A 461,373-nucleotide genomic window follows, 5' to 3' on the forward strand; every position below is an offset into this window, starting at 1 on the left:
TACCCGCATCGATATCGGCCTGAGTAATGGTGTACGTTCCTTTGATGGTGGCATTAGAAGCGCCTACTGCAAGAGTTGCAATTGGGTTTCCAGTAATGGTTAAACCTACCATTGGATCGGTTACTACTACATTCGTAAGTGAAGTATTTCCAGTATTGGTTACTGCAAAAGTATACGTAATTACATCACCCACTTTACCCGTTCCACTCACTGTTGCTGTTTTCACAAGAGCAATACTTGGATTTTGCGTTAGCGGAGTGTCAGTAGGGGTGTTGTTATCAACTGAAGTACCAGAGATATCTGTTACGTCATTTTCTTTTGGATCTTGAGCCGTAGCTAAAGCCGTGTTGACTACTTTACCCGCATCGATATCGGCCTGAGTAATGGTGTACGTTCCTTTGATAGTGGCATTAGAAGCGCCTACTGCAAGAGTTGCAATTGGGTTTCCAGTAATGGTTAAACCTACCATTGGATCGGTTACTACTACATTCGTAAGTGAAGTATTTCCAGTATTGGTTACTGCAAAAGTATACGTAATTACATCACCCACTTTACCCGTTCCACTCACTGTTGCTGTTTTCACAAGAGCAATACTTGGATTTTGCGTTAGCGGAGTGTCAGTAGGGGTGTTGTTATCAACTGAAGTACCAGAGATATCTGTTACGTCATTTTCTTTTGGATCTTGAGCCGTAGCTAAAGCCGTGTTGACTACTTTACCCGCATCGATATCTGCCTGAGTAATGGTGTACGTTCCTTTGATAGTGGCATTAGAAGCGCCTACTGCAAGAGTTGCAATTGGGTTTCCAGTAATGGTTAAACCTACCATTGGATCGGTTACTACTACATTCGTAAGTGAAGTATTTCCAGTATTGGTTACTGCAAAAGTATACGTAATTACATCACCCACTTTACCCGTTCCACTCACTGTTGCTGTTTTCACAAGAGCAATACTTGGATTTTGCGTTAGCGGAGTGTCAGTAGGGGTGTTGTTATCAACTGAAGTACCAGAGATATCTGTTACGTCATTTTCTTTTGGATCTTGAGCCGTAGCTAAAGCCGTGTTGACTACTTTACCCGCATCGATATCGGCCTGAGTAATGGTGTACGTTCCTTTGATAGTGGCATTAGAAGCGCCTACTGCAAGAGTTGCAATTGGGTTTCCAGTAATGGTTAAACCTACCATTGGATCGGTTACTACTACATTCGTAAGTGAAGTATTTCCAGTATTGGTTACTGCAAAAGTATACGTAATTACATCACCCACTTTACCCGTTCCACTCACTGTTGCTGTTTTCACAAGAGCAATACTTGGATTTTGCGTTAGCGGAGTGTCAGTAGATGTGTTGTTATCAACTGAAGTACCAGAGATATCTGTTACGTCATTTTCTTTTGGATCTTGAGCCGTAGCTAAAGCCGTGTTGACTACTTTACCCGCATCGATATCTGCCTGAGTAATGGTGTACGTTCCTTTGATAGTGGCATTAGAAGCGCCTACTGCAAGAGTTGCAATTGGGTTTCCAGTAATGGTTAAACCTACCATTGGATCGGTTACTACTACATTCGTAAGTGAAGTATTTCCAGTATTGGTTACTGCAAAAGTATACGTAATCACATCACCCACTTTACCCGTTCCACTCACTGTTGCTGTTTTCACAAGAGCAATACTTGGATTTTGCGTTAGCGGAGTGTCAGTAGATGTGTTGTTATCAACTGAAGTACCAGAGATATCTGTTACGTCATTTTCTTTTGGATCTTGAGCCGTAGCTAAAGCCGTGTTGACTACTTTACCCGCATCGATATCGGCCTGAGTAATGGTGTACGTTCCTTTGATAGTGGCATTAGAAGCGCCTACTGCAAGAGTTGCAATTGGGTTTCCAGTAATGGTTAAACCTACCATTGGATCGGTTACTACTACATTCGTAAGTGAAGTATTTCCAGTATTGGTTACTGCAAAAGTATACGTAATTACATCACCCACTTTACCCGTTCCACTCACTGTTGCTGTTTTCACAAGAGCAATACTTGGATTTTGCGTTAGCGGAGTGTCAGTAGATGTGTTGTTATCAACTGAAGTACCAGAGATATCTGTTACGTCATTTTCTTTTGGATCTTGAGCCGTAGCTAAAGCCGTGTTGACTACTTTACCCGCATCGATATCGGCCTGAGTAATGGTGTACGTTCCTTTGATAGTGGCATTAGAAGCGCCTACTGCAAGAGTTGCAATTGGGTTTCCAGTAATGGTTAAACCTACCATTGGATCGGTTACTACTACATTCGTAAGCGAAGTATTTCCAGTATTGGTTACTGCAAAAGTATACGTAATTACATCACCCACTTTACCCGTTCCACTCACTGTTGCTGTTTTCACAAGAGCAATACTTGGATTTTGCGTTAGTGGAGTGTCAGTAGATGTGTTGTTATCAACTGAAGTACCAGAGATATCTGTTACGTCATTTTCTTTTGGATCTTGAGCCGTAGCTAAAGCCGTGTTGACTACTTTACCCACATCGATATCGGCCTGAGTAATGGTGTACGTTCCTTTGATAGTGGCATTAGAAGCGCCTACTGCAAGAGTTGCAATTGGGTTTCCAGTAATGGTTAAACCTACCATTGGATCGGTTACTACTACATTCGTAAGTGAAGTATTTCCAGTATTGGTTACTGCAAAAATATACGTAATCACATCACCCACTTTACCCGTTCCACTCACTGTTGCTGTTTTCACAAGAGCAATACTTGGATTTTGCGTTAGCGGAGTGTCAGTAGATGTGTTGTTATCAACTGAAGTACCAGAGATATCTGTTACGTCATTTTCTTTTGGATCTTGAGCCGTAGCTAAAGCCGTGTTGACTACTTTACCCGCATCGATATCTGCCTGAGTAATGGTGTACGTTCCTTTGATAGTGGCATTAGAAGCGCCTACTGCAAGAGTTGCAATTGGGTTTCCAGTAATGGTTAAACCTACCATTGGATCGGTTACTACTACATTCGTAAGCGAAGTATTTCCAGTATTGGTTACTGCAAAAGTATACGTGATTACATCACCCACTTTACCCGTTCCACTCACTGTTGCTGTTTTCACAAGAGCAATACTTGGATTTTGCGTTAGCGGAGTGTCAGTAGATGTGTTGTTATCAACTGAAGTACCAGAGATATCTGTTACGTCATTTTCTTTTGGATCTTGAGCCGTAGCTAAAGCCGTGTTGACTACTTTACCCGCATCGATATCTGCCTGAGTAATGGTGTACGTTCCTTTGATAGTGGCATTAGAAGCGCCTACTGCAAGAGTTGCAATTGGGTTTCCAGTAATGGTTAAACCTACCATTGGATCGGTTACTACTACATTCGTAAGTGAAGTATTTCCAGTATTGGTTACTGCAAAAGTATACGTAATCACATCACCCACTTTACCCGTTCCACTCACTGTTGCTGTTTTCACAAGAGCAATACTTGGATTTTGCGTTAGCGGAGTGTCAGTAGGGGTGTTGTTATCAACTGAAGTACCAGAGATATCTGTTACGTCATTTCCTTTTGGATCTTGAGCCGTAGCTAAAGCCGTGTTGACTACTTTACCCGCATCGATATCTGCCTGAGTAATGGTGTACGTTCCTTTGATAGTGGCATTAGAAGCGCCTACTGCAAGAGTTGCAATTGGGTTTCCAGTAATGGTTAAACCTACCATTGGATCGGTTACTACTACATTCGTAAGTGAAGTATTTCCAGTATTGGTTACTGCAAAAGTATACGTGATTACATCACCCACTTTACCCGTTCCACTCACTGTTGCTGTTTTCACAAGAGCAATACTTGGATTTTGCGTTAGCGGAGTGTCAGTAGGGGTGTTGTTATCAACTGAAGTACCAGAGATATCTGTTACGTCATTTCCTTTTGGATCTTGAGCCGTAGCTAAAGCCGTGTTGACTACTTTACCCGCATCGATATCTGCCTGAGTAATGGTGTACGTTCCTTTGATAGTGGCATTAGAAGCGCCTACTGCAAGAGTTGCAATTGGGTTTCCAGTAATGGTTAAACCTACCATTGGATCGGTTACTACTACATTCGTAAGTGAAGTATTTCCAGTATTGGTTACTGCAAAAGTATACGTAATCACATCACCCACTTTACCCGTTCCACTCACTGTTGCTGTTTTCACAAGAGCAATACTTGGATTTTGCGTTAGCGGAGTGTCAGTAGGGGTGTTGTTATCAACTGAAGTACCAGAGATATCTGTTACGTCATTTTCTTTTGGATCTTGAGCCGTAGCTAAAGCCGTGTTGACTACTTTACCCGCATCGATATCTGCCTGAGTAATGGTGTACGTTCCTTTGATAGTGGCATTAGAAGCGCCTACTGCAAGAGTTGCAATTGGGTTTCCAGTAATGGTTAAACCTACCATTGGATCGGTTACTACTACATTCGTAAGTGAAGTATTTCCAGTATTGGTTACTGCAAAAGTATACGTGATTACATCACCCACTTTACCCGTTCCACTCACTGTTGCTGTTTTCACAAGAGCAATACTTGGATTTTGCGTTAGCGGAGTGTCAGTAGGGGTGTTGTTATCAACTGAAGTACCAGAGATATCTGTTACGTCATTTTCTTTTGGATCTTGAGCCGTAGCTAAAGCCGTGTTGACTACTTTACCCGCATCGATATCGGCCTGAGTAATGGTGTACGTTCCTTTGATAGTGGCATTAGAAGCGCCTACTGCAAGAGTTGCAATTGGGTTTCCAGTAATGGTTAAACCTACCATTGGATCGGTTACTACTACATTCGTAAGCGAAGTATTTCCAGTATTGGTTACTGCAAAAGTATACGTGATTACATCACCCACTTTACCCGTTCCACTCACTGTTGCTGTTTTCACAAGAGCAATACTTGGATTTTGCGTTAGCGGAGTGTCAGTAGATGTGTTGTTATCAACTGAAGTACCAGAGATATCTGTTACGTCATTTCCTTTTGGATCTTGAGCCGTAGCTAAAGCCGTGTTGACTACTTTACCCGCATCGATATCGGCCTGAGTAATGGTGTACGTTCCTTTGATAGTAGCATTAGAAGCGCCTACTGCAAGAGTTGCAATTGGGTTTCCAGTAATGGTTAAACCTACCATTGGATCGGTTACTACTACATTCGTAAGTGAAGTATTTCCAGTATTGGTTACTGCAAAAGTATACGTAATTACATCACCCACTTTACCCGTTCCACTCACTGTTGCTGTTTTCACAAGAGCAATACTTGGATTTTGCGTTAGCGGAGTGTCAGTAGGGGTGTTGTTATCAACTGAAGTACCAGAGATATCTGTTACGTCATTTCCTTTTGGATCTTGAGCCGTAGCTAAAGCCGTGTTGACTACTTTACCCGCATCGATATCGGCCTGAGTAATGGTGTACGTTCCTTTGATAGTGGCATTAGAAGCGCCTACTGCAAGAGTTGCAATTGGGTTTCCAGTAATGGTTAAACCTACCATTGGATCGGTTACTACTACATTCGTAAGTGAAGTATTTCCAGTATTGGTTACTGCAAAAGTATACGTAATTACATCACCCACTTTACCCGTTCCACTCACTGTTGCTGTTTTCACAAGAGCAATACTTGGATTTTGCGTTAGCGGAGTGTCAGTAGGGGTGTTGTTATCAACTGAAGTACCAGAGATATCTGTTACGTCATTTCCTTTTGGATCTTGAGCCGTAGCTAAAGCCGTGTTGACTACTTTACCCGCATCGATATCGGCCTGAGTAATGGTGTACGTTCCTTTGATAGTGGCATTAGAAGCGCCTACTGCAAGAGTTGCAATTGGGTTTCCAGTAATGGTTAAACCTACCATTGGATCGGTTACTACTACATTCGTAAGTGAAGTATTTCCAGTATTGGTTACTGCAAAAATATACGTAATCACATCACCCACTTTACCCGTTCCACTCACTGTTGCTGTTTTCACAAGAGCAATACTTGGATTTTGCGTTAGCGGAGTGTCAGTAGATGTGTTGTTATCAACTGAAGTACCAGAGATATCTGTTACGTCATTTCCTTTTGGATCTTGAGCCGTAGCTAAAGCCGTGTTGACTACTTTACCCGCATCGATATCGGCCTGAGTAATGGTGTACGTTCCTTTGATAGTGGCATTAGAAGCGCCTACTGCAAGAGTTGCAATTGGGTTTCCAGTAATGGTTAAACCTACCATTGGATCGGTTACTACTACATTCGTAAGTGAAGTATTTCCAGTATTGGTTACTGCAAAAGTATACGTAATCACATCACCCACTTTACCCGTTCCACTCACTGTTGCTGTTTTCACAAGAGCAATACTTGGATTTTGCGTTAGCGGAGTGTCAGTAGATGTGTTGTTATCAACTGAAGTACCAGAGATATCTGTTACGTCATTTCCTTTTGGATCTTGAGCCGTAGCTAAAGCCGTGTTGACTACTTTACCCGCATCGATATCGGCCTGAGTAATGGTGTACGTTCCTTTGATAGTGGCATTAGAAGCGCCTACTGCAAGAGTTGCAATTGGGTTTCCAGTAATGGTTAAACCTACCATTGGATCGGTTACTACTACATTCGTAAGTGAAGTATTTCCAGTATTGGTTACTGCAAAAATATACGTAATCACATCACCCACTTTACCCGTTCCACTCACTGTTGCTGTTTTCACAAGAGCAATACTTGGATTTTGCGTTAGCGGAGTGTCAGTAGATGTGTTGTTATCAACTGAAGTACCAGAGATATCTGTTACGTCATTTTCTTTTGGATCTTGAGCCGTAGCTAAAGCCGTGTTGACTACTTTACCCGCATCGATATCGGCCTGAGTAATGGTGTACGTTCCTTTGATAGTGGCATTAGAAGCGCCTACTGCAAGAGTTGCAATTGGGTTTCCAGTAATGGTTAAACCTACCATTGGATCGGTTACTACTACATTCGTAAGTGAAGTATTTCCAGTATTGGTTACTGCAAAAATATACGTAATCACATCACCCACTTTACCCGTTCCACTCACTGTTGCTGTTTTCACAAGAGCAATACTTGGATTTTGCGTTAGCGGAGTGTCAGTAGATGTGTTGTTATCAACTGAAGTACCAGAGATATCTGTTACGTCATTTTCTTTTGGATCTTGAGCCGTAGCTAAAGCCGTGTTGACTACTTTACCCGCATCGATATCTGCCTGAGTAATGGTGTACGTTCCTTTGATAGTGGCATTAGAAGCGCCTACTGCAAGAGTTGCAATTGGGTTTCCAGTAATGGTTAAACCTACCATTGGATCGGTTACTACTACATTCGTAAGCGAAGTATTTCCAGTATTGGTTACTGCAAAAGTATACGTGATTACATCACCCACTTTACCCGTTCCACTCACTGTTGCTGTTTTCACAAGAGCAATACTTGGATTTTGCGTTAGCGGAGTGTCAGTAGATGTGTTGTTATCAACTGAAGTACCAGAGATATCTGTTACGTCATTTTCTTTTGGATCTTGAGCCGTAGCTAAAGCCGTGTTGACTACTTTACCCGCATCGATATCTGCCTGAGTAATGGTGTACGTTCCTTTGATAGTGGCATTAGAAGCGCCTACTGCAAGAGTTGCAATTGGGTTTCCAGTAATGGTTAAACCTACCATTGGATCGGTTACTACTACATTCGTAAGTGAAGTATTTCCAGTATTGGTTACTGCAAAAGTATACGTAATCACATCACCCACTTTACCCGTTCCACTCACTGTTGCTGTTTTCACAAGAGCAATACTTGGATTTTGCGTTAGCGGAGTGTCAGTAGGGGTGTTGTTATCAACTGAAGTACCAGAGATATCTGTTACGTCATTTCCTTTTGGATCTTGAGCCGTAGCTAAAGCCGTGTTGACTACTTTACCCGCATCGATATCTGCCTGAGTAATGGTGTACGTTCCTTTGATAGTGGCATTAGAAGCGCCTACTGCAAGAGTTGCAATTGGGTTTCCAGTAATGGTTAAACCTACCATTGGATCGGTTACTACTACATTCGTAAGTGAAGTATTTCCAGTATTGGTTACTGCAAAAGTATACGTGATTACATCACCCACTTTACCCGTTCCACTCACTGTTGCTGTTTTCACAAGAGCAATACTTGGATTTTGCGTTAGCGGAGTGTCAGTAGGGGTGTTGTTATCAACTGAAGTACCAGAGATATCTGTTACGTCATTTCCTTTTGGATCTTGAGCCGTAGCTAAAGCCGTGTTGACTACTTTACCCGCATCGATATCTGCCTGAGTAATGGTGTACGTTCCTTTGATAGTGGCATTAGAAGCGCCTACTGCAAGAGTTGCAATTGGGTTTCCAGTAATGGTTAAACCTACCATTGGATCGGTTACTACTACATTCGTAAGTGAAGTATTTCCAGTATTGGTTACTGCAAAAGTATACGTAATCACATCACCCACTTTACCCGTTCCACTCACTGTTGCTGTTTTCACAAGAGCAATACTTGGATTTTGCGTTAGCGGAGTGTCAGTAGATGTGTTGTTATCAACTGAAGTACCAGAGATATCTGTTACGTCATTTTCTTTTGGATCTTGAGCCGTAGCTAAAGCCGTGTTGACTACTTTACCCGCATCGATATCTGCCTGAGTAATGGTGTACGTTCCTTTGATAGTGGCATTAGAAGCGCCTACTGCAAGAGTTGCAATTGGGTTTCCAGTAATGGTTAAACCTACCATTGGATCGGTTACTACTACATTCGTAAGTGAAGTATTTCCAGTATTGGTTACTGCAAAAGTATACGTAATTACATCACCCACTTTACCCGTTCCACTCACTGTTGCTGTTTTCACAAGAGCAATACTTGGATTTTGCGTTAGCGGAGTGTCAGTAGGGGTGTTGTTATCAACTGAAGTACCAGAGATATCTGTTACGTCATTTTCTTTTGGATCTTGAGCCGTAGCTAAAGCCGTGTTGACTACTTTACCCGCATCGATATCTGCCTGAGTAATGGTGTACGTTCCTTTGATAGTGGCATTAGAAGCGCCTACTGCAAGAGTTGCAATTGGGTTTCCAGTAATGGTTAAACCTACCATTGGATCGGTTACTACTACATTCGTAAGCGAAGTATTTCCAGTATTGGTTACTGCAAAAGTATACGTGATTACATCACCCACTTTACCCGTTCCACTCACTGTTGCTGTTTTCACAAGAGCAATACTTGGATTTTGCGTTAGCGGAGTGTCAGTAGATGTGTTGTTATCAACTGAAGTACCAGAGATATCTGTTACGTCATTTTCTTTTGGATCTTGAGCCGTAGCTAAAGCCGTGTTGACTACTTTACCCGCATCGATATCGGCCTGAGTAATGGTGTACGTTCCTTTGATAGTGGCATTAGAAGCGCCTACTGCAAGAGTTGCAATTGGGTTTCCAGTAATGGTTAAACCTACCATTGGATCGGTTACTACTACATTCGTAAGTGAAGTATTTCCAGTATTGGTTACTGCAAAAGTATACGTAATTACATCACCCACTTTACCCGTTCCACTCACTGTTGCTGTTTTCACAAGAGCAATACTTGGATTTTGCGTTAGCGGAGTGTCAGTAGGGGTGTTGTTATCAACTGAAGTACCAGAGATATCTGTTACGTCATTTTCTTTTGGATCTTGAGCCGTAGCTAAAGCCGTGTTGACTACTTTACCCGCATCGATATCGGCCTGAGTAATGGTGTACGTTCCTTTGATAGTGGCATTAGAAGCGCCTACTGCAAGAGTTGCAATTGGGTTTCCAGTAATGGTTAAACCTACCATTGGGTCGGTTACTACTACATTCGTAAGTGAAGTATTTCCAGTATTGGTTACTGCAAAAGTATACGTGATTACATCACCCACTTTACCCGTTCCACTCACTGTTGCTGTTTTCACAAGAGCAATACTTGGATTTTGCGTTAGCGGAGTGTCAGTAGGGGTGTTGTTATCAACTGAAGTACCAGAGATATCTGTTACGTCATTTTCTTTTGGATCTTGAGCCGTAGCTAAAGCCGTGTTGACTACTTTACCCGCATCGATATCTGCCTGAGTAATGGTGTACGTTCCTTTGATAGTGGCATTAGAAGCGCCTACTGCAAGAGTTGCAATTGGGTTTCCAGTAATGGTTAAACCTACCATTGGATCGGTTACTACTACATTCGTAAGTGAAGTATTTCCAGTATTGGTTACTGCAAAAGTATACGTGATTACATCACCCACTTTACCCGTTCCACTCACTGTTGCTGTTTTCACAAGAGCAATACTTGGATTTTGCGTTAGCGGAGTGTCAGTAGGGGTGTTGTTATCAACTGAAGTACCAGAGATATCTGTTACGTCATTTTCTTTTGGATCTTGAGCCGTAGCTAAAGCCGTGTTGACTACTTTACCCGCATCGATATCGGCCTGAGTAATGGTGTACGTTCCTTTGATAGTGGCATTAGAAGCGCCTACTGCAAGAGTTGCAATTGGGTTTCCAGTAATGGTTAAACCTACCATTGGATCGGTTACTACTACATTCGTAAGCGAAGTATTTCCAGTATTGGTTACTGCAAAAGTATACGTGATTACATCACCCACTTTACCCGTTCCACTCACTGTTGCTGTTTTCACAAGAGCAATACTTGGATTTTGCGTTAGCGGAGTGTCAGTAGGGGTGTTGTTATCAACTGAAGTACCAGAGATATCTGTTACGTCATTTCCTTTTGGATCTTGAGCCGTAGCTAAAGCCGTGTTGACTACTTTACCCGCATCGATATCGGCCTGAGTAATGGTGTACGTTCCTTTGATAGTGGCATTAGAAGCGCCTACTGCAAGAGTTGCAATTGGGTTTCCAGTAATGGTTAAACCTACCATTGGATCGGTTACTACTACATTCGTAAGTGAAGTATTTCCAGTATTGGTTACTGCAAAAGTATACGTAATTACATCACCCACTTTACCCGTTCCACTCACTGTTGCTGTTTTCACAAGAGCAATACTTGGATTTTGCGTTAGCGGAGTGTCAGTAGGGGTGTTGTTATCAACTGAAGTACCAGAGATATCTGTTACGTCATTTTCTTTTGGATCTTGAGCCGTAGCTAAAGCCGTGTTGACTACTTTACCCGCATCGATATCGGCCTGAGTAATGGTGTACGTTCCTTTGATAGTGGCATTAGAAGCGCCTACTGCAAGAGTTGCAATTGGGTTTCCAGTAATGGTTAAACCTACCATTGGATCGGTTACTACTACATTCGTAAGCGAAGTATTTCCAGTATTGGTTACTGCAAAAGTATACGTAATTACATCACCCACTTTACCCGTTCCACTCACTGTTGCTGTTTTCACAAGAGCAATACTTGGATTTTGCGTTAGCGGAGTGTCAGTAGATGTGTTGTTATCAACTGAAGTACCAGAGATATCTGTTACGTCATTTTCTTTTGGATCTTGAGCCGTAGCTAAAGCCGTGTTGACTACTTTACCCGCATCGATATCGGCCTGAGTAATGGTGTACGTTCCTTTGATAGTGGCATTAGAAGCGCCTACTGCAAGAGTTGCAATTGGGTTTCCAGTAATGGTTAAACCTACCATTGGATCGGTTACTACTACATTCGTAAGCGAAGTATTTCCAGTATTGGTTACTGCAAAAGTATACGTAATTACATCACCCACTTTACCCGTTCCACTCACTGTTGCTGTTTTCACAAGAGCAATACTTGGATTTTGCGTTAGTGGAGTGTCAGTAGATGTGTTGTTATCAACTGAAGTACCAGAGATATCTGTTACGTCATTTTCTTTTGGATCTTGAGCCGTAGCTAAAGCCGTGTTGACTACTTTACCCACATCGATATCGGCCTGAGTAATGGTGTACGTTCCTTTGATAGTGGCATTAGAAGCGCCTACTGCAAGAGTTGCAATTGGGTTTCCAGTAATGGTTAAACCTACCATTGGATCGGTTACTACTACATTCGTAAGTGAAGTATTTCCAGTATTGGTTACTGCAAAAATATACGTAATCACATCACCCACTTTACCCGTTCCACTCACTGTTGCTGTTTTCACAAGAGCAATACTTGGATTTTGCGTTAGCGGAGTGTCAGTAGGGGTGTTGTTATCAACTGAAGTACCAGAGATATCTGTTACGTCATTTTCTTTTGGATCTTGAGCCGTAGCTAAAGCCGTGTTGACTACTTTACCCGCATCGATATCTGCCTGAGTAATGGTGTACGTTCCTTTGATAGTGGCATTAGAAGCGCCTACTGCAAGAGTTGCAATTGGGTTTCCAGTAATGGTTAAACCTACCATTGGATCGGTTACTACTACATTCGTAAGTGAAGTATTTCCAGTATTGGTTACTGCAAAAGTATACGTAATTACATCACCCACTTTACCCGTTCCACTCACTGTTGCTGTTTTCACAAGAGCAATACCTGATTCTGTAACTGCATAAGTATAATTTGTGGTACAACCATTTTGGTCTTTAATTTCAACGCTATACGTGCCTTTTGCCAAATTAGTAAGATCTTTTGTTGTAGCACCATTTGACCATAAGTAGGTATATGGAGAAGTTCCTCCAGAAACAGTTTGCGTTATGGTGCCATTACTACATCCCACACAATTGCTATTATTTGTTACAATAGCTACTGAAGTAATTGCTGCTGCAGGTTGGGTAATAGTTACCGAAGCCGTAGCTTCACAACCATTGGCATCTTTCACTTTATAGGTATAGGTTCCAGCAGTTAAAGCAGTGATTGCAGGATTAGCAGCATCGTAGGTATAAGTACCCGTACCACCAGTTGTATTTAAAGTCACCGCTGTAGTACCACCAAAACATAAAATTGGAGCAGCCGTAGCTGTTAACACTACTTGAGTAGGAGCAGCACTAATAGTTACCGAAGCCGTAGCTTCACAACCATTGGCATCTTTCACTTTATAGTTATAGGTTCCAGCAGTTAAAGCAGTGATTGCAGGATTAGCAGCATCGTAAGTATAAGTTCCAGTACCACCAGTTGTATTTAAAATAACGCTAGTTGTACCACCAAAACATAAAATTGGAGTAGCTGTAGCTGTTAACACTACTTGAGTAGGAGCAGCACTAATAGTTACCGAAGCCGTAGCTTCACAACCATTGGCATCTTTCACTTTATAGGTGTAGGTTCCAGCAGTTAAAGCAGTGATTGCAGGATTAGCAGCATCGTAAGTATAAGTTCCAGTACCACCAGTTGTATTTAAAATAACGCTAGTTGTACCACCAAAACATAAAATTGGAGCAGCCGTAGCTGTTAACACTACTTGAGTAGGAGCAGCACTAATAGTTACCGAAGCCGTAGCTTCACAACCATTGGCATCTTTCACTTTATAGTTATAGGTTCCAGCAGTTAAAGCAGTGATTGCAGGATTAGCAGCATCGTAAGTATAAGTTCCAGTACCACCAGTTGTATTTAAAATAACGCTAGTTGTACCACCAAAACATAAAATTGGAGTAGCTGTAGCTGTTAACACTACTTGAGTAGGAGCAGCACTAATAGTTACCGAAGCCGTAGCTTCACAACCATTGGCATCTTTCACTTTATAGGTATAGGTTCCAGCAGTTAAAGCAGTGATTGCAGGATTAGCAGCATCGTAAGTATAAGTACCCGTACCACCAGTTGTATTTAAAATAACGCTAGTTGTACCACCAAAACATAAAATTGGAGTAGCTGTAGCTGTTAACACTACTTGAGTAGGAGCAGCACTAATAGTTACCGAAGCCGTAGCTTCACAACCATTGGCATCTTTCACTTTATAGTTATAGGTTCCAGCAGTTAAAGCAGAGATTGCAGGATTAGCAGCATCGTAAGTATAAGTTCCAGTACCACCAGTTGTATTTAAAGTCACCGCTGTAGTACCACCAAAACATAAAATTGGAGCAGCCGTAGCCGTTAACACTACTTGAGTAGGAGCAGCACTAATAGTTACCGAAGCCGTAGCTTCACAACCATTGGCATCTTTCACTTTATAGTTATAGGTTCCAGCAGTTAAAGCAGTGATTGCAGGATTAGCAGCATCGTAAGTATAAGTACCCGTACCACCAGTTGTATTTAAAATAACGCTAGTTGTACCACCAAAACATAAAATTGGAGCAGCTGTAGCCGTTAACACTACTTGAGCAGGAGCAGCACTAATAGTTACCGAAGCCGTAGCTTCACAACCATTGGCATCTTTCACTTTATAGGTATAGGTTCCAGCAGTTAAAGCAGTGATTGCAGGATTAGCAGCATCGTAAGTATAAGTACCCGTACCACCAGTTGTATTTAAAGTCACCGCTGTAGTACCACCAAAACATGAAATTGGAGTAGCTGTAGCTGTTAACACTACTTGAGTAGGAGCAGCACTAATAGTTACCGAAGCCGTAGCTTCACAACCATTGGCATCTTTCACTTTATAGGTATAGGTTCCAGCAGTTAAAGCAGTGATTGCAGGATTAGCAGCATCGTAAGTATAAGTACCCGTACCACCAGTTGTATTTAAAATAACGCTAGTTGTACCACCAAAACATAAAATTGGAGTAGCTGTAGCTGTTAACACTACTTGAGTAGGAGCAGCACTAATAGTTACCGAAGCCGTAGCTTCACAACCATTGGCATCTTTCACTTTATAGGTATAAGTTCCAGCAGTTAAAGCAGTGATTGCAGGATTAGCAGCATCGTAAGTATAAGCACCCGTACCACCAGTTGTATTTAAAGTCACCGTTGTAGTACCACCAAAACATAAAATTGGAGCAGCCGTAGCTGTTAACACTACTTGAGTAGGAGCAGCACTAATAGTTACCGAAGCCGTAGCTTCACAACCATTGGCATCTTTCACTTTATAGGTATAGGTTCCAGCAGTTAAAGCAGTGATTGCAGGATTAGCAGCATCGTAAGTATAAGTTCCAGTACCACCAGTTGTATTTAAAATAACGCTAGTTGTACCACCAAAACATAAAATTGGAGTAGCTGTAGCCGTTAACACTACTTGAGTAGGAGCAGCACTAATAGTTACCGAAGCCGTAGCTTCACAACCATTGGCATCTTTCACTTTATAGGTATAGGTTCCAGCAGTTAAAGCAGTGATTGCAGGATTAGCATCATCGTAAGTATAAGTTCCAGTACCACCAGTTGTATTTAAAATAACGCTAGTTGTACCACCAAAACATAAAATTGGAGTAGCTGTAGCTGTTAACACTACTTGAGTAGGAGCAGCACTAATAGTTACCGAAGCCGTAGCTTCACAACCATTGGCATCTTTCACTTTATAGGTATAGGTTCCAGCAGTTAAAGCAGTGATTGCAGGATTAGCAGCATCGTAAGTATAAGTACCCGTACCACCAGTTGTATTTAAAATAACGCTAGTTGTACCACCAAAACATAAAATTGGAGTAGCTGTAGCTGTTAACACTACTTGAGTAGGAGCAGCACTAATAGTTACCGAAGCCGTAGCTTCACAACCATTGGCATCTTTCACTTTATAGGTATAGGTTCCAGCAGTTAAAGCAGTGATTGCAGGATTAGCAGCATCGTAAGTATAAGTTCCAGTACCACCAGTTGTATTTAAAATAACGCTAGTTGTACCACCAAAACATAAAATTGGAGCAGCTGTAGCCGTTAACACTACTTGAGTAGGAGCAGCACTAATAGTTACCGAAGCCGTAGCTTCACAACCATTGGCATCTTTCACTTTATAGGTATAGGTTCCAGCAGTTAAAGCAGTGATTGCAGGATTAGCAGCATCGTAAGTATAAGTTCCAGTACCACCAGTTGTATTTAAAATAACGCTAGTTGTACCACCAAAACATAAAATTGGAGTAGCTGTAGCTGTTAACACTACTTGAGCAGGAGCAGCACTAATAGTTACCGAAGCCGTAGCTTCACAACCATTGGCATCTTTCACTTTATAGGTATACGTTCCAGCAGTTAAAGCAGTGATTGCAGGATTAGCAGCATCGTAGGTATAAGCACCCGTACCACCAGTTGTATTTAAAATAACGCTAGTTGTACCACCAAAACATAAAATTGGAGCAGCCGTAGCTGTTAACACTACTTGAGTAGGAGCAGCACTAATAGTTACCGAAGCCGTAGCTTCACAACCATTGGCATCTTTCACTTTATAGTTATAGGTTCCAGCAGTTAAAGCAGTGATTGCAGGATTAGCAGCATCGTAGGTATAAGTACCCGTACCACCAGTTGTATTTAAAGTCACCGCTGTAGTACCACCAAAACATGAAATTGGAGTAGCTGTAGCTGTTAACACTAATTGAGCAGGAGCAGCATTGATTGTAACTGACAATTGTGCAGACGAACAATTATTTTTATCTGAAACAGTCACTACATATACACCAGCTGATAAGTTATTGATATCTTCAGTTGTTGCACTGAATGGATTACCATCTTTTGTCCAAGTATACTTATATGGTGCAGTTCCACCAGTTGTATTAATATTAATACTTCCTGTTGCAGTTCCAAAACATTTTATTTCTGTTTTACTTGTAAGACTTAATGATGGTTTTCCATTAATAATTACTTTAAAAGCTTTTTTTGGACCGATACAAGAATTAGTTTGTCCTTCAGCAACATAATAAGTTACTTCTCCTACTGTATCTGTTAGCGGTATTATTGATGACTGCGCTGACGAAGTTAGACTTGTGTAATAATAAAGTGAAAAAGCAGGATTGGTAGGAACAGCTGTTAAAGCAATAGCCGTATCACCTACACAATATTGCACATCTGTAATTGTAGGGGTTGATGTAATACTTGTTACAGTAATTGTGAATTGAAAATAACAAGTATTACTTGCTCCGGCAGGAATCGCATAATAGGTTTTAGTGCCCACCGTGGCTGGGAATGGATTAGTAGATGTGTACTGATTCGTTTTTTCAAGTGAATCATAGAATGCTGATCCAGCGGGAAAAGCACCCGCTATGTCTGTAATAGGAATTGTATTTCCTTCTTTGCAAAATGTGAATGCAGTAACAGTAGGCGTAGCCTGACAATTGGCGACAATATAAGCATCAGCATCTATAGCGATTGACAAAGGAGTAGGTATTGCAGTTCCTTCGCAATTTCCACTAGTTGTATAACCTTGAATTAGCGCCTTATCTGCAATATTCACTAATGAATTATTTCCAGTACCACTCATTAGCCCAGTTACTAAAATATTGTTATCGCAGCTTGTATTTTTTAGTAATGCACAGTTTTCAGTTATCTTGAATTTAAATGTAAGTTCTGCTAAAACTGTATTTGGATTTGTAGGTAGTGGTAATGTGCCAATGTCCCAAACAATAGATCCATTTGCTCCAAGAGTAGGATCAAATGTCAAACTATTTGGCGTTGGTAACGGAATAAAATTAACAGTTTTTGTAGCGCTGTTAGCAACATAGGTTGCATTATATGGAACAGGAATTACAATTTTTGAATTCTTTATAATTTCGGTTCCTTTATTTTTAAATTGAACTTTATATCCTAATTCTTGCCCTGGTTGTGCAGTAAATGGACCAGCTCCTACGGCAGGAACACCATTGATTGTTGTAGTAGAAAGAACACCTTCCATTTCCGGAACATAGGCATCAACAGCCATTGCGAGAGCGAAAATTACATAGGTATCTTGAGCTGAACCATATTTGAAATTTGTTGAAGTCTGATTATTTCCTATAATACTATTATCAGTATTTGGAATTTTAAACATACTAATGTCCAGACCTGTATTGTTAATCAAGTTTGGATTTCTTACATTTCCACCCGTTTGAATGGAAGAGTTAAAGAAATTGTTGACAGTATTTCCGGTATGGTTAAGGTCTATAAAGGTAGTGGTATTTTTTTGTTGAATTTTAAAATAATCTCCAACGATACTACGATCCCCTTCACCTGCAATTACTCCTACTTTAATACCTACGTCACCTGTTTGCACAGCATTAAAACCAGAAACAGGAATGTTATAAGAATCAACACCTTGCTGAACATATGCGTGTCCATCAAAGACTGTGATGTCGCGGTTTTTCATGGCAGAATTTTCATAAATCACAATCATTGACCAACCACCGTAGTAGCCAGTACTTCCACCATTTCCTTCTACTAAAGCAATGTCAGCGGCAGTATATTGTCCAATACCACGATTTTTTACAAAATTGGTAACATCAGCATATGCTGAATACATCAATCCATCTGCTGTTGTTGGGTAATAAATTTCGTCATTACTCCCATTTTTGTTTGCTGAAATTGTGGTGTAACTACCGTCATTAGGACCTTTTAAATAAATTTTACTTTGATCAAAAGCCTTAGTAACGTTACCTTTAGTTACAGAAAAAGTTTTACTGCTTGTATTACTATTCGAAGATCTACCTGTCCAATACAAACCAGCAAATACAATATTGGAGCAATCAGAAGCTTTACCATCGTCCGTAGGTAAAACTAAGGTCGCAGAGGATGAATTCAAAGTGTTAACATCAGTGTCCACGTCAACATATACCATCGGAGCTGAGTTGTTACCATTTTCCGTGTAATTCTGTAAAGTTAAATTAGTGTTTCCCATCAGGGTAAAATCCCCTTTAACTTTATAGTTTTTTGTAAACGGAGCAGTAGTAGAAGCTCTTTGTGTAAAAGGGATTCTAACCTGAGCGTTTGCAGAAAATAAATTCCCAACTAAAACAGTAATAATTACTATTAAGTGAAGAAATTTGGAATTTAACGTTTTAAGGTATAGATTCTTCATATTATAATTTTTTATCAAAGGTATAATTATTCTGCTTCGTCTATTTTATAAAATATGCTATATTGGTTATTATAGTTTACTATCATATTTGCAATTTCCTTTTCGGTTATAGTAAAATCACTATTGAAATAGAAATATTTCAAGCTACTAAATTCTGAAAATTGCATCAGGTCAACTTTATAATTTAAGTCCGATCTATTTTTTATTTTTATATTAATTATTTCTATATTATTTTTAAAAATAGTTGGATCTCCAATTCCTGACAAAGACTGAGCATCAGTGTAAATACAAGAGGGATAATCTCCAAAGGTTTTTATAATACCATTAGTTAAATAAACCGCAGACTGCGATTTAAAAACTAGATCTTCTATGCTTTGACTACTTGAAGCTGCCATTCTCTGTTTGTTTGCCTCTGGTTTATTAAGAAGATAAGAACTCAATTCAGTTATTTTAATAGGTGAAGATTGAGCAAGTAGCTGACCTGAAAAAGTAAGTAATACTAAAAAAGTGAGAATGCTCTTTTTGATGCTGTTTAATGATGTATTCATGATTTCTTATAGTTTATATTGTTTTTTTGGATTTTAACTAGGAAATTTTAGTTTTTATAGTTATTGTTTATTTTTAAAATCTTAAATATTCGGATTTTAAAAATAAAGAACTTACTACTTTGTTAAGCTAATGTATTGGCTGAAAATGTGTACTTATTTAATTTTAGAAAATTTGTTATACGAGCTTTAGAAAACAAGAAAGAATTTCTGGTTTTCAAAATGATCGATAAAAACTTTAAATTTTTGAAGGATAGTATCAGATTGCTTGATTGATACGTTTGTGCGACATAAACATTTGCTATTCTCTTATAAATTTTGAATAATTTGTTTTGCGATAAGTAAGAGTTTTGTTGTAGGTCAACAATTTGATTTGGGATACTTATTATCATAAGTTATATTTTAAAAATTGGGCTATTTATTCTGAGCTAGAATGAATAACAGTATAAAAGTATGCAAATTCAATTACCCCCCAATTTTTTTTTCTACCAATTACTTAAATACTCGTTTAAGTACTCTATTCGCTGTTTTAAAACGTTATAAAAATCTTGAAAATCAGTATTTTAGTGAGTCAAACTTAAACAAACGTTAAATTCAGCTATATTGTCTTACAAGTGTTAGTGTATAAGTTCACCATAGCTTGCTTTTTTAGAACTGTTAAATAATCGATCAAAAAAGAAGCACATTTAGTCTTTCTTTCGTAAATTGTGATTTAATTTGTACTACTTCAACCTAAATTTTTTAATGTTTAATTAGAATTTCGATTATGAAAAATTTAATATTAGTTCGACATGCAAAATCAAGTTGGGAAGTCCTAATGCATGATAAAGATCGTGGTTTGACTTGTCAAGGAATGAAAGATGCGCATCTTGTTTCTACTCATGCAAAAGATTTTATACCCAAAACGTATATTATTTGGGCCAGTTCTGCAAAAAGAGCAACAAACACGGCGTTAATTTTTGCTCAAAATTTAGCCTATCCTATAGAAAGTATCGTTTACAAAGACGACCTTTATACCTTTGACGAAAAGAAATTGGAGGAAGTTATTAAATCATGCAGTAATCTTTTCGAAAGTGTTATTGTTTTTGCACATAATGGTGCAATTACAAATTTTGTTAATAAATTTGGGGATAATTATATTGATAATATTCCTACAAGCGGTTTTGTATCCTTAGAATTTGATACAGATGATTGGAAAAAAATTAAAAAAGGTAAAATAAAAAAAATAATATTTCCCAAAGATTTAAGATGAATAAAGTATTAGAATACAAATACATTGATAGAGAAAAAAGTTGGTTAGCTTTCAACGCCAGAGTGCTTCAAGAGGCTGGTGATAGTTCAGTTCCACTATTAGACAGATTACGATTTTTAGGTATATTTTCGAATAATTTAGATGAGTTTTTCAGAGTTCGTTTTGCAGCCATCAGACGATTAAGTCTTACAGGAATCACTGGAGAAAAGTATCTTGGAGGGATTTCTGCACAGCAATTAGTAAAAGATATTACCGAAATTGTAATCCAACAACAATCTGAAAGTTTACGAATATTAAATATTATTGAAGCTGAACTTGAGACAGAAAATATATTTATTATCACTGAAAATGATATTACAATTGAGCAGGAAATCTTTTTGAAAGACTTTTTTATTCAAAAATTAAGCCCTGAATTAGTAACAATAATTTTGAATGATTTAGCAGAATTCCCTGTTTTAAAAGACACTTCGGGATATTTAGCCATCAAGCTAGTTATGAATAAAAATTCAGAAGTTCGTTATGCCGTAATCGAAATTCCAAAAACAATTAACCGTTTTGTTGTTTTACCATCAAATAATGAGAAACAGTATGTCATACTTCTGGATGATGTTATTAGACATAATTTGAGCAGTATTTTCAATATTTTTGACTATGAAAGTGTTTCTGCACATATGATAAAAATTACCAGAGATGCTCAATTAGACATCGATAGTGATTTAAGCAAAAGTATGATTGAAAAAATATCATTGAGTGTTAAAGATCGTAGAATTGGTGAACCGGTTCGCTTTATTTATGACCAATTAATTGAAGAGGATACCCTGCAATTTTTTCTTGATAAAATGAAAATCGTTTCTACTGACAGTATTATTCCTGGTGGAAGATACCATAACAGACGCGATTATATGAATTTTCCAAATCTAGGTCGATTTGATTTATTGTACAAAACCAATGATCCGTTACCAATTCCAGGATTAAGTCTTGAAGGAAGTATGTTAGAAAAAATAAGTGAAAGAGATTATTTGCTCAATGCTCCATATCAATCCTTTTCCTATTTGACTAAGTTTTTGCGTGAAGCGGCATTAGATCCAAAAGTAACTTCGATAAAAATTACTTTATACCGATTAGCAAAAAATTCTCAAATCATTAGTTCACTGATAAATGCTGCCAAAAACGGAAAAAAAGTAACTGTTCAAATCGAATTGCAAGCTCGTTTTGATGAAGCCTCCAATATTTCGTATGCAGAGCAAATGCAAACAGAAGGCATTGAGTTAATCTTTGGAATAAAAGGACTAAAAGTACACAGTAAAATATGTGTTATTGAAAGAAATGAACATAATAAAATAAAACGTTACGGCTTTATTTCAACAGGGAATTTCAATGAATCAACCGCAAAAGTGTACACTGATGTAACTCTTTTTACGAGTCATCAGCAAATCCTGAAAGATATTATGCGAATATTTGAGTTTTTTGATATCAATTACAGAGTGCATCGCTATAAGCATCTTATAGTTTCACCGCATTACACCAGAAGCCGATTTATAAAATTAATTGATAGAGAGATTACACATGCATTAGCGGGAAGAAAAACACATATAAAGCTAAAAATGAATAGCTTATCTGATTTTGAAATGATAGATAAATTATATGAGGCCAGTAGAGCAGGAGTGAAAATTCAACTCGAAGTTAGAGGAATTTGTTCCTTGATTCCAGGAATTCCAGGTATGAGTGATAATATTGAAGCTATAAGTATTGTAGATAATTATTTAGAACATTCCAGAATTTATATTTTTGGTAATGCTGGACAAACTGAAGTTTATATTTCATCAGCTGATTTTATGACAAGAAATCTTGATGGTCGCGTAGAAGTTACCTGTCCAATATATGATCAGGAAATAAAAAATGAATTAATAGATAACTTTGATATAGGTTGGAAAGGGAATGTAAAAGCCCGTTATCATTCTTATAAATTAGATAATAAGTATAGAGTTCGAAATCATAATCCAGTTTTTAGGGCACAATTAGAAACCTATAAATACTATCAAAGTAAAGTTGAGTTAGAGTCAAAAACGGAAAAAATAGTATAATAATTTGTTCCAGTTTAGTTTAATGTTTTCAATAATTTTTTCATTTTAGAATTAATAAATAGGCCAATTAATAACTAAAAGAATAAACGAATCAAATCCAAAATGATTAAGATAAAAAAATATGCCGCAATCGATATTGGTTCTAATGCCATGCGTTTATTGATTGTAAATATTGTAGAACAAGAGGGAAAAGAGCCGCAGTTTAATAAGAGTTCATTAGTGCGTGTTCCAATTCGTCTTGGACAAGATGCCTTTACCGTAGGTGAAATTTCAGAAGAGAATTTGGAAAGAATGTGCGATGCTATGAAAGCTTTTAATCTTTTGATGAAGGTGCATAAAGTTGAACGCTATATGGCTTTTGCAACTTCAGCGATGCGCGAAGCCTACAATGGCAAAGAAGTTGTTGCTCTAATAAAGAAAAAAGCCGACATAAAAATAGAAATTATTGATGGTAAAAAAGAAGCGGCAATAATCGCTTCAACAGATTTACATCACTTATTAAAAACGGATCAGACGTATCTTTTTGTGGATGTTGGCGGTGGAAGTACCGAATTCACTTTATTTTCGAATGGTAAATTGATCAATTCAAGATCATTCAAAGCAGGAACGGTACGTTTATTAAATGATATGGTTTGTGATGTGGTTTGGGATGAAATTGAAAAATGGATCAAAACAAATACGGAAGAATATGAAGAAGTCATTCTGATAGGTTCAGGGGGGAATATTAATAAGCTTTTCAAGATGTCCGGAAAAATACAAGAAAAACCATTGTCTTATATTTATATGAATTCACAATATGCTTTCTTGAATTCACTTTCTTATGAACAAAGAATTTCAGAATTAGGATTGAATCCGGATCGCGCCGATGTAATTATTCCTGCTACAAGAATTTATCTGAACGCCATGAAATGGAGTGGAGCAAGAAATATTTATGTTCCTAAAATTGGGCTTTCTGATGGAATTGTAAAAGCGATGTATTACGGAAAGATTTAATTTCTTTTTGATTTTACATTTTAAGCATCTAAATCTAATCCAAATGTTGTTCGTAAAAGTTCAATATTTGGATTTATTTCATGAAGTCTGTTGTATCGATCCTGATCATTAAAGCTTCTTTTGCTCTCAATACTTTCATTCACAATAACCTCAATTGTGATATCATGATTGTGTAAATGTCCTTTTAAATGTCCTAAAAGTCCATTCAATTCTTTTTCGAAGTCTAATTTAGATCCTTCATTTGGCAATTCAATTGTGATGGAAGTTCCGTTTAATTTAGGATCGTTAATAAGTAATAACGACTCCATAATTTTATAGCCTTTATCTCCTAAACGTTGTGCATATTTGTTCCAATGCAATAACATTTCTGTTTCAGTAAAAGATTCTGTAGGTAAGTGTGCCACTTCTTTTACAATCCCTCTGGTGCTTTCTTCCAATGCTTTTTTGGCACGAATACTAGCTAATGAAAACGCAGAAACCTTTGGTTCATTAGATTGTGGAATATCAATTTTTACTGTTGGAGTGGGAACTGAAGGAGCACTAACAATAGTTTCCGATTCTTTTTCTTGTGTTGCTGCTACAATTGGATTAATTGTAGTGGTTTCTACTTTGACTTTTGGACTTTCTACTATAGAGTAATCGCTCTTTCTAAAGTAAGTAGGAGGAATTATAAATTGGTTAACTTTTTTTTTTCTCCATCAAAAGTGATAGAGGCAAGTTGCATCAGGCAAAGTTCAACAAGAAGTCGTTGGTTTTGGCTCAGTTTGTATTTCAAATCACAATCATTAGCAATTTCAATTCCTTTTAAAAGAAAGTCTTGACTGCATTTTTGTGCTTGGACACCATACATTTGCTGCGCTTGTTCTCCAACTTCTAATAAAGATAAAGTTGCGGGTGTTTTAGAAACCAATAAATCCCTAAAATGGGAAGCTAATCCGGATACAAAATGGTGTGCATCAAAACCTTTAGCAAGAATTTCGTTGAAAGCCATCAATAAATCTGGGATTTTGTTTTCCAAAATCAAATCGGTTACATTGATGTACGTTTCGTAATCCAACACATTCAAGTTTTCCGTAACGGCTTGACGTGTTAAATCTTTTCCACAAAAAGAAACTACTCGGTCAAAAATAGACAAAGCATCACGCATTGCGCCATCAGCTTTTTGAGCAATAATATGCAAAGCATCATCTTCAAATACTACGCCTTGACTTGTGGCCACTTCGGCAAGATGTTCTTTGGCATCTTTTACGGTAATTCTTTTGAAATCAAATATCTGACAACGAGAAAGTATCGTTGGAATAATTTTATGTTTTTCGGTCGTAGCTAAAATAAAAATGGCATGTTTTGGCGGTTCTTCCAATGTTTTCAAGAAAGCATTAAAAGCTGCCGAGGACAACATGTGAACCTCATCAATAATGTATACTTTGTATTGTCCCGTTTGTGGCGGGATTCGAACTTGGTCAATTAGATTTCGGATATCGTCAACTGAGTTGTTTGATGCAGCATCTAATTCGAAAACATTAAAAGCGAAATCTTCATTGGGATCATCATATCCAGGCTGGTTAATTTTACGAGCCAAAATACGGGCACAAGTTGTTTTTCCAACGCCACGTGGTCCTGTAAATAACAAGGCTGAAGCTAAGTGATTGCTTTCTATGGCATTCAATAAAGTATTAGTAATGGCTTTTTGTCCTACAACATCTTTAAATGTTTGAGGACGATATTTACGAGCCGATACAACAAATTGTTCCATAGAAATTTTATTCGAAAGCAAATATAGGTTTTAATTTAATGATGCAAAAATTTAAGTATTGAAAGATTTTATAATTTTCAGAATGGTTTTTGTTTCCCAAATTTCCTAGCTCAGATTACTTTACAGTACTATAATTTTAATGGAGTTCAGTGAACTGCGTTTGAAGATATAATCCTTATACGCTGGTCCCGAAACCTCGGGATGGCGGATAAGATTGTAACGGATAGCTGGATATAGCTCCTAAAAAACAATTGATTTAAGTTCTTGATTTAGTTTTAAATTATTTTAGAAAACGAGCTTACTTGTCTCTTCCTTTGATACTAAGATCAATTAAAACTCTTGCTGCACCATTATCTGAATTTGCTGCATATCCCGCTACAAACACACCTTTTTTACCAGAAGTTGATTTTATACCATAAACTGTTGCTTCGTCATCTGGATTTGAATCTCCTTCGTAACGATAAATATGTTGAATTTCATAGTGGCTGGGATTTTTTACAATATCTTCCTCATGAAGATTAAAATCAAAGGTAAATCCCATCTCATTCAAATCGTCTAAGGCTTTAGAAACGGTGGCATAGTGATACATATTTGACATAATAGAGATTTTTAGTTATTTACTAAAGGTAACTAATTTATTATGAATTGATTGTAAAAGGCTTGTTAAAGTAGATAACAGTAAATGAAAAAAAAGAATTAAATAGTGTAAATTTGCACCGCAGACCGCCTTATCGCCGTTTTGAGTAATCAAGAGGGAGGAAAGTCCGGACACCAAAGGGAAGCATAGCGGGTAACACCCGTCGGTTCCGATTTATCGGGATTAGGACAAGTGCAACAGAAAGTATGTACAGGTAATGCTGTAGTGAAACCAGGTAAACTCTATGCGGTGAAATATCAAGTATATCAGCATTTAAGGGCGTCTCGTTCGTTGCTGAAGGGTAGATAGCTTGAGTCACGCAGTAATGTGTGATCTAGATAAATGATAAGGCTCTAATTTATTGGAGACAGAATCCGGCTTATAGGTCTGCATTTTTTATTAAAAGATTTAATAAAACTAAAGATTGTGAAATCTAAAAAAGAACCATTAAGAAATTAAGTTTCATTAAGTCGCAACGCTTAATTTTCTAAATTTCTTAATGGTTTAATTTTTAAATAGTAGTTATGAAATAGCCAATAACAACAAGTTTGCGTAAGTAAACACCAATAAATAAAAAGGCGATACTATATATGACTGCTAAAAAATAATTTTTACCTATATGAAAACAAGAATTGGGATTTTAGGATTGGGTGGAGTAGGTGGTTACTTCGGAGGATTATTAGCCAAAGCTTATTTTGAATCAGATGCAATTGAAATCGTATTTATTGCAAGAGGCGAAACCCAAAAAGCAATAGCCAAAAATGGATTAAAAATTATTGCTGATACTACTGAAATAAGTACTTTTCCGAGTTTAGTTTCTAACAACCCAGAAGAAATTGGGAAACTTGATTACCTTATTTGCGCTACTAAAACCTACGATATTGAAACCAGTTTTGAAACCATAAAAAATTGTATTACCCCAAACACGATAATCCTACCTTTATATAATGGTGTCGATGCCACGGAACGCATCCAAAAGTTGTTTTCTGAAAATACTGTTTTGCAAGGTTGTGTTTATATTGTTTCAATGATTGAATCACCTGGAATTATCAAAAAAATGGGTTCTTATGAAAAACTATTTTTTGGTTCTAAAAATGCTCCGGTTTCCAAATTAAATGTATTGCAATCCATTTTCGAAAAGGCTTCTATCGAAAGTTATCTTGTGGAAAATATCGAAGAAACGGTTTGGGAAAAGTTCATTTTTATTTCAGCGTTAGCTTCAGCTACTTCCTATTTGAACGTAAACATAGGAGGGATTTTAAAAAATCCTGAAAATAAAGCAATTTATAGTTCACTGTTAAACGAGATTACTGCTGTCGCTGTTGCAAAAGGGCTAGCGTTGCCATATGATATTGTGAATCAGACGATTATAAAACTCGAAAAAACTCCAAAAGATGCTACCTCATCTATGCACAGAGATTTATTGGCAGGAAGAAATACTGAAGTAGTTTCCTTGACAAAATATGTGGTAGATCAAGCAATAAAATTTGGAGTTGCAACGCCTATTTACCAAATGGTATTAGAGAAGTTAACGATAAATTGAGTTTATTATTAAAATAAAATTCTGACAAATTAGAATTTAGTATTATGTTTGCGTCCGATATAAAACAAATGATATATCGAGAACTTAATAATAACTATACATGCAATTATCGGTATCTAACAATGGTAAAGCAGCTCTTGCAGCTCTTTTATTTTAATGACAATTTCACATTCTAACGCACAAGAAAAACCAGTCGTAGAAAAAAGTCAATTTAAAATTAATGTATTACTTCCCGGATTTGTTTACGAACATGGTCTAAGTGATAAAAACACACTTTACTCAGAATTGAGTTCAGGTTACGGATACACATCTAATAGTTTTGGGAAAACCTGGACCTTCTATCCTTACATTAATGAGCAGTTTCGTCATTATTACAATTTAGAGAAAAGGGTAGGAAAAGGAAAACTTACGTCCCATAATTCAGGAGGATTTGTTGCTATGGCCGCTTTATATAATTTCAGATCGATTTCTACTAATGATAACTTTTTACCTGAAAATGCATCGATCACTATAGCGCCGGTTTAGGGTTTTCAACGAACGTACAAAGGGAATTTTAATCTTGATTTGAATATGGGTGTTGGTTATAATTTTGACAAAAATGACAGTGATTTAGTACCGGTTTTAAACTTTACTTTGGGTTGGGTAATTGGCAAATAGTTGCTTTAAATGGTTACTAAAAACAGAAAAGCTCTTGTAATTACAAGAGCTTTTCTGTTTTATATTCTATCAAGATTATTCTTCTTCACCATCATTTTGGTCTGATTCATTTTCAGAATCTTCTTTATCACCAGAACCAATTTCGAAAAAACTAAAAATAGAACCACCATAACTTTTCTGGAACGAAAAGTGAATCATGTGATCTAGTTTGGTATATTTAGAATGCTCAATTACCATCATTCCATCTTCATTAAGTAATTCTTTTTCGAAAACTAATAAGATAATTTTTTCGAAAGTTTTTTGGTCCAAAGCATAAGGAGGATCTGCAAAAATGATATCGTACGAGGTTTTACATCTTTCTAAATAAGCAAAAACATCACTTTTTGTGGCGGCAATATTAAAATCATATTCGGCAGCAACTTGCTTGATGAATTTTACACAACCAAAATCACCATCAACAGAAGTTATTGGAGTACTTCCCCGTGAGGCAAATTCGTAACTGATGTTTCCGGTTCCGGCAAATAAATCTAATATTTTAAGTCCTTCAAAACTGAAATGGTTGTTCAAAACATTAAATAATGCTTCTTTAGACATATCGGTTGTGGGACGAACGGGTAATCCTTTTGGTGGAAAAATGCGTCTTCCTTTGTATTTTCCTGAAATGATTCTCATGAGTTGAAAAGTATAAAATGATTTCTGTTTTCGGCCTCAGAAAAATAATTGTTCCATCGCAAATCTTCCACATCAATAAGGGAAACGTTGCGAATGTATTTGTAAGCGATTTTGAAATAATCACTTTCGGTATCTATATTTCCGATTAGTTCCAATGCGAAGTTTTCGGGATTTAAGTTCAATTGCTCAGCGGTGAATAAAATGTAATACAAGAAATCTTCCGGCGTTTTATAATCAAAAGAATTAAAAAGTAATAATTTTTGGTTCTGAACCACAATGATTTCAAAATGACCTGTATTAACATGTACAAACATTTTTTTATCATCCTTGTTTTTGGATGCAACCAAAAGTTTCGAAACCAAAATACTATTGGCATGTTTGTAATCGAAAGCGCCAAATTGATCAATGAAAAAATTATTGATATTCACATACGGAATGTAAACTGCATTCATTTGATAGTTTGGAATTTCATCAAAAGCGAAAAAATCAGTTTCAAAAACTTTTGTGTTGTATTGCAGATAACTGCCTAAAAAATTTTCGTCAAATAATGGTTCAGGTACAAATGTTGAAAGATTATTATTGTGAATCACCAGAATTTCATCATAAGAATCATTCAATTCCGGATGTTCTCTAAAAGCATCACCAAACAAATCTTCAATTTTTGTGGCTTTACAAAAGGTATCAAAATGAACTTCGTTAAATGAAGTTACCGTATTATTTAGCGTATCAAAACAACAAAAAGAAAGTCCTGTCAAGGAAACTTGAATGGAAAGTTTTTTATATTTTTTTTCGGCTATGTTTATCATACTATTGATTTTTTCAACAACGCAAACTTACAAATTTTAAAATCAATAACAATATCAATTGCAATGGCAATGGCAAAAATCAATTACAAAACTCAATTGCAATGACAATAACAGTAGCAATGACAATAGCAATGACAATGGCAAAATTCAATGACAAAATTCAATGGCAGTAATTGAAAATTGAAATTGCTATTGACCTTGAAATTGAAAAAACATTCTTTACTTTGCAGTCAAATAACACGAAATGAATTCCTCCCTGTTTTATAGTCTTTTACAAAAAAAATTCCCTTTTCAACCCACCTATAAGCAGGACATTTTTTTTCAAAAAATTGCTATTTTTTTAACCGAAACCGATAACCGAACTATTTTTGTTTTAAAAGGATACGCAGGAACTGGAAAAACAACCGTGATTTCTACGATTGTAAATAGTTTATTAGACATCAATAAAAAATATGTTTTGCTGGCGCCAACGGGTCGTGCGGCTAAAGTAATTGCCAATTATTCGAACAAACCGGCTTTTACGATTCATAAAAAAATCTACTTTCCAAAGAAATCTTCCGGTGGCGGCGTTTCGTTTACGTTGCAACAAAATAAACACAAGAACACGATTTTCATAGTCGATGAAGCATCGATGATTTCCGATACAAATTCTGATTCTAAGTTGTATGAAAACGGTTCTTTATTAGATGATTTGATTTCCTATGTCTATTCAGGAACCAATTGCAAAATGATTTTATTGGGAGATACCGCTCAGTTGCCTCCGGTGAATTTAGATATCAGTCCCGCTTTGGACATTCGTACTTTAGGAATGAATTATGATAAGGAAGTAGAACATATTGAGTTGGATGAAGTCATGCGTCAGGAAGAAAATTCCGGGATTTTGCATAACGCTACGGAACTTCGGGAATTATTGAAAGATTCCTTTATCGATGAATTCAAATTTGATGTCAAGAAATTCAAAGATATAGTTCGGTTGACCGATGGCTATGATATTCAAGATGCCATCAATTCTGCCTACAGTAATTATAGTATTGAAGATACCGCGTTTATTGTTCGTTCCAATAAAAGGGCGAATCAATATAATGAGCAAATCAGAACCAAAATCCTGGATAAAGAAAGCGAACTATCAACTGGAGATTTCCTGATGGTGGTAAAGAACAATTATTTTTGGTTGAAAGATTCTGATGAAGCCGGTTTTATTGCCAATGGTGATATTATCGAAATATTAGAAATTTTCAATATCAAAGAATTGTACGGTTTTAAGTTTGCCAAAGTAAAAATACGAATGATTGATTACCCCAATCAGATTCCATTTGAAACGGTATTGTTAATGGACACCATAAAAAGTGAATCGCCATCTTTAACCTATGAAGAATCCAATAGATTGTATCAGGAAGTATTGAAAGATTATGAAGGTGAAACCAAATTCCAAAAGTTTCAAAAAGTGAAAGCAAACGAATATTTCAACAGCCTTCAAGTGAAATTCTCGTACGCAATTACATGCCATAAATCACAAGGTGGACAATGGAATACTGTTTTTATAGAACAACCGTATTTGCCGGACGGCATCAATAGAGATTATATTAGGTGGTTGTACACGGCAATGACCCGAGCCAAAAATAAATTATATTTGATAGGTTTTAAGGATGAGAATTTTGTAGAGTAAATTTATAAATAATGAAACAAAGAATAGCTCACATTGCCTTGGTTGTTGCTGATTATGATGAGGCGATAGCTTTTTATACTCAAAAATTACATTTTGATTTAATTGAGGATACCATTTTAACTGATACAAAGCGATGGGTTTTGGTTGCGCCAAAAGGTGCCATTGGATTTAGTTTACTTCTGGCTAAAGCGGCAAATAAAGAACAGTCAGAAAAAGTAGGAAATCAAACTGGTGGACGCGTATTTCTATTTTTAAACACTGATAATTTTGAAAGAGATTACCAAAATTTATTGGATAATAAAGTTGAAATTATTAGAGAACCTATCCTACAAGCGTATGGCAAAGTAGCTGTTTTTGCTGATATTTACGGCAATCTTTGGGATTTAATAGAACGAGCTGATAACTAGAATAAATAAATTTCATTCACATGAACACATTAAACGACTTACATAAAATATCTGGCTCTTTTTCGAATACCGAAAAAATGCCGGTTTTGTTTTTGGGACACGGAAGCCCGATGAATGCAATTGAAGAAAATCAGTTTGTGACGGGTTTTAGAAATTTGGCAAAAACGTTACCGCAACCAAATGCCATTTTGTGTATTTCGGCGCATTGGTATACCAAAGGGACAAAGGTTACCGCAATGGAAATGCCACGAACGATTCACGATTTTGGAGGTTTTCCGCAAGCGTTGTTTGACGTGCAATATCCTGCAAAAGGAAGTCCGGAATTAGCGATAGAAACCAAACAATTGTTGACTCCGGTAGAAGTAGAGCTGGACGAACATTGGGGTTTGGATCACGGAGCGTGGAGTGTAATTAAACATTTATATCCAGAAGCTAATGTTCCCGTGATCCAGTTGAGTATTGATTATACAAAATCCGGGCAATACCATTTTGAGTTGGCTCAAAAACTAAGTGCGTTGCGAACCAAAGGAATCCTGATTGTAGGCAGCGGTAATATTGTGCATAATTTAAGGTTGGTCGATTTTCAGAATTTCGATAAAGATAATTACGGTTATGATTGGGCAATTGAAGCAAGGGAATCAGTAAACAATTATTTATTGGACGGAAATTTTCAACCATTGATTGATTTTGAAAAACAAAGCAAGGCGTTTCAATTAGCGATTCCTACGCCAGAGCATTATTTACCTTTGATTTACACTTTAGGATTAAAAGGAAAATCCGGAGAACTCAGTTTATTTAATGATAAGTTATTGGGGGGTTCTTTGAGTATGACTTCGGTGAAGATTATGTAGGAATGTTTTGTGAAATAAATCTTATATTTGGACTATCCACAAATTATTTAAAAACTAATAAAATATTTAACATTGAGAATTGATCAATTAACATTTACTAGATTTATAGCCGCTCTTTCCATTATTATTTTTCATTATGGAAAAAATTGTTTTTTGTTCAATAATGAATATGTATCATTTATTTTTAAACAAGCAAATATTGGTGTTAGTTACTTTTTTATTTTGTCAGGCTTTGTAATGATTATAGCTTATAACGATAAAAAAAATATAAACTTTTTTCAATATGTTAAAAATAGATTAGCTCGTATTTATCCTGTATATTTATTAGCCATTTTTCTAATATTATTCAAAGAAAGATTAAGTATTGATTTAATTTTAAATATCTTAATGTTACAAGCGTGGATACCAGAAAAAGCGCTAACGATTAATTTTCCTGGATGGTCATTATCAGTAGAATTATTTTTTTACTTTTCTTTTCCATTATTGTTTAATCTTATTTTTAAAAAATTTACTTTAAAAAATATTGCAATTTGGATTATATCATTTTGGTTAATCAGTCAAGTTATATTTTACTTAATTGTAGAAACTGATCTGATAACAATTCCAATATATAGTTCTAAAGATTTACATTACAATCCTTTGATGCATTTTAACGAATTTTTAATTGGAAATTTAGCTGGATTGTATTTCATCTATGAATTAAAAGAAAAAAGAAAAAATTATTCTGTACATATTTTATTTACGCTTTTAATTTTACTTTTATTATTGAAATTTCCATTCGGGCTTAATTATCATAATGGATTGCTCTCTATAATATTTGTTCCTTTTATTCTTTTCCTTTCATTAAGTACAGATAAATTGACTAAATTATTTAGTAAAAATATTTTTGTCTTTTTAGGAGAAATTAGTTTTGGGATGTATATACTGCAAAAACCTATTTGGGATATATTATCAGATTACAGAATGAACAAATATTTTAGAATTGATAAAGAATCGGATTTTAGTATATCATTTTTTATTAGGTTATTAGTTCTAATTGCAATATCATCGATAAGTTATTTATACTTTGAAAAACCTCTTAGAAATAAAATAAAAAATTTTCAAACAAAACAGGTTTCACTAAATCCAGTTTCTTACTAATTTTATAAACTAAAATCCCCAGCTAGCGCGAGCATCTTCCTAGTGAATACAAAATAAAATATCATCACCAACCCCTCAAAAACTACTTATTGTGAAAACACAAGATGATAAAAAATTAGATAATCCAGTTTGGTTTTCGTTATCAGAAACGCATCAAAGTTTTGCGCTAGATTATGGCAGTGTAAAATTCTATCATCCGGATTATTGTCCGTTTGGCGGTTTTGAAAAGGGAAATGCGATTGCAAAGTCTATCGATGAATATTCTGAGATGGTTGATAGTTTTTTTATTGTTGGAGAAAAACCGGAACTTTCAAATCTATTGAAGTTAAATAAAGAATTGGTTTGTCTTCAAATGATTGTTTGCTATCCAATCGACATTGCTATTAATGACCCAATCATAAAACTGACTGACGAACATATTGATGCTTTATATGAGTTGGTGAACTTGGTGCAACCGGGATATTTTAAAAAGAAAACCGCTTTATTAGGTAATTATTATGGTATTTTCAAAAATGGTGAACTTGTTGCCGTAACTGGTGAGCGCATGCAAATGAATGGCTTTATTGAAGTAAGCGCAGTAGTCACACATCCCAATCATACCGGAAAGGGATACGCCAAACAATTAGTGGTCCATACCGTAAATGAAATTTATAAGCAAAATAAAACTCCTTATTTACATGTGATTGAAGACAATAAAGGTGCAATACAATTGTACGAGAAGTTGGGTTTTACAATCAGGCGTAAAATTAGTTTCTGGAATATCACCAAGCAAATTTAAGGATTGAGAACAATTTTGTAAATCCTAAAAACATACTAACTTAGCACTTTAGCAATTCCATATAAAATGAAAATAATAGCAGTCATCCCCGCACGTTATGCTTCGACACGATTTTCCGCAAAACTGATGCAGGATTTGGGAGGTAAAACGGTCATTTTAAGAACCTATGAAGCAGCCATAAATACGCAATTGTTTGATGATGTTTTTGTGGTAACAGATTCTAATTTAATTTATGACGAAATCCTTTCTCACGGTGGAAAAGCCATCAAGAGCATCAAAGAACACGAATCAGGAAGTGATCGAATTGCAGAAGCAGTCGAAAATCTGGACGTTGATATTGTGATTAATGTGCAAGGAGACGAACCATTTATCGATGCGGAACCGTTGGCAAAAGTCATTGAAGTTTTTAGAAATGATTTGGATAAAAAAGTAGATTTGGCTTCTTTAATGCGCGAAATCACTAATGAAGAAGATATCAATAATCCCAACAATGTAAAAGTGGTCGTGGATCAAAATGGATTTGCATTATACTTTTCACGTTCGGTAATTCCATATCCAAGAGAGAAAAATGTGGGTGTTCGCTACATGCAACACATCGGGATTTATGCTTTTAGAAAACAAGCATTATTGGATTTTTACAGTTTACCAATGCAATCTTTGGAAGCATCCGAAAAATTGGAACAATTGCGTTATCTGGAATTTGGAAAACGAATTAAAATGGTGGAAACGACTCATGTCGGAATCGGAATTGATACTCCGGAGGATTTAGAAAGAGCGAGAGAGATGCTTTAAAATCAACCGCGAATTCACTATTTATTTAAATTTTATTGAATAATATTTGCGAATTCGCGGTAAAACTAGTGTTTTTTTTTAGGAAAGCTTTTCAATTAAAATGAGCTCGTTATGAACTTCAAGTCTGGGAATAGTCTTAATCTGAAATTGATCTTTGTAAAACTCGGAAACGTATTTTTTATTTCTTAAATTTTGACTTTCATTCAATAACATGGTATTGAAAAGTATAAAACCATGACTTTTTAAAAGAGAGCAAACTCTATTAATAAAAAAAGTTTCAAATAAGAAATTTGGCATTGTGGTATCTTGAAAAATATCAATAATAATTAAATCGTATTTGGTTTTGGTTTTTAGAACAAATTCGAAAGCATCATCAATTACAATTTCAAGATTTTTTACTTCGTCTAACTTGAAATAGGTGTTGGCTATTTTAATTATTTCTTGATCAATTTCAACTCCGGTAATTTTTCCTTTGTATTTTATTTCGTCCACCAACGTTTTGATAACGCTTCCGCCGGCAACTCCCAAAACAAGAATATGTTTCATGGGAACTATTTTTTCATAGCCAATATTTTTTAACCCCAATCTTAAAATGCGTTGTAAACTGCCATACGAATAATTAGCATTTTCTGAGTCTAAAACTAATTCACCATTAGTCCAAGTTACTTCAATCGATTTGCTCAATGAAGATTTTGTTTCATAAATTTTTATTGGAATGAGATAACTGAATATTTTTTTAATCATTAGTGACAGTTTTACTCAAAAATAAGATTTAAATTATTTATTTTGTGCGAAATAAGAAAGAATGAAGAAACAATTTTACAAATGGATATTTTTCAGATTCATGGGATGGAAAATAGTTGGAGGAATTGATGCAAATATTAAAAAATGCGTCATGATGGTGATGCCGCATACAAGTGCGCATGATTTTTATTTGGGAATTTTCACCAGAGGAATAACCGGATTAGAAATGAACTGGGTGGGTAAGAAGGAATTGTTTCGTTTTCCTTTCGGATTTTATTTTAGATATATGGGCGGCGAACCACTGGACCGTTCCGGCGGTCTGAATAAAGTGGATTCTATTGCTGCTATTTTTCAAAGAAAAGAAATTTTTCGTTTGGCTGTTGCTCCAGAAGGAACCCGTGAAAAAGTTACCGAATTAAAAACAGGATTTTATTATATCGCTTTAAAAGCAAATGTTCCTATAATTCCTGTAACATTTGATTTTGGAAGAAAAGAAGTGAATTTAGGAAATCCAGTTTCACCAACTGGAGATATCGAAAGTGATATGGCAATTTTGAAGAAACACTATAAAGGTGTAAAAGGTAAAATCCCAGAAAAAGGATATTCATTTGAATAAATAATAGTGTAAAAAATAAATTCAATTTATTGTAAAAATAATTGATTCATGAAAATAATATAAGAGAACCCCATTTCGAAATTCCGACATGGGGTTATTTTTTTAATCGGGAACATAACTTTTAAAAGTTCCATTCTTATAAAAAATAACAATTTTATCTATTTCAGTAGAATTGGATTCTTTAGGGCTATTTTGATTTTCTATTTTTTTTGTTTCCAAAGTTGGGATCACAGATGGAATTTTAATTTCGGAAAATAAATTCTCAGATATTATTTCAGCAGAAGAAGGAGCAGGAATATTTTGTTTTATAACTTGCTCAACATTATTTTCTTTTTTGTCTGACTGTTGTGAATTTTTAGGAAAATTTCCTTTTCCATTTAAAATCCAATACAAATCTACATCAGGAAAAACCTCTAATATTTTAAGAATAAAATCCAAGCTCGGTTTGTTTCTTCCTGAAAGTAGGTGAGACAAACTAGAGCGCTGTACACCAATTTTATCAGCAAAAGAAGATGCATTCAAACTGTAGTAATCCAGTATAATTTCTAATCTTTTTATAAAATCCTCTATGTTTACCATTGTAAATTAATATTAAAAATTAACTATTTACAAATGTAATCAAAATAGATTAAAACACCAAAATTACAACTGTAAATAGCATATATTATATTAAATAACATAAAGTATAAAACGATATAAATATACATAACTAATTGATATTTAAATATTAAACTAATATTATAAACATAGATAACAATTGTCAATTATAAGAAGTGAGTTAACAGAGTCTAACCGCTAAATATTGTTTACATCATTGAAATATTTTGAATTTAAATAGTTTACAAATGTAAATATAAAGATGTTTACTTTTGTAAATCAAATAAAACATCATGGATTTAGAACAATTATTCAGTCAATATAAAGAAGAAACTATTCACGGTCGTTACATTACTTTAGATTCTATTGAACCATTATTGCAAAAATTAAACACCAATAATCAACTTCAAATTATTGGAAAATCAGTTTTAGGAAAGTCGATTTATTCGTATGAAATAGGAGAAGGTAAAACTAGAATTTTCCTTTGGTCGCAAATGCATGGAAATGAAAGTACAACTACAAAAGCACTATTTGACTTTTTGAATCTATTACATAGTGGTTCGGAATTAGCACAGAAATTACTCAACGCATTTACTTTTTGTAGTATTCCTATGTTGAATCCTGATGGTGCAACATTATATACCAGAGAAAATGCTAACAAAGTAGACTTAAATCGCGATTCGCAAGCGCTTACGCAGCCAGAAAGTAAGCTTTTAAGAGAGACTTTTGAGTTTTTTAAACCCGATTATTGCTTTAATCTTCATGATCAGCGTACTATTTTTGGCGTAAGCGATACTGGTAAACCTGCTACATTATCATTTTTAGCGCCGTCCTATAATGAAGAACGAGAAATAAATGAATCGAGATTAAAGGCTATTAATTTGATTGCGAGCATAAATGAAGAGCTTCAGAAGTATTTACCGAACCAAATAGGTCGTTTTGATGATTCTTTCAATATAAACTGCATTGGTGATACGTTTCAATATTTGGGTGTACCTACATTATTGTTTGAAGCGGGGCATTTTGCTAATGATTATGAAAGAGAAAAAACTCGTAAATACGTTTTTATGGCGCTAATTTCAAGTTTCACGTCACTTTGCGAAAACGTTATAGTTAGCAACGGAATTAATAAATATTTGAATATTCCTCAAAATAAAGTCGTTTTTTATGATTTTATGTATAAAAACATCAAAATAAATTATGATGGTATCGAAATAATCACCAATTTTGCATCACAATACAAAGAGGAGTTAATTGAAAATCGGGTTTGTTTTAATGCCTATGTTTCACAAATAGGGGATTTAGAAAATTATTTTGGTCATTTTGAATACGATGCTAAAGGAGCTTTATATAAAGATGATTTTGGTAATATTCCTAAATTAAACCAAAAAGCTGATTTTTATTTAGATAATAACATAAAAATTGTTAACGGAATGATAAAAATATAATATTTATGTCTTTTTATTGTTTTTATGTATATTTTTATGCTTTGTTAAAGCAATTAATAATATTAATTAAAGAGTTATGAGTAAATTTCGTTTAGATGAAGTAGATCACCAGATTTTAGATATGTTGATAGACAATACAAGAGTTCCATTTACGGATATTGCAAAAAAATTATTGATTTCTGCAGGAACTGTCCATGTCAGAGTTAAAAAAATGGAGGACGCCGGTATTATAATGGGATCTTCATTAGTGCTTGATTATGACAAATTGGGATATTCTTTTATCGCTTATGTAGGTGTTTTTCTAAACAATACGTCACAAACAAAATTTGTTTTGGAACGAATCAATGAAATTCCTTTTGTAACGGTAGCCTCTGTCACTACTGGAAAATTTAATATCTTTTGTAAAATTAGAGCAAAAGATACTAAGCATGCTAAAGATGTTATCTTTATGATTGACGATATTGATGGAGTTTACAGAACTGAAACGATGATCTCACTGGAGGAAAGCATAAATGATAAGAAGCGGTTGATGCATACTATTTTCAAAAATATGTAATTAATCTTGAATGCGCTATATATAAATATAACCTCAAGTTAATTCTTGGGGTTTTTTTATGAAAAATTAACTAAACCAACTACAACTAGACTATGTACACATTACCTAAAATTGAACGTTTCAACCAGGATGTTCTTTCTAAATACAATATTTACAATAGTGTGTTTATTACATTGCCCTTTCAATCTATAGACAACACAGGAGCTTTACTGCCTTTATTTACAGATGTTTGTGATACAGGATTTAAAAAACAAGAAACACCTAAAGAGATAGTTGATTTTTTTGCTGAAAGGTATTTACACAATGCTTCAGAATCAGAGAAAATTGATATCATGTTTCGTTTTATTCAATATATAGAACGTCAGATTGTTCTGTTTGATGCTATTGAAGATGCTGCTTTCCCAGTTGTTAATAATATGGAGGGAAGAGGATCGTTGAGGGATATTAAGGAGAAGTCAGATGCAAAAGATAAAGAAGACGAATTGGTCGATTTTCTGGAAGATTTCAATGTTAGAACGGTTTTGACTGCGCATCCTACACAGTTTTATCCTGGAGCTGTGCTTGGAATTATCAATGATTTAACAGAAGCGATTCGAAAAAACAACCTGCTTGATATTAAGCAATTACTGGCTCAATTAGGTAAAACTCCCTTTATTCAAAACGAAAAACCTAATCCTTTTGATGAAGCAGTAAGTTTGATATGGTATCTTGAAAATGTATTTTATCATACTTCCGGTGAGATGGTGCACTATCTTCAAAAAAATATTTTTAACGGAAACTCGATAAAAAATCCTTTGATTAAACTTGGTTTTTGGCCTGGTGGTGATCGTGATGGAAATCCATTTGTAACTACCGAAATAACTTTGAAAGTAGCGGAACGCTTGAGAACTTCGATTTTGAAATGTTATTACATCGAAATGAGGGATTTGAAAAGAAAACTAACTTTCTCTGGAGTAGACACTTTGGTTACTGAACTGGAACAAAAACTTTATAGGTCTGTATTTTATTCCAAAGGAGAAATCTTTATTACACTTGACGAATTTAAATTGCAATTGAGTAAAATAAAACAAATTGTTATTGATCAACATCAATCGTTATATTTAGATGAATTGGACGCGCTTCTTATAAAAGTAAACTTATTTGGTTTTCATTTTGCATCTTTAGATATTCGTCAGAATAGTAAAATTCATGATGCTGTGTTTAATGACGTTGTTGAATTTTATCTGAAAGCTAATCCTGATGTTTTTCCAAAAAATTATTTTGAATTAAAAGAAGAAGATAAGCTAAAGGTCTTATCAAATGTAAGCGGAAATCTTGATGCGGCTGTTTTTCCGAATGAGATGACTCGTTTGACAATCGAATCTATTCAAGCGATTAAAACAATTCAGGAAAATAATGGTGAATTTGGCGCCAACCGCTATATAATTAGCAATAATGAAAGCGCGCTGAATGTTATGGAAACCTTTGCGTTATTCCGTTTGAGTAATTGGGAGAATCCTCCAGTTGATATTATTCCGCTTTTTGAATCGGTTGATGATTTGCAAAATGCGCATGAAATCATGGAGAAATTGTACACCAATCCAACTTATGCGGCACATTTAGCCAGTAGAAACAACAAACAAACCATCATGCTTGGTTTCTCTGACGGAACAAAAGACGGAGGCTATTTAATGGCGAATTGGAGTATTTATAAGGCAAAAGAAGAACTTACTGCGATTTCCAGAAAATATGGTGTAAAAGCAATTTTCTTTGACGGTCGTGGAGGACCCCCGGCCCGTGGTGGTGGAAAAACACATAAATTCTATGCTTCATTAGGTCCAAATATTGAAAACAATGAGATTCAAGTTACAGTTCAAGGACAAACGATTAGTTCTAATTTTGGAACTTTAGATTCCTGTCGTTATAACTTGGAGAATTTATTAAGTGCCGGTGTAACCAATCAGGTTTTTAGCAAAGGACAAAATGAATTGACCTTGGACGAAAAAAATATATTAGATCAATTGGCAGGATTTGGTTATGAAAAATATTTGAGTTTCAAAAACCACCCTAAATTTATTCCGTATTTGGAACAAATGAGTACGTTGAAATATTATGCTAAAACGAATATTGGAAGCCGACCATCCAAAAGAAGTAAATCAGAACATTTAGATTTTGCTGATTTACGTGCGATTCCTTTTGTGGGTTCTTGGAGCCAGTTAAAGCAAAATGTACCCGGATTTTTTGGTGTAGGGACGGCGCTGAAACATTTTGAAGATACAAATCAGTGGAGTAAAGTGCAGGATTTATATGACAATTCTTTATTCTTTAAAACCTTGTTAGAAAACAGTATGATGTCATTGGCTAAGTCATTTTTCCCACTGACAGCTTACATGAAAAAAGACCCGCAATTTGGTGCTTTTTGGCAAATTATTTATGACGAATTTTTAGAAACAAAACGATTGCTTTTGAAAATTGCGGGCCATAAAGAATTGATGGAAAATTATCCTGATGGTAAAGCATCGATACAAATAAGAGAGCGTATTGTATTGCCATTGTTGACAATACAACAATATGCTTTATTGCGAATTAATGAGTTAAACAAAGAAGCTCAACCAGATGAAGCGTTAATAAAAGTGTACGAAAAAATAGTGACTCGTTCTCTTTTTGGAAATACAAATGCTAGTAGAAACTCTGCTTAAACGATAAAAAAATGATGTCAACACAATTGCCAACAAATGAATATGCTCCTTTTTATGCTCCTTATGTAAACGCTTTGAGAGACGTGAATTTGATAGAAGAATTAGAAATTTCATTGCATGATTTTATCCGTTTTGTTCAAAATATCCCAATGGATAAATTTGATTATAGATATGTAGAAGGGAAGTGGGATATCAAAGAAATTATTCAGCATGTCATAGATACCGAGCGTATTTTTGCGTATCGTGCCTTGCGTATTTCCCGAAATGACCAAACGCCTTTACCAGGTTTTGATGAAAATAATTATGTAAACAATACTCATGCTACCAATAGAAGTATTCAAGATTTGCTAACTGAATTTTCAGCTGTGCGACATTCGAATTTGTTTCTTTTTAAAAGTTTATCTGAAGAACAATTAAAGAGAATTGGAACTGCTTCGAATGCAGCCGTATCGGTTCGTGCGATCGGTTTCATTATGATTGGGCATCAGAAACACCATCAAAAGGTTTTTCAGGAAAGATATTTATAATTTATTGAAAACCGGCTAACCAAATTTTCAGCTTGTTGTCAAATAACATAGTATTTGCAGGACTAGTAGAAGGCATCACATAATACGTGATGCCTTTTATTTGCCCAAATTTTTTCAGAAAGTATTTATGACTTTCCTTTCCATTAAAAACAATTTTCGAAATTCCGGGGAATTCTTTGAATAATGTTTCAAAATCATTTTCTTTTTGATTTTTGATATGGATGTCCAAGCTTCCTTTTCTTTCGCAATTTTCTAAAACATCCCAAAGCCCAATGTTGTTTGCCTGGAGTAATTGTATCTTTTCTTCGAAGATTTCAGATATTGGTAAATTATCCAGCAACGTGTACATTATTTTCCAGAAATGATTTCTTTTGTGTGCATAATATTCCTGTTTTTCCAGTGATGCAATGCCAGGCATAGTTCCTAAAATCAAAATTTTGGTTTGAGAATTTACAAAAGGAGGAAAGGATTGTATCATATAAATGTATTAAAGCACAGCATTCTCTTTTTCTATTACTGCTAATGCTAATCGGATTTTACCATAATCTATTTTTTCTTCAAAATAATCAAAATAGGGTTTCAAGGCATTAGGTGATTCCAGTTTTATTTGCGCTTCGGCAATTTGCGATACTTCTTCTTTTGAGATAAACGAATCTAAATCTATGTCAGCGCCATCAACATAAAGTTTCGCTAAATGGGACATAATAGTACTTAATCCTAATTTTCTTTTTTGAGCAATTTCCTCAACAGAAAATCCGTTTTTATAAAGTTCCAGTGTTTCTTTGTAGGTTGTGGCTTCTTTTTTCTTTTTAGTTCCTTTTGCTTTTTGGAAATCTTGAATAACTTTTATAAAAGCATCGCCATATTTTTCCAGTTTTGCTTTACCAACACCATCAATTGCTAGTAATTCGGTATCACTCATCGGTCTTTCGGTTTCCATTTGGCGTAAAGCTGCATCACTGAAAATTACATAAGCAGGAACAGACTCTTCTTTAGAAATTTCATAACGTAATTTTCGTAAGGTTTCAAAAAGCGAATTAGCTACTGTTTTGTTTTTCGTTTCTTTGATTTCTTGCTTCTCGATATTGATTTTCTGAACCGTCGTCAGTTGTACTTTTTCGCCTTCAAACAATACTTTTTTAGCCAGAGAAGTAAGTCGAATTTTGTTTTGCTTATGAAAAGCAATCTCACAGTACCCAAGATTTATCAATTGTATCAAATATTGATTCCAGTCATACCATGAAAGATCAACACCAACGCCATACGTTTTTAGGTTTTGGTATTCTTTTTCATAAATATAAGCATTTTTTGAACCGCGTAAAAAGTCAATAATTACAGGCAGTGGTTCGGTTTCCTGTAACCAAATAATTGCCGATAATGCTTTTTGAGCAATTATTGATCCGTCGAAAAAAAGCGGCGGATTTTTACAGATATCACAATTTTCACAATTTTCTGTAACGAGTTCGCCAAAATAGGATAGCAATATTTTTCTGCGACAACTCAACGCATCGGCATATTGTTTCATTCGCTCCAATTTAGCCAGTTGTACTTCGGCGTTTAAACCTTGAGAAGCAAATTTTTGCAATTGTATCACATCGCCATAACTTTCGAACAATACGGTTTCTGATGGCAAACCATCGCGACCTGCACGACCAATTTCCTGATAATAACCTTCAATATTTTTCGGTAGGTTGTAGTGAATTACCCACCGAACATTTGATTTATCAATTCCCATCCCAAAAGCAATGGTTGCACATACCACTTTGCAATCATCATTGATAAATTCATCTTGTGTTTTCGAGCGAATTTTATTGTCTAAACCGGCGTGATAGGCCTTAGCACTAATGCCTATTTTTTGTAACTTTTCGGCCAGTTCTTCGGTTGTTTTTCTGCTCAAGCAATATACAATCCCGGATTCGTTTGGTTTTTCTTGGATGAAATCTATTATTTGTTTGACTCTGTCCAAAGCAGGACGCACTTCTAAACTTAAATTTTTCCGATCAAAAGATGCTACAAATAGTTTTGGATTTTTAAGATTTAATTGTTCGCTAATGTCTTTACGTGTAGCTTTATCGGCAGTGGCAGTTAAAGCTAAGATTGGAGTAGAAGGGAAGCGATTTTTTAGATATCCAAGATTTGTGTATGCTGGTCTGAAATCATGTCCCCATGATGAAATGCAATGCGCTTCATCAATAGCGATAAGACTTATGGTCAAACTATTGAAAATATTGTCCAGAAAAGATAAGCTTTCCGGAGCAATATAAACTAACTTAATTGTATTAGATTTTAAGCGTTCTATATAAAATTGTCGTTCCTCTTCGGTTTGACTGCTGTTGATAAAACACGCTTCAATTCCATTGGCTTTCAAGCCATCGACTTGATCTTTCATCAAAGCGATAAGCGGGGAAATTACGATTGTAATTCCGGGAAAGAGTAATGCTGGTAATTGAAAACAAATTGATTTTCCACCACCTGTTGGCATAATTGCCAGAGTATCTTGCCCAGAGAGAATACAATTTATTATTTCCTCTTGGTTGGGTCTGAATTTTTCAAAACCAAAGTTTTCTTTGAGTTTGGCATATAAAATTTGATTAGTCATTTTGGCTTATATTTAGAATTATAAAGTTATAAAAAAAGGAACTCGTGAATGAGTTCCTTTTTATAAATATATTTAAATGGGATTAATTAATCCTCATCTTCGTCATCGTCTTCATCTGAAAAATCTTTTTCGTCAGAATCGTCATCGTCCTCATCATCTCCTGAATCAGAATCTGGTTTGTCGATAGCGTCTTCATCATCGTCATCATCAATATCGTCATCTAAATCAAGACCTTTGATTGGTTCAACAACATCGTCTAAGATTATTTCATCATCCTCATCATAATTTTCAATTCTATCAGCAAGTTTAGTGCTCACTTTTACTAAATAAATAGTGTCTTCAGTTCGTACTTCAACTGCTTCAACTAATTCATTTTTAGCGTTTCTAAAACTTATAATGTTTGAATCATCATAACCATCTGGAAATTTATCCACCAATAGGTTTAAAATTTCATTGGTAAGTTTTGCGTAATCAACAATTACTCTCTTCATAAAAATATTCTATAAATCTAATAAATAAGCGAAAATTAATGGTGCTACAATGGTAGCATCCGACTCAATAATAAACTTAGGGGTTTTAATGTCTAATTTACCCCAAGTTATTTTTTCATTTGGTACAGCTCCAGAATACGAACCATAACTGGTTGTTGAATCTGAAATCTGACAGAAATAGCTCCAAAATGGAATGTCATGCATTTCCATATCTTGGTACAGCATTGGTACCACACATATTGGAAAATCTCCAGCAATACCACCACCAATTTGAAAGAAACCTACACCATTGGTACTATTTTTTGGATACCAGTCAGATAAGAAAACCATATATTCAATACCGGATTTCATTGTAGAAGCTTTCAAATCTCCTTTAATTACATACGATGCAAATATATTTCCCATGGTACTGTCTTCCCATCCCGGTACAATAATAGGTAAATTTTTCTCAGCAGCTGCATACATCCAACTGTCTTTTAAGTCAATTTCATAATATTCTTCAAGAACACCTGAAAGTAACATTTTGTACATAAATTCATGCGGAAAATATCTTTCGCCTTTGTCATCTGCATCTTTCCAGATTTTGTAAATATGCTTTTGCAAACGACGGAAAGCTTCATGTTCCGGAATACAAGTATCTGTAACACGATTTAAACCTCTTTCTAATAAATCCCATTCGTCCTGAGGGGTCAAATCACGATAATTTGGTACTCTTTCGTAATGAGAATGAGCTACTAAATTCATGATGTCTTCTTCAAGATTTGCACCAGTACAAGAAATAATATGAACTTTGTCCTGACGGATTATCTCGGAAAAAATCTTTCCAATCTCTGCTGTACTCATAGCTCCAGCCATGCTTACCATCATTTTTGCACCATTGGCTAATTGTTGTTCGTAAGCCTTAGCTGCGTCAACTAAAGATGCAGAATTAAAATGCAAATAATGCTTTTCAATAAACTGACTGATTGGTCCTTTGCTCATTTTTTAAAATTTAAATACTTAAAAACCATTATATCAGAAATAACATTTCAAATTTAACGAATTTTTAAATTGACTAATTGAATTATTGTGAATTTATTTTTTCTTGTCGTAACCTAATATTTTCAAGACATCTTCAGAGGTTTGTTGTTCCGAGAAGACCTCAGTTGCTAAAAATCCGTTCTCATCTCTGTCTATCAATATGTGTTTCGGCTGTGGAATAAGGCAGTGATGTAAACCTCCGTATCCACCAATTGTTTCTTGATAGGCACCCGTATTAAAGAATCCAATATATAAAGGTTTTTCTTTATTATACTTTGGCAAATAAATAGCATTCATGTTTTGTTCTGAGTTGTAATAATCATCGCTATCACAAGTCATTCCGCCCAATAAAACCCTCTCGTAAGCATCATTCCAACGATTTACTGCCAGCATGATAAAACGTTTGTTAATTGCCCAAGTATCTGGTAAAGTAGTGATGAATGAAGAGTCAATCATGTTCCACTTTTCTCTATCATTTTGTTGTTTTTGATACAATATCTGGTAAATAGCTCCGCCGCTTTCACCTACAGTATATGAACCAAATTCAGTAAAAATATTTGGAACATCAACTTCGGCTTCATCGCAAGCTATTTTTATCTGATTGATGATTTCATCAATCATATATTGATAATCATATTCAAATGCCAAGGAATTTTTTATTGGAAAACCTCCACCAATATTTAATCCGTCAAGAGTAGGGCATTCTTTTTTCAATGCCACATAAACCTTGATACATTTTACTAATTCATTCCAGTAGTAGGCATTGTCATTAATACCTGTATTGATAAAAAAGTGCAACATTTTCAGTTCCAATTTCTTATTTTCTTTGATTTCCTTTTTGTAAAACGGAACAATATTTTTGTATCCAATTCCCAATCTAGAAGTATAAAACTCAAATTTAGGCTCTTCTTCTGCGGCAATTCTAATTCCTATTTTGAATTTATTTTTTATCTGACCTTGAAGCAAATCAAGTTCTTCATAATTATCAATAATTGGAATCGTATTTTTATGACCAGTATTAATAAGTCGCGCTATGTTCTCAATATATTGATCTCTTTTGAAACCATTACAAATTACATACGTGCTTTTATTTATTTTACCGTTTGCCAATAAATTTTCAACTATATTAATGTCAAAAGCAGATGACGTTTCAATATGGATGTTATTCTTAAAAGCTTCATTCATTATATATTCAAAATGAGAACTTTTTGTACAATAGCAATAGTAATATTTTGCCTCATACTTGTTTTTTTCCATTGATTTACGAAACCAGCTTTTGGCTTTGTTAATGTTGTTGGAAATTTGAGGTAAATAAGTAAATTTTAATGGAGTACCATATTTCTCTACTAGTTTCATCAAATCAATATTGTGAAACTGAAGATTATCTTTGTTTAAAGTAAATTCTTCTTGTGGAAAGTAATAGGTTTGATTTATTAAATCAGAATATTTTGTATTCATTGTTTTTTAGAATTATAGATTAAAATAGTGTATGCAATTTAATCTAAAATTCAAACTCTGATATTTGCATAAACGATTTGAAGCTTCTCGTTTTCTGCTTTCATATATTGGAAAATGTCAAAACTGAAGTTTCCTTTAATAGAATAAAACCGCTTCAATATTCTCAGAAAAGACATATTGTTTCGGGTTTTATTAGAACTATAATTTCGCTTGTTTTGACTTTTTTTCATTGATGCAAATGTAAAAAATATTATATACGCAATGCAATCCTTTTTATAAAAAATAATTAAGATTTATAATCTTGAAACGCTTCAAGAATTAATTCATTTTCAACCGATTGATTGATTTTTATTTTTCCGATACCTTCTATTAAAGCAAACTGAATGTTACCATACTCATTTTTTTTGTCGTGAATCAGTAAATCTAAAATAGGTTCGATGTCGTTTTCCTCAAAAATGATATCGTCATATATAGACTTTATGCATGATTTTATTTGAGAATACTCTTCTGGACTAATTAGGTTCTTATGTAATGAAATGTAACTTTCTAATATCATCCCAATGGCAATCGCTTCTCCGTGTAATAAAGTAGTTTTATTTTCATTTTCCAGAAAATAACTTTCAATGGCATGACCCAATGTGTGGCCAAAATTCAATGATTTTCGGATATTTTTCTCAGTAGGATCTTGTATTACAATTTCATTTTTTATTTCAACAGAACGATAGATTAGCGTGTCAAAATCAGCAAAATCTATTGATTTTAAATCCAAGAATTGTTCCCAATATTCCTTATCAAATATTAAACCGTGTTTTAACATTTCCGCAAGACCGGAACGCATTTCATTTTGTGGTACCGTTTCAAGATATTGCGTATCGATAAGTACCATTATTGGAACATTTATAACACCAATTTGGTTTTTTAAATTTCCTAAATCAACCCCATTTTTCCCACCTACAGATGCATCAACCATCGATAGTAGCGTAGTAGGAATGTGAATAAAATCAACTCCGCGCTTGAATGTTGAAGCAACAAAACCACCTAAATCTGTAACAACGCCACCACCCAGATTAATTACAAGACTTTTTCTGTCAGCACCAAGTTCTGTTAACACATTCCAAATTTGGACGCAAGTCTCAATGTTTTTATTTTCTTCACCGGCATCAAATTCAATAATTTCAATAGTAAGATCGGTTTCTAAAAAAGGAAGAAATTTTGGTATACAAAACTCATTTGTATTACTGTCTACAATAATAAAAAGTTTGGAATACTTATTTTCTGTCAAATGAAGGTTTAAGGCTTCATATCCTTTTTCGTTGAAATGAATCGGATAACTGTTGGCTTGAATTGATTGCATCTGTATTGATTAATTGGAACCGCAAAATAAGGCAATTTTTGCTAAATAATATTCAAAACTCTGTCTATATTTGTACAAAAATTTAACAAATAATGGAAAAAATATTCAATAATACTCAAGTTGCATTTTCATTAAAAAGTGATACGGAACTTGATAGAGCTTATTTTCTTTTCAAAATGATTGATAATCAGCCTCTAGTTCGAATAGGAACTGCGGTTACTAATTTTGCCCTAAAAGCGAATCTTCCGGTGGAAGGTTTAATACGAGCTACGGTTTTTGACCATTTCTGTGGTGGAGTAAATGAAGTGGACTGTCTTTCTGTAGTTGATAAAATGTACACTAAAGGAGTTTCATCTGTTTTAGATTATTCTGTAGAAGGAAAAGAGGAAGAAGAGCAGTTTGATGCTGCGCTTGAAATGACTTTAAAAACCATTGAATTTGCCAAAGAACGCCAAGCGATTCCTTTTGCAGTTTTTAAACCAACCGGTTTTGGTCGTTTTGAATTGTATGAGAAATTGGGAGAAAAACAAACGTTAACTCCAGAAGAACAAGCAGAATGGAATAGAGTAGTGGCCCGTTTTGATTTAGTCTGTAAAGATGCTCATGCAAAAAATGTTGCCTTGTTGATTGATGGAGAAGAAAGTTGGATGCAAGACGCAGCGGATGATTTAGTTACCGAAATGATGCGTAAATACAATAAAGAAAAAGCAATTGTTTTCAATACATTGCAAATGTACCGTTGGGATCGTTTGGATTACTTGAAAAAATTACACGAACTAGCTAAAAAAGACGGATTCTTCATTGGAATGAAATTAGTTCGTGGCGCTTACATGGAAAAAGAAATTGCACGTGCGGAAGAAAAAGGATATCCATCGCCAATATGCGCTTCAAAAGAAGCAACAGATGAAAATTATGATGCTGCAGTTCGCTATATGATTGATCATTTAGATACCATGTCTATTTTTGCAGGAACCCATAATGAGTTAAGTACCTATACGTTGATGGAATTAATGCAGGAAAAAGGAATTAAAACTAACGATGACAGAATCTGGTTTGGTCAATTGTACGGAATGAGTGACAATATCAGTTACAATCTAGCTGCTCATGGATACAATGTCGCTAAATACTTGCCTTTTGGACCTGTAAAAGATGTGATGCCGTACTTAATTCGTCGTGCTGAAGAAAATACTTCGGTAGCCGGACAAACGAGTCGTGAATTGACATTGATCAAAACAGAACGCAACAGAAGAAAAGGGAAATAGTCAATCTAAAATATAACACGGATTTACTTAGTAAAGACACGGATGAAAACTGATTTTAGTTGTATTAACAACATGAGAAAATCAATTTTTGTCCGTGTTTTCGCTTTTGCGAATCCGTATTATCAGTGTCCAAAAATAATGGTAATGTAGTTTAAATTTAAGAATTGCTAAACTGCAGATTACTTAAATTTTTATAGATACCATTTTCTAAAGCTATTAATTCCTGATGTGTTCCTTGTTCTGTAATTTTTCCTTTATCCAAAACCAAAATTTGATCTGCACTTCGAATGGTTGAAAGACGGTGCGCAATAATGATGCTGGTTCTTCCTTCCATTAAAATCTCTAAGGCTTCTTGAACTAGTTTTTCACTTTCGCTGTCTAATGATGATGTGGCTTCATCCAGAATCAAAATACTTGGGTTTTTCAATAAAGCTCTGGCAATTGCAATACGTTGTCTTTGTCCTCCAGAAAGTTTAATGCCTCTTTCTCCCACAATAGTTTCAAATTTTTCAGGGAAACTTTCGATAAAATTATAAGCATTAGCTTGTTTTGAAGCGGTAACAATTTCTTCTTCGGTGGCATTTGGTTTTCCATAAGCTATATTCTCTCTGATGGTTCCTCCAAATAATATCACATCTTGCGGTACAATACTCATGTTTCCACGAAGACTTTCTAAATCAAAATCATAAATATTTTTTCCGTCAACCAATATTTCTCCTTCATCAATATTATAAAAACGTAATAGAAGCGAAGCAATCGTCGATTTTCCAGTTCCACTCGGGCCCACAATAGCTATTTTTTGACCAAAATTAGCCGTAAAACTGACGTCTTTCAATACTTTGATTTCTTTTCTCGAATGATAACTGAACGCAACATTTTTGAAGGTAACATTACCTTTTATCTTCTGGGCTTCAGCAGTATTTTGAATGGAATTAATTTTTTCAGGAGTTTCATCTAATAATTCAAAAACACGTTCCGTTGCTCCAATTGCTTTTTGGATTTGGGCATAAAGCTCTGCAATTCCACCAAAAGAAGCACCTACAAATGTGGAATACAATACGAAAGAAATCAATTGTCCCACGCTCATTTCTCCGCTGATGCTCAATCTAACGCCATACCAAACTACGGCTACTATAGCTCCAAAAAGACAGAAGATAATGAATGAAGCAAAGTAGCCTCGGTATTTTCCACCTTTAATAGCTATTTTAACGACTTCTTTTATTTTTCCGTTGTAACGGGCAATTTCGTACCACTCATTGGCGAAAGCCTTGACAATACTGATGCCTTGCATGGTTTCTTCAACAATTACTTGACTTTCGGCAACTTTATCTTGAACATTTTTTGAATATTTCCTGATGAACCGTCCAAAAATAACGGCGGCTACAGCGACTAGCGGAACTACGGATAACATTAATAATGTCAATTTGATACTTTCGTTTGCCAATAAAAGAACACCACCAATTATTAGAATAAATTGTCTTAAAAATTCGGCAATTGTAGACGTTAAAGTGTCTTGTATTTGTGTTATATCAGAACTTATTCGACTGTTTAATTCCCCTACACGCTTTTGCGAAAAAAATGACATCGGTAGTTTTACCAAATTACTGTAAAGTGCTACTCTAAGATTAGCCAATGTATTTTCAGTGAAATTGACAAATAAATACAGTCTGAAAAACGAAAATATAGATTGTAGAAATAAGATTATAATTAGTCCACCTGCGATCATATTTGCCTGAGAGTTATCTTTGTTTTTTACACAATCGATAAGCATTCCCATTAATTTAGGAAAAGCAAGAGCAGTCGCTCCTGTAAATAATAAAAAAATTAAACCTATATAAAATTTCCAACGGTGATTTCCTGCATATTGAAATATTACAGTTGCTTTTTGGAGTGAACTTGCAGTAATTTTTGATTTTGGTAAATCGTTTTCTTTGAACCTGGCCATTATCTATTGTTTATGTCACAAATGTAAGACTATAACGAATCAATACAAAAAAATACTAGAGTTTCATGCTTAGCATAAAGTGCTATAATAGAGCGTTAAAGCAAATGATGTTAATATTTTATTGATTTTTTTTACAATTCTGCTTGCAGATATGAATTCTAGCTGTATATTTGCACTCGCAATAAGGAAATGAAAATAACCAAATTGTACTAGGGCGATTAGCTCAGCTGGTTCAGAGCACCTCGTTTACACCGAGGGGGTCGGGGGTTCGAACCCCTCATCGCCCACAAAAAACTCCATTAGAAATAATGGAGTTTTTTTTATGTCTTGACTTTTTTAAAACCTCTGAGCTATAAATGGCAGATAACAGGATTATGTTATGCGTCTTTTTTCTTTAGAATTCGTCCCCTTGGCTCATCACCCTCATAAAGCACAATTTCAGAATGTAAAAACTGTGCTGCTGCCGCTGAATCATTCACTTTTGTAGCACTGCGTTCTAACATTTCTGATTCAAACTCCGTTAATACGCTTTCCCTTATTCCAACTTTTCTCCATTGAGATAAAGGCCTGCATCCTCTTGAGATCACGCGAGCCAATGATAGTGCATCTAGCAGCGCTTGATTTGCACCTTGTCCTTTGAATGGACTCATAGGGTGAGCTGCATCTCCAATCAGAGTTACTTTCTGTGTTTTTGACAATAATCCTGGTTCGAGTAATTCCCGGTCATACACAGGATAGCCAGAAATCTGTGCTTCTAGTGTCGCTTCTAAAATTTGAGGAATAGGATTGTGCCACTGAGTTCTACGACACGCTTCTTCCTTTAGTGCTTGAGGTCCTTGAGCACTTAACGCCTTAGCATCTTCTTCTGGCATTGGGAAACTCAATTGCCACATTACGGAGTCTGAAGCATAAGGCATCATATAGATTCGCTCATTACCATTGGCAGTTTGAAATACTGTGGCCGAATCCAGTAATGGACTATTAAGACCTTTGAGTGCTTTCAAAGGACAGATGCCTAATATCACAATACAACCGAGATAGCGTAAAGGACTACTATCATCACCAATCAGTAATCTTCGTACAGAACTTCGAATTCCATCGGCTCCAACTACGAGATCCGCCTTGGCAGTCTTGATTTTCCCATCCACTTGAAAGCTTAGATCAACACCTTTGCCCTCACATTCCTTAAAATCTATTAACTGATGTCCCCACTGTACCGAATCCTGTCCGCCAAGTTGTTGCAGTAACGCTAATCGCAAAGATTGTCTTGAGATATGCACATTGGTACGTTTTTGAAAAGTTTTAGCATCCGATTGGATCCACTTTCTTATTCCCCATTCACCAATAACTTTTCCTTCTGTAGTATGAACCACATGTCTTGTGGAAATCACACCTTCCTCTAATGAAAAAACACCCAGTCCTTCAATTGCTTTACTTGCTTGCTGCAAAGTAAGTCCATATCCCTGAGACCTGGCTTCAAAATTATCATCGCGCTCATAAAGTGTAAAAGGAATTCCGCGGTGCAAACAAGCGACAGCAAGAGCTACGCCTCCAATACCTCCTCCAATAATGGCAAGGTGTGGATAGTTTTCTTGATCTGCCATAGGAGAATTGGCTGCTGGAATTAAACCTGATCCGGAACATTTTGGGCAGGAGTGAAGGTGCCCTTTAGGAAGGACAGGAAAACTCCCCTCGCCATTCGTCTTTTTAAACTGATCTAATGCTATCTGATAGTGGAGTCGCGCTTTCTTAGTTAGTCCTCGACTTTTCTTGCCTCTTCCTTGACATTCTAGGCACATAGTCCAGCTTATTTCTTCATTTCCCACTTTTTTCACTTCATTATTCATTTAACTAATGCTGGTCCTAATTATTAACTTCTATACAATTTAACGGCAGAAATATATATTTTTCAGCGTTTTGCCACTTGTGGCAATTGCGTAACTTTAAAGCAAAAGATTTACAACACAAAACTACTTTTTCAAATTGAAATAGAAGGATTTTATAAAGCTATTTTATTAAGACATACGAAAGAATAATTATCATACATATTTATAAGAATATAGTTATAATAATGTAATTTTCTTATTTCGGAGTTTAGCAATTGTAAAGTAAAAAAATACTAATAAAATAAAGGGTTTTTAAATAGATTTGAATATAGTATAAAGCTTCACAGTCATTTGATTTTGGAGGTATTTATTTATAAAAGCGTATATTAATAGTAGTTAGTCTTTTAATATGTTTTATTTACTTACAAAAATTGGCTTAAATTTCATAAAACAATGTGTATTATTGAAGGATTATATTTATTTTTGAAATTAACATTGTTTTATGTTAAATTGTTAAACCTATATTATTTCGATGCTTCCAGAAATTCAAAATTTGTATAATGTTTGGCACCCAAACAGAATAGCTAAGGACAATACTAAACCTCAAATTTCTTTTGATGAACTTACTAATTCAATAATTAGTACAGGACCATTTTATTTTTACATTATAGATTTTTTTGACATGACGCTTTCTCATATTAGCCCAAGGATAGCAGAAATTCATGGATTTGATCCCAAAAAAATTTCTTTTAATGATATATTAGGAGCTATTCATCCTGAGGATATTGATTTTGTTACCAAAGCTGAAAAATATTCAACCGAATTTTTTTACGAAAAAGTGGGTTTTGAAAAAATGTTAAACTATAAAGTAAGTTATAGTTTTAGATTTCGGTTAAAAAATGGAGAATATGCGATTTTTAACCATCAATCGCTTATGCTTTCATTAGATGATAGTGGCGGTCTAGGAAAATCATTAAATATTCATACTCGAATAGATCATTTAAGTAATTTTAATACCTACAAGGTTTCTTTTATTGGACTTAATGGTGAACCATCTTTTATGAATCTAATTCCGGATAAAAAAAATCAGGATTTAAAAGAATTTTCTAAAAGAGAAATTGATATTATAAAGTTGATTGCAAGCGGTTTAAATAATATCGAAATAGCAGATAAATTATGTATCAGTAACCAAACCGTAAAAAAACACCGCGCCAACATTCTGAAGAAATCTGACTCCAAAAACACTGCCCAATTGATTAAAAATTGCACCCTTCAAGGAATTATTTAGAATTCAATTTCAAAAAAAAATACTCCTTTTGGGGTATTTTTTTTGATTTAAAGTTTCTTTAAATTTGATTCTTAAAAAAAAAATCTCAAAATATAAAGAGGATGGTCAAAATACTAATAAAAACCATTATACTTTTTATTTTTTTAACAAGTGCAAATGATATTTCGTAATTAAAAATAGTGAATCTTACTTTTTATTTAAAAAACATTTAGACATTCTTATGGTGTCAAATAGTAATATATTTTGGAATACAATCAAAACTAATTTTATTAGTAATACCATTACTCTTACTCTATTTGAGAAACAGCTCTTATTCCCCTTCAAAAAGAGAACAAATCTTTCGCTTAATAAAAAAAACACAAGATACCGTTAATAAAAAAATATTGAAAAAGAAAATGGATACTGAAAAATGGAGATGCATTCAACCCAACCCAAAAATAATAGCAGCCAAAAAAGCGGAGGAAGAGGAATTTAAAAAAAAGTAAAAATTAAAATTATGAAAATTATGAAAAACAAAATTGCACTACCCGTTATATTTTTAATAGTTCTATTTTCAATAATATCTTGCTCAAAAGATGAAAGCCAAGAAGTTGCAGATACACAATCTTCAAGTGTTTTGCAATACACACTTGTAGAAACAGAAGCAACACCTGGTGATATAGTGGAGATTAAATCTGAGCAAAAAATCATAGAAGAGGCAATAAATATTACTTTAAATAATAATACTGTTAACGCCTACGCTACAAGTGAATATTCCTATAAATTTATTGTACCTGTTTTAAATTCTGGAAACTATGACATTAAGCTTTCAAATTTAGATAAAAATTCAATCCTGACCCTAAAAATTAATACCTACACATCTATTACCAAACCTGAAGAAATAATTGATGATTTTATTCTAAAAAGAGATAAATGTTTTGAGGAGATAAAAAAAATAGGTTCATCACTAGAAACAATAACATTAATTGATCAAATTAAACAGGAATGGGATTTACAATATGGTAAATGTAATAACGAAGAAAAAAAGTTATTGGCTTATTTGTTACAAAAAAACAGTATTAACCCTGAATGGTTTAATAATACAAAACCATTTCCTGATAGTTATTACAGTAGACTGAGTAATACAAATAGCGATATAGGAGACGCATTAGTTGAAGAAGCCCTAAATTTTGTTACTGCACAATCTATTTGCGTTGCTTCGATTGGTTTTACTACAGTATCAGCAGGTCTTTTTTACAAATGGCCAAATGGTTATACAGCTGCTGCTACTGCTGCTAGTTTATCAGTATTCATTATTTCCAGAGAAATAGCAATTAAGAAGGGCGTAGAAGTAGCCACACTAAAAGGTTTCGCAAATGCGATTTCTGATGTATTTACTCAAAAAATGGCTAGTTCAGAATTAGTTAATAATATAGAAAATGACATCAGTCTGTCAGTGGATTTTAGAAATTTAAGTGGTGCTGACCGCGCTATTCAAGCGGATATTACAAATGCTTTTAATGGGGAAAGTAAATTAACTGAAGAAGACTCCAAAATAAAACTGATCTATGATAATGCTGTCAAATTTACTGAAAAATTAAAAGGATTATATCCAAGTTATACTCCCGTTATTGGTAACAAACCTCAACGTAAAATGAATCTAACCGTTTTGGACAAAGATATAATTATTAAAGGATCTAGTGATCCCAAGATTAGTATTAGCACAAGTTTAGTGGATGGAGTCAGAAAGATTAAAGCAACTTCAGATAGTAAAGATGATCTTAATTTTTATTTAAAAATTGGCTATAGGCGCTCTATAGATGGCAAAGAATTAACCAAAGATATTCCCTATATATTTAAAGCTATAAAACCTATTGATTCAACAACATATTACACTAAATTAATGATAGGAAATTGCGTTTTAAATTTTGGCACATCAAAAGAAAAACAATTTTATATTTTAAAAGACGATGGCTCTTTCTTGCAAACTGGTGGAGTTGATGGAAATGGGAATAGTTATACAACTCATGAATGTGTTTCAAAATTTAATACTTGGAATGTGTATAAAGGAATAAAAGGTTATTCAATAGCTTTGAAAAAACCTTATGAATCTAGAAATTATGATTCTCTAATTATTAATAAAGGGAATATAGAATTTACCAATGCTTTTAATACATGTTCTAGCGGATGTAGTCCTCCAAAACCTTGTTGGTAATAAAATGTCTTGTCCTGAATAACCGATACAGATTATTAGATAAAAAAATATTTAATTAAACACTTGCAAAAACGTTTTTGCAAGTGTTTTTTGTTTTATATGTCCTCATTTTAATTTGACTTTGTAAATGTATTTTGTTTGGAGTGAGCAAGAAATTAGAGGTTTTAAAACAATTGTCGTTTTTAATATTATAATTTACAGCTTGATATTAATTGTGAAATAATTAAAATTATAATATTATACTTGTTAAAATTTATTATTTTAATAATTTAAAAAACTAGAACTATATTGTAAATGTCCAATTACTTAAAATAGTTTAATAACGGAAGCGTTTTCACTTTAGAAAAGCATTCTTAACCTGAAGAGTTTAATTTTTTTTAAGTAGAATCATTCCAATGTCAATGCACCGAGAATTTCTTCTGACATAAAAGGTCCACCCGGATATTTGGCCGTATAATCCAGATTCATCCAGATTTGACCGCGCTCATCAACGTGATAATGAAGTTTATTTTTATTGCTTTCATTTACAAATAGTACATTTTTAATTAGAAAATTGACTTTTTCTAAATCCGTCAGAGAGCCTATCAGTATTTCTGGGTAAATATGTCCAGTAGTATGGATTAAACGGGGAGTTCCACCGATAGATTTGATACTGGCAGCCATTAGTATCGAATGATCATCACAATCTCCGGAAAAATAAAGCAGTGATTCCGTAGCCGTTGCGATATAATCTCGTGCTTTTGGGTCGCTTACGTAATTCCATCGGCTATTTATTTCTTTGAAAACGGCGAAGCATTGTATGATGGTTCTGTAATCAGAATACCCTTTTACATCTTTAAAATGCTTAGATGTAGCCATAACTGCAAAATTCCTGATTTTAGGATTTTGATATTCTATGGCATTGATAATTTTTGATTTATTGGGAAACGGAAGTAACTTGGCGATAATAATATCTTGTGGATATGGATTATCAGACATCGTGTACATTATCGAATTATAATCTTCAAAAACACTGTTAAATCCATAGTTTCCAATTGTAGAGCCGTACACTAAAACCAATAAATATAGAATAATACAAAAGAGGATAATCGTTCTTAAGAATCGAAGGATGATTTGAATTATTACAATCATCACCAAAAACAGCACTACTCTGTCAATATTCAAAAACCAGTTGGGGTTAATTAAATTTTGATGAACAATGATAAATAATGGAATAGCAATTAATATGTTCAGGATAAAAATAATAACGTCATCCCAAGGTTTTTTGACCTGGAATCGCTGTTTAATACCCTGAAAATTAATTTCTTTTATTTTTATCATAGTAAAATAAAAACAGAAATCTAGACTGTTTTTACAATATCCTCAAAAGTACCTTTTTTATCGATAATTTTAAGTTGAAAAAGTTGATTTTGAACTTTGTTTAACATTTCAGTTGATAATGGCTTTTGTGACCATTGTGTTAACGATAGCCATTCTTGAATATCTTCTGTTTTTTGATGGTAATTTGAAGCTAAGGTTTTATCAATACTTGGAATATCTTTAAAATCTTCTGTAGTTTGATTAATGATTGCAAGAATTTTTGAAATAAGCACTGCATTATTTTCTAAAACTTCTTCACGAACCGCAATTACAAAACAGGGCCAAGGAGTAGGGCAATCAGCAATTCGTCGGAAAATACCTTTATCGACTAATGGTTTGGTCATGAAGCGTTCCCACATAAAATAATCGGCAGTTCCGTTTGTCAAAGCTTCAACAGCGCCGTCGATAGTATTTATAATTTCAAATTCCAAATTATCAGTATTCCATCCTTGATTGTCAGCATTGACATACGCCATTAATTGAGAACCTGAACCCAATCTGGAAATGGCAACTTTTTTGTTTTCTAAATCAGCCAATGTCTTATAATTGGAGTTTGCCGCTACATGAATTCCCCAAATCAATGGGCTTTCCACATACACTTGAAGTATTTTGCTCGGGTTTCCGGCAACGATATCTTTTACAATTCCTTCGGTGAGAATTACGGCAATATCCGTTTCGCCCTCTCGAAGCATTTGGCACATTTTTCCGGTTCCTTCAGGAACATCAGTCCATTGTAAATCGATATTTTCTTTTTCGAAATCTCCGTTTTCTATGGCTAAATGCCAAGGAAGATTAAAATGTTCCGGAACTCCAGCTATTTTTATTGTTTTCATTATAAGTTAGGATTTTTTAATTCGTACCAATTCCAAGAAACGTCGTCTTCCAGATATTTTTCGGTCATTTTCAGTCCAATTTTTTGCAATATTCTGTTTGAAGCGATATTATCCGTATGAGCTGCGGCTTCCATGATTTTGATTTCCATTACATTAAAACCATAATCCAGCCATGCAAAACTAGCTTCACTAGCATATCCTTTTCCCCAGAATTTTTCGTTTAATCGATAGCCAATATCGTAGAAATTAATTTTGTTATTGACCATTTCGGTGTTGTATTTTAATCCGGCCCAACCAATTAATTCTTCGGTTTCTTTCAAAATAACAACAAATCGTCCAATATTATTTTGAACATACTGTGTTCTGACAGATTCGATATATGAATGTACTTCGCTGATATCCGTCAATGGTTTGTTCCAAAGATATTGATGTACCTTAGGATTGCTGTCCATTTCAAATAAAGCTTCTGCATCTGAAACGAGCATTTCTCGTAAAATTAAGCGGTCGGTTTCTAAAATAAGATTCATGTTTTTATTGAAAATTTGATGTTGAATGATTTAGCCCTGATAGCAGTGAAAATCCTTTTTCTTTTTTCTTTAAAAAGGAAAAGATTAAAACGTATAGCAGGAAATAGCTCCTAAAATTACACATTAATATCTTTAAAATTATTTAATATCGCATACCGAATCATATTGGTGAATGCCTTCTGATCCAGTTTTGGTATTTCAAGAATGGAATTCAACAAAGTGGTATCGTATTCATTCGCAGCTGTTGTAAAATAAGGGCTTAAGTGTTTTCCAATACTTTCATAATACAATTTTTCGATTGTGTTTTTATATTTAAAGTCTAACGAATTTTGTATTAAAGTAAAATTGGTATAGCCAACTTCCTTCATAATCAATCCCAATCCATTTACCATATTGAAACTTTTATTATGAACAATATTAAGCTGTTCTATATCGTCTCTTTCAAAAGTATTTACAATCACTTTTGCGACATAATCGACAGGAATAATATTCAAAACGGTGTCTTCATTGACGATAAAACGCACATTTTCTTGATCTCCTTTTCGTTGGGAAGTGAAGTGAAAGAATTTAGCCAAAAGATAAAAAACCATATATTTCGATATAAAATACTGATTCTCTGTTCCTAACATTTTGCCTCCAATCACACTTGGACGCAGAATTTGAAATGGCAAGCCTATTTTTTTAGATTCTTGTGCTATAAAATTTTCCGAGTGGAATTTTGCATTTTCATACGCATTGCGATGCTCTGGTTTGAATCCTAAACTATGAAAATTATTGTCAATCAATCCATTTCGGTTTCCAGACGAAAAAGCAGTTCCTATGTAAATGAACTTTTTTATGAAAGGATGAAATAGATTGAAAAGGGATTTTGTAATTTTGGTATTTTCGTCAAAAATCTTTTCTCGTTGCTCTTCATCGGTAGATAAATTTACGAATCCAGCCGAATGAATGAAATAAGCATCTTTTATTTGGCTTGAAAAAGTGTCCTGAATAACAGCCAAATCAGTATCAATGATTTCAATGTATTCGTGCAGTTTTGCGATGCCTTTGTCTTTTATGATTTTTGGTGTATAACTGCTGGATAAGAGCTCGTTTATGCGATCTAAAGCAGATTTTTTGCCTTTATTTCGTGCAATTATAAAAAGTTTTCCATCAATTTTAGTAGTGATGAAAAGCTCCAGAATTTCGTACATGATGTGAGATCCCAGAACTCCTGTTGCACCTGTAAGTATTATTTTCATTATCGTTTTGTTCTAAAAACAAATGTAGTTTTAAAAAAATTAAAAGCACTTTTTTAAAACTACAAATGGGTACGCTTTTGAAAATTAATTTCTCTATCCTAAAGCAATTTTTTCTAATGTATACACAATCAATTCATCAACTGCTTTGTATGGATCTTCACTAAACGTTCCCGAAGCACGATTGGCAATTATCGCGTTTAATGACAATGCGTTGTGTCCTAAAAGCGCCGAAAGTCCATAAATTGCTGCTGTTTCCATCTCTAAGTTTGTGATTTGGTTGTCACCAAATTTAAAATTATCCATTTTAGAATTCAATTCTTCATCTTGAATATTCAAACGCAACACTCGACCTTGTGGACCGTAAAAACCACCTGCAGTTGCGGTAATTCCTTTGTGCATTTTGTCGCTTTCAATTATTTTTTCCAGTTTTTCGGAACAAGCAATCACGTATGGTTTTCCTTTTCGTAAATCCCAATTGGTGTGTTTCACAAAAGCATCTTCCATCTCAAGATTTGAAACTTCGTCAATTAGATAGGAGCGGAGCATGTTATCCAGTCCTAATCCAAATTTTGACATCACAAAACTATCCACAGGAATATCGGCTTGTAAGGAACCCGATGTTCCAATTCGGATGATGTTTAAAGAAGTCAGTTTTTCTTTTGGTTTACGGGTTTCTAAATCAATGTTTACTAAAGCATCCAGTTCATTGATAACGATATCAATATTGTCAGGACCAATTCCCGTAGACATTACAGTAATTCGTTTGCCTTTGAAAATTCCGGTTTGGGTTTTGAATTCTCTTTTTTGAGTCGAAAATTCAATGCTGTCAAAAAATTGAGTGATTTTCTCCACGCGATTTTGATCACCTACAAAGATGATATCGTGTGCAATATGTTCTGGTTTTAAGTTCAAATGGTATACGCTACCGTCTGGATTTAATATTAATTCTGATGATTGTATCATTACTTTTATATTTTTTTCCTCTCCCAAGCCCTCTCCAAAGGAAAGGGAGCCAGTTCCTGATTTAGATTATATTTTTTATTTTGGTTTGGTTCCTCCCCTTCGGGGAGGTCAGGAGGGGATTAACCACCAACTCGTTTTACTTTAAATCCTTTTTCTTTTAAAATAATCATTATTTTATCACGGTAATCACCTTGAATAATAATAGAATCGTCTTTAAAAGTGCCGCCAACACTTAATTTGGTTTTGATTTCCTTGGCAAGAATTTTAAAATCCTCGTCGCTTCCTTCGTAACCCTCAATTATAGTTGTTGCTTTTCCTTTACGCTTTTCGAATTTACAAATCATTGGCTCTTTTTGAACATATAATTCGTGTGCCACTTCATCAACCGGCTCTTCAGGTGATGGTTCGTGATCAGGAAAAAGATTTTTTAATTGGTCTTGTAAGTCCATTTTTTAAAAATTAATTGATTATTAAACCATTAAGAAATTAAGAAAATTAAGTTTTTATTGCTCATAAAGGACTTTAATTTCTTAATGGTAAAAAAACAAAAAGACATCAAGCGAACTCGATGTCTTCCTTGAACTATAAATTAAGTATTATTTTTTAATAAGCCCTAAATCTACTAAGCGCTCGTATAAATAAGCTCCTGCAGTAATATCGTCAAATTGTTTTGGATGGTCTGCATCAATACAGTTTTCTAGACAATCCAATTTCATATCACTCACCGGATGCATAAAAAATGGAATAGAATAACGCGAAGTTCCCCATAATTCTCTTGGTGGGTTAACAACTTGATGAATCGTAGATTTCAATTTGTTATTCGTATGACGCGATAACATATCACCCACATTAATGACTAATTCATCCGGTTCAGCAATGGCATCAATCCATTCTCCGTTGTGATTTTGCACTTGTAACCCTTTTCCTTGCGCACCCATCAACAAAGTAATCAAATTGATATCACCGTGAGCAGCAGCACGAATTGCATTTGCTGGTTCAGATGTGATTGGTGGATAATGAATAGGTCTTAAGATTGAATTTCCGTCTTTAGCATATTGGTCAAAATAAAACTCATCTAAACCAAGGTGTAAAGCCAAAGCTCTTAAAACATAAACACCGGTTTTTTCGAGCATTTGGTAGGCTTCTTTACCTACAACATTAAAACGTGGAAGTTCTTTAACTTCAACATTTTCTGGGTATTCCGAAGCGTATTTTGAATCTTTAGACACATATTGTCCAAAGTGCCAAAATTCCTTTAAATCGCCTTCTTTTCTGCCTTTGGCATGCTCTGTCCCAAAAGAAACATACCCTCTTTGTCCGCCAATTCCAGGGATTTCATAACTGTGTTTTGTTTCTAAAGGTAAAGCGAAAAAATTTCTGATTTCACCATACAATTCATCAACAAGTTGGTCGTTTAAAAAATGCCCTTTGAGTGCTACGAAGCCAATATCTTCAAATGCACTTCCGATTTCATTTACAAATTTTTGTTTACGTTTCGGGTCGTCCGAAAGGAAATCACGCAAGTCAACACTAGGAATGTTTTGCATACTTTTAAATATTTTTTAATAACATGAAGGCTAAAAACCTTGCAGATACAAATGTAAAGAATAATTTTATATCTGAATTTTAAAACTTATAAACAATATAAAAAAATATAACAAAATAACACTAAACTGTTATATTTTTTTATCTTTGAACCATACAATAAAACCAAAAAAATGATCTTCGACAGAAAAAATCTTACTGACAATCAATTATTAGATTTATATAAACGAATACTAAAACCGCGACTTATAGAGGAAAAAATGTTAATCCTTATTCGTCAAGGTAAAGTCTCTAAATGGTTCTCTGGAATTGGTCAAGAGGCAATTTCTGTTGGTGTCACAGCAGTTTTAGATTCGGATGAGTACATTTTGCCAATGCACAGAAATCTTGGTGTTTTCACCGGACGAGACATTCCGTTGTATCGCCTTTTCTCGCAATGGCAAGGTAAAGCTAATGGTTTTACCAAAGGTCGTGATCGAAGTTTTCACTTTGGAACCCAACAATACAAGATTATTGGTATGATTTCGCATTTAGGTCCGCAATTAGGCGTTGCTGACGGAATTGCTTTGGCCAATAAACTCAAGAAAAACGGAAAAGTAACCGCAGTATTTACAGGAGAAGGAGCAACAAGCGAAGGCGATTTTCATGAAGCATTGAATATTGCTTCGGTTTGGGAATTGCCGGTGATGTTTGTCATAGAGAATAACGGTTATGGACTTTCGACACCAACCAATGAGCAATATCGTTGTGAAAACCTGGCCGATAAAGGGAAAGGCTACGGAATGGAAAGTCATATTGTTGATGGAAATAATATACTGGAAGTGTTTAATTTGTTATCTGAATTGAAGGCTTCGATGAAAGAAAATCCACGTCCGGTTTTATTGGAATTCAAAACTTTCAGAATGCGTGGGCATGAAGAGGCGAGTGGGACCAAATATGTTCCGCAAGAGTTAATGGATATGTGGGCGATTAAAGATCCAGTAGAAAACTATAAAAAATACTTGGCAGAAAACGGAGTTCTTACCGCTGATTTTGATGCGGCTTTACATGCTGAAATAAAGAAGGATATTGATGAAAGTTTGACTATTGCCAATGCCGAACCTGAGATCGAATCTTCATTAAGTGAAGAGCTAAATGACGTTTACAAACCTTATGTATTCGAGCAAGTTAATCCTTCAAAAGAAAAAGAAAATATTCGTTTTATAGATGCGATTTCTACTAGTTTGAGACAATCAATGGAACGCCATGAAAACTCCGTAATCATGGGCCAGGATATTGCTGAATATGGTGGTGCTTTCAAAATCACGGATGGTTTTGTAGCACAGTTTGGTAAAGAACGTGTTATCAATACACCAATTTGTGAAAGTGCAGTCGTTTCGGCAGGAATGGGATTATCTATTAATGGATACAAAGCGATTGTGGAAATGCAGTTTGCCGATTTTGTTTCCACAGGATTCAATCCAATAGTCAATTTATTAGCCAAATCTCATTACCGTTGGTTAGAAAAAGCAGATGTTGTAGTTCGAATGCCTTGTGGTGGAGGAACTCAAGCTGGGCCTTTTCATTCGCAAACAAATGAAGCTTGGTTTACTAAAACCCCAGGTTTAAAAGTAGTTTATCCGGCATTTCCGTATGATGCCAAAGGACTTTTGAATACTTCTATAAACGACCCGAATCCGGTATTATTCTTTGAGCACAAACAATTGTATCGAAGCGTTTACCAAGATGTACCAAAAGAATATTATACCATTCCATTAGGAAAAGCGGCTTTGTTGAAAGAAGGAAATGATGTTACAATTATTTCGTTTGGAGCAGCGGTACATTGGGCTTTGGAAACTTTAGCAAAAAATCCAGAAATTTCGGCTGATTTATTGGATTTAAGAACTTTACAACCTTTGGATACTGAAGCTATTTTTGCATCGGTAAAGAAAACGGGAAGAGTAATTATTTATCAGGAAGACAGTATGTTTGGTGGAATTGCCAGCGATATTTCGGCAATGATAATGGAAAACTGTTTCAAATATCTTGATGCTCCTGTAAAACGAGTAGCAAGTTTAGATAGTCCAATTCCTTTTACAAAAGCATTGGAAGATCAATATTTGCCAAAAGGTAGATTTGAAAATGAGCTGAAAGAACTTTTGACATACTAATAGTTAAAATTATAATTGGGTTATTTTTAGAGTTTTAATTCTAAAAATAACCTAATATCCAATAGATAATAATAAAAATTAGAATTGTGCCAAAACAGCCACCACCTAATTTTTTGGCTCCGTAACCTGCTAGTATTGTTTTGAAAAATCCGTTCATGATTTTAATTTTTAAGTATTCCTTAAAAGTAATGAATATTTTTTAAACGTAGTGTTTTAATTTAATTTCAAAAATATTTTCTTAATCAGAGCTATTTCTTCGAGATACATTGTTTTATTATCAAATTTAGTTTAGAGCAATTGTATTTTTTAAAAAATTAAAGTCTTATCGATTAATCAATTTCGCTTTTTCCTTAATAATAGTACTGATTTTTCGGTTTTCAATTTTGCTTTCGAGCCAAGAAATAATATCGAGATAAAGGAAAGCTCTTTTTTCATAGGTGTTTTTTTCCAATTCTATAAAGCGCGCTCTCATTTTTACAAATTCCTTTTTGATATCTGTTGGATAAATGGAGTTTAAATTCTTCAAAAACTTAATGATTTCTTTTTGCACTTCATGTAAATCATTCATTTTGATTAGGAATTTATAGGTGTTCTTCAACTGATTTTCCAGATAATAATCTTTCCCTAATTCATAATGCGCAATCAAACAGAGTATTCGGGCAAAACACATCAAATCTTCTCGCATGGAAAGATTTTTGTTGTTTATGATTTTCTCTAAATAAAAGATACACTCCGCATATTTTTCGTTCCCAAAATAAATTGACGCAAATTTATAATAGAACAACATTTCGTGATGTTCATCAAGATGGTCCGTGTGAATTTTTAATTTATTCAATACTTCAGGAATTAAGTATTCGCTTTCGGCAAAAGTACCTTCCAGAATATGGTAATTCAATTTATTATTATAGACATATAAAAATGATAAAGACGCAATGTTGTCATTCACTGGGAAATGGGAATCTTTGATGGTATCTTCAAGCAGCGCTAAATATTTTTTAAATTTAGATTTGTACTTCAACATGTATAAAGATTCTAATAAATAATGGTTTCCTTTTAGGAAAAAAACAGGATTTAAATGAATCATACTTGGATTATCATAAAACAGGGCCACCCATTTTAAAGAATATTTATAGCAGGAAAGAAAATCCTGCACCAGAAAACTTCTCCAAAGATTAGCGTTATAAAACCAGTATTTCTCCCTAAATCCGAATTTTTTCTCATCAAATTTAGAAATATGCTTATGGAAATAATCGTCTATATATTTGTATTCTTCGTCACTTTTTACATAACCGGTTTTAAGCATTATACCATACAATTGCAGGGATAAGTTAGATAATTTACTGGAAATGGTATTGCGATAATTTAATTCTTTAGCTTGAACGACTAATTCATCTGCTCGTCCTTGAATACTTCGTGTTATGTATTGTGATTCAATAAGTTTTTCAAATTCTACAATTTCATAAGCCATCAGTTTTTCGTCATTCTCTAAAGCTAAAATTTTTGTTTTATCCAAAATTTTTAAACTCTGCTTGTATAACCCTTTATTGTACAATATAGCAGCAAAATCAATTTGTTCTCTTAGTTGATACCGAATGTTCTGGCTGGGAATATTCAATCGGATGCTCACTAAAATTTGTTTGTACAGGTATGATTTTAGATTCGATAATTGTACTTTTTTAATGATACCGCTTTTCAGAATGAGTTTCTCATCATAGACTTCTGATTTGTCTAAAATATTGAATAATTCGATGAATTTTGTATTAGAACTTGTTTCTAATCGGCTTGCAAAAATCTTGAATTGTCTTTTTTCAGATTTTGAAAGTGATTTTATTAATACAAATAAGAAATCTTTTTGATGGTTAGCCATTGTAAAATATAGTAATGTAATTTACTGTTAATCAATAAGTTATAAACTTATTATTTGCTTTATAAGCAGTATATTTCATTAAATTGAGTTTTATAATAAAGTAATGAAAGATATTTTTGTTATCAAGATGTGAAATTACATTAAATAAATGAAAATGAATAGAGAGAAAGTTCAAATTTTTGATACCACTTTAAGAGATGGCGAACAGGTCCCAGGATGTAAATTAGATACCAATCAAAAACTAGTTATTGCAAATCGACTGGACGAAATGGGTGTTGACATTATAGAAGCTGGTTTTCCTGTTTCTAGTCCAGGTGATTTTTTATCTGTTTCAGAAATAAGTAAAGTTGTTAAAAATGCAGTTGTCTGCGGATTAACTAGAGCAGTGAAAAATGATATTGATGTTGCTGCAGAAGCTTTAAAATATGCAAAAAGACCTCGAATACATACTGGAATTGGAACTTCTGATTCGCACATAATACACAAACTAAACACAACCAGAGAAGATATTATTGCCAGAGCAAAATTTGCCGTTTCACATGCTAAAACTTATGTTGAAGATGTAGAGTTTTATGCTGAAGATGCTGGTAGAACAGACAATGAATTTTTGGCTCGAGTTTGTGAAGAAGTAATAAAATCAGGTGCTACCGTACTTAATATTCCGGATACTACAGGTTATTGCTTACCGGAAGAATATGGTGCAAAAATTAAGTATTTAAAAGAAAACGTCAAAGGGATTGAAAACGTAATCCTATCGTGTCACTGTCATAATGATTTAGGAATGGCTACAGCTAATTCAATTGCAGGAGCTGTAAATGGAGCGAGACAAATAGAATGTACAATAAATGGAATAGGCGAAAGAGCTGGAAATACTGCTCTTGAAGAAGTAGTGATGATTTTCAAACAACATCCTTATTTGAATTTAGATACTAATATCAATACACGTCAGCTGAATGAAATGAGCCGATTGGTTTCTGAAAGTATGGGAATGATGGTACAACCCAATAAAGCGATTGTTGGTGCTAATGCTTTTGCACACAGCTCCGGAATTCACCAGGATGGTGTGATAAAAAACAGAGCAACTTATGAAATCATGGACCCTTTAGAAGTAGGTGTAAATGAATCTTCAATAGTGTTAACGGCCAGAAGTGGTAGAGCAGCATTGGCATACAGAGCCAAAAAAGTAGGATATGAACTTACAAAGATACAATTAGATGTGGTTTATGTTGAATTTTTAAAGTTTGCCGACATTAAAAAAGAGGTTCTTGATGATGACATTCATCAAATAATTGAAGCATGTAAAATGAATAAGGAGTTAATCCTTAATTAATATATTTTGATTTCTAATAAAATCTAAATCCTACTATTATGAACTTAAAAATAGCAGTACTTTCAGGAGACGGAATAGGTCCAGAGGTAATCTTACAAGCAAAAAAAGCGCTGTATGCAATTGGTTTGGTTTTCGATCATGAGTTTGTTTTTGAGGATGCGCTTATTGGTGCTGTTGCTGTTGAAAAAACAGGAACACCGTTGCCAGAGCAAACATTAAATCTTTGTTTGAATACAGATGCCATATTATTTGGAGCTGTTGATGACTCAAAATATGATGCTGTTTCAGATTCGAAACTGCGTCCCATACAAGGATTATTAAAATTGAGACAAGCTTTAGGATTATATGCCAATATAAGACCTATTAAACCATACAACGACTTATTAGATTTGTCGCCTTTGAAAAGAAAAATAATCGAAGGTGCTGATTTTATAATTTTCAGAGAAATTTCTGGAGGATCTTATTTCAGTGAAAAAAAGATCAACGAACAAGGTACATTAGCCTCTGATTTATGCGAGTATTCTGAAGAAGAAATTATTCGTATCAGTCATTTGGCTTTCAGAACGGCTCAGAAAAGAAAAAAGAAATTGACTTTGGTTGACAAAGCCAGTATTCTGGAAACGTCAAGATTGTGGAGAAAAGTAGTTACAGAAATTGCTGAGGGATATCCTGATGTAACTCTAGAATTTCTTTTGGTGGATAATGCTGCAATGCAAATCATCATTAATCCAAAGCAATTTGATGTCATTTTGACCGAAAACTTATTTGGTGATATTTTATCAGATGAAGCAAGTGTAATTACAGGTTCAATTGGATTATTGCCATCCGCATCTTTAGGAAATTCAAATGCACTTTTTGAACCTATTCATGGATCTTATCCAGAAGCTAAAAGAAAAAATATTGCTAATCCTATTGCTTCAATAGTATCAGCAGCAATGCTTTTGGAACATTTTGGTCTTCATATCGAATCGCAAAAAGTTTACGAAGCGGTTCATAAAGCAATCGAATTAAATGTCGTCACTGCCGACTTGAATCCATATTCAAAATTTGGCACTAATGAAGTGGGAGATTTTGTTTCGAATTATATTCTAAGTAAAGACGACTTATATTTTAAAAGTGACAATGTCTACATAGGCCAATCGACCATAGTTTAAAAAATAAATAATTGATGGTACCTATAATTTTTCAGAAAAACATATTACCTACAAACTAACATAATAATGGAATTAAATAAATACAGCAAAATAATCACGCAAGATGAAACACAACCAGCTTCTCAGGCCATGTTGTACGGAATTGGATTAACTGAAGAAGATCTTAAAAAAGCGCAAATAGGAATTGTGAGTATGGGTTATGATGGAAACCCTTGCAATATGCACTTAAATGATTTGGCTAAAGATATTAAGACAGGCGTCTGGGCAGTAGATTTAGTTGGTTTGATTTTTAATACTATTGGTGTCAGTGACGGTATTTCAAATGGTAATGATGGAATGCGTTTTTCTTTGGTTTCTCGTGATGTAATTGCAGATTCTATTGAAACAGTTATGGGAGCACAATGGTATGACGGAATGATTGCTGTTCCGGGTTGTGATAAAAATATGCCAGGAGCGCTAATGGCTATGGGTAGAGTCAATCGCCCATCTATTATGGTTTATGGAGGTTCTATACATCCAGGAAAATGGAAAGGCGAGGATTTGAATATTGTTTCTGCTTTTGAAGCATTAGGAAAAAAATTCAATAACACTATTACACCTGAAGATTTTAAAGGTGTGATTCAAAATGCTTGTCCAGGTGCAGGTGCTTGTGGTGGAATGTATACTGCTAATACCATGTCATCTGCGATTGAAGCTTTAGGAATGAGTTTGCCTTATAGTTCTTCTAATCCTGCTTTGAGTCCAGAAAAGAAACAAGAATGTGCTGATGCTGGTAAAGCCATCAGAATATTATTAGAAAAAGACATCAAGCCTAGAGACATTATGACTCGTAAAGCATTCGAAAATGCGATTACAATTGTGGCTGTCTTAGGAGGTTCTACTAATGCGGTTATGCACTTAATTGCAATGGCACATTCAGTAGGTGTTGATCTTACCTTAAAAGATTTCCAAGATATTAGTGATAAAACCCCATTACTTGCTGACTTGAAGCCAAGCGGTAAATACTTAATGGAAGACTTACATAATGTAGGTGGAGTTCCAGGAGTAATGAAATATTTATTGAAAGAAGGTTTCTTACATGGAGATTGTTTAACGGTAACCGGAAAAACAATTGCTGAAAACTTAGCTTCTGTTCCTGATTTGAATGATGGACAACAAGTGATTCATGAAATCCAAAAAGCGTTAAAAGCTACTGGAAATATTCAAATTTTATACGGAAACATAGCTTCAGAAGGGTGTGTGGCTAAAATTAGTGGTAAAGAAGGTGAGTTTTTTGAAGGTACAGCAGTAGTTTTTGAAAACGAGCATGATGTGATTAAAGGAATTAGAGGAGGTGAAGTAAAACCAGGAAATGTGGTTATTATTCGCTACTGTGGTCCAAAAGGAGGTCCGGGAATGCCTGAAATGCTTAAACCAACATCCGCAATTATGGGAGCTGGCTTAGGAAGTACTGTTGCTTTAATTACTGACGGACGTTTTTCTGGAGGCTCTCACGGTTTCGTAGTAGGACACGTTACACCAGAAGCCTATGAAGGTGGAGGAATTGCTTTAATAGAAAACGGAGATGTTATTTCAATTGATGCTGTGAAAAATACTATCAATATGAAAATATCTGACGAAGAATTCGTAAAACGTAAAGCCAATTGGAAAAAACCAGAATCACCAATTAAACAAGGAGTATTACTTAAATATATGCGTTCGGTCTCAAGTGCCTCTGAAGGATGTGTAACCGATAAATAATCCCCACCCCATCCCTCCCCAAAGGGGTGGGAGTTGAGCAACAAATAATAACTATAAATTCCCCTATGCCAGTTTCGGCTCTCCCTCCTTCGGAGGGGGTAAGGGGGGAGGAAAATAATAAACGTACCCATGGGAACAAACAAAATATCCGGCGCAGAAGCCGTTATTAGATGCTTATTAGAAGAAGGAGTAGATTTGGTTTATGGCTATCCAGGTGGAGCTATAATGCCAGTTTACGACGAATTATATAAATTTCAAGATCAATTACAGCATGTTTTAGTACGTCATGAACAAGGCGCTACACATGCTGCGCAAGGTTTTGCAAGAGCAACAGGAAAAGTGGGAGTGGCTATTGCAACTTCGGGTCCGGGAGCAACAAATTTAGTTACTGGAATTGCTGATGCTCAAATCGATTCGACTCCTATGGTTTGTATTACAGGACAAGTAGGAAAGCATTTACTAGGGTCTGATGCATTCCAAGAAACAGATATCATTGGAATTTCGACTCCAGTGACCAAATGGAATTATCAAATTACCGAAGCTTCAGAAATTCCGGAGATTATTGCAAAAGCATTTTATATTGCAAGATCAGGTCGCCCAGGTCCAGTTTTAATTGATATTACAAAAAATGCTCAGTTTGACGAAATTGAATTCAGCTATAAAAAATGTACCAGTATTAGAAGTTACAATCCGAAACCAGTTTTAAATCATGAAAAGCTTAAGGAAGCGGCATCAATAATTAATACTGCTAAAAAACCATTTATCATATTTGGTCAAGGAGTAATTCTTAGTGAAGCGGAAGCTGAGTTAAAAGCTTTGGTTGAAAAATCAGGAATTCCGGCTGCTTGGACTATTTTAGGACTTTCGGCAATGCCAACAGATCATCCATTGAATGTAGGAATGGTAGGAATGCACGGTAATTACGGACCTAATGTTTTGACGAATGAATGTGATGTTTTAATAGCACTAGGAATGCGTTTTGACGATCGTGTTACGGGAAATTTAGCTACCTACGCCAAACAAGCCAAAGTAATTCATTTTGAAATTGATCCTGCAGAAGTAGATAAGAATGTAAAAACTACTGTAGCAGTTTTGGCTGACTTAAAAGAGTCTTTAACAGCTTTACTTCCTTTAATTGAAAGTAACTCTCATGAAGCTTGGCACAATGAATTTAAAGAGAAATATGAAATAGAATTAGAAGCGGTAATCAATGACGAGTTAAAACCAAAGAGAGAAGGAATTTCTATGGGAGAAACGATTGAAATGATTAACAAACATTCTAAAGGAGATGCCATTATGGTTTCGGATGTGGGACAACATCAAATGTTTGCTTGTCGTTATGCCAAATTCAATTCGACAAAAAGTAATGTAACATCAGGTGGTTTAGGAACTATGGGATTTGCTTTACCGGCTGCAATTGGAGCCAAAATGGGAATGCCAAATCGTGAAGTTGTAGCCATAATTGGTGATGGAGGTTTTCAAATGACTATTCAGGAATTAGGAACTATTTTTCAAACTAAAGTTCCTGTGAAAATTGTGGTATTAAACAATGAATTTTTAGGAATGGTTCGTCAGTGGCAACAATTGTTTTTTGACAAAAGATACGCTTCTACGGAAATGATCAATCCTAATTTTATAGCCATTGCTGAAGGCTATTATATCAAAGCTAAAAAAGTAACCAAAAGAGAAGATCTTGATGCTGCAGTTGCCGAAATGATGGCTTCAAAAGAATCCTATTTCCTAGAAGTTATGGTAGAAAAAGAAAATAACGTATTCCCAATGATTCCTACAGGAGCATCGGTTTCGGACATTCGTTTGTCCTAAAATAGTTTAAAGTTTAAGGTTTAAAATTGTTGGAACCTGAAAATAATGTTGCACAACTTTAAACTTTAAACATAAAAACTTTAAACATAAAAAAATGGAAAATAAAACATTCACCATTTCTGTTTATTCAGAAAACAACGTTGGCTTATTAAACAGAATATCTGGTATATTCTTGAAACGCCATATCAATATTTTGAGTTTAAATGTATCCGAATCTGAAATTGAAAATGTTTCCAGATTTATCATTGTAGTCAATACAACCGAAAAATGGGTACAAAATATAGTAGGACAAATCGAAAAACAAATCGAAGTAATTAAAGCATTTTATCATATTGATGAGGAAACTATTTTCTTAGAAAATGCATTATTCAAAATTGAGTCGAGCTTGCTTTTTGATGAAAAACAAATTCAGAATATAATCAAAGAAAGCCACTCTGAAATAGTTACAGTTTCAAGAGACTTTTTTGTGATTTCAAAATCAGGACAACGTGCTGAAATAGAATCGTTATATGAAAAATTAAAACCTTTTGGTATCATGCAATTTGTACGTTCCGGAAGAATATCAGTTTCCAAAGAAAAAATGGAAATTTCAACTTTGTTGGAAGAACTTAAACAAGAACCAGTTTAGTTTTCAATTAGTAAACCTATCAATTATAAAATTTACAATCATTAAATAATAAAAAATGGCAAATTATTTCAATTCATTACCACTTAGATTACAATTAGAACAATTAGGCGTTTGCGAATTCATGGACCAATCTGAATTTGTAAATGGGATAAAAGCTTTAGAAGGAAAAAAAGTAGTCATTGTAGGATGTGGAGCACAAGGTTTGAACCAAGGTTTAAACATGAGAGATTCTGGATTGGATATTTCTTATGCTTTGCGTGCTGAAGCAATTGCACAGAAAAGAGCTTCTTTCATGAACGCCGCTGATAATGGATTCAAAGTGGGAACGTATGAAGAATTAATCCCAACAGCTGATTTGGTTTGTAACCTTACACCAGACAAGCAGCATACTGCTGTAGTTACCGCAATCATGCCTTTGATGAAAAACGGATCAACTTTGGCTTATTCTCACGGTTTTAATATTGTCGAGGAAGGAATGCAAATTCGTAAAGACATCACAGTAATTATGTGTGCGCCAAAATGTCCAGGATCTGAAGTACGTGAAGAATATAAAAGAGGTTTTGGTGTACCAACTTTAATTGCGGTTCACCCAGAAAATAATCCAAACGGAGAAGGTTTTGAACAAGCAAAAGCGTATGCAGTTGCTACTGGTGGTCATAAAGCAGGAGTATTGAACTCTTCATTTGTTGCCGAAGTAAAATCGGATTTAATGGGAGAACAAACCATTCTTTGTGGAATGTTACAAACAGGTTCTATTTTATGTTTTGATAAAATGGTTGAAAAAGGAATTGAGCCTGCTTATGCTTCAAAATTAATTCAGTACGGTTGGGAAACAGTAACTGAAGCCTTGAAACATGGTGGAATTACAAACATGATGGACCGTTTATCAAATCCTGCAAAAATTGAAGCGTATGAATTAGCAGATGAATTAAAAGACATCATGCGTCCGTTGTTTCAAAAACACATGGATGATATTATTTCTGGTGAATTTTCAAGAAATATGATGATTGACTGGGCTAATGATGATATTAATTTATTGACTTGGAGAGCTGCAACTGCAGAAACTAATTTCGAAAAAACAGCTCCAACAGCAGCACATATTTCAGAGCAAGAATATTTTGATAATGGTGTTTTGATGATTGCAATGGTAAAAGCTGGTGTAGAATTAGCTTTTGAAACAATGACTCAAACAGGAATTATTGAAGAATCAGCTTATTATGAGTCTTTACACGAATTGCCTTTGATTGCAAATACTGTTGCAAGAAAAAAATTATATGAAATGAACAGAATCATTTCGGATACAGCAGAATATGGTTGTTATTTATTTGACCATGCTTGTAAACCGTTATTAACTGATTTTATGAAAACGGTAGATACTAATGTTATAGGTAAACCTTTTTCAACTTCAAATGGAGTCGATAATGCGGTTCTTATTGCGGTAAACAAAAGTATTCGTCAGCATCCAATTGAAGAAGTAGGAGAGTGGTTGAGAGAATCGATGACAGCCATGAAAAAAATAGGATAATATAATAGGAATTACCACACATGAGGGTGTGCAGGGATTAGCACTATATCATTTGATTTCATAATATCTTGGATTAGTTAAAAAATATTAAAAAAGATAAATGGATATGGATGCTTGTACATTCACTTAACTTTAAACACCAATAAAGTTAAGTGAAGTAGTCCCTATAAAAAAGATTGGGAAGTAGTAGAAATATCCATGTTTATTTTCTAAATAAATATGCTAAAAAATTAGTAGTAGTATTCCTTGATTGGAACCAAATAGTTTTGGTTGATTATTGTTCAAAAAATCATCGTTTTTAGTACTAAAATAATTGTTGTTAAATTTTGTTGATACATAAGGTGAGATGGATTTAAATCCATCTCGCCTTTTTGTGTTTTACTTATTTTAGCAAAAACAGCAAAAATTAAACAAATTAGGATTAAAAGTGCTTTTTTATTTGAGAATCTATTTTTTTTAGCAAGTATTTATGATTTAAATAATTTTAAGAATAGCGAGAGATTTAATACTTTTATAAAAAATTATAACATGAGCTACTACAAAATTGAAAATCTAGAACAATATTTTAAACATTACAATAAATCAGTTCGTGAACCTAGAAAATTTTGGGGTAAAATTGCAGAAGAAAATTTCACTTGGTACCAACAATGGGATAAAGTTGTTGAGTTCAATATGGCAGACGCCGATATCAGATGGTTTACTGAAGCAAAAGTTAATATTGTAAAAAATTGCATTGACAGGCATCTTGCTAAAAGAGGAGAAAAAACAGCAATTATTTTTGAACCAAATGATCCTTCGGAAGCAGCATTACACATAACATATAATGAATTGCACCAACGCGTTTGTAAAATGGCAAACGTATTGCGGGAGCAAGGAATAAAAAAAGGCGATAGAGTTTGTATTTATTTGCCAATGATTCCTGAATTAGCAGTTTCAGTATTGGCTTGTGCCAGAATTGGCGCTATACATTCCGTTATTTTTGCAGGATTTTCATCTACAGCAGTAGCGACTCGTATCAACGACAGTGAGTGTAAAATGGTAATCACATCTGATGGAGGTTTTCGTGGTAACAAAACCATTGATTTAAAAGAAATCGTTGATGAAGCATTAGAAAAATGTACTTCTGTCGAAAAAGTTTTGGTTGCCAAAAGAATTCACTCTGATATTTCTATGAAAGAAGGACGTGACCAATGGTTACAACCGCTATTAGATCAAGCATCAGATAATAATGTAGCTGAAATTATGGATGCTGAAGATCCTTTATTTATACTATACACTTCAGGATCAACTGGAAAACCAAAAGGAATGGTGCATACTACAGCGGGTTATATGGTTTATACCGCGTATACGTTTAAGAACGTTTTCAATTATGAAGAGAATGATGTTTTTTGGTGTACTGCTGATATTGGTTGGATTACAGGACATTCGTATATTCTTTACGGACCATTATTGAACGGAGCGACAACAGTAATTTTTGAAGGAGTTCCTTCATATCCTGATTTTAGTCGCTTTTGGGAAGTTATTGAAAAACACAAAGTAACACAGTTTTATACAGCTCCAACTGCGATTCGCGCCTTAGCTAAAGAAAATATAGAATTTGTACAAAAATATCCATTGAAGTCACTCAAAGTAATTGGATCTGTAGGTGAACCAATCAATGAAGAAGCTTGGCACTGGTACAATGACCACGTAGGTGATAAAAGATGCCCTGTTGTAGATACTTGGTGGCAAACAGAAACTGGAGGTATCATGATTTCGCCTTTGGCATTTGTTACACCAACAAAACCTACGTATGCAACTTTACCATTACCAGGAATCCAACCGGTATTAATGGATGAAAAGCGCAATGAAATAGAGGGAAATCAAGTAGTTGGAAGTTTATGTATTAAATTTCCATGGCCAGGAATTGCCAGAACTATTTGGGGCGATCACCAGCGCTATAAAGACACGTATTTCTCTGCTTTTCCTGGTAAATATTTCACTGGAGACGGAGCTTTGCGTGATGAAGTAGGATATTATAGAATCACTGGTCGTGTGGATGATGTGGTAATTGTTTCAGGACATAATCTAGGAACTGCACCAATAGAAGATGCCATCAATGAGCATCCAGCCGTTGCTGAATCAGCTATTGTAGGTTTCCCGCATGACATCAAAGGAAATGCTTTGTATGGATTTGTTATACTTAAAGAAACTGGAGAAACGAGAAATAAAGAAAACCTAGCGAATGAAATTAATCAACATATTTCAGATCATATTGGACCAATTGCTAAGTTAGATAAAATTCAGTTTGTTTCTGGTTTACCAAAAACCCGTTCTGGAAAAATTATGAGACGAATTCTTCGAAAGATTGCGGAAGGGGATTATTCTAACTTTGGAGATATATCAACTCTTTTAAATCCTGAGATTGTAGAGGAAATAAAAGAAGGAAAACTATAAATTAATTAAAAGCCGTTTGTAACAAAACGGTTTTTTTTTTGAATGGAAAATATTAAATCAGAGTTTATAATAAATCAAATAATTATGTAAGTTTTATTTGTAATAGTATAGTTTCTTTATCAAACAAATCCATAAATTTACTACCTATGAAAGATAAAGAAGTTATAATTATCGGTGGTGGTTTAGCGGGATTGACTTCGGCTATACATTTATCTAAAATTGGACTTCAGGTTACGGTTATCGAAAAAAATAGTTATCCTAAACATAAAGTTTGCGGCGAATATATATCTAATGAAGTTTTACCATACCTCAATTGGTTAGATTTAAACATAGCCGATTTACAACCTACAAATATCACAAATCTTGAGTTTTCGACAGCAAACGGAAAAACAATTAAAAGTGTTCTGCCTCTTGGTGGTTTTGGTATTAGTCGTTTTACTTTAGACGAATATTTATATAAAAAAGCACTTGAAAACGGCTGCAAAATTTTGCAAGACAATGTTGAAAACATAGCCTTTGACAACAATCAATTTACAGTTACGACCGCTAATAAAAACATTTTAAAGTCTGAAATAGTTATTGGCGCTTTTGGCAAACGTTCTAATGTAGACCAAAAATTGAATAGGGATTTTATAACTAAAAAATCATATTGGTTAGCTGTAAAAGCACATTATTCTGGCGATTTCCCAAATGATATAGTTGGACTGCATAATTTCAAAGGTGGATATTGTGGTGTTTCTAAAGTAGAAAACAATATGATTAACGTCTGTTATTTAGCGGATTACAAAACTTTTAAACAGTATAAAAATATAGAGGAATATCAAAAAAGTATAGTTTCTGAAAACCCTCATTTAAGAGTAATTTTCGAAGAAAGTAAATTGCTTTTTGAAAAACCCTTAACTATAAGCCAAATATCTTTCGAAAAAAAACAAGCAGTTGAAAATCATATTCTAATGATTGGCGATACCGCAGGATTAATTCATCCTTTGTGCGGTAACGGAATGGCAATGGCAATTCATAGTGCCAAAATTGTTTCAGAATTAGTGCAAAAATATTATACCAAAGAAATCAAATCCAGAAGTGAATTAGAAGAAAAATACATTTACGAATGGAATGTAAACTTTAGAAAAAGACTTAAAATGGGTCGATTATTATCGAATCTTTTACAAAAGCAAAAACTTTCAGCAGTATTGATGCGTTTATTAATTATATTTCCGTTTTTACTGCCTAAAATCATTAAAAAAACGCACGGAAAACCAATCATTCTCGACTCATAAATGGCGATAAATACAAAATATAGAACTGATAAACCGGAAATTATGGATGATTTTGCCATGGAAGGCGAAATTTTGCGTGATGCTTTGGACAAAATTGCTAAAATTAATCAACTTTTAGGAGGAAATCAGTTAACTTTAAAAGGAGTACAAGAACTGATTCAGGATTCTAAAAAAAGGGAAATTGTAATTGTGGACGTTGGCTGTGGCAATGGCAATATGTTGAGGACTTTAGCTGATTTTGGACTTAAAAACGATCTAAAATTTCAGTTGATAGGTATCGATGCCAACAATTTTACAATTTCGCATGCACGGAAATTATCAGATAAATACGCTAATATTAGTTATCGTTGTGAAGATATTTTTAATGAATCTTTTAAGGAATTAAAGTATGACATTGTTTTATGTACTTTGACATTACATCATTTCAAAAACGATGAGATTGTACAATTATTGAAAGTTTTTTATAATAATGCATCCATCGGAATTGTAATCAATGATTTACACCGAAGTGCGGTTGCCTATCGTTTATTTCAAGCTTTATGTTTCGTATTTCAATTGAATGATATGTCTCGAGAAGATGGATTGACTTCAATTTTAAGAGGTTTTAAAAAAGAAGAGTTAATCGAATTTTCTAAAAAATTAAATTTTAAAAACTATAAAATTCATTGGAAATGGGCTTTTCGTTACCAATGGATAATTTCAAAAATATGAGTGTAAAAATCAAAACCGTAACCAAACAGTTACCTAAATATTCCAGAAATACAGATGAAATTATTCCTTTTTTGGATGCTTGGCTCGTTGGACAAGACGAGCGTTTCATTAGAAAAGTAAAGAAAATTTTTGAAGGTGCAGCAGTTGACAAACGGTATTCCATTATGGATCCAATTGAAGTGTTTACCAAAACTTCATTTGAGGAAAGAAACGATATTTATGTTCGTGAAGTGATTGATTTAGGCGAAAAAGTATTGGAAAAAGCGTTAGAAAAAGCCACTTGGAACCCTGAAGATTTAGATTATATCATCACAGTAAGTTGCACTGGAATTATGATTCCGTCATTGGATGCTTATCTTATTAACAAGTTAAAATTGCGTCAGGATATCGTTCGGCTTCCCGTTACTGAAATGGGTTGTGCTGCCGGTATTTCAGGAATTATTTACGCTAAAAACTTTTTGCAGGCTAATCCCGGAAAACGTGCTGCTGTAATTGCAGTAGAAAGCCCAACGGCAACCTTTCAATTAGATGATTTCTCGATGGCAAATATCGTAAGCGCGGCAATTTTTGGCGATGGAGCAGCTTGCGTTTTACTTTCATCACATGAAGATGATGAGGGACCGGAAATTGTATCAGAGGAGATGTATCATTTTTATGATAATATCCACATGATGGGGTTTAAACTTACCAATTCTGGTTTGCAAATGGTATTGGACATTGAAGTTCCAGAAACGATTGCTTCTCATTTTCCCGATATTATTCATCCATTTTTAGAAAAAAACAATTTAAAAATAGAAGATATTGATCATTTGATTTTTCATCCAGGAGGAAAGAAAATTGTCCAAACTGTAGAAGGTTTGTTTTCTAGTTTAGGTAAAAATATAGACGATACTAAAGAAGTTTTGCGTTTGTATGGAAATATGTCAAGCGCAACGGTTTTATATGTTTTAGAGCGAATAATGGACAATCAGCCTAAAAAAGGAGAAAAGGGTTTAATGTTGAGTTTTGGTCCGGGTTTTTCGGCGCAAAGAGTTTTGTTGCAGTTTTAACTACCTAACTCCAAATGGGAATTGAAAAAATATGACTAACCAAGAAATTATATCAAAATTACCGTATTCTAAACCCTTTCTATTTGTAGACGAAATAATTGCAATTAATGAAAATGGAGTAGAAGGAACCTATACTTTTAATGAAAATCTTGATTTTTACAAAGGACATTTTAAAGATTATCCTGTAACTCCAGGAGTGATTTTAACAGAAACTATGGCGCAAATTGGATTGGTTTGTTTAGGGATTTTTTTATTAAATTATTCATTTAATAAAAACACTTCAATTGCTTTAACATCAACAGAAATAGAGTTTTTAAAACCTGTTTTTCCTAATGAAAAAGTAACCGTAATTTCAAAAAAAGTATACTTTAGATTCGGGAAATTAAAATGTAAAGTAATCATGAAAAACGATAAAGGAGAAGAGGTTTGTACAGGAACAATTGCAGGAATGATAGTTTCAAAGAGTTAAATAACTTAATATTCTTAATGCCTTAATGGTTTAAAATTAATCTTTTGTATGGAAAAAAGAGTAGTTATAACGGGTCTTGGTGTTGTTGCTCCAAATGGAGTAGGACTTGATGCGTTTACACATGCCATCAAAAACGGAATTTCAGGAATTAAGCACGACGCTGAGTTGGAACGATTGCAGTTTTCATGTCAAATAGCTGGAAAACCAGCCATTTCTACTGAACTGGCATTGCACTATTTCTCGGAACTAGAGTTGCGTAACTTCAATTCTACGGGGATTTTATATGGAGTAATTGCCGGAATAGATGCTTGGAAAGATGCAGGATTATCTTTGGAAATAAAAGAAGAACCGGATTGGGACAGCGGAACTATTTTTGGCACAGGAACATCAGGAATTGATAAATTTCGCGAAAGTATTTATAAAATAGATGATTTTCAAACGAGAAGATTGGGTAGTACCGCAGTAGCGCAAACCATGAATAGTGGCGTGAGTGCTTATCTGGGAGGAAAATTAGGATTAGGAAATCAAGTCTCCACTAATTCGTCGGCTTGTACAACTGGAACCGAAAGTATTTTGATGGCGTATGAGCGTATAAAATCAGGTCAGGCTAAACGCATTTTAGCAGGAAGCACCAGCGATTCAGGCCCTTATATTTGGGGTGGCTTTGATGCTATGAAAGTCTGTACTTTTAAACATAATGAAAATCCAGAGCAAGGCTCAAGGCCTATGTCAGCAAGTGCTTCAGGATTTGTTCCCGGAAGTGGAGCAGGAGCTTTAGTTTTAGAAGATTTAGAAAGTGCATTGAATAGAGGTGCTACAATTTATGCTGAAGTTTTGGGAGGAAATGTAAATTCTGGCGGGCAACGCGGTTTAGGAACTATGACTGCTCCTAATCCTATTGCTGTGCAGAAATGTATTCAAAATGCTTTGGCAAATGCTGGAATTTCAGCCAATGAGATTGACGCAATCAACGGACATTTGACAGCCACTTCCAAAGACAGTTTGGAAATTCAGAATTGGAGTGAAGCTTTGGGCAGGAAAGGAAAAGATTTTCCATACATAAACTCTTTGAAATCAATGGTAGGTCATTGTTTGTCTGGAGCGGGAAGTATAGAAAGTGTGGCTTCGGTAGTGCAATTGCATCAAGGATTTGTTTTTCCGAACATCAATTGTACCGATTTACATTCTGAAATTACAGCAATAATTGATGAATCAAGAATACCACAACAACTGATTGAAAAGGAATTAAATATAATTGCAAAGGCCAGTTTTGGTTTTGGAGATGTGAATGGATGCGTAATTTTTAAGAAATACATTTAATCACAAATTTACAGCTAATCTCGAACTGAAAACAGTAACAAAAAGTAAAAAATTATGAATAAAGAACAAACAATTGAAGAATTAAAGAACATAGTAAAGCCGTATATTCAAAATCAAGAAGCTTTTGATGGGCTTACAGAAAACACTGATTTTATAAATGATTTGAAAATCAATTCTGCTAATTTAGTAGATGTGATTTTAGATATCGAAGAGAAATATGACATTGTAATTGATAATGAAGCTATGGAACGCATGGTTAATGTAAAAGCAGCAATGGAAATTATTGAGAATAAATTATCAGAAAAAAATTCGTGAATTAGCAGTAAAAAAATGATTGGAAACGACATAGTAGATTTGGCTTTAGCCAAAAAAGAAAGCAACTGGCAACGAAACCGATTTTTAGATAAAATATTTACTAAAAACGAGCAACAAATTATTTTGAATGATGCGAACCCAGAAATAATAGTTTGGAATTTATGGTCCAGAAAAGAGGCGGCTTATAAAATCTACAATCGGGAAACAGGAATTCGCGGTTTTTTCCCTTTACAATTAGAATGTTTTTATGAAAATGAAAATTCAGGCTCAGTTTCGATAAAAAGAAAAATCTATTTCACCCAAAGCAAAATCGAAAACGATTCAATTTACACGATTGCTGTTGTCGAAAAAGAATATTTTAAAAAGATTAAAAGCATTAATCCTGCTATTGAAATTTTAAAAAAAAATGGAATTCCTTTTATAATTAATGAGCAAACCAAGTTGATTCAACCAGTTTCTATAAGTCATCACGGACGATTTTGGGAAGGAATTAGTCTCTGATTGACTAAACAAATATTACTTTATTCCCAGTCTAGATTTTAATTTCAAAAACAACAAAGCTGTTTTGTAAGCATCTTCTGCAGATGAATTTCGGTCACTTTTAGGAATATTATATACGGTACAAAGCTCATCAAGAGAGAATTGTTTATCATTTATATCATGCAGTTTTCTGTGCATAATATCAACATCCAAAGCTTCGTTTTTCAATCTTCCACAGTCTAGTCTTTCTAATGCTGCATTAATCATTTCTACATCAAAATCAATATGATGGCCTACTAAAACCGAATTTTGGATAAATTCAATTAACAATTTTATAGCTTCTGATTCTCCTAGTTTTTTCATTTTACTCTCTACCAAAAATTCATTTGAAAGACCATTGTCATGAAAAAATTTGTATTGTAACAAAACTGCTTCAAAACTATCACCAATAACAATGCTATTGTCTATTACTGAAAAAGAACCAATTGATAAAATAACATCTTTGTCTGGATTCAAACCCGAAGTTTCTGTTGATAAAACAACAAAACGTGTTGATTTCTTATCAAATTTAGAAAGATAAGTTTTCCAAAATTCTGGATATTCTTTATTAATATTTTTTAACCAGTCTAACATAATTATGAAAATTGAGTAAGTTGAAATTTATTTTTTATTAATTCTTCCAATTCTCTCATAGGAGCTAAAGCATTTTTTAATTTTTCTTTATCAATTTTTGATAATTCATTCAAATTTATAAATTGGCCTGAACTATCATTTTTCAAACCTTCCAATGTTCTTAATTTTGATAAAACCAAAAAGGCTTCAGCGCAATTAAGATAAATTTCAGCATGTTTAGGATCAGCAATTGCTAACTGCTTGAATCGCTGAAAGGTGTTATTGATTCCTCGTATGTCAAAATTTAAGGTAAATAAACGGGCACCATCAATCAATGGCATTAGTGCACGTGTTTTTATGTCAAATTTATCTTTGTTAGGACCTTCTTCTTCAACATTAAAATTTTTGAAAAAAGTCAAAGGTGAATTTTTTCTTAAAGCATCATTTCCTAAGAAGTCAAAGAACAGAGTGTTGTTTTTTGCATTTTTGAAAACAACATTTCCAATGGCATCTTCAATTCTTTGTTCTCCAAAAGTGATTTCGTAATCAAAGAAAATACTGCTTAAATCATTACTATTTTCACCTGGAGTATTCATCCAGCTATCATATTGTTTAGTCCAATCAGTCAGTGATTTACACCAAAGCATATTGCTTCCCATATGCCCGTTTGGACACAATTCATAACCTATTTTTTCTAGTGTTGCAGTTGTCTTTTTTCCAAGTTTAAGGAAATAATCTTTTACTTCACGATATTTTTCAGCAGCAACATCTTCAAAAATTAAAATGCTGTCCTGATCCGTCAACAGTAACTGTTCTTTTCTTCCTTGACTTCCAATACTTAACCATGCAAAACGGGCAGGAGGTGAGCCTAAATCTAAAATAGATAATTCTACAGAACGTTTAATTATTGCTAAATTAATTTCGCTGGTAATATTAAAAACGTGAGAAAGCGGTATATTTTTAGAAATAGAAGTTTGAACCAAATCTGTTAAACGCTCTCGTATTTGTTTTAATTCTTTAGGGTTTTGCGACCGCTTAATCTCTTTAATTAAAACACCAGGATTATTCGCTTGGGCAGCTATTAAATCATGTTCGGAAATGATTCCTTTCACATCAGATTTATCAGTCCCGTCTAGCGTTACACATAAATGAGTTACATTGTGTTTCAACATCAGTAATTGAGCTTCGGCCAAGGAAACATTCTCCACAACAGTAATTACTGGGGATGACATGATTTTATCTACAGAAACGGTTACAGGAAATCGGCCAGTTGCAATTTTGGAACGCATATCACAGTCAGTCACAATTCCGATAGGGAAATTATTGTCACAAATGATAATGTTGTTTTTTAATGTTTCTGTCATTAACTGAGCAACTTCTTGTACAATTGCAGTAATTGATGCTTTTAATGGAGAAATATTATAGGATAAAGATTGAAAATATTGCATTTCTGATTGTTGGTCAGAATAGAAAACATTGTCAGATATGAGTTTGCCTTTTAGATTTTCTTTGTCATTTGGATTTCGTGTATTTGTTGCAAAACTCTCCAGCAAAAAGTTTAGAACTTCTGAATTATTGACTACAAAAGGACGGAAAGTAGCGATTGGTATAGCATAAACAATGCTTTCTTCTCTGGCTTTGGCGGTCATCATGTAATTATTCTTGGCAAAAAAGGGACGTAGCCCAAAAATATCACCTTCATGACACTTATTTAATAAAGTTTCTTCGGCATCTGAAATCACAGATAAATTAATAGTACCTGAAGCAACAACATAAAAACTGTCGTGCAATACATCATTAATTTGGAATAATGTTTTGTGTTTTTCCAAATTTACAACGCGAATGCTGATTGCAATTTCAGATAACTCTTCAAATGTCAAGTGATTAAATGGTGGATATTCCTTTAAAAAATCAGCAATGTGCTCAGCAATTGTATTCATAGTTTGACAAATAAATAATCTATATTTCTGTAAAAATAACAAATTTTAAAATTATAACACTACCAATAATGAGGCAAAACAGTTAAATTATACATTACTTAATTTTTTCATAAATTAAACGGGCAATATGATGAATTATAGCTACTTTATTTAATTTTATAGCTTAACTAATATATTTAAATTATGAAATTATTTAGAAAAATACATTTTTCTCTTATTGCATTATTGATTGTGAATTTTATTAATGCGCAGGAAAAACCCACATCAACAAAGGAAGTTGTAACAGGTAAAATTGATGGAGCCACAATCACCATTAATTATGGAAGTCCTTCGGTAAAAGGCAGAGAGATTTGGGGGAAATTAGTGCCATTTAACCAAGTTTGGCGTGCCGGAGCGAATGACGCAACAACTTTTGAAACTGATAAAGAAGTAACAATTGAAGGATCAAAATTACCAGCTGGAAAATATTCTTTTTTTGTTATTCCAAATGAAAAAGAATGTGTAATCATTTTCAATAAAGAAGCCAAACAATGGGGCGCTTATAAATACAAAGAAAAAGAAGATCAATTAAGAGTTACGGTTAAGCAAAAAGTTGCTAAAGCAAAAGCTGAAAAATTAGCTTACGTTATCGAAAAAAATGCGGTTTCGTTAAATTGGGATAATTGGACGATACCATTTTCAGTAAAGTAGGTAAATTAAATTTCTTTTATTTCATAAACAGCATCGACAATAATTGATGCTGTTTTTTTATTGTAAATGTATTGGTTTTTACAAAGTCTATTTTACATAATATAAATTATAGAGCATTTAAATACATGAATATAATATTACTTTAGACTATACTTTCAATCATCAAACTCTTATTTATGAAGTATCTGTTTAAAACAAAAAGACACGAACAATGAGAATACATTATTCGTGTCTTTTTTAAACTTAAAATGTAACTACAATTTTCCTGGATGTTTTAAACGTACTAAAACCATAATATGCAACTACAGCCAAACATATCAATGGCAAAATAAAAGAAAAATTAACTTCAGGAATAAAACCAAATAATTTGATATCAGCAAAACCCGATCCGCCTAAATCCAGAATACTTCCTTGTAAAACTGGCATCAGTGCACCACCAACAATAGCCATAACTAAACCTGCAGAACCAATTTTTGCTTCGTCTTCCATATCTTTTAGTGCTATTCCATAAATTGTTGGAAACATAATCGACATAAAAATAGAAATACAAACTAGCGAAATTAGTCCTGGCATTCCTTGTAATACAATGGCTCCAGCTGCGCAAATAACTCCTCCAACACCAAATAACATTAATATTTTTGAAGGATTTATGGTTTTCATTAAACCAGTTCCAATCCATCGGCCCATTAAAAATAAAATCATGGCCGCAATGTTATAATATGTAGCTGTCAATTCTAATCCAAATGTTTTATTGATGTTGTCTACATATTGAAAAATAAAGGTCCAACACATAATTTGCGCACCAACATAAAAAGCTTGCGCAATTACGCCGTGTTTGTAATTTTTATTGGCAAATAACTTTTTAAATGATTCCGATACTGACATTTTATCTTCTTGTGCCGTTTTAGGCATTTTTGTTAAAATAATAATTATTAAAATCACTAAGACAAAAATTCCTAATCCAATGTATGGAATGCTAATAATATCTAAATCATTTTCACGAATACTGGCCAATTCACTTGAAGTTAAAGCTTTATACGCTTCTTGTGTATAGTCATCTGATTTTATTTCTTTAATCACTAAAAACTGTGCCATCACCAGTCCAGTTATTGCTCCAATTGGGTTAAATGCCTGCGCTAAATTCAAACGTTGCGTTGCGGTTTCTTTATTTCCAAGGAATAAAATCAAAGGATTTGAAGTGGTTTCCAGAAACGCTAATCCACAAGTAATCACCCATAATGAAACAAGGAAAAATGTATAACTTTGGTAATGTGCGGCTGGATAGAATAAAAATGCTCCTGTTGCATATAAAATAAGCCCTAAAATTATTCCAGATTTATAGCTGTATTTTCTAATGAATAATGCAGCCGGCAATGCCATGAAGAAATAACCAAAATAAAAAGCAAATTGTACTAATGATGCTTGTGTATTTGAAAGTTCCGGCATCACTTTTTTGAAAGTAGAAACCATCGGAGTTGTTAAATCATTGGCAATTCCCCACAGCGCAAATAATATGGTTATTATGATAAATTGAAAAACGTATTCCTTACTGACTACAGGGATTTTTTTGAATTGATTCATTGTTATATTGGTTTAATTGGTTAGATATGAATAGTTGCTGATTCCTTGATTTTCGTTTCTATTTTATCAAATCCAGATAAAAAATCTTCTATTTCAGATGGAGAAATCACAGGGTTTGCGCCTTCGTTTTGGGCAACAATTGCACCAACGGCACTGGCAAAATTAATGGCGTATTGTGGGTCTTCTTCATTGAGCAACATTATAATTAATGAAGCTATAAATGAATCCCCGGAACCTACAGTATCAACAACATTTACTTTGAAACCACAATTATGATAAAAAGTATCATTACAATATAAAACTGCGCCATGAGATCCAAGAGTAACACAAACCGTATCGGTGTTGGTTTCCTTTGCAATGAATTTGATATTTTGCTCCAATGACCTTTTATTTGAATTTAAATCTTCGCAAATTTCATTTAACTCATCATCGTTAAACTTAATGAAATCAGCTGCATGCAATAAATCCAAAACATTTTTTTTGGTATAATGTGGCACTCTTAAATTGACATCAAATATTTTATATTTGGCTACCGCTAAAAGTTGTTCCAATGTTTTTCTGGAAACTAAATCTCTTGAAGATAAACTTCCGTAAACAAAAAAATCTGCTTTTTCAACAATAGAAATATTCTCATTTGAAATTTCAATTTTATCCCACGCCGATGGATAATTGATATCATACGAAGCATTTCCTTTTTCATTCAAAATAACATTGACTAAACCCGTTGGATAATTATCCTTTACTTGAACAGCATCAATGTTAATTCCTGAAACATTCAAATATTCTATTAATTCTTTTCCGTTTAAATCGTTCCCTACTCCACTAATAACGGAAACCTCCCCTCCTAGCGAATTTAATCTTGAAGCCACATTTAGCGGAGCTCCACCAATTTTTTTGTGCTCGAGAAATACATCAAAAAGGATTTCTCCAAAACAAACACCGTTTAATTTCTTTTTCATTTTTTTGATTTTTATTTTAAAAAAGCATTGATTAATTACTTTTTTCAGGTTTAATTATAGTTGATTGGTATACCATTTGTCTACCATTTTCTTAATAAAAGCAAGACTGCCTTTGGCGAGATTTTCCGAGTTGTATTTAGAAGGTCTCCACAAGGATGTTGGGCCAACCAATGCTGTAATTTCTGAAGAAAAATTCTCCAAAACCAGCGGACCTTGATAGTTATTGGCTGCCAAGGCTTTAAAAAAATCATCCCAATGCACGTTGCCTTCGCCAGTCATACCGCGATCACTTTCTGTTATATGCACGTGTTTCAATCTGTTTCCTGCACGACTAATGGGATCATAAAAATTTCGTTCTTCAATATTCATATGAAAAGTATCTAGATGCAATCCTATATTAGGTTTTCCAATAGATTCAATCATATCCAATACTTCATCTGCAGCAGTAAAAACGTAACTTTCATACCGATTAATGGGTTCGGGAGCAATAGTGATATTTCTTTTTCTGGCATAATCAGCAACTTCCGTAAACACTTGTTGAATGATGATTTTCTCCTCTGTGGTACAAGGATTTCCGGTAAAAGTTCCAATGGCGGAATGCAAAACTCCTCCTAAAAAATCACCGTCCATTTCGGCTACTTTGTCAAGAGCTGATTTAATAAGCAATGTCGCTTGTTCCGGATATAAAGGAATGTGACAGTTTGCGGGTAAATTCAACGTACAACGACCTGAAATGCGGTTTTCGTCAAGTAATTTTTTTGTTTTTTTAGCATCGAAATCCAATGAAGCCGGTAAAATAATTTCAAGCATATCAAAACCATATTCAGCGGTCTTTTCTATTGCAAAACGGCCTCCTTCAGCAGTCCATCCGGGGATAAATGATAAAATTGTTGTTCCAAAAATTGGCATATCTATATAATTTTGAATTTATTTCTTAAAATAACCACCATTCCGTTTTTACTCCAATAAAAGAGCCCCAACGTTTTTGGTTCACTTGTAAAAAAGGCGAATAGTTATTATTGCTGGCGTAATCGTTGTAGTGTGCTAACGTGGCTATAAGTCTGATGTGTGGACGGCTCCAAGGGTCTTTTTTTCCTAAGGGCACAATGGTAGGAACAAAAGAGAATTTCCACATATTGGCTTCTGGATTATCACCATCTTTTCGTACTGCATAATGCACTTCTTCGATTAAGTGCAACCACTTCGTTACATAATAAAAACTTCTGAAACCAACTACGAAATCCGTTTTTTGATTATATAATTGATTACCATTGAAATACTCGTCCGTATTCGTATTGGCAGAACCGCCTTTACTTTTTGTGAAAACGCCATATCCATTGATACTGAATTTCTGCGAGAGGTTTAGCAGAAAATGCTCTACCATGGTAAAGGAATACGCATTTGTATATTTTCCTTCAGAATCTGGAGCTCCGTAAGTTGCCCAAGTAAAAGTGTTTCCGTTATCGCCTCCATTTGCAATTCCGGACCCATATCGCACCGAAAACTGATTGAACGAACCCGGTAAAGCAGTTTTGAATGATTTATTGTATTTGATTCCAGCGACCCAGCCGTTATCCGATGGATAATTTTTAGAAGCATTTTTCGAATTGGCAGAAACATAATGAAACTCCCCTAAAAGTTTAATTACATTATCATTTCTTAAATGAAAACTGTGTTCGCCAATCCAAACCATGCGTTGGCGAATAGCAGGATTTGTTGCGCCGGCAACAGTAACTTCATAATTATAAGGATACACATTTGTTGAATCAGCAGAAGCAGGCATCAACATGGTTAGTTCTGTATTTTTATGGCTTACGCCAAAACCTTGCGCGGAATGATCATCAAAATAAAAGTAATCACTGATATGAATGTCATCATAGCGACGAAAACGAGAACCAGCCCAAGCAGACCATTTACTTCCCATGATATTTCTGGCTTCAATATAGGCTTCGGGAAGAATAAAAGTCAACCCATTATTAGAACGGGAACTTACATTTCCCACAAACTGACCATTGGCAGAATACATCCCCAAACGCATTTGGAACGTTATGTTTGTGCTGTCTTTACCGTCAATTTTTGGAGAAAAGTGTATTGCAGGTAAAATATCGATATAGTCCGTTTGTTCTAAACGTCCGCCTAATGATCCTTGACCGGAAAGATTCAAAGGTTTCCACATGTTTCCTTCACCATTTGGCGAAAGCCCAACCCCGATTCGACCCGTTGTTCCTAATGAAAAATTCGAATTAGTTATAACCACCTGTGAATAAATTGGCATGAACAGTATTGAAAATAAGAATATAAAAAGTGGTTTTTGCATAGAAGTTTTATTTTAAAAAATGTCTCAAATAAGTTTTTGGTGGTTTTAAATTTTATGAACGTTAACTATTATATACTTAAATTTTATTTTTTTTATGTTCTTAATATATCAAATGCTTGAATCTATTTCAGGCCAAAAATTTGATTTTACAATATTATAAAAGCTTTTTAATATTAAGCGTCATTTTGATTATTATTTTTCAAATGTATTATTTTTTTTTAATTAGCAATAAAAAAAACTTAAAAATTATCTATATATGGCAAATATTAGCATAATAATGTAATTTTTTAATAAATATGAATTAATTTGTTATAAAATATATATAACGTAATAGTGACGTTTAATTATAAAAGTAATTCGTATTTTAGAAAATATTTAATTATAAATAAATCATTAGTTTTGTAGTAGGAAAAGATGTTGCGTAACATTGCCTTTCTCAAAAATTATTTATATTCTCACTCTTTATTATGTCTAAAATAATTCCAAATATATCTGTAGACTGCGTCGTTTTTGGTTTTGACGGCACTACTAAATCTCTTAACGTATTATTGATAAAACGCTATTTAGAATCTAAAGAAAATTTAGAACCTCTTGTTGACGATTATGTTCTTACGGGCTACCATACATTTGAGCAGGAAACCATAGATGAAACTGCAACCCGAGTTTTGAAGGAGTTAACAGGACTTGATAATGTTTATAAAAAACAATTTAAAGTTTTTGGAGATCCAAATCGGTTGATGAATGAAAAAGATATTATTTGGGCCCAAAATGAAAATTTCAACCAACGTACCATAACAATCGCGTATTATTTTTTATTGAAAACTCAAGAAGTGAATTTAGAAAATAACAGATATGAAGCACAGTGGTTTCCTGTGAATGATTTACCGGAATTGGGATTTGATCACAAAGATATTATCAATGAAGCCTATGCTGATTTAAAAGAAAAAGCACTATACAAACCTATTATTTTTGAACTTTTACCAGACAAATTCACCTTCAATGAATTGCAGGACACTTATCAATCTATACTAGAAAATGAAATTGACAATCGCAATTTCAGGAGAAAACTGCTAACGAAAAAGTATATTATTGCCTTGGATGAAAAACAAGTAGGTGTTTCAAAAAGACCATCCCAACTCTTTATGTTTAGCAAAGATGTTTATCAAAAAATGTATAAGGAATCTTATTTAATCAATATTTAAATTGCTGTTTTCTTTTTAATGATTGATTGATTTCAATTTGTTATATAAAGTAGGAAAGTGTCTCGATTCGGGTCTTAATTATTTACCTTTGCAAAAAATTAAAAAAACCCAATTTTCATGAGCAATTCCGAAATGACAAAAACAAGATATATCAAATTGATCCTGATTTTAGGCTCACTAACAGCTTTAGGTCCTTTTTCAATTGATATGTATCTACCGGGATTTGCTGGGATTGCTAAAGACTTGAATACTTCGGTTGCCAATGTTTCGATGACTTTGTCCAGTTATTTTATAGGAATTTCCGCAGGACAATTGCTTTACGGACCATTATTAGACCGTTTTGGCAGAAAAAAACCTTTATTTATAGGGCTATTAGTTTACATATTAGCGTCATTAGGTTGTGTTTTTGTAACTGATATTGATACTTTTATTGGATTACGATTTATTCAGGCTATTGGTAGTTGTGCAGCGACAGTAGCTTCTGTATCTATGGTTCGGGATTTGTTTCCAGTAAAAGATATTCCAAAAGTATTTTCTTTACTAATGTTAGTTGTAGGGCTTTCACCAATGTTAGCGCCTACAGTTGGAGGTTATATTACCGAAGATTATGGCTGGCATACAGTCTTTTTTATATTGATGTGTATGGGGATTTTAATTCTTTTAGCAGCTCAAATTGGTTTGCCAAACACATTTAAACCAGACACTTCAATTTCATTAAAACCAAAACCAATTATTACAAATTTCATCAGTATTGTAAAAGAGCCTCAGTTTTATACCTATGCTTTTACTGGCGCCATAGCTTTCTCCGGCTTGTTTACTTATGTTGCGGCCTCTCCTATTTTATTTATGGATATTTTTAAAGTTGACGGAAAAACATACGGTTGGATATTTGCTTTTATGTCATTAAGTTTCATTGGTGCAAGCCAGCTTAATTCATTCTTGCTAAGAAAATTCACGAGTGAACAAATGATTTATGGTGCTTTAATTTCACAATCTTTCATTAGTATTTCATTTCTTATTTTGGCCATGAATGATCTTTTAGGCTTATACGAAACTATTGCTATGTTGTTTTTATTTTTAGCGTGCTTAGGAATTTCAAATCCCAATACAGCGGGACTTACCCTTGCTCCTTTTTCAAGAAATGCGGGAAGTGCTTCTGCATTAATGGGTGCGATTCAGTTAGGATTAGGTGCTTTAGCATCTTTTGCCGTTGGTATTTTTGTAAAAAATTCGATGTTGCCAATGGTTATCATTATGGCAGTTACAACAATTCTAGCATTGATAATTTTAATTTTCGGAAAACGAAACATAAAAAAAACTATCACAACTTCTCACGATGAGGGAATTGCGATAGTTCATTAATTATAGATTTGATTTATTGTTGTTTTGGCTCCGTTTTGATTTTTTTATCAGGTCTGATAATCATACGTAAAGATTGATCTTTTGCGAAATAAGCAATCATCCAATTAAAGAACGTTTTCACTCTGTTGCGATACGTTATTAATGAAATCAGGTGAATAAACAACCATATTATCCAGGCAAAAAAACCTTTGAAATGCATTTTTGGTTTTGGTAAATCAACTACAGCCTTATTTTTCCCAATTATAGCCATAGATCCTTTATCATTATATTTAAAGGGTTTTAATGGCTTTTTTTGACTCATTCGTTTAAAGTTATTAGCCAAATTTATCCCTTGTTGAATCGCAACTTGTGCTACTTGCGGATGTCCATTTGGGAAATCAGCATCTGTAAGTTGAATACAAGTATCCCCTATCGCATAGATATTTTCAGTAGCATTCACTTTGTTGAAGGCATCAGTAGCCATTCGTTTTCCGCGGCCATAACTTTCTGCTGGAATTCCTTCGAAAACTTTTGCAGAAACTCCCGCGGCCCAAATTAAGTTCTTGGTTTGAATGGTTTCACCATTTCCAAAATACACGGTGTCATCAATATAATCCACCACAGTAGTGTTTAATTTTACCACAACACCTAATTTTGTCAGCGCTTCCAGCGTATCTTCCTGCGACGCTTTACTCATTGGAGATAACACAGCATTGGCGCCATCAACCAGATAAATATTACTTGCTGTAGTACTTAATTCAGGATATTCTTTTAGCATAATATTTTTACGCATTTCAGCAAACATTCCTGACACTTCAACTCCTGTCGGGCCGCCACCGGCAACTACAATCGTTAACAATTTTCTGCGTTCGCGAATGTCTTTGCAAATGGCTGCTTTTTCCAAATTTTTTAGTAATGTATTACGCATCACGATTGCATCATTCAGCGTTTTCATTGGAATAGCATTTTTCTTTACGTTTTCCATTCCAAAATAACTTGTTTCGGCACCAGTGGCAAAAACTAGGTAATCGTATGCTAATTCTCCATTGTTGAGAATGATTTTATTTTCAGAAGGATTTACTTTTAATAAATTTCCCAGACGGAATTGTAGATTCTTTTTTCCAGAGAAAAATTTTCGAAAGGGATAACTGATACTTGACGGTTCCAAAAAAGCGGTAGCAACCTGATATATTAGTGGTGCAAAAAAATTATAATTGTTTTTATCTACTAAAGTTACATTAATTCCTTTTTCATTTACCAGTTCTTTAGCAAGATTAATTCCTGCAAATCCTCCACCTATTATTACAATTTCCATAAAGTATTATTTAATATTCAATCAAAAAAAACATCCATAAATATAAGCTATTTATGGATGTAATTAAATTAACAAGTATTAAATAACTTATAAATTTTACTTCATTTTTTGTCTTTTAACCGGTTTTTCAGTTGGCTCATTTTTGTTTTGCAACAAATAGTTAGCTAATAATTTTTCGATTAATTCATCTTTAGTCAAATGATGAAAAACTGTTTTTATTTTTTCTTTTAATTCTGCAGCAACATCATGGTTGGGTTTTGTCTTGAAAATTTGCTTCGCCCATAACAAAGTATTGTTTTCTTCGATGCTGGCAACAGTTGGTTTTTTGAACTGGGTAAATTTAATTCCTAATTCTTTTTCGAAATCAGCAATTTCAACTACCTCTTCTGGCTGTAAAACCGTTAAAGAAAGCCCCTTTGCTCCTGCTCTTGCCGTTCTACCACTACGATGTACGTATGCTTCGTAAACATCTGGCAAATGATAATTTACCACATAAGAGATTTCCTTTACGTCAATTCCTCTTGCAGCTAAATCTGTCGCAACTAATATATTGATATGTCCATCACGGAATTGCTCCATGATTCTATCTCTAATTCCTTGCGATAAACTGCCGTGCAATGCACCTGACGAAAACCTATTGATAGCTAAGTTTTTAGCTAATTTATTGACCGCTGCTTTTGTTTTACAAAAGATAATTCCGCGCTCTCCTTCTTTAGAATTCAGGAAATGCATCAAAACATCTAGTTTTTCAATAGGATCCACCACAATATATTCATGGTCAATCCCTTGGTTCCCTATCGTTTCCATGTTGGCGCTAACTTGTACAACATTTTTATTCAAATAGTTTTGAATTAACTGTTTTATGGTTCCAGGCATGGTTGCCGAGAATAAAAAAGTATTATGAGTTGCAGGTAACTCCGCAACAATTTCATCTAAACTTTCTTTTAAAATAGTCACCATTTCATCCGCTTCATCGAGCACAAGAAATTTGGTTTCTTTTAAGTTTATTGCTTTGCGCTGAATTAAATCAATTAATCTTCCTGGAGTTGCCACAACAATGTGCGTTGGCAATGAAAGCCTTTCGATTTGCGGTTTTATTGGGATTCCTCCACAAGTTGCTGCAATAGAAACTTGAGGTAAATATTTAGCAAAATCTTCTAAGTTTCTAAAAATTTGGTGCCCTAATTCACGAGTTGGAACCAAGATAACAGCTTGTATCACTGGTAAGTCAGTGTCAATTAATTGTAAAATAGGCAATCCAAAAGCCGCCGTTTTTCCTGTACCGGTTTTTGCTAGTCCAACCAAATCCGTAGTGTTTGATAAAAGTAACGGAATTGTTTTTTGTTGAATCTCTGTTGGTACAACAATTTTCAATTCGGTAATCGCTTTTAATATTGGTGCTGAAATTCCTAAATCAGAGAATTGTTTTGGCATTTTTTTGGATTTTATATTTTATAAAAAATAGTTGTTTTGTAAACGTAATTTTAGCCCCGATGGAAACGGCATCCTGTTGTGGTCTCGTTTTTCTACGAGACCACAACAGATATAGTGTACAGCGGGATTAGCTCCTTGAAAAGAAATTAATCTTCATCTGGTTCGTTCATGATTTTCTCACGATATTTTTTCCCTGTTAACAATACCAGTTTTAATTTGTAATCGTCAACAAGCCATTCGCGGTAATTTTTACTGCACTGACTCAAACATTTTGAATAACGCTTGATGCGGCAATCGATATCATCATCCAGCAATTTTCCTAATGCTTTTGCTTCTTGTAATGTATCCGAATTGTCTACGCACATGGCCGCGTGCTGCTCTAATGATTTTTCCAAAACTTCTTTAGAACGCAAATTTTGTTTGATAATGAGTTTATGTTCTTCATCAACATCAAAAGTTACTACTTCGGTTTTACTAAATTTTGCACGGATTTCAGGAGGCATACTGTATTTGAAGTACAATTCAATCTCCGTATCATCACGTAAATTTTCTAAATAAAACTCCGGTGATTTAAAGATGTGTTGCCAGTTTACCGGCTCACTCCATAGTCCAAATCGTGCTGCATTATTTCCTAAATCGATAACGCTAAAAGTATCTTTATTAGGTAATTTTCTGGAACCACGACCAATCATTTGGTAATATAATGTCAATGATTTTGTCGCTCTGTTTAAAATTATAGTTTCTACAGTAGGCTCATCAAAACCTGTGGTAAGAATTCCAACTGAAGTCAAAATGGCATCCGGCGTGTGCTTAAACCAATGTAAAATATCTTTTCTTTCCTCGTTATTACTGGTGTTATCTAAGTGACGGATGGCATAACCTGCTTCTCTAAACGTTTCATATACATATAAAGAGGTATTAATACCATTATTGAAAATTAAGGTTTTCTTGCCCAAAGATTTCTCAGTATACGCATGCAATAATTTTTCCTGCATAGCCATATTCGTGTATAAATCATCCGATGATTTAACCGTGTAATCCCCGTTGATACCTACTTTTAGAGAGGTTAAACCCACATCATAGCTATAGGTAACCGCTTTCGCTAAAAATCCATTTGCAATCAACGAGCTAATGGTGTCGCCTACGATTAACTCATCGTAGCTTTCATGCATTGGCAATTTAATATTTGAACTTAAAGGTGTCGCGGTAACTCCTAATATAAACGCATTTTTGAAAGAGCTTAATAATTTTCGGAATGAATTGTAATGTGCCTCATCGATGATTACTAATCCTACATTATCCAAATGTAATTTTTCATCGTTGATACGGTTTTTCAAAGTTTCGACCATGGCCACAAAACAAGAATAATCGTTTTGGTCCGGAAGTTCTTTTACTTTACTGTTGATGATTTTGTTTTTTACATCAAAACCTTTCAACATTTTTGATGTTTGCTTACACAACTCTATTCGGTGTGTTAAAACAACTACTTTTTTATCGTGTTGTGATAAATAACGGCGTACTATTTCTGAGAATACTACTGTTTTTCCACCACCAGTAGGCAATTGGTATAACAAATGGTGTTGTGGCGGAGCATTATCTATACGTTCAAATATGGCATCAATATCGCCTTGTTGGTACGCATAAAGTTCTTTTTTGTCTTCGATTTCTATTTCTAAAGTGTTTTGGGACATTGCTTATTATTGGATTTTTGCAAAAATACACCTAAAAAACAGTTTAATTGTCAATTTTAATTAAAAAAAATAGGATTGATTAAATAAAATTGAATTATGCAACTGTTCAATATTCAAATCGTTCTATTATAGCATTGAACTCGGGTTCGTTGTACCATTTTTGTTCAATAGTTTCGGTATGTATTCTTATTATTCTTGTTTTGAAATCATTGAGGATTCCATTTGCAATCAAGAAAATAACGGCTTGCTCAAAAGAATTGAACATACTCTTAAAAAACAAGTCTTGTTTTACAATATGTTCTGAGGAGAATGTTTGTGCAATTTCAATATTATACAGCATTACATCAGCAATTATGAATGGATCTACACCTAAAAGTATGAAATGCTTAATGTACTTTTGAGCAACAGAACGCCTCATTTTGGGTTTACTGCGTCTTCCTGCTTTTTTCAAAGGATAATATTCATTGGAAATTTTGAGTTTGCATTCCTGCAAAAGCGTTTCTTCCTTTGGATTAAAAACAAAATTATAATAGACTTTTACGGGACTGAATTTCTCGTACAATTCAATAATTTGCTCTTCGAGTTGCTCTTTATTAAGTTCAGCCAAGTATTTTTTTAAATCGCGTTTGCTCATTATCAAAGTTTAAGAATACAAAAGTAATTTACTTTGGGAATCCATGCCTCGAAAATCAATGATAATACTTAATTTTGTCAATTATTACTTAAAAAAAAATAAATGCTTAAGATTTTTAAGATTACAGCAATAGTAGAAGGTATATCTGCCTTACTGTTATTTTTCTTTGCTATGCCAATGAAATACATTTTTAATGATCCTATTTATGTCAAACACATTGGAATGGCTCACGGCGTATTATTTACTGCCTACATTATTTTGGCAACAATTTTAAAGTTTAGTGAAAAGTGGGATTTCAAAAAGTATTTTATCATTTGTATTGCGTCAATTCCTCCTTTTGGGACTTTTTACATAGAAAGAAAATACTTGAAAAATGTATAAATTAATAGAAAAAATATTCAATTTTCTATATCCTATATTCAGAAAATGGGGATTGGGGAGCAGTTTTGCTTCTTATCTGAGTCTGCTTATAAATATTGTTATGCTTTGCGTATTGGCATATGCAATTTATGTTGTTTTCCGTCTTATTTTGGTAACGATTATGGCGGTAATCGCCCAGAAAACTAAAACAAAATTTGATGATTTATTAGTATCCAATAAAACGGCTAAATACATTGCACATTTAATTCCGCTATTGTTTATTTATAAATCGGTTCCAATTATTCTGGAACGATATGAATATTGGGAAGGTGTTTTTGGAAAACTTGTAGGCATTTATATAGTATTACTTGTTTTATGGATTGTCCGAACCATTTTCAATGCTTTACGTGATTATTTAAAGCTAAAACCAAGATACAGCGACAAACCTATTGATAGTTTTATTCAGGTAATCATGATTGTCTTATGGGCTGTTGGGATTACGGTTATTATTTCTAAATTATTTGATATTGACCAAAAAGAGCTTTTAACCATTTTGGGAGCTGTTTCTGCTGTAATAATCTTGATTTTTAGAGATACGATTTTAGGTTTTGTTTCCAGCGTTCAAGTATCCATAAATGATATGGTTAGAATTGGTGACTGGATTACGATGGATAGATTTGGTGCCGATGGAGATGTAATTGAAATCAATTTGGCAACAGTAAAAGTTCGAAATTTTGACAATACCACTACCACAATTCCAACATACAGTTTAAGTTCCGATTCGTTTCAAAACTGGCGCGGAATGCTAAATTCAGATGGAAGACGTATCAAAAGACATATTCTTATTAAAACTAGTAGTATTCGATTTTTGGAAGAAGCAGAATTAAGTGACTTGAAGAAAATACATCTTATATCGGATTATATAGACTCTAGGAAATTAGAAATTGACGAGTATAATGCTCTCAATAAAATCGACAAATCAATCGCTATCAATGGTCGAAATTTGACCAATTTAGGCTTGTTTCGAAAGTATATTACGGAATATTTATTCAATTATCCGGGATTAAATAAAGACATGCTGATGCTTTGTCGTCAATTGCAATCAACTTCACATGGAGTTCCACTTGAGGTTTACGCATTTTCACATGACAAACGATTTGAGAATTATGAGTACATCATGTCGGATATATTCGATCATATTATTGCTTCTGTTGGATATTTTGACTTGGAAATTTTTGAAACGGTATCCGAAAATGATTTCAAAGTATAAAAAAAATTAAATACATTCTACATTAAAATGAGCGGAGAAAAAGACTTAGAGAAGTTGCTTAAAACAATGAAACCGGAACATATTTTAGGAGAATATGTTTTTTGTGTGGTTCATGATTTGGCAAATCTAAATCTTAACGATATCATGATGACATTCAAAGAGCAGGAAGGTACTACCATAGTGATCAAGAAGGAACTTGCCGATAGTCTAAAATTAGAATATTCTTTTATTGCTTCTTGGGTTACTTTAACAGTTCATTCTTCACTGGAAGCTGTTGGATTAACCGCTGCTTTTTCTAATGCTCTTTCGCAGGAAGGAATAAGTTGTAATGTGGTAGCCGCTTTTTATCACGACCATATTTTTGTAGATAAAAAAGACACTGATAAAACAATGGAAATCCTTAATCGATTTTCAAAGTAAAAGCGATAATATCAAATCTAATTACAAACGATTCTTAACAAATTCAATTTCGGTTTTACCGTGTGCCTTTGGTTTTCCGTTATCATCTAAATTTACCATTGTAGTGTGATCAATCGTGATAATTGTTTCGCGTGTCATCATGTTTCTAGCTTCACATTTTAGTGTTAGCGAAGTATTTCCAAATTTTAAAACATCAATCCCAATTTCTATAATATCACCTTGTTTTGCTGAGCTTCTGAAGTTGATTTCCGACATGTGTTTGGTTACAATTCTGGTGTTTTCTAATTGGATGATGGTGTATAAAGCCAATTCTTCATCTATCCAAGCTAATAATTTACCACCAAATAAAGTTCCGTTAGGATTTAAATCTTCTGGTTTTACCCATTTCCTAGTATGAAATCGCATATTTTTTCTTTATATCTACAAAAATAAACTTTTCTTATGGCTATTTTCTCTATTTTTAAAGAAAAAAACATGAGCGAACGCGATACTTTTTTAAAAGAATTTAGAGGACAAACTATAGGCTCTGTAACCAATCAATCCTCAACAGAAGAATCATTTCAAAATGAAGTACTTAGACCTGTTTTAAAGTTGCAAAACGATTTGTTTATAGCTTCATTCATTAATTATGTAGCAAAAAACAAAGCTGACTTTTATAGCTATACCGTTGAAAAAAAATTATCGGTGATAGAAAATGCAGTCCAAAAAGACATCAAGTTTAGAAATGCTTTGAAAGGAATGATAATCGCATTATTTACTTTAGATGAGTATGCCATTTACATAAAAAACTCATCTAATATCAATAAAAGAATGATGAGTATGCTAATTGAAAGACTAAAAAGTCAAGTCCAATTGTTTGAATCAAAACAATAATTAAAAAAAAGTAATCCTATTTTTTTGCATTATTTGGTTAAAGGGATGTAAAGTCCTAATTTTAGTACAATCCCATCGGTTTTTTTTGAAATTGTTAGATTTTTTTGTTTTTAGAAATATGTTAAAAGGAATCGATTTGTTGTTTATAATTTAAAAAACAGCAGGAAATTGATTCAAATTTTACAATTTAATTAAGATTTGATAATCGTAATGTTTTATATAATAAATCTTAATTAAGCATAAATATTTATGTTGTTTGCACGATTTTTTTCATTATAATTGTTAAAAATAAAGTTATGAAGGAAGAATATTTCAAATGGCATTCACACAATCTTAACAGGGATATTGAAATGTTAGTTTTTGGACACGCAGGATATCCTATTATTTTATTTCCTACTTCGATGGGTAGTTACCATGAAAATAAAGATATGGGATTGATTGATTCCGCAAGGTGGTATATCGATCAGGGTTTAATCCAAATATTTTGTCCAGACAGTATAGACAAAGACAGTTTTTACAATAAAAATATTCATCCCATACATCGTATAGAAAATCATGTCAGGTATGATAAAATGATTTGTCATGAAATTGTTGAAAAGGTAAAAAATAATACTTCCTCAGGAAAAGTTGCTGTAGCAGGTTGCAGTTTTGGAGGTTATCATGCGGCAAATTTTGCTTTTCGTCACCCTGGTTATGTGAGCCATATGTTCTCGATGAGTGGTGCTTTCAATATTAAAAGTTTTATGGATGGTTTTCACAATGATGATGTTTTTTATAACAGTCCTGAAGACTATCTGTACGGACTTGATGATTATGAATTGTGGAATATGGATATCGTTTTAGGAACTTCTAATTGGGATATTTGTTTTGATGCTAATCTAAAATTAAGCAAAGTTTTAAGTGACCGAAACATACATCACTGGCTGGATATTCGCCAGGAACGAAAGCACGACTGGCCTGTTTGGAAAGAAATGTTTCCACATTATTTGTCAAGAATTAAATTTTTTTAAAATCATAAACACATCAAGATGAAAAAAATAGGAATTTTATTTGGAATGGAAGACACCTTTCCGCAAGCATTTATTGATCGTGTCAATTCAAAAAACGAAAAAGGAATCATTGCTGAAGCGGTTGCTATTGATAAAGTGGTTCAAAATAAAGACGGAGAATATGCTGTAATTATTGACCGAATTTCGCAAGACGTTCCTTTTTATCGCGCTTATCTAAAAAATGCTGCTTTAACAGGAACTAACGTAATTAACAATCCTTTTTGGTGGAGTGCTGATGATAAATTTTTCAACAATGCTTTGGCTGATACCCTTGGAGTTCCGTTGCCTAATACGGTAATTCTTCCTTCAGCGGAACATCCTACTGATACCACCGGAAAATCATTCCGAAATTTAAAATACCCAATGGACTGGGAAGGAATCTTTGATTACATAGGATTTCCAGCTTATATGAAACCCTATGCTGGTGGCGGTTGGAAAAATGTTTACAGATTAGAAAACAAAGAAGAGTTTTGGGAAAAACATCAGGAAACTGGGCAACTAGTGATGATGTTACAAGAAGAAATTGTTTTTACGGAGTATTTCAGGGTGTATTGTTTGGGGTGTAAAGCTGTTCGAATTATGCAATACGAACCAAGAAATCCACATCATTTGCGTTATGTAATTGATGGTCCGCCGGTAGATAAAAAATTATTAGCAACTATAAAAGACTACACTTTACGCCTTTGCAAAGGTTTAGGATATGACTTTAATACGGTAGAATTCGCAGTTCGTGGCGGAATACCATATGCTATTGATTTTGGAAATCCCGCGCCTGATGCTGAATTGACTTCGGTGGGTGCTGAGAATTTTGAATGGGTGGTTGAAGAAGCTGCAAAAATGGCTATCGCTGCCGCAAAAAAACAAAAGCCAGGAAAGATAAATTTGACTTGGGGAACTTTTATAAAAGATGCTGCTGGAGGGAAATAAGAATCTATCGATTGTCGAATGCCCTAGCCCTGATTGCAGTGAAAATCCTTTTTTGTCCTGAACTTTTTCAGGACAAAAAAGATTGAAATAGAAAGCAGGAATTAGCTCCTAAAAAAATAAATTAATGAAAAAATTACCCATTTTCACACTTGGTGTGGAAGAAGAATACCAAATTATTGACCCTGAAACAAGAGATTTGCGGTCGCATTTATCAAAAATTGTTGATGGTGCCAAAATAATTTTGAATGAGCAAGTTAAGGCTGAAATGCATCAATCTGTGGTGGAAGTAGGAACTAATATTTGTCATAGTGTTAATGATGCCAAAAATGAGATTCGGTTTTTACGTTCTAAAATTGTTGAATTAGCGGATAAACAAGATCTTATTGTTGGTGGTGCCGGAACGCATCCTTTTTCAAAATGGCAGGATCAACCCATAACTGATGACCCCAGATACCACGATATTGTTAATGAATTGCAGGATGCGGCACGATCTAATTTGATTTTTGGAATGCATTGTCATGTAGGAATTGAAAATCGTGAAATTGGTTTGCAGTTGATGAATCAAGCGACCTATTTCTTGCCTCACATATTTGCACTTTCGACAAATTCCCCTTTTTGGGAAGGTAGAAAAACAGGCTATAAGTCGTTTAGAACTAAAGTTTTTGACAAATTTCCAAGAACTGGATTGCCGGAATATTTTGACTCGGTAAGTTCCTATGAGAACTACTTAGATACTTTGGTAAAAACAAATTGTATTGATAATCCAAAGAAAATTTGGTGGGATTTACGATTGCATCCGTTTTATAATACGATAGAATTCAGGATTTGTGATATGTGTTTAACGGTTGATGAAACTATTTGTATTGTAGCAATTATTCAAGCAATTGTGGCTAAACTCTACAAATTAAATATGAATAATACGAGTTTCAATATTTATCGATTGGCTTTGATAAAGGAAAATAAATTTCGTGCAGCTCGTTATGGAATTGATAATAATATGATTGATTTTGGATTGCAAAAAGAAGTGGAAACCAAAATGCTTATCTTAGAATTGTTAGATTTTATTGATGATGTTGTTGATGAATTAGGAAGCCGTGAAGATATTAATTATGTTCATGAAATTTTGAAAAATGGAACCGGAGCAGACAAACAATTAACCGTTTTTGAAGAAACAGGTGATCTTTCCAAAGTGGTAGACTTTATAACTGGCGAATTTACAAGGGGATTATAAAATATAAATTATCTTTGCGCATTGTTTTTTAAAAATAGTTATGTCGAATAAAATTATAAAAATAGCGCTTTTAGATATGTACAAAGGGGAACCTAACCAGGGGATGCGTTGTATAATTGATGTTGTAAACAGGTTTAGTCCAGTAGTTAGTTTTGAAATATTCGATGTTAGGGTAAAATGTGAATTGCCGGATATTAAAGAATTTGATATTTATATTTCAACCGGAGGTCCGGGAAATCCTTTGATTGGTGATGGAAATTGGGATGTGAAATATTATGCTTTTATTGATTCGTTGAATAAATGGAATAGTGAAAATGTAATTAAAAAACACGTACTGTTTATTTGCCACTCTTTTCAAATGGCTTGCTTGCATTTTGGGTTGGCAACAGTAACTAGAAGAAATGATACTTCTTTTGGTGTAATGACCATTCATAAAACCAAAGAAGGAGTTACAGACCCTTTATTTGAAGGGCTAGCGGATCCTTTTTACGCAATAGATTCCAGAGATTATCAAGTTGTACAGCCAAAACTTAGTGTTTTTGCCAAAAAAGGAGCTAAAATTATTTCACTGGAAAAAATTAGAGACCATGTTCAATACGAGCGTGCTATTATGGCGGTTCGTTTTACGGACTATTTTGTAGGTACACAATTTCATCCCGAAGCAGATCCTATAAGCTTTGTCTCTCATTTGAGAAACAAACAGGCAAAAGAAAAAATTAGGGCTATGAAAGGGAAAAGAAAGTTTAGAAACATGCTGGAAGATCTATTAGATGATGATAAAATATACAGAACTAATGAAACCTTGATTCCAAATTTTCTAAGAACTGCTATCAATGACTTGATGAAAACTAAGAAAATACTTTCTAATTAATAAATTCATTTAAAGATGATTTCAAAATATCGGGAGTTATTTAATGCTCAATTTACAGAAAAAAAATATCAGAAATTTAAAGATGATATTGCTTCCGATTTTAATTATATGCCTACTTTTAGATTAGGTGAAACTCCTTTTTTTATTTCGAATGAGCTAAAAGCACAATTGATTGAAGGCTGTAATGAAGTTGTAGCTTTCATTCAGAAAGAATACTTTAAATCGCTTACAGATAAATCATTAGAACTTAATCATAAAGTTCCAAATGAGGATAAACATAGTACTTTTTTAGCAATTGATTTTGGAATTTGTGAAGAAGACGGAGTAATTATTCCCAAATTAATTGAAGTGCAAGGATTTCCTTCATTGTATAACTATCAGATTAATTTGTATGAAAAATTCAAGAATCACTACCCTTTCCTTGGTGAGTTAACACCATTTATCAATAACATTGAACCGCAGGAATATCTTGATATTTTAGAGGATGCAATTTGCAATAACCATCCAAAAGAGAATGTTATTCTACTTGAAATAGAACCTGAAAAACAAAATACCAAGATTGATTTTTATTATTGCAGAAGAGATATTGGTATACCCATAGTTTGCGTTACTGAACTCATAAAGAAAGGCAAACAACTGTTCTATAAAAACGAAAAAGGTGATGAAATCCGAGTAAAAAGAATCTATAACAGGGTTATTTTTGATGAATTGGATTTGCGAACCGATTTAAAATTAAACTTTCATTTCTCTGATGAACTTGATGTAGAATGGGCAGGACATCCCAATTGGTTTTTTCGAATCAGTAAATTTATCTTACCTTTCCTAAAAGGTAATTATTTTATTGAAACAACTCTATTAAGTGACCTCAAAGAAATACCGCAGGATTTAGAAAATTATGTTCTAAAGCCACTCTTTTCCTTCTCAGGAACTGGAGTTATTTTTCATGTAACAAAAGAGGATATTGAAGCAGTTGTCGAAAAAGAACTTTATATTCTTCAAAAAAAGGTAAACTATCTTCCTATTGTGCAATCTCCTGATGGAAAAGTAAAAGCCGAAGTGCGTGTGCTTTGTGTTTGGAAAAAAGACGACGTTGCACCTACTCTACTTTGCAATTTAGTTCGATTGAGTCGTGGAGAAATGATAGGCGTAAAATTCAATAAAGACAAAGATTGGGTTGGCGGGACGCTTGGATTATTTGAAAGATAGATCTTTTTATTAAATCAAGTTTTAAACGTAGTTACCTCTCAACACTATTTTCATTCCATTTTTTACTTTTATTCCGTTTCAAATAAGTAATTCAATTCTTAATTGTAGTGTATAATTATGCACACTATTTAAAATTTACTTTTAAGTTTATTTTTTGGTGATAATGTCATTTTAACGCATTGAAGTTCTTTAAAATGGAAATTTATTTAAATTTAATAAGTTATAACTTACTAAATTAAACTAAAAACCCCAGTAAAACAGATTTTTAAGTACACTGAATTTTTTAAAACATATTTTTTTTCTTGTTTTAATAGATTTGAGATAGTGTTTAATGAATTTTTTTATGTGATTCCCTTAATAATTTGAAAAAAATGGAATTATTCAATAAATTAACATAAAAAAAATTAAGCTGTTTTTTTTTTCTTTATTATTGTAAGGTTATAATAATTTAAGAATAGTAAACAATTTTAATAATTAACAAATGAATAGAAGAGAAGCACTTAAAAGCGTTGCGTTTTTGATGGGAAGCGCAATCTCAGCAACTACTATGGGCGTTTTATTTGAAAGTTTTACTTTGCCTGAAAAAGAGAAGAATCGAGTATTTTTTTCTGCTTCGGATGAGGAAGTTTTAGCTGAATTTGCCGATATCATTATACCGACGACAGCATCTTCACCAGGAGCTAAAGCCGCAGGACTTGGCGCTTTTATTCCTATGATGATTAAAGATTGTTATCCAGCACAAATGCAAGAGATTTTTGCTTCTGGAATGAAAGATATGCAGGCAAAATGTTTGAAAGATTTCAATAAAGATTTCTTGGCAATGTCAATAGAAGAACGTCAGAAATTGATGGGAGCTTTAAGAGACGAAACAATTGCAAATCAAAAAGCACCTTCTTTCTTTTTGATCGCAAGAGATTTGACCCTTCTGGGTTATTACTCTTCAGAAATAGGATGTACACAAGCACGTGAATATCTTCCTGTTCCTGGTAGATACGATGGAAGTGCTGAATACAAACCTGGACAAAAAGCTTGGGCTACCAACTAATTGTTATTGGATCTTTTGTTTTAAACTATTTAATTAAATAAAAAAACTAGACGTGAATATAAATACCAATTTAAAAGCGGAAAATACATACGATGCTATTGTAGTAGGATCAGGAATTAGTGGTGGTTGGGCTGCAAAAGAACTTACCGAAAAAGGTTTAAAAGTTTTGATGTTAGAACGCGGAATGAATATTGAACACATTACAGATTATGAATCTGCAATGAAAGCTCCTTGGGAATTTGAGCATGCCGGAAAAATGACCGAAGAACAAAAAAGAACACATCCAGTACAAACTCGGGATTATCCATATAATGAAGCTACCGAAAAATGGTGGGTTAATGACTTGGAATGCCCGTATACAGAAGACAAACGTTTTGATTGGTACAGAGGATTTCATGTTGGAGGAAAATCTTTAATGTGGGGTCGACAAAGTTACCGTTTCAGCGATCATAATTTTGAAGATAATGCCAAAGATGGGCATGGAAATGACTGGCCTATTCGCTATAAAGATCTAACCAAATGGTATGATTATGTCGAAAAATTTGCTGGAATCAGTGGGCAAGCTGAAAACTGGCCTCTTTTGCCGGATGGTAAATTTTTACCTCCAATGGATTTAAATTGTGTAGAAAAATCAGTTAAAGAAAGACTTGAAAAACATTATAACAAAACACGTATCCTGACTATTGGCCGTACGGCTAACTTAACTGTACCTCACAAAGGACGTGGTAGTTGTCAATATAGAAATTTATGTAGTCGTGGTTGTCCGTTTGGAGCTTATTTCTCAACACAATCATCTACATTACCTGCTGCTATGGCTACTAATAGATTAACGGTTAGACCCTACTCTATTGTAAATCATATTATTTATGATAAAGACACCAAAAAAGCAAAAGGGGTGATGGTAATTGATGCAGAAACAAATGAAACAATGGAGTTTTATGCAAAAATTGTTTTTGTAAATGGTTCAACTTTAGGATCAACATTCATTTTATTGAATTCTACTTCTGAGGCTCATCCAAATGGAATGGGTAATGCTAGTGGACAATTAGGACATAATTTAATGGATCATCATTTCCGTTGTGGTGCCGAAGGAAGTGCTGAAGGTTTTGAGGATAAATATACGTACGGTAGAAGAGCCAATGGAATTTATATTCCGAGGTACCAAAATGTTGGAAATGATAAAAGAGACTATTTAAGAGGTTTTGGATATCAAGGTGGCGCCAGCAGAGGATTATGGCATAAGGAAGTTGCTGAATTGGCTTTTGGTGGTGATTTCAAAGATACTATGTCTTTACCTGCTGATTCCTGGAGTATGGGATTAGGTGGTTTTGGTGAAATGTTACCTTATTACGAAAACAAAGTCTACATTGATCACAACAAAAAAGACAAATGGGGACAACCTGTTTTGGCTATTGATTGTGAATACAAAGAAAATGAAGCAAAAATGCGTGAGGACATGATGAATGATGCTGCCGAAATGCTTGAAGCGTCAGGAATCAAAAATGTAAAAACATACGATAACGATTGTTACCCTGGAATGGCTATACACGAAATGGGTACTGCGAGAATGGGTAATGACCCTAAAGATTCAGTTTTAAATAAATGGAATCAAATGCATGAAGTTAGTAATGTATTTGTTACCGATGGTTCTTGTATGCCTTCTATCGCTTGTCAAAATCCATCATTAACATTTATGGCTTTAACGGCTCGTGCTTGCGATTATGCAGTAAAAGAATTAAAAAAAGGAAATATTTAGGTTCATCATTATGAGAAAATTAAGAATGGGTATGGTCGGTGGTGGCCAAGATGCATTTATAGGCGCAATTCACCGATTAGCCGCCAATATGGATGGACTAATTGAATTAAGTTGTGGTGCATTAAGTATAAGGCCAGAAACCGCAATTGCATCTGGTAAAGCCTTGTTTCTTCCAGAATCAAGGACGTACTTAACGTATGACGAAATGATTAAAGCTGAAGCAGCTTTACCTGCTGACGAAAGAATAGATTTTGTTACTATTGTTACTCCAAATTTTGCACATTTTGCACCTGCAATGATGGCTTTGGAGCATGGTTTTAATGTAGTAATTGAAAAACCAATGACTTTTTCATTGGAAGAAGCAAAACTATTGAAACAAAAAGTAGAAGAGACTGGATTAATACTTTGTTTAACACATACCTATTCAGGCTATCCAATGGTCAAACAAGCGAAAGCAATGATCAGAGAAGGAAAACTAGGTAAGATTAGAAAAGTTTTAGTAGAATATCCTCAAGGATGGTTAAGTAAACTGTCTGAAAGAGAGGGGAATGCACAAGCTGCTTGGAGAACAGATCCAACAAAATCAGGAAAAAGTTCTGTAATGGGTGACATTGGAACACATGCATCACATCTAGCTGAATATATTACGGGTGCTAAAATTACAGATGTCTGTGCTGAATTGAACACATTAGTCGAAGGTCGTGTAATGGATGATGATGGTGCAGTATTATTGAAGTTTGATAATGGTGCAAAAGGAGTTTTAATTGCATCGCAAGTAGCTGCTGGAGAAGAAAATGCTTTAAAAATTAGAGTTTATGGTGAAAAAGGTGGAATCGAATGGTTCCAACACGACCCAAATACTTTAATGGTTAGGTGGTTAGATGAACCTGCACAAATTTTAAGAGCGGGATCTAATTATGGATCTCATTTATCTTCATTTGCAACCCATAATTGTCGTACTCCCGGCGGACATCCAGAAGGTTATTTAGAAGCATTTGCTAATATTTATCGCAACTTTGCATTAACACTGGGCTGTAAATTAGATGGTACAGAACCTACCCCTGAAATGTTAGATTTCCCTTCTGTTGAAGATGGATTAAGAGGAATGGCATTTATAGACAACGTAGTAGCATCATCACAATCTGATAAAAAATGGACTCCTTACGTTTTGTAATAAAAAGGAATTCATAAAAGTTTTAGACAAAATATAATATGACAACAATACAAGGTCCTGCAGTATTTTTAGCCCAATTTATCAGTAACGAAGCTCCTTTTAATTCCTTAGATGGAATATGTAAATGGGCCGCTGATTTAGGTTTTAAAGGTATTCAAATGCCAACATTAGATACTCGATTCATTGATTTGCAAAAGGCTGCAGAAAGTAAAACGTATGCCGATGAACTTAAAGGTACAATTACTTCTTACGGATTAGAAATCACGGAATTATCAACGCATTTACAAGGTCAGTTAGTTGCAGTTCATCCGGCTTATGATGACTTTTTTGACGCTTTTGCTCCGGTAAATGTACATGGTAATTCTAAAGCCAGACAAGAATGGGCTGTTCAACAATTGAAATATGCTGCAAAAGCATCACAAAATTTAGGTTTAAATGCTCATGCAACTTTTAGCGGATCTTTGCTTTGGCAATATTTTCACCCTTGGCCACAAAGACCTCCCGGCTTAGTTGAAGACGGTTTTGCTGAATTAGCAAAACGTTGGTTGCCAATTTTAAATGAGTTTGATCAAAATGGGATTGATCTTTGCTATGAAATTCATCCAGGAGAAGATTTGTTTGATGGAGAAACCTATGAAATGTTTTTGAAGGCTGTAAATAACCATTCCAGAGCTTGTTTGCTGTATGATCCGTCACATTTTGTATTGCAACAGTTAGATTACATTCAATACATTGATTTTTATCATGAAAGGATTAAAGCTTTTCACGTAAAGGATGCCGAGTTTAACCCTACAGGAAAGCAAGGAACTTTTGGAGGATATCAAAGTTGGGTAAACCGTGCGGGACGTTATCGTTCACCTGGAGATGGCCAAATTGATTTTAAAACTATTTTTAGCAAGCTGGCACAATATGATTTCAAAGGTTGGGCAGTTATGGAATGGGAATGTTGCATAAAAAATCAAGAAGATGGAGCACGCGAAGGTGCTGAATTTATAAAAAATCATATTATAAAAGTTACAGACAAAGCATTTGATGATTTTGCTGCTGTGGAAACAAATAAAGCTTTTAATAGAAAAAACTTAGGATTATAAAACTTAAATTGAAATGAAAATGAAATTAAAATATTTGCTTTTTGGGGTTGCTTTAATTAGCTTAACCTCATTTTCTAATGATAATTTAGACACAAAATATAGTAAGGCGGCTACTAAAAAAACGAATGCCATTTTTCAAACATCTGATGGTGAAAAATTAATTGCTAAATCTGATTGTGTTGGATGTCATAAATTAGACAAGAAACTTATCGGTCCCTCCTATTTAGATATTGCAAAAAAATATCCTTTTAATGAAAAAAATGTTGCTTATTTATCCGGTAAAATAATAAAAGGAGGATCTGGAGTTTGGGGAACAATACCAATGGCAGCCCATGCATCTCTAAAAAAGGACGATGCAAAGTCAATGGCTAAATATATTTTATCCTTAAAAAAATAATTCTATAGTGCTTTTCAATATTCTATAATAATTTTAGAATATTGAAAAGCACTTCATTTATAAGACTATTTTATTACTATTAACATAACCGTATTAAAAATAAATGAAACAAAAAGAAGAAGAGAATAAAATCATAAATAACCGTCGTGATTTTATAAAAACTACGGCTATAGCTGCTGCAGCTTTTATGATTGTTCCACGTCATGTTTTAGGAAGAGGATTTGTTGCACCAAGTGATCGTTTATCAATAGCAAGTATCGGTGTTGGTGGAAAAGGAAAATCTGATATTGCTATGTTTGCCAGTAGCGGAAGAGCTGATATTTCATTTTTATGTGATGTTGATACTAGAAGAGCCGCTGCAAGTGTAAATGCATTTCCTAAAGCTAAATTCTATAAGGACTGGCGTGAAATGTTAGACAAAGAACATAAAAATTTCGATGCAGTTTCTGTTTCTACTCCAGATCATAATCATGCTATACAAGCACTAGCTGCAATGCAATTAGGCAAACATGTTTATGTTCAAAAACCTATGGCACATGATATGTACGAAGCACGTATTTTGACTCAAGCTGCTAAAAAATATAAAGTGGTAACCCAAATGGGAAATCAAGGTGCCTCAAATGATGGTACGAGAATAATGAAAGAATGGTATGAAGCTGGTTTAATTGGAGATGTTCACACGATTCATGCTTGGACAGACAGACCAGTTTGGCCTCAAGGTATTCCTTGGTCTGCCAATAAAGCTGACATTCCAAAAGAATTAGATTGGGATCTTTGGTTAGGAACTGCTCCTTACAAAGAATACGTAAACAAATTAGTACCATTCAACTGGCGCGGTTGGTGGGATTATGGTACTGGTGCATTAGGAGATATGGGTTGCCATTTATTGGAAGCTCCTTTTAGTGTATTAAACTTAAAATATGCAAAAGATGTTCAATGTAGTGTTGGTTCTGTTTATGTAGATGAATTTCAAAGAGGTTATTTCCCTGAAAGTTGTCCTCCTTCAAGTCACGTAACCTTAACTTTTCCAAAAACGGAAAAAACGAATGGTGACATTGCAGTACACTGGATGGATGGAGGAATTCAACCTGAAAGACCTTCTGAATTAGGACCTAATGAAATTTTTGGCGATGGTGGAAATGGAACTTTATTCACTGGAACTAAAGGAAAAATGATGTGTGATACGTATGGTTTAAATCCTCGTTTACTTCCTCTTAGTAAAAATGAAAATCTCAATGTTGCTCAAAAATATAGCAGAGTAAAGGATGGCTCCGAAGGTCATTACAGACAATGGGTTGAAGCCGCAATTGCAGGTTACGGAAAAAAAGAATTAAGTTCTCCTTTTGAAATTGCCGGACCATTAACTGAAGCTTTATTGATGGCAAATCTTGCAATCAGAGGTTACGATGTGATGAGAGAAGAGCTTGGAGAAGAAGTGTATCCAGGACGTTCTGCAAAATTATTATGGGATAATGATGCTATGAAAATTACCAATTTTGATGAAGTTAATCAATTTGTAAAACGTGATTATCGTCAAGGTTGGAAAGCTTTAACTTTATAAACAAGATTAATTATTAATTCAAAAAATTAAAAATGATTAAAAATATTTGTACTTCATTAATTGTTATGATAATGATTCAAACCGCAAATGCACAACAAGCTCCAATAGCAAAAGGATTTAAATCAATATTTGATGGACAATCTACAACAGGATGGCATACTTACGGAAAAAAAACTGCTGGTTCAGGTTGGAAAGTTGAAGATGGTGTATTGCATTTTGATCCTACTGCTGCACAAAATGGACAAGGAGGCGATTTAGTAACTGATGTAGAATACGAGAATTTTCATTTAAAATTAGAATGGAAAGTCGCATTAAATGCCAATAGCGGTATTATTTTTTATGTGAATGAGGATTTGACAAAGTTCAAAAACACCTATGAAACAGGATTAGAAATGCAAGTATTGGATAATAATGGTCATCCCGATGCTAAAATTGAAAAACACAGAGCTGGTGATTTATATGATTTAATCAAAAGTACTTCGGAGCCTGTTAAACCCGTTGGAGAATGGAATTCTGTTGATATTGTATGTAAATTCGGAAAACTGACAATGTTATTGAATGGAGTTAAAGTAGTTGAAACTACACTTTGGGATGCTAATTTTAAAACTTTGGTAGCAGGAAGTAAATTTGCTACTTGGCCAGGTTTTGCAGCATTCAAAAAAGGGAAAATAGCACTACAAGATCACGGAGATAATGTATGGTTCAGAAACATTCAGATAAAAGAATGGAATTCTATGAAAATTACAACTGGATGTGAAGCGGGTATGTAACAGACTGTTTAACATTAAAAATTAACCAAAACCAAAAAAATAAAAACCAAAAAACCAATGAATAGCACCATCCGAATTAAATTATCCATAATGATGTTCCTAGAATTTTTTATCTGGGGAGCATGGTTTGTAACCCTTGGTACTTTTCTGGGGAATAATCTAAAAGCATCTGGATCAGAAACTGCCGCAATTTTTTCTACACAATCATGGGGAGCAATTATTGCACCTTTTATTATAGGATTGATCGCTGACCGTTATTTTAATGCAGAGAAAATTTTAGGAATACTTCATCTTATCGGGGCATTTTTAATGTATCAAATGTATCAGTCAGAAGAGGTTGGGATGTTTTATACCTACGTTCTAAGTTACATGATTTTATATATGCCAACATTAGCATTAGTAAATTCAGTTTCTTTTAATCAAATGAAAGATCCGGAGAAAGAGTTTGCAAATATTAGAGTTTGGGGAACAATTGGCTGGATTTTAGCAGGATTGTCTATTAGTTTTATTTTTCATTGGGATACTGCAGAAGCAATTTCTCAAGGATTTCTTAAAAATACGTTTCTTTTAGCAGGAATAGCCGCTTTAGTTTTAGGTATATTCAGTTTTTCTTTACCAAAAACACCACCAAAAGTAAGTGACGAAAAAATTAAAATAGGAGATATTATTGGTCTTGATGCTTTAAAGTTATTGAAAGATAAAAACTTCGCCATCTTTTTTATATCGTCTATTCTTATTTGTATTCCTCTAGCCTTTTATTATCAAAATGCACATCCATTTTTAACAGAAGCAGGCGTCGAAAATCCTACAGGAAAAATGGCAATCGGTCAAATATCTGAAGCCTTATTTTTATTATTGATTCCTGTGTTTTTTACCCGTTTTGGTTTCAAGAAAACCATCTTGGTAGGAATGTTAGCATGGGCAATACGTTATGTTTTATTTGCGTATGGTAATGGTGATGATTTAAGTTTTATGCTTATTGTAGGTATTGCTTTACATGGTATTTGTTACGATTTCTTTTTTGTTTCGGGTCAAATTTATACCAATTCAAAAGCAGGAGAAAAATATAAAAGTGCTGCTCAAGGTCTAATCACACTGGCTACTTACGGAGTTGGTATGTTGATTGGTTTTGCAGTTGCAGGTTGGATAACAGACAATTATAAAATGTTAGACGGCGCTATAAATTGGGAAATGGTTTGGATAATTCCTGCCGGTATTGCTTTAGCAGTATTCCTTCTTTTTGCACTTTTATTCAATGAAAAAAACAAAGTTGAAGATACTTCTTCTGCTGTATAAAAAATAAAAAATGAGCACTAATTTAAATAGAAGATCTGCCATAAAAGGAATATTAGCCGGAACAGCCGCTATGGGAATTCCTTCTGGATTTTCTCTTTTGGCTATGCCAATGAATACTACAGAAACACAATTAGGTACGTTGAAAGGAAATATAAATCACTCCGTTTCTCGCTGGTGTTTTGATAGTCTTGATTTGGACACGCTTTGTATAGAGGCTAAAAAAATAGGGATTACAGGTATTGATTTAGTTGGCCCAAAAGATTGGCCTACACTGAAAAAATATGACTTAGTTTCTACTATGTGTAATGGTGCAGAGATTAATTTAGTGGATGGTTTCAATGATATTAAGTTTCATGAAACGCTATTAAAAAACTATACTGAAATGATTCCGTTAGTGGCTAAAGCCGGTTATAAAAATCTAATTTGCTTTAGCGGTAGCCGAAGAGGAAAAACAGATGAGCAAGGTTGGGATAATTGCGTTGTTGGTTTACAGAAACTACTTCCACTGGCTGAAAAGCATAATGTGATTTTAGTGATGGAATTGTTAAACAGTAAAATTGACCATAAAGATTACCAATGTGACCGAACATCATGGGGAGTAGAATTAGCAAAACGTTTAAACTCCGAGAACTTTAAACTTCTTTATGATATTTATCACATGCAAATTGATGAAGGTGATGTGATTAGAAACATAAGAGACAATCATCAATATATTGCACATTTTCATACTGCCGGTGTTCCGGGACGAAATGAAATTGATAATACACAAGAATTAAATTACGAAGCAATAATGAAAGCAATTGCAAAAACTGGTTTTAAAGGTTTTGTAGGACAAGAATTTATTCCTAAAAACCCAGACAAACTAGCTTCATTGAAACAGGCCATTGCAATTTGTGATATTTAACTAATCTAAAAAATAACCCATGATTAAAAGAAGAGAATTTTTAATAAATACTGGTTTAGCATTAGGCGCATTAGCCATTGCCCCTACATTTGCTTTTGAATCAAAAAAGAAAGCTATCGGAATTCAGTTATGGACGCTACGCGATACATTACCAAAAGATGTCAAAGGAGTTTTGTCCCAAGTTGGTAAAGCTGGATTTTGTGAAGTTGAAACTTTTGGTTACTCAGCCGACAAAGGTTTTTTTGGAACCTCAGTTCGTGATTTTAAAATGATATTGGATGATAATGATTTAAAAGCCACAAGTAATCATTTTGATTTTAATTCGATGATCAAAGATGGTTCGACGGATTTAGTTCAAAATTACATAGAAACTGCTAATATATTAGGTAGCGAGTACGTAACAGTACCTTATATAGTTTCAGAATTGAGAGGAACTACCGGTGATGCCTACAAAAAATTAGCAGTACAAATTAATAAAGTGGGTGAACTTTGTAAAGCTGGCGGCTTAAAATTAGCATATCACAATCATGATTTTGAATTCACAAAATTTGGTTCAACCAATGGATATGAGATTTTATTAAATGAAACTGATAAAAATTTAGTTGATTTTGAATTGGATTTATATTGGGTAGTTCGTTCAGGAAATGATCCATTACAATTATTCAAAAAATATCCAGGACGTTTCACAATGTGGCACGTAAAAGATATGGATAAAGGAAATCCAGATTGGAATGCTGAAATAGGAACGGGAACTATTGATTTCAAATCGATTTTTGCAGAAGCTAAACTATCTGGAATGAAACGTTTCTTTTTGGAACACGAATCCAACTATAAACCAAATCCAATAGAATCTGCTGCAACAAGTTTTAATTACATTAAGAAAAATTTAATTTAAATATTTTTAGAAAAATAGAATAAAAAAAGGGATACAGTAAGTATCCCTTTTTTTATAATTTATTCTTTAATTTACTCCGTAACATTAAAACTAGCTACATAAAAGTTTTTATCTATTTCCAGTTTTGAATTTTCATTATTTGATGGAAGATTTTTCCATTCTGTCTCAGGTTGCAGCAATTCTTCTTTTCCATTCAGCATTACTTTCACTGGCATATTAAATCCAGCAACGCAATTTGTCCATCGATAGCCCAACTGATTGTCCTTTAAAAAATATTCTAAGGTAGGAATTCGTGTATCTCTTAAATACTGATTAAAAACGGTAGACAAATCAATTCCAACTTGTTGGCTTAAATAATCTTCAATTTGTTTTGTAGTAACTGTTTGGTGATAAAAAGTACTGTTTAAGCCTCTTAATATGCCTCTCCATTTTTCATCATTATTTACAATTTGGCGTAAATTATGTAACATGTTCCCTCCTTTTGGATACATATCACCAGAACCTTCGTTGTTAACATCATAATTTCCTATAATTGGTTTGTCATTTTTTATTCCTTTTCTGGTTCCCAGAACATATTCATATCCAGCTTCTTTTCCATAGTAATATTCTACAAAAAGACTTTCAGAATAGTTGGTAAAACTCTCATGAATCCACATATCAGCAATATCTTTATACGTGATATTATTGGCGAACCACTCATGTCCAGATTCATGAATAATAATAAAATCAAATTTTAATCCCCAGCCCGTACCACTCAAATCGCGTCCTAAATATCCGTTTTGAAATTTATTTCCATAGGTCACTGAACTTTGATGTTCCATTCCCAAATATGGAGCTTCAACTAATTTATAACTGTCTTCATAAAATGGATATGGACCGAACCAGTGTTCAAAAGCTTTTAGCATCCTTGGAACATCTTGAAATTGTTTTTTAGCTTTCGCCAAATTGTCTCGCAAAACGTAATAGGTACAATCTAAATCTCCTTTTTCTCCTTTATACTTTTCTGAAAACGAAACATAATCCCCTATGTTTATGTTTACTCCATAATTATTGATTGGATTAGAAACATACCAATTGTAGGTTTTAGTACCATCCTTTAATTGCTTTTCACTTAGTAAACGTCCATTGGAAACATTTGTTAAATTTTTAGGAACATTGACACTAATCAACATATTTTCCACTTCGTCATACATGTGATCTTTGTTTGGCCACCAAACACTGGCTCCCAATCCTTGACATGAAGATGCAATAAAAGGGTTACCGTTTTTGTCTTTCTTCCAAGTAATTCCTCCGTCCCAAGGCGGATTTACAGCAACTTTTGGCTTGCCTCCGTAAAATACTGTCAGTTCTTTTACCGCACCTTTGGTTTGTGGAGCAATTAATTCGACAAAAAAAGCATTTCCTTCTCTGCTGTATTTTAAAACCTTACCATCTTGAATGACTTTATAAATTTGCATTGGATTTTGCAAATCAATTTGCATCCTATAGTATTCCTGAACAACTTGATATTTTATTGTATTTGAGCCTGAAATTGTGCTATCAGCAGGACTTACTTTTATATCAAGATGGTAGTTTTTTACATCCCACCACATTCTTTCTTTAGTGATGCTGCCACGCAAAGTATCTTGTCTGGTGAATATTTCCTCTTTTTTTTCTAAAAGTCCTTGCGCTTTTGCTCCATTAAAAATAACAAAAGAGATAAAAATAAGACAGAATTGTTTTTTCATAGTGAATGTGCTTTTGACAAAAATAAACTTTAAAATTTAGAAATAAACTTCCTGAAATTTATTTTCTAGGATAGATTTGAACATATTCTTGCAACAGCTTATTATTTTTCCCTCTAATTTGCATGATTACCTTATTGTTTTCAAAATCAAATTTTAATAAACCAAAATTAATATCTTTAATTACTTGTCCTTTCACATAAGGATTTTCTTCACCTGAAAAGGAAGCGTAAGTATGCGTTAATCCGCTTGAAGTAAAATCTACTAAAGGATAGGATAATCCAGTAACATTTTTTGAAGAAAAAGTAGCAATATGGCGGTCTCCAGAGATTATAAAAGTACCTTTTGCTTTTGAAGAAACAATTAATTTTTCTAGTTTTTCTATTTCATGAGGGAAATTTCCCCAAGCTTCAAAACCATGTTTATCTGATAGAAATTGAATACTGCTGACGATTACATTAAATTGTGCATCAGAATTTTGAAGTTCTTTTTCCAACCATTTCCATTGTGCATTTCCTAACACCGTTCCTTCACCGTATTTATTGGGTTGAAAACGTTTTTTAGAATCGTTGGCTTTCGCTAGCTTAGTTCTAAAAAAACGGGAATCCAATACAATTATTTTGACTTTATTTCCATTTACGGCAATAGTTTTGGCTGTATAAACACCATCTCTTTTTCGCTCAGGAGTATTCTTTGAAGTATCTAAAAAATCCAGTAATAACTGCTGGCTTTTTCTTTTAAAAGGATATTCTTCCCCGCCGTCATTCGCTCCATAATCATGATCATCCCATGTTCCTAATATAATTTTGTCTTTAATGAACTTGAGATAATCTGAATCTTGTTTCTGAATTTCATAATTTTTTTTAAGAAACTGCATATCCTCAGTATCCGAATACACATTATCACCTCCCCAAATCCATACAGACGGATGATTTTCATCTATCACTGGCCAAAGCTCATTCTTAATTTTCTGGTCGTCGCAAGAACCAAAAGCAACCGTGAAGAACTTATTTTGAATACATTTTTCAGTTATAATAGTTGGTTTTGTATACTGCGTTTTACAACCAATAAAGGCCAAAAAACTAAAAATAAAAAGTGCTTTTTTCATGTGGAATTGGCAGTATAAAAATCTGTTTAATTTTTAAATTTTCTACGAAGATATAAAAATCAGTTCAGTTCAACTTTAAGTAAAGTATAATAAAAAAGCGACTATTCTTCATGAGATAGTCGCTTTTTTTATAGATTTTAAGCCAATGATTAATGCAGGTTAGTCACTCTACTTTGTTCTACTACAGCAGTAAAATCAATAGCTAAGCGATTGCCATAATCCTCCAATAATTCTAAAACTCTTTCTTGTTTATCTGATTTTACAATAAGACCCGCATGATATTCTAGTGGAACTTTAAAGCAAACTTCAGGATCTGAAAACGAAGATAAATTAGGATGCTGGAATTTTGACAATGTTAGAACAATCCCTGCATATTCTTTTTTGACTTTTGGTAAAACATATTTGGTTCCTTTAGCCAATGCATCTTCAATAGCAGCCCATTCTTTCCATAAATTGATATTAGAAGCTTCAGCTACCATTTCTGCCAAATGTGCTCCTCCTACTCTTGAAGAAGTTTCTAGAAAATAAATTTGACCATCTTCATTACTTTTTATAAATTCTGTATGAGCAGCCCCATGTTTCAGTCCGAAGCCTTTCATCACTTGCTCATTTAATTTTTTTATGGCTTTATCATCTTCTGAATTGTATTTAATATTTGCAGAACGGAAAACACCACCACCTTGTGAAATTTCCATTGGTGTGGCTAAATATTTCGAAGTTAAACTAAAGATTACTTTGCTATCAGAAATCAAACTATCGCAATGATACACATCGCCAGGTTTGAATTGTTCTAATAAATATTTGAATCTGTTATTACCCATTTCATTAATCTGAATCCACAAACTCTCTTTCTCATATACTTTTATAATTCCTGCAGCCGAAGCTTCTGAACGTGGTTTCAAAACCCACGGAGCTGGAATTGTATCTGCAAAAGTATTGATGTCATGATCGTTAAATAACGAACAAAAAGCAGGAATAGGAATTCCACAACTTTTGGCTCTCATTCGCATGGCTAGTTTATCTCTAAAATAACGTCCCGTAGTTTGTCCCATTCCGTCAATACGGAGATTTTCCCTTAGATAAGTAGCTTTTTCAACATCATAATCATCTAGTGCTACAATGGAATCAATTTTAGTCGACTTCATAAAATTACCCACACCTAACAGCAAATGTTCTAAATTCCAATCGACATCTTGGCCTTCCATAAAAAAAATCTCATCAATATGTTGATGTGGCCATGGTTTGTCTCTCAGTTTTTCGCTTGTCACTAAATAGACTTTGTTGCCTAACTTTTTTAAATTAATTAAAAAATCGGCACCCTTGAAATAATTTGAAATACAAAGGAAGGTTTTAGAGTTTTCCATACGTTATAAATTTTCAATGAATTTAGTTAATAAATGAACTCCATATCCTGTAGCATGCTTACTTTTAGCAAATTCATCATCGCCAAATGCTACACCTGCGACATCAAGATGAGCCCAAGCTTTATGCTCTTGGGTGAAATATTCTAAAAATTTAGCGGCACTTATTGCTCCTGCAACTGGTTTTCCACTATAATTTTTTACATCAGCAATATCACTTTCAATATCTGATTTATAAGCGTCCCAAAGCGGTAAAGGCCACAAACGCTCTCCTATTGCATCGCCATTTTCTTGTAGTTTTTTAGCCATTTCTGTATTCTTGGTAAACAAAGCACCACATTCATAACCAAAAGTACCAACGCTGCTTCCGGTTAGTGTGGCGATATCCACAATATATTCCGGTTGGAAATTTTTAATTAAATACGATAATCCATCTGCTAAAATGAGTCTTCCTTCAGCATCTGTATCGATGATTTCAATCGAATGTCCGCTATAACTATGAATCACATCACTTGGTAAAAATGATTTAGCATCAACAGAATTTTCAGCACAAGGGACAATTGCAGTTACTTTTACGGGCAATTGCAGATCAGCAATCAATTGCATAGCCCCAAAAACAGCACCACCACCAGCCATATCACACTTCATATGAAGCATTCCGGATGTTTTTATATTTAATCCTCCAGTATCAAAGGTGATTCCTTTCCCAACTAAACCAACATGTTTTAGGTGTTCCACTTCGGTTGTAGGAGTGTAATTCATAATGATAAATTGAGGCTCATTTTCACTTCCTTTTCCAACTGCTAAAAATGCGCCAAGACCTGCAATTTTTGAAGCTTCATAACCAAGAACTTCTACATCAAAGCCATATTTTTCTCCAGTTTCTTTTGCCCAATTTGCGAGATATTTTGGATTAACAGTATTGGGCGGTAAATCGACCAAATTATAAGTTGCTAATTGCGCTTTGGCAATTTTAATTCCTTTTTTTGCTGTAGCCAAATAATCTTTTTCTGAAACTAAATTCAAGCTAAAATCTGGTTCTAAAAAAGGATGCACATTTTTATCCGATTTAAAATGACCTAAATCATACGTTCCTAAAAGCAAACCCGAAATCATAGCTTCAACATGATCCTGAGTGAATTGTTCTGGAATAACTAAAGCAACATTTAAACTGAAATTTTCTTTTTGTTTCGATGAAATACGGCGAAAAGTAGTTTTCAATGATTTATAATCTATCTCTTTTCCCAAGCCTATAAAAACATATGTATTGTTATCTTTTTCGGCTAAATAATGCGTGTCTTTTTTACCGAAAAAAACTTTTGATGTTACTTCTAATCCATTAAAAGTTATAGGAACAATACTTTTTGAGTATGTTTCAAAAACCGGAATCAAAATTGTTCCTGAAAAATCAGTTACGTTTTGTAATGTATATGTTTTCATTTGTTTTTTAATTTTTTGTCCCTTTTAATTCAAGACCTTATAAATGGAGTTTTATGACTCTTTTGTATTAAAAAATAACCATTCTATTGCTTTAGGAAATTCATCACTCCAGTAGGTTTCACTATGTTTTCCTTGCCTGTTAATACTTAGGTTTATTTTTGATTTGTCTTTTACAAATTCACTTGAAATCAAATTATCTTTAAAACTTTTTATATCTTCAATCATTGTTTTGCTTTCATCGCCACCGGCATACAAATAGATTTTAGTATCGGCAGTATTGGCTTTCTTTGGGTCAATTTTCAGTTCTGGAACTACCCAAAGCGATGGTGAAAAAATCATTAATTTCCCATACACTTCCGGGTTTCGCAATCCACTAAAAATACTAACCAATCCACCCATCGAGCTCCCTCCTATTCCGGTAAACTCTCGTTCTTTTTTAGTTCTAAAATTGCTGTCAACAAATGGTTTTAATGTATCGGTCACAAATCGGATGTATTTTTTTCCTTGTCCCTTTCCCAATACTGTTTTCCCAACATTATATTCTTTTATTCGATCTTCTTCAGCGTGCTCAATTGCTATAATTATAATTTTCCCAATTTTATACTCAGACATAACCGCCAGTTTTTTGTCAATTTCCCAATTGCCAAATTCAGCCTTTTCATTAAATAAATTTTGGGCATCCTGCAAATACATGACTGGATAACTTTCACTTGAATTATCATAATCATGTGGTAATAAAGCCCAAATCTTTCTTGTTTTATTGAGTTGCGGGATTTCAAATTCATCCGATATCAACTGAACTTGTGGCAAAAAAGATTGTTTAAATGGCAACCAATTTTTTCTCCATCTCGCAACATGTTCTTTTTGAATACCAGTATGCGCTAAAGTTGAACGATTTTCGGTTCGATTACCATGACTGTCGATTTCTACTTCACTCCAATCGCCTTTAGTAAATTTATACAAAAGCTCGGCAGGATAATCAAAATCATGCAAAAATTTATAATGGTATAGGTTATTCCCAATTTTCTCCATCATAAACTCCTTGTCCTGAGTACGCCAATTATTGAAATTTCCTGAAATATAAACAGGTCTTGCATCGTCTTCGTCAGTCGTAAGTATTATATAAAGTCCCGTATTTAATATTGGATCGTTTAGTTCTTGTATCAATGTGGTATTATCTAAATTCATCACTTGCATTGTGGTACTCTTATTTTAAAATAATAGTAAATATAGTGGATTACCATTTGAAATAAAAGAAAACCCAATAGTATATTCATTTACTATTGGGTTTTATTAATGGAAAATCTTTAAAAAAATTTCTATTTCTGACGACTTTTTAAGACTTCAACAACATCATTTAGCTTAAATCCTTTGGCTTGCAGTAAAATAAGATAGTGAAAAAGCAAATCGGCACTTTCACTCAAAAACAAATCATCGTTGTCATCTTTTGCTTCAATAACCACTTCTATCGCTTCTTCGCCTACTTTCTGCGCGATTTTGTTCATCCCTAATTTAAATAAAGAAGCAACATAACTTTTCTCAGAATCAGCATTTTCTCTTCGAAGTTGGATTGTATCTTCTAAATCCGAAATAAAGCCATAATCAGCTTTATTTTCATCCGCCCAACACGTATCAGTTCCTTTGTGACATGTTGGTCCTTCTGGTTTTACCTGAATCAACAAGGTATCGTTATCACAGTCATTTTTGATGTCAATCATATTTAAAAAATTACCACTTTCCTCGCCTTTTGTCCAAAGTCTTTGTTTTGTGCGACTATAAAAGGTTACTTTTTTAGTATCAACCGTTTTTTGATATGCTTCGGCATTCATGAAACCCAACATCAAAACCGTTTTAGTTTCGCTGTCTTGAATTATGGCTGGAATTAATCCGTCTGTATTTTTTGAGAAATCTATGTTCATGTTTTTTAAGTATTAAGTTGTAAGTCTTAAGTATTAAGCTATATGGGTAAATAAGTAACTCAATACTTAAAAACTCATACTTAATACTTATTCCTTAATTTAAATTCGCACTTCAATATTGTTTTTTTTAAGGGCTGTTTTTAATGTCTTGATTTCAATTTCTTTAAAATGAAATACGCTTGCCGCCAATGCTGCGTCAGCTTTTCCATATAAAAAAGTATCTACAAAATGTTTTATGTTTCCCGCACCGCCAGAAGCAATAATAGGAATATTAACTAATTCCGAAAGTGTTGCCAAAGCTTCATTGGCAAAACCGTTTTTAGTCCCGTCATTATCCATTGATGTAAACAGAATTTCACCCGCTCCACGTTCTTCGACTTCTTTTGCCCAATCAAATAAATTTAATTCGGTAGGTACTTTTCCACCCACCAAATGAACAATCCATTGGCCATCAATTTGTTTGGCATCAATCGCAACAACAACACATTGACTTCCAAATTTCTGTGCCAAATCATTAATCAGCTGCGGATTTTTCACTGCTGATGAATTAATAGAAACTTTGTCAGCTCCGTTTTGCAATAAAACTTCTACATCTTCAACGGAGGAAATTCCTCCACCAACAGTAAACGGAATATTAATTGTAGAAGCCACCTTGCGAACCAAATCAACTAAGGTTTTTCTTCTTTCTTCCGTTGCCGAAATATCCAAAAAAACCAATTCATCAGCACCTTCATCCGAATATATTTTGGCTAATTCCACCGGATCTCCTGCATCACGCAAGTCTACAAAATTAACACCTTTTACGGTTCTTCCGTTTTTTATATCGAGACAGGGAATAATTCTTTTTGTTAACATCTAAATTAAGTATTAAATTGTAAGGATGAATTATTAAGTTTTTTTGATATTGTTTTTAGAAGTAATAATTATACTTTTTATTAATTTTAAAACTTCTACACCATCATTATTTAAACTTAAAAATTCTTCATTTGAAATATAATTTGTTGCTTGTAAAAGCTCAAGCCAATATAATGTTTCGTCAGCTTCTTTTTGAGAAATACCCATTTTATGAATGAAATCAGCTTTACTTTCTGCATTTTTAGCTTCTCTAATATTTGCACCTACAGAAGTTCCTGAACGTAAAATTTGTTTGCTCATTACATATTCACTTCTACTATTTAAAGTTTTATATAAATTAACAATTCTAATAGCAAAAGAAAAACTTTTTATTTTTATTACGTCTTCACTCATATTTAATGCTTAATAATTCATACTTAATATGTAGTTTTCCAATTGTTTCAATGAAATTCGTCCTTCGTAAATTGCTTTTCCGATTATTGTTCCTTCACAACCTAATTCGGCTAGTCTTGGCAACTCGTCAAAAGTAGAAATTCCTCCAGAAGCAATTAATTTTATGCCGTTGGCTTCCGCCAAAATTTTCGCATATAAATCAAACGATGGCCCTTCAAGCATACCGTCTTTGGCAATATCCGTACAAATTACATACTGAATTCCTTTATTTTGGTAGTCTTGTATAAACGGAATTAAATCTTCGTTAGAATCTTCCAACCAACCTGAAACAGCTACTTTTTCATTATTAGCATCTGCTCCCAAAATAATTTTATCCGAACCATATTCAGCAATCCATTTTTCGAATAGTTCTCTGTTTTTAACGGCAATACTTCCACCGGTAATTTGATTGGCGCCACTTTCGAACGCAATTTTTAAATCGGAATCCGATTTTAATCCACCGCCAAAATCAATTTTCAATTTGGTTTGTGTTGCAATTTGCTCCAATATTTTATAATTAACAATTTGGCTCGATTTGGCTCCGTCTAAATCAACCAAATGTAAATATTCAATTCCGTGTGCTTCAAATGATTTTGCCACTTCAAGCGGATTTTCATTGTATATAATTTTGGTATTGTAATCGCCTTTTGATAAGCGAACACATTTTCCTTCTATGATATCTATTGCAGGTATTATTCTCATTTATTTTTAATTTAAAGATTTAAAAATTGAATTATTTAAAGATTGACATTGCTGATTAAAGAATTTTATGATTCCCTAGTTTTTCAATCTTTGAATTTTTCAATCCTTTAATTTTAAGAAATTTGCCAAAATTTGTTCTCCAATATCGCCACTTTTTTCCGGGTGAAATTGTGTTCCGTAGAAATTATTGTTTTCCAATGCAGAGGAATATTCAAGCTCGTAATTAGTTGTGGCAATGGTTTCGACACAAAGAGGAGCATAAAAACTATGTACCAAATACATGTATTCGTTTTCTGAAATTCCTTTGAATAAATCCGATTTTAGATTATAAATAGTATTCCAGCCCATTTGTGGCACTTTGACTTTTGAAGTAAATTTCACAACATCTGCATCAAAAATTCCTAAACCTTTAGTATTACCTTCCTCCGATTTGTTGCACATCAATTGCATACCCAGACAAATTCCTAAAACGGGTTGTTTCAAAGTTGGAATCAAAGTTTCCAAACCGCTTTCTAAAAGCATTTTCATTGCTGAACTTGCTTCACCAACGCCTGGAAAAATAACTTTATCGGCAGCTTTAATTTCGTCAGGATTGTTACTCAAAACTGCTTTGAATCCCAATCTTTCGATAGCAAACATGATGCTTTGAATATTTCCTGCGCCGTAATTTATAATTACTATTTTCATTTTATCTTTGTTTCAAGTTTAATGTTTAAAGTTTAAAGTTGCTCGAGTCAACCTGAAACTTTACACTTTAAACAATTTTACAATATCCCTTTCGTACTAGGCAAAATCATTTTTTCCGTATCCCGTTTTACGGCTACTTTTATTGCTTTTGCAAAAGCTTTAAAAATGGCTTCAATCTTATGATGCTCATTAGTTCCTTCTGCTTTGATATTAATGTTTGCTTTAGCACCATCTGAGAATGATTTAAAGAAATGATAAAACATCTCTGTTGGCATTTTCCCAACCATTTCGCGTTTGAATTCGGTTTCCCAAACCAGCCAGTTTCTACCTCCAAAATCAATCGCAACTTGTGCTAAACAATCGTCCATTGGTAAACAAAAGCCATAACGTTCTATTCCTAATTTATTCCCTAATGCTTTCGCAAAAACTTCTCCTAAGGCAATCGCAGTATCTTCAATCGTATGGTGTTCATCTACTTCTAAATCTCCTTTTACAAGAATTTCCAAGTCCATTTGTCCGTGACGCGCAATTTGGTCGAGCATGTGGTCAAAAAAAGCAATACCTGTTTCGATTTTACTTTTCCCGATGCCATCAAGGTTTAAGTTGATATAAATATCCGTTTCATTCGTTTTTCTTTCAATTGAAGCCGAACGTTCTTCTAATTTCAAAAACTCATAAATAGCTTTCCAATCAGTAGTTTGTAAAGAAATAACCGAATCCAATTCGTGTCTTTTAGAAGATATTTCATCTCCTCCCAAAGCTTCATCTCTGTTAATAAAAATAGCTTTTGAACCTAAGTTTTTTGCTAATTCCACATCAGTTATTCTATCACCTATTACGAATGAATTTATTAAATCATATTCTGGATTGTCAATATACTGTGTCAACATTCCAGTCGCAGGTTTGCGAGTTGGTGCATTTTGGTAAGGAAAAGTCTTATCGATAAACACTTCTTTGAAAACCACTCCTTCATTTTCAAAAGCTTTCATGATTAAATTATGAACCGGCCAGAAATTGGCTTCTGGATGAGAATCTGTTCCCAAACCGTCTTGATTGGTCACCATTACTAGTTCAAAATCCAATTCTTTTGCTATTTTACCAAGATATTGAAAAGCATTTGGATAAAATTCTAATTTTTCGAAACTGTCTAATTGATAATCATTTGGTTCCAAAACCATTGTTCCGTCACGATCTATAAAAAGTATTTTTTTCATTAAAAAAAAGTTTAAAGTTTAAGGTTTAAAGTTGTTTTAACACCTCAATTAATTTCATGTTTTCTTTTTCTGTTCCAACGGTTAAGCGCAGACAATTATCGCATAAAGGTTGGGTTGTTCTGTTTCGAATTACGATTCCTTTTGCAATCAATTCAGCATATCTCTTATTGGCGTCATCTACCTTTACCAAAATAAAATTTGCTTCTGTTGGATAGATTTTTTCGACAAAATTTACATTAAGTAATACTTTAAGTAATTCGTCTCTTTGATTTATAATAGAATCAATTTCAGATTTTATTTTAGCTGTATCATCCAGTCGTTTTAAGGCTCTTTTTTGAGTCAATTCATTCACATTATACGGTGGTTTAATTTTATTTAAAACCGAAATTACTTCCGCAGATGCATAACAAATTCCCAATCTAATTCCTGCCAAACCATAAGCCTTTGATAATGTTTGGGTAATAACTAAATTTGGATACTCATCTAATTCATTAATCCAACTTTCTTTTTTAGAAAAATCGATATAGGCTTCATCAATTACTACTAATCCTTTAAAATTTTGTAAAAGATACGCAACACTTTCATCCGAAAAGGAATTCCCGGTTGGGTTATTTGGAGAACACAAAAAGATGATTTTAGTGTTTTCATCAACAGCTTCCATGATTTTCTCAATTCGCGGTTGAAAGTCTTCTGAAAGCAATACTTCTTTATTTTCTACTGCGTTAATATTAGCCAAAACGCCATACATTCCGTAGGTTGGTGGCAAAGTAATTACATTGTCCGTTTTTGGTTCACAAAAAGCTCTGAATAACAAATCCAATACTTCATCACTTCCGTTTCCAAGCAAAATTTGATTCGTTTTGACATTTTTTTGTTTTGCCAAAATTTCCTTTACATTCATTTGTTGTGGGTCCGGATACCTGTTTACGCCATTTTCAAACGGATTTTCATTGGCATCCAAGAAAATCATATCTGCAGTATCAAAATCCTCAAATTCATCACGTGCGGAAGAATACGGTTTCAATTGCTTTACGTTTTCTCTGACTATAGTATTTATATCAAAATTATTTTCCATCTTCAATCGCTTTTAATCGTAATGTAACTGCATTTTTGTGTGCTTGTAAACCTTCGGCTTCTGCCATGATTTCGATTGCTTTACCAATGTTTTGTATGCCTTTTGGAGATATTTTTTGAAAAGTCATTGCTTTAGTAAAACTATCTAAATTTACACCGCTATAATTCTTGGCATAACCATTAGTTGGTAACGTATGATTGGTTCCTGACGCATAATCTCCAGCACTTTCAGGTGTATAATTCCCGATGAATACAGAACCTGCGTTTTGAACACCATTGCTGTAAAAATCATCAAATTCAGAACAAATAATAAAGTGTTCCGGTCCGTATTCATTGATTAATTCCAAGGCAATTTTATCATTTTCAACAAAAATTAACTTTGAATTCGCAATTGCTTTTTCAGCGATGGCTTTTCTTGGTAAAGCTTCTATCTGCATTTGGATTTCAGACTCTACAGCATCAATTAATTTTTTGGAGGTTGAAACTAAAATTACCTGACTGTCCGCTCCGTGTTCTGCTTGAGACAATAAATCCGAAGCTACAAAAGCTGGGACTGCAGTATCATCAGCAACAATTAATAATTCTGATGGACCGGCTGGCATATCGATTGCTACTCCAAACTGAGTTGCGAGTTGTTTAGCCACAGTCACAAATTGATTTCCAGGACCAAAAATTTTATACACTTTAGGAATTGTTTCCGTTCCAAAAGTCATTCCTGCAATAGCCTGAATTCCGCCTACTTTTAATATTTTAGTCACACCACATAAATTTGCGGCATACAAAATAGCGGGATTTATAGCTCCGTTTTTATCTGGAGGGGAACATAAAACAATTTCATTGCAACCTGCAATTTCTGCAGGAACAGCAAGCATTAAAACAGTAGAAAATAATGGAGCAGTTCCTCCAGGAATATACAATCCTATCTTTTGAATAGGTCTTTTTTCCTGCCAGCAGTTAACCCCTTCGATTGTTTCTACAGCAACTCTTTCTGTTTTTTGAGCAATATGAAATTTTGAAATATTAGATTTGGCTAATTCAATAGCTTCTTTTAACTCTGGAGAAACGGAAGCAATTGCTAAATCAATTTCAGCTTTTGAAACTTCAATGGTATCGATTTTTGCACCATCAAAAAGCGACGTGTATTTTGCAACAGCAGTATCACCTTTCTTTTGAACTTCATTGAAAATTTCTTTTACAGTGGCTTCAATGTCGTCAATAGTTTTGGTAGGACGCTCTAAAATTGAGGGCCAAGATTCTGCTTTTGGATTGTATATTTTATTCATTTTTAATTTTATTCAAAGATTAAATAATAGAATTATTCCGTTTTTAAACTCATAATTCTTAAAGTACCATTTTTTCAATTGGACAAACCAAAATCCCTTCAGCTCCAACTTCTTTCAACTGATCAATCACATCCCAGAAAGTATCTTTATCGATTACAGAGTGTACGCTGCTCCACCCTTCTTGTGCCAGTGGCAAAACGGTTAAACTTCTAAGTACAGGAAGAATTTTTCCAACAGCATCAATTTTGTCATTTGGAATATTCATCAAAATATACTTCGATTTTCTAGCTCTCAAAACGGATTCGATTCTGAATTTTAAAGTGTCGATTATTTTTTGAGATTCAGGACTTACTTTTGGAGAAACAGCTAAAACTGCTTCACTTTTAAAAATAACTTCAACCTCTTTCAGATTATTCTTGAATAAAGTGCTTCCGCTGGAAACAATATCTACAATAGCATCGGCTAGACCAATGTTTGGAGCTATTTCAACCGAACCTGATATCTGGTGAATATCGACTGTTACGCCTTTAGAATTAAAAAAATCAAGTACTGTTTTAGGGTATGAAGTCGCAATACGCATACCTTCTAAATCCTGAACAGATTTGTAATCAAATGCTTTTGGCACAGCAACAGATACTTTACATTTTGAAAAACCTAATTTTTGAATTACTTCGATATCCCCGCCTTTTTCAACTAATAAATTATCGCCAACTATAGCAATATCTACAACTCCATCAATCAAATATTGAGGAATATCTGAATTTCTTAAATATAAGACTTCTAATGGGAAATTTGATGCTTCGGCTTTTAATTGGTCGATACCGTTATCAATTGAAATGCCTGCATCTTTTAGAATTTGAATGCTGTCTTCGTTTAAACGTCCTGATTTTTGAATTGCAATTTTTAATGTACTCATTTTGTCTTTTTTTTTGTTTAAAATATTTTGATTGAGTACAAATATTGGGTAATAAAAAACCCGTTTGATGTACTCAAACGGGTTTTTAGAATATGATGATTTACACACATACCATTAACACATCGCTTGAGAGCAATAATGAAAATGATGATGATGTAATTGATTTGTAAACATTTTAGTGTGCTTGTTTTAATTCTTCTACAAAGATAATAGATTATTTTTTTAAAAAGCAATTTTAATTTTAACTTAACTAGTGATTTTTGTTATATTAAAATTATTTGTCATCCTCTTTGTATTCTTTTGTAGCAGATGGATTCTCATTCAACGGTGCAGAAACGGCGCTGTCTTCCCTAATCTCAGTGTGACGAATTTCTCCTCCGGATGTGCCAACATTTATTGACAAAAGACCACTTATTAAAGCTAAAATAAGCGTAATAAATGAAAATATTTTAGCTAATCGAAACTTTTTTATAGCTGCGCCCAATGAAATCAATGCAAAAATTCCGGTTACATAAAGTACTAAAGCAAATTTCTCTGCGAGTTCTTCGTGTTCATGGATAATTGCTTTACCAATATTTGGAAAATCTTCAACCATCTCCTCTGCTCCTTCGCCAGTTCCCATACTAAATGCACCAAAAATGGCTGCAACAATAAATAAAACGTAAGCCGTATTTTTTACCGAATCATTCTTTAAAAGCATTCCAGCGATTAAAATTCCTATTCCAAAAAAAGCCCCAATAATTGGGAAATGGTTAACAACCATATGTAAATGAGCATCGTTCATAATTTTTTAATTTAAAGTTTATATTCTATTGATTTATAAAAAGCTAATTTTTTATCCTGCTAATGAAACTCCAATCAAGGAACCAATTCCATAAGTTACCGCTGCTGCTACCAGTCCAAAAGAAACTTGCCTAAATCCAGAAAATAAAATGCTTTTTCCTGTCAATAGAGTAATTGCGGCACCTATTCCAAAAAGGCCAATAACGCTGCTTCCGACACTCAATAAAATGGCGTTTTTTCCGTCTAAAAACATAAAAGGATATAATGGAATAATAGCTCCAATGGCAAAAAGCACAAATGAAGCTGTTGCTGCTTCCCAGGCTGATCCTCCTAATTCTTCTTTGTCAATTCCTAATTCCTCCGTGATAATGGCATCAATCGCCGTTTGAGGATTTTCAAAAGCTTTGTCAGCCAGTTTTTGTGCTTCGACAGCATTCATTCCTTTGGCCTGATACAATAAAACTAATTCTTTTTTCTCTTCTTCAGGAGAAGCTTCCAATTCTTCGGTTTCCAAATCAATTTGGCGCTGGTTTAATTCTCTGGAACTTTGTACCGAAAGCCATTCGCCTAATGCCATTGAAATTGCTCCTGCCAAAAGTCCCGCAATACCAGTTAATAATATCGTATCATTAGAAACAGCCGCACCAGCAACTCCCATGACCAAACTCATATTTGAAACCAATCCATCATTGGAACCTAAAACAGCGGCACGCAAGGCATTTCCACCTACTGATTTATGCCTGCTTTCAAATTTAGACAATAAGCCTCCGGAAACATTCAAAGCAGCATTATTATTTACTGCTTCAATAATATTAAGATGATTGTGCTCAAAACCTGTTGGTTTCTCTCCGCTTTTAAGTTTATTTTTAATTGAATTTACTGCAAATTGTTTTTCAATATTGGAAAGGCTGCTAATTATAGAACTGTAACCAAAGATTTTACCCAACTTCAATTGAAATTTAGCTCTTCCTGATGGTAAAGGCATTTTGTAATTTGGTTCCAAAGTCAACACTTTATCAAACATATGTTTCGCATGTCCTTTTTCAATTTCACCCAAACTCAATAATACTCTTGAAAGATTATCATCCGATTGAATAGCGGCAATACTGTCATATAAAAAAGCAGTATCGACTTCTGTTTGTAATTGATCTTTTAGTTTATTCAAGTCCATTTTATTTGCTTTTTATTAATTAACCAAATCGAAAACACCCTTTGTCAAAATTTTCGAAGAAGAATTGATTAAAGTATTTGGAAATATTTCGACAAAATTTTCAGACTTCTCGCCTATTGTAACACTTACTTTCTTGAATGAATACCCGTTTTTTTCATTGCCCAATAAAAGTACGAAATTTTTGTTATTTTCAGTAACTAATGCTTCCGAAGGAATGGCTAAACCTTTTTTTGAATCGATAATTATTCCAGCTTCTACAAACATTCCCGTCAACAGTTTTTGTTTTATCGCATCGTCTAAATGTCCGTGAATATTAATCGTTCTGTCATTTCCTTCAATTGATTTTCCAACCAAATGTACTTCGGCATTAAAAACATCTTTTGAAGCTTCAGGAACTTTAAAATGAATTTTTTGCCCAATTTTTACATTCAAAATATCTTTTTCAAAAACGGCTAATTCTAAATGTAAGTGATCTGTATCGACAATTTCTAAAATCACATCCGAAGGTGCTACATACATTCCCACATTGGCGTTCATAATCACAATATCACCTGTTATTGGGGAAAAAATAGTGATTGTTGAAGTCAAAATTCCTCTTTCTACATTTCTAGGATTAATGTTCAAAAGCATCAATTTGGTACGTAAACTTTGATGCATGGCTTTTGCTCTTTTATAGTCGCTTTCGGCTTTTAAGTAGTTTTTTTGCGAAGTAATTTTCTCATCGTACAAAGTTTTTTGGCGGTCGTATTCTGATTTCAAGAAATTAAGTTGCTCCGCTACTTCCATATACTCTTTTTGAATATCCAGAAATTCAGTGTTTTGTAAAGTCAATAAAGCTTGTCCTTTAGTGACTCTATTTCCAACCAAAAGCGTTGTGGATTTCACATAACCACCCATAAAAGTGTTCACTTTGGCTCGATTTTGCGGCGGTACATCAATTTTTCCGGATGCTTTTACCGTAACATCAAAATCCTGTTCTGTTGGACTCGCAATCTCCATTCCCGAAGACTTGAATTGGGCGGAAGTTACAGTTGTCAAACCGTTGTCTTTTTGTTCCACTTCTTCTGTTTTTGATTCTTTACAAGAAAATAAAACAAGTGATAAAGCAATTATATAGAGAGATTTTTTCATTAGTTGTATTTTAAAAATTTAAGTATTGTAAATCTAATTGGGTTTGGTTGAATTGTAAAATAGTATCTAAATAGTCCACCTGAATGGTTGTCGCATTTTCTAAACTTTGTATGTATTGAAAAAAATCAATCTCACCATGTTTGTAGCTATTGTTTCCTACTTTTATAATCTCATCCGATAATTTTTTTCCGTACAGATTGTAGTAGTTTATCGCTTCCTGATACTTTGCTAATTCATTCTTTTTTTGATTGATGAACTTTTCTATTTTTACTTCCTCGTTTTGTTTTTGTTGTTCCCAACTTTGTAATTCAAGTTGTGCGACTTTACTTTTAGCAACTTGTCCCGAGAATAAAATCGGTACTGCTAAACCAACTTGAAAACCATACAACGATTGTGATAAACCGTTATTTCTTCCTTGAAAATAATCCAGGTTAATATCCGGTAGCCAATGCTGTTTTTGTAGCTTTATTTGATTTTTATAATTATCAGTAACACTTTCTAAATAAGTAGAATAAGTCAATTTACTTGTTTCAGCAGTAAAAGTATTTAATGGTGTAATTGAATTGCTATTTATTACTATTATTTCATCGGTTTGAAGTAAAGATTGCAACAGCTCGTATTGTGCTTTTTTATCATTCTCAATTTGAGAAAGTTTGGTTCTTATTTGTCTGAATTTAGCTTGAGCCGTAATTTTTTCTAGATAATTGGTTTCTCCTAATTCAAAACGCCTGTCGCTTGCTTTAGAGAAATTTTGGTACAAACTATCCAAATATTGATATAGTTTTTCTTGATGTTGCAAATAAACGATATGCTGATACGATTTAGAAACAGCTAAAGAAAGTTTGTTTTTTTGAATATCAAAATTGGCTTTTTCCCTTTCATATTCAGAAGAAAATACTTTTTTCTGCGCTCCGTAGACCGTTGGAAAAGAAAAACGTTGCTGTACACCAAATACTCGTAAAGGCTCGTTATTCAGTGCCAAATTATTTTGATCGTAACTGTAATAAATATTGGTTTTATCAAAAGTATTTGCCGTTTTGATGTTGGCTTTTGTTTTATCCACTTGCAATTGAGCCGCTTTAATTCCTTTATTATTTTGAATTGCTTTTGACAATAAACTATCTAATTCCGGATTAGAATTTTGTGAAAAAGCCAAGGAAGAACTCAACAATAACAAAATGATATAAGTGGAACTTTGATGTTTCTTAAACTTTGCTTTTTTGAAGTATTGACTATCAAAAACCTTATATAAAATAGGCAGCACAATCATCGTCAAAATAGTTGCCGTAAACAATCCGCCAATGACTACCGTTGCTAATGGTCGTTGCACTTCGGCTCCAGCCGAAGATGAAATTGCCATGGGTAAAAATCCTAATGCAGCCGCAGAAGCGGTTAATAAAACTGGACGTAATCTATCTGTTGTTCCTTTTAAAATTAATGCATCGATATCTTTCATGCCTTGGTGTTTGAGTTCTTTAAAATGTTCGATTAGGACAATTCCGTTTAATACTGCAATTCCGAAAAGCGCAATGAAACCAACGCCTGCCGAAATACTAAACGGCAAATCTCTCATCCACAAAAATAGAACCCCACCAACTGCTGATAAAGGAATCGCTGAATAGACCATTAAGGCTTCTTTTACAGAACCAAATGCAAAATACAAGAGGATAAAAATCAAAAATAATGCGATAGGAACTGCAATCATCAATCTGGCTTTGGCACTTTGTAAATTTTCAAATTGTCCACCATATTTCACGTAATATCCTGCTGGTAATTTGATTTTGTTTTCAACAATTTGCTGAATATCAGTAACTACACTCTGTAAATCTCGGTTTCGAACATTGATTCCCACTACAATTCTTCTATTAGTATTGTCTCGAGAAATTTTTGCGGGACCCTCAGTATATTCGATGGAAGCCAATTCGCTCAACGGAATTTGTTCTCCGTTAGGTGTTGGCACATATAAATTACGTAAATCTTCAATGTCGTGACGATTTGCTTGATCCAAACGGATTACCATATCAAAACGTTTCTCCCCTTCAAAAACATTTCCAACGGTTTTTCCGGCAAAGCCCAGCGCAATCATTTCATTCAAATCGGCAATATTCAACCCATAACGGGCAATTTTAGAACGATCATAAACTACGGACATTTGCGGTAAGCCTTCTGTTTTTTCGATGATAATATCCGAAGCGCCTTCTACCTTTGCAATCGCATTTTTTATTTCCTCAGCTTTTTCAGCTAAAATAGTTAGGTCTTCGCCAAAAACTTTAACCGCCACATCAGATCTTGTTCCAGAAATTAATTCGTTAAAACGCATTTCGATAGGTTGCGTAAATTCGATTTCCATATTCGGGATTTGTTTTTCCAATGCTGCTTTTATTTTATCTGCCAATTCATCTTTGGTGGAAGCCGAAGTCCATTCTGATTTGGGTTTCAATTTTACAATAACATCACTTTCTTCCATAGACATTGGGTCTGTAGGCACTTCGGCAGCTCCAATTCTGCTGACAACTTGTGTGACTTCCGGGAAATTCTTAAGGATTATTTTCTCTATTTTGGTCGTTATCGCTATTGTTTTTGTCAAAGAAGTTCCTGTTTTTAAAACCGGCTGAATTACAAAATCTCCTTCATCAAGCGTCGGAATAAATTCTCCTCCCATCGTTGCAAATAATCCTACGGCCAGCAATAACAATCCTAATGCACCATACAATACTTTTTTGGTATTGCTTATTGCCCAAGTAATTATGGGTAAATACCAGGAGTTGAGTTTGCGAATTAATTTACTGGATAATGAATTTGGATTTTCTTCTTTTGGCTTCAAAAATAAAGAAGAAACGACTGGAACATAGGTAAAACAGAAAATCATCGCGCCTAATAATGCAAAACTAAATGTCATAGCCATCGGTTTGAACATTTTACCTTCAATTCCAGATAAGGATAGGATTGGAATGAAAACAATCAGAATAATCAACTGGCCAAATATAGCCGAATTCATCATTTTGGAAGCACTTTTATAGGTGATTTGATCAATTTCTAACTGACGTTCTTCCTTGCTGAGATTTACTAAATGAGCGGATTTACTTGCGATTTGGAAAGCTATGAACTCGACAATAATTACGGCACCATCGATGATAATTCCAAAATCTATCGCTCCCAGACTCATTAAATTGGCATCGATACCAAAAATATTCATAAACGAAATGGCGAATAATAAACACAACGGAATCACAGACGCCACGACTAATCCGGAACGCCAGTTTCCTAATAACAAAATGACAACAAAAATTACAATTAAGCATCCTAAAATCAAGTTTTCGGCAACTGTAAAAGTTGTTTTTCCTACTAACTCGCTTCGTTCCAAAAATCCATTAATGTACACGCCATCAGGTAGTGATTTTTGGATTTCGGCAACTCTGTCTTTTACATCATCAATTACCTGTTTAGAATTTCCGCCTTTTAGCATCATCACTTGTCCCAAGACTTTTTCACCTTCGCCATTACCCGTGATTGCACCAAAACGGTTGGCATGACCAAAACGAACTTGTGCTACATTCTTGATATAAATGGGTAATCCATTAGCATTTGCAACAACAATATTCCCAATTTCCTCCAGTGAATTTACTTTTCCTTCACCCCTGATAAAATAACTTTGGTTCACTTTTTCGATGTAGGCGCCTCCTGCAATACTGTTGTTTTTTTCGAGAGCGGTGAAAACATCAGCTGTTGTAATGTGCATCGCTTTTAAACTCGATGGACTAATCGCGATTTCGTATTGTTTTAAAAAACCACCCCAAGTATTAATTTCTACAACACCTTTGATTCCTGATAACTGACGTTTTACCACCCAATCCTGAATGGTTCGTAAATCAGTAACGGAATAATTATTCTTAAATTCTGGTTTTACTTCTAATGTATATTGATAGATTTCTCCAAGTCCTGTGGTAATTGGACCCATTTCAGGTGTTCCAAAACCTTGAGGAATTTTTTCCGAAGCAGTTTTTATTTTTTCGGCTATAAGTTGTCTTGGAAGATAGGTTCCTAAATTTTCATCAAAAACAATCGTGACAACAGATAAACCAAATTTTGAAATAGATCGAATTTCTTTGACACCTGGCAAATTTGCCATTTCAATCTCAACCGGATAGGTTATAAACTGTTCGATGTCCTGTGTAGAAAGATTACGAGAAGTGGTAATTACCTGAACTTGGTTATTCGTGACATCTGGAACTGCTCCAATAGATATTTGGAAAACAGAAAACAAACCAAATCCAAAAACTCCTAAAGTAAAGAGTAAAACTATCAGTTTATTTTTTAAGCTAAAAGCAATAATTTTTTCGAGCATTTTTATCTTATTTATACTTCAAAAGTAAAGTTTAAAGATAAGGATTTCCTTAAGAATTACTTAAGGTCTGCTTCAAATAAACTTAAAATTACTGTAGTTCCAATATTTTCCTTGCTGGTAATTGCAATTTCAATATTGAGCAAGGAACACAATCTTTTTACGATAGATAACCCTAATCCTGTTCCTTTAATTTCTGGATGATTACTGGATTTTGAACGGTAAAACTGATTGAATATTTTTTCTAAATCATCTGCGGGTATTCCAATTCCGGAATCACTGATCTGGCATTCAATTTTAGAACCAATCGCTTTTATAGTAACTTGAAGATTCCCATTTTGATTTGAATATTTTAATGCATTCGATATCAAATTATTAATCACTATCGAAAATAAATAACTATCCGTTTCTAAGTAATAATCCTGCGCAAATTCAGTCGAAACTGTAATATTTTTAGATTGAACAACAGTGGAGTTTCGGGCAATAGTATCTAAAAATAAAGCATTTAGATAAACTTTCTCTGTTTTTAAGGTTTGCTTTTGGTTTTCAAATCGAGCCAATAAAAGCAACTGATCTACTAAATGATTCAACCGATTCACTTCTGTGACACAAAAATTAATTTTTTCTTCATATTCAGCGTGATCTCTAGGTTTGCGAATCAAAACTTCCAAGGTTCCTTTGATTACAGTTAATGGCGTTCTTAATTCATGCGATGCATCAGAAGTAAATTGCTTTTCGCGTTCAATGGCAGTTTCTATTCGGTCTAATAAATTGTTTATCGTTTGAGATAAAACAAACAATTCATCACGGTTTTGCGGTAACGGAATTCGGGAAGTAAGATTGTCTTTGGTAATAATATTAGAAGTTGTAATGATGGAACTAATCGGTTTTATACTCTTTCCGGCAAAAAATCGAGCAATAAAAAACAATACTATCAGAATTACAGGATAGGCAATTATCAATACTTCCGATAAATTGTTGAGTACCATTGTTGCATCTTCCAGTGACATGGCAATCATGACATATCCAATTCTTTTGTTTTTTTGATAAATAGGAACCTGAATTTGACGGATTGCGTTATTCGCTAATTTGGTGTCAAAAAGTTTGTTCTCCGCGTTCTTTTTATCAAAAATTAAAGTAGATTTTTTAAGATTAGGTGATTTTTCAATCACATTTCTATTTTGATCTACAAACTGAATAAAAACTGGATTTACGTCGAGCGTGTTGTGTTCCCTTTCCTTCCATTCTTCCTCATGAATCAGACGAAAACTATCGCCAACAATTACAATTTCACTGAGATGTTTTTCAACTTCACTGGTAACATCGTTGTTAACATGGCTATAAACACTGAATTTAACGATAGAATAAATGATACAGAAAACCACAAAAATCAATAAAGCTGTGGTAACAATATAGTTAGAAGCAATTCTATTTTTAAAGGAAAGTTGTTGCATTTTTATTTAATCGTTAGCAATATAACCTACACCACGAACGGTTTTTATGTAGTCTTGTTCAATTTTCAAATTCAATTTTTTGCGAATCGCATTCATAAAAACATCAATAACGCCGGTATCGTATTCAAAATGAATGTCCCAAACATCCTCTATAATCTGGGTTCTGGTACACACTTTTCCTTTATTTTTTACCAAATACGTCAATAGTTCAAATTCACGCTGCGTCAACGCCACTTCAATTTCATTTACTAAAACACGATGTTGTGGAATATCAATTTGAATTGTTCCAAGAGTCAGAATTTCATCTTCATTTTGGTTTCTGAAATGAATTTTGATGCGTTCTACTAATTCATCAAAACTAAAAGGTTTCTTGATGTAGTCATTGGCACCCGCTTTCAATCCTTCAATTGTTTCCTGAACGGTATCTTTTGCTGTGAGAAAAATGATTGGAGTTGTACTGTTTTTCAATCTAATGGATTTACAAAGTTCTAATCCAGTCATTTTTGGCAACATCCAATCTAATAAAATCAAATCGAAATTATTTTTTTGAGTCAGCTCAAATCCTTTTAAACCATCCGAAGCACTAGTGATTGTATATCCTTCTTCTTCTAATCCTTGCTGAAGAAATTGAACAATACCAGCTTCATCTTCCACGATTAATATGTGCATAATTGAATTATTTAGGCTTTATTGCATTACAAATTTAAATGCAATTGTACCAATGTTAGCATTTAGATTATCACTTCTTTCATAATGATTGAATCTAAAATCAATGTTTTTTAAACCAAATTTCCAAATTTTTGCACCAGTAAAAATATCGGTATAATTGATACCAAAACCATATTGATTCGCATCAAATGTAGCTAAATCTGCATCAGAGGTATAATATCTTTCTGTTGATAAATGGGTTTCGTAAGGTGCATAGTATTTTGAAGCCGTTTGTGTGTAATAGCGATACATTGGAAAAACAGTAAACTTATCGGATAATTTTATAGGAAGTTCAATAGTTGCGGTGTGCGATTGAATATCCCAATTATCAGAGTAAAAACGATAATAAGTTCTTAATATAAATCGCTCATTTATATAATAATTCAAACGCGCTCCAACGGGAAGTTTAAATCTGGAATCCGGTAATCTTTCGATATCATCCGCCAATTTGTAAACTCCAGCGTTAGTTGGACTTTCGTATGTATTAATATATTGTGCCTGACCGATGTAATAATTAGCTTTATCAGCAAAATAAATTCGGTGATAAGGAGATGACAATAAACCTTGTTGTTGCAAAACATCAAAGAAGATTGAAAATTGCAGTTTTTTAGTTAAAACCTGAGAGAAACCTACAGAAGCTGAATAAGAGTTTCTATTAACGCCACTAACCGTTTTAAATGCTGAAGGCAAATAATTTGTTGTAGTTTGTCCATTTTGATCCAAAACTGAAACACCATTAAAATACCCTTGGGTTAAGAAATTAGTACCATATTTTGAATATTCGTGAAGCTCTGTTGGATAAATAGGTCTCCATTGATCAAGATATACATTAGCTTTCAAACTTAATTCGGTGTTTTTTTCATTAAAAAGAGTAGCAATTCCTCCTCCAAAACCTACCGAAGTATAGTCATACTCATTTGAAAAAGAAACATCAGTATTCCAAATAAAATTTCTGGAATCACTACTATGGCTGTAATTAGCAACAATTGACACTAATTGATCACTTTTAGAAGCACCTGATGAAGCTTGCCAAGGAGTTCCACTAGGCGTTGCAGCAGCTAATCTGTCATCATCACCGCCAGAAGCTCCTGTAGCGTTGAACGGATTTATATTACTCGACGAAGCTGAGGAATAGGCTGATATTCCCAAATCAATGGTTAAAACATCGTCTTCATTTAAAGGCATCGCTACCACAATATTTGAAGCAACATCAGTTAATTTTTCAGAACCAATACCTCCTGAAACAGCTGATCTTGAGCCGTCCTGATTGTAATAACTGGCTAAAAAATCGACCTCAGTACTTTCTAATACTCGTTTTTTAAATGCTGGCGCGGTAGTTTTATCCTGCGAAAAGGCAATGCTACTGATTAATCCTAAAAGAAATAAAAATTTTATTTTCATTGTATAGAAATTATTATTTACTATCTAAATCGTTGTTTTGTAAATTAGTTGCAACCGCAACCACCGCCTGATTTACCACCATTTGCTCCAGCGGCAGCTTCACGATAAACTTGAAAAGAAGTTTCGTAACGTTCTGCAGTTCTTGCAGATAGTTTCATATCAGGATCATTTATTTTTTCTTTTTCATATTCTTTTACTGAACTACAGGATTGTAAAATCAGCAGTACAAAAAACAAAACTGTTATATTCTTTATCATTTTAAATGTCTTTATATTAATTATATTTTTTGATGTCAATTCCTTTTGATGAATGAATCTTGCCTTTATCATCAACAATAATGCATTCAATTCCTTTAAGTTGATTTACTAAATCCAATCCCACTTCTACTCCAAGAACAAAAATTCCTGTAGCCAAAGCGTCAGCAATTTCAGTTTGCTTTGCAAATACAGATACACTCACCACACCAGTTGCCGGATAACCAGTTCTGGGATCAATTATATGGGAATACCGTATTCCATTAAAAATGACATACTTCTCATAACTTCCTGAAGTTTCTACAGCACTATCTTTTAATGGAAATGTGGCAAAAACTTTATTTTTATTCAAAGGATTTACAATTCCCACATTCCACGGTTTACCATCGGGTTGTTTTCCCCAAGCATTAATATCTCCGGAAACATTTACTATTCCTGATGTGCAACCTTTTGAAACCAATAAATCTTTCGCTTTATCAGCAATATAGCCTTGACCAATACCGCCCAAACCTAATTTCATTCCTTCTAATTTTAGAAAAATGGTTTGTTCCTTCTTGTTTATAATAATATTTTTATAGCCAATTTTTGCAACTGATTTTTTTATAGCTTCTTCCGTCGGCATCACTTTCATTGAGCCATCAAATTTCCATATCTTGTCCATAGAAGCATAGGAAATATCAAAGGCACCATCTGTAATTTGGGAAATTTTAATTGCTCTTTCGACCAATTCCAAAACTTCAGAATCCACTTTTATAGGTTTAATACCTGCATTTCGGTTGATTTCTGAAATTTGTGTGGTGGGAATCCAATCTGAAATTAAATTTTCAATTCGTTTTACTTCGGCTACAGCCAAATCAATATATTCATTGCCTTTCAGAGTGTCATTTGCAACAGCAGTAACCTCAAACGGACTTCCTAACATCGACAACTTTCTCTTATGGGCGATTTGACCAACAGAAATGAAGGTTGTAAATAATAAAAATATTAAAAGTATACTCCTCATTATTTTTCAAATGAATGAATTAGTTTGATATAATCAGCTGGAGAAAGGTTTTTGAAACCTGTGATTCCTAATACATTCCCCGTTTTGTCCAAAAGTAACACTAATGGAAAATTTCCTGATTTATTGTATTTTTCAGCCAACTTTTTATTGCTCTCCATTAACTCTGGCGTTAGTTGATTTGCTTTTTTCTTTGGAAAATCAGCTTTATAAATGACCCATTTTTGATCAGCATCCTTTTTAAATTCTTCGGATTTCCAAATGGTATTTTCTAATTTAATGCATGGAGCACACCAGTCTGACCCTGAAAAGACAAGAAGGATATTTTTGTTATCAGAAATTGACTGCGCTTTTGCTTCTTCAAAATTGGTTTTCCAGTTTTGAGAATACCCTATCGTTCCTATAAAAAGAAACAAGAATAAGACCTGTTTTTTCATCTTTTAAATCTGTTTTAATACTGTAAAAGTATTTATTTCTAGTGAAGTATAGTTTTCTTAAAGTGAAAATTAAGACAGAATTAATTTAACGACTTTTTTATAGGTATCCACAATTCTTTTATTTCTTGAACTAGACAATAACAGTTAAAGTTGTTCCAGACAATGTAGTCTGATATTGTTTCAAATTGGATGGTGCTGGTCCAGAAATTACAGTACCAGTACTTGTAAACTGAGAATTATGTCTTGGACAAACAAATTGATTCCCTGATTTATCATAACCAAGCGTTACACCTTCGTGAGTACATGAAGAGGATACTGCCAGAAAAGTTCCTGTCGTGGTTCGTGCAATAATAATTCCTTTGGTTACTATGAAACCACCATTTGTCGCCAAAGGTCCTGTGCTGATATCAACTGTAAAATTACTTGTAGCTGTTGGTGTTGAAGAATCACCAGTACTGGAATCGTCTGAGCTACAACTCGTAGCCAAACCGGCTAAGCAAGCAGGTACTAAAACAGTTGCTGCTCCAAATCCTACTCTCGCAAAAAATTCTTTTCTAGTCATGATTATTTTATATTTAGATTAGTTAATATAATTACATACGCAAAAAAAATAGTTATAGTTTTTATCAAAAAGAAAATGAACCTTTATAAATGTGCGAAATATTTCTATGATTGTTTTAAAATTTAATAGTATTCATTCAAAATTGATAAAATTATTTAAATCGATACTGCATATTGAAAAAATATTAAGCAATTCTTAAAAATTAAGGTTAAAATTATATCTACTTTTGCCTGTAAAAATAGCATCATGAATTTTCTTAAAAAATCATCCCCTTTTTATTATTTATTGCTTTTCTACATTGTAGTGAGTTTCGTTTTAAGGTTAATTCTTTTTTTTCATCCTATAACGCAAACATCATTTACTTGGACTGATACGCTGTCTTTGTTTGTTTTTGGATTCATATCGGACTTTTTTATTTTTGTTTTACTTAGTGGCTTTTTATGGCTTTATCTTATTTTTATATCTAATTCTAAATATTTAAAACCCTACGGTTATATCATTTTTGGAATGCTGGTAATCATGTTGCTTTATGTTTCATCGGGAAAAACTATTCTAAATGAATATGGTGGTGCTTTGCCAACAATTGGTATAGCTTTCATTTCCATAAAAACAATATTATTTGGAACATTGCTTTTCTTTCCTACGTACCGAAGCCAAATCAGGTTTTGGTTGTTCTATTTTGTGATTTTTCTTTACGTAGTTTTAATTTTACAAAATGGAATCAGTGAATACTTTTTCTGGAATGAATTTGGCGTGAAATACAATTTTATAGCGGTAAATTATTTGATTTATACCAATGAAGTGATTGGAAATATCATGGAATCGTATCCTGTCATTCCTCTATTTTCCGGACTGTTTATCATTGCTGGAATTGTAACCTACCTAATTGTAAAAAAATCAAAAAACTATATTGAAAGCATTCCTGCTTTTGTAGAAAAAATAAAATTATCCGGGATTTATTTAGTGTTGTTTGGTCTTTCTTTATTGGCAATACCATTTTTGTCTACCAAAGAGAATGCTCATAATGTTTTTGCAAATGAACTTCAGGCAAACGGTATTTACAAATTCTATCTGGCATTTATGCATAGTGAGTTGGATTATTTCAAATTTTACAAAACAGCTCCCAGTAGTGAAGCATTTGCACAATTAAAGCAACAAATTCCTTCCATTTCAGGTGAAACAACTTTGAGACAAATAAAAAATGAAGCTGCAGAAAATCATAAAAACGTCGTTTTGATAACTATTGAAAGTTACAGTGCTGAGTTTATGAAGATGTATGGTAACGAAAAGAATATTACTCCGTTTTTAGATAGTTTGGCAACCAAAAGTTTAGTTTTTACAAACTTATATGCTGTAGGAAACAGAACGGTTCGCGGACTTGAAGCCGTTACGTTGTGTTTTCCTCCTACACCCGGCGAAAGTGTGGTAAAACGAGAAGACAATAAAAATAAATTTTCTACGGGTAACATCTTTAAACAAAAAGGATATACTGTAAAATTCATGTACGGAGGCGATGCTTTTTTTGATAATATGGAAGATTTCTTCACAGGAAATGGGTATGAAATTGTGGATAAAAAAACATTTAAACCAAATGAAATCACTTTTGCGAACATTTGGGGGGTTTGTGATGAAGATATGTATACCAAAGCCATCAAAGAAATGAACAAAGAAGCAGCGGCAAATAAGCCGTTCTTCAATCATATTATGACCGTTAGCAATCACAGACCATTTACCTATCCAAATGGTAAAATTAATATTCCAGGAGATGCAAAATCTCGTGATGGCGGTGTAATGTACACGGATTATGCGATGAAAAAATTCTTTGAAATGGCAAAGAAACAGCCTTGGTTTGCCAATACCGTTTTTGTGATTTTAGCCGATCATTGTGCTTCGAGTGCAGGAAAAACAGAACTTCCGGCAGATAAATACAGAATTCCGGCAATGATTTACAGTCCTAGTTTTATTGAACCAAAGAATTATACTAATCTGATGTCACAAATAGATATTATGCCAACGGTATTTGGACTATTGAATTTTGATTACCAAAGTAAATTCTTTGGTCAGGATGTTTTAAAACCAGATTACAAACCCAGAGCTTTAATTGCTACATATCAGGATTTAGGATTGATTAAAGACAATGTTCTAACGATTATTTCTCCTAAACAAAAAGTAAAACAATTTCAATTAACTTTGAAACCCAACCAAAAAGTAGTTTCTGATTTTCAAATATTTTATGATCAAATACCGTTGAAAAAAGAAAGAATAGATTTAGTAAACGAAACAATTTCATACTATCAAACTGCATCGAATATGTTAAAGAAAAAGAAATACCAAAAAATTAATTGACATAAAAAAACGGGTGAAACTAATGTCTCACCCGTTTTTTAATTAAAAATATATCAGTTATTCTTTTTCATTTATTAAACCAAAAAGAGTTCCTTTTTCAAAAGTTTTTAAGTCCTTTTTCAAATTTTTGCTGTTACGTTTTGTAAGTTCGTTAGCATCAAGAGTACTTAAATCCGGTTTTCCTGCATTAACCCATGCAGTGTACCAAAAACTTGCAGTTGCTGTAATGGCTTTTTTCATTTGTTGTTCAACCATTCCGTTTAAATCAGTGTGTAATTTCCCTGCATATTCATCAGAATACAACGTTCCACCGTATTTGTTTTTGACAACATTTCCATCGGCATCAGTTACATACATCTTGCTTTCAGCAGTTGCAATTCTTAGTTTTTTATCTATCGCTAATAGAGGTTCTACTAAACTATGCGTGTCAAAAATCATGTCCCATGTTGCTTTTTCTACATTTTCAAGATAAACGCCTTGCGGTACGTTGAACTTATAATCTTTTGCAAACAATTCAGGCAAACGACTTTCCCACAACGAATGAATTCCTTTTTGGTTGGTATTTTGCCCGTCGTGATTATCAGATGTGTGCAATGGCATGTGCGCATCAGCAATATAATGCCCTAAATCAGCTGCAATGAATAATATTTCGTTCTTTCTTTTATCCTTGAAAGCTTTTGTTAATTTCACCATCATATCCTGAATATACCAAGGTAAAATTCCGTTTTTGGTCAAGAATTTTTCGTCGTATTTTAGCTTCGCTTCGTCCATAGTTTTGGGAAAAGTTTCCACAGCACCAAAATTCTCCATATCAAAATAATGACGCGGTGGTTCCATTTTATCATTCAAAACGTTGCGTCTTAAATCTGGAACAGTAGATTCTTGAGTAATAAAATCAATATGATTGTAAAAAAAAGTTTGCAATGGTTTTGGCAATGCCATCACCGCTGCTCTATTAATTCGTTCATGTCCAATAACTCCCCATGACAAAAGAAAAAGTGCAACTCCAAGAACAGATAAAGTGATTAGTGTAGGTCTAATTTTAAAATTTTTCATTAAATTTATTTTTTGAAGTACAAATGTATTTCTTTAAATCGTTATTAGAAAAAATTGGGTTTAAGATTCTGTTAATTAAAAAGAAAACTTACAAATATGTTTCGACATCATGGAAAAAACAGAACTTTTATTCACAATCTTCGTTTAGCCACTTTATTATCTTTTGTTGCCGGAATTGTAAATGTTACGGGAGTTTTATCGATACAAACATTGACTACAAATGTTACAGGGCATTTCGCATACTTTGCCGAAGAAATAATGAAACGAGATTATGCAGCCGCGATCACCTTTTTTGTATTCACTATTTTCTTTTTATTGGGCGCTTTTACCTCTAATTTTTTAGCAGAATTGATTTCGAAAAAACATCCAAATTTATCTCATGTTATCCCGATTTCATTAGAAATGATTGTTTTAATTAGCGTTGGGATTTTCGGAGCACAATCATCATTGTCAAGCACAGAAGGAAAATGGATTGCTTTTTCGATGCTTTTTGCCATGGGAATACAAAACTCTTTGGTAACAAAAATTTCTCAATCTACTGTTAGAACAACCCATTTAACTGGACTTTTTACTGATTTAGGAATAGAACTGTCGCAATTATTCTTTTATAAAAAACCCGATGAAAAGAAAAAATTAAAAACCAGTATTTATCTGAGATTATCGATTATCACATTCTTTTTTATTGGCTGTTTTTCAGGTGGTTTTCTTTATAATTCACTAAAAATTAAAACCCTTTTTGTTGCTGCAACCTTTTTATTGCTAGCGCTTTTGTATGATTATATTAGATTACAATTTCATGTCATCAAACGAAAAACCTTTCATCATAAAACTATTTTAGATAAATAATCGATACCAAAGTAGCAATTGCAATGAATGTCCAAAGCAAAACGCCCTGCGCAAGTGGTTTTAATCCTACTGACTTCAAGACATTTCTATTTAGTCCGGCTCCAATAAGAAACAAAGTTACTGTCAAACCTATTTTAGAAACTGAAACCAAGTGTGGCGCTACACTTGCCATTTGTGGCAGATAGGTATTGGCAATCATCGCCAAAATAAACAATCCAATAAAATAAGGAATTTTTATTTTACCTGATTTATTCTTGAAAATAAATGCCGTAATCAATGCTACCGGAATAATCCATAACGCACGGGCTAATTTTACTGTTGTGGCTATTTGCAAGGCTTCAGGGCCAAATTTACTCGCTGCTCCTACTACAGAACTCGTGTCATGAATAGCAATAGCACACCATAATCCAAACTCTTTTTGTGTTAAATCAAACCAATGACCCACAGCAGGAAATAAAAACAGCGCCACCGAATTAAGAATGAATATCACTCCTAAAGCAACTGAGGTTTGTTTTTCATTGGATTTGATTACAGGAGCAATCGCCGCAATGGCACTTCCTCCGCAAATTGCAGTTCCACAAGAAATTAAATGCGAGGTTTTTGTATCCGTTTTAAACCATTTCCCCAAAAAAGTTCCTAATACTAGAGTACTCACAATAGAAATAATAGTAAACAAAAAACCTTCTTTTCCTGCAGATACAGCACTGTGAACATTCATTCCAAATCCTAAACCAACGACTGAAAACTGCAACAGATAATTAGTGGCTTTATGATTCAACTCTAAAAAAGGATGTCCAAAAAGGTTGGCGACAATCAATCCTAATACTAAAGCAATTGGCGGCGAAACAAAAATTGTGGTGCAAAACAATAGCAATGCAACAAAAATGAGTTGCTGCAACGTGGCATTTACTTTAAAAAAAATAAAAGATTCCTTTTGAATTGATTTTTGATGCGTTTCCAATGTAAAGTTGTTGAATTATTACAGTACAAAGGTGGAACGATAAATCTATTTATGCTAATCGCAAATTATAATCCGCTATAACTTTAAATTATAATGATTATAAATGTTTTGGATAAACAAATCGGATAGCGAATCCGTTTTTCCTTGTAATGTAATAATATAAAAGAAACGTTCTATAACTAGGTCTTTAATATCTAATATCGCCAGTTCATTGTTTTGAAGTTCTTTTTTTACCGCATGAATAGATATAAAAGCCACACAATCAGAGTTCATTAAGTAGGATTTTATACTTTCAGTACTTCCTAATTGCATTTCAATTTGTAGTTCTGATAGTTTAATTTCAAATGGTTTTAACGCATGTTCAATAACTTCAAGTGTTCCTGAACCTTGTTCCCTCATTAAAAAATGCATCTTTTTAAGATCTTCCTGAGTCACTTCATCAAGACTTACTAACGGATTGGAACTCTTACAAACTAAAACCAATTCATCTTTTAAAAACTCGGTATATTTAATGGATTTATTTTTGGATTGTCCTTCTACAATACCTATTTCAATTTCCTGGTTTAGTAACACATTTTCTATTTGTTCCGTATTACCATTTAGCAAACTCACTTTTACATCTTGTAATTTTTGGTGAAAACGAGCTAAAAGTGGCGGAATTATATACTGAGAAATCGTTGTACTGGCGCCTAATCGCAACAATCCGGAACGTTGATTAATAAGCGTGCTCATATCAAAATCAATTTCTCTATATAGTTCGAAAATGTTTTTGGTATGTTTTAATAATACTTCACCTGCAGGTGTCAATGCGATTTTAGAACCATTCCTGTCAAACAGTTTGATTTTATATTGCTCTTCTAACTCTTGAATATGTTTGGAAATCGCAGGTTGCGTAATGAATAATTCGGTTGCTGCTTTTGTAAAACTCAAACGATTTGCAACGGTATAAAATACTTTCAGTCTAAAATCCATGTTGTTTAATTGTATTACAGTAATCCGTTGTATTTTCGAACAAACCATTCCGTTGCTAGCAAAATTGAAATTAAAACCAACAACCAAATCCAATCAATTAAAGGAGTTTTAGTAACAATGTTCTTCTCTATTGCTTTGTATTCCTCATTTTCTAAAAGCGTTTTAATCAACACATCAACTTGGTCTGTGAAAAAAGCTTTTCCTTGCGTTTGCGTGGCTAATTGCGTCAATTTCTCCACATCTGGATTTACAAATTGCTTTTCGATATCAAAATCAAGAATTTCAAAACTACTGGAATAAGTCGTTTTAGAATTTAATTCTTTTACTGTAAACACATAAGAACCCGCTTTCAATCCATCAAGATTGACTTTGTAGGAATTGTTTCCTTTTAATAAATCGTAATTTTTCGTTTGCCTGTTTTTTGTATTTGTTATCGCAATTGTCAAACGGGCTTTTTCATCAAACTCGTAATTTTTATTGAAAAATTGAGCGGTTATTTCAATGGCTTCACCTGAATTATAAAAACTTTCATGTTCAACCACAAGTGATTTTTTAGAATTATTAGAAGCCAGAAATTGAATAATCTTATCGATGAAAACATCATATTTTTCAAATGACTGATTGTTGACATGGGTTTGCAAACGCCATTTCCAACTATTTTCTCCTAAAAGATAAGCGGCTCGTTTCCCCTGATTTTCGGCAAAAGCCAACAAAGGTGAATTGGTATCTATAGCTCTGATTTTGGACGAAAGCAAAACAGACACCGCTCCTTTTGTAGTTATGGTTCCAAAAGCATTTTGCAAAGGCGGAAAATTTTCAAACCCGATATTGTCAGTTGCAAACAAATTAAACTGCCCATTAAAAACCGACAAATAATCTTCTTTTTGTCCGCTCATTTTAAAGTTCAAATTATCCTGCTGCTGATTCAGAAAATTAAAATCAGTGTTGTTTCCGGTAATAATAAACGTATTGATTCCGGTACCTTTATTATTATCAAAAATAGTTTTAAACTCTGTTGTCGGTTGATATAAAATCAAAACATTATAATCCTGTAATGATTTGATTTCATTTGGTTTAATAATCGTTACTTTACGCTGTACATTCGATTCAATTGCTCTTTTCATCGCACCTAAATCAGGATGATTTATAGCTGAAATAATAGCAATATTTGTTTTTTGGTCAATGACTTCAACCGCAAAATTCTTAGTGTTATTATATGTGTTTTTTTCTTTTTCTTTAGATGATATTGTAGCTTTAAAAACCTGTAATCCTATTTTATCAGCCGGTAAAAGTATGTTTATAGTTGCTGTTTTCTTAGATGGAGAAAAAGTTATTGATTGTTTACTAAATACCGATTTGCCTTGCGAAATAACAAAATCAGCTGTTACACTTTTAGTTCCTGAATACTGTAAAAAAGCTTCTACAGGAAATTTATTCTTATGAAAAGCGTACTTATTAACGTTTAGTTGATTGATTTTGAAATCTAAAAAAGTCGTTGTATCACCTACAATCACAGGATATACTTTATTTACAGCATCAAAACTATAGACATAATCATTCCCGGAAGTTTGATTTCCATCTGTAATTAAAACCGTAGGATAGATTGTGTTTTTATAAATGCTTTTTAAATTTTTGGCTACAACATCAATATTAGTTTGCGTTCCGTTAAAATCAAATGTTTCAGTAGGTTCAAAATCATCCGAAAACTGATACGATTGCACATCAAATTTTTCTTGTAAATCTGAATTTGATTGTATTCTTTTATACAGTTCTAATGCTTTTTCATTGGCATTCAAGAAAGAGATAGAACTCGAATTATCAACAACAATGGGCAAAGGCGTTTTTATCGTTTCAAGCGTATTTTTTGTTACTATTGGATTAATCAATAGCAATAAAATTCCAAAAATGGATAAAAAACGCATAAAAGCCAAAAACCAACCGACTTTCGATTTGTTTTTGGCTTTGTATATATATTGAAAAAACGACAATCCGCCAGCTATTAGTAATGAAAGAAGTAATAATAGTATCGTGTTTGTTGTCATTTATTCTTTATTAAAAGATTGAAAGATTTAATGATTAAAAAATTAATTATGTAGATCAAAAATCTTTAAATCTTTGAATTTTACAATCTTTTAATTAAATTTTAAGTAAGCATTCCCCCACAAACATTCATAACCTGTCCAGTTACATAAGCGCTCATATCGGAAGCGAAGAAAAGACACGCATTAGCAACATCTTCAGTCGTTCCGCCACGTTTCAACGGAATTCCGTCTCTCCATCCTTTTACAACATCCTCGTTTAATTTAGCCGTCATTTCTGTTTCTATAAATCCTGGAGCAATTACATTACAACGAATATTACGTGATCCTAATTCCAATGCTACAGATTTAGAAAAACCAATAACTCCCGCTTTAGAAGCTGCATAATTCGTTTGTCCAGCATTTCCTTTTACTCCTACAACTGAACTCATATTGATAATTGAACCTGAACGTTGTTTTAAGAAAGTACGTTGAATGGCTTTGGTCATATTAAAAACCGATTTCAAGTTAACATCAATTACTTGATCAAAATCGCCTTCAGACATACGCATCAAAAGGTTGTCTTTAGTAATTCCGGCATTGTTTATTAGAATATCAACCGTTCCAAATTCAGCTATAACCGCGTCTACAAGAGTTTGCGCTTCATTAAAATCGGCTGCATTCGATTGGTATCCTTTGGCTTTAATTCCAAGAGCGTTCAATTCGTTTTCCAATGCCAAAGCAGATTCTACAGATGAACTATATGTAAAGGCAACATTTGCACCGTGTTTTGCAAAAACTTCCGCAATTCCTTTTCCAATTCCACGACTCGCACCAGTAATTATGGCAACTTTTCCTTCTAGTAATTTCATATTCAAAAATTAGTTTAAATTTTATTTGGAGCTATTCCTGCTATCCGTTTCAATCTTTTATGACCGCTATCGCTTACATAAAAGGATTTTCACTACTATCAGGGCTATCTTACACTCGTCAAATATATAATAATTCCCTTTTTAAAAAAAATTCAAAAGCAATAACAGTCAAAATTCAGTTCTTAAATATTAAAGAATCGCTTTGTCCATTTATCCCAAAACGAACTGTAAATAGCCACTAATGTAAAAACTAGTAGAAATAGATGATACCAAGCATTACTAATTAAGTCAAAGAAATCTAATTTCCCGTTAGCGTAGCTCAATATAAGCAATACTTGAGCGCCATAAGGTAAAATCCCTTGAATTATACACGAAAAAATATCCAGAATTGCAGCCGTTTTTTTAGGATTTAATTCGTACTCATCATTAATTTCTTTAGCAATCGGTCCGGTAATTACAATAGAAACCGTATTATTCGCTATAGCTAAATTAGCAAAACCTACTATAGCGCCAATTCCCGCTTGAGCCGATTTTTTACTTTTAATTCTTTTTCTAATTTGAACTAATAAATACGTTATTCCACCCGCTTTATCTACCATAGCTGCTAAACCTCCAGTTAGCATTGACAATAAGAAAATATCAGTCATACTAGTAAAGCCTTCATATATCTTTTGTGTGAATTCCATCAACGTAAACGAACCACTAAAGTATCCAATAATACCAGCTAATAATGTACCAATAAGCAATGTTGAAAATACATTAACACCCACGACTGCCAATACGATTACTAAAATGTAAGGTACAATTGCAATCCAGGAAAAATCGCTTTTTGCAATGGCAACGGTCACGATATCCGAGTTTAAACCAAGATAAAAGAAAACCAGAATTGTAAAAACTGCAGCAGGAAAGGCAATGAACAAGTTAATTTTGAATTTGTCTTTTAGATCACATCCTAATGATTGCGTTGCTGCAATAGTAGTATCAGAAATCATGGAAAGATTGTCACCAAGCATAGAACCACCTAATAAAGCGCCAGATATAAGCGGTAATGAAGCACCACTTTTATCAGCTAATGCGACAGCTATTGGACCAATCGCTACAATTGCACCTACTGAAGTTCCTGTAGCAGTTGATAAAAAAGAAGCAATCAAGAAAATCCCTAACGGAAAATAGGCAACGTCGATAGTATTTATCCCAAGATTCACAACTGCGTCAACTCCGCCCATCGCTTTACTTACCACTGCGAACGCTCCAGCTAGCAAGTAAATTAAACACATGGTCATGATTTTACTTTCGCCACAACCTGCGATTAACGTTTCAACTTTATCCTCAGTTGAGGATTTGAATAATAAAAAAGCGGCGATTATACCAACTAAAACAGCTACTGGAGATGGGAAAGCATAAAAATCATTCAAAATAATTCCCGCTCCCAAAAAAGTAAAAATAAAAACAAATAAAGGAATTAAAGCAAAGGCATTCCCTTTTTCTTTAGAAAATAAAGTCATAAAAATAATTTTAAATTAAAAATTATGACGAAAAACAAAGCTAAATATGGGAATGTAAACAACATTTTTTCCAAAGGATTTGGCTTATCGTTTTAGCACCTTGCTTGTTGTTGCAGGTTGCTATCCTATTGCAGGATTCGTGATAACGGGTGCAAAAGTAATTAATATTTTACGATATATTCAAACAAACACTCAAAAAATTAAAATAACTTACAATAATTAGCAACAGGAACTTTGTAGTAAAATCAACAATTTGCTTAAAAAAAAAGAGTCGTTAAATTAAATATTATTACAAATTAAACTATTTTTGATTAACATAGTCTAATAAATATCCAAATAAAAAGTATAATTCCTAAGGTATTAACATTTATAAAATAACTATGAGCAACAAAATTTTATTATTTTTCTGTTTAATTTTAGCTTCAAGCTGTAGTAAAAATGACGACTCTAGTGATTATTTAGCTATTGATCCGTATCCAAATGTTACAGCTACATTTACTGGTAAAATAAACATAAACAAACTTGATAATTATGCTAGTCAAGCCATTCCTGCCTATATTACTAAAGATAATACTGCGGGGAATACCATTACAGATAAAGGCGCCACTTTAGGCCGCGTTTTGTTTTATGATAAAAATTTATCATCAAAAAATACCATCTCCTGCTCCTCTTGCCACATACAAGCAAATGCTTTTGGAGATGTTGCCGTGGCCAGCACAGGCATAAATGGAACCACTAGCAGGCACTCCATGCGATTAATAAATACTAGATTTTCAAATGAAAATAAATTCTTTTGGGATGAAAGAACAACAACTTTAGAAAATCAAACCACCCAACCCATTCAAGATCATATTGAAATGGGATTTAGTGGTACACTAGGTGATGGTAACTTTACCTCATTAATTACGAAACTACAAAATATTGGGTATTACAAAGAATTATTCAAGTTTACTTATGGCTCAGACGATATAACTGAAAACAAAATTCAACTGGCATTATCACAATTTGTAAGAAGTATTCAATCATTCGATGCTAAATATGATGTTGGCAGAGCACTCGTTGCGAATGATAACCAGCAGTTTCCAAATTTTACTATACAAGAAAACCAGGGTAAAAACTTATTTTTAACACCACCAGTATTTGACGCAACAGGAAATAGAACGGCTGGCGGGGTTGGTTGTGCAGGTTGTCATCAACCACCAGAATTTAGTATTGATCCTAACAGTAGAAATAATGGCGTAATAGGAATACTAAACGGAAATGGAATTGACATTACAAATACTAAATCACCCTCACTTAGAGACTTAGTAAAAGCAGATGGCAGTACCAATGGTGCTTTTATGCATACCGCTAATTTGAATACGCTTCAAAATGTTCTTGGCCATTATGGTTCAATTAACCTAGCTCCAGGAAATACAAATCTCGATCCTAGGTTGAGGCCAAATGGTTTTGGTCAACAATTAAATTTAACTGATACAGAAGTAGATGCTTTAATCGCCTTTCTAAAAACGTTAACTGGAACAAATGTCTATGTAGATTCAAAATGGTCAACTCCTTTTAAATAACAAAAAAGTCCCCAAATGTAAATTTGGGGACTTTTAATTTTTAAGTAAAATGAACTTAGAAAGCTACATTCCATTTTGGCAACCTTCCATTTTCGTCAAGGAAGTTTTGTAAAACTTGCCCTTCTACGAATGTTGGAATCACTTTAGTTTTATCATTAAATGTTTCATACCAAACCACTTCAAGTGTGCTGATATCTTCAATTTTCATTTGTGCTGGCCAAGAATATTTTCTTCCTGTTTTTGCAAATTGGTGTCCTTCAACAATTTTATCTTTCAAACCACCATTTTTAATTTTCAAAGTTCCATTATTTTGAACAGTTCCAGTAGAACCAACCATAATTAGCTCTTTTTCATCACCTATTGAATACACTAAAAACACTCCAGAACCTTCTGATGCGTTGCAAACTTCTGCTAAACTATCTTCTGTAGTAAATGAAAACTGATTGGTAACTTTGAAATTTTTTAACTCTTTGTACATATTATTTTATTTTAATTTGAATTGGCTTCGACAAAAAAATACCCCACAAAATCGTGAGGTCCATTAGAAACCATTCGTTTATGTTTATTCTTATTACAATTGAATCTGCAAAAACAGAAATATTTAATAAAGTGCAAAGATATTTCTTTAATTCAATTAATAATAAAAAAGCCCCACAAATTGTGAGGCTTCTAGAAATATTTAATAAGAGTTTAGATTAACCTAAAACTTCTTTTACTTTTTTACCAATTTCAGCTGGAGAATCTACAACGTGAATTCCACATTCTCTCATGATTTGTTTTTTAGCTTCAGCTGTATCGTCAGAACCTCCAACGATTGCACCAGCATGTCCCATTGTACGTCCTGGAGGAGCAGTAACTCCTGCGATGAAACCTACAACTGGTTTACGGTTACCATCAGCTTTAATCCAATGAGCAGCATCAGCTTCTAATTGTCCACCAATTTCACCTATCATTACGATACATTCTGTTTCTGGGTCATTCATCAATAATTCAACCGCTTCTTTTGTAGTTGTTCCAATGATTGGGTCTCCACCAATACCAATTGCAGTAGTGATTCCTAATCCTTGTTTTACAACTTGGTCAGCAGCTTCATACGTTAATGTTCCAGATTTAGAAACAATACCAACAGTTCCTTTCTTGAAAACAAAACCTGGCATAATACCAACTTTAGCTTCACCTGGAGTAATAATTCCAGGACAGTTTGGACCTATTAATCTTGCGTTTCTTTCTTTAACATAACTATTTGCTTTTATCATGTCAGCAACAGGAATTCCTTCAGTAATAGCAATAATTACTTTAATACCTGCATCTGCAGCTTCCATAATTGCATCAGCAGCAAAAGCTGGCGGAACAAAAATGATAGTTGTATCTGCACCCGCTTGTTCTACAGCATCTTTTACAGTATTGAAAACTGGTCTGTCTAAGTGAGTAGTTCCCCCTTTTCCTGGAGTTACACCACCAACAACGTTAGTACCGTACTCAATCATTTGAGAAGCATGGAAAGTTCCTTCACTTCCTGTAAAACCTTGAACAATTATTTTGGAATCTTTATTAACTAAAACACTCATGATATATTTTTTATGTAGTTTTTAAAATTGTTATGCAAAAGTATAAAATAGTAATCAGTAATCAGTATTCAGTATTCAGTTTTTTGATACTAAATTATGATAATTGACTCATTTGATACCCTCGAAATAGTTTATTGTCTTTAATTTGCCAAATAACCATAAAATGCGCCAATAACATTTCTTCTCTTGGATTCTCAATCGTTTTCACAAAATGAGAATATCGCACCGAAATGGTATCATTTTCACTTACAATATGACTAATTCTAACCTTTGAACGCACATAGGCTTTACTTAGATCATTGGACAGGCTAATTAAAGAATCATAATTCAATTGAATTAATCCTTTACTGCTATTCCATTCAACGATAACTTCAGGATGCAAAAAATCTTTTATGACTTCGCTATCAATTAGGGCATCTGATTTGTAAAACTTCTGAACGATTTCTTTAGCAGACATATTACTTTAGTTTATTAAGAATTTCTGGTATCTTCTTGATATTAGCCAGTTGTTTCAATTTTTCTCTTGATTCTTCTATTGGTGTTCCAAAATATGATTTACCACCTTCTACTGATTTTGTAACTCCGGTTTGACCAAGAATGACAGCCTTTGCTCCTATTGTGATCCCGCTGGTAGTTCCTACTTGTCCCCAAATAGTAACTTCATCTTCAATAATTACACAACCCGCAATTCCGGTTTGTGAAGCAATTAAACATTTTTTACCAATAACGGTATCATGACCTACATGAACTTGGTTGTCAATTTTTGTCCCTTCGCCAATAGTAGTATCGCCAGTAACACCTTTGTCAATCGTACAAAGCGCTCCTATTCCCACATTATCTTTGATGACAACTCTTCCACCGGAAAGTAATTGATCATATCCTTCAGAACGTTTTTTATAATAGAACGCATCTGCACCAAGAACAGTTCCTGCATGAATCATTACATTATCACCAATAACGGTAAAATCATAAATCGAAACATTTGAATGAATTAAACAATTCTTTCCAATAACTACATGATTTCCAATAAATGTATTAGGCTGTATTACAGTTCCTTCACCTATTGAAGCTGAAGTAGCTATTGAAACGTTTGAGAATTGAAATGGCTTGAAATAATTTGTCAATTTATTAAAATCTCTAAAAGGATCTTCAGAAATCAATAACGCTTTTCCATCTGGACAAGCTACATTTTTATTGATTAAAACTATTGTAGCCGCTGAATTTAAAGCTTTGTCATAATATTTAGGATGATCTACAAAGACAATATCTCCAGATTCAACAACGTGAATTTCATTCATTCCAGTCACTGGAAAATCTTTATCACCAACATATTCGCAGTCGATGATAGTAGCAATTTCTTCTAAAGTATAAACTTTTTGGAATTTCATAAATTTAATGTTCGGTTTCAATATTCAGTATCCAGCTCATTTTTAAGCTGAATACTGAACACTGTAATCTACTCTTTTACACGTTCCATGTAAGAACCTGATGCAGTATCAATTTTAATTTTATCTCCTTCATTAATAAATAAAGGGACATTTACAGTTGCACCAGTTTCAACAGTTGCTGATTTTGTTGCATTTGTAGCCGTATTTCCTTTAATTCCTGGCTCAGCATAAGTCACTTCAAGAATAACAGATGCTGGCATATCTACAGAAAGCGGTAAATCAGTCTCTGTATTGATACTTACCATTACATTTTCTCCTTCTTTCAATAAATCCGGTGAATCTAAAATATTTTTATTCAAAGTAATTTGTTCGAAAGTCTCTGTATTCATAAAATGAAATTCATCACCTTCTGGATATAAAAACTGGAATTTATGGTTTTCTACTCTAACTTCTTCGATCTTATGACCTGCAGAAAAAGTGTTGTCCAATACTTTTCCGTTAGTCAAACTTCTAAGTTTTGTTCTAACAAAAGCAGGACCCTTTCCTGGTTTTACGTGAAGAAATTCAATGATTTTGTAAATATCGTTGTTGTATTTAATACACAATCCGTTTTTAATATCTGATGTAGATGCCATTATATTGTTTGTTTTTTATTACTATTATTATTTTTTGGTAACTGAAATTACTTTATTTTTAGTAGTTCCCAGAATATCCTTTCATTACTCCTCTTGATGAATTTCTAATAAAATCAATGATTTCATCTCTTTCTGGCGTAGCTTCCATTTCTGCCTCAATAATACCCAAAGCTTGTGTGGTATTATAATTTTTTTGATACAGAATTCTGTAAATATCCTGTATTTCTCTAATTTTTTCAGTTGTAAAACCGCGTCTTCTTAATCCTACAGAATTAATTCCAACATACGACAAAGGCTCTTTTGCTGCTTTTGTAAAAGGTGGAACATCCTTTCTTACCAAAGATCCACCTGATATCATCGCGTGATCTCCAATATGAATAAATTGATGAATTGCTGCCAAACCACCGATAACCGCAAATTTTCCTACAGTTACATGACCTGCCAAAGCGACTCCGTTTACAATAATAGCATTATCACCAATGTGACAATCGTGGGCAATATGCGCTGTTGCCATTACTAAACAATTATTTCCTAAAGTAGTTTGTCCGGATGCTATTGTACCTCTATTGATAGTTACACATTCTCTAATTGTACAATTGTCTCCAATTATTGCTAAAGAATCTTCTCCACCAAATTTTAAATCCTGCGGAACCGCCGAAATAACTGCGCCTGGGAATATATTACAATTTTTTCCAATTCTTGCGCCTTCCATAATGGTAACATTCGAACCAATCCAAGTCCCGTCCCCAATAACTACATTATTGTGAATGGTTGTAAATGGTTCAATGACAACATTTTTAGCGATTTTGGCGCCTGGATGAACATAGGCTAGTGGTTGATTCATCAGCTGTTTTTTATTTTTATATTTATCAGACTAATAAAGAATGAACGGCATTTTCTCAAATACAGTATTCAATTTTAATCTAAATCTATTGTTTCTTAGCAATTTGTGCCATTAATTCTGCTTCAGCAACCAGTTTTCCATTTGCGTAAGCGTTTGCTTGCATGTGACAAATTCCTCTTCTGATAGGCGTAATTAAATCACATTTAAAAATCAAGGTATCACCAGGTAATACTTTATGTTTGAATTTAACATTATCTATTTTCATAAAATAAGTCAAATAATTTTCAGGATCCGGAACCGTACTCAATACTAGTATTCCACCTGTTTGCGCCATTGCTTCAACAATTAAAACACCAGGCATAACCGGAGCTTCAGGAAAATGTCCTACAAAGAAATTCTCATTCATTGTAACATTTTTCATACCTACTACATGAGTTTCAGACATTTCAATGATTCTGTCAATCAATAAAAACGGTGGTCTATGAGGAAGAACAGCCATAATTTTATGAATGTCCATTAAAGGTTCTTGATGTAAATCATAAACAGGAACATAATTTCTTTGTTCTATTTTTATGATTTTTGCCATTTTTTTAGCAAACTGTGTATTTACAAAATGACCTGGTTTATTAGCAATTACTTTTCCTTGAATTCTTGTTCCAATTAAAGCTAAATCACCTACTACATCAAGTAATTTGTGTCTTGCAGCTTCATTTGGATAATGCAATGTAAGGTTGTCTAAAATACCGTTTGGTTTAACCGTAATTTCGTCTTTTCCAAAAGCAACTTTTAAATTCTCCATCGTTGCCGCAGAAATTTCTTTATCGACATAAACAATAGCATTATTTAAATCACCGCCTTTTATCAAACCATTTTCTAACAATGATTCTAATTCATGTAAAAAGCTGAAAGTTCTTGACTCAGATATCTCTGTTTTAAAATCTGAAATGCTTTTCATTGTAGCGTTTTGAGTACCAAGTATTTTAGTGCCAAAATCTACCATTGCAGTAACAGAATAATGATCGTTTGGCATTACCAATATCTCACTACCAGAAGCTTCGTCTGTAAAAGAAATAACTTCTTTTACTACGTATACATTTCTTTTAGCGTTCTGTTCCTCTATTTCTGCTTTTTCAAGTGCCTCAACAAAATATTTTGAAGAACCATCCATAATAGGAAGTTCAGAAGCATTTAGTTCTATAATTACATTATCTAAATCACAACCAATCAGTGCTGCTAAAACATGCTCAGGTGTTTGAATTTTTACACCTAATTTTTCTAAATTGGTTCCTCTTTGGGTATTTACAACATAATTTGCATCTGCTTCAATAATAGGTTGTCCTTCCAGATCTACTCGAACAAAAGTAAAACCATTATTCACTGGAGCAGGTTTAAAAGTCATTTTTACTTCTTTTCCTGTGTGTAATCCAACTCCAGTTAGCGAAATTTCTGTTTTGATGGTCTTCTGTTTAACCATTGTTTCCATTTTTTTGGTTTAATATTTGTTTTTTTAATTCTTCTATTTCTGCAACAATCTTTGGCAAATTCTTGAAATGAACATATGATTTACTAAAATCATTGTATCCAAATGTAGGGCTTCCTTGCAAGATTTCATCATCTTTTATATTTCGACCTACACCAGACTGCGCTTGAATTCGAACATTATTACCAATGGTTAAATGTCCCGAGATTCCAACTTGTCCACCAATCATACCGCTTTTTCCAATTTTTGTAGAACCTGCAACTCCAGTTTGAGCTGCAATTACGGTATTCTCACCAATTTCAACATTATGGGCAATCTGAATTTGATTGTCAAGCTTCACTCCTTTTCTAATAATTGTAGATCCCATTGTAGCTCTGTCTATTGTGGTACAAGAACCTATATCAACATTATCTTCAATAATTACATTTCCTATTTGTGGAATTTTAGTGTACGTTCCATCTGGATTTGGTGCAAAACCAAAACCATCAGCACCAATAATAGCTCCAGAATGTATCGTGCAATTATTTCCAATTACGGTCTCCGAATATATTTTTGCGCCAGCGAACAATATTACATTATCGCCTAGTACCACATTATCGCCAACAAAGCAATTCGGATATATTTTTACATTTTCACCTAAAACTACATTCTGTCCCACATAACTAAAACTACCAAGATATAAATTATCTCCGTATTTTACACTTTCTGAAAGGAAAGAAGGTTGCTCTATTCCACTTTTATTCAACTTTACCTGATTATAAAACTCTAATAATTTAGAAAATGCGGCATACGCATCTTGTACTTTTATTAATGTAGTAGTCAAAGGGAATTCTGAAACAAAAGTCTCGTTAACAATTGTTACTGAGGCTTTTGTAGAATATATATAATTAAGATATTTAGGATTTGATAAAAAAGTAAGTGAACCCTCCGTACCTTCTTCGATTTTTGACAATCTAAAAACTTCCGCCATGGGATTACCAACAACTTCTCCTTCTAAAATCCCTGCTATTTGTTCTGCTGTAAATTTCATCGCGACAAAAATATAAAAAAATAGATTTTAAATAACCTTTTTATAACAGTTGTTTTGGGAAACATATATAATACTTAGTCACTAATTTAGATAACGATTTTAAATTCAGCTGGTCAGAAGATTCTATGACGTCCTCAACTGTGCTGTCTTTTTTCAAAATACGTATCGGTTCCGCTTCTTTACTATACGCTTGATTTTTTATTTTCCCTTTAAAAATAAAATAATTAGTTTCTAATAATGAAATATTGTTTTCCAATGCAAAACGCTCTTTTAGCGGCTGTAATTCTTCAATTGCTACTTTTTCACTCGTTAATTTTATTTTCAATAAATCTCGATTTACTATCATTTTACTTAAAGACGACAGAATAAAATCATCCTGTTTTTGCCAAGCTTTTAAAGCTCCAATAATATCAAAATCATCTAATTGAGCAAATAAATCTAAGGTTTCAGCATCAAAAGTGTCAATCGTAACTTTGTTTTGCATGAAAAACAATAACGGCTCACTACAAGGCAATTGCACACCTTTTAACGTTAATTCTTTGGCGCGTTTTAAGATTTTCATCAAAATTAACTCTGCCACTAAACTTGTTTTGTGCAAATACGCCTGCCAATACATCAAGCGTCTGGACATCAAAAACTTTTCGACAGAATAAATTCCTTTTTCTTCAATTACCAAATAATCGTCCACCACATTCATCATTTGAATCAGTCGTTCTGAGTTGACATTTCCTTCTGCCACGCCAGAATAAAAGCTATCGCGTTTCAAATAATCCATTCGATCCATATCCAACTGACTAGAAATCAACTGCAACATGAATTTTCTGTTGTATTCTCCTTTAAAAACCTGAATAGCCAAGCTTAACTGACCGTTGAATTCTACATTCAATTGGTTCATGAATAGTAGCGATATTTCTTCGTGATGCACATCTTCTACAATGCTTTTTTCCATAGCGTGCGAAAACGGTCCATGACCTATATCGTGCAATAAAATAGCAATATACAATGCATTTTCTTCTTCGGGAGAAATTGAAACTCCTTTGAAACGCAATACATCGACTGCTTTTTGCATTAAATGCATACAACCTAAAGCATGATGAAAACGGGTGTGATTGGCGCCAGGATATACTAAATACGACAATCCCATTTGGGAAATTCGACGCAATCTTTGAAAATAGGGATGCTGAACTAAATCGTAGATTAAGGCATTTGGAATGGTAATAAACCCATAAATGGGATCATTGAATATTTTCAGCTTATTGATTTGACTCACTATAAGTTTGTTTTTAAGGTCAACAAATATAAGTAAATTAGATTTTAAAACAGAGACGTTCCTTATTCTGATTTAGAGCCAAAAAAAACGGAGCGTTAATTGCGCTCCGTTGGTAAACTTTTTAAAGTTTTCTAATCCAAATATTTCTGAATTGATTTTTAGAATCATGATCTTGAAGCGAAATAGCATCTTCACCATGAGAGGACGGATAATTATGTAAACCAATATAAAGTGTCAACCCGTTTATGGTAGTATTATTTTGTACCAAAACCCCATTCAAAAATACGGTTATTCTAGCCGGAGCATCAATTCTACCATCAGCTTTGAATTGAGGCGCTGTATAAATTACATCATAAGCATTCCACTCTAATGGAGTTTTTACAACGTTTACTAATGGCGGATGGTCTTTATAAATACTTCCCGCCTGTCCATTGCTGTATGTTCTGTTATTGTAGGAATCCAATATTTGCAATTCATACCTATTTTGGAAAAATACACCACTGTTTCCTCTTGCCTGTCCGCCATCTAAAACGACATCTGGTGCGCTCCATTCTAGGTGTAATTGGCAATCACCAAAAGCCATTTTGGTTTGAATGGCTCCAGAACCTGGAACAACTTCCATATAATCTTTGTCGACAATTTTCCATCCTGCAGGTTTGCTTGCATCTTTTTGACTTACCCACTGATCTAAGTTTTTACCATCAAATAAAATAATGGCATCCGAAGGTGCATTTCCAAGAGTTTTTGCAGGTGTAATAACTTTCACTTCCGGTTCCCAAATTTCAGTCATTTCGGGTTTCATAGGCATTGGGGAAACCTCCGGTGGAGTATTCACATATTTGTGTTGCGCCATAGCTGCTGTTGCAGAAAACAAAGCAATCAATAAAAAAGAGTTCTTGAAGTTTTTAGATTTCATAGTTACATTCATTTGGTTTAATAAAATATAGGGTAATTGTTCTCTTTTCAATATTAAGCATTTTTTTTTCACAAACTAACTTTTAATTTAAATATAACTAATTGATCGTTAAACTTTAGATTCCACACGAAATCATCCCAAATAAATTGCTTAATCAATTTTAAAAATGGAGTGTATTTTTCTATTGATATGTATCAGTTGCTAAAATAGCGTAGCCGTAATTATCAGACCAACCAGATGACAACGGCAATAGTTTTCGGGTGTGGGCTTCTCTTGTCATTCCGGTTTTTTCCAAAACGTTGATGGAACCTATATTTCCCACTGCACAACCCGCTTCAATCCGATGTAGATTCAGTTCATTGAAACCAAAACGGAGAATTTCTTTTATAGATTCTGTAGCGTAACCTTTGTTCCAATGGTCTATGTGAAATTTGAACCAAACTTCGGCATTTTTATATTTCGCTTTCCCCAAATTGATTCCAATTAATCCTATAATTTGGTTTCCCGTAATTAATTCGACCGCAAAAGTAAAATGAGTCGTAAGTGCTTTATTGTTTTCAAAAATCCACTTTTCTAACACCCGTTTTGTTTCTTCGATATTTGCCGGAATTCCTAACGTATTGAATTCATCTGTTTCTTTCAACAAATGCAATTCATGAATATAATCCAAATCCAATATGGTAACTGGCCTTAAAATCAATCGTTCTGTTTTGAGAATTAGAGTGTTCATTCTTTGTTCTTTATAATACTAAAATAACTTATATATTCTGTGAATAGGAATCATCACACCTTGCTTTAAAATAACATTTTTGTCTGTAACAGCCCAAACCGTAGTATCTACAACTTTTTTGGATTCGCTGTCTTCAAAGAATATTTTAATTTTTGAATGCTCTAAATTACCCAATGATAAGGCCCTGTTGATTTCACCTATTCTAGTTTTTATTTCGTCAACGTCGTTTAAAACATCTGTTTTGGGAAATTTAAGAAGCGCAATATCTTCTTTATCAATAAGTTTAAAATCTTCTGTCATAATAATAAAAATTTAATTAATAATAAATTGCAGTACTGTGGTTATACAAAAAATTGACCAATTTTATTCGCCATAATACTACAATACAAAAATAAAAGCTCTGCGATTTGTTACTGCCAATTTTATATTAATTTTTCTCTGTGTAATGTCTTATTTTCTTAATGTTGTCAAGGTTATTATTCAAAAAAATAAGAACTTAATATCCCTAATTTATAATTTTCCGAGACTTAATAGAATTACTCTTTTCTTAAATAATTCTTATAAGATTAATTGACAGCTATTAAAAAATGAAAAATTACAAAAATGAAATTTACTGCTTTAAAAATACTAAACAACCGCTTTTTAGAAATGCTGAAACTTTTAATTAAACTATCGCTTTTTTATGATTTTGTCTTTTTCAAAAGTCTCTTCATTTTCAATTAGGTCGTTTCTGCAATACCTAATAAAAGAACCATTTTTTTTTCTGTTTTTGAAATTTCCAATTTGCCAACGCTGTACTATTTCCCGATAGAAGGTCCACTCGCTTTCCATCAGCCCATTGACAAAAGCGCCTTTTGCTTTCACTTTTCCATGCGCATCGGATTTAAAATTCTCAAGGCGTTAAAAATAGCTTGATGCGTAATCGTGGCGTGGTCTTCCTTTGGCAAATAGTCAAAATTGACTTGTATTGTTTTAGACTTTGTACTTTTTAATTTTTCTGTTAATAGATTTGCATCTACTTCCATAACATGCGGAATCTCACTTGGTGCAAGTCCTTCTTTTCCAACTCCTATGTAAATATCAATTTTTTTATTAAAGTTTTCTTGATAAATAACTGAATTTTGACGAAATAAAGAGCCATTATCCCACCACAAACTGGGACTTATGATGATGTACTTATTAAATAAATTGGGTTTTTGAAGCAAAATTTCGGTGGCCAAAAGTCCACCTAATGATTGTCCAATAATGGTTTTTGAATCATTTGTTTTGTATTTCTTTTCAATATAAGGCTGTAATTCCTTTTCTAAAAATGAAATGAAATTTGCCGATTTCCCCGCAGTTGTATATTTTTTTTGGTCCGCTTCGATCGTAGTTTGATATGTAAAATCTCTTTTACGATCCACATTTGCGATTCCCACAACAATTGATTTTGGAACTCTATTGATCCATGAAAAACTGTTGAATTGAAAAAGCCCAACAACGTGAATAAAATCTTCGTCTGCGGAACCATCCAGCAAATAGATTACCGGATAAGTAATGGTATCATTTTTTTGATATCCTTCCGGTAAATAAATGTTTAGTATTCTTTTTTCGGATAATACTTTTGAATGTATTTCTTCGATGCTTCCCAGAACAAAAGGTTTACTATTCTCTTTTGGATTGTTATTTTGCGAATTAGAAGCTACTGTAATAAAGAGCAGTATTAAAATCAGTATTGGTTTCATCATTTTATTTTTCATCGAATATTTTTAAAAGCGAATGTGTGTGGCATTCTTTTATATTGTTCGTTTTTTGTAATTGTATTTAATTTTGTTAGCTGTCAAGAGCGTTATGCCTAATCAGTATTAGGTATAAAAAAATGTCCGGAATTGATTTCTAAACAGCATCTTTTTTGCTAAATTATTTAAAAATACTTGAATGTAATAATTTGTTGAGATTAATATTGTGTTCGATTTACGTTGATTTTGATTTCCAGATGTAATATCAATTTTAATGTTTGTCTTATCTTCATACACTTTTTCAATATTTAAATTGATATAATCCTCCAATAAATATAATTTACAAACTGGAAGTTCTCCGAACTCGCACTTTGATAAATACAGATTATTTGAAACTTCTCCTGATTCTTTATTTTTTGGACTCCCTGACAGATTTTTAACAATAACTATATTGACAACATTATCGGTTAAGGTGTAAGTTTTGAAAGTGCTCATATTTCCGAATAAATGATTTAATTCAAAATCGTTTATTTCTTTAGTTTCAATTTTTTGCGATTTACAACTTAGAGTTGTCATAATAAATAATACTAAAATTAGTTTTTTCATGATTATTTTATTTTGACTATTAATTTTGTAGAAATACAATAATACCAAATATATAATAAATTCATTACAAATAATACAATACAGTTTTGTTTTCTGAGAACTTTTCTCATCAAAATATAGTACTAACCCCCAATCATTCTCGCAACTGCGTGAGGGATGGAAGCGGCATCCTTTCCTTTTTTCTTTAAAAAGGAAAGATACAGCGTACAGCCCGACCCGGACGGAGTTTACGGAGGATGGGGCACACCCAAAAGCAAACATAAAACAAAACGGACGCGAATTGTATTTTTGTAAAATGTAGCGAAAGTGTGTTAAAAAATTATCATAATATTAGCAGGTAGCCGTTACAAAAAAATGTAATTTGGCACTTTAATTTAGTACGTTAGTACACTTGTTGATACAATTATGGATAAAATAAAAATACTTTGGGTTGATGATGAAATCGACCTTTTGAAACCACATATATTATTTCTAGAAAAGAAAAATTACGAGGTAACAACCTGTAACAACGGGCTTGACGCTATTGGGATTTTTGAGGAAAATAATTTTGATATTGTTTTTTTGGATGAAAATATGCCCGGAATGAGCGGCTTGGAAACGCTATCAGAAATGAAGGAGAAAAAATCTTCCGTTCCCATGATTATGATTACAAAAAGCGAGGAAGAATACATTATGGAGGAAGCCATAGGTTCTAAAATTGCCGATTATTTAATCAAACCCGTGAATCCGAACCAGATTTTGTTGAGTTTAAAGAAAAATCTGGATCATTCCCGATTGATTTCGCAAAAAACAACGCTGGATTACCAGAAGGAATTTAGAAAAATCACTATGGAAATGGCGATGGTGAATTCCTATGAAGACTGGATTGAGTTGTACAAGAAATTGATTTTTTGGGAACTGGAATTGGAAAACATCGATGATCAAAGCATGATTGAAATTTTGGAATCCCAGAAAACAGAAGCCAATTCGCAATTTGGAAAATTCATTGAGCGCAATTATGAAGATTGGTTCGCTCCAAAAGCTGATAAACCGGTTCAATCGCATACTTTATTCAAAGAATTAGTGCTTCCTGAACTCAAGAAAAAAGACAAACCCATTTTGTTTGTCGTGATTGACAACCTGCGTTACGACCAGTGGAAAACCTTTGAAAGTGTAGTGGGAAATTACTATAAATTAGAAAAAGAAGTACCCTACTACTCTATTCTTCCTACGGCGACGCAATATGCGAGAAACGCGATTTTCTCTGGTTTAACGCCATTAGAAATGGAAAAACAGTTTCCGCAATACTGGAAAAATGACCCGGAAGAAGGTGGAAAAAACCTTTTTGAAGCAGAATTTTTGACAGCGCAATTGAAACGATTGGGCTTGAATATCAAGGAAGATTATTTTAAAATCACCAGTCTTGCCGGCGGAAAAAAATTATCAGAAAGTTTTAAAGCCTTAAAAGATAATGACCTTGTGACAATAGTTTACAATTTCGTTGATATGCTTTCGCATGCAAAAACAGAAATGGATGTAGTGAAAGAACTGGCCTCTGATGATAAAGCGTACCGCTCACTGACGTTGAGTTGGTTTAAGAATTCCCCGCTTTTGGAAATCATTCAACAGGCTCAAAAAATGGGTTTCAAATTGATTTTAACTACCGATCACGGTACGATAAACGTAAAAAATCCATCGAAAGTGGTGGGTGACAAAAACACGAGTTTGAATTTACGTTACAAAACAGGACGCAGTTTGACGTATGAACAAAAAGATGTTTATGCCGTGAAAGAGCCAAAAAATATTGGTTTGCCTGCAATAAATATGAGTAGTTCTTATATTTTTGCAAAAAATGATTTGTTTTTGGCGTATGTCAACAACTACAATCATTATGTGAGTTATTACAAAAATACGTATCAACACGGTGGAATTTCATTGGAAGAAATGATTATTCCGTTTTTAGTTTTTAATCCAAAATAAAAAAAGAAGTCAGGCTTAGTTTTCAGTGTACGGCAAGAACCTTAAACTTTAAACATTAAACAATTTTATAAGAATGAATATCATTTTTTCTATAGACCAGCTCGAAGAAGTAGCGCAAAAAATTATAGCCAATAATCCTAAAAAAGTGATTCTTTTTCATGGAGAAATGGGCGTTGGAAAAACCACTTTGATTAAACAATTGTGTAAAACGCTTGGTGTAACTGGTGCTACAAGCAGCCCAACCTTTTCTTTAGTTAATGAATACGAAGCCAATGATAATCAGCTAGTTTATCATTTTGATTTTTATCGATTAAACAAAGAAGAAGAAGCTCTAGATATGGGAATTGATGATTATTTGTACTCCGGAAATTGGTGCTTTATAGAATGGGCGGAGAAGATTCCAAATTTGATTCCTGAAACACATTCCGTTATAACTATTTCACTGCTTCCTGACGGAAAACGTTCTTTAACCTTAAGCTAAAAGTAATTATGAGTTTAGATAATACTGTAGAAATCATCCCTTTTTCAGCAACATTAGCAGCGCCTATAAAAACCTTAAACTTGGAATGGCTGAAAAAATATTTCAAGGTGGAACCCAAAGATGAACTTGTGCTTTCGGATCCGCAAGGTCAGATAATAGACAAAGGTGGAATGATTTTTTATGCGAAATATAACGATGAAATCGTTGGAACGGTATCCTTAATAAAAATTGACGATACGACTTTTGAACTGAGTAAAATGGCAGTTACAGATGGTGTACAAGGATTAGGAATTGGTAAAAAACTGATGCTACATTGTCTTGCTGTTGCCGAAGCAAAAGGAATGGAAAAACTGATTTTATATTCGAACCGGAAATTACTGTCGGCTATACATTTGTATGAAATTTTTGGTTTCGTAGAAATACCGTTGGAAGATGGCGTTTATGAACGAGCCGATATAAAAATGGAAAGAATCATTCGCTAATTGTAAATGAAAGTTAACTTATATTTATCCCCACAAATCGTGTGCTTTTTTTAAAAGTTTTTACGTAAATTGTACACCTTAATTTAACATCATCAATGTCAATTACTATAACGCCATTCACAAAACAACAGCTATTACCTCAAGAAGAAAAACTAGAGGTTGCAAGACAAAAAAGCGAACTTTTTATAGGTATTCCAAAGGAAACCAGTTATCAGGAACGCCGAATTTGTCTTACCCCAGACGCTGTGAACTCGCTTACTTATCATGGCCATCGCGTAATGATTGAAGCGGGAGCGGGATTGAGTTCGAGTTATACCGACAAAGAATATTCTGATGCAGGTGCCGAAATCACTAATGACACCAAAAAAGTATTCAGTTGCCCCATGATTTTGAAAGTGGAACCAGCCACACTCGCTGAAATTGAAATGATGAACCCGCAGACAATTCTGCTGTCCGCCATTCAATTGAAAACACGCAAGAAAACATATTTTGAGGCGTTAACGAAAAAGAAAATTACTGCTTTAGCTTTTGAATACATCAAGGACGAAGACGGAACGTATCCTGCGGTGAAATCCTTGAGCGAAATTGCAGGAACAGCATCCATTCTTATTGCTGCTGAGTTGATGATTACCAATGAATTTGGAAAAGGATTATTATTCGGGAACATTACCGGCGTCCCTCCTACTGATGTGGTTATTTTGGGCGCAGGAACCGTTGGGGAATTTGCTGCTAAAACCGCAATTGGTTTAGGCGCCAGTGTGAAAGTTTTTGATAATTCTATTACCAAATTGCGACGTTTACAAAACAATTTGAATCAGCGTATTTTTACTTCTACCATACAACCAAAATCCTTACTAAAAGCATTAAGACGATGTGATGTAGCCATTGGCGCCATGCGAGGCAAAGAACGTTGTCCTGTTATAGTTACAGAAACCATGGTGGAGCACATGAAAAATGGAGCCGTAATTGTGGATGTAAGTATTGATACAGGCGGTTGTTTTGAAACTTCAGAAGTGACGTCACACGAAAAACCTACTTTTATCAAAAACAATGTATTGCATTATTGTGTACCCAATATTCCTTCCCGATATTCTAAAACGGCATCACTTTCCATAAGCAATATAATTTCCCCGTACCTGATGAAAATAGCAGAAGATGGCGGCATCGAAAGTGCAATTCGTTGTGATAAAGGATTGAAAAATGGCGTTTACATGTACCACGGAATCCTCACTAATAGTTCCATAGGCGAATGGTTTGATTTGCCTTATAGCGACATCAATTTAATTGTTTTTTAAGAAAACTTTCTTCTACCTTTGCCAAAAAATATAATTCATGAAGTTTATACATCGTTTTGCCTATTATCTAGTAGGTTTAGTAATAGGACTGTTTTTTGTAGCATTAGTTTTCAGTGGTAAAGACACCCGCTGTAATTATTTTCCAAATGCAAGAGTTTTAAATGATTTGAGAAACAAACCTTTCCATTATTCGGATAAAGCATCGCAGATTTTGGCTGAAAAATGGATTGACACTGCCGATATAAAAAACACATTACAATATGGTGATGTAGATTTTGACAACAGTAATATTGAACTTAAAAAAGGAAAGCTATATATCATCGATGGAAAAACAATCAAAAACCAAGAGGTAACTTTGAAAGTCATTAATTACACTGATAAAGCCGTTTTAGAGGATATTATTAAAAAATAGGCATTTTAATTAGTGTTATTTACGGTTAAATTTTTCAAATAAAACTATTTTAATTTGGGCGTGACCCTACAGATTGCTCCGTCGTTCCTCCTCGCAACTTCGGGTCGTGCTGTACGTTCCCGCTTTTTTTGGAGGCTAAAACGCCTCTCAAAAAAGAGCTCCACTTCCATCACTCACGCAAAGTAGGTAAAATACCAATTTACGCTTTCAAAAAACACAATTAATCTACTGAAATCCAATTAATTAACCCTAATTTGTTTTGTTTTAAATACGCATTCGTTTTACTAAAATGTTTATTCCCAAACCATTTTCCCTGATTGGCGCTCATTGGCGAAGGATGCCCGGATTCTAAAACCAAATGTTTGTTTCGGTCTATTTTGAGTCCTTTTTTATGGGCGAAATTCCCCCAAAGCAAGAAAACAACATGCTCTTTTTCTTCCGAAATTTTCTGGATAACTGCATCCGTAAAAAGATTCCATTTCAAATGTTTATGACTATTCGCATTGTCTTCTCTGACCGTCAGCGAGGCATTCAATAACAAAACGCCCTGCTTTGCCCAAGATTCTAAATTACCGGAAGTGGGCATGAAAATAGTTTCCAAATCCTCACTCATTTCCCTGAAAATATTGCGTAAAGAAGGCGGAATTCGAACACCATCATTCACAGAGAAACACAAACCATTGGCTTCGCCCTTGCCGTGATACGGATCTTGACCAATAATAACCACTTTTACATCTTTGAAACTACAATAATTAAACGCAGCAAATATCAATTCTTTCGGAGGATAACACGTATGACTTTTATATTCTTCGTCAACAGTTTCCATTAATTCTTGAAAATAAGGTTTCTTGATTTCATCAGATAAAATGGATTGCCAAGTGGGATTGAGATTGATTTGCATAGTTAAATATTAGAAAGCAAAGATACAGAGAGAATATTTTTTTTGAATCATAAAAAGGATAATAAACATTCATTAATTCTTTGTGAAAGTCTGTTAAATAGTCTTAACTATTAGCTATTTTTGTGTTGAAAAGAATTATACGATAAATGATATCCATCACTGAAAAAACATTACAAGATTTACAATTTCCAACTGTTCTTGAAACCATTTCGACAATTTGTAATACAGACATCGGAAAACAAAAAGCATTAGAAATTACCCCTTTTAAAGACAAGGAAACATTGATGCAAGCATTAATGCAAACCTCAGAATATGTTTCGTCTTTCCAAAATAACAATGCGATTCCCAATCATGGTTTTGATGCTATCACGCATGAAATAAAGTTTCTGGCCATCGAAGACAGTTTCTTGGAAGTGGGCAGTTTTAGAAAAATTGCTACCATTTCTACAACGGTAAATTTCTTGTTGAGTTTTTTGAGAAAATTCGAGGATTATTATCCAAATATAAACGCAAGAGCAAACCAAGTCGAACTGACTAAAGAAATCATCACGATGGTGGACGAAGTAGTCGATAAATACGGCGAAATTAAAGACAATGCCTCCCCGGATTTATTGAACATCCGACGTAGCATGAATGCTGTTCGCGGAAAAGTTAATCAAAGTTTTGGAACTGCATTGACGCATTACAATTCGCTGGGATATTTGGATGATATCAAAGAAAGTTTTGTGCAAAACAGGCGAGTTTTAGCAGTTTTAGCTATGTATCGCCGTAAAGTCAAAGGATCTATTTTAGGCAGTTCAAAGACAGGAAGTATCGCCTATATCGAACCCGAAGCTACTTTACAATATTCCCGTGAATTGAGTAATCTTGAATACGAAGAGAAAGAAGAAATCACCCGAATTTTAAAACAGTTATCCAATTATATTCGCCCATATTTACCGCTTTTAATCAAATACCAGGATTTTCTTAGTGATATTGATGTAATTGCTGCTAAAGCAAAATATGCCAATAAAATCAATGGAATTTTGCCAACAATTACAGAGGAACGCCGCCTTTATTTTAGAGAGGCCTACCATCCTATTTTGTATTTGAACAACAAACAAAAAAATGAAATTACGCATCCGCAAACTATTGAATTAAGTCAGGAAAGTAGAATCATAGTGATTTCCGGGCCTAATGCGGGAGGGAAAACTATTTCGTTAAAAACCGTAGGACTACTGCAATTAATGCTGCAATCCGGAATGTTGATTCCGGTACACGAACGCAGTGAAACGTTTTTATTTGATAGGATTTTAACAGACATTGGCGACAATCAATCTATTGAAAATCATCTAAGTACATACAGCTACCGATTAAAGAACATGAACTACTTTCTAAAGAAGTGCAATAGAAAAACCATGTTTCTTATTGATGAGTTTGGTACGGGTTCAGACCCTGAATTAGGAGGCGCTTTAGCCGAAATTTTCTTGGAAGAATTCTACCATCGGGAAGCTTTCGGGATTATTACAACGCATTATTCAAATCTAAAAATTTTGGCTAACGAATTACCTTTTGCCACCAATGCCAATATGATTTTTGATGAAAAAACATTAGAGCCATTGTACAAGTTGGTTTTAGGTCAAGCAGGAAGTTCCTTTACCTTTGAAGTGGCTTTGAAAAACGGAATTCCTTTCAGCTTAATCAATCGGGCGAAAAAGAAAATTGAAGTTGGAAAAGTACGTTTTGATAAAACGATTGCAACACTTCAGAAAGAACGTTCTAAAATGGAGAAAACTTCGCAAACGCTTAAAGAAGAAGAAACGAAAGCGCGTGAAGAAGGCAAGAAAATGGAAACCATTAATGTAAAAATCAAACAGAAACTGGAAAGCTATCAAGAATTGTACGACAGCAACCAAAAGACAATTTACATAGGTCAAAAAATTGAAGACATTTCGGAGAAATATTTCAACAATAAAAACAAGAAAGAACTCCTTGGTGAATTTTTGAAAATAATTGAAATCGAAAATTCAAAGCGTAAGAAAGCTACAACCAAAGAGTCGAAAGCTTTAATTGAAAAGAAAAAAGAAGTCATTCAAGAAGTGACTGTTCAGGTGGAGGAAATCAGAAAAGAAAAGAAAGAGAAGAAATTGAAAGTCGTGATTGAAAAACCAAAACCAATTCTAAAAGTAGGCGATCGCGTGCGAATGTTTGATGGAAAAGCAGTAGGAACCATCGATTCTATTGAAAAAAACAAAGCAACCGTGAACTACGGGGTATTTACTTCAAAAGTCAGTCTGGAAGCACTGGAATTTGTGGAAGCCGGGAAAAAGTAGATTAAAGTTATTGCGAGGAATGAAGTAATAACACTAATAATATACAAGTTGAGTAACTTAATGCGATTGCTTCGTTCCTCGCAATGAAATAACAAAACAAAAAAAAATGCTCAATATTCCTAAAGGCAAAAAAATAATTCTCTTTGACGGCGTTTGCAATCTGTGTGATTCCGCGGTGCAAACGATTATTAAGCATGATAAAAAAGATGTTTTCCGGTTTGTAGCCTTACAATCTGATTTAGGTCAAAAAATAATCAAACACTTGGGAGTTGATACCAAAAAAACAGATAGTATAATTCTGTATCAGCCTGGTTTTGCTTACTATTATAAATCCGAAGCTGCCTTAGAAATTGCTAAACATTTGGGAGGAATATTTTATTTTGCTTCACTGTTTTCAATATTACCCACTTCTTTCAGTAACTATATTTATGATTATATCGCTAAAAACCGGTACAAATGGTATGGGAAAAAGGAAACCTGCTTGATTCCCACAAAGGAGCTTCAAGCCAAATTTTTAGATTAAACACCCAATCATGATAATTATCATACCTTTTATTTTACAAGAATAATATATTTGAACAATCTTAAAAATAAATGAATTATGAAAGACACCACACTTTTTTCTTGGGATAACGGAACTTTTATAATGGTTGTCGTATTCGGATTAGTTATAGTAGGAATTATTTCAGCAGTTTTCATTATGATGAATTCCGACAGAAAAAAATAACAGCATAAAAAAGAGGATGCCTTTGTGGACATCCTCTTGCTGCTATTATCTATAAATAGAAAACTTAACTTCTAATTAATTTTCTGTATTTCAATCGTTTTGGAGTTAAATCACCACCTAAACGTTTCTTTTTGTTTTCTTCATATTCAGAAAAACCACCTTCAAAACAATACACTTCAGAGTTTCCTTCAAAAGCTAGAATGTGCGTACAAATTCTGTCCAAAAACCATCTGTCGTGAGAAATAACTACCGCACAACCTGCAAAACTCTCCAAACCTTCTTCTAACGCACGAAGTGTATTGATATCCAAATCATTTGTAGGCTCATCCAGCAAAAGTACGTTTCCTTCTTCTTTCAAAGTCATAGCTAGGTGCAAACGGTTACGTTCTCCACCGGAAAGCATAGAAACTTTCTTGTTTTGTTCTCCACCACCAAAATTAAATCGTGACAAATAAGCTCTTGAATTTACTTGTTTTCCGCCCATCATAATCAATTCCTGACCGTCAGCAAAGTTTTCCCAAATCGATTTATTAGGATCTATGTTAGAGTGCGCTTGATCAACATAAGCAATCTTTACAGTATCACCTATTGAGAATTCTCCTGAATCTGGCTTTTCCTCGCCCATTATCATTTTGAAAATAGTTGATTTACCAGCACCGTTTGGTCCAATAATCCCAACAATTCCTGCTTGAGGCAATGTGAAATTTAAATTATCATACAGTAATTTATCTCCAAAAGCTTTAGCAACATTTTTAGCTTCAATTACATTCGTTCCTAAACGTGGACCATTTGGAATATAAATTTCCAGATTTTCATCCAATTGCTTTTGGTCTTCATTCAATAATTTATCGTAGTTCTGCAAACGCGCTTTTTGTTTCGTTTGACGTCCTTTGGCACCTTGACGAACCCAGTCCAATTCGCGTTCTAAGTTTTTTCTGCGTTTCGAAGCTACTTTTTCTTCTAATGCCATACGGCTTGATTTTTGGTCTAACCAAGAAGAATAATTTCCTTTCCAAGGAATACCTTCACCTCTGTCTAATTCCAAAATCCAACCAGCAACATTATCCAAGAAATACCTGTCGTGCGTTACTGCAATTACAGTTCCGGCATATTGTGCTAAATGTTGTTCTAACCAAAGTACACTTTCCGCATCCAAGTGATTCGTAGGCTCATCCAAAAGCAAAACATCAGGTTGTTGCAACAACAAACGACATAAAGCTACACGACGACGCTCACCACCGGATAAATTCTTAATTGGCGTGTCACCTTCCGGAGTACGCAACGCATCCATGGCAATTTCAAGTTTGGTATCGATTTCCCAAGCACCCAATGCATCAATTTTATCTTGCAAAAGCGCTTGACGATCCATCAATTGCTCCATTTTATCAGCATTTTCATAAACCTCAGGTAAACCAAAACTATCGTTGATTTTATTGAATTCATCTAAAACTGCCATCGTTTCAGCAACACCTTCTCTTACAATTTCAATAACCGTTTTACTATCATCTAAAATAGGTTCTTGTTCTAAATAACCTACTGTATAACCTGGTGCAAATACTACATCACCTTGGTAGTTTTTATCAACACCGGCAATAATTTTTAATAACGAAGATTTTCCAGAACCATTTAAACCCAAAATACCAATCTTAGCTCCATAAAAGAAACTCAAATAGATATTTTTAAGTACTGGTTTATCTGCTCCTTGATAGGTTTTACTCAATTTTGACATTGAGAATATTACTTTTTTATCGTCTGCCATCTTTATTTTTTAATTTAAATTATATTTATATTATCTATTTGATCTTAAGTCTAAGATCTACATTAAAAATAACTACTAAAGTCTGCCTTTAAGCGAACTAAACACCCAAGCATTAGCCAAAAAGCCAACACCTACAGCTGCAAATCCCCAGCCTGCTACGTCATCATATCTAAAAGCGCCTAATGCGATAAGCAATAAACCCATTACAATCATTATCAAAGTAGCCCAACCTAAAATAGTATTTTTATTCATTCCCATAATTGTGGTATTTATTTTTAATAATCCAATTCCGAATCGTCGGAACGGGAGTGCAAATATCGGAAATTTTTGTCCTTTAATTAAATATTTTATAAAGCATTTCTCGTAACAAATCAGATTGAGACATTGCATTTGCGCCAACTCCTTTACTTTTTACATCAATATCTCTTAAAGCACCTACAATTTGACTTACTTTTTTCATTGGATAGTTTTTCAAAGCCACATCATATTCTTTCAAAAAAAATGGATTTACGCCTAATACAGCCGATACATTTTTTAGATTTCTGTCTTTCAAACCGTGGTATTTCAGTAATTGGATAAAAAAACCAAAAACCAGACTTGTAGTTACCACCATTGGATTGTCTTTTGGATTTTGAGCAAAGTTTTCAGCAATGGTATAAGCTTTTAATTGGTTGCGTTCGCCAAGAGCTTTTCGCAATTCAAATACATTAAAATCCTTACTGAAACCTATATTTTCCTCGATGTGTTTGGGAGTTATAGTGCTTCCAACCGGAAGAATGATTTGTAATTTTTCTAATTCATTGTTTATTTTACTTAAATCTGTCCCAAGAAATTCTACCAACATGGCATTTGCTTTAGGCTCAATCGAATATTTTTTACCGGATAAAACGCGCTTAATCCACTCTCCTACCTGGTTTTCATATAGTTTCTTGCTTTCATAAACGATACCGTTTTTGGCTAACAGTTTGGTTACTTTTTTACGTTTATCAAGCGTTTTGTATTTATAACAAAAAACTAAAACTGTTGTTGCCATTGGGTTTTCAGCGTAACTTTCCAGTTTATCTATGGTTCTGATTAAATCTTGGGCTTCTTTAACAATAACCACTTGACGTTCCGCCATCATTGGATAGCGTTTTGCAGTCGAAATGATATCTTCTATAGAAACATCTCTTCCGTATAAAACGGTTTGATTGAAGCCTTTTTCTTCTTCAGACAACACTTTTTCCTCAATATAATCTGAAAGTTTGTCAATATAATATGGTTCTTCACCCATCAAAAAATAGATTGGTTTAATGTTCCCGCTTTTTATATCATTTACAATTTTTATGACCTCGTCCATTCTTTTTTGTTTAAAGTTTGAAGTTTAAAGTTTGTTGCTTCGAATGAAACTTTTAAACCCTAAATTTTAAACTTATTTAATACTTTTGCTTTATGCAAAAACTAAATTTTCAGCTTTATAATTTTCGTTTCAAAAATAGCGAAAATAAAGTCTCCATTTTTGATGAAATCAGGAAAAAATTTATCATTCTTACTCCCGAAGAATGGGTTCGTCAGCATGTAGTCCAATTTTTATTGGAAGAAAAAAAATACCCAAAATCATTGATTAATGTAGAGAAAGTTTTAAAAGTCAATGGCTTACGCAAAAGATACGATGTCGTGGTTTTCAATTCTGATGGTTCTATTTTCATTTTAATTGAATGCAAAGCACCTGAAGTAAAAATTGCACAAACAACTTTCGACCAAATTGCAAGGTACAATATGACAATGAAGTCCGAATTTTTGATGGTAACCAATGGATTGAATCATTACTTTTGTCAAATGGATTTTGAAAATGAAAAATATCAATTCCTCCCTGAATTGCCAATGTATAAAATTGTATAATCAAATAATCTAAATGAAAATAGCTGTTGTCATCCTGAATTGGAATGGAATTTTATTGTTAGAAAATTTTTTGCCTTCAGTGCTAAAATATTCTCCGGAAGCCACAGTTTATGTAGCAGATAATGCTTCTACAGATGATTCTGTTTCTTATGTGAAAGCTTTTTTTCCTACAGTTAAAATTGTAAACAACGATACTAATTTAGGATTTGCAGACGGATACAACCAAGCTTTAAAGCATATTGAGGCTGATTTATATGCGTTAATAAACTCTGATATTGAAGTGACTGAGAATTGGTTACAACCCATTCTTAAAACGTTCGAAAATGAACCAAAAACCGCTATAATTCAACCTAAAATACTGGATTTCAAAAATAAAGAATACTTTGAATATGCTGGTGCTGCCGGTGGTTTTATAGATCAATACGGATATCCATATTGTCGTGGTCGTATTTTTGACACTTTAGAAAAAGATAACGGACAGTACGATGATAACTGCGAAATATTTTGGGCAACCGGAGCTTGTTTTTTTATTAGAAGCGCCGTTTATAAAGAATTAAAGGGTTTTGATGATGTTTTTTTTGCACACCAAGAAGAAATTGATTTGTGTTGGCGTGCCATTAATAAAGGATATAAAATAAAATATATTTCAGAATCAGTTGTGTATCACGTAGGCGGAGCTACTTTACAACAAGGAAATCCGAAGAAAACGTTTTTGAATTTTAGAAACTCCTTATTGATGCTGACAAAAAACCTTCCTAAAAATAAATTGTATCCAATTCTTTTAGGCAGAATGGTTCTGGATGGAATTGCTGGAATACAATTTCTTATGAAAGGAAAATTCAATCATTTTGTAGCAATATTGAAAGCACATTTTTCTTTTTATAAACTATTTTTAGTTCATTATAAAAAAAGAACAAAATTTCAAGAACAAAAATACTATCACACAAAAAGTATCGTTTACATCTATTTTATTAAGAAAATCGTTGTTTTTAACGATTTATTTAGAACAAAACAAATATAAAAAAGTAACTTTGTCTTTAACATTTAATTAAATTAATACCATTTATGAAAAAAATAGTAATTGCCTTATCTGTATTAGCACTATTGACTTCATGTGTTTCTAAAAAGAAATACACTGATTTAGAAGCTAGAAATAAAGAAACTCAAGACTTGTTAAATACTGCAACAGTAAAATTAAATGCTTGTTTAGAAGAAAAAGCAGCACTTTCTGCTACAGCGTCTCTTTTAAAAGAACAAAACCAAGGATTAATAAGCACTTCTAAAGACATGACTATCTTGTCTACAAAAGGAGCAGAAAATATTGAAAAAGCTTTAGAATCTATCAAAGAGAAAGATTTAAAAATCAGCAGAATGCAAGATGCTTTAACTAAGAAAGACAGCGTAACACTTGCTGTAGTTACTAGTTTGAAAAGCGCTGTAGGAATCTCTGATCCAGATATCGAAATAAATGTTGAAAAAGGAGTTGTATTTATATCTATTGCTGATAAATTGTTGTTTAAAACGGGAAGTTACGATGTAACTGATAAGGCAAAAGGTGTTTTAGCAAAAGTGGCTAAAGTAGTAAATGATAAACCAGATTTTGAATGTATGGTTGAAGGTCATACTGATAATGTTCCTTATAATGGTTCAGGTATTTTATTAGACAACTGGGATTTAAGTGTGAAACGTTCTACTTCTATCATTCGTGTATTAACAACTCAATTAGGTGTTAAACCAGAGCAATTGATTGCAGCAGGAAGAAGTTCATACATTCCTTTAGTAGCTAATGATTCAGCTGAAAATAGAGCTCGTAACAGAAGAACTCGTATTGTTGTTTTACCTAAAATCGATCAGTTTTATGAAATGATTGAAAAAGAGATGAAAAAACAAAGACCATAATTTTTTCTTTATATTCAAAAATAAACGCCTCAAAATTGAGGCGTTTTTTATGCTTATTTTTTTTTTAAATTATACAATTATTTAAACTCGACCAATATAGTAACAAAAAAAGCAGGTCGTAAGACCTGCCTTTATGTATCCTCAATTGTTCTTTAACAACCAATTAAATATAATTAAGAATAACATGCTATGATTTTGTAGTTAATGCAATGTAAATTCTAGGTAAATATAAAAATTTATATAATAGAAGCAAATATTTTGCCAAAGATTTAAATTTTACAATATATCCAAACTTCCCTTACCTTCTCTAACCACAATAGGTTCATCTCCCGATAAATCAATAATCGTTGATCCCATATTATCACCATAACCGCCATCAATAACCATATCGACAAGGTTTTGCCATTTCTCAAATATGAGTTCCGGATCAGTCGTATATTCAATCACATCATCTTCATCGTGAATGGAAGTGGAAACTATTGGATTCCCTAGTAACTTCACAATTTCTAATGCTATGGCATTATCTGGAACCCTAATTCCGACAGTAGTTTTCTTTTTGAATTCCTTAGGCAAATTATTATTTCCAGGTAAAATAAACGTATAAGGTCCAGGCAAAGCTCTTTTTAATAGTTTAAAAGTAGCTGTGTCAATCTGTCTTACATAATCAGATATATTACTCAAATCGTGACAAATAAAGGAAAAATTAGCTTTTTCCAGCTTTATCCCTTTAATCTTTGCAATTCGTTCCAAAGCTTTGGTATTGGTAATATCACATCCCAAACCATAAACGGTATCGGTTGGATAAATAACTAACCCACCGTCTTTTAAAACCTTCACTACTTTGGCAATTGCCGCTTCATTAGGTTTGTCTTCGTATATTTTTATAAATTGAGCCATTTTTTTTAGTTTAAAGTTTTAGATTTAAAGTTTCAGGTTCTACAGTTCTTCAACAACTTTAAACTTTTTTATCCAATAATATCCAGTTTTGCAAAGCGTAACAATAATTTCTTTATTCCACCAACCTCAAATTTGATTTCGGCTTTTTTATCTGCTCCCACTCCTTCAAGGTTCAAAACTTCGCCTTTACCAAAACGTTCGTGCATTACAATATTTCCGGCTACTAATTTATTATCAAACAAATTTGCACTCCCGCTAGCTGCAGCGTTACTGCTAACAGGTTTCAATTTACGAATATTTATATCCGATTTGGGTTCATTATCTGAACTATATTTGGTCGGTGGCGTCCCATTAGCTGGTTTTGCCAGACGCAATTTGGATTTATCTACATCTCCAAAAATATCACTGTCAATCATTGGTTTATACCTATAATTTGACTCAGCCGGAGTTAGATATTCTAAATACTGTGCATCAATTTCCTCAATAAATCTGGAAGGTTCACTATCAGTCAATTTCCCCCAACGGTAACGCGATTGTGCATACGTCAAATACGCCTGATGCTCCGCACGCGTCAAAGCCACATAGAACAAACGACGCTCTTCTTCGAGTTCACTTCTCGTACTCATACTCATTGCACTCGGGAACAAATCTTCTTCCATTCCCACCACAAAAACATGAGGGAATTCCAATCCTTTTGCCAGGTGAATCGTCATTAATGCCACGCGGTCTTCATCACTGGTGTCTTTATCCAAATCTGTTGCTAAAGCCACATCTTCCATAAACTCAGACAAGGCGCCACGAGCACCATCAATTTCTTTTTGACCTTCGGTAAAATCTTTAATACCGTTAAGTAATTCCTCTATATTTTGAATCTTTGCCATTCCTTCCGGAGTAGCATCTTTCTTTAATTCTTGTACTAATCCGGTTTTTTTAGCAACGTGATCGGTGATATAAAACGCATCTTGATTTTGATCAATAACCTGAAAACTCTGAATCATCGTTACAAAATCTTGCAATTTTTGTTTGGTTCCCGAATTCAGTTTTAAGTCAATTTTATCAATATTTTGCATCACTTCCCAGATAGAACGTTTGTAGTGATTGGCAGCAATCGTAAGTTTCTCGACTGTTGTATCTCCAATTCCACGAGCTGGATAATTGATTACACGCACCAAAGCTTCTTCATCTTTTGGATTGATAACCAATCGTAAGTAACACAATACATCCTTAATTTCTTTCCTTTGATAAAATGATAAACCACCATAAATGCGATACGGAATATCTCTTTTTCTAAGCGCATCTTCCATCGCACGGGATTGCGCATTGGTACGATATAAAATTGCAAAAGAACCGTTACTAAGCTGGTTTTGCATTTTTTGTTCGAAAATAGTGCTGGCTACAAAACGCCCTTCCTCGGCATCGGTCATGCTGCGGTGCACTTTTATTTTTGGACCAAAATCATTCGCAGTCCAAACTATTTTATCTAGCTTTACCTTATTCTTATCGATAATGGTATTTGCTGCTTCTACTATGTTTTTTGTCGAACGGTAATTTTGTTCCAGTCTAAAGGTTTTCACGCCTTCATAATCTTTCTGAAAATTCAAAATGTTATTGATATTCGCACCACGAAACGCATAAATACTTTGCGCATCATCACCCACCACACAAATATTCTGAAATTTATCTGATAAAGCACGGACAATCAAATATTGAGAGTGGTTTGTATCTTGGTACTCATCTACCAAAATATAACGAAAACGGTTTTGATATTTAGCCAAAACTTCTGGAAAACGAGTCAATAATTCATTGGTTTTCAACAACAAATCATCAAAATCCATCGCGCCTGATTTAAAGCATTTATCAACATAATTTTGATAAATTTCTCCCAATCTTGGCTTCTTAGCCATTGCATCCGCTTCTTGTAATTCAGGATTATTAAAATAGGCTTTTACGGTAATCAAGCTATTTTTATAACTGGAAATTCTGCTTAAAACCTGTTTTGGTTTATACACATCTCTGTCCAATTGCATTTCTTTGATAATCCCCGAGATACAACGCAAAGAATCCTGGGAGTCATAAATCGTAAAATTCGAAGGATATCCCAAATGATCTGCTTCGGAACGTAAAATTCTGGCAAAAACTGAGTGAAATGTCCCCATCCAAAGGTTTTTGGCCTCACTTGCCCCAACAATTTGAGAGATTCGGGTTTTCATTTCCCGTGCCGCTTTATTGGTAAACGTAAGCGATAAAATATTGAAGGCATCAACGCCCTGATTCATCAAGTAAGCAATTCTTATAGTCAACACACGCGTTTTCCCGGAGCCCGCACCAGCAATGATAATCATTGGCCCGTCTTTTTGAAGAACAGGTTCACGTTGGGCTTCGTTGAGTTGATCGATATATTTATGCATGGAGAAATTTAAATTTATTATGCAAAAATAAGAATTTAAGATTTAGAAAACAGGTTTAAATTACAATCATAATGAGTTCTGATTTAACCAAAAATTTACTTGCTACAAAGCCATTAGAAAAGTTGCTAAACTTTAAAAAAGACATCGTATCCAAAACGGATTAAAGTCCCTACAACCACGACCAAAAAGAAAATTCGGATAAAACTATTTCCTTTATTGATGGCCAGTTTAGCCCCAATCCAACCACCTAAAGCATTACTGACAGCCATAGGCAATGCAACAGCCCAAATTATTTTGCCTTTTAAAATAAAAAGACAAATGGAACCAAAATTAGTCGACAGATTCACCATTTTAGCATTTGCTGAAGCGTGCAAAAAATCGAATCCCATAATGGCAATAAAAGCCACAACTAAAAAACTTCCGGTTCCCGGTCCAATAAATCCATCATATAAACCAACTATGAAACTGATTGCAATCGCATTCCAAATTTGAGTTCTTGAGGAATGATTTTTTTCAATATGTTGTCCAAAATTTTTCTTGGCGTAGGTATAAATCACTAAAAAAGAAAGAACAACCAGTAATAACGGTTTCATGAAATCATTGCTCACATATGTCAACAAAGTAGAGCCTAAAAATGCCGAAGGAAATGCCAAAAGCATCATGATAGCAAGCAATCTCCAGTTCATATCCACTTTTTTAAGATACTGATACGCTGCAAAAGATGTCCCACTAAAAGCAGGAACTTTCAGGGTACCAATTACGGTTGAAACAGGAAGATTAGGCAATAAAATCAAACCCATGGGAGTTTGTATCAATCCGCCTCCACCAACAATTGCGTCAATAAATCCTGCCGCAAAAGCAGCCAAACAAAGTAAAACTAATATGTAGGTTTCCATTTAAACTATTATTTTTAGTTTTCTCGTAGTGATTGGCAAAAATACTATTAGTATTGATTTATTGCTATTAAAATGAAATTGATTTATAGTCAAAAAAGTATATTTTTGCTTTTATAAATTTCATCAAAACATGGATACTACAAAAATTATAGAATTACTAAGTTATACGTTACCGGCAATTGTCACGGGTCTTGTTGCCTATTATTTTTTTGATCTCCATACCAAAAACGAAGAAGGAAGACGTCGTTATTTACTAAACAAAGAAGCTCAAAAAAATGCTTTACCATTGCGCTTACAAGCTTATGAGCGTATGTCATTATACATGGAACGCATTAATCCTACTAAATTATTGATTCGGATTGCACCGATTTCTAACGATAAAAACGATTACGAAAACATGATAATTGCGCATATCGAACAAGAATTTGAACACAATTTAACCCAACAAATATACATGACAGATGAATGTTGGACAATTATTGTCACGGCAAAAAATGCTACAATCCAAATGATTCGAAAAGCGAATATGAGTGATCGTGTTGACAATGCCGATAAATTGCGTGAAGTAGTTATAAGTGATTTGATGGAAAAACAATCACCTAGCAATGCTGCATTAGCCTACATTAAAAACGAAGTGGGGCAATTGTGGTAAAACATTCTAAAGCAATGAAAATAATCAAATTCACTAATTTCAACATAAATAATCGTTTGAAATTAGTGAATTTGCGTTTTTAAATCCCTGTTGATTCTGACTTATTCCTTCAACAACCGATTCAATTGAAACTGTTCCGCTTCATTTAAATCAGGAACTATTCTTTCCAAAGAAACTCTCATTTCCGGGTTTATCAATAATTTTCTTAAGTTATCTCTACCAAATTTAGTGAATTGCCACATGTGATGCGTGGTAGCATTTACGAGATTTTTCAAAACAACGTTATTTATCATTTTGAAAGCGAGTAATTTCTCTAAAGCATTTTGTCTGGTATTCGCCTCATAATTTATGGATGAATATTGTATTAATTCGGTTTCTAAAGCTTGCTTGTCAAGAGGGTAATTTGGTGTCGAAAGTGCTAAAGTCAGCCATAAGGTTCGCAAATTATAATCATTGAAACCTATCCAATTTTTTGATTTATCCAAATACTGACTGCGTTGCTCTGGAAAATTATTCCATAAATTATACAGCGCCAGTTCTTGTGTTTGATATGATTTATCCTCTAATAAAGTTTCATAATGCGTTCTGAAACTCTCTGGAATTTCATTCAATGCTGCAGCAACATTTTGGCGTAATTGTATATTTTTAGTTTCTAAAGCTAAAATAAAAAAACTCTTTTTATCTTCCCATTTTTCATTTTTCAATTGATTCAGAATAGATTCTTTTACCGAAAAATAAACGTCAGATTGCATTGTTTTTTCCAGAAAATCTCTTTTCTCTGACAACGGTTTGTTTTTTAATTTTTCTACTTCAAACAATATTTGAATTGATTTATTTTTAAGCAATAAACTATTGGCTTGTTGTGTATTGAAAACGGTAGTTTCAAGCCATACTTTACTAAAACTATCCAAATCATATCTTGATACTTTTTTGATTTCAGCAAAGAAATCTGGGGTATTCACATTCTGAAATGCATGTTTTTTCAAATAGTTTGATACCGCTTTTTTAAACGCCTTATCTCCTATTTCTTTCTGTAAAACAAAAAGTGCCCAAGCTCCTTTTTGATAAAAAGTCAACGAACTGGCTTTGGCATTCAAAACAGGAATGGTATCTGTTCGGGAAGCAAATTTCAGTTGTTGAGCCGTTTCGTATAATTTGGAATAAAAATAATCTTCACCATAGATTTCCTTTTCGGCCAGCAACGCATAATAGGTTGCGAAACCTTCCTGCAACCAATGGTGTTTTCCGCTTTCGGCAGTGACTAAATTCCCAAACCACTGATGCGCTAATTCATGTGCATTGACATTCGTGTAACTTCTGTCCTCAAAACCTGTAGAATCGACCACATAACGTGTGTTGAAAAGTGTTGCCGATGTGTTTTCCATTCCGGCATACAAGAAATCCCGAACAGGCGCTTGTTTGTAAATTCCCCAAGGATACTTTACTCCTATTTCCTTTTCTAAAAAATCAAACATTCTTTTAGAATCACGATAGGTTGGTTCAAATTTAGTTGCATCTTTTGTTTCCAAATACATTTCTAAAGGAATTCCTGAATTTGATTTTTGGCTGATTTTTTTAAATTTACCAATAGCAAGCATCAATAAATAAGAACTCATTGGTTTTTGCATGTTGAATCTCCAATAGGTCATTGTATCATTATTAACCTTACTTTTTAAAATTCCGTTAGAAATTACTTGATATTTTGAATCAACTACTATTTCCAAACTAAAAATCATTTTCTCATTGACATCATCAAAACTTGGCAGCCAATTGCTGGTGTTTTTTCCTTGCCCCTGCGTCCAGATTTGCACATTATCTTTTTCTTCAGAACCAACAAAATATAAGGCTTGCTTTGGTTTGGCAACATAATTAAAACTAACATTATTTTTTCCTTTTTTGAAATGTGAAATCAATAGAATTTGCTTTCCATTTGTAGTAAATTGAATTTTTTTCTGATTTAATTCTACTTCAGAAAAATCCATATTTTGCGCGTCAATTTTAATGGTATCTGCTTCTTTTAAAACATTAAACCAATAACTGACTGCTCCGCTAACAGATTTAGCCTTAGAATTAATTGTTATCTGTCCACCAACCGATTTAAAATCGACAGATTTAGTTTGTTGCGCAAAAGTGATGGCAGATATTAAGAGAAAAAGGTATTTCATGAATTTCAAAGGTTAAAACTGCGATTTCCAAAGTTACAAAGGTTTCCCAAACTAATCCGACTAATTTTGTAAGTTTACCTCCAGAAAATTACAAGAAAATTACATTGAAAAAGAAAGCCTTATTTAATTGGAGCAGTGGAAAAGATTCTGCGCTGGCCTTATATAAAACCCTACAAAATCCAGAAATTGAAATTACCTGTTTACTCACCAGTGTAAACCAACAGTATCAACGTATTTCGATGCACGGCGTACGAGTAGAATTATTGCAACAACAGGCCGAAAGCATTGGATTACCACTTGAAATCATGCAAATTCCCGAAATGCCTACGATGGAAGTCTATGAAAATGTGATGCGCGAAACATTGGCTAAACTAAAAAAACAAGGTGTAACGTATTCTATTTTTGGTGATATCTTCCTCGAAGATCTGCGTAAATACCGTGAAGATAAATTAGCCGAAATAGGTTTTGAAGGAATTTTTCCGCTTTGGAAGATCCCAACTCACGAACTAATTCAAGAATTTATCAGTTTAGGATTCAAAACGATTGTAGTTTGTGTAAATGAACGATTTTTAGATAAAAGCTTTGTTGGTCGCGTTATCGACAAAGATTTTATCAATGATTTACCTGAAAATGTAGATGTTTGTGGCGAAAACGGTGAATTCCATACCTTTACTTATGATGGTCCTGTTTTCTCGAAACCAATTGATTTTGAAATTGGTGAAATTGTGTATCGAAAATATGAAAAACCCGAAAAAGAAGATTCATCCGATACCGCTTGCGATACCAGCGCTTCTGATGCCTTCGATTTTGGATTTTGGTATTGTGATTTGGTTGGAAAATAATTTAAGCAAAAAACTCCGAAATCATAAGACAACGGAGTTTCATTTTTATAGAATCTTAAAGAAATTACTAATCTAAACTTGGTACAGAAAAAGTATCCAAAACACTTTTTTCATTCATAAGGGCTTCAATTTCATTTGATTTCCTTGGTGCTTCCGCAGATAAGTTTACGGGTCCATTTGTAGTAATCAAAATATCATCTTCAATTCGTACCGCAATTCCCCACCATTTTTTATCGCAATCACTACCTATAGGAATGTAAATTCCCGGCTCAACAGTAACTACCATATCGGCTTCAAAAGCATTATATAAACCCGGATCGTGAACATCTAACCCAATGTGATGCGAGGTTCCGTGCGGAAAATATTTTCGGGATTCTTGTTCTGTTTTTACAATTCCTAGTTTCACTAAACCGGCACTGATTATTTTACGTGCCGCAACATCAGGAGCATTGAAACTATTTCCAATTTTCACAGCAGTAATTCCTGCTTCTTGGGCTTCATAAACTAAATCATAAATCAGTTTTTGCTCGGTGGAAAATTTTCCGTTAGCAGGAATTGTTCGAGTTACATCAGCTGTATAGCCATGATATTCAGCACCTAAATCCATTAAAACCAATTCATTTTCGACTTTCATTTTGCTGTTTTCAATATAATGTAACACGCAACCGTTATTCCCTGCACCCACGATTGATGGATAACCTTCAAACTCGCTGCCGTACTTTTTGTATACAAATTCATGAATTCCTTGAATTTCCGTTTCAGACATTCCAGGATGCATTGCTTTCATAATTTCTCGTTGACCCATTGCCGAAATCCGAACCGCTTTAGTCAATAGAACCAACTCTTCTTTGGTTTTTTTCTCACGCAAACTTGCCATATAAGTCAAAATCGATTTGGTATTTATCGTAGCTTTTTTTGAAGTGATGCTTTTTTTAGCATTAATTTCATTTTGCACATTCGAATCCATTTGAGATTTCACTTTTTCGTTGTAGCCGATTTGGGATTTGAAAGCTCCAATTAACTTGTATAAATCTGCTTTTTCATTTTTCGAATTACGGGTATCTTCTTCAAATTCTTTAAAGAAAACAGTGTCAAAACTGGCATAATCAATCCCTGAATTTAAAAACGCTAACCCATTGAAAGCATTTTCAAAACCCAACTCTTTTTTGGCGCCTTCCGTTCCTAAACGCACTCCTGTCCATTGCTCTGCTCTTGGATTTTTCTCTTGAACATAAAGCAATTCATTGAATGATTTTCCATCTTTATTGGTTTGATTGTTCGAAAAAATTACCAGAACTGAATTAGGTTCTTTATATCCTGTCAAATAATAAAAATCGGGATCTTGATGGTAGATAAAATCCACATCATTGGCTCTGTTCCGAATAGGATTTCCAAAAAACACCGCCACACTATTCTGAGGCATTTTAGCACGCAAGGCTTCTCTACGCTCTTTATGGAATTGAGCCGACAAATGATCATTTGGATTTCCGTTTTGCGCTATGGAAACACAAACAAAAAAGACAGTAAAAACAAAAGAAAGTTTTAAATTCATAGCGCTACATTTTAGGGTTTTGCAAAATAAATAAAAGATTTTGATAGCATTAATTAGTACGTAAATATAAATTTTTTTGTTCGTACCAACTACTTTTTTATTGAAAAGACTAATCCTACTATTTGATTAATAATAGAAAAAGAGCACCAAAAGTTTTTCAACTTCTGACTACTCTTTAGCAAAAGTGCTTCATCATTCTAAAATTAACCAAAACTAAATTTTATGAAAAATGTTTTACAATAAGCACTTATAATTTACTTTTTATATTTTAATCCGGGACCATCACAATAATTCCAAGTACTGGACAAAGAATTATTGGCATTTAAAAACAGAACTTCTTTTTGGTTTCCATAACAGCTGCCTATAATTTCGCTGTCATTGGGATATGTTAATTCAAAAAATATTCCGTCAGATTGAGTTGTGGTCGTATAAGTACCCGAAAGTGTTGTTTTTATTGAATTTTCTTCTCTGGATTTTGTAAAAGTTCCGTTGGTGTTGAATAAATAAAATTCTTGCCAAGCCATTGCTGCGCCTGTAGTTCCTGAATTTTGTAAACTACCCTTCATCGCAACCAAATTCCATTTTCCGTAATAACCAGTGCTATCCATTGTTACAGCATCATCCTTTGAACAAGAACTAAAAATTGTAAGGAAAGCAACAAGAATAATTCGTTTTTTCATGGATCAGATTTTACATATATTCTTAGATGCTACTTCTTGCAAAAGGTTGCGTCAAATTATAATTATTTTTTTCTAAAGTTAAAAAAGTTAAAAATAGATTCTGAAACATCCATGTTTTGACTTTAAAAAAATACCGCTAATTCGCAAATTTCAAATGGATGATAACATTTAAAAATTAGCAAATTAGCGGTTAAACTAGACTTTAAAGTCTTATTATCTTTCCTCGTACATTTTCAGCAGTTGAGTCACCGTATTCCAATTGCGGATTGTTGCGGTAACATTCAGTTTTTTCTCAATGTATTTTTGATCGAACCTTGTTTTCCCTGCTCCAACAGCGTATTTAATAAAAATCCTGCTGCCATCAATACTGGCTTCGTCCGGCTTAAATTGACTAATTTTCAAATCATTCATACTGGTGCTTTGCAAAGTGGTCGAAATAAAAGCCACATATAACTTCTTAGTATCAATGTCTTTTTCCTTCAAGAAAGGATTATTCTTGAAACACGCTTCTAAATCGGCAGAACCAATAACTACAACAGGTACTTCATGACCAAAAGCCTTGAAAATTTCCTGCTTTATTTTAAAACCAACAGCTGCAGGATTTTCCTCCTCAGCGTCTACGAAAACATTTCCCGATTGAATATACGTTTGCACATTTTGAAAACCAATGGCTTCTAGAGTCGTTTTTAACGCTTCCATTTTGATCATACTATGACCCGAAACATTGATACCACGAAGTAATGCGAGATGAGTTGTCATGATTTAATTCTTTTTTTGCAAATGTATTATCTATTTAGCATAAATAATAGGAACAGCAGCTCAATATTCAATCATTGCTTTTTAAAGTAATAATTGTATAAAGTAAACTCTTATTTAAATTGAATTGGAATCCATACTTCCTCCTCAGAATTGGGATTGTTTTTTTGATATTTTTCACCAAGAATTTCAAAATGCGGACGATCTGCCAATTCGTAAATAGAATTTGGCAACCAACTGCTAAAAATCGATTCAAAAAAAGCGGGTGCAGTTGCTCCGTCTCCTTTGTATACAAATACAGCATACAAGCCAGTTGGAATAATTAATGTGTCCATTTCGGCAGGAACATCCTCTAAAACACTTACCTCGACCGCTGCCCATTTCTGAAAAGTGTTATCTGCATTAAAAGCATTCCAATACGAGTTCCCAAATACCTGAATGGATAGATAATCAGCACCTACTCTATTTTTGATTTCATTACGCCTTGGCATAAAACGTTTCCAAACTTCTTGCGCTTGATAATCAGTATAGGACATGTTTTGGTTCAGACCAATACATTTTTTTTCAGTGAGTGTAGTTATTGTTGGATTCATCTATTAAGCGATTTATTTGTAGGTAACATCATGAAACCATTTGTATTTCATACTATTATTTAAAGTAAAAGTAATTAACCTCAATGACAACAAAAGAACATTGTCTTCTTTTGTCGTTTTTTTGATTTTGTATTTTATAATTATCGAAATAAGGTTGGTTCTTTTAGGTATTTTTTCTTTTCTGATCGACTGAATTCAAGAGTTAACAGCTCTTCATTGCAAAGTGCCTCATACTCATTGGTCGACACTATTTGTTCTACACCATTTTCAGTAACAAAATAGGGTGCTAAATAGGTATATTTAGAACGATAATTTTGAAAAAATTGTTTGGATGCATTATTAATTTCTTTGTCGGACCAATAAAAAACAAAAAAATCTGCTCGATAAACACCTAGATTAAACTCTTCTATTACTCCTAACTCAGATTGAGGATAGACGGTTTGACCTAATTTTACAAATATTAGATTTTTTTTAAATCCATTGTATATCGCTATTGTTCCATCTGAATGTTCCACAGTGATAGAATTTCTTTTGCTAGTAAACGACATGTCTAAAGAGGAATTTTGGTATTGATTATCAATTTTAACCACAATTCCTTTTCTCATACTACAAATTGTATCAGGCGTTGTAGAATTGATTACATACGACTTCCAATTTTTAGGTTTTTCTTGTCCAAGATATTTTTCACCTAAATTAGATGCTTCAACTATTTTATGCCTCTTCCCTTTCTTGAAAGGTAAAACGTAATGAAATAAGCTGTCAACTTTTGGATTAGGCTTGCCAAATATTACATAATATTGTAACGCATAACCAATTGATTGTTTGTCGTTTGATGGTTTAAGTGTGAGTAGATTTCCTGAATAGCTATCGATAATTGTTTTATAATTCGAAACATTACTATTGGTAACATTTGAAAAATTTAAATAGACAAAATAACTACCCGGTTCTTCCTTTTTATAACTCAATACGACACTATTATCAGTATTAACACTTCTCTCAATAGTGATTTGTGGAGCTTGAGCAATTACACTTGAATTGATTCCTACTATAATTATAAATAGCAATAAATAACGTATTTTATTTTTCATTTTAATTGGGGTAGTTTATTTTTTTTTCAAATATACAATTTTTCCTACTCAATTTCCAAGCCTTCCCATTTCCAAATTTCCAAACAAAAAACTATCTTCGCTTCATCAAATTAAAAATCCGTTTTAATCTGCGTTTTTGCTTTTGCAAATCCGTTTTATCTGTGTCCAAAAAAATCTAAATGCAAAACCTCCTGCTTACTCCCATTGAATACCTAAAAGGCGTAGGTCCCAATCGGGGCGAATTGTTACGTAAAGAATTGGGTATTTATAAGTACGTGGATTTGGTTAATTTTTTTCCAAACAGATACATTGACAGGACGCGGTATTACAAGATTAACGAACTGCAGAACAACATTGCAGAAGTTCAGATTATCGGTAAAATCATCAACATCAAAACTGTGGAATTTGGTAGAAACCAAAAAAGACTGGTAGCGACTTTTGTGGATGATACAGGCCAAATGGAACTCGTTTGGTTTCAAGGTCACAAATGGATTCGGGAGAGTTTAAAACTTAATGAAATGTGTGTGATTTTCGGAAAATGCACGTCTTTTGGGAATGCTTTTAACATGGCGCATCCGGAAATTGAATTGATGAGCGAGCACGAACAAAGCCTACGTTCGGCAATGCAACCCGTCTATCCTTCGACAGAAACCTTGACGAATCGCGGGATTTCGAATCGAGTGATTAATAAATTGATGCAACAATTGTTTCTGGAAACGCAAGCGTTGTTCACAGAAACTTTACCGGATTATTTAATCAACGAACTGAAGCTGATTCCTAAAAAAGCAGCTTTATTCAACATTCATTTTCCAAAAAGCGCTGATGTATTGGCGAAAGCCAAATTCCGATTAATATTCGAAGAATTGTTCTTTATTCAGTTGCAATTAATCACGAAAAACCTGATTCGAAAACACAAAATAAAAGGACATCCGTTTACAACCGTAGGCGAATATTTCAATGATTTTTATCAGAATCATTTGCCTTTTCAACTGACCAATGCCCAAAAAAGAGTTATCAAAGAAATCCGAACCGATATGGGAAGCAATGCCCAAATGAACCGATTGCTGCAAGGCGATGTAGGTTCTGGGAAAACGATTGTGGCTTTTATGAGCATGCTTTTGGCACTTGATAATGGCTTCCAAGCGTGCTTGATGGCGCCCACGGAAATCTTGGCAAACCAGCACTTTGTTGGTTTATCCGAATTAGCACAAACATTAAATATAAATATCAGAATCCTAACGGGTTCTACCAAAATAGCTCAACGTAGAATTATCCATGAAGAACTGGAAAACGGCACATTACACATCCTCATCGGAACGCATGCTTTATTGGAAGACAAAGTAAAATTTAAGAATCTAGGACTGGCAGTAATTGATGAGCAACACCGTTTTGGCGTAGAACAACGCTCTAAATTGTGGAAGAAAAATGTAATTCCACCACACGTTTTGGTGATGACCGCCACGCCTATTCCACGAACTTTGGCGATGAGTTTGTATGGCGATTTAGACATTTCAGTAATTGATGAACTGCCTCCGGGACGAAAACCAATTCAGACCGTACATCGATTTGACAGCAACAGATTAAAGGTTTGGAAATTCCTTCGAGACGAAATTGCTTTGGGAAGACAAATCTATATTGTTTATCCTTTGATTCAGGAATCTGAGAAAATGGATTTCAAAGATTTAATGGACGGTTATGAAAGCATTTCCAGAGATTTTCCGTTACCACAATATTCGATTTCCATACTCCACGGAAAGATGAAACCAGCGGATAAAGATGCCGAAATGAAACGGTTTTCAGAAGGAAAAACCAATATTATGGTCGCTACAACCGTGATTGAAGTTGGCGTGAATGTTCCTAACGCCAGTGTAATGATTATCGAAAGTGCAGAACGTTTTGGATTATCGCAACTGCATCAGCTTCGTGGTCGCGTGGGTCGTGGTGCGGAGCAAAGTTATTGCATCCTAATGACGAGCCACAAATTGAGTTCCGACAGTAAAACCCGAATGGAAACGATGGTGCAAACAAACGATGGTTTCGAAATTGCCGAAGTCGACTTGAAGCTACGTGGCCCGGGAGATTTAATGGGAACGCAACAAAGCGGGGTACTTAATCTTCAAATTGCCGATTTGGTTCGGGACAGAGATACTTTGGCATTAGCTAGAAACTATGCCTTAAAATTACTCAAAGAAGATGCGGGCATGCAAAAACCAGAACATGCGGCTCTAAGAGCTGTTTTTATCGAAATGACCAAAAAGAAAAACATCTGGAATTACATAAGTTAAAACACTGCTTGATATACATTTCTTAACTGTTTCAAATTACGCTACTAAATTTATTTTCTTAAAAAAGATCTCTTTTTTACAATTTTGGATTAAACCATTTGCCTTTTTAGCAGTCAATATACTTTATGAAGTGTTATTGCTTTTATTTATTTGTAAATATTTTTTTTTCTAATTGTTAATATTTGTATGTACAAACGTTAAATAAAAATTAACAAGATCACAATTCCCATTTCTAAAACCTAAATTTGTTTTTAACTAAAATTACGCAAACCTAATCCTACATTATTCTATACCTATGAAAATTAAATACCTAGTTTATGGCTTGTTAACCATCGGAATCATTGGATTTATTGGCTACCGAATCACAGAAAATAAAAGTAAAAATGCCGATTCGAAAGACCAAAAAGGGAAAGGTAAGTCCATGAGCGTTAACGGAATTGTGGCAACACCACAAACTTTTGACAATAACTTATCTCTTTCCGGTTCTATTGAAGCCAATGAACAAGTAGAAATTCGTAGTGAAGTATCTGGAATTGTAGAGGCTATTTATTTTCAGGAAGGAAGTAATGTGAGCAAAGGGCAGGTACTTTTTAAAGTAAATGATTTAGAATTAAGAGCACAATTGAGACAAACTTCCACCAGAGAAGGATTGGCTTCGGAAAACGAAAGAAGAGCCAAATTGTTACTACAAAAAGAAGCCATCAGTCAAGAAGAATATGATTTGGCCAGAGCCGATTTAAAATCCGCACAAGCACAAAGTCAGTTGATAAAAGCACAAATCGCCAAAACATCAGTTAGAGCTCCATTCTCAGGAAGAATCGGATTGCGATCTATATCTCCAGGAACCTACATTACACCTACAGTTTTGGTAGCGAAATTAGTAAATACAGGAAAATTAAAAATTACTTTTTCAATCCCTGAAAAATACGCCAGTCAAGTAAAAACGAATACCAATATAAGTTTCACCGTTTCGGGTTCTACTGAAAAGTATACCGCAAGAGTATATGCTATCGAGCCTGAAGTTGCCGTAGCCACCAGAACATTACAAGTTCGTGCGATTGCCGATAACAAAAACGGAAAATTATTACCAGGGACATTTGCTGATGTCGAATTGCCTTTAGATATTATAAAAGATGCTATCGTCGTGCCTACAGAAGCTATTATTCCCGTGCAAAACGGTAAAAAAGTTTTTATCTCCAGTAATGGTCAAGCCAAAGAAGTGATGATAGAAACTGCCACAAGAACGGATGCCTCTATTTTAGTTCTTTCTGGTTTGAAAGCGGGTGATACCATTATTACCAGTGGTGTTATGTCTCTAAAAAATGAAACTCCTGTGACTGTTAAAATTAAATAATTTTAAAAGTTATAAATTATGAATTGTGAGTTTACATCCAGTAACTCATAATTCATAATTTATAACTCATAATTCAAAAAAAATGAGTTTATCCACAACAAGTATTAGAAGACCTGTATTTACTATAGTAATCAATTTATCCATCGTATTGTTTGGAATAATTGGTTATACTTTTCTGGGGGTTCGAGAATTTCCATCGATTGATCCTGCACAAGTTTCCATTAGTACTCGATATGCCGGCGCAAATTCTGATATTATTGAGTCGCAAATTACGGAACCGTTAGAAAAAGCAATCAATTCCATTGATGGGATTAGAAACGTTACTTCTTCGAGTGCGCAAGGAAGCAGTAACATTACCATAGAGTTTAATCTGGATAAAGATTTAGAAGAAGCTGCTAACGATGTGCGAGATAAAGTTTCTCAAGCCGTTAGAAATCTTCCACAAGATATTGATTCTCCGCCTGTTGTTTCTAAGGCTGATGCCAATGGTGAAGCGATTATTTCAATGACGGTTCAAAGTGATACGAGAAACGCATTAGAATTAAGTGATTATGCCGAAAATGTAATTTCACAACGATTAGAAACGATTCCTGGTGTGAGTGGTGTCCAAATTTGGGGACAAAAAAGATATGCCATGCGTTTGTGGATTGATCCCGTGAAACTGGCTTCTTACGGTTGTACCGTTTCTGAAGTGAGAGATGCTTTAAACAAACAAAATGTAGAATTACCTTCGGGGAAACTAACGGGAGACAATACCGAATTAACGGTAAAAACAGTGGGAAACCTATCTACTGCTGAAGAATTCAACAATATTATTATTCGTTCCGAAGGAGAAAAAGTAGTACGTTTTAGTGATGTAGGATTAGCAAGTCTTGGACCTGAAAATACAGAAACCAAAATGACGCAATCTGGAACGCCTTTAGTTGGTGTTGCTATTGTGCCGCTTCCCGGAGCAAATTATTTAGATATTTCTACTGCTTTTTACAAAGAATTTGAACGTTTAAAAAAGGATTTACCAAAGGATATTCAACTAAATATTGCCATTGACAATACTGTTTTTGTAAAAAAATCGGTTATTGAAGTAGCGGAAACATTAGGAATTTCAATTGTTCTGGTAATCTTGATTATCTATTTATTCTTTAGGGATTGGGCGATTGCTTTTAGACCATTGATTGATATTCCAGTTTCGTTGATTGCTACTTTCTTTATCATGTGGCTTTTCGGGTTTTCCATCAATGTATTGACATTATTGGCTATTGTTCTGGCAACGGGATTGGTAGTTGATGATGGAATTGTGGTCACCGAGAATATTTTCAAAAAAGTAGAAGAAGGAATGACGCCTATCGAGGCTGCTATCAAAGGATCTAACGAAATATTTTTTGCGGTAATTTCGATTTCAATAACCTTGGCAGCGGTATTTCTTCCTGTGATTTTCCTCGAAGGATTTGTCGGTAGATTGTTTAGGGAATTTGGAGTCGTCATAGGTGCTGCGGTATTAATTTCGGCTTTTGTATCATTGACATTAACCCCAATGTTAAACGCCTATTTAATGAAAGGCGGCGAACAAAAAAAATCAAAATTCTACATTCGTACAGAACCTTATTTTCAAAAACTAAACAGTGGTTATGCTAGTGCATTAGACCGTTTTATGAAGAAAAAATGGTTGAGCTTCCCTATTTTGATTGCTTGTTTTGGATTAATTTATTTATTTTTCAACCTTTTGCAAAAAGAAACCGCGCCATACGATGACCGTAGTGGTTTTGTGTTGCGTATGTCTACACCCGAAGGTTCTTCTTATGAATACACGGATCGTTTTATGCAAGAAGTTTCAAAATTGGTAGATGACTCGATTCCTGGTAAAAAAGTAGCCTTAGTTATTACGTCACCTGGTTTTGGATCTTCATCCGTAAATAGTGGTTTTATTCGGGTATCATTGGTTCAACCAGATGAAAGAAAAGATTCTCAAAAAGAAATTGCTGAGAAATTAACCAAATGGACTAAACAATATCCAGATGCAAAAACCTCCGTAATTGAGCAACCTACTATTGCAGTAAACAGACGCGGTGGATTGCCTATTCAATACATCATACAAGCTCCAAACTTTAAAAAACTGGAAGAAAAAATTCCTGTTTTTATGGATGAAGTAGCTAAAAATCCAACTTTTGCGGTTAGTGATGTGAATTTAAAATTCAACAAACCAGAAGTTAATGTTACCATTGACAGAGAAAAAGCCGAAAGTTTAGGAATTTCAGTTATTGATATTGCACAAACCTTACAACTTTCATTAAGCGGACAACGTTTTGGTTATTTCATGAGGAATGGAAAACAGTATCAGGTTATTGGACAATTTGACCAAAAAGATCGTTCGAAACCATTGGACTTAACGTCGATGTATGTCAAAAATAATTTGGGGCAATTAATCCAGATGGACAATGTTGTCACCATTGAAGAAAAAAGTAATCCGCCACAATTATACCACAACAATCGATACATGGCCGCTACTGTTTCTGCAGGTCTCGCTCCAGGCAAAAGTATTAGCGATGGAATTGATGCGATGAACGAAATTAAAGCTAAAGTTCTTGACGATACATTCACTACCGATTTAGGTGGAGAATCCAGAGATTTTGTTGAAAGTAGTTCGAATACTGCTTTTGCATTTGGATTGGCTTTGGTATTAATATTTTTGATTTTAGCGGCACAATTTGAAAGCTTTATTGATCCTTTTATCATTATTTTAACCGTTCCAATGGCCGTTGCAGGAGCATTATTCTCATTATGGTTATTTGACCAGACTTGGAATATTTTCAGCCAAATTGGAACCGTAATGCTTATTGGTTTGGTAACCAAGAACGGAATCTTAATTGTCGAATTTGCGAACCAGCTTCGAGAGCAAGGCAAACCGAAAATGGAAGCTATTTTAGAAGCTTCGGAAGCGAGGTTACGACCTATTTTAATGACGAGTTTAGCCATTTCATTAGGAGCATTGCCAATTGCGATGTCACTTGGTGCAGCTTCAACTAGTAGAATTGGGATGGGAGTTGTGATTGTAGGAGGAACCATTTTCTCTTTAGTTTTAACATTATTTGTTATTCCAGCTATGTATTTAATGTGGTCTAAGGCCAGAAAACATTACCCTGAATTTGATCATATTGAAGAATATGAAAAAGAAGTTAAATAATTTTAATGGAATGCTGATGACGCGAATTAAATAGATTTACGCGAATTTTTATCTAAAATTCGTTGATTCGTGGCTAAAAAATATAATTATGACACATACTAAAATACTATTTCAAAGCTTTGTACTACTCTTATTTTGTGTGGTAAAAACCAATGCACAAGAAGTTTTGACATTGGAAAGCGCAGTGAAAATTGCATTGGAAAACAATTACGAAATAAAAATTGCCACCAATAATTTAAGCATTGAAAAAACAAACGTTGCCATTGGAAATGCTGGGATGTTACCCACAGTTACTGCAACCGTCGTGGATAACAACAGCATTCAGAATAGTTCCCAAACGCGTCAGGACGGAACAGAAACTGAATTAGACAATGCCAAAAACAACAGTTTAACCTACGGCGTTGGATTGGATTGGACAGTTTTTGACGGAATGCGAATGTTTGCCAGACTGGATCAGTTAAAAGAATTACAAAAACTGGGTGAAGCACAATTAAAACTAACAGTAATCACGCGAATCAGTGACGTGAATGCAGCATATTACAATTTGGTGCAACAGCAACAACAATTAGCCGCTTTGGATACAACAATTGTGATTTCAAACCAGCGCTTGACTTTGGCACAAAACAGATTTACCATTGGAAAAGCATCTAAATTAGAAGTTTTGAATGCCCAAGTTGATTTGAATACGGACCAAGTTGCGTTGTTAAGACAAAAAGAATTGTATGCTAACAGTAAAATTTTATTAAATCAATTATTGGCAAGAGATGTTGCGACTGATTTCAAAGTTATTGATGAACTTGAAGTGGATGCATTATTACTGCTGCCTGAACTAAGAGCTTTAGCCGAAAAGCAAAATCCACAATTAGAAGCCCAGATTATTAATAAAAGAGTAGCTGAATTAGAATTAAAACAAATCAAAGCGGCACGTTATCCGACAGTTCGAGTGAATACTGCCTATAATTTTTCAGAAAGCCAATCTAGTCTTGGGTTTGTGGCACAATCACAATCCAGAGGTTTGAACTATGGTTTTAGTGCTTCTTTGAATATATTTGATGGCTTTTCACAAAATCGAAATGAGAAAATCGCCAAGATTCAAATTGAAAATTCTAAATTAAATATTGATCAACAAAATTTAGCTTTAAACTCACAATTAGCAACTTCCTATCAAACGTATTTGACCAATTTAGAATTGATTGCTTTAGAAGAAAAAAATGAATCGATAGCCAAACAAAATCTGAATATTACTTTAGAAAAATTCAGAATTGGAACAATAACAACTTTAGAATTCAGAACTGCACAATTGAATTATGTGAATGCAAAAGTGCGATACAGCAATGCACAATTTCAAGGAAAATTATCTGAAATTGCACTCCGAGAATTGGCCGGAAATCTTAATTTTTAATTTAAATTTGCTAAAAAAGCTTATTAAATGGTTTCATATAATACAAAAGACTGGTTTACTTTTATTTTTCGTTTTCACAAAGCAGACACTTTTAGAACGTTAATGCCAATAATGCTAGCTATTGGAATTTATTCTGGAGTTATCGGTTATTTAGAGGTTGAATATTGGAAATTAGCTGACAACAGTTATGTAAAGAATATTACAATTATGCACGGAATGCTTGGTTTCGTGATTTCATTACTACTCGTTTTCAGAACCAATACTGCGTATGACCGTTGGTGGGAAGGACGTAAAATGTGGGGAGCATTAGTCAATAACAGTCGTAATTTTGCCATCAAATTATCTGCCATTTTGCATGAAGAAAAAGATCGCAAATACTTTCGAAAAATGATTCCCGGTTATGCTTCTATTTTGCATAAACATTTGAATGATGATGATACTAGCAAACAATTGTTTGAAGATGTGGATTTAGAAATTGATCATCACAAACACAAACCCAATCAGGTCGCTAAAATGTTATTTCAAAAAATTAATGATTTGTATGATTCAAAAAAAATAAGTGGTGATCAACTGATTATTTTAAACGAAGAAGTAAAATCATTTACTGATATTTGTGGTGCTTGCGAACGAATCAAAAACACGCCTATTCCCTACTCCTACAGTGCTTTTCTTAAAAAATTCATCTTCTTTTATGTGATGACACTGCCTTTTGGATATTCTTTTAGTTTGGGTTATTATGTAGTTCCGGTTGTGGTATTTATTTTTTATGTTTTAGCAAGTTTAGAATTGATTGCTGAGGAAATTGAAGATCCTTTTGGAAGCGATGAAAATGATTTGCCAACTCATAAAATTGCTGAGAACATCAAAAAACATGTGGAAGAATTAATTTAAATTTTGTTAAACAGTGTTCTGGTTCTAATTATTTTCATTAAATTTAAACTTTGCCTTTTTTAAAGTTTAAAACTATGAATAGTACCCGCGCTTTTATAAATCCACCTCATTTATCAAACGAGAAATCTTTAAAAACATTAGTAGAAAATAGAACTGTTTACTCTTTAAACCATTGTGAACTGAATCTTTTTGAAACGTATGAATCTTCGGCATTAGTTCCTTTAAAATTTAATGATTTTGTAGTGACCAGCATGTTGCGAGGCAAAAAAATAATGCATCTTTTTGATGACCCCAGTTTTGTCTATTTACCTGGCGAAACGGTTGTGATTCCTTCTAATGTTGAGATGAAAATAGATTTTCCTGAGGCTTCAAAAAACAATCCGACGCAGTGTTTAGCTTTGGCGATAGACCAAACTAAAATTACCGATACTTTACAATTTTTAAATGAACGCTACCCAAAAGAAGGAAAAGACCAGTTCTGGCAATTGAACTACCAAAATTATTTCTTTTACAACAATGTGGAATTGGCAACGACGATTAATAAATTGATCAAAGAATGCATGAGCACTTCAATAACTAAAGATGCTTTGGCTGATTTGACTTTGCAGGAATTATTAATTCGAATTATTCAGACACAAACAGCAAAAGCAATAGATGACGGTTTATTTGCCGATCCAAAAAATCCCATTACACAAGTTGTAGAATTCATCCGCTTGAATTTGAAGGAAAACATCAGCATGAAACACTTGAGTGAGAAAGCGTGTATGAGCACAACATCTTTCTATCGTTTTTTCAAAAGAGAATTAGGCATGAGCCCCATCGAATTTGTGATTAGCGAGAAAATGAGATGTGCCAAACAATTGCTAAAAAATCCATCAATACAAATCAATGAAGTCTGTTATTTATCAGGATTTGAAGATTGTAATTATTTTATTCGTTTGTTTAAAAAACACGAAGGAATTACTCCAAAACAATATCAATTATTGTTCGTAAACTAGCTTATTCAATAAATGTCACCGGCTCAAGCGATAATTCTTCTTCCGGAGTAAAGAGTCTATATTCAATTCGGAATGTTTTTTTCAATGGCGTTTCTAATGAAAATCCACCCACTCCAAAAGCATCAATTACATCCAAAGTAAAATGAGCATGTTTCCAATATTCGAATAAATCTTTGTCAACCCAAAATTCAGTATCTTCAATTGTGCCAATGCACACATCACCCATTCGCTGATAAAATCCGCCTTTTTCAAAACATTGTGGTTGCGTTCCTTCACAACATCCTCCCGCTTGATAAAACATTAAATCACCGTGCTTTTCCTTTAGAATTTTGATTAATTCTATTGCTTTTTCTGTGGCATCAATTCTTTTTATCATCTTTTTTAATTTGATTTGTCGAAAAAATATTTCAAAATGTGTTTATTTTTTAGTCTATAAAATTACCGCTAATTCGCAGATTCATTACTGTTCAATAAGTTAAATTTATTTCAAAATCTGTATAATCCGTGTACCATTTTAAATGATTTCACCCATGTATTTCCCTTTAAAATAAAACCTGACAAATTATACAATCTGTCAGGTTCAAGATTAACCAATAATCTGTAATTAATTAAAAGAACCCTAATTTCTTTTTATCGTAAGAAATCAACATATTTTTTGTCTGACGGTAGTGTCCAAGCATCATTTTATGATTTTCACGACCAATACCTGATTGTTTATAGCCTCCAAAAGGAGCACCTGCAGGATAAGAATGGTATTGATTAATCCAAACACGACCTGCTTGAATCGCTCTTGGAACCTGATAAATTTCGTGTGCATCACGTGTCCAAAGTCCGGCTCCCAAACCATACATCGTATCATTTGCTATAGCAATAGCTTCTTCGGTAGTTTTGAAAGTAGTAACGGCTAAAACTGGTCCAAAAATTTCTTCTTGAAAAATACGCATTTTATTGTGTCCTTTGAAAAGCGTTGGTTTGATATAATAACCTCCTGCTAAATTCCCTTCCAAATGATTTTCTTCACCTCCAATTAAAACTTCCGCACCTTCTTCTTTTCCTAATTTTATATAAGTCAGGATTTTTTCTTTTTGAACTAAAGATGCTTGTGCTCCCATCATAGTAGTTCTGTCTAAAGGATTTCCTAATTTGATTGCGGCTGTTCTTTCGATTACTCTGGCAATGAATTTTTCATAAATATCTTCGTGAACTAATAATCTGGACGGACAAGTACAAATTTCTCCTTGATTCAAAGCAAACATTACCGCACCTTCAATTGCTTTGTCAAAGAAATCATCATCAGCATCACCAACAGACTTCATGAAAATATTTGGAGATTTTCCTCCAAGTTCTAAGGTTACTGGAATAATATTTTCAGTAGCATATTGCATTACTAAACGACCAGTTGTTGTAGAACCTGTAAAAGCTGCTTTTGATACTTTTTTATTGGTTACCAAAGCTCTTCCAAGTTCAGCACCAAAACCATTAACAATATTTATAACTCCCGGAGGCAAGATATCACCAATCAATTCCATCAAAACCATAATAGAGATTGGCGTACTTTCTGCAGGTTTTAAAACTACTGTATTTCCTGCTGCTAATGCTGGCGCTAATTTCCAAACAGCCATTAAAATAGGGAAATTCCAAGGGATAATTTGAGCAATAACTCCCAAAGGTTCGCTTAAAGCAATAGAAACCGTTTGCGAATCCAATTCGGCGATTGAACTTTCCTCAGCACGAATTACACCTGCGAAATATCTGAAGTGATCAATTGCCAAAGGCATATCGGCTGCCAATGTTTCACGAATGGCTTTTCCGTTGTCAATTGTCTCAACAGTAGCAAGATATTCAAGGTTATCTTCCATAACCTGAGCAATTTTATTCAATAAATTACTGCGTTCCGTAACAGATGTTTTTCCCCATGTTTGGAAAGCTTCATACGCAGTATCAACAGCTAAATCTAAATCTACTTTAGTAGAATGTGCGGCTCTTGTAAATACTTTTCCGTCAACCGGTGAAACTACGTCAAAATACTGCCCACCTATTGACGCAACAAATTTCCCACCTATATAATTATCATATGTTGCCTTAAAATCAGGTCTTTTTACCACGTTATCCATGTCGTTATCTATTTATGTTTTATCAAATATACCCTCATCTTCATAGTTAGAATAGCACAATTCATTCAACTAATAGCATTAAATTTTCATATGTGTTTTTTTAACCTAAATTTATTATTTAATTCATATTTATTTATAACTAACACTGTTAAATTCCTATTTTAAATACTTACTTAATACATTAAATCAGTTATAAAAAACCAAAAAAATTGTTTCTTACTCCAAACTGCAATCCTTATATTTGCACCCGAGACCGAAGGTCGAACTGACGAAGTAATCGCATTAAAATTGACAGATGAAAATATCTTACAACTGGTTAAAACAATTCATTAAAATAGACTGGAAATCCGAAGAAACTGCAGCACTACTTACCGATTTAGGTCTGGAAGTAGAAATTGTTGACAAATACCAATCGGTAAAAGGCGGATTAGAAGGCATTGTTGTAGGGCATGTTCTTACTTGTATCCAACATCCGGATGCTGACAGACTAAAAATAACTACTGTAGATCTAGGAAATGGCATTCCTGTGCAGATTGTTTGTGGTGCCAATAATGTTGCTGCAGGACAAAAAGTACCGGTTGCTACAATTGGAACTACACTTTACGATGCGGCCGGAGTTGCTTTTTCAATCAAAAAAGGAAAAATACGCGGACAGGAAAGTCACGGAATGATTTGCGCCGAAGATGAATTAGGTCTTGGTGAAAGCCATGACGGAATTATGATATTAGACGAAGCCTTAGCACCTGGAACTCCTGCTGCAAAAGTTTTCAAAATTGAAAATGACGAAGTTTTCGAAATTGGACTAACACCCAATCGTGCCGATGCAATGAGCCATTTAGGAACAGCACGTGATTTAAGAGCCGGAATGCTACAAAGTGGTATAAACGTTGAATTAATCACACCTTCAGTGAGTAATTTCAGAGTGGACAAAAGAACTTTGAAAATTGATATTGATGTAAAAGAACCTAAACTTGCTCCTAGATATTGTGGTGTAACTATTTCCGGAATTGAAGTAAAACCATCTCCAGCTTGGTTGCAAAATAGATTAAAAGCGATTGGATTAAATCCAAAAAATAATATTGTAGATGCCACTAATTACGTTTTACACGAATTAGGCCAACCACTTCATGCCTTTGATGCTTCAAAAATTAACGGTAAAATAGTAGTTCAAACACTTCCTGCGGGAACAAAATTTACAACTCTTGATGACATAGAAAGAACTTTACACGAAGAAGATTTAATTATTTGTGATGAAAAAGGTCCTTTATGTATTGCTGGAGTTTTTGGCGGAAAAAAATCAGGAGTTTCTGAAAGTACTAATTCTATATTCTTAGAAAGTGCTTATTTTAATCCAGTGAGCATTCGTAAAACAGCCAAAAGACATCAATTAAATACTGATGCTTCTTTCCGTTTTGAAAGAGGAATTGACCCTACTATTACTGAATACGCATTGAAACGTGCAGCCTTATTGATTCAAGAAGTAGCTGGTGGAGAAATAACATCTGATGTTATTAATGTGTATCCAAAGAAAATTGAAGACTTTTCTGTGTTTTTAAACTTCGGTAAAGTAGCTAAAATTATTGGACAGGAATTACCAAAAGATACTATTAAGAAAATATTAGTTTCATTAGACATTAAAGTAAACAGCGTTTCAGATGCAGGATTAGGATTGACTATTCCTTCTTATCGAGTTGACGTGCAAAGAGAAATAGATGTTATAGAGGAAATATTGAGAGTATACGGATACAACAACATTAATTTTTCTAAAAAATTAAATGCGACGGTTTCTAATTCTCCAAGAAATGAAGATTACAAAATACAAAATGTGATTGCTACACAATTAAATTCTCAAGGATTTAATGAAATGATGGCTAATTCATTGACTACCGCGTCTTATGTTGAACTTTCTGAAGTTTTGAATCAAGCAAATAACGTAACAATGTTAAATCCCTTAAGTGCTGATTTAGCTACAATGCGTCAATCTTTACTATTTTCCGGGCTGGAAGCAATCTCTTATAATATCAATCGTAAAAATTCCGATTTGAAATTATTTGAATTTGGAAAAACGTACCATAACTACCTTGCCGGTTACGAAGAGAAAAAGCACTTGACTTTATTCCTTTCTGGAAATAGAAATCAAGAAAACTGGACCAGCGCTCAAAAACCATCTGATTTCTTTTTGTTCAAAGGATATGTAAACGGAATTCTTTCCAGATTAGGGATTCAAAAAACTCAAAACGTACCAGTAACAACAGATGTGTTTTCTGAAGGGATTGCTATTAGCGTTGGAACCGAAATATTGGTAGAATTAGGAGTAGTTAAAAAATCAATATTAAAACATTTTGGAATCAAACAAGAAGTGTTTTTCGCTGATTTTAACTGGGCTTTGATTTTAAAATTGATTGCTGCCAAGATAAAATATACTGAGATTCCTAAATATCCTGAAGTTCGTAGAGATTTAGCGTTGCTAATTGATCAAAACGTAACGTATGACAACATTTACAATATTGCACGTCAAACAGAGAAAGCACTCTTAAAGGATATTAATCTATTTGATGTGTATGAAGGAAAAAATCTTCCTGAAGGTAAAAAATCATACGCGCTAAGTTTTACTATTCAAGACAGTTCTAAAACTCTTACCGATATACAAATTGATAAAATTATGAGCAAACTGCAAAATAATTTTGAAACTGAACTTGGAGCTAGCTTGCGATAATAGCTCTTTTTATAAAAATATTAAGTCCCAATTCTAAGTTTAGAATTGGGACTTTTTTATACAAAAAAGCCCTGCGAGTAGCAAGGCTTTTAAGACTAACAAAATATTAACCTCTAATCCAAAAATTATTGTTTAGGTAATACAACAGCATCAATCACGTGAATCACACCATTTGATTGGTTAACATCAGCAATAGTTACTTTAGCTTTATTCATGTTCTCATCTGTAATGTATAAATCTTTTCCTTGCATCCAAGCTGTCAAAGTTCCTCCACTAACCGTTTTCATTGTAGCTTTTCCATTCCCCATTTTAATAGCTTTTGCTATATCCGAAGCGTTCATTTTTCCTGCAACAACATGATACGTAAGGATTGTTTGTAATGTTTTTAAGTTTTCTGGTTTTAACAATGTAGTTACAGTTCCAGCTGGTAATTTATCAAACGCGGCATTTGTTGGGGCAAAAACGGTGAATGGTCCTTTACTTTGTAATGTTTCAACTAAACCGGCTGCTGTTACTGCTGCTACTAAAGTTGTGTGATCTTTTGAGTTTACAGCATTCTCAACAATATTTTTAGAAGGATACATCGCTGCTCCACCAACCATAACTGTTTTTTGAGCGAAAGAAGTTGCTCCTAATACTACTGTGAATAATGCAATTGATAAAAATTTTCTAGTTTTCATAAAATTTAATTGTTTAAGTTATATAAAGTCATTTACGCTCTTTTTGTAATTATGGTTTTAATAAAAAATATAATAAAAACCAACAAAAACACAAATACTTACAAACCAGTATGTTAATCGCTATCTATGAAAAAAAATTAAGACTTTTTTAACAATAATAAAGTATTTTTACTAAATTAGGTTATAAATATTTGAGCTATGAAAAACCTAACTAAAAAAATTAGAAGCAAAAAATTGGAGTCTAGAGTAGATCTAACCGCCATGGTTAGCGTTTCGTTTCTTCTAATTGCATTTTTTATGGTTACTATTGATTTGGCAAAACCGAAAATGATCGAATATTATTCTGGAGAAAAAGGTGGTTGTGGTCCTGAACCAATATGTAATAATCCAGATGAAACCAGAATTTATACGGTATTGCTTGGCGATAATGATAAACTAGTAACTTATCATGGTTTGTTATCAAACCCAATAGAAAATCCAAAAACGCTGTTATATGGTGTAAATGGTATTCGGCAAGAACTGCAAAATAAAAACAAAATAAAAACAAAATAATTCAAGAATATACTAGTGATTCAGCTAGAGGCGCCATAGTAATCATAAAACCCAGCGCAAAATGTAATTATAAAAATTTAATTGACATTCTGGATGAAATGGCAATAGCTAAAATTGAAACTTACAGTATCATTAATGACTTTACTCCTGAAGAATCTCAATTATTGGCCGCTAATTAGAAAATAGTGAGATTTTATTGTCTTTTAAATAGAAAGCAACATTAAAAAAGGTGTTATAACTGAAAACAAATTCCCTAGCCCTGATAGCAGCGTAAATCCTTTTGCTTTTTTCTTTAAAAAGGAAAAGATTGCAGCGAATAGCAGGAAAAAGCTCCTGGAAAATATAACTACAAAAAAAGCCCCGTCTCGTTTTGATAACGAGACAGGGCTTTCTATATTCAAAAAATTTCAAGAAATTATTTTTTCTCTGATTTTTCCATTTTAGCTTTCAATGCAGCTAACATATCATTGTTATCACCTAAAGTTGCAGCTGGTGCATTTGTAGATGAATTAGATGAAGTGTTTTCAGAAACTGATTTCACATTTTTCTCTTCTTCTTCACGGAAGATAGCAGTGTGAGATGCAACTACTCTTTTGAATTCTTTATTGAATTCGATTACTTTGAAATCAGCTGAATCACCTTTTTTCAATTTCTTTCCGTCTTCTTTTTCAAGGTGACGAGTAGGAATGAAAGCAACGATATCATCTCCGAATTCTACAGTAGCTCCTTTGTCAACAATTTCAGAAATTTCACCTGTGTGGATAGTTCCAACTGCGAAAGAATCTTCATACTGATCCCAAGGATTAGCAGTAGTTTGTTTGTGACCTAAAGATAATTTACGTCCATCAACATCCAACTCTAATACTACTACGTCAAGTTTTTCACCAACGTTTACAAACTCAGATGGGTGTTTGATTTTCTTAGTCCAAGATAAGTCAGAGATGTAAATTAATCCATCAATTCCTTCTTCTAATTCTACGAAAATACCAAAGTTTGTAAAGTTTCTAACGATACCTGTATGTTTAGAACCTACTGGGTATTTAGCAGTGATATCAGTCCAAGGATCTTGAGACAATTGTTTGATACCTAATGACATTTTACGATCATCTCTATCTAAAGTTAAGATAACAGCTTCAACAACATCACCTACTTTTACGAAATCTTGAGCAGAACGTAAATGAGTAGACCAAGACATTTCAGAAACGTGGATTAAACCTTCAACACCTTCGGCAACTTCGATGAAAGCACCGTAATCAGCGATTACAACTACTTTACCTTTTACTTTGTCTCCAATTGCTAATTTAGCATCTAGAGCATCCCAAGGGTGAGCATTTAATTGTTTCAATCCTAATTGAATTCTTGTTTTCTCATCATCGAAATCAAGGATTACAACATTTAATTTTTGATCTAATTCAAGAACTTCAGATGGGTGGTTGATTCTTGACCAAGAAAGGTCAGTAATATGAATCAATCCATCAACTCCACCTAAGTCAATAAAGACACCATAAGAAGTAATGTTTTTAACAACACCTTCTAACACTTGTCCTTTTTGTAATTGACCGATGATTTCTTTTTTCTGGATTTCGATATCCGCTTCAATAAGCGCTTTATGAGAAACAACAACATTTTTGAATTCGTGGTTGATTTTCACAACTTTAAATTCCATCATTTTGTTTACATATACATCGTAGTCTCTAATTGGTTTAACATCAATTTGAGATCCTGGTAAGAAAGCTTCAATTCCGAAAACGTCAACGATCATACCACCTTTAGTTCTGCATTTTACAAAACCATTAACGATTTCTCCTGTTTCGTTAGCCGAAATAACTCTATCCCATGATTTGATAGTACGTGCTTTTCTGTGAGACAATACTAATTGACCTGTTTTGTCCTCACGGATGTCAATTAATACTTCAACAGTATCACCTACTTTTAATGCTGGGTTGTAACGGAATTCATTTAATGAAATAACACCTTCCGATTTTGCGTTGATATCAACGATAACGTCTCTATCTGTAATTCTAACAACTACACCATCAACCACTTCTTCTTGATCAGTAGCGATAAATGTTTTTGAAACTAGTTCTTCGAATTCTAATAAGTTTTTCTCATCAACAGCATCAATACCTTCTTCGAAATTGTGCCAGTTAAAATTTGCTAAAAACTCTTCTTGTGATTTTAATTGTTCAGACATGCTGATTAAAAATTTGTATTCTGTATTCTCTCGAGTTTCTTAATGTGCTAGAAAACAACAGAAGTTGTTTGTATAATTAGTTGAACCCTAAAGGAAACTCTTATTCACCAAAAGGACTGCAAAAGTAGCACATTTATCTTAAACTGCAAAATTTTATAGCCAAGATAATCGATTGAGAATCAGGAGCGAATTAATTGGCTTTTTTGCAGGCAAAGTTCCCGCTCTCGCCTTTATCTCTCCTCTCATCCCAAAAGACGAGTTGTAAGGATATCAGCTCCATGGGGGCTAAATAGGTTTTATCCTGATTTTCAGTATAAAAAACCCGATAACTTTTTAACTGTTATCGGGTTATATATTTTAATGACTTATATTTTCAACATCCAAAGGATTGTGTTTGTGTTTGAATAGAACAGCAAATGCAACCGCAATTATCAATGCGTAAATAGCAAAAGCCAACCAAATCGTATGCCAGTCTTTCATAAAAATAACTTTGCTAAACAATCCATCTGTTCCTATAGAATTCCCTTGACCAGTAACAAATTCTAACATTTTTGGATTAGTCGCTTCTGTTTCCAGAAAACCAGCTAATTCAGTAGAATTGTTAAATGATTTTGTAAAATATTTATCAATTGCCCATCCAGAAGTAAAACTTCCCAAAACCGCTCCAAAACCATTGGTCATCATCATAAACAAACCTTGCGCCGAAGAACGATTTTTTGAATCCGTATTAGTTTCCACAAATAATGATCCTGAAATATTAAAGAAATCAAATGCCATTCCGTACACCACGCAAGACATAATAATCATCCATAATCCGCTTGTAGGATTTCCGTAAGCAAATAATCCAAAACGCAATACCCAAGCCAACATACTAATCAACATCACCTGTTTGATTCCAAAACGCTTTAGGAAAAATGGAATTGCAAGAATAAATAAAGTCTCCGATATTTGAGAAATGGACATAATGATTGTAGAATATTTTACAACAAAGGAATCAGCATATTTGGGGAAATTCTTGAATTCATCCAAGAAAACATCTCCGTACGCATTTGTCAATTGCAGCGCCCCTCCTAAAAACATAGAGAAAACAAAAAACAAAGCCATTTTATAATCAGCAAATAACTTAAAAGACTCTAATCCTAATGTTTCCATTACAGAAGCATTCTCTTTCGATAAGCGCTGCGGTTTACATTTTGGTAAAGTAAACGAATAAATCCCCAGAACTATAGCGGCTAAACCGGCGATGTAAAACTGATATTCAGTTGCTTTATTTCCAGTTAAATTGGTAATCCACATCGCAACAATAAACCCAACTGTTCCCCAAACGCGTATAGGTGGGAAATTTTTAATAATATCTTTATTGTTTAATTTGAGTGCATTATAAGATATAGAATTACTCAAAGCAATCGTAGGCATGTAAAAACACATCGCCAAAAGCATAATATAAATAAAAGAATTTGGAGTGGTAACTTGAGGAATATAGAATAAAACCGCGGCATATAAAATATGTAGCGTTCCATATAATTTTTCAGCATTTATCCATCTGTCAGCTATTATTCCTGTTAGTGTTGGCATAAATAAAGAAGCAATTCCCATAGTTCCAAAAACCAACCCAAATTGAGTTCCTTCCCAGTTTTTTGTACCAAACCAGTAATTTGCAATGGTAATCAACCAAGCTCCCCAAACAAAAAATTGAAGAAAACTCATTATTATCAATCTATTTTTAATTCCCATGCGATGAATTGTTTTTTATTTTAAAAAAATTTACAAGGCGTAAATCTACTATTAAAAATGCGATCTGCAAATAATTATATTGTTTTAGTAATTTCATTCACCAATTCCAATACCAGCTCGAATTGCTCCTCACGATTCAAATGTGAATTATCTATTTCTACTGCATCTTCAGCCATGACTAAAGGAGAATCTTCGCGGTGCGTATCAATGTAATCTCGTTCTTCTACATTTTTGAGAACTTCTTCAAATGTGACTGTATCGCCTTTCGCAACTAATTCATCGTAACGTCTTTGTGCTCTTGTAGTTGCACTTGCTGTCATGAAAATTTTAAGCTCAGCATCCGGAAAAACTACAGTACCAATATCTCTTCCGTCCATTACTATTGCTTTGTCTTTTCCCATTTCTTTTTGCTGTTCGACTAATTTGGCACGAACTTCAGAAACTTCAGCTACTTTACTCACAAAACTAGAAACTTCAATCGTTCTGATTTCTGTTTCAACATTTACTTCATTCAAATACATTTCAGCAAAACCCAAATCAGCATTGAATTTGAATTGCAATTTTATATTTGGCAAACTGTTAATTAATGTTTGTTTATCAAAAGATTCCGCATTTATATATCCGTTTTGCATCGCAAATAAAGCTACTGCACGGTACATTGCTCCGGTATCCACATAAATATATCCTAAATGATTCGCAAGTTGTTTGGCTAACGTACTTTTTCCAGTAGATGAAAATCCGTCAATTGCGATGGTGATTTTTTTCAAAATATTGTATTTAAATTTTAATAATTAATCAAACTGTTCTGCTGTCAATTTCAAATGAGAAAATTATTCTTGAAAGTTAATGGTTAACCCAAAAAGGCTTGTATTTCCTGCCAATGTATACCTGGAATACGAATAATTAAATTTCAACTTATTCAATTTAAGTCCGAAACCTAATGAAACCCCCGAAAAATTACGTTGTTCCTGAAGGCGTAATTCCTCTGCTCTTCTAAAATTATATCCCACACGCAAATTAAATGCTTTTTTTGGAAAAAGCTCTACCCCTACAATTACATGTCGCAACGCATTATTTACAAATGAAACTCTTTCTTCGTTATCAGTTCCGTCAAATGATGATTCTGACCTAACCGGATTTGAAAAAGCTATATTCCATTGCTGCAAATTTTCCAAAGTAAGATGCCAACGAATAGGCACATTTTCTAATTCTTGCGAAACGCCAGCAATGATTTCGAGTGGCAGTTTTTCATTTGTACCATTATAAGTGGAAAATTGAGTTCCAATATTTCGAATAGCCAAACCCCAATTCACATCATTTTTTTCATCGATAAAAAGCGCTCCAATATCAATTGCTCCTCCTAAAGAATTATAACTTTCTAAAGTCGAAGATATCAATTTGGCACTGGCTCCAATATGAATGTCGGTATACGGAATATTGTACGCATACCCAAAAGAAAGGGCTATTTCGCTTCCGGTAAATTCTGATGTTGGCTGACCATTCTCGTCATAGCCTTCAAAATTACCATAATTCACATAATTTACTCCAGCCTGAAATGTTTGTAAATGTCTATCGTAGGTGTACGCATAAGAAGCAGTTCCGTAAGTTACTTCCTTGAAATAACTTCCATAATTTAAAGCCAAACGGTTGTCCATTTCAGCATTTATAGTTGCTGGATTAAAATGGGCTTGATTGACGTCATCATCATAAATCGTAATTACTTTTCCGCCCAGCGCGGCTTGTCTTGGCGAAGTGACCAAGTTCAAAAACTGATAGGTATACTTACCTCCTATTTGACTGTAAGACACAGAACAAATAAAAAATAAGGAGTATAGTAAAAGTTTTTTTAACATGCTTTAAATTGCAACTTATGTAAGGTAAAACGTAGATGCGAAGATAAAATTATAAATACAATAAATGGTAACTTTGAATCTCGTAATTACAAATAAAAATTCCAAAATCTAAGCACTGAAAATCAGCATTTAGAATTTGGAATTTTAAAATTAATAATTAATTTTTATTATAAATCCTTGGCGTTCTTCACCTTCTGATCGGTTAATGCATATTTCAATACTTCACTCATTTCTTTTACATAATGAAAAGAAAGTCCTTCCAGATATTCAGGTTTTATTTCATCAATATCACTCTTGTTTTCGTGACATAGAATAATTTCTTTGATATTTGCTCTCTTAGCAGCCAATATTTTTTCTTTGATTCCGCCTACTGGCAAGACTTTTCCACGAAGGGTGATTTCTCCAGTCATAGCCAAGTTTTTCTTCACACGTTTTTGTGTAAACAAAGAAACCAAAGAAGTTAACATCGCAATTCCCGCACTTGGACCGTCTTTTGGAGTAGCTCCTTCAGGAACGTGTAAGTGAATATTATATTTAGAAAGAATCTCTGAATCCAATCCCAAAAGTTTTGCATTCGCTTTAATATATTCCAAAGCAATTGTTGCAGATTCTTTCATGACAGTACCTAAGTTTCCGGTAATAGTCATAGTTCCTTTTCCTGGAGAAAGTAACGATTCAATAAAAAGAATATCACCACCAACAGAAGTCCAAGCCAAACCAGTTACCACTCCGGCAACATCATTATTCTCGTATTTATCTCTTTCTAATCTGGGAACACCAAGCGTTTTTATGATATCTTCGTCAGTTACTTTTTTGTTATACTCTTCTTCCATCGCTACAGATTTTGCTGCGTTACGGATTACTTGAGCAATTTTAGCCTCTAAACCACGAACTCCAGATTCACGCGTATATCCTTCAACAATTTTTTCTAATTGTTTTTTTCCAATGGTTAAATCTTTAGTAGTCAAACCGTGTTCTTTCAATTGTCTTGGAAACAAATGCTGACGCGCAATTTCTACCTTTTCTTCAATTGTGTAACCTGACATTTTGATGATTTCCATTCTGTCTTTCAACGCAGGTTGAATCGCAGCCATATTATTAGAAGTCGCAATAAACATCACTTTCGATAAATCATATCCCATTTCAAGGAAATTATCATAAAAAGAATTGTTTTGTTCCGGATCTAAAACTTCCAATAATGCCGAAGATGGATCACCTTGATTACTGTTTGATAATTTATCGATTTCATCCAAAACAAAAACTGGATTTGAAGTTCCCGCTTTTTTCAAACTTTGGATAATTCGTCCCGGCATGGCACCAATATACGTTTTTCTATGTCCACGAATCTCCGCTTCATCGCGCAAACCACCAAGGGAAATTCTAACATATTTTCTACCCAATGCTTCTGCAATGGAACGTCCAATTGAAGTTTTACCAACTCCCGGAGGTCCTGTCAAGCAAATAATCGGAGACTTCATATCATTTCGCAATTTTAAAACTGCCAAATGTTCTATCATTCTTTTCTTAACATCTTCAAGACCAAAATGATCTCTGTCCAATATTTTCTGAGCTCTTTTTAAATCGAAATTATCTTTAGAATATTCGTTCCAAGGCAATTCTAAAAACAACTCTAAATAATTTCTTTGAATTCCAAAATCTGGCGCTTGCGGATTCATGCGACGCATTTTAGACAATTCTTTTTCGAAATGTTTTTTGGTTTTCTCGTCCCATTTCTTGGTCAAAGACTTTTGCAACATTTCGTCCATTTCTTCTTCTTGAGAAACACCACCCAATTCTTCCTGAATGGTTTTCATTTGTTGGTGCAAGAAATATTCACGTTGTTGTTGGTCTAAATCGAAACGAACTTTAGATTGAATATCATTTTTCAATTCAAGTTTTTGCAACTCAATATTCATATAACGAAGCGTCTCTAAAGCTCTTCCTTTTAATTCATTAATTGCTAATAAATCTTGTTTTTCTTTAACAGAAAGATTCATGTTAGAAGTAACAAAATTGATCAAGAAGGATTGGCTCTCAATATTTTTGATGGCAAAAGTTGCTTCGCTGGGAATATTTGGACTTTCTTTAATAATCTGAATGGCTAGTTCTTTGATAGAATCTAGAATTGCGACAAATTCAGTATCATTTTTCTTAGGTCTTTTCTCAGGAACTTCTTTAATTTTAGCTGTCAAGTAAGGTGATTCCTCAACGATGTCATCAATTTCGAAACGCTTTTTACCTTGAAGAATTACGGTGATATTTCCATCGGGCATCTTTAACACTCGTAAAATACGGGCAACAGTTCCTATTTTATGAATATCATCTTTAGTTGGATCTTCATCTTCTTCGTTGATTTGAGCAACGACTCCAATCGTTTTTCCAGCGGCATTGGCATCATTAATCAATTTGATTGATTTATCTCGCCCAGCAGTAATTGGTATTACAACCCCAGGAAATAAAACCATATTTCGCAAAGGTAAAATAGCCAATAATTCCGGTAAAGCCTCATTATTCATTTCCTCCTCGTCTTCAGGAGTCAAAAGTGGAATTAAATCTGCTTCTGAATCAAATTCCTGAAGTGACAGATTGTCAATAGTAAGTATTTTATGATTTGACATATATTATTTAAGTCTTTTTGTCATTAAAAATTTCATTATTTAAGCAAATATAAGCTTTCAAAGTAGTCTTTTTATATAAAATCTATCTTTAATCCTCATTATTTGCATAACGGTAAAAGAGTCAATCTCTGTGCCAAAATATAATCTTTTTATCCTATTTTCTATTAGAAAGGGATATTTTAGACACAACAAACTACAACCAAATAAAACAATTTAGAACATGTCAAAAGAAAAAATGTAATTTAGTTTTATAAAACTGTAACAAACGTAAAAAGGCCAAGTCCTTATAATAAACTAAAATCAGCTGTTTGAGTTTAACCAACTATAATATCGAAGAATTAATCTTGCTTTGCAGGCAAAAAAATCAAAAAGCACAGTGCGAAGTTTACAATCGCTATGCAAAAGCGATGTATAATGTGTCGTTTAGGATTGTCAAAGATGTCCATTTTGCTGAAGATGTAATGCAGGAAGGTTTTTTAAAGGCATTCATTAAGATAAACGACTATAAACAGGAAGTTTCTTTTGGTGCTTGGTTAAAAAGAATTGTAGTGAACTGTAGTATTGATTTTTACAAAAAAAACAATCAATTCAAACCAGAAGATTTTGATACCACGCTTTATAAAATTGAAGAAAAGGAATCCGCTTTAACTGAAAGTATAAACTTCAATGAATTAAAAGTAAAACAAATTTTAGAGGTCATGAACTCTCTGAAATATAATTACAGAATGGTTTTAACTTTATTTTTTATTGAAGGATATGATCAAGAAGAAATCAGCGAAATCCTAAATATCAGTTATGCCAATTGCAGAACTACATTGAGCAGAGCCAAAGATTGTTTAAGAAAAAAATTAGAGGAAATATGAAAAAGGAAAATAAAAAACTAGACAAATTATTTGACAAATTTGAAAATCATTGGGACATCGAGACTCTTGAAAACAATCATGAGGAACGATTTGTACAAAAATTAAAATCTAAGAAATCGAATTGGAAACGTTTTGTTTCTATTGGAATCGCAGCTTCTATTGTAGTTATGTTAGGACTTTCAATATTCAATAACACTCCTAAAAAGACAGAAGAGTTGCGATTTGCATCAAAAGAAACCAAACAAACAGATTCAATTTTTACGGTTTTAATTGAAAATGAGTTAGAAAAAATAAGAGAGAAAAAATCACCAGAAAACGAAAAAATAATTTCCGATGCGCTCAAACAAATGAGAACATTAGATAGTGATTACGAAAAAATAATTAAAGAATTAGAAACAAATGGAGAAAGTAAGCAAATTATTAATGCGATGATCAGCAATCTTCAAACGCGAATTTCTTTTTTACAAAATGTACTATTACAAATTGAAAACAATGAAAAATTAAAAAATATTTCTGATGAAAGAACAATTTAAACTACTCCTCTTATTGGCTTTAATTCCATTTTTAGGATTTTCAAACAATGCTGATTACATCCATACGAAACAAAAAAATATTAAAAAAGCCTATTTCGTAAATTCGGATGCGGGTCTTTATATAGATAACTCATACGGTAATATTTCAGTAACAACTTGGGATGAAGATAAAACCGAATTGGATATTGTTATAAAAGTGAGCGGTGACAACGAAAACTGGGTGAGCCAACGCATCAATGATATTGATGTTGATATAATAGCACTCAAAGGAATGATTACTGCAAAAACCATTTTAGGAAACTCTAGTTATAAGAGTAATGGTAAAAACAATAGTTTTCAAATTAATTATATGCTCAAAATTCCTAAAAACGGAAGTGTAAAACTCCACAATAAATACGGAAATATCACCACATCAGACTTGTTTTCTGAGGCTGAAATTAAATGTAAATACGGTAAAATAGCTTTAGGCCGATTATCCGGAAGCTCCAGTAACATACAAGCCGAATATTGCTCTAACTCGACTATTTCATTTTTAAAGAATGCAATTATTACGGCAAAGTATTCGAATTTAAAAATTGGAGAAGTCACAAAACTCGATTTAGCTTCTGATTATACAGATGTAGATATTCAAGAAAGTGATGTCGTTAAATACATCAGCAAATACGGAAATATTAAAATTCAGAATGTAAAATCATTAGATGCAACCGGAAATTATTTAACACTTAAAGTTGGTGAATTATCTAATACTTTAAAACTATCAACAAAATACAGCAATGTAACTATTGGAACTATTAGTGCAAAAGCCAATAATATAACTATTGCAGCGGGTTACACCGGATTAAACATTGGATTTGATGCTAATTATGCTTTTGATTTTAATGTGACTGTAAAATATGCTAATTTTAAATATGATAATGAACTAGAGATAAATTCTAAAGAAGACTCAAATAACTTGAAAAAATACAGTGGTTTCTACAAGAAAAAAGGAGTCAACAACATCACTATAATTTCAGATTACGGAAATGTAATGCTAGTAAAAAAACAATAACCTTAAAGCTTTATTTATGAAAAATTCAATCAAATTATTTATTAGTTGTTCACTATTACTAACAACTATGTCTTATGCTCAATGGTCATCAAACGAAAAAATAAAAGGAAATGGCAAAGTAATTTCTGAAAAAAGAACAACAGCTTCTTATGATGGAATTGCAATAACAGGTTTTTTTGATGTCGAATTAGTTTCGGGAAAAGAAGGGAATATTACGATAAAAGGGGAAGAAAATTTATTGTCTTACATTAAAGTCGAGGTTGTCGATCAGGTATTGAAAATTTCTACTGAAAAGAACAAATATATCAGCGTAAGCAAAGGACAACAAATTATCATAACTGTACCTTTCGAGAGTATAAATCAAGTTTCTTTGACAGGTTCAGGTGATGTAATGACTAAAAATAGCATTAAATCGAAATCATTTTCAGCTAAATTAATTGGCTCTGGCGACATGAACTTAAATGTTGAATCAAATGACTTTGATGTTAACTTGAGTGGTTCAGGAGATATGGTTTTAACTGGAAAAACTGAAAATTTCAACAGTAATTTAAACGGTTCTGGTGATATTGATGCCGGTGATTTGAAAGCTAAAAATGCAAAAATTACGGTTTCTGGTTCAGGAGATAGTAAAGTTTTTTGCAGCGAAAGCCTTCACGCCAGGGTTTCTGGTTCCGGAGATATTGAATACATTGGTGACCCCAAGAAAAAAGACACGAAAGTAAATGGCTCAGGAGCAATCTCGAAAGCTTAATTTTCAAAAAGTAAACTAGACGAAAAGGTGTTTTATTAATTTAAAACGCCTTTTTTTGGAACTCTTTTTAGCAATAAAACACCCACTACAAAGAATACACCAAGAAATACAATTGCTAACCTTGGACTTCCTGTGATTTGATCAATAATTCCATAAATACACATTCCTATAACAATTCCGATTTTTTCAGCAACATCGAAAAAACTAAAAAACGAAGCCGTATCATCCGTTTCAGGTAATAATTTAGAATACGTTGAGCGTGATAATGCTTGAATTCCACCCATTACAAGTCCTGCAATTCCTGCCATAACATAAAAATGTATTGGTAGAGTAATAAAAAATGCAATTGCACAAAATGCTGCCCAAATACAGTTTATCACAATTAAAGTTGGAATATTTCCGAATTTTTCTGAGGCTCTTGAAGTTATAACTGCGCCCAGAACAGCAACTAATTGTATTATCAAAATACAAATAATTAAACCCGTTGTACTTTCAGCTTTAGATGACCAGGCAATTTCTTGTGCTCCAAAATATGTGGCAACAAGCATCACGGTTTGTACGGCCATACTATACACGAAAAAACTTCCTAAATACCGTCTTAATGCGATGTTTTCTTTCAATAAAAACCAAACTTTTTTTAACTCTTTAAAACCATTAAATATAACATGGTGTGTTACTTTACGATTGGCATTTATATTTCCATTTGGCAAATAATAATACGAGTACTGACTGAATAAGATCCACCAAACTCCTACCATAACAAATGAATATCGCATGGCTTTCATGGCTGCTTCTCCATCTGTTCCTGTTATTCCAAAAAGTTTTGGTTTCATGATCATCGCTAAATTGATTATCAATAAAATAACACTTCCAATGTATCCAAATGAATATCCTTTAGCACTAATTTTATCTTGTTGCTCTACATAAGCAATGTCTGGTAAATAGGAATTATAAAAAACTAAACTTCCCCAATATCCAATCAATCCCAAAAAATAAAATGCTAATCCGATGTATATATTTTCAAGATTAAACCAATACAATCCCATACATGACAAGGCTCCCAGGTAGCAAAAGAATTTCATAAATGATTTTTTATCCCCTACATAATCTGCAATACCAGATAATAAAGGCGAAATAAAAGCCACCAATAAAAATGCAAAAGCGGTAACAAAGCTAATTAAAGCTGAATTTTTTAGATGCAAACCAAAAACATCAATGTAATGATCTCGTTCAGAAAACAAAGCTTCATAAAAAATAGGAAATACTGCAGATGCAATGGTAAGTGTATAAACTGAATTTGCCCAATCATAAAAAGCCCAAGCATTTAATAATTTTTTACTCCCTTTTTCTAAATCTGCCATATTTATTTTTTTATTATACGAATTTATTTATTTTTTGCTAAGAACAATATAAAAAGTAAATAATTTATACATTAACAAATCATTAATGAATTAACGGCATATAATGATTATTACTCATATTCAAAAAAAACAGGCTAACCATTTTAAGGGCAGCCTGTTTAGATATTTTATAATAATAAGTTACTATTTGTAAATAATACCAACTTTAGTCGCTAGAGCTTTAGCTTCAGGAATTAATGCTTTTAGATTTGCAATTCTGGTAGCATCAGATGGGTGCGTACTCATAAATTCTGGAGGTGCTTGACCTGAAGATTTTGCAGCCATTCTAGACCAAAAAGTAATAGATTCCTCCGGATTATAACCTGCAATTGTCATTAAAGTCAAACCAATTTTATCTGCTTCAGTTTCGTGATTTCTACTAAAAGGAAGCATTACACCAAACTGAGATCCTAATCCATATGCTTGACCCCATATTTGCTGTGTTTGTTCACTTTTACCTCCAGTCGCTACTGCAACACCTACCGCTCCTAATTGTTGCAATTGAGAAGCACTCATACGTTGAGCACCATGATTAGCTAATGCATGAGATACTTCGTGTCCCATTACGGTAGCTAAGCCAGAATCATTCAATGTTACTGGCAAAATCCCTGAATAAACAACAATTTTCCCTCCCGGCATACACCAAGCATTCACTTCTTTATTGTCAATTAATTTGTATTCCCAACGGTAATCAGCCAAATATTGTGATTGACCTAAATAGGTTAAATATTTTTCTGCTGCCGCTTTAATTCGCATCCCAACTGCTTCCACTTTTCTAGCCTCGGCAGTTCCAGTAATCACTTTATTCTCCTTTAAAAAAGTACCATATTGTTGAAAAGATGTTGGAAACAACTCACTATTAGAAACAAAATTTAGACTTTTTTTCCCTGTAATAGGATTAGTAGCACAAGAATAAACCAATCCTGCTGCAAAAATCCCTATTAGTAAATGCTTTTTCATAATTTTAGAATTAAATATTAAACAAAAATACAATTATTATCAACATTTAGATTTACATAATTAAATATAAAAGTATCAACTTTTTTTGTTATTCTCCAGTAATATGAAATGACGTAAACCCTTTATCAACAATTAAGTACCCCTCTTGTTCTAAAGTAATTTTATCAAATGATACTTCTACATTATCAATTTCGATCATTTTAACTTTAAATGGTAATCCGATAAGATTTATTTTATATTTCGAATAATTCGTATCGTATTTTCCTTCTTTATGCAATTGAATAATCAATTCTTTCTCTTTACCGGTTGTTTGAAATGATAAGAAGCTGTATCTCCCTTTTTTGTAATCATATCCATCTTGCGCATCTTCATAAACTACTGATTTTTCTTTTCCTTCTTTGTAGTAAATATTTAATGTTAACTCATCAAATTCTAACTCTCCAACATATTGTTGAACAGGATATTTAGGAATGATTGCACCTGCTTTCACAAAAATTGGAATCTGATCAAATTTAGTGTCAACCCAAATTTCTTTTCCTCCTTTAACTTCTTCGTTGGTCCAATAATTATACCAGTGACCACGAGGAATATACATTCTTCTTCCTAAAGCATTTGGCTCTAAAATTGGGCATACTAATATTTGATTACCAAAAACAAATTCGTCATTTCTGTAATGCGTTTGAATATCATCTTGGTCATAATATACCAATGGTTTCAGCATAGGAATTCCTTCCTCAATATATTGCCAAAACATAGTATATAAATACGGTAATAATTGATATCTCAAATTGACAAATTTTCTGGTGATATCAATAACTTCTTCATCAAAAGCCCATGGCTCCTGGTCTCCGTGATCTCCTGAAGAGTGCGTTCTGCAAAAAGGATGGAAAACACCTAATTGAATCCAACGTGCATATAATTCCCCCGAAGGTTGTTCTGCAAATCCACCAATATCAGAGCCTGTGAAACCCATACCAGAAATTGACATGCGTTGTACTTGAATATTTGCAATCCATAAATGCTCCCAAGTGGCAACATTATCTCCTGTCCAAGAAGAAGTATAACGTTGTGCTCCAGCGTATGCTGATCTTGTTATTACAAAAGGTCTTTTTGGATACGCAAATCGTTTTACACCATGATACGTTGCTCTCGCCATTTGGGTACCGTAAATATTGTGTGCTTTTCTATGACTGCATGGATTTCCATCATAATCGTGACGTACATCCATAGGAAACGTTTTATTAGGAACCTCCATTACCGCGGGTTCATTCATATCGTTCCACACTCCTTTTACTCCAATATCTGAAATTAATTCTTTGAATAATCCTGCCCACCATTCTCTTACTGCAGGATTTGTATAATCTGGAAAATTACATTCTCCAGGCCAAACTTTCCCCTTCATGTAGGGGCCATCAGCTCTTTTACAGAAATAATCTTTTTCTAAAGCTACTTTGTATATATCGTATTCTTTGTCAATTTTTATTCCCGGATCAATAATTACAACTGTTTTGAAACCATCTTCGGCTAAATCAGCCACCATTCTTTTGGGATCGGGAAAATATTCTTTGTTCCAAGTGAAACATCGAAAACCTTCCATATAATCAATATCTAAATATAGCGCATCACAAGGAATTTTCAATTCTCTGAATTTGGCTGCCACTTCTTTTAAATTACTTTCAGGATAATAACTCCATTTACATTGGTGGTATCCAAGTGCCCATAGTGGCGGTAATTCAGGTTTTCCTGTCAAATCAGTATAAGTGGTAACAACATCTTGCATTTGTGGCCCATAAATGAAATAGTAATTCATTTCTCCACCTTCAGCCCAATAACTGGTTACGTTTCTTCTTTCGTGACAAAAATCAAAATAGGTTCTAAACGTATTATCAAAGAAAATACCATAAGATTGCTTGTTTTGTAATCCAATATAAAACGGAACTACTTTGTATAACGGTTCTTGATCTTTTTGAAAAGCATATTGATCTGTAGCAAAATTTTCCAGTCTCTTCCCTTTCAAATTCATTTGGGTTGCTTTATCGCCAAGTCCGTAAAAACATTCCCCATCTTTTGAAGCTTTACTCATTTTTACGATATTACCACCGTATTCATAGCTTTCTTCCCAATGGAAACCCAATTCATCTTCTAAAATAATAGTGTCTTCTAAATCAAAAATAGATAACCTCATATCTATTTTTTGAATTCTACATTTTACTTTACTGGTTTTTATCTGATAATAATCTTCCACTTCAGAAACCTCAAGAAAATTATATCCATGAGAATGACTTTTATCAACTGCATAAGAAAAATCGTTACTAAAATACCCTTTTGTGGTAAATCTAAACCGGATTAAACTATCTCTTAATACCGTTACTTTTAGTATGACACTATTATCGGTATGAAAACTTATAGAATCAACTTCATGCTCAAAAGAAACTATTTTTGTGGGATATAGATCCCCTTTATATTCTAATTCTGTATTTGTAATCATTTTCTATGGTATTAATTTTAATCCTTTTCTAAAGCTAAAACTTACAAAATTACTTTGTAAACAGCTATATATCTGGGGAATATTAGCGAAAACGTTATAGTACATTTCAATGTAACAATCAATAATATATAATAATGGTTTCCATTATAAATGAAAACCATTAGTTATGCTTATCTGCAAAAAAGAATTTTGTACTTATTAAATTTTAAAAACGGTAACACTTAATGGTGGCAAAAGCAACTCAGCCGAATAATCTCTTCCATCATAAGGCATAGCCTCAATTACTGTTTTTTTAGCATTAGAAACTCCGCTACCTCCATAATTTGAAGCATCACTATTAAAAATTTCTGTCAATTTTCCTTTTTTAGGTAAACCAATTCGATAATTAGGACGAACCACTTGAGTGAAATTACAGACTACAATTACATCGTTTTTTGGGTCATTCCCTTTACGAATAAAAGACATTACTGCATTTTGATGATCGGAATAATTAATCCATTCAAAACCTTCAGGACTGAATTGTTTTTCGTGCAAAGCAGGCTGTGTCTTATATAATTTATTCAAATCTGTTATCAATATTTTTACTCCTTCATGATATGGATATTGCAACAAATGCCAATCTAAACTTCCTTCAAAATTCCACTCGCTACTTTGTCCAAATTCACTTCCCATAAACAACAATTTAGTTCCGGGATGCATAAACATATAGCCGTATAGTAATCTTAAATTCGCAAATTTTTGCCATTCATCGCCTGGCATCCTTCCTGCAATTGATTTTTTTCCATATACCACTTCGTCATGCGAAAGCGGCAACATAAAATTTTCTGAAAAGGTGTAGGTCATTGAAAAAGTCAAATCATTCTGATGGTATTTTCTGTACACAGTATCTTTTTGAAAATATTCTAAAGTATCGTGCATCCAACCCATCATCCATTTCATACCAAAGCCTAAACCACCAACCGATGTAGGTCTGGAAACCATAGGAAAAGAAGTACTTTCCTCTGCTATAGTTTGAACTCCTTCATAATTTAAATAAACTGCTTCATTAAATTCCTTCAAGAAACTAATCGTGTCTAAATTTTCTCTTCCTCCGTAAATGTTAGGTTCCCATTCGCCATCATTTCTGGAATAATCCAAATATAACATCGAGGCAACAGCATCAACACGCAAAGCATCTGCATGATAATAGTGTAACCAAAATAAAGCATTGCTTATTAAGAACGAACGAACTTCATTTCGCCCATAATTAAAAACTAAACTTTTCCAATCAGGATGATAGCCTTTTCTGCGATCAGGATGTTCAAAAAGATTCGATCCGTCAAAAAAGCCTAAACCATGTGCATCATCTGGAAAATGAGATGGAACCCAGTCGAGAATTACACCAATTCCAGCTTCATGTAATTTATCTACCAAATGCATGAATTCTTGCGGATTTCCAAAACGGGAAGTTGGCGCAAAATATCCCACTAATTGATATCCCCAAGAAGGATCATACGGATATTCCATGATAGGCATAAACTCTACGTGAGTAAAGCCTGTTTCTTTTACATAGTTTACTAAATCTTCGGCAAATTCTAGATAGGTCAAAAAACGATTTTCTTCTGCATGGCGTTTCCAAGAGCCTAAATGTACTTCATAAACAGAATAAGGTTTGTCTAAACCATTATGATTTTGACGCGTTTGCATCCAGTTTTTGTCATTCCATTTATAATCTAAGTCCCAAACTACAGAAGCTGTATGTGGTGGTTTTTCACAATAAAAAGCAAACGGATCGGCTTTCTCAGTTATTATTCCAGCATTATTGGATTGTATTTTATATTTATAGGTTGTCCCTTTTTTGATGTTTGGAATAAATCCTTCCCAAATACCAGAAGAATCCCAACGTACTTGCAACAGATGCTCTCCTTGTGTCCAAAAATTGAAATCCCCAACCACAGATACAGAATGAGCCGAAGGAGCCCAAACGGCAAAATAAACGCCATCTACTCCGTCAACCGTAATAAGATGGGCACCTAGTTTTTCGTATAGTCGGAAATGTTTCCCTGATTTGAATAAATCGATATCAAAATCGGTAAAAAGGGAATGCGAGATAACTTTACTCATATAACATTTGTGTAATTCTATTTTTTATAAAAAAACAGAATATTATTTTAAGAAAAAACAGTTTATAAATTTATTTTATGATGTAATTATCCGGTATAACTGCTCCTTTTTTAATAACAACAATTCCGTCTTTAATGGCGTATAATTCATTCGAAAAATCTTCTAAATGACTTCCTCCATTAATGTAAACATCATTACCAATTCTGCAATTTTTATCCACCAGAGCATTGCTTATAAAACATCTTTCTCCAATTCCCACTAGTTGTCTCCCCGTTTTAAGATCTTCATTCATATCATCAATATTCTGATAAAAATCATTCCCCATGACATAACAATTCTGAATGATTGTTCCCTCGCCTATTCTGGATCGGATCCCAATCACAGATCGATTTATTTCTTTCGCATTCAAAATACAACCTTCTGAAATTAACGATTTATCAATCATTGTTTTTTGGAATTTGGACGGTGGCAATAATCTTGGTCTGGTAAAAATTTTATTGTCGTTGTCAAATAAATTAAATTTTGGCAAGTCATCGGTTAACCCAATATTAGCTTCAAAAAAGGAATCAATATTACCAATGTCTGTCCAATATCCTTCATATTGGTAACTCAATATTTTTTTGTGACCTACTGCTTGTGGAATAATTTCTTTACCAAAATCTTTGGTTTCTTTATTTGACATGATGTCTACCAACAATTTTTTGTTGAAGATATAAATTCCCATTGAAGCTAAATAATTCTTTCCTTCACTCTTCATTTGCTCACTCACATCCGATTCCCAATCTGGCAATAATTCCTTTGCCGGTTTTTCGATGAAAGATTCAATACAACTTTCGGAGTTTGTTTTTAATATTCCAAATTCAGGAGCATCTTTTGCATTTACTGGCAAAGTCGCAATAGAAATATCGGCTTCATTCTTAATGTGCTCCTCTAACATATCGTTGAAATCCATTTGATACAACTGATCTCCGGAAAGAATCAAAGCATAATCAAAATCATGATTCAAGAAATGAGGCATACATTGTCTTACAGCATCTGCTGTACCTTGAAACCAAGTTGGATTATCGGGAGTTTGTTCTGCTGCAAGAATATCAACAAAAGCATGGCTAAAAATACTAAAATTATACGTGTTTTTTATATGAGCATTTAAAGAAGCAGAGTTGAATTGCGTCAGTACAAACATTCTGTAAATATCTGAATTCATACAATTTGAAATTGGAATATCAACTAATCTATATTTACCTCCTATTGGTACTGCAGGCTTAGACCTTGTTTCTGTCAATGGATATAATCTGGATCCTTGTCCTCCACCTAAAATTATTGCAATAACATTTTTCTTTTTAGCTTTCATTTTTTGTTAATTATTAAATTGTACATTTCTATATATTCCTGACAAACCCTTTCCCAAGAATGATCAGTACTCATTCCTTTTTTTATAATTTTAGTTAAGTGTTTTTTATCGTCGTATAAATTTACTGCCCTTTGAATCGAATAACAAACATCACCTACAGTTGCCTGGTCATGACAAATTCCATTTCCATCATCTCCAAAATCGATGACAGTATCTTTCAATCCCCCAGTCCTGCGTACTATAGGAATTGTTCCGTAGCGCAACGAGTACATTTGGTTCAAACCACAAGGTTCAACTCTTGAAGGCATTAATAAAAAATCAGAACCTGCATAAATTAAGTGCGCTAATTCCTCATTATAACCAATAAACGTATTGTAATTCCCTTTGTAATCCGATAACAAGCCATTCAATTCATTCTCAATAGCTGTATTTCCTGAACCTAAAATTAAAATATTAATTTGTTGATAATTTTCAGATAAAGCTAACGCTGCAGCATGTGGTAATAAATCGCCTCCTTTTTCTTCTAATAACCTACCAATGAAACTAAAAAGTGGTTTTGTTGGGTCTAGATTAAAAAGGTTGCATAATTTTTCTTTATTTTCTTGTTTTCCTTTTTCGAAATTTTTAATCGAATAGTTTTTTTCTAACATCATGTCTTTAGCAGGATCCCAAACTTCGATATCAATTCCGTTTAAAATTCCTCTGGATTTATAACGCACCAGATTAAATAAAGACTCTAATCCATTAGCTGAATAATTAATCTCATTCAAATAACTTGGTGATACTGTTGTTACACCCCAAGCACATTTTACGGCTACTGCTAATGAATTAATACAATTATCCCATTCTAAAACTCTAACATGAGCTAAATCAAATTCTGGTAAATAATACAATTTATCAAAACCAAATTGCCCTTGATACAAACCATTATGAATGGTAATCATGGAAGGGGTATTACGCAATTTTTCGTATTTATAACAATACAACATCATAAATGGAATTAAACCAGTATGATGATCATGGCAATTGATTACATCAGGAACTTCATTTCTACCTATAATCCAATCCAAAGTTGCGATTTGAAAAGACAAAAAACGTTCAATATCATCTTGATATCCATAAACATCTTTTCTGTCAAATAATTCTTGGATTTCAACTAAATACAATTCAAATCCTAACTTGTCTGTTTTTTCTTTGAGAATACTAAAAGGAAAATTAAAATTCCCCAATTTCACGTGTCCCCAATGAACACATTCAAAATCATTTTCTTTTTTGAATTTTGTGTCATAACATGGCATCACTACTCTTACTTGATGTCCTGCGTTATTTTGATATTTTGGCAATGCACCCACAACATCAGCTAAACCTCCTACTTTAGCTATGGGGTAACATTCTGCACTGATATGAAATATTTCCATTTATGAAATTTTGGTGTTTTTAGTTAATTATAACACTATTCGAATTATTTAATATTTCCGTCTTTTATGTTAATACCAATAAAAACTTTATAAAAAATACTACTTTTATGTTTTTCTAAATTTACTAAAAAAATTATAATATATTAACGCGCTTGAAAATTTATTGAAATGACAAAAAAAACTTCTAATCATACCCAATCATTGAAAATTCCTAAAATTATCTTATTAACCAGTAAATTAATCTCTTTTATTTCTCCAAAACTAATTACATTATTTGCTGCTAAACTTTTTACAACTCCCATAAAACATAAAATTCCAAAAAGAGAATTAGAAATGGATCGAAATAGCATTCAAAAATTAATCCTGGTCCCTGCTATTAATAAAGAAGTTGTTTTGTACCAATATGGAAAAAGCAAGAAGAAAATTTTATTAGTTCACGGTTGGTCAGGACGCGGAACACAATTATTCAAAATAGCCGATGAACTGCTAAAAGCTGGATATTCAACCGTTAGTTTTGATGCTCCTGCCCATGGAAAATCTCCGGGAAAAGATACTATCATGGTCGATTTTATCGCTACAATTTTAGAAATAGATCGACAATTTGGACCATTTGAAGCAGCTATTGGTCATTCATTAGGAGGAATGTCAGTTTTGAACGCGATAAAAAAAGGATTAAAAGTAAATCATGCTGTAGTTATTGGCAGTGGAGACATTGTAGAAGATATTATGGATGATTTTGTAGCAAAATTAGGGCTCAAACCAACTGTGAGTACTCTTTTACGTTTGCATTTTGAAAAAAAATATGGAGAAAAAATGAATAGTTATTCTGCTTTTCTGGCCGCAAAGGAAACCACTATTCCAGTTTTAGTAATTCATGACAACAATGACCCTGAAGTTCCTGTAAAAGCAGGAATTCACATTTATGAATACTTAAAAAATGGGGAGTTATTATTAACCGATGGATTAGGGCATAGAAAAATTCTAGGCAATCCTAAAGTAATTGAAAGAACAGTTCAATTCATTCAAAATAAATAACTGTTTCACAACATCATAAAGAAATTAAACTCTTATCCGCAAGAAATAAAAAATAAAGAATACTAATTTTTAATAAAATTAATAAATCATGAAATATCCTGTAGAAAAAACCGAACAAGAATGGAAAGAACAATTGGGAGAAAAACGCTATAGAATTCTTCGACAAAAAGGAACTGAATATCCACACACAGGATCTTATAACTTACATTACGAAAAAGGAACCTACTGCTGTGGTGCCTGTGGAGAACCTTTGTTCGAAAGTAATTCTAAGTTTGATGCACATTGCGGTTGGCCTTCATTTGACGAATCTATACCCGGAAAGGTAGAATACATTTCAGATGTTACCCATGGAATGAAACGTACTGAAATCCTTTGTGCTAATTGTGGCAGTCATTTAGGGCATGTATTTGATGACGGACCTACAAAAACCGGACAACGCTATTGTGTCAACTCCTTATCTGTAGATTTTAAAGAATAATGCTATGGATTTATTTGGAAATTCTGATGATTGGGCTAAAAATTTAAAACCTATCTTAACTAAATATAAAGGACGAAAGCATCCGCTGGAGTATCATAATTTATATCAACTTATGTGATGGTCATTTTATCAGCGCAAGATTCCGATGCTAATATTAATAAAATTGCACCAGTCCTATTTGAAGCCTATCCTAATATGGAAAGTCTAGCTGTTTCTAATGTTGAAGCATTATTTCCATACATCTCTAAAGTCCGAAATTTTGGAACCAAAGCAAACTGGCTTTTAGAAATAGCGCAAACCATCCAAAAAGACGAAAATATCCCACTTACTATGGAAGGTTTGGTTGCATTAAAAGGCATTGGAAGAAAATCAGCTAATGTAATTCTACGCGAAGCAAAAATTCCCGCAGAAGGAATCATAGCTGATTTACATGTTATTAGGGTTGCACCAAGAATTGGATTAATCCCAGAAACCAAAGACGGGATTAAAGCTGAAAAACAACTCATGCACGTTTTACCAAGAGAAATCTGGGGCGAAATTGGAATGGCAATTTCATTTTTAGGAAGGGAAATTTGTCGACCACAACCCAAATGTCTAGAATGTCTTATTAACTCCAATTGTGAGTATTATAAAAAAATAAAAGGGTGAAAAGTGATTCACTCTTTACCCTTTTAAATATTTCCGAAATGTAATTTATTATAAAAAAGAAGCTTTAAATTCTGGTTTTAAACGCTTTTTAGAGGCTTGTTCGTAAGCATAACCCAATCCTATTAATTCCCCTTCCGTATAAGGAGTCCCAAAAAATGATAAACCAACGGGTAGATCATAAACCATCCCATTAGGAACCGTAATATGCGGATATCCACTTGCCGCAGCAGGAGAAGTTAAAGAATATCCTCCCCAACGATCGCCATAAATCATATCAATACTACAAGCAGGTCCCATTGTGATTCCACAAATAGCATCTAACTTATTATCCTCAAAAACAGCATTTAAAACACTTTTACTTCCTTCAAAACTTACATTTAAAGCATCGGTATATTTTTTATCATCCAATCCTTTTTTTGTATTTGAACTCTCTAGTGTTTCTTGTTTAAAATACGGCATTGCTTTATCTTCATTAGCAGCATTAAAATCAATGACCTCTTTCAGATTTTTTACTTTTGCATTTGCTGTAGCCAAATAGCTGTTCAATCCGTCTTTAAATTCATATTGCAAAACTTCAAATTCAGCTTGACCCAGAGCATTAATTTTCTCCAAATAGTCAATTTCGATAATAATAGCACCTTGTTTTTTTAGAAGGTTGATGGCATCTGCTAAAAGTGCATTAATGTATTTATTATTTCCCTGTGGTTTTTTTTCAATACCAATACGTTTGCCTTTCAAAGCATTTATATCTAGAAACGTAGTATAATCTTTCTGCGCTTTTCCTTTACTTTCAAGAGTTACAGAATCATCTTCGTCAATCGCCGTTATTGCACCTAATAAAATGGCAGCATCAGTAACGGTTCTCGCCATTGGACCAGCTGTATCTTGTGTTTTTGAAATTGGAATAATTCCAGATCGACTAACCAAACCAACTGTTGGCTTAATCCCTACAATTCCGTTTACCGAAGCTGGACAAACAATAGAACCATCCGTTTCGGTTCCAACAGCAACAACACAAAGATTAGCTGAAACTGCCGCTCCAGAACCCGCACTTGAACCACATGGATTATGATCTAAAATATATGGATTTTTAGTTTGACCGCCTCTGCTGCTCCATCCGGAACATGATTGAGTTGAACGAAAATTTGCCCATTCGCTTAAATTTGTTTTTCCAATGATTATTGCTCCGGCCTCTCTCAGTTTTTTAACTATAAAAGCATCTTTTGAAGCAATATTTCCTGCCATTGCCAAAGATCCTGCAGTGGTTTGCATTTTATCTGCTGTATCTATATTATCTTTTATTAAAACGGGAATTCCATGTAAAGGGCCTCTGTTTTTACCCGCTTTCAACTCTTTATCCATTGCAACAGCAATAGCCACTGCATCAGGATTGACTTCGATAACAGAATGCAATTGAGGTCCAGTTGCATCAATAGTTTCTATGCGTTTTAAATATAATTGTACTAATTGTTCCGAAGTATACTTTCCAGAAGCTAATTTCTCCCTTAAACTGCCGATGGTTTCTTCATCCAGTTCAAAGACTACAGAATCTTCAACTGATGCTAAATCTTCATCCTTTTTTGTATTAGACGTGCAACCTGCAATTAAAAGTGTGGTAAGACCTGCAGACGCTAAAGTTGCAGTAGTTAAAAAAGATCTTCTTTTCATAGATTAATCATTTATTTGGATAACTATACATTAAGTTATCAACTAAAGTACTTTATTTTTACCAATTACAATAAATAATCAAATTGAACAAATGTTAAAGTGGAAATTTAATTTCTTTTCTGCTTCAATTATTAATTTTAGGAAAAAGAATTTTAACTAAAAACTATATTACTAAACAAGAAAAAACGAAACTAAAATGAAAGTCAAAATTAGGTACGTAAACGCATGCACAAACTTTCGTTGAGGATGTTTGTAATAAATGACATCATTTTTAAAAAAAATTCTAACGACCAACATAAATTCGCTTTCAAATAGTTTTGATAAATTATTTTTTAAAACATGAATAGCAGTTAATCGAGTGTTATTTTCAAGTGAGAAATTTTCCTTATTATTTTTATCTGCAGTTTCATTAAACCCAATAATACTATCATTATAATAATTTCTTAAAAATCCTCTATCCTGATCTTCTTCCTCTTCAATATTCTTTAAAACAAAGAACCAGGAACAAATCAAAAAACTGAGTAGAATAAAATATATTGGAAAATCAAATTCTGAACCAGTCAATAAATTAAAATGGTATATTCCAAAGCCAATATTAGAAAGGAAAAGCGACTTATAGGGTGAATTTGATTTAGCTTCAATAATGAAACTTATCAAAACGATACCAAAAGCGCTATAAGAAACAACATTAAAATTTTGCAGATGCAAAAAAATAAAATCCATAATTAACACTGTATTATTCAATTTATAATAATGTGATATTTTGAAAGAACGGGAAATGCTTTCCCTGACAATTCCCTTTAGGATGAAACGGACATAAAAAGCTTGTTGAACTCAAAATGCTATTGCTTTTGGAACCACAATTTTCACAGTAATACTTTTCCATGCGATTTGGACTTTAATTTATCTACTTTATATCAAAAATATAAGATTACAGCAGGCATAATTAAAACATCTTATGAAAGGTACTTTTTAGGCTATGAAAGAGTAATATTGGTTCGTAAACATAAAAGGCTCCTATCCAAAATTGGACAAGAGCCTTTTAAAATTATTCTTTTAAAAATTTAAACCTTCAACCTTATTGTAACTGTCGTTCCATTATTTTCTGTTAACTGAATGTCTACAGGATTCACATTCGAATTTTGCAAAAGAGAAAGTCTTTCTTTAATCAACTGAATGCCTTTTGACTGATGAATTTTTATTTTTTTAGAAGCTTTTAAGCTCATTCCATTGTCAATAATTTTACATTCTAAAATATTTTTAGACAACATCTCAAAAGAAATAGTCAATTTTGGAGCAGGATGAGAAGCATTAAAAGCGTGAACAAAAACATTTTCAATAAAAGGCTGTAGCAACATCGTTGGAATTTTGGAATGATAAAGGTCAACTTCATTACCTATGTTAAATTCAGTTTCAATCCGGTTATCAAAACGCATATTTTCAATAATAATATAAGACTTCAAATAATCAATTTCCTCTTCAATAGTTATTGTTTGTTTAGAGGAATTTTCTAGTGTTTTACGAATTAACTTAGCAAACCCACCGATGTATTTTAACGAATTATCTATGTCATTACTGATAATATAATCTTGTATAGCATTCATGGCGTTAAAGGTAAAATGAGGATTCATTTGACTTAACAATGCCTCCAGTTTGGTTTCTGCAATACGCTTTTGAATAACTGCTTTTTCTCTTGATTTCTTTTTAGATTTAAAAATCAAATAGACTAAAATATTAAAAAGAACCAATACAGCAAGAGCAATAAACCACCAAGTCATCCAAAATGGAGGCTCAACCTGAATTTTTAATAATTTAAAAATAGTTGCTTTTCCTGCATTCGAATCAAAAACTTCAACCTCTAAATTATAATTACCATAAGACAAATAAGGCAAAAATAGGTTTGTTTTTTCGCTATATGGACTCCATCTATTTGAACACTTTAGACGATATCGAAATTTTAATTTATTAGGAAAAGCATGTCCTTTTGGAATAAAATCAATAGAAAAGGAATTGTCTTTATAGTCACAAATTAATTCTTTTGATTTAAAGCGAAACCATTTATAATTAGAGGAATTTATGGGAATATTATTTATTGCGATTGATGAAATTACCATCTCTGACACTGTCATTTGTGGTGCTATTAATCGCTCTAAATCAATTGTATAATATCCTTTTTTAGTTCCTAACCACAATTGTTTATCAAAAATTTGCGAAGTGGTAACTGCTGCATCTTTTAATCCTTGTTCCTTATCAATCAATCGGACAATACCTCCCTTATAGAGGTTAACTCCTTTTTCAGTACCAATTAGAATAAAATCTTTATATGATTCTAGAAATAGAATCGTGTTACCTACTATCTCTTTTTTATAAATAGTTTTTAAAATTTTAAAAGCCTTTGAATCATCGACAATAAAAACATTTCCAAATTCGGCAGCTAAAATAAGTTGCCCTTTACTGTTAGTAGTAATATGCTTGAATTTATTCTCTTTCCAGATGCCTTCCGATAAATAAGAATGAAAGTCATTATTTTTATAGACATACAATCCGTTAAAAACGGATAGCAAATACGTTTTATCTTTGTTAGTAAGAATCTTAACAATATACTGAGGAGTGTTTTTTTCAAATTTTGAAAAATGCTTATTAACTACGCTGTGAATATTGTCATATAGCCTGGTACCTGCATAAGTTATGGTTTCTATGAATTTACCATCATAAGTAAAACCAATTTTCAAGCTGTGTTTAGGTAAATAATTTATAATATTTCCTAAACTGTTAATTTCAAATATCCCTATATTACTTCCTATCCAAAAAGAATTATTGTTTTTAACGATTTCATAAAATTCGATGCCACTGGCTGGAATAGCAAAATCCAATTCAAAATCTCTCGACTCAATTCCTTGCTTATTGGTAACTTTATGTCCTTTTTTTAAAAAATTTGATTCAAAATTTTTAAAATCAAATAAAGAAATAGTTTTTGCAATTTTACTATTTGAATCTAAAATAGTTAAACCCTTATTGTGCAAAATCAATTTCTGTTTTCCTAGATTTTCAAAATCTATTACTGATTTAGTATGAAATAAATTGCAATCAATTATTTTGTCTAAGCGAACTTCATAAATTCCTTTATCATTGGAACCTACGTACAAAATATCCTTAGATCTATCATACACTACATTTAGCAAAATTTTAGAATCTATTCCATAAAATTCCGAAACATCAACCATTTTGTCATTCTCAACTTTATAAAGTCCGCCATCTGGCTTGTATACTCCCCAAGCCGCTGCAAAAATTGAGTTTCTCTTATCTTTAGCGTATTGCCAAACCATCGATTTACCAAATTTAACTGAGGATGAATTGCCTTTTAAAACTTCGTTAATACCAAATTTATCTATAGAACCCTCATTGCTACTATAAAGAGTTGATCCATAAAGTCCTAATCCATAAGTGTTTTTATGCAAAAGAACAGGAATAATTATTGGAAATGCACCAGATTCGTCAATTTTAAACAAACCATCAAAAATAGTTGCAAAATATACTTCATTACCGTATTCAAAAAAGGATATACTAATAAAATCTTCTTTGTGAGGCGGTATTTTTGGATTGACTAATATATTAGTATTAATATCAATAATCGAAACCCCTTGTTCTGTACCTACATACATTTTATTTTTATAAGGAAATACTTTTCGGGTTTTATCAGCTAATAAACCATTTTTTGTCGTAAAAATAGTGAACTTTTTACCATCAAATTTACTGATTCCTCCACCATAACTGGCAAACCACATGTTTCCATTTCCATCTTGATTAATATCCCAACAGCTGTTGTGACCCAAACCATCAGTTTCATCTAGATTAGAAAATGAACCATTCTCCATCCTGGAAACACCATTTTCAGTTCCAATCCATAAAATATTTTTTGAATCCAAAAATAAAGAACGAACAGCATTATTAGGTAATCCATCTGTAGTAGAATAGTTCTTTGAAGGATAATACTGTCCTAAAATAAGATTTGGAAAAAATAGAAGGCCGAAAAAAAGAATTAACTTATTTAGAAATCGCATCAATTAATTCTTTTTTGGTAAATGATTTATCCGATACAGGAATTTTATCACCAGTAATCATTTCTAAGATAAACTCATCAGACCTAAACTAACTACAAAATTGATGTTAATTAGAAAACTTCTGTGAACTCTTAAAAAATTAGCGGAATGAAGTAATTCACAGGTCTCTTTAAACGATTTCGAAGTAAAATAATTTTTATCCAAAGTATGGACTGTAGTATAAGCCCCATCCGATTTACAAAAGACAATTGTATTAGCTTGAACTACTTCAAAACCCGTTTTTGAGGGAAAAACAATTCTCTCTTTACCTGTATTTTGATTGGCAATATTTTCAGCTAATAATTTATAACGATTAAAATTATTTTTTTCAGATTTTGCACTCTCAACGCGAGTAATAGCTGATTTAAAATCTTCAATATCAATGGGTTTAATGAGATAATCTATAGCGCTATTTTTAATAGCATCTATAGCATATTCCTTATGAGCTGTCGTGAAAATAATTTCAAATGGAATAGATTCAAAATTTTTTAAAAGTTCAAAACCATTTTCCTCTGGCATTTGAATATCTAAAAAAATAATATCTGGATTGTGTTTTTTAATTGAAGTAACTGCTTTTTTAACAGAGTCACATTCATCAACAATTTCAATTTTATTATTGTATAAATGGTTACATAATTTTTTCAAAAAACTACGTGCATGTGATTCATCGTCAACTATAATTGCTTTTAGTTTCATTAAATGGAATATTTAAGCTAAAAATACTACATATAAAAGAAGAAACCTATCTATTGGGAACATTAAAAACATTTATAAACAAAAAAAACTATTTAACTGAATTGATATGATTCTTAAAAGAACTAAATTGTAGAACTAGTTACAATAAAAAATTTATAGTGATTCTTCAGTTAAAAATGTGCAAAAAAAAACTTCACCAGCATTAAACTGATGAAGCTTCTTGTACTCAGAGCGGGACTTGAACCCGCACGAACATTGCTGTTCACTGGATTTTAAGTCCAGCGTGTCTACCAATTTCACCATCCGAGCATTTTGTGGTACCTCCAGGGATCGAACCAGGGACACATGGATTTTCAGTCCATTGCTCTACCATCTGAGCTAAGGTACCATTATACTTTTCAATAATGAAGAAGTATGAATAAAAAAGCCCATCTTTTCAGATAGGCTTTTCAAAGAAAGGCGACGACATACTCTCCCACATAACTGCAGTACCATCTGCGCAGGCGGGCTTAACTACTCTGTTCGGGATGGGAAGAGGTGAGCCCCGCCGCAATAACCACCTTAAGAGGTTATAATTGCTTTGGGCAATTATTGTAATGTTGTTTATTGTATAATAAACATCAATCACATAATATCTTAACATACTGAGATAAAGAAAAGTTTTTTTTATTAGAAAGTTTCTCCCCCCGACTTGCATCGGGGGAAAAGCGTACATAAGCTTACGGGTTATTAGTACTACTCGACTATGACATTACTGCCTTTACATCTATAGCCTATCAACGTGGTCATCTCCCACGACCCTTAAAAGAAATCTCATCTTGTGGTGGGTTTCGCGCTTATATGCTTTCAGCGCTTATCCCTTCCAAACGTAGCTACTCTGCGATGCCACTGGCGTGACAACAGATACACTAGAGGTTTGTCCAATTCGGTCCTCTCGTACTAGAATCAGATCCACTCAAATTTCTTGCGCCCACAGTAGATAGAGACCGAACTGTCTCACGACGTTCTGAACCCAGCTCGCGTGCCACTTTAATGGGCGAACAGCCCAACCCTTGGGACCTTCTCCAGCCCCAGGATGTGACGAGCCGACATCGAGGTGCCAAACCCCCCCGTCGATATGAGCTCTTGGGGGAGATCAGCCTGTTATCCCCGGCGTACCTTTTATCCTTTGAGCGATGGCCCTTCCATGCGGAACCACCGGATCACTATGCTCTACTTTCGTACCTGATCGACCTGTATGTCTCTCAGTCAAGCTCCCTTATGCCATTGCACTCTACGCACGGTTACCAAGCGTACTGAGGGAACCTTTAGAAGCCTCCGTTACTCTTTTGGAGGCGACCACCCCAGTCAAACTACCCACCAAGCAATGTCCCCCGTATTACGGGGTTAGGCCTCAGATAAACAAAGGGTTGTATTTCAACAATGACTCCACAACGCCTAGCGACGCCACTTCACAGTCTCCAACCTATCCTACACATCATTTATCCAAGGTCAATACTAAGCTATAGTAAAGGTGCACAGGGTCTTTTCGTCCCACTGCGGGTAAGCGGCATCTTCACCGCTACTACAATTTCACCGAGCTCATGGCTGAGACAGTGTCCAGATCGTTACACCATTCGTGCAGGTCGGAACTTACCCGACAAGGAATTTCGCTACCTTAGGACCGTTATAGTTACGGCCGCCGTTTACTGGGGCTTCAATTCAATGCTTCTCCGAAGATAACATCTCCTCTTAACCTTCCAGCACCGGGCAGGTGTCAGGCCCTATACTTCATCTTACGATTTTGCAGAGCCCTGTGTTTTTGATAAACAGTCGCCTGGACCTCTTCACTGCGGCCAGCATTGCTGCTGGCGACCCTTCTCCCGAAGTTACGGGTCTATTTTGCCTAATTCCTTAGCCATGAATCTCTCGAGCACCTTAGGATTCTCTCCTCGACTACCTGTGTCGGTTTGCGGTACGGGTACTTATTACCTGAAGTTTAGAGGTTTTTCTTGGAAGCCCTTAGGCGCACTATCTCTTTGTCCGAAGACTCCGAGTACTATCGTATTTCCCCAAGCCGCGTGGATTTGCCTGCGCAGCTTATAGGTAGGTACTTCAACGAACTATTCCGTCAGTTCGCGGCGCTTTCATCACTCCGTCACCCCATCACAGTAATAACTAGTACGGGAATATTAACCCGTTGTCCATCGACTGTCCCTTTCGGGTTCGCCTTAGGTCCCGACTAACCCACAGCTGATTAGCATAGCTGTGGAAACCTTAGTCTTTCGGTGTGCGGGTTTCTCGCCCGCATTATCGTTACTTATGCCTACATTTTCTTTTCTAACCAGTCCAGCATCCCTTACGAAACACCTTCTACCCTGTTAGAATGCTCCCCTACCACTTAGAGTAAACTCTAAATCCATAGCTTCGGTAATATACTTATGCCCGATTATTATCCATGCTCGTCCGCTCGACTAGTGAGCTGTTACGCACTCTTTAAATGAATGGCTGCTTCCAAGCCAACATCCTAGCTGTCTGGGCAGACAAACCTCGTTCTTTCAACTTAGTATATATTTGGGGACCTTAGCTGATGGTCTGGGTTCTTTCCCTCTCGGACTTGGACCTTAGCACCCAAGCCCTCACTGTTATGAAACATTATATAGCATTCGGAGTTTGTCAGGAATTGGTAGGCGGTGAAGCCCCCGCATCCAATCAGTAGCTCTACCTCTATATAACTTTACGCATAACGCTGCACCTAAATGCATTTCGGGGAGTACGAGCTATTTCCGAGTTTGATTGGCCTTTCACCCCTACCCACAGGTCATCCGAAGACTTTTCAACGTCAACCGGTTCGGACCTCCACACTGTGTTACCAGCGCTTCATCCTGCCCATGGGTAGATCACACGGTTTCGCGTCTAACACTACTGACTAAAGCGCCCTATTCAGACTCGCTTTCGCTACGGATCCGTGGCTTAACCACTTATCCTTGCCAGCAACGTTAACTCGTAGGCTCATTATGCAAAAGGCACGCCGTCACCCCACGAAAGGGCTCCGACCGCTTGTAAGCGTATGGTTTCAGGATCTATTTCACTCCGTTATTCACGGTTCTTTTCACCTTTCCCTCACGGTACTGGTTCACTATCGGTCTCTCAGGAGTATTTAGCCTTAGCGGATGGTCCCGCCAAATTCAGACAGGATTTCTCGTGTCCCGCCCTACTCAGGATACCACTATCGTTATCTTCTATTACTTATACAGGGCTATCACCTTCTTTGGCTTTACTTTCCAGTAAATTCTAATTCTATCCGCAACAAATGTCGTGGTCCTACAACCCCAATATTGCCGTAACAACATTGGTTTGGGCTAATCCGCGTTCGCTCGCCACTACTTACGGAATCACTTTTGTTTTCTTCTCCTCCGCCTACTTAGATGTTTCAGTTCAGCGGGTTTGCCCACCTATCGGTGTACTATGTCTTCAACATAGTGGGTTGCCCCATTCAGGTATTTACGGATCATATCGTGTGTGCCAATCCCCGTAACTTTTCGCAGCTTATCACGCCTTTCATCGCCTCTGAGAGCCAAGGCATCCCCCATACGCCCTTATTTTGCTTATTGTACCAATCTCGTTAGTTAAAACAAGACCGTTTCTTTTACTTGTCTAATGATAAACAAGCAAAAAATGCTTTCTACTTTTTATTATTTTCTTATCTCAATATGTCAATGAACTTGTATCCTTTCGGATTTGTGGAGAATAACGGAGTCGAACCGTTGACCTCCTGCGTGCAAGGCAGGCGCTCTAGCCAGCTGAGCTAATCCCCCAATCTAATTATGAATTGTGAATTATGAATTATGAATTTATACTTCATAACTCCTCAACTCTAGAATTTCTTCTTTTTTTAAGTCTAAAATAGTTGTCTCGGACAGACTCGAACTGTCGACCCCTACATTATCAGTGTAGTACTCTAACCAGCTGAGCTACGAGACACTCTTATTCTTAAATGGTATTATTTGAACTAACAGCAAGAGTAATATAATGTTGAAACTTGTTTCCAACTCGAACTTTCGTCTTCTTTCCCTAGCGTGTATTAATACTAACACTAAGGCTCTAGAAAGGAGGTGTTCCAGCCGCACCTTCCGGTACGGCTACCTTGTTACGACTTAGCCCTAGTTACCAGTTTTACCCTAGGCAGCTCCTTGCGGTCACCGACTTCAGGCACCCCCAGCTTCCATGGCTTGACGGGCGGTGTGTACAAGGCCCGGGAACGTATTCACCGGATCATGGCTGATATCCGATTACTAGCGATTCCAGCTTCACGGAGTCGAGTTGCAGACTCCGATCCGAACTGTGACCGGTTTTGTAGATTCGCTCCTGGTCACCCAGTGGCTGCTCTCTGTACCGGCCATTGTAGCACGTGTGTAGCCCAAGGCGTAAGGGCCGTGATGATTTGACGTCATCCCCACCTTCCTCTCAGTTTGCACTGGCAGTCTCGTTAGAGTTCCCGACATGACTCGCTGGCAACTAACAACAGGGGTTGCGCTCGTTATAGGACTTAACCTGACACCTCACGGCACGAGCTGACGACAACCATGCAGCACCTTGTAAATTGTCTTGCGAAAAGTCTGTTTCCAAACCGGTCAATCTACATTTAAGCCTTGGTAAGGTTCCTCGCGTATCATCGAATTAAACCACATGCTCCACCGCTTGTGCGGGCCCCCGTCAATTCCTTTGAGTTTCATTCTTGCGAACGTACTCCCCAGGTGGGATACTTATCACTTTCGCTTAGCCACTGAGATTGCTCCCAACAGCTAGTATCCATCGTTTACGGCGTGGACTACCAGGGTATCTAATCCTGTTCGCTACCCACGCTTTCGTCCATCAGCGTCAATCCATTAGTAGTAACCTGCCTTCGCAATTGGTATTCCATGTAATCTCTAAGCATTTCACCGCTACACTACATATTCTAGTTACTTCCTAATAATTCAAGTTTAGCAGTATCAATGGCCGTTCCACCGTTGAGCGATGGGCTTTCACCACTGACTTACTAAACCGCCTACGGACCCTTTAAACCCAATGATTCCGGATAACGCTTGGATCCTCCGTATTACCGCGGCTGCTGGCACGGAGTTAGCCGATCCTTATTCTCACAGTACCGTCAAGACGCTACACGTAGCGTTGTTTCTTCCTGTGCAAAAGCAGTTTACAATCCATAGGACCGTCATCCTGCACGCGGCATGGCTGGATCAGGCTTGCGCCCATTGTCCAATATTCCTCACTGCTGCCTCCCGTAGGAGTCTGGTCCGTGTCTCAGTACCAGTGTGGGGGATCTCCCTCTCAGGACCCCTACCCATCGTTGCCTTGGTAAGCCGTTACCTTACCAACTAGCTAATGGGACGCATGCTCATCTTTCACCGTTGTGACTTTAATTATAAAGTGATGCCACTCTATAATACTATGAGGTATTAATCCAAATTTCTCTGGGCTATCCCTCTGTGAAAGGTAGATTGCATACGCGTTACGCACCCGTGCGCCGGTCTCTAGGTCCGAAAACCTATACCCCTCGACTTGCATGTGTTAAGCCTGCCGCTAGCGTTCATCCTGAGCCAGGATCAAACTCTTCATCGTATATTATTTGCTTGATTGCTCAAGCTATTGTTATTCGACTAAATTCTAGTGGTTTTTTCAAATCTCTCGATTCTATTACTCTTATTCTTTTGTTCCGATTTTCATCGGAACGGCTGTCAATTCAATATGTCTAGGAACGTGTTCTTATCTCTTTTTTTCAACTCCGTTAACACTTGTTATAGTGTTTCTCGAAGCGGGTGCAAAAGTACAACTTTCTTTTTAACTGGCAAGAAAATTTTGAAGTTTTTTTGGAAATTTTTATCTCCGTTTAATTCTTATTTTCTCATCAATCTTTCAAGGAACTTTGCGCGTTTTGCGGGGTGCAAAGGTAACATCTGTTTTCTAATCTCACAAGCTTTTTTTAATCTTTTTTTGAAAATAAATTTTCTAATTTGATTAACTTTACTTGTCAGTATTTAAAAGAACGTCTGCGTCATTGCGGGTGCAAAACTACACCGTTTATTGAGTTATTCAAGCTTTTTAATCACTTTTTTTTGATGTTTTCTTAACTTAAACTTTAACTCGCTGAAACCGTGAATTTTGAAAGTAAATTATTTTACTCTCCCTGGCCCTATTCAAAGGAAAGCTTGGCTTTATCCCCAGAAAACTGTGAATCATATTACCTATAGACAACCTGATCACACCTTTCTTTACCTATACAACCTTATTGCACTTTACCTTTATTCCCTTTTTTACAACCACTTTGTCCATCTTACTCCTGAAAAAAGCTCCAGCTCTCTGCCTACTAACTAAAAAATCGGCTGAATCAGTGTAATGAGTATATACTATAATAATATACCTTTTTTTTATTCGCTCCTATATATAGCCTCTCCTATATATAAGGAAACAAAAATTTATCCTGTTGATTTAAATATTAATTTATCATACAGTCATCAATGCGATAAAGTAAACAGGGCCGCGTTAGGGATAGCAGTGGAAAGCCCACAGATAAGTGGAGTGTAACGGAACTTAACGAGGACTTGCAGCGGATAGCCCGACTCCTTATATATAGAAAGGGAATTATCTTTTTTAGATAATTGCCTTTCTATATAAGGAGGAACGCACAAATGAATTTTATTTTTTAAGTTTTTCAGCTTTGGATTCCCAAGAATCAGTTAAATTATCATAATCAACTGGTTTAGCCGGATTTTGATTTTGTAATCTTCCGGAATCAAATGCTCGCACTAATATCGTTTCTATCAGATAGTCTTCATTAACATCGAAAGGCGCATACTTTGTTTTCAAATTAATGTCAAACATACTTGCTGCTGTATTAGACCAAAATGCTTTCCAACCACTTTTGAGATTTTTCACCAACTCATATGTTGTAGTGCCTGTTTGACGATGTATTAACTTTACCAATATTTGACCTTGTTTACGCGAAAGTTTTTTAAGTTTAGCTTCGAACTCATCACTCAAATAATTCTCTACTATCTTAAAGTATCTTTTTTTCTCCTTATTTGTTTTAAGGTTTGCCATTCCTTTATTTAGATTCGACAATCTCTCAGAAGCCAGCTTTGCATAAGGATAGGTTTTATAAACACGATTTTGAAGGATTAAGAATTGCTTTCTTGCTTCGGGATCCATTTTCTCCTTATATATTAAGACTTCCGGTAACTGGATCGTATCATTAAGAATAGATTCGCTATCTTCTAACTCATACCCCATCTTTATTGTATCCTGAGGTATTGCCTGTGCATTAACAGACAGAGTGGTAAATAAACAAAACAACAAAAATTTAATTAGCTTCATATAGGGAAATTTAATTGCCAAAATTATACATTATATACACAAGTGTAATGCCAAATTTATAATTTAGCAAAAAAATAATTTTATGAGCACTAAATCAATATTAAACAAGTCATCACTTGAGTTTTTAGAAAAATACCTTAATAATGCATCACCCACAGGTTATGAAAGTGACGGGCAAAAATTATGGATGGAATACCTAAAACCTTATGTTGATACTTTTATAACGGACACTTATGGTTCTGCTGTTGGAATTATAAATCCAGATGCACCTTATAAGGTAGTGATTGAAGGTCATGCTGACGAAATTTCATGGTACGTCAATTATATTACGGATGATGGATTAATCTACGTGATTAGAAACGGTGGTTCAGATCACCAAATTGCACCTTCAAAACGCGTTAATATTCATACTAAAGCAGGAATTGTAAAAGGTGTTTTTGGCTGGCCGGCTATTCATACCCGCAATAGAGGAAAAGAAGAAGTGGCAAAAGTTGACAATCTATTTATTGATATTGGTTGTGAAACTAAAGAACAGGTAGATAAAATGGGAGTGCATGTAGGTTGCGTGATTACGTATCCTGATGAATTCATGATTTTAAATGAAAACAAATTTGTTTGTCGCGCCATTGATAACCGTATGGGTGGGTTTATGATTGCCGAAGTGGCTCGTTTGTTACATGAAAACAAAATAAAACTTCCTTTTGGACTGTATATCACTAATTCGGTTCAGGAAGAAGTAGGCCTTCGTGGTGCCGAAATGATTACCAAAACCATCAAGCCGAATGTTGCGATTGTCACTGATGTTTGTCATGACTCTACTACTCCAATGATCGAAAAGAAAATTGAAGGTGACACAAAAATTGGTAAAGGTCCAGTAGTAACTTACGCTCCTGCAGTTCAGAATAATTTGAGAGAATTGATTTTAGAAACTGCTATGGCAAAAGAAATCCCGTTCCAACGATTGGCTTCTTCTCGCGTTACAGGAACAGATACCGATGCTTTTGCATACAGTAATGGCGGTGTGGCTTCGGCTTTAATATCCTTGCCGTTGCGTTATATGCATACTACGGTTGAAATGGTACATCGTGATGACGTTGAAAACGTGATTAAATTAATTTATGAAACCTTATTGAAATTAGAAAACGAAGAAACATTCTCTTATTTCAAATAGTTTTAGGAGCTAATCCCGTCTCGTTCTAAAAACGAGATTGCAATCTTTTCCTTTTAAAGAAAAAAGGAAAAGGATTTCCACTTTTATCGGGGCTAAAAAACCGCAGTTCAAATTATGAATTGCGGTTTTTTTGTTAACTTTACTCAAACAATTCATAAAAATGCAATCAACCGCCACATCAATAGAAGCGTATTTACAAGAAATTCCACTGGAAAGAAAAGAAGCTTTTACAAAACTTAGGGAAACTATTCTAGAAAATATTCCAAAAGGATATGTTGAACAAATGTCCTACGGTATGATCGGTTATGTAGTGCCACATTCCATTTATCCAAACGGATATCATTGTGAACCAAAACTCCCGTTACCCTTTACTAACATCGCTTCTCAAAAAAATTTCATTGCGCTATACCACATGGGAATTTATGCTAAACCCGAATTACTGAATTGGTTTGTCTCCGAATACCCAAAACACAGCAAACAAAAATTAGACATGGGAAAAAGTTGCATCCGATTTAAAAAGATGGACCAAATCCCTTTTAATTTAATTGCTGAGCTCGTCCAAAAAATGTCAGTGCAAGAATGGATTACTTGTTATGAATCATCATTCAAAAAATAAAAAAAAACCGCAATTCAAAATTATGAATTGCGGTCTTGTTTATTTTTTATAGAAATTGTTTTATCTGTTCGCTAGATATTCCAAAACATTTTTCTCTATTCTTTCATCTATATTGGTGATGTCTGCTTTTACAAATTTCTCTCCTAAGATATTTTCGTATAATTCAATATATCTTTCAGAAACAGTTTCTATATATTCGTCAGTCATATTAGGTATTTGCTGCCCTTCCAAACCTTGAAAACCATTTTCGATTAACCAACGACGAACAAACTCTTTCGATAATTGTTTTTGTTCTTCTCCGCTGTTTTGACGTTCCTGGTATCCTTCCGCGTAAAAATAACGAGAAGAATCCGGTGTGTGAATTTCGTCAATCAATACAATAACCCCTTCTTTAGTTTTACCAAATTCATATTTGGTATCCACCAAAATCAAACCACGACTTGCAGCAATTTCAGTTCCTCTTTGAAACAAATCTCTTGTGAATTTTTCTAAAACAAGGTAATCTTCTTCAGAAACGATTCCTTTCGACAAAATATCCTCACGAGAAATATCAGCATCATGTTCTCCGTTATCTGCTTTAGTAGTCGGCGTAATAATAGGTTCTGGGAATTTATCATTTTCTTTCAAATAATCTGGCATTTTCACGCCGCAAATTTCTCTTTTGCCAAGAGCATATTCACGAGCAGCATGACCTGAAAGATATCCACGAATCACCATTTCTACTTTGAAAGGCTCACATAAATGACCAACAGCTACATTAGGATCAGGAGTTGCAATTAACCAGTTAGGAACAATATCCTCTGTCAATTCCATGAATTTAGTAGCAATCTGGTTTAGAATTTGACCTTTATATGGAATTCCTTTTGGCAGAACTACATCAAAGGCTGAAAGCCTGTCTGTAGCTACCATAACCAAAAGTTCATCATTGATATTGTACACTTCTCTTACTTTACCGCGGTAAACAGATTTCTGGTTTGGAAAATTAAAATCAGTAGTTGTGATGGTGTTGCTCATTATACTAGTTGTGTGTGTTTATTTTTTGTTTCTGCAAATTTAAAACTATTTCATAGAGTTTCGCAAAGAAAAGAACGGAACTATTGCATTTTATTTTCATCTCTACAATTATTTTTTAAGCAACGTATCGTTGAATAAATTTAAGATTCGGCTGTACTCATCTACCCAAGAATAGGTTTCTTTAAATCCATGTGCTTCCACCGGGAAACTTGCTAAACTCCATTTTTTCTTACCTAATTCGATAAAACGCTGAGACAAACGAACAATATCTTTATATTCTACATTGTCATCAACCATTCCATGAAGCATCAATAAATCGCCTTGTAAATTATCTGCAAAATAGATTGGAGAACTTTTTTTGTAAGCATCCGGATCCGTTTCAGGGAAATTAAGAATGTTTCCAGTATAGCCATGATTGTAATGTGCCCAATCAGTAACAGAACGTAAAGCTGCACCCGAAGCAAACTCTTTTGGAGTCGTCAGCATTCCCATCAACGTGATGAAACCTCCATAAGAACCACCATAAATCCCAACTCTTGACGCGTCAATTCCGTAATTTTCGACTAGATATTTCTTGCCGTCAATTTGATCTGTTAAATCTTTTCCGCCCATAAAACGGTAAATTCCTGTTCTAAAATCACGTCCGTATCCATCACTTCCTCTATAATCAATATCCAAAACGGTATAGCCTAAATCGACCAATAAATTATGAAACATATATTCTCTGTGGTATGTACTCCAATAGTTGTGTGCGTTTTGCAAATAACCTGCACCATGAACAAACAAGATTGCTGCTTTGTTCGCATTGGCAGTTTGCGGTTTGTACAACCTGGCATTCACCGAAGTTCCATCCTGCGCTTTGAAAGTAATTACTTCAGGTTCCCGCCAAGAATATCCTTTAAAACTTTCAGATGTTGAAAACGTTATCTGATTTAAATTTGTATTCTTTTTATTAGGCGCTACATACAATTCCCAAGGTTTATTTTTATACGAATATCTAACCAATACCATACTTTCATCTGGCGACAAACTCACTTCATGAGCGCCATCTTTAGTTAAAATAGGTTGCAAAACGGCATTTGCAACGTCTAATTTATAAAAGTTTCTGTTTCCCGGATGAGTAGTCGTTGTGGTTAAATAAAAAGACTTTTTGTCTTTTGCCAAAGTCACGTTGCGCACTTCCCAATTTCCTTTAGTGAGTTGGATTTTCTTTTTTGACTTTAAATTATAAGTGTATAAATGAGAATAACCGGTCTCTTCGGATTGAAAATAAACTGTTTCATTATCTCCCAAAAATCCAAGCGTTCCTCTTCCATAAGAATTAGAAGGAATTCCGGGCCCGCCAATCCAAGCTTCATCATGTTGATGATCTAATTCTTGAAAGGTTCCTTTCTCAAGATTTAAACTGACAATCCATCGGTCTTTGTTATCCTGACTTCTTATTTCGCTAATTGCATATGAACCATTTTCATTGTAAACAGGTTCCTGAACTACAATTAGTTTGTCCTTATTTGCTGCAGTTTTAGATTTTTCATAGGTCTCAAAATATTTAGGAACATCCTGAATGTGACTCAATGATGAAAAATTTACAAAATAAACAGAATCCTTGGCGATGTTATAAATCCCGAATTTGGTTGCCAATAAATTATCTACAGAAACTTTTTCCTTCGTATCTTCAATTTCATTGTAGCCATCAGCAGTTATGAAAAGTTCCATTTTTTCACTCTTGCGTTCTGAATCTTCCATTAATCTGAACGTAGCGAAGTTTCCTTTTGGATCCACTTTCAAGCTTCCAAAGGTATTTTTTCCATAATAATACGGTTTTGGAAAATCAGATTTTGTAGTTTTTGATTTTGCCAAATTCCATTTTTTCAGTGCTTCCTGATCTCTGACAAATTGAAACAATTCCTCCTGTTGGCTTTTCAAAAATGATTCTTTATCAGTTGCTTTCTCTTCTAATTTTCCTTTACGGAAGTTCGTGATTTGAATAATCGAACCTTCATTGGTATTGACCTGAAAAAGGTTTTCATTTTGTCTAAAATAAAGCACTCCTGGCACTGAACCCATTTGTAAATTAGCAATCGGACTGCTTTGTTGGTAGAGTTTTTTAGAAGTTTTACTTTTCAAGGAATACGAAAATAGTCTTCCTTTATCAATGTAATAATACAAATCCGGATTGGTTGTTTTTTTGAAATCTAATTTCGAAAAAGCAGCTTCATTTGGTAATACCAATTCAGGTTTTGACATTCCGTTTTTCCAAAAATAAGTACTTGTACCCAATTCATTATTTGGATTCCAATCAAAATAAACTTTTTGTCCATCTAAAGACCATCTTTCATTTTCTGGTTGCGCACCAATGAAAGCGTTACCTTTCATGATTTCTTCCAGTTTTAGCATTTGACTTTGCATTGTTATGGCAAACAAAACAGAGATGGCAAGGATTATTTTTTTATTCATTTAGTTTTAATTTTATTTGTAAATTGGAAAGTATGGTTAGTTAAAAAATTAATTATTCAATAATTCCTGAGCTATATATTTAGCAACACCTTCATTATCATTAGTCGAAATGACTTCTAAATGGGAAAGTTTATCTTTCAAACTATCTGGTGCATTCCCCATAACTAAACCTTTACCAGAAGATGTAAGCATATTTTCATCATTATATCCATCACCAAAAGAAATAGTTTGTTCGAAAACAAAATTCTCTTTTTCCAGAATTTTAGCAATCGCAACACTTTTGTCCACTGATTTGTCCATAAATTCTAAACAAAAAGGCAAACTAAACGCATGGCTAAAAAGTCCTGTATGATTTTCTAAAATTTTATCCCGTAATTCAATTAATTTTGAATGTTTAGGATGTGTAAAAAAAACTTTTATAGCATTCAAATCCTCCAAACTGGAAAAATCTACCAGTTCAGGATGATAATTTACTTCTGGTTGAAATTCGTTTAATTTTTCATTGTGCTTATTTGTTTGCCAAACATTTTCTCTGAACAATACGGTTGTTATTTCAGGATCAATATCTAAAGACAAGACTGATTTAACAGCTTCACTTTCCATATTAAAAGAAAAAAGAAGTTCTTTTTCAGGAGAATGTATCCGTGCTCCATTTGAAGTTACTAAATAAAGAGGAACATCCAATCCTGCCACTATAGGCATTGCATCCAAGTGATGTCGGCCAGTTGCTACAATTATTAAATAATTTTGATTGTGGAGTTCTTGAAAAACAGTTTTGGTATATTGGGATATTTTGTGATCTGAATTAAGTAAAGTTCCGTCTAAATCACTAATAACTACTTTAATTTTTTCTTTTAAAATCATTTCTTTTTAACTGAAATTTAATTAATTCCAAATTTATTGCATTTTCAAGAGATACAAAAGGAATCGATTGATTTTTATTTTAAGCAGTTCACGAAAATCCATTATTACTTATAAATAATAAAGCGGAAAGCAAATCCATTTTTTAATGAAAATGAACTCGCTTTCCGCTTCAAAAAAATTTTCTGTATCTCCTAATCGTTATTTTCAATCATCTTATACGCATCAATCACTTTTTTAACTAATCGGTGTCGTACAATGTCTTTATCATCCAAATAAATAATTCCAATTCCATCAATATCCTTCAAAACCAATAAAGCTTCTTTGAGTCCGGAGATGGTTCTTCGTGGTAAATCGACTTGACCAGGATCACCTGTAATCATAAATTTAGCACTTTTACCCATACGTGTTAAGAACATTTTCATTTGAGAATGTGTAGTGTTCTGTGCTTCATCCAAAATTACAAAAGCATTATCCAGCGTTCTACCTCGCATGAAAGCCAAAGGGGCAATTTGAATAATTCCCTTTAGAATATAATCTTCTAATTTTTCGTTGGGTAACATATCTCGTAAAGCATCGTAAAGAGGTTGCATATAAGGATCTAATTTTTCCTTCATATCTCCTGGCAGAAAACCAAGATTTTCCCCTGCTTCTACTGCTGGACGCGTGAGTATGATTCGTTTCACTTGCTTTTCTTTCAGTGCTTTCACTGCCATGGCTACCCCAGTATACGTTTTTCCAGTACCGGCTGGCCCTACAGCAAAAACCATATCATTTTTTTCCATGGTATCAACCAGTAATTGCTGGTTGGGTGTCATAGGTTTGATGATCTTCCCACCTACTCCATGTACTAAAATTTTATCGTGATCGCCCATTCTCTCAATCTGTTTCCCATCACTTAAAATTACTCGTTCAATAACATTATTATCAATAGTGTTATAACGTGTAAAATGAAGCATTAAACGTTGAAAACGTTTTTCAAACTCGTCTAAAACCTCTTTTTCTCCAAAAGCTTTTATGGTTGTTCCCCGAGCGACAATTTTTAATTTTGGGTAGTATTTTTTAATTGTTTCAAGATGAGTGTCTTGAGCGCCCCAAAAGTCTTTTGGAGCGATGTCTATGAGCTCGATTATTCTTTCGTTCAAATGAGGTAGTTTTAAATTAGAATTAATTTTTTTATAAATCAATTGGCTGTCGGGTATATTTCTTTTATTTAAATAGAATTTGTTTTTTGTTTTTCGTTTTTTGAGTTTACTATTATTAGCTTTGCACTTCTCAAATTTAATAAAATTAGGTTTACATAACACCAATAGTTATAAACAAATTTATGTCAATAATTACCCTCACTACCGATTACGGCTTGAAAGATCACTTTGTAGGTGCGTTGAAAGGGAAAATCTTATCTGAGTATTCCGAGGCTATAATTATTGATATTTCACATGACATTGACCCATTCAACACAGTAGAAGCAAGTTACATTATTGGAGCATCGTATGCGAGTTTTCCAAAAGGTACAGTTCACCTTGTAGGAGTCGATATGGAATCGAACAAAGAGAATCAACATATTGTGATGCAATGGAACGGTCACTATTTTATTGCTGCAGATAATGGCATTTTAAGTATGCTTTCGCAAAAAATTGTTCCACAAAAAATAGTGGCGATTAACATTCATGATCGTTTGCCAAGCGAAGCTACTGATCTGGATGTGTTTGTAAAAGTGGCCTGCCATTTAGCCAAAGGTGGTTTGATGAATGTCATTGGTAAAGAAATAAATACGATTAAGCAAGTTACAAATCTGCAAGCCACTATTTCAGATGATGGAAATTCATTAAAAGGTCATGTGATTTACATTGATCATTTTGGGAATGTAATTACCAATATTTCTAAAAAATATTTTATCGAAGTTGCCAAAGGAAGACCTTATGAAATTGTTTTGAAAACCAAAAATATCAAAACCATTTTGCCCAACTATTCCGCAATTGCCAGTTCCGATAAATATCCGATAAAATCGTATGAAGGCGAAAAATTAGCAATTTTCAACGAAGCCGGTTTTCTGGAGATTGCCATTTTTAGAAGTAATCCTTCTAAAGTAGGTTCTGCGAATAGTTTATTAGGATTGAATTATAGAGATATTATTATTATAAAATTCATTTAAAGTTTAAGGTCTAAAGTGGAGCAACTTTAAACGTTACGAACTTTGAACTTTGAACTTTAAACTTTAAACAAAAAAAATCTAATGTTTGTACGTATAGTAAAATTGAGTTTTCACGAGGAGCACATTCCTGCATTTTTAGAAAACTTCGAGTTAATGAAAGATAAAATACGAAATGCACCCGGAAATCGTTTCTTAGAATTGTATCAGGATAAAAATAACAAAAGCATTTTCTTTACTTACAGCTATTGGGAAACCGAAGCTGATTTAGAAAATTACAGGAATTCCGAACTTTTTTATGATGTTTGGACATTCACCAAAAAATTATTCAATGACAAACCAGAAGCGTGGAGCGTGGATAAATTAGTTACTTTAGAATAAAAATAGTTTAAAGTTTAAGGTTTAAAGTTCTTGGATTGGGAACTTTAAACCTTAAACATTTGAAACTTTAAACAAAAAAATAAATGAAATCAATAGTATTACGAGAAATAAAATCCTTTTTCGGTTCGCCCATAGGTTATTTAGTTATTGCCATTTTTCTAATTATCAACGGATTGTTTCTTTGGGTTTTCGAAGGAGAGTACAATATTTTGAATACCGGTTTTTCTGATTTGACTCCATTTTTTACTTTGGCACCTTGGATTTTGATTTTCTTAATTCCCGCGGTAACCATGCGCAGTTTTTCGGATGAGAAAAAACAAGGGACATTAGAATTATTGTTGACTAAACCATTGAGTATTTGGCAAATTGTAAACGGAAAATTTCTTGGAGCTTTACTTTTAATTGTAATGGCGATTATTCCAACATTCATTTATGTAGCCGTTATTTCTAGTTTAGGAATGCCTGAAGGCAATATCGATATGGGAAGCACAGTTGGTTCTTATTTTGGATTATTGTTCTTGATTGCTTCCTATTCAGCCATCGGAATATTCACATCAACACTCTCAGATAATCAAATTGTGGCTTTTATTGTTGCGGTATTTTTATGTTTTTTCTTCTATTTCGGATTTGAAGGTTTAGCTTCAGTAGTTCCAAATGTATCTTCCATAATCGCATCATTAGGAATGCAAGATCATTTCAAAAGCATGAGCCGAGGCGTATTAGACACAAGAGATATCCTTTATTTTACAAGCATAACCGTTGTCTTTCTTTCATTTACTGTTTATAATCTAAAATCTTTCAAATCGTAATGAATACTTCTAAGAAAAATAACCTAAAATCAGTATTGACTATCATTGCTATTGTAGTGCTTGCGAATGTGATAGGAAGTTCCTTTTTTCATCGTTTTGATTTAACAAAAGATAAAAGATACACCCTTTCCCAGACCTCTTTGAACATCATTAAGCAAGTTCAAAATCCGCTGTCCATAAAAGTGTATATGCAAGGCGATTTACCTGCCGAATTCAAACGTTTACAACAAGAAACAAAACAATTACTGGAAGAATTTCAGGCTTACAACAAAAATATTGTTTTTGAATTCGTAGATCCTTTGGAAAACGAGGACGCCAGCATGGACAATATTAAAGACTTGTATAGAAAAGGGCTTACGCCAATAAACATAACCGTTGACGACAAAGGAAAGCAATCACAAGCTATGGTTTTTCCTTGGGCGATTGCCGTTTATGACAACAAGGAAGTAAATATTCCATTGCTGAAAAACATTATGGGTGCGTCAACTACCCAAAAAGTAATTGGTTCCGTTCAGCATTTGGAATACTCAATTGCCGAAGCGTTGAATAAGATTACCAAAGCCAAACAAAAGAAAATCGCTGTCATTAAAGGAAACGGTGAATTGCAAGATATTTTGATGGCTAAATTTCTTTTGCAAGTACGCGAAAGCTATCATATTGGACCTTTTACTTTAGATTCGGTTGCTAAATACCCTATTGGAAGTTTAGAAGCTTTAGAAAAATATGACTTGGCTGTTATCGCTAAACCAACTGAAACGTTCACCGATGCTGAGAAACAAGTTTTGGATCAATTTATCATCAACGGAGGAAAAACATTGTGGTTGATTGACCAAGTTACGGCAGAAATGGATAGTTTATACGATTCATCTGGAGCCACTTTGGCCTATCCAAAAGATTTGAATTTGAATGATATGTTCTTTAAATACGGAATCCGAATTAATCCTGATTTAGTAAAAGACGAACAAGGAAGTCCCATAAAACTAGCCACAGGAGAACAAGGAAGTGCGACTCAATTTCAGGAATTCAATTGGAAGTTTGCGCCACAAGTGTATCCAAACAGTTTGCATCCGATTGTGAAAAATTTAGGCGGAATCAAATTTGATTTTGCGAATCCAATCGATACCTTGAAAAACGGAATTAAGAAAACCATTTTGTTGCAATCGTCTCAATATTCCAAGAAAATAGGAACCCCAACAGAGATAAACCTGAATATCGTTGCCGAGGAATCGGCACCAAACGATTACTTAAACAAAGGAAAAATTCCACTTTCGGTTTTATTAGAAGGTTCATTTCATTCCATGTTTGAAAATCGCGTGTTGCCATTTGAACAAAAAACATTTCAAGCGGCAGGAAAAGAGAACAAAATGATTGTGATTTCGGACGGCGATTTGATAAAAAATCAATTGGATAAAAACTTTCAACCGGTAGAATTGGGTTATGACCAAAGGTCTGGGAATTTGTATGATAATAAAGATTTCCTCATAAATTGCGTCAATTATCTATTAGATGATACCGGACTTATTAACATTCGAAGTAAAGATCTTGATTTACCTTTACTGGATAAAGAAAAAGTTTATGAAAACTATACCCGAACACAAATCCTAACTATCGGGCTTCCAATTCTTATTTTGGTGCTTTTTGGAGTCGTATTTACTTTCCTTCGAAAAAGAAAATATAGCAAATAGATGTTAATAAAAAAGTTTCCAAACTAAAATAGTTTACAATATATTTGTAAAATGTATCGTATTTCGGATTTAAAGAAATACCTTAAAAAATAAAACATAACAGATGAAATTTATAGTATCGAGTTCGTACTTATTGAAACAATTACAAGTTTTAGGTAACGTTATCAACAGCAGTAATACTTTGCCTATTTTAGATAACTTTTTATTTGATTTAGACCATAATGTGCTAACGGTTTCTGCTTCTGATTTAGAGACAACTATGTCTGCTACGTTAGGAATTGATTCAGAAAGTAAAGGAAGCGTTGCTGTCCCTGCAAAATTACTTTTGGAAATCCTTAAAACATTCCCAGAACAGCCTTTAACTTTTACGGTTGAAGAAAACAGTACGATAGAAATCAGTTCTAATTCTGGAAAATATGCTTTGGCTTATGCTCCTGGAAATGAGTTCCCAAAATCGGTTAACTTAGATGATCCATCTGTAACACTTGTTCCTGCTGATGTTTTGGCAACAGCCATTAGCAAAACTATATTTGCTGCCGGAAACGATGATTTACGTCCGGTAATGTCTGGTGTATTCTTCCAGTTTTCGCCACAAGGATTGACATTTGTTGCCACTGATGCGCACAAATTAGTAAAATATGCCCGTACGGATGTAACGGCTTCTCAAGTGGCTGATTTCATTATGCCAAAGAAACCTTTGAACATCTTAAAAAATATTCTTGGAACTTCAGATGCTGAAGTGAAAATTGAATATAACGATTCGAATGCTACTTTTTCTTTTGACAATTATGTTTTGATGTGTCGTTTAATTGATGGAAAATATCCAAATTACGAAGCGGTAATTCCAAAAGAGAATCCAAATAAATTAATGATTGACCGTTCTCAATTTTTGAGTTCTGTGCGTCGTGTTGCCATCTTTTCGAATAAAACAACGCACCAAATTCGTTTGAAAATCGCTGGTGCTGAATTGAATGTTTCTGCTGAAGATATTGACTATTCAAACAAGGCCGAAGAAAGATTGACATGTGATTATCAAGGTGATGATATGCAAATAGGTTATAATTCTCGTTTTTTGACTGAAATGTTGACTAACTTGCAATCCGATATGATTATGCTTGAAATGTCATTGCCAAACAGAGCCGGAATCCTTACTCCTGTTGATGGATTAGAAGAAGGTGAAACGGTTACAATGCTTGTAATGCCAGTAATGCTGAATAGCTAGTTCAGTTTAAAATACGCTATTAACCAAACCATTTTTATATTTAAGAAACCGTCCCGATAAATCGGGACGGTTTTTTGCTTTTATTGATTTCATTTTTGTCATTCCAACGAAAGAGGAATCTCATATTGTATTTCCCGCTTCAATGATTAACTAGGATTGCTCATGTTAGTGGGTTTGCTTCGTTCCTCGCAAAGACAAACTGAACTCTGAATACTAATTAAATCACTCCCATTTTCTTCATCAAGAATGTAGCGCTTCTATTTTTACAAATTCCGTCGCGCAGTTTGTAATCAAAATGAAGTTCATTATTGATAATCTCCACTTCAAAACATTTATTGGTTAGTATATTCGGATACTCATTTGTGGTCAAGCAAACTTCAATATCATGTGTTGCAATAGCTCCAATGGCTTTCTTACCAATTACTTTTTTGACCACTTCAATTGTTCCGTTGCGCTTATCATCTGAATTGGTTCCGCGTAATATTTCATCTAATAAGACAAATGCGGGTCTGTTTTCCAATTCGTCCATGATTTGCTTTAAGCGCTTGATTTCGGCAAAAAAATACGATTCACTATCGGACAACGAATCGGATAATCGCATGGAAACCAAAACTGGTAACGGATGCACATTCGCCTGCTTGGCACAAACTGGTGAACCAATTCCTGATAAAACCATATTTATTCCTAAACTTCTCAAAAAAGTACTTTTACCGGACATATTTGAACCCGTTAAAATCATAAACGATTCGGGATGAAAACGCAAATCATTTCCTATTCTGGTTTTTTCATTCAATAAAGGATGACTTAAATCCTTGAAATCTATTTCAAAATTGGTGTTCAATGTTGGAAACACAAACTCGGGATTGTTATACGAAAAATTAGCCAAGCTGTTCAGCATTTCGAACTCACCAATAACTTTTAGCCAATTTTCTAAAGCTTCGTTATGGTCTTTTTTCCATTGAATTAATGATTTTAAAACATGTAAATTAAAAAGAAACGTTCCATTGAATACGATAGCCGTAACGAAATTACTGATGCTGTCCATATTAGAAAACAAACCTGCTAATTGTTTCAAATGAATGCTGGCATTTTCTTTTTTGAACATTAGTTTTTGCTGTAAATCGATTAATTTTTGTGATTGAAAAGATTCGTTTTCAATTTTTTTCAACAGCAAACTATATTGATGAATGGTTTTATCAATGTTAGTAGAATTAGCTACTTCAGCTTGGATTCGCTTTATAAAACGTCCTAAAATCATTAAATTAATAACAAACAAATACGACAAAACAGAAGCAAAAAAAGTATTAGAAGTCACTACATAAGCAATCAGAACTCCCAGAAAAAGAAGTGGTGAAAAATAGGAAATAAAAACACTCATTTTAGACAAAGGCGTACTATTGAATGTACTCCACTTGAGTAGCGTCTCATAATTTGATTGATTGTCATTGCTTACTTTGGCGAAAGCCAAAAATTCCTGACGCCAATCTAATTTTTCGGTTAATTCTTTTACTGCTTGATGATTTCTGGTAATTTCATCATTTGGCAAAATGGATAACAATTGGTTTGCAAATGTTTTTTTACCAATAAAAGTAGCGGTTCTATTCAAGTTTTGAAACAAGGAATGCTCGCCAAAAATATCTAAATCATACGCATACGGATGAAGAAAATCATTAAATTCCTGTCCGTTTTCAAAAGGGATTTTATTTCTTTCCAAATAGGAAATTTCATTTTCATTAATATCGAATAAGGCTTTATTGACTTGCTTTTCGAAAAGTAATTTGGTGTGAATGCGCATCAAGAAAACAAATAGTCCAAAAAGAAAAATAGTGACAACTACAAAAATAATTTGGCTGTTTTTGATGTAATAATAAATAGAAACCAAAAAAAGCACAATAGTAAAAAGTCTTAAAATACTTACACTATTGTACTTTTTATTGATTGCAATTAATGCCGTTGAAAAGCGAATCTTTTTTGCTTTGTATATTTCCATAATTCAATTTGATGAATTGCAAATATAACGAAATAGATTACTTTGAGGTCTAAATTAAAAGGCAATGGCGATGCCAAACTACATAGAAATCAAGATTTCAATTGAATCAACACGGAATCAATCAATGTGAATAGCTAAAATTGGGATATCAAAATTTGTAGCTATTTTTTTTGTTAAACTAGGTTTGAAAATCCCTTCAAAAAAACCTCTTTTATACGTCAGCATTGTCAAGACATCTACTTCTTTATACATTATAAAATCCAGAATTGTTTCTTTGACTTCGTCGCTATTGATAACAAAAAACTCAATGGGTTCATTAATGAATTCATCTTCCCACTTAGCGACTGTATCTTTAGAGACATCAGAATCACTGGTTTTTACATAAAGACATTTCACTTTGGCCTTTGTTTTTTTTGCTATATCCAAAACCATCTTTAGTGCCTTTTTATCTTTGGTTCTAAAACGGGTTGTAAATCCTATAATTTCTGTTTTTTTGAATTTTGCTTCAGCAGGTACACATAACATTGGAACTTCTATTCCAGAAATTACAGCTCCTGCATTAGTACCTACAAAAAAAGCATCCCAACCTGTAGCTCCGGAAGTACCCATTATTACAAAATCTATTTTGTCTTCTTTAATCGATCTTTTGATGTTAAAAAGTAAATCTCCATCCATAAGCCTATGTGACATTTTAATTTTATCCAAATGGCGTTCTTCGGCTATAGCGCGCAATTTTGGGATTTCATCCTTAAACATATCAAACTGAGACAACTCTAAAGAATCATAAATGACAGCATAATTTTCAGGAAAAAACTGATTGTCATATATTGGCAGTTCAAATGTGTGCAATAAAACGAGTTCACCCTGAACTATTTTTGCGAATTCTAAAGCATGGACAAATGCATTTGCAGCCACTTCAGAAAAATCTGTTGGAAATAGAATTTTTTTCATTTTATTAAGTATTAAAATAGTTCGTTTATTAAAATAAATTGCTGAATTATTTTTTTCGATTATTTAAATAAATATCGAAATTAAATTCATTCGTGGATCGCCAAAATAGGTACATTGACATGAAATGCTAATTTTTTTGAAAGACTGATTTCAAATAATTTTTCAAAGAAATTTTTATGATATACACGCATCGCAATCATATTAATTTTATACAAATCAATGAAATTCAAAATAATACCTTCAATATCATCCCCTGAAATTGAATGTAAAGCAATATTATGGTTTTTAATTAATTCATTCCAATCTTCCATATCGTTTTTCTTATTTTTATGATGTAGCGGTTCTACGTGTAAACAATCAATATGTGCCTGAAACACTTTGGCAAAAGCCATAACGCGCATAAAAGATTCAATATCTGTAGAATTATATTCAGTAATATAAAGTAAATTTTTTATAGGTTGGTATTTACAGCGCTCAGGAATAGCTAAAACAACTGCTTTTACATCATTCATTACTTTTGTTGCAACAGTTCCTAAAAAGGTTTCTTTTAAACTGGTCGCACCTTTAGTTCCCATTACTATAAAATCTATATTTTCATGTTTAGTAATTTTTTGGATTTCCTCAATCAAATTACCCAAAATTAAAACATGACTTATTTTTACCTTATCTAAATTATTTTCTTCGGCAATATGCCTTAAAATGGGAACTTCATCTTTGTAGTTATCAAAATTACTCAACTCCGTAACATCATAAATTTCATGCAAGTATTCCGAAACATTTACATAGTTTGCCTGTGGCAGTTGATAAACATGCATAGTAATGATTTCAGCATCTATGGAATCTGCCAATTTTAATGTGTAAATAAATGCATTTTTGGATACCTCTGAAAAGTCTGTTGGAAATAAAATTTTTCTCATAACATATAGTAATTTACTACAAATCAATAATCTATATAAAATTACGAAAGAAAAAATAAATTAATATGATAATTATCAGTTTGGCGAATTTTTAACAAAAATAAAGTTACTGGTTTAACAAGCAGGTCTTGTTGCGTTATCAATTTTACTTACTTTTGCATTAAATTGAATTTTAATATGATACCTCACGATTCCATAGTGGCACTGGCAACTCCTTCGGGAGCGGGTGCTATAGCCGTAATCCGAATTTCCGGCCAAGATGCCATTACTATTGGAAATTCTGTTTTTAAATCCATCAAAAACAAAGAATTAACGACCCAAAAAACGCATACCTTACATTTAGGACATATTATAGACGACTCCAAAACTTTGGATGAAGTCCTAGTGTCTATTTTTAAAGGACCAAATTCCTATACTGGCGAAAATACGATAGAAATTTCGTGTCATGGTTCTACTTATATCCAACAGCAAATTATTCAATTATTGCTTCGAAAAGGCTGTCGAATGGCTGATGCCGGTGAATTTACATTACGCGCATTCTTAAATGGAAAACTCGATTTGTCACAAGCAGAAGCTGTTGCCGACTTAATTTCATCTGATAATGAAGCTTCACACCAAATTGCGATGCAGCAAATGCGTGGTGGTTTTTCTAATGAAATAGCTAAACTAAGAGAAGAACTCTTGAATTTCGCTTCACTTATCGAACTCGAATTAGACTTTGCAGAAGAAGATGTAGAATTTGCTGACCGAACCCAATTTCATGAATTATTGAATCGAATTGAATTTGTCCTAAAACGATTAATCGATTCATTTGCAGTAGGAAATGTGATTAAAAACGGAATTCCTGTGGCTATTGTGGGTGAACCCAATGTAGGGAAATCGACACTTTTGAACGCTTTATTGAATGAAGAACGCGCCATAGTTTCGGAAATTGCTGGAACAACGCGTGATACTATTGAAGACGAATTAGTGATTGGCGGAATCGGATTTAGATTCATCGATACGGCTGGAATTAGGGAAACTGAAGATGTAGTAGAAAGCATTGGAATCAAAAAAACATTCGAAAAAATAGAACAAGCACAAGTAGTCGTTTTTCTTTTTGATAGCTCTGAGTTTAAAGTTTCTGGTTTAAAGTTGAAAGTGGAACTTGAAAAAATTAAAAATCAATTTCCATTAAAGCCACTTGTAATTATTGGCAATAAAGCTGACAAATTAGAAGAAAGTGAAATCCAGAATATCAAATCTGAAATTGCGGAAATCTTACTTATTTCAGCAAAAGAAAAACTAGGCGTTGAGGAGTTGAAGAATCAATTACTTTCATTTGTTAATACTGGTGCTTTACGAAATAATGAAACAATCGTAACTAATACAAGACATTATGATTCATTACTAAAAGCTTTAGATGAAATACAAAAAGTAAAATTTGGTCTTGAAACAAACTTATCATCAGATTTGATGGCATTAGATATTAAAGAAGCTTTGTATCAGTTTGGGATGATTACCGGACAGGTGACTAATGACGAATTGTTAGGGAATATTTTCGCTAATTTCTGTATCGGGAAATAAAAGCACTTTCTTTAAGTATTCTTAACTTTCTATAACTTGACTACCATTGATTTAGCTGTGTTTTAGCTTTCTTGTAATAACTTTAATTCATACATTTGTCACACTCGATGTACACCTCAGGACAAAAAAGGTGTAAAAATGTACACCTATGAATATTACTTTAAAGAAAAAGAAGTTAAAAAATGGTAAGTTCAGTCTATACCTTGAGTACTATAAGGGTTCTACTCTAAACTTAGATGGCAAAAGGATTCATTTAAGAGATTTTGAGTATCTAAAATTATATCCAAATCAAGATCCAAAGACTGCTGCTGAAAAAAAAGAAAATAAAGAAATTGACACTTTAAGTGAACAAATATTATCTATACGTAAAGCGGAATACTTTCAAGGTAAATTTGACATCAAAAACACTTCCAAGTCAAAAAGATTGTTTTTAGATTACTTTATAGAGAAAACAGAGGAAAAAATTGACTCTCCTAAAAACTACGGTAACTGGACGGCAACTTCTCTGCATCTAAAAAGATGCATTTCATCAAATCTAACATTTGATGAAGTTGATGAAAACTTTGTCAAGCGAGTGCGTTTATACTTTGACAAAGAAGCTAAAACAAAAAGTGATACTCCTTTATCACTTAACTCAAAATATTCTTATTACAACAAGTTCAAAGCCTGTCTAAGGGCTGCGTTTGATGATGGCTATTTATCAATAAATTATGCTTCGAAAACAAAATCATTTGAACAAGCTGAAAGTCAAAGAGAATATCTAACGCATCAAGAGCTACAATCACTAGCTAGTACTCCTTGCAAATATGAAGTTTTAAAACGAGCCTTTATCGCTTCTGCATTATCAGGTCTTAGATGGTCTGATATCAATACACTTGTCTGGTCAGAAATAAGAGATGAAGACAATGGTGTGAGTAGAATAAATTTTCGGCAACAAAAAACTGAAGGAGTTGAATATCTTTATATTTCAAATCAAATAAGAGAGTTGTTTGGAGAACGACAAGACCCCTCAGAAAGAGTTTTTAAAGGCCTAAAATACAGTGCTGTGTACAATAATGAAATAGTACGCTGGTGTAATCGAGCAGGAATATCAAAACATATAACGTTTCACAGTGCCAGGCACACGAATGCAGTTCTTTTACTTGAAAATGGAGCTGATATATATACCGTTTCCAAAAGATTAGGACACCGCGAAATACGCACGACAGCAATCTATGCTAAAATTGTTGACCAAAAAATGAAAGAAGCTGCTAACTTAATCCCAAACATTAATATTTAAATTTTCTTCTATGGAAACTCTAAGTTATTTTATAGTAATATTCATTTTCCTGTGTCTTCTGTCAATATTTATTATTGTTATTGAATATTTTAGTTCTATTCTTTTAGATTGGTTATTAAAAAAAGAATATAGATTTTTTTCATTTTTATTTTTATCCCTTATTAGTGTGAGTTCATATTCTACCTACCTCTTAATAAAACCATCTACTGATATTCTTTATTGCTATTTTTATGTATTGGTAATTACTTTCTCAACATTAGCATGCTTTTTCATTTTTTTTAAAATAAGAAAAACTGCGCATCCTCAAGGAAGATTAACAACTAATAGTATATGTTCAAGCGAAACTATACTATTAAACAAAGAAGCCCTGGTTACATATAATGACAAACTTATTGGAAAATTAAACGACGAGAATATTTCGAAAGATCCGAAAAAAACAAAAATCATAAATTACAACTCATCTTTTACTATTAATCAGCTTAACTATTTATGGACAAAATTTAGAGAGTATGGAATTATTGATGATAATTATTCAAAAGATGATTTTTGCAAAAATTTTCTATCCAATCCAATTATGTTGACTCTGAATGCAATTAGTTTATATTATTTACGCAAGGAAGTAATGAAAATAGTTGGCGAAAGAATAAAAATATCTGATTTTATTATTTATTTTAGAGATCAAAATAATAATAAATTTATTAGCGGTTCTGTTAGAAACGGCAGCAGAACTCCAAATCATAAGCTCCTGATAGAGTTTGAAAATATTTTTACGAATTTCCCCATATGAACTTTCATTACATGTAACGAATGTAATCTCGCAAACACTTGTCTTTAGTGATATTTGCTACCATAATGATAAAATAACAATATAAAAAGTTACTTATGGAAAGCAATGCGATTATTCAAAAATTAAGCCAATTAGAGAAACTTATAATTGGGACAAACAAACAAATCTTCACAGTTGATGATGTTGTAAACTACACTGGGTTTTCTAAAAGTTATGTTTACAAGCTTGTACATAACAACATACTCCCCTACTCGAAACCTAACAATCGAACGTTGTTTTTCACTAAAACAGAGATTGATGAATGGTTACTTCAAAACAAATCAAAATCGATCTCTCAGATTGAAAAAGAAGCTGAGAATTATGTAAACTCAAAAAAATAGTTTTTGAGTTATGATGGATCTAAAAAACAATACCCTTCTTACTAAGGAAAGTAAAAAGGGTAAAATAATCTTTGATTCGCAAAGCAAAGATATAGAAAAAGAAGGACAGATTGATATCGTTGATCTGGAAATAGATTTTTTGAAACATAAAGAAACCAACGGAAACTTATTCCCAATACAAATTTATCCTAAGGCTATTCAAGAAATCATTATTGAGATACATAATAAGCACCTCTTTCCTATAGATTATCTTGGTGCAGGCATCCTTTCGGCTGCTTCCGCCTCTATTGGTAAATCACATAAACTTGAAGTAAAACATGGATGGGAAGAAAAAGTAAACTTATTTATGGTAATTGTAGGACAACCAGGAGACGCTAAGACACAAGCTTTAAAATTTTGCTTCAACCCCATTCAAATCAAAGAAAGTCAATTGTTTGCTGAATATGAAAATCAATTACTTGAATACGAAAAAAATAATTCTGAAAATTCAGATACTAAAAACAAGGAGAGAAAACCAATTTTAAAGAGATATTTATTAAGTGATTTTACTCCTGAGGCATTAATTCTAAATCACAGTTACAACAAACGAGGTATTTGCATCTATGTGGATGAATTAAATGGATGGTTAAAGAATTTTAACCGTTACAATAGTTCTGGTGAAGCTGAAACCTATTTAAGTTTATGGAGCGGAACACAGATAACAACCGATAGGGCTTCAGGTAAATCATTGAGACTAGAAGATCCATGTTTAAGTGTTATCGGTAGCACTCAAATTTCGGTTTTAAAGGATTTTGGAAAAGATGGAAGATTAACTAATGGTTTTATGGATCGATTGCTCTTTGTTTACCCAAACGATGAAAAAGTATTACGTTGGAATATAGAACAAGTGAACAAAGTGCTTTTCAATAATTACACCACACTCATTCATAATTTAATTGATCTCGGTGATAATGATCCTAGCATATCTAATGTTTTCACAATGGAAACTGAAGCAAAAGAATTCCTATTCAGATGGCAAAATAATAGACCCGACAAGTTTTTATTTGACTATGAACGAAGCGTAGAAATAAAACTACAGCAATATGTTTTAAGATTTGCATTAATTCTTCAATTGATTAACTCAACAGTAGAAAGTAAATCTACAAACCAAGTGAATATCTATTCAATCAAAGGTGCTATTCAATTATTTGACTATTTCTACCATAATGCTATTCAAGTACGAACAGAGATTTTAAAAAAAAATTACTTTGAAACTCTAACTGAGCTTCAAAAAAATATTTTAAACGAACTCCCAAAAACTTTTACTACCGCAGAAGGATTAATAATAGCTTGTAAATTGATTGATGGCAGACCTCGTATATCTGACAGGCAATTCAAAACTTACTTAAAAGACCTAAAATTATTCAAAAGACTTGCATATGGGAGTTACGAAAAAATAGTATAGACTTCACTCTCTTCATTCTCTTCATTCTTACATGTAAAAGACTGAATTGCATCAATTTAAAAAATGGTATTTGTGCAAAATTAGTGAAGAGAGTGAAATTCGACAGCTCACTAATAATAATCAAAGTGAAGTCAAAATGAAGCCAAAATGAAGTAATATACCTTACTTAAAGCCTTACCAATGCTGGAGAGTGAAGAGAATGAAGAAAATGAAATCATAGTAAATTATGCATAAATATTCATTACATAAAAAATCAATAAAACACCTGTGCCCAAACTGTAATAAAAAAACATTGGTACTCTATATTGATGTCGAATCAAACGAATATGTTTCTAACATAGTTGGAAGATGCGATAGAGAAATAAATTGCGGCTATCACTACACTGCAAAATCTTATTTTATGGATAATAACATAGAATACAAAATTTATGTGCCTTACGGCGCTAAATCAGAAAAACCAAAGCAAATTTCATATCACAACGAAAAGGAATTGCTGGAGACCTTAAAATACTATTCAGAAAATAATTTCATATCCTTTCTATTATCAAGATTTGATATTCAAAAAGTAGAAAAAGTAGTCAATGATTATAAAATAGGAACCGCCAATTTCTGGCATTTCGGAACTGTATTTTGGCAAGTTGATTCAAACAAGAAAATCAGGGGTGGAAAAATGATTATTTATAGTAGATCAGGTAAGAGGACGAAATACATAAATTGGGTTCATTCGATACAAATAAAATCGAATGAAATAAATGATTTCAATCTCAATCAATGTTTTTTTGGAGAACATTTAATCAATACTAGCAACAATACAATTGCAATAGTTGAATCCGAAAAAACGGCTTGTATTATGAGCTTATTATTCAAAAAATACTTGTGGTTAGCAGCAGGTAGTTTGAATGGGTTAAATGAATTAAAAATGGAAGTTCTAAAAAAACGAAAAATTATTCTATATCCAGATTTGGGTGTATATGGTCCTAATGGGAGTCCGTTTAGTATTTGGAAATCTAAATGTGACTATTTTAAAAGTAAAGGCTTTGATATTCAAATTTCCGATTTATTAGAATTAAAAGGCACTATTGAGGACAGAGCTAATGGTTATGATATTGCGGACTATTTTTTAAAAAACCTTACTTACAACCCAAAAAAAATTAATTCAAATGAACAAAATGTAATAAACAAACTGTATCAGAAAAATAAAAATTTAAAAATTCTAATAGACATTTTTGATTTGAGAGATCACTATGGCAATGCAATTACATTACCTGTAAAAGATTAGCTAACAGAGCTACGGAACTAACTAAGTTTCTGATTAAGGAGTTCTTTACAAGAGTAAAAAGACTTAAATGAATGCTTGTTAAGTGGTAGTGAAATTAAAGATAGAATTTGAAGATATGAGGGAGCAAGAGGGGATTGCGCTACACGACAATCCAAACTACAACTGACTGATTTTTAATGTTTTAATTTATTTTAGTCTTAACAAATGCGTGCAATCTTTCTCCTTTTTTACTAAAAAAGACAAAAATCAACTAATAATCAACACTTTACGATGAATAATAGTAAACATAATTACATGCAGAAGGATGTAAACATCAGAATTAGTAACGAATGTAAAACCCAGCTTGATTGGTTGAAAAAAACTTATTCGTTTACAACTTTTAACGACTGCATTTCTCAAATCCATTATTTTTTTAAGGTAAATAATATAGCTCCGAACGAACAAATCTCAAACATGTTTTTGAAAAATTTCGAAGAATTAAAATTTGAAATCAATATTTTAAAAAAGGTAATGAAAGACGATTTTAAAGCGAACGAGAAAATTTTAAAAATAAGCGAGAGAGATATTTTGACTCCTATGAGCCGAAAAATAAATGCTCTTTTTGAAAATAGAAACATTCAATCTATTGATAAAAGAAACGAATCTTTGATTGAAAAAGCGGAAGAACCTAATAAGATTTGGGAGCTAGATAAAAAAATAATTAGCCTCACACGGGACTTATCATCGAAAAATCAACTGCTTATTTCCATGGAAAAAACTATAGAAGGAATAAATGAGGATTTGGGATTTTACAGAAGATTACACCAAATATTAAGGGAAAATACAAAAATAGAAAAGCAGCTTATCAGTAAGGATAAAGTGGTAATTGAATGGGATATTGACGATTGGAAAGATATTTTAGAATATAGAGAAGTCTTTAAACGAAAACGATAAAATCATGAATATAAAATTTATCGCGCACGATGCCAAATCAAGTTCCAGTTGTTCAGGGCTTGTTGAGTATTTGAATAAGGAAAACGAAATCGACACTGACAAGGTAAGACTACAGGAGAATTTTTTCAATCAAGAATATACAGAGTCACAACCATTGCAAAATATAGAAATGGATGATGTCAAAGATGCTATCGATTCGAATCGAGGTTCACGGAAACTAAAAGAATCTAATTTTTACATGCTAAATATTTCGCCGAGTAAAGATGAATTAAAACACCTAGAAAAAATTGCAGTTGCCGAATTAACCCAAAGAGGATACGATAAAAACAGTCCTGTTCATGAAGAAAGCAAACAAGAGCTTATCAAAATGCAATTGAAGCTTTACACCAAAAATCTAATGTCTGAATATGCTTCAAATTTCGAAAGGGAGGTCTTTATTAACCCCCACAAGATTCCGAACAATGATGAAAAGAAAGCTCTAGAAATGGAAACTAATAAAATTTACAAAGACTACTTGAAAGAAAGAGGAATAGAGATCAAAGAGAATACAAATCCGAAAGAATGGAAGGAATTGAAAGATTTGAAAATTATTTCGGAAAATAAAAAATCTTTGAAAGTTGAACTGAGTTTGGAAGGTTTTGGATGCAAAGAGGTTTCTATTCCAAAAATACTTTTACATGAACAAAAAAATGGAACCTATAAAATTCCTCAAACATTGTATGATAACAAAGTAAAAGAAGCAATTGAGAAAGAATACGGAACCAAAAAAGAAAGTATTTACAAAGACCTCGCCCATCAAAAAGGGTTCGATTTGAGCAAAAGACAGCTTACAGGGGATGATTTACTTTGGTATGGAAAAGTAGAGACACAAAGGCATTACAACCACAAAGACAGGGAAGTAATAAGAAATAAGGAGCTTTTACGAGAAATTAAAATCGAAAAAAATAATCCTGAAAAAATAAAGGAATTGGAAGCCAAACTAAACAGAGATCCATTTACCAAGGAAGTAATCAAACACGACACTTTGAAAGGTGGCGACAACTTTCACGTACATGTTTTAGTCTCTAGACATGATAAAACCAATCATAACGCACGGGATAAAATATCACTGTCTCCCTTGTCAGCCGCAAGGGACAAAATGCTTTTAGCTGGAAAAAATCAAGTTGGTTTTAATCGCAGTGCTTTTTTCAAAACCGCAGAGCAAACTTTCGATAAAAAATTCGACTATGCCAGACCCATTCACCAATCGTATGAATATTTTAATGATAAAAAGAACAATTATAAAATTGAAAAGTCCGAAAAAGAATTAGGAAGTAAAATATCCAATGGAGTAAAGAACGAGGCTAAAAATTTCATATTTAAGTACACTGGGTTAAATGAGGTAAAGCAACAATTGAACCCAATTCAAAGTATAAAAGAGCAAATCCCATTTGCTAAGATACCGACTAGTTTCCCAAAATCCATAACGGATTTGTCAATAAAAGTTGTGAGGAAAATTCTTGATAGTGGTAAGGATTTGGGCTACTAATCCCCTCGCTAAGTTTACAAAAATAATAACCGTTTAAATTTTAAAACATGCCGAAAATTATATTAATAACACACCAAAAAGGTGGAGTTGGTAAAAGCACTCTTACTTTTAATCTTGCACAAAATATTGCTGCAAATTCTAGAGTTGCTGTATTAGATTTTGATTTACAAGGAAGTTTGAGCCAATTAGAAGAATTGGTTACTGATTTTAAAATAATTCCCTATCAAGATAAATTGGAAAGTATTTTGGAACTGCAATATGATTTTATATTCATAGACACTCCCCCTTATTTATCTAATCATTTAGCTAAACTGATTTCAATATCAGATTTAATTATTGTGCCAACTAAAGCCGGTATTCTAGATCTGCTTGCCATAAAAAGTACCCTTGCCATTATTGAACAAGAGAAAAGAACTATAGATACCTTGGTTGTTTTCAATATGATAAAACCAAACACGACTTTAACCCTAGATATTTTAATTGGCTTAGAAGAATATAACGTGAAAACAGCTACTACGCATATTAGTGATTTGGTCGCTTTTACACGCTCAGTTCTGTTAAAAGGGGTTTCAAATGATAAAAATGCACAAAAACAGATTGACCAACTTACAGAAGAAATTTTAACCAAGCTAATATGATTATGAAAATATATAAATCTATAAATCTATAAGTCTATAAATCTATAAAAATACAAATCCATCATTATGGAAAAACAAAACATCAATGACCTAATTAACAAGGCGAAATCAAGTAATCAACAAAAAGCAATTCAAAAAATTGTTCCTATTGTTACCAAAGAAATAGAAGAAGTCCAATTTTCTTTTTATATTGAAAAAGAACTACTTAAAAAGTTAAAGCTTAAAGCCCTGCAAGAAGACACTAGTATGAAGCAAATTGTCAACGAGGCTCTAAAATCATTTCTTATTTAAACTCGACCTTTGATAGATTAATTATTTAAAAATAGATATCGCTCTTTAAAAACTTTGACTAAATTTGAAACCAATATAAAATGTAACAAAATACAGTTTTAGAAATAAAAATATAAAGTGTTTAGCTTTTGAATTAGTACTATAAAATCTCCAAAATTAATAGCACGCTAATATCAAAACTAAGACGCCCATGCCTAGCGTGGGCTGTTCTTGTTTGGTGTGCTGGTGTTTGGAGATACCTATAGTGCTAACAGGAGACAGTTCCACGCTTTTTTTAAAAACGTCATGGGAAATATAAACGAAAAAATCTCTAATATTCGAGTTCAAGTTTCAGAAAAATGTACTGAAAGAGAGAAATCAATCATTGAACTGTACTGGAAGTTTAATGGTTTTGAATTTTTAAATACAGCCAAAAGTATCATGGAAACTTTTGAAATTTCTCAAAGTCAGCTAAACAAACTTATTTCTTCACGTGGTTTACTAATGTTTTCAATTCCTTGTGGGTCTTGTCCTAAATTTGATGATTTTCAAGCATCTAGTAGATTGAATTTTAAATCAATTATAAATCAAGCATTGACAAGTAATCTTATTTCAACTTATAAGTGCAGCTTTTGCATCAGTAAAGAACAGGAAGAAGCTTATTTGAAAAATGTTCAAGAACAAAAAAAAATAAATGAAAATTTAGAAAAAGCCATTGAAACTGAAAATTGGCTACACCTTTCTAATTTTCAAAAAGGAATGCTATGTAATTGCTTCAAAATGAATTTTGTTGAATTAAAAAAACATTATCGTCCCATATTAGGTTCAGATAATTGGATTCTATTTATTGAATCATTGGAGACTATTGAGTCTTATAATCTTTTGAGTTTACAAAGAGACTCAACCACGAAAGAGATCATAAATTATCGCTACTTAGATAAACTAAATAGTTTTAAAAATGAAATTTCAATAAAAGAAGCTACTGCTAAAAGCTCATTTGATATAGATATTGAAACAAATGAATTAAAATTTAGATTAACCACTAATAAAGATCAACATTACCCTGATCGACCTTCACATACAGGAACTATAATCTTCAATCAAAAAATAGTCATTGAACCTGGATTAGAATATATTTATGGACTATGGCCAAGAGCCAATAACAATCTATATTTAACTTTGATACCACAAGAGAATTTAGAAAGGTTGCCAACCTATGGAAGTTCGCGTAAAAGGAAATAATTGCAAAAATTGAGTTTCCTTTTGATTGGTAAAAAAAAATACATTTCTATAAAACTAGATTTATAGAATTATATAATTCTAGTTTTATAGAATAGAAAATATACTGCAAACTACAGAAATCCAAAAGCCTAACAAAATATTTAAAAACATTTGGTTCAGTCTTTTCCTTATCATCGTACTTTTCAATTAGTTCATAACTCAGTACCATATTCATTTAAGAAAAATAAATAGAAGCGTAATGCTTAAAAACTATTAACTTTTAGTAATCTTTATTAGCTTTTATCAACTTTAATCCTTTCAGATTAAATTGATTTTTTGTATTATTGTAGTTAAATATTTATTTTTTTAAAATTTTTCTGAACCCACTTAAATTGCAGTAAATTAGAAAAATTTGAAAAAAAATTAACTCAATAAAAACTAGATTGCTTGTAAAAGATTGCAAAAATAAAAATGAAACTAAAACTAGAAAACCTTAAATATCAAGACATAGCTGTTCAATCAATAATAAAAGTTTTTGAAGGAACAGAAAAAAACACATTTGATAGTGCTTGTTTTGAAGGTATTCGTTCCAATGTTTCTCGATTATCTATAGAGGAAGTTCAGGAGAATATTAAAAATATTTGCCTAGAAAATGGAATAAATCAAGACGTGGCAAACCTTTCCGCTGAAAATGATATTTGTGTTGAGATGGAAACCGGAACAGGAAAAACACTAGTTTATATCAAAACCATCTATGAACTTTTTAAACATTACGGTTTTACAAAGTTTATAATTCTTGTCCCGTCAGTAGCTATACGACAAAACATAATCGGGACTTTCAAATCATTTGATAAACAACTTTCTGAACTTTATGGATTTACTCCAAATTCTTTTGAATACGACAGTAAAAAACTTCCCAAAGTAACTCAGTTTATTGAAGACCAGCATCCGCAGGTTATGATAATGACTTTGGCTTCTTTTAATTCAGAAGACAAAATTTTAAATCAGGCACAACGCGAAGACTTGTTTAATAATATCCCGTTCATTGAGGCAATAGGCAAAACAAATCCAATCATCATCATGGATGAACCGCAAGAAGGAATGGATACAGATAATTCCATAAAACAAATTGCAAAACTTAATCCTTTAATCAAACTGCGTTATTCTGCAACGCATAAAGTGTTTAAAAACCTCTTGTTTAGATTAACTCCTTTTGATAGTTATAAAGAGGGATTGGTAAAGAAAATTGAAGTACTTACAGTTACCGAAAAGAATGACGAAGCTTCACTTAAAATAGAATTGACCGACATTCAAATTGGTAAAGGAGACCCAAAAGTCAAACTCAAAGCTTGGCATCTTAATAATTCCAGCGGGAAGATTGATTTTAAAAATACGGCTTGGTTAAAGGAAGGAGATAATTTAGGAGACAAAACAAACAATCCAAGTTATTTGAATTATAAAATTTCTCGAATAAATAAAAGCTTAAAAACACAAAAGTGGACTGTGGTTTTTACTAATGGAGCTGAAATTTTAGAAAAACAAATAGCTGGTAGTTTAGAAAATATTTGGGCACTGCAAATAGAATGGTTACTTCACCGACATTTTGCTAAAACACAAAAGCTTTTAGAGAAAAATATAAAATGTTTGTCATTGATCTTTATTGACAGAGTCTCTAATTATGTAGGCGAAACACCTATTATTAAAAACTTATTCGTTCAAAAATATAAAGAAATATATCCTGAATATTATGGAGGAAAAACTCCATCTAGTGAAGAAATTCAGGCAGTTCAAGGGTATTATTTTGCTCAAAAAGCATCTGGAGAATATGCCGATAATGAAGGCGGTGTAAAAGAACAAAGTAAAATTTACGATTTAATTTTAAAAGGAAAAGAAGAACTTTTAACCATTACAAATCCAGTACAATTCGTTTTTTCACATTCTGCTTTAGGTGTGGGTTGGGATAATCCAAATGTCTTTAATATTGCGACTTTAAATAACTCCTATTCCGAAATTAAAAAACGTCAAGAGATTGGACGCGGTTTGCGTATTTGTGTAAACCAAGACGGACAAAGAGTTTATGATGCTTTAAATGTAGCAGAAAGCGATAGAATCAACCAATTAACTGTAATCCCAAATGAAACCTACGAAACATTTGTTACGCAGTATCAAGAAGAAATAAAATCGGTTTATGGTTCTACCAACGCTGGCGCAGGACTGTCACACTCTCATAAAGGGACTCCAACAGATAAAGTAAGTTTCAAGCGCAATACTTCAAGTGAAATCGACCAAGCTTTTAGAAAATATTGGACCGCTTTAGCTCGAAAAACAGAATATACCATGTCTTTTGATGAAGATAATTTGATTGCGGAATCTGCGGCGAGAATTAATAAAATTGAAATACCTGATTTTGTTATTGAAGCATCCAGTTTTTTAATCAATACAATTACAGAAGAAGGTCAAAACGATACTTTTCAAGGTTCAGAAAAGGTAATTCAAAAATCAACGTTTACGCCCTTAGATCTAATTGAGGAAATAAGTGAGAACACAGGAGTCAGCTATAATACTTTATTTAAGATTATTAGTCGTTTAAATAATTTAGATCAAATGATAAAAAACCCACCTCGATTTATTCATGAAACTTCGGTTATTATCCGTGATGTAGAACTTAATGAAATGATTAGAGGCTTAGATTACCAAATTACGGGCGAGAGTTATCCTTTTGATTTTAATGATTTTGTAAAGAATATTTCTAAAGATGGATATGTTGAAACACCATACAAAGGAGTATTTGATAAAATGCTTGTGGATAGTGATGTAGAAAGAGATTTTTCATTAGATGCTGATAAAGATGCAGAAGTAGTTTGTTTTTTAAAATTACCGAGCTGGTACAAAATAAAAACACCTATTGGTAATTATGAGCCAGATTTTGGATTAGTGATGAAGCGAAAAAGTTTAAAAACAGGGAGTGAAAGTGAATTTTATTTTGTGATTGAAACCAAGGGAACAAACGATATTCATGATAAAAAAGCACTTAAAGAAAGTGAAATTTACAAAATACGTTGTGCTATGAAACATTTTCAAAAATTAGGATTAGAAGTACAGTACAAAGCTCCCGTAAAAGAGTTCTCTTATTTTAAAAACGAAGCAGATAAAATTATAAATGCAAAAATGTAATTACTTATCACTTTCCTGACATCAGGAAAGTGATAAGTAATAATAAAAATATTAAGAAAATATCAGATTATGAAAAGCCAAGAAATAATAGAACTTTTTCAACAATTTGAAGCAGTTGCCTCTAAAATTGAAGGTGTTGAATGTTGGAGTGCACGAGAGTTACAAAAATTACTAGGATATAGTAAATGGGAAAATTTTGAAAAAGTAATAAAAAAAGCTAAAGATGCTTGTGCAAATGCAGGTGAGGAAATAAGTAATCACTTTCCTGATGTCGGGAAAGTGATAGAAGCAGGAAAAGGGGCTCAGCACAACATTGATGATATTGCACTAACTCGTTATGCCTGTTATTTAATTGCTCAAAATGGAGACAGTCGAAAAGAGGAAATTGCTTTTGCTCAAAATTATTTTGCTGTTCAAACCCGCAGAGCAGAAGTGATAGAACAAAGATTACTTGAATTTGAACGAGTAAAAGCACGAGAAAAATTAACACAAACCGAAAAGCAATTATCCGGAATATTGTTTGAGCGAGGCGTGGACAATAAGGGATTTGGATTAATTCGTTCTAAAGGAGACCAAGCATTATTTAGATTATCAACTATACAGCTCAAAAAGAAAATGGGCGTTCCTGACAACAGACCAGTTGCCGATTTTTTGCCAACCATTAGTATTAAAGCCAAAGATTTGGCAGCTGAAATGACAGGATTAAATGTTCAAAGCAAAGATTTAAGAGGTCAAAATAGAATTGAAAATGAACATGTAGAAAATAATAAAGCAGTACGAAATATGCTTACTCAAAGAGGAATTGTGCCCGAAACATTACCTCCTGCTGAAGATGTTAAAAAAATACAAAGAAAATTAGATAGTGACGATAAAAAAGTTTTGAAAGAAGCTAAAAAGAAAAAATAGTATCATGGAAACTATCAATGACTATATGCCATTAAGCAACGACTGGAATAAAGAGCGTTTACAAGTATTAAAACAACAATTTCCTGATTGGTTTACCAGTGAAGGAAATCTCAATATTGATGAAGTAAAAAAAGCAATTAATCCTGACACGGTTAACGAGACCGAACGTTACGAATTTCGTTGGTTTGGCAAAAGCCAAGCAAAACGCAACGCTTTTACACCAAGTAATGCTACTTTAGTTTATGATGAAGCCCGCAGTATTAATCCTGAAAACAGCGAAAACCTAATTATAGAAGGCGAAAACCTAGAAGTATTAAAATTATTAAGTGGTAGTTATCGTGAGAAAATAAAATGTATTTATATAGATCCTCCTTACAATACAGGAAAAGATTTTGTTTATAGTGACAATTTTTCCCAAGATAAAAAAGCATATTGGGAAGATGCAGAATTTATTGAAAACGGATTGAAAATTGACACGAATGCAGAAACTGATGGGCGATACCATTCTAATTGGTTAAACATGATGTATAGTCGATTACTTATCGCTAGACAGTTACTTAAAGAAGATGGTGTGATTTTTATTTCTATTGATGATACAGAAGTACACCATTTACGTAAATTATGTGATGAAGTTTTTGGACAAGATAATTTTGTAGCAAATATTATATGGGAGAAAAAATTTGCACCCTCTAACGATGCAAAGTGGTTTTCAGACAATCATGACCACATATTAATCTATGCAAAAAACAAAGAAATATATCGACCAATTCTTTTAGAAAGAACAAAAGAAGCCTTAGCTAGATATAAGAATATTGATAATGATCCCCGTGGTGTTTGGGTTTCGGGAGACATGACGGTTAAAACGTATAGTGAGAAAAATGATTTTGAAATAATAACACCCTCAGGAAAAAAAATAAATCCACCAAAAGGAATTTGCTGGAGATTTTCCAAAGAAAAAATAAATGAATTAGTAGATGATAATAGAGTTTGGTTTGGTGAATCAGGCGATAATGTTCCTAGAATTAAAAGATTTCTAACCGATGTTAAAGATGGTGTAACACCACTAACCATTTGGTATCACAAAGAAGTTGGACATAATCAGGAAGCAACTCAAGAATGCAGAAAACTTTTTAATGGGGAACAGTATTTTGACACACCTAAACCAACGAGACTTATTAAAAGAATAGCTGAACTTTCACTAAATGAAAATGACATAATTTTAGACTTTTTTGGAGGTTCTGGAACTACAGCACATTCCATTTTAGAATTAAATAAAGATGGTAATAAAAATAAATTTATTTTAATTCAAATACCTGAAGCTACCGATGAAAAAAGTGAAGCTTATAAAGCAGGTTATAAAAAAATAAGTGATATCACCATTGAGCGCAACAAAAGAGTAGTTACCAAAATAGAAAATGAAATAGCAGAAAATACTAGAAAAAAAGCAGGAGAATTATCTTTGGAGGAGGAAATAGCTCCAATGACAAATTTAGGTTTCAAAGTATACAAATTGCAAAAATCCAATTTTCCAAGAGTGGAGTTTGCTCCTGATCCAGAATTATCAGATGCTGAAAATTTGGCACAACTAAAAAAATACATTGCTGATAAAGAAAGCCAGTTAGTCAATGCCTTCAATAAGGAAGAACTTATGACCGAGATATTGCTCAAAAATAACTTCTCATTAAATTACAAAACGGAAGTACAATCCCAATTCAAAAAGAACGAGATTATCCTAGCTTTTGATGATGAAAAAGAAACTCTAATTTGTTTAGATGTTAGCATTGATTTCGATACAGTAGATTATTTTAAAACCAATACGGAGCAAAAATTCATTTGTTTAGAAAGAGCTTTAGATACTACTAAAAAATATAATTTGAAGCATTATTTAGGGGATAAATTTAATGCGTTTTAAAAGGTAGATTGAAAATGGGAAAAGAATATATTTACCATAACTTCATTTGGAAAGGAATTTTTGGTAGTATAAATACCAATAAAATTTTTCCTAGATTTAAAAAAGGAAAACAATTTGAAAACGGTTTCTTTGGTATTGCTCACAATTGCGTAGCATTACCTAATTATACTATCAAAAATTCTGAAACTAAACTTTTTTTATCGATTAAGAACATTGGAGACATTTTGGAGTTCAAAAGCATTTGGATTACTACCAAAGTAAAAGGTGCTTTTTTGGAGACCATATTTGAGGAGATAGTAAACCAAAATAAAAAAACAAATGAATATGTAAACTGGAGAGGTTCATTATTTAACGCTTTACTTGAAATTAAAGAGAAAGCCACAGATTTAAAACTTATAAAATCCTCAGAAAACAAAATTGAACTAGATTTCAAAATTCATTTGAGCAAATTACAGGCTCCATTTGAACCAATTGAAATTATTGATCCCAATTTTATAATTGAATTAGGTACTAAAAGTCCTCATGAGGTTTATAAAATTGGTTTAGATTTTTTAGATATTAACAACAATAAATGCATTGGTATTCTAAAAACAATAGTGGAAGAAATACCGTTTGTAGGATTAATTATTGGAATTGCGCATTTCTATGAAGGTAGAGGCGAACTCTCAAACGATTATATTAAAAAAGCAATAAATGAAGTTAATTCTATTGATTTTTCAGATGATTTCACTGGATTATTAGCAGAAATCATTGCGACCAACGAGTTTAATTTAGGCATTTCAAATGATAGAACTATTAGGCTTTTTTTCAATGTACTGGACATAAATCAAAGTCCAACTGCATTAATAAAATTATCGTACCTTATTTTAAGTAATAATATTAAACATTTAAAAGAATTTGCTTTAGAAAATGTTGCAATTGCAATTGAGTATAACTTAAATGATACAAACCAATCCACCAAAATTTCTGGATTTCATATAATATGTTCAATCTTATTATGGAATGATAAATTTAATGAAGCTGAAAAGTATCATCACTTTTTTTTGGAAGAGAATAACGATTTCTTTAAATATTATTTTGAAAATATAGAAGCCTACATATTATTAGCATTGGCTAAAGATAATACCAACTTCATTTCTAATTTAATTTTAGATTTTCCTTACGTAAAAAATAGAGCCTCAAGTTTATTTAATGCCTGGAGTTTTGAGAATTTAGAAATAGAGAATAAAGTATGGGAAACTCAAAATGTCTATAACTATGCTAAAATATTAAATACAAGAAAGATGTACTGCAATTAAAAGATTATTTTTGAATAAATGATATACATCAAATCGACAAAATATGTTTAAGATAAATTTAAAGTTTTTTTCAAAAAAAGTAATAGCTACAACTTAAAGACTTACCAATATGAAATGTTTAACTCAAAAGTACAACTGATTTTAGATTTTGAGCTAGTAACTGTTTTACAGTAAAATGCTTGACTAAAAAAAACAATTCCAACTGTAACAAGTATTATGAATAATATTTAAAATTTTATCTTTCTACTACATATCAGGTCTAGCAAAAAACTTGTAGAGGAATTTTACAAATACATTTTTTATTACATGAGTCAATACCTTTAAAATAACATCCAACAAGTTTCAAATACAAAAATGAGTACATCACTACAAAATATTTCAGTTAAATACACAGACCTTCTGAGTGAAATAGAAACAGGTCAGGTTAAAATACCACAATTTCAGAGGAAGTTTGTTTGGAGCATAAAAGATTCAGCAAAATTATTAGATAGTATTATTAAAGGTTATCCTATTGGAACTTTTATTTATTGGAGAACAAACGAACGATTGAGATCTGTTCGTAATCTTGGTAATATAGTATTGCCAGAACCTAAGCATGGTGAATTTGTAAATTATGTACTAGATGGTCAACAACGTTTAACTTCATTGTATGCTGCTTTAAAAGGAGTTACAATTGGGGAAGACGATGGTAAAACTACCGATTATTCAGAAATCTATATTAATTTATGGGCTGAACAAGAAGAAGATATTGTAACAACCGAAATAGAAAAATGTGGTACCGAAAAAATAATCAAGCTCACCGACTTAATGAAAGGTGGATATGCAATTTTTAAAAATTATCCCGAAGAACTTCATGAAAAATTAGACCATTATAAAAATGTACTTTCTGGTTATACTTTTTCAGTTATCAATCTCAAAAATGCCCAAATAGATGTTGCTACCGAGGTTTTTACAAGGCTAAATGTAGGTGGCAAATCATTATCCCTTTTTGAAATTATGGTTGCTAAAACCTATCATATTTTTGAAAAGAAGAACGATCTTGAAAATAAGGAAGAAATATTTGATTTATCAGTTAAGTACGAAGAACTTTCTGCAGAACTGAGTGCAAGCCACTATGATACAATCCCATCAGCTACGATCCTTCAAGTTATATCCATATTGCTAGAAAAAGACTGTACTAGAAAGACCATCCTAAAATTAGACAAAATGGCTTTTATCAATATTTGGGATGAAGCAGTGAATTGCATAAAAAGTAGCATTGATTTCTTTAGAAGTTACGGAATTGTTGTTGGTAGGATATTACCCTATAATGCTCTTTTAGTACCGTTTAGCTATTTTTACTTTCAACACAAAAATAATCCTAGTGGGATTATGAAAAAGAGATTAGAAGATTTCTTTTGGAGAGCCTCATTAGGTTTTAGATATTCATCCGGAGTTGAAGGTAAATTAGTTCAGGATATTGCAAAAATTGATAAAATTATCGGTAATGAATTACCAAAATATGAATGGGCAGTTATTGTAAATAAAGAATTTGTTGAGGCAAATGGCTGGTTTAGCACAGGTAAATCTTTTACTAAAGCAATTTTATGTTTGTATGCAAAACAAAAACCAAAATCATTTGATAATAACCTAGATGTGATAATTGATAATAGTTGGCTAAAAATTGCTACTAGTAAAAATTATCATCATTTTTTCCCTAAATCTTGGTTAGCAAAAAACAGAAAAGATTTAGAGTATTATTATGTAAATCATATAGTCAATATTACAATTGTAGATGGATATTTAAATAAAAATGTAATAAAAGCAAAGAGCCCTGCTACATACATGAAATCATTTAATTCCAAAAATGAAGAATTAGAAGAGACTATGAAAACGCACTTTATAGATATAAATAATGATGGAATTTGGAATAACGAATATGATACTTTTTATGAAAATAGATTGGAAAGAATTACAGCGGAGTTAAATTCATTCATTATTCCTCAGGACACATCAAATGTAGAACTTGAAATATATGAAGACTTGGAAGAATCAATCCTAGAATCTTAAGAGTAGGATTAAAATACAGTTTCACAGAAATTAAAATAATAAACTATTACTAAAATGTCCGAATTCATTACCGAACAACAACTAGATGACAAGCTAACTGACATCATCTGGAATGCAAAAAAAGAGCTTATCATCCTCTCCCCTTTTATTAGGCTTGATGATTATTGTAAAAGTATATTTAAAAAACTGAAAAATAATCCTGAACTCGAGATCATTCTTGTTTTTGGTAAAAATGAGGCAGAAACTCAACGCAGTTTAACGCCAGCTGATTTAGATCTCTTTAAGGAGTTTAGCAACATTGCTATTATTTATTGTAAAAATTTACATGCTAAGTACTTTGCTAATGAAAATGAAGCTTTATTAACCTCATTAAATTTATTAGGCAAGTCAATGACTGAAAATATTGAGTATGGTATCTATTTTCAAAACTCGAAATTAAGTCTAGACAAATTATATTCTGATTCGATTGCTTACACTAATAGAGTGATTGTTGAAAACCCATGTGTGTTTTTAAAACGTCCAGTATTTAAAAAAACAAATCTAGGATTGACCAAAAAGTATGTAGAATCAAAAATTCTATATGATGTGACAGAAAATCTATATCGAAATAGCTCTTTCAATAAAAAATATTACAATGACTTTGAAAATGTAATTTTAGATTCAGATGTAAAACCCACGAGAGAAGAATTTATTCCTGAGAGTAATAACATTTCCAATAATCAACCAGTCAAATCAAACAACAGATTTCATCAAGTAGAAAGTTTTGACGAGACAGATAAAAACGCTTCAAATTATTCAAATTACAGAAGTAATAAACATCAAGAGTTTGGCTATTGTATCAGAACTGGTCAACAAATTCCTTTTGACGTTAAACGTCCTTATAGTCTGGAAGCTTACCGCTCATGGGCTATGTTTGAAAACTGGAATTATAAAGAACGTTATTGCCATAAAACAGGTAGAGAATCAAATGGAGGAACGTCAATGGCAAAACCGATTTTATATTAGTAATAAAAATGTAGTTTAATCAATAATATCTAATTTTTATGATAATCGCATAGTAGATTATAATAGGCAAAAATATATATTGTAAGACTTGCGGTAAAAAATCAACTTAATCACCGCGTTTTTGCGGTGGTTATTAAAACATCCCTACTCTACTTTCCAACAACTCAAAATACTTCTCTTTCATATCATCTGAAAGAAAAGAAATTTCAAGCAGCTCCTTCCATTCAGAAGTTGCTTTTTTCATTTGTTCTAGAATACTTGCTATAGTTTTTTCATTGAGTTGTAATCTTTCCTTGCCGTAGTAAGCTATGAAATCAGTTGCTTTTAAATTACTTTTTTTTCCCTTTAAGGTAAGTGCAATTTCCTCTACTGGATTTTTAATAGCTATGGTAGAATTTAGAAAGTCGTAAATTGGTGCTAGTGAGGTTTTGTTATTTTTGGTAATTAGCGAAAAATTTTTCAAATGCATGTCTTCATTTCCAGTTACATAACAAAAAAGAATTCTTTTAAAAAAATCAGCTTTCTCAATTGCGGGAAATGAACAGTACTCGTCAATTACAGGAATCAATTTTTCCATCGTAAAACGATACTTTGTGTCTCTTGTATTCCCTGTCAATTGCGCAAAATCTTCTGTTGCGAACTTTCTTCCCTTCCCATAACGATCAAAACGTTTAATGAAATAAGACAAACTACCATCTTTACCATATAGCATCCCGTGAAATGGCACTTCTAAACCAAATACTTTTGCCATTCGCATAGTTACATCTTCATTTTCTGGCAATTGAGGGAATAAATCATTTTGAGGCTTTATAATGTAAGTTCCAAATTGGTCCACAATTTTAAATTCTTGATCCACTATTGAAATAGCAGCACTAAGCTTTGGTTGTACACCCTGAATGGATAGCTTTTTAGCTCTATTTGCGGCTTCCTGACGAAGCTCAACAGCCGTATAGGGTAAATCATTTAAATATGTAAATTTAGGAGCTATCATTCGAAGTCCTTTTTCACTGTACTTATCCATACCGCACAATTCATATGTAATAGGACATCTATTCATCTTTCATCAATTTAACCGTTACTGAACCTACTAAATCATTGCCGGTTGCAATCAGTTGAGAGAAATAATCTTTCTTATCAATTTTCACAATTCGTAGTAATCCCTCTAACATAACACCTTCAGGCAATAGCCCTTCAAAAAACGGTGGAAAGAATGTATAACTATATTTTTTCTGAGTTATGGGCATGGTCAACGAAACCGCTTCACCATCATAATTTTCATCATACTCAAAATGGTAGTCGTTAGCAGCAATCTCCGTTAAAATTCCAGCTCTTTTTCCGTGTGCGAATACAATTGCTCTTCTCATAATTATTTATTTAAAGGACTTTTGAATTCTACTTTAATATTTAGCACTCGGAGTACTGCAAAAAGATTGTTCAAACGAACTGTTTCTTTATTTTTTTCAATATCAAAAACAGTGGTCTTACCTACTCCAGCTAAGTCCGCTAGTTCAAGTTGTGTCAATCCTGCTTTTTTTCGATGGTCTTTAATGAAAGTACCTAAATCAAAATCATTCATTTTATACTGTTTTAACGGTAAAAATAAACAATTTAGATATTACAAAACATTTATTTAATATAAATAGCCCTATATTACTGTTATAGCAGTAAATAAATCGGTAAAAGATGATTTTACAATTTAAAAATTAAAAAAAAGAACACAAAAACTGCTATAACGGTAATTATCACCGCAAATATGCGGTGATTAAAAACAATTACCACCGCATCGATCTCCGTATAAACAAAAATGTTTACATTTGTACTATGGATACATTAATCGAAAAATATAAAGGCATACATCCTGGAATAGTATTGGAACGCTTACTTAACAAAAAAGCGATTTCACAGCGTCCTTTTGCTATTTCTATTGGGGAGCATCCACAAACTATAAACGCAATAACAAAAGGAAGAAGGAAACTCAATGTAGCACTGGCATTGAAAATTGAAGAAAAGCTAAGTTTAGAGGAAGGCTCACTAGCTTTGCTACAAACCTATTTTGATATTCAGGAACAAAAAAGTAAAACAAAACAAGAAACTCCAAACTTAAACCTTTTAAGAAAGGTGTTGTTTTGGGATACAGATATAACTAAAATTGATTGGCAGAAACAAAGTGCAGCGGTAATTCTTAGAATATTCGAACGAGGAAATGATATTGAAAAAGAAGAAATAAAACGTTTTTATAAAAGTGAACTTATTAGGTCTACACTTGAGCAAAATACTCGTAAACCCTATACTGTTTATAAAAATAAAGAACAAGCGTAATGTTATACTATTCCACTGTAAATAAATTGCTTAAAGAAAGTTTGATTCAATTAATGCAATCAAAAATTTTTGATAATTTTAGACTTGTAGGCGGTACAGCATTGAGTTAACAAATAGGTCATAGAGAATCTATCGATATTGATCTGTTTAGTGATGCTGACTACGGATCATTAGATTTTAGAGTCATAGAAATTTATCTAAAAGATAACTTTCAATATGTAGATTTTTTAGACACCATTCCAGCAATGGGGAAAAGTTATAGTATTGGAGAAAATAAAGAAAATACCGTAAAACTCGATTTGTATTACACAGACGATTATATCCAACCCGCTATAGAAGTTGATGGTATCAGAATGGCAACTATTGAAGAAATTATCGCCATGAAGTTAAAAGTTATTCAAGGAGGAGGGAGAAAAAAAGACTTTTGGGATCTACATGAATTACTTCGGTCTCATGATTTAAGCCAAATGTTAGATTTACACGAGCAAAGATATCCTTATTCACATGACAAAGATTTAATAATTAAAAAACTTTACATCCTTTGAACAAGCTGATGAAGATTTTAATCCAATTTGCTTTAAAGGAAAGTATTGGGAGTTTATAAAGGAGGATTTTGAAGAAATTATTATCCAATTTAAATAGCTACAATTTCTTTTACTGTCTTTACAAATGAGTATTCTTCTATTTTAAGTACTCTTTTTGTACACCTCTACCCTGCTAAAGCCTTACAAATACTGATAAATTAGATATTGTATTGGAAAGTAAGTTCAATGGCGATTTCAATTTGAACTAACAAGAAAGAATAATTTAGGCAATAGTAACCAATCCTTAAAGTTTAATTTTCTTCATCATCGTCAAAATCAAAAAAATATTTCGGATTAAAAGGAATATCATCATCGGGGTCTTTGTCATGGGCAGAAACTCCCGATGGATTGAATAATCCTCATTCATCTTTGATATAATTCCACATGTCAAAACCCGTCACCCACTCAATGAATAGCAAACGGAATTCATCAATTTCTTTACGCAATAATATGATGTAGTCTTTGTCTGTGACACCTTCCTCAAAACGCAAACTTCCGGCCTGAACTTATAATTCACGTGCAGCTTATCTAATGCATAAGCGGCATTATTCGTGTATCATCTAATCTAGACATATTCTATATCTCGGATCTTTTTTAATCGACACTTTCAATAGTTCTGTTCACTTTTTTAGTCTTTTTCCTTTAAACAAATTTCGACTCAAGGGCATTAACCCAAATTCCATTCTTTTTATAAAAACTATGCCAAGATATGACGTTTATCACTTATATTTTGCTATTCCCTAAGAGGTTAGCTATTTTTTTTATTGGTTAAAAAATGCATGATTAGCCAGGCCAATAAATAGGCGGAACCACACATAATAAATATAATATTGTAACCAGCAGTTATATTACCCAAAAGCTTAAAATGATCTAAAATCATACCGATGGCTAAAGGAAAAAGGATGCCGCCAACGGAGCCTGCCATGCCGCCGATACCTACTACTGAGCTGATGTCCTTTTTTGGGAAATAATCTGACACTGTCGTGAAAATATTGGCGCTCCAAGCTTGATGGGCTGCCGCTGCCAAACTGATTAATCCCACTGCAACCCAGATATTTTGGGTAAACTGTGCCAGCATGATAGGCAATACGCAAATGGCAATGATAAACATGGTCGTTTTACGGGCTCTTTGTACATTCCATCCTTTTTTGATTAAATAGGAAGATAAAAAACCACCTCCTATACTGCCAATAGTTGTGGCAGTATAAACTAAAACTAAAGGTAAACTGGGTTTTTTTAAATCAAGATTAAAAGTTTCGGCAAAATAAGAAGGCAGCCAAAACAGGAAAAACCACCAAACAGGATCGGTTAAAAGCTTGCCAAAAATGAATGCCCAGGTTTGTTTTATTTTAAATAATGTAATCCATTTAACCGGAGCTTCCGTTTCCAAGACTACTTCATTATCGCTGTGAATATAATCGAATTCTTCTTTGGATATTTTTTTTTGTCTTGCAGGAGTTTCATAATATTTCCACCAAAAAATTAACCAAATAAAACCAATGGCACCAGTGATGACAAAAGCTTCTTGCCAGCCGTAAGCACCTAAAATTGCGGGAACCATGATGGGAGCAACAACGGCACCCACATTGGCACCCGAATTGAAAATTCCGGTAGCCAGCGCACGTTCTTTTTTAGGAAACCATTCCGCTACCGATTTTATTGCAGCCGGAAAGTTACCAGCTTCCGCCAAACCTAACCCTACCCTGGCCAAGCCAAAACCAAAGGTACTTTTGGCAAATGCATGTGCAACGGCGGCAATGCTCCAAAAGAAGACGGATACTGAATAACCCAGCTTAGTTCCAATTTTATCAATCCATCGTCCGAAACCCAAAAGGCCAATGGCATAGGCTGCCGAAAAAGCCATCACAATATTGCTATAATCCGTTTCTGTCCAATTGAATTCTTTTTCCAATGTAGGTTTTAGTAAACCAATCACTTGCCTGTCGATATAATTAATGGTAGTTCCGAAAAACAATAAGGCCAGTATGCCATATCGAACTCTTTTTTCTGAAGATATATTCATTTTAGGATTGTTTACAAGATTGAATTAGAATAGTAGCCTTTGTTATATAATCGGAGAGGACTTCAAAATTGCCTTCTTCGATTAGGTTGGTTTGCAGCAGTTTGCTGCCCATACCTACAGCCGATACACCGGCTCCAAACCAAGCTTTCAAGTTTTGTTCTTCAGGCTCCACCCCACCGGTAGGCATAAATAGGAGTTCGGGAAAAATATCTTTTATGGATTGAATATAAGAAGGCCCCACTAAATTGCCTGGAAATATCTTTACCAATGTGGCTCCCAAAGTTTGAGCTTGGTGAATCTCTGTAGGGGTTAAACAGCCTGGAATCCAAGCTAAGTTTTGTCCCAGAACAATTTTAGCCACTTCAAGAGAAACAATTGGGCTCACGATAAAATCAGCTCCTAAATTCAAGAATTCTTGTGCAGTTTCAGCAGTTTTTATGGTGCCAATGCCTAATAATAAATCGGGCATTTCCTGTTCAGCTACAGTCTTGAGCGCTTTAAAATTGCTCAAAGCATTTTCTCCGCGATTCGTATATTCGAGTATGCGGACACCTGATCGATACAAAGCCCGTAATATGTTAATGCTTACGTCTTTATTTTCATGGTAGTACAAAGGCAACAAGCCCGACTGTATGATTTGCTGTATGACACGTTCTTTTTTATTCATCTTGCTGTATTAACTGTTCGATTTCTTCTGCTTCAGATGTGGTAGCATCTCCTTTTATAAATAATTTTTGATAGGCAGCCCTTGCCGCAAATTCAACTATTTGTTGCGGTACTTGTTTATGTAGTATTCCATAAATAAGCCCGGCCATAAAACAATCTCCTGTTCCCACTTTGTCGATTGTTTTTGTTGCAAATAAAGTTTTGCTCTTATAGATATTTCCTTTTTGGTATAAAGCCGCAAAATACTTTACGGATTCTTGATCATTAAAGCGAAAGGTATTTGCAACGGTATTGCAATTGGGATATTTCGCCAAAATTTCTTTGGAGGTATTATTGGCTTGTTCCACTAAATCTGATTCGCTTCCCGACCCTATTAATTTTGGATTAATTGCGATGCCTAACATTTTTTCGGCGGCCCAAATGTTACCCATAATTACTTGGGCATACCTAGCCAGTTTAGGAATTACATCTATAGGCTCCACACCATATCTCCATAGTTTTTCCCTGTAATTTAAATCCAAGGAAATGGTGATTCCTTTTTTTGTGGCCACAATCAACGCTTCTTCGCAAAGTGTCGCGATATTTGCATTTAGCGCTGGCGATATGGCGGTGAAATGAAACCAAGAGATGCCTTCAAAAACTTCTTCCCAGTTGATGCTTGAGGGTTTTAATTCGAAAAACGAGGAATGTTTGCGATCGTAAATCACGCCTGCATTTTTAACATCGGTACCTTGATTGAGGTAATAGGCGCCAATGCGTTCACCTGACTTAATAATAGTATTGATTTCAATACCCATTTGCTGATAATATGCAATAATGGTATCCGACAAGAAATAATCGGGCATAGCAGTACAATAAGCAACAGGGATTTTCCATTTGGCCAAAGCCAAGGCAACATTGCTTTCCGCGCCTCCTATATAGGCAGCCAAATTCGGTTGTTGTGGGAAGTTTTCCCCCATACTATATCTCAAAAGGATTTCCCCAAAACAAAGTACTTTACCCATAATTAAAACAAAATATTTTTTAGTGATGAAACGTTAAAAATTGCTTTTAATAATTGAATCGGTTGTTTACCTTCCCATCCATCCGCCATCTACGGTCAATAAAGTACCGTGCACATAGTCGGCTGCTTTTGAGGATAGAAAAACGACAGGGCCTTTGAAATCTTCCGGTTCTCCCCAGCGATTGGCAGGAATACGTTCTAAAATGGAACGGCTTCGGTTTTCATCGGCACGTAGGGCTGTGGTATTATCGGTAGAAATATAGCCAGGTACAATTGCGTTTACATTAACGCCTTTGGCTGCCCATTCGTTGGCGAAAGCTTTTGTCAATTGGGCAACAGCGCCCTTACTTGCGGCATAACCAGGGACGGTAATTCCACCTTGAAAGGAAAGTAATGAAGCGGTAAATATGATTTTTCCCTGTTCCCTTTTTAGCATTTCCTTGCCAATTTCCCGCGTAAGAATAAAAGGAGCGGTTTGATTTACGGCTATAACTTCATCCCAATATTCATCAGGATGTTCGGCAATAGGTTTACGTAAAATGGTTCCTGCATTGTTTACCAGAATATCTATTTGAGGATGGTCTTCTTTTACTTTTTTAATGAAGGTATATAATGCTTCCCGATTGGAAAAATCACATTGATAAGCGTAAAATTTTCTTCCGCTAGCCAATACTTCTTGTTCTACCTCACTACTGGCTGCTTCTAAACTGGCCGAAACGCCAATAATATCTGCGCCAGCTTCAGCCAGCGCCAGCGCCATTGCTTTTCCAATTCCTCTTTTGCAACCGGTTACTAAGGCTAATTTGCCGTTTAATTGAAACATATCTAGGGTTTTCATTTTGTTTTTAATTAATTGAGGTTATTCTACGGTTATGACCAAAGGCTCCTTAATCTGCTGATAAAAATTATCTAAATACTTGAACCATTGTTTGGCATTGGTTATTTTTCCGGCCTTATTCCAAGCGGCTCCGGTGTAGTAAACGATAGGTTCATTATTTTTAACTGCGGTTTTGGCTAATATTTGTGCATTGCCCACAAGCATATTGCTTACCGGAGTGGTTAATATGGAGCCTACGCCTGTGGTGCCATCTTCACCGTGTGTAGGTTCCCAATAGCCCATGATTCCTTGTTGTTCGTTTAAAGAAATGATTCCGGTTTCAGGTCTTTTAATTATCCCTACAACAACGGGCATTGGTTTGCTGTCTTCAAAGGAATAAACATTTTCTATACGGTTGAGCTGCGAACCGGCATCCAAAGAAATGTTTTTTGTGGCTCTTACTTTTATTCCGCCCGCATCCCACGAGTCATAAGTTAATTGGAAAGAGGAGCGTAAAGGCCCGTTATCCAATACTTTCCATTGATGATAATTTGCTGAGTATCGAATGGTATCGTTTACATATGGCGCCATATTACCTGCACCCAGTGAAAAACCAACATGATAATAATCCATTCCATTGCCGATGTCTATATGATAATTTCCAAGTTTATAACGCTCGTTGATTATCAATTTATCAGTTCGTTTAACCCAAACGTCCAAGCCGTAAGCATCTTCCTTTGTTTTTTCTATGGCTTTGCCGTAAGTGCGAAATGCGATTTGATCATTTTCCCAAGCAAAATCATCTTTGCGTTCCGGTACGAAACGGGCATAGGTTTTGGCAACAAAAACTTCCGGGTTCCCTTTTTGTATCAAAAGTGAAAGTGTAGATTTTGATTTGACATTAACCTGAATTAGTAAGTTTTGGATAGTTGAGAATCCCCGATGTTCCAGCTGAAAAGGTACTTGCTTTTTGGTCACCGCATCAATCACCACAAAATTAGTGGTATCTATTTGCGGATAATGAAGTAAAATAGTTTCCCATTTTAAAGCTACAACGGCTTCTTTTCGTTCCAAAGTCGAATTGTTTTGAATACGAATGGTAGCTTTCGTTTGTGCCAAAATAGCTATTGGCAGGATAAGGGCAAGTAAAAAAAAGGATTTGATAAATTTCATAACCAATTATCTTAATTCATTAATAGCGCAATGATCCATGTCGCCATAGTCTAAATTCTCGCCAGCCATACCCCAAATGAAAGTGTAATTAGAGGTTCCTGCTCCCGAATGGATGGACCAATTGGGTGAGATTACAGCCTGTTCGTTCTGCATCCAGATATGTCTCGTTTCTTGTGGTTGACCCATAAAATGGCAAACACTTTGATTTTCGGGTATTTCGAAATAAAAATAAGCTTCCATGCGTCTGTCGTGGGTGTGGGCTGGCATGGTATTCCAAACACTTCCAGTTTTTAGTTCGGTCATTCCCATTTGAACCTGACAGGTCTGCACCACACTATTCACGATTAATTTATTGATGACACGATGGTTAGCCGTTTCTGCTGATCCTAATTCTACAATCTCTGCATCGGCTATTGTTATTTTTTTTGATGGATAAAAATGATGAGCCGGAGCGGAATTTAAATAGAATTTTGCAGGGTTGTTGGTATCAACCGATTCGAAAAATACTTCTTTTATTCCTTTTCCTAGATATAAAGCTTCTTTGAAATCAATTTCAAATCGCTCTCCATCAGCGGTGACCACTCCTTTCCCTCCTACATTTATCATCCCAATTTCTCTTCTTTCCAGAAAATATTTAGCTTTTAAATCAGTAGGATTTGGTAGCGTCAATTTTTGTTTTATTGGCATGGCGCCCCCTATAATATATCTGTCGAAATGAGATAAAGTCAGTCTAACCTCATCACCACTAAAAACGGTTTTAATTAAAAAATTTTCGCGTAAAGCTTCAGTATCCATTTGTTTTGCTTCTTTTGGACTTACCGCAAAACGGCTTTCAAAATTGGAATTCATAAGTATTTTTTTTTATTTTTTTGTATTCTTAGGGTTTGATTTTAGCCCATTATTTAGGTGAAAAATCTCCAATACTGATTTTTCGGCATGAGATTTTTCTACTGAATTCTTCAAAAATGAAGTATTTTAGGTTGACATTCTTCTTATCAACTGCACAGGTATTGTTGTAACTTCAGTTTGTACAGTAGTCTCGACTTCATTTGTTTTCTCGGCTAATTTTTTCATCAATTCATCGACTATTTTATTGCCGACCAATGTTGGAAATTGTTCTACTGTAGTAATCGATGGCCTGATGATTTCGGTTCTGGAATCATTGGAATAACCAACAATTTTCAAATTTTCAGGCACGGCGATATTGTGTTCGCGGGCAAACTCCAATACCGCAATGGCGCTAGTGTCATTGGATGTGAAAACGGCATCAGGTTTTATGTCGTCTTCAAATATTTTTTCCATCGCCTTGCGGGCATTTTCATGTGTTAGTTCTTGATAGAAAATTAGGTCTTCATTAATCGGAACGTTGTATTGTGCCAGTGCTTTTTTATAACCTGTAGAGCGGTCGATATAAAGATTGGAAGTCAGCGGTCCTGAAATATGGACTATTTTTTTGCAGCCCAATTCCAATAAGTGTTGGGTAGCCAAATATCCTCCTCTGAAATCATCGCCTTTAACAATCGTTGCTTTATAAGGTTTGGTAGGTACCCTATCGTAAAAAACCAAAGGAATATTGTTGTTGACAAACACATCAAAATGGCTGAAATCCTCGGTTTGGAGTGTACAGGCAACAATCAAAGCATCAACCCGAGAGGAAAACATAATGTTGGCCAGTTCTTTCTCTAATTGCAAAGAATCATTAGACTGGCAAATGATCAAGTTATAACCCAGTTTATGCAATTGGTTTTGTATAGTCGTAATTACTTCAGCATGAAAAAACATCGATATGCGAGGAACCATTAAGCCTATAGTATGGGTTTTGTTACTGCGCAGACTTGAAGCCATTAAATTGCGACGGTACCCCAATTTTTCAGCCATATCCAACACTCGTTTTTTAGTTTCCGCTTTTACATAGGTCCCATTATTTAATGCTCTAGAGATTGTTGCAGGAGAGAGTTTTAAAGCCTCTGCAATATCGAGTATGGTATTGTCTTGATGTTTTTTTTCTTTTGGCATGATATGTTATAGTAACGGGTTGATTTTAAAATATTGGTGTATTATTATCAATTAATTCTTATAAAAATACTAAAATTGCAGCAATAGTATAATGATTTTCAAAATGGACGTTGTTTTTTATTCCAGAATTATTAATACTCCACATGATAATCCTTTTTAAAAGGCTGGCTACTCCATGCTTTTTTTGAAGTCCAGTCAGTCGCGGGGTCGGTCCAGAATTTATTGTCTGCCGGTAAACCCAATGTTAAAAATCCCAATGTAGCCATATACAAACTTCCGGTAGAGGTATAATAATCTGCTATCATGGGCTGATGACCACAAAAACCAAGTATCAACCATCCGTTGTTGTCAAAATTATTACAGTTGTCATACATGCGGTGCATTACTGCACTTAATGCACAACGAACCTGTGCTGGCGCGACATATTCCGGTAATTTTTCCATCAATGCTGTTTGTGCCAAAGCTTGGAAGGCTGCGGTACGATAGGTAATGGAACGTCCAAAAGCGGGGTAAGTTCCATCAGGTGCAATAAAACGTTCTGAAAACTCTGAATAACGCACCATTCTTTTTACGGCGGTTTCATATTCCTCAATCTTAATTTTTTTCTTATCCAACAGCACTTTAAAAAAGTCCACCAGCATTGGATGTATTACATAACTATTGTAATAATCCATGCTGAAACTGGGACCATCGCTATACCAGCCATCACCCTGGTACCACTCAATCATTTTTCTTTTGGCAAAATCAATACGGACAGGATCCGGTTGTTCGCCAATACTCAGCAGGAAAGCCTCATTAATACCGGCAAACAAAAGCCAATTGTTATAAGCACCTGTTCTGGTACGCAATGCTTTAAATTCTTCTACTACTCTTTTTTTTGTTACGGAATCCAATGGTTCCCACAATGCTTTTGGAGCCCTTAAAAAAGCCTGAGCCATATAGGCAGCATCAACTATCGGTTGGTTTTCGGTTCTGAAATTGAGATAATCCGGATTGTTAGGGTCAACTGCATTGACAATTCCTTTCAGCAAGGCCTCCCGTAATTCTTTCCGCTGTTTTCCTTCTTTCGTATCATCATCGGGCAGTTCAAGCCAGGGAGCCACACCAGCCATGGTACGGCCAACAGCTTCTAAGTATGTTACTTTTTCCACCTGCAAGCCGTAACCCGGACCCTTTTCTAAAGGCATGTTTTTTTTCAAGGTGCCCTGTGCCAAGTTTAAAATAACAGGCGAGGCTATTTTATATAACAGGTTGCTCCAGTATTCCCGATCCTGTGTACCGGTTACCATTGCAACTACCTGTTTTTCAGATTTTTTTTTGCTTTTTTGTGCCATCACATTTGTTACTGGCACACATACTGCCAGTAATACTATTGCAGCAATAGCAGGAATGGATCTTTTTTTTATGCAATTTTTCATTTAACTATTCTTGATTAAATTTGATTAGTTCAATTCCCTAACATGCTGTCCTTTCTTAGTTTCTAAATTAATAATCAACCGCATAATCTTTCTCAAAAGGTTGGCCACTCCAAGCTTTGCGTTGTGTCCAATCTGTAAAAGGTTCTGACCAAAATTCATGAGTGGCAGGTAAGCCCAATGGTAAAAACACCAATGACGTAATGTACATACTACCCGTGTTGGAATAATAATCAGCAAGATTTTTTTGTTTATCGCCAATCAATCCCATTGTAAGCCAATCTCCTTTTGCAAATGTGGATGGGATGAACATTTTCTTCATCACTGATGTTAAGGCACATCGTACTTGGGCAGGTTTTATCTCTTTAGGCAAAGCATTATCCAAAGCCAGTTTTACCAATGGCCAAAATGTACCAACACGATAGGTGGATGAACGACCAACAACCAGATAAGTTCCTTCGGGTGAAATATACCGCTCTTGGAAAGAAGCATAACGCTGCATCCTTTTATATGCAATATCATATTCCTTTTTGTCTCTTCTTCCTTTCGCCACATTTACTCTCAGCACTTCAACTAACATAGTATGAATGACAAAACCATTATAATGATCAAAATGGAATTTATCCCCATCACTATACCAACCATCGCCTATATACCATTTGTTTATTTTGTCAATGGCAGTATCAATTCTTGTTGCATCAATCTCTTCACCAATGTTTAATAAAAAACTCTCAATCATGGCGGCAAATAAAATCCAGTTATTGTTCCAGGGTTTTATCTGGCGAATGGTCTTGAATTCATGGATGAAGCGTTCTTTGGTTACCGCATCCAAGGGCTTCCATAATGTATCGGGAGCTGCTAAAAATGCTTGTGCTATATAGGCCGCATCTACTAGGGGCTGTTGTGTTTTTGAGGACCCCCAATACAAATAGTCGGGGCTGTTTGGATCTACGGCATGAGCAAGGCTTTGTTGTGTTTGCAAAAGGAGCCGCTTTCTAATTTTGCCTTCAACAGTAGTGTCTTCTGGTAAGGCAAGAAAAGGAGCAAGCCCTGGAATCAATCGGCCAAAGGCTTCCATATACCCCACTTGTTCATTTCGTCCGTCCCAGGTCGGGCTGTATTCCATTGGCATATTTTTTCGCAACTCTCCCTTACACATATTACTTAAAACGGGAGTTGCAATTTTATCCATTAAATCTAGCCAATAGGCGCGGTCATTGGGTTTAGTTGCTACAGTATCATCCAAAATAGAATTTGTGGCTGCCACTATATTTTGTCCGGGAACAAAGCCTGTAAAAGCTAGTAAGGATGACCATTTTATAAAATTTCTTCTTTGCATTAGTTGCTATTTTTTATTGATTGAAATTATACCATTGATATTTATAAATTAGTCCAATTGTCAATTCAAGCGCAGTCTAGAACCATTGCAGCATCTCGACTGTCGCTCGATGTGACAAAAAAACATTGAACTAAAATATATTGGCAAATAGTATTATTTTTCATCATTCGATTAAATTATTCAGCTGTTTCAAGTTTACCCGTTGAGGTGTTTAATCTTTAAAAAGCGACTTTCAAAACCCTGTTTTACTGTCTTTACAAATACCAGTTCTTATACCTTAATAATGCTTCTAAAAAATAATAATCAGCATAAGTAAGCGGTACATCAATCTCGCTCTTGTGAGGAATAGACCCTACGCTGTGCGTTAAAAGAAAGCCTCCGTTTTCGCCTAATTTAGCGCGATATTTATCTGAGGAAAGGGACTGTAGCATCTTTTCAGCAGAAGCAACGTATAGCTTTTTCTCTGCTTTGTTGGTATATTGCCCTAATTCTAATAAGGCAGAAGCCACTACGGCTCCAGCGGAAGCATCTCGTAAAGCATTTGGCATATTAGGAGCGTCAAAGTCCCAGTAAGGGATTTTATCTTCAGGTAAATTAGGGTGATTAAGAATGAACTCGGCTATTTTTTTGGCTTGCTTTAGGTAGTTTTTGTCTTTTGTGAATCGGTACATCATCGTGTAGCCATATAATCCCCATGCCTGACCTCTTGACCATGCTGATGAATCTGCTGCTCCTTGGGCGGTGATTTTTTTAACTACTTTTCCTGTATTTAAATCATAATCGATCACGTGATACGAACTGTAATCAGGTCTAAACTGGTGTTTCAATGTGGTGTTTGCATGCGTGATGGCAATTTCCTTGTATTTGGCATTACCTCCGTTATCTGTCACCCAGCTTAATAATTCCAGATTCATCATGTTATCAATAATCACTGGACAATTGTAAATCTTATTGCTATTCCAGCTTTGAATTGCTTTTACAGAAGGTCGGTATCGCGTTGCCAAAGAGGCAGCTGCGGTATCGATAGTAGCTTTATCTTCCGGTTTTCCAAATAGCCTATATGCATTACCAAAACTGCAATACATCATAAAACCAAGATCGTGATTCCCTGTAAAATGTTTTTCTTTTTCCAGGATCGACAATCGTTTTTCGGCTTCTTTTTTTATTTCAGTGTCTTTTGTGTATTCATAAATATATAAAAGAGTTCCAGGATAAAAACCGCTACACCACCATTTAGTATCGCTCGTTTCCACCTTGTTTGTTTTGGTATTAAATGTTTTAGGCATAACATCCCCAGCCACATTTTTACTTAAAACCTTGTATTGCTGGGCGGCAAAACTGAACTGCTCATCGATGAGCTGCGTCATTTTGTTTTTAGTTGAGGTATTTTTGTTTGATTTATCTTGTGCAAGAATGGTGTTAGACATCCATAGGCATAAGAGTAGTATAAAAATGGACTCTCTTTTTGATGATTGTTTCATGTTATTTTGGTTAAATTATATTTGTTTTAATCGGGGTTTAATAGTTTTTAACAATATTATAAAAACGTTTTCATAAATTGTGTGTTTACTTGCAGTTTTTTAGTTTTCGGCTATTCTTAATTTATAATTATTGAGCAATAATTTTTTCTTATCTGTCAATATGATTCGGTATAACTTATCTTGTTTCCAAGAAGTTAGTAATCGCTTATCGGTAAGGGGCAATTCTTCTATCTTTATTTCAAAAATGGCTGCGGGATAATAGAATTTGATGCTTTTCTCTCCTTTTTCTTTCAGTTTTATTTCACCCGCTTTCACCAGTACTGGAAGCTGTGTTGTTATAAAATGTTGCTTCGATTCCCCTTTGTATTCCTTCAATGAGAATTGATCCTCAATTACTAATTCGGGCTGGGATGTTCTTTTTAAAGTATAGGTTCTATTCCAAAATTTACATGAAGCGGCTTCTGGATAAGCACCTGCTACGTTTAAACCAAAGCGGAGTTGAGATTTTGAGTTTTGAAAATTAACCTGTGAGGCTTTAAATTTTTTCCCATAGGCTTGGGAAAAACCATTAATCATAGGCACATTATGGTAATCCGACTGCATAGTCCAAATTTCATATCGCTTGGGACCAAAGGTTTTGGATGAATAGGTTTCTACTCCAATATCTGCCAAAAGGGGTGTCCCTTCATGATAAAGAACAAAAGTTCCTATGTCATTGTGATTATGACTTTCATCGTTATAACCACCTTTTGCGGCAAAGAAAAAACCTTTTGAAGGATCTTTATCGGTTCTTCCTCCGCTAACCTCCGTACCACTAAACCAAAAGGACATTTCCGTAGATTTGACAGCGGGAGTAGCTTGGATTGACAGATAAAGATCAACATTGTGTATGGCAACATCTAAAGAACCTTTTGTAGGAGAGCCATAAAAATTTTCTTGATTAGCCAAAAAAGACCCAAATTGTTTTAATGAAGTATCATTTACATAATTTCCATATCTAAAAACTACACCTGGATAGGTATGTAACCTCACGGAAGAGTCTGCAAAATTGATATAATAATCTTCATTAACATGGGCATTTAATATATAGGCCCCCATATTTTTTATAATAGGAGCATCCGATAAAGATATTTTCCCTTCGGAATAGGTTTTAAGAAGTTCCAGATATTCCATCATTTTGGCAGCAGCGTGACTCCAATACGCCGGTCCCTCTTCGCATGCACCATCATCTTTGTAGTAATTTATAAATTTATCTACAGATTGCATACTTTTTGTAATTACTTGCTTACGTACTTTTGGTGTCACTTCGTTTCCTAATAACAAGGTGCTTAATAGCACATTGTAATTACACCATGGGTTCCAGTTGTTTACGAAATTCTCGTTTTTAAAACTCATCCACCAAAAGTCGTCTCGAACAGTGTAGGGTTCGATAATTCTATGGGTAATTTCATAAGGAATCCTTGCTTTTAAAAAAGGGGAAGTTTTTTCGAAATCCTCATTAAAAAAATAATACGTCCACGCCAGTGTACTCGCGGTTTCTCCAGCACCTAAATCTATAATTGGGTCATTAATATTGGGGATTCCGGCACCTCCTTTTTGAGAAGGCAAATGAGCTGATAAAACCCAGGTAGATTGTTCACATACCGCCCAACTTCCATTAATAATAGCATCCAGAAACCTCCCTTCGCCTTCCAGAACCTCAGCGAGAACTAATTTTTTTAAAACATCAAGACCATCCGACCAATATTTCTCCATTCCCATACGATCTCCGCTACGTTTATAATCAAGATACGCAGTTGCCGGAATGCTAGGCCAATTATACGTCATAATTTCCTTGGCGTCAGATAGTATCTTTTTTTGGACGTCTTTAGGCAAGTTTATCAGGCGATTATGGAATTCTTTTTTTTCAAATGGTTTGTATATTGTTGAATCGAGCGACTCTACCACGTCTTTTTGAATTATTGCCGTTAGTAAGTCTCTTTTTTTCTGGGCATTTGAAACAATAGAAAAAAGTAAAAACAATCCAAAAACAACCCATCCAAAGCAGGACTTAACATTGCTTTTACTTGTTTTTAAGGGAGTTGAAAAAAAAGAGGCCATATATAGAGTGCTTTAACAATGTTGAACTTTATAGTATCTAATTCTATTTTATCTTTGAAAAGACTGTGATTTTTATGCCATATCGAGCGCAGTCAAGATTATTTAACATTTGGATTGAATGAAAAGGGTTTCGACTGCGCTCAACCTGACAGAAATCAAGATTGAGTTTATTCCAGTAAATTAAAAGAAACAATGGTATTAAATTTTCTATTGGATAAAATTTAGTAATAAAAAGCCGTTTAATTTTTTGAGGTAAACGGCTTTTTAATTTTTGTATCAATTACCAATTTGGATTTTGTTTCAGGTTTTGATTTAGAGCCAATTCATTAACAGGAAATGGCCATAAATAATCTCTTGAAGGATCGAATTTTCTAACGCTAGCTTTTTGAGCAATGATGTAATTATCTGGAGTTAATAACGGAATCACAGAAGTACCAAATTCAGCAAAGAAGTAACTTCCTAAAACATTTTTTGGTAATTCTATTTCTGCTGTTTTCCATCGGATTAAATCCCAATAGCGAAAACCTTCAAGAGCCAATTCCACTCTACGTTCTCTTCGAATTTCGTTTCTCATATTTAAACCATTGGCAGCCACAAAAGCATTTGTTAACTTAGGCATATTAACCGATGCTCTTTGTCTGAGTAAATTGATTGAAAGATTCAGATCAGCATCACTAATAGTACCATTTAGTTCATAAGTAGCTTCAGCATAAATCAGTAATACTTCAGCATATCTCGTAATAGGCATATCAATATACGATCTTTGATTGGTCCAATCCGTAATATTAGCATAGCATCTGTTGGCAAATCCTGTTTTTACAAAACTTAATGGTGGCACGGTAAATATTGGCGCTGTTCCAATATAAACGTCTCCAGTTTTGAAAAATCGATCTCCCATTCTAGGATCTCTATTCTTAAAAACTTCTGAGGTTTTAGTAGGCATTACATATAGAGGAGACTGGTTTGTAGGCAAACCATCTATCATTAAATACGAATCTGCCAAAGCTTTTGTCGGATTTGAAACTCCTGTTTCTAAATTTCTTTGAGCAACATGGCTAAGTGTAGATTCTGATACACTTTTTCCGTATTGCTTAACCAGAATGTTTTCTTTATTAGCAAAACCTTCGCCTTCATATTGCAACAATTGAAAGTAATTTTTAAAAAGGCTATGTTCTCCTGAAAGCATGACCTGCTTAGATGCATTTTTGGCTATAAGTAGATGTTTCGCAGGGTCTCCATATCCGTGAAATTTAGAGCGGGTTCCTTCAAACAAAGCTACTTGAGCCTTTAGAGTCAAGGCAGCTGTTTTTGAAACTCGTCCGTAATCGGCAGAACCTAATTGAGTTGTGGTTCTTAATTTGAGAATGGCATTGTCTAAATCTGTATATATGGCAGCAACAATTTCTTCTCTTGTAGCTTGCGCAGTCTGTAATTCAGGTGCGTTTTCAGCCAAAGTTTTTAGTATTAACGGAACACCTCCATAACGCTGCAACAATTGATAATAAGACCAAGCTCTGAAATATTCTGCTTCAGCAACATACCAATTGACACGTTCTGCCGTAACACCTGCTGCCAAAGCTCTAGATGATTTTTCAATAATGTTATTGGCGGCTCTAATAGTGGTATAATTATTATTATAATTTCCGTCAGTTGCTCCAGGAATTCTCGAGCCTTCACTAATGGCATTTGGTCCATTGCCATAAGCATCATCCGACCAAACATCATTGGTTACCGGTAAAGTTGGTAATCTGGTATAAAAATAATTTGCCGCTAATTTTAAATCATTTTCGCTTGTCCAGAAAGAAGGGTCACTTAGACTTGTTTCAGGAACACGATCCACATCACAGGATGTTAAAGTTGCTATCAAAAATAATAGAACAACGATTGTTTTATTTTTAGGTATCATAATTCGTAGTTTAAAAAAATTAAAATGTTAGATTTACTCCAAAGGAAACTGTTCCAAACACTGGATAATCAGCATATATACCATTTCTTTGTTCTGGATCAAAAGTCGTTTTAAATTTTCCGAAGTTAGAAACAGTGGCGATATTTTCTCCTGAAATATAGAATCTCATTCGGCTTAAAAATGTTTTATCTAAGGTGCTTTTTGGTAAAGAATAACCCAGTTGGATATTTTTTAGTCTTGCATATGCGGCATCCAAAACCCATCTATCTGAAGTGATATAATTGTGATATCCGTTTAGGAATGGTCTTGGAAAAGCAGCATTCTGATTTTCAGGTGTCCAATAATCAGCGTGAATAGCCATTGGCATAATCCATGATTCGGCAAAAGGTGTGATCATTTCTGAGTTAGGCATAAAAGATCTTTTACCAACACCTTGAATTAAAAAGCTAAAATCTAAGTTTTTCCAATTTGCATTACCATTAATTCCAAATAAATAGCGTTGTTGATCTTCACCTAATTGCACTAGGTCACCATGGTCAGCTGCAGTTCCTTTACCAGCATTAATTTTTCCATCATTATTTTGATCAATATAGGCGATATCTCCCACTCCTGTAAGGGTAGAATAAACAGGTGTTGTTGCTAATTGATCCGCAGTGTTAATATATCCAGAAGCAGTTTTATATCCCCAAATTGTATTCAAAGGGAACCCTTCGATAATTGAATTTGTTCCAATCCCAATTACACTAACGCCAGCATAATCAACTAGTTTGTTTTGATTGTCGGATAGGTTGAATCCAATACCATAATTAAAATCACTACCTATTTTGTCTCTGTAGTTTACGGCTAATTCCCAACCCCAGGATTGAAGTACCCCATTATTGATTTTTGGTGTGCCTACACCAAAAGTTGCCGGTAATCTCAAAGGAGTTAACATGTTTTTATTTTCTTTTGTGTAATAATCAAAGCTACCAGTCAACTTGTTTTTGAAAAACCCAAAATCAACTCCATAATTGAATGTTTCTACCGTTTCCCAAGATAGATTGGATGATGGTATAGCACTTTGAAAAAAGTAAGAAGTTTTAGTCTCTGAACCTCCTAAAACCAAATTAGAACCAGAGCTTAGCATATTTAGGTAATCATAGAAACCTATACCTTGTGCATTTCCTAATTGTCCCCAAGACACCCTTGGTTTAAGTTCCGAAATAAAAGACAAACCATTATCAAACCATTCTTCTTTTTGGATGTTCCAACCCAATGAAGCAGATGGAAATACTTTTTTGCGTAATCCCGGTGCCAAACGAGAACTCTCATCTGTCCTGATTGTTGCTTCTAAAAGATATTTGTCTTTATAACTATAATTGAAACGTCCAAAATACGATTGGTTCGCATAGGTGTTAATAGTTTGACTATTTGTTTTCGTTGTTTCTTCCCCTAAATTCAAAGATGGAGCATCGTTACTTTTTAAATTTGTCGCGCCAGAAGTAACTCCAGAAAATCTATAATCTTCCCATTGGTAACCACCTAAAAGAGCGAATTTGTGGTTTTCGGCTATTGTAAGATTGTAATCAGTTAGGAATTGAAAATTCTCTGTTTTCAATACGCCTTGATTCATTGAATATGAGTTTGGGTTGTTTAGATAAAAAACCGGTTTTGTACGTCCCCATAATTCAACAGTTCTTCTAAAAGCCTCCGAGTCTTCTGATCTTAGTTTACGTCCATAAATTGTTCTGAATTTAAGTCCTTTAACTAAATCTTTTATGGTCATTTGAAAGGTTCCGTCAAGATCATCTATAACACGCTTGTTAAAGCCTCCTTGTGTTAAGTTTGCATAGGCATTAATTCCTGATGATCCGGCCAAACCATTTAAACGTCCTTCGGGAGTAAATATTGGGAATCGAAGTCTTGTTTTATAAAGTTGAGAAAGCAATCCGGCACCATTGACATCGACAGATGGTGAGTCGGTGTCATGCACTGCGTACGATATGTTTGAATCTAAGTGAATGTACTTTGTTAGATCTGTTCCTACATTCATGCGTAAGTTGAAACGGCTAAAATGATCTTCACCTACTTTAAACATTCCTTCTTGGTCTAAATACCCTAAAGAGAATAGATAATTTGTTTTTGCAGTACCGCCACTTGCGCTTAAATTATGTGTTTTGATAAATGATTGTTCTCTTACCATCTGCTGAGTAAAATCTTTTTGATTGTAAAAAATATACTTGTTAGGATCGGTAGGATCCAATATGTATTCCACCCCATTTTTAATATTCTCTAAGTCAGCCGGAGAGTATTCAGCTCCAACTCCTTTGTTTTTTCGTGCAAGATTAGACATATTTGCTTCATCTAATAATGATAACCTTTGCGGGAGATATAATGGTTTTTGACCCGCTAACTGAGTGGAATACTCAAACACAGTTTTACCTTCTTTACCTTTCTTTGTTGTTACTAATATAACACCTCCGGCCGCTTGTGCACCGTAAATTGCCGCCGCTGCTCCATCCTTTAAAACACTTATAGTTTCTACATCTGAGGGATTTATGGTTTGCAAGTTAAACAAAGGAGTAGCTACGCCGTCAATAAGTAATAAAGGATTCACACTCCCATTAGCAGAAGTCACCCCACGAAGTTGAATGTTTATATTTTCGTTACCAGGTTGTCCGCTTGTTCGTGTTATATTCATCCCTGGAACTGTCCCTTGCAGTGCCGTTGCTAAACTCGTAACGGGACGATTTTGAATAGCTTTAGAAGTCACTGTAGAAACAGCGCCTGTCAGGTTTTCCTTTTTCTGGGTTCCGTATCCAACGATTACCACTTCATTAAGTTGAGAAAGACTCTCTTTCAATGTTATGTTTACTTGTTTTTTGTTTCCGGCTGCAATTTCTTTATTTTCAAATCCAATATAGCTGAATACCAATATTGGATTTTCCCCTGAAGCTTCAACTTGATATTTACCATCAAGATCAGTTATAGATGAAGCCTTAGTTCCTTTTACTAGAACTGTTACCCCAGGAATCGCCATTTTGTTTACATCGGACACAACTCCGCTAATTGTTTTATCTTGCTTCTGTGCAAATACAGGTGCAACTAACATCAGAAATCCAACAAGCAAACATTTAAATAGTATTGCTGGCGGTTGGCATTTCAATTTCAAATCTTTTTTCATATGCATTGTAATTTGTTGGTTGGTTTAGTTTATTTGACAATATTATAAAAACGTTTTCATAAAACCAAATTATAAAAGTGAAATGTATAAAAAAACTTAAAAAACATGTGATAACTACCATTTTCAAAGGAAATTTTATCCATATTGTTATAATTTTATCTGTTTTATTATACTTTGTGCATTTATTAGACAGCTTTTTGAATAATTATTTTGTTTGAATTTTCTTTTTAAAAGTGTAATAATTGTTAGTATAGCATATTTTTTATAAAATATTCAAATACAAATGAAAACGTTATTATTAATTTAATAACTGTTTTAATCGTTTTTTGAAATGCATATTATTAATTGAAAGAGGTGTGCCGGGGTCGGTTAATTAAAAATGCAAGAGATATTTTATGGTTGCCGCTAAAAATAGTTGCAATAGGAGTTTAGATTTAATTTCCTGACAGGTTTATGAGTGTGATGCTATTTTAGTTTAGAATTTACCGGAATAAATACACTACTTGAATTATAAAGCGTACGCGTTTCAGTATGTTTTTGTCAAAAAAAGTTTGTAGAGATAGGCTTTAATTTCGCAATAAAACCTAAATTACAACCCTAATAAATACATCTTGTGGCTTCCAATTTTAATAATTAAAAAAAAAAACGAACAGGAGCCATTCCTAAAGAATACAGAAAAATGCTAAAAAATAGGGTTCAAAATAAGCTGTAAACATCACTATTCAGGGCAACCATTTTTAAAATAAACCACTTATAGAATGTGATTTTGTTATTTCGACGAAGGAGAAATCACATCAAGTAATTCAGACTGTATTATTTCTCCTTCGTCGAAATGACGGAAACATGGTATTACTCCTGTTTTAACATTTGCAACATCACTATTCCATGAGCCGGAATATTTGTTTCAAATTCATTTTCAAAAATGCCTAAATCTTCTTTTTTCCAAAGATTGCGCATTTTGTATTTCCCCTTCAATTGAAGTGCGGAAAAAGGAAATTTCGACTGTATTGTTTCATTCGACAGGTTTAATAATCCCAACGCCAGACTACCGTCTTCCAGCTGCTTTACCCATAATTCCGTGTTATCTAAAGTAGTTAGCAAAGAAGCCGCTTTGCCTAATGCATCTTGGTTTACTGCGATAATTTCCTCGTTGGTCAATAAACTGAGCGTGGCATCATCGAGCTGTTCCATGTCAGTACCTATTAATAAAGGAGCACTCAACATACACCACATACTCATCACCGTTTTTTGTTCCTCAAATGTCAAACGATTCTTTCCTGCCTTGCCGGAACTCTGCGCTCCTACTGCTCCCACCTGCAATATATCGGGATCATTCCAATTACCCGGTTTCACAAAAGCTGATTTATCGGATAGTTTTTTAAAAGCATTCCGCACTGATTCCCAGGTGTCGTGTACATCATCTCCGGTACGCCAAAGCTGTCCACCACTTTCATCACCCCATTCCCAAACATTTCCCATCCCATACTGACAAAGAGCATGGATGACATCTCTTTTTTGGAGTTTCAAAGCATCTGACATTTTACGGTAAGGCTTAATCAATTCTTCTTTCGAATTACTTTTGGCAAAAGAACCATAACTGCACCAATCGTATTTTAAATAATCAAACCCATTGTCAGCAAAAAACTTGGCATCAACCAATTCATAGCCATAACTGCCTGCTACACCCGCACAGGTTAACGGTCCCGGTGAACTGTAAATACCAGCCTTAAAACCCATTTCGTGCATGATGGATGGGAATTTTTTTATGTTTGCAAAAAAAGTATTGGGTAACAACTCTCCTTTTGAACTCCTCATTTCTCCTTGCCTTTCGGGAAGATTATCTGGCCCTTCATAATATCCGTATACTTCTTTCGCTCCTGATTTAAGTTGTCTCCATACGGAATCATTTTTATTGGGCTGATTGGTCCAAGGATCATCAATCTCAACAACACTCCAGCCGTAATTCTGTAAGCCTTTCTCTTTCATGATTTCGGCAGAACGGATTACTTTAGCTAAGGTTACATTGCGTCCAAAACTATACCAACTGCTCCATCCCATTGGTGGTGTTAATGCCAACTTATCGCCAATAACCAATGTAAATAATTTTGAAACCTTCCCAAATTTGTTTTGGGCTTCTAATTCAATGGTATATTCGCCCGCTTTTTTTATGGTTCCTGAAATAACTCCGTTCGACTTATTAATCCCGACTCCTTTGGGCAAATTCTTCACCTCAAACTCGATAGGTCTTGCGCCACTGGCCGGAATAGTGTACATAAATTCTTTCCCTGGGCTGGCTCCATATAACCTTGGTCCATTAATTTTGGGTTGAGTCGAAATTTGTTGCGCCTGAGAAGTCCATCCAAAGATTAAAGAGAACAATAAAAAGGTGAAACTTATTTTCATTTCAATACTTATTTAAAGGTTTTAAAAACTTCATCAGGTTAAAACTATTTCTGAGTGGTTTTGTTAATTGCATGTCTTAATTATTATACATCCTTGTTTTATAAATTTATTTTACTCCGTTTCATTTATTTCCAATACGGAACTTTTTAAGGATTGTTGCATATACCAATCCAGTCCGACTTTCATTAAATAATCACCACTGAATGTTTGTCCGTTTTGCTTGAATTGGGGTTTGGTTTCATCCATCAAATTTATTTCTTTCACTACATATTTCTTTGCAGGATCCAGCCCTTTCAATTGAAGTTTTGGAAAAATATCTCCATGCTTTGGATGCAACGAAAAAGCAAACAACACTGATTTTTTCTTTGCTTCATCCACATACATCAATGAAGCCGCCAAATTATCGTATGGCGCCACTAATCGATATACTTCACCATAACCAATAACGGCCTGCAAATGTTTATAATTTTGAACAGCTTGTTTACAATAGTTCAATTCGTCATCTTTGAGATGACTTAGCTGAATATCAAAACCAAGTTTACCCATCATGGCCACATCGGTTCTGAATTTAATGGATTGATTGCCCCATGATGTAACATGGGCACAAACTGCCGCCGCCGGAAAGAAATAAGAATACCCCCATTGAATAAAAATACGACTCAGCCCATCAGTGTTATCACTCGGCCAGAACTCCTGCATGTATTTCAGGCCGCCATATTCGGCGCGGCCACCACCACCGCTGCACCACATCATTTCTAGATCGGGATAATTAGCTCTTATTCTTTTTAATACATTATAGAGCCCATTCGCATAATCCACGTACAAATTAGCTTGTTTGCTTTTCAGATAAGGAGAATACACATTGGTCATGTAACGGTTGCAATCCCATTTAATATAAGCAATATTGGGATTCTGCTTCATCAGATTATTAACCACATCAAATACATGCTGCTGCACTTCCGGATTGCTAAGATCCAATACCAATTGTGTGCGTCGTAAATTTTCGTCGCGATTGGATAATTTTAAAACCCAGTCCGGATGTTTTTCATACAGTTCACTTTTAGGGTTCACCATTTCGGGCTCGACCCAAATGCCAAACTTCACCCCTTTTTTCTCAGCTTCTTTCACCAAATATCCGATACCATCAGGCAATTTGGTTTTATTCACGTCCCAATCTCCCAAACCAGCATCGTCATTATTGCGTGGATATTTATTACCAAACCAACCATCATCCAACAAGAACAGATCAACCCCTAACTTTTTGGCATCATCAAAAAGGTTTACCAATTTATTTTGGTCAAAATTAAAATAAGTGGCTTCCCAATTATTTAACAAGGTTTGTCGCTGTTGTTTTCCTTTCCATATTCCATAATTCAAAGCCCAGCTATGAAGATTGCGACTGGCCTGACCTTTTCCTTTTGCAGTATACGTATAAATAAAAGCGGGCGTAGTAAAGGTTTCGTTAGGCTGCAAAGTATAAGTTGAAGCATATGGATTGATGCCAGAATTAATCTGCAACAAATGATCTACATCTTCGCTATAGCGTATGTTTTCAAACAACAAACGATAATTCCCGCTCCATGCCAATGTACCCGCCAAGACTTCACCAGTTTCTTCTTCAGCAGGTTTATTGATAGATAGCATGAACGACGGAAGATCGAAATTGGTCGCTCTTGCACCTAATTTCGACTCGATTGTTTTGATGCCTTCGGGTAATTGCACTTCCTCCATTCGCATTTCATTGGCCCAATCGCCAAAAAAATGGCTTAGCCAATATTTATCCCCTTTTAATTGCAAGGCCGCTGATGAATATTGGTTCAACAGTACCGCCTTTTTTTCTTTGTGCACTATGGTGGTCCATTGTTCCATTACGTCCTCCTTTGCATAAGTTTTAATATGCAGGGTCAATTCAAACGGATAAACGGGATCTTTTAAAATAATATGGGTTGTGCTTACATTATCATCTGTTTTTTCTAGCGTATGCTTTACATATTGTAATTGCAGCGAAGGGTTTCCATCCGCATGCGTTACCTGAATGGCCGGATCTCTTACATAATTTAGACCGCCAGTCGTAAAAGCATCTCCCGCTGGAGTGACCATTTTTTTGTAATCATCCCGAAATAGCAATGATGAACCAAAATATAGCTGTGACAATTGCTTTTTAGTATTCACCCTGTATACCAATGCCGTATTTTTTGTTTGCATAATAATTTCCTCCATAACTGTTTGTGAATGAACAATTAAACAATTGAATACGGATAACAGTATTAAAAAAATATTTCTTATCGTGGTGCTTTTTTGATTTCTTTTAATGCAATCGTCTTCTAATGTTTTCAATATGATATCATGTATTTCATCAATTATTTTTTTGAGGCTATTTTCAGGATATCCGAACAGGCCTTATTACTATAAAACTCCTTTTTTGACTTTATTAAAAATATGTGACTGCCTCCTTATTACTAAAAAACAAAAAGAGGAGAAAATATAGCATTTCCTTCCTCTTTTTTGGTACTAATTTATTATTCAAATTTCATCCAATAGCTGTAGCTGTAATTTTTAAATGGAACTCTGTATTTTTCCATTGGCCAGGCGCCCCAGCTATCCATTCCTTGTAAACCAGTTTGTTGTAAGTCCATGTGCAGGTAGATTTCGTTCCTTTTATTGAGTTCCCCGCTATGGTATTGTTTCTTTTGAGCTTCAGGATCTAAATCATCCAAGTTATAAGGCAAGGCCGAAAAACTCAATAAATTATCTACAAATGCAAATTGTATTTTTCTTCCCTTTGTATTACTGAAACTTACCCAGCGCACTTCTGTTTTGTTACCACTTTCTTGAGGTCTGGCATAGGGATAATATTGTTCCCCAACCGATTGTTTGAATTGACCGATGAAAGCATTTGTTTTTCTGTCCCAATAATTCTCACCCGGACCACGACCATACCAATTGATTGTATTGAAATTTTTATTGATAACCAAATCGTTTCCTGCTCTCAACAATAAAGGATTTTCCCCTTTGATGGCAGTAAATTCATTATCAACTTTTATGCTTCCATCGCCGTAAACCGTAAATAGTTGTTGGTGAGAAGCTTCTCCGTCAACCAATTTCGTTATAAATTTTACCAGTACTGAAGCGTCAGTATTCTTTGAAACAAGAGCTTGCATTTCGGTACCATTATCATACGCATTTCTCCATTTTCTTAAGCTCGTATTAAATCCGGCACCTACGTCATTGTCTGTTGGAGCTCTCCAAAATGAAGGTTTTGGCCCTTGATCTATAAACTGCTCGCCTTGGACACTATAACTTGACAAAATTCCTTTTTTCAAATCAAAAATAACTTCAAATTTGTCTCCTGAAATAGTACACTGTTCTTTCGTCTCTTTTAATTGCAAAACTTTTTTTGAACTCGGTGTAAAAACAGTTGCCGGAAGTGTTTTCAATATCAACTGCTCAACAGCGATTTCATATTGTTTAGGTAAGAAAGGCTCTTCGGTTTTTAGAGAATAATACACATTCAACTGGTATTCTTTATCAGTTTTTTGAACCGTTTTGATGGCCATTTTAAATTCCTTTTCAGATTGTGGCTCTAATGAAATTGTATGAATGATACCGTTCTCTTTGGCAATTCCATTCTCCATTAATACCCAACGCATCATCACATTATCCAGGTTTTTAAAGAAAAAACCGTTTTTAACTGTGATAGTGTTGTTTCCAACGAATTTTGTTTTAATGTTTTGGTGCGCTTTTTTCACTTCCAAAGCCATTGGTGTAATTTCACGGTATGCCGTAACCACTCCTTTTACACAGAAGTTGTTATCGCTTAAATTTTCGTCAACTGGCCCTTCTAATGGAAAATCTCCACCGTACGCCTTAATTCGTTTGCCGTTCTTAACCGTATCAATAGATTGGTCAATCCATTCCCAAATAAATCCTCCTTGTAGTTTAGGGTTGTTTTCTACAACATCCCAATAATCTTGGAAATTCCCCAAACTATTCCCCATAATGTGGGCATATTCACTTTGGATATTTGGTATTCTGGCGTCACTTTTTGAATATTTCAACAAATCATCCGGAGACATATATTGCGGACAAAAAATCTCTGAATAATGAGTATCATTCGGTTTCTCATAATTAATGTCCCTTTCATACTGAATTGGCAAAGTCGTTTCCTTTCTCAACCAATCGTATGCTGCATAAAAATTAGTTCCATCACCCGCTTCGTTTCCTAAAGACCAAGTCACCACACTTGCATGATTTTTGTCTCTTTCATACATGCGTTGAATACGTTGCAGATGTGATTCTTTCCACAGCGGATTGTTAGCCAGTGTTACATCTAAATCATATCCCAAACCATGTGATTCAATATTAGCTTCATCAACAACATACAAACCAAATTCGTCGCAAAGTTCCATCCAATATGGATCCGGCGGATAATGCGAATGACGAACGGCATTGACATTCAGTTTCTTCATCATCTCCATGTCCTTTCTCATATCTTCCTTGCTGAGCGTGTGTCCGTTTGTAGGATGATGCTCATGTCGGTTAACCCCTTTTATGAAAACCCGTTTACCATTAACTAAAAAATCAGTTCCTTTAATTTCAATTTTTTTGAAACCAATACGAAGTGGCACTACTTCCTTCACTACTCCTTTAGCATCTTTTAAAGTAATGTACAAACGATACAAATAAGGCGTTTCCGCGGTCCATTTTTGGACGTTTTTTATAGTGGTTTGAAATTCAACATTCGTTTTATACTTTCCTAATATGGTTTTAAAATCCTTAGTTTTGTCTTGATAAATAACATTTCCTTTGGCATCTTCCAAGCTTACTTCAACCGTTAGGCTGTCTTTTTTGCTGTATAATCCTTTTTCGGTTTTGTAACTGGTGATTTCTGTATTAATACTAAGTAATCCATTGGTATACGTATCATCGAGTGTGCTGATAATTTTTGTGTCGCGGATATTCAATTTCTCAGTGGCATATAAAAAAACATCTCTTTCAATCCCTGAAAAACGGAACATATCCTGACACTCTAAATAACTGGCGTCACTCCAACGGTATACTTGAAAAGCGATTAAATTCTCCCCAGCTTTGACAAATTTTGTAATGTCAAATTCGGCGGCCAACTTACTATCTTCACTATACCCTACTTTCTTTCCGTTTACCCACACAAACAGACACGATTTTGCGTTACCTACATGAATAAAAACCTGTTTCCCTTTCCAATTGGCAGGCAAATTAATTTTTTTGCGATAAGAACCTACGGGATTGTTATTAGCAGGAATATCGAATGGCGGATTCATTTTTGCATAACGCAAATTATGACCGGCAAAATCATACGGCTGGTTCACATAAATTGGTAAACCATAACCATTCACTTCCCAACTGGCTGGTATGCGAAAATCCGTCCATTTGGTATCATCGTAAGCAAGTTCGAAAAAATTTTGAGGACGCTGGTTCGGGTCTTGTACCCAATTAAATTTCCAACTCCCGTTTAATGAAAAAAAGTTAGCCGACTTTTCCCTGTCGTATTGTTTAGCTTTATCCATATTTTCGAAACCAAAAGCGCTATTTCGCATTGGCATTCGATTCAAGGAAACAATTTCAGGATTTTGCAGTTCGGCAGGCAGCTGCGCAAAAATATTTACTGATACTAACAAGACAACAATCGCCATTCTTGTTTTCTTCATGTTCCCAAAAATGGTGATTCCTTTCGATTTCTGTAGCTTCCTACTTTTGCTCCACATTGTTTTCATCATTATAATTATATCCATTTTAGTTTTATGTATTAAGGCAATTCATGCCGCTTCTCTTTTCATTTATTACATTATCCAAATCTTCTTAGACTATATTAATATTTGTAAATAATCTATAATATTTAACCCTTTTTTTTCCTAATTGTGTCTGACTTCTTAAAAACTCAGTTCACGTAAACTTTTGATTTCATTTTTACAAATTCAAAAATATAACAGTTATTCTATAATATATACCAGTACCTACCAGTTTTTTTATAGCATGTGTAAAAAATCACCCAATTAAAAAGAATCCCGAAATACTGTTTCTTTTTAATTTTAAGCTAAAGCCGAAGCCACTAAAAGCTTAATACTATCAGTCAAACCATTGGCAATTCATGTATTGCAAAAATCAAAACGACATAGTTTATATTATTTACCCCGCAAAAGATAAACACTATAAGCTATGCCGTTTTTGTAATCCAAAAATAAATTTGAGATGTGATGCGGGACATTACAAACCAATCCTTTTTTATTAAAAAAATGACAAAAAAAGAAACGTAATACTTCTATTAAAAAAAATCCCACCTGCGTAAAATTATTTCTTACCAGAAAAAAGTATACAAAGCAGCTAGGACAGCAACTACAATCAAAGACCCTACAGTAAATCCTGGCGAAACTTTAAACATAGATTTATCGACATCCAAGCCATTTGTTTTAACGCCTCTTTGTGTTTCATAAATACTTATCACATACATTCCAATGACACATATCAAAAACACAAATCCCATACGATCCATGAATGGAATTTCATAAACACCTTCTGCATTTGGCACTGAAAAGCCCATGCCATTTAGAAATGACAAATCAACAATATGAGGCATGAATTTGAACACTATCGACATTAAGAAACCGCCAATCATAGCAAACATGGCTGCATTAGATGTAGTTTTTTTCCAAAAGAATCCTAAAATAAACATGGCAAAAACACCAGGACTTACAAAACCGGTATATTCTTGAATGTATTGAAAACCTCCTTTTTTGTCAATTCCTAAAAAGGGAGCTACAATAACGGCAATAATCATAGCCGCAATAATGGTCATTTTCCCAATGTTTACTAATTTTTGTTCACTTGCTTCAACGTTTAATTTTTTCTTATAAACATCTAAAGTAAAAATAGTAGCGATACTATTCGCTTTTCCTGCCAATGAAGCAACAATAGCCGCGGTCAAAGCGGCAAATGAAAGCCCTTTTAATCCTGTAGGTAACAAATTCAACAATACTGGATAAGCACGATCAGGATTCAAGCTTCCATCTTGTAATAATTCTGTCTGAAAACTTCCATTTTGATAAAGAACATAAGCAGCAATACCCGGTAATACTACAATAATTGGCATTAATAATTTTAAGAATGCAGCAAACAAAATACCACTTCTGGCCGTTTTTAAATCTGCTCCAAGAGCTCGCTGTGTTATATACTGATTACAACCCCAGTAATTAAAATTCATAATTAACATCCCTCCTATTAATACGGATAATCCGGGAAGATCCATATAATTCGGATTTGATTTATCAAAAATCATGTGAAAATGTCCATCGGCTTTTTCAGTCATTAAATTAAATCCGTTGATCACTCCAGTAGTTCCGAATTTTTCAGAAACCAAATTAAGTGCCAAATAAGTAGTTGCCAGACCTCCTAAAATCAAGAAAAACACTTGAACAACATCAGTATACCCAATTACTTTCATTCCTCCAAGGGTAATCATCACAGCAAAAAGAGCCAAAAAAACCATACAAAGGGTGATGTTTAAACCTGAAATACTACTCACGGCAAGTGCACCTAAATAGAGAATAGATGTTAAATTGACCAATACGTAAAGTAACAACCAGAAAACAGCCATAATCATAGCAACATTACCATTGTAACGCTGGTTTAAGTATTGTGGCATGGTCGAAATTTTATTTTTCAGGTACACCGGCATAAAAAATATTGCTACAAAAACCAAGGTTAATGCTGCCATCCATTCATAAGTTGCAATGGCCAGTCCTAATTTAAAACCACTCCCACTCATTCCTATAAATTGCTCGGCACTAATATTACTGGCAATCAAAGAGGCGCCAATTGCCCACCATGTTAGCGAGCCTTCAGCAAGAAAATATTCTTTACTACTGGCTTGCTCTTTCTTTTTTCGGTTGTAAATCCACAATCCATAACCAACAATGGTTATGAAATAGAGAAAAAAAACAATATAATCATTGGTTGACAATGTTTTATGCATAATTTCGGTTTAAAAGTTAATTGATTTATTTGTTTTTATAATGCGTATCTGAAATCGCTTTCAATATCGAAGCACTCTTCTCGGGGGTAATATCCCTTTGTGATTCGCCAAGCATTTCGTAACCCACCATGAATTTTTTTACCGTGGCAGAACGCAACAAAGGCGGATAAAAGTGCATATGAAATTGCCATTCCGGATGCGATTCCCCATCGGTTGGAGTTTGGTGAATTCCTGACGAATACGGGAATGATGTCTCGAAAAGATTATCGTATTTAGTAGTCAATTGTTTCAAAATCGTTGAGAAAGCAGTTGTTTCGTCCAAAGTGAAATCGGTAATTTTCCCAAAATGGCGCTTACTGATGATCATCGCCTCGTAAGGCCAAATAGCCCAAAAAGGAACGAGCGCCACAAAATGATCGTTCTCGATAACAATTCGTTCATCCAGCTTTAATTCCTCTTGCAAATAATCCTGCAACAGATTGCTTTGGTGTAAATCGTAATAGGTTTTCAGGTTGTTTTGCGTTTTCTCTACTTCGGTAGGCAAGGACGATTGCGCCCAAATTTGACCGTGCGGATGTGGATTGCTACATCCCATGACGCTACCTTTATTTTCAAAAATCTGGACATAATTGATATAATCAATCTTGCCTAAATCAATGTATTCTTTTTGCCAAGTCTGGATTATATTCTTAATGCCATCTACCGTCATTTCGGGCAACGTAAGGTTGTGCTTTGGCGAAAAGCAAACCACTCTTGAAATCCCTCTCTCTGGTTGTGCTTTGAAAAAAGTCTCCTTAATACTGTCCTCAAAAAGAATTTCCTCCGTCTTTAGCGCGGCGAAATCATTTTCGAAAACAAAACTATTTTCATACTCAGGATTCGTCATGCCATTGGCCCGAATATTTCCTGGACACAAATAACAAGTGGGGTCATATTCAGGCAATGCGTCAGAAGCTACCGTTTCGTTTTGGCCTTGCCAAGGTCGTTTGGCACGATGCGGAGAAACCAAAACCCATTCGTTGATTAATGGATTGTAGCGTCTGTGCGGATCTTCGTTGATATCGAAATTTTTCATTTTTAATTATAGGATATAAAGTGATGTCCCGTTTCCGATTTTTACATCATAATTTTTTAATTCTATTCCAAATGCACAACGGTACAGTTTCGAAAGTCTATTTTTGAGATCCTCTTCATGTCCCTTTTTTACCAAATTAATGGTGCAACCGCCAAAACCGCCTCCCATTAGTCGGGATCCAATCACGGCCTCTTCATTCTTAACAGCGTCAACCAGAAAATCCAATTCATCACAACTCACTTCATATTCTTTAGATAATCCTTGATGCGTTTCGAACATAAGCTGCCCTAAAACTTCAATTTTTCCATTATCCAGCGCTTCACAGGCTTTGGCAACACGACCAATTTCTTGTACCACAAAATGGCTTCTTTTGAAGACCTCTTCACTCATCTGGTCTTTCACACTCAAAACCTGACTTTCGTTACAGTCCCTAAAACTGCCAACCTCAGGGAAATTGCTTTTGATAATCGCAAGTCCTTCTTCGCACTCTTCCCTCCTTTTGTTGTAAGCCGAAGTAAACAAAGAATGCTTCACATTGCTGTCAAATAAGATCAGGGAATAATCCTTGAAATCTGCATCGTGGTATTCGAATTCCAACGTTCGGCAATCGATTTTTATCACTTTGTTTTCTCGTCCCAAAACACTCGAAAACTGATCCATTATACCGCAATTGATTCCCACCCAATGCTCCGATTTTTGCCCCATCAAGGCAATATCAATTGATTTTATATTCAAATGGAACAGTTCGTTTATGCCATATAAAAAACCACATTCTAAGGCTGCCGATGAGGACAATCCAGAACCAACGGGAATATTGCTGCTAAAAACGCAATTAAAACCTTCAAAAACAAACCCATTAATTTTCAACTGGTTGATAACACCACGGAGATAATTTGTCCAAACCTTTTCATTCAACTCAACAACAGCTGCAAGATCTATTTCAAACTCATCATCAAGATCTACCGCGATTATTCTGGATTGGTTAGAGTTGTTTTTTTCGAAAGCAAAACAGATAATTTTGTCGATAGCCGCAGGCAAAACATAACCGTCATTATAATCGATATGTTCCCCAATAATATTGATTCTCCCTGGAGACAGCACTACTTTTTCTGGAGCCAAACCAAATTTTTCTTGAAAATGACTTATCGTTTTTTGTATTAAAATATCATTCATTATTTAGTAATTGTAAGAGCATTCTTTTTTTAAGAAATTTCAAATTTATATCTGGTCTTATGACAATACGTTTCTCCTGTTTTTAGGACTGCATCCGGGAAATGCGCTTGATTAGGAGCGTCTGGGAAATTTTGTGTTTCAAAACAGATTCCACTCGACGAATGGTACAACACTTTTTCTTTCCCGAGTATAGTTCCGCAATTCCCTCCAACATAAATATGAACCGCAGGTTGATCCGTATAAACAGTCATTTTCAGCTTGTTTTCTGGGCTAAAAAGTGATGCCACCACGTCGTTTTCTTTATTTAAAACAAAAGTGGTGTCAATTGTGGCGGGGCATTTTTTGGGTAATGAAAAATCAAAAGGAGAATCGGCCAAATCCAAAAACACGCCCGTTGGAATATTCTCTGTTGTTTTCTCCAATACTTTATCGGAGCTAACTGCCATTTCCTGGCTCAACACCTCCGAATGGTGTCCGTTGAGATTAAAATAACTGTGATGTGTCAAATTCACAATAGTATCTGCTGTCGTTGTTGCGCTATATTCAATAATCAACTCGTTCTCCTCAGACAAGGTATAAATTAATTCCACAGACAGATTTCCCGGGTAATTTTCTTCCCCATCTGGGCTAAGATAGGTCAAGGTTATGGATGGATTTTCTCCATAATTTACGTTTTTCGCCTTCCAAACTACTTGGCTAAAGCCAATAGTACCTCCGTGAAGCGAATGCTTATTGTTGTTTTTATTAAGATGGAATATTTTATCATTTAAGCTAAAAGTCCCATCGCCAATTCTTCCGGCAAATCTTCCGGCAGTTGCTCCCAGATAAGGTGCACTTTCTAAATCGAATGATTTTAGGTAGGCTTCTAAATTGTCAAAGCCCAAAACGACATCTACAACTCCGCCATTTTTCAGAGGAATTTTTAACGAACTAACCGTAGCGCCATAATTGATAACTTCTAATTTGATTCCGTTTTTATTGGAAATTTGGTAAGCGAAAATTGCTTCGCCATCCGGCATTAAACCAAATAATTTTGTTTCGGAATTGGTAATAAAATGGGATTCTTGTTTTATTTTCATTGTTTTATTAAGAAAAATGAAATTCAAAATTATACTAAATTTCAAAAAAAATATACCAGTACCTACCAGTTTTTTGTAACTTGCACAAAAATCATTTCTTATTTATGAAAATCATTTCTATTCAAAATAATCTTGGCATACCCAAATATAGGCAAATTGTTTTATCAATCGAGAAGGCTATTGAAAATGAAAAACTGATAAAAGGGGAGCGACTTCCCTCGATAAACAAACTCTGTTTGGAATTTTCATTATCTCGAGACACCGTTTTACAAGCGTATGAGGAGTTGAAAAAAAGAGGCATCATCTATGCCATTCTTGGCAAGGGCTATTACGTAAAGAGCGTAGAGGTAACCATAAAACAAAAAATATTCCTGTTGTTTGATGAATTGAACAGTTTCAAAGAAGATATTTACAATTCGTTTTTAAAGAACACCAGAAAGGATGTTCAGGTAGACATTTATTTTCACCACTTTAACATCGAAATGTTTAGAAAATTAATTACGGAAAGCAACGGCAACTACACCAAATACATTATAATGCCAACCAATTTAGCCGATGCCGCTTCAATCATTAAAACCCTACCGGTAAACGAGGTGTTTATATTGGATCAAACTAATCCCGAATTGGAATCCTTCCCTGCGGTCTATCAAAACCACAAGAAAGACATTTATGAAGCGCTGGTAAAAGGCAAATCCCATTTAAATAAATATGAGAAACTGATCTTGATTTTTCCTGGATTTCGCGAACCGTTAGGAATGAAGGAAGGCTTTATCAATTTCTGTCACGATTTCTCTTTCGAATATCAGGTAATTACGGAATTTGGCGATAGAGAAATCACAATTGGCGAAGTGTACATTATTCCGAACGACAGGGATTTGGTGGCCGTCATAGAAAAATCAAAACTTCAAAATTTGAAATTGGGGAACGATTACGGAATTATCTCCTACAACGAAACCCCATTGAAAAAAGTGGTAGAAAACGGAATAACAACCATTTCGACAAATTTTGTGGCCATGGGAAAGATTTTATCCCAAATGATTTTGAAAGGAAAAAAAGAACAAATAGAAAACAAAAGCGCTTTACTCATTAGAAATTCTTTGTAATAGATTGAAATTAGTTTTTTTCTATATTAGTAATACAATTAACATTCAAAGTTTATAACTATTTTTTTCAACAACTCCCATGAGTTATGTTATCTTGACAAGGATACTTTGTTTTGTTTTGCGATAGTTTGCTTTAAATTGTACCATAATTGTACCATTGAAGTTTAAAACTCCATTAAAGTAAAGAAAGTTATTTTCTGTATAAGAAAGTAAATTCAAAAAATAATTTTAAATATAAAGCATTATTTTGACTATATTAGTGATAATTAATAACTATAAAATTTATACTATGAAAACTTCTCTTCTTTTTAGTCTATTATTTGCTTGTATAGGATTCCAAAGTTGTAAAAAAAATCAAAACGAAGAAGTCGATAAGGCTAAACAAATCCAAGCTGAAAAACCAATAAGTGTCCAATGCTTTAAAGCGCTATATGAGCAAGATACTATTGAATTAAAAATGAATACTTTAAAAAATGGAAAAATAACCGGGGATATGGTAATGAAATTTTTCAATACAGAAAAAAAAGTTGGGAAAATCGCTGGAGAATTCAGTGGAGATACATTATTTGCCAGCTACACCTTCATTCAGGGCGATAATAAAAAAGTAACATTTAAAAACCCAATGGCATTTTTAAAGCGAGGTGACCAACTTATTTTAGGCAATGGAAAAATGCAAACAACCATGGGAGCCACTTATTTTGTCAAAGACTCACCTATAGATTTTGAAAGTGTAAAGTTTAAATTCTCAGCTGTAGAGTGTGTAACTGAATAATTAACACTTTGATTCTAGCGATACTCTTTTTGATATTAACCTAAAATCAAATATTTATAAACCTTAAATAGACTTCTTTTTTATTAATTTTTAAAGGCAGTAAAATTAATCACTCTTCAACCATCCTGTAATGCTCATTCTGGTATTTTGCGTTACCAAGACTTCGTGAACCAACTCGTCACTTTTAAAGAAAACAGTTTTCCCTTGTGTAGGAGCAATTTTCTGATTGTTATCTAGTTGATGAATCAATAATTCGCCACCGTCGCTTTCTTGCCAATTGCTGTTCAAATAACTAATCATAGAGTATTTTCGGCTGGGATTATTCTTGAACTGATCCAAATGCTTTAAATAAAAATCACCCGATTCATACAACGAATAATGAAATTCATAACCCGTTATTCCTGCATAACAACTTTGATTCAAATAAATAATAAAGGCTTCAATTTGAGCAAAAAATTCATTTTCGAATGCGTTGTTGTGTTTTTTATCCAACCAATAAATAGAATCACTTCGCACAGCACTATCGTAAGAAATAGCTTCTGAGTTACCTGTTCCCGCTTCTGTCAACAAACTCTGTTGGTTTAAAGCAATCAAATTTTGTTTTAGATTATTGGCCAAATTTGTACTCAAAAAATGTTCGGATATACCTACCTTATTTTCAATATAAGTAGCAATCAAAGCCTCAAAGCTATTTTCCATGTCAGTTTTTGTTGACTGCTTAGACGGCCAACGGGACAAGGTAGACTAATAAAAACCGTTAGAGACTGATTATGAAATAAATAAAATTATTAGTTCATAATTCCTTATTTTAATAGCTATAACAAACAAGAAAAAAGGGTTTAGAAATCAATCTAAACCCTTTTGTTATTTATAATTTACTGATAAAACTTCCATAAATATCCTTGAACTGGTAACCTTCCGAGAACCTGTCTTTACTCAGTTTCTTGTATTCTACCAATCCCCAAAGAATAAATTCTTTCATAAAAAACTTGTCTTCTTTTTCCAATTGTGGTTGGTATTTCTTGATTAAAACTTCAAGAGGCACAATACTTCCTAGTATTCTTTCATATTCCTCATCAGAACAATCGTCTAATAATTCGAATCCACTTTCAGCAAAAAACCATTCAATGATATCCGTGTAAGGCGTTTTTTCATCTTGTTTTTCAAGTTTTTCAATTTTTGGAAAATAAGCCGGGAAAAAAGTATGAATCGCATCTCCTAATAAATGTTGCGCTACAGCGGCGGCTCCCTCCTGCTCTCCTTCATAAACCAATTCGACTTTTCCAGTAATGGCAGGAATAATTCCCATAAAATCAGACAAACGCAAACTAGTTTTATCTTGTCCAGATTTCAACGCTCTTCTTTCTGCGGTACTTAATAAATTCTCAAAAGCCGTGATACTCAATCTGGCACTTACACCACTTTTGTTATCAATATATTCGCTTTCTCTTGCCTCAAAACTAATTTGTTCCAATAAATCCCTTGCTAATGAAGGTACATAAACCATATCGTTTTGTGTCGCATCCAGTTTAGCTTCTTGTTCTGTAATTGTTCTCGCAATTTTTATCGTATCCGGATAATGCGTCAAAATTTGCGAACCAATTCTGTCTTTTAATGGCGTTACAATACTACCACGATTCGTATAATCCTCTGGATTTGCAGTGAAAACAAATTGCATATCGAGCGGCATTCTCAACTTGAAACCACGAATTTGTATATCACCTTCTTGTAGAATATTAAATAATGCTACTTGGATTCTAGCCTGTAAATCCGGTAATTCATTAATGACAAAAATACAACGATTTGCTCTTGGAATCATCCCAAAATGAATCACACGATCATCCGCATAAGACAGTTTCAAATTTGCAGCCTTTATAGGATCTACATCACCTATCAAATCCGCAACGGTAACATCTGGCGTGGCTAATTTTTCAAAAAAACGATCGCTTCTGTGCAACCAGGAAATTGGAGTTTCATCGCCTTTAGTTTCTATTATATCTTTAGCAAAACGCGAAATTGGTTTTAAAGGATCATCATTAATCTCTGAACCAGTCACAAACGGAATGTACTCGTCTAACAATTCAATCATTTTTCGCGCCAGTCTGGTTTTGGCTTGACCGCGAAGTCCTAATAAATTGATGTTGTGACGCGACAAAATAGCACGTTCCAATTCTGGGATTACGGTATTCTCAAAACCGTGAACACCTTCAAATGTTGGTTTTCCCGATTTTATTTTTTCTCTAAGGTTGGAACGCAATTCATCTTTAATGCTTTTACTTTCGTAACCTGATTTTTTTAATTCTCCGAGTGTTTTTATATTTTCTATTTTCATATTACTATTATAATTGCTATTGAAATTATTATTTATTCTAGTCTCCGCTGAGACAATAAATTGACTGCTATTTTATCCTTTTTTTACGATTTGCTTCGTAATCTTGAAAAATCATCTCGCCCAAACCTTTCAATCCGGTGTAAAACGCTTTTCCTTGATTAGCTTCGGTAAAACGGTTGACAAATTGCTGCAAATACGGATCACTGGCAATCATAAAAGTCGTTATTGGAATGTGCAATTTGCGGGCTTGTTGCGCTTGAGTGTAGCATTTATCCACAATATATTCGTCCAGTCCATTACTGTTCATGTAATAGGAACCATCTTTTTCGCGTACACAACTTGGCTTTCCATCAGTAATCATGAAAATTTGTTTATTGGTATTACGTTTTCGGCGGAGTAAATCCATCGCCAACTGCAAACCCGCAACCGTATTAGTGTGAAACGGACCGACTTTCAAATACGGTAAATCTCGAATTGCGATTGTCCAAGCATCATTTCCAAAAACCAGAATATCTAAAGTATCTTTTGGATAACGTGTCGTAATCAACTCAGCCAGAGCCATTGCTACTTTTTTCGCCGGTGTAATTCTATCTTCACCATACAAAATCATGCTGTGGCTAATGTCAATCATCAAAACCGTACTCATTTGGGATTTGTACTGTGTTTCTTCAACTACCAAATCATTTTCGGTCAACATAAAATCTGCTACTCCATTATTGATTTGAGCGTTCCGCAAACTTTCGGTCAACGAAATTCGTTCGAGTCCATCACCAAAATGAAATTCGCGAAATTCGCCGGTGTGTTCATCACCGTTTCCAGAATGTTTTGTTTTGTGATTGCCACTTCCAGAACGTTTTAAGTTGCCAAAAATGTTGTCTAAAGCTTGTTGCCGAATAGCGCGTTCGGTTTTGGCTGTTATACCAATTCCCGAAGTTCCATCGTCTTTGAGTTCATCTCGGATGTAGCCTTTTTTCTTTAAATCTTCGATAAAATCATCAATGGTGTAGTGTTCATCGGTGAGTTTATATTCTTTATCCAATTCTCGCAACCAGTCGATAGCTTCATCAAAGTCTCCAGAAGTATGCGTGATTAATTCTTTGAAAATACCAAAGAGTTTATCAAACGGAGATTGAAATGGGGCTTCGTATTGCTTGAAATAAAATCCTTTTTTATTATCGTTTTTCATAGACTTTAAAATTACATCATTTTAAAATGTTGTCTATTCAAACGTTTACTAATTTTTAGTTAAAAACATAAAGACTAATTATAAGCTTGATTTTATTATAAAAGAAATTAATCAAAGAATTTTCCGTCAACATAAAACCAACTTCCATTTTCGAGTTTGAAAGTAGAAAATTCATGATGAATTTGTTTTTGTAGTTTGTTGTCCAAAAAATAAGCTTTGAATGCTACTGTATTTTCTGTAGCCTCAATAATTTCTAGTTGAAGCCATTGATTTGAAGTCGCCCATTTTAGAATTTCAGATTTAGAATACTGTTTTCTCTCTGAAATATGAGTTGTTGCCAATAAGTATTCTGCGGCATGGGTAGCGTAAGCCGAATAACGGGAACGCATTAGTTCTAAAGCTGTTGTTGCCTTTTCAGTTCCATTAATAAATGGTTCACAACATTCATCAAAGGTTTTTACGGAACCACAATGGCATTTTATTTTTGTCATTTTATATCAAAAATCATTAAGAGCTACACCTTATAATTGTCCGTCAAGTGCAATTATTTTTTGCTGCAATTGATTCAATAGTACCTGATACTTACTAATTTCTATTAGATCTTCATCTTCTTCTGCAAAATCCAGAAGTTCATCTAAATCTTCACTGATATCAACTAATTTGTTATTGGCTTCTTTGCTATTTCTACTGGCAATCAAATCAATTATTTCCTGAACACCTTTTTTTAGATCCGCGAATTTATTGTTTTCCATCTTTAATTATTTTCTGAATCCTTAGTCTCGTTAAACTTTTTGGTGATTTGCTTTAGTTTTTCTTTACGCAACATCTCCGCTTGTTTTACTTTGTCCTGAGCTTTGTGCAACTTGTCATTGTGCTTTTTTATATTTCTTTCGTTATTTCTACCCATGTCATTTTTTTTAAACTATCAAATCTGAGAACTCTTGCAAAGTTCGTGTTAATTATTCAAATTTAAATTGTTTTTAATTGGAGAGTTTAGCATTTTCAAAATAGTAGCTTTAATTCCCTTTAATATTTACTTTTATCATTTCTGTTATTTTTTTAATATATAATACTTTTTTTCGAAAATTTTAATTTTTATATAATTTTGAAGGCCACAATGAATATGATTAATCATATAAAATATTTTATTAAGCTAAAAATTAATAATTTAACTATAATACTAAAATAGTATGGTGTTATAATATTTTTATATACATTTATTTAATAAAAAATTGAGTTTTCTCAATCCTTCCAAATAGTACAAATGGACAATAAAAAACACCCTAAATTTATCAGTTGGTTCTTAAACAAACCGAAAACAACGGGCTTAATTACTTTCTTATTTCTTAGCTATGTCGTAGGATTTCTCGTATATCAACAATATCAACTTATAAAAGAAGATGAGCAGCGAGAGATGAATAGCATCCTTCATATTGTCAATCAAAATTTAGAACAATCCCTCAAAAACTGCTACACAACCACACTAACATTAGCATTAACCATTAATGATAAAGGCGTTCCAGAAAATTTTGATTATGTAGGCAAAAAATTGATGGAATCAAATAATAGTATCAGTGCCGTTCAATTGGTTCCAAACGGAGTGATAAAATATATTTATCCTATAAAGGGTAATGAAGCTGCTATAAATTTGAATATCTTAACTACTCCTCATCTTAAAGAAGAAGCTTTAAAGTCCGTTGCTTCTCAAAAAATGTATTTCGCAGGACCATTAAAATTAAAACAAGGCGGAATGGGTATTGTGGGAAGATTTCCTATTTATAGGAACAATATGTTTTGGGGATTTTCTTCTGTTATTATTAAATTAAATGATTTATTGAGATCTTCTGGAATCAATACTGTAGATGATTCAAAATATTATTTTCAATTTTCAAAGGAAAATATAACTACCAAAAAGGAAATTTTTTACTTGCCCAACAAAAGTGATTTTTCTAAAAAATACAACATCGCTACAATTATTCCTGATGGCGATTGGAAATTATACCTAATATCGAAACATCAGAATTATTTTTACGCCCAAATTATGATTCCTGGAATTATAGGTCTAATTCTAGCAGCTCTTTTTGGTGTTTTGATTTATACTTTATTAAAAATCCCAGTAGAACTGCAGTCTCTGGTAAACATTCAAGCCACAAAACTTTTAAATTCTGAAATAAAATTTGAAGCAATTTTTGATCAGGCAGCTGTAGGAATAGCTCACGTAGATTCATCTACAGGTCATTTTATAGAAATAAACAATCAATTTTGCAAATTACTTGGCTATTCAGAACTAGAAATGAAAGAAAAAAATTTTCAAGCTATAACACATCCTGATGATTTAGCAGCTGATTTATTAAATTTAAACCAATTACTCTCCGGAAAAATAAAAGAATACAACATAGAAAAACGATATTACAATAAATCTGGAGCTATTGTTTGGGTAAACCTATCAATATCACCTCTCTTTAAAAAAGGTGAAAAACTTACTTCTCTTATCTCTATTGTTGAAGATATATCTTTAAAAAAAGAAGCTGAGAAACAAATCAAAAAAAGTGAAACCCGTTTCCAAAGCCTATTTGAAGATTCTCCAATCCCTTTATGGGAACAAGATTTCTCCGAAGTTAAAAAATATCTTCAAAAATTAAATCTTATCAATGAAAATCCGGAAACCGTTTCTCTTTATTTAAAAATGCATCCTGATGTGGTTCGTGAATGTATTGCTTTAGTTAAAATTATTGATGTGAATACAATGTGTTTGAATTTACATAAAGTCAAAACTAAAGAAGAATTAATTTCTGATCTTTCGCAAATCATCGATAAAGATTCAATTAACGATTTTACAAAACAACTAATTGCTACAACTCAAGGTGACAAACAATTAATCGTAGATACTAAAATAAAAAATAAAGACGACGAATATCGTAACGTAAATTTAAGATGGAATGTAATTCGGGGTTATGAAAAAACACTGGAAAGAATCATTGTTTCCACTGAAGATATTACGGAAAGAAAAATATCCGAAAATATAATTCTTCAATCACAACAAAGAATTGAGTCTTTAATTAATACTATTGATGGAATTGTTTGGGAATGTGATGCTAAAACTTTTAATTTTAATTTTATAAGTCAAAAAGTAGAAAAAATATTGGGATATACCGCAGAAGAATGGTTGGAGAGCAAAACTTTTTGGGTAGATCATATTCATCCAGAAGACAGAAAATGGACAACCGATTATTGCACTTCAAAAACTAAAGAAAATTTAAATCATGATTTTGAATATCGGATGATTGCTAAAAATGGAGCTGTTGTTTGGTTAAGAGATATTGTAAATGTAATTTCCAAAAATGACCAACCTTTAAGTTTACGTGGTATAATGATCGATATCACAACAACTAAAGAAGCTGAGAAAGATTTAAATGACTCTTTCAATTTAGTAACCGAACAAAACAAAAGACTACTTAACTTTTCCTATATAGTTTCACACAATTTAAGATCACATACCAGTAACATCGCATCTATTATGTCTTTAATAGAATCTTCTGAATCTGAGGAAGAGAAAGATGAAATGATCCAATTATTAAAATCGGTTTCTAATTCCCTAAATGAAACAATGATTCACTTAAACGAAGTCATCAATATAAGGACCAACATTGGTCTTGTATCAGAATCATTAAACCTAAAACACTATTTAGAAACCGTTCAAAGAGTACTTTCTGAACAAATAAACTCAAAAGGCGTTTCTATTTCCACTATTATGCCTGATGATGTGATGATAAATTATAATCCGGCTTACCTTGAGAGTATCCTTTATAACATTATTTCGAACTCCATCAGATACAGTCATCCGGAGCGTAAACCTATTATCATTATTAAATGGATAAATGATGATGAGAACAAAATTCTTCAAATTTCAGACAATGGTGTTGGTATTGACCTTGTTAAGAACGCTGATAAAATTTTTGGAATGTATAAAACATTCACTAATAATGCTGATTCAAAAGGAATTGGATTATTTATTACAAAAAATCAAATTGATGCTATGGGCGGAAATATCACTGTGGAAAGTGAACCCAATGTAGGAACTACATTTAAAATCTATATCCAATGACAAAAAAAGCAATCTGGGTAATCGATGATGATCCTATTTATCAAATCATCATAAATAAGATCATTCAACGATCTGAAATATTTTCAACTATTTCTTCTTTCAAAAATGGAAAAGAAGCAATAGATGCATTGCACGACACCGTACATAATACAGTAGATAATATTGAAATACTTCCAGATTTAATCCTGTTAGATATTAATATGCCAGTTATGGATGGTTGGGAATTTATGGAAAAAATGGGGTTGCTAAAATCTAAATTCAGCAAAAACATCACCGTATATATTGTAAGTTCTTCTATTGCCACTGCCGACAAAAACAAATCAAAAACATATTCAGATATTTTAGGTTATCTATCTAAACCAGTTACTATAAATGATTTAGAATTGATTGCTTCGGATGATTAAAAAATAAAATTTTGAATAAATAAATCATCCTTTAGATTGACTTCACTTCTCTTTTTATTTCTTCCAATGTTTTATTGGTAAAGATTAATTCGTTAATGATTTTTTTTCTCAAAATATCTAAATCATCATAGTCAAAATACTTAGCCCAAGAAGTCAGAGTAAATAAATTACGGACTTGCTTGATTCTTTTTGTGGTTTCAAAACTGGTTCTAAGTATGGCTTTATTATCATAATTTGGATTCTTTTTATGTTGATAATTAACCGTTTTCTTTACATAATTTGCCTCTAAATAATACAATTCATCAAGAGCATTATCAGGGTAAAAACTGGTCCAAGGCGCAAAACCTAATTTTATTTTAGAATTTGTTTCGGGTTCTAATGGCTCTAAACGCCATTTACTGTTAGCCAATCGTCCCCAATGATTTGATAAGCGATACATCCCTACTTTAGTATAATAATACTTACTTCCTGATTTACTGTCGTATTGAAGTTCTAATCCATTTATGCTGTCCAAAGACGCTTCATGAAAGATACAAAAAGTATTTTTGAAGGAATTTGGGCTTGGACGAAATATTTTTTCCATTAAACAAAGGTAATCAGAAAGTCTAAAACATAGTAAGACAAGTAATATTTTGATTAACTTTGCCAACTAGAATTAGTAAAAAATAAATTGATTATGACTAAAGCTTCTGAAGAAAGAATGTTACAAAAAGGTGTTTACACCGGAATTATGGAAAAAGATGAAAACAACAACTTTTTTTGTGGTGAATATCTTTTAGACTATAAAATGGCTCAAAAACATACTGTTGGTGATTGGATTACAATAAAATCAATAATTGAAAATCCAAGCGATATCAGTTATAATAAGTATCCAAAAAAATCAAAAAACTTCGATAAAGCCAATAATAAACCACAGCAATAATATTTTTGCATCCAACTTTTTTAAGCAAAAAATAGAATTCAAATTCTTTTTTTTGAATATTTTTTTGTCACAAACTAAAAATTTAAAAAAAAGTGTACCTTTGCAAAAAATTTGTCGATTTTGAAATCAAAGTACATTGATTTAATAGTAAAAGACAAGTAGTTACCTTATTTATGAAAAAAATAGTTGAATACCGCAAACTGCTAAATGTAGATAAAACTGCAGAGCTGAAAGATTTGAAAACGATTTATCGCAACGCTATGAAAGAAGCGCATCCTGACAAATTTCAGGGCGATGAAGATGGATTGAAAGCTGCAGAAGAAAACAGTAAAAAAATCATTGAAGCATACCATTTCTTGGTAAGTATCAATCCTGAAACGATTAAACAAAATTTACCAGAATATACTGAGACGATCTCAACTTCTACCATTACAGATTATAAATTTGTTGAAGGTAGATTGATTATCAACTTTTCAAATGGTAGTGTTTACGAATACATTAGCGTGCCTAAAGCAACCTATGTAAAAATGGTAAATGCTGATTCTCCTGGAAGATTTGCAAAAAGACATATCCTAAATTCTTTTACTTGGAGAAAAACAATCAACCAAGACTAGTTTTTTATAAAATCAAAAAATAATTAAGCATCCTTCATCAGGATGCTTTTTTTATTTCATAATCCCAGCTTGTTTTAGAACAACTAACTTTTAAACAAGGAATTACGATAGAAAAACTTAAATTTTGAATCAAAATTTAAAATATAAATATCAATCATTTATATTCCAAAACATATACAAATAAAGTACACGATACCTTCTAATTAAGAATGAAAAATTATAACAAAAATTTAGGTTGCAAAATAATTTGTATTTTATAATTTTTAAATACTTTTGCAACCTTAACTTAATTAACTAATTAATAATGAAAAAAATAATTTTATTACTTTCGGCTGCTGTTGTTTTAATTTCTTGTAGCAAAGTTGGCAAAGATGAATACATCATTTCGGGGACTGCAACAGGAATTGAAAATGGTAAAACAATTATCTTGGAAACGCAAGATGCTAATGGTATGGGATTGATTGCTAAAGATACTGTAAAAGTTGAAAATGGTAAATTCGAAATGAAAGGAACCATAACAGAACCTGCTTTCTACACGATTCAATTAGAAGGAGCACAAGCTAAAATACCTTTTATATTAGAAAATGCTGAAGTAACTATCGCCATTAACAAAGACAGTATCCCAAAATCTAAAGTTTCAGGAACTTATAATAATGACGAATACGTAGCATTTAATGAAGAAATCACTAAAGTTCAAAAGAAACTTATGGATTTCCAAAACAAAAACATGAAAGCTATGGAAACTGCTCAACAAACTAAAGATACAGTTGTTATCAATAAGTTGATGCAAGAATTTTCTAAAATTCAAGAAGAAGTTGGTGTAGCTTCAAAAGCTAAATACGTAACTTATGCTGAAACACATCCTAAAGCATTCATTTCTGCTTTGATTATTCAAGGTATGTTAAATGATCCAACTGCTGATGTAGCAAAATCTGAAAAATTATTCAATAGCTTAGAAGAGTCATTGAAAAAAACAAAACCAGGTATTGCTATCAAAGCTAAACTTGCTGAATTGAAAATGCCAGCTGTAGGAGCTGCTCCTGTTGCTCCAGCACCAGCTGCTGAAGCTAAATGAAGAACAGATTTTTCAGGTCCTAATCCTCAAGGGAAAGTAATTTCTCTAAAAGAAAATTTAGGAAAGGTTACAATCGTTGACTTTTGGGCTTCATGGTGTGGACCTTGTAGACAAGAAAATCCAAATGTTGTAGCAATATACAAAGAGTTACACAGCAAAGGTCTAAACATAATCGGCGTCTCTTTAGATAAAGATGCTAAAGCTTGGAAAGATGCCATTGCAAAAGATAAGCTAACTTGGAATCATGTTTCAAATTTAAAATTTTGGGACGAACCAATAGCTGCTCAATATAAAGTAGAATCAATACCGGCTACTTTCATTCTGGATGCATCTGGAAATGTAGTCGCAAAAGATTTAAGAGGTGATGCACTTAGAGCAAAAGTTATTGAACTTCTAGCAAAATAATTGCATTTATCCATATAAAACAAAAAATCTCCCTAGTGGAGATTTTTTTATTTTATTCAATACCAACGCATTAAAAATAATAGTAAAATTAAGTGTAAAATTAGTTTGCAGAAACCAAAACTGTTTCTATATTTGCAACCGCTTACAACAAATAAGTGTTGTACTCAAAGGCTTCGGGGAGATACTCAAGCGGCCAACGAGGGCAGACTGTAAATCTGCTGTGTAAACTTCGCAGGTTCGAATCCTGCTCTCCCCACTAAAACGTTTCAAGCAATTGAAACGTTTTTTTTTGCAAACAATTTAGCAGGTTCTCCCGAAGCTTCGGGACTGCTCTCCCCACTAAAACGTTTCAAGCAATTGAAACGTTTTTTTTTGCAAACAATTTAGCAGGTTCTCCCGAAGCTTCGGGACTGCTCTCCCCGCTAAAACGTTTCAAGCAATTGAAGCGTTTTTTTTTGCAAACAATTTAGCAGGTTCTCCCGAAGCTTCGGGACTGCTCTCCCCACTAAAACGTTTCAAGCAATTGAAGCGTTTTTTTTTGCAAACAATTTAGCAGGTTCTCCCGAAGCTTCGGGACTGCTCTCCCCGCAAAAACGTTTCAAGCAATTGGAACGTTTTTTTTACAAACAATTTAGCAGGTTCTCCCAAAGCTTCGGGACTGCTCTCCCCACTAAAACGTTTCAAGCAATTGAAACGTTTTTTTTTGCAAACAATTTAGCAGGTTCTCCCGAAGCTTCGGGACTGCTCTCCCCACTAAAACGTTTCAAGCAATTGAAGCGTTTTTTTTTTGCAAACAATTTAGCAGGTTCTCCCGAAGCTTCGGGACTGCTCTCCCCACTAAAACGTTTCAAGCAATTGAAGCGTTTTTTTTTTGCAAACAATTTAGCAGGTTCTCCCGAAGCTTCGGGACTGCTCTCCCACTAAAACGTTTCAAGCAATTGAAACGTTTTTTTTTTGCAAACAATTTAGCAGGTTCTCCCGAAGCTTCGGGACTGCTCTCCCCACTAAAAGGTTTCAAGCAATTGAAACGTTTTTTTTTGCAAACAATTTAGCAGGTTCTCCCGAAGCTTCGGGACTGCTCTCCCCACTAAAACGTTTCAAGCAATTGGAGTGTTTTTATATTTAGCCTAATTGATACTTTCATCATTTTGTATTAGGATATTCAAAAAAAATCCCATCTCATTTTTTATCTGAGATGGGATTTTCTTAACTATAATTTTTAGCTTCTTTATTCTAAAATAAAACTTACAGTAACATTAGCTGTAATATTGATTTCTCCTACCGCAAGCGTTTCTCTTGGTGCATCAGCATCACTTCTTTCCATTGTTTTCATGGCAGCATACATTGGCTGCGGATAATAGGTTTGTGAATTATCAGAAATAGTCATTGCACGCCCTACTTTTTGTCCTAAAACAGAAACATAATCTTCGGCTTTCAATTTTGCCTCTTTCATCGCTAATTTTCTAGCTTCAGATTGATATTGCGCTAATTTAGAAGATTGGAATGTTACCGCATCAATTCTATTAATTCCTTGGTCTACCAAGCCTTCCATCAATTCATCATATTTTGATAAATCTCTCAATAGAATTTCGATAGTCTGCGTAGCATTATAACTGTGTTTCTTTTTTTCATAATCGTATTGTGGATTCAATGAAACACGTTGCGTTTTATAATCTGCCGGTGCTAAGTTCATTTTTTTGATAAACTTTAAAACTGCCTCTATCTTTTCATCATTTTGTTTTTTTACATCTTTGGCATTATTCCCTTTAGTTTCAACAGTTACTGCTATAGTAGCCTGATCCGGAATAACTTTTACTTTTCCTTCTCCACTTACATTTATTTGAGGAACTTGCTTAACTTCTTGTCCGTAAGACATTGAAATAAATAGAACTGACAGAATTAATAGTGCTTTTTTCATTTTTATATAATTTAATTGTTTGTACTAATTCCTTTTCAAAAGTTGTGCCATTATAGTTTTCCCAATTTTTCCATTACAAAAAGAATGACTATTGGAATAGCTAATAATATCACCATTAAAGTATGATCTACTAACAAAGTAGGTTCTTTGAGCAATGTAATCAAATAACCACCTACAGCGCCTCCAAAATGAGCCGTATGACCAATATTATCGTTCTTAGCCTTCATGCCGTAAATAGAATACAACAAATAAAGGATTCCAAAAATGTAAGCGGGCATTGGAATAACAAAAAAGATTCCCAACATCATGTCTGGCTGTAATAATATTGCCGAATATAAAACTCCAGTTACCGCTCCTGATGCACCTACAGCTCTATAGCCATAATCATTTTTATGAAAAACCATTGTCAACAAACTTCCAAAAATTAAACTTCCAAAATAAACCAATATAAAGGAAAAATCACCCAAATAACTAATGACTACAGGCGCAAAAAACCAAAGTGTCAACATATTAAAAATCAAATGGGTCATGTCAGCATGCAGAAAACCAGAAGATAACATCCTAATTTGTTCTCCGGAACGAATACTTCCAACATGGAACTCATATTTTCTAAAAAAAGAAAGGTCATTAAACCCTTTGTAACTAATTAAAACATTTACTACAATTATTGCTATTAAAACGGTATTCATAAAGTATATTTATTGTGAATTGTAAAGATAGTCATTCTAAAATACGGATACAGTAAGCAGTCAAAATTTATATCAGTCTACATTTTTGGCTTATATTTGCAAGAAAAATAACGGCATGCAATTTCTTATTTTTATCTTAACTTTTCCGTTTTTATGGATTATTTCCATTCTTCCATTTAGGATTTTCTATTGGTTTTCTGATTACATCTATTTAATAGTTTATTATATTATTGGCTACCGCAAAAAAACTGTAAAGGAAAATTTAGCTTTGGCATTACCTAATCTTAGTGACAAGGAACGTCTTGCAATTGAAAAGAAATCGTACCACCATTTATGTGATATGTTTTTGGAAATGATTAAAACTATGACGATTTCATCTGCAGAAATGAACAGAAGATTCGTTGTCACCAATATCGAATTGGTAAAAGAATATGAAAACAAAGGCAAAAGCACTGTTTTACTGGCCTCTCATTATGCGAGTTGGGAGTGGTTATTGTCTATTAACCAGAAAACAAAATTTAAAGGAATAGGCGTTTATAAAAAAATTGCCAATAAATACTTTGATAAACTAATACGAGACATTCGATCCAAATACAATGCTGAACTAGTAGAAACTAAAAAAGCGATTCCGTTGATGGCAGAAAACCAAAAAAATGGAATTCTTAGTATGTACGGACTTGCTAGTGATCAATCTCCAAAATTAAACAGAGCTTTTCATTGGGATAAATTCATGGGCGTTGAAGTTCCAGTTCATACCGGTGCCGAAATGCTAGCCAAAAAATATGATTTGAATGTTCTTTTTGTAAAAGTAAAAAAAGTAAAAAGGGGTTTTTATGAAGCTACTTTTGTACCCATTACAGATAATCCCAAATCAATTCCTGATTTTGAAATTACCAATACCTTTTTACGAGAAGTAGAAAAACAAATTCTGGAAGCTCCTGAATATTATTTCTGGACACACAAAAGATGGAAACACAAAAGATAGTGTTCATTAATCAGAAACTGTGTTCAGTAAAAAAAAATCACATATCATAAACGCTATTGTTTATAATATGTGATTTTTTTTAGTTTATTAAAACTTCAACTTTTTATAAGGAGAACCAGTTTTTTACCAATTCATCTTCTAAAGGTTGTGCATTCTTATTTATAAACTCATTGGTAGCTGAATTATAATCATAATCCAAAGCCCAAGTTTTATGGTTTTCAGCTAATGCTTTTATTCCGTTACAAACAAATTCAATTTCGGCATTTGTAGTTGTAGGATGAATAGACATTCTAATCCAGCCCGGTTTTCTTATTAAATCTCCAAGCGTAATTTCGTCAATTAATTTATGGGAGGTTTCTTGGTCAACATGCAATAAAAAGTGTCCGTAAGTTCCAGCACAACTGCAACCACCACGAGTTTGAATTCCGAATTTATCATTCAGCAATTTTACGCCCAAGTTAAAATGCAAGTCTTCCACAAAGAAAGAAATTACTCCTAACCTATCCTGATGCTGTCCTGCAAGGATTTTTATATTCGAAATATTCCCTAATTCCGAGAAAATATAATCTACTATTTCGTGCTCTCTTTTTAAGATATTATCAATTCCCATTTGCTCTTTCAACTGAACTGCCAATGCGGTTTTTATCACCTGAAGAAAACCCGGAGTACCACCATCTTCCCTATCTTCGATATTATCGATGTATTTGTGTTCTCCCCAAGGATTTGTCCAACTTACGGTACCACCACCCGGATTATCAGGAACTAAATTTTGATATAATTTTTTATTAAAGACCAAAACTCCACAAGTTCCAGGTCCGCCGAGGAATTTATGTGGCGAAAAGAAAATGGCATCCAAATAACTTTCAGTATCTTCAGGATGCATATCAATTTTCACGTAAGGTCCTGAACAAGCAAAATCAACAAAACAAAGTCCGTTGTTTTGATGCATTATTTTTGCCACTTCATGATACGGAGTTCTGATTCCCGTAACATTCGAACACGATGTGATGGAAGCTATTTTAAAAGGTCTTTCTTTATATTTTTCTAATAAAAGTTCAAGATTTTCTATACTGAACAAACCATCTTCTGAAGAAGGGATAACTTCAACATCAGCAATAGTTTCCAACCAAGACGTTTGATTCGAATGGTGTTCCATGTGTGAAATAAAAACAACTGGTTTCTTTTCGGCTGGAATAGTGATGAAATTTTTTAAATTTTCAGGTACTTTTAAACCCAAAATTCGTTGAAATTTATTGACAACGCCTGTCATTCCTGTACCATCAGTAATCAAAACATCATCAGCACTTGCATTCACATGATGTTTGATAATATGACGCGCCTGATGATACGCTTTAGTCATGGCTGTTCCTGAAACCGTAGTTTCTGTATGTGTATTGGCCACAAAAGGACCAAATTGATTCATTAGTTTTTCTTCAATAGGACGATACAAGCGACCGCTGGCTGTCCAATCCGTATAAATAATTTGTTTTTGTCCGTAAGGAGATTCAAAACCTTGATCTATTCCGATTATGTTATCGCGAAACTGTTGAAAGTATTGCTCTAATAATGTTGGCGCTTCTTTGGTGATCATTGTATGTCTAATTTGATTTCAAAGATATTATTATTTTATGAAATTGAGAATTTGACAGTTTGTTATTTCTGAATGTCAATTGTTTTTTCATAAACTTCAACAATTTTCACTTCCATTGAGGTTTCCCTCAAAATGATGTAGAACAAAGGAAATACCTTTGTAAGAAAACGAAATTATTTATCTTTTCTCACTAAGTTAACAATAAATGCCATTATGAATAAAGGTATTATTTTAGAAAAAAAAGTTCATTCCTTTTCAGAAGAAGAATTGACTCTTTATATTAATGAAAATGCTGAATTTCTTTCAACGATGTCATTTAACACTTTAAAGAAAGAAATTACTCTCAGAAAAGATTTATCCAGTGAAGTCAAAATATTGATGGACAACATTCAATATACCAGAAATAAAACCTTTATTAATGAAATATTTCATTATCTATATTCTAATAATAAAAAAATAAAAACTGTAGAAGATTTAATAGCTGATTTAAAATACAATGAGATTTGTGAACCCGATATTAATGTATTACTGCGGCAATTATCTAGAATTATTGAAATTAATAATGCTCATCATAAATCTGAAAATTCAATAAAAGCATTAGGATTTATAATCTATATCGCTATTGCAACAGTTTCTTTTAATCTTTATACAACATCAAGCGTGATTATTATCTTGATATCTGCATGTATTGGACTCTTCCTCATTTTTAACAAAAATGACTATTCACGAATGAATAAATTAAAAAACAATATTGAATTTTATTTAGAAAGTATTAAACATATTCCTAAATCAAAATGTGAAGTATAAAATATTTTGATATATTTTTAAAAATACCACATACTTAAATAATTATACTCAAAAAAATTCTCTATAAAATTCTTTAAAATGTAAAGTAGCTGACAAAGTGTGATTTTGATTCGTTTTATATTTGATTAACAAATCAAAAAACATTTTCATCATGAAAAAAATTGTTTTTACACTACCTGTTTTCTTCTTAATACTTTCATGTGAAGTTGAAGGCGATTTGACCCGTGATACTGAGTTAAGCACTCCAATTCCTGAAAATACTGCTCCTGTTGCTACGGGTAATTTCATGCCAACCTCAGGAATTAAAGTTGCCGGTTCGGCTAAAATTTATTTGAATGGAAATCAGAATGAAGTTCGTTTAGAAAATTTCAGTGTTTCCAGTGGTCCCGATTTGAAATATACCTGTCAAAAAATGCTACGCCTACAGACTTTGTAAACCTTGGCAATTTAACATCTTCTACAGTATACGCAATTCCAACCCAGATTAATGTTTCTGCTTATAAATATGTCCTAATTCACTGCCAACAATACAGTCATCTTTTTGCTGTAGCACAATTATCTCAAAATTAAAACTTGATTTATGAAAAAACTAATGCTAATCATCGCCATTGGGATATTCTCTAACTCCTATGCGCAAGGATGCAGCGATGCCGGAATTTGTTCTATTGGAAACGGTTTTCAAACTACAGATAAAGAATTAAAAAACGGGATTGAAATAGGAAGTATTTTTGGTGCCGGCGAAGCTGATGTCACTTATATTTCACCTTACATCACCTATACTAGAACTATTAACGAACGATTGTCGCTAAGTTCTAAAATTACGTATTCTGTTGCAAGTGGCAGTTTTGGTGAACGAGGCGCTTTTGGTGATGCCTATTTGATAGGAAATTACAATTGGAAACCAAAAACGAATACACAATGGAGTTCACTTGTGGGTTTTAAAATACCTTTTACGAGTTCAAATCTTAAAATAAATGAGTTTTCACTTCCTTTAGACTATCAATCCAGTTTGGGAACTTTTGATTTGATTGCAGGACTGAATCTTAATTATAAAAAATGGGATTTTAATACGGCTGTTCAGATTCCTGTTTTCAATAACAATAAAAATTCGTATTTCAAGGAATTCTCTAATACAGATGATTTTCCTTCCACTAATTTATTCGAAAGAAAATCAGATGCTTTATTTCGAACGACATATACTTTCCAAACTTCTAATAAAAAATTCACTTTTAAACCCAATGTATTATTCATTTATCATTTAGGGGAAGATAGTTTTGAGAATGCTTTTGGACAAAGAGAAACGATAAAAAACTCTGATGGATTGACCATAAATGGAAATATAATTGGCGCCTATGCAATTAATGCTAAAAACAGCATCGAATTGTCTTTAGCCACACCGTTTGTAGTACGAGAAGTTCGCCCAGACGGATTAACCCGGGAATTCACCGCTGGAATAATTTACAAAGTATCTTTCTAAAAAAATTAGCTTATATCCTTTGGAAAATATAAAAAATGCCCAAGAAAAATTTCTTGGGCATTCTTATTAAAAACAAATCAATTATAATATTACTTTTATTTCCCTCCATTGGCACGAAGATCTGCAATACATTGCGCATCTAATTGTGGAGCTGAACCATTTGAAACCATATTTGAAATACCACCGCCAGTTTCTGAAGACCAATACATTAAACACGTTTTTTCAATACAATGTTTTGGATGTTCAGCATCTTCGTGATTGCTTTGCAATGCTGTACCAAGGTTTGTCAATCCAAGAATATGTCCGAATTCATGGGTAATTACTGTTGTTTCTAATAAACTTCTGTTGGGTTCAAATGGACTGTCGCTTAAAGCTTGAAGCGTTTGTTCATAAATAACAAAAGAAGTGTTTCTGTAAGCCGTTCCCAGAATAACCGAGGTATCAGTATCCTTCGAAGATTTCCCATCTGCAAAAAATGCCCAAACAGCTATTTCATCAGCATTATTAAATTTAGTTCTGTTTACATCTTCAATACTAGTAATCTCCTCATTAGTATAAGGTGAATTCCCCGGAGATGCTATAGAACGTTTTATAACACGAATTCCGTTTGGCTTGTATGTTCTTGCTGTAAGAAAGTTTACAAAATTATTAATAGCTGTAGTACTTGGTTCAAAACCGGCTACATAGACTACTTCAATAACCATGCTCTTGAACTTTTTATCAGACAATAAATCGTTGGAAGAACTTCCTGTTTGCTGTTTATTCGTACTAGGCTTTATTACAACTGGATTATCTAAGGGATCATCTTCTTTTGAACAGGATGCTACTGAAAGGAACAAACCGATAGTCAGTAATGTAAATATTTTTTTCAAAGTTTTTCTAAATTAGAAGTATTCATACTATCTTAAACGAACATAAATTATATGTTCTTAATCATTTACGAAAACTAACGTCTTTTGGATTAAAATTATTGTCTTCAATAATTTAAACGAAAACTCAGACCATCATATCTAAAACGAAAAAACCCTTCCAAATGCTAGTTTGAAAGGGTTCTTTTATATAAAAATGCGGAATTATAATCCAGCAACTGCTTTTATTTCGTCAATGATTCTAAGCGCCAAAGCATCTGCTTTTTCTTGTGAAGCCGCTTCCGTATAAATACGAATAATTGGTTCTGTATTCGATTTTCTCAAATGAACCCAATTTTCAGCAAAATCAATTTTCACACCGTCAATTGTGGTAATATCTTCATTTTTATATTGCTCCGTCATCGCAACAAGAATCGCATCAACATCAATTTGTGGTGTCAATTCAATTTTATTTTTGCTCATGTAATATTCCGGATACGAAGCACGCAAAGCAGAAACCGTCATTTTTTTGTTGGCCAAATGTGTTAAGAATAAAGCTACTCCTACCAAACTATCTCGACCGTAATGCAATTCTGGATAAATGATTCCGCCGTTTCCTTCGCCACCTATTACAGCATTATTCTTTTTCATCAGCTCGACTACATTCACCTCACCTACGGCACTAGCTTCATAGCTTCCGTTATGCAAATTAGTCACGTCACGCAATGCACGGGAAGAAGACATATTAGAAACCGTATTTCCCGGTGTTTTACTCAAAACATAATCGGCGCAAGCCACCAAAGTATATTCTTCACCAAACATTTCTCCGTCTTCACAAATGAAAGCCAAACGATCTACATCAGGATCCACAACGATTCCTAAATCGGCTTTTTCATTGACAACCAATTCGGATATATCAGTCAAATGTTCTTTCAACGGCTCTGGATTATGAGGGAAATGTCCGTTAGGTTCGCAGTATAATTCGACCACTTCAACGCCCATTAATTCTAATAATCTTGGGATAATAATTCCACCTGACGAATTTACGCCATCCACAACCACTTTAAATTTTGCTGCTTTTACTGCATCAACATCAACCAAAGGCAAATTCAATACTTCATCAATATGAATATCCATGTACGCATCGTTAATCATAATTTCACCTAAATCATCCACATCCGAGAAATCGAAAGCTTCCGCTTCAGCAATTTCTAGAATTTTCAAGCCTTCTTCTCCGTTTAAGAATTCTCCTTTTTCGTTTAATAATTTCAAGGCATTCCATTGTTTTGGATTGTGGGAAGCGGTAAGGATAATTCCACCTTCGGCTTTTTCAAGAGGAACAGCAACTTCAACAGTTGGTGTTGTTGAAAGCCCTAAATCAATCACGTCAATTCCTAAACCAATTAAAGTATTTACCACCAAATTGTGAATCATTGGTCCCGAAATACGAGCATCACGACCTACAACAACAGTAATTTTTTCTTTGCCAATATATTTTTTCAACCACGTTCCATACGCCGAAGCAAATTTAACTGCATCAACAGGCGTCAGATTATCACCTACTTTACCTCCTATTGTTCCACGAATTCCCGATATTGATTTTATTAAAGTCATTGATTATTATTTTAATTTTTGAATTATAAATTTTAAATTGCTCACAAATATAATAATTGACGGTTTATAAAAGTCATTTAGAATTCAAAATTCATCATTTAAATTCCTAAATTAGGCGAATGAATTTTCTAGCACACATCTATCTTTCCGGTGACAATGATTTAATCAAAATTGGCAATTTCATGGCCGATGGAATTCGTGGGAAACATTTTGAAACTTATCCAATTGATGTTCAAAAAGGAATCATTTTACATCGTGCCATTGACACATTCACCGATGCGCATCCCATTTTTAGACAAAGCACCAAAAAACTGCATGAAAAATACCATCATTATGCAGGTGTAATTGTAGATGTTTTCTATGATCATTTTTTAGCTAAAAACTGGAATACATATTCCAATGAAAAATTGGAAGAATTTGTAGCCCGTTTTTACCAATCCTTGCACGATAATCACAGCATTCTTTCGGAAAGAACTAAGGGAATGATGCCTTACATGATTGAACACAATTGGCTGGTGAGTTATCAAACAATCGAGGGAATCCATCGCATTTTGACTCAAATGGATCAACGAACCAAAAACGAATCTAAAATGCGGTTTGCTACCAATGAACTTTCTGAATTTTATCTCGAATTTGAAAATGAATTCACCAATTTCTTTCAAGAATTGAACGTTTTTGCAACACAAAAAAGAATTGGTTAATTTTTTTTACCACATAGAGTCATAGGTTTGTTTTTATTACAATTAAAGATTAGAAAATAATTTTTAAACATAGTAATATTTCAAAGACAATATTTTAATTAAAACAATAACGCTCTAAGAACATTAATAATTCGAAATGGCTAAAAGATGACTACACAAAAATATCTAAATGAATTAAGCTTTCAAATTATTGGGGCAGCAATAGAAGTTCATAAAATCATGGGTAGGGGTTTATTAGAAAGTGTCTATCACCAATGCATGAAAGAGGAATTACGGGTGCGGAATATTAATTTTATATCAGAGCTTAAAATACCTATCATTTACAAAGGCAAAATCATGGAATCTGATTTTAGATGTGATTTGTTAGTTGAAAACTTAATTGTTATTGAGTAAAAAGCAGTATCAGAAATGCATCCTGCTTTTGAAGCAAAACTTTTGAATCATATGAAATTATTAAAATCACAAAAAGGTATTTTGATAAATTTTAACTGTTATAATATTTTCAAAGAAGGACAAAAGACTTTTGTTAATGAATTTTATAAAACTTTACAAAAAGAATAATTAAATTCGTCTATGAAATCTATTATTAAGCGAAGCTTCTTTAATACACAAACTAAAATTCTATGTCTCTATGTGGTTAGACCATTTGTAGCATTACTTATTAAAAACAACCAAAACAATACACTTAAATATATTATACAATGAAAAAAATATTTTTCCTACTTGCCTTTGCCATTTTAGGTTGCAAATCGAATGAAAAAACGGTAGAACCAACAGGCTTAGTAACTTCAAAAGCTATGGTTGTCTCCGCTCGTGAAGAAGCTTCACAGATTGGAGTGGAAATCATGAAAAAAGGCGGAAATGCTTTTGACGCGATGGTTGCCACAGAATTGGCATTAGCGGTTTCACATCCACAAGCTGGAAATATAGGTGGTGGCGGCTTCATGGTTTTCAGAAAAGCAAATGGTGAAACAGGTGCTATCGATTATAGAGAAAAAGCACCTTTGGCAGCCACAAAAGACATGTACTTGGATACAAAAGGAAATGTAATCGAAGGAAAAAGTACCGCAACTGCTTTGGCATCGGGAATTCCGGGTACGATTGCAGGAATATTTGAAGTCCACAAAAAATATGGTTCTTTACCCATAAGTGAAATTCTGAAACCTGTAATTGCTTTAGCAGAAAGAGGTGTTGTTGTCACTAAATTTCAAGCCGAAAGCTTGGCTTATTACAGAGCTTCCTTTATAAAAAGTAATGGTAAGAATAGTTTATTTTCGAAAGCATATAAAGAAAATGATACCATAAAATATACCGCATTAGCAGCAACATTAAAACGAATTGCGAAAAACGGTCGGGATGAATTTTACAAAGGAGAAACAGCTCAAAAGTTGGTTGCTTTTCTGGCTAAAAAAGGCGGAAATGCTACAATTGAAGATTTAAACAGTTATAATGCCAAATGGCGAACTCCAATTACTTTTCAATATAAAAATTTAAAAATCACTTCGATGTCTCCACCAAGCAGTGGCGGAATTTGCCTGAATCAAACCATGAAAATGATTGAGCCGTTCAACCTATCGCAAATGGGACACAACAGCGTAAAAACGATTCAAGTAATTACAGAAGCCGAACGACGAGCGTATGCCGACAGGAATTATTTCTTGGGTGATCCTGATTTTGTAAAACTTCCTGTAAAAGAATTACTAAGTCCATCCTATTTAGAAAAAAGAATGAGTGATTTTTCATTCGATCAAGCTTCTAAATCTTCGGATATTGCCCATGGGGAAATTAAAGGATATGAAAGCAACCAAACCACGCATTATTCTATTGTGGATTCAAAAGGAAATTCAGTATCGGCAACGACTACTTTGAATGATAATTATGGTTCCAAAATATATTGCGACGAATTGGGTTTCTTTTTGAATAATCAAATGGACGATTTCAGCGCCAAACCTGGAGTTCCTAACTTATACGGATTGACAGGAAGTGAAGCTAACAGCATTGCGCCGGGAAAAAGAATGTTGAGTTCCATGACGCCAACGATTGTAGAAAAAGACAACAAACTTTTCATGGTTGTAGGAACACCGGGAGGTTCCACTATTATCACATCGGTGTTGCAAACGATATTGAATGTGTATGAATTTGACATGAGTATGCAAGAAGCAGTAAATGCACCCCGTTTCCATCATCAATGGATGCCGGACGAAATTACATTTGAACCCAATTCCTTCGATAAAGAATTATTGAATGGTTTAAAGAAAAAAGGATATTTCATCAATGAAAAAAATAAAGAAATTATTGGTGAAGTAGACGCGATTTTGATGTTGCCAAATGGAAAATTGGAGGGTGGCGCTGACAAAAGAGGCGATAACAAAGCCGTTGGTTTTTAAATTTATAGTATTCAAATGAAAAAAATTATTATTCTATTGAGTGTTCTTTCTATTGGTTGCAAAACCCAAAATGTAGTGGTTCAACCCACAGGACTTGTTGCTAATGAAGCAATGGTTGTTTCGGCACGTGAAGAAGCTTCCAAAATTGGAGTTGAAATCATGAAAAAAGGCGGAAATGCTTTTGATGCAATGGTTGCTACCGAATTGGCTTTGGCTGTAGCATATCCATTTGCAGGAAATCTTGGCGGAGGCGGTTTTATGGTGTATCGAAAAGCAAACGGAGAAATTGGTTCTTTGGATTACCGAGAAAAAGCGCCATTAGCTGCAACTAAAGATATGTTTCTGGACGAAAAAGGAAATGTAATAAAAGGAAAAAGCACCGAATCTCCTCTTGCTATTGGAGTTCCCGGAACAATTGCCGGTGTTTTTGCAGTTCATGAAAAATTAGGTTCCTTACCGATTGAAGAAATTCTAAAACCTGTAATTGAATTGGCTGAAAGAGGTGTTATTGTTACCAAAAAACAAGAAGATAGATTAGCTGCGTATAGAGACAAAATCATAAAAGTAAATGGCAACAAAACATTATTTGCAACTGCTTTCAAAGAAAATGATGTCATCAAATATTCTGCATTGGCAGCAACATTGAAAAGGATTTCAAAAAATGGCAGAGATGAATTTTACAAAGGTGAAACAGCTAAAATATTAGTCAAATACCTTCAGGAAAAAGGAGCAATAATCACCTTGGAAGATTTGAATAAATACGAAGCCAAATGGAGAACGCCGCTTACATTTGGTTACAATGATTTAAAGGTAATCTCTATGCCTCCACCCAGCAGTGGCGGAATATGCTTGGCTGAAATATTCAAAATGATAGCGCCTTTTGACTTGGCTAAAATGGGACATAATTCAACAGAAGCCATTCAAGTTATTGTTGAAGCTGAAAGAAGAGCGTATGCCGACAGAAGCTATTATTTGGGCGACCCAGATTTTGTAAAAATACCTTTAAAAGCTTTAATGGCAGATGATTATTTGAAACAAAGAATGTCAAATTTCAGTTTTGAAAAAGCCACCTTATCATCAGATATAAAAGAAGGAAAAGTAACGTATAATGAAAGTACAGAGACTACCCATTATTCGATTGTGGATCAGTTTGGTAATGCAGTTTCGTCAACTACTACATTAAATGACGGTTATGGTTCTAAATATTATTGTGATGAACTGGGTTTTTTCTTAAACAATGAAATGGATGATTTCAGTGCTAAACCAGGTGAACCGAATATGTTTGGATTAGTAGGAAATGAAGCCAACAGTATCGCGCCACAAAAACGAATGTTGAGTTCCATGACGCCAACAATTGTAGAGAAAAACGGAAAATTATTTATGGTTGTCGGTTCTCCTGGTGGTTCTACAATTATCACATCGGTATTGCAAACGATATTAAATGTTTACGAGTATAGCTTGAGTATGCAAGAAGCGGTAAATGCACCTCGTTTTCACCATCAATGGTTACCGGATTTAATCACTTTTGAACCTAATACTTTCGATACAAAGACTTTTGAAACCTTGAAATCTAAAGGATATCTTATCAATGAAAAAACGACTCCCGTAATAGGAAAAGTGGATGCCATTTTGGTTTTACCAAGTAAAAAACTCGAAGGTGGTGCTGATTTTAGAGGAGACGATAAGGCAGTGGGGTTTTAGAGGAGATGTGAGAAAATAGAAATAAGAGAAAAGAAATTTAGGGATCTGATTTATGTTTACGTTTTTAAAATTTGATTTTGCTTTTTGATATTGCAATTGAAATTTGCCATTGAAATTTACTGTTTATGAACTTTATACCTGCCTTAGAAAACGCTTTTGAAGCAAATCAAAATCCTGAAAATGCTTTTGCAATGGCAAAATATATGAAGAACAACTTTCCTTTTTTTGGAATAAAAACGGAGGAACGAAGACGTATTTTTAAGGAAATTTGGAAAGAAAACAAACAAGAGGTTTCGGCAAACGCAAGGGAAATTGCATTGGGTTTATATTCAAAACCAGAACGGGAATTTCAGTATTGTGCCATTGAAATTTTGATAAAGGAATTAAAAGGAAATTATAAAAAAGAAGACATTCAACTGATTGAAAAACTGATACTGAATAGCTCTTGGTGGGACAGTGTCGATACAATTGCAAAGTACATTTTAGGTGAATATCTTTTGGAATTTCCATTAGAAACCAAAAATGTAATAGCACGATTTTCAGATTCACAGAATATGTGGTTGAACCGAAGTGCTATTTTATTTCAATTGGGTTACAAACAAAAAACGAATGCTGATTTTTTATTCTCCGAATGCTTAAAACAAGCTCATTCTAAGGAATTTTTTATTCAAAAAGCAATTGGCTGGGCATTAAGAGAATATGCAAAATCAAATCCCAAAATAGTGAAAGAGTTTGTAGAGAAGAGTAATTTAAAACCATTAAGTACAAAAGAAGCGTTGAAAAATATTTGTTGAAATTAAAATAATAGTAGTTTTGCACCCCTTTTAAAAAGTATCATGTTCAAAAAATATATTTCGAAATTAGAAACCATAATCGCTTTTGCGCAATCCATTTTGACGTCAAAGCAATTTATATTTTTATCGGCGGTTTTGGTTGGTATTTCTTCCGCTTTTGCTGTAATTGTATTAAAATCTTTTGCGCACTGGGTATTTTCTTTTGCTACCTATGTGAGTGGAATTTTAAAATTGGGCTTCATCAATAGTATTCTGCCCATAATTGGTATTTTATTGACCGTATTGGTGGTCAAGAAAGTTTTGGGAGGAACAATTCAAAAAGGAACTTCACAAATTTTATATGCTGTTGCCAAAAAAGCGAGTATAATTCCTAAAAAACAAATGTATGCCCAAATCGTAACCAGTTCGTTAACTGTTGGTTTAGGTGGTTCTGCAGGTTTAGAAAGTCCAATTGTAATTACAGGAGCCGCGTTTGGTTCAAACTATGCACAAAAATATAAATTAAGTTATAAAGACCGAACGCTTCTCATAGGTTGTGGTGTTGCTGCGGGAATTGCCGCTGCTTTTAATGCGCCTATTGCTGGAGTTTTATTTGCTATCGAAGTACTGTTGGTGGATGTGAGTATTGCAGCATTTACTCCCATTATGATTGCTGCTGCAACTGGTGCTTTGGTTTCTGTAATTGCATTAGATGAAGAAATTTTGCTTTCGTTCAAACAGCAACAAAGTTTTGATTATCATAACATTGTTTTCTATATCCTTTTAGGTTTATTTACCGGGTTTATTTCTGTTTATTATTCCCGAAATTTTCAAAGAGTTGAGCATTTTTTTGCAAGACTAAAATTATCACCTTATAAAAAAGCGTTGCTTGGTTCTTCGATTTTAGCCATTCTTATTTTTATTTTTCCAACGCTTTTTGGAGAGGGTTACGAAAGCATCAAAACATTATCTGACAATGACCCGGGAAAATTATTGGAAAACACATTATTCAGTGGTTTTCGAGACAATAGTTGGGCTTTATTGGTATTTGTAGGATTGACTATGATGCTGAAAGTTTTTGCAACAGGAATCACTTTAGGCAGCGGTGGAAACGGAGGAAATTTTGCTCCTTCCCTATTTCTGGGATCTTATGTTGGTTTCTTTTTTTCCAAATTTATAAATCTCACAGGACTTACTAAATTGCCTGTTAGTAATTTTACATTGGTTGGAATGGCGGGGATTTTAAGTGGTTTGTTTCATGCACCTTTGACTGCCATATTCTTAATTGCAGAGATTACAGGTGGATATAACTTGATGATTCCTTTGATGATTGTGGCTTCCATTAGTTTTGCAATTTCAAAACGATTTGAAAAACATTCGATGGATGTTAAGAATTTAGCCAAAAAAGGCCATGCGTTTACCAGCAATAAAGACACTAATATCCTTTCGACTTTAGAGACCACTTCTATTATACAAACCGACTATTTAACGGTTTCCCCTAATGAAAATTTAGAAAGACTCGTTGATCTCATTTCTCACTCCAACCAAGTGATATTTGCGGTAGTTGATACAGAACAAAACTTATTAGGTATTGTTCATTTTAATGATATTCGCGAAATAATATTCAATAATTACCGAGTTAAATACACTTTGGTTAGAGAAATAATGATAGAACCTGCAGAAATCATTTCTCCTGATGACAGCATGGAAATGGTCATGAATAAGTTTGAAAAATCAAAAAAAGCATTCTTACCGGTTCTCAAAGAAGGGAAATATTACGGTTTTATTTCCAAATCTGTTGCGCTTGAAGCCTATAGAACAAAACTAAAATCAATGACGATTGAATAAAATTTTAATCTTTCTTTTAACATAAACTTCTAAACTGTTGTATCGAAAGAATAAATCAAAATGGTAACTTTGCTTTTTGCAAAAATTATGCTAGACAAAGACAATACCATTGAAGTTCAAGGCGCTCGTGTGCACAACTTAAAAAATATAGATGTTTCCATTCCAAGAGAAAAGCTGGTGGTTATCACGGGTCTTTCGGGTTCCGGAAAATCCTCATTAGCATTTGATACCATTTATGCCGAAGGGCAACGCCGTTATGTAGAAACATTTTCTGCTTATGCGCGTCAATTTCTGGGTGGTTTAGAACGTCCTGATGTCGATAAAATTGACGGACTCTCTCCAGTAATTGCAATCGAACAAAAAACAACTAGTAAAAGTCCGCGTTCCACCGTGGGAACGATTACTGAAATTTACGATTTCCTGCGTTTGTTATATGCTCGTGGAGCTGATGCGTATAGCTACAACACCGGCGAAAAAATGGTTTCCTATTCTGATGAGCAAATTAAGGATTTGATTATTCAGGATTTTACTGGAAAACGAATTAATATTTTGGCTCCAGTTATTCGGGCCAGAAAAGGACATTATGCGGAACTTTTCCAACAAATTGCCAAGCAAGGTTTTCTTAAAGTTCGTGTAAACGGTGATGTGCTTGATATTACTTTGGGAATGAAATTAGACCGTTACAAAACACATGATATCGAAATTGTAGTGGACCGCATGGTTATTGAAGATACTGCTGACAATGAAAAACGTTTGACAGAAAGCATTAACACTGCCATGCATCACGGTGAAAATGTGTTGATGGTTTTAGACCAAGATTCAAATGAAGTTCGGTTTTTCAGTAGGAATTTGATGTGTCCAACTACCGGAATTTCCTATCAAAATCCAGAACCCAATTTATTTTCTTTCAATTCGCCAAAAGGCGCTTGTGACCATTGCAACGGATTAGGAACGGTAAATGAAATTAATCCAAAGAAGATTATTCCAAACCCAAAATTATCTATAAAAGCAGGAGGTTTTGCTCCATTAGGCGAATATAAATCATCTTGGATTTTCAAGCAATTGGAAATTATTGGTGAAAAATATGGCTTCAAATTGACAGATGCAGTTAACACCATTCCGGAGGAAGCGATGGAAATGATTTTGAATGGCGGAAAAGAAAAATTCACCATCAATTCCAAAGATTTAGGAGTTGCCCGAGAATACAAAATTGATTTTGAAGGGATTTCGCATTTCATCAAAAATCAACATGACGAAAGCGGTTCCACGACTATAAAACGTTGGGCAAAGGAATTCATGGACGAAATAAAATGTCCGGTTTGTGAAGGTTCCCGTTTGAAAAAAGAAGCGCAGTTTTTTAAAATCAATGAAAAAAATATTATCGAATTGTGTGATATGGATATTTCAGATTTGACCGCTTGGTTTAATGATTTAGATAGTCATCTCTCTGATAAACAAAAGCGTATCGCTACTGAAGTAATCAAAGAAATTAAGGATCGATTGAACTTTTTGATGAATGTAGGCTTGAATTATTTGGCTTTAAGCCGAAGCTCTAAATCGCTTTCGGGTGGTGAAGCACAACGCATTCGGTTGGCTACGCAAATTGGTTCGCAGTTAGTTGGTGTTTTGTATATTCTGGATGAACCAAGTATTGGTTTGCACCAAAGAGACAACGAAAAACTAATTCATTCTCTCGAACAATTACGCGATATTGGAAACTCTGTAATTGTAGTGGAACACGATAAAGACATGATTGAACGCGCGGATTATGTGATTGACATTGGGCCAAAAGCAGGAAAATACGGAGGCGAAATCATCAGTAAAGGAACGCCTGCCGAAATCCTGAAACACCATTCCATTACCGCCAAATACATGAATGGCGAGATGAAAATTGAAGTTCCACAAAAACGTAGAGAAGGAAATGGAAAATTCCTAAAACTGACCGGAGCAACAGGAAATAACTTGAAAAATGTTTCGATAGAATTACCTTTGGGCAAAATGATTTGCGTGACCGGAGTTTCAGGAAGTGGAAAATCAACTTTGATTAATGAAACGCTCTACCCTATTTTGAATGCGTATTATTTTAATGGTGTCAAAAAACCGCAGCCGTACAAAAAAATTGAAGGATTAGAGCATATCGACAAAGTGATTGATATTGACCAAAGCCCTATTGGTAGAACCCCAAGAAGTAATCCGGCAACATACACCGAAGTTTTTACCGAAATCAGAAATCTGTTTACAATGACTTCCGAAAGTATGATTCGGGGATACAAAGCAGGCCGATTTAGTTTTAATGTAAAAGGCGGACGCTGTGAAACCTGCGAAGGTTCAGGAGTTCGTACGATTGAAATGAACTTTCTGCCAGACGTTTATGTAGAATGTGAAACCTGTCAAGGAAAACGTTTTAACAGAGAAACATTAGAAATTCGATACAAAGGGAAATCCATTTCGGATGTGTTGAATATGACGGTGGATGAAGCGGTTCCATTTTTTGAAATGATTCCGAAGATTTACAGAAAAGTAAAAACCATTCAGGATGTTGGTTTGGGTTATATTACGCTTGGACAACAAAGTACAACGCTTTCAGGAGGCGAAGCACAACGCATCAAACTGGCGGGTGAATTATCCAAAAAAGATACAGGAAATACATTTTATATTCTGGACGAACCCACAACAGGACTACATTTTGAAGATATCAGAGTATTGATGGAAGTCATTAATAAGCTAGTGGATAAAGGAAATACGATTTTGATTATCGAACACAATATGGATGTGATAAAACTAGCAGATTACATAATTGACATTGGCCCTGAAGGAGGAAAAGGCGGCGGACAGCTTATCGCCAAAGGAACGCCGGAAGAAATTATAAAAATTAAGAAGAGTTATACGGCGCAGTTTTTGAAAAAAGAACTGGCTTAAATTCCCCTCCTTTGGAGGGGTGCCCGAAAGGCGGGGTGGTTTTCGTTACTATTAGTGTTTTTTTTTGTAAATTTATTCCTAAGGTCCGTTCTAAAAAAAGGGAATAGAAACAACAATTATGGAAAACAATGGCGAGATAACGGCTTATATAAACATACAGCCTATTTATAGAAATTTCATCGAAAACTTACCCTGCAACATAAAATTAAAAGCTAGATCCCGAGCATTGCGCAAAGCAGGTGTGTTGTCAGAAGTTATCTTTTGGTTGCAAGTGCACAAAGGAATGTTTTGGAAAATAGATTTTGACAGACAAAGAATCATTGGTAATTATATTGTAGATTTTTATGTAAAAACTCTTGGATTGGTAATCGAAATTGACGGTTCAAGCCACGACAACAAAGAAGAGTACGATCAAAAAAGAGAAGATTATCTCGTTTCTTTAGGATTAAAGGTTTACAGAATATCTGATTTAAGGGTAAAACATGATTTGAATAATGTGATGATTGAACTAGAGAACTATATTATTGAGGAGTTTGGGTGAAATATAATATTATTTGGCTAAACGGCAATAAAAAACCACCCCACCTTTCAGGCACCCCTCCAGTGGAGGGGAAAAGCAAACAGATAACTTATCGCCAAAGGAACGCCGGAAGAAATTATAAAAATTAAGAAGAGTTATACGGCGCAGTTTTTGAAAAAAGAATTACTTTAGTATTTGGAAGCCCTAGCCCAGATAGCAGTGGAAATCCTTATGAGCCGGGGTTCGGCGATTAAGATTGAAACGAATAGCTGGAAGTAGCTCCAAAAAAATAAGATTTAAAATAGAGAATATGAGATTAGAAGATTTTGATAATGACGAGGATAAAGTAATCCAAGACCGCCTAAAAAGAAAGACTTGGAACGAGATTAGAACCAATGACAGTTGGGCGATTTTTAAAATCATGGCCGAGTTTGTAAACGGTTATGAAAGCATGGGACGCATTGGTCCATGTGTAACCATTTTTGGTTCTGCAAGAACAAAACCCGAAGATGCTTATTATTTACTTGCCGAAAAAATTGCCTATAAAATCAGTAAAGCTGGGTATGGCGTAATTACTGGAGGCGGTCCTGGAATCATGGAAGCCGGAAATAAAGGTGCACATCTAGGTGGAGGAACATCAGTGGGATTGAATATTGAGCTGCCTTTTGAGCAACATTTCAACCCGTATATTGACAGCGATAAAAACCTGAATTTTGACTATTTCTTTGTTCGCAAAGTGATGTTTGTTAAATATTCCCAAGGATTTGTGGTGATGCCAGGAGGTTTTGGAACCATGGATGAATTGTTTGAAGCGATGACTTTGATTCAGACAAAAAAAATAGCAAAATTCCCTATTATCCTTGTTGGAACCAGCTTTTGGTCCGGATTGATTGATTGGATTAAAACAGTTTTAGTAGAGAAAGAGCGAACAGTAAGTGCCGAAGATTTGAATTTATTTAAAATTGTGGATACTGAAGATGAAGTCGTTGATGTGTTAGATAAATTCTATAAAAAATATGATTTAACTCCTAATTTTTAACAAAAAAGCCGTCTAACCGACGGCTTTTTTTATGTTAATTAAGCAGTGTTGATAGTGTTTTATTCTAAAAAAAAAGTATATTTAATTTTTAATAAAATCAATATCGGAATTTGAACTCATTCTTAAAAAATACGTTTTATACTCTTGTTTTATTACTTTCAATAAAACAACATGCACAACATCATTCTGAGATAAGGGCTGAATTAAATACGGAGAATAAAACGTTGAAGATCCAACAACAAATTACTTTTTCTAATCAATCAAACGACACGTTAACCTCGATTATATTGAATGATTGGAATAATGCTTTTTCTACTAAAAACACTCCTTTAGCCAAACGATTTTCTGATGAATTTTTTAGAGGTTTCCATTTAGCCAAAGAAGAAGAACGTGGAAGCACGAAAAATGTATCCATTTTAGATGCAAATAAAATGGTTTTATCATGGGAAAGACCCTATAAAAATCCTGATTTAATCGAAGTTAAACTAGCCGAAAATTTACTTCCGAATCAGAAAATTATAGTATACATTACTTATATAACTAAAATACCCAGCGATAAATTTACAAAATACGGGTACAATAATACCGGAATTATAAATCTTAAAAACTGGTTTCTTACGCCTGCAAGATATGAAAACCATAATTTCATACGATACAGCAATACTAATTTAGATGATATCGCTAATGCCTATTCAAGTTTTGAAATTGATTTAAAAATACCTAAAAATTTTGAAGCTATTTCTGATTTAATAAGCAGTAAATCAACTATTAATAACACTTTTATAAACTATAAATTATCAGGGAATAATAGGACTAATTTTAGTCTTATCATAGAGCCAAAAACCCATTTTGAAAGCTATAAGAATAGCGCTGTTGAAGTACTTACCGATTTAAGAGACAACAAATTAGATAATATTCAAAAAGCAATTGTAATAGATCGAGTTGTGAATTTTGCAAACGATTTAATTGGAAAATATCCACATGAAAAGATTATTGTTTCTCAAACGGACTATGAGAGAAATCCTTTTTATGGGTTAAATCAACTTCCTTCTTTTATAAGCCCGTTTTCGGATGAATTTCTTTTTGAAATTAAATTTCTAAAAACCTATTTGAATGAATATCTAAAAACAAGTTTACAATTAGATCCTAGAAAAGACAACTGGATATACGATGGATTGCAGGTTTATGCCATGATGAAATATATGGATGAAAATCATCCCAACACTAAAATGATGGGAAGTGCCTCTAATATTAGACTATTGAAAAGTTTTAATATTGCCAATATTGGTTTTAATGATCAGTATAGTTATTTCTATATGTTAATGGCACGAAAAAATCTAGACCAACCGCTTGGCAATCCTAAAAACACTTTAATAAAATTCAATGAACAAATAGCTAGTAAATATCGTTCCGGATTAAGTATTCGATTTTTGGATAATTATTTACAAAATGATGCCGTACCTTCCAGTATAAAACAATTTTACAATCAAAATACGAAACAACAAGTTTCCAGAATTGATTTTGAAACCATCCTAAAATCAAATAGCAATAAGGATATCAACTGGTTTTTTAATACCATTATTGATTCAAGAGACATCATTGATTATAAATTTTCTAGTGTTAAGAAAACCAATGACAGTATCACTTTTTCAGTGATAAATAGAACTGGAGCGCCGATTCCGATTCCAGTTTATGGCACCAAAAAAGGAGAAATTGTTTTTAAGCAATGGCTGGATATCGAAGAATGTGACAGTACTTTTTCTATTCAAAGAAATGGTGCCGATAAAATTATTTTAAATTTAAAAAATGAAGTTCCTGAATATAATTTAAGAAATAATTGGAAAAAACTAGATGGTTTTTTTCCGAATAATAGACCCATAAAGTTTGTTTTTATGAAGGATTTAGAAGATCCATATTACAATCAAATATTGTATGTACCCTCTATTTCTTATAACTTATACGACGGAATAACACCCGGATTGCGATTGCATAATAAAACAATTCTCGAAAAACCATTTACTTTTGAGATTAATCCATCCTACTCTACTAAATCCAATAATTTATCAGGATCAGCTTCTTTTGTGGTAAACCAAAACTATAGAAACAGTACACTATATAACGCAAGATATTCGTTAAGTGGTTCCTACTTTCATTATGCACAAGATGCCACTTATCTAAAACTAAATCCTACGATCCAGTTGCGGATTAGGGAGCCTAATTTTAGAGACAACAGAAAACAGCTGATTCTATTCCGACAAGTTATTGTAAACAAAGAAAAAAGTGCTTTCGCTATTGATAACTCCCCATCCAACTATTCAATTTTTGATGCCCGATATGTGCATTCAAAAACGGAGGTCACCAATCATTTTGACTTTAGTTCTGATGTTCAAATCTCAGGTAATTTTGGAAAAGTTACTGGCGAAATAGAATATCGAAAACTCTTTGAAAATAATCGTCAAATTAATCTGCGGTTTTATGCCGGAAGTTTTTTATACAATAAAACAGCATCGGATTTTTTTAGTTTCGCACTAGACAGACCTACCGATTATCTCTTTGATTATAATTATTTTGGACGATCTGAAAATACAGGTTTTTTTAGTCAACAATACATAATGGCTGAAGGCGGCTTTAAATCAAAAATAGCAACACCTTATGCAAATAAATGGATTACCAGCTTAAATGCAAGTGTTAGTGTATGGAACTGGATAGAAATTTATGGTGACATCGGTTTCATCAAAAATAAAGGTCAAAATGAAAAATTTGTATACGATAGCGGTATCCGCCTCAATTTAGTGACGGACTACTTTGAGTTGTATTTTCCGGTATATTCCAACAATGGATGGGAAGTAGCCCAAAACAATTATAATGAAAAAGTACGTTTTATAGTTACTTTTTCTCCAAAAACATTAATCAATCTTTTTAATCGAAAATGGTTCTAATCCAAAACAATTATCATCATTTATTAAACTATTCTCATTAAAATTCAAATAAAATTACACATATTAAAAAAATAAAGTTCTTTTTATTAGAATAAATCGAAATAATTTAATTTTATTTTTTGAATGAACTATGAAAATAGCTAGTTTTTAAGTAAATTTGTCCCATAAAGTTATACTTTTCAATTATGATAAAAGAAAAAACCAATACTACATTGACATTTGAAGATTTCAAAATCGAGGTGTTGAATGACTACAAATTAGCCATAACAAGCAGAGAATGTAGTCTTTTAGGACGTAAAGAAGTATTGACTGGAAAGGCTAAATTTGGCATTTTTGGTGATGGAAAAGAAGTACCACAACTAGCGATGGCGAAAGCCTTCAAAAATGGCGACTTCCGTTCCGGATATTATCGTGATCAAACTTTTATGATGGCTATTGGAGAATTAACTGTGCAACAATTTTTTGCGGGTTTATATGGCCATACTGATATTGAACATGAACCAATGTCAGCAGGAAGACAAATGGGTGGTCACTTTGCTACTCATAGTTTAAATGAAGATGGAAGTTGGAAAAACTTAACAAAACAAAAAAACTCAAGTGCTGATATTTCTCCAACGGCTGGACAAATGCCACGTCTATTAGGACTTGCTCAAGCTTCAAAAATATATAGACAAGTTTCTGGAATACCAAATGCAGCTAATTTTTCTAATGAAGGAAATGAGATTGCATGGGGAACAATAGGAAATGCAAGTACCTCTGAAGGGTTATTTTTTGAAACCATAAATGCTGCAGGAGTATTACAAGTTCCTATGGTTATGAGTGTTTGGGACGATGAGTATGGAATTTCAGTTCATGCAAAACACCAAACGACTAAAGAAAATATTTCCGAGATTTTAAAAGGATACCAAAGAGAAAAAGGAACCAATGGCTATGAAATACTAAAAGTAAAAGGTTGGGATTATGCCGACTTAGTTGCTACGTATGAAAAAGCTGCTGATATTGCCCGAGAAAATCATACTCCAGTTTTGATTCACGTAAATGAATTGACGCAACCTCAAGGACATTCCAGTTCAGGTTCTCATGAAAGATACAAAAATGCAGACCGATTAGCATGGGAAAGAGACTTTGATTGTATTCGTCAAATGAAATTATGGATGATTGCAATCAACATAGCTTCACCTGAAGAAATCGATGCTATTGATGCTCAAGCCAAAAAAGATGTTTTAGAAGGTAAAAAAGCAGCTTGGAATGCATTTATTGAACCTATTGTTGAAGAACAAAAACAACTGATTGGATTATTAGAAAAAATAGCGGAGACCAGTAAAAATAAAGATAGAATTTTACAATTTTCATCTGATTTAAGCAGTATTAAATCACCTTTGAAAAAAGAAATCATAGTTACGGCACGTAAAGTTTTACGCTTAATCCTAAACGAGAACAGTAAAGAAGAATTATCGCAATGGATAACATCATATACTACTAAAACTCAAAAGAATTTTAGCAGCAACTTATTTTCAGAAACAGATTTAAATGTATTTTCTGTAGAAAAAGTGCTACCGGTATACCCTGAAAATGCTAAAGAAGATACGGATGGTCGCATGATTTTACGTGATAATTTTGATGCTATTTTCACAAAATATCCTGAAACATTGATTTTTGGCGAAGATGCTGGAGCCATTGGAGATGTGAATCAAGGTCTAGAAGGAATGCAGGAAAAATATGGAGAATTACGTGTTGCCGATGTGGGAATTCGTGAAGCAACCATATTAGGTCAAGGTATAGGAATGGCATTAAGAGGCTTACGTCCTATTGCTGAAATTCAATATTTAGATTATTTACTGTACGCTATTCAAATCATGAGTGATGATTTAGCTACGTTAAGATACCGTACCGTTGGAAAACAAAAAGCACCGTTAATTATACGAACACGTGGACATCGTTTAGAAGGAATCTGGCATTCCGGATCTCCTATGGGAATGATCATAAACGCTATACGTGGAATTCATGTATTGGTTCCAAGAAATATGACTCAAGCAGCCGGATTTTATAACAGTTTGTTAGAATGTGATGAGCCCGCTTTAGTGATTGAATGCTTGAATGGTTACCGATTGAAAGAAAAAATGCCTTTGAATTATGGCGACTTCAAAACTCCAATTGGGGTTGTGGAAACGTTGAAAGAAGGAACTGATATTACTCTTGTTTCATACGGTTCAACATTGCGATTAGTTCAACAAGCAGCAAATGAACTTCTTGAAGTAGGTATTGATTGCGAGATTATCGATTTACAATCTTTACTCCCATTTGATGTAAATCAAGATGTAGTGAAAAGTATTGCAAAAACAAATCGCCTGTTAGTTATTGACGAAGATCTTCCGGGTGGAGCTTCAGCTTATATTTTACAACAAATAATTGAGCAACAAGACGCTTACAACTATTTAGACAGTAAACCGCAAACCTTAACTGCAAAAGCACACAGACCAGCTTATGGAACGGACGGTGATTACTTCTCAAAACCTTCTGCAGAAGATATTTTTGAAAAAGTATATGCAATGATGAATGAAGTAAATCCTTCGAAATATCCAAATTTGTATTAAAAATTAAATCTATAAATTGAAATCCCAATCTTTACGATTGGGATTTTTTTTTAAAATAATAAACCAATTTTATTTTTTAAAAATTTAAAAAAGTAAATTGAAAATCAATTAATTAGCTATTAACCATAAAACATAAATATGAAAAAAGTATCATTATTTTTAGGAATACTATCACTACTTGCGATTGTATCCTGCAAGAAAAAAGAAGAAACTCCAGTTCCAGCAACACAAACTGAAACTTCAAGTGAAACAACTACAACTGTTACCACTGAAGCTAAAGATAGCACCTCTATAAAAGTAGCTACCGATGGTGTAAGCGTGACTACAAAAGATGGAAAAACTAAAACTAGTGTGGAACTTTCTGGTGGAGAAGCAAAAGTTGAGATCAAAAAATAGTAACTGATTTTTATCTTTACAAAGAGTTATAATGCCAATATGAAATTTCATATTGGCATTTGCTATTTTATTTTTTTTAAACATTTTTCACAATTAAAAGTTATAATGCTACCTAAATTTTTATGTTGCCATTTTTTATTTTAAATTTAGGAATTATAAAAATTAATACAAATTATGACCGAACTGGAAACTATCTTAAAAGACATCCAAAATGTAAAAGTGATAGAGAAATCAATTGATTACAACCAATACATCCCTTTGGATTTATCGATAAAAAATGAAAATTTTACAAAACATGCTATTGACAATGCAACTGATTTTGAACAATATATCGAAAAATATTTAGACGAAAACAATGCAAAAGTAGCTTTTGGCGGTTATAATGAAATTAGAGATCTGTATAAACGAAGTGATATTTTTAACGATTCTAAAGCTGAGGAGCGAAATATCCATATTGGTTTAGATTTATGGATTAAAGCTGGGACTCCAGTATTAGCAGCACTTGATGGATTTGTACACAGTTTTAATTACAATACGGGCGTAGGCGATTATGGTCCAACTATTATCTTAGAACATAAAATAGAAAATCAGCGATTTTATACTTTATACGGACATCTTTCGTTAGAAAGTATCAGTGATATTGCAATTGGTGATATTTTCGAAAAAGGACAACAAATAGCAACTTTAGGAGATGCTTCTGTGAATGGAGATTATGCACCTCATTTGCATTTTCAGATCATAGAAGAAATTTCACAAACATTTGGTGATTATCCAGGAGTTTGTAGCGAAAATAGCTTAGGTCATTATTTAAAGAACTGCCCAGATCCGAATATCTTATTAAAAATTATATAAGTATGAAAAAAATAATTATTGTCTTCAGCATTATGCTGCTCATTGGATGCAAATCAAAAAATGTTGTTACAACTACTGAACCGGAAAAAGCTAAAATTGAAAAACTTGGTATGACCGAAGTTAACGAAAGTCAAAAGAATAAAGCGTATGAATTAGGAAAGAGAGTTTTAATGACTTGTAATACCTCTAAATTCAAACCTTTCAATCAAAGTGAAGCAACAGCATCAGTAATTCAGAACACTACTGAGGAAAGATTGACAAAAACCTGTACCAAATTTCGTCAATATTACGGGACTTTTATTGATCTTCAATTAATTGAAATTTATAAAAACAATTTTGACGGAACAACCATTTTTCGTTACAAAGCATTGTATACAAAGAAAGTAGCTAATAAGGAACTTCGTGTTTCAATGAACCAAGAAAACAAAGTTTCATCTATTAAATCATTAGATTGGGTCACTCCTTTCTCGATGAAATAATTTAAAATTATACAATTAAATTCATTCATCAAAAAAGTTTTTTTTTTACAGTTCAGCATAACTATTTGAGTAATGAATCCGGAAAAGTCCTAAACTTTAAAGGGTATTAAGCCTATCTGATTAACAAATAATAATTCAAAGGAAAACCTATTCCCAGAATATTTTTTGTGAAATATTGTATTCAAACAACTCGTCTAAATACTATTTTGCATACAGTAATTTATTATCCATATTTCAAGATTAATAAATTACAGGGTACTACTATTTTTATTATAACTCAATTCATAATCTTTCTAACTGTTTATTCGTAAATTTATACATTATTAAAATTAGTAACTATTGAATCTGCTTTAACGTCGGTTCTTTTCAAATTGCTTATTTTTTCTTCAAACTCTATATTTTTAAAATTAACAATGTGTGAATTATATAATTTTTTTTATTAGTTATATAAGTTTTTTTGCTAAATTTTATTCGATTTTTACATAATCTGTTAAAAAAAATAATTTGAAACTATACATAAAATACATGGTCAGTAATCGCTGTAAAATGGCGGTAAAAGAGGAATTGAAAAAACTTGGACTACACTTCATGGTTGTAGATTTAGGCGAAGTTGAAATCATGGAAAACATTTCTATGGACCAGAGACAACGATTAAAAACAGCGCTTTTAGACTCCGGACTCGAATTAATGGATGATAAAAAATCCATGCTAATCGAAAAAATAAAAAATGTAATTATCCAGATGGTTCACCATTCAACAGAAAATATAAAAATTAATTTTTCTGATTATCTAAGTCAACAATTAAATCACGATTATACGTACCTATCAAACTTGTTTTCGGAAGTGCAAGGAACTACAATTGAACAATTTATAATTTCTCATAAAACTGAACGTATTAAGGAATTGATTATTTATGGGGAATTAAATATCACTGAAATTGCCTGGAAAATGAATTACAGCAGTGTTGCCCATCTATCCAGTCAATTTAAAAAAGTTACTGGTCTTTCTCCTTCGCATTTTAAACAATTGAAAGACAAGAGGCGTAATCCAATTGAAGAAATTGGTAATTCAAAATAAAAAGAAGTAATATCAATTTTGTAAATACACCTAGAAAGCATAAAAAATCAAGAATCACAATACGCCAGAAGTCTTATTGAAGCTAGTTTAGATCCTTTAATTACAATAAATCCTGAAGGAAAAATTACGGATGTAAATGAAGCTACAGTAAATATTACTGGGCTGAATCGAGATGGCTTAATAAATTCTGATTTTTTCAATTATTTTACCGAAAAACAAAAAGCACGTGAAGTGTATCAGAAAGTATTTGAAAAAGGATCTGTTTCAGATTCTCCACTTACACTGAAGCATAAAGATGGTAAATTGACAGATGTATTGTTCAACGGTTCTGTTTATAAAGATGATTTGGGATGTGTATTAGGAGTCGTAATTGTTGCCAGAGATATTGCTGAGCAAAAATGGGCATTAAATTTAGGAGTTGCCAATAAAGAATTAGCGCATCAAAACGATGAAAAAGAGAAACGGGCAGCTGAATTAGTAATTGCTAATAAAGAACTTGCTTTTCAAAACGATGAAAAAGAAAAAAGAGCTGATGAATTAATCATAGCCAATAAAGAGCTTCTATTTCAAAATGATGAAAAAGAAAAACGCGCAGCTGAATTAGTTGTTGCCAATAAAGAACTTGCTTTTCAAAATGATGAAAAAGAAAAACGAGCGGCAGAATTAGTTGTAGCTAATGAAGAGCTTGCTTTTCAAAATAAAGTGAAAGAAAAACGAGCGGCAGAATTAGTCATTGCTAACGAAGAATTAGCGTATCAAAATAATGAAAAAGAAAAACGAGCTGATGAATTAATCATTGCTAACAAGGAACTTCAATTTCAAAACAAAGAAAAGGTAAAACAGCAAATTGCTACTAAAGAACTGGAAGAACTTAGTTACGCAGCAAAATTAGCTTCCCAATATTCTCTTAGTCTAATTGAAGCAAGTCGGGATCCATTGGTCACAATAAACACCAACGGTAAGATTACTGATATGAATGAGGCATTGGTAAACATTACGGGTATGACGCGTAACGAACTTACAGATTCTGATTTTTTTGATTATTTTACTGAGCAACAAAAAGCTAGAGAAGTATATCAAGAAGTATTCGAAAAAGGTTCTGTTGCTGATTCTCCGCTTACACTTCGCCACAAAGAAGGTAAACTAACGGATGTATTATTTAATGGTTCCGTTTATAAAGATGATAAAGGAAACGTAGTTGGAGTTGTAATTGTTGCTCGAGATGTAACAGAGCAAAAGAGAATTGCTTCGGAATTGATAGAAGCACGGATTTTTGCTGAATTAGCTACAGAAATTGCTGAAGAAGCTAAAATAAATGCAGAAAGTGCTACCATTATAGCTGAAAATGCAGTAAAAGCAAAACAACAATTTTTGTCTAATATGAGCCATGAAATTCGTACGCCGATGAATGCAATTATCGGATTTACTAAAGTGGTTTTAAAAACAGAATTGACAACCAAACAAAAAGAATATTTAAACGCAATTAAAATGAGTGGAGATTCATTAATCGTACTCATTAATGACATACTTGATTTAGCAAAAGTTGATGCCGGAAAAATGACATTTGAAAAAAGACCTTTCAAAATGAAATCTTCCATAGCTGCTATGCTTCACTTGTTTGAAACAAAAATTCAAGAGAAAAATTTAAAATTAATTAAGGAATATGATAATAAAATTCCTGATGTTCTAGTAGGAGATCCGATTCGTTTGCATCAAATTATCTTAAACTTAGTTAGTAATGCTGTAAAATTTACCTCAAAAGGAAAAATTATAGTAAGTGTTCATTTATTACATGAGGATAAAGATAAAGTGATTATTGAATTTGCCGTAACAGATACAGGAATTGGTATCCCAAAAGAAAAAACAGGGAAGATATTTGAAAATTTTCAACAAGCATCTAGTGGTACTTCAAGATTATATGGAGGAACAGGATTAGGTCTTGCCATAGTAAAACAATTAGTGGAACCGCAAGGAGGTAGCATTCGGGTTAGAAGTACCGTTAATGAAGGATCTACGTTTAGTTTTACATTGAGTTTTCAAAAAACTAACGCAGAAGCTGAATTAGAAAATGAAATCATGGAATTAGATACTGAAATAAAAAATATTAAAGTATTGGTTGTCGAGGATATTCCTCTTAATCAATTGCTAATGAAAACATTGTTAGATGATTTTGGATTTGCCAGAGACATTGCCGAAAATGGCAAAATAGCAATCGAAAAACTAAAAGAAAACGATTATGATATTATTTTGATGGACTTACAAATGCCAGAAATGAATGGATTTGAAGCTACAGAATACATTCGTAATACAATGAAATCAAAAATTCCAATTATTGCTTTAACTGCTGATGTTACCACTGTGGACTTAGCTAAATGCAAAGCAGTAGGAATGAATGATTATATAGCAAAACCAATTGACGAAAGGCTCTTATACAGTAAAATTGTTGGAATATTAAAGAAACCTAAACTCACAAAACTTACTGCTAAGTTGAATGAGAATTTAGATGATAAAAAAATAAAATGTATTGATTTAGTTTATTTAAATCAAAGAACAAAATCGAATCCAAAATTAATGATGGAAATGATATCACTTTATTTAGATCAAACTCCGCCTTTAATCAATACAATAAAACAAAGTTTAGAGGAGAAAAATTGGGACTTATTAGGAGCAGCTGCACATAAAATGATTCCATCTTTTTCAATAATGGGTATCAGTACTAATTTTGAAAATATTGCAAAAAACATTCAGGAATTTGCAATTGCACAAGAAAAATCAGAAGGAATAGAGGACTTAGTTATGCAACTTGAAGAAATTTGTTTACAAGCATGCCAAGAATTACAAGAAGAATTTAATATAATCAAAAATACCATATAATGAAAAATGAAACTAAAATAAAGATTTTCCTAGTAGATGATGATGCATTATTTTTAAAATCTTTAGAAATTGAATTTTTAGAAAATGCTGATTTTATAGTAGAGACTTATTCTACAGGAGAGTTATGCATTGCTAATATAAATAACAATCCCGATGTAGTTATTTTAGATTATCAACTTGATGGTATTGTAGAAAATGCCATGAACGGAATTGAAACTTTAGATAAAATTAAAGATTTTAATCCAGAAATTCCAGTTATAATGCTGTCCTCTCAAGATAAAATTGAAGTTGCCATAAACTGTATGCACCATAAAGCTGTAGACTATGTGGTGAAAAGCGAAACTGCATTTGTTCGCCTGCAAAAAATTATTACTTCTGTTTTTAAATATCAAAAAATGGAAAAGGAATTAAATTGGTATATGGACAGGATGTAATGTATTTTACAGCATAGTTTTGTATAAAATTAATAATAGATTTAGATTAATCATTTCTGATTTGGTCAAAAATTAAAACCAAAATTGTTTAAAAAAAATGCGGTATAAAGACACCTCAGATTTGGAAATTTCATTGTTACTGGAAGCTATTTATAGGAAATACGGTTATGATTTCAGAGAATATTCCCAAGCCCATATTAGGCGGAGAATTACGAACAGAATGTCGGTATCTGGATTCGAAGATGTTTCTCAAATGCAATCTAAGGTTTTAAATGATGAAACATTCGCTTCTGAACTCTTACAGGATTTATCAATTACAGTAACCGAAATGTTTCGTGACCCTGTTTTTTATAGGTCTTTACGAGAAAATGTTATCCCAGTTTTAAAGACTTACCCCTTCATAAAAATATGGCATGCAGGCTGTGCTACAGGAGAAGAAGCCTATTCCATGGCTATTCTTTTGCAAGAAGAAGGCTTGTATGACAGAACAACCATTTATGCTACTGATTTTAACCAAATGGCTTTGAACCGTGCAAAAGATGGGATTTTTTCGAATAAAATGATAAAAGAATACACTTCTAATTATCAATTAGCTGGAGGAAAAGAATCATTTTCAAGTTATTATACTTCTAATTATGATAACGTCATCATGAATCAATCCTTGAAAAAAAATATTGTTTGGGCCAATCATAACTTGGTAACTGATAGTGTATTTGCAGAAGTAAACTTGATTTTATGTCGAAATGTACTGATTTATTTTGATAAAAATTTACAAAATAAAGTCCAGACTCTTTTTTATAATAGCCTCATCAATGGTGGTGTTTTATGTTTAGGATCTAAAGAAAGTTTACGTTTTTCCGATTTGTATGAGCAATATATTGAGTTAGACACAAAACAACGAATATTTAAAAAGAAATATTGAAAATGCATTATGAAGCAATTGTAATAGGCGTTTCTTCCGGAGGTATGAATGCTTTGAAAATTATAAGTTCAGCCTTACCGTTAAATTTCAATATACCAATCATCGTAGTACAGCATTTAAGCGCTCATTCCGATAGTCATTGGATAAACCTTTTAAATAAAAAAAGTCATCTGCATGTAAAAGAAGCGGATGAAAAAGAGAAAATTGAAAAAGGTACTATTTATATTGCTCCTCCTAATTATCATTTGCTGATTGAAAAAGATAAAACCTTTTCCCTTACCATAGACGAACGTGTAAATTTTGCAAGGCCATCAATCGATGTATTATTTGAATCAGCAGCCGAAACCTATAGCAATAAATTAATTGGAATCGTGCTCACAGGATCTAATAGTGATGGGACAAAAGGAATTAAACGAATAAAGGATTGCGGAGGTCTGGCCATTATTGAAGATCCAAAAACAGCAGACTCTGAGTACATGCCAAAGTCAGCAATTGCTGCTATAGTACCTGATTATATCGAGTCATTGGAGAATATGGTTACGATACTAATAAAAATAAATCAACAACAAAAATAATCTGCTTCAACTTTACAAATAACAAAATGAAAATGACTCTAGGAAGAAAAATAGTAATAGGATTTATTGCTTGTGCTTTAGTACTTTTAGGAGTTGCTATTTTCTCTTTTAAAAACACTGAAAAATTTGTCGCTTCAAATACTCTGGTAAATGTTTCCAATCAGGTATTATATGAATTTGAACAAATACTCATGTCTTCTGTTGATGCAGAAACAGGCGTACGAGGTTATGTCATTACGGGCGATGATAATTTTTTGAAACCTTTTACAACTGCCAATATTAAAGCAATTGAGAAACTTGAAAAAGTAAAGGAATTAACAAAAGACAATCCCAATCAGCAAAACAATATTGAGGAACTTACGAAACAACTAAAAATGCGGTTTGACAATTTAAACACTTGCATAACCCTTCGTAAAGACAATTATGAAAAAGCCAGAGCATTTGTTGCTTCGGGCGAAGGAAAACAAATTCAAGATGAAATAAGAAAAATAGTTGATGAGTCGCAGGAATTAGAACGCACTTTACTTGCTCAAAGGATACAAGATAGTCAAGACGATGCCAGCAAATTTAATCTTGTTTTTGCTGTTCTATTGCTGGTTATTATTATGATTCTTATCGTTGTATATACTATTGTTACTAAAAATTTAAAAGCGCTTAAAAATTCTGAGTCGGAAACTGCAAGCAAAAACTGGTTGCTTACCGGTAACTCAGCACTTAATGAAAAATTAATAGGAGATCAAAGTATAGAGCAATTGGCAAACAATACGATAAGTTTTCTTTGTACGTATTTGAAAGCTAATATTGGCGCTGTTTACCTGTTTAACGAAAACGAAAATGCGCTACTGCTTAGTGGCAAATTTGCTTTTTCGTCTGGTAATGACACTACTGTTAATTTTAAATTAAATGAAGGATTGATTGGTCAGTCTGCTTGGGAACAAAAGCAAATTTCATTAGCAGATATATCTGATGATCAAATTCGGATTACTTCGTCCGTTTTAAACGCAAAACCAAAACATTTGCTGATTACCCCTTTTTTGCTTGACGGAAAAACCATAGGCGTAATAGAAATAGGCAAGCTTACTGATTTTAATGAAACCGAAAAAGAATTTATCAATGTTTCTATGAACAGTATTGCTATCAGCGTTTATACTATTCAACAAGCTGAAGAAAAAGAAAAAAGAGCCGCAGAGTTAGCCATTGCTAATAAGGAACTCGCCTATCAAAATGACGAGAAAGAAAAAAGAGCCGCAGAATTAGGAATAGCCAACGAAGAACTTGCTTATCAAAATGAGGAAAAAGAAAAACGAGCTGCAGAATTAGGCATTGCAAATAAAGAACTTGCCTATCAAAATGAGGAAAAAGAAAAACGAGCTGCAGAGTTAAGTTTTGCAAACAAAGAGCTTTCAAATCAAGCAGAAGAACTTCAAATCCAGCAGGAAGAACTTAGACAGCTGAATGAAGAATTAGAACAACAAGCACAAAATCTTAAACAACAGCAGGAAGAACTGCAAATGACCAATGAAGAATTGGAAGAGCAGACTCAATCATTAGAAGAAAAAAACAAAGAAGTTCAGGCTTCCAAAAATGATATTGAAAAAAAAACCAAGCAACTGGAAATTAGTAGCAAATATAAATCGGAATTTCTAGCAAACATGTCGCATGAATTAAGAACACCACTTAACAGTTTGCTTATTTTATCTAAAGATTTATCCGAAAACAGGAAGAAAAACCTAGATGATGTTCAGGTAGAAAGTGCGGAAATAATTTATAAAAGTGGTCATGACCTTCTAGTGCTAATTAATGAAGTATTAGACCTATCCAAGATTGAAGCCGGAAAAATGGCTATAAATATTGAAAAAGTAGCATTGAAAAACTTTACAGATAATCTTCTTCGTGATTTTAAACATCAGGCGGAGCAAAAAGGATTAAAGATAGTTTGCAAATTAGCTGCTGGAATACCCGAATTTATCCACACTGATTCACAACGTTTAAATCAAATACTGAAAAATCTTTTATCCAATGCTGTAAAATTTACCGAAAAAGGAAGTGTAACTATAAGTATTGACCCAAATACGGTGACTACTTTGAATATTTCTGTTACTGATACAGGAATCGGTATATCAGAAGACAAGCAAACTGCCATATTTGAAGCTTTTCAGCAAGCCGAAGGCGGTACTTCCAGAAAATATGGCGGTACAGGATTAGGACTTTCTATCTCACGGGAATTAGCAAAATTACTGGAAGGTGAAATAAAAGTAAAAAGTAATTTAGACAAAGGATCTACTTTTTCACTCATTATTCCACTGGAAATACACCCTACGCAAGAGTCTGTCAATGAAATTCCAATAAAACCTATTTCGTATGCACCACGGTCCGAAAATGACATCAACTATCTAAATTATCCAACTATAAAAGACGATAGAGATACCATAAACACAGATGATAAAATAGTGCTCATTATTGAAGATGATAAAAATTTTGCAGCTATACTTTTAAAACAAGCTAATAAAAAAGGATTCAAATGCTTGTCAGCTTCTTCTGGAGAAGATGGTTTATTGCTTGCTGTAAAATACAAACCTCAAGCAATAATTCTCGATATGGGTTTACCAGGAATCAAAGGAAAACAAGTATTGCATGAACTAAAAGAAAATCCTTCTGTAAGACATATACCGGTGCATATTATATCGGCAAATGACCGTTCGCTAGAACCAATCAGAGAAGGTGCGGTAGAATATTTAATGAAACCGATATCTAAAGATGGTCTGGAAGAAGCTTTCATAAGGATTGAAAATTTTGTCAATAGAAAAATAAAAAACCTATTGATTATTGAAGACAGTGAAAATTCCAGAAAAGCAATGAAAGTACTCATTGGTAATGGTGATGTTAAATGTTATGAAGCAGGAACAGGAAAAGAGGCTTTAGAATTGTTTGAGCACAATCATATTGATTGCATCATTCTTGACATTGGATTACCTGATATGACAGGCTTTGAACTTATTCATAAACTGGGAGAAGTAAAAGCACACAACCTACCCCCTATTATTGTTTACACCGGAAAAGAACTTACAAAAGAAGAAAATAACCTGCTTCACAAATATGCAGAGAGTATCATTATAAAAGGTATAAAATCCGAAGAAAGATTACTAGATGAAACTGCTCTTTTCCTTCACCGAACGATTAGCAATTTACCAAAATCAAAACAAATGATGATTAATAATTTGCATGATAAAGAAGCTATATTTCATTCCAAAAAAATATTATTGGTTGATGATGACATGCGAAATGTTTTTGCATTATCCAAAATATTACAAGAACGTGGTATGGAAGTCATAAAATCAGAAGATGGTAAGAATGCATTGAATAAGCTGGATGCACATACTGATATTGATCTGGTATTAATGGATATCATGATGCCGGAAATGGACGGTTATGAAGCAATGAAACGAATACGATCTCAGATAAAATTCAGAAACTTACCAATAATTGCCCTTACCGCAAAAGCCATGAAAGACGACAAACAAAAATGTATTGATGCAGGTGCAAACGATTATATCACTAAGCCCATTGATGTAGAACGATTGTTATCATTGATGCGCGTATGGTTAAGTAAATAATAATATCACAAAGGCGGTATATCCCCTATGTCATCCAAGTTACATTTTTTTGTTGGTATTTAACATTTGTAGATACTCAACATCCAAACTTTTATTTTACAATTAGAAATGAAAATAAATAGCCCAGTTAAAATTTTATTAGTCGATGATTTGCCCGAAAATTTGTTTGCTTTAGAAGTAATACTTTCTAACGAAAATTATTTATGTGTTAAAGCAAATTCCGGTAATGAAGCCTTAAAAATTCTGTTGCACCAACAAGATTTTGCCATCATACTAATCGATGTGCAAATGCCGATGATGGATGGATTTGAAACCGTAGAATTAATTCGCCAAATTGAAAAACTGAAACATGTTCCGATTATTTTTTTAACGGCGAGCATGGATAATTCTCAGCAAATTTTCAAAGGATATCAGGCAGGTGCTGTTGATTATATGATTAAACCGCTTTCGCCAGAAATATTAAAAGCAAAAGTGGCTGTTTTTGTGGATTTACATACTAAAAATCAGGAATTATTAGTTCAGGCAGAACAACTGAAAAAACTTAATACTGATCTTATAGACCAAAAATTACGTTCTGAATATTCTCTTAGTCTAATTGAAGCAAGTCATGACCCTTTATTTGCAATTAGCACAGAAGGGAAAATAACAGATATGAATAATGCATCGGTAAAAGTAACCGGCATAACACGTCCTAAATTAATTGGAACCGATTTTTTTGATTATTTCACTGAACCGCAAATGGCGCGTGAAGTATATCAAAAAGTATTTGAAAATGGATTTGTTGCTGATTCTCCATTAATCCTTCGTCATAAAAATGGCAAATTGATTCATGTATTATTCAATGGATCAGTATATAAAGATGATAAAGGAAACGTTCTGGGAGCAGCAATTGTAGCCCGAGATGTGACTAATCAAAAAATAATTGAAACAGAATTGATTGAAGCTAAAGTTTTTGCGGAAAACTCCACTATCATAGCTGAGAATGCCGTAAAAGCCAAACAACAATTCTTGTCGAATATGAGCCACGAAATCCGTACACCAATGAATGCAATTATTGGATTTACAAAAGTGGTACTCAGAACTGATATTACAGATAAACAAAAAGAATATTTAAACGCAATAAAAATAAGTGGTGATGCTTTAATCGTACTTATCAACGACATACTCGATTTGGCAAAAGTAGATGCGGGCAAGATGACATTTGAGAAAACACCTTTCAAAATGAAATCTTCCATTGCTGCCATGCTTCATTTATTTGAAACCAAAATTCAGGAAAAAAACTTAAAATTGGTTAAGGAATACGACAGTAAAATCCCTGATGTTCTGGTGGGAGATCCCATTCGTTTGCATCAAATTATTTTAAATTTAGTTAGTAATGCCGTTAAATTTACATCTAAAGGAAAAATTACTGTTAGCGTTGATTTATTGCATGAAGATGAGGATAAAGTAATACTCAAATTTGCTGTAACCGATACAGGAATTGGCATCTCCGAGGAAAAAATAGGGACAATATTTGAAAATTTTCAACAGGCAACCAGCGAGACTTCCCGTTTGTATGGTGGAACTGGGCTGGGTCTTGCAATTGTAAAACAATTAATAGAACCACAAAACGGAACTATTCGTGTAAATAGCACTATTCATAAAGGGTCAACATTTAGTTTCACACTACCTTTTCAAAAAACAAATTCCGATGTAGAATTGGAAAATGAGTTGACAGAAATAGATTCAGAAATGAAAAATATAAAAGTATTAGTAGTAGAAGATATTGCTCTTAATCAATTACTAATGAAAACACTTTTAGATGATTTTGGATTTGAGCTTGACATTGCCGAAAATGGTAAAATAGCGATTGAAAAACTCCAAGAAAAAGACTTTGATATCATACTGATGGACTTGCAAATGCCGGAAATGAATGGATTTGAAGCTACAAAATATATTAGAAATACAATGCATTCAACAATTCCTATTATTGCATTAACCGCTGATGTTACAACCGTTGACGTGGATAAATGTAAAGCTGTGGGAATGAATGATTATATTGCTAAACCAGTAGATGAAACCGAGTTATATAATAAAATTATAGGGACATTAAAAAAATCTAAACTTGATAAAAAAGAAGAAATTAGTACTATTCAAATTGAAAAAATAAAATACACTAATTTAGAATATTTACATCATAGGACTAAATCAAATCCAATATTAATGATGGAAATGATTTCATTATATTTAGCACAAACTCCTCCATTAATAAGTACAATGAAACAAAGTTTAGCCGAGCAAAATTGGCAATTGTTAGGTGCCGCCGTACATAAAATGATACCTTCTTTTTCAATAATGGGAATAGGTTCAAATTTTGAGAATATGGCAAAAAAAATTCAGGAATTAGCCACAGCACAAGAACAATTAGAAGGGATACACGACTTAGTGTTGCAACTTGAAGAAGTTTGTATGCAAACTTGTATCGAATTAGAGGAAGAACTTAACACAATTAAAAAGAACAAAGTAACTTGACCTCTCGCGTAATTAATATAAGTTTCAATAATTAAATAAACCTATTTATATAAAAAGATATCAAAAAGATAAAGCATATCTTTACATTGGAGAGTGATAAACAAAATGTACAAAAACAAAAACTCTTGTCATTTAGCATGTTTCTTTAGAACAATATAATATCAATTAGGTTACAGAAATAATTTTAATAAAATTTATAGTTCGCAATCCAAACTATGAATTTAAAATACAGACCTAAAAATGAAATTAGTCGAAAAGCCCACTCCTAAAAAATTAGCATCAGAAAAAGAAATCAAAAAAAAATCTTTTACTGTTGTAGCTATAGGCGCCTCAGCTGGAGGACTGGAAGCTTTTAGTCTTTTATTAAAAAAATTACCTTCGGATACCGGTATGGCATATATTTATGTCCAACACTTAAGTCCTGACCATAAAAGTTTACTTACTACAATTCTTTCTAAGATTACTGAAATGAAAGTACAGGAAATTGATAACATGGAAAAAATGGAACCCAATAATGTATATATAATTCCTCCTAATAAAGTAATTGAGGTAATAAATGGGCATATTCAATTGCTTCCACGTATTAAAAAAAATGCTCCTAACCTCACCATAGACTTTCTTTTTTCCTCATTAGCTGAAACTCACAAAGCAAATGTTATAGGTGTCGTACTTTCAGGTTATGCCAGTGACGGTAGGATTGGGCTCAAAGCGATTAAAGATGCTGGAGGAATAACCTTTGCACAAGACGATACCGCAAAAGCCAGCAGTATGCCTCAATCTGCTATCGCTGCAGGTGCGGTAGACTATATTTTATCTCCTGAAGAAATTGCCACTGAAATAATTCGCATCGCTAAAAACGGTATTCTTAAAAATGATGCTAAACAAAAAGATAAAAAAGATGAAATTGCCGTTAAAAATAACAGCTATGATTTAAATACCATTTTTGAACTTTTACTCAAACAAACCGGAGTAGATTTTAGTCATTATAAGATGCCCACCATCAAGAGACGGGTAAACCATAAAATGCAGCAATATGGAATAAAAACAGTAGAGGAATATGTAAAACTTTTACTTAATAAAAATAATGAAATTGAAATTCTTTATACTGACTTACTAATTAATGTAACCAGTTTTTTTAGAGAAACTGAAACCTTCAAATTTTTAAAAACGAATCTTTTTCCTAAGCTTTTAGATACTAAATCTTCAGAAGATACGCTGAGAATATGGGTTCCCGCCTGCTCAAAAGGACAAGAAGCTTATTCTATTGCAATGATTATTAACGAATTACAGGAAAATAAAACGAATAAGATACCTGTTCAAATTTTCGCAACTGATTTAAGCGAGGAAGCAATAAGGGATGCTCGAATAGGAGAATATTCGCAAAGTGATATCGATGGTATTCCTAAAAAGTATTTGTCCCGTTTTTTTACTAAAGAAGGTGATAATTATCGCATTATAAAAGAACTTCGTGAAATGTGCATATTTGCACCTCACAATATTTTGCGCGATCCTCCTTTTTCACGTATGGATTTTGTGAGTTGCTGTAATCTTCTTATTTATTTTGATTCAGCTGCACAAAAAAAAGTCTTTACATCCCTACACTTTGCCTTGAATGATGGAGGATTTTTAATGCTTGGCAAAGCAGAAAGTATAGGAACATCATCACAACTTTTCACTCTATTAAATAATAAATTTAAAATCTTTTCGCGAAAAAATAATTTGGGAGTGAGAAAGATACTTGAATTAACACCTCGTTTTACGCGTACTAATATGTCCAGTAAAAAAGCAAATGTTTCCTCTAAAAACACAAGTGTGAATCAAGAAAATTTAGAAAACGCTATTGATACTACGCTTCTTTCTAATTACATGCCTGCATGTGCAGTAGTTAATAAGGACATGGAAATCTTGCAGTTTAGAGGTCCCGTTTCTTCCTACCTAGAACATGCTTCGGGCAAAGCCAGTCTTAATATCTTAAAAATGGCACGGCCTGAATTTGCTTTTGAACTTCGCAATGCGATTAATAAAGTAATAGAAACTAAACAAACCGTATACAAATCAGGCATTGAAATAAAAATAGATTCCGTTTTAAGATTGATGTCTTTTGAAGTTTGTCCCCTTAAAATTGAGTGGGATGAACCCTTACTGCTTATTGTTTTTAAACCTCAGGAATTGATAGAAAAATTTATCGATAGTGATTCTGACAACAAAAATAATACAACACTCAAAGACTTAAAAATAAAAAAACTGACCGAAGAGTTAAATAGTACTCGTACAGAAATGATTTCAATCATTGAATCGCAAGAAACTATTTATGAGGAATTACAGTCTGCAAATGAAGAAATAGTTTCGTCAAATGAAGAATTTCAAACCTTGAATGAAGAACTAGAGACTTCAAAAGAAGAAATTGAAGCCACTAATGAAGAGCTTATTTCGACCAATCAAGAATTACAAATGCGACATGATTTATTGATAGAATCACATGAGTATTCTGAAGCAATTATTGCTACTATACATGAGCCAATGCTTATTTTGAATAAAAATTTTCATGTAATATCAGCTAATAAATCTTTTTATAAAAAATTTCTGGTCGACAAAGACGAAACGGAAGGTAAATTATTATTTGATCTAGGCAATAAACAATGGAACATAATAAAACTGCGTCAGGTTTTAAATGAAATACTTTCGAAAAACAGTAGTTTCGAAAATTTTGAAGTAACGCACACTTTTTCTGGAATTGGGGAAAGAATAATGCTACTCAATGCTCATTTGATTATTCAAAAAACAAACAGCGAACAATTGATTCTTCTAGCTATAGAAGATATTACGGACCGTTCTCGTTATTATCTAAAAGAAAAATATTTTCTTAATCTAATTGAAGCAAGTCTTGACCCTTTAATTACAATCAGTAATGAAGGAAAGATTACAGATATGAATCGAGCTACAGTAAATATTACAGGTATATCTCGTGAAAAATTAAAAGGAACTGATTTCTTTGGCTATTTTACTGAACCAGAAAAAGCACGCGCAATTTATCAAGATGTATTTGCTAAAGGCTTTATTAACAACTCTCCACTCAAGCTCGTTCACAAAAATGGTAAGAGCACTGATGTATTATTAAACGGATCCGTTTACAAGGATGATAATGGAAATGTTCTGGGTGCAGTTATTGTTGCCCGAGACGTAACAGATCAAAAAAGAATTGAGTCAGAATTAATAGAATCAAAAGTATTTGCAGAATTGGCAACTTTAATAGCTGAAGAAGCTAAAAGTAAAGCAGAAGAAGCAACACGAATTGCAGAAGATGCGATGAAATCAAAACAACAATTTTTGTCCAATATGAGTCACGAAATACGTACTCCTATGAATGCAATCATTGGATTTACCAGAGTAATATTAAAAACAGATTTATCTGAGAAACAAAAAGAATATCTAAATGCCATAAAAATGAGTGGCGATACATTAATTGCATTGATTAATGACATACTTGATTTAGCAAAAGTCGATGCCGGTAAAATGACTTTTGAACAAAAGCCTTTCAAAATGGAAGTTTCTGTAACTTCAATGCTTCAATTATTTGAGACAAAAATTAAAGAAAAAAATTTAAAATTAGTTACTAGTTATGACAAAAAAATACCTGCTGTTCTTTTAGGAGATTCTATCCGATTACACCAGATTATTTTGAATTTAGTCAGCAATGCCGTGAAATTTACTTCTCAAGGCAAAATTGAGGTCAGTGTCAATTTATTATTTGAAGATGAAGAAAAAGTAATTATTGAATTTGCAATCACTGATAGTGGAATTGGAATTCCAAAGGACAATATTGATTTAATATTTGAAAACTTTCAACAAGCTACTAACGGAACTTCAAGTCTTTATGGAGGTACAGGTTTAGGACTCGCCATTGTTAAACAACTGGTAACATCACAAGGAGGTAATATTCGTGTAAAAAGCCAAATTAATGAAGGTTCTACATTTAGTTTTACTTTGCCTTTTCAAAAAACTAAAATAGATGCTGAATTAGAAACTACCCTAAAAGAATTAAATACTGAAGTGAAAAACATAAAAATATTGGTTGTAGAAGATATGCCGCTCAATCAACTATTAATGAAAACCATTTTGGATGATTTTGGATTTGAGCGTGATATAGCTGATAATGGAAAAATTGCTATTGAAAAACTTCTGGAAAAATCATATGATATTGTTCTAATGGACTTACAAATGCCTGTGATGAATGGGTTTGAAACTACAGAATACATTCGTAATACTATGAATTTAAAAATCCCTATCATTGCCTTAACTGCGGATGTTACAACAGTTGATTTAGAAAAATGTAAAGCTGTAGGAATGGATGATTATATTGCTAAACCCATCGATGAAAAATTACTATTTGCAAAAATTGTTGAGCTGACAAAATAAAATCCTATTAAATAAATTAAAAAGGTCTTTAGCAGTTCTCAAATTCTTTTTTAATGCAACATTAATCCCTAATATTAGATTCCCTTTTTTGAAGTGTGTGAATGATATAACTTTTATTGACAATTATGTAACACTTTTACTGTCTAACCGAAATACATTTGCTTTGTAATTAACTAAAGCACAAATGTTTGAGAAAAAAAATACTCGAACCATTTCTCTTTTAATCAAGTAGACATCGAAAGTTAAATATGAAAATAAATTACAAAATCAATCTTTAAAAAATAAAATTATGAATCTTAAAAGAATCTTTGGAGCATTACTTACGGCACTTGGAATAGGTGGACTTATTTATACCGCAATATTATTTGCTGGAACATCTGGCGACATGACAGATGTTAAATCACTAATTATTTACGGCGTACTTGGTATTATTTTCTTTGTTTCAGGAATTAGCTTGGTTCGTACAACTAAAGACGAATCATAAAATTACAACATTGTTTTTACCAATATTTTTTGATATTTAACACCTTTAAACTGGGGAACAAAATAATTTAGATTAGCTTTTAATCTTTATTTTCCTAATAGTGCATTAAAAATTTCTCAAACAAATTTAGAATTAAATCGTTGCAAATTATAGCTACGATAGCTTCTCTCCGCTTTTTATAACAGTCGAGAGAAGTTATTTCTACAGTGCAAAATATCTCATTTTATTTATTAAATCCTCCTTTTTTAGAATAGTATATAAGTGAATCTTACAACTCATTGTAAAAATTATATAATGAATTTTAGATTTAAAAACGGAATTTTACTAAACAATAATTAAATAGAAACTGATGAAAAGTACAGCCACCAAAACTATTAAAAAAATAAAGTTGCAAGAAGGTAAAGGAAATTCAGAAAATACTATACCTGAGACAAAAGATAATTGTCGCAATATTTTTGTAGACGAGTTAAAAGAAATTTACTTTAGTGAAAAAGCACTAATGCTATCTATACCTGTAATGATTAAGAATGCAAGTACTGATGAAGTAGTCGATGCACTCAAAGTACATTTACAATTCACTTTAGATCATCTAAAACGATTAGAAGATTTTTTTTGTTCAATTGGCGAAACAGATATTATACTAAAATATGATGCAATGTATGGATCAATTACACCTAAAGGATAAATAAATCAGTAATAGTCCAGATGTATAAAACAATACTGCTATTTTGTTAGATAGTCTGTTTTCTGGTTTGCCAGGTTGGCGCAACAGCATCAAGAACATAGGGGTTTTCCAACCTTCCGCCTATGACCAACGAAGTGGTACACGAGCTTGATACCTGTTAATCAGAATATTTTAAAAGACAATAGTATCTAACTTAATTTTTAAGAGCAATTTTATTTGTGCAATTTAAACTGCATGAATAGAATTGTTTTTAAGCTTATAATAACCTCATTTAAGGCATTTTAGTAATTAATTTATTTCTTTTCCAATAAAGATACCATTAAATATAATTATCTTTATATCAAATTTTTAAGTTTTAAAAACATGAAAACAAATCCATTATTCACACCAAAAAAAGTAGGTTCTATTGATTTAAAAAATCGAATTGTTATGGCTCCCATGACACGATGTAGAGCAATTGGAAACATTCCTAATGAATTAATGGCAAAATATTATCAGCAGCGCGCAAGTGCCGGATTGATCATAACAGAAGGAACTTCTCCGTCACCAAACGGTCTTGGATATGCTCGAATTCCTGGACTTTTTAATACCCCACAAATTGAAGATTGGAAAAAAATCACCAGCGCAGTTCATGAAAAAGGAGGTAAAATAATCATTCAATTAATGCATTCCGGAAGAATTAGCCATCCGCTTAATATGTCTAAAGAAGCGGAGATATTAGCACCTTCTCAAGTAAAAGCAGCGGGGCAAATGTGGACTGATTCACATGGGTTTCAAGATTTTTCAGTACCAAAAGAAATGACTGCCCAAGACATTTTGAATGCAAAAGAAGAATATGTAACCGCTGCAAAAAATGCTTTATTAGCGGGTTTTGATGGTGTAGAACTGCATGGAGCAAATGGATATTTACTGGAAGAATTTCTTTCGCCCGTAAGTAATATTAGAACAGACGTTTATGGTGGAAGCATTGAAAACAGATGCCGTTTTGTTATTGAAGTTGCCACTGCAGTTGCACTAGCTATTGGAAAAGAAAAAACGGGTATTCGTTTATCACCTTATGGAGTAGCAAGTGACATGCCGCATTATCCTGAAATAGAGGCTACTTATGATTATTTATCTAAAGAACTGAACAAGCTGGAAATAGCATACATTCATCTTGTAGATCATTCCGCTATGGGAGCACCGGAAGTTCCTTTGGAAATCAAAAAATTGATTCGTCATAATTTCAAAAATACGCTAATCCTTTGTGGTGGTTATAATAAAGAAAGCGCCGAAGAAGTTATTGAAAGCGGACTTACAGATTTGGTCGCTTTTGGTCGTCCCTATATAAATAATCCTGATTTAGTGGAACGATTTGAAAATAATTGGCCTTTATCACAAGACCTTGATATGGATTTGTTTTATACAGCTGATGAGAAAGGATATACTGATTATCCCGTTTATAAAGGTTGATAAAAGAATATGTTGAATGCTAAACATTGTTTCAAATCATTTTAAATCTAAGGTAAATGAAAGATATAGCACAATTATTAGCTTTATTAGGCAATGAAAAAGACTCTTTATTGAGTCATGTCTGTAAAACAATTTCGAAGGATCAAATTCATTTGCCCAATCCCTCTCATATCGATACTGTTTTTTTATCCAGTAATCGAAACGGCCAAACGATCCGAAGTTTGACACAATTATACCATCATGGGCGACTTTCAAGTACCGGCTATATTTCTATTTTACCAGTAGACCAAGGAGTTGAACATACAGCAGGAAGTTCATTTTCTCCAAACCCTATTTATTTTGACCCTGAGAATATTGTAAAATTAGCGATTGAAGCAGGTTGTAACGCAGTGGCTTCTACAATGGGAGGACTTGCACTTTTATCCAGAAAATATGCGCATAAAATTCCGTTTGTGGTAAAAATCAATCACAATGAACTCCTAACCTATCCCAATAAATACGATCAAATCATGTTTGGAAGTGTTCGTGACGCTTGGAATATTGGAGCAGTAGCTGTGGGCGCAACTGTTTACTTTGGCTCAGCCGAATCAGACAGACAAATTATAGCAGTAGCAAAAGCTTTTGAAGAAGCTCATAATTTAGGTATGGCAACCATACTCTGGTGTTACTCGAGAAATGATGGGTTCGTAAAAGACGGTGTCGATTATAATACCGCTGCTGATATTACCGGTCAAGCCAATTACTTAGGTGTTTCCATTCAGGCTGATATTATTAAACAAAAGCTACCTACTAATAACGGCGGTTTTACGGCAATAAAATTTGCCAAAACAAATCCTGATATGTATACCAAACTAGCCAGCAATCATCCCATAGACTTATGCCGCTATCAGGTAATGAACTGTTTCTCTGGGCGAATCAGTATGATTAATTCCGGAGGGGAATCTAAAGGCAAAACTGATTTGGCTGAAGCCATAAAAACTGCGGTCATTAACAAACGAGCTGGCGGTGCCGGAATGATTATGGGCCGGAAAGCTTTCCAACGCCCCTTTGGCGAAGGCGTAAAACTGATAAATGTTGTTCAGGAAATTTACCTGGCTAAAGAAGTTTCTATTGCATAACACATGATTTTATAAATGGATCAAAAACTTTAATAATAAACCAAAACACTGACTATATAGCTTTTACACCACCAAAAGTGTGAATCATGTAACTTATTTTTAAAATTTTATAATACTTTTAGATAGGAATAAAATGACCTTTGTAATATTATAATACTTTACTAATTGTTGCGCACAGTTGAAATAATTTCAAAAAACGTCTACAAATACTTAAAAAGTAGCATCTATTAAATAATAAAATATAGAAAATATGAAACCACAAATTGGAATTACACAAGCGCATTTAAAAAATAGCATTTCTATCCTATCATCAGTTTTAGCAAATGAAATGACACTATATGTTAAATTAAGAAAATTTCATTGGAATGTTTCTGGCGAAAGTTTTATGGAATTTCACAAATTATTTGAAGGTCAATATACACAACTGGAAGCTTCAATAGATGAAATAGCAGAGCGCATCGGCAAATTAGGAGGGAAAACTATTGGTACAATGAAAGAGTTTTCAGATTTAACTATAATTAAAGAGTCGCCTAATCATTACCCATCTCAAAAAGAAATGGTTACAGAATTATTAGAAGATCATGAAACAGTTATTATTCATCTTAGAAAAGATGTTGATATAAGTGCCGAAGAAAATAAGGATGCAGGAACTGCTGATTTCCTTACTGGTTTAATGGAAGCACACGAAACAATGGCTTGGACACTAAGAAGATATTTAGAATAATAGAAAACATAAACAAATGGAAAATTCAGAAAACGAAGTTTATTCAGCTTCAAGAAGTCATTGTAGAGTTGGTAAAATAACTCCTAAAAAAATTGAGGAAGATAAATCTACAACAACAGTAGATTTATAAAAATAGTAAGGTTAGGTTGGTTTTTTTGGGTTTGTTAAAGGGCTATTGTTTTTACAATAGCCCTTTTTGGTTCCAATAATTAAAATCTTCTTTTTTGATAAAAAACATAACAGTCTTAGTGTCTAAAACTGTGAATAGTATAAGTAATTTAAAAATTTATATAACACATTTCAGGGATAAGAAATCGACCTTTATATTCTTAGTTAAGAATATGCATTGTCCAAAAACATAATTTCACTTAAGGATTATCAAATAATCTTTTTCAAAAACAATTACTATGGTAGCAGTTAAAAAAGAAGGCATTGTAATTCAAAAAACGGCACTCGATTTTGAAAATGAAGCTGTGCTAAATCCTGCATCAATAAAAGAAGGAAATAATGTCCATCTCTTTTACAGGGCAGTAAACAATGGGAATTTTTCAAGTATTGGTTACTGTAAATTAGACGGACCACTTACTATTGACAACCGAAACGAGACCCCAGTTATTATCCCTGAATTTGATTATGAGTCTCATGGTGTTGAAGATCCGCGCATTGTAAAAATCGATGATTTATATTATCTAACTTATACTGCCTATGATGGTATAAATGCTTTAGGTGCTTTGGCTTTGTCCAAAGATTTAATCAAATGGGAAAAACAAGGCGTAATCGTGGCACAAATAACTTATCAGGAATTTGTTGAACTCTCTGAATCTCATAAACCAAAAAGTGAAAAATACTTTCGCTATAATCGACAGAGAGCCGTGCGAAGAAAAGATGGAGGAAAAGTGCTCCTTTGGGATAAAAATTTAATTTTCTTCCCAAGAAGAATTAATGGAATGCTTTGCTTTTTACATCGAATAAAGCCTGATATCCAAATTGTTGTTACTGTAAATGAAATAGCGGAACTCACTCCTGAATTTTGGGAAAATTACTTTATGGATTTTGAAGATACTATTCTTTTAGCACCAAAATACGACCATGAATCAAGCTACATCGGAGGAGGCTGCCCTCCTATTGAAACGGAATTTGGTTGGTTATTAATCTATCACGGTGTAGAAGATACTATAAAAGGCTTTGTTTATTCCGCCTGTGCATCATTACTTGACTTAAAGAATCCTCAAAAAGAAATTGCGCGATTACCCTATCCTCTATTTAAACCTGAACTAAGTTGGGAATTAAAAGGAGATGTAAATAATGTATGCTTCCCATCAGGCACGGCTTTATTTGATGATACGCTCTATATCTATTATGGTGCGGCTGATAAGCGCATTGGCTGTGCCTCTCTTAATCAATCTGAATTACTTAAAGAATTAATGCTAAACACTATAGATCATGATTAATAAAATCATCCTTAAACGTCAAAATATACAATCCATAAATATTTCAAAGAAAACTTATGGAAATGTGTTAAATAATTCACTGCAACAAGACACAAAAAAAGAGTTGCCTGAAATATTATTTATAACAACATATCCTCCAAGAGAATGTGGTATTGCAACGTATTCTCAAGATTTGATTAAAGCACTGAATAATAAATTTCAGAATTCTTTTAAAATAAAAATTTGTCCTTTGGAATCGAATAATGAGCAACATAATTATACTGATGCTATAAAATACGTTCTCAATACAGATCATCCGAATGCCTTTATCAATTTGGCAAATCAAATTAATATTAATAATAATTTACAAATGGTGTTGATTCAGCATGAATTTGGATTATTTAAAAACAATGAAGCTAGTTTAAAACAGTTTACAAAAACACTTCAAAAACCTGTAATTATTGTTTTCCATACCGTACTTCCCAGACCAAATCCATCATTAAAAATAAATGTTCAAAATATAGCAGAAGAAGCACATTCAGTAATTGTAATGACAAATTCAGCTGCGGAGTTATTAGTTAAAGATTATGGCATCGCAATAAATAAAATAACAATAATTCAGCACGGAACTCATTTAGTTCCTCATTCTGATAAAGAGGAATTAAAAATAAAATACCAATTAGAAGGGAAAAAAATTCTTTCGACTTTTGGGTTATTAAGCTCTGGAAAAAGCATTGAAACTACTTTAGAAGCATTGCCTAGAATAGTAAAAAAGAATAAAGATGTGGTCTTTTTAATTATTGGAAAAACCCATCCTTCAGTGGTAAAAGAAGAAGGTGAAAAATACCGTTTGATGCTTCAAGCTAAGATTAAAGACTTAGAACTTCAGGAGCATGTTCAATTTATAAATCATTTTCTGCCTTTAGCTGAACTTTTAGAATACTTACAACTTACTGATATTTACCTGTTTACTTCCAAAGACCCAAATCAAGCAGTAAGTGGTACTTTTTCGTATGCTATCAGTTGTGGCTGCCCAATTATTTCAACTCCTATTCCCCATGCCTGTGAAGTATTGAAGAATGATGTCGGAATTATTATTGATTTTGACAATCCAAAACAATTAGCTGAAAAAACAAATATGCTATTGCTTGATGAACCGTTAAGAAAAAATATGGGTTCAAACGGGATACACAGAATTGCTCCTACCGCTTGGGAAAATGCGGCAATTGCTCATGCAATGTTATTTGAAAAAATTGGACAGAAAAACTTCAACTTACAGTATAAACTTCCAAAAGTTAATCTAGATCATATTAAAAAGCTAACAACTGATTTTGGAATGATTCAATTTTCAAAAATCAATCAACCAGATATTGATTCGGGATATACATTAGATGACAATGCGAGAGCCATGGTAGCATTATGCCAACAATATGAATTGACAAAGGATTATAATGATTTAAAATACATACAGATCTATTTCGATTTTATAAAATATTGTTTGCAACCTAATGGATATTTTCTAAATTATATAAATGAAGAATATAATTTCACAAAACAAAATTACAAAACAAACTTAGAAGACTCAAATGGAAGAGCTATTTGGGCTTTAGGTTATCTAAATTCAATTAGCGACATTCTTCCCGAAGAATTAGCTAAAGATGCTGCTCTTACCATGGAAAGTGCATTAGAAAATGTTTTTGAATTTCACTCCACACGAACAATGGGTTTCATAATCAAAGGAGTCTATTACTACAATACAAAAAGCGCGTCACAACAAAACATTGCGATAATTAAGAAATTAGCTAACAGGTTAGTGCAAATGTACAAACATGAAGCAGATAAGGAGTGGGATTGGTTTGAAAGTTATCTTACTTATGGCAACAGCATTTTGCCGGAAGCGATGCTTTGTGCTTGGTTAGCCACAGACAAATTAATTTATAAAGAAGTTGCAAAATCATCCTTTGACTTTCTTCTTTCCAAAATTTTTATAGAAAACAGGATTCAGGTAATTTCTAATAAAGGATGGCTGAAAAAAGAAAATCAATTGGTTCCAAGTCCTATAGGCGGCGAACAACCTATTGATGTGGCATATACTATTCTGGCGTTAGGAAAATTTGCTACTGTTTTTAAAAATGAGGAATACCTCGAAAAAATGGAAACTGCTTTTAACTGGTTTCTAGGAAACAATCATTTGCACCAGATTATTTACAATCCTTGTACTGGAGGATGTTATGACGGATTAGAAGAGGATTATATAAATCTAAATCAAGGTGCGGAGTCAACAGTGAGCTATTTGATGGCACGATTAACCATAGAAAAATCTTTAAGAATAGAAGGGAAAACTATTCCCGTACATATTGGAAATCCAAATAAGTCAGCAAAATTACCTTCAATAAAAATGAATCTTACTCATTAATATAATTTACAAATATGTAAATTATGTAATCTTTAGCTATAGTGATATAATATTTTTTTAGACTAAATGACTGAACTTTAAACTATTGTAATTGATTAATTATAATAACAGTTCTATTATACAGTACTAAAAAAAAAACTATGAAAACAACAAAAAAATTAGGCATCTGGATGGATCATTCTATGGCTCATTTAATAGAATTTACCAATAAGCATTTTGAAATAGAAACCATTGAATCCGAACTTGACAATCAGGAAAAAATTGAAAGTTTAGCGAAATCTGAAAATTCAAATTTTAGTAAAGAGAAAAAACAACTTTTTGAATACTATAAAAAAATTGGAGAATCCATAAAAAATTACAAACGCGTAATTCTTTTTGGACCAACTGATGCAAAAATAGAACTCTTTGATCTCTTGAGCGAAGACACCCGTTTTTTAAAAATTAAATTCGAAATTAAAGACACTGATAAAATGGACGAAAATCAGCAACATAATTTTGTCAAAGAATACTTTTCAAGAGCATAATCAAAACTTTATACAATTATAAATCAACTTAAAAACTTTTAAAAATGAAAATAAGAACCATAGGAATCGTCATGATTGTTTTAGGAATAATTATGTTACTGTACACCAGTTTTAATTATGTAACAACAGAAAAAGTAGTGGATATAGGTCCAATTCAAATCAACAAGGAAGTTAATCATCCTATAAGTTGGTCTCCAATTATAGGAATTATACTTGCTGTTGGTGGTGTCGTTTTAATCGTGGCAAGCAATAAAAAAGAAGCTTAATTCTGATAATCAGAGTTTTAAATTATTGAATGTGTGAATAATGCAACATTATATAAAAGTTATATAACACATTTAGCTGCAATTATAAAGAATTTTGCAAAGCAGATTATCTTATATAAAGCCTCGTAAAATAGAAGCTAAGTTTAGTTATTCTTAAAGTATAATAAGATGAATAAAGAGAAATCAATTGTAGTACTAAATAATCTTATTGAAATCAATAATGATAGAATTCAAGTTTATGAAACTGCAGCAATAGTTACCGAAGAAAGTGATTTAAAAGATTTGTTTTGTGAGTTCCAACAAACAAGTAAAATTTTTAAATCAAAACTGGCAGAAGAAGTTCAAAAAATGGGTGGAATTCCTGTGGATATAATTAAAAAAAATAGCTTTTTTGTGAGACTTTGGATAAATCTCAAAGCAAGTCTTATTGATAAAGACCGAGAAGATATTTTGAATACCCTGGAATATAAAGAATTTGTAGCTATAAAAAGCTATAAAGAAACCTTGGCTGATAATTTTGATCATCTTACCGCTGAGCTTCTTATCATAGTTAAATCACAGCAAATTCTTTTAACTGCGCATCATGATAAGGTAAAAAAGTTAGGAGATTTAATGTTGTCTTAAAGCAAATATTTTTTTTCTAATTTCCTTTAAGTCAATACTTAATTCGCATCCATAAAAAACACAAAGACCAATGAATAGTATAATAGCCGCCAAAAAAGAAAGTATAATCAGCTATTTGAAAGAAACTTTTAATGACGTAGGCAAAATTACATTATTTGCATCGCGTTTTTTCAAAGAAGTAATTAGGCCTCCTTATGAAATCAAGGAATTCATAAAACAATGTTACGTTATTGGGTATAAATCTTTGCCACTAGTTACCATCACGGGATTTATAATGGGTTTAGTACTTACGCTACAATCAAGACCAACATTAGCCAAGTTTGGTGCAGAATCCTGGTTGCCTAGTATGGTTGCACTTTCATTAATACGGGAAATTGCCCCCGTAATTACCGCTTTGATTTGTGCTGGTAAAGTTTCATCCGGTATTGGTGCTGAATTAGGTTCTATGAAAGTGACAGAACAAATAGATGCAATGGAAGTTTCGGCAATAAACCCGTATAAATATCTAGTTGTTACAAGGATTTTAGCCACAACGCTTATGATTCCGCTTTTAGTGATTTATGCCGATGGTATTGGGATTATAGGAGGATATGTAGGTATAAATATTCATAGTGATGTTAATATGTATCGTTACCTCTCACAAGTTTTAGAATCCATTACTTTTTTAGATATTTTTCCGGCGACTATGAAAACTTTTTTCTTTGGTTTCTTTATTGGAATGATTGGCTGCTATAAAGGGTTTAATGCGGCTAATGGAACTGAAAGTGTTGGAAAAGCGGCTAACTCAGCCGTAGTTAGTGCTTCATTAACAATATTTATTATTGATATGCTTGCCGTACAAATAACTGATTTATTTTTCTAAAATGATACAAGAAATAACAACAACCACTCCTACTCCTATTTCTAAAACTAATGATCCAGTTATAGAAATAAAAGAACTTTATAAATCCTTCGGGAGTAATGAAGTGTTAAAAGGAGTTACTTTCTCTGTAAATAAAGGAGAAAATTTAGTGGTATTGGGAAAATCAGGTTCTGGAAAATCAATAACTATAAAATGTATAGTTGGTTTAGTAGTTGCTGACGAAGGTGAAATAAATGTATTTGGCACTGATATCACAAAAATAGATAACACTGAGCTTAATGAAATAAGAGTCCGCATAGGTTTTCTTTTTCAAAATGCAGCGTTGTATGATTCCATGAGTGTTCGAGAAAATCTAGGATTTACGCTGAAACGACATGCTAAAGATTTATCTGCTGAAGAATTAGAAAATCAAATAAAAGACGTTTTGGAAAGCGTAGGTTTAAGCGAAGCAATTGATAAAATGCCATCGGAATTATCAGGAGGAATGCGCAAAAGAATTGGACTTGCGAGAACTCTTATTCTCAAACCTGAAATAATATTATATGATGAACCTACCACTGGATTAGACACGATAACTTCAAGAGAAATCAGCGAATTGTTATTAGAAATCCAAAAAAAACATAAAACATCTTCGATTATTATTACCCATGATATGGCTTGTGCAAAACACACTGCTGATCGGCTTGTAATTCTAAAAGATGGTGTAATACATACCGAAGGAACTTACGAAGAACTAGAAAAAAGTGATGACGAATGGGTTCGTTCTTTTTTCCTATAACCAATAAAAAAATATAAAATGAATAAAGAATCTGGATATCAATGGAAATTAGGAATGTTTGTAATCATAGGGTTGGCACTTTTTGTTACAACAATATATTTTGTTGGAAAACAGAAAAATTTATTTGGATCTACATTTGAATTGAATTCAAAATTTAATTCGGTGAATGGACTAGAAGTAGGGAATAATGTTCGTTTTTCGGGTATTAACATAGGTACTGTCGAAGAAATTGAATTTCTTACGGATACTTCTGTGGTGATTAAATTAGTCATAAAAGAAGAAGTTCGTAAATACATCAAGAAAGATGCTATTGCAAGTATCAGTTCTGATGGTTTAATGGGAGATAAAGTCCTAGTAATATCGTCTGGGAAAAACTCTAAAGTAATTGTAGAAGACAATGATAATATTGCTTCAAAGCAAGCTATAGAAATGGAAGATTTAATGGTCAGCGTCAAAAAGAGTGTTGATAATGCAGGTGTAATTACAGCTCAACTTGCTCAGTTCAGTTATAGCATGAACAACGGAAATGGCGCTTTATCTAAATTAGTCTCTGATGAAGAATTTGGAAACAGTATAAAAAACATGGTTACAAATCTTGAAAACAGTTCAAATGAATTTAAAAAATTTACTGTCAAAATGAATGATGGTAAAGGAGCACTTTCAAAATTAGTGAGTGATGAAAAAATGGGTCGAATGATTGACTCTACTTTAACAAATGTAAAAACAGGAACTGAAGGACTTAATGAAGTTATAGAAGCTGCAAAGCATAATTTCCTGTTAAGAGGCTATTTTAACAAAAAGAAAAAAGCTGAAGAGAAAAAACTGGATGATCTGGAAAATCAAGAGGAAATAGAAATGAAAAAGGAATTAAATATAGGTGCAAAATTTGATACAATAAAATAGTCTTTTGAAATATAACCCTCAATAGTAATATCTCAAAATAGTTACCCTAAGGCACACTAAATTTATAAAATACTTATTTTTAAATACCTAAAAGTGAGAATCCTACAATTTTTTAATAAAGTCATGTAACATTTGATTTTAAAGCACGGAGTATCTTTACAAAACTATAAATATTTCGAACCTTTAAATGAAAATGAAAAAAATAAAATTTATTCTGTCTTTCATCATGCTTGGATTATTAATTTATTCTTGTAACAATGATGATACAAAAGCGAGTTACCCGTATGCAGTAAAATTGACTGATGCTCCCGGTCCTTATGATGAAGTGAATGTAGACATACAAGGTGTGGAAGTTATAGGAGATGACGGTAAAACTGTAGCACTTAATGTAGAAAAAGGTATTTATAACTTACTAGAATTTTCTAATGGTTTCGATACATTACTTGCAACTGATTCACTTGAAATTTCTTCAGTGAAACAAATAAGACTTATTCTAGGTGCTGATAATACAGTAGTTCTTAATGGTGTAAGTTATCCTTTGAGTACGCCAAGTGCGGAACAAAGCGGATTAAAACTTCAAGTTAACCAAACACTGCAAGAAGGAATATTATATACAGTCCTTTTAGATTTTGATGCCAATAAATCAGTGGTTAAATTAGGAAATGGCGAGTACCAATTGAAACCGGTCATTAGAACAATAGAAAAAGCTATTAGCGGTTCTATAAAAGGTAAAATTACTCCAATAGGAACAATGGCAGTAGTTGAAGCAACCTCATCAACAGCAGTAAGCTATACAAGTAATGTAAATGAAAATGGGGACTTCCTAGTAATGGGACTTCCTCCTGGAACGTACACTATTACCATAACTCCTGCTCTACCGTTATTGGCTGTAACAAAAAATAATGTCGTAGTTACAGCCGGTATAACAACTGATATAGGCACTTTTATTATATTATAAGATGATTGTATAAATGCTGCTTTATAATACAAAAGCAACATTATTAACAACCTAATACATTTAAAATCATTAAAAACATCATTACATAATGCGATGTTTTTAATGATATTATTTTTTACAATAAAATAAAGAGTGCCTAACCAAATAATCTTAAAATTTAATTCATCATGAAAACAGAAAAAGAACTTAATGACGCTATTCTTGGAATTACTATGAAAATTCGGAATTATTATCCCGAATTATCTAAATATTTGTCTGAGATGCCCGTAACTATTCCTGATATTTCAAATCCCGAAATAAATATTAAAACACTAACGGATTATTATGAATCACTAGAAAACATATTGAAAAAATACATTCCAAATCATAAGCACGATTCAAATCAATAAAACAGTTTATTGATATAATAATCAAATATGATATTATTGCACACTCCTTTTTCATTGATCTTTCTATAAAACCAGTGAATATAACAACTAATCATCAAAGTTATATAACTGATTTAGGCTTTAAACTCGTCAACTTTGTAAAGTGAAAATTATTTCGCATACGATACATACAAAAAAAATGAATTCAATAGAACTAACAGGAAATTGGGAAGAGCAAAAAGGAAAATTAAAAGAAAAATTTGCAGCTTTGACCGATAATGATTTACTTTTCACAGAAGGTAAAAAAGAAGAAATGATAGGAAAACTCCAAATTAAATTGGGTAAAACCAAAGAAGAAATTCTTAAAATTATTGAATCCATCTAATAATTTGTTTCAAATAAAACCTTGTTTGCCCCTATTATTACATTATTTACTTTAGTTAATACCGTTGCATAATTCAAACTAGCAGTACTAAATTCTTTTAGTTTGAATTATAAAATGGTTAAACAAAAATTTCTAATCACATCAAAAAATTTAATATTAAACTACATAAAATGAAAAAGACACTTTTTACCCTTGCAATTACAACCTTCATGGCTGGAACCGTTTTAACAGGATGTCAAAATTCTTCAAAAAAAGAAGAAGCTGCTAAAGATAATGTAGAGGATGCAAGAGAAAATCTTGATGATGCAAAAGAAGAATTATCAGATGCCCGAAAAATAGCAACTGAAAAAGAATGGAATGCATTCAAAGCAAGTACTAATTCAACAATTGCTGAAAATGAAATGAGAATAGCACAGATGAAAGCCAGTATAAAAAAAACCGGAAAATCAATCGATGAAGAATATGCTCAAAAAATTGACGCTTTAGAGCAAAAAAATAATGACATAAAAATTAAGATTGAAACGTATAAAAATGATTCCAAAAGTGATTGGGAATCTTTTAAACAGGAATACAATCGCGACATGGATGAACTTGGAGAGGCTTTGAAAAACCTGACGATAGACAACAAATAGTACATTAAAAAGACGAGTTTTTTATCTCGTCTTTTTTTTGGCTGATTCTTTTTTTATTTAAAAAATATCTGATAATAAATCATTTAAGGTGTGAATAATGTAAACTTAACAAAAAGTATTGTAACAAAGTTTGTCCATAAGATGCTGATATTTGTAGTATAATAATTCAATAACAAAAACAATTAAAATGAAAAATTCAAACAAAATATTTTTTGCTTCATTAGTATTAAGTTTCATGAGCTTTACCAGCGCACAAGCGCAAGAAAAAACCCCATCTTATGGTTTTAAAGGTGGACTAAACTTTTCTAATTTTTATACAGATAATGTAGACGACAGTAATATACTTACAGGTTTCAATGCTGGTTTATACGCTAAATTCCCAGTTACAAATAGTATTGCAATTCAGCCTGAAATTAATTACACAACAAAAGGTTCTGAGCAAATATACGATAACGGAGTAGTTCAAGGAACATCAAAATTCAATATCAATTATATTGAAGTACCTGTTTTATTAGTTGCTAATTTGACTGATAATTTTAATGTACATATAGGTCCATACGCAGCGTTTATGGTTAGTGGAAAAACAAAAAATGATTCGAATTTTGGATCCTCTGAAAGCGAATTAGACACTGATGATTTCAACAAAATTGATGCTGGAATATCTGGTGGTCTAGGACTCGATTTTGATGTAGTAAACTTTGGTGTTCGTTACAATTATGGTTTAACTAAAATAGGAAAAGACAATAGCTTTACTTCGTCAGACGCAAAAAATAGTGTTTTTAACGTATACGTAGGATTGAGATTAAACTAAAAAACAATAATTAATCATTAAAACCTAAAAATTATGAGCAATTTACTTTACACAATAGCAGTAATTTTAGTCCTTTTTTGGGCTATTGGATTCTTTGCATACAGCGCAGGATCAATTATTCATATACTTCTAGTTATTGCAGTTATTGCAGTTATATTTAGAATTATACAAGGAAGAAAAATCTAATGCTTTTACCTATTAATTAAAATATAAACAACAAACAAAATATAAATCACTAAAAACTAGAAATCATGGGCAATCTTCTTTACACAATCGCAGTAATTTTAGTCATTTTTTGGGCTATTGGGTTCTTTGCATTCAGCTTAGGATCAATTATACACGTACTTCTTGTTATTGCAGTAATTGCAATACTATTTAGACTAATACAAGGTAGAAGCATATAAATCAAATAATAAAACAATAAAATACATAATTATGAAAGCAGATAAAATAATATTAGGAGTTTTAGGAGGCGTAGCCGTTGGAGCATTATTAGGAGTATTGTTTGCACCCGAAAAAGGGGACAAAACAAGAAAAAAAATTATGGATAAGAGCAACGATTATGCTGATGAATTAAAAGACAAATTAGATACTTTATTGGGAACAATAAATAAAAAGTATGAGAAAATTTGGAGCGAGGGCGAAAATTTAATCGCTCAAGGAAAATCAAAATTTGATGATGCAAAACATGAAGGTGAAACGTTACTTTCTGAAGGGAAATCAAAATTTTACGATGCAAAAAACGAAATAAAAAACACAAGTATCTAATACGATATTTAGCTATTAAAATTTCAATACAAAGTACGTTTACAAATTATATCATGGAAAACAACGCAACAACAATAGAAATGCTTTTTGAAAGAGCAGAGGATTACACTAGAACAACAGTAGAATTGGCGAAGTTAAATGTAGTAGACAAAACTGCCGATGTCTTGTCTTCTTTACTCTCTCGATTAACAATTTCTATTGTTTTTGCAATGTTTGCTTTTTTGGTAAATATTGGCCTTTCCTTATGGATTGGTGAATTAGTTGGAAAAGTATATTATGGCTTTTTTATAGTATCGAGTTTCTATTTACTAATTACAATCATTCTTTACATATTTAAAGATGAATGGATTAAAATGCCAATCAGCAATTTTATTATTATTAAAATGCTAAAAAAAAGTTAGTATGGAAAAGATAAACCAAACAGAAATTCTTAAGGAAACTATCTTATTAATGAAAATGAAACAAGCTGACGAATTAGTACAACTAAAAGATCAGTATCATTATACCATTGAAAGTTTAAAACCTTTAAATCTTATAAAAAATGCTTTTGGCCTTATGGCAACCTCTCCAGAAATTAAAGGGAACATACTCAATAATATTGTTGGTATGACTACAGGGTACTTAACTAAAAAAGTATTGTTAGGATCAACTCACAATCCCATCAAGAGAATATTAGGAACGATGTTACAATTTGTAATCACTAATGTTGTAACAAAGCATTCCGAGGCTTCAAAATTATAACTACGCTTATACTTTTGTTTCGAATTGATTTATTCGAATACAATAATTACATAAATCAGATATAAACTATTTGTTTGTTCTTTCTTACATAAGCTCAAAAACAAAAGATCTAACTGGATCATTTATTGTATTTAGGATAATCTATTTTGAAAACTAATTTGAAAGAGCATGGAAAAAAGATTAAAAAAAGAAGCGCTAATATTAGTAAACAGAGATCTTACTTTTCAAAACTTAGAAAAGGAAAAACGTGCTGCTGAATTAATCATAGCCAATAAAGAGCTTGCGTTTCAAAATCAAGAAAAAGAAAAACGTGCCGCTGAATTGATTATTGCCAATAAAGAACTTATTTTTCAAAACTTAGAAAAAGAAAAACGTGCTGCTGAATTGATTATTGCCAATGAAGAACTTGCTTTTCAAAACTTAGAAAAAGAAAAACGTGCCGCTGAATTGATTATTGCCAATAAAGAACTTGTTTTTCAAAACTTAGAAAAAGAAAAACGTGCTGCTGAATTGATTATTGCTAATAAAGAACTTGCATTTCAAAATCAGGAAAAGGAAAAACGTGCTGCAGAATTGATTATTGCTAACAGAGAGCTTGCATTTCAAAATCAGGAAAAAGAAAAACGTGCTGCAGAATTGATTATTGCTAACAGAGAACTTCTTTTTCAGAACGACGAAAAAGAAAAGCGGTCAGCTGAATTAATCCTTGCGAATCAAGAACTTAAAAAAGCCGAAGAATACCAAATAGAATATATAAAAGGATTGGAGGAAATGATGTTTATAACTTCCCATAAAGTGAGACAACCCATTGCTAATATTTTAGGTTTATCTTATTTGCTACATCAACAATCTGTCAATTCACCCGATGAGTTAGAAGAATCTTTAGATTACATTAAACAATCTGCTTTGAGTCTTGATGCTTTTACAAAAGAACTTACTGAATTTATCTTTAATCTGGGTGAAAAAGGGAAAAATGCATTTAAATAAAAATTTCACAAAGTACTTTAATAATGCACAATCTAAAAATTGTGTAAATTCAAAACAACAGGGTTCAACTTTTCATTAAAGTTGGACCTTTTTTTTATGCTTTTTTATCGAATCCATGAAAGTATTTTTCTTCAAAATGTTTCTGCTACAATCTATTTGTAGTCATTTGTTTTAGCCATTTCTAAATTTAGAAAGATAAAAATTAAATAAACTGATACACATTCAACACCTGTAAAAATTACACATTACCGACTATAAATCAATCATTTAATGTTTTAAATGAGTGAATTTTACAATTTCATTTTTTAATTATATAACAACACCAGCCCACAATAAATCAATCTTTGTTGTACAAAATACTTAATCCCCTAAATCAATAATAATGAAAACTAAAAATTTACTAATAACGTTTGCAATACTTTTTATTGCATTAATTTCAGGCTGTGCAGAAGACGATTTTATAGAGACCGAAGGCGTATGCCCAGTTGTTCAATCTACCACTCCTGTTAATGGCGCTTTAGCCGTTCCTTTTAGACAAGTGATTTCTGCAACATTCAATGAAGAGATGGATGCAGCAACAATTAATACATCCACTTTTATCATCACTAAAGCTGATGGTACTACTATTACAGGTACAGTAACATACAGCGGAACTACAGCTTTGTTTACTCCTAGTGTACCTCTAACTCCTAATTCTACCTATAGTGCTAGAATTAAAACAGGAGCTAAGGATGTAATGGGTAATGCACTTCAAGCCGATTATGTTTGGACATTCAGTACTGGAATGCTTATAATTCCAATGGTGAGTAATACAGATCCGCTAAACAATGCCATAAACATTACTCTGAATAAAACAATCACTGCCACTTTTAGTGTACCAATGAATCCTTTGACATTAAATAGTTCAACTTTTACTGTAAAACAAGGAACAAATACGGTTGCAGGAGTAATTACTTATTCTGGTTCAACAGTATCTTTTACCCCAACAAATCTGTTAACTGCGAATACTGTTTATACCGTTACTATAACAACTGGAGCTGAAAGTACAGCGGATGCTTCGTTAGCTGCTAATTATGTATGGAATTTCACTACAGCAGCAGCACCTACAGTAACTGTAACAGACCCACTTAATAATGCTACAGGAGTTAATTTAAGTAAAACAGTTATTGCAACATTCAGTGTACCTATGGATCCTTTGACTATAAATGCAACTACTTTTACTTTGATACAGGGTACAACTGTAATTTCAGGTGTTGTTACTTACACTGGTGGAAATACAGCTTCGTTTAACCCGGTAAATTCACTTGATCCAGGACTTAGTTATACCGCTACCTTAACAACTGGCGCTAAAAGTACTTTAGGTATTCCATTAGCAAATAACTATGTGTGGAATTTCACTACAGCAAATACAGTTACACCAGGTCCTATAGTTACTAGCGGACTGTTTTTTGGAGTTTTTGGAGGTAATGCCGGAATAACAAACCAAGGATTATTATCTGTAGTAGATGGTACTATAGGTACTACCGCTGCGTCATCTTTAGTGACCGGTTTTACAGATGGAACCAATGGTGATGTTTATATCGTAACCCCATTAAATAACGGAGTTGTAACAGATGGTATCTTTACTGATGCTCCTGCACCCGGAAATACGACAAAATCAGCAACTGCATTAGCAGGATTGAATGCCGCAAGAGATCTTTATAATAGCATCTCCCCTGCCTCAATGCCAGGTGGTAATGTTAACCCTGGAGCAGGTGAATTAGGTGGATTAACATTAGCTCCTGGTGTATATACTGCATCTAGTTCTTTTAAAATAACCAATGGGAATCTTACCTTAAACGCTAATGGTGATCCAAATGCCAAATGGTACTTTCAGGCTCCTTCTACTTTAACAGTAGGTGATTCAGCGCCAAGTAGCGTTACATTTTTAAATGGCGTAGGTAATCCTAATAATGTATACTGGTATGTTGGTAGTACAGCAGTTATTAACTACGCAGGTGGTGGAGTTATGGTAGGAAACATTATTGCAAACAATGGTGTGACTTTGTCTTCTCCTGCCAATAGCACAAATCCTTTTTTAACAGTACTAAATGGTAGAGCGATTTCTCTAGTAGCTTCAGTTACCATGGTGAATACAGTTATTAACGTACCTAACTAGGTATTTGATAAAATAAATTTTAGAATCAAACTTTTCATCCCGTCTTAGGACGGGATATATTTAAAATGAATCAAATAAAAAATAACATGGACAATATAAATAATTTCAAAAAGGGATTACGCCTAGCTTGGTCTCCAATTAACTTACCAATCAAAAGTCTTTTAGTAGTCTCATTGACATGGTTAAGTGCTCAAACGACTGTTCAGGCACAAGAAGTTCAAGTGGTTAAATATGCTAAACCTTCCTGGTATTTCGGTGTTGCTGGTGGAGCCAATTTCAATTTTTACGAAGGTTCTACTAATCAGTTAAATGCAAGCTTTACTCCTCCCGCTACTTTTCATGAAGGAAATGGCACAGGGCTTTTTATTGCACCACTTTTAGAATATCGTCCTGCTACTTCAAGATGGGGAGTTATGTTGCAAGCCGGGTTTGATAGCCGTAAAGGTTCTTTTGACCAAGTGCTTACTGCATGTGACTGTCCAGCTGATTTAAAAACTGATCTTAGTTACATTACTGTAGAACCTAGCGTACGTTTTGCTCCATTTAAATCTAATTTTTACCTTTATGGAGGTCCAAGATTGGCTTTCAATTTGGACAAATCATTTACCTATCAATTAGGTATTAATCCAGCTTTCCCTGATCAAGCTCCTTCTCCTGCAGTAACGGGTGAATTTAGCGAGATTGAGAAAACTATTCTGTCAATGCAAATTGGTGCAGGATATGATATCCCGCTTTCTTCAGATAGCAACAAAACACAATTTGTATTGTCTCCTTTTGTTTCTTTCCAACCTTATTTTGGTCAAAATCCTCGTGCAACAGAAACTTGGAATATAACTACAATCAGAGCTGGAGTTGCACTTAAATTTGGTCAAGGACAAAATATCCAACAGGCTACAGATATGGTTAAAGACCGTGAGGTTGAGTTCTCCGTAAATTCTCCTAGCAATGTTCCCGGAGAAAGACGAATGACTGAAATTTTCCCACTTAGAAACTATGTTTTCTTTAATGAAGGATCAACAGAGATTCCAAATCGTTATGTTTTATTGACAACAAATCAAGTAAAAGACTTTAAAGAAGATCAATTAGAAACATTTGCTCCTAAAAATTTATCAGATCGTTCTAAACGTCAAATGACTGTTTATTATAATGTGCTGAACATCCTAGGAGATCGTATGCAAAAAAATCCTTCTTCAACAATTACTTTGGTAGGTTCATCAAATAATGACAATACAGATGGTCTTGCTATGGCCGAATCTGTTAAAACCTATTTGGTAAATGTATTTGCAATAAATCCAATTAGAATTACCACTAAAGGTCAAAGTAAACCAAATATCCCATCAGAACAACCAGGTGGAACATTAGAATTAGTTTTACTACGTGAAGGAGATCGTAGAGTTTCTATCGAAAGTAATTCTGCTGATTTGTTGATGGAATTTCAAAGTGGTCCTGATGCACCATTGAAACCAGTTCAAATTATAGCTTCACAAGAAGCACCTTTGGAAAGTTATGTTACTTTCAATAATAAAGGAGCTGGTGAAGCATTATCATCTTGGTCATTACAAATAACTGACGAGCAAGGAAAAATACAGTCTTTTGGACCTTATACTCAAGATGAGGTTAGCATTCCTGAAAAAGCAATTTTAGGTAGCCGTCCAGAAGGAGATTACAAAGTAAAAATGATTGGCCAAACTAAAAGTGGTAAAATTATAGAAAAGGAAACTCCTGTTCACGTGACGCTTTGGACTCCTGCAAAAATGGAAGAAGGTATGAGATATAGTATCATCTATGAATTTAATAACTCTAAAGCAATTTCATTGTATGAAAAATATCTTACTGAGGTAGTTACCCCTAAAATTCCTGTAGGAGCAACCGTAATTATTAAAGGTCATACAGATATTATTGGTGAAGAAGTTTACAATCAAGACTTATCATTGGCTCGTGCAAATGATGTGAAAACTATCCTTCAGAGCAGTTTAGCTAAAGCGGGTAGAAATGATGTTAAATTTGATGTGTCAGGTTATGGTGAAAATGAAAATAATTCTCCGTTTGATAACAAAACTCCCGAAGAACGTTTTTACAATCGTACCGTAATAATTGATATTATTCCTGCGGTTAAATAAGCCATAATAACAGAATACCATTTAATAAATTATAAAAGAGGATAGAAAACTTAACAGTCTATCCTCTTTTTTTTGCCTAAAAATGAGAAAACATATCTGAATGTAATTTAATGATAATCAATCTTTAATTATTTTTAATGTTCTCATATTAAGAGTAATACTTATCAGTTTTTCTATATTCCTTTTTTAAAACCTGAATTTTAACAAAAAAATTATTATTTTTACTATTCACTTTATGCAAATATGAACGCAAACGAAAAAACCCTCATTAAGTTCTATACCGCTTTTGCCAATGCCGATGCTTCAACAATGTGTGAATGCTATCATTCTAAAATTGAGTTTCGCGATCCTGCTTTTGGTTTGTTAAAAGAAAAAGATGTTTGCCAAATGTGGAAAATGCTCATTGAAAAAAGCAAAGGAAATATAAAAATTGAGTTCTCAGATATAAAAGCAGATGAATACGTTGGTTCCGCACAATGGATTGCTACCTATAACTTCAGTAAAACAAATAGAAAAGTAGTAAATGTTATTCAGGCTCAGTTTCAGTTTAAAGATGGATTAATAAAAAAACACACCGATGATTTCGACATCTGGAAATGGTCTAAACAAGCTTTTGGAATTACAGGACATCTATTAGGCTGGACCGGTTTTTTTCAACAAAAAATACAGCAACAAGCACTACTATCATTAAAAAAATACAAAGAAACTAAAAATGCTAATTGAAAGCTTAAAGACACTATTCAACCGAGATTTAAATCAGCTAAAAACGGAAATTGAGTCGTACCAAAATGAAAGTGATATTTGGACTATCCAAAAAGGTATCGCTAATTCAGCCGGAAATCTTTGTTTGCATTTAATTGGAAACTTAAACACTTACATTGGTGCACAGTATGGAAAAACTGGATATATAAGAAACAGACCATTAGAATTTTCGCTGAAAGATATTCCAAGAGTAGAATTGTTATCAAAAATCGAAGAAACTATTGTTGTCGTTGACAATGCGCTTAATACCATCTCAGAAGTTGAACTAAAAAAAGAATATCCACTTTTAGTTTTTAAAGACAAAACTTCAACCGAGTTTATGCTCATCCATTTGACCACTCACCTAACCTATCATTTAGGTCAGATTAATTACCACAGGCGATCATTAGGATCTTAAAACATTGTAATAACAAGCAATTTAGTACCTTATTGCACGTTTTAAATTTATACTTTCATCGCAAATAAAAGTAAAGAAGAGTAAGAAATAACGGTTATAATACAAATTTGTATGTTAGAATCTTCTAAAACACCGGTTCCTTTTCATTCCAGTAAGAGATTTTCTGTTTTAGAAATTCTTCAGTTTACTGTATTAGCCTCTTTGATTCTATACTTTGGAAAAACACTATTTATTCCGCTAAGTTTTTCGCTACTCATTGGTTTTATTCTATATCCTGTTTGCAAATGGATGGAAACAAAAGGAATCAATAAAGGAATTGCTATTGTTATTTGTATTTTAGGAGTGACACTTTTGGTCGGAGGCATTATCTACTTACTAGTAGCGCAATTTTCAGAATTCCTTCAAGAATGGCAATCTTTGCGATTGAAATTAGCCGAAACAGTAAATCAATTGAGTGTTTTTATTTCGGAACGCTTTGACATTAGTCTTGAAAAACAAAATGATTTCATCAACAATACACTCAACAACTCCGGTTCACAAGCTTTTTCAATACTTAGAAACACCGCTTATTCTCTGTCTGAATCTGTCTTTTTTTTATTAATGATTCCTGTTTTCTCGGCATTAATACTTTTCCATCGCCAGATGTTATCGAATGCTTTATATGAACTTTTTCCTCCTGCAAGAAAAAATACGATTCATGAAATCCTTATTGAAACCATTCATGAATATTACAATTTCATCAAAGGAATGTTGGTAGTTTATTTAATAGTTGGATTATTGAACAGCGTTGGGCTTTGGATAATTGGAGTGCCAAATCCCTTTCTATTTGGTTTTATTGCCTCAATCCTCACTTTTATTCCTTATGTAGGCATCATGATATCATCGCTGTTGCCCATTGCAATTTCCTGGATAACATACAATTCTATTTGGTATCCATTAGCCGTTATAGCAGTTTTTTCTATTGTTCAAGTACTCGAAGCATATATTATATTTCCTTTTGCAGTAGGAAGCCGCTTGAAAATAAACACACTCGTCATCATTATTGTAGTAATCGTGGGAGGCATTTTATGGGGTGCTGCAGGAATGATTCTGTTTATTCCGTTCATCAGTATCGTAAAGTTAATTGCGGACCGTACACCAAGCTTAAAGACGTTATCCGTTTTACTAGGAGATGGCGAACAAAAGAAAACTAGGTAATAATCTATTGTAAAAAGGCAAAATCAAACGTCCAATCCAGCTCTTTTTTGTACCATAATTGTCCTTGTGAAACTTCCAGCGGACAGTCAAAATTATTGGTATAAAGAGCTCCGGTTCCTAATCCCTGAGGCATCAAATTGTGTTGTAAAAATGTCCATTGCGCGATGGCATTCAATCCAATATTACTCTCCAAAGCTGAGGTAATCCACCACCCGATTTTATACTTTTCAGCCAATGAAATCCACTCTTGTGTACCTCGAAAACCACCTACAAAACTTGGCTTCAAAATGATGTATTGCGGCTTGATTTTCTCTAATAATTGTTCTTTTTCTGCCAAAGTAAACACACCAATCAACTCTTCATCCAAAGCAATAGGAAAAGGAGTGGTTTTACACAGCTCTGCCATCCTGTCAGTATGATTTTTTTGTATCGGTTGCTCTATGCTATGTAGTTTAAATTCAGATAATTGAGTTAATTTATTTAAAGCTTCATTTTTACTAAAAGCACCATTAGCATCTACTCGAATTTCGACTTGTTTCGGAGTGAAATGTTCTCGAATAAAGCGTAATAATTGCAGTTCTTTATCGAAATCAATAGCTCCTATTTTGAGTTTGATACATGTAAAACCATCTGCTAATTTTTCTTCGATTTGTTGCTTCATAAAAGCTTCCTCACCCATCCAAACTAAACCGTTTATCAAGATAGACTTTGTGCCATTTGTAAAGTCCGAAGGAAACAACAAAAAAGGAGTTTCACTCACTAAAGATTGAAACGCCATTTCCACTCCAAATTGTATCGAAGGAAACTCTAATAATACCTCCCAAAGTTGGTCTTTTCCCAAGTTAATATTGTCGCAAGTCCATTGCAATTTTTCTTCATAATCTGGTCGGTCATCAATACTCAATCCGCGAAGGATTCCGCATTCTCCTATTCCTTTTTTACCGTCCTGTTCCAAGACGATAAACCAAGTTTCTTTTTCAGTCATAACGCCACGGGAAGTCCCTGATGGTCGTTTGAAATCTAGAATGTATTTGTGGTAGATTGCTTTCAAAAGTTATAAAGTATGAGTTATTTTAAGCTTATGTCTGACGAAATTTTATAAAAACTAGATCTATCTGTCCATCAACTTCAAAACTCTTTCAAAGTCATTGGAAACTATTCCCGCTTTTTTGAAAGCTGCAAAATCTTGTTTTATTTTTCGAGTCCAACTTAAACTATCTGTTACGTTTTGAGACTGATATTCCTTGTAAATGGCTTTTGCTGACGAATAATTATCATTCAATAAATAGGCATGCGCCAAATTTAGCTTTATCAGCAACTCCGTATCATCAAGCTTCTCGCCTTCTTTCAGGAATTTAATCGCTTTACCGTATTGCTTCGTCAACACATAACTACTTCCTATTGCGTTGTAATCCAAGGCAGTTGCTTTTCCATCATTGATTATCGTTGTCAGTTTCTGAATAGCTTCGCCTTGCTTTCCTTGTTTTGCTAATGTAGCGGCTTGCATGCGCAAATCATCATACACACTTTTAGAAAGACTGCTTTCGCCAAAACAACTGTTTCCAAAATCCTTGAACGCTTTAGCACGCTCTACAGTCAATAATTTTTGAAATTCCTTAAAGTTGTACTTGGATTGGATTTTATCGAGGATACAAACGCAAAAATCATCTGAATTCGTCATTTTTTGTGCCAAATTAGATGTTTTACATTGATCAATAATTGCTTTTCTGTTTTCAACAGTCCAGCCACGACTGAGTTTATTATCAACCCATGGCACGACTTCCAGAATGATTTTTTGGTTCATAATCCAGTTCTTACTTTCGAAACCAAACCATAAATTCCCTGAATTGGATTGCATACAAGCCGATTTCTCCGAAGAAAGTCGCTTGGCATCCTTGCTAACTGGCGTATTTTGCACCAAACAAGCATCATCTGTTTTTCCGTTTTCTTTGTATTTTGAGGCTAAGTCAGCGCTAGAGAACACAGCATATTTACATTTATCATCTCCTGAAATTTTAGACAAAATAAAAACTGCTCCTGCTGAACCTTGACTGATTCCTGTAGGGTCTGGAATAGCTTTTAAAACTGAAACTAAACTGCCTGCCATTTGCTGATTTTTATCCAAAAGCGTTATTCTGTAAACGACTTCGGTGGTACCTTCAGGGAAATCTTGGGTTTTTATGATGATTCTGTCTCTAGCGGAAACCGTTATTTCTTCGGTTGTAGCGCGGGTTTTATCCCAATAGCCGTCTTTTTGAGCAGAGCCTGCTTGAAATGCGAGTGCAGTTAGGAGTAGAAAAATTCCTTTTATACTATTCATGTTTTTGATTAAAATGATTTTTTAGCCCTGATAGAAACGGTATCCTTTACTTGCTTTCTTTAAGCAAGTAAAGATACAAGTGAATAGCAGGAGATTGCTCCAAATAAAAACTACAACTCTATAGAACTTCCTATTTCAAGCAACATCAAATCTTTTCCTTTATTGAAGAATTTACGAATGGATTCCTCGTGGTCGATTTCGATATACCCGAAAGTATCGTAATGGTAGCCCAGAATTTTATCGCAATCCAAGAAATCAGAAGCTATGATTGCATCCTCTACATCCATAGTGAAATTATCGCCTATCGGCAAAATCGCCAAGTCCAGCTTGGTACGCATCGGAATGAGTTTCATATCCATAGAAAGCGCCGTATCACCAGCGATGTACACGTTTTTATGTTCTCCCTCGATGACAAAACCACCCGGATTTCCTCCGTAACTGCCGTCAGGAAAAGAACTGGAATGAATCGCATTTACATATTTTAGTTTCCCAAAATCAAAATTCCAACTTCCTCCGTGATTCATAGGATGCGATTGAAAGCCTTTTGCGCCATAATAGCCTGCAATTTCAGCATTGGAAACAATTACAGCATTCGTCCTTTTAGCAATTGCCTCAACATCAAGAATATGATCTCCGTGAGCATGCGTAAGCAAAATATAATCTGCTTTTAAGGTGTCAATATCAATGTGCGCTGCATTTGGATTAGCAGAAATATACGGATCTATAATGATGTGTTTGCCACCAACTTCGATTCCTAATGATGCGTGGCCGTAAAATGTTATTTTCATTTTTTTTAATTTAAAATTGAATGGTTCCCTACTTCATTATTAATTTATCTCCCGCCTAAAAAAGTATTCACAATGATATCCGAAAAAAAGTAAATCATACCTAACGATAGTAAAACTGAAAGTGCAAAAGTACTCAATGCCAGTTTTTTTAATTCAGGATCTAATTCCTTAGCGTTTTGATTTTTATAAACGGTAATTAAATGTTTAGTTAAAGGGATATAGGCCAATAAAAACAAGTATTGATCAAAATGAAATTCGTCAATAATTGCAAAAATCAACACCAAAACCATCGCCGTAACAATCAAAATGTAATGGTATATTTTAGCTTTAGCTCCGCCAATTTTTACAACAATCGTGTTTTTATTTGATTTTCTATCGGATGCTTCATCACGCATATTGTTCAAATTCAAAACACCAACACTCAATAATCCGATGGCTATTGCAGGCAAAACCAATTCGAAATCCAATTGTTTGGAGTATAAAAAATTCACACCTAAAGTACTCACCAATCCAAAAAACACAAAGACAAATACATCGCCAAATCCACGGTAACCATACGCGGTATTCCCAACCGTGTAGCGAATCGCAGATACAATGGAAAGAATTCCTAATACTAAATAAAATAAGGAATACCATAAATTTGTATCTCTAAACGCATAATAAATCAACAACATCGCGGAAAGCAACGTCATGGCTGATGTAATTATAATAGCGCGTTTCATGGCTTGCGGAGTAATCACGCCGCTTTGTATCGCGCGTTTTGGACCTACACGATCCTCATTATCCGTTCCTTTCATGCCGTCACCGTAATCATTAGCAAAATTAGACAGTATTTGCAATCCTAATGTTGTTAATATAGCAAATCCAAATAATCGCCAATTAAAGACCTCGGTTGGCGTTAATATACTATCTGTTGGGTGCGCCAAAGCATACATACTCCCAACTATTATTCCAGAAACCGATAAGGGTAAGGTTCGTAATCGTGCGGCTTCAATCCAATGTTTCATATTTTTTTTATTTAAAAATTTGCAGTTTAAAACTTAAGATTTGTTGAGCAAACAACTTTAAACCTTACACTTTAAACCATTTTGTTACATCCAATTACTATCGGAAATTTCTATTTCGTACAACCAAAGATTGACTTGTTGTTTTACTATTGAATAATTTGCTAACTGAAAAGCAATATTTCCTCCTGCAGTATGCAATGTTACGGAACCAATATCCAACTTTTTATGCCAGAAAAGCTGTGACGTTGTAATCGCTTGTATTTTACTGGGCACAATAATATCATTACTGATATCCCAAGCACCACTTTGTTTTATTATAAAATTCTCGTGGATAAACAATCGGTTATTTTTGAATTTAAAATACTGGATTAATCCAATAAAAATGACGTAAATGGGCACCACATAATTATATTCAAAAAGTATAGGTTCAATCCAATACCCAACCGCCATAAATCCAAACAAAGGTAATCCTATTGAAAGAAAAACAGAAAAAATAAGTTTACGAAAATTAGACTGCAGCATCAATCCTTTTTCAGGAATTTGATGAAATAACAACTTCAAAATCGCATCTCGTTCAGTCTCGCTACATCCCGGAATTTCTATTACGGACTTGCTTTCTTCTTTTTCACCGCTAGTTGCTTGTTTGATTTTCAGCTCCAGAATCCCCATTTTCTTTTGGAAATAATTCCTTTTAACGGTCGTAATCTGAACTTTTTCAGGCTTGATAATGGTGCTTTTCGTATTTAACAACCCAAAAGACAAAAGCAAAGATCCTTTTTGTCGGGTTATATTGTAATCATAGTATTTGAAAACAGTACGAATTACATTCACAACCAAAACCACTATAAACAACAACACTATCGATGTTAAAATAGTTTGCAGCACTAAGTTTTTATCGATGTACGATCCTACTTTTTCTTTATAAACATTACTTTCATCTCCAAAATTTTGAAAATTCTCATATATCGTACTAAAGAAAATCACTATTAAAGCTATACTTCTTCCATAATTGGACGTGATTCCAACTTTCAACAAACTCAAAAAACTGATTTTAATAAAAGGATGTGCGGCTTCAAATAGTTTTTGCTCGGTTTCCTCCAATGAAGTTGTTTCAGTTCCAATTGTAGTCTTTAGTTCTTCATTTTCCAACAAACGGGATTTCAACTCCAAAGCCAATTCATGTGAAATCGCTTTGATAGCGCCTTCTTTTTTATTGCTTCCGGCAGTATCTACATCCAATTCATAAACCCCAACTAACTTTTGAATAAAAGACTGATTGATATTTACTTGTTGAATTTTACGCAGTTGAATTGCAGTTTTGGTTTTATTAAAAACGCCTTCTGTAATGATAAATTCTTCATTTTCGGCATCCAGAAAGAAAGTAAAATTCAGGTATTTCAAATAGGATACAACCCCAATACTTACAAAAATGGTAAGCATTCCAAGGAAAAAATACAATTTATTAACCTCGTCAAACTTGAAAATCCAAATCACAATCATAGGCCACAACGCTCTGGCGTATTGCTGAAGCGTGTAAAAAAACATTACCAAAATCCCTATTGAAGATTGCCTCTGTGGCTGACTAAAATCGGCTCTCATTACAATTGCTTTTGTATTTTGCCCATCAACAATTGTTTGATATTTTCAGCTTGTTCTTTTTCGATTCCCGGAATTTCAATATCACTGGAACTTCCGCCGGCTGTAAAAATTTCAATTTTGGCAAGACCAAAATAACGTGAAATTAATCCTTCATGCAATGCCACATGTTGCACTCTATTATAAGGAATTACAATCGTATTTGTAGCAATAATTCCGTACCTGAAAAGCACATCGTGTTCTCGGAAAGCAAATCCTTTTTTCTGGAATCCAATAATAGAAAATACTACCAACAAAATCGAAAATACAGGAATAACAGCACCTATAATCAACCAGACTCTTCCTGAAAAAATTTCAGGTTTAAACATTGAAAGCAATATTGGAACAAGAATAAATATGCCAATACACAACCCCAGATTAATCAATACCACCCTAATATATTTAGGATGCAAATTAGTAAAAGTGACTTTCTCAAATTTTGGAAGTTGGCGCGTATCAATTGTTTCGTTTGTGAAATTCTCCATTTTTTATTTTGTTTCATGTTTAAAGTTTAACGTTTCAGTTTCTAAACTTGAAACCTAAAACTTGAAACTTTTTATGGCAACCATTTTTTTTCAAAATTCGGCTTTCTTTTCTCAAGGAATGCGTTTCTTCCTTCTTTAGCTTCTTCGGTCATATACGCAAGTCTTGTGGCTTCCCCCGCAAAAACCTGTTGTCCCACCATTCCGTCATCCGTAAGATTCATCGCAAATTTTAGCATTTTAATCGCCATTGGAGATTTTTGCAAAATTTCCTGAGCCCATTCGTATGCTGTATCTTCTAGTTCAGCATGTGGAATCACAGCATTTACCATTCCCATATCCATAGCGTCCTGAGCAGAATAATTGCGTCCCAAGAAGAAAATCTCGCGTGCTTTTTTCTGTCCCACCATTTTAGCCAAATAAGCAGAACCGTATCCACCGTCAAAACTCGTTACATCGGCATCGGTTTGTTTGAAAATAGCGTGTTCTTTACTAGCCAAAGTCAAATCGCACACTACATGCAAACTGTGCCCTCCACCTACAGCCCATCCTGGAACTACAGCGATAACTACTTTTGGCATGAATCGGATTAAACGTTGCACTTCTAAAATGTTCAAACGATGTTGTCCATCATCACCTACATAACCTTGATGCCCGCGTGCGTTTTGATCGCCACCGCTACAAAAAGAATATACACCATCTTTAGACGAAGGTCCTTCAGCAGAAAGTAATACTACTCCTATTGACGTATCTTCCTGCGCATCGTAAAAGGCATTATACAATTCAGCAGTCGTTTTAGGACGGAAAGCATTACGCACATCCGGTCTGTTAAAAGCAATTCTGGCAACGCCATTGCATTTTTTATAAGTAATATCTTCGTATTCTTTAGCAGTGATCCAATCCATTACAATTGATTTAAATTATTTTAGTGTAAAAATAAATCATTTTTTACATTTTATCTATTCTATTTAGACAAGCTTATGGTAATCTTTCTCTGATTAAAGGCTTTAAAACGTTAAAAAATACTAAAAAATCAGCATTTTAACAGTTGCCAATTCAATTTATTTTTAATTTTATAATAAGCTAATCAGATGAATACAAATTCTTTATCTTGATTAATTATTGATTCTTCACTGATTTATTAACCTAAAAAAAGAATGTATTGAATGCAATTAAAAATGTTGTCGCTCCTTTTTCTACGGTAATAAATTATAAAAATATTTTCAAAGCCCTGATAAACGAGCTAATGATACTAGCATTTGCCCCAGCAGTAAAAAATAAAAAGTAACACCTACGGTTAAATCAAAGATTTATTTTTCTTGTCCTTGCAAAAGTGAGACATTAATAAACAATTGTTTTAGAAAATTATCTTCCAATATATAGAAAACCAACGGCCTTATTGTGAAATTTTTTCTTAACTCGTAAGCAAGTGATTGTAGATTTAAAGACAAACTATTCTTTAAAGTAATTTACGCTTAAGTTAATATTTTTAAAATAGTATAGAGCATACTATTGTGCATATAGGTGGATAAATATACTTTAAACTTCAAATTTATTTTAGTGCTACAGAATTTAATATTCTAAAACAGCATTAAAAAGAGAAAGACTAACCGTTACGATTAGTCTTTCTTTTTTTTATTCCTTAACCAAGTAAATTCCGTCTTCCTTGATTTCTATTAATTTCTCTCGGTATAAAGCTCCTATCGCTTTCTTAAAGGTTTTCTTACTCATTTTCAAAACCGTTTTAATGTCCTCCGGATGTGAATTATCAGTCAAACGCAAGAAACCTCTGCTGGCTCTTAACTCATCCAGAATTTTTTCTGCATTTGGCTCGATACTTTGATATCCTTGAACTTGCAATGCCACATCAATCTTATTATCCGGACGAATTGTCTTGATATACCCTCGCATGCGGTCTCCCGTGCGAATCGCATCATCATACACTTCATCTTTGTACATCAAACCTTTGTACTTTTCGTTGATGATAACGTTAATTCCTAATTCAGTGATATGAGAAACAATTAAATCTACTTCTTCCCCTTTTTCAACCGTTAGGTGATCATTTTTTAAAAACTGATTCAATTTACTGGAAGCCACCAAACGATTGGTTTTCTCGTCCATATAAAGGTACACCAAGTAGCGTTTCCCTTTTTCCATAGGACGCGCCTGCTCTTTAAACGGAACCAAAATATCCTTTTCCATTCCCCAATCCATAAAAGCACCAATTTGATTGGTATAATTCACACGCAAAAGTGCAAATTCATTCAATAATATATAAGGCTCTAATGTTGTGGCAACGGGTCTTTCTTCGTGGTCTAGATACACAAAAACAATCAACTCCTCGCCTATTTCAAATTCGTTTGGTACGTATTTGTTAGGCAACAGAATGTCATGTATTCCTTCAGGATCTTGTTCTGGATTTCCGAGAAACAAACCCACTTTGGTATCGCGTAGTATGGTAAGCGTATTGTATTTTCCTATTTCAATCATTTTCTTTCAATTTCTAAAGCGCAAAGGTACGAAGTTTGAAAATAGTAAATTAAGAAACTGTCCACAAAAAAACAAAGCTCAAATTCGATGGATATATTCTTTTTTAGGAGCATAACTTTCCACTTTTTTCAAAACGAGTTGTCCCGCTGTCCGCAGTATCCACACCCAAAAGCGTGGGATACTTGCTTCCATCGGGGCTAGATTAGGACGTTTTGTTTTTCAAAATTTCGAATACTACAAGAGTAAACAAATCCTAAAACTCAATTTCGTTTATACTTTCTTTTTCTTTTTTACTAACTTTGAGAAAACTAAAAAAACCTATTAATGAAACCAACCTCAATATTCTGTTTGTTCCTACTCCTATTCATTTCTCATACCAATTACGCACAAACAACAGTCGATGATCCCGAAATAAAAAAAATGGTTGCCGAAGTAAAATCCGAAAACATGGAAGCTACAGTTCGTAAACTCGTATCTTTTGGAACCCGACATACATTAAGTGACACCAAAAGCAACACCCGAGGCATTGGCGCAGCACAACGCTGGGTAAAATCCGAATTTGATAAATATGCAGTGGCGTCTGGCGGAAGACTGACTTCAGTTATTGATTTTTTCACCATCAAAGCAGATGGAAGACGTATTGCCACCGACAGCCAACTGGGGAATGTGATGGCAACCTTAAAAGGAACTGATCCTTCAGATGATCGTGTAATGATTATAAGCGGCCATTTAGATTCCCGTGCTTCAGATGTTATGGATGCTAAATCAGATGCACCGGGTGCTAATGATGATGCTTCCGGAGTTGCAGCTATGATGGAACTTGCCCGAATAATGAGCCAAAGAGAATTTCCTTTTACCTTAATTTTTGTCGCTGTTGTTGGTGAAGAGCAAGGTTTGTACGGAGCCAAACATTTAGCGGATGTTGCCAAAGATGGAAAATGGAATGTAATTGCGATGATTAATAATGACATGATTGGAAATAGTTTATCCAGCGGAACTTTATTGAGAGACAATACTAAAGTTCGCGTTTTCAGTGAAACAATTCCATTTTTAGAAACGGAAGCGGAGTCAAAAATGCGTAAATCAACCAATCGTGATAATGATAGCCCATCCAGACAATTAGCCCGATACATTAAAACAGTTACGAATCAATATGTAGAGCAACTGGATATTAATTTAGTCTATCGCAACGACCGTTTCTTGCGTGGAGGCGATCACACTCCTTTCAGTCAAAATGGATTTACAGCCATTCGTTTTTGTGAAATGAATGAAAACTACGATCACCAACATCAAAATGTTCGAAAAGAAAATAACATCCAGTACGGCGATCTTGCCGAGTTTATGGACTTTGAATACATGAAGAAAGTAACCTGTTCTAACTTGGCTACGTTCAGCAATTTGGCTTGGTCACCTAAAGCACCTACAAACGTAGGAATTGAAGTAAAGGATTTGACTAATTTTTCTACTTTAGTTTGGACCGCTCCTGAAGGAAAGTCGGTTTATGGATATAACATTCTTATTAGAGAAACGTCATCGCAACATTGGGAAAAAACAATTTTTATAAAAGATACAAAAGCTGAAATCCCCTATTCTAAAGACAATTTTTTCTTTGCTGTTCAAGCTGTAGATGCATTAGGACATTCCAGTTTACCGGTTTTCCCAATACCAATTCGCTAAAAAAGCGTTCAATACTAAACAAAAAAGCGTTTGCCTTAGGCAAACGCTTTTTTTATGGGTACTATTTACAAATTAAGTATTAATTGTAAACACTTTCTTTTTTGAAGTGAACAGCCAGTAAATAATAAATTACCACTCTGTATTTATTCCTGTTAGAACGACCGTATTTTTCCATAACGGCATCTATTGCAGCATCTAATTCCGGTCCGTCACTAAGTCCTAATTTCTTGATTAAGAAATTGTTTTTTACCGTATGTAATTCGGATTGCTGACTTCCGGCTACCGTTGCCGAATCAGCATTATAAATTGACGGCCCACAACCAATAGTTACTTTTGTCAACAAATCCATGTCTGGACTTACACCACATTTGTCTTTTAAATCAGCGGCGTACTTTACAATTAATTCTTCTCTTGCACTCATAAATTAAGGTTTTGTTATTGATTAATAGGTTTTTATATAACCAAATTTAAACATTAATTCATCTCATTTCACGAATTAGAAAAAAATATTAGACTAATTCTTTAAAATATTGCAGTAAAATACTGTTATTTTTTAATGTGGGTGTGAAAATTTCCAAAATACTTGGTTTTTCATTTTGAGCATACAAAGCGGTCAAACTTATTGCTAAACTCTCTTCGTCGCTGGCAATACTATATTCAAAGCCATACATTTTAGCCAAATGTTCTGCCGTTAAACAATGAGAAGTTTCAAAAAATGTATTAAAAACAGGGCTTTCTTCATGTCCTGGTAAAATCCTAAAAATTCCGCCACCTCCGTTATTGATTAAAATAATCTTGAAGTTCTTTGGGATATAATTGTTCCATAACGCATTGCTATCGTACAAAAATCCAATATCTCCTGTTATAAAAACAGTTTGTTTATTATCTCGTCCTAAAGACGAGACAGCGGCACCAATAGCCGTAGAAGTGCTTCCGTCGATTCCGCTGGTACCGCGATTGCAATACACTTCAATGGAAGGATCAATATCTATTAATTGCGCATATCGAATCGCTGAACTATTGCTAATTTGCAATTGACTGTTGATGGGCAAACACTGCATCACTTTTTCGAAAACCTTAAAATCCGAAAAAGGAATTTTGTCTAAATAAATATCACTTTTTAGCTTTCGCAATGCTTTCACAGCGTCTAATTGCTCGAAATAATTACTTTCTATTGCGTGTGTAATTGGCAAGAAAGTGTCAAAAAATACATTTGGGTCAACTTCAAAATGTTTAGTCAAAGCGCCAAACGTATTATACGCTCTCCAAGAATCAATATGCCAATGGTGTTTTGGTTTGTATTTTCTTAAAAAAGCCTTGATTCGTTTTGAAACGACCATTCCGCCAAAAGTGACTAAAATTTCCGGACGAAAATTTTCAAAATCTTCATTCGTAAAAGGTGTAATTATCGTGTCAATATTATTGATAAAAGTATCATGATGCAAGTTAGAAGTCGTTTCGGTTAACACTACAACCGACTCGTCTTTGGCGAAAGCCTCAATTATTTTTTCACTAATAACATTCGGATCATTCACGCCAACCAGAATCATTTTTTTGGTTGAATTGTTCCAAATCGATGCAAATTCCGAAACGTCTTCAATGGAAATCGTCAGAGTAGTATTTGGGCAAGCGACAATATCCACTTCGACTGAAAGTTCCGAAACAGTTTCGTACAAAGGTTCTTCAAAAGGAGCATTGATGTGAACGGGACCTTTTTGAGTAATAGCCATATTAATCGCCTCGTTGATTTTTATATCATTCTCGACTGACACATCCTCATGCAAATTAGCATTGTATAGTGAATGGTTTTCGAAAACATTTTCTTGTCTAATCGTTTGTCCGTCGCCAATATCAATTTTGCTTTGCGGTCTGTCTGCCGAAATCACAATCATAGGAATCTGGCTGTAAAATGCTTCCGCAAAAGCTGGGTAATAATTCAATAAAGCAGAACCGGAAGTACACACCAAAGCCACTGGCTGCTTGGTTTGTTGTGCTATTCCCAATGCAAAAAATGCAGCCGAACGCTCATCAGCAATGCTGTAACATTTAAAGGCGGGATTGTTTACAAAACCAATTGTAAGCGGGGCATTTCTAGAACCCGGAGAAATAATTATGGTGGTGATTCCTTTGGCCAAACAAATTTCAATAATGCTTTGTGCTAAAGGTATTTTGGGGTAAATCATTGTTTTAGTTTCAAAGAAACAAAGATACAAAGATGTAAAGGTTTTTCTCTAATCTTAAATAGTTTTCTTAAATTTGAAGGAAAATAAATTCTATATGGAAATCAAAATAAGACCGGCTGTTTTTAGCGACTTAGATACAATATTAGAAATCATCAATCACCAAATACTGAATAGCACTTCGATTTATGATTATGAGCCACGTGATTTTGAAACCCATAAATTGTGGTTTGAAGACAAAATGTCCCATGACTTACCTGTTATTGTTGCTGAAACTGAAAATGGAACGATTGGATACGCTACTTATGGCTCTTTTCGTCATAAAATAGGCTATCGTTTTACAGTAGAACATTCTGTTTATGTTGCGGAAGAATTTTTAGGAAAAGGCGTTGGAAAATTATTATTGGCTGAACTTATCCAATTGGCAAAAAAACAAAAATACCACACTATGATTGGTGTTATTGACTCCGAGAACAAAGGCAGCATTGCTTTTCATCAAAAGTATGGTTTTGAAACCGTTGGCGTTATTAAAGAATCAGGCTATAAATTTGATCGTTGGTTGAGTTCCGTTTTTATGCAATTGATTTTAGAATAATTGAATTTGTACAAGAATAAAATTCATTTTCTCAACATGTTCAAGTATAAAAACTGTCTGACTTGAGACTTTATAGTATATTTGCACAACTAAAAATTTCATGGATTATACCTTACTATCATCGCCTTTACAGGGATTTACCGACTTTCGTTTTAGAAATGCCCAAAACAAATTATTTGGAGGAATTGACACTTTTTACTCGCCTTACATTCGCTTAAACGGAAAAATGGTTATCAAACCGTCATACGAACGCGACCTGCTTCCAGAGAATAATCTTGATTTAGAGGTAATTCCACAAGTGATAACAAACGATGCCGATGAATTTTTATTTGTGGCCAAATATGTTCGGGAATTGGGGTATAAAGAGTTAAACTGGAATTTAGGCTGTCCTTATCCTATGGTTACAAAGTCTGGCATGGGTTCCGGCTTAATTAGTAATCCCGAAAAAATCAATACTATTCTCCACAGAGCACATACTGAATCTGACATTATTGTGTCTATGAAAATGCGTTTGGGGTATGAAAACAGTGAAGAAATTCTGGATGTTTTACCTATTTTAGATACGTACCCTATTAAGAATATTGCGATTCATGCACGTATTGGAAAGCAATTGTATAAAGGTGGCGTGAATCTCGATGCGTTTCAGTTATGTGTTGATAACACTAAACATAAATTGTATTACAATGGTGATATAACCTCCGTTGCTAAATTTCATGAAATGCAGCAACGATTTCCTACTATTGACCATTGGATGATTGGCCGAGGATTAATTTCGGATCCATTTTTACCCAGTATGATAAAAAACAATACTTCAGAATATCCTGCCAACAAAATGGAATTATTCAGTGCGTTTCACGATACCTTGTATGCTATATATAGTGAATCTCTTTCTGGTTCAACCCATATTTTATTGAAGATGTACCATTTATGGGAATACTTTTCGGCTACGTTTTCAAATCCGCATAAGGTTTTAAAGAAAATAAAAAAAGCCCAAAGCATTCGAAATTATGAAGCTGCTGTTGCGGAAATTTTCAAAAACGAAAAATTCTAGAGAAAAAAATAAACCATTACGAAATTATGAAAAATTAAGCTCTGATTCTTAATGTAACTTAATTTCTTAATGGTTCAAAATTTAGAAAATATTCGACAGTTACTCAAACCGCAAAAAAAAGAGATTTTCATTTGACTGAAAATCTCTTTTAAAATATTTAATTTCTAAAATTAGCGTTAGAAAATTATGCTTTGATCCAATTCAATACTTCTGGATCAGTTACTAATGTTCTTGGAGAAATTACTTTTTCTAATTCCCCTTTTTCGTTGATCAGGTATTTTTGAAAATTCCACTCTACAGTTGAATCTTGCAATCCATTTTTAGATTTCTGAGTCAAAAACTGATAAATAGCTGCCATGTCATCTCCTTTTACAGAAACTTTATCCATCATTGGGAAAGTCACTCCGTAATTCATTTGGCAAAAAGTAGCAATTTCTTCATTTGTTCCTGGCTCTTGTGACGCAAAATTATTAGCCGGAAAACCTACAATTACTAATCCTTTGTCTTTGTATTCTTTATAAACTGCTTCAAGGTCTTTGTATTGTGGTGTTAATCCACATTTTGAAGCGGTATTCACAATCATGATTTTTTTACCTTTCAAAGAAGCAAAATCAAAACTTTTACCTGATAAATCTTCTACTTTGAACTGATAAATTGTCTCTTTAGCCAATGGTGTACTCATTTTGTTTTCGGATTTTTGTGGTTGTGCCTGATTTTGACAACTTAATAACATTAAAGCGCAAGTTGCGATATACACTAGATTTTTCATAATTGAAATTTTTCATAAAATTAAATAAAAATTTGTTTTATCAAAGTATTTTTTAGTTAAACAGTAGTTAAATAAAAAAGAAGCCTGACACTATGAAAATGCCAGGCTTCCAAACAAATAAACAACAAACCTTAATGTGGTATTTAAAACGTATAGGTTATTTTTCCTTTCATAAAGAAAGGCGTTCCTGGAGTAAAATGAATTTCTTCTACACTTTCTGGTTCATTTTGAAGCCTGGATTCAGTGGCAAATTGTGTTTCGTTCCATTCTGTATCAAAAATATTTTCTACTGCAATTCCGAAATTGATATTCTTATATTGGTAATTAACATTTAAATCCGTAATAAAGTAACCTTTGGCAACAATAGAATTATCTTCATTTGCCGGACGATTTTTTAAATAACGATAGCGGATTCCTCCTGAAAAACCATTCAACTTTTGGAAACTTAATCCTCCAGTAGTTGTGAAATCTGGCGCTAACGGAATGTAATCTTGCCCCTTTGGTTCATCAACACTTCTAGCGTACGTATAATTTGCATCCGCATCAAAATACAACCAATCGTTCAATTGGTAACGTAATCCAAGCTCTGCTCCCATACGTTTTGATTTTCCGCTTGGCTCAATAATTCCGGCATCTCCTACGTAAACAAACTCCTGTTCCAAAAACAAATACCACAAAGCGGAATTCACGATTAATTTTGGAAATGGTTTCCAAATTGTACCAACATCTGTTCCTATTGCGGTTGGTAAAATTTGTTTACCACTGTTTTGAACGACAACGCGGGCATCATTTGAATGAAAACCCATTCCTGATTTTACAAAAAACTGCAAATTGTTATTTTGCGAATAAATAAAATTCAGTTTTGGAGAAAACTTAACTTTGGATTCAGATTGTGTTTTGTAATTCTCCATTAATTTATCTTGATAATTGAATTTGAAATAATCCAATCGAATGGCCGGATTAATCATCAGTTTCCCAAAATTGAATTCTGAATTCAAATACGTAAACAAATTAGACTCATCAATATCTCCTAATTTTATATTCTCAAGAACCGTTCTTCTGTTTAAAGTATGTGAAAGCTCAGTATCAGTTGTCGCATCGGCACGAAAACCTCCACCAAGCTGCAACAAAACATCGACCTCATTTATTTTTGTCTTCTTATTCAACTCTGCATTCATTCCGTATATATCACGGTTTTCTTTCTGTTTAATTTGGTCGCCATTAATTGGATCTTCCAAAAAGAACGTAAAATTAGAATACAATTCAAATTGATAATTCGAATAAAAAGCATTGGCTTTCAAAAATGTATTTTCATCAATTGGTTTGCTTAAACTCGCATTAAAATTGGTTCGCGATGTATTTCCACCTTCGGTATCATCAACGGAACCAAATCTTGAAATCATTCCGTTATCAACCAAACGTTGCGGAATTTGTCCCGAAGCGTCCCATTTGCTGGAAAAGCGAGAAGCCAAGATTGAAAACTTACTATTGTCATTTAATATAGCTGAATATTTACCTAACAGATTGATCCTATTAAAATTTTGGGGAGAATCAAAAGGACCATCTGTTAGAATATATTCTGTGGCAATGTAGGCACTTTGTGTTTTTTGGTTGCCCAAAAGATTAAACAATCCTACTGTTCTCAAAGTATTGAATTGTCCTACTTCTACACCAATGCTACTTTTTTCTATTTTATCTTTAGTCTGGAAAGCAACGTATCCTGCTGTAGCAAAATCCCCTTTGTTAGCATAATACGTTCCTTTTCCAAAATCTATTTTTTCTACCGTTTCTGGAATTACAAAATGCAAATCTGCATAACCTTGACCATGTGCGTGAGACACCATATTTACTGGCATTCCATCTACTGAAATGGCAATATCTGTTCCGTGATCAATATCAAAACCTCTCAAAAATATTTGTTCCGCTTTTCCTCCACCTGCATGTTGCCCGATGAATAATCCAGGAACTTTTCTGAGAATTTCCTGAGACGAATTTACCGGAGTCGTTTGCAAATCTATTTTTGAAATGACATTCATAGCCGAAAGTTTCGGTTGGATTACTATCTCATTTAATCTAAATATATCATCTTCCAGAATTATAATATCATCCGAAGAAACAATGGTAAAATTTGACTTTTTATATCCTAAAGCGGTTATTTTGATAATATCTCCTAAAACCGTTTTATCTAAACTGAACAATCCAAATTCATTAGTATGAGCATGGCTTTCAGAATTTGTATTCACTAAATAAGCATTTTCAACAGGATTACCATCACTATCCAACACTTTTCCTTTTTGTATTTGACCATACGAAGACAACCCAAAAAGGGTAATCATCACTAAAATAATATTTTTCATACGCTATAATTGATTTACCTTTTTCTCGAAATTAGGCCCCAATTCATACAAACTGGATAGTAATTCTACCTTAATAGGTTTCGTTTTGAGCGCTAAATTATTTGATTTGTAAATCATTGCCAAGTGGTATTGTACCTTTGGTTCAAAGGATTTTCCAACCACATGATTTTGAGCAATTTCTAATGCTTTTTCGTTTTCGCCAACATTCAAGTACGCCCAAGCCAATAAATCGTAAGAATCAGCTGTAGGTCTGTGGTCCACTTCTATTTTGGCAATTTCTAATGCTTTTTGAACGGTTTGTTTGTCATCAGCATAAATAAGAGCATTGTGTTTATTATACATAGCACCATAATTATTTTTCTCCATCATGGAAAAATAAGCATTTCTGTTTTTTATTTCCTCGCTTTTATTACCTTCAAATTGAGCAATCTGAGATTTCAATAGATAAAAATCGGGAGTATTATGAGTAACGGCTATAGCATCAATAATTCTATTTGCCTCATTTATATTTCTTTCTTTAGAGAAAACAATCCAAGCAATTCCTTTTAAAGCATAAGAATAATTAGGATCTAATGCTAACGTTTTTAGGAAACTGTCATACGATTCCTGAATTCTTCCAGCATGACCGTAGAAATCTCCAAGGTTAGAATAGGACCAAATTTTAAGTGCTTTATTATCATCTTTTTCAGCAATATCTCTTGCCTTTTCCATGAATGTTATGGCAGTATTCAAATCACCTTTGTGATCGTTCCATTTTGCCAAACGAATCAAATAATCAAAACTATTCATGTCTCTGATTGCATTCAAATTTTTAACGGCTTCCGTATAATTTCCCAATTCCATTTGAACGTCAAAAAGTAATTTTTGAGTTTCTTTTTTACCCTCTCCAATCGCTAATGCTTTATTAGCTAACTCCAAGGCTTCTTTGAAACGGTGTTGCGAAATGTAATTTCTTGCTAAAGACCGAATAGTTGAAACTCTCGAATAATCATACGCTTCGTTTGATTTTGTCAATAGTTCTTCCGTTTTATATAGGTTTTTTATATTTCCTGTATATTCGAAAAGCATGCTATAATTTGATGCTAATTGACTTAAATAACTAATTTGATTTGGAGCTGCATCATATTTTTTCTGCCAAAAATCAATTTCTTTGTACGCGAAAGTCAATGATTTATTTTCTTTTAAAGTCAAATATTTATTATAGTCTTCTGCTTTAGTAATTTGTTCTGATTTAGTCTCGCAACCGAATATAAATAGGATTGTGAAAACTAAAAATGATATTGTTTTTAAAGTTTTCATACTCTAATTGTTTTGTTTGTTTGTTTGTTTGTTTTAATAAAAAAACAGAGCGAAAATTGTTGCAAGCGCTCTGTTTTTTTTAGAGAAATTATTACCAAGCAGAAGCTAGGTAAGGAAAAGTTGTTCCAAATGCTTTATCATTTGCATTCACATTATCTTTAGTAAGACCTGGATTAGAAGTACCAGCTGATCCACCAAAAATCAATAACAATTCAACATCAATTACATCATCAGCCAAAGCTCTACCTGTCAAAATATTAGTTCCGTCAAAGAATGTAGTTTTAGCTGTTTTAGAAACTCCCAATACATCTGTAGCCAAAAGACCTGTTAGCTGAGCAGCCGTTTGTCCTAAAGCATTTGTAGTATATCCTGGATTCAAAGCTAATAATCTAGATTGAAAAATAGATTGGTATTTAGCTCCCATTGCCGATGGAATTGCAGCATTAAAATCATCTTTAGGTTGCCCTGAAGCAACGAATACAGTATTGATTGCTGGTCTCGCCATTTGATCTTGCTGAACATAAGTTCCTGAAAAATCTAGACTTACAGTAGAATCACCGTTTGAATCGTCATTATCACAATTTACTGAAACAACTGCAGCTACTAGCGCGATTGTTATAATTTTGAATTTATTTGTTTTACTCATGATCTTTATATTTTAAGTTTTTTGGAAATCGGAAATATTCGATTTCATGTTGTTACTTTTTTAAATAAAATAATTATTGTTTTTTCTTAGTTTCAGCCCAAACATTGATTGTGCTTGAAGAACCTAACATTGTTTTTGGAACTTCTACTACAATTGACATTACATTAGTTCCTGCAAATGTGTCTGTACCCGGATTATTAAATCCTGTAGCTGTTCCTCCAAGGATAGCTTTAAACTGACCTAAATCAAAGAAAAAAGGATCGTCTCTTGGTCCTGCGAAAAATTTCATTCCATTTTGTTCAGCAGTTAAAGCTGTTGCACCATAAGAAGAAATTGTAACATTCCCTGTAGCGGCAGTCGTTTTAACAGTACTTGATGTTCCTGTTGTTCCTGGAGCAACTGGTCCAAAGAAATACATCTTGTCATCTCTCTTGATGGCTTGAATCACTAAATCCTCAACATTGTCACCTGTGTTATCAATATTGATCTCAACCATTACATTTTCTTTAAATGTAGCAGCACCTGTAGCATTAGGACTTAACAATCCTTGTGTGTTTACTGCAAATACTAAATTACTTGTGTTTTGACCTTGAAAAGCGTACACATCAGTAATATCACCTGCATCACCAGACATTGTAGCCGGAGCATCTATGTGATCCGCAGCTACCAATATTAAGCCCGAAATCGCCACTAGCGATAGACCTAAAATCATTTTTGTTTTTTTCATTTTGTTATAAATTAAAAGGTTATAAAGTCATTTACGGGAAAGTGTTTCTTTTGGTTTTAAAAATGGTAATAAAAAATCAAATAAATACTTAAATAACTGATAATCAATAAGTTAATTTCTTAAATAAAATACAATTATTTTTATTTTAATTTTTTATTATCTTGACAATCATTAAATCAATCTTTTCTAAATAAGATTGTATAAGTTTGTATAAGTAAAATAGTAAGATATGAGTCAAGAAGAATTATTAGTATTAATTTATAAGAAAGACGAAAGAGCATTTACACATCTATATGATATGTATTCCAAAAGTTTATTTTCGGTTATAAATGTTCTCGTAAAAAACAGAGAAGAAGCAGAAGACGTGCTTCAGGAAGTATTTGTTAAAATTTGGAAGAATATTGATTCGTACCATGAGAGCAAAGGAAGATTCTACACTTGGATCCTGAATATTGCCAGAAACACTTCTATAGATAAACTGCGTTCCAAAAATTTTAATAACAGTCAAAAAAACCTTTCTACTGATAATTTCGTAAATCACTTTGAAGACAGTTCTAAACTGGTTGACAAAATGGATACTATCGGATTGCAAGAGTTTGTAAAAAGACTAAAACCGAAATGTATTCAAATAATTGATTTACTGTTTTTTAAAGGTTACACCCAACAGGAAGCTTCGGATGAATTGGCAATTCCTTTAGGAACAGTAAAAACACAAAATAGAAATTGTATTAATGACTTAAGAAATTATTTGAAAGTATAATGGAAACAAAAGAATATATAGAATCAGGAATCCTGGAGCTTTATGTTTACGGTTTACTAAGTGAACCCGAAAACGAAGAGGTAAGTACCATGGCGAAAAATAACCCGGAAATTAACGACGAAATCATAGCGATTGAAAAAGCCATTGTTGCTTTATCATCAAGCTTTTCACCGTTTCATTCTGTGGCTAATTATGAAAAAATAAAGGAAAAACTAGAGCTTAAACATGCTAAAGTAATCGAGTTACAGCCTACAAGCAATTGGTCACAATATATTGGTTGGGCAGCAGCTGTGTTATTATTAGTGGGAATTGGTTACCAATACAATCAATTGGATGAAACTACTACACAAGTAGCGAATACTGAAATTGAGAAAGCTAAATTAGAAAAAGAATTTAATGTCTTAAAATCAAAAAACACGGCTAACGAAACGAGTTTAGCAGTTGTTAGAGACACTAAAAACACTGTTGTAGCATTAGGTGGGCAAGCAGTTGCTCCAGAATCTTTTGCAAAAGTATATTGGAATCAAGATACTAAGGTAGTCTATATTGATGCTGCCGGTTTACCGGAACCACCAGAAGGAATGGTGTATCAAGTTTGGGCATTGAAATTAAGCCCGTTGACTCCTACAAGCATTGGATTATTGGAAGACTTTGACGTAAATGAACAAAAATTATTTGCAGTGAATAATGCTAATGAAGCAGAAGCTTTTGGAATTACACTTGAGCCTAAAGGAGGAAGTTTGACTCCTACAATGGAACAATTATACACATTAGGAAAAGTATAAAAAAAATCTTATTCTATAATACAAAAAAGGTTCAACTGCAAAGTTGAACCTTTTTTATTGCTAAACAAGAATTATAAATAATTAGGATTATCGTACCCAGTACCAAATAATTCCTGGGTTTGAATTGCCACAACAACCCATCCACGGAGCTGGCGAAAAACCGTTTGTAGACACTAAAGTACCCCACCAAGCACCATTGGCATCGCTACTTGTTGTTATGGCGCCTTGTGAACCATTAGAATACCAAGGCATAATTTGTTCAATTCCGTTATTATTATAATTCCACGAGTCAAATTTTGTATTTATAGTAATATCTGTTTGTGTATTATTTGTATTTACAAAACTATATGCTTGATTGGCGGTCCAAATACCTCCCCAACGACCTCTTTGAGATGCTTCAATCATATATTGAAAACCGCTAGAACTCTTTTTAAGGAAATTAGCATATGCAATGATGGAATACTGTCCATTTAGAGTCGGTGCCGACTGATTTCTTAAAATTGCATTTGTTCCGTTCCAACCTGAATTATTATTGTTACAAAGCAGTAAGGTCCAACCACCTCCGTCAGTAGTCATGTCTGCATAAATTTGAAATGGTAAACCTCCATTAATATTAGAATTAATGATCCAGTACAATCCATCTGCCGAATTTGGATAATCTGTTTTAATTTGAAATGCACTATTTCCTGCTGTAGCTGCTGAAAGTCCATCATTCGATCTTGTATTGGTTTTACTTCCAAACGGTGTTAGCGAATTACTGGTTTGCAATGCTCCATTTTTATTCACATAATTAGCATCGGAAGTAGAAATTTTCCCGTTTCTTGTGAGCACAGTAACGCTGTTCACCGTTAAGGTTGCATTTATAGTTCCAGAAAAATGAGTTGCAGTAGCATTTTGTAGTGCTGTAATTGTAGTAGTACCTGGGCCTGTAATTGTTACCGTAGATCCAATTATAGTTGCTACAGTAGGATCACTACTTGTAAATGAAAAAGTACCTAAACTTAGACTCGTTGGCGGTGAAATTGTATAAGTGCCATCAAAAAAGGTTTTTGTTTTATTCTCAAAATTATTCAAATTTGGGTCTTTTAAAACTGTTACCGTTATAGCATTATTTGTAACACATGCGCCATTAGCAGAAAAACCAGATACAAAATAGGTTGTTGTTTCAGCTGGAGTTACAGTAATCGCTGCTGTAAGTCCAAGAGGAATAGAAGGGTAAATTCCATAATATGTTCCTGTACTTAACTCCACTTTTACTCTATCAACTGCAGATAAATCAGATTGAAAAGCAAAAATATCAGCAACATCTGCATCCGATGGTTCGCTTTCATTAATTCGTAGGCCGTTAGGACTGCCATTACCACCATTTTGAGAAATGGTCTTTGCAATACCATTTTCAAAAATAAATGACGTTGACCCGTTCCCTGTTCCTGAGTATACATAGGCGTTATTGTCTGCTGGAATTCCGTTTTCTTGTGTAACCCAACCCTCAAAATAGGCTTGACTTTTACTACCTCCCCACCATCCTAAAAGCCAATTATTATTAGAGCCATTTAAAACTCTACCTCTACTTGGACCTGTTTGCTTTGCTGTATATACCACGGTATAAGGTGTAGAAAAATTAAAATTATTTTTAATACTTTGTGAAGGATTAAATCTTAAAATAGGTTTTGAATTTAATCCCGTTGCAACGTAAAGCGGTTGTGCACTAGGTGAAGGAGCGATCATGTCATTTCCATTTCCTGACTGGTCATATAGCTTTACACAATAACCAGCTGACACGCCTAACCATGAATCAATTGCTGCAGTATCTAGATTGTTTCCTGAAAAGCCAAAATCAGACTCTACATTATCACTTTCGCGTCGTAAACGAACTGCAAATCCCGTATAATTCGATTTTAGCAATCGCAATCCAACAGCTAACTTAGCAGTTGTAACTTGATCCAAAGGGGTATACAAAATGCTACTCCAAGAATAAGTAATTGCACCAGAAGCAGTAATAGTAACTGAATCGCCCGCATTTATGGAAACTGAAGCAGGATTTAAAGTTACTGGTCCAAGGTCCTCAACTATTACAGGTCCCGAAATGAGACTTACAGCTGGCAAACCAAGAGCTCCAGAAACAACAACGTAATAATATGTGGTTCCATTATATATGGTTGGTGGAATAAAAGTCGCTGAAGTTGCATCAGCAATTAATGTGCCTCCCACAGTACTTGGAATAGTATTGCTATACCATTGAAACGAAAGATTTTGACCCGTAGCTTCAACACTTAATGGCGTTGCAACTGTTCCTCTACATTCAAACTTATTTAGTGGTGAAGGACTAGAAAGGATTGCAGTTGTACATAGAGTTAATGGAATTCCATAGTAACTTCCTTGATTACACTCTAATAATTGTCTTATTGCAAGAGTGTTTACCGTTGAAAAACCAATGGCTTCATTTTGTAAAATAGATCCTCCATTAGACCCTCCATCATAATTCCCTATGAAAATTTGATTTAAATTATCAGTTTTAGTAGATATTGACAAAACCATACTGTTATTTGTTGGACCTAATGAATCCGAAAATAGTTTTGAAATACCATTTCTCCAAATAGCTAATGGATACACATTAAAATGAAAATTAGTCCCTCCATTTTCTAGTATCCCTCCTATCCTTGGGCTACCATCTAGAATACAGTGATAATTTGGCCAGTTTGTAGCCTCTGAACGTATTACTGATGTAACACTTGCCAAGTTTAATGCCCCTGAATAAACCAGACCTTTATTTCCTGAAAAATCAATTGCAATCTTAGTGCCTATATATTTAAAGATTCCGTTTGATACAATTCTAGGTTGTTGATTTAGATCTGTTTTTACAAGGTGTCTATTATTCCCACTTTGATCGTACCAAATACTAATATAACCATCTTGTACGCCCACAAATGCTAATAACGCTGCAGAATCTAGATTTCCACTACCGTCGAAACCAATGTTGAGAGTAGCGTTATCTATACTTCGACGCACTTGTATTGCATTGCCACTATATGAGCTGCTTACTTTTCGTAAACTATAAGCAACTGCAGCTGGCGTTGTGCTTCCAAGACCCAACACATCTAAACTGTTTTGAGAATATCCTTGAAAAGCTACAAGTGATAACAAAATCAAAAAAATATTTTTATAAAACTTCATCATATTCCTGTTTTAGAAGTTACTATTAATAAAAATAATCAAATTGAATTCGGTCGTTGATCGATAATGCGTAAGAACCATTATTTGCAGGAACATACACAAGGGTACTTCCCACTACACTGTAGGCCGTATTGCTTATTCTTACCCCGTTTACATACATTTTAACTTTACTATTTAATGATGGTATTTGAGATAAAGTAAAACTAGTTTGCGTTGCCGTTGCATTAAATTCATCTGCAACTTCTCTTACTGCTAGTGCTAATGTGGCGGTTACATAGGCAGTGGTAGCTATTTGTGTAGTATTAGTTCCAATAATAGCGGTTGGAGCGATTGGCACACCAGTAAAGGCTGGAGAATTCAATGGCGCTTTTAAAGCTAAATTAGTTGTGGATGCTATTAAATCTAGTGCTGCTTGTGTAGCATTTGAAACTGGTTTGTTCAAATCGCTTGTATTGTCTACATTTCCTAAACCTACCATCGCAGAACTAACACCTGTTACTGTTCCTGTGAAAGCTGGTGAGTTTAGTGGTGCTTTTAAATCTAATGCTGTTTGAGTTGCGTTAGAAACTGGCTTGTTGGCATCACTTGTATTGTTTACATTTCCTAATCCAACCATCGTTGAAGTTACACCTGTTACTGTCCCTGTGAAAGCTGGCGAGTTAATTGAAGCCTTTAAGTCTAATGCTGTTTGTGTATCAATCGAAACTGGTTTGTTCAAATCGCTTGTATTGTTTACATTTCCTAATCCAACCATCGCTGAAGTCAAACCTGTAACCGTTCCTGTGAAAGCAGGAGAATTTAGCGGCGCTTTCAAATCTAAACTGGCAATTGAAGCCTTTAAGTCTAATGCTGTTTGTGTGTCAATCGAAACTGGTTTGTTCAAATCGCTTGTATTGTTTACATTTCCTAATCCAACCATCGTTGAAGTTACACCTGTTACTGTCCCTGTGAAAGCAGGAGAATTTAGCGGCGCTTTCAAATCTAAACTAGCAATTGACGCTTTTAAGTCTAATGCTGTTTGTGTATCAATCGAAACTGGTTTGTTCAAATCACTTGTGTTGTTTACATTTCCTAATCCAACCATCGCTGAAGTTACACCTGTTACTGTCCCAGTGAAAGCTGGCGAGTTAATTGAAGCCTTTAAGTCTAATGCTGTTTGTGTATCAATCGAAACTGGTTTGTTCAAATCAGTTGTATTGTCAACATTTCCTAATCCAACCATCGCTGAAGTCAAACCTGTAACCGTTCCTGTGAAAGCAGGAGAATTTAGCGGCGCTTTCAAATCTAAACTAGCAATTGACGCTTTTAAGTCTAATGCGGTTTGTGTAGCATTTGAAACTGGTTTGTTCAAATCACTTGTATTGTCAACATTCCCTAATCCAACCATCGCTGAAGTTACACCTGTAACCGTTCCTGTGAAAGCAGGAGAATTTAGCGGCGCTTTCAAATCTAAACTGGCAATTGAAGCCTTTAAGTCTAATGCTGTTTGTGTGTCAATCGAAACTGGTTTGTTCAAATCACTTGTATTGTCAACATTTCCTAATCCAACCATCGCTGAAGTTACACCTGTTACTGTCCCTGTGAAAGCTGGCGAGTTAATTGAAGCCTTTAAGTCTAATGCTGTTTGTGTATCAATCGAAACTGGTTTGTTCAAATCGCTTGTATTGTTTACATTTCCTAATCCAACCATCGCTGAAGTCACACCTGTTACTGTCCCTGTGAAAGCTGGCGAGTTTATTGAAGCCTTTAAGTCTAATGCTGTTTGTGTGTCAATCGAAACTGGTTTGTTTAAATCACTTGTATTGTCTACATTCCCTAATCCAACCATCGCTGAAGTTACACCTGTTACTGTCCCTGTGAAAGCAGGAGAATTTAGCGGCGCTTTCAAATCTAAACTAGCAATTGAAGCCTTTAAGTCTAATGCGGTTTGTGTGTCAGTTGAAACTGGTTTGTTCAAATCGCTTGTATTGTTTACATTTCCTAATCCAACCATCGTTGAAGTTACACCTGTAACCGTTCCTGTGAAAGCAGGAGAATTTAGCGGCGCTTTCAAATCTAAACTGGCAATTGAAGCCTTTAAGTCTAATGCTGTTTGTGTGTCAATCGAAACTGGTTTGTTCAAATCACTTGTATTGTCAACATTCCCTAATCCAACCATCGCTGAAGTTACACCTGTTATTGTTCCTGTGAAAGCAGGAGAATTTAGCGGCGCTTTCAAATCTAAACTGGCAATTGAAGCCTTTAAGTCTAATGCTGTTTGTGTGTCAATCGAAACTGGTTTGTTCAAATCACTTGTATTGTCAACATTCCCTAATCCAACCATCGCTGAAGTTACACCTGTTATTGTTCCTGTGAAAGCTGGTGAGTTTAGTGGTGCTTTTAAATCTAATGCTGTTTGAGTTGCGTTAGAAACTGGCTTGTTGGCATCACTTGTATTGTTTACATTTCCTAATCCAACCATCGCTGAAGTTACACCTGTTACTGTCCCTGTGAAAGCTGGCGAGTTAATTGAAGCCTTTAAGTCTAATGCTGTTTGTGTGTCAATCGAAACTGGTTTGTTCAAATCGCTTGTATTGTCAACATTCACTAATCCAACCATCGCTGAAGTCACACCTGTTACTGTCCCTGTGAAAGCAGGAGAATTTAGCGGCGCTTTCAAATCTAAACTAGCAATTGACGCTTTTAAGTCTAATGCGGTTTGTGTAGCATTTGAAACTGGTTTGTTCAAATCGCTTGTATTGTCAACATTCCCTAATCCAACCATCGTTGAAGTTACACCTGTTACTGTCCCTGTGAAAGCAGGAGAATTTAGCGGCGCTTTCAAATCTAAACTAGCAATTGACGCTTTTAAGTCTAATGCGGTTTGTGTAGCATTTGAAACTGGTTTGTTCAAATCACTTGTATTGTCAACATTCCCTAATCCAACCATCGTTGAAGTTACACCTGTTACTGTCCCTGTGAAAGCAGGAGAATTTAGCGGCGCTTTCAAATCTAAACTAGCAATTGACGCTTTTAAGTCTAATGCGGTTTGTGTAGCATTTGAAACTGGTTTGTTCAAATCACTTGTATTGTCAACATTCCCTAATCCAACCATCGTTGAAGTTACACCTGTTACTGTCCCTGTGAAAGCAGGAGAATTTAGCGGCGCTTTCAAATCTAAACTAGCAATTGACGCTTTTAAGTCTAATGCGGTTTGTGTAGCATTTGAAACTGGTTTGTTCAAATCACTTGTATTGTCAACATTCCCTAATCCAACCATCGTTGAAGTTACACCTGTTACTGTCCCTGTGAAAGCAGGAGAATTTAGCGGCGCTTTGGTAGCATCAGCATTTATTCGGTTCGAAGCTTCAATTGCAAGATTCGCAGCCAAAGCAGACTCAGCAGCAGTAGCTCTATTAAGTTCATTTGTTAATGCAACCGTATTAGAGATTGCTATAGCGTCTGCGTAAGTTTTTGTTGCCTTTTCTGTTGGGAATTTCACATCTGAGTTTGAAGTAAATGTTCCGTCAGTACTCTTATTTGATGCGTCTTCTTTACTTGCTTCTGCAGTCGTTGCACGAGTTATTTCTGATGCTAAATTTGTAGTCAATGTCCCTTCTGCAGTCGTAGCACGAGTTGTTTCAGTTGCTAATGCTGTTGAACTTGATGTAGCCGAAGCGTCAACATAATCCTTAACCGATTTTACACTTGGATATTTTGTGTCAGAAGTTCCGTCAGAGCTTACACTTGTACTTTTGTTTGCCAAAGCTTCTTTACTTGCTTCTGCAGTCGTAGCACGAGTTATTTCTGATGCTAAATTTGTAGTCAATGTCCCTTCAGCCGCAGTAGCACGAGTTGTTTCAGTTGTTAGATTTGTAGTCAATGTGCCTTCAGCCGCAGTAGCACGAGTTATTTCAGATGCTAATGCTGTAGAGCCTAATGTAGCCGAAGCGTCAACATAATCCTTAACCGATTTTACACTTGGATATTTCGTATCAGAAGTTCCGTCAGCGCTTACACTTGTGCTTTTGTTTGCCAAAACTTCTTTGCTTGCTTCTGCAGTCGTTGCACGAGTTATTTCTGATGCTAAATTTGTAGTCAATGTCCCTTCTGCAGTTATAGCACGAGTTGTTTCAGTTGCTAAATTTGTAGTCAAAGTAGCTTCGGCAGTTGTAGCACGAGATACTTCAGTTGCTAATGCTGTAGAGCCTGATGTAGCCGAAGCGTCAACATAATCCTTAACCGATTTTACACTTGGATATTTCGTATCAGAAGTTCCGTCAGCGCTTACACTTGTACTTTTGTTTACCAAAGCTTCTTTGCTTGCTTCTGCAGTCGTAGCACGAGATACTTCAGTTGCTAATGCTGTAGAGCCTGACGTAGCCGAAGCGTCAACATAATCCTTAACCGATTTTACACTTGGATATTTTGTGTCAGAAGTTCCGTCAGAGCTTACACTTGTACTTTTGTTTACTAAAGCTTCTTTGCTTGCTTCTGCAGTAGTAGCACGAGATACTTCTGATGTTAAATTTGTAGTCAATGTGCCTTCAGCCGCAGTAGCACGAGTTATTTCAGATGCTAATGCTGTAGAGCCTGATGTAGCCGAAGCGTCAACATAATCCTTAACCGATTTTACACTTGGATATTTCGTATCAGAAGTTCCGTCAGCGCTTACACTTGTACTTTTGTTTACCAAAGCTTCTTTGCTTGCTTCTGCAGTCGTTGCACGAGTTATTTCTGATGCTAAATTTGTAGTCAAAGTAGCTTCGGCAGTTGTAGAACGAGATACTTCAGTTGCTAATGCTGTAGAGCCTGACGTAGCCGAAGCGTCAACATAATCCTTAACCGATTTTACACTTGGATATTTCGTATCAGAAGTTCCGTCAGAGCTTACACTTGTACTTTTGTTTACCAAAGCTTCTTTGCTTGCTTCTGCAGTCGTTGCACGAGTTATTTCTGATGCTAAATTTGTAGTCAATGTCCCTTCTGCAGTCGTAGCACGAGTTGTTTCAGTTGCTAAATTTGTAGTCAATGTCCCTTCTGCAGTCGTAGCACGAGTTATTTCAGATGCTAATGCTGTAGAGCCTAATGTAGCCGAAGCGTCAACATAATTCTTAACCGATTTTACACTTGGATATTTCGTATCAGAAGTTCCGTCAGAGCTTACACTTGTACTTTTGTTTGCCAAAGCTTCTTTACTTGCTTCTGCAGTAGTTGCACGAGTTATTTCTGATGCTAAATTTGTAGTCAATGTGCCTTCTGCAGTCGTTGCACGAGTTGTTTCAGTTGCTAATGCTGTTGAACTTGATGTAGCCGAAGCGTCAACATAATCCTTAACCGATTTTACACTTGGATATTTCGTATCAGAAGTTCCGTCAGAGCTTACACTTGTACTTTTGTTTGCCAAAGCTTCTTTACTTGCTTCTGCAGTAGTTGCACGAGTTATTTCTGATGCTAAATTTGTAGTCAATGTCCCTTCTGCAGTCGTAGCACGAGTTGTTTCAGTTGCTAATGCTGTTGAACTTGATGTAGCCGAAGCGTCAACATAATCCTTAACCGATTTTACACTTGGATATTTCGTATCAGAAGTTCCGTCAGCGCTTACACTTGTACTTTTGTTTGCCAAAGCTTCTTTACTTGCTTCTGCAGTCGTTGCACGAGTTATTTCTGATGCTAAATTTGTAGTCAATGTGCCTTCAGCCGCAGTAGCACGAGTTATTTCAGATACTAATGCTGTTGAACTTGACGTAGCCGAAGCGTCAACATAATCCTTAACCGATTTTACACTTGGATATTTCGTATCAGAAGTTCCGTCAGCGCTTACACTTGTACTTTTGTTTACCAAAGCTTCTTTGCTTGCTTCTGCAGTCGTAGCACGAGTTGTTTCAGTTGCTAATGCTGTTGAACTTGATGTAGCCGAAGCGTCAACATAATCCTTAACCGATTTTACACTTGGATATTTCGTATCAGAAGTTCCGTCAGCGCTTACACTTGTACTTTTGTTTGCCAAAGCTTCTTTACTTGCTTCTGCAGTCGTAGCACGAGTTATTTCTGATGCTAAATTTGTAGTCAATGTCCCTTCTGCAGTCGTAGCACGAGTTGTTTCAGTTGCTAATGCTGTTGAACTTGATGTAGCCGAAGCGTCAACATAATCCTTAACCGATTTTACACTTGGATATTTCGTATCAGAAGTTCCGTCAGCGCTTACACTTGTACTTTTGTTTACCAAAGCTTCTTTACTTGCTTCTGCAGTAGTTGCACGAGATACTTCTGATGCTAAATTTGTAGTCAATGTCCCTTCTGCAGTCGTTGCACGAGTTGTTTCAGTTGCTAATGCTGTTGAACTTGATGTAGCCGAAGCGTCAACATAATCCTTAACCGATTTTACACTTGGATATTTCGTATCAGAAGTTCCGTCAGAGCTTACACTTGTACTTTTGTTTGCCAAAGCTTCTTTACTTGCTTCTGCAGTAGTTGCACGAGTTATTTCTGATGCTAAATTTGTAGTCAATGTCCCTTCTGCAGTCGTAGCACGAGTTGTTTCAGTTGCTAATGCTGTTGAACTTGATGTAGCCGAAGCGTCAACATAATCCTTAACCGATTTTACACTTGGATATTTCGTATCAGAAGTTCCGTCAGCGCTTACACTTGTACTTTTGTTTGCCAAAGCTTCTTTGCTTGCTTCTGCAGTCGTTGCACGAGTTATTTCTGATGTTAAATTTGTAGTCAATGTGCCTTCTGCAGTCGTAGCACGAGTTGTTTCAGTTGCTAATGCTGTTGAACTTGATGTAGCCGAAGCGTCAACATAATCCTTAACCGATTTTACACTTGGATATTTCGTATCAGAAGTTCCGTCAGCGCTTACACTTGTACTTTTGTTTGCCAAAGCTTCTTTGCTTGCTTCTGCAGTCGTTGCACGAGTTATTTCTGATGCTAAATTTGTAGTCAATGTCCCTTCTGCAGTCGTAGCACGAGTTATTTCTGATGCTAATGCTGTTGAACTTGATCCAGCCGAAGCGTCAACATAATCCTTAACCGATTTTACACTTGGATATTTCACATCTGATGCGCCATCAGTTTTGATGCTCGTACTCTTATTCGATAAATTTTCCTTAAAACTCAATTCATTCACTGCAGCTATGCTTAGCGGTTTATCTAAATCACTAGTATTATCAACTTTATCAATGCCAAAATTTATTTTTGCACCCAAAAGCGAGGTCGCATTTGTCCCTCCATTAGTAATAGCTACTACACCAGTTACATTTGTTGCATTTGTAGCCGAATAGGCAAAAGGAACATAATTTAGTGGCTGATTACTAATTTCTGAAAAAGTAGAACAACTTCCATCAGTGTTAATAGAAACTACCAAAGTTTTCTTTAAACTATCCCATACTACAGTATCAAAAGATAGAGCGTATCCTCCAGTTTGTACTCCTCCACCAATTATTAAGTTAACCATCCCAAATTGATCTGTTTTAATCTGAACAACTTCTTGATATTCCAATTTAGAATATTCATCAAACAATTTAAATAGCATGCAAATATCACTATTAGCAAGCGGTGCATTTACGTTATTTACCCCTGGTAATTGTTCCCCTTTAGCATTAAGAATTACAGCTTGGTAGCTAATTCCTTTGGTTTGTCCAAAATTTTTTGCACTTAATAGAAGTATAAAAAGTATGATTAAATTTTTCATAATTATTTTTCGTTAATATTAAAGTGGACTCCTAATTGAATATGATTTGTTTCAAATGATAATTTCTCACCATTGACATTCGAATTATATAAACTTTTGCTATAACTATAACCAACACTTAAAAATCCAAAAGAAGATATGCTATATTTAGCGAGAAATCCTATGTGTGGAACAAGTACTAATCCTGAAAATTCCTTATGCTTTACTAAATCGTAATAAACGCCATCGATTCCCTGTTTACCATAAATAATTGTTGACCCTTTTAATCCTGTTTTTACAAAAAAATTAATATTATTATTTGAAAATATTGAGGATGGCAAAACTGAATAATTTAATTCGCTGTTTATACCTAAATATTTTGTATCCCAACGGTAAGAAATGTTAGAATAGTCACCTGTGGCATTGTAGTCATCTAAAGAAAATCCAATTGCATAAGAAAATTTGTTGCGCAACGGATTAGAAATGCCTATTTCAAAAAAATTACCTACTCCACTTTGTAGATACGAATTTGATTGACCAGAAGAATCTTTAAAATCATATTTTGTAAAGTTTTTTCCTGTTTTGAAATAAATTTCTTGAGAAAAAGCCTGATATGATACAAGAAAAACAATAAAAAAAAAGTAGTTTATTTTCATATTTTAATGATTTTGGTATAATAACTAAAGTTGGATGAGTTAAGTCGAACTAAATACTCTGAGCTTGGTAACGAAGACAAATCAATCGTTAAAATAGTATTATTGGGCTTTATATCTTTAAAAAAAACTAAACGACCGCTTATGTCGAAAATATTTACATGTACAACTTCAGCAATGGTTTTGGAAAATTGAAAATTAATAGTTTCAATAAATGGATTTGGAAAAGTTGTAGTTTTCATCTCATCAATTAAATTAGATGATATGTATTTACTCCAAATACTTTGTTGGAATCCCTGCATAACTACAAACTTATTATTGGACAAACCAATAAGACTTTGTTGTCCAATAGACTGTGTTACAACTGAACCATCAGATATTTTTTTTGTCATTCCTTGTGATGACAGCATTTGATGATGCAAAACTTGCCCATGAAATGTTACAGTAAAAAAAATAAGTAAATACTTCATAAAAATCAATATTTTGTAATTTAAATCTAAATTACCGCTTTTTATCGATATAAAATGCACTTTATCGATTTATTTTTAAAATTATGTGAAATTTTTAGTTTTTAGTACAAATAATTAGTATGCAAAGGTCAAAAAAGATCTAAAATTACTGTTTTACACGACTTTAATCTATAAATCAGTTACTTACTAAATAATTTAAATCATAGAAAATGATCCGAACTTAATGTGGAGTTCAGAAATATAGAACTGCAGTACTAAAAGTATAATATTGAGATTCGAAAATATCAAATATAATAATTGCTATAACTCATATTATTTACACAATGACAATTGTAGTTATTATTTCAAAATAGAAACTAGATAGGAAAATAATACGCTACATAATTTATGGAAAACACATACTGATATTAAACTCAATAACAGTCAACATTTGATTTTTAAAGGAAAAAATATTTTGAAATTTATAAATTGTATTACAAAATGTAAAATTGTGTCATATGAATCAAGCTAAATGTGTGAAATAAAAAAAGGTTCAACCGTGAAGTTGAACCTTTTTTGTATCTAAAATAAACAAATCTTATTTTTTATAATACTTTTTATATTTTGGATAGGAAATTGCTCCAAACAAAGTAATTGCTCCAAGAGAATACCAAATCCAACTCAATGAATGTGCTTCTCCACTTGCATAAGAATGCAATCCTACCAAGTGAAAATTAACACCATAATAGGTGAATAAAATAGATATAAAAGCAAACATACTCATTAAATTAAAGACCCATTTTCCACGCAAAGAAGGCACAAATCGAGCATGAATTACAAATGCATACACCATAATACTGATTAAAGCCCAAGTTTCTTTTGGATCCCATCCCCAGTAACGTCCCCAGCTTTCATTGGCCCACTGTCCTCCAAGGAAGTTTCCAATAGTCAACATTATCAAACCTATCGTTAATGCTAATTCGTTGATGTAAGTGATTTCCTGAATATTCAAATCCATTTTGGCTTTGTTTTTTTCATTTGTAAATGAAATCAGCAACAATGAAACTGCTCCTAAAATAAATCCTAATGCAAACGGTCCATAACTAGCTACAATTACCGCAACGTGAATCATCAACCAATAGGAATTTAAAACTGGTTGCAGATTTGCAATCTCCGGATCAATCCAGTTTAGATTTGCTGCCCAAAGAATCATTGCGGTTACAAAAGCTGATGAAGCCACGGTAAGTTTTGATTTTCTGTCGAAAGCCAAACCAAAAAACATGGTAGCCCAAGCAATATATATAATTGATTCATAAGCATTACTCCAAGGTGCGTGACCAGAAATATACCAACGGGCAATTAAGCCCACAGTATGCAATGCAAATAATAATCCTATAATAATATGCATTGTATTTACTGTTATAGCTAATACTTTTCGCTCTTTGAAGATTTGCATAATTGTAAAAAACAACATCAAAATTGCCGCTACAGCATACCAATAAAAAAGTTTATTGAAAACATCATATTTATTATACAACACTTCTGATGTAATTCTTTCTTCACTCGGTCTCACTTTACTACCAAAACGTTTTTGGAAACCGTTGATACTTTCCAGCAATTCATCGGCAGTTTTGTAATCATTAGAAGTTGAAGCGTTTGCCAAAGAACCAAAATACAGAGGCAATACATTTTTAGTATACGTCGCTTCCATTCCTTTAAAACCTGCTTCGTTTAGTTCTAAATAAGAAACCCACTTGTTATTTTTATCTTCTGGAATAGGGAAAATTTTCAATATTCGACCGCTTAACGCCGATTCCATCAAGTTTACTCTTTTATCTGTTTCGATAAAATCCTTTTCAAATTGATTGGGGTTAGCCGCTTTAAATGATTCTTCTAAATATTTAGAAAGTTTATAATTCCCTTTAGCATCAAAGAAAGCTACAAAAGGTGCAAATTTAGCTTTCTTATCAACACCGATTATTTTTCTTAAACTGTCATTCCCTCTTCTTAAATGAATAATTGGAATCTCAATCCAATAGCTAGCATACTGAGTGATAGACAAGAAAACTTGGTCTGAATTCATATCATTGTATGAATCACTCTGGCTTACTTTTCGCAACAATTCTGATGAAAACGTATTAATCGGTTTCATTCTACCGCCTCCGTCTTGAATTACAAGTCTACCAAATTTTGCTGCATGTTCTGCAGGAACTTTATACTTAGAAATCAGATCATTCAGTTCATCCTGGCTCAAAACTTTTTTGGTATGATTAGCGTGCGTTGCCGGTGCTGCTTCAGCTTCCGTGTGCGCATGTCCTTCATGATCCGCGTGATTGTGCTCCTGTTCTTGTGCAAAGCTGCTGAAACTGAACATAAAAACTAAAATGGTCAACAATTTAGCTTTCTTAGTTTTAACCACTTCTAGCTTGCGTTTGATATCTGCAAAACGAGAATATTTAGTAAACATAATCGCCATCATTGCAAAATACAACATAAAATAACCGGCATAAGTTAGCGCTGTTCCCCAAAAATCATGATTTACTGATAGAATTGTCCCTTTTTCATCTGGATCAAATCCTGATTGAAAAAAACGATATCCATCGTAATCTAAAACATTATTCATATAAATTCTGGCATCAAAAGGTTCTTTGTCTTGAACGGTTACTTTACTTTCAAATGAAGAATAACTTTTCTCCGTTCCTGGATATTTCTGAGCAATGAAATCATTCAATTTTATCTTGAAAGGCAATACATACGCTTTACTTCCATAGAAAAAAGAGTAATCAATATTCCCGATTTTTACAGTTTTGGCTTCTCCTATTTTACCTTTAGAACCTAAAACGGTAACTATTTTTTCTTGACCGTCAGCAATAACTTTTACCGTTACCGCATCCTCATGATTTTTAGCTTTGAAATCATTATCCGATTCATAATCAACAATTCCTTTTACTGCAGGATCTGGAAATACAAATCGCATCTCTCCTATGCTGTATAACGAACGCATCATCAAGGGTTGGGCGTTATCTTTAGTCACTTTGCCCTGTAATTTATCTGCCATTCGCATAAAATTACCTTCAAAAGGTGTTTGAATCGTGTATTCTTTTCCAGTGGTGTTGATGTTTATAGCACCGTCTGTATATTTATTTAAAGAAAATAAAACATTATGAATATTTTGTACTTCGCCCTCTTTCAAGAAATGCTCGTGACGACCGCCATCACCAGCTTCTACAATTTTCAAAAATACTGTTCCCTTTGGATCAGGTTTTATATATTCTTTGGCTCCCATAATGAAATTTTCATATTCTACTTCAAATGGCGTATCAGCAAACTTTTCGGAAATACGGAAATTATTATTTACAGCCGGAGAAAGCAAGACTTGCTTTTCAAAAACCCTACGTTTCATTTCCCCTTTATATTCGCCATCAACAAAAACAGTTAGGAATGTTTTATCTGAAAAAACTTGATTTTCAGCAGCGCCTTCGCGAATAGGCATCATTCCTTCGTAACTGATGTAACGGGTTATAAATGCACCGGCAATAATGAATATAAAAGACAAATGGAGTAATAAAGTAGCCCATTTTTCTTTCTTTAATAGCTGATAACGCTTAATATTTCCAATGAAATTAATCATGAAAAATACATGTATGGCCTCAAACCACCAGGCATTGTAAATTAAAATTTTTGCTGTGTCGGTATTGTACTTGCTTTCGATAAAAGTTCCAGTAGCCATGGAAACTGCATATACAATAAATAAAAAAGCCATTAATCGAGTAGAAAACAAAAAAGAAAATATTTTTTTATCCATTTTTAAGGGATTATGTTTTTATAAAAGTGCCACAAAAGTACTTAAAAATGTTGACTTCTATATTCGCACATTTGTTAATTTAATCCAAAATTAAGTAGCTTCATTTTTTGGAATAAAAGTATATTTTAATTGGGGTTACAGTTTATTAGCTAATCCAAAATTGAATAAAACTCTTAATATTTTTTTGCTAATTTTGTCCCATGACTAAAGTTATTATTATTGGTTCAGGAAATGTAGCACAACATTTGATTGCAGCATTCCAAAATTCCCAAAAAATGGGAGCTGAAATTGAATTGGTTCAAGTTTTTTCGAGACAAACGGGAAGCGTCTCTCACCTACTCGATTCAAGTCAGATTACAAATGATTTAGATGCTTTAGCTGAAGCTGACTTGTATATTATTGCCGTTTCTGATGATGCGATTGCTGCTATTTCTTCGCAACTTCCTTTCAAAAATCGCTTGGTGGTTCATACCTCAGGAAGTGTTTCTTTGAATGCTTTGGATGACAATAACCGAAAAGGAGTTTTCTATCCCCTACAGACTTTTACTAAAAACAAAGCAGTTGATTTTAGAACTATTCCAATCTGTTTAGAAAGCGAAAATGCAACGGATTATCAATTATTGGATAAAGTAGCCAAATCAATTTCTGATAAAATATTTGCTATCAACTCCGAACAGAGAAAAGCATTGCATGTTGCGGCAGTTTTTGTCAATAATTTTACGAATCATTTGTACCAAATAGGTCAGGAAATTTGTCAGGAACATCAGGTTCCTTTTGAAATTTTAACTCCTTTAATTACAGAAACAGCTCAAAAAATAATGTTACTTTCGCCGTCAGAAGCTCAAACTGGACCGGCTAAACGCAATGACACTGCAACAATCGAGGCACATGAGGCTTTTTTATCCAATGAAAATCACCTTAAAATTTATAAAACACTAACACAATCTATACAGCATAATGGCAAAAAGTTATAAAGAAATAATGAATGATATTACTACGTTTATATTTGACGTAGACGGCGTACTTACTGACAGTTCTGTTTTTGTAACCAATGAAGGAGAGATTTTGCGCACCATGAATATTCGTGATGGTTATGCCATGAAAGCCGCGGTAGAAAGCGGTTATAACGTTTGTATTATTTCGGGAGGAAGCAATGAAGGTGTTCGCATTAGATTACAAAATCTGGGAATTACAGATATTCATTTAGGCACACCAAATAAAGTAGAAACATTTGATGAATATACTGATGTTTACAATATCAATCCAGAACACGTTTTGTACATGGGCGATGATATTCCGGATTATCACGTGATGAAATTAGTAGGATTACCCGCTTGTCCACAAGATGCAAGTCCTGAAATCAAAGCTATTTCCAGATATATCTCACATAAAAATGGAGGAAAAGGAGCTGCACGAGATGTGATAGAACAAGTGATGAAAGCACAAGGAAAATGGATGGCTTATTTTGATGGGAAACACGATTAGTACTATTTTAAATGTTAAATTATAAATTTTAAATAACATCAATGTTTCCATTTTTAAAACTAATCAGATACCAGAACTTAATGATGCTTGCTTTTATGCAACTTATTTTCAGGTATGTTTTTTTTAAATTTCAAGATATTCCTTTGGCATTAGCTGATTGGCAATATGGATTATTGGTTCTATCAACTATTTTAATTGCTGCTGGAGGATATGTTATCAATAATGTTTTTGACCAAAATACTGATACTATAAACAAACCTAACAATGTAATTGTAGGCAAAACCATTTCTGAAACCAATGCTTATAATCTATACATTGGACTTACTGTTACTGGTGTAGCCATTGGTTTTTACTTGTCAAACGTTATATTGAAACCAGGCTTTGCATCTATTTTTATTATGCTTGCAGCAACACTTTATTTGTACGCGACAAGCCTTAAACAAATGATGGTTATTGGCAATATTATCGTTGCATTATTGCTTTCTTTTAGCGTTGTTATCATTGGGATTTTTGATTTATTCCCAACGATTCATGAAGGAAACCAACAACAAATGGGAATTGTTTTTTCTATTCTTTTAGACTACGCACTGTTTACCTTTTTTCTTAATTTCATGAGGGAAATAGTTAAAGATATTGAAGATGTTGATGGTGATTACAACCAAGGAATGAATACATTGCCAATTGCAATAGGCAAATCTAGAACTGCAAAAATAGTTTTTGGACTGAGCTTCATTCCTATTCTTTTTATGCTGTATTACATCAATAAATACCTTCTTGATTTAGTATTTACAACTGTATATTTATTGCTTTTTGTTGTAGGACCATTGCTTTATTTTACTGTAAAAATTTGGACTGCAAAATCTAAAAAAGAGTTCCATACACTGAGTATGCTGTTAAAATGGATTCTGCTATTTGGAATTCTATCTATTGTTGTTATAAGTTTAAATATAAAATACAATGCTTAAAAATAAATTAAAAAAGTACACTTTAATTCTGGCTTCGGGTTCACCGAGACGCCAGCAATTCTTCAAGGATTTAGACTTGAATTTTGAAATTCGATTGAAAGAAATTGAAGAAGTTTATCCCCCGGAATTGAAAGCAGAGGAAATTACTAATTATTTAGCCGTATTGAAAGCCAGTGCTTTTGAAGGAGAACTAAAACCAAATGAAATCCTAGTTACCAGCGATACCATAGTTTGGCATAACAATAGGGCTTTGGGTAAACCAAAAGACGAACAAGATGCTTTTGAAATCCTGAAATCATTATCAAATACAACACACGAAGTAATCACTTCTGTTTGTTTTAAAACCAATGAGAAAGCAGATGTAATACATGAGGTTACCAAAGTTACTTTCAACGAATTAAGCGACGAATCGATTCATTATTATTTAGAAAACTACAAACCTTATGATAAAGCCGGAGCTTATGGTATCCAGGAATGGATTGGTTTTATAGGTGTTTCAAAAATTGAAGGTTCGTATGCAAATGTGATGGGAATGCCTACAGACAAAGTGTATGAATATTTGATTAAATTAGCGTAATTAAACATGAACATGGCCTTTTTTCAAGAATACACAAGAGAACTGATTGCAACTGGAATTCTGGGAATTTTACTGGTATTATTTCGTATTATTTCTACAAAACTGGTACTACGCTATGCAAAATCAAACCAAACTCTGGAACATCGAACCAATTTAGTCATTAAATACATTCACTTACTTATCAATATTTTGGTAACTATTGCCTTAATAATAATTTGGGGAGTTCAGACCAAAGATATTTTTATTGCACTTTCTTCCATCACAACCGTTGTAGGTGTTGCTATGTTTGCCCAATGGTCTATTTTAAGTAACATCACATCAGGTGTTATTTTGTTCTTTTCTTTTCCGTTTAAAATTGGAGATGTTATAAAAATCCATGATAAAGACTTTCCCATTGAAGCAGAGATTGAGGATATTGGTGCTTTTCATGTGTATTTAAAAACTATTGATGGAGAAAAAATCATTTATCCAAACAATCTGCTCTTGCAAAAAGGGATTTCGATACTGAAAGACCATTTTGATGATAAAGAATTCATGGATTAATCAGCATTTAATAAAAATTTAATTCTCAAATGATTCTATTTTGTAAATCAAATGATTAAAAGTGATAATTTTACAACTATTGATGAGAAATATATAATACTTTAATTTCTTTAATTCTTCATATTTGTCAATTAGAAACAATACGATTCATAATTGAATAGTAAATACGTTATTTTAAAAATAATAGAATATGAATGACATCTTAAAATTTCCATTTTATGCCAAACTAACCCTTGTTTTGTTGGGTTTAATAGCTCTGATTTTTATTTTTTATATTGGTCAGGATATTTTAGTTCCCATAATGATGTCGTTTTTATTTGCTATTTTATTGTATCCAATTGTTCAGTTTTTTAAATCAAAACTCTATTTTCCGCATGTTTTGGCGGTGATGATAGCAGTAATTTTATTTGTATTGATCTTCATTGGACTTTTTGTTTTTCTATCTTTTCAAATTAGCGATTTTGCAGCTGATTTTGATAAAATTGAAAAAAACATCAACATTCATCTCCGCAATATTCAAGGATTTGTCAGAGACAATTTTCATTTAAGTTCTTGGGAACAAAAACAATATATCGATACTGCAACTGAGGATTCCATGGAAAAAGGAAAAGAGTTAATTGGTACCACTTTAATGTCGTTTACGGATACTTTGGTAAATTTGACATTAATACCTATTTATACTTTTTTAATTCTTTTATACAGAACCCATTTTTTACTGTTTTTATCCAAGTTATTCCAAAAAGAGAATCATGAGCAGTTAAAAGATATATTGACAAACATAAGAGTAGCAATCAACAGTTACATCGTAGGTTTAATTATTGAAATGATTTTAGTCTCAACAATGACTACACTTGGGTTTATGGTCATTGGTGTAAAATATGCTATTTTATTGGGAATTATCACAGGAATTTTAAATTTGATTCCTTACATAGGAATCCTTTTTGCGGGAGTGCTGAGTATTGTAGCTTCACTTACAGGTTCTCCGGATTTATCGATAATTGTTGGCGTAATCGTGATTACTATAATTGTTCAGTTAATTGATAATAACATTTTGGTTCCTTTGATTGTAAGTTCTAAAGTAGAAATAAACGCCTTTGTATCGATTATTGGAATTATCATAGGTGGCGCAATTGCAGGAGTTTCTGGTATGTTTTTAGCACTTCCTATCCTGGCAATACTCAAAGTGATTTTTGATAGAGTGGAATCTTTAGAACCTTGGGGATACCTAATGGGAGATCATTTACCCAAAACATATACTTGGCGCAATATTAAATTACCGTTGTTTGATTCTGATTCAACACCAAAAAAAATAGTTATCAAGACTGATATTGTAGTTCCAGTATTTACTGAAACTACAACCGAAAATGACAGTACTAGAACCAATGAATAATTTTTAAAATAGTATATTTCGACTATTCAAATTCTGAATTTTGTTAATTCGAACTAATACTTAAAAGATTTTTCTTTTGTTTCGTTAACAATGTTTAAAATTATTATTTTTTATCATGTTTAAAAAACAAAGCCTGGTTCTAATTATTTTGATTTTCTGCTGTTATCAGATTTCTTTTTCTCAAGTAGACAAAAAGGGAAAAGATTCTTCAGAAGTGTATAAACAAATCCAGACCTATTCCAAAAAAAATAAATTTACCAAACTCCTTCATAAATTAGTTTTCAGACCAGTTAATGTAAAAAGCAAAAAGAAAAAAGTAGTCCCGAAAAAATTCAAAAATTTTGAAGGAAAAATTATCCGAAACATCAATATTGTTACTTTAGACCCATTTGGTTATTCAGAAATTGACACTACAAAAAAAGCTAGAAATTGGGCTGAACGAACCGGAAACAGAATTCACATTAAAACGAACAGACTTGCAATTAAGAATTTATTGCTTATCAAAAAAAATAAGCCTTTAGATTCCTTACTAGTAAAAGAATCAGAACGTTTAATAAGAACACAGCGCTATATCAGTCGCGTTGATGTATCTCCGCAATTGATTAAAAACAATAAGGATTCCGTAGATATTTACATTCGGGTTTTAGATTCGTGGAGTATAATCCCAAAGGGTTCCATATCAAGTTCCGTAAGTAATTTTAAACTGAATGATCGAAATATTCTGGGTTCTGGTCATGAATTTAATAATGAGTTCAGAAACAGATTCAGTGATGGTAAAAATGCTTATCGCGTTGCGTACACTATTCCCAACTTCAAAAATACATTCATTAAAACTACTGTAAATTATCGTATTGATTTAGATGATTATTATGGTAAAAGCATCAATATTGAACGATTATTTTATTCTCCATTTACAAAATGGGCTGGCGGAATCTATTTTGACAAACAGTTTAGAAAAGATACACTTCCTGATAGTAATGCAGCATTTGCTTACCAAAATTTCAAATACAACTCACAGGATTTATGGTTTGGTCGTGCCTTTAGGATTTTTAAAAGTAATACCGAGAGTGACAGAACTACAAATTTAGTCGTTGCTGGTCGGTTTTTAAATGTAAAATACTTAGAAAGTCCAACAATTGATTACGATCCAAATGATTTTTATTCTGATGAAAAATTTTCACTTATAGGAATTGGTATCACCTCCCGTAAGTTCGTTCAAGATAGCTATATTTTCAAGAACGGAATTATTGAAGATGTACCCATTGGAAAAATATTTGGAATAACTTCTGGCTATCAACATAAAAACAATCAAGGTCGCTACTATTTAGGGGCACAGGCATCATTTGGAAATTTTTATAAATGGGGATTTCTAAGTGCCAATTTTGAGTTGGGTACTTTTTTAGAAAAATCAAATACGAAACAGAATGCTTTTTCTTTTCAAGCTAATTACTTTACAAAATTGATTAGTCTTGGAAAATGGAAATTGCGACAGTTTATCAAACCACAACTAATTATTGGTTCTAATCGCGTAAACGTTATTGGCGATCAACTTAATATTAATGAAAATTACGGTATTCAAGGATTTAATAGTGCTTATTATGGTACCGAAAAAGCAATACTGACTTTACAAACTCAAGCGTATGCGCCATGGAATCTTTGGGGCTTTCGATTAAATCCTTATTTTAACTATTCAGTTGCGATGATGGGAAATCCTGAAAAAGGATTATTGGAAAATAAAGCATATTCTAAAATTGGGATTGGATTAATAATAAACAATGATTTTTTAGTATTTAGTTCTTTCCAAATTTCACTTTCCTATTATCCATCAATACCAGGTAATGGCGAAAATATTTTCAAAACCAACTCTTTTGAAACCACTGATTTTGGTTTTCAGGATTTTGAATTAGGCAAGCCACGTACTGTGATTTTTAAATGACGAATGCTACGTCCCGTAATCTCTAGTTCGGACAAAACCGTTTTAAACCTCTAATTTTAAAAACATTACAACAGCAATCATTATCAAAAAGTGTAAATTATATAATTTAATATTATAATTATATAAGATTACATCTGTTAATATTGCTTACATTTATAGTATAATTAAGTTAATAACTAAAACCCTATAAGAAATGAAAAAAGTTACCTTTTATTTAATGATGATGGTATTGTCATTAAGTATTGTTCCAACCCAAATGTTAGCTGCTGAAAAAAACCCAACTTCGGTTTCAAATAACCCAAAAGAAGTTCCTGCAGAAGTTAAAGTGTTGCTTAATCGTCTTGACGAAATAAAAGCAATGGATAAATCTTCTTTGAATTCTTCAGAAAAAAAAGAACTACGTAAAGAAGTACGTGCTATTAAAGCAGAATTAAAATCTACAGGAAATGGTGTATATCTATCTGTAGGTGCAATTATAATAGTTATCCTTTTATTGATACTTTTATTGTAAATAAATTTATAACTGTAGAAAAAGGAAACGAAAATTCGTTTCCTTTTTTTATGAAGTAAAATAACACAGCAAAATCTTAATTACTTGATATTGTAACAGTTGTTGGCTTAATCATAAAACGAGAAAATACAGTAACTGAAAATTACTATATATTAATTACTAATTAAAATTTTGAAAAATGAAAACATTAAAATTAATCATCGCAGGAATTATACTTTTTGCATCAGCAAATACGATGCAAGCACAGGTTTCAGTAAATGTAAATATAGGTAGTCCACCAGCATGGGGTCCAGTTGGTTACTCCTCTGTAGATTACTATTATTTGCCGGACATTCAAGCATATTATGATATTAGAGCCACACAGTTTATTTATTTTGGTGGAGGAAAATGGATTCGTTCAAGAAACTTGCCTACTCAATACAGAAACTATAACTTATACAATGGCTATAAAGTAGTACTAAACGATTATCATGGTTCAAGCCCATACAGTAACTTTAATACCCATAAAGTAAGATATTACAAAGGATACAAAGGTAAACCTCAAAAATCTATCGGTTCCAATCGTAGTAGTAATAACAAAGTATACAAAAGTAATGGGAACAATGGGAATGGAAATAAAGGAAATGGAAATAAAGGTGGGAAAGGAAATAATGGCCATGGAAATGGAAAACATTAATACTGATTTCATATAATTTATAAGGAGAGTCTCAGCAATGAGGCTCTCTTTTTTTAGCCCTATACCTTATTTAAATGTTAACTTTTTAATTTTGGCACAGTTGTTGGCTTTATTTAAAAAGCAACGCAAAACGAGCTATTACAAAAAAATTATTACTAATTAAATATTTGAAAAAATGAGAACATTAAAACTAATCGCCTTAGGAATTATACTTTTTGCATCAAGCACAATACAAGCACAAGTTTCAGTTAATGTAAATATTGGTAGAGCTCCATCATGGGGACCAGTAGGATATGCAGAAGCAGAATATTACTATTTGCCGGATGTAGAAGCTTATTATGATGTAAGAGCAACACAGTTCATTTATTTTGGTGGAGGAAGATGGATACGTTCAAGATACCTACCAAATCAATATAGAAACTATGATTTATATGGTGGGTACAAGGTAGTATTAAACGATTATCATGGTTCGAGACCATATAGCCACTTTAAGAATCATAAAGTAAAATATTACAGAGGATATCATGGAAGAGAACAAAGAAATATAGGCTATAATAATAACCGTAGAGTATATGTAAAGCATAGAGATAATGACAATCATAGAAGTTATGATAATGATAATCATAGAGAATACAGAAAACACGATAATAGAAATAACGGCAACGGACATGGAAATGGTCGTGGAAATGGAAACGGACGAGATAGAGATTAATCACCTGTTTATTTAAAAAGAGAGAGAGAACCTAAATTGGTTTTCTCTCTCTTTTTTTTTATTATTAAAGAAAACCCAAAACATTTCACAAGAAATTATTTAATTCCTACATTTGAAGTTACTGCAAATCAAATTTTAAAAAATGCAAAAAAAATACGCATCAGCTATTCTAATATTTCTTTTATGTTGCCAAATAACAAATGCGCAACAACCCCAAAAATCAAATTCTGTTGAAATTTACAATCAAATCCAAAAGCTTAATTTCCTAGGTTCGGTACTTTATATAGCAGCACATCCCGATGATGAAAATACTCGATTAATTTCTTACTTGTCCAATGAACAAAAAGCAAGAACTGGCTATCTATCGTTGACACGCGGTGATGGTGGTCAAAACTTAATAGGGACACAATTACGCGAATTATTGGGAGTGATACGAACACAAGAGCTTATCGAAGCTAGAAAAATTGATGGCGGAGAACAGTTTTTTTCCCGTGCCAATGATTTTGGGTTTTCCAAAAATCCAACAGAAACATTAGCCATTTGGGATAAAGAAAAAGTATTGGCAGACGTTATTTGGGCCATCAGAAAATTTCAACCAGATGTAATTGTCAATCGATTTGATCATCGCTCTCCAGGAACTACACACGGGCATCATACATCATCGGCAATGTTGAGCGTAGAAAGTTTTGAACTAGCCAATAATCCAACTATTTTTCCGGAACAATTGCAATTTGTAAAACCTTGGCAAGCCAAACGCCAGTTTTTTAATACTTCTTGGTGGTTTTATGGAACTATCGAAAAATTTAATGCTGCCGATAAAACGAATTTAATTGCGTTGCAAACAGGAGTTTACTATGCCGGATTAGGAAAATCAAATCAGGAAATAGCAGCATTAAGTCGCAGCCGTCATCAATCTCAAGGTTTTGGAAGCACTGGTGCGCGTGGCGAAGAAACGGAATATTTAGAGTTTATAAATGGAAGTGCTTTAAAAGAAAAAAAATCACTTTTTGAAGGAATTGATACTTCTTGGAACCGTGTAAAAGGAGGAAAAGCCATTGGAGATTTATTGACTACTATTGCCAATGAATTCGACCATAATAATCCTTCGGCAAGTATTCTAAATTTGGCGAAAGCCTACGCTATGATGAAAGCTTTGGACGAAAATCATTGGGCACCACTAAAATCCGAAGCTATTAAAGAAATTATAGCGGCTTGTTCCGGTTTGTATCTTGAAGCCGTAGCCCAAAATCAGGAAGCAACTCCCGGAAGCACTATTAAATTGAAACTTGAAGCCATTAACAGAAGCTCATCGCCAATACAATTAATGAGCGTGACCACTTTGCCAGAAAAAACAAATACACCTCAAAATCGCGAGTTAAAAAATAATATTCTTAATAATATCAACTTAGATTTAAAATTACCAGAATCAATTAACTACACACAACCCTATTGGTTACGAGAAAATGGAACCGTTGGGATGTATGCCGTAAACCAACAACAAAACATAGGAATTCCGGATATTATTCGAGAAGCTAAAATAGTTTTTAACGTTCAAATAAACGGAATCGAAATCCCGTTTGAGCGAACTATAGTTTATAAATACAATGATGATGTAAAAGGAGAAGTGTATAATTATCTCGACATCGTTCCTGAGGTTACCACTTCAATTGTAGACAAAGTATTGCTTTTTAAAGATACAAAAATAAAATACGTAGGCGTAAAAATCAAAGCGGGTAAAGATGCCGTGAAAGGAAATCTACAACTTGAACTGCCTCAAAGTTGGAATGTTTCACCTAAATCCATTCCTTTCAATATACTTAAAAAGGGAACGGAACAAATTGTTTATTTTGAAGTAACTGCGCCAAATAAATCCGAAGAAGCTGTAGCTAAAAGCGTGGCGATAATTGACAATAAACGATTTGACAAAGAACAAATTATCATTAATTATGACCACATCACTAAACAGCAAGTTTTAAAATCGGCTGAAGCCAAATGCATCAAAACAGATTTAAAAACCAACGAAGAGAGAATTGCATATATTATGGGTGCTGGAGATGAAGTTCCAAGCAGTCTGACGCAATTAGGATACACTGTTACGCTGCTTAAACCCGAAGAAATAACACCCGAGAAATTAGAAAACTTTGATGTAGTAATGACTGGTGTTCGTGCCTATAATACCGTTACAGCATTAGCAAATAAACAAACGATACTTTTTGACTTTGTGAAAGGTGGAAAAACAATGCTCGTTCAGTACAATACTGCTGGTGATCTTATAACCGAAAATATCGCACCTTATCCATTAAAACTGTCCCGCGACCGTGTAACCGAAGAAGATGCCGAAGTTCGATTTTTAGCTCCAAACCATCCCGTTTTGAATTTTCCAAACAAAATTACAAGCAAAGATTTTCAAGGTTGGAAACAAGAACAAGGATTATATTATCCAAGTGAGTACGACAAAGCCTTCACTCCTATTCTATCTTCAAATGATAAAGGAGAAACACCTAAAAATGGCGCTTTGCTGATAGCTCCTTACGGAAAAGGGCACTATATTTATACGGGATTAAGCTTTTTTAGAGAATTACCTGAGGGTGTTACTGGTGCATATAAATTAATTTCAAATATCATCTCATTGAAATCATCCGAAACCGTTCCTCCACAAAAAATCAAAAACTAAACCAGTCTGAAATGGAAACAAAAAAAATAAAAACCTGGAAGAAAAACTATACCTGGGTGCTTGTAGCCAACGCTATTTACATCTTGATATTTTGTCTCATCATGAAATTATACGCTTAAATTATGCAATTATTTGACTGGATTATACTCATTTTTACATTACTTTTCATTGTAATTTATGGCGCGTGGAAAACCAAAGGAAGTAAAAATGTAGAAGACTTTATTCTAGGAAGCAATGAAACTCCTTGGCATGTTGTAGGGCTTTCCGTGATGGCAACTCAAGCTAGTGCCATTACATTTCTTTCTACTCCGGGACAGGCTTATCATGATGGAATGGGTTTTGTGCAGTTCTATTTTGGACTGCCAATTGCCATGGTTGTAATTTGCGTCACATTTATCCCTTTATACCACAAATACAAGGTTTATACCGCATATGAGTACCTCGAAAAAAGATTTGATTTAAAAACACGTTCCCTTGCAGCCATTCTTTTCTTGTTCCAAAGAGGTCTTGGAACCGGATTGACTATTTACGCTCCAGCGATTATTTTATCGGCAATATTGGGTTGGAATCTTACCTACATGAATATTATTATCGGTGTTTTAGTCATCATTTATACTTTTTCTGGTGGAACCAAAGCCGTTAACGTAACACAAAAACAGCAAATGTTTGTGATTATGTCCGGAATGTTTATCACCTTTTTTCTGATATTACATTATTTGCCTAATGATATGACATTTACCAGTGCACTTCACATAGCTGGAGCAAATGACAAAATGAACATTGTCAATTTCTCTTTTGACCCAGAAGAAAAATATACATTTTGGAGCGGAATCACAGGAGGTTTTTTCCTTGCATTGGCTTATTTTGGAACTGACCAATCTCAGGTAGGACGTTATTTATCAGGAAGATCCGTTCGTGAAAGTCAAATGGGACTGATTATGAACGGGCTTTTAAAAGTTCCTATGCAGTTCTTCATTTTATTGACTGGAGTTATGGTTTTTGTTTTTTTTCAATTCAATCCTGTACCGTTAAATTTTAATCCAAACAACAAAGCCTTGATTGAAAAATCGGTTTATAAAGGCGAATACAATGCTTTAGAGCAAAAACTAGACGATTTGTCCGAAGATAAAAAAGTAATAAACTTGTTGTACATCGATCAGCTGAATCAGGATTATGACAATCCAATCCTTCGAAAAGAATTAGTGGCTTTGTCTAATAAAGAAAAAGATTTGAGAGATCGAGCCAAAGAAATAATTCTAAAAGCCGACAGCAACAGTGAAACTAATGACAAAGATTATGTGTTTTTTCACTTTATCCTGAATTATTTACCTCGAGGACTTATTGGTTTATTGCTTGCCGTTATCATTTCAGCGGCCATGTCATCGACCGCTTCCGGACTGAATGCATTAGCATCTACTACAGCAATTGATATTTACAAACGAAATGTAAAAGAAGAAAAATCAGAACGTCATTATCTGTATGCAACTAAATTCTTTACCTTATTATGGGGAATTATTGCAATCCTTTTTGCCTGCATCGGGACGCTGTTTGAAAATTTAATTCAGTTGGTAAATATCATTGGATCCATCTTTTACGGAACTGTATTAGGAATCTTTTTAGTTGGTTTTTATATCCATAAAGTCCAATCCAAAGCTATATTCTACAGCGCCGTTATTAGTCAGCTTACTATTTTTATCATTTACTATTACGCCATTTACATCTTTCCAAGCGGAGAAGAAAAACTGGGTTATTTATGGCTAAATTTCATCGGAGCGATGCTAACAATTGTGATTTCGTTATTATTGCAGTGGACCATTTTCAGAAAACAGAGAGCGATAACAGCCTAAATAAAAAATTATTAACCGCATATTCACAGATTTAGATATTAATAATCTGTGAATATGCGGTTATTTTTTTTACTGCAGAAGTTCTTATTTAAAAATCTCTTCTTCCGCAGAAACTGGCAATAGCGAACTGACCAAGTAATGATGATCCCATGGATAATCTATATGCAAACATTTAATAAATTACCCAGTCCAAAATTTCAAAAAAAATCCCGTCTCTAAATAGAGACGGGATCTTCTTATATAAAAAAGATAGAGTAATTAGTTCTTACTCCACTCTGCAATACTATCTTTATTCATTTTTACATAGTCTTGGTTTTTAGCAATTTCAGCTGCTGCAAGAGATAATTTTGCAGTTTCGATTGCTCCTTTTTTATCTCCAAGTTTAGCTTGAATCAATGACTTCAATCTATTATACCAAAATGGTTTGTCTTTAGACATATCCAACGCTTTATTTACATAAACCAATGCTTTTGCATTGTCACCATTCGATTGGAATAAAAATTGAGCAGCAGAAAAATAATCAGCACCAGTTGGTCCTGCTAATGCTTTCTCGATATTAGCCGTTGCTTTTTGTTGAGTAGGCACTTCAAATTTTAAAGCTGCATACGAGTTCTCCCAGTATATTTCTAAAAAAGCAAAATTGTTATCTAAACCACTGATTCCAATAGTAAATGTCTCCACACTTCTATTTAAAGTTTCTGGTTTAACAGTTGCTCTAAGCGCTACATTTTCTTCTTTCCACTCTTCTGGATTCCCCCAGTTATCAGTAGTTTTATAAAAAATTATTTCCCAGCTTTCTATTTTTGGAATAGTATACAAAGAATATTTTCCTTTTTTCAACGTTTTTCCATCAATAACAACATCGTCGCTAAAAGATACAGTTGTATTTTCATTAGCGCCAGTTCTCCATACTTTTCCAAAAGGGATCAAATTACCAAAAACGGCTCTTCCTCTGGCACTTGGTCTTGAATAATTAATTTCTACATCTGTCAAACCTACTGCTTGCATGATGGTAGATTTTGGACTGGATTGAGGTGTTTTTACCTGCGCCTCAATGGTAAAATTTGCTATAATAATGGCAAATACAATGATTATTTTTTTCATGTTTTAAATTTTTATGATTTCCAAATTTACAAATTCAGTGGCTTTCAAATGTTAATTATTCCTTAATTTAGAATCAATATTCTTTAGCGCATCAAAACCCAATTCGTTAAAATGATTAATTACAACATCAGCTTCCGATAAATCTTGCGCCTCAGAATGAACACTGTTATACCCTACGCATAAAATCCCAGCTGCTTTCGCCGCTTTTATCCCATTTGTGCTGTCTTCAATGACAATACAATTTTCTTTTGGCGCAACTGATAAACTTGCCGCATGTTCAAAAATAGCAGGATGTGGTTTCGATTTAGGGAAATCTTCACCGCTTACCACATGCGTAAAATAGTCATGCAACTTAAACCTGCTAAATACGCGTTCAATAGTAACTTTTGAAGCTGAAGAAGCCAGAATCAATTGCATTCCGTTTTGGTGTAATTCTTTAATAAGATTTTCAACACCTTGCAATAATTCCAAATCTGCTTTACTATCAAAAGCATCATTAAATATGTTTCGTTTTCTCAGTATTAAATCTTCTACTTCTTGTTCTATCACAAAAACCTCTTTCAATTTCTGAAACGTATTTCGAGTAGAAAAACCGGTAAACGAAGTATACATATCTTCTGTAACAGTAATCTTTAATTCGTCGAATTGTTTGAAATAAGCATAACGATGTACGGGTTCAGTATCGACAATTACACCATCCATGTCAAAAATTACGGTTTGTATCATTTTTTAGATTTTTAGACTTTTTAGATTTTAAGGCTTCTTAGATATTTAGAACTGAATATTAGAAACTTAATTCTGACCACTATTTTTTAAGTAAATAACGAATCACGGTTTCTGCAGCATACAAACCAAATAATCCCGGCATATAACTGTTTGTTCCGTAAAAAGATTTTTTAAAATTGGATCCATCGGTCATTTTTAAACTTGATTCGTCTTGAATTTCAGAAGAAAAAACCACTTTCAATTTATCAATTTTCACTTCTTTCAATCGTCTTCGAATGGTTTTAGCAAAATAACAATTCACGGTATTCGTAATATCTGTCACTTTAACTTTAGAAGCTTCCATTTTCCCGCCAGCGCCCATACTGCTTATGATTTTGACTCTTTTTCGTTTGGCACCAATAATTAAATTCAACTTTGGAGTCACACTGTCTATGCAATCCAAAACATAATCAAATTCTTCTGAAACAATTTCGAAAGCACGCTCAGGCGAAAGAAACTCCTGTACACGAGTCAATTTTAATTCTGGATTGA

Annotated in this window: 370 protein-coding genes, 6 tRNA genes, 3 rRNA genes, 1 other RNA gene, 4 pseudogenes and 1 riboswitch (2 of these 385 only partly in view); of the genes and pseudogenes, 199 read left to right on the forward strand and 185 right to left on the reverse strand. The window is 33.7% G+C overall.

Going from position 1 to position 461,373, the window contains the following annotated elements:
* Both ACXX80_RS12290 and ACXX80_RS12295 read right to left on the reverse strand, forming a co-directional pair.
* Positions 1-18,670 carry the 5' portion of a CLIPPER-2 domain-containing protein gene (locus ACXX80_RS12290; protein ID WP_458553447.1) on the reverse strand. Its footprint begins 3,641 nt before the window's first position, so 18,670 of the gene's 22,311 nt are visible here — the first part of the coding sequence; its start codon is at positions 18,668-18,670; the stop codon falls past the left edge of the window.
* A 26-nt stretch (positions 18,671-18,696) separates the two neighbouring features.
* Positions 18,697-19,218 (reverse strand): hypothetical protein, encoded by a 522-nt coding sequence (locus tag ACXX80_RS12295; RefSeq protein WP_458553448.1) that lies wholly within the window; start codon positions 19,216-19,218, stop codon positions 18,697-18,699.
* A 763-nt stretch (positions 19,219-19,981) separates the two neighbouring features.
* Between ACXX80_RS12295 and ACXX80_RS12300 the strand changes: the two genes are divergently transcribed.
* The 3 genes from ACXX80_RS12300 to ACXX80_RS12310 all read left to right on the forward strand — a co-directional run bounded on the left by ACXX80_RS12300 (position 19,982) and on the right by ACXX80_RS12310 (position 23,544).
* Positions 19,982-20,467 (forward strand): SixA phosphatase family protein, encoded by a 486-nt coding sequence (locus ACXX80_RS12300; protein ID WP_458553449.1) that lies wholly within the window; start codon positions 19,982-19,984, stop codon positions 20,465-20,467.
* A complete protein-coding gene (gene ppk1, locus ACXX80_RS12305; protein WP_458553450.1) occupies positions 20,464-22,551 on the forward strand; it encodes a polyphosphate kinase 1 in 2,088 nt (695 codons plus the stop codon). The genes ACXX80_RS12300 and ppk1 overlap by 4 nt, the downstream gene beginning before the upstream one ends.
* Positions 22,552-22,653: 102 nt before the next feature.
* Entirely contained in the window at positions 22,654-23,544 is an 891-nt protein-coding gene (locus ACXX80_RS12310; protein WP_458553451.1) for a Ppx/GppA phosphatase family protein, read from the forward strand.
* 20 nt (positions 23,545-23,564) lie between these two features.
* On the opposite strand, the gene ACXX80_RS12315 is transcribed toward ACXX80_RS12310, so the two are convergent.
* Complete coding sequence (locus ACXX80_RS12315) at positions 23,565-23,981, reverse strand: DUF8439 domain-containing protein (RefSeq protein WP_282717971.1); 417 nt, start codon at positions 23,979-23,981, stop codon at positions 23,565-23,567.
* A gap of 7 nt (positions 23,982-23,988) precedes the next feature.
* Here ACXX80_RS12315 and ACXX80_RS12320 point away from each other — a divergent pair, with 7 nt between their 5' ends.
* Positions 23,989-24,183, forward strand: coding sequence for a hypothetical protein (locus tag ACXX80_RS12320; protein ID WP_458553452.1), 195 nt, complete (start codon positions 23,989-23,991; stop codon positions 24,181-24,183).
* 28 nt (positions 24,184-24,211) lie between these two features.
* On the opposite strand, the gene dnaX is transcribed toward ACXX80_RS12320, so the two are convergent.
* On the reverse strand, positions 24,212-25,297 hold the full coding sequence (gene dnaX, locus ACXX80_RS12325; RefSeq protein ID WP_458553453.1) for a DNA polymerase III subunit gamma/tau: 1,086 nt from the start codon (positions 25,295-25,297) through the stop codon (positions 24,212-24,214).
* A gap of 298 nt (positions 25,298-25,595) precedes the next feature.
* Positions 25,596-25,895 carry a hypothetical protein gene (locus ACXX80_RS12330; RefSeq protein WP_417965884.1) on the reverse strand — a complete coding sequence of 100 codons (300 nt, stop codon included), beginning with the start codon at positions 25,893-25,895 and terminating at the stop codon, positions 25,596-25,598.
* A 117-nt stretch (positions 25,896-26,012) separates the two neighbouring features.
* Between ACXX80_RS12330 and rnpB the strand changes: the two genes are divergently transcribed.
* From rnpB to ACXX80_RS12345, 3 genes are all read left to right on the forward strand, one after another.
* Positions 26,013-26,332, forward strand: an RNA gene (gene rnpB, locus ACXX80_RS12335) — RNase P RNA component class A.
* A 221-nt stretch (positions 26,333-26,553) separates the two neighbouring features.
* Positions 26,554-27,477, forward strand: a complete 924-nt coding sequence (locus ACXX80_RS12340; protein ID WP_458553454.1) for a ketopantoate reductase family protein — start codon at positions 26,554-26,556, stop codon at positions 27,475-27,477.
* Between the two features lie 156 nt (positions 27,478-27,633).
* Positions 27,634-28,002, forward strand: coding sequence for a hypothetical protein (locus tag ACXX80_RS12345; RefSeq protein WP_458553455.1), 369 nt, complete (start codon positions 27,634-27,636; stop codon positions 28,000-28,002).
* Between the two features lie 207 nt (positions 28,003-28,209).
* On the opposite strand, the gene ACXX80_RS12350 is transcribed toward ACXX80_RS12345, so the two are convergent.
* Together ACXX80_RS12350 and ACXX80_RS12355 are read right to left on the reverse strand one after the other, a co-directional pair.
* Positions 28,210-28,806 carry an RsmD family RNA methyltransferase gene (locus ACXX80_RS12350; protein WP_458553456.1) on the reverse strand — a complete coding sequence of 199 codons (597 nt, stop codon included), beginning with the start codon at positions 28,804-28,806 and terminating at the stop codon, positions 28,210-28,212.
* Entirely contained in the window at positions 28,803-29,612 is an 810-nt protein-coding gene (locus ACXX80_RS12355) for a DUF3822 family protein (RefSeq protein WP_458553457.1), read from the reverse strand. Before ACXX80_RS12355 ends, ACXX80_RS12350 begins: the two co-directional genes overlap by 4 nt.
* A 244-nt stretch (positions 29,613-29,856) precedes the next feature.
* Here ACXX80_RS12355 and ACXX80_RS12360 point away from each other — a divergent pair, with 244 nt between their 5' ends.
* The 6 genes from ACXX80_RS12360 to kdsB all read left to right on the forward strand — a co-directional run bounded on the left by ACXX80_RS12360 (position 29,857) and on the right by kdsB (position 35,246).
* Positions 29,857-31,278 (forward strand): ATP-dependent DNA helicase, encoded by a 1,422-nt coding sequence (locus ACXX80_RS12360; protein ID WP_458553458.1) that lies wholly within the window; start codon positions 29,857-29,859, stop codon positions 31,276-31,278.
* An 11-nt stretch (positions 31,279-31,289) separates the two neighbouring features.
* Entirely contained in the window at positions 31,290-31,685 is a 396-nt protein-coding gene (locus tag ACXX80_RS12365) for a VOC family protein (RefSeq protein ID WP_458553459.1), read from the forward strand.
* Between the two features lie 20 nt (positions 31,686-31,705).
* Positions 31,706-32,536, forward strand: a complete 831-nt coding sequence (gene ygiD, locus ACXX80_RS12370) for a 4,5-DOPA-extradiol-dioxygenase (RefSeq protein ID WP_458553460.1) — start codon at positions 31,706-31,708, stop codon at positions 32,534-32,536.
* A gap of 72 nt (positions 32,537-32,608) precedes the next feature.
* The gene (locus tag ACXX80_RS12375) at positions 32,609-33,676 is read left to right on the forward strand and encodes an acyltransferase family protein (RefSeq protein ID WP_458553461.1); all 1,068 of its coding nucleotides are present in this window, start codon (positions 32,609-32,611) and stop codon (positions 33,674-33,676) included.
* A 91-nt stretch (positions 33,677-33,767) separates the two neighbouring features.
* Positions 33,768-34,454: a GNAT family N-acetyltransferase gene (locus tag ACXX80_RS12380; RefSeq protein ID WP_458553462.1), complete on the forward strand. Its 687-nt coding sequence runs from the start codon at positions 33,768-33,770 to the stop codon at positions 34,452-34,454.
* A 66-nt stretch (positions 34,455-34,520) separates the two neighbouring features.
* On the forward strand, positions 34,521-35,246 hold the full coding sequence (gene kdsB / locus ACXX80_RS12385) for a 3-deoxy-manno-octulosonate cytidylyltransferase (protein ID WP_458553463.1): 726 nt from the start codon (positions 34,521-34,523) through the stop codon (positions 35,244-35,246).
* A gap of 78 nt (positions 35,247-35,324) precedes the next feature.
* Here kdsB and ACXX80_RS12390 read toward each other — a convergent pair whose 3' ends face one another.
* Entirely contained in the window at positions 35,325-35,990 is a 666-nt protein-coding gene (locus ACXX80_RS12390; protein WP_458553464.1) for a spermidine synthase, read from the reverse strand.
* 61 nt (positions 35,991-36,051) lie between these two features.
* On the opposite strand from ACXX80_RS12390, the gene ACXX80_RS12395 reads away from it, so the two are divergent.
* Entirely contained in the window at positions 36,052-36,606 is a 555-nt protein-coding gene (locus tag ACXX80_RS12395) for a 1-acyl-sn-glycerol-3-phosphate acyltransferase (RefSeq protein WP_458553465.1), read from the forward strand.
* Between the two features lie 102 nt (positions 36,607-36,708).
* Here ACXX80_RS12395 and ACXX80_RS12400 read toward each other — a convergent pair whose 3' ends face one another.
* A complete protein-coding gene (locus tag ACXX80_RS12400; RefSeq protein ID WP_458553466.1) occupies positions 36,709-37,185 on the reverse strand; it encodes a helix-turn-helix domain-containing protein in 477 nt (158 codons plus the stop codon).
* Between the two features lie 311 nt (positions 37,186-37,496).
* Between ACXX80_RS12400 and ACXX80_RS12405 the strand changes: the two genes are divergently transcribed.
* From ACXX80_RS12405 to ACXX80_RS12420, 4 genes are all read left to right on the forward strand, one after another.
* The gene (locus ACXX80_RS12405) at positions 37,497-38,651 is read left to right on the forward strand and encodes a M14 family metallopeptidase (RefSeq protein WP_458553467.1); all 1,155 of its coding nucleotides are present in this window, start codon (positions 37,497-37,499) and stop codon (positions 38,649-38,651) included.
* A gap of 76 nt (positions 38,652-38,727) precedes the next feature.
* Positions 38,728-39,207 (forward strand): Lrp/AsnC family transcriptional regulator, encoded by a 480-nt coding sequence (locus tag ACXX80_RS12410; RefSeq protein ID WP_072943262.1) that lies wholly within the window; start codon positions 38,728-38,730, stop codon positions 39,205-39,207.
* 92 nt (positions 39,208-39,299) lie between these two features.
* On the forward strand, positions 39,300-41,885 hold the full coding sequence (locus tag ACXX80_RS12415) for a phosphoenolpyruvate carboxylase (protein WP_458553468.1): 2,586 nt from the start codon (positions 39,300-39,302) through the stop codon (positions 41,883-41,885).
* An 11-nt stretch (positions 41,886-41,896) separates the two neighbouring features.
* The gene (locus ACXX80_RS12420) at positions 41,897-42,412 is read left to right on the forward strand and encodes a DinB family protein (protein WP_458553469.1); all 516 of its coding nucleotides are present in this window, start codon (positions 41,897-41,899) and stop codon (positions 42,410-42,412) included.
* 1 nt (position 42,413) lies between these two features.
* Here ACXX80_RS12420 and ACXX80_RS12425 read toward each other — a convergent pair whose 3' ends face one another.
* The 6 genes from ACXX80_RS12425 to aroB form a co-directional block, all read right to left on the reverse strand.
* A complete protein-coding gene (locus ACXX80_RS12425; RefSeq protein WP_458553470.1) occupies positions 42,414-42,890 on the reverse strand; it encodes a DNA-deoxyinosine glycosylase in 477 nt (158 codons plus the stop codon).
* A 9-nt stretch (positions 42,891-42,899) separates the two neighbouring features.
* On the reverse strand, positions 42,900-45,011 hold the full coding sequence (gene recQ / locus ACXX80_RS12430; RefSeq protein ID WP_458553471.1) for a DNA helicase RecQ: 2,112 nt from the start codon (positions 45,009-45,011) through the stop codon (positions 42,900-42,902).
* Positions 45,012-45,097: 86 nt separating this feature from the next.
* Positions 45,098-45,502 carry a DNA primase gene (locus ACXX80_RS12435; protein ID WP_417952413.1) on the reverse strand — a complete coding sequence of 135 codons (405 nt, stop codon included), beginning with the start codon at positions 45,500-45,502 and terminating at the stop codon, positions 45,098-45,100.
* 9 nt (positions 45,503-45,511) lie between these two features.
* On the reverse strand, positions 45,512-46,483 hold the full coding sequence (locus tag ACXX80_RS12440; protein WP_073208830.1) for a deoxyhypusine synthase family protein: 972 nt from the start codon (positions 46,481-46,483) through the stop codon (positions 45,512-45,514).
* Between the two features lie 93 nt (positions 46,484-46,576).
* Entirely contained in the window at positions 46,577-47,980 is a 1,404-nt protein-coding gene (locus tag ACXX80_RS12445) for a type III PLP-dependent enzyme domain-containing protein (RefSeq protein WP_315209746.1), read from the reverse strand.
* Between the two features lie 286 nt (positions 47,981-48,266).
* Entirely contained in the window at positions 48,267-49,334 is a 1,068-nt protein-coding gene (aroB, locus tag ACXX80_RS12450; protein WP_458553472.1) for a 3-dehydroquinate synthase, read from the reverse strand.
* 92 nt (positions 49,335-49,426) lie between these two features.
* On the opposite strand from aroB, the gene ACXX80_RS12455 reads away from it, so the two are divergent.
* Complete coding sequence (locus tag ACXX80_RS12455) at positions 49,427-50,596, forward strand: proline dehydrogenase family protein (protein WP_417952415.1); 1,170 nt, start codon at positions 49,427-49,429, stop codon at positions 50,594-50,596.
* A gap of 157 nt (positions 50,597-50,753) precedes the next feature.
* Here the strand turns inward: ACXX80_RS12455 and ACXX80_RS12460 are convergent, their stop codons facing one another.
* Positions 50,754-52,541, reverse strand: a complete 1,788-nt coding sequence (locus tag ACXX80_RS12460) for an ABC transporter ATP-binding protein (RefSeq protein ID WP_458553473.1) — start codon at positions 52,539-52,541, stop codon at positions 50,754-50,756.
* 212 nt (positions 52,542-52,753) lie between these two features.
* Between ACXX80_RS12460 and ACXX80_RS12465 the strand changes: the two genes are divergently transcribed.
* A tRNA-Val gene (locus tag ACXX80_RS12465) sits at positions 52,754-52,828 on the forward strand.
* 90 nt (positions 52,829-52,918) lie between these two features.
* Here the strand turns inward: ACXX80_RS12465 and ACXX80_RS12470 are convergent.
* Positions 52,919-54,388, reverse strand: coding sequence for an FAD-dependent oxidoreductase (locus tag ACXX80_RS12470; RefSeq protein ID WP_458553474.1), 1,470 nt, complete (start codon positions 54,386-54,388; stop codon positions 52,919-52,921).
* A 511-nt stretch (positions 54,389-54,899) separates the two neighbouring features.
* Here ACXX80_RS12470 and ACXX80_RS12475 point away from each other — a divergent pair.
* Both ACXX80_RS12475 and ACXX80_RS12480 read left to right on the forward strand, forming a co-directional pair.
* Positions 54,900-55,655 (forward strand): LuxR C-terminal-related transcriptional regulator, encoded by a 756-nt coding sequence (locus ACXX80_RS12475; RefSeq protein ID WP_458553475.1) that lies wholly within the window; start codon positions 54,900-54,902, stop codon positions 55,653-55,655.
* A 505-nt stretch (positions 55,656-56,160) separates the two neighbouring features.
* Positions 56,161-57,849, forward strand: coding sequence for a hypothetical protein (locus tag ACXX80_RS12480; protein WP_458553476.1), 1,689 nt, complete (start codon positions 56,161-56,163; stop codon positions 57,847-57,849).
* Positions 57,850-58,236: 387 nt separating this feature from the next.
* Here the strand turns inward: ACXX80_RS12480 and ACXX80_RS12485 are convergent, their stop codons facing one another.
* The 7 genes from ACXX80_RS12485 to ACXX80_RS12515 all read right to left on the reverse strand — a co-directional run bounded on the left by ACXX80_RS12485 (position 58,237) and on the right by ACXX80_RS12515 (position 64,319).
* Positions 58,237-59,169 carry a transglutaminase gene (locus ACXX80_RS12485; protein ID WP_458553477.1) on the reverse strand — a complete coding sequence of 311 codons (933 nt, stop codon included), beginning with the start codon at positions 59,167-59,169 and terminating at the stop codon, positions 58,237-58,239.
* A gap of 20 nt (positions 59,170-59,189) precedes the next feature.
* On the reverse strand, positions 59,190-60,041 hold the full coding sequence (locus ACXX80_RS12490; protein ID WP_458553478.1) for a substrate-binding domain-containing protein: 852 nt from the start codon (positions 60,039-60,041) through the stop codon (positions 59,190-59,192).
* A complete protein-coding gene (locus tag ACXX80_RS12495) occupies positions 60,041-60,568 on the reverse strand; it encodes a GNAT family N-acetyltransferase (RefSeq protein WP_458553479.1) in 528 nt (175 codons plus the stop codon). Before ACXX80_RS12495 ends, ACXX80_RS12490 begins: the two co-directional genes overlap by 1 nt.
* 116 nt (positions 60,569-60,684) lie before the next feature.
* Positions 60,685-61,809 (reverse strand): SDR family oxidoreductase, encoded by a 1,125-nt coding sequence (locus tag ACXX80_RS12500; RefSeq protein ID WP_458553480.1) that lies wholly within the window; start codon positions 61,807-61,809, stop codon positions 60,685-60,687.
* Positions 61,810-61,902: 93 nt separating this feature from the next.
* Positions 61,903-62,772 carry a nucleoside phosphorylase gene (locus tag ACXX80_RS12505; RefSeq protein ID WP_458553481.1) on the reverse strand — a complete coding sequence of 290 codons (870 nt, stop codon included), beginning with the start codon at positions 62,770-62,772 and terminating at the stop codon, positions 61,903-61,905.
* 119 nt (positions 62,773-62,891) lie between these two features.
* On the reverse strand, positions 62,892-63,221 hold the full coding sequence (locus ACXX80_RS12510; protein ID WP_458553482.1) for a translation initiation factor: 330 nt from the start codon (positions 63,219-63,221) through the stop codon (positions 62,892-62,894).
* 147 nt (positions 63,222-63,368) lie between these two features.
* On the reverse strand, positions 63,369-64,319 hold the full coding sequence (locus ACXX80_RS12515) for an isopenicillin N synthase family dioxygenase (RefSeq protein ID WP_458553483.1): 951 nt from the start codon (positions 64,317-64,319) through the stop codon (positions 63,369-63,371).
* Positions 64,320-64,490: 171 nt separating this feature from the next.
* On the opposite strand from ACXX80_RS12515, the gene ACXX80_RS12520 reads away from it, so the two are divergent.
* A complete protein-coding gene (locus ACXX80_RS12520; RefSeq protein WP_458553484.1) occupies positions 64,491-66,467 on the forward strand; it encodes an alpha-ketoacid dehydrogenase subunit alpha/beta in 1,977 nt (658 codons plus the stop codon).
* A 322-nt stretch (positions 66,468-66,789) separates the two neighbouring features.
* On the opposite strand, the gene ACXX80_RS12525 is transcribed toward ACXX80_RS12520, so the two are convergent.
* Entirely contained in the window at positions 66,790-68,334 is a 1,545-nt protein-coding gene (locus ACXX80_RS12525; protein ID WP_458553485.1) for a hypothetical protein, read from the reverse strand.
* A 154-nt stretch (positions 68,335-68,488) separates the two neighbouring features.
* Between ACXX80_RS12525 and ACXX80_RS12530 the strand changes: the two genes are divergently transcribed.
* The 14 genes from ACXX80_RS12530 to ACXX80_RS12595 all read left to right on the forward strand — a co-directional run bounded on the left by ACXX80_RS12530 (position 68,489) and on the right by ACXX80_RS12595 (position 84,613).
* The gene (locus ACXX80_RS12530; protein WP_458553486.1) at positions 68,489-69,664 is read left to right on the forward strand and encodes a 2-isopropylmalate synthase; all 1,176 of its coding nucleotides are present in this window, start codon (positions 68,489-68,491) and stop codon (positions 69,662-69,664) included.
* Positions 69,665-69,702: 38 nt separating this feature from the next.
* Positions 69,703-70,818 (forward strand): 3-isopropylmalate dehydrogenase, encoded by a 1,116-nt coding sequence (gene leuB / locus ACXX80_RS12535; RefSeq protein ID WP_458553487.1) that lies wholly within the window; start codon positions 69,703-69,705, stop codon positions 70,816-70,818.
* A 66-nt stretch (positions 70,819-70,884) separates the two neighbouring features.
* Complete coding sequence (gene ilvD / locus ACXX80_RS12540) at positions 70,885-72,558, forward strand: dihydroxy-acid dehydratase (protein WP_458553488.1); 1,674 nt, start codon at positions 70,885-70,887, stop codon at positions 72,556-72,558.
* A gap of 129 nt (positions 72,559-72,687) precedes the next feature.
* Complete coding sequence (gene ilvB, locus ACXX80_RS12545; RefSeq protein ID WP_458553489.1) at positions 72,688-74,382, forward strand: biosynthetic-type acetolactate synthase large subunit; 1,695 nt, start codon at positions 72,688-72,690, stop codon at positions 74,380-74,382.
* A gap of 94 nt (positions 74,383-74,476) precedes the next feature.
* Positions 74,477-75,010 (forward strand): acetolactate synthase small subunit, encoded by a 534-nt coding sequence (gene ilvN / locus ACXX80_RS12550; protein WP_458553490.1) that lies wholly within the window; start codon positions 74,477-74,479, stop codon positions 75,008-75,010.
* A gap of 55 nt (positions 75,011-75,065) precedes the next feature.
* A complete protein-coding gene (ilvC, locus tag ACXX80_RS12555; protein ID WP_458553491.1) occupies positions 75,066-76,535 on the forward strand; it encodes a ketol-acid reductoisomerase in 1,470 nt (489 codons plus the stop codon).
* A 528-nt stretch (positions 76,536-77,063) separates the two neighbouring features.
* Positions 77,064-78,971 (forward strand): acetate--CoA ligase, encoded by a 1,908-nt coding sequence (gene acs / locus ACXX80_RS12560; RefSeq protein WP_458553492.1) that lies wholly within the window; start codon positions 77,064-77,066, stop codon positions 78,969-78,971.
* Between the two features lie 146 nt (positions 78,972-79,117).
* Positions 79,118-80,248 (forward strand): NAD(P)/FAD-dependent oxidoreductase, encoded by a 1,131-nt coding sequence (locus tag ACXX80_RS12565; protein WP_458553493.1) that lies wholly within the window; start codon positions 79,118-79,120, stop codon positions 80,246-80,248.
* Positions 80,249-80,959, forward strand: a complete 711-nt coding sequence (locus tag ACXX80_RS12570; RefSeq protein WP_458553494.1) for a methyltransferase domain-containing protein — start codon at positions 80,249-80,251, stop codon at positions 80,957-80,959.
* Positions 80,956-82,008, forward strand: coding sequence for a type III polyketide synthase (locus ACXX80_RS12575; RefSeq protein WP_458553495.1), 1,053 nt, complete (start codon positions 80,956-80,958; stop codon positions 82,006-82,008). The genes ACXX80_RS12570 and ACXX80_RS12575 overlap by 4 nt, the downstream gene beginning before the upstream one ends.
* Before the next feature lie 31 nt (positions 82,009-82,039).
* The gene (locus tag ACXX80_RS12580) at positions 82,040-82,477 is read left to right on the forward strand and encodes a 3-hydroxyacyl-ACP dehydratase FabZ family protein (protein WP_458553496.1); all 438 of its coding nucleotides are present in this window, start codon (positions 82,040-82,042) and stop codon (positions 82,475-82,477) included.
* A 48-nt stretch (positions 82,478-82,525) separates the two neighbouring features.
* Positions 82,526-83,797 (forward strand): beta-ketoacyl-[acyl-carrier-protein] synthase family protein, encoded by a 1,272-nt coding sequence (locus ACXX80_RS12585; protein ID WP_458553497.1) that lies wholly within the window; start codon positions 82,526-82,528, stop codon positions 83,795-83,797.
* Positions 83,798-83,851: 54 nt separating this feature from the next.
* The gene (locus ACXX80_RS12590; RefSeq protein ID WP_417952435.1) at positions 83,852-84,112 is read left to right on the forward strand and encodes an acyl carrier protein; all 261 of its coding nucleotides are present in this window, start codon (positions 83,852-83,854) and stop codon (positions 84,110-84,112) included.
* A gap of 15 nt (positions 84,113-84,127) precedes the next feature.
* Entirely contained in the window at positions 84,128-84,613 is a 486-nt protein-coding gene (locus tag ACXX80_RS12595; RefSeq protein ID WP_458553498.1) for a 4'-phosphopantetheinyl transferase family protein, read from the forward strand.
* Between the two features lie 15 nt (positions 84,614-84,628).
* On the opposite strand, the gene ACXX80_RS12600 is transcribed toward ACXX80_RS12595, so the two are convergent.
* Positions 84,629-85,225, reverse strand: coding sequence for a 3'-5' exonuclease (locus ACXX80_RS12600; protein ID WP_315209833.1), 597 nt, complete (start codon positions 85,223-85,225; stop codon positions 84,629-84,631).
* A gap of 2 nt (positions 85,226-85,227) precedes the next feature.
* Positions 85,228-87,144, reverse strand: a complete 1,917-nt coding sequence (locus tag ACXX80_RS12605; RefSeq protein WP_458553499.1) for a DUF294 nucleotidyltransferase-like domain-containing protein — start codon at positions 87,142-87,144, stop codon at positions 85,228-85,230.
* A gap of 183 nt (positions 87,145-87,327) precedes the next feature.
* On the opposite strand from ACXX80_RS12605, the gene ACXX80_RS12610 reads away from it, so the two are divergent.
* The gene (locus ACXX80_RS12610; RefSeq protein ID WP_458553500.1) at positions 87,328-87,834 is read left to right on the forward strand and encodes a DUF2911 domain-containing protein; all 507 of its coding nucleotides are present in this window, start codon (positions 87,328-87,330) and stop codon (positions 87,832-87,834) included.
* Positions 87,835-88,077: 243 nt separating this feature from the next.
* On the opposite strand, the gene fucP is transcribed toward ACXX80_RS12610, so the two are convergent.
* Genes fucP through ACXX80_RS12630 form a run of 4 tightly spaced genes read right to left on the reverse strand, consistent with a single transcriptional unit; the run spans position 88,078 to position 92,691 of the window.
* The gene (fucP, locus tag ACXX80_RS12615) at positions 88,078-89,415 is read right to left on the reverse strand and encodes an L-fucose:H+ symporter permease (RefSeq protein ID WP_458553501.1); all 1,338 of its coding nucleotides are present in this window, start codon (positions 89,413-89,415) and stop codon (positions 88,078-88,080) included.
* Between the two features lie 20 nt (positions 89,416-89,435).
* Complete coding sequence (locus ACXX80_RS12620) at positions 89,436-90,374, reverse strand: carbohydrate kinase family protein (RefSeq protein WP_458553502.1); 939 nt, start codon at positions 90,372-90,374, stop codon at positions 89,436-89,438.
* Positions 90,375-90,428: 54 nt separating this feature from the next.
* On the reverse strand, positions 90,429-91,283 hold the full coding sequence (locus ACXX80_RS12625) for a sugar phosphate isomerase/epimerase family protein (protein WP_458553503.1): 855 nt from the start codon (positions 91,281-91,283) through the stop codon (positions 90,429-90,431).
* 25 nt (positions 91,284-91,308) lie between these two features.
* The gene (locus ACXX80_RS12630) at positions 91,309-92,691 is read right to left on the reverse strand and encodes a carbohydrate porin (RefSeq protein WP_458553504.1); all 1,383 of its coding nucleotides are present in this window, start codon (positions 92,689-92,691) and stop codon (positions 91,309-91,311) included.
* A 467-nt stretch (positions 92,692-93,158) separates the two neighbouring features.
* Here ACXX80_RS12630 and ACXX80_RS12635 point away from each other — a divergent pair, with 467 nt between their 5' ends.
* Positions 93,159-93,893, forward strand: coding sequence for an NUDIX hydrolase (locus ACXX80_RS12635; RefSeq protein WP_458553505.1), 735 nt, complete (start codon positions 93,159-93,161; stop codon positions 93,891-93,893).
* A gap of 132 nt (positions 93,894-94,025) precedes the next feature.
* Complete coding sequence (locus tag ACXX80_RS12640) at positions 94,026-95,255, forward strand: multidrug effflux MFS transporter (protein ID WP_417982511.1); 1,230 nt, start codon at positions 94,026-94,028, stop codon at positions 95,253-95,255.
* A gap of 13 nt (positions 95,256-95,268) precedes the next feature.
* On the opposite strand, the gene ACXX80_RS12645 is transcribed toward ACXX80_RS12640, so the two are convergent.
* The 4 genes from ACXX80_RS12645 to ACXX80_RS12660 form a co-directional block, all read right to left on the reverse strand.
* Positions 95,269-96,549: an NAD(P)/FAD-dependent oxidoreductase gene (locus ACXX80_RS12645; RefSeq protein WP_458553506.1), complete on the reverse strand. Its 1,281-nt coding sequence runs from the start codon at positions 96,547-96,549 to the stop codon at positions 95,269-95,271.
* A gap of 96 nt (positions 96,550-96,645) precedes the next feature.
* Entirely contained in the window at positions 96,646-97,983 is a 1,338-nt protein-coding gene (locus ACXX80_RS12650; RefSeq protein ID WP_458553507.1) for a DEAD/DEAH box helicase, read from the reverse strand.
* A gap of 146 nt (positions 97,984-98,129) precedes the next feature.
* Positions 98,130-99,674: a DEAD/DEAH box helicase gene (locus tag ACXX80_RS12655; protein ID WP_417965622.1), complete on the reverse strand. Its 1,545-nt coding sequence runs from the start codon at positions 99,672-99,674 to the stop codon at positions 98,130-98,132.
* 106 nt (positions 99,675-99,780) lie between these two features.
* Positions 99,781-100,308 (reverse strand): DUF6155 family protein, encoded by a 528-nt coding sequence (locus ACXX80_RS12660; protein ID WP_458553508.1) that lies wholly within the window; start codon positions 100,306-100,308, stop codon positions 99,781-99,783.
* A 102-nt stretch (positions 100,309-100,410) separates the two neighbouring features.
* On the opposite strand from ACXX80_RS12660, the gene ACXX80_RS12665 reads away from it, so the two are divergent.
* From ACXX80_RS12665 to ACXX80_RS12675, 3 genes are read left to right on the forward strand one after another with little or no spacing between them, the layout of a single operon-like run.
* Positions 100,411-100,689 carry a DUF3817 domain-containing protein gene (locus tag ACXX80_RS12665; RefSeq protein WP_458553509.1) on the forward strand — a complete coding sequence of 93 codons (279 nt, stop codon included), beginning with the start codon at positions 100,411-100,413 and terminating at the stop codon, positions 100,687-100,689.
* Positions 100,682-101,938, forward strand: coding sequence for a mechanosensitive ion channel family protein (locus ACXX80_RS12670; protein WP_458553510.1), 1,257 nt, complete (start codon positions 100,682-100,684; stop codon positions 101,936-101,938). Before ACXX80_RS12665 ends, ACXX80_RS12670 begins: the two co-directional genes overlap by 8 nt.
* A gap of 27 nt (positions 101,939-101,965) precedes the next feature.
* Positions 101,966-102,358 carry an ACT domain-containing protein gene (locus ACXX80_RS12675; RefSeq protein WP_458553511.1) on the forward strand — a complete coding sequence of 131 codons (393 nt, stop codon included), beginning with the start codon at positions 101,966-101,968 and terminating at the stop codon, positions 102,356-102,358.
* A 21-nt stretch (positions 102,359-102,379) separates the two neighbouring features.
* On the opposite strand, the gene ACXX80_RS12680 is transcribed toward ACXX80_RS12675, so the two are convergent.
* Positions 102,380-102,763: an acyl-CoA thioesterase gene (locus ACXX80_RS12680; protein ID WP_458553512.1), complete on the reverse strand. Its 384-nt coding sequence runs from the start codon at positions 102,761-102,763 to the stop codon at positions 102,380-102,382.
* A gap of 69 nt (positions 102,764-102,832) precedes the next feature.
* Between ACXX80_RS12680 and ACXX80_RS12685 the strand changes: the two genes are divergently transcribed.
* The 16 genes from ACXX80_RS12685 to ACXX80_RS12760 all read left to right on the forward strand — a co-directional run bounded on the left by ACXX80_RS12685 (position 102,833) and on the right by ACXX80_RS12760 (position 119,404).
* Positions 102,833-103,231: a glyoxalase gene (locus ACXX80_RS12685; protein ID WP_458554101.1), complete on the forward strand. Its 399-nt coding sequence runs from the start codon at positions 102,833-102,835 to the stop codon at positions 103,229-103,231.
* Positions 103,232-103,527: 296 nt separating this feature from the next.
* Complete coding sequence (locus tag ACXX80_RS12690; RefSeq protein ID WP_458553513.1) at positions 103,528-104,241, forward strand: esterase family protein; 714 nt, start codon at positions 103,528-103,530, stop codon at positions 104,239-104,241.
* A gap of 18 nt (positions 104,242-104,259) precedes the next feature.
* Complete coding sequence (locus ACXX80_RS12695; RefSeq protein ID WP_458553514.1) at positions 104,260-105,207, forward strand: ATP-grasp domain-containing protein; 948 nt, start codon at positions 104,260-104,262, stop codon at positions 105,205-105,207.
* 124 nt (positions 105,208-105,331) lie between these two features.
* Positions 105,332-106,438 carry a carboxylate-amine ligase gene (locus ACXX80_RS12700; protein ID WP_458553515.1) on the forward strand — a complete coding sequence of 369 codons (1,107 nt, stop codon included), beginning with the start codon at positions 105,332-105,334 and terminating at the stop codon, positions 106,436-106,438.
* 40 nt (positions 106,439-106,478) lie between these two features.
* Positions 106,479-107,309: a type 1 glutamine amidotransferase gene (locus ACXX80_RS12705; protein WP_458553516.1), complete on the forward strand. Its 831-nt coding sequence runs from the start codon at positions 106,479-106,481 to the stop codon at positions 107,307-107,309.
* Between the two features lie 15 nt (positions 107,310-107,324).
* Entirely contained in the window at positions 107,325-108,515 is a 1,191-nt protein-coding gene (locus ACXX80_RS12710; RefSeq protein ID WP_458553517.1) for an ATP-grasp domain-containing protein, read from the forward strand.
* Positions 108,516-108,996: 481 nt separating this feature from the next.
* Positions 108,997-109,560, forward strand: a complete 564-nt coding sequence (locus ACXX80_RS12715; RefSeq protein WP_315209880.1) for a gluconate 2-dehydrogenase subunit 3 family protein — start codon at positions 108,997-108,999, stop codon at positions 109,558-109,560.
* 52 nt (positions 109,561-109,612) lie between these two features.
* Complete coding sequence (locus ACXX80_RS12720; RefSeq protein WP_458553518.1) at positions 109,613-111,316, forward strand: GMC oxidoreductase; 1,704 nt, start codon at positions 109,613-109,615, stop codon at positions 111,314-111,316.
* A gap of 10 nt (positions 111,317-111,326) precedes the next feature.
* Positions 111,327-112,490: a Gfo/Idh/MocA family protein gene (locus ACXX80_RS12725; RefSeq protein ID WP_458553519.1), complete on the forward strand. Its 1,164-nt coding sequence runs from the start codon at positions 111,327-111,329 to the stop codon at positions 112,488-112,490.
* Between the two features lie 38 nt (positions 112,491-112,528).
* Positions 112,529-113,581, forward strand: coding sequence for a sugar phosphate isomerase/epimerase family protein (locus tag ACXX80_RS12730; protein WP_458553520.1), 1,053 nt, complete (start codon positions 112,529-112,531; stop codon positions 113,579-113,581).
* Between the two features lie 13 nt (positions 113,582-113,594).
* Entirely contained in the window at positions 113,595-113,978 is a 384-nt protein-coding gene (locus tag ACXX80_RS12735) for a c-type cytochrome (protein ID WP_458553521.1), read from the forward strand.
* Positions 113,979-114,081: 103 nt separating this feature from the next.
* Complete coding sequence (locus ACXX80_RS12740) at positions 114,082-115,539, forward strand: Gfo/Idh/MocA family protein (RefSeq protein ID WP_417953625.1); 1,458 nt, start codon at positions 114,082-114,084, stop codon at positions 115,537-115,539.
* 32 nt (positions 115,540-115,571) lie between these two features.
* Complete coding sequence (locus tag ACXX80_RS12745) at positions 115,572-116,309, forward strand: 3-keto-disaccharide hydrolase (protein WP_458553522.1); 738 nt, start codon at positions 115,572-115,574, stop codon at positions 116,307-116,309.
* A gap of 57 nt (positions 116,310-116,366) precedes the next feature.
* Positions 116,367-117,605, forward strand: coding sequence for a nucleoside permease (locus ACXX80_RS12750; protein ID WP_458553523.1), 1,239 nt, complete (start codon positions 116,367-116,369; stop codon positions 117,603-117,605).
* A 10-nt stretch (positions 117,606-117,615) separates the two neighbouring features.
* The gene (locus tag ACXX80_RS12755; RefSeq protein ID WP_458553524.1) at positions 117,616-118,509 is read left to right on the forward strand and encodes a hydroxypyruvate isomerase family protein; all 894 of its coding nucleotides are present in this window, start codon (positions 117,616-117,618) and stop codon (positions 118,507-118,509) included.
* A 19-nt stretch (positions 118,510-118,528) separates the two neighbouring features.
* Complete coding sequence (locus tag ACXX80_RS12760; protein WP_458553525.1) at positions 118,529-119,404, forward strand: sugar phosphate isomerase/epimerase family protein; 876 nt, start codon at positions 118,529-118,531, stop codon at positions 119,402-119,404.
* A 71-nt stretch (positions 119,405-119,475) separates the two neighbouring features.
* On the opposite strand, the gene ACXX80_RS12765 is transcribed toward ACXX80_RS12760, so the two are convergent.
* The 25 genes from ACXX80_RS12765 to ACXX80_RS12885 form a co-directional block, all read right to left on the reverse strand.
* Positions 119,476-121,131 (reverse strand): M1 family metallopeptidase, encoded by a 1,656-nt coding sequence (locus tag ACXX80_RS12765; RefSeq protein ID WP_458553526.1) that lies wholly within the window; start codon positions 121,129-121,131, stop codon positions 119,476-119,478.
* 58 nt (positions 121,132-121,189) lie between these two features.
* Positions 121,190-122,236: an alkaline phosphatase D family protein gene (locus tag ACXX80_RS12770; protein ID WP_458553527.1), complete on the reverse strand. Its 1,047-nt coding sequence runs from the start codon at positions 122,234-122,236 to the stop codon at positions 121,190-121,192.
* Positions 122,237-122,385: 149 nt separating this feature from the next.
* The gene (locus ACXX80_RS12775) at positions 122,386-123,600 is read right to left on the reverse strand and encodes an ATP-grasp domain-containing protein (protein ID WP_458553528.1); all 1,215 of its coding nucleotides are present in this window, start codon (positions 123,598-123,600) and stop codon (positions 122,386-122,388) included.
* Positions 123,601-123,603: 3 nt separating this feature from the next.
* The gene (locus tag ACXX80_RS12780; RefSeq protein ID WP_458553529.1) at positions 123,604-125,037 is read right to left on the reverse strand and encodes a leucyl aminopeptidase family protein; all 1,434 of its coding nucleotides are present in this window, start codon (positions 125,035-125,037) and stop codon (positions 123,604-123,606) included.
* 51 nt (positions 125,038-125,088) lie between these two features.
* Positions 125,089-126,225 (reverse strand): alpha/beta hydrolase, encoded by a 1,137-nt coding sequence (locus ACXX80_RS12785; RefSeq protein ID WP_458553530.1) that lies wholly within the window; start codon positions 126,223-126,225, stop codon positions 125,089-125,091.
* A gap of 131 nt (positions 126,226-126,356) precedes the next feature.
* On the reverse strand, positions 126,357-126,956 hold the full coding sequence (hisIE, locus tag ACXX80_RS12790; protein ID WP_458553531.1) for a bifunctional phosphoribosyl-AMP cyclohydrolase/phosphoribosyl-ATP diphosphatase HisIE: 600 nt from the start codon (positions 126,954-126,956) through the stop codon (positions 126,357-126,359).
* A 99-nt stretch (positions 126,957-127,055) separates the two neighbouring features.
* The gene (gene hisF / locus ACXX80_RS12795) at positions 127,056-127,811 is read right to left on the reverse strand and encodes an imidazole glycerol phosphate synthase subunit HisF (RefSeq protein WP_458553532.1); all 756 of its coding nucleotides are present in this window, start codon (positions 127,809-127,811) and stop codon (positions 127,056-127,058) included.
* Between the two features lie 33 nt (positions 127,812-127,844).
* Complete coding sequence (locus ACXX80_RS12800; protein ID WP_458553533.1) at positions 127,845-128,204, reverse strand: four helix bundle protein; 360 nt, start codon at positions 128,202-128,204, stop codon at positions 127,845-127,847.
* A 9-nt stretch (positions 128,205-128,213) separates the two neighbouring features.
* Complete coding sequence (gene hisA / locus ACXX80_RS12805; protein WP_458553534.1) at positions 128,214-128,945, reverse strand: 1-(5-phosphoribosyl)-5-[(5-phosphoribosylamino)methylideneamino]imidazole-4-carboxamide isomerase; 732 nt, start codon at positions 128,943-128,945, stop codon at positions 128,214-128,216.
* Positions 128,946-129,044: 99 nt separating this feature from the next.
* Positions 129,045-129,632 (reverse strand): imidazole glycerol phosphate synthase subunit HisH, encoded by a 588-nt coding sequence (hisH, locus tag ACXX80_RS12810; RefSeq protein ID WP_458553535.1) that lies wholly within the window; start codon positions 129,630-129,632, stop codon positions 129,045-129,047.
* A gap of 77 nt (positions 129,633-129,709) precedes the next feature.
* Positions 129,710-130,846 (reverse strand): bifunctional histidinol-phosphatase/imidazoleglycerol-phosphate dehydratase HisB, encoded by a 1,137-nt coding sequence (gene hisB / locus ACXX80_RS12815; RefSeq protein ID WP_458553536.1) that lies wholly within the window; start codon positions 130,844-130,846, stop codon positions 129,710-129,712.
* Between the two features lie 25 nt (positions 130,847-130,871).
* Positions 130,872-131,921 (reverse strand): histidinol-phosphate transaminase, encoded by a 1,050-nt coding sequence (hisC, locus tag ACXX80_RS12820; RefSeq protein WP_458553537.1) that lies wholly within the window; start codon positions 131,919-131,921, stop codon positions 130,872-130,874.
* Positions 131,911-133,203, reverse strand: a complete 1,293-nt coding sequence (gene hisD, locus ACXX80_RS12825) for a histidinol dehydrogenase (protein ID WP_458553538.1) — start codon at positions 133,201-133,203, stop codon at positions 131,911-131,913. Before hisD ends, hisC begins: the two co-directional genes overlap by 11 nt.
* Before the next feature lie 58 nt (positions 133,204-133,261).
* Positions 133,262-134,119 (reverse strand): ATP phosphoribosyltransferase, encoded by an 858-nt coding sequence (gene hisG / locus ACXX80_RS12830; RefSeq protein ID WP_417991523.1) that lies wholly within the window; start codon positions 134,117-134,119, stop codon positions 133,262-133,264.
* 274 nt (positions 134,120-134,393) lie between these two features.
* On the reverse strand, positions 134,394-134,903 hold the full coding sequence (locus ACXX80_RS12835; protein WP_458553539.1) for a DUF2231 domain-containing protein: 510 nt from the start codon (positions 134,901-134,903) through the stop codon (positions 134,394-134,396).
* A 51-nt stretch (positions 134,904-134,954) separates the two neighbouring features.
* The gene (locus ACXX80_RS12840; protein WP_417991521.1) at positions 134,955-136,073 is read right to left on the reverse strand and encodes a VIT1/CCC1 transporter family protein; all 1,119 of its coding nucleotides are present in this window, start codon (positions 136,071-136,073) and stop codon (positions 134,955-134,957) included.
* Between the two features lie 15 nt (positions 136,074-136,088).
* On the reverse strand, positions 136,089-137,204 hold the full coding sequence (locus ACXX80_RS12845; RefSeq protein WP_458553540.1) for an efflux RND transporter periplasmic adaptor subunit: 1,116 nt from the start codon (positions 137,202-137,204) through the stop codon (positions 136,089-136,091).
* Between the two features lie 10 nt (positions 137,205-137,214).
* Positions 137,215-141,549 carry a CusA/CzcA family heavy metal efflux RND transporter gene (locus ACXX80_RS12850; RefSeq protein WP_458553541.1) on the reverse strand — a complete coding sequence of 1,445 codons (4,335 nt, stop codon included), beginning with the start codon at positions 141,547-141,549 and terminating at the stop codon, positions 137,215-137,217.
* A gap of 56 nt (positions 141,550-141,605) precedes the next feature.
* Positions 141,606-143,000 carry a sensor histidine kinase gene (locus tag ACXX80_RS12855; RefSeq protein ID WP_458553542.1) on the reverse strand — a complete coding sequence of 465 codons (1,395 nt, stop codon included), beginning with the start codon at positions 142,998-143,000 and terminating at the stop codon, positions 141,606-141,608.
* Between the two features lie 6 nt (positions 143,001-143,006).
* Entirely contained in the window at positions 143,007-143,669 is a 663-nt protein-coding gene (locus ACXX80_RS12860) for a response regulator transcription factor (protein ID WP_458553543.1), read from the reverse strand.
* A gap of 18 nt (positions 143,670-143,687) precedes the next feature.
* The gene (locus ACXX80_RS12865) at positions 143,688-145,109 is read right to left on the reverse strand and encodes a DUF3570 domain-containing protein (RefSeq protein ID WP_458553544.1); all 1,422 of its coding nucleotides are present in this window, start codon (positions 145,107-145,109) and stop codon (positions 143,688-143,690) included.
* Positions 145,110-145,153: 44 nt separating this feature from the next.
* A complete protein-coding gene (locus tag ACXX80_RS12870) occupies positions 145,154-145,366 on the reverse strand; it encodes a DUF4266 domain-containing protein (protein ID WP_458553545.1) in 213 nt (70 codons plus the stop codon).
* A 16-nt stretch (positions 145,367-145,382) separates the two neighbouring features.
* A complete protein-coding gene (locus ACXX80_RS12875) occupies positions 145,383-146,366 on the reverse strand; it encodes an FAD:protein FMN transferase (RefSeq protein WP_458553546.1) in 984 nt (327 codons plus the stop codon).
* A complete protein-coding gene (locus ACXX80_RS12880) occupies positions 146,366-146,800 on the reverse strand; it encodes a thioredoxin family protein (RefSeq protein WP_458553547.1) in 435 nt (144 codons plus the stop codon). Before ACXX80_RS12880 ends, ACXX80_RS12875 begins: the two co-directional genes overlap by 1 nt.
* A 130-nt stretch (positions 146,801-146,930) precedes the next feature.
* Complete coding sequence (locus ACXX80_RS12885) at positions 146,931-147,362, reverse strand: QcrA and Rieske domain-containing protein (RefSeq protein ID WP_458553548.1); 432 nt, start codon at positions 147,360-147,362, stop codon at positions 146,931-146,933.
* A 246-nt stretch (positions 147,363-147,608) separates the two neighbouring features.
* Here ACXX80_RS12885 and ACXX80_RS12890 point away from each other — a divergent pair, with 246 nt between their 5' ends.
* Positions 147,609-149,708 carry an LTA synthase family protein gene (locus ACXX80_RS12890; protein WP_458553549.1) on the forward strand — a complete coding sequence of 700 codons (2,100 nt, stop codon included), beginning with the start codon at positions 147,609-147,611 and terminating at the stop codon, positions 149,706-149,708.
* Between the two features lie 57 nt (positions 149,709-149,765).
* On the opposite strand, the gene ACXX80_RS12895 is transcribed toward ACXX80_RS12890, so the two are convergent.
* A complete protein-coding gene (locus ACXX80_RS12895; protein ID WP_458553550.1) occupies positions 149,766-150,764 on the reverse strand; it encodes a zinc dependent phospholipase C family protein in 999 nt (332 codons plus the stop codon).
* A 96-nt stretch (positions 150,765-150,860) separates the two neighbouring features.
* Here ACXX80_RS12895 and ACXX80_RS12900 point away from each other — a divergent pair, with 96 nt between their 5' ends.
* Entirely contained in the window at positions 150,861-151,610 is a 750-nt protein-coding gene (locus ACXX80_RS12900; protein WP_458553551.1) for a YoaK family protein, read from the forward strand.
* On the opposite strand, the gene ACXX80_RS12905 is transcribed toward ACXX80_RS12900, so the two are convergent.
* The 5 genes from ACXX80_RS12905 to ACXX80_RS12925 all read right to left on the reverse strand — a co-directional run bounded on the left by ACXX80_RS12905 (position 151,594) and on the right by ACXX80_RS12925 (position 157,938).
* Positions 151,594-152,571: a YeiH family protein gene (locus ACXX80_RS12905; RefSeq protein WP_458553552.1), complete on the reverse strand. Its 978-nt coding sequence runs from the start codon at positions 152,569-152,571 to the stop codon at positions 151,594-151,596. The genes ACXX80_RS12900 and ACXX80_RS12905 overlap by 17 nt on opposite strands.
* Positions 152,572-152,646: 75 nt before the next feature.
* Positions 152,647-153,543, reverse strand: a complete 897-nt coding sequence (locus ACXX80_RS12910; RefSeq protein ID WP_458553553.1) for a LysR family transcriptional regulator — start codon at positions 153,541-153,543, stop codon at positions 152,647-152,649.
* Positions 153,544-153,557: 14 nt separating this feature from the next.
* Positions 153,558-155,585, reverse strand: coding sequence for a hypothetical protein (locus ACXX80_RS12915; protein ID WP_458553554.1), 2,028 nt, complete (start codon positions 155,583-155,585; stop codon positions 153,558-153,560).
* A 101-nt stretch (positions 155,586-155,686) separates the two neighbouring features.
* Positions 155,687-156,433, reverse strand: a complete 747-nt coding sequence (fabG, locus tag ACXX80_RS12920; protein ID WP_113633871.1) for a 3-oxoacyl-[acyl-carrier-protein] reductase — start codon at positions 156,431-156,433, stop codon at positions 155,687-155,689.
* 182 nt (positions 156,434-156,615) lie between these two features.
* On the reverse strand, positions 156,616-157,938 hold the full coding sequence (locus ACXX80_RS12925; protein WP_458553555.1) for a Na+/H+ antiporter NhaC family protein: 1,323 nt from the start codon (positions 157,936-157,938) through the stop codon (positions 156,616-156,618).
* 54 nt (positions 157,939-157,992) lie between these two features.
* Positions 157,993-158,089, reverse strand: a riboswitch (SAM-I-IV-variant riboswitch).
* 229 nt (positions 158,090-158,318) lie between these two features.
* Here ACXX80_RS12925 and ACXX80_RS12930 point away from each other — a divergent pair.
* On the forward strand, positions 158,319-159,503 hold the full coding sequence (locus ACXX80_RS12930; RefSeq protein ID WP_458553556.1) for a cytochrome-c peroxidase: 1,185 nt from the start codon (positions 158,319-158,321) through the stop codon (positions 159,501-159,503).
* A 55-nt stretch (positions 159,504-159,558) separates the two neighbouring features.
* Here ACXX80_RS12930 and ACXX80_RS12935 read toward each other — a convergent pair whose 3' ends face one another.
* The 14 genes from ACXX80_RS12935 to ACXX80_RS13000 all read right to left on the reverse strand — a co-directional run bounded on the left by ACXX80_RS12935 (position 159,559) and on the right by ACXX80_RS13000 (position 171,688).
* Entirely contained in the window at positions 159,559-159,981 is a 423-nt protein-coding gene (locus ACXX80_RS12935; RefSeq protein WP_458553557.1) for a hypothetical protein, read from the reverse strand.
* Between the two features lie 217 nt (positions 159,982-160,198).
* Entirely contained in the window at positions 160,199-161,071 is an 873-nt protein-coding gene (sucD, locus tag ACXX80_RS12940) for a succinate--CoA ligase subunit alpha (RefSeq protein WP_035672307.1), read from the reverse strand.
* A 94-nt stretch (positions 161,072-161,165) separates the two neighbouring features.
* Positions 161,166-161,528, reverse strand: coding sequence for a nuclear transport factor 2 family protein (locus tag ACXX80_RS12945; RefSeq protein ID WP_315209997.1), 363 nt, complete (start codon positions 161,526-161,528; stop codon positions 161,166-161,168).
* Between the two features lies 1 nt (position 161,529).
* Positions 161,530-162,459, reverse strand: coding sequence for a UDP-3-O-(3-hydroxymyristoyl)glucosamine N-acyltransferase (locus ACXX80_RS12950; protein WP_458553558.1), 930 nt, complete (start codon positions 162,457-162,459; stop codon positions 161,530-161,532).
* A gap of 68 nt (positions 162,460-162,527) precedes the next feature.
* A complete protein-coding gene (gene efp, locus ACXX80_RS12955) occupies positions 162,528-163,094 on the reverse strand; it encodes an elongation factor P (RefSeq protein ID WP_035672298.1) in 567 nt (188 codons plus the stop codon).
* A gap of 58 nt (positions 163,095-163,152) precedes the next feature.
* Positions 163,153-163,938, reverse strand: coding sequence for an acyl-ACP--UDP-N-acetylglucosamine O-acyltransferase (gene lpxA, locus ACXX80_RS12960; RefSeq protein ID WP_282717772.1), 786 nt, complete (start codon positions 163,936-163,938; stop codon positions 163,153-163,155).
* A gap of 85 nt (positions 163,939-164,023) precedes the next feature.
* A complete protein-coding gene (locus tag ACXX80_RS12965; RefSeq protein ID WP_099716333.1) occupies positions 164,024-165,412 on the reverse strand; it encodes a bifunctional UDP-3-O-[3-hydroxymyristoyl] N-acetylglucosamine deacetylase/3-hydroxyacyl-ACP dehydratase in 1,389 nt (462 codons plus the stop codon).
* Positions 165,405-166,448 (reverse strand): UDP-3-O-(3-hydroxymyristoyl)glucosamine N-acyltransferase, encoded by a 1,044-nt coding sequence (gene lpxD / locus ACXX80_RS12970; RefSeq protein ID WP_458553559.1) that lies wholly within the window; start codon positions 166,446-166,448, stop codon positions 165,405-165,407. Before lpxD ends, ACXX80_RS12965 begins: the two co-directional genes overlap by 8 nt.
* A gap of 40 nt (positions 166,449-166,488) precedes the next feature.
* Positions 166,489-167,718 (reverse strand): HD domain-containing protein, encoded by a 1,230-nt coding sequence (locus ACXX80_RS12975; RefSeq protein WP_458553560.1) that lies wholly within the window; start codon positions 167,716-167,718, stop codon positions 166,489-166,491.
* A gap of 121 nt (positions 167,719-167,839) precedes the next feature.
* Positions 167,840-168,685, reverse strand: a complete 846-nt coding sequence (locus ACXX80_RS12980; RefSeq protein WP_458553561.1) for a 3-keto-disaccharide hydrolase — start codon at positions 168,683-168,685, stop codon at positions 167,840-167,842.
* 130 nt (positions 168,686-168,815) lie between these two features.
* Positions 168,816-169,364: a GNAT family N-acetyltransferase gene (locus tag ACXX80_RS12985; protein ID WP_458553562.1), complete on the reverse strand. Its 549-nt coding sequence runs from the start codon at positions 169,362-169,364 to the stop codon at positions 168,816-168,818.
* 18 nt (positions 169,365-169,382) lie between these two features.
* Entirely contained in the window at positions 169,383-169,664 is a 282-nt protein-coding gene (locus ACXX80_RS12990) for a hypothetical protein (protein ID WP_458553563.1), read from the reverse strand.
* Positions 169,665-170,224: 560 nt separating this feature from the next.
* Complete coding sequence (locus ACXX80_RS12995; protein ID WP_458553564.1) at positions 170,225-171,103, reverse strand: alpha/beta hydrolase; 879 nt, start codon at positions 171,101-171,103, stop codon at positions 170,225-170,227.
* A gap of 105 nt (positions 171,104-171,208) precedes the next feature.
* Positions 171,209-171,688 (reverse strand): hypothetical protein, encoded by a 480-nt coding sequence (locus tag ACXX80_RS13000; protein WP_458553565.1) that lies wholly within the window; start codon positions 171,686-171,688, stop codon positions 171,209-171,211.
* Between the two features lie 405 nt (positions 171,689-172,093).
* On the opposite strand from ACXX80_RS13000, the gene porX reads away from it, so the two are divergent.
* The 5 genes from porX to ACXX80_RS13025 all read left to right on the forward strand — a co-directional run bounded on the left by porX (position 172,094) and on the right by ACXX80_RS13025 (position 176,317).
* A complete protein-coding gene (gene porX / locus ACXX80_RS13005) occupies positions 172,094-173,647 on the forward strand; it encodes a T9SS response regulator signal transducer PorX (protein WP_458553566.1) in 1,554 nt (517 codons plus the stop codon).
* A gap of 73 nt (positions 173,648-173,720) precedes the next feature.
* A complete protein-coding gene (gene tsaE / locus ACXX80_RS13010; protein WP_458553567.1) occupies positions 173,721-174,128 on the forward strand; it encodes a tRNA (adenosine(37)-N6)-threonylcarbamoyltransferase complex ATPase subunit type 1 TsaE in 408 nt (135 codons plus the stop codon).
* An 8-nt stretch (positions 174,129-174,136) separates the two neighbouring features.
* Complete coding sequence (locus tag ACXX80_RS13015; RefSeq protein WP_458553568.1) at positions 174,137-174,610, forward strand: GNAT family N-acetyltransferase; 474 nt, start codon at positions 174,137-174,139, stop codon at positions 174,608-174,610.
* Positions 174,611-174,705: 95 nt separating this feature from the next.
* On the forward strand, positions 174,706-175,905 hold the full coding sequence (locus tag ACXX80_RS13020; RefSeq protein WP_458553569.1) for an alanine dehydrogenase: 1,200 nt from the start codon (positions 174,706-174,708) through the stop codon (positions 175,903-175,905).
* Between the two features lie 37 nt (positions 175,906-175,942).
* Positions 175,943-176,317, forward strand: coding sequence for a DUF4258 domain-containing protein (locus ACXX80_RS13025; protein WP_458553570.1), 375 nt, complete (start codon positions 175,943-175,945; stop codon positions 176,315-176,317).
* Between the two features lie 220 nt (positions 176,318-176,537).
* Here ACXX80_RS13025 and ung read toward each other — a convergent pair whose 3' ends face one another.
* On the reverse strand, positions 176,538-177,218 hold the full coding sequence (ung, locus tag ACXX80_RS13030; protein ID WP_458553571.1) for a uracil-DNA glycosylase: 681 nt from the start codon (positions 177,216-177,218) through the stop codon (positions 176,538-176,540).
* A gap of 146 nt (positions 177,219-177,364) precedes the next feature.
* On the opposite strand from ung, the gene ACXX80_RS13035 reads away from it, so the two are divergent.
* The 3 genes from ACXX80_RS13035 to ACXX80_RS13045 all read left to right on the forward strand — a co-directional run bounded on the left by ACXX80_RS13035 (position 177,365) and on the right by ACXX80_RS13045 (position 180,257).
* Positions 177,365-179,530: an endonuclease MutS2 gene (locus ACXX80_RS13035; protein ID WP_458553572.1), complete on the forward strand. Its 2,166-nt coding sequence runs from the start codon at positions 177,365-177,367 to the stop codon at positions 179,528-179,530.
* A gap of 106 nt (positions 179,531-179,636) precedes the next feature.
* The gene (locus ACXX80_RS13040) at positions 179,637-180,053 is read left to right on the forward strand and encodes a thiol-disulfide oxidoreductase DCC family protein (protein ID WP_458553573.1); all 417 of its coding nucleotides are present in this window, start codon (positions 179,637-179,639) and stop codon (positions 180,051-180,053) included.
* Between the two features lie 78 nt (positions 180,054-180,131).
* Positions 180,132-180,257: a hypothetical protein gene (locus ACXX80_RS13045; protein WP_256371164.1), complete on the forward strand. Its 126-nt coding sequence runs from the start codon at positions 180,132-180,134 to the stop codon at positions 180,255-180,257.
* Between the two features lie 64 nt (positions 180,258-180,321).
* Here the strand turns inward: ACXX80_RS13045 and ettA are convergent, their stop codons facing one another.
* From ettA to holA, 3 genes are all read right to left on the reverse strand, one after another.
* A complete protein-coding gene (gene ettA, locus ACXX80_RS13050) occupies positions 180,322-182,016 on the reverse strand; it encodes an energy-dependent translational throttle protein EttA (RefSeq protein WP_113633893.1) in 1,695 nt (564 codons plus the stop codon).
* Between the two features lie 75 nt (positions 182,017-182,091).
* Positions 182,092-182,274, reverse strand: a complete 183-nt coding sequence (locus ACXX80_RS13055; protein ID WP_091169561.1) for a CAL67264 family membrane protein — start codon at positions 182,272-182,274, stop codon at positions 182,092-182,094.
* A gap of 76 nt (positions 182,275-182,350) precedes the next feature.
* Positions 182,351-183,355, reverse strand: a complete 1,005-nt coding sequence (holA, locus tag ACXX80_RS13060) for a DNA polymerase III subunit delta (protein ID WP_458553574.1) — start codon at positions 183,353-183,355, stop codon at positions 182,351-182,353.
* Between the two features lie 92 nt (positions 183,356-183,447).
* Between holA and ACXX80_RS13065 the strand changes: the two genes are divergently transcribed.
* Genes ACXX80_RS13065 through ACXX80_RS13075 form a run of 3 tightly spaced genes read left to right on the forward strand, consistent with a single transcriptional unit; the run spans position 183,448 to position 185,796 of the window.
* The gene (locus ACXX80_RS13065; protein ID WP_282717738.1) at positions 183,448-183,897 is read left to right on the forward strand and encodes a type I restriction enzyme HsdR N-terminal domain-containing protein; all 450 of its coding nucleotides are present in this window, start codon (positions 183,448-183,450) and stop codon (positions 183,895-183,897) included.
* A gap of 13 nt (positions 183,898-183,910) precedes the next feature.
* Positions 183,911-184,918: a glycosyltransferase family 2 protein gene (locus ACXX80_RS13070; RefSeq protein WP_458553575.1), complete on the forward strand. Its 1,008-nt coding sequence runs from the start codon at positions 183,911-183,913 to the stop codon at positions 184,916-184,918.
* Positions 184,919-184,962: 44 nt separating this feature from the next.
* Positions 184,963-185,796: an OmpA/MotB family protein gene (locus ACXX80_RS13075; protein ID WP_315211794.1), complete on the forward strand. Its 834-nt coding sequence runs from the start codon at positions 184,963-184,965 to the stop codon at positions 185,794-185,796.
* A gap of 276 nt (positions 185,797-186,072) precedes the next feature.
* Here ACXX80_RS13075 and ACXX80_RS13080 read toward each other — a convergent pair whose 3' ends face one another.
* The 3 genes from ACXX80_RS13080 to ACXX80_RS13090 all read right to left on the reverse strand — a co-directional run bounded on the left by ACXX80_RS13080 (position 186,073) and on the right by ACXX80_RS13090 (position 189,997).
* Positions 186,073-186,693: an L-threonylcarbamoyladenylate synthase gene (locus ACXX80_RS13080; protein WP_417952525.1), complete on the reverse strand. Its 621-nt coding sequence runs from the start codon at positions 186,691-186,693 to the stop codon at positions 186,073-186,075.
* 68 nt (positions 186,694-186,761) lie between these two features.
* Complete coding sequence (locus ACXX80_RS13085; RefSeq protein ID WP_458553576.1) at positions 186,762-189,101, reverse strand: ATP-dependent helicase; 2,340 nt, start codon at positions 189,099-189,101, stop codon at positions 186,762-186,764.
* Between the two features lie 125 nt (positions 189,102-189,226).
* Positions 189,227-189,997 carry a sulfite exporter TauE/SafE family protein gene (locus ACXX80_RS13090; protein WP_458553577.1) on the reverse strand — a complete coding sequence of 257 codons (771 nt, stop codon included), beginning with the start codon at positions 189,995-189,997 and terminating at the stop codon, positions 189,227-189,229.
* A 130-nt stretch (positions 189,998-190,127) separates the two neighbouring features.
* On the opposite strand from ACXX80_RS13090, the gene ACXX80_RS13095 reads away from it, so the two are divergent.
* Positions 190,128-190,649: a DUF7935 family protein gene (locus ACXX80_RS13095; protein WP_458553578.1), complete on the forward strand. Its 522-nt coding sequence runs from the start codon at positions 190,128-190,130 to the stop codon at positions 190,647-190,649.
* Between the two features lie 101 nt (positions 190,650-190,750).
* On the opposite strand, the gene ACXX80_RS13100 is transcribed toward ACXX80_RS13095, so the two are convergent.
* Positions 190,751-192,814, reverse strand: coding sequence for a M1 family metallopeptidase (locus tag ACXX80_RS13100; protein ID WP_458553579.1), 2,064 nt, complete (start codon positions 192,812-192,814; stop codon positions 190,751-190,753).
* 104 nt (positions 192,815-192,918) lie between these two features.
* Between ACXX80_RS13100 and ACXX80_RS13105 the strand changes: the two genes are divergently transcribed.
* Complete coding sequence (locus ACXX80_RS13105; RefSeq protein ID WP_458553580.1) at positions 192,919-193,656, forward strand: Dph6-related ATP pyrophosphatase; 738 nt, start codon at positions 192,919-192,921, stop codon at positions 193,654-193,656.
* A gap of 67 nt (positions 193,657-193,723) precedes the next feature.
* On the opposite strand, the gene ACXX80_RS13110 is transcribed toward ACXX80_RS13105, so the two are convergent.
* From ACXX80_RS13110 to ACXX80_RS13130, 5 genes are all read right to left on the reverse strand, one after another.
* Positions 193,724-195,208: an aminopeptidase P N-terminal domain-containing protein gene (locus ACXX80_RS13110; protein WP_458553581.1), complete on the reverse strand. Its 1,485-nt coding sequence runs from the start codon at positions 195,206-195,208 to the stop codon at positions 193,724-193,726.
* Positions 195,209-195,462: 254 nt separating this feature from the next.
* Complete coding sequence (locus ACXX80_RS13115; protein WP_458553582.1) at positions 195,463-195,888, reverse strand: hypothetical protein; 426 nt, start codon at positions 195,886-195,888, stop codon at positions 195,463-195,465.
* Between the two features lie 213 nt (positions 195,889-196,101).
* The gene (locus ACXX80_RS13120; RefSeq protein WP_458553583.1) at positions 196,102-196,647 is read right to left on the reverse strand and encodes a DUF1697 domain-containing protein; all 546 of its coding nucleotides are present in this window, start codon (positions 196,645-196,647) and stop codon (positions 196,102-196,104) included.
* Positions 196,648-196,757: 110 nt separating this feature from the next.
* Complete coding sequence (locus ACXX80_RS13125) at positions 196,758-197,237, reverse strand: GyrI-like domain-containing protein (protein ID WP_458553584.1); 480 nt, start codon at positions 197,235-197,237, stop codon at positions 196,758-196,760.
* A 140-nt stretch (positions 197,238-197,377) separates the two neighbouring features.
* Positions 197,378-198,325 carry a hypothetical protein gene (locus ACXX80_RS13130; protein ID WP_458553585.1) on the reverse strand — a complete coding sequence of 316 codons (948 nt, stop codon included), beginning with the start codon at positions 198,323-198,325 and terminating at the stop codon, positions 197,378-197,380.
* Positions 198,326-198,504: 179 nt separating this feature from the next.
* On the opposite strand from ACXX80_RS13130, the gene recG reads away from it, so the two are divergent.
* From recG to ACXX80_RS13160, 6 genes are all read left to right on the forward strand, one after another.
* Positions 198,505-200,610 (forward strand): ATP-dependent DNA helicase RecG, encoded by a 2,106-nt coding sequence (recG, locus tag ACXX80_RS13135; RefSeq protein ID WP_458553586.1) that lies wholly within the window; start codon positions 198,505-198,507, stop codon positions 200,608-200,610.
* Positions 200,611-200,905: 295 nt separating this feature from the next.
* Entirely contained in the window at positions 200,906-201,964 is a 1,059-nt protein-coding gene (locus ACXX80_RS13140; RefSeq protein ID WP_458553587.1) for an efflux RND transporter periplasmic adaptor subunit, read from the forward strand.
* Positions 201,965-202,046: 82 nt separating this feature from the next.
* Positions 202,047-205,142 carry an efflux RND transporter permease subunit gene (locus ACXX80_RS13145; protein ID WP_458553588.1) on the forward strand — a complete coding sequence of 1,032 codons (3,096 nt, stop codon included), beginning with the start codon at positions 202,047-202,049 and terminating at the stop codon, positions 205,140-205,142.
* An 88-nt stretch (positions 205,143-205,230) separates the two neighbouring features.
* Positions 205,231-206,544 carry a TolC family protein gene (locus ACXX80_RS13150; RefSeq protein WP_458553589.1) on the forward strand — a complete coding sequence of 438 codons (1,314 nt, stop codon included), beginning with the start codon at positions 205,231-205,233 and terminating at the stop codon, positions 206,542-206,544.
* Between the two features lie 27 nt (positions 206,545-206,571).
* Entirely contained in the window at positions 206,572-207,435 is an 864-nt protein-coding gene (locus ACXX80_RS13155; RefSeq protein ID WP_458553590.1) for a bestrophin family protein, read from the forward strand.
* A 74-nt stretch (positions 207,436-207,509) separates the two neighbouring features.
* Complete coding sequence (locus ACXX80_RS13160; RefSeq protein ID WP_458553591.1) at positions 207,510-208,433, forward strand: AraC family transcriptional regulator; 924 nt, start codon at positions 207,510-207,512, stop codon at positions 208,431-208,433.
* Between the two features lies 1 nt (position 208,434).
* Here the strand turns inward: ACXX80_RS13160 and ACXX80_RS13165 are convergent, their stop codons facing one another.
* Positions 208,435-208,809: a DUF779 domain-containing protein gene (locus ACXX80_RS13165; protein ID WP_458553592.1), complete on the reverse strand. Its 375-nt coding sequence runs from the start codon at positions 208,807-208,809 to the stop codon at positions 208,435-208,437.
* Positions 208,810-209,041: 232 nt separating this feature from the next.
* A complete protein-coding gene (locus ACXX80_RS13170) occupies positions 209,042-210,547 on the reverse strand; it encodes an aldehyde dehydrogenase family protein (protein ID WP_458553593.1) in 1,506 nt (501 codons plus the stop codon).
* A 295-nt stretch (positions 210,548-210,842) separates the two neighbouring features.
* Between ACXX80_RS13170 and pheT the strand changes: the two genes are divergently transcribed.
* A complete protein-coding gene (pheT, locus tag ACXX80_RS13175; protein WP_458553594.1) occupies positions 210,843-213,263 on the forward strand; it encodes a phenylalanine--tRNA ligase subunit beta in 2,421 nt (806 codons plus the stop codon).
* A gap of 125 nt (positions 213,264-213,388) precedes the next feature.
* Here the strand turns inward: pheT and ACXX80_RS13180 are convergent, their stop codons facing one another.
* Positions 213,389-213,943, reverse strand: a complete 555-nt coding sequence (locus ACXX80_RS13180) for a fasciclin domain-containing protein (protein ID WP_099715439.1) — start codon at positions 213,941-213,943, stop codon at positions 213,389-213,391.
* A 198-nt stretch (positions 213,944-214,141) separates the two neighbouring features.
* Here ACXX80_RS13180 and ACXX80_RS13185 point away from each other — a divergent pair, with 198 nt between their 5' ends.
* Positions 214,142-214,495 (forward strand): ExbD/TolR family protein, encoded by a 354-nt coding sequence (locus tag ACXX80_RS13185; protein WP_458553595.1) that lies wholly within the window; start codon positions 214,142-214,144, stop codon positions 214,493-214,495.
* A gap of 415 nt (positions 214,496-214,910) precedes the next feature.
* On the opposite strand, the gene rpsA is transcribed toward ACXX80_RS13185, so the two are convergent.
* The 5 genes from rpsA to lon form a co-directional block, all read right to left on the reverse strand.
* On the reverse strand, positions 214,911-216,689 hold the full coding sequence (rpsA, locus tag ACXX80_RS13190; RefSeq protein ID WP_458553596.1) for a 30S ribosomal protein S1: 1,779 nt from the start codon (positions 216,687-216,689) through the stop codon (positions 214,911-214,913).
* A 357-nt stretch (positions 216,690-217,046) separates the two neighbouring features.
* Positions 217,047-218,423: a nucleoside permease gene (locus ACXX80_RS13195; RefSeq protein WP_458553597.1), complete on the reverse strand. Its 1,377-nt coding sequence runs from the start codon at positions 218,421-218,423 to the stop codon at positions 217,047-217,049.
* A 74-nt stretch (positions 218,424-218,497) separates the two neighbouring features.
* Positions 218,498-219,190 (reverse strand): (d)CMP kinase, encoded by a 693-nt coding sequence (cmk, locus tag ACXX80_RS13200; protein WP_458553598.1) that lies wholly within the window; start codon positions 219,188-219,190, stop codon positions 218,498-218,500.
* Positions 219,191-219,253: 63 nt separating this feature from the next.
* Positions 219,254-220,276 carry a type IX secretion system protein PorQ gene (porQ, locus tag ACXX80_RS13205; protein ID WP_458553599.1) on the reverse strand — a complete coding sequence of 341 codons (1,023 nt, stop codon included), beginning with the start codon at positions 220,274-220,276 and terminating at the stop codon, positions 219,254-219,256.
* 167 nt (positions 220,277-220,443) lie between these two features.
* Positions 220,444-222,894, reverse strand: coding sequence for an endopeptidase La (gene lon / locus ACXX80_RS13210; protein WP_315211891.1), 2,451 nt, complete (start codon positions 222,892-222,894; stop codon positions 220,444-220,446).
* Positions 222,895-223,202: 308 nt separating this feature from the next.
* On the opposite strand from lon, the gene ACXX80_RS13215 reads away from it, so the two are divergent.
* From ACXX80_RS13215 to ACXX80_RS13230, 4 genes are read left to right on the forward strand one after another with little or no spacing between them, the layout of a single operon-like run.
* Positions 223,203-223,757, forward strand: a complete 555-nt coding sequence (locus tag ACXX80_RS13215) for an RNA polymerase sigma factor (protein WP_315211889.1) — start codon at positions 223,203-223,205, stop codon at positions 223,755-223,757.
* Complete coding sequence (locus ACXX80_RS13220; protein WP_458553600.1) at positions 223,754-224,290, forward strand: anti-sigma factor; 537 nt, start codon at positions 223,754-223,756, stop codon at positions 224,288-224,290. The genes ACXX80_RS13215 and ACXX80_RS13220 overlap by 4 nt, the downstream gene beginning before the upstream one ends.
* Positions 224,274-225,338 (forward strand): hypothetical protein, encoded by a 1,065-nt coding sequence (locus ACXX80_RS13225; RefSeq protein ID WP_458553601.1) that lies wholly within the window; start codon positions 224,274-224,276, stop codon positions 225,336-225,338. Before ACXX80_RS13220 ends, ACXX80_RS13225 begins: the two co-directional genes overlap by 17 nt.
* A gap of 16 nt (positions 225,339-225,354) precedes the next feature.
* A complete protein-coding gene (locus tag ACXX80_RS13230) occupies positions 225,355-226,089 on the forward strand; it encodes a head GIN domain-containing protein (RefSeq protein WP_458553602.1) in 735 nt (244 codons plus the stop codon).
* 35 nt (positions 226,090-226,124) lie between these two features.
* On the opposite strand, the gene ACXX80_RS13235 is transcribed toward ACXX80_RS13230, so the two are convergent.
* The 6 genes from ACXX80_RS13235 to ACXX80_RS13260 form a co-directional block, all read right to left on the reverse strand.
* A complete protein-coding gene (locus tag ACXX80_RS13235; protein WP_458553603.1) occupies positions 226,125-227,450 on the reverse strand; it encodes an MFS transporter in 1,326 nt (441 codons plus the stop codon).
* A gap of 183 nt (positions 227,451-227,633) precedes the next feature.
* Positions 227,634-228,449, reverse strand: coding sequence for a M48 family metallopeptidase (locus tag ACXX80_RS13240; RefSeq protein ID WP_458553604.1), 816 nt, complete (start codon positions 228,447-228,449; stop codon positions 227,634-227,636).
* A gap of 88 nt (positions 228,450-228,537) precedes the next feature.
* Positions 228,538-230,937 carry a glycoside hydrolase family 31 protein gene (locus ACXX80_RS13245; RefSeq protein WP_458553605.1) on the reverse strand — a complete coding sequence of 800 codons (2,400 nt, stop codon included), beginning with the start codon at positions 230,935-230,937 and terminating at the stop codon, positions 228,538-228,540.
* 198 nt (positions 230,938-231,135) lie between these two features.
* Entirely contained in the window at positions 231,136-233,040 is a 1,905-nt protein-coding gene (glgB, locus tag ACXX80_RS13250; RefSeq protein WP_458553606.1) for a 1,4-alpha-glucan branching protein GlgB, read from the reverse strand.
* A 70-nt stretch (positions 233,041-233,110) separates the two neighbouring features.
* Positions 233,111-234,391 carry a glucose-1-phosphate adenylyltransferase gene (locus ACXX80_RS13255; RefSeq protein ID WP_458553607.1) on the reverse strand — a complete coding sequence of 427 codons (1,281 nt, stop codon included), beginning with the start codon at positions 234,389-234,391 and terminating at the stop codon, positions 233,111-233,113.
* Entirely contained in the window at positions 234,388-235,809 is a 1,422-nt protein-coding gene (locus ACXX80_RS13260; protein WP_458553608.1) for a glycogen synthase, read from the reverse strand. Before ACXX80_RS13260 ends, ACXX80_RS13255 begins: the two co-directional genes overlap by 4 nt.
* A gap of 168 nt (positions 235,810-235,977) precedes the next feature.
* On the opposite strand from ACXX80_RS13260, the gene ACXX80_RS13265 reads away from it, so the two are divergent.
* The 3 genes from ACXX80_RS13265 (at position 235,978) to ACXX80_RS13275 (ending at position 237,970) form a co-directional block, all read left to right on the forward strand.
* Positions 235,978-236,844 (forward strand): alpha/beta hydrolase, encoded by an 867-nt coding sequence (locus tag ACXX80_RS13265; RefSeq protein ID WP_458553609.1) that lies wholly within the window; start codon positions 235,978-235,980, stop codon positions 236,842-236,844.
* Between the two features lie 88 nt (positions 236,845-236,932).
* Positions 236,933-237,322, forward strand: coding sequence for a peptide-methionine (R)-S-oxide reductase MsrB (gene msrB, locus ACXX80_RS13270; protein ID WP_458553610.1), 390 nt, complete (start codon positions 236,933-236,935; stop codon positions 237,320-237,322).
* A 117-nt stretch (positions 237,323-237,439) separates the two neighbouring features.
* Positions 237,440-237,970, forward strand: coding sequence for an endonuclease III domain-containing protein (locus ACXX80_RS13275; protein WP_458554102.1), 531 nt, complete (start codon positions 237,440-237,442; stop codon positions 237,968-237,970).
* A 48-nt stretch (positions 237,971-238,018) separates the two neighbouring features.
* Here ACXX80_RS13275 and ACXX80_RS13280 read toward each other — a convergent pair whose 3' ends face one another.
* The 12 genes from ACXX80_RS13280 to ACXX80_RS13335 all read right to left on the reverse strand — a co-directional run bounded on the left by ACXX80_RS13280 (position 238,019) and on the right by ACXX80_RS13335 (position 251,787).
* On the reverse strand, positions 238,019-239,638 hold the full coding sequence (locus tag ACXX80_RS13280; protein ID WP_458553611.1) for an amidase: 1,620 nt from the start codon (positions 239,636-239,638) through the stop codon (positions 238,019-238,021).
* Between the two features lie 171 nt (positions 239,639-239,809).
* On the reverse strand, positions 239,810-240,361 hold the full coding sequence (locus ACXX80_RS13285; protein ID WP_458553612.1) for a hypothetical protein: 552 nt from the start codon (positions 240,359-240,361) through the stop codon (positions 239,810-239,812).
* A gap of 341 nt (positions 240,362-240,702) precedes the next feature.
* A complete protein-coding gene (locus tag ACXX80_RS13290) occupies positions 240,703-243,699 on the reverse strand; it encodes a sensor histidine kinase (RefSeq protein WP_458553613.1) in 2,997 nt (998 codons plus the stop codon).
* Between the two features lie 63 nt (positions 243,700-243,762).
* Positions 243,763-244,434 (reverse strand): LytR/AlgR family response regulator transcription factor, encoded by a 672-nt coding sequence (locus ACXX80_RS13295; RefSeq protein WP_458553614.1) that lies wholly within the window; start codon positions 244,432-244,434, stop codon positions 243,763-243,765.
* Between the two features lie 223 nt (positions 244,435-244,657).
* A tRNA-Leu gene (locus ACXX80_RS13300) sits at positions 244,658-244,743 on the reverse strand.
* Positions 244,744-244,749: 6 nt separating this feature from the next.
* Positions 244,750-244,822: transfer RNA gene (locus ACXX80_RS13305), tRNA-Phe, on the reverse strand.
* A gap of 66 nt (positions 244,823-244,888) precedes the next feature.
* Positions 244,889-244,998: ribosomal RNA gene (gene rrf / locus ACXX80_RS13310) — 5S ribosomal RNA — on the reverse strand.
* A 145-nt stretch (positions 244,999-245,143) separates the two neighbouring features.
* Positions 245,144-248,027 (reverse strand): 23S ribosomal RNA (locus ACXX80_RS13315).
* Between the two features lie 130 nt (positions 248,028-248,157).
* Positions 248,158-248,231: transfer RNA gene (locus tag ACXX80_RS13320), tRNA-Ala, on the reverse strand.
* Positions 248,232-248,323: 92 nt separating this feature from the next.
* A tRNA-Ile gene (locus ACXX80_RS13325) sits at positions 248,324-248,397 on the reverse strand.
* 124 nt (positions 248,398-248,521) lie between these two features.
* Positions 248,522-250,035 (reverse strand): 16S ribosomal RNA (locus ACXX80_RS13330).
* Together the 16S, 23S and 5S rRNA genes with 4 tRNA genes alongside form the textbook arrangement of a ribosomal RNA operon.
* A gap of 1,074 nt (positions 250,036-251,109) precedes the next feature.
* Positions 251,110-251,787: a DUF4294 domain-containing protein gene (locus ACXX80_RS13335; protein ID WP_458553615.1), complete on the reverse strand. Its 678-nt coding sequence runs from the start codon at positions 251,785-251,787 to the stop codon at positions 251,110-251,112.
* Positions 251,788-251,869: 82 nt separating this feature from the next.
* Between ACXX80_RS13335 and ACXX80_RS13340 the strand changes: the two genes are divergently transcribed.
* Positions 251,870-252,958, forward strand: coding sequence for a M42 family metallopeptidase (locus ACXX80_RS13340; protein ID WP_458553616.1), 1,089 nt, complete (start codon positions 251,870-251,872; stop codon positions 252,956-252,958).
* Between the two features lie 160 nt (positions 252,959-253,118).
* Complete coding sequence (locus tag ACXX80_RS13345; RefSeq protein ID WP_458553617.1) at positions 253,119-253,574, forward strand: DUF1801 domain-containing protein; 456 nt, start codon at positions 253,119-253,121, stop codon at positions 253,572-253,574.
* 60 nt (positions 253,575-253,634) lie between these two features.
* On the opposite strand, the gene ACXX80_RS13350 is transcribed toward ACXX80_RS13345, so the two are convergent.
* The 4 genes from ACXX80_RS13350 to ACXX80_RS13365 form a co-directional block, all read right to left on the reverse strand.
* On the reverse strand, positions 253,635-254,588 hold the full coding sequence (locus ACXX80_RS13350; RefSeq protein WP_458553618.1) for a phosphoribosylaminoimidazolesuccinocarboxamide synthase: 954 nt from the start codon (positions 254,586-254,588) through the stop codon (positions 253,635-253,637).
* Between the two features lie 108 nt (positions 254,589-254,696).
* Complete coding sequence (locus ACXX80_RS13355; RefSeq protein ID WP_458553619.1) at positions 254,697-257,045, reverse strand: alpha/beta hydrolase family protein; 2,349 nt, start codon at positions 257,043-257,045, stop codon at positions 254,697-254,699.
* Between the two features lie 48 nt (positions 257,046-257,093).
* A complete protein-coding gene (locus tag ACXX80_RS13360) occupies positions 257,094-257,909 on the reverse strand; it encodes a Cof-type HAD-IIB family hydrolase (protein ID WP_458553620.1) in 816 nt (271 codons plus the stop codon).
* A 191-nt stretch (positions 257,910-258,100) separates the two neighbouring features.
* Positions 258,101-259,051 (reverse strand): PhoH family protein, encoded by a 951-nt coding sequence (locus ACXX80_RS13365; protein WP_315211223.1) that lies wholly within the window; start codon positions 259,049-259,051, stop codon positions 258,101-258,103.
* A gap of 182 nt (positions 259,052-259,233) precedes the next feature.
* Between ACXX80_RS13365 and ACXX80_RS13370 the strand changes: the two genes are divergently transcribed.
* The 5 genes from ACXX80_RS13370 to dnaN all read left to right on the forward strand — a co-directional run bounded on the left by ACXX80_RS13370 (position 259,234) and on the right by dnaN (position 264,155).
* Positions 259,234-260,061, forward strand: coding sequence for an SAM hydrolase/SAM-dependent halogenase family protein (locus ACXX80_RS13370; RefSeq protein WP_458553621.1), 828 nt, complete (start codon positions 259,234-259,236; stop codon positions 260,059-260,061).
* A gap of 81 nt (positions 260,062-260,142) precedes the next feature.
* Positions 260,143-260,439, forward strand: a complete 297-nt coding sequence (locus tag ACXX80_RS13375; protein WP_073354958.1) for a putative quinol monooxygenase — start codon at positions 260,143-260,145, stop codon at positions 260,437-260,439.
* Positions 260,440-260,522: 83 nt separating this feature from the next.
* Positions 260,523-261,248 (forward strand): gliding motility-associated ABC transporter permease subunit GldF, encoded by a 726-nt coding sequence (gene gldF, locus ACXX80_RS13380; protein WP_458553622.1) that lies wholly within the window; start codon positions 260,523-260,525, stop codon positions 261,246-261,248.
* Positions 261,248-262,933 (forward strand): gliding motility-associated ABC transporter substrate-binding protein GldG, encoded by a 1,686-nt coding sequence (gene gldG / locus ACXX80_RS13385; protein WP_458553623.1) that lies wholly within the window; start codon positions 261,248-261,250, stop codon positions 262,931-262,933. Before gldF ends, gldG begins: the two co-directional genes overlap by 1 nt.
* Positions 262,934-263,036: 103 nt before the next feature.
* Complete coding sequence (gene dnaN, locus ACXX80_RS13390) at positions 263,037-264,155, forward strand: DNA polymerase III subunit beta (protein ID WP_126459175.1); 1,119 nt, start codon at positions 263,037-263,039, stop codon at positions 264,153-264,155.
* Positions 264,156-264,372: 217 nt separating this feature from the next.
* Here the strand turns inward: dnaN and ACXX80_RS13395 are convergent, their stop codons facing one another.
* From ACXX80_RS13395 to ACXX80_RS13405, 3 genes are all read right to left on the reverse strand, one after another.
* The gene (locus tag ACXX80_RS13395; RefSeq protein WP_458553624.1) at positions 264,373-266,145 is read right to left on the reverse strand and encodes a MutS-related protein; all 1,773 of its coding nucleotides are present in this window, start codon (positions 266,143-266,145) and stop codon (positions 264,373-264,375) included.
* Between the two features lie 117 nt (positions 266,146-266,262).
* Positions 266,263-267,096 carry a universal stress protein gene (locus ACXX80_RS13400; RefSeq protein ID WP_315211211.1) on the reverse strand — a complete coding sequence of 278 codons (834 nt, stop codon included), beginning with the start codon at positions 267,094-267,096 and terminating at the stop codon, positions 266,263-266,265.
* Positions 267,097-267,182: 86 nt separating this feature from the next.
* Entirely contained in the window at positions 267,183-268,013 is an 831-nt protein-coding gene (locus tag ACXX80_RS13405; RefSeq protein WP_458553625.1) for a universal stress protein, read from the reverse strand.
* Between the two features lie 177 nt (positions 268,014-268,190).
* On the opposite strand from ACXX80_RS13405, the gene mnmE reads away from it, so the two are divergent.
* The 18 genes and pseudogenes from mnmE (at position 268,191) to ACXX80_RS13495 (ending at position 289,682) form a co-directional block, all read left to right on the forward strand.
* On the forward strand, positions 268,191-269,579 hold the full coding sequence (gene mnmE / locus ACXX80_RS13410; RefSeq protein ID WP_458553626.1) for a tRNA uridine-5-carboxymethylaminomethyl(34) synthesis GTPase MnmE: 1,389 nt from the start codon (positions 268,191-268,193) through the stop codon (positions 269,577-269,579).
* Between the two features lie 148 nt (positions 269,580-269,727).
* Positions 269,728-270,858 (forward strand): site-specific integrase, encoded by a 1,131-nt coding sequence (locus tag ACXX80_RS13415; protein ID WP_458553627.1) that lies wholly within the window; start codon positions 269,728-269,730, stop codon positions 270,856-270,858.
* 10 nt (positions 270,859-270,868) lie between these two features.
* Entirely contained in the window at positions 270,869-271,645 is a 777-nt protein-coding gene (locus ACXX80_RS13420; RefSeq protein ID WP_458553628.1) for a hypothetical protein, read from the forward strand.
* A gap of 95 nt (positions 271,646-271,740) precedes the next feature.
* A complete protein-coding gene (locus tag ACXX80_RS13425) occupies positions 271,741-272,025 on the forward strand; it encodes a helix-turn-helix transcriptional regulator (RefSeq protein WP_458553629.1) in 285 nt (94 codons plus the stop codon).
* A gap of 10 nt (positions 272,026-272,035) precedes the next feature.
* Positions 272,036-273,469: a DUF3987 domain-containing protein gene (locus ACXX80_RS13430; protein WP_458553630.1), complete on the forward strand. Its 1,434-nt coding sequence runs from the start codon at positions 272,036-272,038 to the stop codon at positions 273,467-273,469.
* Between the two features lie 226 nt (positions 273,470-273,695).
* Positions 273,696-273,869, forward strand: a pseudogene (locus ACXX80_RS13435) (PG0870-related protein); the annotation flags it as partial.
* Positions 273,870-274,748 (forward strand): DUF6371 domain-containing protein, encoded by an 879-nt coding sequence (locus ACXX80_RS13440; RefSeq protein WP_458554103.1) that lies wholly within the window; start codon positions 273,870-273,872, stop codon positions 274,746-274,748.
* 270 nt (positions 274,749-275,018) lie between these two features.
* Complete coding sequence (locus ACXX80_RS13445) at positions 275,019-275,681, forward strand: BfmA/BtgA family mobilization protein (protein WP_458553631.1); 663 nt, start codon at positions 275,019-275,021, stop codon at positions 275,679-275,681.
* Between the two features lie 4 nt (positions 275,682-275,685).
* Entirely contained in the window at positions 275,686-277,209 is a 1,524-nt protein-coding gene (locus ACXX80_RS13450; RefSeq protein ID WP_458553632.1) for a DUF5712 family protein, read from the forward strand.
* Positions 277,210-277,256: 47 nt separating this feature from the next.
* Complete coding sequence (locus ACXX80_RS13455) at positions 277,257-277,847, forward strand: ParA family protein (protein ID WP_458553633.1); 591 nt, start codon at positions 277,257-277,259, stop codon at positions 277,845-277,847.
* 66 nt (positions 277,848-277,913) lie between these two features.
* A complete protein-coding gene (locus tag ACXX80_RS13460) occupies positions 277,914-278,138 on the forward strand; it encodes an RH3 domain-containing protein (protein ID WP_458553634.1) in 225 nt (74 codons plus the stop codon).
* Positions 278,139-278,423: 285 nt separating this feature from the next.
* Entirely contained in the window at positions 278,424-279,359 is a 936-nt protein-coding gene (locus ACXX80_RS13465; RefSeq protein ID WP_458553635.1) for a hypothetical protein, read from the forward strand.
* Positions 279,360-279,809: 450 nt separating this feature from the next.
* Complete coding sequence (locus tag ACXX80_RS13470) at positions 279,810-282,512, forward strand: restriction endonuclease (protein ID WP_458553636.1); 2,703 nt, start codon at positions 279,810-279,812, stop codon at positions 282,510-282,512.
* A gap of 69 nt (positions 282,513-282,581) precedes the next feature.
* On the forward strand, positions 282,582-283,418 hold the full coding sequence (gene dinD / locus ACXX80_RS13475) for a DNA damage-inducible protein D (RefSeq protein WP_458553637.1): 837 nt from the start codon (positions 282,582-282,584) through the stop codon (positions 283,416-283,418).
* Between the two features lie 4 nt (positions 283,419-283,422).
* On the forward strand, positions 283,423-285,330 hold the full coding sequence (locus ACXX80_RS13480; protein WP_458553638.1) for a site-specific DNA-methyltransferase: 1,908 nt from the start codon (positions 283,423-283,425) through the stop codon (positions 285,328-285,330).
* A gap of 14 nt (positions 285,331-285,344) precedes the next feature.
* The gene (locus ACXX80_RS13485) at positions 285,345-286,628 is read left to right on the forward strand and encodes a hypothetical protein (RefSeq protein WP_458553639.1); all 1,284 of its coding nucleotides are present in this window, start codon (positions 285,345-285,347) and stop codon (positions 286,626-286,628) included.
* 354 nt (positions 286,629-286,982) lie between these two features.
* Positions 286,983-288,677 (forward strand): GmrSD restriction endonuclease domain-containing protein, encoded by a 1,695-nt coding sequence (locus ACXX80_RS13490; RefSeq protein WP_458553640.1) that lies wholly within the window; start codon positions 286,983-286,985, stop codon positions 288,675-288,677.
* Positions 288,678-288,731: 54 nt separating this feature from the next.
* Entirely contained in the window at positions 288,732-289,682 is a 951-nt protein-coding gene (locus tag ACXX80_RS13495; protein ID WP_458553641.1) for a phospholipase D family protein, read from the forward strand.
* 133 nt (positions 289,683-289,815) lie between these two features.
* On the opposite strand, the gene ACXX80_RS13500 is transcribed toward ACXX80_RS13495, so the two are convergent.
* From ACXX80_RS13500 to ACXX80_RS13510, 3 genes are read right to left on the reverse strand one after another with little or no spacing between them, the layout of a single operon-like run.
* On the reverse strand, positions 289,816-290,739 hold the full coding sequence (locus ACXX80_RS13500; RefSeq protein WP_458553642.1) for a HipA domain-containing protein: 924 nt from the start codon (positions 290,737-290,739) through the stop codon (positions 289,816-289,818).
* Positions 290,732-291,046 (reverse strand): HipA N-terminal domain-containing protein, encoded by a 315-nt coding sequence (locus tag ACXX80_RS13505; protein ID WP_458553643.1) that lies wholly within the window; start codon positions 291,044-291,046, stop codon positions 290,732-290,734. Before ACXX80_RS13505 ends, ACXX80_RS13500 begins: the two co-directional genes overlap by 8 nt.
* Before the next feature lie 2 nt (positions 291,047-291,048).
* Positions 291,049-291,258 carry a helix-turn-helix transcriptional regulator gene (locus ACXX80_RS13510; protein WP_458553644.1) on the reverse strand — a complete coding sequence of 70 codons (210 nt, stop codon included), beginning with the start codon at positions 291,256-291,258 and terminating at the stop codon, positions 291,049-291,051.
* Between the two features lie 245 nt (positions 291,259-291,503).
* Between ACXX80_RS13510 and ACXX80_RS13515 the strand changes: the two genes are divergently transcribed.
* Both ACXX80_RS13515 and ACXX80_RS13520 read left to right on the forward strand, forming a co-directional pair.
* Positions 291,504-292,001: a helix-turn-helix transcriptional regulator gene (locus tag ACXX80_RS13515; protein WP_458553645.1), complete on the forward strand. Its 498-nt coding sequence runs from the start codon at positions 291,504-291,506 to the stop codon at positions 291,999-292,001.
* A gap of 143 nt (positions 292,002-292,144) precedes the next feature.
* Entirely contained in the window at positions 292,145-292,546 is a 402-nt protein-coding gene (locus ACXX80_RS13520) for a nucleotidyl transferase AbiEii/AbiGii toxin family protein (RefSeq protein WP_458554104.1), read from the forward strand.
* A gap of 787 nt (positions 292,547-293,333) precedes the next feature.
* On the opposite strand, the gene ACXX80_RS13525 is transcribed toward ACXX80_RS13520, so the two are convergent.
* The 20 genes from ACXX80_RS13525 to ACXX80_RS13620 form a co-directional block, all read right to left on the reverse strand.
* Complete coding sequence (locus ACXX80_RS13525; RefSeq protein ID WP_458553646.1) at positions 293,334-294,608, reverse strand: MFS transporter; 1,275 nt, start codon at positions 294,606-294,608, stop codon at positions 293,334-293,336.
* A gap of 1 nt (position 294,609) precedes the next feature.
* Positions 294,610-295,275: a beta/alpha barrel domain-containing protein gene (locus tag ACXX80_RS13530; protein ID WP_458553647.1), complete on the reverse strand. Its 666-nt coding sequence runs from the start codon at positions 295,273-295,275 to the stop codon at positions 294,610-294,612.
* Positions 295,268-296,278: a PfkB family carbohydrate kinase gene (locus ACXX80_RS13535; RefSeq protein ID WP_458553648.1), complete on the reverse strand. Its 1,011-nt coding sequence runs from the start codon at positions 296,276-296,278 to the stop codon at positions 295,268-295,270. The genes ACXX80_RS13530 and ACXX80_RS13535 overlap by 8 nt, the downstream gene beginning before the upstream one ends.
* Before the next feature lie 66 nt (positions 296,279-296,344).
* On the reverse strand, positions 296,345-297,115 hold the full coding sequence (locus ACXX80_RS13540) for an SDR family NAD(P)-dependent oxidoreductase (protein ID WP_458553649.1): 771 nt from the start codon (positions 297,113-297,115) through the stop codon (positions 296,345-296,347).
* A gap of 21 nt (positions 297,116-297,136) precedes the next feature.
* Positions 297,137-298,267: a BT3233 family polysaccharide utilization protein gene (locus ACXX80_RS13545; protein ID WP_458553650.1), complete on the reverse strand. Its 1,131-nt coding sequence runs from the start codon at positions 298,265-298,267 to the stop codon at positions 297,137-297,139.
* A 6-nt stretch (positions 298,268-298,273) separates the two neighbouring features.
* A complete protein-coding gene (gene kduI, locus ACXX80_RS13550) occupies positions 298,274-299,116 on the reverse strand; it encodes a 5-dehydro-4-deoxy-D-glucuronate isomerase (RefSeq protein ID WP_458553651.1) in 843 nt (280 codons plus the stop codon).
* Between the two features lie 126 nt (positions 299,117-299,242).
* Entirely contained in the window at positions 299,243-300,283 is a 1,041-nt protein-coding gene (locus ACXX80_RS13555; protein WP_458553652.1) for a LacI family DNA-binding transcriptional regulator, read from the reverse strand.
* Between the two features lie 131 nt (positions 300,284-300,414).
* A complete protein-coding gene (locus ACXX80_RS13560) occupies positions 300,415-301,701 on the reverse strand; it encodes a DUF2264 domain-containing protein (RefSeq protein ID WP_458553653.1) in 1,287 nt (428 codons plus the stop codon).
* A 67-nt stretch (positions 301,702-301,768) separates the two neighbouring features.
* Positions 301,769-303,037 (reverse strand): DUF2264 domain-containing protein, encoded by a 1,269-nt coding sequence (locus tag ACXX80_RS13565; RefSeq protein ID WP_458553654.1) that lies wholly within the window; start codon positions 303,035-303,037, stop codon positions 301,769-301,771.
* Positions 303,038-303,291: 254 nt separating this feature from the next.
* A complete protein-coding gene (locus tag ACXX80_RS13570; protein WP_458554105.1) occupies positions 303,292-304,464 on the reverse strand; it encodes a glycoside hydrolase family 76 protein in 1,173 nt (390 codons plus the stop codon).
* Between the two features lie 153 nt (positions 304,465-304,617).
* Entirely contained in the window at positions 304,618-306,618 is a 2,001-nt protein-coding gene (locus ACXX80_RS13575) for a heparinase II/III domain-containing protein (RefSeq protein ID WP_458553655.1), read from the reverse strand.
* A 280-nt stretch (positions 306,619-306,898) separates the two neighbouring features.
* Positions 306,899-308,524, reverse strand: coding sequence for a RagB/SusD family nutrient uptake outer membrane protein (locus tag ACXX80_RS13580; RefSeq protein WP_458553656.1), 1,626 nt, complete (start codon positions 308,522-308,524; stop codon positions 306,899-306,901).
* Positions 308,525-308,543: 19 nt separating this feature from the next.
* On the reverse strand, positions 308,544-311,687 hold the full coding sequence (locus ACXX80_RS13585; protein ID WP_458553657.1) for a SusC/RagA family TonB-linked outer membrane protein: 3,144 nt from the start codon (positions 311,685-311,687) through the stop codon (positions 308,544-308,546).
* An 849-nt stretch (positions 311,688-312,536) separates the two neighbouring features.
* On the reverse strand, positions 312,537-314,090 hold the full coding sequence (locus ACXX80_RS13590) for a putative Ig domain-containing protein (protein ID WP_458553658.1): 1,554 nt from the start codon (positions 314,088-314,090) through the stop codon (positions 312,537-312,539).
* Positions 314,091-314,201: 111 nt separating this feature from the next.
* Entirely contained in the window at positions 314,202-316,310 is a 2,109-nt protein-coding gene (locus tag ACXX80_RS13595; RefSeq protein ID WP_458553659.1) for an alpha-galactosidase, read from the reverse strand.
* A 299-nt stretch (positions 316,311-316,609) separates the two neighbouring features.
* The gene (locus ACXX80_RS13600; RefSeq protein WP_458553660.1) at positions 316,610-319,861 is read right to left on the reverse strand and encodes a glycoside hydrolase family 2 TIM barrel-domain containing protein; all 3,252 of its coding nucleotides are present in this window, start codon (positions 319,859-319,861) and stop codon (positions 316,610-316,612) included.
* Between the two features lie 563 nt (positions 319,862-320,424).
* Positions 320,425-322,098, reverse strand: coding sequence for a sodium/sugar symporter (locus tag ACXX80_RS13605; RefSeq protein WP_458553661.1), 1,674 nt, complete (start codon positions 322,096-322,098; stop codon positions 320,425-320,427).
* A 25-nt stretch (positions 322,099-322,123) separates the two neighbouring features.
* A complete protein-coding gene (locus ACXX80_RS13610) occupies positions 322,124-323,173 on the reverse strand; it encodes a UDP-glucose--hexose-1-phosphate uridylyltransferase (RefSeq protein WP_458553662.1) in 1,050 nt (349 codons plus the stop codon).
* 6 nt (positions 323,174-323,179) lie between these two features.
* On the reverse strand, positions 323,180-324,346 hold the full coding sequence (galK, locus tag ACXX80_RS13615; protein WP_458553663.1) for a galactokinase: 1,167 nt from the start codon (positions 324,344-324,346) through the stop codon (positions 323,180-323,182).
* 29 nt (positions 324,347-324,375) lie between these two features.
* Positions 324,376-325,425: an aldose epimerase family protein gene (locus ACXX80_RS13620; RefSeq protein WP_458553664.1), complete on the reverse strand. Its 1,050-nt coding sequence runs from the start codon at positions 325,423-325,425 to the stop codon at positions 324,376-324,378.
* Positions 325,426-325,529: 104 nt separating this feature from the next.
* On the opposite strand from ACXX80_RS13620, the gene ACXX80_RS13625 reads away from it, so the two are divergent.
* Both ACXX80_RS13625 and ACXX80_RS13630 read left to right on the forward strand, forming a co-directional pair.
* Positions 325,530-326,528 (forward strand): GntR family transcriptional regulator, encoded by a 999-nt coding sequence (locus tag ACXX80_RS13625; protein WP_458553665.1) that lies wholly within the window; start codon positions 325,530-325,532, stop codon positions 326,526-326,528.
* 289 nt (positions 326,529-326,817) lie between these two features.
* Positions 326,818-327,300, forward strand: coding sequence for a hypothetical protein (locus ACXX80_RS13630; protein ID WP_417951714.1), 483 nt, complete (start codon positions 326,818-326,820; stop codon positions 327,298-327,300).
* Positions 327,301-327,405: 105 nt separating this feature from the next.
* On the opposite strand, the gene ACXX80_RS13635 is transcribed toward ACXX80_RS13630, so the two are convergent.
* The 6 genes from ACXX80_RS13635 to ACXX80_RS13660 all read right to left on the reverse strand — a co-directional run bounded on the left by ACXX80_RS13635 (position 327,406) and on the right by ACXX80_RS13660 (position 331,725).
* A complete protein-coding gene (locus ACXX80_RS13635) occupies positions 327,406-327,999 on the reverse strand; it encodes a 2OG-Fe(II) oxygenase (RefSeq protein ID WP_458553666.1) in 594 nt (197 codons plus the stop codon).
* A gap of 169 nt (positions 328,000-328,168) precedes the next feature.
* Positions 328,169-329,632: an AAA family ATPase gene (locus tag ACXX80_RS13640; RefSeq protein WP_458553667.1), complete on the reverse strand. Its 1,464-nt coding sequence runs from the start codon at positions 329,630-329,632 to the stop codon at positions 328,169-328,171.
* A 67-nt stretch (positions 329,633-329,699) separates the two neighbouring features.
* Positions 329,700-330,818 (reverse strand): vWA domain-containing protein, encoded by a 1,119-nt coding sequence (locus tag ACXX80_RS13645; protein WP_315177074.1) that lies wholly within the window; start codon positions 330,816-330,818, stop codon positions 329,700-329,702.
* A gap of 107 nt (positions 330,819-330,925) precedes the next feature.
* The gene (locus ACXX80_RS13650) at positions 330,926-331,309 is read right to left on the reverse strand and encodes a YchJ family protein (RefSeq protein ID WP_458553668.1); all 384 of its coding nucleotides are present in this window, start codon (positions 331,307-331,309) and stop codon (positions 330,926-330,928) included.
* Between the two features lie 30 nt (positions 331,310-331,339).
* A complete protein-coding gene (locus ACXX80_RS13655; RefSeq protein WP_458553669.1) occupies positions 331,340-331,570 on the reverse strand; it encodes a hypothetical protein in 231 nt (76 codons plus the stop codon).
* Positions 331,571-331,572: 2 nt separating this feature from the next.
* Complete coding sequence (locus tag ACXX80_RS13660) at positions 331,573-331,725, reverse strand: hypothetical protein (RefSeq protein ID WP_099715352.1); 153 nt, start codon at positions 331,723-331,725, stop codon at positions 331,573-331,575.
* A gap of 357 nt (positions 331,726-332,082) precedes the next feature.
* Between ACXX80_RS13660 and ACXX80_RS13665 the strand changes: the two genes are divergently transcribed.
* Together ACXX80_RS13665 and ACXX80_RS13670 are read left to right on the forward strand one after the other, a co-directional pair.
* Positions 332,083-334,923 carry a PAS domain S-box protein gene (locus ACXX80_RS13665; RefSeq protein ID WP_458553670.1) on the forward strand — a complete coding sequence of 947 codons (2,841 nt, stop codon included), beginning with the start codon at positions 332,083-332,085 and terminating at the stop codon, positions 334,921-334,923.
* Positions 334,920-335,327, forward strand: coding sequence for a response regulator (locus ACXX80_RS13670; protein ID WP_458553671.1), 408 nt, complete (start codon positions 334,920-334,922; stop codon positions 335,325-335,327). The genes ACXX80_RS13665 and ACXX80_RS13670 overlap by 4 nt, the downstream gene beginning before the upstream one ends.
* 31 nt (positions 335,328-335,358) lie before the next feature.
* On the opposite strand, the gene ACXX80_RS13675 is transcribed toward ACXX80_RS13670, so the two are convergent.
* Positions 335,359-335,910, reverse strand: coding sequence for a hypothetical protein (locus ACXX80_RS13675; RefSeq protein WP_458553672.1), 552 nt, complete (start codon positions 335,908-335,910; stop codon positions 335,359-335,361).
* Between the two features lie 93 nt (positions 335,911-336,003).
* On the opposite strand from ACXX80_RS13675, the gene ACXX80_RS13680 reads away from it, so the two are divergent.
* From ACXX80_RS13680 to ACXX80_RS13705, 6 genes and pseudogenes are all read left to right on the forward strand, one after another.
* On the forward strand, positions 336,004-336,249 hold the full coding sequence (locus ACXX80_RS13680) for a hypothetical protein (protein ID WP_035672083.1): 246 nt from the start codon (positions 336,004-336,006) through the stop codon (positions 336,247-336,249).
* Between the two features lie 173 nt (positions 336,250-336,422).
* Positions 336,423-336,863 (forward strand): KTSC domain-containing protein, encoded by a 441-nt coding sequence (locus ACXX80_RS13685; RefSeq protein WP_099715348.1) that lies wholly within the window; start codon positions 336,423-336,425, stop codon positions 336,861-336,863.
* 304 nt (positions 336,864-337,167) lie between these two features.
* Complete coding sequence (locus tag ACXX80_RS13690) at positions 337,168-337,938, forward strand: DUF4369 domain-containing protein (protein ID WP_458553673.1); 771 nt, start codon at positions 337,168-337,170, stop codon at positions 337,936-337,938.
* Positions 337,939-337,956: 18 nt separating this feature from the next.
* Positions 337,957-338,343: pseudogene (locus ACXX80_RS13695) on the forward strand (TlpA family protein disulfide reductase); the annotation flags it as partial.
* 175 nt (positions 338,344-338,518) lie between these two features.
* Positions 338,519-338,599, forward strand: a tRNA-Tyr gene (locus ACXX80_RS13700).
* A gap of 350 nt (positions 338,600-338,949) precedes the next feature.
* The gene (locus ACXX80_RS13705) at positions 338,950-339,267 is read left to right on the forward strand and encodes a hypothetical protein (RefSeq protein WP_458553674.1); all 318 of its coding nucleotides are present in this window, start codon (positions 338,950-338,952) and stop codon (positions 339,265-339,267) included.
* A gap of 304 nt (positions 339,268-339,571) precedes the next feature.
* Here ACXX80_RS13705 and ACXX80_RS13710 read toward each other — a convergent pair whose 3' ends face one another.
* On the reverse strand, positions 339,572-340,261 hold the full coding sequence (locus ACXX80_RS13710) for an SIMPL domain-containing protein (RefSeq protein WP_315207536.1): 690 nt from the start codon (positions 340,259-340,261) through the stop codon (positions 339,572-339,574).
* Positions 340,262-340,311: 50 nt separating this feature from the next.
* Complete coding sequence (locus ACXX80_RS13715) at positions 340,312-340,950, reverse strand: rhomboid family intramembrane serine protease (protein ID WP_315207538.1); 639 nt, start codon at positions 340,948-340,950, stop codon at positions 340,312-340,314.
* Positions 340,951-341,065: 115 nt separating this feature from the next.
* Here ACXX80_RS13715 and ACXX80_RS13720 point away from each other — a divergent pair, with 115 nt between their 5' ends.
* On the forward strand, positions 341,066-341,935 hold the full coding sequence (locus ACXX80_RS13720; RefSeq protein ID WP_458553675.1) for a lysophospholipid acyltransferase family protein: 870 nt from the start codon (positions 341,066-341,068) through the stop codon (positions 341,933-341,935).
* 103 nt (positions 341,936-342,038) lie between these two features.
* On the opposite strand, the gene ACXX80_RS13725 is transcribed toward ACXX80_RS13720, so the two are convergent.
* On the reverse strand, positions 342,039-343,526 hold the full coding sequence (locus ACXX80_RS13725) for an aminotransferase class V-fold PLP-dependent enzyme (RefSeq protein WP_458553676.1): 1,488 nt from the start codon (positions 343,524-343,526) through the stop codon (positions 342,039-342,041).
* Positions 343,527-343,739: 213 nt separating this feature from the next.
* Between ACXX80_RS13725 and ACXX80_RS13730 the strand changes: the two genes are divergently transcribed.
* From ACXX80_RS13730 to ACXX80_RS13740, 3 genes are all read left to right on the forward strand, one after another.
* Positions 343,740-344,333: a hypothetical protein gene (locus ACXX80_RS13730; protein WP_458553677.1), complete on the forward strand. Its 594-nt coding sequence runs from the start codon at positions 343,740-343,742 to the stop codon at positions 344,331-344,333.
* A 151-nt stretch (positions 344,334-344,484) separates the two neighbouring features.
* Positions 344,485-344,769, forward strand: a complete 285-nt coding sequence (locus ACXX80_RS13735; RefSeq protein ID WP_458553678.1) for a hypothetical protein — start codon at positions 344,485-344,487, stop codon at positions 344,767-344,769.
* A 144-nt stretch (positions 344,770-344,913) separates the two neighbouring features.
* Positions 344,914-345,810, forward strand: a complete 897-nt coding sequence (locus tag ACXX80_RS13740) for a hypothetical protein (protein ID WP_458553679.1) — start codon at positions 344,914-344,916, stop codon at positions 345,808-345,810.
* A 95-nt stretch (positions 345,811-345,905) separates the two neighbouring features.
* Here ACXX80_RS13740 and ACXX80_RS13745 read toward each other — a convergent pair whose 3' ends face one another.
* Together ACXX80_RS13745 and glmM are read right to left on the reverse strand one after the other, a co-directional pair.
* The gene (locus ACXX80_RS13745) at positions 345,906-346,682 is read right to left on the reverse strand and encodes a membrane metalloprotease (protein WP_458553680.1); all 777 of its coding nucleotides are present in this window, start codon (positions 346,680-346,682) and stop codon (positions 345,906-345,908) included.
* Between the two features lie 201 nt (positions 346,683-346,883).
* Positions 346,884-348,272 carry a phosphoglucosamine mutase gene (gene glmM, locus ACXX80_RS13750; RefSeq protein ID WP_458553681.1) on the reverse strand — a complete coding sequence of 463 codons (1,389 nt, stop codon included), beginning with the start codon at positions 348,270-348,272 and terminating at the stop codon, positions 346,884-346,886.
* Between the two features lie 119 nt (positions 348,273-348,391).
* On the opposite strand from glmM, the gene ACXX80_RS13755 reads away from it, so the two are divergent.
* The 51 genes and pseudogenes from ACXX80_RS13755 to ACXX80_RS14005 all read left to right on the forward strand — a co-directional run bounded on the left by ACXX80_RS13755 (position 348,392) and on the right by ACXX80_RS14005 (position 408,393).
* A complete protein-coding gene (locus tag ACXX80_RS13755; protein ID WP_458553682.1) occupies positions 348,392-348,973 on the forward strand; it encodes an acyl carrier protein phosphodiesterase in 582 nt (193 codons plus the stop codon).
* 147 nt (positions 348,974-349,120) lie between these two features.
* Positions 349,121-349,534: pseudogene (locus tag ACXX80_RS13760) on the forward strand (GxxExxY protein).
* 140 nt (positions 349,535-349,674) lie between these two features.
* Entirely contained in the window at positions 349,675-351,360 is a 1,686-nt protein-coding gene (ggt, locus tag ACXX80_RS13765) for a gamma-glutamyltransferase (protein WP_458553683.1), read from the forward strand.
* 15 nt (positions 351,361-351,375) lie between these two features.
* Complete coding sequence (gene ggt / locus ACXX80_RS13770; protein WP_458553684.1) at positions 351,376-353,061, forward strand: gamma-glutamyltransferase; 1,686 nt, start codon at positions 351,376-351,378, stop codon at positions 353,059-353,061.
* 125 nt (positions 353,062-353,186) lie between these two features.
* Positions 353,187-353,855 (forward strand): DNA alkylation repair protein, encoded by a 669-nt coding sequence (locus tag ACXX80_RS13775; RefSeq protein WP_458553685.1) that lies wholly within the window; start codon positions 353,187-353,189, stop codon positions 353,853-353,855.
* A 42-nt stretch (positions 353,856-353,897) separates the two neighbouring features.
* A complete protein-coding gene (locus ACXX80_RS13780; protein ID WP_458553686.1) occupies positions 353,898-355,682 on the forward strand; it encodes a chloride channel protein in 1,785 nt (594 codons plus the stop codon).
* Between the two features lie 87 nt (positions 355,683-355,769).
* Positions 355,770-358,601 carry an excinuclease ABC subunit UvrA gene (uvrA, locus tag ACXX80_RS13785; RefSeq protein ID WP_458553687.1) on the forward strand — a complete coding sequence of 944 codons (2,832 nt, stop codon included), beginning with the start codon at positions 355,770-355,772 and terminating at the stop codon, positions 358,599-358,601.
* Positions 358,602-358,719: 118 nt separating this feature from the next.
* Positions 358,720-359,142 carry an endonuclease domain-containing protein gene (locus ACXX80_RS13790; RefSeq protein ID WP_458553688.1) on the forward strand — a complete coding sequence of 141 codons (423 nt, stop codon included), beginning with the start codon at positions 358,720-358,722 and terminating at the stop codon, positions 359,140-359,142.
* Positions 359,143-359,431: 289 nt separating this feature from the next.
* On the forward strand, positions 359,432-360,160 hold the full coding sequence (locus tag ACXX80_RS13795) for an LOG family protein (RefSeq protein WP_417951610.1): 729 nt from the start codon (positions 359,432-359,434) through the stop codon (positions 360,158-360,160).
* Between the two features lie 191 nt (positions 360,161-360,351).
* Positions 360,352-363,099 (forward strand): gluzincin family metallopeptidase, encoded by a 2,748-nt coding sequence (locus ACXX80_RS13800; protein ID WP_458554106.1) that lies wholly within the window; start codon positions 360,352-360,354, stop codon positions 363,097-363,099.
* Between the two features lie 185 nt (positions 363,100-363,284).
* The gene (locus ACXX80_RS13805; protein ID WP_458553690.1) at positions 363,285-365,693 is read left to right on the forward strand and encodes an alpha-ketoacid dehydrogenase subunit alpha/beta; all 2,409 of its coding nucleotides are present in this window, start codon (positions 363,285-363,287) and stop codon (positions 365,691-365,693) included.
* A gap of 138 nt (positions 365,694-365,831) precedes the next feature.
* Positions 365,832-366,089, forward strand: a complete 258-nt coding sequence (locus ACXX80_RS13810; RefSeq protein ID WP_282728477.1) for a hypothetical protein — start codon at positions 365,832-365,834, stop codon at positions 366,087-366,089.
* A 174-nt stretch (positions 366,090-366,263) separates the two neighbouring features.
* Positions 366,264-366,941, forward strand: coding sequence for a peptidoglycan DD-metalloendopeptidase family protein (locus tag ACXX80_RS13815; RefSeq protein WP_458553692.1), 678 nt, complete (start codon positions 366,264-366,266; stop codon positions 366,939-366,941).
* A gap of 2 nt (positions 366,942-366,943) precedes the next feature.
* Positions 366,944-367,420, forward strand: coding sequence for a hypothetical protein (locus ACXX80_RS13820; protein WP_458553693.1), 477 nt, complete (start codon positions 366,944-366,946; stop codon positions 367,418-367,420).
* Between the two features lie 525 nt (positions 367,421-367,945).
* On the forward strand, positions 367,946-368,497 hold the full coding sequence (locus ACXX80_RS13825; protein ID WP_315207752.1) for a helix-turn-helix domain-containing protein: 552 nt from the start codon (positions 367,946-367,948) through the stop codon (positions 368,495-368,497).
* Positions 368,498-368,551: 54 nt separating this feature from the next.
* Positions 368,552-371,371 (forward strand): annotated as a pseudogene (locus tag ACXX80_RS13830) (hybrid sensor histidine kinase/response regulator); the annotation flags it as partial.
* The gene (locus tag ACXX80_RS13835; RefSeq protein WP_315207577.1) at positions 371,371-371,805 is read left to right on the forward strand and encodes a response regulator; all 435 of its coding nucleotides are present in this window, start codon (positions 371,371-371,373) and stop codon (positions 371,803-371,805) included. The pseudogene ACXX80_RS13830 and the gene ACXX80_RS13835, both read left to right, overlap by 1 nt.
* 97 nt (positions 371,806-371,902) lie before the next feature.
* Positions 371,903-372,727 (forward strand): CheR family methyltransferase, encoded by an 825-nt coding sequence (locus tag ACXX80_RS13840; protein WP_315207579.1) that lies wholly within the window; start codon positions 371,903-371,905, stop codon positions 372,725-372,727.
* A 2-nt stretch (positions 372,728-372,729) separates the two neighbouring features.
* Positions 372,730-373,302 carry a chemotaxis protein CheB gene (locus ACXX80_RS13845; RefSeq protein ID WP_458553694.1) on the forward strand — a complete coding sequence of 191 codons (573 nt, stop codon included), beginning with the start codon at positions 372,730-372,732 and terminating at the stop codon, positions 373,300-373,302.
* A 26-nt stretch (positions 373,303-373,328) separates the two neighbouring features.
* On the forward strand, positions 373,329-376,916 hold the full coding sequence (locus ACXX80_RS13850) for a response regulator (protein WP_458553695.1): 3,588 nt from the start codon (positions 373,329-373,331) through the stop codon (positions 376,914-376,916).
* Between the two features lie 108 nt (positions 376,917-377,024).
* Positions 377,025-379,427, forward strand: a complete 2,403-nt coding sequence (locus ACXX80_RS13855; RefSeq protein WP_458553697.1) for a response regulator — start codon at positions 377,025-377,027, stop codon at positions 379,425-379,427.
* Positions 379,428-379,667: 240 nt separating this feature from the next.
* Positions 379,668-383,843: a CheR family methyltransferase gene (locus tag ACXX80_RS13860; RefSeq protein ID WP_458553698.1), complete on the forward strand. Its 4,176-nt coding sequence runs from the start codon at positions 379,668-379,670 to the stop codon at positions 383,841-383,843.
* Between the two features lie 289 nt (positions 383,844-384,132).
* On the forward strand, positions 384,133-384,327 hold the full coding sequence (locus ACXX80_RS13865) for a hypothetical protein (RefSeq protein WP_315207589.1): 195 nt from the start codon (positions 384,133-384,135) through the stop codon (positions 384,325-384,327).
* Between the two features lie 349 nt (positions 384,328-384,676).
* Positions 384,677-385,012, forward strand: coding sequence for a DUF892 family protein (locus ACXX80_RS13870; protein ID WP_458553700.1), 336 nt, complete (start codon positions 384,677-384,679; stop codon positions 385,010-385,012).
* Between the two features lie 363 nt (positions 385,013-385,375).
* Complete coding sequence (locus ACXX80_RS13875) at positions 385,376-386,464, forward strand: alkene reductase (protein ID WP_458553702.1); 1,089 nt, start codon at positions 385,376-385,378, stop codon at positions 386,462-386,464.
* A 56-nt stretch (positions 386,465-386,520) separates the two neighbouring features.
* Positions 386,521-387,582 carry a class I fructose-bisphosphate aldolase gene (locus tag ACXX80_RS13880; protein WP_458553703.1) on the forward strand — a complete coding sequence of 354 codons (1,062 nt, stop codon included), beginning with the start codon at positions 386,521-386,523 and terminating at the stop codon, positions 387,580-387,582.
* A 250-nt stretch (positions 387,583-387,832) separates the two neighbouring features.
* Positions 387,833-388,306 (forward strand): Dps family protein, encoded by a 474-nt coding sequence (locus tag ACXX80_RS13885; protein ID WP_417991903.1) that lies wholly within the window; start codon positions 387,833-387,835, stop codon positions 388,304-388,306.
* A gap of 407 nt (positions 388,307-388,713) precedes the next feature.
* Positions 388,714-389,757, forward strand: coding sequence for a glycoside hydrolase family 130 protein (locus ACXX80_RS13890; RefSeq protein ID WP_458553705.1), 1,044 nt, complete (start codon positions 388,714-388,716; stop codon positions 389,755-389,757).
* Positions 389,750-392,152 carry a glycosyltransferase gene (locus tag ACXX80_RS13895; protein WP_458553707.1) on the forward strand — a complete coding sequence of 801 codons (2,403 nt, stop codon included), beginning with the start codon at positions 389,750-389,752 and terminating at the stop codon, positions 392,150-392,152. Before ACXX80_RS13890 ends, ACXX80_RS13895 begins: the two co-directional genes overlap by 8 nt.
* Positions 392,153-392,292: 140 nt before the next feature.
* Positions 392,293-392,676, forward strand: a complete 384-nt coding sequence (locus tag ACXX80_RS13900; RefSeq protein ID WP_458553708.1) for a hypothetical protein — start codon at positions 392,293-392,295, stop codon at positions 392,674-392,676.
* 44 nt (positions 392,677-392,720) lie between these two features.
* Positions 392,721-392,942 (forward strand): YidH family protein, encoded by a 222-nt coding sequence (locus ACXX80_RS13905; RefSeq protein ID WP_417991907.1) that lies wholly within the window; start codon positions 392,721-392,723, stop codon positions 392,940-392,942.
* 168 nt (positions 392,943-393,110) lie between these two features.
* The gene (locus ACXX80_RS13910; RefSeq protein WP_458553710.1) at positions 393,111-393,566 is read left to right on the forward strand and encodes a PA2169 family four-helix-bundle protein; all 456 of its coding nucleotides are present in this window, start codon (positions 393,111-393,113) and stop codon (positions 393,564-393,566) included.
* Positions 393,567-393,669: 103 nt separating this feature from the next.
* Positions 393,670-394,428 (forward strand): MlaE family ABC transporter permease, encoded by a 759-nt coding sequence (locus ACXX80_RS13915; protein ID WP_417991992.1) that lies wholly within the window; start codon positions 393,670-393,672, stop codon positions 394,426-394,428.
* Between the two features lies 1 nt (position 394,429).
* Entirely contained in the window at positions 394,430-395,206 is a 777-nt protein-coding gene (locus ACXX80_RS13920; RefSeq protein ID WP_417991908.1) for an ABC transporter ATP-binding protein, read from the forward strand.
* A gap of 18 nt (positions 395,207-395,224) precedes the next feature.
* The gene (locus ACXX80_RS13925; protein WP_315207611.1) at positions 395,225-396,109 is read left to right on the forward strand and encodes an MlaD family protein; all 885 of its coding nucleotides are present in this window, start codon (positions 395,225-395,227) and stop codon (positions 396,107-396,109) included.
* A 193-nt stretch (positions 396,110-396,302) separates the two neighbouring features.
* A complete protein-coding gene (locus ACXX80_RS13930; protein ID WP_458553712.1) occupies positions 396,303-397,067 on the forward strand; it encodes a DUF4382 domain-containing protein in 765 nt (254 codons plus the stop codon).
* A gap of 167 nt (positions 397,068-397,234) precedes the next feature.
* Entirely contained in the window at positions 397,235-397,456 is a 222-nt protein-coding gene (locus ACXX80_RS13935) for a hypothetical protein (RefSeq protein ID WP_458553714.1), read from the forward strand.
* Between the two features lie 178 nt (positions 397,457-397,634).
* Positions 397,635-397,820 carry a CsbD family protein gene (locus ACXX80_RS13940; RefSeq protein WP_458553715.1) on the forward strand — a complete coding sequence of 62 codons (186 nt, stop codon included), beginning with the start codon at positions 397,635-397,637 and terminating at the stop codon, positions 397,818-397,820.
* 170 nt (positions 397,821-397,990) lie between these two features.
* On the forward strand, positions 397,991-398,452 hold the full coding sequence (locus ACXX80_RS13945) for a sll1863 family stress response protein (protein ID WP_458553717.1): 462 nt from the start codon (positions 397,991-397,993) through the stop codon (positions 398,450-398,452).
* A gap of 187 nt (positions 398,453-398,639) precedes the next feature.
* Positions 398,640-399,263, forward strand: a complete 624-nt coding sequence (locus ACXX80_RS13950; protein WP_458553719.1) for a porin family protein — start codon at positions 398,640-398,642, stop codon at positions 399,261-399,263.
* Positions 399,264-399,296: 33 nt separating this feature from the next.
* Positions 399,297-399,449, forward strand: a complete 153-nt coding sequence (locus ACXX80_RS13955) for a lmo0937 family membrane protein (RefSeq protein WP_315207626.1) — start codon at positions 399,297-399,299, stop codon at positions 399,447-399,449.
* 65 nt (positions 399,450-399,514) lie between these two features.
* Positions 399,515-399,667 carry a lmo0937 family membrane protein gene (locus tag ACXX80_RS13960; RefSeq protein ID WP_315207628.1) on the forward strand — a complete coding sequence of 51 codons (153 nt, stop codon included), beginning with the start codon at positions 399,515-399,517 and terminating at the stop codon, positions 399,665-399,667.
* Between the two features lie 31 nt (positions 399,668-399,698).
* On the forward strand, positions 399,699-400,031 hold the full coding sequence (locus ACXX80_RS13965; RefSeq protein ID WP_282728456.1) for a YtxH domain-containing protein: 333 nt from the start codon (positions 399,699-399,701) through the stop codon (positions 400,029-400,031).
* 53 nt (positions 400,032-400,084) lie between these two features.
* Positions 400,085-400,432: a hypothetical protein gene (locus ACXX80_RS13970; protein WP_458553721.1), complete on the forward strand. Its 348-nt coding sequence runs from the start codon at positions 400,085-400,087 to the stop codon at positions 400,430-400,432.
* A gap of 1 nt (position 400,433) precedes the next feature.
* The gene (locus ACXX80_RS13975; RefSeq protein ID WP_458553723.1) at positions 400,434-400,772 is read left to right on the forward strand and encodes a hypothetical protein; all 339 of its coding nucleotides are present in this window, start codon (positions 400,434-400,436) and stop codon (positions 400,770-400,772) included.
* A gap of 168 nt (positions 400,773-400,940) precedes the next feature.
* Positions 400,941-401,759 carry a diguanylate cyclase gene (locus ACXX80_RS13980; protein WP_458553724.1) on the forward strand — a complete coding sequence of 273 codons (819 nt, stop codon included), beginning with the start codon at positions 400,941-400,943 and terminating at the stop codon, positions 401,757-401,759.
* A 382-nt stretch (positions 401,760-402,141) separates the two neighbouring features.
* Entirely contained in the window at positions 402,142-403,917 is a 1,776-nt protein-coding gene (locus ACXX80_RS13985; protein ID WP_458553726.1) for an Ig-like domain-containing protein, read from the forward strand.
* A 65-nt stretch (positions 403,918-403,982) separates the two neighbouring features.
* A complete protein-coding gene (locus ACXX80_RS13990; RefSeq protein ID WP_458553727.1) occupies positions 403,983-406,037 on the forward strand; it encodes an OmpA family protein in 2,055 nt (684 codons plus the stop codon).
* Positions 406,038-406,280: 243 nt separating this feature from the next.
* Positions 406,281-406,760 (forward strand): nuclear transport factor 2 family protein, encoded by a 480-nt coding sequence (locus ACXX80_RS13995; RefSeq protein WP_417991914.1) that lies wholly within the window; start codon positions 406,281-406,283, stop codon positions 406,758-406,760.
* Complete coding sequence (locus ACXX80_RS14000) at positions 406,750-407,196, forward strand: DUF1572 family protein (RefSeq protein WP_458553728.1); 447 nt, start codon at positions 406,750-406,752, stop codon at positions 407,194-407,196. The genes ACXX80_RS13995 and ACXX80_RS14000 overlap by 11 nt, the downstream gene beginning before the upstream one ends.
* A 111-nt stretch (positions 407,197-407,307) precedes the next feature.
* Positions 407,308-408,393, forward strand: coding sequence for an AI-2E family transporter (locus ACXX80_RS14005; protein WP_458553729.1), 1,086 nt, complete (start codon positions 407,308-407,310; stop codon positions 408,391-408,393).
* 4 nt (positions 408,394-408,397) lie between these two features.
* Here the strand turns inward: ACXX80_RS14005 and ACXX80_RS14010 are convergent, their stop codons facing one another.
* From ACXX80_RS14010 to ACXX80_RS14045, 8 genes are all read right to left on the reverse strand, one after another.
* On the reverse strand, positions 408,398-409,444 hold the full coding sequence (locus ACXX80_RS14010) for an o-succinylbenzoate synthase (RefSeq protein ID WP_458553730.1): 1,047 nt from the start codon (positions 409,442-409,444) through the stop codon (positions 408,398-408,400).
* 60 nt (positions 409,445-409,504) lie between these two features.
* Positions 409,505-410,713: a tetratricopeptide repeat protein gene (locus tag ACXX80_RS14015; RefSeq protein ID WP_458553732.1), complete on the reverse strand. Its 1,209-nt coding sequence runs from the start codon at positions 410,711-410,713 to the stop codon at positions 409,505-409,507.
* Between the two features lie 110 nt (positions 410,714-410,823).
* Complete coding sequence (locus ACXX80_RS14020; protein ID WP_458553733.1) at positions 410,824-411,501, reverse strand: metal-dependent hydrolase; 678 nt, start codon at positions 411,499-411,501, stop codon at positions 410,824-410,826.
* A gap of 44 nt (positions 411,502-411,545) precedes the next feature.
* Positions 411,546-412,508 (reverse strand): 1,4-dihydroxy-2-naphthoate octaprenyltransferase, encoded by a 963-nt coding sequence (menA, locus tag ACXX80_RS14025; RefSeq protein ID WP_458553734.1) that lies wholly within the window; start codon positions 412,506-412,508, stop codon positions 411,546-411,548.
* A gap of 84 nt (positions 412,509-412,592) precedes the next feature.
* Entirely contained in the window at positions 412,593-414,107 is a 1,515-nt protein-coding gene (locus ACXX80_RS14030) for a PH domain-containing protein (protein WP_458553735.1), read from the reverse strand.
* Entirely contained in the window at positions 414,107-414,628 is a 522-nt protein-coding gene (locus tag ACXX80_RS14035; RefSeq protein WP_458553736.1) for a PH domain-containing protein, read from the reverse strand. The genes ACXX80_RS14030 and ACXX80_RS14035 overlap by 1 nt, the downstream gene beginning before the upstream one ends.
* A 71-nt stretch (positions 414,629-414,699) precedes the next feature.
* Positions 414,700-415,530, reverse strand: coding sequence for a 1,4-dihydroxy-2-naphthoyl-CoA synthase (locus tag ACXX80_RS14040; RefSeq protein WP_091170323.1), 831 nt, complete (start codon positions 415,528-415,530; stop codon positions 414,700-414,702).
* Positions 415,531-416,260: 730 nt separating this feature from the next.
* The gene (locus ACXX80_RS14045; protein WP_091170327.1) at positions 416,261-417,115 is read right to left on the reverse strand and encodes a CvfB family protein; all 855 of its coding nucleotides are present in this window, start codon (positions 417,113-417,115) and stop codon (positions 416,261-416,263) included.
* Between the two features lie 324 nt (positions 417,116-417,439).
* Here ACXX80_RS14045 and ACXX80_RS14050 point away from each other — a divergent pair, with 324 nt between their 5' ends.
* Complete coding sequence (locus ACXX80_RS14050) at positions 417,440-418,792, forward strand: M28 family metallopeptidase (RefSeq protein WP_458553737.1); 1,353 nt, start codon at positions 417,440-417,442, stop codon at positions 418,790-418,792.
* Positions 418,793-418,871: 79 nt separating this feature from the next.
* On the opposite strand, the gene ACXX80_RS14055 is transcribed toward ACXX80_RS14050, so the two are convergent.
* Both ACXX80_RS14055 and menD read right to left on the reverse strand, forming a co-directional pair.
* A complete protein-coding gene (locus ACXX80_RS14055) occupies positions 418,872-419,213 on the reverse strand; it encodes a DUF2853 family protein (protein WP_458553739.1) in 342 nt (113 codons plus the stop codon).
* A gap of 88 nt (positions 419,214-419,301) precedes the next feature.
* A complete protein-coding gene (gene menD / locus ACXX80_RS14060) occupies positions 419,302-420,975 on the reverse strand; it encodes a 2-succinyl-5-enolpyruvyl-6-hydroxy-3-cyclohexene-1-carboxylic-acid synthase (protein ID WP_458553740.1) in 1,674 nt (557 codons plus the stop codon).
* Positions 420,976-421,069: 94 nt separating this feature from the next.
* Here menD and ACXX80_RS14065 point away from each other — a divergent pair, with 94 nt between their 5' ends.
* Both ACXX80_RS14065 and ACXX80_RS14070 read left to right on the forward strand, forming a co-directional pair.
* Positions 421,070-421,567, forward strand: coding sequence for a GNAT family N-acetyltransferase (locus tag ACXX80_RS14065; protein WP_458553742.1), 498 nt, complete (start codon positions 421,070-421,072; stop codon positions 421,565-421,567).
* A 100-nt stretch (positions 421,568-421,667) separates the two neighbouring features.
* Positions 421,668-422,618, forward strand: a complete 951-nt coding sequence (locus tag ACXX80_RS14070; protein ID WP_458553744.1) for a tRNA dihydrouridine synthase — start codon at positions 421,668-421,670, stop codon at positions 422,616-422,618.
* A 184-nt stretch (positions 422,619-422,802) separates the two neighbouring features.
* Here ACXX80_RS14070 and ACXX80_RS14075 read toward each other — a convergent pair whose 3' ends face one another.
* The 5 genes from ACXX80_RS14075 to ACXX80_RS14095 form a co-directional block, all read right to left on the reverse strand.
* Positions 422,803-423,300 (reverse strand): glutathione peroxidase, encoded by a 498-nt coding sequence (locus ACXX80_RS14075; protein ID WP_417951732.1) that lies wholly within the window; start codon positions 423,298-423,300, stop codon positions 422,803-422,805.
* Positions 423,301-423,530: 230 nt separating this feature from the next.
* Positions 423,531-425,744 carry a TonB-dependent receptor gene (locus ACXX80_RS14080; protein ID WP_458553746.1) on the reverse strand — a complete coding sequence of 738 codons (2,214 nt, stop codon included), beginning with the start codon at positions 425,742-425,744 and terminating at the stop codon, positions 423,531-423,533.
* Between the two features lie 3 nt (positions 425,745-425,747).
* A complete protein-coding gene (locus ACXX80_RS14085) occupies positions 425,748-427,043 on the reverse strand; it encodes a tetratricopeptide repeat protein (protein WP_458553748.1) in 1,296 nt (431 codons plus the stop codon).
* Between the two features lie 91 nt (positions 427,044-427,134).
* A complete protein-coding gene (locus ACXX80_RS14090) occupies positions 427,135-427,689 on the reverse strand; it encodes a DUF4331 family protein (RefSeq protein ID WP_282713455.1) in 555 nt (184 codons plus the stop codon).
* Between the two features lie 73 nt (positions 427,690-427,762).
* Entirely contained in the window at positions 427,763-428,416 is a 654-nt protein-coding gene (locus ACXX80_RS14095) for a DUF4331 family protein (RefSeq protein ID WP_417951564.1), read from the reverse strand.
* Between the two features lie 229 nt (positions 428,417-428,645).
* Here ACXX80_RS14095 and ACXX80_RS14100 point away from each other — a divergent pair, with 229 nt between their 5' ends.
* Positions 428,646-429,176 carry an RNA polymerase sigma factor gene (locus ACXX80_RS14100; protein ID WP_099715280.1) on the forward strand — a complete coding sequence of 177 codons (531 nt, stop codon included), beginning with the start codon at positions 428,646-428,648 and terminating at the stop codon, positions 429,174-429,176.
* Entirely contained in the window at positions 429,176-429,961 is a 786-nt protein-coding gene (locus ACXX80_RS14105; RefSeq protein WP_458553750.1) for an anti-sigma factor, read from the forward strand. Before ACXX80_RS14100 ends, ACXX80_RS14105 begins: the two co-directional genes overlap by 1 nt.
* Before the next feature lie 87 nt (positions 429,962-430,048).
* Here ACXX80_RS14105 and ACXX80_RS14110 read toward each other — a convergent pair whose 3' ends face one another.
* The 5 genes from ACXX80_RS14110 to ACXX80_RS14130 form a co-directional block, all read right to left on the reverse strand.
* Entirely contained in the window at positions 430,049-433,138 is a 3,090-nt protein-coding gene (locus ACXX80_RS14110) for a fibrinogen-like YCDxxxxGGGW domain-containing protein (protein WP_458553752.1), read from the reverse strand.
* A 22-nt stretch (positions 433,139-433,160) separates the two neighbouring features.
* Positions 433,161-440,810 carry a beta strand repeat-containing protein gene (locus tag ACXX80_RS14115; protein ID WP_458553754.1) on the reverse strand — a complete coding sequence of 2,550 codons (7,650 nt, stop codon included), beginning with the start codon at positions 440,808-440,810 and terminating at the stop codon, positions 433,161-433,163.
* Between the two features lie 2 nt (positions 440,811-440,812).
* The gene (locus ACXX80_RS14120; protein ID WP_458553756.1) at positions 440,813-441,445 is read right to left on the reverse strand and encodes a hypothetical protein; all 633 of its coding nucleotides are present in this window, start codon (positions 441,443-441,445) and stop codon (positions 440,813-440,815) included.
* On the reverse strand, positions 441,442-441,912 hold the full coding sequence (locus ACXX80_RS14125; RefSeq protein WP_458553757.1) for a T9SS type A sorting domain-containing protein: 471 nt from the start codon (positions 441,910-441,912) through the stop codon (positions 441,442-441,444). The genes ACXX80_RS14120 and ACXX80_RS14125 overlap by 4 nt, the downstream gene beginning before the upstream one ends.
* 577 nt (positions 441,913-442,489) lie before the next feature.
* Entirely contained in the window at positions 442,490-445,696 is a 3,207-nt protein-coding gene (locus ACXX80_RS14130) for a cytochrome c biogenesis protein (protein WP_458553758.1), read from the reverse strand.
* A gap of 200 nt (positions 445,697-445,896) precedes the next feature.
* On the opposite strand from ACXX80_RS14130, the gene ACXX80_RS14135 reads away from it, so the two are divergent.
* From ACXX80_RS14135 to ACXX80_RS14190, 12 genes are all read left to right on the forward strand, one after another.
* Positions 445,897-446,670 (forward strand): Rossmann-like and DUF2520 domain-containing protein, encoded by a 774-nt coding sequence (locus ACXX80_RS14135; protein WP_458553760.1) that lies wholly within the window; start codon positions 445,897-445,899, stop codon positions 446,668-446,670.
* Entirely contained in the window at positions 446,654-447,181 is a 528-nt protein-coding gene (locus ACXX80_RS14140) for a KdsC family phosphatase (protein WP_458553762.1), read from the forward strand. Before ACXX80_RS14135 ends, ACXX80_RS14140 begins: the two co-directional genes overlap by 17 nt.
* A 41-nt stretch (positions 447,182-447,222) precedes the next feature.
* Positions 447,223-448,146 (forward strand): geranylgeranylglycerol-phosphate geranylgeranyltransferase, encoded by a 924-nt coding sequence (locus tag ACXX80_RS14145; protein ID WP_458553763.1) that lies wholly within the window; start codon positions 447,223-447,225, stop codon positions 448,144-448,146.
* Positions 448,139-448,723: a Maf-like protein gene (locus ACXX80_RS14150; protein WP_315207712.1), complete on the forward strand. Its 585-nt coding sequence runs from the start codon at positions 448,139-448,141 to the stop codon at positions 448,721-448,723. The genes ACXX80_RS14145 and ACXX80_RS14150 overlap by 8 nt, the downstream gene beginning before the upstream one ends.
* 12 nt (positions 448,724-448,735) lie before the next feature.
* Positions 448,736-449,266: a mechanosensitive ion channel domain-containing protein gene (locus ACXX80_RS14155; RefSeq protein ID WP_458554107.1), complete on the forward strand. Its 531-nt coding sequence runs from the start codon at positions 448,736-448,738 to the stop codon at positions 449,264-449,266.
* 190 nt (positions 449,267-449,456) lie between these two features.
* The gene (locus ACXX80_RS14160) at positions 449,457-450,656 is read left to right on the forward strand and encodes an AI-2E family transporter (RefSeq protein WP_458553765.1); all 1,200 of its coding nucleotides are present in this window, start codon (positions 449,457-449,459) and stop codon (positions 450,654-450,656) included.
* A gap of 115 nt (positions 450,657-450,771) precedes the next feature.
* A complete protein-coding gene (locus ACXX80_RS14165) occupies positions 450,772-452,592 on the forward strand; it encodes a hypothetical protein (RefSeq protein WP_458553767.1) in 1,821 nt (606 codons plus the stop codon).
* 193 nt (positions 452,593-452,785) lie between these two features.
* Positions 452,786-453,103 carry a hypothetical protein gene (locus ACXX80_RS14170; protein ID WP_458553768.1) on the forward strand — a complete coding sequence of 106 codons (318 nt, stop codon included), beginning with the start codon at positions 452,786-452,788 and terminating at the stop codon, positions 453,101-453,103.
* 178 nt (positions 453,104-453,281) lie between these two features.
* Positions 453,282-453,779, forward strand: a complete 498-nt coding sequence (locus ACXX80_RS14175) for a hypothetical protein (RefSeq protein ID WP_458553770.1) — start codon at positions 453,282-453,284, stop codon at positions 453,777-453,779.
* A gap of 175 nt (positions 453,780-453,954) precedes the next feature.
* On the forward strand, positions 453,955-454,491 hold the full coding sequence (locus tag ACXX80_RS14180) for a hypothetical protein (protein WP_458553771.1): 537 nt from the start codon (positions 453,955-453,957) through the stop codon (positions 454,489-454,491).
* Between the two features lie 142 nt (positions 454,492-454,633).
* Positions 454,634-457,165 carry a PIG-L family deacetylase gene (locus ACXX80_RS14185; RefSeq protein ID WP_458553773.1) on the forward strand — a complete coding sequence of 844 codons (2,532 nt, stop codon included), beginning with the start codon at positions 454,634-454,636 and terminating at the stop codon, positions 457,163-457,165.
* A 122-nt stretch (positions 457,166-457,287) separates the two neighbouring features.
* Positions 457,288-459,012: a sodium:solute symporter family protein gene (locus ACXX80_RS14190; protein ID WP_458553774.1), complete on the forward strand. Its 1,725-nt coding sequence runs from the start codon at positions 457,288-457,290 to the stop codon at positions 459,010-459,012.
* 258 nt (positions 459,013-459,270) lie between these two features.
* Here ACXX80_RS14190 and ACXX80_RS14195 read toward each other — a convergent pair whose 3' ends face one another.
* From ACXX80_RS14195 to ACXX80_RS14205, 3 genes are all read right to left on the reverse strand, one after another.
* On the reverse strand, positions 459,271-460,116 hold the full coding sequence (locus ACXX80_RS14195; protein ID WP_458553776.1) for a DUF2911 domain-containing protein: 846 nt from the start codon (positions 460,114-460,116) through the stop codon (positions 459,271-459,273).
* Positions 460,117-460,167: 51 nt separating this feature from the next.
* The gene (locus ACXX80_RS14200; protein WP_458553777.1) at positions 460,168-460,842 is read right to left on the reverse strand and encodes an HAD family hydrolase; all 675 of its coding nucleotides are present in this window, start codon (positions 460,840-460,842) and stop codon (positions 460,168-460,170) included.
* Positions 460,843-460,921: 79 nt separating this feature from the next.
* Positions 460,922-461,373: the 3' portion of a tRNA threonylcarbamoyladenosine dehydratase gene (locus ACXX80_RS14205; protein ID WP_121365143.1), read on the reverse strand. Its footprint extends 262 nt past the window's final position; the window shows 452 of its 714 coding nt (coding positions 263-714); its start codon lies off the right edge, out of view; its stop codon occupies positions 460,922-460,924.

This window comes from Flavobacterium sp. GNP002 (assembly GCF_054343795.1).

Bases quoted from the DNA above. Each gene is read 5' to 3' on its own strand.
- ACXX80_RS12295 (WP_458553448.1), bottom strand. From the start codon at position 19,218: ATGAATACATCATTAAACAGCATCAAAAAGAGCATTCTCACTTTTTTA.
- ACXX80_RS12300 (WP_458553449.1), top strand. From the start codon at position 19,982: ATGAAAAATTTAATATTAGTTCGACATGCAAAATCAAGTTGGGAAGTC.
- ppk1 (WP_458553450.1), top strand. From the start codon at position 20,464: ATGAATAAAGTATTAGAATACAAATACATTGATAGAGAAAAAAGTTGG.
- ACXX80_RS12310 (WP_458553451.1), top strand. From the start codon at position 22,654: ATGATTAAGATAAAAAAATATGCCGCAATCGATATTGGTTCTAATGCC.
- dnaX (WP_458553453.1), bottom strand. From the start codon at position 25,297: ATGGAACAATTTGTTGTATCGGCTCGTAAATATCGTCCTCAAACATTT.
- ACXX80_RS12330 (WP_417965884.1), bottom strand. From the start codon at position 25,895: ATGTCAAATATGTATCACTATGCCACCGTTTCTAAAGCCTTAGACGAT.
- ACXX80_RS12340 (WP_458553454.1), top strand. From the start codon at position 26,554: ATGAAAACAAGAATTGGGATTTTAGGATTGGGTGGAGTAGGTGGTTAC.
- ACXX80_RS12345 (WP_458553455.1), top strand. From the start codon at position 27,634: ATGACAATTTCACATTCTAACGCACAAGAAAAACCAGTCGTAGAAAAA.
- ACXX80_RS12350 (WP_458553456.1), bottom strand. From the start codon at position 28,806: ATGAGAATCATTTCAGGAAAATACAAAGGAAGACGCATTTTTCCACCA.
- ACXX80_RS12355 (WP_458553457.1), bottom strand. From the start codon at position 29,612: ATGATAAACATAGCCGAAAAAAAATATAAAAAACTTTCCATTCAAGTT.
- ACXX80_RS12360 (WP_458553458.1), top strand. From the start codon at position 29,857: ATGAATTCCTCCCTGTTTTATAGTCTTTTACAAAAAAAATTCCCTTTT.
- ACXX80_RS12365 (WP_458553459.1), top strand. From the start codon at position 31,290: ATGAAACAAAGAATAGCTCACATTGCCTTGGTTGTTGCTGATTATGAT.
- ygiD (WP_458553460.1), top strand. From the start codon at position 31,706: ATGAACACATTAAACGACTTACATAAAATATCTGGCTCTTTTTCGAAT.
- kdsB (WP_458553463.1), top strand. From the start codon at position 34,521: ATGAAAATAATAGCAGTCATCCCCGCACGTTATGCTTCGACACGATTT.
- ACXX80_RS12390 (WP_458553464.1), bottom strand. From the start codon at position 35,990: ATGATTAAAAAAATATTCAGTTATCTCATTCCAATAAAAATTTATGAA.
- ACXX80_RS12395 (WP_458553465.1), top strand. From the start codon at position 36,052: ATGAAGAAACAATTTTACAAATGGATATTTTTCAGATTCATGGGATGG.
- ACXX80_RS12400 (WP_458553466.1), bottom strand. From the start codon at position 37,185: ATGGTAAACATAGAGGATTTTATAAAAAGATTAGAAATTATACTGGAT.
- ACXX80_RS12405 (WP_458553467.1), top strand. From the start codon at position 37,497: ATGGATTTAGAACAATTATTCAGTCAATATAAAGAAGAAACTATTCAC.
- ACXX80_RS12410 (WP_072943262.1), top strand. From the start codon at position 38,728: ATGAGTAAATTTCGTTTAGATGAAGTAGATCACCAGATTTTAGATATG.
- ACXX80_RS12415 (WP_458553468.1), top strand. From the start codon at position 39,300: ATGTACACATTACCTAAAATTGAACGTTTCAACCAGGATGTTCTTTCT.
- ACXX80_RS12420 (WP_458553469.1), top strand. From the start codon at position 41,897: ATGATGTCAACACAATTGCCAACAAATGAATATGCTCCTTTTTATGCT.
- ACXX80_RS12425 (WP_458553470.1), bottom strand. From the start codon at position 42,890: ATGATACAATCCTTTCCTCCTTTTGTAAATTCTCAAACCAAAATTTTG.
- recQ (WP_458553471.1), bottom strand. From the start codon at position 45,011: ATGACTAATCAAATTTTATATGCCAAACTCAAAGAAAACTTTGGTTTT.
- ACXX80_RS12435 (WP_417952413.1), bottom strand. From the start codon at position 45,502: ATGAAGAGAGTAATTGTTGATTACGCAAAACTTACCAATGAAATTTTA.
- ACXX80_RS12440 (WP_073208830.1), bottom strand. From the start codon at position 46,483: ATGAGCAAAGGACCAATCAGTCAGTTTATTGAAAAGCATTATTTGCAT.
- ACXX80_RS12445 (WP_315209746.1), bottom strand. From the start codon at position 47,980: ATGAATACAAAATATTCTGATTTAATAAATCAAACCTATTACTTTCCA.
- aroB (WP_458553472.1), bottom strand. From the start codon at position 49,334: ATGCAATCAATTCAAGCCAACAGTTATCCGATTCATTTCAACGAAAAA.
- ACXX80_RS12455 (WP_417952415.1), top strand. From the start codon at position 49,427: ATGGAAAAAATATTCAATAATACTCAAGTTGCATTTTCATTAAAAAGT.
- ACXX80_RS12460 (WP_458553473.1), bottom strand. From the start codon at position 52,541: ATGGCCAGGTTCAAAGAAAACGATTTACCAAAATCAAAAATTACTGCA.
- ACXX80_RS12470 (WP_458553474.1), bottom strand. From the start codon at position 54,388: ATGAATAATGAAGTGAAAAAAGTGGGAAATGAAGAAATAAGCTGGACT.
- ACXX80_RS12475 (WP_458553475.1), top strand. From the start codon at position 54,900: ATGCTTCCAGAAATTCAAAATTTGTATAATGTTTGGCACCCAAACAGA.
- ACXX80_RS12480 (WP_458553476.1), top strand. From the start codon at position 56,161: ATGAAAAACAAAATTGCACTACCCGTTATATTTTTAATAGTTCTATTT.
- ACXX80_RS12485 (WP_458553477.1), bottom strand. From the start codon at position 59,169: ATGATAAAAATAAAAGAAATTAATTTTCAGGGTATTAAACAGCGATTC.
- ACXX80_RS12490 (WP_458553478.1), bottom strand. From the start codon at position 60,041: ATGAAAACAATAAAAATAGCTGGAGTTCCGGAACATTTTAATCTTCCT.
- ACXX80_RS12495 (WP_458553479.1), bottom strand. From the start codon at position 60,568: ATGAATCTTATTTTAGAAACCGACCGCTTAATTTTACGAGAAATGCTC.
- ACXX80_RS12500 (WP_458553480.1), bottom strand. From the start codon at position 61,809: ATGAAAATAATACTTACAGGTGCAACAGGAGTTCTGGGATCTCACATC.
- ACXX80_RS12505 (WP_458553481.1), bottom strand. From the start codon at position 62,772: ATGATACAATCATCAGAATTAATATTAAATCCAGACGGTAGCGTATAC.
- ACXX80_RS12510 (WP_458553482.1), bottom strand. From the start codon at position 63,221: ATGGACTTACAAGACCAATTAAAAAATCTTTTTCCTGATCACGAACCA.
- ACXX80_RS12515 (WP_458553483.1), bottom strand. From the start codon at position 64,319: ATGCAAAACATTCCTAGTGTTGACTTGCGTGATTTCCTTTCGGACGAC.
- ACXX80_RS12520 (WP_458553484.1), top strand. From the start codon at position 64,491: ATGATCTTCGACAGAAAAAATCTTACTGACAATCAATTATTAGATTTA.
- ACXX80_RS12525 (WP_458553485.1), bottom strand. From the start codon at position 68,334: ATGGCTAACCATCAAAAAGATTTCTTATTTGTATTAATAAAATCACTT.
- ACXX80_RS12530 (WP_458553486.1), top strand. From the start codon at position 68,489: ATGAATAGAGAGAAAGTTCAAATTTTTGATACCACTTTAAGAGATGGC.
- leuB (WP_458553487.1), top strand. From the start codon at position 69,703: ATGAACTTAAAAATAGCAGTACTTTCAGGAGACGGAATAGGTCCAGAG.
- ilvD (WP_458553488.1), top strand. From the start codon at position 70,885: ATGGAATTAAATAAATACAGCAAAATAATCACGCAAGATGAAACACAA.
- ilvB (WP_458553489.1), top strand. From the start codon at position 72,688: ATGGGAACAAACAAAATATCCGGCGCAGAAGCCGTTATTAGATGCTTA.
- ilvN (WP_458553490.1), top strand. From the start codon at position 74,477: ATGGAAAATAAAACATTCACCATTTCTGTTTATTCAGAAAACAACGTT.
- ilvC (WP_458553491.1), top strand. From the start codon at position 75,066: ATGGCAAATTATTTCAATTCATTACCACTTAGATTACAATTAGAACAA.
- acs (WP_458553492.1), top strand. From the start codon at position 77,064: ATGAGCTACTACAAAATTGAAAATCTAGAACAATATTTTAAACATTAC.
- ACXX80_RS12565 (WP_458553493.1), top strand. From the start codon at position 79,118: ATGAAAGATAAAGAAGTTATAATTATCGGTGGTGGTTTAGCGGGATTG.
- ACXX80_RS12570 (WP_458553494.1), top strand. From the start codon at position 80,249: ATGGCGATAAATACAAAATATAGAACTGATAAACCGGAAATTATGGAT.
- ACXX80_RS12575 (WP_458553495.1), top strand. From the start codon at position 80,956: ATGAGTGTAAAAATCAAAACCGTAACCAAACAGTTACCTAAATATTCC.
- ACXX80_RS12580 (WP_458553496.1), top strand. From the start codon at position 82,040: ATGACTAACCAAGAAATTATATCAAAATTACCGTATTCTAAACCCTTT.
- ACXX80_RS12585 (WP_458553497.1), top strand. From the start codon at position 82,526: ATGGAAAAAAGAGTAGTTATAACGGGTCTTGGTGTTGTTGCTCCAAAT.
- ACXX80_RS12590 (WP_417952435.1), top strand. From the start codon at position 83,852: ATGAATAAAGAACAAACAATTGAAGAATTAAAGAACATAGTAAAGCCG.
- ACXX80_RS12595 (WP_458553498.1), top strand. From the start codon at position 84,128: ATGATTGGAAACGACATAGTAGATTTGGCTTTAGCCAAAAAAGAAAGC.
- ACXX80_RS12600 (WP_315209833.1), bottom strand. From the start codon at position 85,225: ATGTTAGACTGGTTAAAAAATATTAATAAAGAATATCCAGAATTTTGG.
- ACXX80_RS12605 (WP_458553499.1), bottom strand. From the start codon at position 87,144: ATGAATACAATTGCTGAGCACATTGCTGATTTTTTAAAGGAATATCCA.
- ACXX80_RS12610 (WP_458553500.1), top strand. From the start codon at position 87,328: ATGAAATTATTTAGAAAAATACATTTTTCTCTTATTGCATTATTGATT.
- fucP (WP_458553501.1), bottom strand. From the start codon at position 89,415: ATGAATCAATTCAAAAAAATCCCTGTAGTCAGTAAGGAATACGTTTTT.
- ACXX80_RS12620 (WP_458553502.1), bottom strand. From the start codon at position 90,374: ATGAAAAAGAAATTAAACGGTGTTTGTTTTGGAGAAATCCTTTTTGAT.
- ACXX80_RS12625 (WP_458553503.1), bottom strand. From the start codon at position 91,283: ATGCCAATTTTTGGAACAACAATTTTATCATTTATCCCCGGATGGACT.
- ACXX80_RS12630 (WP_458553504.1), bottom strand. From the start codon at position 92,691: ATGCAAAAACCACTTTTTATATTCTTATTTTCAATACTGTTCATGCCA.
- ACXX80_RS12635 (WP_458553505.1), top strand. From the start codon at position 93,159: ATGTCTAAAATAATTCCAAATATATCTGTAGACTGCGTCGTTTTTGGT.
- ACXX80_RS12640 (WP_417982511.1), top strand. From the start codon at position 94,026: ATGACAAAAACAAGATATATCAAATTGATCCTGATTTTAGGCTCACTA.
- ACXX80_RS12645 (WP_458553506.1), bottom strand. From the start codon at position 96,549: ATGGAAATTGTAATAATAGGTGGAGGATTTGCAGGAATTAATCTTGCT.
- ACXX80_RS12650 (WP_458553507.1), bottom strand. From the start codon at position 97,983: ATGCCAAAACAATTCTCTGATTTAGGAATTTCAGCACCAATATTAAAA.
- ACXX80_RS12655 (WP_417965622.1), bottom strand. From the start codon at position 99,674: ATGTCCCAAAACACTTTAGAAATAGAAATCGAAGACAAAAAAGAACTT.
- ACXX80_RS12660 (WP_458553508.1), bottom strand. From the start codon at position 100,308: ATGAGCAAACGCGATTTAAAAAAATACTTGGCTGAACTTAATAAAGAG.
- ACXX80_RS12665 (WP_458553509.1), top strand. From the start codon at position 100,411: ATGCTTAAGATTTTTAAGATTACAGCAATAGTAGAAGGTATATCTGCC.
- ACXX80_RS12670 (WP_458553510.1), top strand. From the start codon at position 100,682: ATGTATAAATTAATAGAAAAAATATTCAATTTTCTATATCCTATATTC.
- ACXX80_RS12675 (WP_458553511.1), top strand. From the start codon at position 101,966: ATGAGCGGAGAAAAAGACTTAGAGAAGTTGCTTAAAACAATGAAACCG.
- ACXX80_RS12680 (WP_458553512.1), bottom strand. From the start codon at position 102,763: ATGCGATTTCATACTAGGAAATGGGTAAAACCAGAAGATTTAAATCCT.
- ACXX80_RS12685 (WP_458554101.1), top strand. From the start codon at position 102,833: ATGAGCGAACGCGATACTTTTTTAAAAGAATTTAGAGGACAAACTATA.
- ACXX80_RS12690 (WP_458553513.1), top strand. From the start codon at position 103,528: ATGAAGGAAGAATATTTCAAATGGCATTCACACAATCTTAACAGGGAT.
- ACXX80_RS12695 (WP_458553514.1), top strand. From the start codon at position 104,260: ATGAAAAAAATAGGAATTTTATTTGGAATGGAAGACACCTTTCCGCAA.
- ACXX80_RS12700 (WP_458553515.1), top strand. From the start codon at position 105,332: ATGAAAAAATTACCCATTTTCACACTTGGTGTGGAAGAAGAATACCAA.
- ACXX80_RS12705 (WP_458553516.1), top strand. From the start codon at position 106,479: ATGTCGAATAAAATTATAAAAATAGCGCTTTTAGATATGTACAAAGGG.
- ACXX80_RS12710 (WP_458553517.1), top strand. From the start codon at position 107,325: ATGATTTCAAAATATCGGGAGTTATTTAATGCTCAATTTACAGAAAAA.
- ACXX80_RS12715 (WP_315209880.1), top strand. From the start codon at position 108,997: ATGAATAGAAGAGAAGCACTTAAAAGCGTTGCGTTTTTGATGGGAAGC.
- ACXX80_RS12725 (WP_458553519.1), top strand. From the start codon at position 111,327: ATGAGAAAATTAAGAATGGGTATGGTCGGTGGTGGCCAAGATGCATTT.
- ACXX80_RS12730 (WP_458553520.1), top strand. From the start codon at position 112,529: ATGACAACAATACAAGGTCCTGCAGTATTTTTAGCCCAATTTATCAGT.
- ACXX80_RS12735 (WP_458553521.1), top strand. From the start codon at position 113,595: ATGAAAATGAAATTAAAATATTTGCTTTTTGGGGTTGCTTTAATTAGC.
- ACXX80_RS12740 (WP_417953625.1), top strand. From the start codon at position 114,082: ATGAAACAAAAAGAAGAAGAGAATAAAATCATAAATAACCGTCGTGAT.
- ACXX80_RS12745 (WP_458553522.1), top strand. From the start codon at position 115,572: ATGATTAAAAATATTTGTACTTCATTAATTGTTATGATAATGATTCAA.
- ACXX80_RS12750 (WP_458553523.1), top strand. From the start codon at position 116,367: ATGAATAGCACCATCCGAATTAAATTATCCATAATGATGTTCCTAGAA.
- ACXX80_RS12755 (WP_458553524.1), top strand. From the start codon at position 117,616: ATGAGCACTAATTTAAATAGAAGATCTGCCATAAAAGGAATATTAGCC.
- ACXX80_RS12760 (WP_458553525.1), top strand. From the start codon at position 118,529: ATGATTAAAAGAAGAGAATTTTTAATAAATACTGGTTTAGCATTAGGC.
- ACXX80_RS12765 (WP_458553526.1), bottom strand. From the start codon at position 121,131: ATGAAAAAACAATTCTGTCTTATTTTTATCTCTTTTGTTATTTTTAAT.
- ACXX80_RS12770 (WP_458553527.1), bottom strand. From the start codon at position 122,236: ATGAAAAAAGCACTTTTTATTTTTAGTTTTTTGGCCTTTATTGGTTGT.
- ACXX80_RS12775 (WP_458553528.1), bottom strand. From the start codon at position 123,600: ATGGAAAACTCTAAAACCTTCCTTTGTATTTCAAATTATTTCAAGGGT.
- ACXX80_RS12780 (WP_458553529.1), bottom strand. From the start codon at position 125,037: ATGAAAACATATACATTACAAAACGTAACTGATTTTTCAGGAACAATT.
- ACXX80_RS12785 (WP_458553530.1), bottom strand. From the start codon at position 126,225: ATGAATTTAGATAATACCACATTGATACAAGAACTAAACGATCCAATA.
- hisIE (WP_458553531.1), bottom strand. From the start codon at position 126,956: ATGAACATAGATTTCTCAAAAAATACAGACGGATTAATTCCAGCCATA.
- hisF (WP_458553532.1), bottom strand. From the start codon at position 127,811: ATGTTAACAAAAAGAATTATTCCCTGTCTCGATATAAAAAACGGAAGA.
- ACXX80_RS12800 (WP_458553533.1), bottom strand. From the start codon at position 128,204: ATGAGTGAAGACGTAATAAAAATAAAAAGTTTTTCTTTTGCTATTAGA.
- hisA (WP_458553534.1), bottom strand. From the start codon at position 128,945: ATGAGAATAATACCTGCAATAGATATCATAGAAGGAAAATGTGTTCGC.
- hisH (WP_458553535.1), bottom strand. From the start codon at position 129,632: ATGAAAATAGTAATTATAAATTACGGCGCAGGAAATATTCAAAGCATC.
- hisB (WP_458553536.1), bottom strand. From the start codon at position 130,846: ATGAAAAAAATACTTTTTATAGATCGTGACGGAACAATGGTTTTGGAA.
- hisC (WP_458553537.1), bottom strand. From the start codon at position 131,921: ATGGAAAATAATTTTGATATAAATACTATAGTCAGAGAAAACGTAAAG.
- hisD (WP_458553538.1), bottom strand. From the start codon at position 133,203: ATGAATAAAATATACAATCCAAAAGCAGAATCTTGGCCCTCAATTTTA.
- hisG (WP_417991523.1), bottom strand. From the start codon at position 134,119: ATGAGTACATTAAAAATTGCAATTCAAAAATCAGGACGTTTAAACGAA.
- ACXX80_RS12835 (WP_458553539.1), bottom strand. From the start codon at position 134,903: ATGAACGATGCTCATTTACATATGGTTGTTAACCATTTCCCAATTATT.
- ACXX80_RS12840 (WP_417991521.1), bottom strand. From the start codon at position 136,073: ATGGACTTGAATAAACTAAAAGATCAATTACAAACAGAAGTCGATACT.
- ACXX80_RS12845 (WP_458553540.1), bottom strand. From the start codon at position 137,204: ATGAAAAAATCTCTCTATATAATTGCTTTATCACTTGTTTTATTTTCT.
- ACXX80_RS12850 (WP_458553541.1), bottom strand. From the start codon at position 141,549: ATGCTCGAAAAAATTATTGCTTTTAGCTTAAAAAATAAACTGATAGTT.
- ACXX80_RS12855 (WP_458553542.1), bottom strand. From the start codon at position 143,000: ATGCAACAACTTTCCTTTAAAAATAGAATTGCTTCTAACTATATTGTT.
- ACXX80_RS12860 (WP_458553543.1), bottom strand. From the start codon at position 143,669: ATGCACATATTAATCGTGGAAGATGAAGCTGGTATTGTTCAATTTCTT.
- ACXX80_RS12865 (WP_458553544.1), bottom strand. From the start codon at position 145,109: ATGAAAATAAAATTTTTATTTCTTTTAGGATTAATCAGTAGCATTGCC.
- ACXX80_RS12870 (WP_458553545.1), bottom strand. From the start codon at position 145,366: ATGATAAAGAATATAACAGTTTTGTTTTTTGTACTGCTGATTTTACAA.
- ACXX80_RS12875 (WP_458553546.1), bottom strand. From the start codon at position 146,366: ATGAGGAGTATACTTTTAATATTTTTATTATTTACAACCTTCATTTCT.
- ACXX80_RS12880 (WP_458553547.1), bottom strand. From the start codon at position 146,800: ATGAAAAAACAGGTCTTATTCTTGTTTCTTTTTATAGGAACGATAGGG.
- ACXX80_RS12885 (WP_458553548.1), bottom strand. From the start codon at position 147,362: ATGACTAGAAAAGAATTTTTTGCGAGAGTAGGATTTGGAGCAGCAACT.
- ACXX80_RS12890 (WP_458553549.1), top strand. From the start codon at position 147,609: ATGAATTTTCTTAAAAAATCATCCCCTTTTTATTATTTATTGCTTTTC.
- ACXX80_RS12895 (WP_458553550.1), bottom strand. From the start codon at position 150,764: ATGAAAAATTTTAAAATTAGACCTACACTAATCACTTTATCTGTTCTT.
- ACXX80_RS12900 (WP_458553551.1), top strand. From the start codon at position 150,861: ATGTTTCGACATCATGGAAAAAACAGAACTTTTATTCACAATCTTCGT.
- ACXX80_RS12910 (WP_458553553.1), bottom strand. From the start codon at position 153,543: ATGGATTTTAGACTGAAAGTATTTTATACCGTTGCAAATCGTTTGAGT.
- ACXX80_RS12915 (WP_458553554.1), bottom strand. From the start codon at position 155,585: ATGACAACAAACACGATACTATTATTACTTCTTTCATTACTAATAGCT.
- fabG (WP_113633871.1), bottom strand. From the start codon at position 156,433: ATGAAATTACTAGAAGGAAAAGTTGCCATAATTACTGGTGCGAGTCGT.
- ACXX80_RS12925 (WP_458553555.1), bottom strand. From the start codon at position 157,938: ATGACTTTATTTTCTAAAGAAAAAGGGAATGCCTTTGCTTTAATTCCT.
- ACXX80_RS12930 (WP_458553556.1), top strand. From the start codon at position 158,319: ATGAGCAACAAAATTTTATTATTTTTCTGTTTAATTTTAGCTTCAAGC.
- ACXX80_RS12935 (WP_458553557.1), bottom strand. From the start codon at position 159,981: ATGTACAAAGAGTTAAAAAATTTCAAAGTTACCAATCAGTTTTCATTT.
- sucD (WP_035672307.1), bottom strand. From the start codon at position 161,071: ATGAGTGTTTTAGTTAATAAAGATTCCAAAATAATTGTTCAAGGTTTT.
- ACXX80_RS12945 (WP_315209997.1), bottom strand. From the start codon at position 161,528: ATGTCTGCTAAAGAAATCGTTCAGAAGTTTTACAAATCAGATGCCCTA.
- ACXX80_RS12950 (WP_458553558.1), bottom strand. From the start codon at position 162,459: ATGAAATTCCAAAAAGTTTATACTTTAGAAGAAATTGCTACTATCATC.
- efp (WP_035672298.1), bottom strand. From the start codon at position 163,094: ATGGCATCTACATCAGATATTAAAAACGGATTGTGTATTAAATACAAC.
- lpxA (WP_282717772.1), bottom strand. From the start codon at position 163,938: ATGAATCAACCACTAGCCTATGTTCATCCAGGCGCCAAAATCGCTAAA.
- ACXX80_RS12965 (WP_099716333.1), bottom strand. From the start codon at position 165,412: ATGGTTAAACAGAAGACCATCAAAACAGAAATTTCGCTAACTGGAGTT.
- lpxD (WP_458553559.1), bottom strand. From the start codon at position 166,448: ATGAAATTTACAGCAGAACAAATAGCAGGGATTTTAGAAGGAGAAGTT.
- ACXX80_RS12985 (WP_458553562.1), bottom strand. From the start codon at position 169,364: ATGAACACTCTAATTCTCAAAACAGAACGATTGATTTTAAGGCCAGTT.
- ACXX80_RS12990 (WP_458553563.1), bottom strand. From the start codon at position 169,664: ATGACAGAAGATTTTAAACTTATTGATAAAGAAGATATTGCGCTTCTT.
- ACXX80_RS12995 (WP_458553564.1), bottom strand. From the start codon at position 171,103: ATGAAAAATAAAATGATGAAACCAATACTGATTTTAATACTGCTCTTT.
- ACXX80_RS13000 (WP_458553565.1), bottom strand. From the start codon at position 171,688: ATGAAAAAACTAATTTTAGTATTATTTATTATGACAACTCTAAGTTGT.
- porX (WP_458553566.1), top strand. From the start codon at position 172,094: ATGGATAAAATAAAAATACTTTGGGTTGATGATGAAATCGACCTTTTG.
- tsaE (WP_458553567.1), top strand. From the start codon at position 173,721: ATGAATATCATTTTTTCTATAGACCAGCTCGAAGAAGTAGCGCAAAAA.
- ACXX80_RS13015 (WP_458553568.1), top strand. From the start codon at position 174,137: ATGAGTTTAGATAATACTGTAGAAATCATCCCTTTTTCAGCAACATTA.
- ACXX80_RS13020 (WP_458553569.1), top strand. From the start codon at position 174,706: ATGTCAATTACTATAACGCCATTCACAAAACAACAGCTATTACCTCAA.
- ACXX80_RS13025 (WP_458553570.1), top strand. From the start codon at position 175,943: ATGAAGTTTATACATCGTTTTGCCTATTATCTAGTAGGTTTAGTAATA.
- ung (WP_458553571.1), bottom strand. From the start codon at position 177,218: ATGCAAATCAATCTCAATCCCACTTGGCAATCCATTTTATCTGATGAA.
- ACXX80_RS13035 (WP_458553572.1), top strand. From the start codon at position 177,365: ATGATATCCATCACTGAAAAAACATTACAAGATTTACAATTTCCAACT.
- ACXX80_RS13040 (WP_458553573.1), top strand. From the start codon at position 179,637: ATGCTCAATATTCCTAAAGGCAAAAAAATAATTCTCTTTGACGGCGTT.
- ACXX80_RS13045 (WP_256371164.1), top strand. From the start codon at position 180,132: ATGAAAGACACCACACTTTTTTCTTGGGATAACGGAACTTTTATAATG.
- ettA (WP_113633893.1), bottom strand. From the start codon at position 182,016: ATGGCAGACGATAAAAAAGTAATATTCTCAATGTCAAAATTGAGTAAA.
- ACXX80_RS13055 (WP_091169561.1), bottom strand. From the start codon at position 182,274: ATGGGAATGAATAAAAATACTATTTTAGGTTGGGCTACTTTGATAATG.
- holA (WP_458553574.1), bottom strand. From the start codon at position 183,355: ATGGACGAGGTCATAAAAATTGTAAATGATATAAAAAGCGGGAACATT.
- ACXX80_RS13065 (WP_282717738.1), top strand. From the start codon at position 183,448: ATGCAAAAACTAAATTTTCAGCTTTATAATTTTCGTTTCAAAAATAGC.
- ACXX80_RS13070 (WP_458553575.1), top strand. From the start codon at position 183,911: ATGAAAATAGCTGTTGTCATCCTGAATTGGAATGGAATTTTATTGTTA.
- ACXX80_RS13075 (WP_315211794.1), top strand. From the start codon at position 184,963: ATGAAAAAAATAGTAATTGCCTTATCTGTATTAGCACTATTGACTTCA.
- ACXX80_RS13080 (WP_417952525.1), bottom strand. From the start codon at position 186,693: ATGGCTCAATTTATAAAAATATACGAAGACAAACCTAATGAAGCGGCA.
- ACXX80_RS13085 (WP_458553576.1), bottom strand. From the start codon at position 189,101: ATGCATAAATATATCGATCAACTCAACGAAGCCCAACGTGAACCTGTT.
- ACXX80_RS13090 (WP_458553577.1), bottom strand. From the start codon at position 189,997: ATGGAAACCTACATATTAGTTTTACTTTGTTTGGCTGCTTTTGCGGCA.
- ACXX80_RS13095 (WP_458553578.1), top strand. From the start codon at position 190,128: ATGGATACTACAAAAATTATAGAATTACTAAGTTATACGTTACCGGCA.
- ACXX80_RS13100 (WP_458553579.1), bottom strand. From the start codon at position 192,814: ATGAAATACCTTTTTCTCTTAATATCTGCCATCACTTTTGCGCAACAA.
- ACXX80_RS13110 (WP_458553581.1), bottom strand. From the start codon at position 195,208: ATGAATTTAAAACTTTCTTTTGTTTTTACTGTCTTTTTTGTTTGTGTT.
- ACXX80_RS13115 (WP_458553582.1), bottom strand. From the start codon at position 195,888: ATGAAAAAACGAATTATTCTTGTTGCTTTCCTTACAATTTTTAGTTCT.
- ACXX80_RS13120 (WP_458553583.1), bottom strand. From the start codon at position 196,647: ATGACAACTCATCTCGCATTACTTCGTGGTATCAATGTTTCGGGTCAT.
- ACXX80_RS13125 (WP_458553584.1), bottom strand. From the start codon at position 197,237: ATGAATCCAACAATAACTACACTCACTGAAAAAAAATGTATTGGTCTG.
- ACXX80_RS13130 (WP_458553585.1), bottom strand. From the start codon at position 198,325: ATGAAAAATAAAATACGTTATTTATTGCTATTTATAATTATAGTAGGA.
- recG (WP_458553586.1), top strand. From the start codon at position 198,505: ATGCAAAACCTCCTGCTTACTCCCATTGAATACCTAAAAGGCGTAGGT.
- ACXX80_RS13140 (WP_458553587.1), top strand. From the start codon at position 200,906: ATGAAAATTAAATACCTAGTTTATGGCTTGTTAACCATCGGAATCATT.
- ACXX80_RS13145 (WP_458553588.1), top strand. From the start codon at position 202,047: ATGAGTTTATCCACAACAAGTATTAGAAGACCTGTATTTACTATAGTA.
- ACXX80_RS13150 (WP_458553589.1), top strand. From the start codon at position 205,231: ATGACACATACTAAAATACTATTTCAAAGCTTTGTACTACTCTTATTT.
- ACXX80_RS13155 (WP_458553590.1), top strand. From the start codon at position 206,572: ATGGTTTCATATAATACAAAAGACTGGTTTACTTTTATTTTTCGTTTT.
- ACXX80_RS13160 (WP_458553591.1), top strand. From the start codon at position 207,510: ATGAATAGTACCCGCGCTTTTATAAATCCACCTCATTTATCAAACGAG.
- ACXX80_RS13165 (WP_458553592.1), bottom strand. From the start codon at position 208,809: ATGATAAAAAGAATTGATGCCACAGAAAAAGCAATAGAATTAATCAAA.
- ACXX80_RS13170 (WP_458553593.1), bottom strand. From the start codon at position 210,547: ATGGATAACGTGGTAAAAAGACCTGATTTTAAGGCAACATATGATAAT.
- pheT (WP_458553594.1), top strand. From the start codon at position 210,843: ATGAAAATATCTTACAACTGGTTAAAACAATTCATTAAAATAGACTGG.
- ACXX80_RS13180 (WP_099715439.1), bottom strand. From the start codon at position 213,943: ATGAAAACTAGAAAATTTTTATCAATTGCATTATTCACAGTAGTATTA.
- ACXX80_RS13185 (WP_458553595.1), top strand. From the start codon at position 214,142: ATGAAAAACCTAACTAAAAAAATTAGAAGCAAAAAATTGGAGTCTAGA.
- rpsA (WP_458553596.1), bottom strand. From the start codon at position 216,689: ATGTCTGAACAATTAAAATCACAAGAAGAGTTTTTAGCAAATTTTAAC.
- ACXX80_RS13195 (WP_458553597.1), bottom strand. From the start codon at position 218,423: ATGGGAATTAAAAATAGATTGATAATAATGAGTTTTCTTCAATTTTTT.
- porQ (WP_458553599.1), bottom strand. From the start codon at position 220,276: ATGTTAAAAAAACTTTTACTATACTCCTTATTTTTTATTTGTTCTGTG.
- lon (WP_315211891.1), bottom strand. From the start codon at position 222,894: ATGTCAAATCATAAAATACTTACTATTGACAATCTGTCACTTCAGGAA.
- ACXX80_RS13220 (WP_458553600.1), top strand. From the start codon at position 223,754: ATGAAAAAGGAAAATAAAAAACTAGACAAATTATTTGACAAATTTGAA.
- ACXX80_RS13225 (WP_458553601.1), top strand. From the start codon at position 224,274: ATGAAAGAACAATTTAAACTACTCCTCTTATTGGCTTTAATTCCATTT.
- ACXX80_RS13230 (WP_458553602.1), top strand. From the start codon at position 225,355: ATGAAAAATTCAATCAAATTATTTATTAGTTGTTCACTATTACTAACA.
- ACXX80_RS13235 (WP_458553603.1), bottom strand. From the start codon at position 227,450: ATGGCAGATTTAGAAAAAGGGAGTAAAAAATTATTAAATGCTTGGGCT.
- ACXX80_RS13240 (WP_458553604.1), bottom strand. From the start codon at position 228,449: ATGAAAAAGCATTTACTAATAGGGATTTTTGCAGCAGGATTGGTTTAT.
- ACXX80_RS13245 (WP_458553605.1), bottom strand. From the start codon at position 230,937: ATGATTACAAATACAGAATTAGAATATAAAGGGGATCTATATCCCACA.
- glgB (WP_458553606.1), bottom strand. From the start codon at position 233,040: ATGAGTAAAGTTATCTCGCATTCCCTTTTTACCGATTTTGATATCGAT.
- ACXX80_RS13255 (WP_458553607.1), bottom strand. From the start codon at position 234,391: ATGAAAGCTAAAAAGAAAAATGTTATTGCAATAATTTTAGGTGGAGGA.
- ACXX80_RS13260 (WP_458553608.1), bottom strand. From the start codon at position 235,809: ATGGAAATATTTCATATCAGTGCAGAATGTTACCCCATAGCTAAAGTA.
- ACXX80_RS13265 (WP_458553609.1), top strand. From the start codon at position 235,978: ATGACAAAAAAAACTTCTAATCATACCCAATCATTGAAAATTCCTAAA.
- msrB (WP_458553610.1), top strand. From the start codon at position 236,933: ATGAAATATCCTGTAGAAAAAACCGAACAAGAATGGAAAGAACAATTG.
- ACXX80_RS13275 (WP_458554102.1), top strand. From the start codon at position 237,440: ATGGTCATTTTATCAGCGCAAGATTCCGATGCTAATATTAATAAAATT.
- ACXX80_RS13280 (WP_458553611.1), bottom strand. From the start codon at position 239,638: ATGAAAAGAAGATCTTTTTTAACTACTGCAACTTTAGCGTCTGCAGGT.
- ACXX80_RS13285 (WP_458553612.1), bottom strand. From the start codon at position 240,361: ATGGATTTTATTTTTTTGCATCTGCAAAATTTTAATGTTGTTTCTTAT.
- ACXX80_RS13290 (WP_458553613.1), bottom strand. From the start codon at position 243,699: ATGCGATTTCTAAATAAGTTAATTCTTTTTTTCGGCCTTCTATTTTTT.
- ACXX80_RS13295 (WP_458553614.1), bottom strand. From the start codon at position 244,434: ATGAAACTAAAAGCAATTATAGTTGACGATGAATCACATGCACGTAGT.
- ACXX80_RS13335 (WP_458553615.1), bottom strand. From the start codon at position 251,787: ATGAAGCTAATTAAATTTTTGTTGTTTTGTTTATTTACCACTCTGTCT.
- ACXX80_RS13340 (WP_458553616.1), top strand. From the start codon at position 251,870: ATGAGCACTAAATCAATATTAAACAAGTCATCACTTGAGTTTTTAGAA.
- ACXX80_RS13345 (WP_458553617.1), top strand. From the start codon at position 253,119: ATGCAATCAACCGCCACATCAATAGAAGCGTATTTACAAGAAATTCCA.
- ACXX80_RS13350 (WP_458553618.1), bottom strand. From the start codon at position 254,588: ATGAGCAACACCATCACAACTACTGATTTTAATTTTCCAAACCAGAAA.
- ACXX80_RS13355 (WP_458553619.1), bottom strand. From the start codon at position 257,045: ATGAATAAAAAAATAATCCTTGCCATCTCTGTTTTGTTTGCCATAACA.
- ACXX80_RS13360 (WP_458553620.1), bottom strand. From the start codon at position 257,909: ATGATTTTAAAAGAAAAAATTAAAGTAGTTATTAGTGATTTAGACGGA.
- ACXX80_RS13370 (WP_458553621.1), top strand. From the start codon at position 259,234: ATGTCAATAATTACCCTCACTACCGATTACGGCTTGAAAGATCACTTT.
- ACXX80_RS13375 (WP_073354958.1), top strand. From the start codon at position 260,143: ATGTTTGTACGTATAGTAAAATTGAGTTTTCACGAGGAGCACATTCCT.
- gldF (WP_458553622.1), top strand. From the start codon at position 260,523: ATGAAATCAATAGTATTACGAGAAATAAAATCCTTTTTCGGTTCGCCC.
- gldG (WP_458553623.1), top strand. From the start codon at position 261,248: ATGAATACTTCTAAGAAAAATAACCTAAAATCAGTATTGACTATCATT.
- dnaN (WP_126459175.1), top strand. From the start codon at position 263,037: ATGAAATTTATAGTATCGAGTTCGTACTTATTGAAACAATTACAAGTT.
- ACXX80_RS13395 (WP_458553624.1), bottom strand. From the start codon at position 266,145: ATGGAAATATACAAAGCAAAAAAGATTCGCTTTTCAACGGCATTAATT.
- ACXX80_RS13400 (WP_315211211.1), bottom strand. From the start codon at position 267,096: ATGAAAAAAATTCTATTTCCAACAGATTTTTCTGAAGTGGCTGCAAAT.
- ACXX80_RS13405 (WP_458553625.1), bottom strand. From the start codon at position 268,013: ATGAGAAAAATTTTATTTCCAACAGACTTTTCAGAGGTATCCAAAAAT.
- mnmE (WP_458553626.1), top strand. From the start codon at position 268,191: ATGATACCTCACGATTCCATAGTGGCACTGGCAACTCCTTCGGGAGCG.
- ACXX80_RS13415 (WP_458553627.1), top strand. From the start codon at position 269,728: ATGAATATTACTTTAAAGAAAAAGAAGTTAAAAAATGGTAAGTTCAGT.
- ACXX80_RS13420 (WP_458553628.1), top strand. From the start codon at position 270,869: ATGGAAACTCTAAGTTATTTTATAGTAATATTCATTTTCCTGTGTCTT.
- ACXX80_RS13425 (WP_458553629.1), top strand. From the start codon at position 271,741: ATGGAAAGCAATGCGATTATTCAAAAATTAAGCCAATTAGAGAAACTT.
- ACXX80_RS13430 (WP_458553630.1), top strand. From the start codon at position 272,036: ATGATGGATCTAAAAAACAATACCCTTCTTACTAAGGAAAGTAAAAAG.
- ACXX80_RS13440 (WP_458554103.1), top strand. From the start codon at position 273,870: ATGGATAATAACATAGAATACAAAATTTATGTGCCTTACGGCGCTAAA.
- ACXX80_RS13445 (WP_458553631.1), top strand. From the start codon at position 275,019: ATGAATAATAGTAAACATAATTACATGCAGAAGGATGTAAACATCAGA.
- ACXX80_RS13450 (WP_458553632.1), top strand. From the start codon at position 275,686: ATGAATATAAAATTTATCGCGCACGATGCCAAATCAAGTTCCAGTTGT.
- ACXX80_RS13455 (WP_458553633.1), top strand. From the start codon at position 277,257: ATGCCGAAAATTATATTAATAACACACCAAAAAGGTGGAGTTGGTAAA.
- ACXX80_RS13460 (WP_458553634.1), top strand. From the start codon at position 277,914: ATGGAAAAACAAAACATCAATGACCTAATTAACAAGGCGAAATCAAGT.
- ACXX80_RS13465 (WP_458553635.1), top strand. From the start codon at position 278,424: ATGGGAAATATAAACGAAAAAATCTCTAATATTCGAGTTCAAGTTTCA.
- ACXX80_RS13470 (WP_458553636.1), top strand. From the start codon at position 279,810: ATGAAACTAAAACTAGAAAACCTTAAATATCAAGACATAGCTGTTCAA.
- dinD (WP_458553637.1), top strand. From the start codon at position 282,582: ATGAAAAGCCAAGAAATAATAGAACTTTTTCAACAATTTGAAGCAGTT.
- ACXX80_RS13480 (WP_458553638.1), top strand. From the start codon at position 283,423: ATGGAAACTATCAATGACTATATGCCATTAAGCAACGACTGGAATAAA.
- ACXX80_RS13485 (WP_458553639.1), top strand. From the start codon at position 285,345: ATGGGAAAAGAATATATTTACCATAACTTCATTTGGAAAGGAATTTTT.
- ACXX80_RS13490 (WP_458553640.1), top strand. From the start codon at position 286,983: ATGAGTACATCACTACAAAATATTTCAGTTAAATACACAGACCTTCTG.
- ACXX80_RS13495 (WP_458553641.1), top strand. From the start codon at position 288,732: ATGTCCGAATTCATTACCGAACAACAACTAGATGACAAGCTAACTGAC.
- ACXX80_RS13500 (WP_458553642.1), bottom strand. From the start codon at position 290,739: ATGAATAGATGTCCTATTACATATGAATTGTGCGGTATGGATAAGTAC.
- ACXX80_RS13505 (WP_458553643.1), bottom strand. From the start codon at position 291,046: ATGAGAAGAGCAATTGTATTCGCACACGGAAAAAGAGCTGGAATTTTA.
- ACXX80_RS13510 (WP_458553644.1), bottom strand. From the start codon at position 291,258: ATGAATGATTTTGATTTAGGTACTTTCATTAAAGACCATCGAAAAAAA.
- ACXX80_RS13515 (WP_458553645.1), top strand. From the start codon at position 291,504: ATGGATACATTAATCGAAAAATATAAAGGCATACATCCTGGAATAGTA.
- ACXX80_RS13525 (WP_458553646.1), bottom strand. From the start codon at position 294,608: ATGAATATATCTTCAGAAAAAAGAGTTCGATATGGCATACTGGCCTTA.
- ACXX80_RS13530 (WP_458553647.1), bottom strand. From the start codon at position 295,275: ATGAATAAAAAAGAACGTGTCATACAGCAAATCATACAGTCGGGCTTG.
- ACXX80_RS13535 (WP_458553648.1), bottom strand. From the start codon at position 296,278: ATGGGTAAAGTACTTTGTTTTGGGGAAATCCTTTTGAGATATAGTATG.
- ACXX80_RS13540 (WP_458553649.1), bottom strand. From the start codon at position 297,115: ATGAAAACCCTAGATATGTTTCAATTAAACGGCAAATTAGCCTTAGTA.
- ACXX80_RS13545 (WP_458553650.1), bottom strand. From the start codon at position 298,267: ATGAAATTTATCAAATCCTTTTTTTTACTTGCCCTTATCCTGCCAATA.
- kduI (WP_458553651.1), bottom strand. From the start codon at position 299,116: ATGAATTCCAATTTTGAAAGCCGTTTTGCGGTAAGTCCAAAAGAAGCA.
- ACXX80_RS13555 (WP_458553652.1), bottom strand. From the start codon at position 300,283: ATGCCAAAAGAAAAAAAACATCAAGACAATACCATACTCGATATTGCA.
- ACXX80_RS13560 (WP_458553653.1), bottom strand. From the start codon at position 301,701: ATGAAAAATTGCATAAAAAAAAGATCCATTCCTGCTATTGCTGCAATA.
- ACXX80_RS13565 (WP_458553654.1), bottom strand. From the start codon at position 303,037: ATGCAAAGAAGAAATTTTATAAAATGGTCATCCTTACTAGCTTTTACA.
- ACXX80_RS13570 (WP_458554105.1), bottom strand. From the start codon at position 304,464: ATGTCTAACACCATTCTTGCACAAGATAAATCAAACAAAAATACCTCA.
- ACXX80_RS13575 (WP_458553655.1), bottom strand. From the start codon at position 306,618: ATGGCCTCTTTTTTTTCAACTCCCTTAAAAACAAGTAAAAGCAATGTT.
- ACXX80_RS13580 (WP_458553656.1), bottom strand. From the start codon at position 308,524: ATGATACCTAAAAATAAAACAATCGTTGTTCTATTATTTTTGATAGCA.
- ACXX80_RS13585 (WP_458553657.1), bottom strand. From the start codon at position 311,687: ATGAAAAAAGATTTGAAATTGAAATGCCAACCGCCAGCAATACTATTT.
- ACXX80_RS13590 (WP_458553658.1), bottom strand. From the start codon at position 314,090: ATGAAAATAAGTTTCACCTTTTTATTGTTCTCTTTAATCTTTGGATGG.
- ACXX80_RS13595 (WP_458553659.1), bottom strand. From the start codon at position 316,310: ATGGAGGAAATTATTATGCAAACAAAAAATACGGCATTGGTATACAGG.
- ACXX80_RS13600 (WP_458553660.1), bottom strand. From the start codon at position 319,861: ATGGATATAATTATAATGATGAAAACAATGTGGAGCAAAAGTAGGAAG.
- ACXX80_RS13605 (WP_458553661.1), bottom strand. From the start codon at position 322,098: ATGCATAAAACATTGTCAACCAATGATTATATTGTTTTTTTTCTCTAT.
- ACXX80_RS13610 (WP_458553662.1), bottom strand. From the start codon at position 323,173: ATGAAAAATTTCGATATCAACGAAGATCCGCACAGACGCTACAATCCA.
- galK (WP_458553663.1), bottom strand. From the start codon at position 324,346: ATGAATGATATTTTAATACAAAAAACGATAAGTCATTTTCAAGAAAAA.
- ACXX80_RS13620 (WP_458553664.1), bottom strand. From the start codon at position 325,425: ATGAAAATAAAACAAGAATCCCATTTTATTACCAATTCCGAAACAAAA.
- ACXX80_RS13625 (WP_458553665.1), top strand. From the start codon at position 325,530: ATGAAAATCATTTCTATTCAAAATAATCTTGGCATACCCAAATATAGG.
- ACXX80_RS13630 (WP_417951714.1), top strand. From the start codon at position 326,818: ATGAAAACTTCTCTTCTTTTTAGTCTATTATTTGCTTGTATAGGATTC.
- ACXX80_RS13635 (WP_458553666.1), bottom strand. From the start codon at position 327,999: ATGGAAAATAGCTTTGAGGCTTTGATTGCTACTTATATTGAAAATAAG.
- ACXX80_RS13640 (WP_458553667.1), bottom strand. From the start codon at position 329,632: ATGAAAATAGAAAATATAAAAACACTCGGAGAATTAAAAAAATCAGGT.
- ACXX80_RS13645 (WP_315177074.1), bottom strand. From the start codon at position 330,818: ATGAAAAACGATAATAAAAAAGGATTTTATTTCAAGCAATACGAAGCC.
- ACXX80_RS13650 (WP_458553668.1), bottom strand. From the start codon at position 331,309: ATGACAAAAATAAAATGCCATTGTGGTTCCGTAAAAACCTTTGATGAA.
- ACXX80_RS13655 (WP_458553669.1), bottom strand. From the start codon at position 331,570: ATGGAAAACAATAAATTCGCGGATCTAAAAAAAGGTGTTCAGGAAATA.
- ACXX80_RS13660 (WP_099715352.1), bottom strand. From the start codon at position 331,725: ATGGGTAGAAATAACGAAAGAAATATAAAAAAGCACAATGACAAGTTG.
- ACXX80_RS13665 (WP_458553670.1), top strand. From the start codon at position 332,083: ATGGACAATAAAAAACACCCTAAATTTATCAGTTGGTTCTTAAACAAA.
- ACXX80_RS13670 (WP_458553671.1), top strand. From the start codon at position 334,920: ATGACAAAAAAAGCAATCTGGGTAATCGATGATGATCCTATTTATCAA.
- ACXX80_RS13675 (WP_458553672.1), bottom strand. From the start codon at position 335,910: ATGGAAAAAATATTTCGTCCAAGCCCAAATTCCTTCAAAAATACTTTT.
- ACXX80_RS13680 (WP_035672083.1), top strand. From the start codon at position 336,004: ATGACTAAAGCTTCTGAAGAAAGAATGTTACAAAAAGGTGTTTACACC.
- ACXX80_RS13685 (WP_099715348.1), top strand. From the start codon at position 336,423: ATGAAAAAAATAGTTGAATACCGCAAACTGCTAAATGTAGATAAAACT.
- ACXX80_RS13690 (WP_458553673.1), top strand. From the start codon at position 337,168: ATGAAAAAAATAATTTTATTACTTTCGGCTGCTGTTGTTTTAATTTCT.
- ACXX80_RS13710 (WP_315207536.1), bottom strand. From the start codon at position 340,261: ATGAAAAAAGCACTATTAATTCTGTCAGTTCTATTTATTTCAATGTCT.
- ACXX80_RS13715 (WP_315207538.1), bottom strand. From the start codon at position 340,950: ATGAATACCGTTTTAATAGCAATAATTGTAGTAAATGTTTTAATTAGT.
- ACXX80_RS13720 (WP_458553675.1), top strand. From the start codon at position 341,066: ATGCAATTTCTTATTTTTATCTTAACTTTTCCGTTTTTATGGATTATT.
- ACXX80_RS13725 (WP_458553676.1), bottom strand. From the start codon at position 343,526: ATGATCACCAAAGAAGCGCCAACATTATTAGAGCAATACTTTCAACAG.
- ACXX80_RS13730 (WP_458553677.1), top strand. From the start codon at position 343,740: ATGAATAAAGGTATTATTTTAGAAAAAAAAGTTCATTCCTTTTCAGAA.
- ACXX80_RS13735 (WP_458553678.1), top strand. From the start codon at position 344,485: ATGAAAAAAATTGTTTTTACACTACCTGTTTTCTTCTTAATACTTTCA.
- ACXX80_RS13740 (WP_458553679.1), top strand. From the start codon at position 344,914: ATGAAAAAACTAATGCTAATCATCGCCATTGGGATATTCTCTAACTCC.
- glmM (WP_458553681.1), bottom strand. From the start codon at position 348,272: ATGACTTTAATAAAATCAATATCGGGAATTCGTGGAACAATAGGAGGT.
- ACXX80_RS13755 (WP_458553682.1), top strand. From the start codon at position 348,392: ATGAATTTTCTAGCACACATCTATCTTTCCGGTGACAATGATTTAATC.
- ggt (WP_458553683.1), top strand. From the start codon at position 349,675: ATGAAAAAAATATTTTTCCTACTTGCCTTTGCCATTTTAGGTTGCAAA.
- ggt (WP_458553684.1), top strand. From the start codon at position 351,376: ATGAAAAAAATTATTATTCTATTGAGTGTTCTTTCTATTGGTTGCAAA.
- ACXX80_RS13775 (WP_458553685.1), top strand. From the start codon at position 353,187: ATGAACTTTATACCTGCCTTAGAAAACGCTTTTGAAGCAAATCAAAAT.
- ACXX80_RS13780 (WP_458553686.1), top strand. From the start codon at position 353,898: ATGTTCAAAAAATATATTTCGAAATTAGAAACCATAATCGCTTTTGCG.
- uvrA (WP_458553687.1), top strand. From the start codon at position 355,770: ATGCTAGACAAAGACAATACCATTGAAGTTCAAGGCGCTCGTGTGCAC.
- ACXX80_RS13790 (WP_458553688.1), top strand. From the start codon at position 358,720: ATGGAAAACAATGGCGAGATAACGGCTTATATAAACATACAGCCTATT.
- ACXX80_RS13795 (WP_417951610.1), top strand. From the start codon at position 359,432: ATGAGATTAGAAGATTTTGATAATGACGAGGATAAAGTAATCCAAGAC.
- ACXX80_RS13805 (WP_458553690.1), top strand. From the start codon at position 363,285: ATGATAAAAGAAAAAACCAATACTACATTGACATTTGAAGATTTCAAA.
- ACXX80_RS13810 (WP_282728477.1), top strand. From the start codon at position 365,832: ATGAAAAAAGTATCATTATTTTTAGGAATACTATCACTACTTGCGATT.
- ACXX80_RS13815 (WP_458553692.1), top strand. From the start codon at position 366,264: ATGACCGAACTGGAAACTATCTTAAAAGACATCCAAAATGTAAAAGTG.
- ACXX80_RS13820 (WP_458553693.1), top strand. From the start codon at position 366,944: ATGAAAAAAATAATTATTGTCTTCAGCATTATGCTGCTCATTGGATGC.
- ACXX80_RS13825 (WP_315207752.1), top strand. From the start codon at position 367,946: ATGGTCAGTAATCGCTGTAAAATGGCGGTAAAAGAGGAATTGAAAAAA.
- ACXX80_RS13835 (WP_315207577.1), top strand. From the start codon at position 371,371: ATGAAAAATGAAACTAAAATAAAGATTTTCCTAGTAGATGATGATGCA.
- ACXX80_RS13840 (WP_315207579.1), top strand. From the start codon at position 371,903: ATGCGGTATAAAGACACCTCAGATTTGGAAATTTCATTGTTACTGGAA.
- ACXX80_RS13845 (WP_458553694.1), top strand. From the start codon at position 372,730: ATGCATTATGAAGCAATTGTAATAGGCGTTTCTTCCGGAGGTATGAAT.
- ACXX80_RS13850 (WP_458553695.1), top strand. From the start codon at position 373,329: ATGAAAATGACTCTAGGAAGAAAAATAGTAATAGGATTTATTGCTTGT.
- ACXX80_RS13855 (WP_458553697.1), top strand. From the start codon at position 377,025: ATGAAAATAAATAGCCCAGTTAAAATTTTATTAGTCGATGATTTGCCC.
- ACXX80_RS13860 (WP_458553698.1), top strand. From the start codon at position 379,668: ATGAAATTAGTCGAAAAGCCCACTCCTAAAAAATTAGCATCAGAAAAA.
- ACXX80_RS13865 (WP_315207589.1), top strand. From the start codon at position 384,133: ATGAATCTTAAAAGAATCTTTGGAGCATTACTTACGGCACTTGGAATA.
- ACXX80_RS13870 (WP_458553700.1), top strand. From the start codon at position 384,677: ATGAAAAGTACAGCCACCAAAACTATTAAAAAAATAAAGTTGCAAGAA.
- ACXX80_RS13875 (WP_458553702.1), top strand. From the start codon at position 385,376: ATGAAAACAAATCCATTATTCACACCAAAAAAAGTAGGTTCTATTGAT.
- ACXX80_RS13880 (WP_458553703.1), top strand. From the start codon at position 386,521: ATGAAAGATATAGCACAATTATTAGCTTTATTAGGCAATGAAAAAGAC.
- ACXX80_RS13885 (WP_417991903.1), top strand. From the start codon at position 387,833: ATGAAACCACAAATTGGAATTACACAAGCGCATTTAAAAAATAGCATT.
- ACXX80_RS13890 (WP_458553705.1), top strand. From the start codon at position 388,714: ATGGTAGCAGTTAAAAAAGAAGGCATTGTAATTCAAAAAACGGCACTC.
- ACXX80_RS13895 (WP_458553707.1), top strand. From the start codon at position 389,750: ATGATTAATAAAATCATCCTTAAACGTCAAAATATACAATCCATAAAT.
- ACXX80_RS13900 (WP_458553708.1), top strand. From the start codon at position 392,293: ATGAAAACAACAAAAAAATTAGGCATCTGGATGGATCATTCTATGGCT.
- ACXX80_RS13905 (WP_417991907.1), top strand. From the start codon at position 392,721: ATGAAAATAAGAACCATAGGAATCGTCATGATTGTTTTAGGAATAATT.
- ACXX80_RS13910 (WP_458553710.1), top strand. From the start codon at position 393,111: ATGAATAAAGAGAAATCAATTGTAGTACTAAATAATCTTATTGAAATC.
- ACXX80_RS13920 (WP_417991908.1), top strand. From the start codon at position 394,430: ATGATACAAGAAATAACAACAACCACTCCTACTCCTATTTCTAAAACT.
- ACXX80_RS13925 (WP_315207611.1), top strand. From the start codon at position 395,225: ATGAATAAAGAATCTGGATATCAATGGAAATTAGGAATGTTTGTAATC.
- ACXX80_RS13930 (WP_458553712.1), top strand. From the start codon at position 396,303: ATGAAAAAAATAAAATTTATTCTGTCTTTCATCATGCTTGGATTATTA.
- ACXX80_RS13935 (WP_458553714.1), top strand. From the start codon at position 397,235: ATGAAAACAGAAAAAGAACTTAATGACGCTATTCTTGGAATTACTATG.
- ACXX80_RS13940 (WP_458553715.1), top strand. From the start codon at position 397,635: ATGAATTCAATAGAACTAACAGGAAATTGGGAAGAGCAAAAAGGAAAA.
- ACXX80_RS13945 (WP_458553717.1), top strand. From the start codon at position 397,991: ATGAAAAAGACACTTTTTACCCTTGCAATTACAACCTTCATGGCTGGA.
- ACXX80_RS13950 (WP_458553719.1), top strand. From the start codon at position 398,640: ATGAAAAATTCAAACAAAATATTTTTTGCTTCATTAGTATTAAGTTTC.
- ACXX80_RS13955 (WP_315207626.1), top strand. From the start codon at position 399,297: ATGAGCAATTTACTTTACACAATAGCAGTAATTTTAGTCCTTTTTTGG.
- ACXX80_RS13960 (WP_315207628.1), top strand. From the start codon at position 399,515: ATGGGCAATCTTCTTTACACAATCGCAGTAATTTTAGTCATTTTTTGG.
- ACXX80_RS13965 (WP_282728456.1), top strand. From the start codon at position 399,699: ATGAAAGCAGATAAAATAATATTAGGAGTTTTAGGAGGCGTAGCCGTT.
- ACXX80_RS13970 (WP_458553721.1), top strand. From the start codon at position 400,085: ATGGAAAACAACGCAACAACAATAGAAATGCTTTTTGAAAGAGCAGAG.
- ACXX80_RS13975 (WP_458553723.1), top strand. From the start codon at position 400,434: ATGGAAAAGATAAACCAAACAGAAATTCTTAAGGAAACTATCTTATTA.
- ACXX80_RS13980 (WP_458553724.1), top strand. From the start codon at position 400,941: ATGGAAAAAAGATTAAAAAAAGAAGCGCTAATATTAGTAAACAGAGAT.
- ACXX80_RS13985 (WP_458553726.1), top strand. From the start codon at position 402,142: ATGAAAACTAAAAATTTACTAATAACGTTTGCAATACTTTTTATTGCA.
- ACXX80_RS13990 (WP_458553727.1), top strand. From the start codon at position 403,983: ATGAATCAAATAAAAAATAACATGGACAATATAAATAATTTCAAAAAG.
- ACXX80_RS13995 (WP_417991914.1), top strand. From the start codon at position 406,281: ATGAACGCAAACGAAAAAACCCTCATTAAGTTCTATACCGCTTTTGCC.
- ACXX80_RS14000 (WP_458553728.1), top strand. From the start codon at position 406,750: ATGCTAATTGAAAGCTTAAAGACACTATTCAACCGAGATTTAAATCAG.
- ACXX80_RS14005 (WP_458553729.1), top strand. From the start codon at position 407,308: ATGTTAGAATCTTCTAAAACACCGGTTCCTTTTCATTCCAGTAAGAGA.
- ACXX80_RS14015 (WP_458553732.1), bottom strand. From the start codon at position 410,713: ATGAATAGTATAAAAGGAATTTTTCTACTCCTAACTGCACTCGCATTT.
- ACXX80_RS14020 (WP_458553733.1), bottom strand. From the start codon at position 411,501: ATGAAAATAACATTTTACGGCCACGCATCATTAGGAATCGAAGTTGGT.
- menA (WP_458553734.1), bottom strand. From the start codon at position 412,508: ATGAAACATTGGATTGAAGCCGCACGATTACGAACCTTACCCTTATCG.
- ACXX80_RS14030 (WP_458553735.1), bottom strand. From the start codon at position 414,107: ATGAGAGCCGATTTTAGTCAGCCACAGAGGCAATCTTCAATAGGGATT.
- ACXX80_RS14035 (WP_458553736.1), bottom strand. From the start codon at position 414,628: ATGGAGAATTTCACAAACGAAACAATTGATACGCGCCAACTTCCAAAA.
- ACXX80_RS14040 (WP_091170323.1), bottom strand. From the start codon at position 415,530: ATGGATTGGATCACTGCTAAAGAATACGAAGATATTACTTATAAAAAA.
- ACXX80_RS14045 (WP_091170327.1), bottom strand. From the start codon at position 417,115: ATGATTGAAATAGGAAAATACAATACGCTTACCATACTACGCGATACC.
- ACXX80_RS14050 (WP_458553737.1), top strand. From the start codon at position 417,440: ATGAAACCAACCTCAATATTCTGTTTGTTCCTACTCCTATTCATTTCT.
- ACXX80_RS14055 (WP_458553739.1), bottom strand. From the start codon at position 419,213: ATGAGTGCAAGAGAAGAATTAATTGTAAAGTACGCCGCTGATTTAAAA.
- menD (WP_458553740.1), bottom strand. From the start codon at position 420,975: ATGATTTACCCCAAAATACCTTTAGCACAAAGCATTATTGAAATTTGT.
- ACXX80_RS14065 (WP_458553742.1), top strand. From the start codon at position 421,070: ATGGAAATCAAAATAAGACCGGCTGTTTTTAGCGACTTAGATACAATA.
- ACXX80_RS14070 (WP_458553744.1), top strand. From the start codon at position 421,668: ATGGATTATACCTTACTATCATCGCCTTTACAGGGATTTACCGACTTT.
- ACXX80_RS14075 (WP_417951732.1), bottom strand. From the start codon at position 423,300: ATGAGTACACCATTGGCTAAAGAGACAATTTATCAGTTCAAAGTAGAA.
- ACXX80_RS14080 (WP_458553746.1), bottom strand. From the start codon at position 425,744: ATGAAAAATATTATTTTAGTGATGATTACCCTTTTTGGGTTGTCTTCG.
- ACXX80_RS14085 (WP_458553748.1), bottom strand. From the start codon at position 427,043: ATGAAAACTTTAAAAACAATATCATTTTTAGTTTTCACAATCCTATTT.
- ACXX80_RS14090 (WP_282713455.1), bottom strand. From the start codon at position 427,689: ATGAGTAAAACAAATAAATTCAAAATTATAACAATCGCGCTAGTAGCT.
- ACXX80_RS14095 (WP_417951564.1), bottom strand. From the start codon at position 428,416: ATGAAAAAAACAAAAATGATTTTAGGTCTATCGCTAGTGGCGATTTCG.
- ACXX80_RS14100 (WP_099715280.1), top strand. From the start codon at position 428,646: ATGAGTCAAGAAGAATTATTAGTATTAATTTATAAGAAAGACGAAAGA.
- ACXX80_RS14105 (WP_458553750.1), top strand. From the start codon at position 429,176: ATGGAAACAAAAGAATATATAGAATCAGGAATCCTGGAGCTTTATGTT.
- ACXX80_RS14110 (WP_458553752.1), bottom strand. From the start codon at position 433,138: ATGATGAAGTTTTATAAAAATATTTTTTTGATTTTGTTATCACTTGTA.
- ACXX80_RS14115 (WP_458553754.1), bottom strand. From the start codon at position 440,810: ATGAAAAATTTAATCATACTTTTTATACTTCTATTAAGTGCAAAAAAT.
- ACXX80_RS14120 (WP_458553756.1), bottom strand. From the start codon at position 441,445: ATGAAAATAAACTACTTTTTTTTTATTGTTTTTCTTGTATCATATCAG.
- ACXX80_RS14125 (WP_458553757.1), bottom strand. From the start codon at position 441,912: ATGAAGTATTTACTTATTTTTTTTACTGTAACATTTCATGGGCAAGTT.
- ACXX80_RS14130 (WP_458553758.1), bottom strand. From the start codon at position 445,696: ATGGATAAAAAAATATTTTCTTTTTTGTTTTCTACTCGATTAATGGCT.
- ACXX80_RS14135 (WP_458553760.1), top strand. From the start codon at position 445,897: ATGACTAAAGTTATTATTATTGGTTCAGGAAATGTAGCACAACATTTG.
- ACXX80_RS14140 (WP_458553762.1), top strand. From the start codon at position 446,654: ATGGCAAAAAGTTATAAAGAAATAATGAATGATATTACTACGTTTATA.
- ACXX80_RS14145 (WP_458553763.1), top strand. From the start codon at position 447,223: ATGTTTCCATTTTTAAAACTAATCAGATACCAGAACTTAATGATGCTT.
- ACXX80_RS14150 (WP_315207712.1), top strand. From the start codon at position 448,139: ATGCTTAAAAATAAATTAAAAAAGTACACTTTAATTCTGGCTTCGGGT.
- ACXX80_RS14155 (WP_458554107.1), top strand. From the start codon at position 448,736: ATGGCCTTTTTTCAAGAATACACAAGAGAACTGATTGCAACTGGAATT.
- ACXX80_RS14160 (WP_458553765.1), top strand. From the start codon at position 449,457: ATGAATGACATCTTAAAATTTCCATTTTATGCCAAACTAACCCTTGTT.
- ACXX80_RS14165 (WP_458553767.1), top strand. From the start codon at position 450,772: ATGTTTAAAAAACAAAGCCTGGTTCTAATTATTTTGATTTTCTGCTGT.
- ACXX80_RS14170 (WP_458553768.1), top strand. From the start codon at position 452,786: ATGAAAAAAGTTACCTTTTATTTAATGATGATGGTATTGTCATTAAGT.
- ACXX80_RS14175 (WP_458553770.1), top strand. From the start codon at position 453,282: ATGAAAACATTAAAATTAATCATCGCAGGAATTATACTTTTTGCATCA.
- ACXX80_RS14180 (WP_458553771.1), top strand. From the start codon at position 453,955: ATGAGAACATTAAAACTAATCGCCTTAGGAATTATACTTTTTGCATCA.
- ACXX80_RS14185 (WP_458553773.1), top strand. From the start codon at position 454,634: ATGCAAAAAAAATACGCATCAGCTATTCTAATATTTCTTTTATGTTGC.
- ACXX80_RS14190 (WP_458553774.1), top strand. From the start codon at position 457,288: ATGCAATTATTTGACTGGATTATACTCATTTTTACATTACTTTTCATT.
- ACXX80_RS14195 (WP_458553776.1), bottom strand. From the start codon at position 460,116: ATGAAAAAAATAATCATTGTATTTGCCATTATTATAGCAAATTTTACC.
- ACXX80_RS14200 (WP_458553777.1), bottom strand. From the start codon at position 460,842: ATGATACAAACCGTAATTTTTGACATGGATGGTGTAATTGTCGATACT.